Origin of the sequence: Nocardia sp. CDC160, from assembly GCF_035818795.1 — a bacterium.
GTDB lineage: Bacteria > Actinomycetota > Actinomycetes > Mycobacteriales > Mycobacteriaceae > Nocardia.
In genome coordinates, this window is sequence record NZ_JAYKYT010000004.1 from 112,531 (window position 1) to 561,830 (window position 449,300).

Genomic DNA, 449,300 nt, shown 5'->3' on the forward strand with positions numbered 1-449,300 from the left:
AAATACCAAGGGATGGTCGACGGCGTGCCGCGCATCGAATCCCACCTCGAATGGCAGATGACCCCGCACACCGAGCCGTCGTGGAACATCAAGGGCTGCTACATCACTCGCATCACCGGCGACCCCACCATCTACAGCAAGCATATGATCCTGCCGCCCAAGGGCTTCGACATGACCGACCCCGAGAACTTCGCCTCCCTCGGCATGACGGTCACCGGCCTGCCCGCCCTCAATGCGATCAAATCCGTTGTCGCAGCCCGCCCCGGCATCATTACCAGCGCCGACCTGCCGCTGCGAGCCTTCGCGGGCAGATTCCGGCGTTGAGCTATCAGGCTGACGACAGTCGATCGCGGAAGGCGTCGGCACTGGCGGCTTCGATGAGCCCGTCCACAGCGGCCAGGGACGACCACCGGTCGCAGTACGTCAGGCCGGGGTAGCGGTCCGACGATGCGACGAACGCCTCTCGCTCCGGCGACCAGCGCACCTGGATCGAGGCCAGCAGATCCGGTGAGCGTTCGACGTCCTGCATCGGGACAGCACCTCCTCAGCCATGAGACAGCGTGTCTTTCAGATCGTTGTCCTGGTGCACCGCAAGCGGTTTCACGGCCGCGTCGTCAGCGGTATGCGGCGCTCCTGGCGGGCCTGGTTCGCGGTAGATGGGGGTTGCGGGCCCGAGGGTGTCGAGGGTCCGGTGATCTGGGCGTCGCCGGATCGGCGGGCATCGCCGGTGGCATCACGGATTTCCACCAGGGCCGGACGTTGCCTTCGAGGAGGTACACGACGGGCTCGGTCGGTTCACGGTCCGTGTCTGCGGGCGGGGCGTAGTCGGTATCGAGGATTGCGGTTGTCATGGGTGTGTCCGATTCGGGTGTGCGAGCGTCGGGGCCGGGTGGGCCCGCACGCTGTCGTCGGGCGGGCTCACCCGCGCTGGAACCGCGCCGCGTCAGGCGTTGATGGCCTGACGCTGCCCGTCGTGGCGGGCGATCTCGATCTTGCGCGGCTTGGCCTGTTCGGCGATCGGGATGGTCAGGCGCAGGACTCCGTCGCTGTAGTCGGCGCGGATCTGTTCGGTGTCGAGGTTCTCGCCGAGGAACAGCTGGCGGCTGAATTCGCCGCGGGTGCGTTCGGCGGCGATCATCGACCGATTCTGGTCCAGCTGCGGGCGGGAGGCTCGCACGGTGATCACATTGCGTTCGACGTCCAGGTCGAGGGAATCCGGATCGATGCCGGGCAGGTCGAATTCCACGAAGAACTGGTCTCCGTCGCGCCAGGCGTCCATCGGCATCACCACCGGACGCGCCGGTGTGCCGAACACCTGCTGAGTCAAACGATCCAAGTCACGGAAGGGATCGGTGCGCATCAGCATGGTCGCCACCTCCAACTCACTCCATTCTCGTTTGAAGGGAACTCAGATAACCTATGTCATCTGACAGAGATATTATTTAGCACTCGAGCCATGAGAGTGCAAGGCTCGACGACAGATAATCTGAGGTGGGTGATTATGAGCAGCGAACCGAGCCATCTGCCGTCCTCGACGCAGGCCGTGTACACGATCTCGGTGGCCGCCGAACTGGCCGGAGTCGGAGTTCAGACACTGCGGCTCTACGAGCAGCACGGACTCATTACCCCCACCCGCAGCGCGGGCGGCACCCGTCGCTACAGCGGCGACGACCTCCATCGGGTCGCGCGCATTACCGCGCTGGTCGCGCAGGGCGTCAACCTCGCCGGGATCCGGCGCATCCTCGAGCTCGAGGATGCCAATGCGATACTGCGCGAATCCAATTCGGAACTCAGCGCGCGACGCGAGCGCGAGCGCGGTCGGCGCTGAGGCACGATGCGGGTGAGCGTCGAACGGATCCCGGTGTGGGGGCCGGTTTCAGGACAGGCGGCTGGTGCGATCCAGGAGTTCGGGCAGGCGGTCGAACCATTCGAGCACGGCGCGCTCGTAGCGGATGCCGAAATCGAGGGTGGCGCGCTCGAACGGGGACATGCGCTGCTCGTCCTGGCCGGACAGGTAGCCCGAGAGTCGCTGTTCGTGGACCGTGCGGTTGGCCGCGACAATGCGTTCCAGCCGGGCCGGGTCCACGAATTCGCCGAAGGACAGCGTGAGCAGCAGGGGGACGCGGATGGTTTCCGCGCCCGGATCGCGGGCGATCCACTCCGCGAACGCTTCTCGGCCGTCCTCGGTGATCCGATACGGGGTGCGGTCGCGGGCACCGGACTCGCCCTTCTCGACGAGTCCGAGTTGATGCATGGTGGCCAGCTCCCGGTAGACCTGGCTCTGGGTGATGGTCCAGAAGTCGCCGATGCGCTCCTGTGCCATCGCCACCAGATCCCATCCGGACATTTCGCCCTGATGGAGGAAGCCGAGTAGGGACGCGGCCGTCGAGTTGAGCGGGCGTCGAGCTTTGTCTTCTGGCACCACCACTCCTTCCAGCTACGTTCTACAGTGGAATATTAGTCGCCGTAGCGACGCGAGGTGAACACCCGGGGGCCACCGGCCGCGTCGAACACCGTGGTCGTGGACGCGCCGACGATCAACAGGGTTCGCATGTCCACCTCCGCCGGATCCAGGTCGGCGAGCGAGACCACCCGCACCGACTCGGTCGGACCGCCGACGTCGCGGCCGATCACCACCGGCGTCTCCGGCTTGCGATGCTCGAGCACCAGCTCCCGCATGGCCGCCACCTGCCATTGGCGCTGCGAGGACGCCGGGTTGTAGACGGCGAAGGCCATATCCGCCGACGCCACCGCCGAAATCCGTTGCGCCACCGTCTCCCACGGCTTCAGCCGATCCGACAGCGAGATCATGGCGAAATCGTGCCCCAGCGGCGCACCCATTCGACTGGCCACCGCACTGGCCGCCGTCACCCCCGGCAACACCCGCACCGGCACGTCCCGCCACTGCGGATCCGCCGACTCCTCGATCACCGCCGCCGCCATGGCGAACACCCCGGGATCCCCCGACGACACCACAACCACCTTGGCCCCCGCCTTGGCCATATCCAAAGCCATTGCGGCCCGCTCGGATTCAACCCGATTGTCACTCGCATGCCGCCGCTGCCCCGGCCGCACGAGCACCCGGTTCACGTAGGTCGCATACCCGACGATATCGGTAGCCTCCGCCAGCGCCTGCGCGACCTCTGGCGTGGTCCACCCCTCCGCGCCCGGACCAAGCCCGACTACGACGACTTCGCCCACTCGGTCCCGCCGCGACGCGCCCGGTGGCGTAGAAGCGCCGAGCGCCACGCCCGGAGCGGTGGCAAAGCTTGTGCTGGACTGGTTCGGCTGCGCCGCAACAGTTTCCGCTGCCGACCCGGTGGTCGCACCGCCCGTGGCGGACGTGATGGCATCTCGTTGGCTCGCCGCGGCACTGTCGGCGGCCACCGCGCCGATTTCCGCGACCTGCTGTCGGGTTGTGGAATCGGCGTCGACGCCAGGGGATTCGTTGGTGGTCGAGGCCGGTTTCCACTCGCTCATCGCGGCGGCGTCGGTGGCCGCCGAGGTCAGGGGAATGCGCGTCGCTGGTTGCGGGCCTGGGACGATCGTAATGGCGAAGTACGGGACGCTGGCGTCGTCGACGTCGGCGGCGCGGAGGATGCGTTGTTTGGTGGAGCTGGCGCGTTCTACGTAGTAGGCGTCGTCGAGGCGGCCGGAGTCCGAAAGGGCTTGGCGGACACCGGGGAAGGTGCGGCCGAGCTTCATGATGGCGGCGGCGTCGGTTTCGCGGAGGCGGCGGGTGAGTTCCTCGGTGGGCATGGTGCCGGGGAGTACGGTCAGGACCTGTTCGCCTTCGACCAGAGGGGTGCCCAGGGCGGCGGAGGCGGCGCTGACCGAGGTGACGCCGGGGATGATCTCGGTGTCGAAGCGGTCGGCCAGGCGGCGATGCATGTGCATGAAGGAGCTGTAGAACAGCGGGTCACCGGCGGCGAGCAGCGCAACGGTGCGGCCCGCCGCGAGGTGGTCGGCCAGCAAAGCCGCTGCGCGCTCGTAGAATTCGTCGATCGCGCCCTGGTAGCCGCCGGGGTGGTCGGTGGTCTCGGTGGTCACGGGGTAGACCAGGTGCTCTTCGAGCTGGCCCTCACGCATGTACGGCGCGGCGATCGCGCGCGAGATGCTGCGGCCGTGGCGGGCGCTATGGAAGGCGATGACATCGGCCTCGGCGATCACGCGCGCGGCCTTGACCGTCACCAGTTCCGGATCGCCGGGGCCCAGACCCACGCCCCAGAGCTTGCTCATTCTTGTTCGCTCGCAATCGCATTGAGGGCGGCGGCGGTGATCGCGCTGCCGCCACGTCGGCCACGGACGGTCAGGAACTCGACGCCGCCGTACTCGGCGAGAGCCTGCTTGGATTCGGCGGCACCGATGAAGCCGACGGGAATCCCGAGCACCGCGGCCGGGCGGGGCGCGCCCGCGTCGAGCATGTCGAGCAGATGGAACAGCGCGGTCGGGGCATTGCCGATGGCCACCACCGCCCCGTCCAGGCGGTCACGCCAAAGTTCCAGGGCCGCAGCCGATCTGGTGTTGTCGATGCGCGCCGCCAGCTCGGCCACCCGCTCGTCGCGCAGCAGGCACAGCACCTCGTTGTCGGCGGGCAACCGCTTACGGGTCACCCCCGAGGCGACCATATTGGCGTCGCACAAGATCGGCGCACCGGCCCGCAACGCGGCTCGCGCCTTGGCCACCACATCGGTGCTGAACTCCACATCCTCCGCCAGATCCACCTGCCCGCAAGCGTGGATCATCCGCACCACCACCTGCGACACATCCGCGGGAAACCGAGCCAGATCGGCCTCGGCCCGAATGGTCGCGAACGAGCGCCGATAAATCTCGGCCCCGTCTTTGAGGTAGCTGGTACGCACGTCGGACATGCCGTCCACCCTAGATTTCGGCCCGCGAGCGGCCATGAGCGGGTGGTGCGCCCGCCCACATCGCCCGAATTCGCCTGGGCATCGCGGCCGGACATATCGACCGAAGCGCTCGGCGATATGGGCTGGGTGCGCTCGGCGGTATCGGGCGGAGTCGGGGGCGGTCAGGTGCGGGGGCGTTCGAGGAGGCGGGACATGACGATGTTGCTGCGGGTGCGGCCGACTCGGGCGTTTTCGCGGATTCGCTCGACGGTGGCTTCGATTTCGGCCATGTCGGTGGCCATGACGTGGACGAGGGCGTCGGCCTCGCCCGCGATTGTCCAGACGCCGACCACCTGGGGGATGGGTTCGAGGCTGCGGCGGAGTTCGGCGGGGGAGATGTTGTCGCGGTAGAAGACCTCGACGTAGGCCTCGGTGCGCCAGCCGAGGGCGGCTGGATTGACGACTGCGGTGAAGCCGGTGATCTGGCCGCCCGCGACCATCTTGTCGACGCGGCGCTTCACCGCGGGGGCGGACAGTCCGACGGCGGCGCCGATGTCCTGGAACGAGGCGCGGGCGTGGTCGAGCAGGTGGGAGAGGATCTGGCGGTCTAGATCGTCCACGGATCGTTCCTTTCGCAATCGTGCACTCGCAGCGTCTCCGCACAATGAATCGCCGTAAGATCCATGATCAACGCAATGAATCGCTATTTCCCACGCAACGGTACGCCACATACCTTCAGCTCAGCCCCGTCCGCGCCGCCACCGAGGGAGTCTCGTTGACGTCCGTAGCCACCCTGCCCGCCCGTGATCCCGCCGCCCGTCGGCCCGTTCCCCGCCGCTACCTCATGTGCCGCCCGGAGCACTTCGAGGTGACGTATTCGATCAATCCGTGGATGGACACCTCCGACCCCGTGAACACCGCCCTGGCGCTCGCGCAGTGGGATGCGTTGCGGGCCGCCTACGAGGCCCATGGGCATCGGGTCGAGGTCATCGAACCCGTTGTGGGACTGCCGGATATGGTGTTTGCCGCCAATGGCGGACTCATTGTCGGCGACCGTGCGCTCTCGGCTCGCTTCGCCAATCCCGAACGCGCGCAAGAAGGCCCGGCTTACCACGAATGGATGGCCGCCCAGGGATTCGCCGCCGTCGCCGCGGCTCGCGAAATCAATGAGGGTGAAGGCGATTTCGCCATTGCCGGGGAGCGGATTCTGGCCGGAACCGGCTTCCGTAGCGCCCGTGGCGCGCACGAAGAGGTGGCCGAGTTCTTCGGATTGCCGGTCGTCTCATTGGAGCTGGTGGACCCGCGCTTCTACCACCTCGACACCGCCCTCATGGTGCTCGACGACACCATCGCCTACTACCCGGCCGCCTTCAGCGGACCGAGCGCCCGACTGCTCGCGCAGCTGTATCCGGACGCGATCATCGCCAGCGACGAGGACGCGAATGTGCTCGGCCTGAACGGTGTCTGCGACGGGTACCACGTTTTTCTCACCGAGAAGGCGACCGGGCTCGCCGAGCAACTGCGCGCACGAGGCTACGAACCGGTCGGGATCGACCTGTCGGAGCTGCTGAAGTCCGGTGGCAGCGTGAAATGCTGCACCCTCGAACTGCATCGCGTCAAAACGGGAGACGCGTCCGGAACGGACTGATCGCCGGATCGTGCAGCGGATGCGCGAGCACGAGAAAACGCAGCAGCATGATCGCACCGCTGATCTGTAGGCCCGCCAAGGGAATCTCGCCGAGGACCGCCGTGCCGACGGACATCCAGATGTCCCCGGCACCGGCGGTCACGATGTCGAACCAGGCATCCACGAGCAGCAGGATTCCGGTCGCGAAGGCCGGGAGTACCAGCATGACGCGGCGCTTCCACCCCAGGTAGGCGGTGGTCGCCATCATCAGCACCAGCAGGATGTCGTAACCGATCCAGGCCATCGACCAGTGCCGCGCGTAATACTCGGTCGGCAGCGAGAACCCGAGATACACGATCCAGGGAATCAGGGCGATACAGCCGCCGACCATCAGCGCCAACCGAACCCGCCGATGCACCTTCACCACCTCGGGCCGCGGCAGCACTCGCTCGGGCGGCGGCTGCAACCGCCGAATCAGCTCCCGCCGCTCCTCATCCGACATCCCCGCAATCTCATCATCACTGATCCGCGCCGCAGTCATACCCGCCTCCCCAACTCGATCGCCTCCGCTACCCCCACTCTGCCCCCAGACCCCCGCTCGGGTGGCGCAATCCCACGAGCATGCAATTCAGCAGGAGTCTTCTCGACGTTTGCCTGCTGAATTGCATGCTCGTCGGGGTGGCTAGTCCGCCGGGGTGATGGTGTAGCCGTCTGGGGTGGCGATGATGTCGGTTACCGCGCCCTTGGGGCGGCCGCAGCGGCGGTCGCAGCCGGACCAGTGTTGGCGGCCGGAGGCGATTACCTCGGTGGAGTCCAGGCCCTCGCGGGGGGATTGGGTTGTGGCGGTGGGGAGTACGCGGCCGGAGTCGACGGCGGCGGTGGCGTCGGCGCGGACGTCTGTCAGGGATTTGGCGCAGCCGGGCATGCCTGCGCAGGCGCTGACCTGGAGCCAGGGGGAGTTGGCGTCGAAGATCAGGCCCATGGGGGCGAGGACTCGGACGACCTGTTCGGCGGGCCATTCGTCGAGGTCGGTGATGACCAGGCTGCGCCAGGGGGTGAGGAGGATGGGGCGTTCGATGGCGGCGATGAATTCGGCGGTGCGGGCGGGGAGGGAGCCGAGGCGGACGCCCGCGCCGAGGGCGATCTTGTCGTCGTGTTGGGTCAGCCAGCCGATCGGGATGTCTTGGCGCGCAACGACTTCGATGGGGTCGCCGGACGCGTCGAGGTCGGTGCGGGCGGTCAGGAGGTGGTCGGTGACTCGGGCTCGGCCGTCGGGGATTTCGTGGAGTCGCCACTGGGCGTCGCGGAGTTCGAGGAAGCTGTGGGCGGCCGCGAGCATGAGGTCGACGGCTTCGGCGGGTGGGACGCGGACGCCGGTGTCGTTGCCCGCCAACAGGAGTGCGTAGGTGTTCTCGTCGAGGGCGTGGATGCCGATGTCGCCGCCCAGGCCGCTGACGTCGCCGCGGCCGTCGTCGAGGGTGAACAGGACGCGGCCGGGCAGCTCGGCCAGGCGGGGGGCGGCGCGCAGACCCGCGTCGAGGGCGGGGACCAGGGGATGCACATCGGTCCAGCCGCCGACTCGGCCCGAGAGGGGAGAGGCGATGATGTTGCGCACCCGCTCGTGGGTGGCGCTGGGCAGCAGGCCCGCCGCGGTGAGATGCTCACTCAGCGCCGCCGCATCGCGGACCTGCCGGAACTGCACATTGCCGCGCGACGTGAGTTCGATATTGCCGTCGCTCAAGTCGACGGCCGCCGCCGCGAGAGCCTGGAGTTGCTCGGGGGAGAGCTGCCCGCCGGGCACGCGAATGCGGGCGAGGGGACCGTCGGCTGCCTCGTGCAGGCGCAGCACGCCCGGGCAGGAATCGGGATCGGATCGCGTCATGACCTCCCCAGCCTACGGAGGACGCCGAGGTCGGGCACGCGGTGGTCACCATCTCGCGTGGTCTGTTTTGGGTATCCAAATCTAGAGATATTGCGATTTATGCATGGAAATCGCGCGTGTGTGGATGAGAAAAAGGAAGCTCCGGAGCGGGGGGCTCCGGAGCTTTGGGTGGGTGGGTCAGCCTGCGCGGTGGGGTTCTATTGCCTTGGGGGCGCCGCGGCGGCGGGCGAAGGCGGGGGTGGTTTCCCAGGTGTCGTTGAGGAGGCTGGGGACGTTGTGGTGTTCAACGTGGTCGCGGTGGACGGTGGTGGTCAAGACGGTGATGCCGAAGAGGATGGTCGCGGCGCAGATGATGCCCGCGAGCATGGCCCACTGTGTGTGACCGGATCCGGCGGCCGTGAGAGCCATGGCCAGCGTTGCGAAAGCAACCAGTGCGCAAAAGTATCCCGACCAGGCAGCAAAGCGATTCCGCCTGACCCATCCTGGAGTGGTTGGCATACCCGCAGCATACGGTCGAACCGGTCGGTCGCCCAGGGTTGCGGACGAGCCTTTGCCGCACTGTGATCCGGGCGCGTTGACGGCGTTCGCGACCGGGCGCGATAGCATCGGCGAGCTCGTCGAACGGAAGAAACCGGTGCAATTCCGGTGCGGTCGCGCCACTGTGACAGTCAGACCTTCCGGCGGGCGCCGAACCGTGCTGGGCGCGTCACCCTAGGAAGGCTTGAGACCTGTGATTCTGCTGCTGTCCACGTCCGACACCGATCTGCTGAGCGCGCGTGCCAGCGGGGCCGAGTATCGGCTCGCGAATCCGGCGCGTTTGCTGCCGGAGGATCTGCCCGGGCTGCTCGAGGGCGTCGAGCTGGTGATCGTGCGCATTCTGGGCGGTAAGCGCGCCTGGGAGGCGGGGCTGGAGACGGTGCGCGCCAGCGGGATTCCGATGGTGGCACTCGGCGGTGAGATCGCGCCGGACGCGGAGCTGATGGAGTGCTCTACGGTGCCGGGCGGTGTGGCGGCGGACGCGCACAACTACCTGGCGGCGGGCGGGCCGCGAAACCTGCTACAGCTGCACAACTTCCTGTCCGACACGGTGCTGCTCACCGGGCACGGGTTCGAGCCGCCGGTGGAGATGCCGAGCTGGGGTGAGCTGGAACGGGATTCGCGGGAGATCGCGGACGGCGCCCCGACGGTGGCGGTCGTCTACTACCGCGCCCAGCATCTGGCCGGGAACACCGGCTACATCGACGCGCTGTGCTCGGCCATCGAGGACAAGGGCGCGCGGGCGCTGCCGGTGTACTGTGCCTCGCTGCGCACCGCCGAGCCGGAGTTGCTGGCGGAGTTGCGCAAGGCCGATGCGCTGGTGGTGACCGTGCTGGCCGCGGGTGGCACCAAGCCCGCGACCGCCTCGGCGGGCGGCGATGACGAGGCCTGGGATGTGGGCGCGCTCGCGGATCTGGATGTGCCGATCCTGCAGGGGCTTTGCCTCACCAGCGGCCGTGCGCAGTGGGAGGCCAATGACGACGGTCTCTCGCCGCTGGATGTGGCCACCCAGGTGGCGGTGCCGGAGTTCGACGGGCGCATCATCACGGTGCCGTTCTCGTTCAAGGAATTCGACGCCGACGGGCTGTCGACCTATGTGCCCGATCCGGAGCGCGCGGCGCGGGTCGCGGGTATCGCGGTGCGGTACGCCCGACTGCGGCACATTCCGGCCGCGCAGAAGAAGATCGCGCTTGTGCTGTCGGCGTACCCGACCAAGCACGCCCGCATCGGCAACGCGGTGGGTCTGGACACTCCGGCGAGTGCCATCAAGCTGCTCGCCGAGATGCGTTCGGTCGGTTACGATCTCGGCGAGCCGGGCGAGATTCCTGGCCTGGAGCAGGGTGATGGCGACGCGCTGATTCACGCCTTGATCGCCGCGGGCGGCCAGGATCCGGATTGGTTGAGCGCGGAACAGTTGGAGGGCAACCCGATTCGTATCGGGGCCGATCTGTACGCGCAGTGGTTCGAGACGTTGCCCGAGGATCTGCGCGAGGCCGTCATCGAGGCGTGGGGACCGCCGCCGGGTGAGCTGTATGTCGATCGTTCGGCCGACCCCAAGGGTGAGATCGTCATCGCCGCACTGCGTTTCGGCAATGTGGTGTTGATGGTGCAGCCGCCGCGCGGGTTCGGTGAGAACCCGGTCGCGATCTACCACGACCCGGATCTGCCGCCGAGCCACCACTATCTGGCCGCCTACCGCTGGCTGGCCGCCCCGGAGGGCTTCGCCGCCGAGGCCGTGGTGCACCTGGGCAAGCACGGCAATCTGGAGTGGCTGCCCGGCAAGACCCTCGGTATGTCGGCCTCCTGCGGTACCGATGCCGCCCTGGGGGATCTGCCGTTGATCTACCCGTTCCTGGTCAACGACCCGGGTGAGGGCACCCAGGCCAAGCGCCGCGCCCACGCCACCCTGGTCGACCACCTCATTCCGCCAATGGCGCGCGCCGAAACCTACGGCGACATCTCACGTCTGGAGCAACTGCTCGACGAGCACGCGAATATCTCGGCGCTGGATCCGGCCAAGCTGCCCGCCATTCGCCAGCAGATCTGGACGCTCATGCGCGCGGCCAAGATGGACCACGATCTGGGCCTGACCGAGCGGCCCGACGAGGACGTCTTCGACGATATGCTGCTGCACGTCGACGGCTGGCTGTGCGAGATCAAGGACGTGCAGATCCGCGACGGCCTGCACGTTCTCGGTGAGGCCCCGGCGGGGGAGTCCGAGGTCGATCTGGTGCTGGCCATGCTGCGCGCGCGGCAGCTGTGGGGCGGCGAGGTCAATGTGCCGGGTCTGCGAGAAGCGTTGGGGCTCAGCGAAGCCGGGGACGAGGCCCGCGAGCGGGTGGACGCGTTCGAGCGGCTGGCGCGCGAACTGGTGTCGGCCATGCAGGAGGTCGACTGGGATGTCGACTCCATCGATGCGGTCACCGAAACCCTGCTCGGCGGTGAGCTGGCCGAGGCGGCCGGAATCACCGAGGTGGCAGGGCCTTTGGCCGAGGTGCGCCGGGTGCTCGGGTTCGCGGCCACCGAGGTGGTGCCGCGGTTGCGGCAGACCGGTGTCGAGATCGCGCGAATCCTGCACGCGCTGAACGGCGGATTCATCCCGGCCGGTCCGAGTGGTTCGCCGCTGCGCGGTCTGATCAATGTGCTGCCGACCGGGCGCAACTTCTACTCGGTCGATCCCAAGGCGGTGCCGTCGCGGCTGGCGTGGGAAACCGGTCAGGCCATGGCGGATTCGCTGCTGGCCCGGTATCTGGCCGACCACGGCGAGTACCCGCGCTCGGTGGGTCTGTCGGTGTGGGGCACCTCGGCCATGCGGACCTCCGGCGACGACATCGCCGAGGTCTTCGCCCTGCTGGGTGTGCGGCCGGTGTGGGATGAGGCCAGCCGCCGCGTGACTCGCCTGGAAGCCATCTCCCTGGAGGAGCTGGGCCGCCCGCGTATCGACGTGACCGTGCGCATCTCCGGCTTCTTCCGCGACGCCTTCCCGCACGTGCTGGCCCTGCTCGACGATGCGGTGCGCCTGGTCGCCGAGCTCGACGAGCCCGCCGAATCCAACTACGTGCGCGCCCACGCCCAGGCCGACCTGGCCGAGCACGGCGACCAACGCCGCGCCACCACACGCATTTTCGGCTCCAAGCCGGGCACCTACGGTGCGGGCCTGCTGCAGCTCATCGACTCCAAGAGCTGGCGCACCGATGACGATCTGGCGCAGGTGTACACCGCCTGGGGCGGATTCGCCTACGGCCGCGATCTCGACGGCGCGCCCGCCGCCGACGATATGCGCACCGCGTACCGGCGAATCGCGGTGGCGGCCAAGAACACCGACACCCGCGAACACGACATCGCCGACTCCGACGACTACTTCCAGTACCACGGCGGCATGGTCGCGGCGGTGCGCGCGCTCACCGGAAAGAACCCGGAGGCCTACATCGGTGACAGCACCCGTCCCGACGCGGTGCGCACCCGGACCCTGTCGGAGGAGACCACCCGCGTCTTCCGTGCGCGCGTGGTGAATCCGCGCTGGCTCGAGGCGATGCGGCGGCACGGCTACAAGGGCGCGTTCGAAATGGCCGCCACCGTCGACTATCTGTTCGGCTACGACGCCACCACGAATGTGGTCGCCGATTGGATGTATGAAAAGCTCGCCGAATCCTATGTTTTCGACGAGACCAACCGGAAGTTCATGGAACAGTCGAATCCATGGGCGCTGCACGGTATTGCGGAGCGGCTGCTGGAGGCGGCGGAGCGGAAACTCTGGGAGCAGCCCGAGGCCGAGACGCTGGATCGGCTGCGGCAGATCTACCTGGAAACCGAAGGCGAACTGGAGTAAGCGAATTCCGGTCGACGGCGGCGTGTCGGGGTGACGCGCAGGACAAAGGCGGACAACCCCGGCACCTGGGTCTTCCCTGCGCGTGTCCCTAAGAGGATCATAAGAATCGTCCCGGCGTCGTACTCGGGGAGATGTCGGGCCACCCAATGATGTTATTGGGATTGAAAATTCGAATTGGGAATTCCCCGATTTGCCGCGTCACGGGTACGCGCAATCGTTGCGGTCTTATGGTGTTACCTTCGGGTACGCCTGCTCGGCCATGCGGCGAATCGGCTCGTAGATCGCAGGGAACCATCATGAGAATTGCCAAAATCGCCGCTACCGCTTTACTTTCCGTCGCCGCGCTGTGCGTCGCCACCGTGACCGCGCACGGCGCACCCGTCGCCGCGCCCGGCATTACCGGTGCCGATCGGGGTGTCGACTATTCGGTCACGCTCGCACCGGATCGCAGCGCGGTCACCACCACCCTCACCGCGGGCCACTTCGAACTCGGCGGCGCCGGGGTGAACGTGATCGCGCCCTCGGGCGAGATCATCGGCTCGCTGCCGCTGGTCTATCAGGCCGCCGATCGCGTGCTCACCGTCGTACCCGAGGTGAACGCGGCCGGAACCGAATTGACGGTGCGGCCCGCCGATCCCACGCAGGTCGCCGCCCCGACGGCCGATGTCGTGGCGCTGCAGAGTGTCGCCAATGCCGGGTCGATCGTGGCCGGGGCGCTCATCGGCTGCGTCGTCGGCGCGGTGATCGGGTTCTTCTTCTTTGTCGTCGGCGCGATCGTCGGCTGTGGCGTCGGTGGTCTGCTCGGCGCGATCATCGCCGGAGACCAGCCTTAGAACTGGAGGTGCGCACGTCGCCGCCGGACCGGTCCCCGTCGGTTCGGCGGCCGCGCTGTGCGCGAAAAGCGTTATGCAGGAGCGATTTCGATGCCGATGGTGCCGGTGTCGCCGCGGCGCAGCTTGCTCAGGGTGATGCTGATCCAGCCCAGGATGCCGTAGCGGCGCTTGATCAGCTCGCGGGTGCGCTCCGAGCCCGCCGGGTCGAGGATGAGCGCCGAACCCTTGACCAGCTCGCCGTGGGTCTTGCCGCGGAAGTCGCACGGCTGCACGGTGACTTCGGGATTGCGCCGGATGCGCTTGACCTTCCAGCTGTCGGTGACCGTCCAGACATAGAGGCGGCCATTGTCGAGCACGGCCCATACCGGCGTCCCGACCGGCGTGCCGTCCTTCTTGAAGGTGGTCAGCTGCACATAGTTCGCCTTGCCCAATGACTCGAACGTGTTGTCCACGCCCGCAGCCTATCCGCTCGCGGGCAGCGACGTGGATCACGCGCCGAGCCATATGCGCGTGACCCCCGTCGATCCGTACCTTGGGCTCGGTACCCGATCGGCGAGGAGGCGCATGATGGCGGCAATTTCGGTTCCGGTGCTCTGGGGCGGGGATCTACCGCAGACCTTGGACTTCTATCGGACCCTGGGGTACCGGGTCACCTACGAGATGACCCGGCCCTACACCTACGGGATGGTCGAACGCGACGGATACCAGCTGCATTTCGGGCCGACACCGAAGGGGATGAACGGCAAGGGCGAGGAAGCGCATACCGGCTGTGTGGTGTTCGTCGACGAGGTCGAGCCCTGGCATGCCGAGTTCAAGGCGGCCCTGCGCGCCCGCTACGGGAAGATTCCCAGCAAGGGCGTCCCGCGAATCACCCGATTCCGGCCGGGACAGACGCGTTTCAGCGTGGTCGACCCGGTCGGCAACACCATCATCTATGTCCAGCACGATGAGCCCGACCCCGAATACGGCGGATCGAAGGAACTCGAGGGCCTGGCGCGGGTGCTCGACAATGCCCGCATCTTCCGCGACTCCAAGACCGACGATGCCACGGCGGCCCGCGCCATCGAAACCGGACTGCGCCGCCACGGCGCGACCGCCACACCCTTGGAACGGGCCCGGGCGCTGGCGATGCTCGCCGAAATCGCTGCGGCCGCAGGCGATTCCGGCCGCGTCACCGACCTGCTGGCGCAAATCGACGAACTGGGCCTCACGGAGTCGGACCGCGCGGCGATCGCCGAGGACCTGGACGCGGTCGCCGACGTGCAGGAGTGAACGGACGTGGGCAGCGTGAATCCGCCGTGATGCGCATCGATATCGCCGCATGATGCCACGATCACGCGGCCGGTGCCGGGAAAGTGTGGGGCCGGGCCGGAACTTCGTGGCGATGTGGTGGGCTCGGCCCGGCGATGCGCAGGACCCGGTCGGGACTTCGTCGCGATCAGGCGGGTTGGGCGCCGACGATGCGCAGGGCGATGGTGGCGTAGTCGGCGCCTATCTCCTCGGGGGTGCGGCGGTAGTCCTTGGTGTACCAGCGGGAGGTGTCGACGCACAGCGACATGAGCGCCAGCGTTGTCGCGTGCGTGTCGACCACATCGAACACGCCCTCGGCCACACCCGCGGCGACCAGATCGCGCAGCTGGCGGTGGATGGCGAGCTGAATGTCGATGACCTCGGCCCGGTGCTCGGGGGTCAGGTCGCCCAGGTGATGCAGCACCACCTTCACCGACGCCGCGTGGTCGGCGTGCCACACGGTCAGGTCGCCGACCACGGCGGTCAGATGGTCGGCGGCGCTGCCCGGCCCGGCCGCCGCGGCGGTGGCCACCTGCTGGGTGAGCCGCATGGACGACAGGGAGATGCGGTAGAGGACTTCCTCTTTGGAGCCGAAGTGTACGTACAGGCCCGCGGGGCTGAGCCCGGCGCGGGCCGCGATATCGCGGGTGGTGGTGGCGTGGAAGCCGCGTTCGGCGAAGGCGTCGATGGCGGCCAGGAAGATCCGGCGTTGGCCCTCGGGGAAGCGGCGCTGGGACAGCTCGAGATGCGCCACCGCGGCGGTGTCGCGGCCGTCGGTCTCGGCATTCGGCGCCACGTCGCGCGCGGCGTCGGTCGTCACGTCGTCGTTACCCATCGAATGAGTATCTCCCAGTGAATGTTTCACCCTGCCACCGGCCGGGCTCGAGGGCAGCCCGGCCGGTGGGGCACCGAAGGCCCCTCCGGCGAGAGGATTCGGCATGCCCGGTCGCTGGCTTACTTCGCCGGGGTGAGTGGCTGGTTGATGGTGGTGAAGTACTGCACCGCGGCGGCGATGGCGACCGGGGCGGTCACGAATAGTTGACCCGCCAGGGTGCCCAGGAAGCCGACGGTCGACGCGCCGAGCACACACCCGCCGAGCGGGCCGAGCCCGAAGAGGGTGGCCAGCGCACCGGTGGCGACGAGGCCGACGCCCGCGCCGACGACACAGCCCACGGCCGCGCCGCCGAGCCCGCCGACCAGCGTGCCGACCGTCGCGCCCATGCTGATGGTGTCGCGCAGGCGGTTCCACGCGGCCTGCTCCCGGTCGTACTGGGTCTTCCACGGCGCCTGATCCTCGAACGGCAGCGCCACCGGCTGGTACACCGCGTGCGCCTCATCGAAGCGCGGGCTGAGAGTTGCGGTGCGATCGGTGACCTGCGCGGTGATGGGGAAGACGAAATCGTCGACGCGGAAGGACAATTCGGTACCCGCGAGGACGGTGCCGTCGGCGGCCGCGATCTTGAAGACGCCGTTGTCGACACGCAGGCTGCCCGCGTCGGTGCGAATGACCATCGTGCCGTCTTCGGCGGTGTTCGCGACCCAGTTCACCGGGGCCTGGTCGGCGGGAGCGGGCGCGGCGTGCGCCGATCCGCAACCGATGACGGCCGAGCCGATCAACAGTGCGGAGGTGGCGGCGATTTTCCTCATCAGCGGGTCCTTCACGAGCTGGCACCTGCGGGGACAGGTGTTCTCCGTTGGCCGGAACCTGTCGGGGGTTTACGTGGCTCCGGTCACATCCAAGCTAAGCGGTCGCTTAGTTCGGCGAGGCGTTAGCTGGATCACAGCAATGTGGTCAACCCCGCGCCGCGCCTCGGAGTGTCATGAAGGGGATTTGTGTCGATCGGCCACATCGGCCGAACTCTCAGGGTGGCGGTGGAATCCGTACGGCGACGCGTTCATTCGTTGCGGGTGAGGACCTGCGGGCCGGACTCGGTAATGGCGATGGTGTGTTCGGAGTGGGCGGTGCGGGAGCCGTCGGCCGAGCGGAGGGTCCAGCCGTCGGGGTCGGTGACGATGCGGTCGGCGGTGCGGGCGAACCAGGGTTCGATGGCGAGGGTCAGGCCGGGGCGCAGGCGGTAACCGCGGCCGGGGCGACCGGCATTGGGGACGTGGGGGTCCTCGTGCATGGTGCGGCCCAGGCCGTGGCCGCCGAATTCGGTATTGATGGGGTAGCCCGCGGCGTGGGCGACGGCGGCGATGGCGGCCGACAGGTCGCCGATCGTGTTGCCCGCCTGGGCGACCGCGATGGCCGCGTCCAGGGCGTCCTCGGTGGCGCGGATCAGGCGCACGTCCTCCGGGTCGGAGGTGCCGACGATCGTGGTGACCGCAGAATCGGCGACCCAGCCGTCGATGCTCACGGCCAGATCCATGGTCAGCACATCGCCGTCGCGCAGCGCGTAGTCGAACGGGAGTCCGTGCAGCACGGCGTCGTTGACCGAGAGGCAGATGGTGTTGCGGAACGGGCCGCGACCGAACGAGGGGGAGTAGTCCCAGTAGCAGGAGACCGCGCCGCGCTGCCGGATGCGTTCGCGCACAATCGCTTCCAGCTCCAGGAGGTTCACCCCGATCTGCGCCTTCTCGCGCAGTTCGGCGAGGACCTCGGCCACGAACCGTCCGGTGACGCGCATGCGTTCGATCTCGGCGGGGCTCTTGAGCTCTACCATCACAACCTCTTTCGTTCGGTATTTTAATACCAGCGTAGCGGGTTGCGGTATTTAAATACCAGCCGTAGGGTGGCGGGCATGGTTCGACTGCCGCTCACGCCCGCCCAGCTCGAGGCCGGTCGCCGCCTGGGTGCCGCGCTGCGCGCCGCGCGCGGCGACCGGGATCTGGTGGATGTGGCCGCGAGCGCGGGTATTTCACCGGAGACGCTGCGGAAGATCGAATCGGGGCGGCTGCCCACCCCGGCCTTCGGGACCGTCGTGGCACTCAGCCGCACCCTCGACATTCCCCTCGAGGAGCTGGCCGACATCTGGCAGCCGAGCGTCGCGCACCGCCCCGCGTCCTAACTCGGCGCCCTGATCAGTCGACGGTCAGCTCCACCGGCACCGCGATCACGTCGACCATCGCGCCATTGCGCAGCACCGTCACCGGCAGCGACCGCCCGATGGCGTCGGCGAACAACTGTCGCTGAATGCCCTGCGCGTCACGGATTTCCGTGCGCGCGATGCTGAGCACCAGATCCCCGCGCCGCAATCCGGCCCGCTCGGCCGGACCGCCGCGCACCACCTCGACAATGCGCAGCCCCGCATCCTGTCCGGTGCGCGCGGCCACCGCCGTCGGCAGCGGGGCGGGCACCCCGACCACCCCGAGGTAGGCGCGCCGCACCCGCCCCTCGGTGAGCAGGGTGCTGATGATCCGCCGCGTGGTGGCATTGATCGGAATCGCCAGCCCCAACCCGATGCCCGCCACCGCCGTATTGATCCCGACCACGCATCCGGCCGAATCCGCCAGCGCCCCACCGGAATTGCCGGGGTTGAGGGCGGCGTCGGTCTGGATCACGTCCTCGATCACCCGGGCCGCGCGGCGATTGCCCACCGGCACCGAGCGACCCAGCGCGCTCACCACCCCGGCCGTCACCGACCCGGCCAAACCGAGCGGACTGCCGACGGCCACGACCAGTTGGCCGACCACCAGCCGGTCGGCGTCCCCGAGCACCACCGCGCGCGGTGCGCCCCCGCGGGCGCGAATCACCGCCAGATCCGAGAGCGGATCCACGCCCACCACATCGAATTTCGCTTCCAGCCCGTCCGCGAACACCACGGTCCCATTGCTGGCCTCGCCCACCACGTGCGCGTTGGTGAGCAGGAAGCCGTCGTCGGTGAACACCACCGCCGAGCCGCCGCCGCGGCGGGTCTGCACACTGGCCACGTGCGGGGTCACCGATTTGGCGACCGCGATCACGGTGCGCGAGTAGGAGTCCAGCGCCGCGGCGTCGGGGGTTCCGAAGCCGGGCTGGGCGACCGGCTCGGAGTTCGCGTTCTCGTCCATCGACGAGAGGGCAGCTTCGTCGTCCACGACGACCACCATCCCGATTACATGATTACATTGCCTCTGGCACCAGAATGCGCGCGCATCGGGCATCGCGACAACCGGTTCGCCGACAGCGCAACCGTGTTCAGCGGATGGTGTACTTCAGGTGGGTGACGCGGGTGCCGGGAATGATCTCCGGATCCTCGAGCAGCACGGGCGCGTTGCCCAGCGCGCCGAACAGCGGGACACCGCCGCCGAGCAGCACCGGGACGATATCGACCGAAATCTCTTCCAGCAGGCCCTGTTCCAGGCATTGGCGGGCGACGTCGCCGCCGCTGACCCCGACCATCTTGTCCCCGGCGATGCCGCGCGCCACATCGATGGCCGCCTTCACGCCACCGGTGACGAAGGTGAACGGGGCGTCGGGGTGCTCGGCGATCCAGTCCTCGGGGACGTTGTGGGTGACCACCACGATGGGCTTGTCGGCCGGGTGGATGCCGCCCCACCCGTTGGTCAGGGTGAACAGTCGCTTGCCGACGACGTAGACGCCGACGCTGTCGAGCCAGTTTTGCAGGTAGTCGGCATCGGAGGGGGTGAGGTTGAACGGGATCTCGGGGTGGGTGCTGGCGATCGGGACGTCACCGCTCTGGTACCAGGCGAACAGGTGCTCGAACCCGGTTTCGTCGGGGCCCGCGATGAAGCCGTCGAGGGACATGCTCGCGCCGGTGACTACCTTGCTCATGGTCTTACTCCTTCATGTGTGGAACGAAACGGCGAGGATTGCCGTCTCTGCGATGAAGTCGGAGCCGGTATCGGGGAATCATCGTTCATCTCGAAAAAAGTTTTCGCGAAACCATGGCGCGCAACGGTTTCCCGTCCGAACACCGCCGACGCGGGGATGATGGACCGCAGATCCAGGCAGGACGGGGGCGCGGCGAATGGTCGAGATCGAGGTCCGGGAGCTGGCCCGGGGGCAGCTGCGCCAGGCGGCGGCGGTGCTCGGGCGCGGGATGCGCGACAACCCCATCAACCGGGCCGCGTTCGCCGCGGATTCGGGTCGGCGCGAGCGGGTGCTGACCAGGTTCTTCCGTCCGGCCGTGCACGGCTTGGCCGGGCGTGGGACCGTCGGCGGGGCCTTGCGGGAGGGACGGGTCGTCGGTGTGTGCGGCATGGCACCGCCGGGTCGGTGTCATACGACGCCGGGGGAGAAGGCGCGCATCCTGCCCACGGTCGTGCTGGGCACCCCGCCGGGCACGACCGGGCGGGTGGTGCGCTGGAGTAATGCGTGGGCGCAGCGCGATCTGGCCGAACCGCATTGGCATTTGGGACCGGTGGCGGTGGATGCCGGGCTGCAGGGGCTCGGCATCGGGACGCTGATGCTCACCGATTTCTGTGCGCGCGTGGATGATCGGGGTGCGGCGGCCTATCTCGAGACCGACAAGCCCGAGAACGTGCGGTTCTACGAGCGATTCGGATTCGCCGTCATCGACGAGGCCGAGGTGCTGGGGGTCCCGAACTGGTTCATGCGCCGACCGCGCATGTAGTGCGCCGTGGCGTTTGCGCTGCTCAACCGGGTGCGAAAAAAATTCGAGAAATTTTCGCGGCGGATGTCGAGAACCGTCGGGCGGCTCCGTCCCTGGTGCATGGAACCGAACGAGATCACCGAAATCCTGAACCGTCCGCTCAGCCAGGAACTGCTGGCTCGCGACCTGACCCGCCTGGCGTATGTCGCCACCGACGGCACCCCGCGCAGCATTCCGATCGCCTTCCACTGGAACGGCACCGAACTCGTGTTGTGCACCAGCAAGAACGCCCCGAAACTGCACGCGCTGCGCAAGAACCCGATGGTCGCGCTGACCATCGACACCGAGGTGCATCCGCCCAAGATCCTGCTCATTCGCGGCCGGGTCGAATTGGATGTCGTGGACGGCATTCCCTGGGAGTACCTGCAGATGAACGGCAGCTACCAGATGACCGCCGAGCAGCGCGTCGAGTGGGAGGCCGAGGTGCGCTCGCTCTATGACGGCATGGTCCGCATTGTCGTCACCCCGACCTGGGCAAAACTCATCGATTTCGACACCACCCTGCCCAGCGCGGTCGAGGAACTGATCCGCGAACGCGCCGAACGCTCCAACGCCTGAGATCGATTCCGGCCAGAATGGCCCTACACACACCAGGAGAAGACAATGGCCAAATACCTGATGCTCAAGCACTACCGGGGTGCACCGGCCTCGGCCAACGACATTCCGATGGATCAGTGGACCCCCGACGAGGTCAGCGCCCACATCAAATACATGCAGGACTTCGCCAACCGGCTCGTGGAAACCGGCGAGTTCGTCGATGAGCTGGCACTCACCCCGCAGGGCAGCTTCGTCAGCTCCGACAGTGACGGTCGCCCGATCACCGATGGGCCGTTCGCCGAGACCAAGGATCTGATCGCGGGCTTCATGGTGATCGATGTCGAATCCTATGAGCGCGCCCTCGAATTGGCCGCCGAGCTGTCCTTGGCACCGGGCGCGGGCGGCAAACCGATTCACGAGTGGCTCGAATTGCGGCCGGTCCTGTCGTCGCTGCCCGTTGTGACCGAATGAACGAGGCGCTGCTGCGGGAGCTCGTGCCCGCGGTGATCGGTGTCCTGGTCCGGCGCGGAGCCGATTTCGCGTCGGCCGAGGACGCCGTGCAGGAGGCGCTGGTGCGCGCGGTGGAGACCTGGCCGCAGGATCCACCGCGCGACCCCAAGGGCTGGCTCGTCACCGCCGCGTGGCACAAATTCCTCGACGCCACCCGGGCCGAGAATTCCCGGCGCGGAAGGGAACTCGCGGTGGAGGTCGAGCCGGAGAGCGGGCCGGTGTCGGGGACCGACGACTCGCTGTGGCTGTATTTCCTGTGCGCGCATCCCTCGCTGTCGCCCGCGTCGGCCGTGGCCTTGACGCTGCGCGCGGTCGGCGGGCTCACGACCCGACAGATCGCGAATGCCTACCTGGTGCCGGAAGCGACCATGGCACAACGGATCAGCCGCGCCAAGAAGCGCCTCGCCGGGCTGCCGCTGAATCGGCCGGGCGATCCGGCGACGGTCCTGCACGTGCTCTATCTCGTGTTCAACGAGGGCTACAGCGGCGATATCGATCTCGCGGCCGAGGCGATCCGGCTCACTCGCCAACTCGCCGCGGCCACCGACGAGCCCGAGGTTGCGGGGCTGCTCGCCCTCATGCTGCTGCACCACGCCCGCCGCGCCTCCCGTCTCGGCCCGGACGGCCGCCTGATCCCACTCGCCGCGCAGGACCGAACCTTGTGGGACACCGGCCTTATCGCCGAGGGGGTGACGATTCTGCAAGCGGCGCTGGCCCGCGACCGCCTGGGCGAATACCAAGCCCAGGCCGCGATCGCCGCCCTGCACGCGGACGCCCCGACCGCCGCCGACACCGATTGGGTGCAGATCGTGGAGTGGTACGACGAACTCCTGCGATTCACCGACAACCCCGTGGTCCGCCTCAACCGCGCGGTCGCCATCGGCGAGGCCGACGGACCCCAGGCGGGCCTGGCGGAACTGAAGGCCTTGGATCCAAACCTGCCGCGCTACACCGCCGTTCGGGCCTACCTACTCGAACGCACCGGAGACCTCGAGCAGGCCGCCCAGCTCTACACCGAGGCCGCCCACACGGCCACCAGCATGCCCGAACGCGACCACCTGACCCGCGAGGCCGCCCGACTCCACCAACTCCTGCGCGGCTGATCGGCGGCCACCCTGGCGTTCACCTATCTTTCGATCTCTTGCCGCGCAACGCCGACACCGATATGACGACCAGCATGGCGGGCAGTACGAACAACTTCAGAATGATCAGGTAGGTGCCGGTGTGGAAGAAGAACGCGAGATAGATCCAGTAACCGACACACAAGCTGCCGCACGCCGCATTCGCCGAGCGCCACCACCAGTCCAGAGACCGCGGGATGGTCAGCGCCAAGAGAACGATCCCGCTCACCAGCAAGAGCGCCAGATACCACAGCGGCGGAGGTCCATCGATGTGCGGGATGGTGGTCATAGCTTCTTCCTACGCCGACGGTCCATTGATTCTTCGCCGCAGATCGCAACGTAGGCAAGGTGTTCCAGAGCCGCCAGGTCAGAGCAGGACACGCAGTGTCGCGGTCGTCGCGGCGGCGACGGCGACCACGACCAGGAATGGCGCACGAAGCAGGAGGGCGATCCATGCGGCGGCGATCCCCGCCAAGCGTTCGTCGACCACGATCCGGTGCTCGGTGGTCGCCGCTTGAATGACCAACAGTGCCGTCAGCAGTCCGATCGGTAAGAGTGCGGCGATCTTCTGAACGCGCGTGTCCTGGAGAATCCGCTCGGGCACCGACAGGCCCGCCAACTTCAGCAGGTAGCAACCGGCCGAGCCGACAATGATTGCCCACCAAAGCATTACAGAACTCCTCTCTGCGAATGGTCGACCAGCTCTGGGTCGGACGCGCGGCGGGCGATCATGACGCCGAACAATGCGGTGACCACGGCAACGACCAACACCGGCACACCCGCGGGCAGGATCGGCACGGCCAGCAGCGCGACAATGCCGGACAGCAACGCCACCACCCACGCCTGACCGGTGACCATGCGCGGTGCCAACAGCGCCAGGAACGCGGCGGGGGCCACCACATCGAGCCCGAGGACTCGTGGATCGGACAGCAGGCGGGTGCCCAACGCACCCGCGAGGGTGGCCAGGTTCCAGCAGGCGAAGACCGCCAATCCCGCCGTCCAGAAGCCCAGCTTCGCCGGACCTGGCGGCCGACCCACGGTCATCGCGGTGCTCTCATCGATGACCAGGTGCGCCGCCACCGGCCGTCGCCATCCGGCCACGTGCAACAGGGGAGCAAGATGCAGCCCATACAGCGCATTGCGGCTGCCCAGCAGTGCGGCGGTGGCCGCGCCCGCGAAGGGATTCCCACCGGCGGCGACCACACCCACCATCGCGAATTGCGATGCGCCGGTGAACATCAGACTCGACAGCGCACACAGCTGCGGCAGCGACAAGCCCGCGGCCACCGCCAGCGCACCGAAGGACAGTCCGTAGGTTCCGGTCGCCACACCGATTCCCAGACTGTCACGAATTACCTTGGAGCGCAGTGTATTCCAGTCGGAATCCTGCTCTTTGTGAATGGCCACCGGACTCGGTCCCCTTCCCGGAACGACTGAGCACAGAGTGCCACTGGCACTTGTGATCACGCCATAAACAGCCCTAGATTCGGCGAGGACTTAGTATTTCGATCCATGGATTCGATCGATCGCGCGATTCTGTGCCACCTCCAGCGGGACGCGCGGATGCCCAATGTTGAACTCGCGCAAGAGGTCGGGCTCAGCCCCTCGCCGTGTCTGCGCCGGGTGCGCAATCTGGAGGAGGCGGGCGTCATCACCGGCTATCACGCCCGGGTGGATCCGCGGGCCATCGGCCGCGGTTTCGAGGTGCTCGTGCACGCGAACATGGGAATCAAGAATCGCCGGGCGGTCGAATCCTTCGAGGCGAAGGTCGCCGAATTCGACGAGATCGTCGAATGTCGGCGCATGTTCGGCGATCCCGACTACCTGCTGTGGGTCGCGGTCGCCGACGCCGATGCCTACGAGCAGTTCTTCATGGAGAAGCTGGCGGATCTGCCCGGCGTCGCGCGGCTGCACTCCCAGTTCACGATGAAGGTCGTCAAGACGACCGGGTTCCCGCATCTGACCTGAGGCCGGATGCGGGCCGTGGGGGATCGGGTCAGGTGGCCTGGCTGACCGAGGACATGTGGAAGTCGGGAATCCGCAAGGGCGGCATGGCGGTTCGGGTGAACCAGTCCTTCCATTCGCGGGGAAGGGTGATTTCGGTGCGGCCCGCCTCGGTGACTCGGCGCAGCAGGTCCAAGGGGCTCTCGTTGAAGCGGAAGTTGTTGACCGCGGCGGTGACCTCGCCGTTCTCGACCAGGTAGACGCCGTCTCGGGTGAGGCCGGTGAGCAGCAGAGTCGCCGGGTCGACCTCGCGGATGTACCACAGGCAGGTCAGCAGCAGACCGCGTTCGGTATTGGCGATCATGTCCGGGAGGGTGGCGTCGGTACCGCCGGTCATGAGCAGGTTCTCGCCGGGAACGGTGACGGGGGCGTCGAATTCGGCGGCGGTGGCGCGCGGGTAGACCAGGGACTCGATGACACCCTGCCCGATCCAGTCGGTGCGTTGGGCGGTCAGGCCATTGTCGAAGACCGACAGCGACTCCGAGGACGACGGGGTCGCCACGAACGGCCGGTACTCCAAGCCGGTGGCGGACGGATCGGAGTACAGGGTGAGCGGAATGTCGGTGAGGCGCTCGCCGATTCGCGTGCCGCCCGCGCGGGAGAAGGCGGTGTGGCCCTCGTGCGCGCCGCGGCCCTCCATGGTCCACGCCATGTAGATCATGAGGTCGGCGACCGCGGACGGCGGGAGCAGGGTTTCGTGGCGGCCCGCGGGCAGTTCGACGCGGCGTTTGCTCCAGTCCAGGCGGCGCGACAGTTCGGCGAGCAGGCCGGGGGTGTCGACGTCGGTGAAATCGGTGGTGCCGGTACCGACCCAGGCGCTGGCCAGATCCGCGCCCGCGCCGCGCTTGCCATTGATCTCCACCGAGCCGGTCGGCTGCACCCAACGTCGCCGCACACCGGTGGAGGTGCCCAGCCATGTGGAGTGCATCTGGTGGTGGGCGAAACCGTAGAGGCGGTCCGCGCCGTCGAATCCGGTGGCGAGATCGCTTGCCAGCGCGGTGAATACGCCGATATCGGTGGTGGCCGGATCGCCTGCCCAATCGAGCCGCTTGTCCGCGGCGTCGGCGACGGCGTCCGGGTTCAGCAGCGGCATGGCGTCGCGGGCGGGTTCGGCGGTGCGCGCGGCCTCCTCGCTGGCGCGCACCACGGCCTCGATGTCGGCGGGATCGACACTGGTGGAACTGACGCTGCCCACGCGGGCGGCATTCGGTCCGTCGCGGAACACCGAGACGACCGCCCAGTCCCGCGCCACCGAGGAACCATTGGTGGTCATGGAATTTCCGGCCCAGCGCAGCGACGCCTCGTGGGCGTCGGTGACGATCACCATGGCCTCGTCCGCGCGGGAGGATCGCAGCGCGCGTTCGACGACCTCGGGGGCGGGGAGCACACTCACCGTTGTCGGTCCTTTCGTGGAGAAGACGCTGCCTACTGTCCGGCCTCGGCGCGGGTATTGAGAATATTGATGCCGCGCACCAGGACCGACGGGCAGCCGTGCGAGACCGCGGCGACCTGTCCGGGCTGCGCCTTGCCGCAGTTGAACGCGCCACCCAACACCCAGGTCGACGGTCCGCCGACGGCTTCCATCGAACCCCAGAAGTCGGTGGTGGTGGCCTGGTAGGCGACATCGCGCAGCTGCCCGGCCAACTCGCCATTGCGGATGCGGAAGAAACGCTGGCCGGTGAACTGGAAGTTGTAGCGCTGCATATCGATCGACCAGGACTTGTCGCCGACGATGTAGATGCCGTTCTCGACACGGGAGATCAGCTCGGCGGTGCTGGTGTCGTTGACCGGATCCGGTTGCAGCGAGACATTGGCCATGCGCTGGATGGGCACGTGGTGGGCGGAGTCGGCGTAGGAGCAGCCGTTGGAGCGTTCGAGTCCCAAGCGGGGGGCGAAGACTCGGTCGAGCTGGTAGCCGACGAGGATGCCCTCGCGCACCAGATCCCACTGCTGTCCGGCCACGCCCTCGTCGTCCCAGCCGACGCTGGCCAGGCCGTGCTGCTGGGTGCGGTCACCGGTGACGTGCATGATCGGGGTGCCGTACTTCAGGGTGCCGAGCTGGTCGGGGGTGGCGAAAGAGGTGCCCGCGTAGGCGGATTCGTAGCCGATGGCACGGTCGTATTCGGTGGCGTGGCCGATGGACTCGTGGATGGTCAGCCACAGGTTGGTCGGGTCGATGACCAGGTCGGTGGGACCGGCCTGCACGGTCGGGGCCTTCACCTTCTCGGCCAGCCACTCCGGGATCCGGGCGAGTTCGCCTGCCCAGTCCCAGGTTCCGTCCGCGCCGGTCACGTACTCCCAACCGCGACCGGCCGGGGCGGCGAGGGTGCGCATGGTTTCGAACACGCCCGCGGACGGGTCGACGGTGATGGCCTCGAGTTGCGGGTGCAGGCGCACCCGCTGCTGGGTGATGCGGGAGCCGAAGGTGTCGGCGTAGAAGGTCTGCTCCTTGACCTGCAGCACCGACGCGGTGACGTGGTCCACGCCGTCGGCGGCCTTGAGGCGGTCCGAATAGTCCAGCAGCAGCGCCACTTTCTCCGGGGTCGGCACGGAGAAGGGATCGACGTCGTAGGCCGAGACGTACTGCGCGTCGGTATAGGTCGGCTCGGCGGCCAGTTCGACGCGTTCGCGATTGAGTGCCCGCAGGGTCGTGGCGACGTTCACCGCCTGCCGGGCCACCTGTGCGGCGGTGTCGGTGGTCAGGTCGGCGTGCGAGGCGAAACCCCAGGTGCCGTCGACGATCACGCGCACCGCGAACCCGAGATCGGTGCTGTCGGACACCGATTCGACACGCCCGTCACGCAATCTGATGGACTGCTGCACAAGTCGATGCACGCGCAGGTCCGCGTACTCGGCCCCGGCCGCGCGGGCCGCGCTCAGGGCGGCGTCGGCGAGCGCGGACAGCGGCAGCGCGCGGAACTGGTCGTCCACGACGGTGGTAGCGATGCTCACCGAACCAACCTAGAGGCCGACACGCCGAGGGTTCAACAATCGACTCACCCCGAAAGAAAATCACACCGTGCAAACCTGCATACGCTGCAACAATGCGTGAAGTGCCAACGCGCACAGGATGAAACGGCACGCACACGCGCTGGACATGCCACGTTTTGCTGGCCGGATGCCGTACTGTCTGCCCGCGTGCCGCCATCCGCACTCCGCGATCGCAAACGGGAACGAACCCGCCGAGCCCTGCTCGAAGCCGCCGTAGAACAGTTCGAGAGCCGAGGATACGAGGCGACCACCGTCGCCGATATCGCGGCCGCCGCCGAAGTCGGCACCAGAACGTTCTTCAACTACTTCGCCAGCAAGGAGGAACTGCTGTTCCCCGAGCCGGACGAAAGAGTGCAGGCCGCCGTGCGCGCCATCGCCACCCGCCGCCCCGGGGAACGCCCCGTCGAGGTGCTGCTGCGCGCCCTGCGCGCCGCCGGTGACAATCCCGGCGACCACCTCGGCGACACCCTGGCTGCGCGGATCGCCGTACTGCGCGCACAGGTTTCGCGCACCGTGCCCGCGGTGTCCGGGCGCGCCGCTTACGCGCAGCTCGCCTCGCAGCAGGAGATCGCGCGGCAGCTGCGCGCCGCCTTCCCCGACGAGCTCGACGATGTGGGTGCGGCCGCGCTGGTCGGCGCGGTCGTGGGTGCGGTGTCGGGGGCGCTGACCGTGCTGTTCCAGCGCCCCGGTCTCGAGGACGGCGAAGCGCTGCAACGCAAGATCCAGGAGACCACCTCGAAGGTCTTGGCGCCCTGGCTGACCCAGCCCGCTCCCGCTGCGCGCGAATTGCCCGGCGAGCAAACCCAATTGCTGTCCGAGGTTCCGCTACGCCCCGAGCCCGAGCAGCTGCGCCCCCTCGGCACGGTTCACCGCCTCACCCAGGAGTCGGTGCCCCGCCCCGGGTTCGACCGCTACCTGCCCACCCACCGCCACCCCGAGGACGCTCGCGTCTGAGCCGGGTCAGCTGCCGAACTGCTGCCAGCCCAGGCGGACGACCATGACGATGACGACCACCAGGAGGACGGCGCGGACGAAGCCCGCGCCCTTGGCGATCGCCATGCGGGAGCCGACGATCGAACCGGCGATGTTCGCGACCGCCATGGAAAGGCCCAATGCCCACAGGACATGGCCGGTGCTCGCCAGGAAGATCAGCGAGCCCAGGTTCGAGCCGCAGTTGATGACCTTCGCCATGGCTGCGGCGCGGACGAATTCGGTGCCCAGCAGGGTGGCGAAGGTGATGATCAGGAAGGTGCCGGTGCCGGGGCCGAGCACGCCGTCGTAGAGGCCGATCAGTCCGGCGGCCAGGGCCACGACCAGGATCGTCTTGCGGCGGGTCGGGGGATGGGTGGCCATGGTGACCCCGACCGAGGGGCGCAGGGTCACGAAGATCGCCACACCGACGAGCACGACCATCACGATGGGGATGAACAGCCGCTTGTCGATCAACGCGACCGCCGCCGAGCCGCAGGCCGCCGCGACCGCGGCGATCGCCGCGCCGGGGACGAGGACCTTCCAGCGCATCGGGACCTTGCGGGAGAAGGTGAGCACGGCCGCGCTCGTTCCGGAGAAGGCCGCGATCTTATTGGTGCCCAATGCCGTTTGCGGGGCCAGGCCGGGCAGGACGACGAACAGGGTCGGCAGGACGATCAGTCCGCCGCCACCGACCACCGCATCGACCCAACCGGCCGCCGTCGCCGCGGTCAATAGGACCGCCCAGTCCGCAAGGCTCACAGGCAGACCCAACCAGAAAGTGCGGAGCAAGATCAAACGGTTGAGTGCCGGGGCGGGTGTCTGCCGGTCGCGACCGTAGGGTGGATGGGTGCGCCGGTTCAGTTTGTGGCTGCGTGGCAAGCCCCTCATCACCGATTCGCTGCTGGCCGTCCTGTTGCTGGCCATCGACGTGCTGGCCGTGTCCAACAGCACCTCGAAGGTCAGCTATCTGGTGTTCAGTGTGCTGTTGGCGGCGCCGATCGTGTTCCGGCGCACCCACACCTGGGCCGCGGCCATCGCCGTGGTGGTGCTGTCGATTCTCACCTCGTTCGTCAACGGCGGTCTCGGCGACAAGTCCGTCCACCCGGCCCTGCTGGGACTCGGGATCATGCTCTATACGCTGGTCGCGTATGTGGGCCGCCGCCAAGGGCTCGCGTATCTCGGTGTTCTCGTCCTCGACAGTCTCATCGCGGCCACTGTGGTCGCGCCGCCGCCCGCGACCGATCTCGCCTTCACCGTGCTGTTCTACGCCTTGTGCTGGACCATGGCCGAATTCGTCGGCGCGCGCCACGCCTACGACGCGGAGGTCGCGGCCCGCCTGGCGGTCGCCGACTACGACCGGGAACGCCGCGCGCACGACGCGGTGGCCGCCGAACGCACCCGCATCGCCCGCGAACTCCACGATGTGGTCGCCCACGCGGTCAGCGTCATCATCGTGCAGGCCGACGGGGCACGCTATGCCCTGCGCCAGAACCCGGACGTCGCCGAACAGGCCCTCACCACGATCGCCGGGACCGGCCGTGACGCGTTGCGCGAACTGCGCCGCACCGTCGAACTGTTGCGCACCGAGCATGCGCCCGAACAACTTCCGCAGCACGGGACCGCGGGCATCGCCAAGGTCGTGGACATGATGCGCAGCGCCGGACTGGACGTCTCCCTGCAACTGTCCGGCGAACTGGACACCGTTACCCCCGAGGTCAGCCTCGGCATCCACCGCATCGTCCAGGAATCGCTCACCAACACCCTGCGCCACGCGGGCCCCGACCCCCACGCCGAGGTCAGCGTCACCCGCCGCGACACCGCCGTCCTGGTCGAGATCACCGACTCCGGCGGCCCACCCCTGACCCCGGCCACCCCGAATGGCAGCTGCCCCCACGGATCCACCACCACCGCAACCAAACTCGCGGTTGTCGAGCCCACCCCCACCCGCATCCCCGGCAGCGGCCTGGGCCTGGTCGGCATGCGCGAACGCATGGCCGTCCTCGGCGGCACCCTCACCGCAGGCCGAAACCCCCACGGCGGCTGGACCGTCCGCGCCACCATCCCCCTCGACCGCGAGACCGGCGAGTGAAGCAACGTGGACCCGCACGCTAAACTAGACAGTTAGCTGACCAAATTCTCGCGAGATAGGCCCTTCGAATGGACGCGCCCAGAAAGCCTCGGATCACCTTGCTGTCCCGATTGCTGCATCAGCACTACGCGCAGGCCGTCGATGCGGCGATGCGCGACGCCGGTTTCGGCGACATCCGGCCCAGTGACGCCAAGGCCTTCCCCTTCGTGCCCGTCGAAGGCGTGACGGTCGGCGAGCTGGCCGCGCGTGCGGGGGTCCGCAAACAGACCATGGCCGAGACCGTGAACAGGCTGGTGGGAGCGGGTTATCTGGAGCGGCAACCGAATCCGCGCGATGCGCGGTCCCAGCTGGTCCTGCTGACCGACCGCGGCCGCCGCGCCCGGCCGGTCGCGGCCGCGGCGGGCGACCGGGTGGAACGGCAGTGGGCCGAACTGACGAGTCCGGAAGAGGTCGAGCTGCTCCGCTCGCTGCTGCAGCATCTGGTCAGCGCGCTCGACGCGGCCTCGGAAAACCCTCCGACACGGGGGTAGACAGGCGACCTGTCTAGTTCCATACTGGACAGGTCAGCTGTCTAATTTCGGAGCTTGCCATGACACTCACCGCCTCCCCGTCCCAGTCCATCGCCACCCCGGTGTCGCGTCCGCGCGGCTGGTGGCCGATCCTCGCCCTGACCGCCTTCACCGCGGTGTCCTCGGGCGCCTTCGCCCTGGCGTTCGCCCACAACCCCGCGATGGCGTTCGGGTCGTCCACGCCGATCGATCCGGGCGACCGGCTCTATCTGCACCTGTTCGTCGCCCGCACCGTGGCGCTGTCGGTGTTGACCCTGGTCCTGGTCGTGCGGCGGGCCCGCATCGCGCTGATTCCGGCCATGGTGTTGCTGGCCATCGGCCAGGTCGCCGACGGCGTCATCGGCATTACGGCGCACCGCGCGGAATCCGTAGCGGCCCCGATGGTTCAAGGCCTGCTGCTGCTCGCCTGCGCCGGATACCTGATCGCCACACTGGACCGCCAGCTGCGGCGCACGGCCTTCGGATTCCTGCGGTCCTGACCCGGTGGGCGTCCGGCGAATTCCAGGTTCGCCGGACGCACCGGATAGGTTGTCAGGGTGCCGATCACCGTTCTAGTTGTCGATGACCAGGAGCTCATGCGCGCGGGGTTGCGGATGGTGCTCGGTGCCCACCCCGATATCGAGGTGGTGGGGGAGGCCGACAATGGGGCGGCCGCCATTGCTCGCGCCAACGAGTTGCGGCCCGATGTGGTGCTCATGGATGTGCGCATGCCGATCACCGACGGTGTCACCGCGACCGCGCGCATCATCGAATCCGGTTGCGGCAGCCGGGTTCTCGTCATGACCACCTTCGACCTCGACGAGCACGCCCTGGGCGCGCTGCGCGCCGGAGCCAGCGGCTTCCTGCTCAAGGACACTCCACCCGAGGACCTCATCTCCGCCATCCGCAGCGTCGCCGCCGGTGACGCGGTCGTCTCCCCGAAGGTCACCAAACGCCTGCTCGACCGCCTCATCGCCGACGATCCGGCCGCGGGCCGCGACCCGGCCGTCCTCGACGTCCTCACCGCCCGCGAACGCGAAGTCCTCGAACACATCGCCGCGGGCCGCTCCAACGCCGAAATCGCCGCCGCCCTCTTCCTCTCCGAAGCCACCGTCAAAACCCACGTAGGCCGAGTCCTCACCAAACTAGGCCTCCGCGACCGAGTCCAAGCCGTAGTCCTCGCCTACGAAACCGGCCTCGTCCGCCCCGGCAGCGCCTGACAGGTGTCAGGCGGCGTGGCCGGGCCGATGGGACAGGCGTGCCAGCGCTTCGTCCACCGCGCGGCGCGCCACCTCCCGGGCCTGTTCGAGAGGCACGGTCTCCGGCTCGTCGCTGTAGGCATACTTCAAATCCTGTTCGGCGAGCCAGCGGAAATACGCCGACTTGCTCATCCCCAGCTCCGCAGCACGGATCTGAACACGTAGGTCGAGTTCGTCCGACATCTTCACCGACCGCGGCTTGAGACCCGGCGACGCGTCCGTGTCGGCAGCCAACTCGACCTGCCGACCGGTACCGCGTTGCGCGCGAGCCACAATCGCGGCCATCTCCTCTGGCGTCACGTCATTGGTAGGGGTGGTGTCGTCAGTCATTTCGCGCCTCCCATTGAGCGAATTCGGCGGCTTCGTTCTCGGTCAGCGACCGAACATCGGTGACGTAGAAGTCGGGCGGTGTGACTCGGCCGGTGATCTGGACCGGGGATCCATCGTCGGTCCGCATCCACAGTTGGAACATCAGCCACCCGGTGGCCGGATCGAAGGCCGGTTCGCCCCACGCTGGCCGTAGTCCTGCTAGCCATCGGCGCATCAACTCCCGAACATCGGCAGGCGTCAGATCGATGCCGTTGTTCGCCATCATCTGTGCCAGTGCGAAATACAGCTTGATAGCCACGCGTGGAGACTACCTAGCGGTACTGACAGACTACCGGATGATGCTCGAAGATACCGCAAGGGACGTTGTGTGATCGGGGACGCAGGTGGGAGAAAAATCAGGGGGTTGTGCGTTGGAGGGGTAGATCGATCGAAAGGATCGCCCGATGCCTCCTGCACTGTTGTTCCTCGCCTGGTTCGTCGCCGAGATCGCCACCCTCATCGTGGTGGGGCATTTCATCGGCGTGTTCCCGACGATCCTGCTGTTGTTGGCGGGGTCGGCCGTGGGGTTGGTGCTCGTGCGGTCGCAGGGGCGACGGGTGTTCCAAGGGTTCCGGCGGGCCGCCCGAGGTGAACTCGATCCGGGTACCGCGGTGGCCGACGGGGCGTTGGTCGGCGTCGGCGCGGTCCTGATGTTCGTGCCCGGCCTACTCACCACCGTCCTCGGCCTGCTGGCCCTGCTGCCGGTGACGCGGTTCGTGTTCCGTCCGATCGTGGCGGCCTTCGCCGCGCGTCGCCTGAGCCGGGTCGCCACCGCAGTCGGCCCGTACGGCTATCGCAACGTCGTGATCGACCCCGATGGTGAGGTCATCGACGCCACCGTGGTCACCGAGTACTACGACGACGGCCAAGGCAACGGATACCGCGCCATCGATCCTCGCTGAGCCTCAATCTGTTTCGTCACCCCGGTCGCGCGACCTCAGAGTTGGTCGCGGACCGGGGTGATGATGTTTTCGGCCAGCCATATTGCTGCTTTGTCCGGATAGGGCGCACGCAGGCTGAGCACTACGTGCGTGAAGCCCGCGCCGATGAGGTCCAGGACGGTGTGGCGGGTGGTTGTCGGGTCGTCGTAGTCGACGATGTACTGCACCGAGCGGGTGATGTCGGAGGGGTTGCGGCCGAGGGCGGCGCAGTGGGTGTCGAGGGCGCGTGCGCGGTCGATGAGGAATGGCAGGTCGTTGTGGGGTGGGCCGGGGATGTTCCAGAGGTCGGCGTGTTCGGCGATGAGGCGGAGGGTGCGGTTGCCCCAGCCGCCGAGCAGTAGCCGTGGGCGGCGGGCCGGTTTGGGTTCATTGCGGTTGCCCTCGAGAGTGTAGTAGCGGCCGTGGAAGTCGAATTCCGGTTCGGTCCACATGTTTTCGAGGATGCGGATGGTTTCCGAGAGCCGTGCCAGGCCCTCGGCGGGGGACACGAGAGGCAGGCCGTAGGCGGCGTATTCGGTCTCGGCGGGGTTCGGGCCGGGGATGCCGCCGGTGTCGGCGGGCTGGCGGGTGCCGCCGACACCCAAGCCCATGATGAGACGGCCGCCGGAGATCGCGTCGACCGTGCTGGCGATCTTGCCGAGGACCGCGGGTTCGCGGATTCGATTGCTGGTCACCAGGAGTCCCAGGCCGAGGCGGCGGGTGCGGGCGGCGAGGGCCGACAGCAGGGTCCAACCCTCCAGAATCGGGCCGTTCGGGGGACCGGACAGGGGAAGAAGGTGATCCCAGAGCCAGGCGTCGGCGATCTCGGGCAGGTCGTCGGCTTCCTCCCACACACGCAGGATGTCGCGGTACTCGACGCGCATGGGGGTGGTCTTGAGGCCGAAGCTGATATTCGTCACTCCATCAATCGTACTGATCGTCAGTAGTGCTGACTATCAGTGAGGCGGTAATATTCGCCGTATGGCCGCGCCTTCGCCCGATGATGTGCTTCGCTCCCGCCTCGGCTACCTCCTCAAACACGCCTACGGCCGATTGGCGGAGGAAATCGGAACAGCCTTGCGGCCCTTGGGAATCGACAGTCGCGAACTGGCCGTGCTGGTACTGCTCGACGCGACCGACACGCCGCTCTCACAGCTCGAGGTGGCACGACGGCTCGGGATCGACCGCACCACGATGATGCAGTTCACCGACCTCCTCGAGGGCAAAGGGCTGCTCGCGCGCAGGCGCAGTCCCGAGGATCGACGCAAGAACATCGTGGAACTCACCCCGCTCGGCCAGGAGCGATTGGCCGAGGCCGAGCGCCTGCGGGCGGACGCCGAGGCCCGCTTCCTCGAACCGCTCGGCGCGAACGGATCGAGTCTGATCGAGGCCCTGCGGACACTCACTCGGTGAGTGCGGTCCCGGGATCGAAAACGTGGCCGGGGATAGCCGCCGCGCGGAATGGTGGGCACACGTCACAGACGGCGAGTGCGGTTGCCGGTGCCGGGCGGGGGTGGGGCAGACTGGGCGCTCGTGAGTACCCAGTTGCTTGTTGGCGGTCGGATCTACAGTTCGAGCAATCCTGACGCTACGGCCATGGCCGTGAGTGATGGGGTTGTGGTGTGGGTGGGGTTGGACAAGCCGGGGCGGGCGTTGCATCCGGATGCGGAGGTTGTGGAGCTCGACGGGGCGTTTGTGGCACCGGGGTTCGTGGATCCGCATGTGCATGTGACTGCGCTGGGGTTGAAGCTGACGGGGTTGGATCTGGCGGGGGCCGGGTCGCTCGCGGAGTGTCTTGCCGCGGTACGGGAATTCGCGGCCGCGCAGCCGGAGGGCGTGATTCTGGGGGAGGGGTGGGACGAATCTCGGTGGGCCGAAGGACGGCCGCCGTCGGTGGAAGAGATCGACGCGGCCGCGCCGGGGCGGGCGGTGTATTTGGCTCGGGTGGACGCGCATTCGGCGGTGGCGTCCTCGGCGCTGTTGGATCAGGTCGACGGGATCACCGAGGCCACCGGGTTCACTCGGGGTGAGCCGCTGCGCGCTGACGCGCATCACCGAGTGCGGGGTGCGGCGCTGGGCGCGTTGAGCCGCGAGCAGCGCGATGCCGCGCGGCGGGCGGCGTTGCATGCGGCCGCCGCCAATGGTGTTGTGGCCGTGCACGAATGCGCGGGACGGGAGATCTCCGGGGTGACCGACGTGCGAGAACTGCTGGACTTCGCGCACGGTGTCGAGGTGCGCGCCTACTGGGGGCAGGCCGTGCGTACCGCTGACGAGGCGCGCCAGTTGGTCAAGGAACTCGGGGTGCACGCCCTCGGCGGTGACCTGTTCGTGGATGGGGCGATCGGCTCGCATACCGCCTGGCTGCGGCAGCCCTACGCCGACCGCGACACCACGGGCACCTCCTACCTGGACACCGAAACCATTGCCGCCCACGTGCTCGCCTGCACCGAGGCCGGAATCCAGACCGGCTTCCATGTCATCGGCGACGCCGCCATGGACGCGGTCGTCGCCGGATTCGAGCGAGCCGTGGACGCGCTGGGTGGTCCGGCCGTCGCCGCGCGCGGTCACCGCCTCGAGCACGCGGAGATGATCACGCCCGAGCAGATCGCCAAACTCGCCGCCTGGGGTGTGATCGCCAGCGTCCAACCGGGATTCGACGCCGCCTGGGGCGGCCCCGACGGCATGTACGCCCAGCGCCTGGGCGCCGACCGCGCCGCCACCCTGAACCCCTTCGCCGCCATGGCCTCCGCGGGAATCTCCCTGGCCATCGGCTCCGACGCCCCGGTCACCGCGCTCGCGCCCTGGGAAGCCCTGCGCGCCGCAGTGAACCACCGCACCCCAGGTCACCAGATCTCCCCTCGCGCCGCCTTCGCCGCCGCCACCCGCGGTGCCTGGCGCGCGGGCGGCGTCCGCGACGGCATCGCGGGCACCCTCGTCCCGGGAGCTCCTGCCTCCTACGCCATTTGGGACGCCCCCGATCTCGTGGTCGCGGCCGCCGCCGACTCGGTCCAGCGCTGGTCCACCGACCCCCGCTCCCGCGTCCCCGGCCTCCCGCCCCTCACCCCGGACGCCCCCGCCCCGCGCTGCCTGCGCACCGTGCACCGCGGAGTCACCATCCATGAAGCCTGACCCCACCCCCGAAACCGCTGCGGCCGCGTCGAATCCCCGCGCAGACCATGCCGAGGGCCCGGACGGCGAGCCTGGCGTCGCGGCCCCACGGTCGTCGGCGGCGGACAATAGTGATTCGACCGCTGTCCCGGCCGCCGGTGCGATATCGGAAAACGGTGCGAGCGGCGGCGTTTCGCCCGGAACCGCCACGGCCGCGCCGGGCGGCGTTCGTGGTCGGGTTGCGCGGGTGGTCGCCGTAGCGGCGGCGCGGCCCGTGTTGACGCGGCTGCTGGCGGCCGTGGTGGCCGGGCTGCTGATCTATCTGAGCTTCCCGCCGCGGACGCTGTGGTTCCTCGCGCCCGTCGGGATTGCCGTGCTCACTCTCGCCGTGCGCGGAACGTGCCGGGCGCGTGGGGGATTCGGGTTCGGGTTTGTGGCGGGGATGGCGTTCTTTCTGCCGTTGCTGCCGTGGACGGGGATCTATGTGGGGCCGGTGCCGTGGATTGCGTTGTCGGTGGCGTGTTCGGTGTATGTGGGGCTGTTCGGGCTGCTGACGCGGTGGGTCGCGGGGCTGCCGGGGTGGCCGGTGTGGGTGGCGGCGGTGTGGTCGTTGACCGAGTGGGGGCGGGCGAGTTTTCCGTTCGGCGGGTTTCCTTGGGGCAAGCTGGCTTTCGGGCAGGCCGACGGGTGGTATCTGCCGTTCGCGATGATCGGTGGGGCGCCGTTGGTGAGCTTTGCGGTGGCGCTCACCGGAACCGGGTTGGCGGCACTGATTCTGAGCACTTTGCGAAGGTTGCGAGGCATAGAGGCCGATAGCTCGGAAGTGGCTGCGGTCACATCGGATTCTCCCAGATGGGGAGCCTCGCGTCTCACATCGTGGAACTGGATTGTTGCTGCGGCAATGCTTGTGGCTATAGTTCCCCTCACCGGAGTGATCCTCCGGACCGCGCTGCCCGGCCCGGAGGACGGCAACCGGCCGATCACGGTCGCCGCCATCCAGGGCAGCGTGCCGCGCCTGGGCCTGGACTTCAATGCCCAGCGCCGCGCGGTTCTCGACAATCACGTCAAGCGCACCGAGGAACTGGCCCGCGACATCGCCGCCGGTAGAGCCCCGCAGCCCGATGTGGTGATCTGGCCGGAGAACTCCTCCGATATCGACCCCCTGCGCAATGCCGATGCGGCCCAGGAGATCTCGCAGGCTTCCAAGGATGTGAAGGCACCCATCCTGGTCGGCGCGGTGCTCGTCAACGACAATCGCACCACCACCAATTCGGTCATCGTGTGGAACGGCGACGCCGGTCCGGGGGAGCGCCACGACAAGAAGATCATCCAGCCCTTCGGCGAATACCTGCCCTTCCGCGACTTCTTCCGGCACTTCTCCGAATACGCCGACCGCGCAGGCTATTTCGTCCCCGGCCACGGCAACGGCGTGGTGCATGTGCAGCCCGCGAGTGGGGGCGCGCCCGTCACCATCGGCGTGGCCACCTGCTACGAGGTCGCCTTCGACCGCGCCTTCGAGCAATCCGTGCGCGCCGGGGCGCAGCTGCTCACCGTGCCGTCCAACAACGCCACCTTCGGCCGCAGCGAGATGACCTATCAGCAGCTGGCCATGTCGCGGGTGCGCGCGGTGGAGCACGGTCGCGCCGTGGTGGTTTCGGTGACCACCGGGGTGAGCGCCATGATCACCGCCGACGGGACGATCCAGCAGCAGACCCCGCAGTTCGAGCCCGCGGCGCTGGTAGCGACCCTGCCGCTGCGCGACAACACGACACTCGCGACACGATTGGGCCCCACCCCGGAGATCCTTTTGTGTATTCTTGCCGCGGCTGCCACTGTGGCGGGGATCACTCGGCGGCGGACCATGCACCCGGTGGAACAGACCGGCCGGGATGTTGATTAACCTTTCGGCGTAATACCGGCGGGCACGTGCGACGAGGGCCGTCCCGCTGCGGCGACACAAGATTCGCCAGTTCGTAGCTCGGACTTACCGTTTGACTGGTATGTCCGAGTTTGTGCAGTTCCCTTATGCGAGTAAAGCGCGCATCGCGAGGTTTGCCATGAGGTAACTGAATTAAATCTGCGCTCCGCCAACGCTGTTCGTTGCGGGCAACTCGAGATCACCACCGATCCGCTCGGCGGGATGCTCCGAATCATAGGGCGTGGGCCACGTCCTACGGCTCGCGCGTGCGCGCGAAAGCCGGACCGTGGAACCCATCTGATCGATTTTCGGGGCTCGGGGAGTTGCGTCTACAGCGTCAGAACGGAGTGTTTGATGAGTTCATTGGCCACCGACCGTGTCGACCAATGTTCTTCGGGTGAATTCTCGGCTCAACCTTTCGCGCTCTCTCCCGCGCAATCGGCCCTCTGGTACGCCCAACGCATCCGACCCGACATCCCGCTGACCATCGCGCAATTCGTGGAGATCCACGGCGATCTGGACGTGGGACGGCTGCTCTACGCCATCGAACGCTTCGGCGCCGAAAGCGAAGTCGGCCACGTGCGCCTGCTCGAGATCGACGGCGTCCCGCACCAGGTGGTCGATCCGGCCTGGCGGCCCGGCTGGCAGCGCATGGACCTGCGCGAGGAGCCCGATCCGCGGGCCGCCGCCATGGCGTGGATGAACGAGCACGCCAGCTCGCCCATCGATATCGAACACGACCCGCTCACCATCAATGTGGTGCTGCGCGTCGGGGATTCGGACTGGATCTGGTACACCCGCGGCCACCACATCGTCATCGACGGCTACGGCGCCATGAACGCCACCACCCGCGCCGCCGAGATCTACACCGCGCTGGAGAACCAGACCGAACCGGCGGTCTCGCGCGCCACCCCGCTGGCGACCATCTACGCCGACGAGAACCGCTACCGGGAGACCAGCCGTTTCGTCACTGACGGCGACTACTGGCGCGAACAGCTCGCCGGTGTCGGCGAGCCGATCACCCTGTCCAGCAATGGATCCCTGCCCGTGGTCTCGGACGCGGGCCGCCGCACCGCCACCGCCGTCATCGGCCGCGATGTCGAATCCGCCATCGAGGCCGCCGCGTCCGCGTACGGCACCAACAGCTCCGCGCTGTTCGTGGCCGCCCTGGCCGGGTACGTGCGCGCGGTCACCGGCACCCAGGACGTGGTATTGAGCCTGCCGGTCTCCGCGCGAACCACGGTGGCGCTGCGCCGTTCCGGCGGCGTGGTGTCGAACGTGGTGCCCATTCGCGTGCAGTTCGCGCCCACCGACACCGTCGCCGACACCGTGCGCGCCATCGAGTTGCAGATCACCGGCGCGCTGCGCCACCAGCGCTACCGCAGCGACGACATCCGCCGCGACTGCGGCTACTCGCGCGACACCCGCGGCTTCTTCGGGCCCATGGTCAATCTCATGCTGTTCCACAGCGAGTTGCGGTTCGGCAGCCTGGTCGGCTCCATCAACGTGCTGTCCACCGGCCCGGTCGAGGACCTGTCGATCAACCTCTACAACGGCCTGGGCAACCGCATCCACATCGACTTCGAGGCCAACCCCCGCCTGTACGGCGACGCCGAGCTGTCCATGCACCACGGCCGCTTCCTGGACTACCTGGCCCGCTTCGTCTCCGCCGCCCCCGAAACGGTCATCGCCGACATGCCGGTGCTCACCGATCTGGAACGCGAACGCGTGCTGCACGAATGGAATTCGACCCAGGTCGCCCGCCAGGAGGGCACCCTGGCCGGACTGTTCGCCGACCGGGCCGCCATGTCCGCCGGGCGCGTCGCCCTGGATTTCGAGGGTGATACCCTCACCTACGCCGCCTTCGACGAACGCGCCAATCGCCTGGCGCGTGAGCTCATCGCCCGCGGTGCGGGCCCGGACACCCTGGTGGGCCTGGCCATTCGCCGCAGTCTGGACCTGCTGATCGGCATGTACGCCATCATCAAGGCCGGTGCCGCCTACCTGCCCATCGACCCGGACCATCCGGCCGACCGCATCGAGGCCATCCTCGCGCAGGCCCGCCCGCTGTGCGTGCTCACCACCCGCCGCGACCGGCTCGAACTGCCGCGCCGCGCACCGCGATTCGATATCGACGTCGCCGACCTGTCCGCCCGCAACGGCCGCCCGGTCACCGACGCCGACCGGCGCGCACCCCTGCGCACCGACCATCTGGCCTACGTAATCTTCACTTCCGGGTCCACCGGCCAGCCCAAGGGCGTCGGCGTCACCCACGCCGCCATCGTGAACCGGCTGCGCTGGATGCAGCACGCCTACCCGCTCGACAGCTCCGACGTGGTGCTGCAGAAGACCCCCGCCACCTTCGACGTATCGGTGTGGGAGTTCTTCTGGCCCTTGCAGATCGGGGCCCGGCTGGTCATCGCCGCCCCCGACGGGCACCGCGATCCGGGCTATCTGGCCCGGATCATTGCCGAGAAGGGCGTCACCACGGCGCATTTCGTGCCGTCCATGCTGTCGGTGTTCCTCACCGACACCGATGTCGCGGGCTGCACCGGCTTGACCCGGGTGTTCTGCTCCGGTGAGGCGCTGCCCGCCGCCACCGTCGCCGAATTCCACGCCGCCCTGGGCACCGGCCCGGAATCCCCGCAGCTGCACAACCTCTACGGCCCCACCGAGGCCGCCGTGGACGTCACCGCCTGGCACTGCGCGCCCGGCACCACCGACGTCCCGATCGGCGCACCGATCTGGAACACCCGCACCTATGTGCTCGACGCCCGCCTGCAACCGGTCGCGCCCGGCGTCGTGGGTGAGCTCTATCTGGCGGGTGTGCAGCTGGCCCGCGGCTACCTGGGCCGGGCCGCGCTGACCGCCGACCGGTTCGTGGCCAACCCGTTCACCCCCGGCACCCGCATGTACCGCACCGGCGACCTGGTGCGCTGGCGCGGCAGCGGCCGCTCCGGCGTGCTGGAATACCTGGGCCGCAGCGACTTCCAGGTGAAGGTGCGCGGCCTGCGCATCGAACTCGGCGAGATCGAGGCCGCCCTGCTCGCCGACGAGCGCGTGGCCCGCGCGGTGTGCGTGGCCCGGCGCGGTCGTGGCGGGGACGAACTCATCGGCTACGTGGTCGCCGCCCCCGGCGTAGGGTCGCTCGACACCGCCGACCTCGCCGCCGGACTGCGCCGCACCCTGCCCGGCTACATGGTGCCGTCGATCCTCATGGTGCTCGACGAACTACCGCTCAGCGCCAACGGCAAGGTGGACCGCAAGGCGCTGCCCGAGCCCGACGCGGGCGCGCGCCGCCCGGCCCGACCCGCCGCCGCACCCGGCAACGCCGCCGAACGCCAGCTCACCGCCATCTTCGCCGAGGTCCTCGGCACCGACGAATTCGGTGTCCAGGACAGCTTCTTCGACCTGGGCGGCAACTCGCTGACCGCCGCCCGGGCCGTGGCCCGCGTCAATGCCGCGCTCGGGGTCTCGCTCACCATTCGCGACCTGTTCGAAAGCTCCACCGTCACCGCGCTGGCCGCCCGCCTGGCCGGGGCGCGCCCCGAGCACGCCTCACCGAAACTCGTGGCCGGGCCACGCCCGCAACAGATTCCGCTGTCGCTGGCCCAACAGCGGCTGTGGATCCTCAACCGGTTCGCCGAGCACGCCGCCGCCTACAACATGCCGCTCGCGGTGAAACTGACCGGGCCCCTGGACATCACGGCCCTGCGTGCCGGGCTCGTCGACGTCCTGGACCGGCACGAGAGCCTGCGCACCACCTTCCCCGACACCCCCGAGGGCCCCTGCCAGGTGGTGCACCCGGCCACCGAGATCCCGCTGACCCTCGAACCCGTCGACGCCACCGACGCCGACGTCGTCGCGCTGGCCACCGAATTCGCCGGGTACAGCTTCGATCTGCGCAGCCAGGCCCCCGTGCGGGTGGCGCTCTACGCGACCGGGCCCGAGGAATACCTGTTCCTCATGGTGCTGCACCACATCAGCGGCGACGGCTGGTCCATCGCCCCGCTGACCCGCGACATCATGACCGCCGTCGCCGCCCGCGCCGACGGCCTCGCCCCCGAGTGGACGCCGCTGCCGGTGCAGTACGCCGATTTCGCGCTGTGGCAACGCGAACTGCTCGGCGACGAGGCCGACCCGGCCAGCGCGCTGGCCCGCCAGCTCGCCTACTGGCGTGCCGCCCTGGCCGACCTGCCCGATCAGCTGGACCTGCCCCTGGATCGCCCGCGCCCGCGCCAGCGATCCACCGAGGGCGGCACCGTCGAATTCACCATCCCCGCCGACACCCGCCGCGCGCTGGCCGCCGTCGCCGCCGAACGGGGTGTCAGCACGTTCATGGTGTTGCACGCCGCGCTCGCGACCGTGCTCGCGCGCCTGTGCAACACGACCGATATCGCCATCGGCACCCCCATCGCCGGGCGCAGCGATCCCGCGCTCGACGATCTGGTCGGCATGTTCGTCAACACCCTCGTACTGCGCACCCGCATCGATCCGGCCGCCGGATTCGACCGCATGCTCACCGAGGTCCGCGACACCGACCTCAATGCCTTCGCCAATGCCGACGTCCCGTTCGAGCGGCTGGTCGAGGTGGTCAACCCGGAGCGCTCCGCCGCCCGGCACCCGCTGTTCCAGGTCATGCTGTCCTACGACCGCAGCCCCGAACCGGGTATCGAATTGCCCGGCGTCCATGCCGAAGTCGTGCCGATGGACACCGACATCGCCAAATTCGACCTGCAGTTGACCGTGCACGAACCCGTCGGTGCCGCAGCCGCGCGCGGAGAGGGCGAAGCGACCCCCCTCACCGCCGAATTCGGTTACGCCGCCGATGTTTTCGACCGCGCCACGGTCGAGGCCATCGCGCGCCGCTTCGTCGGCCTGCTGGCCGCGGCCGTCGCCGACCCGTCGATCCCGGTGGGCGATCTGCCGCTGCTCGACGCGCGCGAGACCGCGAAACTGGTGCCCATCATGGGTTCCCCCGCTGAACCCGCCATCACCCTGGCCCGGCTGCTCACCGACACCGCCGAACGCGTCCCCGACGCGGTGGCCGTGCGCTACCTCGGCCAGGACACCACCTACCGCGAACTCGACGAACGCTCGAACCGGTTGGCGCGCGTGCTCATCGAGCACGGCGCGGGCCCGGAGGTCGTGGTTGCCATCGCCCTGCCGCGCGGGCTGGAGAGCATTCTCGCCGTGTGGTCGGTCGCCAAAACCGGTGCGGCGTATGTGCCCATCGACCCGGACTACCCGTCCGACCGCATCGCGCACATGCTGTCGGACTCCGGGGCCATGCTCGGCATCACCAATGCCGAACGGCGCGAGGACATGCCGGACTGGCCCGGCAGCCGCGGCCGCCACCGCAAAAACTATGTGGACTGGCTGCTGCTCGGCTCCGAGCAGCTCGCCGGAGAATGCGCGCAGTTCCCCGACACCCCGGTCACCGACGCCGGCCGGCACCACCCGCTGCGCGTCGGCGGCCCGGCGTATCTGATCTACACCTCCGGCTCCACCGGTCAGCCCAAGGCCGTGGTGGTCACCAATGCGGGCCTGGCGTCGCTGGCGCACGAGCAGATGCACCTGTTCAAGGTCACCGATTCGGCTCGCACCCTGCACTTCTCCTCGCCCAGTTTCGACGCCTCGGTGCTGGAGTTGCTGCTCGGCTTCGCCGCCGGGGCCACCCTCGTGATCGCGCCCGCCGGAGTCTTCGGCGGCCTGGAACTCGCGCGCATCCTGCGCGAGGAGCGGGTGACCCACGCCTTCGTCACCCCCGCCGCCCTGGCCACCGTGCCCGCAGACGACCTGCCCGAGCTCGAGGCCGTCATCGTCGGCGGCGAGGCCTGCCCCGAGGACCTCGTGAAGGTCTGGACCGCACCGGATTCCCGGCCCGGGCACCCGCCGCGGCGCATGCACAACATGTACGGCCCGTCCGAGGCGACCGTCGCGGCCACCGCCACCGGACCCATGATCGCCGGGCAGCCGGTGCCCATCGGCCTGCCCGTGCGCGGCATGCGACTGTTCGTGCTCGACGCCCGCCTGCACCCGGTGCCGCCGGGCGTGGCGGGGGAGCTGTATTTGTCGGGGCCCGGTCTCGCGCGCGGCTACCTCGGCCGCCACGGTTTGACCGCGCAACGCTTCCCGGCCAACCCGCACGGCCGCCGCGGCGAACGCATGTACCGCACCGGCGATCTCGTGGTCGCCGACGGCACCGGGCAGCTGCGCTTCCTGGGCCGCGCCGACGACCAGATCAAGATCCGTGGCTTCCGCATCGAACTGCGCGAGATCGACCACGTGCTGGCCGCGCACCCGGGAGTCACCTTCGCGCTCACCGTGGTCCACCACGATGAACGCGGAATCCCGCGCCTGGTCGCCTATCTCACCGCCGACACCGACCTCGACCCGGCCGCGGTCCTCGAGACCGCGCGCGGACGGCTGCCCGGCTACATGGTGCCCTCCGCGCTCACCATCCTCGAGACCCTGCCCGTCACCCCGTCGGGCAAGCTCGACCGCAAGGCGCTGCCCGCACCCGTGTTCGTGTCCGCCGCGCCCACCCGCGCCCCGGAAACCGAACTGGAGCAACAGGTCGCGCTGCTGTTCGGGACCGTGCTCGGCGGGGTCGCGCCCGGCGCGGAGGACAACTTCTTCGAGATCGGCGGCAACTCGCTGCTGGCCACCCGCCTCACCGCGGCATTGCACGCCGAATTCGGTGTGGAACTGCCGGTGCGCGCGATCTTCGAGGCCCCCACGGTGGCGGGCGTGGCGGCTCGGCTCGCGGAAGCGCCCCGGGCGCAGCGTGTCGCGCTGGCTGTGCACTCGCCACGCCCGGAGCGCGTGCCACTGTCGCTGCCGCAACAGCGACTGTGGTTCCTGAACCGATTCTCCCCCGAATCCAGCGCCTACAACATTGCTTTCGTCCTGCGGATCGACGGCGATCCGAACATCGAGGCGCTGCGGGCCGCGCTCGCCGACGTGGTGGAACGCCACGAGGTGCTGCGGACCGTCTTCCCCGAGGACGAACACGGTGCCTACCAGGTGGTCCTGGACACCGCGCGCTGCCTGCCGGTGCTCGAGGCCGTGGAAACCGACGAGGTCGGCGCGCGCACCGCGCTCCGCTCGCTGGCGCGCCGCGGCTTCGACCTGACCCGCGAGATCCCGCTGCGAATGACCTTGCTGCGCACCGGGAACCGACGCCACCTGCTCGGCATCGCGCTGCACCACATCGCCGCCGACGGCTGGTCGCTGGGCCCGCTGACCCGGGATCTGGCCATCGCCTACACCGCCCGCCACGGCGGCGCGGCCCCCGCGTGGACGCCACTGCCGGTGCAGTACGCCGACTTCAGCCTGTGGCAGCGCGAAATCCTCGGCACCGACAGCGATCTCGACAGCGAGGCCGCCGCCCAGCTGGCCTACTGGCGCACCGCGCTGGCCGACCTGCCCGAGGAACTGCCGCTGCCCTACGACCGGCCGCGCCCGGCCGAGCCCACCCAGCGGGCCGGGGCACTGCGCTTCGAGGTCCCGGACACCGTGCAGCACAAGCTCGCCGAGGTCGCGCGGGCGCACGGGGTCAGCCTGTTCATGGTGTTGCGCTCCACCCTGGCCGTGCTGCTGCGCACCGTGACCGGCGGCCGCGACATCGTCATCGGCACCCCGGTGGCCGGACGCACCGACACCCGCCTCGACGAACTGGTCGGCATGTTCGTCAATACGTTGATCCTGCGCTCGGACGTGGACCCCGACCGCAGCTTCGCCGAACTGCTGCAAGCCGATCGCGACACCGAACTGGCCGCCATGGCACACGCCGAGGTGCCCTACGAGCGGGTCGTGGAGGAAATCCAGGCCGCCGACCGGGAACGCTCCGGCGAGGACCGGCAACGCCGGTACGGGGCACGCCCGCTGCTGCAGGTCGCCCTGACCGTGCAGGACACCCCGGTGCCCGCGCTGCGGCTGCCCGGACTGTCGCTGCACGCCGAGGAACTCGATATCGCCCTGGCGAAATTCGACCTCGAACTGCGGGTACTGCCCGGCGTCGACGCCGACTCCGAGCAACGCGTCTTCGAATTCGTCTACGCCGCCGAGCTTTTCGACCAGTCCACGGTGGAAACCCTGGCCGAGCGGCTGCTGCGCGTGTTCGACGCCATCGCCGCCGACCCGCGGGTGCGGGTGCGCGATATCGACGCGCGCACCGAGGTCGAACGCGAACTGTTCACCCCCGCCTGGGGTCCCGCACCGGAACCGCAGTGCAGCCTGGCCGCCTACTTCGCGGCCACCGCGCACCTCAATGCCGACCGGGTGTTCCTGCGCTTCGACGACACCGAACTCACCTACCTGGAATCCGACGTCTACTCCAACCGCCTGGCGCGGGCCCTGATTCACCGCGGCCTGGGCCCCGGCGACCGGGTGGCGCTCGGGCTGACCCGGTCGGTGGAATCGGTGCTGGCGGCCCTGGCCGTCGCCAAGTGCGGTGCGGCGTTCGTGCCGGTGGACCCCAACTATCCGGCGGATCGGGTGCGGCACATGCTCACCGACTCCGGCTGCCGGGTCGGGATCAGCATGACCGAGCACGCCGAGAGCCTCCACCTCGCGGCCGGAGACCACCACGTCGACTGGCTGCTGCTCGACAATGCCGAGCTCCTCGACGAACTCGAGGTGCTCGACGACGGGCCCGTCACCGACGCCGAACGCACCACCACCCTGTGGACCGCGGAGCTGGCGTACGTCATCTACACCTCCGGGTCCACCGGAAAACCCAAGGGCGTGGCCGTCACCCACGGCGGACTGTCCAATTTCGCCGACGAGATCCGCGAGCGCATGAAGGTCGATCGCGACTCGCGCACCATGCACTTCTCGTCGCCGAGCTTCGACGCCGCCATCTTCGACCTGCTGCTGGCGGTCGGCGCGGGCGCGACCATGATCATCGTCCCACCGGACGTGTACGGGGGCGACGAGCTGGCCGCGCTCATGGACCGCGAACAGGTCAGCCACACCTTTATGACCCCGGCGGCCCTGGCCACCATCGATCGGGAACGCTGGGCGCTGCCGCACCTGCGCTCGGTCATGGTCGGTGGGGAGGCCTGCGGGCCGGAACTGGTGGCGCGCTGGGCACCCGGGCGCATGATGTTCAACGGGTACGGGCCCACCGAAACCACCGTCGTGGTCACCATCGCCGGGCCGCTCACCGTCGGTGAGCCGATCACCATCGGCAATCTGGTGCGCGGGGCCCGCGCGCTGGTGCTCGACGAGCGGCTGCGGCCGGTCCCGGTCGGCGTGCCCGGCGAGCTCTACCTCGGCGGACAGGGCGGCGCGCGCGGCTATTTCGAGCGATTCGACCTCACCGCCGCCCGCTTCGTGGCCGACCCCTACGGTCCCGAAGGCTCGCGGCTCTACCGCACCGGTGATGTGGTGCGCTGGACCGCGGGTGGGGAGATCGTGTACCTGGGTCGCAGCGACCACCAGGTGAAGGTGCGCGGCTTCCGCATCGAACTCGGCGAGATCGACGGCGTGCTCACCGGTCACCGGGCAATCCGCTTCGCCCACACCGAGGTTCGCGAGATCGCGGGCGTGCGCCGCATCGTGTCCTACGTGCTGCCGATCGACCCGGCTGCCACCCCGGACCTCGAGGAACTGCGGGCCCACTGCGCCAAACACCTTCCGGCGCACATGGTTCCGTCGGCCATCACACTGCTCGACCGCATTCCGCTCACCCCGGTCGGCAAGCTCGACCGCGAGGCGCTGCCGCAACCGCAACCCGTCGTCGCCGTCGAGTCCCGCGATCCGGAGACCGACACCGAGCGCCTGGTCGCCGAGGTGATGGGGGAACTGGTCGGGACCGAGGCCCTCGGCGCGGACGACAGCTTCTTCGAGGTCGGCGGAAACTCGCTGCTCGCCACGCAATTGGTGGCACGCCTGGCCGCCGCCACCGGGGTACGCCTCGAGGTGCGGGCGGTGTTCGCCGCACCGACCGTGGCCGGACTCGCCGCGGCCCTCGAGGCCGGAACGGCGTCGACGGACCTGCGGCCCGAACCGCGCAAACGCACCCGGCCCGCGCGGATTCCGCTCTCGGCCGCGCAGCGGCGGCTGTGGTTCCTGGAGAAGTTCAACGCCTCCGGGGATCGCGGTCAGGGCACCGGAGAAGCGTTGGGCGCGTACAACGTTCCGGTCGCGCTGCGCCTGCACGGCGAGCTCGACATCGCGGCACTGCGCGCGGCCCTGCACGAGGTGCAGCGTCGCCACGAGACCCTGCGCACCATCTTCCCCGAGATCGACGGCGAACCCTGCCAGCAGATCCTGGAACCCGGCGACGCGGCGGTCACCCTGCCGCTGCGCACGGTCTCGGAAGCCCAAGTGCCCGAGGAGATCCGCCGTGTCACCGCCAACGGGTTCGATCTGGCCACCAGCATTCCGCTGCGGGCGGCGCTGCTGCGGCTGACCGACAGCAAGACCGAACACATCCTGGTGCTGGTCGTGCATCACATCGCCATGGACGGCTGGTCGCTGCAACCCCTGGCCGCCGACGTCGCCGCCGCCTACCGCGCCCACAGCGGCGGGCAGGCCCTCGAATGGCCCGAATTGCCCATCCAGTACGCCGATTACACGCTGTGGCAGCAGGATGTGCTGGGCCGCGAGGACGATCCGGAATCGGTCATCAGCCGCCAGCTCGACTACTGGCGGCGCGCGCTCGACGGCATCCCGGAACTGCTTGCCGTGCCCGCCGACCGGCCACGGCCGCCGGTGCCGAGCTATCGCGGTGGCACCGTCGAATGCCAGCTGGACGCGTTCACCCACCGGGAATTGCAAAGCCTCGCCGCCGAACACGGCGTCACCATGTTCATGGTGCTGCACGCCGCACTCGTTGCGCTGTTGCATCGACTGACCTCCGGCGACGACATCACCGTCGGCACACCCATTGCCGGGCGCGGACATCCGGCACTGGACCGCATGGTCGGCATGTTCGTCGGCACGCTGGTGCTGCGCACCCACATCGCGGGCGGGGCCGCGTTCGCCGACCTGCTGCGCGCGGTCCGCGACACCGACCTCGAGGCCTTCGCGCACGCCGACGTGCCGTTCGAGCGACTCGTCGAGGTGCTCAATCCGGTGCGCTCGCAGGCGCATCACCCGATGTTCCAGGTCATGCTCTCGGTGCAGAACCAGCCGGTGCGGGTCCTCGAATTGCCGGGCATGCGCATCGAGGCCGACGACGCCGACCCGGGCATCGCCAAATTCGATCTGCAGTTCACGCTGACCGAATCCTGGACCGACAAGCGCGAACCCGACGGCATCACGGTCTCGGTCAACTACGCCGCCGACCTGTTCGAGGAGCGCACCGCCCACCGGCTCGCCGAACGCTTCGTCCGCCTCCTCGGCGCGGCGGCCGCGAATCCGGCCACCGCCGTGGGCGATCTGGAACTGCTCGACTCCGGCGAATGGTCGGCGCTGGCCCCCGTACGCGGAGCGGAACCCGGGCTGCCCATCACCTTCCCGGAGGTGTTCGAAGCCGCCGCCAACCTCAACCGATCGGCCATCGCGGTCCGGTCGGCGGGCACCCAGATCTCCTACGACGCGCTCGACCGGTGGACCAACCGGTTGGCGCGCGTGCTCATCGGCTACGGCGTCGGGCCCGAAACCCTGGTGGCCATGGGCATTCCGCGGTCGGCCGAATCGGTGGCGGTCATGCTGGCCATCGCCAAGGCCGGTGCCGCGTTCGTGCCCGTCGACCCCAACTACCCGGAACAGCGCATCAGCCACATGCTGCTGGATTCCGGTGCGGCCGTGGGGATCACGCTGTCCTCGTATCGAGAGCGCATGCCCGACGGGGCCAACTGGACCGTGCTGGACGCGCCGTCGTTCCGGCGGCGAGTGCTGGCGACCTCGGACTCGCCGATCGTCGACGCCGAACGGACCGTGCCGCTGCGCATGGACAACCCGGCATACGTGATCTACACGTCCGGGTCGACCGGCATCCCCAAGGGCGTGGTCGTCACCCACGGCGGCCTGTCCAACTTCGCCGCCGAGACCGCGCACCGCTTCGACGTCGGACCCGGCTGCCGCGTCCTGCACTTCGCGACACCGAGTTTCGACGCCGCCATGCTCGACCTGCTGCTCGCCCTCGGTGGCGCGGCCACCCTGGTGATCACCCCACCCGGTGTGGTCGGCGGGCAGGAACTGGGGCAGGTGTTCATCGAGGAGGGCATCACCCACGCCTTCATCACCACCTCGGCGTTGGGCACCGTCGACCCGACCGGCGTCACCGCGCTGCGGCACGTGCTGGTCGGCGGCGAGGCGCTGCCACCGGATCTGGTCACCCGGTGGGCCCCGGGCCGCAAGCTCTACAACGTGTACGGGCCCACCGAAACCACCATCGTGACGGTGATTTCGCAGCCCATGGCACCGGGCGCGCAGATCACCATCGGCGGACCCATCCGCGGTGTCGGCGCGACCGTGCTCGACGCGCGGCTGCATCCCGCGCCCGCCGGGGTCACCGGCGAACTGCACCTGGCCGGTGCCGCCCTGGCGCGCGGCTACCTGCGGCGGCCGGGGCTGACCGCGCAACGGTTCGTGGCCAACCCGTTCGGCAAACCCGGCGAGCGCATGTACCGGACCGGTGACCTGGTGCGCTGGCTCGAACGCGGCGGGCAGGCACGGGATCTGGAATACGTGGGCCGCACCGACCACCAGGTCAAGATCCGCGGGTTCCGCATCGAACTCGGTGAGATCGACGCCGCGCTGGCCAAGCATCCGGCGGTGGAATTCGCGACCACCATCGGGCATCGCACCCCGGCCGGATCCACCGCGCTGGTGGCGTATGTGAAGCCGCGCACCGGGACCGCGCCGACCACGGCCGAATTGACCGCGCACGTGGCCGAACTGGTGCCCAACTACATGGTCCCGCAGTCGATCATGCTGCTGGATCGGGTGCCGCTCTCGCCGGTCGGCAAGCTGGATCGAAAGGCATTGCCGGAACCGGTGTTCGCGGCCCGCGAGGGCTACCGGGCCCCGACCACCCCGATCGAGGCGGCGCTGTGTGCCGCCTTCGCCGAGGTGCTGGGCATCGAACAGGTCGGCGCGGACGACGGGTTCTTCGAACTGGGCGGCAACTCCCTGCTGGCCACCAAGGTGGTGGCGGCACTGCGGGCCGAGGGCATCGACCTGCCGGTGCAGGCCATGTTCGGGGAATCCACCCCGGCCGCCATCGCCGCCCGCCTCGCCGACGCCAAGGGCGATGCGGGGGCCGCGCTGGCCGCGGCCCTGGGTGCGGTGCTGCCGCTGCGGCCCGCCGCGCCGGATTCGACCGTGCCGCCGCTGTTCTGCGTGCACCCGGCGATCGGGTTGTCGTGGTGCTTCGCCGGACTGCTGTCGCATCTGCCGCACGAGCGGCCGGTGTACGGGCTGCAGGCCCCGCACGTCGCGGGGGAGGAAAGCCACCGCACCATCGCCGAGGCCGCGAAATACTATGTGGCGCACATGAAGTCGGTGCAGCCGGAAGGGCCGTACCATGTGATCGGCTGGTCGCTGGGCGGGCTCATCGCCCACGAGGTGGCCGTGCAGCTGCAGCAGGGCGGCGACGAGGTCGCGCTGCTGGGACTCATGGACAGCTACCAGCTTTCCGATAAATGGCTGGAGACGGCGGTGCCGTCGGTGTCGGCCATCATCGCCGAATTCGGCAGCGATCTGCTCGGCGGTGACGCCGATATCGATCCGCGCATGACCCTGCACGAGGCGGCCGAGCTGCTGCGCTCGCGATCCGGGCCGTTCGCGGCGCTGACCGTGGAACACCTGGAACGGCTCTACACCGGGTACGAGAACGGTGCCGAGCAGGCCCACGGCTTCCAACCCCACGTCTTCGACGGCGATCTGCTGTTCTTCACCGCCGCCGACGACGAGATCAACCGTGCCGACCCGGAGCGCTGCGCCGCCGCGTGGGAGCCGTATGTCACCGGTGCCGTGCACGACCAACTGGTGCGCTGCACGCACGCCGGTATGACCACGCCCGAATCCCTCGCCGTCATCGGGCCGGTACTGCGGGAACACCTGGCGGCGATCGATGCCCGGCGGGAGGGGAAGGCATGAGTCTCGCGGTGGAAGTTCAAGGGCTGGTGAAGTATTACGGCAAGGTGCGGGTCCTGGACGGGATCGATCTGGCGATCCCGTCCGGCACCGTGATGGGATTGCTCGGGCCCAATGGCGCGGGCAAGACCACCACGGTCCGCATTGTCACCACCTTGCTACGCCCGTCCTCGGGATCGGTGTACGTGGCGGGCGTGGATGTGTTGAAGAATCCCGCCCGCGCACGCACCCGGCTCGGGCTGTCCGGCCAGTACGCGGCCGTCGACGCGAATCTGTCCGGATTCGAGAACCTGCGCATGGTGGCGCGGCTGTACGGAATGAACCACAAGCGCGCCGCCGCGCGCGCCGAGGAACTGCTGGCCGCGCTCGGACTCGAGCACGCGGCCGGAAGGCGGGCGGGCACCTACTCCGGCGGCATGGCCCGGCGACTGGACCTCGCCGGTGCGCTGGTGTGCAGACCCCCGGTGGTCGTGCTCGACGAGCCGACCACCGGACTCGACCCGCGCGGACGCCTCGATATGTGGCGTGTCATCGGCGAACTCGTCGACGACGGCACCACCGTGCTGCTCACCACCCAGTATTTGGAGGAGGCCGACCTCCTCGCCGACCGCATTACCGTCATCGACCGCGGCCGCGTCATCGCCCGCGGATCGGCCGACGAACTCAAGACCTCCATCGGCGGCGACAAGCTCACCGTCACCCTCGCCGCCGGACAGGATCCCGCGCCCGCGCGGCGCGTGCTGGCCGGGGTGGGCATCGGAGAACCCGAAACCGACGAGGGCGCCGACGAGGTCACCGTCGTGGTGGGGGACGGGACCCGCACCATGGTCGAGGCCCTGCGCCGACTCGACGACGCGGGGGTGTGCGTGATCGACGCGACCGTGCACCGGCCCAGCCTCGACGACGTATTCCTTTCCCTCACCGGCAAATCCGCCGACCGTAAAGCCCCCGCGCCCACCGCCGAGCCCGTCCAAGAGGAGATTCTGTCGTGACGACGGTCCCCGCCGAGCCCGCCGCCACTCCTACCGCCGAGGCCGTCCACGGCCGCCATCGCGCCGAGGGGCCCGCGATACTGCTACCCCGGGTGGTGCGCGACAGCGCCATCGTCGCGTACCGCAACCTGCTGACCATTCTGCGCGTGCCGACCCTGTTGGTGACGGCCACGATTCAGCCGCTGATGTTCGTGTTCCTGTTCGCCTACATCTTCGGGGCCTCGCTGGGCGGGAGCCAGTATCGGGAATTCCTGCTGGCCGGAATCTTCACGCAGACAGTGGCTTTCAATGCCGCGTTCACCACCGTCGGGCTGGCCAATGACCTGCACAAGGGCATTATCGACCGCATGCGGACGCTGCCCATGTCGCGGCTGGCGGTGCTGATGGGGCGCACGCTCTCGGATCTGGTGGTCAACATTCTGGCGTTGGCCGTCATGGTCGCCTGTGGGTACGTGGTGGGGTGGCGGATCAATGGCGCGATCATGGACGCGGTGCTGGCCTTCGGGGTCATCCTGCTGTTCGCGTTCGCCATGTCGTGGGTGGGTGCCATTACCGGGCTCATGTCGCCGAGTGTCGAAGTGGCCCAAAGTGCCGGGCTCATTTGGCTTTTCCCGCTCACCTTCATCTCCTCGGCCTTCATCTCCGGGGAGACACTGCCGGGGCCGCTGAAGACCGTCGCGGAATGGAATCCGATCACCGCCGTGTCGGCGGCGGGGCGCAAGCTGTTCGACAACGGGGCCCCGCCGATCTTCAAACCGGCCACCGGGTGGCCCGCCGAACACTGCGTCGAATACTCCATCTACTGCTCGCTGGCGATCCTGGCCGTCGCGGTGCCGATCGCGCTGCTGCAGTACCGGAAGGTGGCCAGCCACTGAGAGACGAAAAAAGCCGGGCCCCGCACAGACTGTGCGGGACCCGGCTTTGTCGTGTCGCTGTGATCAGCCGCGGCGGCGGTTCTTGATCAGCTCCATGCGCTCCTGAAGCAGCTCCTCGAGCTCCTCCTTGCTGCGGCGCTCGAGCAGCATGTCCCAGTGGGTGCGCGGCGGCTTCACCTTCTTGGGCTCCTGGGTGGTGCCCTCCAGGAGGATGCCCTCCTGGCCGTTGCGGCACAGCCAGGTCGGCGGGATTTCGGCGTCATCGGCGAACGGAACGTCGAATTCCTCGCCATTGTCCGTGCGGTACCGCGCCATCCGACGCGGGGCCAGGTCGTGGTCGCGGTCGGTCTCGTAGCTCACCGCTCCGAGCCGAGAGCCCCGGAGTACGCGATCTGCCATGAGTGCGGTCCCTTCTCGCCTGTCGGCAATGTTCTACAACAAGTGTTTCTGCATCTGCGCTACGTCACTACAACGCAGACACGAACGCGGAGGTTCCCGCAGAGGAGAACCCTGCCATCCTACTCGTCCGGCGCGGCCGGGTTGCTGCGGCGTGCCCTTCCGCCCGGTCGCGGCCGCAAAGCGCTAAGGTGACGGACCATGTCTCGACGCGTGCTGTCCTGCTGCCAGTGGTGCGGGCGGGAGATCGCCGAATCGGAGATCGGACGCCGCAGGCGATATTGCCGACAATCCTGTCGCCAGCGGGCGTACGAACATCGAAACAGCGTGAAGGGCACCGGTATTCCCGAGGATTCGGTGGTACTGAGTGCCCAGGAGGTCGCCGACCTGTCCGATCGCTGGTTCGCGGCCCGCTGCGCGGCCGAGGACGTGGCCACGGCCGTCGCGGAGGGGGCCGAGATGATCGAACTCGCCGATCTCACCGCGACATTGGTGGCACTGGCGCGCGAGGCGGAACGGTTGCGCTGAGCGCGGCGTGGCGGCCGGTGGCGCGCTCGCGGGTGCTCAGCGTGTAGACGAGTCCGACCCCGAGGGCGGTGAGCGCCGCGACAAGGCCGAGGGCGGTGAGGGTTTCACCGTCGGGTCGGGTCACCGGCTGCGTGCGCAACGCCTGCCACACCAGTGTCGCCACCACACCTGTGTAACCGAGCGCCAGGACGCCGATGAGGCGGGTACGGGTGCGTTCGGTGCGTAGCCAGCCGATGCTCGGCGCCAGCCGCGCCAACACGATGGCGGCCACGATGAGCAGCTGAATGCCGTGCAGGCCCGCGAAGTGCGCGACCCGCAGATCGCCGCCCGCGGTGGACCAGTGCGTCACCGGCATGCCCGCGACGCCGTCGCGGACCTCGGGCTGCCCGTGCAGGAAGGTGTGCCCGCCGTTGAGGGTGACGGGGTGGCCGTAGGCGTCGGTTGTCTGCTGCTTGCCGCTGAAGCCCATGGTGTAGCCCAGCGCCATGCCGAACACCGCGATGCCCAGGCCCGCGCGAATCGCCATCGAGGTGGGGCGGTCGGTCACGCGCTGCCACGAAAGCGTCACGGCGATCACCAGATTCGCCAGGAACAAGCCGGGCACACCGGACGCGAAGACCTGTTGGCCGATGTCGTTGACCGTGTCGTGCTGGGTGTTGAAATGGCTGAAGGTGCCGCGCGCGGCCTGCAGCACGATGAACCCGACATCGACGACCCCGGTGGCGGCGAAGACGGTACCCATCCACCAGGTCAGGCGGCGGCCACGATGCGGGAACGAGAGCAGCCACGCCAGGGTGCCGCAGTAGAGGGTGAAGGCGACGGCGAACTTGAGCGGTTTGAGCCAGACCGATTCGCCGAGCAGCATGCGATCGTCGAAGGCCATGGCGCACAAGGAGAACAGCGCCAACGCGGCCATGGCGGCGGTGGTGGCCAGCAGCGGGCGGTGCAGACGACGGTCGGGGAGCGGAAGGGTGGTCGGCACGAGCGAAGGACGATCGAGCGTGGTCATGACGGTGACGTTAGGAGCGCGACACCGCACGCCACGTCCCCCGACGGTGGGGTCGGCACGTAGTACCCGGGTATGAGAACAGCCTCGGCGGTATGAGCCGAGGCTGTCATCGATGACCGCGAACGGACTTGGCGCGCAAGCCGATCCGTGGACCGTGCCGCGCGAATCGATCCGTCCGTCTCGCCGCGCGAGTCGCTCCGTGCACCCCTCATCGGTGCCCGGAGCGGCTCGCGGATCGGCCCGGCGGCGCGGGCCGTGCGTCGCCGATCGCTCGGTGTGGTCGCGGGTCGGTCGGCCGGTCGCGTGTCAGTCGGTGGGGATGCCGACGTTCATGCCGCGGGCGGCCAGCCAGGGCAGCGGGTCGATGGGAGTGCCCTGACCCTCGCCCTGGTGCACCTCGTAGTGCAGGTGCGGGCCGGTGGAGTAGCCGCGATTGCCGACGGTGGCCAGCACATCGCCCGCGCGCAGCTGCTGGCCCACCTGGACCAGGATGTCCTGCATGTGGCCGTAGACGCCGATGGTGCCGTCGTCCTGCAGCACGCGCACCCACAGGCCGAAACCGGAGGCCGGACCGGCCTCGATGACGGTGCCGTCGGTGACCGCGCGGATCGGCGAGCCGAACGCGCCCGCGAAGTCGATCCCGGCGTGCATGGCGCCCCAGCGCATGCCGAAGCCGGAGCTGAGCGGACCGTCGGAGGGGCGCACGGTCTTCGGGCGCGCCTGCTCGGCGTGCAGGCCGTTGAGGAAGTCCAGGACCTGCTGCGGCACCACCTGCGGCATCTGGGCCTCGCGCGGGGTGAACGCGGTGAACGGCGCGTCGCTCTCGGCGGCATTAGCGACGGGGTAACCGGTGAGCGCGCCGGGCTCGTGCGGGTCGGCGGCGGCCAGGGCGGTCAGGGAGGCGCCGACGACGGCGGTGACGGCCAGCGCACGGGTGGCGGCCGTGCGATACCGGGCGGCTCCGCGCAGTCCAGATAACGGAACGGTTACGGGCATGCATCGAAGGTACGAGGTCTCAGCTGATGTTCAGAAATGAAGTTGTGACCATCACAGCGGTACAAAAGCCCAGTTGATATGTCACGGTGCGATAACGACACGTGGGTAATTCTCGGGTGACGTTGGTCGACGCGGGTTGCTCGTGTATTGACCCGATGATCGTCGTGCGGGCACTCTATGTAAGTGGTCGCTAATGGAGTACGGGTGCTGAGCGCACTCGCCGACGACACCCGGCGCGCGGTTTTCGAGTCCCTGCCGCAGGGGTCGAAGTCGGTCGGGGAGATCGCCGCCGCGCTGGGAGTCACCAGTTCGGCTATCTCTCAGCATCTGAAGGTGTTGCGGGAGGCGCGGCTGGTGATGATGCGGCCCGCCGGAAATCGACGCCTCTACTCGCTGGATCCGCGCGGTCTGGCCGACGCGCGCGACTATCTCGAGCAGTTCTGGCCCAGCGCCCTGGCCGCCTACTCGGCCGCCGTGTCGACCGCGCGCGAGGATCGGTCGGGGATCGGCTAGTCGGTGGGCTTCGATACCGTGTCGGGCGTGGGTACGTCCGTCGCAGTCGAGAATCAGCGCCGGGCCGGGGTGCCCGCATGGTCGGTGCCATTGATCTTCATCGTGGGCGGGGTGTCGCAATACCTCGGTGCGGCAATGGGTGTGTACCTGTTCGGCACGGTCGAGCCCGCGACGGTCGCATGGCTGCGGGCCGCGGCGGCGGGGGTCGCGCTGGTGGTGTGGCGGCGGCCCTGGCGCGGAAGCTGGACGCGGCGTTCGGTTTTGGTGGCCACCGGGTTCGGCGTGGTCACCCTGGGCATGAATATCGTCTTCTACGAGGCGATTGCGCGGATTCCGCTCGGTACGGCGGTGGCGATCGAATTCCTCGGCCCGGTCGCGGTCGCCACCCTGGGTTCGCGACGTGCCCGCGACTTCGTGGCCGTGGCGCTGGTGGTGGGCGGGGTCTATCTGCTCGCCGGTGTCTCCGCCGATGCCGAACCGCTCGGCGTCGGCTTCGCCCTGCTGGCCGCGGCGATGTGGGCGGGCTACATCCTGGTCGGCAAGCGGGTCGCCGACGCGGGTTCGGGCCTGGACGCGCTCGCGGTGGGCATGGCCGCGGCCGCCGCCCTGCTGGCCCCGATCCTGGTGACCAGCCAAATGGCCCTGGACGCAAGCGCTTTCGCCGATCCGCGCACCTGGCTGCTGGGCGTCGGGGTCGGCGTGCTGTCGAGCGCGGTGCCCTACGGCCTGGATCAGGTGGTGCTGCGCACGGTCGGGCGCGCCCGCTTCGCCCTGCTGCTGGCGCTGCTCCCGGCGACCGCGGCCGTCATCGGCGCGATCGCCCTGGCCCAGAGCCCGTCGGTGGCGGAACTGTGCGGCATCGCCCTGGTGATGGCCGCGGTGATCCTCAGCGCGATCAGTACTCGTTCTTGATGACGAAGTAGGACCCGCGAATCGTCCCCGCCAGCTTGGACTTCTGCCGCGCGAACTTGAACGCCGACAACTCCGCGGGCACCTCCATCCCATCGGAGAGCTTGAACCCGACCGCGCGTTTGCCCGCGTCGTCGAGGGTGTACATCACATTGATCGACAGCCCGCTCTGGTAGAAGACGTAGGCCATCCGGATCCCCTCGACCTGAAACTCCGTCGCCTCCAAGGGCGGCGAGGCAATCACGATGCCGCGTTCCTCCTTCAAGATCCGGCTCACCCAGTCCACGGTCTTCTTCGCCTTGCTCGCGGGCTCGACGGTGAACACATGGTCGTACTTGTTCTTGAAGTAGCGCGCCTCATTGGCTCGCAACCCCGCCAGCGCCTCGGCGACCGGCGAGGATTCCAGCCCGACGGTCGAAACGTTCGTGAAGTCCACGGCATAGGTCATGAACGAATTATGTTTCGCCCCGGCAACCACCGAGCGCTGACACGCGCAACCCTCAGTTCGGCGGCAGGCCCAGACCGGCGGCGAGCACCGGCCACGATTTGGCGAGGGCGTCGTTCCAGTAACCCCACGAATGGGTGCCGGTGGGTTCGAAGTCGACGGTGGCGGGGATGCCGAGGGTGGCGAGCTTGGCCGCGAACAGGTGGGTGCACAGGTTGGTGGCGGCCTCGATCGCGCCACCGACCACCACCTGATTCGCCAGGCCGTCGAGGCCTTGCAGGCTGAAGGGGTCGCCGAGGGTGTCGTGGGGTCCGGGCAGGCCCGAGCCCGTGGAGAGGTAGAGGTTCACACCGCGCAGCCGGTCCGCGTGCAGGACGGGGTCGTTGGCGGCCCAGTCCGGGTCGCCCTCGGGGCCGTACATGTTGTCGGCGTCGCCGCCGACATAGGCGACGGCGGTACTGACGAAGGTGTGCCCGAGCGGGTCGCTGATCTGCGCGCAGCCGGAGTAGGAGGCGACGCTGCGGTAGAGGTCGGGGCGCGCCTCGGCCAGTTGCAGGACCGAGGTGGCCGAGGAGGACAGCGCGGCGATCGCGTTGGTGCCGTTGGTGTTCAGCGCGGCGTCGATGATCGGCGGGAGTTCCTCGGTAAGGAAGGTGCGCCATTTGTTCACGCCCAGTACGGGATCCGGATTGCGCCAGTCGGTGTAGTAGGAGCCGCGCCCGCCGAGCACCTCGACGACAGTGGCGTCCTTGCCGGACAGGAATTGCAGCGCGGTGGAGCTGACGTCCCAGGCCGCCGAATCCTCGCCGCCGCCATCGCCATTGAGCAGATACAGCACCGGGCGCGGCGCGGAATCGTCGGCGGGGTGCTGGATGAGCACGGGGACGTCACGGTCCATGGCCGCGGAGTGGATGCTCCACACGGTCGCGCCGGGCGGGGCCGGTGAGTCCGCGGGCGCGGCGGCCGTGGTGGAGACCAGCCGCGAACCGTCCGGGGCGACCGCCTCGGCGTGGGAGGTGGCCGCCAGGGCGGCGGAGAGGGCGCAGACGGTCGCCGAGAGGGTGAACAGTGTGGTCGAGCGTCGCATGAGTGCGGGCATGTGCGTCTCGATTCTTTGCTGCCGCGCGAAATATCGCGGTGGGAGGGAAGGCGATATCGCCAAGAAAATGATCGGTAGCCGCGGGAGCGTGCGTTTTGTCTCGGCGAACAGAAATGCGGCGCGGACTGCACCGCGGACACAACGGCGCTCGGAAACGCAGTCGTCACCATTTCCGCAATGGCATATCCGGATGAACGCACCGGGATGCCGAACTTCGAGAAGAGAGGATTCGAATGGTTTCGACTCCGACAACAGGTTTCCCGCGCCTGCGCCCGGTGCGTGCCGCGCTGGCGGCCACGGTGGCGGTCCCGGTGCTGCTCACGGCCGCCCAAGTCGGTCTGGCGGGGCCCGCGCTGGCGTTGGGCAGTGCCGCGGTGGGCAGCGCTGCCGCCGGTAGCGCCGCCGGTGGCAGCTCGGCCAGCGGTAGCGCCTCGGGCAGTGCCGCGCTGGGGCTGAACGCGGAGACGTTGGCGAGCATGGTTCCCGGGATTGTCCAATCGCTGATCGTCAATGGGATCGCCGGGATGACGAATGCCGGGAGTTCGGCGGGCTCGAGCCTGCTCGGCGTCGGGTCGAGCTACCTACTGCCCGGCAACAATTCGTCCAATCAGGGCGGAAACACCCAGGGCGGCACCAATGCTCAGGGCAATTCCGCGAACTCCCAGCCCAACGCGCAGAACGGCGGCAACGCGCTGCCACCCAACACCTGCATGGACAAGGACGGGCTGTACGTGAACTGTCAGTCCCTCGGACACTGATCCACCACGCGGAAAAAGCTGCGGGGGTGTGGAATTCGATTCCACACCCCCGCAGCACGCGAGCGGTCAGTTGACCGGGATCGCCGCACCGATCCCCGCGCCGATACCGCCGCCCACGGCCGCCCCGGCCGCCCCACCCGCCAGCGCGCCCACCGCGAAACCGGGCACCAGCGCCCAGCCGACGAAGGGGATCGGCAGCGCGACGAACGCGCCCGCCAGGCCACCGGCCGCCGCGCCGACCGCGCCGCCGACCGCCGCACCGATCCCCGCCCCCAGCAGCCCGTTGTTCTGCCGCAGCTGCGCCGGATCGGAGACGCTCTGGACCGCGTCCACGTCGTGGATGCCGAACCCCGGCGCGGAGTCGACCGTGTCGGCGGCTGGGGTCGCCGTGTCGGCGAGGCCGTCCGTTGGCGAGATAGCTTGCGCCTGACCGTCGGTCGGTGGCAGCGGGGCCGGTGGCAATACCTGCACCGGTGCCTGTTCCTCGGCGGGCGGGGCCACGGGAGCCGGTGGCAGCGGGATGGCCGGTGCGAAGGAGTCGAGATTCGCCGTGGCCGCGACATTCACGGGCGATCGAGGAGTCGGCGCAGCAGCTTCCGCATCGGTGACGCCGACGGTCAGTGCCGTTGCGGCGGTGGCCAGCAGGGCGAGGGCGAAATGACGTTTCATGGGAATCGGGCTTTCTGTGCGGCGATCCAGGGGATCGAGAGAGAGGGGTGGCCCGACGGATGGACCGGGCCATGCCTAGGCCAAGTTTGGCGATCACCCGCATTGGATCGGCAGTGAGTTCCAACAAACTCGAACCGGGAAAACGGTGTGGGAAAACAAATTTCGACAATTCGGAAATGGAATTCTCCAGGCAGGCATCGAGCCCGAACCGGGATACCGGTTCGGGCTCGAGATGGCCGTTGTCAGCGCAGCATTCGAGACAGCGCGGATCCGATGGTCGCCATACCGGCTGCGGTCGGATGCAGGGGTGCGGCGGGGAGGTCGTCGGGTGTGGGGAGGAATCCTTCGAAGTCGCGGTCGCCCGGGGCGGCGCAGATGTCGTGTCCGACGGTGGCGGCTTCCGCGTCGAAGAAGTCGATGCCGTGTGCGGTCGCGACTTCGTGTGCCGCCGAATTCAGTTCGGCCCCTTTGGCGCGAATGTAGTCGGCGGCGTCGGGTACGAGCGGCTGGGTCGGGAAACATCCGCCCGGACGCAGGTAGGTGCCGTATCCGACGAGCACGATGCGGGCGTGCGGGGCGGCGTCGCGCAGCCGATCGATCAGGTGCGCGTAGGCGGGCCGGAGTTGGTCGATGCGCTGCGAGATCGTGTCGACGCCGTCGTGGACGAACGCGTCGCGGCAGGATCCAGCGCCGCTGAGCGACATGCCCGCGCACCGGGCCCCGAGTTGGACCATGCCGATGTCGTTGCCGCCGATGGTGATGGTGATCAGATCGGTGTCGGCCGAGACCGCGTCGATCTGGGGCGGGCGCACCGAGACGAGCACCGTTTGCCCGTGGTCGACCAGGTCCGGTATCTCCGCCCCGGAACAGGTCGCGTCGGTGAGATCAGCGCCCAGCGCTCCGGCCAGAACGGCCGGATAGTTGTGCGTCGATTTGAAGCAGTCCCAGGGCGTTCCGGCGTCCGGGATCAATGGTCCTGCGGCCGCGGAATCGCCCAGGGCCACATATTTCAGGGGAACGTCGGCCCGTGCGGTGGGATACCCCGAGCCGGTCAACACCATCAGTGTCAGCAGCCCGGCCAGCGCGGAGGCCCGCCTCGACGGTCCGGGCTCGAATTGCTCACCCATGGGCCGATCTTCGACCACCGCAGCCTCGGGCGGGTTATGGCGCACCACGAAAATATCGCGATATTCGATGACCGCGCACAAAGCTCGGCGATCCGCCGATATCAATTGCTACATGATCGCTACTATTCCCTTTCGATGGCTGACACCACCCGATCCACCGTGGACAACGGCCTTGCGACGCGGCAGGGCTGGCCGAAACTCGCCGATCGGTTGGCGCAGCACACCAACGACTTCGTCAACGAGGTCATCGATCAGCTACAGAATCAGCTCGAGATCTATCGGCTGATGCCCGGGGAACTGCTCTCCGACGACGTGAAGCGCACGACGATCCGCAGCTTCCACCTCCTGCTCGCCACCCTGCGCTCCGGCTCGCCGCCGCCCGAGTACGAATTCGAGGTGCTGCAGGAATCGGCGCGGCGCCGTGCCGATGAACGGGTTCCGCTGGCGGATCTGCTCAGCGCGTATCACATCGGTGTCCAGGTGATCTGGTGGCGGATCCACGAACTCGCCGAGGCGACAGGTGATCAGGCGGAGCTGGTGGGCATCGCGGTCGCGGTGCACCGCTATTTGCGCGCCGCGACCATGGCCGTGCTGCGCGGCTACGGCGCCGACGAATCGCCGATCCCGGCGGCCGATCACGATCGGCGGCTGCTGTTCCAATCCCTGGCTTCGGGCTCGGATCCGGTCGGGACCGCTCAACGTCTGGGATTGCCGCTCGCGGAACTGTATTGGGTGATCGCGATCCAGGTGAACCAGCCGCCGCTGAACAAGGCGCACGCGACCACCGCCGCCATCGCCGCCCGGCGCACCATTCGCGGGCTGGAATTCGAGCTCGACCGGATCGGGCACGGTGAGACGCTGCGGCTGGTCAGTGAAACCGACGGCTCGGCGCTGCTGCCGATCGACGCCTCCTCCGCGGCGGCCCGCGCGGTGCCCATGGAGGAGCGGTTCGCGCAGTTGGAGAACCAGCTCACCGCCGTGCAGCGCGCCATTGGGGCCCCGATCGTGTTCGCCGTGGATGTGGCACGGCCCCAGGATGTTCCGATCGCCCTGGTGGAGGTGCGCGATCTGCTGCGCGTTGGTCGGTATACGCGCCGTGAATCCGGGGTGCTGCGATTCCGCGATCTGGCCGTCGAATATCAGCTGAGCAGGCCGAGCCGGGTCACCCACATTCAACGGCAGCTGCTGGCGCCGCTGGCCGCCGATCCGGTGCTGCGCGAGACGATTCAGACATACGTCTGGCATCAGTGCAGTGCCACGGCCACCGCGACCGCGCTGCACGTGCACCCGAACACCGTCACCTATCGGCTGCGCAAGATCGCCGAACTGATCGGGCGCGATCTGAGCCGCCCGCGCGATCTCATGCAGGTTTTCGCCGCGATCATCGCCACCGAATACGCGCCCGACGATATCGATATCGAGCGCGAAATCCATTTCGACTGAGTCTCTTTGTGGCTCACCACAATGATTCGCTGAATCGTTGCCGCATCTCATAGCGGTGACGTGCCCGGTCGCGCCGCACCATTTCCTGCACGTGCCGGAAATCGATGCCGAGGCGGTCATCGACCAGACGAAAGGTCACGCGGTCACATGAAGCGAATCATGCGCACCACAGCAATAGCGGTATCCCTGGCGGCGGCACCCCTGGTGCTGCTGTCGCCGACCGCGGCGGCGGACAATCCCGCCGGAGGCGGTGCCTCACCGTTCCCGTTCATCCTGCCGGGTCTGATCCCGAACACCGGCAGCGCGGGCAGTACCGGGAGCGGAAGCCCGGGCGCGAAACCCGGGGGCGGCCTGCCGGTCGGCCCGGGACCGGTCCTACCCGGCCCACGCGGCACCGGCACCGGGCCGAACGTGCCTGGCAATGGCGGAGGCTTGCCGGGGGCGGGTGCCAATTCCGGCGGTCAGCCGGGCGGCGGCGAAAACGGCGGCGGCCAACCGGGTTCGGGTGGCAACGGTGGTGGCCAACCGGGCGCGGGCGGTACCGGCAGCGCGGATGGGCAGGGCCTGGGTGGTCTGCTCAACGGAATTCCGGGTCTGGGCGGTCTGCTAAGTGGTATTCCGGGTCTGGGCGGCGGCCAGCAACCTCCCGGTGCGTCCGGAAACGGTCAGGCACCCGGCGGCAGCGGATCTGCCAACGGTGGTGCTCCAGGGCAGGGTGGTCAGCAGCCGCCTGCCGGGACCGGAAACGGTCAGGCACCTGGCGGCGGCGGTCCTGGCAACGGTGGTGCTCCAGGGCAAGGTGGCGGTGCTCCCGGACAGGGGGGTGGCGCTTCCGGACAGGGTGGTCAGCAGCCCCCTGGCGCTCCCGGTGGCGGGCAGACGACCGGCAATGGCGGCCCGGGGGCGGGCGGCGGTCAAGGCAAACCGGACCAGCCCCGGCCGCCCGCGAAACCCGCTGCGCCGCAACAGAAGCGGGGTGACGGGAATCCCCATCCCGGTCAGATGTGCCAACCCCATATTCTGGGCCTCCCGTACGGGACACCCGAACAGGCCTGGGTGCCGAGCCCGCTCGGTGGGGGCATATGGGTGCCCAACGACTACTGCAACGGCATTCTCGGCTTCTGATCCGTCCTCGCCAACACTCCAGCGGTGGTGAGACCGTCCGCTGAAACCGTCCACAGGCACCGGTGCGAGCCGGGCCGTTACCCGAGAAGCCCTGGCCGATATCGGCCAGGGCTTTTCCTTGCCTTGTGTGGCCACACAAGGTGAGGCGATTTTCTCGAGCCAATCCATAACCGGCATTTGGCAAATTGGGGGCAATCTCTACGCCAGCCGGGAGCGATGGCGTCGAGAAGGGTCATGTGATGAGGGTCGGGCGGCGGGTGCGCAGCTATGGCGAGGCCAGCACGGTGTACATGGCGGCCGTGGTCGCCGGGCTGGCCATCATGGCGCCGGTCGATCTCGAGGAGGCGATGCGCGCGCCGACGCCGCATTTGGATGTGCTCGCCAATGATGCCGTGCACGCCGCGGCCGGGGGTGTGCTGATCGCGGCGGTGGTGGCGGTGGTATTGACCGTGCACGGGTCGGTGCGGGTGGCGTGGGCGGTCGCCGGGTGCGGTGCGGTGGTGCTGTTGGTCGATCATCTGATCGCCGGATCCGGGCTCACCACACTGGAATTGGTCTCGTTGATGTACGCCGACGCGGGTGGGGGCGGTCTGCTGCTGGGTGGGCTCGCGCGGGTGGCGCTGGGTCGCCGTAGGTCCGCCACGGCCCTGACGATCGGGGCCCTCACGGCCGCGGTGGTCGGCAATCACACCCGGTTGGCCGAGCGCGCGGCCGAGCGCGCGCAGCCTGCCGAGCGCTGGCAGTGGCATCTGATCGATTCCCCGCCGCGGCCCCTGGTGGTGCTCGCGGTGATCCTGGTGCTCGGTGCCGCAATCGCGAACCGGCGCACGCGATCTCGGCTGTGGTTCCGGGCCTTTCCGTTCGCTCCGGTGTGTGGAGGCCTGCTCGCCCTCGCCAGCGCCCTGCTGGCCTGGGAATGGCTCGCCGCGGGCGAACCGCGACTGCCACGTCTGGTCGAGGCGGGTGCGGTGCTGCTGGCGGGTGCGCTCACGGCGGCTTTCTCGGTGCCGGGGCTGGATGGGGCAATCGTGCTGCTGTCCAGTGTGTTCACCCTGGTGTGGGGCGAATTGGCGCCCGTGCGGCTGCCGATCGCCGATCTGGCCGTGCTGCCGGTGGTGATCGCCGTGGCCTATTTCGCTGGATCGCGTTGGCGCTCACCGCTGCTGGGCTGGACGGCGCTGGCGGTGATTGCCCTCGGTGCGGCCTGCGCGGGGCATTCGCATCACGCCGCTATCGTGGTCGGCGTACCGGCCCTCGGTAGCGCGATGGGATATGCCTGGGCCGCAACGACTCCCGCCAGAGCGGTGAGTCGATCGATCGCCTTGCCGCTGCTGTTCACCCCCTCGCTGGTCCTCGCGATCCGTCGGCCCCGTGGCACGGCCGACCTGGTCGACAAACCGGCGTGGACCGCCGCGACCCTTGTCCTCGCCTGCGGGTTGGGTTTCGGCGTCCTCGCGGTGCTGCGGCGACGGTCCGGGTGAGAATGGTGCCGACCCTGGGATCCGGAGGAGACGGCTATGGCGATTCGGCGGATGGACAATGTGCTCATTGTCGTGGAGGACATGGACGCGGTGATCGCGTTCTTCGTGGAGTTGGGGATGGTGTTGGAGGGGCGGGGGCAGGTCGAGGGGGAGTGGGTGGAGCGGGTGATCGATGTGCAGGGGGTGCGGCAGGAAGTGGCGATGCTGCGGATTCCCGACGCGCCCGGGGCGATCGAGTTGGCGAAGTTCTACACGCCCGAGGTGGTGCGGCCGGAACCCAAGCAGGCTCCGGCCAATACGCTGGGAATCCGGCGGATCATGTTCGCGGTGGACGATATCGACGATGTCGTGGCCCGGTTGCAGGGGCTTGGGGCCGAGTTGGTGGGGACGATCGAGCCGTATGAGCAGATGTTCCGACTCTGCTATGTGCGTGGCCCGGAGGGCATTATCGTCGGGTTGGCGCAGGAGATCGGCGGGTGATCGCGCACCGCAGGTAAGGATCACCGCGCGAAGCGAAGCAGGGTGATCGACGGCCGCAGGGCGCGCCCGATCGGGGTGTTCGCCGCCCATCGCAGCGCGGGTGAGGCCCATCGTCCCCGTCCGAGCGGCGGTTGGAGGTCTTGGGCGGCAACGACTCCCGGGATTCGGTCGGGCAGTCGCCGGGCCTGGCGCGGTGACTGACTGGTCGGCATCGGCGGAGCGGTGTACCGCTCGCTGAGCCGCACCCGCCCCTTGAGCGTCATGGCGCTGAACAGACGTGGAATGGAGTCGTAGACGAGGACACCGCCGGGGAAGTGCGCTGCCAGATCGGCGATCAGCGCATGAACGTCCTCGGTCGGCAGATACATGAACAGCCCTTCGGCGGTGATCACCGCGGGCCCGGCAGGCACCTTCTCGAACCACTCGCGATCCAGCGCCGAGTACGCCAGCCGTGTGATCCCCGGCGCGGCGGGCAGCAGCCGCTCCTGCGCGTCGATCATCTCCGGCAAATCGATGGAGTACCAAGCATTTTCGGGTTCGCCGAGGCGCCAATAGGTGGTCTGCAACCCCTCGCCGAGCGCGACCACCGGCGCACCGGGATGGCTGGCGAGGAACTCCGCGATCACCGTGTCGATTACCCGGGCGCGCAGCGCATGCACCTGGCTGGGTGGCCCGAACCGCTCGAAATCCTCGCCACGCAGGCGGCGATAGAGCTGGACCGCCTCGGCATCGGCGAACCCGGAATCGGCCCGCATGGCCTCCTCGGCCCGATTGCGCAATGTCCACAACGCCGTCTCCGGCACCCCGGAGAGCTCGGCGTGCAGGGGAGATTCTCTGTCCGTCATGCACACACTATCGCCGCCACCGGACCCCGGTGTCTTGGACAAATGTTCCGCCGGATCGGGTGGGCTCAGCCGACGCGGCGATAGGACTGTTGGGCGCGGCGGTCGAGGTTGGTGCCCGGCCAGGGGCGTTTGCGCAGTTGTTTGTCCACGGCGTTGATCACTTCGGGCACACCGATTTTCAGTAGCCCGGGATCGATGCCGGGGGCGTCGGGATTGCCGGTCTGTCCCGCCCACAGGACGGCGTGGCGGCCGAGCAGGTGCGGGGGTGGGCCGGAACGGCTGGGCGGGTTGGGGCCGAACAGCAGCACGGTGCGGGTGCCGAAAGCCGTTGCCAGGTGGGCGACTCCGGTGTCGCCGCAGATGACGAGGGCGGCTTCGGCGACGGTGGCGGCCAATTCGATGAGGTTCTGCTGACCCGCGAGGACCCGCGCCGGTGAGAGTCCCGCGCGGGCGGCGACGCCGAGCGCGATCTCGCGTTCGGGTTCGTCACCGGTCAGCACCACCTCGCGGCCCTGGACCAGCAGGTGACGCACGACGGCGGCGAACCGGTCGGGCGGCCAGCGGCGGGCGGCGGCACCCGCCCCGATGTGCACGACCACGGCGTCGCGGTGGCTGGTGGTGGCCACCGGCGGCACCAGGCCCAGGTTGCGGCGATCGGCGGCGATGCCGTCGAATTCGAGCAGATGGCACCAGCGGTCCACATCGTGCATGTCGGGCTGCCACTCCGGGCCGGGCAGGTCCGGGAAGGCGGGGTTGCGGTAGGTGAGGATGCGGGCGGGGTGAGTGCGGGCCAACTCGACGATGCCTTCGGTACCGGGCTGCAGGTTGACCGCGAGCGCGGGAGCGTCACCGTCCCAGCGCAGCCCGATGGGGTCGCTGACGGGCACCATCTCATCGACCGAGGCGATGAGGTCGACGATCGGTTTCAGCCGGTGCGGCGCGGCGAGCGCGATGTGGTCGTCGGGCCGGGCCCGTCGCAGCGCACGCAACGCGGGCACAGCGGTGAGGAGATCACCGAGCCCACGTGCTCGCAGCACCAGTACAACCGCCACCTTGTTTCTCCTAGCCTGGCCACGCTGCCCACGACGCGAGACTCTCCACCGGACACCGCGGAGAGCCATTGGGAATGGACTACCCGGCCGGTCGTGAGGTGAAACCCGGGGGTCCGTGCGCGCGACGCGAATTCGGGTTTGTACTACCGGCTGTCGTTGCACGGGCGTGATCGATTACCGTGTGCCTCATGACCTTCGTCTACAACCTCGTGGTGACGGCTCATCTGCTCGGTATGGCGGCGGTGGTCGGCGGGTATGTCGCCTCCCAGCCGCGGGTCTCGGAACTGATGGTGTGGGGTGCGCGCGCCCAGATCGTGACCGGTGTCGTGCTGCTGGGGATGGCCGAGTCGATCCATTCGCTGGGCAAGGACCCGAACATGGCGAAGATGATCGTGAAACTCGTGGTGGCCGTGTTGGTCGCGGCGTTCGCCGAGATGGGTCGCGCGGATGCCAAGCGCGGCAAGGAAGTCGCGTGGATGTGCCACGCCGCGGGTGGGCTGGCGATCCTGAACGTGTTGATCGCGGCGCTGTGGAAGTGAGCGGGACGCCTAGCGCGACAACGACATAACGGACTGACGGCGATGCCGCACCGGGTAACCGGTGCGGCATCGCGGTGTTTCAGCCGTGTTGGGCGTATTCGGAGGGCAGTTCGCGCAGGGTGTGGCGGGCCAGGCTCTTGGCGATCGCGGCGGCGGCCACGGCATGTCCGGCCATGCTCAGGTGGATGAGGTCGGCCGAGAGCCAGTCGGGCCGCAGTCGGGCGGGGTGGTCCCAGAATTCGGTGAGGATGGCATCGTGGCGGTGCGCGACGCGGCGCACGGCCTCGGCGAATCCGGCGAACAGGGGCCGCAGCGGTTGCATGCGGCCGGTGAAGCAGTCGGCCAGGGTGAACAGCGACAGCCGGGCGCCGGTGGTGGCGACGCGTGTGCACAGGTCGTCGAGGTCGGCCTCGACGTCGTCGAGGTTGGCGCCGCGCAGGAACAGGTCGTTGCCGCCGCAGGTGATGTGCACCAAATCGGGTCGGAACGCCTTGAGCACCGGCAGTTGTTGGGTGCGCACGTCGGCCAGGACCGCGCCCATCTTTCCGGTGTTGAGGTAGGCGGTGTCGGGGTGGGCGGCGCGCAGCCAGCGGGCCAATCGGTCTGCCCACGGGATGGTTTCGTAGCCGGGCCACGGGTCGCCGGTGCCTTCGGCGGTGGAATCGCCGATCACGGCCAGCCGTCGCCAGGGCACGTCGCGCAGCATGGCGGCCGCGGCGGCGTCGGAGAGGGTGAACGGGTCGGTGGTTTCGATGCGGTCGCTCATGCGGTGGTCTCCTTCACGGGCAGGGCGGCGAGCACGGCCGCGACGACGGCGATGCCGCCGCACACGGCGAACAGGGTGTGGAAGGCGGTCAGCGGCGCGGTCTTCTCGGCGGCGAAGACCGCGGCCAGCACGGCCACGCCCAGCGCGCCGCCGGATTGGCGAGCGGTCAGATTCATGCCGACCCCGGCCGCGAACCGTTGCGGCGGAAGCGATCTGGCGGCGGTGGTGCCGAGCACGGTGATGAGCAGCCCGATGCCGCCACCGCCGAGGATTCCGGCGGGCACCCAGGCCTTCCACAGCGCGGGCGTGGCATCCCAGACGTCGGTGCTCATGTAGAAGGCGGACGCGGCGAACATCAGGGCCCCGAGCACGCCGAGCCAGCGCTGCCAGGCCGCGGGTGCGCGCCGGGCCAGGACGGCGGTGACCATGGAGGCGATCGCGCCGACGGTCATGGCGGCCGCGGATTGCAGCACCGAGTAGTGCCACATGCCGTCGAGCCACAGCGGTCCGGCCAGCAGCCAGGCGAACATGGTCGCGCCGAAGACGAAGGCGACGGCATTGACCAGCGCGTAGGAGTGGCTGCGCCACAACCCGACCGCGATGGCCGGACGCGGATGCGCGCGCGAGCGCCACAGCGCCAGCGCGAGGAGTACGAGCCCGCCGAGCCCGCAGCCGAGGGTGCGCGGGTCGGTCCAATCCCATTGCTGGCCTTGGGTGACCGCCGCGACAACCAGGCCGATCCCGAGCCCGGTGGCGAGGGTGCCCAGCAGGTCGGGCAACCCGTGCGAATGACGCCGATCCCCGCGCGCCAGCCGCAGCCCGGCCAGGATGAGCAGCGCCGCGATCGGCACATTGATGACAAACACCGAACGCCAACCGAACCAATCGACCAGCGCCCCACCGACCGCGGGACCGACGGTGGCGGCGAATCCGCCCGCGGCGGTCCACGCGGCCATGGCGACCCCGAGGCGTTCGGGCGCGGTCACGCTCAGCACCAGACCGAGCCCGGCCGGAATGAGAAAGGCCGCGGTCGCGCCCTGCAGGAACCGGCCCGCGATGAGCCAGTCCGCACCCGGCGCGAGCGCGCACAGCAGCGAGGTGAGCGCGAATCCGCCCAGCGCGGTGAGGAATACGCGCCCACGCCCGAGCGCGTCGGCCAGTTGACCGGCCGGGGTGAGCAATGCCGCGAAGGCCACCGCGTACCCGCTCACCACCCAGGTGAGGGTGGTCGCGGCGGTGCCGGGGTAGTCGCGGGTGATGGCCGGGAAGGCGATATTGACCACGGACAGGTCGAGGAAGGACATGAACGCCGCGCCGGAAGCGACCAGCAGTGCCAGTCGCGCACTACCCGCGGTGGTGTCGGCAACGGTCGACCCGGGTGGCGCATTTCGGTGCGCGGCCGCGGTGGTGCTCGGTGTTGTGGTGGCGGAATGGCTTGCGGCGGAATCTGATTCGTGGATCTCGGGGCGATGGTCGTCGGTGGGTGGGGTGGGGTCTGGAGGTGCGGGGGGATGAGTGATGTCGGTCATCGGTGGCTCTCTACGGAACGGGGGAGCTATCTGTACGCACGATCGTTCGTATTGTTGAAAAGTATGCACGATCGTGCGTATTTGCAATAGGTGGTGCCAAGATGGAGGGGTGAACGAACCGATGCGGCCTGCCGAGCAGGAGATTTCCGATCAACGCCTCTTGAAGGGCGCCCGTGCGCGGGCGACGATCGCCCGGCATGCGGCCGAGGTTGCCTCGGTCGAGGGGCTCACGGGGTTGAGTCTGGGGCGCCTCGCGGGGGATCTGGGGGTCAGCAAGTCCGGGGTGGCGACCCTGTTCGGCACCAAGGAGAAGTTGCAGCTGGCCGCGGTGCAGTCGGCGCGAGAGATGTTCATCGACATCGTGATTCGCCCCGCCTACGCCCATGAGGGCGGCATGCCGCGGCTGCGCGCGATCGTGGAGAACTGGTTCGCCTATATCGGGGAGCCGATGCTGCCGGGCGGTTGCTTCCGCGGTCAGAGCGTGCCCGAGTTCGACAGCCGCCCCGGCCCGGTGCGCGACGCGCTGGTCGCCGATCGTGACGAGTGGTTCGCGGTGCTGGAGAAGGAGATCGCCCGCGCTCAGGAGCAGGGCTACATGTCGGGGCTCGACCCGCACACGGTGGCGTTCCAGCTGGACGCGATCGTCAGCGCCGCCAATACCGCGGCCCGCATGGGTGATGAGAGCGCCCTGGACTTGGCGCGCACGATCGTCGACGGGCTGCTCGGCGACTCCCGGTGACCGCGCGCCGACCGGCCGAACCCGGTGATTGTTTCACGCACTGCAAGTGTGCATCGAGTGCGTGAATGCAGTTGCGTCGCAGTTGGTTTCACGTGGCACAAGCCACACGCGGGTCCTAGGCCGAGCGTGGCGCGTACATGATCAACGCGACCCCGAGCAGGCACACCAGCGCGCCGGTCACATCCCAGCGATCAGGCCGGAATCCGTCGAATGCCATGCCCCACAACAATGATCCGGCCACGAACACCCCGCCGTAGGCGGCGAGGATGCGTCCGAAGTGCGCGTCGGGTTGCAGGGTGGCCACGAACCCGTAGAGCCCGAGCGCGACGACACCGGCCCCCATCCACCCCCAGCCGCGGTGTTCGCGGACCCCTTGCCAGATCAGCCAGGCCCCGCCGATCTCGGCGACGGCGGCCAACCCGAACAGCACGATCGATCGCAGCACGGTCATGCCGGTTACCTTAGAGCTAGTCCTCGCGTCCCGGTCGGACCGCCCCGCACGCGCTCGCCGCGCGCGGGTGTGCGGTCCGACCGTCGCCGATCATCGTTGCGCCGCAGCGTATTCGAACAACTGCTGACCGAGGTAGCCGCCCGGTCCGGGCACCCCGGGCGGGATGGCGAAGACCGCCGACCCGATCGGGGTCGTCCACTGGTTGAGCGCGTCGAACTCGGCCAGCCGCTGCTGCACGGGCAGATACTGGGCGTCGATATCGCGGTGGAACGAGGCGAACAGCAGCCCGGAGTTGGAGACATGCCCGGGTGCGGGCGCGTCGTCGTAGTTGTAGCCGCGGCGCAGGAACCGTTCCCCGTCGTGGGCGTGGTGGGCACGCGCGATGTGCGAGGACGGCGGGATCTTGGGAATCCCGTACTGGTCGACGGCCGCGAAATCGGGTTCGTCGAATTCGCGGGTGCCCGACAGCGGTGCGCCGGTGTCGACGGTGCGTCCGATGGTGATGGCGCGCCCGTCGGCGTCGAGTTCGTCCCAGGTTTCGAGGACCATGGCGATGCGCCGCAACACCATCGAGGTGCCCCCGGCCAGCCACGGCCGCCCCGCGCCGTCGTCCCACACCAGCCGATCGAAATCCGGTGTGTCCGGGGCGATGTTGACGGTGCCGTCGACCGAGCCCATGAGGTTGCGCATGGTCTGGCCCTTGGCCGCGTTGCGGAATCCGCGCTGCACCCATCGCACCGAGACCAGCGATTTCACGTGCTTGGACAGCACGCGCACGGCGTGGGAGACGGTGGTGGCCTCCTCGGCGCAGATCTGCAACAGCAGATCCCCACCGCACCAGGCGGCATCGAGTTTGTCGATGCTGAACGGCGGCAACGGTTTGAGCCAGTGCGGGCGCTGATCGGTCAGCCCGGCCGCGGTGAACAGCTCGGGCCCGAACCCGACGGTGACGGTCAGGCGCGCGGGGCGCGCGGCCAGCTCGGGTTCGGTGTCGGCGAGCGCGGGTTTGCCCTGGGTGAGGCGGGCGGCGTCATCGGTCCAGATCTCGAGCAGACCGATGATGTCGTCATGTCCCACACCGGATTTCAGGTCGAACCCGACGAACGCGGCGTGCCCGGGCGGCTCGGTCGCGATACCGGCCTGATGGGTGCCGTAGAACGCGACCGTGTCCAGGCCCGGGTCACGGTCGTGGTCGCGGTGGCCGAGACTGGCTGCGCCCCAGCCGAGTCCGGCGGCCCCGGCCGCGCCCACCGCGACGGCCGAGCCGCCGAGCAGTCGCCGCCGCGACAGGCGGGGCCGGGGTAGGGCGGGCTCAGCCACCGTGGGCGGCGTTGTCGCCGGAGGGCTGGTAGTTCTCCTTACCGCCCGCGAAGTCACGCACCTGCGCGGTGACCGTGGTGGTCGAACCGTCGGAGAAGGTGAGCGTGATGGGGGTGTCCGCGCCGGTGCGCAGCGGAGCCTTCAGTCCCATGAACATCAAATGGTCGCCGCCGGGCTTGAGGGTGGCGCTGCCGTGGGCGGGGATGACGATGCCACCGGCCTTGGGGCGCATGGTCTTCTCGCCCGCGCCATCGGGCACGACCTCGTGGATTTCCACGGTCGCCGAGGCGGGGCTGGTGGCGGCCACCAGGTTGATCGGCTTGTCGGAGGCGTTGGACAGGGTGCCGAACGCGGCGGACATGCCCGAATCGGCGGCCTTGATCCACTGGTCGGAGAAGTGCACCGAGTCCGCGGCCTTGGCCGAGGCGTCGGAGGCGGTCTGGGAGTTCGAGCAGGCCACCGGCAGCAGGGCGAGGGTGGTGAGGGCGGCGGCCGCGCCGAGGCGACGCGCGAATCCGCCGGTGCGCAGGCGGAAGGAATGGCACAGGGGCATCTGGGACATGGGAGGTCTCCATCAGTCAGGTACGAGGGAAGCGCCCCGGGACGCGGCGAAACCCGTTGTGCGCGGGCACAATCAACCCAGCGCGGTCGACCGGGTCGAACGGGAGATCGCGGTATTACACCGGAGCGAGAAGTGAGAAGGACGCGGCGGCCACCGGTGGGCCGCGGCGTCGCATCCCCGGGCTGACCAGCAGACGTCGTACTTCGGCCCGATCATCGCCCGCTCGCCCGCGTCTGGTGCGCGCGGGTGGTTGCGGTGTCGACCCGATCGCGAGAATGAACCGCCGCACACTGGTGATGGCGCGGCGCATGCCCGCCTCGGCGGCGCGAATCACGAGCGCGCCCACCGGAATCGCCACCAGGTGGGCGATGAGCATCGACGGCGAGGACGCGTGATGGTGGTGGCCCGGCGACATCGACAGCGCCGCATGCCCGACCGCCTGCCCCGCACCCAGCAGGGCCATGGTTCCGGTGAGTCCGTAGCGCGGCCGCAGCGCGGCGACCACGACACCGATCAGCGTGCACGCGGCGAACAGCAGGGCGAGTGCCGCGGTGTCGGGTGCGGTCGCGCCGCCGCCGAGTCCGTGGGCGAGGATCGCGACCGCGCCGGAGGATGCGCCGACGGCCGCGCCACGCAGGCGCGCGGTGTGATCCGTCGGTGAGCGCACCCGGACATGCTACGACGCCGTGTCGTGGGTGCCGTGTCCAGGTGGTATGACCGGCGTCTCCACGAGATCTTCACAATCGGCGCGAACCATCTCCATGCCGGTTGCCTAATGTCACCTGCATGGAAACCAGTCCGCTGCGCAATGGCCAGGCGAGTGCCCCGGGCACGGCCCGCCGGATTCTGGTGGTGGAGGACGAGCCGACCATCGCCGAATCCATCGCCGCCCGGCTGCGCGCCGAGGGGTACGCGGTCGATATCGCCCATGACGGGCCCGCCGCGGTGGCCGCCGAGGCCGCCGGGGATCCGGACCTGGTGGTTCTGGACGTGATGCTGCCCGGCTTCGACGGCCTCGAGGTGTGCCGACGCATCCAGGCGCGGCGCCCGGTGCCGGTGCTCATGCTCACCGCCCGCACCGACGAGACCGACATGCTCATCGGCCTGGGCGTCGGCGCGGACGACTACCTCACGAAGCCGTTCTCCATGCGGGTACTCACCGCCCGCGTGCACGCCCTGCTGCGCCGGGTCGAACGCACCGCCGCCCCCGGGGCCACCATCATCGTCGGCGACCTACGCATCGACACCGACCAACGCCGAGTCTGGCGCGGCGAGGACGAAACCCAGCTCACCCCACTGGAATTCGAGCTCCTCGTGCATCTGGCGCGCCGCCCGCGCACCGTGCTGGCCCGCGACCGACTACTCAGCGAGGTGTGGGGCTGGGCCGACGCCTCGGGCACCCGCGCCGTCGACAGCCACATCAAGGCCCTGCGCCGCAAACTCGGCGCGGACCTGATCCGCACCGTCCACGGCGTCGGCTACGCCCTGGAGGCCCGATGAGCGTGTGGCAGAAGGCGGCCGGGTGGATGCCGCGGCCATTGGATCGGGTGCCGTCGATCAAGGTGAAGCTGGCGATTCTGATGGTCGGGTCCGGGGCGGTGGCGTTCGGGTTCTTCGCCATGCAGATCGGGTGGCTGCCACCCAAGACGACGATCGCGGCCACGATGCTGGCGTTGGTGCTGTCGCAGGTGCTCGCGCATGGGATGACGCTGCCACTGCGGGAGATGACCGCGGCCGCGCAACGCATGGCGCAGGGGGATTATTCGCGGCGGGTGCGGGCGACCTCGCGCGATGAGGTGGGGCAGTTGGCGCAGGCGTTCAATCAGATGGCCGCGGACCTGGCTGCCGCCGATCAGCAGCGGCGCGAGTTCATCGCCAATGTGTCGCACGAATTGCGCACGCCCATCACCGCTTTGGGGGCGGTGCTCGAGAACCTCGTGGACGGGGTCGCCGAACCGGATCCGGCCACGCTGCGCACCGCGCTCGCCCAGACCGAGCGGTTGAGCCTGCTGGTGTCGGAGCTGCTGGCCCTGTCGAGCGTGGAGGCCGGTGCGGTAGCCCTGGATCGAGAAGCCCTGCCGGTGGAGCCGCTGTTGAAAGAGGTGGTCGCCGAGGCCGAAGTGATGGCCGCCGCGATCGACCGCCCGGTGCGCTTCACCATCGCCGTGGCCACCCCCGAGCTGACCGTGTACGCCGACCGGGCCCGCCTGCATCAGGTGCTGCTCAATCTCCTCGACAACGCCACCCGCCACGGCCCCTCCCACGGTGAGGTGCGCCTGCACGCGCGCGCCGACCGCACCCACACCGTCCTCGAGGTGGCCGACGACGGGCCCGGCATCCCGATCCCCGAGCGCGCCCGCGTCTTCGAACGCTTCACCCGCGGCGGTCGCGCCACCGGCGGCGGCACCGGCCTGGGTCTGGCCATTGCCCGCTGGATCATCGACCTGCACGGCGGCACCATCGCCGTCGCCGACCCGGGCTCACGCATCCGCGTCACCCTGCCCAACCCCTGACACCACCTCACCGACCCTCCCGCAGCGCCCCGCGCTCCCGGGACGGTCCCGCACACCCATCGGAGGCTCCGCCATGCCCGAAAATCCTGACACCACACCAGATCCCGAATCCGCAGCGCCCGATCGCCAACCCGCCGCGGCCGATCCGACCACCGCCGCGAATCAGCTCGGCTCCCCAGCTGCTCCGGGGAGACCGGGCTCGAACCCGCCCCCGTCCGGTACCCGCCGACCTGCGAATCATCCTGTGCCCCAGCCTATTCCGCCGCGTTCGCGTGTTGTGCCGATCCCCGGCGGGTTGGTGGCGGCCACCGTGGCCGCAGGGGTGGCCGCGGCCGTGTTCGTGCCCCTCGATCGCCCGGGCCTGGGATGGCTGCTCGCGGGGTCGACGATCGCGGGCGCTGTCTACGGGGTGGATCGGGCCGCCCGCCGTGCCGCCGCGCTGAATGACCAGGATGCGTCGGTCGAGGGGGCCGACGCATCCGCTGGCGAGGGTTCCTGGCAGGTTCGGTGGGAGCGGGCGGGGTGGACCGGGCTGGCGTTGGCGCTGTTGGGGGTTGGGGTGGTGCGTGATGCGCCGTGGCTTTTCGCGCTGTGTCTGGTGGGTGCCGCGGTGGCGGGGTCGTTGGCGGTGGTGCCGCGCTCGATCTATGGGTTGTGGTTCGACGTGGTGGCGGTGCCGTTCTCGGCGGTGATGTCGGTGCCGTGGCTGTATCGGGCGCTGGGGCGCACGAGGGGCCGGGTGCGGCCGGGGGCACTGCGGGTGGGGTGGTCGGTGGCGGTGGCCGCCGCACTGTTGTTGGCGGTGGTGCCATTGCTGGCGGGGGCCGACGCGGTGTTCGCGGGGCTGGTGAACGGGCTGCTGCCGCGGATCGACGTGCCCGCGGTGATGCGGTGGGGATTCGTGTTCGTGGTCGCGGGGCTCGGGACTGCGGGGGCGCTGTATCTGCTGGCCGGACCGCCGCCTGGGGCCTCGCACGCCGATGAGGCCGAGGCAGGCGAGGATGCCGAGGGGGTGGATCCGCTGGGCTGGTTGGGGATTCGGCGGTTCTCACCGGTGGAGTGGGGGATTCCGGTGGGGGCGTTGACGATTGTGTTCGCGGCGTTCGTGGGGACGCAGATCGCGGTGCTGTTCGGCGGGGACGGGTATGTGCAGCGGACGGCCGGGCTGACGTATGCGGAGTACGCGCGCAGCGGGTTCTGGCAGCTGTCGATCGTGAGCATGCTGACTTTGGCGGTCATCGGCGCGGTGCTGCGCTATGCCCGGCAGCAGTCCAGCGGCGAGCGGCGGTGGTTGCGGGGCGCGGTCGCGGTGGTGTGCGGTTTGACGTTGGTGATCGTCGCCTCGGCGCTGCATCGGATGTGGACCTACCAGCAGGCCTACGGGTTCACCGTGATGCGATTGCTGGTGGAGGTGTTCGAAGGCTGGATCGCGCTGGTGTATCTGCTGGTGTTGGCGAGCCTGATCCGGTTGCGGCGGGGTTGGGTGCCGCGCGCGGCGGTCGGCGCGGCGGCGGTGACACTGCTGGGTCTGGCCGTGGTGAATCCGGAAGGCTTCGTGGCCGACCGCAATATCGACCGCTGGCAGTCGGGCAAGCGTTTGGACGCCGACTACCTGGGCACCTTGTCGACCGATGTCCTGCCCGCCACCGACCGGCTGCCCGAGCCCGAGCGTGCCATGATCGTGAATGCCGTTCGCGCGCGCCTGAGCCATGATTCGTGGCAGGGCTGGAACTACTCGCGCGCCACCGCCGACCGCTGACGGCCGCTCAGCCGAAGCTCACCGGTGTCCAGGTGCGCCCGGCGTCGTCGGTGGTGAGCATCATCGAGGCGTTGTGCGCCGACCCGGTGTGCGCCAGGATCACGAAACCAGTTGTCTCGGTGGTGAATTCCCCGGCAACCGGTTCCCAGTCCCGATCGGGTGCGGTGTAGGCGATGGTCCAGGACTCGCCGCCGTCGGCCGAAGTGAGCACGCGATCGTCGAGCGCGGCGACCAGGTGGCTGGCGTCGGCGGGCATCAGGACCGCGTCATTCGCCAACGACGGCGCCAGCTGCCCGGTGTCGGTGAAGGTCGCACCACCGTCGGTGGAGGTCATGAGATGGGTGGTGGCGCTGTCGTTCTGGGCGGGACCGGGCCGCCCGCACAACGCGAGCACCCGCCGCTCTGACAGCGCGTGCCAGTCGGCGGGCCCGTTGCCGCCGCAGGGCAGCTTCCACGGACTCCACGTCCCGTCCACGAGGCGGGCCCCGCTGCGAGTGCGGTTGGTGACGACCACCCAGGCGCGGGTGCCGACGACGGTGACCGCGGCCGACGGATCGGGACCCCCGCCCACCGCGACGGGAAGATCGGTGGTCTCGGTCCAGGAGTCGCTGTCGACGGGACTGGTGAACAGCACGGTCTTCTCGCCCGGCTGCGTCGCCGCGATATAGGCGCTGTCCTCGGCGACGGTCAGGGTGAAATCGCCCATCACCGCATTGATGTCGAGCGGGACCTGCTTCCAGCTCTTGCCGCCGTCATGGGTGGCGAACAGCGTGCCGTCCACACCCACCCAGCCATTGCGGGCATCGGCGAACTTCACCCAGCCTCGGGCGTTGGTGTCGTGAGTCGGCGAGTTCGGCAGCAAGGGCGCGGGAAGCGTCACCGCCTGCCAGGTGCGTCCGCCGTCGGTGGTGTGCCGCAGCGACTGGCACGGTTCGCTCGCGCACGGGTAGGTGCGGCCCAGCGCCCAGCCTTCGTCGGCGGAAATGAAGTTGATCGAATCGGGTTGGAAGCCAACCGGATCCGCGACGACGGGCGCGACGACCGGAGCTGCCTGCAAGGTGGCGGTCGGTGTGCTCGATGTCGACTCGGTACTGGCCGAGGTCGGATACGGCCCGGTCTCCCCGGTTTTGATGGTGAGTCCCGCGACCACCCCCGCCGCGAGCACCGGTACCCCGACTCCCACGACTCCGGCCAACGCGACCGGACTGCGCAACCCCACCGGCCCGAACTCCCTTCCACACACCCCCGGACCGGTGCTCCGAGCACTCACCCGGGCGGCCCTGCGGCACAACGGGATCGAGTATGCCGGGTGCGCGCCCGATTCGCCCACCCGGCTGGTGTCCGATTCGCCGACCCGGCTAGTGTCCGCCGCGCTGGGTGGCCAGGCGGGTCGCGATATCGCCGATGAGCTCGAAGGGGACGGGGTTCTTCAGCGGGAAGTTCAGGCTGCCCTTGCCCACCCGGTAGGGGGCGATGGCCGCCTCGAAGGCGGCGTCACCGCGGGGCACCGGATACACCGACAGGTGTTTCTTCCAGCCCGCGAAGTACATGATCGGTTTCCCGCCCACTTCCACGGTCGGCATCTTGTAGCTGAGGGTTTCGGTGGCCTCCGGGAGCGCGGCGCGCACCGTGGCGCGCACGTGTTCGAGGGCCTCGCGCATAGGAGCGGGTTGGCCCGCCAGGTATTCCTCGACGGTGCGGGGTTCGGGTTTGGCCATGACGGGCCACCTTTCCGACAGTCGACGTGTTCGATTCGACGTTCGAATCGACGGTACCGCTCAGCCGCGCGGGCGTTGCAGTAATGCCAGGGCGGTGTCGAGGCTGGCCTCGACGTTGTCGGCGAGGTAGAGCAGGTCGATGAAGAAGTCGTCGAATCCGGTGTCGGCGGCGACGGATTCGATGGTGTCGGCCACCACCGCGAGGTCGGTGCCCGCGGCCACATTGACGCGCACGACCGTGTCGATGGCCTTCGGGTCGCGGCCCGCCTCGACGGCGGCCTGGTCGACGGCCGCGCGCATCTTCACCAATTGGGAGCCCCAGCCGGGCGGGCCGGGCACCGGGACCACCGGCAGCCAGCCGTCGGCGCGGCGGCCGACCCGGGCGAGCCCGGCCGGGTTGAACGCACCCAGATAGAACGGCGGTCGGGGCCGCTGCACCGGCTTCAACTCACTGCGATGCTCGGGAACGGTGACGTAGCGACCCTGGTATGCGGCGGGGTCGGTGGTCCAGATGGCTTCGAGCGCATCGAGAATCTCCTCCATCCGCGCGCCGCGCTGGGCGAACGGGACTCCGGCGGCCTCGTACTCCTCCGGCGACCAGCCGATCCCGAAGCCGGGGACGAGCCGACCATTGCTGACCACGTCGAGAGTGGTGAGCGCGCGAGCCAGCGGTGTGGGCCGATACAGCGGCGCGATGAGCACATTCGCGCCCAATGTGACCCGTTCGGTGACCGCGGCCGCGATGCCGAGCAGCACGAACGGGTCGAGCACGAAGTTGAATTCGTCGGGAATGGTGTCGCGGCCGGCGTAGCCGACCTTCGGGTTCGTGGCGGCGAGGAGCCGGTCACCGACCCAGAGGCTGTCGGCCCCGGCCTGTTCGAGCGTGGTCGCGTAGTGCGCGATCTGGGCGCCCGCACGCGCCTGCGGACCGCATTGCGGAAGAGCGAAGCCGATTTTCACCCTTCGGTGATACCAGACAGGATGGGTCGGGTGGGAGAACACAAAGACCGCATGCTGGCCGGACAGCTCTACCGCGACAACGATCCCGAACTCGTCGCCGAACGGCTGCACTGCCAGGAATTGCTGGACCGATTCAACGCCACCTTGTCCGGACAGGACCTCCAACGCCGCGCCATCCTCGAAGAGCTCCTCGGCGCGATCGGCGAAGGCTCGTGGATCATGCCGCGCTTCCAATGCGACTACGGCCATCTGATCCGCCTGGGCCGCAACAGCTTCCTCAACTACGACGCCATCCTCATGGACTGCGCTCCCATCACCATCGGCGACGACGTCTCCATCGGCCCCCGCACCCAACTGCTCACTGCTTTGCACCCGATGCACGACCACGACCTGCGCCGTCAGCGCTGGGAAACCGCCGCTCCCATCACCATTGGCGACAATGTGTGGCTCGGCGGCGGCGTGATCGTGTGTCCGGGCGTCACGATCGGTGAGAACACGGTGGTCGGCGCGGGCAGTGTCGTCACCCGCGACCTGCCCGAGAAGGTCTTCGCCGCAGGCAATCCCGCCCGCATCATCCGCACTCTCTGACCGCAGGCCAGCACGCGCCGTCGGGAGCGCCCGGCCGGGTCATCGCCGCCGCGGTGGTCGCCACCGCGCACCGAGTCCGTGTTGGCGAACCAGCGCGGACGAATTACCCGCAAGGCCAGCAGAAACCGGGCGCGGTCGAACTCACGCGGGCAGACCCGTCAACTCGGCGCAGAGCCGGTGCAGGCGGGTGGCCGCGGCGTCGTCCTGGGCGGCGGGGGAGGGGGCTTTGACTCGGTTGCGTTGGAAGTAGCAGCCGGTGACGGCGGAGACGTCGGGATCGGTGGCCAGATAGGTGAGGGCGCGCCCGCCTTCCTCGGGGGTGATCATGAACAGGCGTTTGCCCAGCGCCATGACCGGGCGGGCGAACCAGGGGGCGGCGTCCCAGATGCCGGTGGCCACCACGCCGGGGTGAAAGGCATTGGCGGTGACGCGGGTTCCGGTCAGGCGTTGGGCCAGGTCGCGGGTGTAGAGGATGTTGGCGAGTTTGGCGCGCCCGTAGGCCGAGGTGCCGCTGTAGCCGTGGCGCAGCTGCGGGTCGTCGAAGTCGAAGGTGTTGCCGTAGTGCATGACCGAGGACGTGAACAGGATGCGCGAGGGGGCGCTCTCGCGCAGCAGATCCAGCAGGAGCTCGGTGAGCAGGAAACCGGCCAGATGGTTGACGGCGAAGGTGGCCTCGAGTCCATCGCGGGTTTCGGCGCGGCGCAGGTGGAATCCGCCTGCGTTGTTGGCCAGCACGTCGAGGCGGTCGTAGGTCTTGGTGACCGTTGCGGCGAGTTCGCGCACCGCATCGAGGGAGGCCAGATCGCATTCGAGGGCGTCGACGTCGGCGGTGGCCGTCGACCGCACCAGTTCGGTGGCGGCGCTGAGTTTCTCGGGATTGCGACCGACCAGGATCACCTGGTGTCCGTCGGCGGCGAGTTGGCGTGCGGCGGCCAAGCCGATCCCCGACGTGGCCCCCGTGATCAGCATGGTGCTCATGCCCTGCCAGCCTGCCACACCCGAGCCGCCCTGTCGCGGGATCCGGACACCCTCTCGTGCTGCTGATCATGCGAAAGGCACTGCCGCGCAACGAGTAACGACCGTGTTCGGGTGGTGAACCGGATCTGTGGCATTGGACGGAATGCCCGGTGACAACCCCCGGCCGATTCGCACCACCGCAATCACGGTCGGCCCCAGCCGCATAAGCGGAAAGCGCGAGCGCCGCGAACCGCCCGTGCCACAACCCCGCAGCCCGTACCGTTGAGACATGGAGCCGGTACTGGTCACCGGTGCCGCCGGGGGGCGCGATGGATCCACCGGACGGCACCTCACCGCACAACTACTCGGCCGCGGCATCCCGGTGCGCGCCCTCGTCCACCGCGACGACCATCGCGCGCATCTGCTGCGCGCCCTCGGCGCACAGGTCGTCGTCGGCGACCTGCGCGATCTGGCGTTCGTGCGCACCGCCATGACCGGGGTGCGCGGCGCGTACTTCACCTACCCGGTCATCGACGGACTCCTCGACGCCGTCGGCGCGTTCGCCGTCGCCGCCCGCGAAGCCGAACTCCCACGCGTCGTCGCGGTCTCCCAACTCGCCGCGGGCCCGCAGGCGTTGACCCCGCGCATGCGCCAGCACTGGGTCGCCGAACAAATCCTGGACTGGGCCGATATCGGCGCAATCCACTTGCGCGCGGCCGTCTTCCACGAAAACCTCGCCCGCATCGCCGACACCGGCGGCGGGGAGGGGCTCAGCCTGCCCATGGGACCCGAAACCACCGAACTACCGCTGGTCGCGGCCTCCGACGTCGCCCGCGTCGCCGCCGGACTGCTGAGCGACCCCACCCTCGACGTCGACCCCGTCCTGCTGCTCACCGGTGATGTGGTGTCCATCGGCTCCGCTGCGCGCGCCCTGGGCCGCACCTATCACGACACCGATCCGGACACCTGGCATCGGTGGGCCCTCGAGTTCTACGGATCCCCGCACGCGGCCGAACACCTGAGCAAACTGTGGGAGATCTTCCGCCTGCTCGGCGAAGGCACCGGGCTCTACCAGGTGACGCCGTCGATCGAGAAATACGGCGGCCACCCGCCGATCACCCTATCCGACTTCGCCATTCACCGCCCCGCCCCGCACTGACGCTCAGGCGGGCGGCACCTCCGCGAGGCTCGCGTACACCGCTTTGCCCTCGGCCCGCGCCTGCGCGACCATGCGATCCGCGCCCTCGGACGGGCCGCCGATGCGCAACACCGCATCACAGCGCGACAGCAGCTGTTCGGCGAAGGGGTGAAAGATCTCGTCGTAGAGCCGATCACCGATCCGGGCACTGCCCGCGACCTCCAGCAACGGCAGCGCCAAGGCCTCACCGGTGACCGGAAGATGCCCGGCCCGGAACAGGGTGAGCGCGGTTTCGTTCATGGCCCGCACATTCGCGGCCAGCTTGGCCGGATCGTCGCCGGTACCGGAACGGTACGGGCCCGCGACCAGGATCATCTGAGCATTCGACACGGGGGACTCCTTCGTAATCGGTTCACGCACAATCGGTTCACGCCATATGGAGGACGACGCCCGCCTCTCGCAGGGCATCGAGGGTGGCCGGTCCGGCCGGATGAATGGACGCCTCCGCGGCGGTGCGGTCGGTGACGAACTCGTGCGCCGCGCCCAGCGGAGCGACCTGGCTGAAGGCCCGCACCCCGAGCTTGGTCGCATCGGCGACCGCGATCACGCACGCCGACTGGGCAATACCCGCCTGCTTCACCGCCGCGTCCTCGAGCGAGAACTCCGACCAGCCGTACTCGGCGTGCACGCCGCCGATCGACATGACGAACACATCGAAGGCCAGCGACTCGATCGCCCGCAACGCCACCGGGCCGACCAACGACTGCTCACCCGGACGAGAACGGCCACCGCACACCAGCAACTCGATATCCGGCTGATCGGCCAGGCGCGCCGCGGTCTGCAAGCTCAGCGCGGTCACCGTCAACGGCGCGCGGTCGATCAACGCCTGCGCGACATGCACCGTCGTCGTGCCCGCATCCAGCAGCACCCGCGAACCCGGTGCGATCAACCCCGCCACCGCCGCGCCGAGGCGATCCTTGATCGCGGTCGACCAGCCCGCGCGATCGGCGAAACCGCCTGCCCGCGTGCGCGTGTGCGTGGCGATCGCGCCGCCGTGCACCCGCCGCACCAGCCCGCGCCGTTCCAGGGTGTCCAGATCCCGGCGCACCGTCATCTCCGAAACACCCAGGCGCTGAGCCAATTCCGACACCGACGCCCGCTCGCCGCCCTGCACCAGCCGCAGCGTCACATCCAACCGTTCGCCAGCATCCACCCCACAGTTCTAACAGAGTGATGTTCGAATGAACAGAGGTGAGTTCGAATCGACAGGGGAGGCATCACCATTACCCACCGGGTAATGGAAAGCGACGCTTGATCATTCGTACGATCGGCACATGGCGACACCCACGGCAGGCGACCTCCTCCGACACTGGCGCACCACCCGACGCCTCAGCCAACTCGAACTCGCAGGCCGCGCCGACACCTCCACCCGCCACCTCAGCTTCATCGAAACCGGCCGCGCCACACCCAGCCGCCACATGCTGCTGCACCTGTCCGACGAACTCGACATCCCCCTGCGCGAACGCAACCGCATGCTCCTAGCCGCCGGATACGCCCCCATCTACGGCGAACCCACCCTCGACAACCCCACCATGCAACCCATCCGCGACGCGCTGCGCCAAATCCTCACCGGCCTCGAACCCCACCCCGCCCTCGCCATCGACGCCACCTGGACCATGGTCGACGCCAACGCCGGAGTCGCCCTCTTCGTCGACGGCGTCGACCCCGCCCTGCTCCAACCACCCGTCAACGGCCTCCGCCTCACCCTGCACCCCGACGGCCTGGCACCGCGCATCATCAACCTCCCCGAATGGCGCGGCCACATCTTCGAACGCCTCCAACACCAAATCGACGTCACCGGCTCCCCGGAACTCGTCACCCTGCTCGAAGAACTGCGCGCCTACCCCGGCGGCGAGGAAGCACCCGGCCTCCCCGAACCCGACCAAACCGTCGTCCCCCTGCGCCTGCGCCACGACGGCCACGAACTCGCCTTCCTCAGCGCCACCACCGTCTTCGGCACACCCATGAACATCACCGTCGCCGAACTCGCCATCGAAGCCTTCTTCCCCGCCGACGCCACCACCGCCGCACTACTGCGCGACCGCATCGCCATCCCCGGCACCTGAACACCCACCCCTTCCGACTAGTCGGTCCGCTCAGCCGGTCTCATACCCCACAATGGAAACCCATGGACGTGCCCACCCACCTCGCCCACCTCACCGGCGAACCCGTCGCACGCCTGCACCCCCTCGGCAACAGCCACGCCTGGACCCTGCACCGCGCCGAAACCACCGACGGCCGAACCCTTTTCGTCAAAGCCCTACACGACGGCGACACCTCCCAAGCCCTCACCGCCGAAGCCGCGAGCCTACGCTGGCTCGCCGAAGGCCACCCCGACCTCGTCCCACCCGTCCTCGCCGCCGACCCCCACATGCTCGTCCTGCCCTGGCAGCCAACCCAATCCGCCACCCCCACCGCCGCCGAACGCCTCGGCCGCGACCTCGCAACCCTCCACAACGCCACCCCCACCACCTACGGCGCACCCTGGACCGGCTACATCGCCACCCTCCCACTCGACAACACCCCCGCCACCGAAAACTGGGGCACCTGGTACGCCCACCACCGCCTCGCCCCCTACCTCCCCGCCGCCGCACCCCACCTCGGCCGCGACGGCACCCGCCTGATCGAACGCGTCATCACCCGCATCGACGACCTCTCCGGCCCACCCGAACCCCCCGCCCGCATCCACGGCGACCTCTGGTCCGGCAACATCCTCTGGACCCCCGACCACGCCCTGCTCATCGACCCCGCCGCCCACGGCGGCCACCGCGAAACCGACCTCGCCATGCTCGCCCTCTTCGGCACCCCCCACCTCGACCGCATCCTCGCCGCCTACCAAGAGATATCGCCCCTGAATTCAGGCTGGCGCCAACGCATCCCACTGCACCAACTACACCCTCTGCTGGTACACGTAGTGTTGTTCGGCGGCTCCTACCGCGGAATGCTCCTCGCCGCAGCGGCTTCTGCTCTCGCCGCCTAGCTCAACTCAGGTGGAATGGGCCAATTCCTGCATTAGGACAGCGAATTGGGCAGGAACCTGCCCGCGGACGCCGGATTGTGCAGGAATCGGCCCATGTGGGCTCGACACCCGGAGATCAGCTCCGCTCGGTCGCGGTGGACTGCTCCGCGAGGCGCGCGTGCAAGCGGTCGCGAACCTGATCCGGGGTGTAAGCGCGACGCTTACGCTCCGACCGGACGATCACCACTCCTGTCGCCGCCACGCCCGCCGCACCTGCCAAGCCGAGTACCTTCCACCAGCGCATACGCCTAGGCTAGTCGCCGTGCCACGCGAAGTGATCTCACATGTCGAGTTGGACCAAGCCGTGGAGCTCACGCGGACCGGTGACCTGTGGCTGTTCCGCGGACACTCCCACGCCGACCGCGCGATTCGCGGACTCACCAACAGCCCGGTCAACCACGTCGGCATGGCCCTGGTCATCGACGATCTGCCCGCGCTCATCTGGCACGCCGAACTCGGGCGGGCACTACCGGACGTCTGGTCGGGCAACCACCACCGCGGCGCACAACTGCACGACCTGCGAGCCGCGGTCCTGCGATGGGCCCACGACTACGGGCAGCAGGCCTGGATACGCCAGCTGGATCGACCCGTCACCAAGGACATGGAAGACGCCGCACTGCGCACGGTCGCACGACTCGACGGCATGCCCTTCCCGTCCACCAGCGCCCTCGCGGGACGGTGGCTCAAAGGCCGCGTGCCGCTGCCGAAACGAACGAGAGACCCCGAATCCGAAGCCGGGCTCGAGAACGCGTACTGCGCCGAAATCGTCGCTATGACTTACCAAGCCATGGGACTGCTGCCGCAGAAACGGCCCAACTGGTATGACCCGGGCCGGTTTTGGAGTGGCGACAACCTGCGCCTCGCCGACGGCTATCACCTCGGCGGGGAAATCGCGGTCGAGGTGCCCGCGCGCTAACCCACGGCGTCCGGCTCCGCCGAGCAAGACCTCCGGCTTCGCCGAATTGCTGTGCGCTAGCGTCGGGGGAGTGCAGCTGCAGCGGATCCACCACGTCGCGATCATCGCCTCGGATTACGAGAAGTCGAAGGCGTTCTACACCGAGATCCTCGGCCTGAAGGTGATCGCGGAGAACTATCGCGCCGAAAGGCGTTCCTACAAGCTGGATCTCGCCCTGCCGGATGGCGGACAGCTCGAGCTGTTCTCCTTCCCGGACCCGCCCGCGCGACCCTCCCGACCCGAGGCGGCCGGACTGCGGCACCTCGCGTTCGTGGTCGCGGACGTGGAGGAGGCCCTGGCAGAGCTGCGGGGTAGGGGAGTGGCGGTGGAAGAGGTGCGAGTCGACGAGTACACGGGGAAGCGGTTCGCGTTCTTCGCCGACCCCGACGATCTGCCGCTCGAGCTGTACGAAGCCTGAGATCGGAGCCTCCCGGCGGGGCCTGTCAATCTCGAAAATTAGGAAATGGAAATATGCGCATCAACGCATGTTGGCTCGTTTTGAAAAACACTCCGGCAATCACAACCCCTCGCACTCCTGACCACACTCATCACCCTCCAACCTCGAAGAGGGGAGCGGCTATTCGATGCCGCTCGGTCGCTGGATTGGGCGCTCCCATACGATGGGTCGCATGACCAAAGTGCTCCTGAAGACCTCCGCCGGGGACATCACCCTGGAACTGGACGAGGCCAAGGCACCCAAGACCGTCGCCAACTTCGTCGACTACGTCAAGGCGGGCCACTACACGGACACCGTGTTCCACCGGGTGATCCCGAACTTCATGATCCAGGGCGGCGGCCTGACCGCCGAGATGCAGCAGAAGCCCGCGCCGAACCAGGTCGAGAACGAGGCCAACAATGGCCTCAAGAACGACAAGTACACCGTCGCCATGGCGCGTACCTCGGCCCCGCACTCGGCCAGCGCGCAGTTCTTCATCAACACCAGCAACAACGGCTTCCTGAACTACCCGGGCCAGGACGGCTGGGGCTACGCGGTGTTCGGCAAGGTCACCGACGGCACCGCCGTGGTGGACGCGATCGAGGGCGTGCGCACCGGCAACAAGGCCGGGCACTCGGATGTGCCGGTCGAGCCGATCACCATCTTCTCCGCCGAGCTGGTCTGACCCGTTTCGCAGCGATAGACGTACGGCCCGGAACCGTGGGGTTCCGGGCCGTCGTCGTTGCTACAGAAGGGGTTAGGCGTCGAGGACGCGGACCTCGCGTTTGACCACCGGCGGCAGCACCGACCACGGGAAGTTGATCCAGCGGTCGGTGCGCTTCCACACGTATTCGCAGTCCACTTCGGAGTGCGGCTTCTGGTAGATGACCGCGCAGCGGACCTCGGCGACGTGGGCGGAGCAGAAGTCGCGCACCAGCTTGAGGGTCTTGCCGGTGTCGGCGACATCATCGGCGACCAGGACGGTCGCGCCGGTGAGGTCGACGGCGTTGGGGACGGGCGGGAGCATGACGGGCAGGTCGAGGCGCTGGTCGACGCCGGTGTAGAACTCGACGTTCATGACGTGGAGGTTCTTCACGTCGAGGGCGTAGCCGAGGGCGCCCGCCACGAAGAGTCCGCCGCGGGCGATCGACAGGATGAGGTCGGGTTCGAAGCCGTCGTCGGCGATCTCCTGGGCCAGATCGCGGCTGGCGTCACCGAATAGCTCCCAGCTCAGTTCCTCGCGATCGCTCATGCTGCTCTCCGTTCTGCCGCTGCCGTGGTGCCGAGAATCCTACGGATGGTGGGTGAGCGTGTACCAGAGCAGGGCCAGGGTGCCGAGGGCGAACAGCGGCACCAGCACCATGGTTTCGATCTTGTTGCCGGTGCGGTCGATGATCGGGATGCGGGTGCGGATCTTCAACGGCCACAGCAGGCGACAGCCACGGTCGGTGAGGCAGTCGCCGATGAGGTGGGCGAGGGCGCCGAGTCCGACGGAGAAGGGCAGCCAGGTGGGTTTGTCGCTGATCCAGTGGTCGATGGCGAAGGTGCCGCAGACGGCGAGAATGACCACGGTGCCCCAGGATTTGATGCCCTCGCCGTTGGGTGCGAGGCCGAGGGCCTTGACGGCGAGGGCGAGCAGGAAGAACACCAGCGAGAGCGTGAAGTAGCGGCCGAGCAGGTGTTCCCCGGCCCAGGTGCCGTAGGTGACGGCGGCGACGAAGGCGAAGCTGTGGGTGCCGTGGCGGTGCCCGCCGGAGATCCACGAGATGAACTTGCAGGCGTAGTGCGAGATCGGCCCCAGCACATGGGAAATGGTGCCCGAGGGGTGATCGGCGTCGGGGAGGAGCGCGGCGCCCGCGGTGAGGAAGGTGCCCATCACCAGATCGACGGAGCCGATGGCCCCGGATTGTACTGCGGGATAGGTCAAGACGGTGAACGGTAGCGCCGCCGCTGCCGCCGACCAGGCGAGCGCGCCGCTGGTCGCATGTGAATGTCCTAGCACCGCTTGAAGGTTAGCGGATCTGACTGAAAGTAGTTTCAGCTCGAGTGTCTGGTCCGGCTTTCCTTGTCGGAGGCAACGGTTCGGGCATGGATCTCGACCGGATTGTGAATCGTCCAACTCGACCGGATTGTGAATCGTCCAATAGGACAACGCAATTGGGTTGAGTGAGAGATTTGCGCTGGTTAGATGGCGGTCAGTATGGACAATGGCAGGCGGCAACCCGGTCCGGCTGTGCGTCTGTGTCGGTGGCATGTGTCACACTCACGAAGGTGAGCAGGCACACCGCTTTCCGGTTTCGACTCGACCCCACAGTCGAGCAGGCTGAGCTGTTCGCTCGTCATGCAGGAGCCGCGCGCTTCGCGTTCAACCAATGCCTCGGCATGGTGAAAGACGCTCTGAACCAACGCCAGTCCGACCCAGGGCACCCTGTTCCATGGACCAGATTCGATCTGATCAATTCCTTCAATGCGTGGAAGAAGTCGGAGGCCGCCGGTCGCGTGTTCGCGGTGGCTTCAGATGGGACGGCCGAGGTTGTGGTGACCGGACTTACCTGGCGACGAGAACTGTGTCAACAGGTCTTCGAAGAAGCGGCCTCCGACTGCGGACGTGCTCTCGCCGCATTCTCCGGTTTCCGCAATGGCAGTCGTCGCGGCAGGCGCATGGGATTTCCTCGTTTCAAAAGTAAGAAGACAACGATCGCAACGTTCAGGCTGCGGAACAAGAATGCGAAGGGCGGGCGTCCGGCTATCCGCGTAGGTGACAATGGCGTGCCTCGATCGATCACTGTGCCCGGCATCGGGGCGATTCGCGTACGTGAGGACACGCGGCGCGTGCGTCGTATGGTCGCGACAGGGCGGGCGAAAATTCTGTCGGTGACGGTGACTCAGCGGGTTGGCCGATGGTGGATCAGCGTGGCTTGTGAAGCGGCTGACCTGCACTCAGGGAAACGCCACTCCGACCGCGGCGGCACGGAGGGATGGATCGGTGTTGATCGCGGTCTCACGGCTTTCCTCGTTGCCGCTACCGCTGACGGTGCCGAAGTAATGCACATCGACGCGCCACCACGTCCGTACGTCGCAGGGTTGAGAGACCTGCGGCGATTGTCGAAGGCGTTGTCCCGTAAACAGAACGGCTCTCGAAACCGAGATCGTGCCGCTATCCGGTTGGCGCGGCACCACATCCGGGTGGCAAACGTTCGCCGCACATCCTGCATGAAGTCGCTAACGCGTTGGTCAATACCCACGACCGACTCGTCATCGAAGATCTGCATGTCATGGGGTTGCTGCGGAATCGGAGGTTGGCCAGGGCGATCAGCGATGCTGGATGGAGTGAGCTCGCGCAGTTGCTGACCTACAAGCAGCAATGGCGGGGAGGCGAAGTAGTGATCGCCGATCGCTGGTTCCCTTCGAGTAAGCGCTGTTCAGGCTGCGGTGCGGTGAATCCCAGCCTCGTGCTGGCGAATCGAACCTTCGTGTGTGGCTGTGGATTGCACAGGGATCGCGACCTCAACGCCGCGGTGAACCTGGCGTTGTGGCCGACTGTGCAGAAGAACTCTCACGACCCCCGGACCTCCCTGCAGGGGGCCGGGTAACCAAGGCTCGCCGATGGGAAGGCGCTGGCCGACATCCCTTGGGTGGCGGTGGAACCGGCTCGTGTGACGCGAGAACCGAAGCTCATAGCGGTACCTGTACCGCTGTGAATTGAGGACGCCCGAGAAGGGCGGTGCCGATGATCCCGTACAAATGGATTGTTCGGCACGCAGTCAGAGAGGAACGGACATGTCGGTAGCGTCCGCGGTGAAGGATCAGATCCAGCAGATCGGTGGGGGATTCATGTTCTCCCGGGAAGCGCGAGCCTTCGCCGACAGCACCGGCGTTCCAGGTTTCCTGCCGGGCTACACCCGCGGACGCGGTGGCGTGCTGGGCGACGTGGACGCCGATGTGGTGACTGCGGCGTTCGGGTTCTTTCGGCCGGAGACGGTTCGGCAGGCGTGGGAGTCGACCGCATCGACCTCGGCGGCGGCGGGCGCGCAGGGATATCTGAAGGCGTGCCAGGATTTCGGTCGCCGCAAGCTGGCCACCTTCGAGGATGCCGAGCGGTTGGCGGAGCTCTTGCGGCGGGTGGTGGCCGCGGCGAATCCGGTGGGTGCGCCGCTGTTCGCGGGCTGGCGGGCGCTGCCGCAGGCCGAGGATGCCCCCGGGCTGGTGTTGCAGCTGATCCACACCCTGCGCGAGTTGCGCGGCGGGCTGCACCTGGTGGGTGTGCTCGGTAGCGGTCTGACTCCGCTACAGGCGGTCCTGATCGCGGGCTCGCCGTTGCAGGCGGGTCCGGACCAGGCCCGCAATTTCGGGTGGCCGGAGCCGTTCGAGGAGATCACGCCGGAGCTCAAAGGCCGTTGGATGCAGGCGGAATCGATTACCGAGGAGCTGATCGCGCCCGCGTTCGCGGTCCTCGACGACAAGGAGGGCGAGGAACTGGCCGCCCTCCTGACCGCGTGTCAGGGTGTGGTGTTCAGCGGTCGGTGACCGGTGCTCCCGGGTGGGTGTCGCCCGCCCACCCGGGAGTCCTGTTCAGCGGTGCAGAAATTCGAGGGTAACGCGCTCGAAGGCCTCCTTCGCCTCGTACATGACCCAGTGCCCGCACTTGGGGAACACGTGGAGTTCGGCGTTGGGTATTTGGCGCAGGGGGATGAGCGCCATGTCCGTGGGACACTGACGGTCATCGGCACCCCAGGTCATGAGCACCGGGCTCTTGATCTTGTTCAGCATGGACCAGTAGGGCGGGGTGGGGGAGTTCTCCAGGAACTGTTGTTGCAGGGCAAGCGCTTCGGACCCGTACAGGGCCTTCAGGCTGGCCTGGGCGGCCGGGTCGGAGGCGGCGTTCCAGCGTTCCTCGACGATCTCGTCGGTGATCATCTTGGGGTCGTAGATCATGCAGCGCAGCCAGCGGTGCAGGCCCTCGCGGGTGGGGTTGTCGGCGAACTCCGACAGCAGCCGGGTGCCTTCGCTGGGGTTGGCCGCGAGCAGGCTGTGGCCGACGCCGCCGATGGCGATGGTCTTCTCCACCCGCTGCGGATGCTGGATCGCGACATTGACCGCGACGACTCCGCCCATGGAGTTGCCCAGCAGGGCGGCGGAGTCGATGTCGAGGGCGTCCATGAATCGGATGACCGAGTCGACGGCGGTGAGGACCGGGTGTCCGGGGACCGGGTCGCTGACGCCGAAGCCGGGGAATTCCAGGACGTAGCAGTGGAAGTGGTCGGCGTAGAAGCCGAGGTTGCCGCGGAAGTTGCGCCAGCCGTTCACGCCGATTCCGGAGCCGTGCAGCAGAATCAGGGGTGGGCCGTCGCCCGCCTCGTGGTAGCGCAGGACGCCTTTGTCGGTGGCGATTTCGCGTCGGGTGTTCTCGTAGGTGACATCCACGCCAACCAACATAGAACAGGTTTCAGAAATGCTGATCTCCGATGGTGGATTGGCCACCGAACTCGAGGCCCGGGGGCACGACCTGTCGGATGGGTTGTGGTCGGCGCGACTGCTGTTGGATGCACCGGAGGAGATTCGGGCCGTGCATGCGGCGTACTTTCGGGCGGGTGCGGTGGTCGCGACGACCGCCAGTTATCAGGCCTCGTTCGAGGGTTTCGCGGCGCGCGGGATCGGGCGGGAGCAGGGTGTGTGGCTGTTGCGGCGCAGTGTCGAGCTCGCGCAGGCGGCACGGGCCGAGTTCGACGACGGGCGCGAGCGGTGGGTCGCGGCATCGATTGGTCCCTACGGTGCGGCGCTGGCCGACGGGTCGGAATATCGTGGCCGCTATGGGCTTTCGATCGCGGAGTTGAAGCGCTGGCATCTGCCGCGGCTGGAGGTGTTGGCCGCGGCGGGTGCGGATGTGTTGGCGCTGGAGACGATTCCGGATGTCGACGAGGCCGAGGCATTGGCGGGACTGCTGGACGGCAGCGGTGTGCCCGCGTGGTTGAGCTACACGATCGAGGGGTTGCGTACGCGGGCCGGGCAGTCGCTGTGCGATGCCTTCGCCATTGCCGCCGATGTTCCCGAGATCGTGGCGGTTGGTGTGAACTGTTGTGCTCCCCGGGATGTCACGGCCGCGATCACGCTTGCGCGGGAGGTGACCGGTAAGCCGGTGATCGTGTATCCGAACAGCGGGGAGGAGTGGGATGCCGGGCGGCATCGCTGGGTGGGGGAGTCGCGGTTCTCTGAGTCGTACGTAGGGGAGTGGGTCGAGGCAGGCGCTGCCATCATTGGCGGCTGCTGCCGTACGACGCCCGCCGACATCGCGCGTCTGGCCACAGTCGTCGCGGCGGGTTGAGTCCGACAGATCGTCGGACCGATCCAATGAGTGATACTCACATGCGGACATGCGTATGTATCAAAGTAATTCGCACGTGTCGCAACCAACGTCGCCCCCGCCATGACCAAGCCAACGAGCACAAGCCAGCGAGCAATAGCCTCGCATCCCGCAACGCTGGCATCATCGGATGACGGTGTCGGAAGGGGAGTGGGATGGCGGCGGCGAGTCGAATTCAACGGTTGCGCAATCTGATCGAGCACCCGCGCACGGGGGCGGCCGAGCGGGCTGCGGCGCAGCGCATGCTCGACAAGCTGGTCGAGTCCTCGGTGCGGGCGCGTCCGATGATCGGTGACCGCAGTTACGGGGACCGGTATCAGCGGGTGGGTCGGCATGCGGGGCTGTCGCGGATCGCGGACATGATCCGCGAGGACATCGCGTTGGCGCGGGTGTTCGCAGAGGCGGTGGTGGCGGGAGAGTTGGCTACCCGCAACGCGGTTCGGGATGCGCCCGCGAGTCTGACCTATACGGTGGACACGCCGTTCGACGCCGGTATTCGCATCACGGTGGCGGGTGTACCGCGGGCGTGGGGTTGGGATGAGATCGGCCTCGACTCCGAGGCGCTGGGGCAGTTGCGGTCCGAGCTCACCGACATCATGAACGCCTACAACCACGACGGTACCGACATAGGCCAGCGTTTCCACGGTCGCATCGAGGTGCGCGCGGCAGGGGAGTAGCCGCTCAAGATCTCGAATGTTTCTGCCGCGCAGCAGAATGGACCTGCGGCGGGGTTCGGGGGCGTGAATGCTCACGCGGTCGAGCACGCCGGAAACGGGCGATGCCCCCGGACCGCTGTGGTCCGGGGGCATCGATCGAGCGGTATTACGCGCCGGTCAGGTCGAAGCGGTCGAGCTCCATGACCTTGGTCCAGGCCGCGACGAAGTCCTTGACGAACTTCTCCTTGGAGTCGTCCTCGGCGTACACCTCGGCCAGGGCCCGCAGCTGCGAGTTGGAGCCGAACACCAGGTCGACACGCGAGGCGGTCCACACGGTCTTGCCGGTGGTCCGGTCGGTGCCCTCGTAGCCGGAGTTGTCGGCGTCGACCGGGGCCCACTTGGTGTTCATGTCGAGCAGGTTGACGAAGAAGTCGTTGCTCAGCACACCCGGGCGGTCGGTGAAAACGCCCTGCTGGGAGCCCTTGTAGTTGGCGCCCAGCACGCGCAGGCCACCGACGAGGACGGTCATCTCCGGTGCGGACAGGGTCAGCAGGTTGGCCTTGTCGAGCAGCAGGTACTCGGCGGGGATGGTGGCGCCCTTGCCGACGTAGTTGCGGAAGCCGTCGGCCGCGGTCTCGAGGGCCGCGAAGGACTCGACGTCGGTCTGCTCCTGGGTGGCGTCGGTGCGTCCGGGGTGGAAGGGCACCTCGATGTCGAAACCGGCTGCCTTGGCGGCGGTTTCGACGCCGACGTTACCGGCGAGCACGATCAGGTCGGCGAAGGAGACCGGCTTGGCGAAGTCGGCCTGGATGCCTTCCAGGACGCGGATGACCTGGGCCAGCTCGTCGGGCTCGTTGACCTCCCATCCGGCCTGCGGCTGCAGGCGGATGCGGCCGCCGTTGACGCCGCCGCGCATGTCCGAGCCGCGGTAGGACGAGGCCGCCGCCCACGCGGTCTTGACCAGCTGGGCCACGGTCAGGCCCGAGTCGGCGATCTTGGCCTTGAGGGCCTTGGCGTCGGCGTCGGAGATGAGCTCGCCCTCGACGGCCGGGACCGGGTCCTGCCACAGCAGGGTCTCTTCGGGGACCTCGGGGCCGAGGTAGCGGACCTTGGGGCCCATGTCGCGGTGGGTGAGCTTGTACCAGGCCTTGGCGAAGGCGGCCGCGAGCTCTTCGGGGTGCTCGAGCCAGCGGCGGGTGATCTGCTCGTAGATCGGGTCCACGCGCATCGACAGGTCGGTGGTGAGCATGGTGGGCAGCTTGGCCGGGCCGTCGAAGGCGTCGGGGATGATCGCCTCGGCGTTCTTGGCCACCCACTGGTGGGCTCCGGCGGGGGACTTGGACAGTTCCCACTCGTAGCCGTAGAGGGTTTCGAGGAAGCTGTTGTCCCACTTGGTCGGGGTGGGGGTCCAGGTGACCTCGAGGCCGGAGGTGATGGCGTCCTTGCCGACGCCGGTGCCGTAGGTGGAGCGCCAGCCCAGGCCCTGCTCTTCGAGCGGGGCGGCTTCGGGTTCGGGGCCGACATTGTCGGCCGGGCCCGCGCCGTGGGTCTTGCCGAAGGTGTGGCCGCCGACGATGAGCGCGGCGGTCTCTTCGTCGTTCATGGCCATGCGGGCGAAGGTTTCGCGGATGTCGATCGCGGCCAGCGCCGGGTCCGGGTTGGCGTTGGGGCCTTCGGGGTTGACGTAGATCAGGCCCATCTGGACCGCGGCGAGGGGGTTTTCGAGGTCGCGCTTGCCGGTGTAGCGGGCATCGCCGAGCCATTCGGTTTCCGGGCCCCAGTAGACGTCCTCTTCGGGCTCCCACTGGTCGACGCGGCCGCCGCCGAAGCCGAAGGTTTCGAAGCCCATGTCCTCGAGGGCGACGTTACCGGCGTAGACGATGAGGTCGGCCCACGACAGCTTCTTGCCGTACTTCTTCTTGACCGGCCACAGCAGGCGGCGGGCCTTGTCGAGGGAGGCGTTGTCGGGCCAGGAGTTCAGGGGCGCGAAGCGCTGCATGCCCGCCCCGGCGCCGCCGCGGCCGTCCTGGACGCGGTAGGTGCCCGCGGCGTGCCAGGCCATGCGGATGAAGAACGGGCCGTAGTGGCCGAAGTCGGCGGGCCACCAGTCCTGGGAGGTGTGCATGACCTCGACGATGTCGGCCTTGACGGCGGCCAGGTCGAGGGTCTTGAACTCGGCGCGGTAGTCGTATCCGGCGTCCATGGGGTTGGCGACGTCGGGGTTCTTCTGCAGGATCTTCAGGTTGAGCTGGTTGGGCCACCACTGCCGGTTGGCGTTGCCGCCCTCGACCGGCGCGGTCATCTTGTCGTGGATGACGGGGCAGCCCCCGGCGGCGGGCTCGGTGTTGGCGTCACCGATGGGCGGGTGTTCAGGCACGGTGTGTCGTCCTTCCATGTGGGTGTGATCTGGTTGTCGACCACGAGTGTGGCCGCTACTTCTGTTGTGTGGCAGCGGTTTTCGAGCATTCGGGGCATAGGCCCCAGTAGACGACCTCGGCTTCGTCGAGCGCGAAGCCGTGGTTGTCGGAGGCGGTGAGGCAGGGTGCGTCGCCGACGGCGCAGTCGACATCGGCGATGACGCCGCAGGAGCGGCAGACCACGTGGTGGTGGTTGTCTCCGACGCGGGTCTCATACAGGGCCACCGACCCCATGGGCTGGATTCTGCGCAGCAGTCCGGCGCTGGTCAGGGCGCGCAGGACGTCGTAGACGGCCTGGTGGGAGACGCCGCCGAGGTGTTGGCGGACGTGGCCGAGGATGGTGTCGGTGTCGAAGTGGGGGTGGTCGTGCACCGCGGTCAGCACCGCGAGCCGCGGCGCCGTCACACGCAAAGCGGCCCCGCGCAACATGCGTTCGAAATCCGTGGGCGTGGGCACAACCCACACTCTGCCCGTTTTTCTGGAATGAATCAAGTCTTGGCTCGATTCTGTGCGCGTCCTCGTGGCGTTCACGAGAACGATCGCACGGTGGTTCACCGGATGCGGCGACAGGGGAGAGGCCGGACCGACCGGCCCCAACTTTTTGGGGCACGCGAGGCGGCTAACCCCCGCCTCCTAGAGAATCAGGGGGAGTAGACGATCGGCCCCTGCCCGGCCTCGCGCACTCGCCATGATCCGACTGCCGCACACCGCATTCGGCGGCAGTCTGCACTCGCACCGAGCGCCGGGTAGGGGTTTTGCGATCGCCGAGCCCGAAAAGCCCGGTCGGAAGCTGACGCTCCTACAGCCCGCAATCAAGTCCGCCTGGCTCTCCGCCAACGCCGAGCCCTGCGCCCGGCCGTCGTCTACGCCGCTGGTCAGTGGGGGAACAGCGTGTTTACATGTTGGGGCGAAAAGCCTCGAGGTAAGCGACCGCCGCCCAGAGTCGACTCGGGTCGTCGGCGAAGTTGCCGATCCCGGCATTGCATCTCGGGCACAGCAATCCGCGTACCGCGCCGGTTCGGTGGTCGTGATCGACTGCGAGAGGCATCTTTTCGAGTTCGCGGCCGTCTTTGCGCGGTCGCCCACCGACGTGTGACATGTCGACCTCGGACTCATGAACCCCGCAGATCGCGCACCGGAAGTCCTGGCTGGCGCGCAGCGCATCGTACTGGTCGACGGTGATTCGGTATTTGGACCACAGATTGGCGCGCCGGGCTACCGCCGGGCCTTGCCGCGCGCGGCGGGCACGCTGATAACAGGCAGCGCACAGAGGCGCCCGTGGACCCGGTTGTGCCATGGCGGATCTGGGCTTCCATTCGCCGCAACCCTTGGTCGGCGAGCAGCGGACGAGGTCGCCGGGGAAGGGGGTGTCCATAGCGAAATGATCTCAGGGGGCACCGACACCTCTTCAGGTTGACATAGTGTTGATTATCGGCGCGGTTACAAGATCAAGTTGATCTTGAAAGCGACTGCGGCGCATATGTGTTCGTGTGTGGTTGTCGATCGGCGGCGTCTGATCTCGGTGGCCGACGGTCGACTGTGTGCGGTGCGTCGTGCTGTTCGGTTTGGCGTTCGACGGCTCGGGAACTCCGCTCAGGAAACTTTCTGGCGCACTGGCTGTTTGGTGGAAAATTTCCTGAGCGGCGTGGGATGGTCAAGTGTGGGTTGGATATTGGGTTCAGCGGGCTCGATCATCCGCTCCCCCGGCCCGGTTTCTGCCACCCCATTGCGTCACAGTGACGTAATGGGGTGGGCTGGCTGGATGGTGGAAGTTGTTGCTGTCGGGCCGGATTCGGCGATTGCGCGGCCGCCGGGCAGCATCCGGTCCAGGTGCGTGGTTCAGCCGCACGAACCGCCGGGCGGGGGTGGCGTGGTGGTGGTTGGTGCGTCGGCGACCGTGACGGTGAGAGATTGTTTGGTGGTTCCCTGGGTTGCGGTCAGGGTGTGGGTGCCTGCAATGACGTTGCGCTGGAAGGGTTCTGGCCGATGGGCATGGGTGCGCCGCCTGTTTTCGTTCACACACGTCCGCCGGATCGGCCGAAGTGGCTGCCGTCGGGCGGGATTGGCTGAATCAGAGCCAATTGGTGGTCGTCGACGTGGTGGTCGTCGTGGTGGTCTCGGTGGTTGTCGTGGTTCCCGTGCACGTGGTGGTCACGGTGCCCGAGGCAGTCGTGGTGCAGGTGCCGGTGAAGGTCTCGGTTTTCGAGTCGGTGGTTGTTTCGGTCGAGGTTTGGCTCGAGCTGCCGGTGGGGATGATCTGGCCCGGGCTGGGCGGGGCGACCGGAGCCACCGGCGCGACGGGCGGTGCTGGGGCGACCGGCGGGACCGGGAGCAGTGGAATCGGGTTGTCGGCCATGGCGATCGGTGCGGTCCAGGACAGTGCGGCCAGGCCGAGGCCGCACAGGCCGCTCAGGACGGCGACCCGGATGCCGGGGACGCGGACACCACTGACAGCTGCGGGCAAGGCTTCCTCCTGTGGTGGACGGGGTTCTGCGCGGACCGCGGACAACGCTAATCGACACCGGTGTGCTCGCCCCGGATTGGCGGCCGCCCGGCGCGGACGCCCGCCCACGGATGGTCAGCGGATGGTGCCCACACCCGGGATCAGCGGCAGGTCCAAGGGTGTGACCCAGCCGGGTGGGAGGGCGTTGACGGCGGGGACGGCGTTGAGGGCGCGCATGCCGGTGGCCAGGCAGCCCGCGACCGCGGGGGTGCGGCCGGAGCCGTCGGTGAAGCGGAAGGAGGTTTCCTGGGAGATGGACGGGCTGCCAACGATATCGACGCGGTAGACGTCGTCTTTGGTGCCCGCGGGCCAGTTGGGGGCGGCGTCGAGGCCGATGCGGTTGACGTGTTCGAGGGTGATGACCTCGCGGCCGCGGTAGACGCCGTTGATGGTGAAGCGGATGGCGGCGACCGTGCCCGCTTTGATGATGCCTTTGGCCGAGGGGCGGTCGGTGGGGGTGACCCATTTGTCCCAGGTGGTGGTGATGTCGTCGAGGTCGATTCCGGCGGCGGCCGCGATCATGGGAACCGTTGCGCCCCAGGCCATGATGAGCATGTCGGGGTGTTCGAGCAGGGCGGTGAATTCGGGTGGGTGGCCGATGCCCATCTCGAATTCGTAGTCGCCTGCGTAGTCGGTGTAGTCGAGCAGCTCCGAGGCGCGCACCGACCGCACTTCCCCGCACAGGCCCATGAGGGTCATGGGGAACAGGTCGTTGGCGAAGCCGGGGTCGATGCCGGTGGTGAAGCAGGAGGCTCCCCCGGCCGCGCAGGCCTCGGTGATGGGGTCGCGCCACGGCGCGGGGAGTTTGTCGGTGTGCGGCCACACCCACGGGGTCATGGCGGTGGAGCACACGTCGATGCCCGCGCGCAGGAACGCGCCGATGACGCGCATGTTCTCCTCGGCGAAGGCGGCGGTGGGCCCGTAGTGCACAACCGCGTCGGGTCGCAGCGCGATGAGCTGCTCGATCGAATCGGTGGCCAGCACACCGGTGTTGTCGGCCCCGCACAGCTCGCCCGCGTCGCGGCCGACCTTGTCGGGATTGCTGACGCCGACGCCGACGAGCTCGAAGCCGGGGTGGCGCAGGATTTCGGCGAGCACCATGGAGCCGACGACGCCGGTCCCCCACAGCACGATGCGTTTTGTCACGGGTGTCTCCTGGTTTATCGGTGGAACTCGCCGCAGTCGACGGTGAGCATTTGTCCGGTGACGGCGGTAGCGAGATCGCTGGCCAAGAACAGGGCCGCGCGCGCGACCTCTTCGGGATCGGCCAGGCGGCCCAGGTCGGTGGGTGCGGCCTTCTGCCGGTAGATCTCGTCATGGGTGAGCCCGGCTTGGCTTGCCAGCCAATCGAAGTAGGCCTTGTTGATGTCCTCGTAGACGTAGGAAGGGGCCACGGAGTTGACGCGGATCCCGCGCGGGCCCAGCTCGGTGGCCAGGGACGAGGCCAGATGTGCCAGTGCGCCCTTGGACAGTTTGTAGCCGGAGTATTCGGGCTGGGAGCTGTAGGACACGCACGAGTTGAGCATGATGATCGACCCCCCGGTGGCGGCCAGAGCGTCGGCGAACAGGGCCGAAAGTCGCAGCGGCGCGAACACATTGGTTTCGTTGGCCACCCGCAGCGCCTCGAGGTCGATCTGGCTGATCGGATGCATGGGCGGGATGGCGAAGGCGTTGTTGATCAGACAGTCGACGCGGCCGGTGGCGGCCAGTGTCTGCTCGGCCAGGTTCCGGCGTTGGGTTTCGTCGGTGATGTCGGCGCGCACGACGTGGGCGGTGGCGCCGAGGGCGGCGATCTCGTCGGCGTATTCGCGCAGTCGTTTCTTGGTGCGTCCGGCCAGGACCAGGGTTGCGCCCATGCGGGCGGCCTCGAGGGTGAGCGAATGGCCCAGGCCCGGGCCGACTCCGGAGATGACGATCACCTTGCCGCGCAGCAGCGGGACCGGTGTGTAGGGGTGCGCGGGGGTGGGGTGGGCTGACACGACTCCTCCTCGAGTCCTCAGCAGTTACAGAACGTAACGACTTTGATGTGACAGACTGTAACGACTCGTGCTGGCAGCGACAAGAAGGGATTTCGTGACCACACGCCACCGGCTGGGCCCGCACCGCGACCCCGCGGTGGACACCGCGGTCCTGGACGCCGCCCGCGCCCTGCTCGTCGAACAGGGTTACGCCGCCACCTCGATCGACGCCATCGCCGCCCGCGCCGGGGTCAGCCGCCCCGCCATCTACCGCCGCTGGCCCTCCAAGGCCCACCTCATCGCCCAGGCGGTGTTCCCGGATGTGGGTTCGGCGGTGGTGGCCCCGGATCTGCTGGCCGAGGTGCGCAAGGTGATCCGCGGAACCATCCAACTGTTCGGGTCGGCCGAAACACGCGCGGCCATGCCGGGTCTCATGGCCGAGATGCGTCAGGACTCGGGCCTGTACGAGAAGCTGTCCGCGCGCCTGGACACCCCGACCCGCGACGAGCTGCGCGACTACCTGCCCGGCCAGGCGGCCCGGCCGGGCTTGGACCCGAACACGGTCCTGGACACCATCGCCGGGGCCGCGTTGTTCGCCATGTGCATTCGCGATATCGACGACCTGGACGGTTTCGCGGCGTCGCTGGAAGACCTGCTGCTCTACGGCATCCTCGGGCAGCGGCCCACCGAATAGGGCCGCTCAGATTTTGGCGATCCCGACACCGAGCATGAGGGCCAGCGAGTCGAACAGCGGCCAGAACTCGACGATCTTGCCGTCCTCGAGGCGCATGATCCCGGTCTCGGCCAGTTCGATGGTGTTGCCGGTCGGCGGCGCGGACTGGAACTCACCGGAATGGGTGCCGCGCCAACTCATGCGCGCCACCACCCGGTCCCCCTCGGCGATCAGGTCCTCGATGGTGTGCACCGAGCCCGGGAAGCCCTGGGCGAAGGCGTGATTGACGGCCTTGAAGCCGTCCCGGTCGACGCGGGTGCCGTCGGGCATGTGCACGACGAGGGTCTCGGCGAGCAGCTCGTCGAGCGCCGAACCCTGCAGGGTGCCCGCGGAGATGGCGTCGGTGGTCGAATAGAAGGTACGCACAACGGTTTTCGGATCAACGCTCATGGGCCGACCATAACTCCGTCGCCCTCGCGCCGCCGAGGGTTCGGCCCGCTCCCCCGGCGATTCACCCGCTCCCCCAGACCTATTCGTCACAGTGACGCAAGCGAGGGTTATCGCGCACACGCCGTCGAACTGGTCTAGGGTTGTTGCCGACCTTTCCAGGGAGGGGAAAACACACCGCATGAGCATTCCACCGCAGCACACCTACACCCCGGCACCGGGCTGGCCACCCCAGCCCGGATACCCCGCCACCGCAGCCAATCCCGGATTCCCGCCCCGCCCCGCCAGCGCGCCACGATCGCCGATCGTGATCATCACCGGCATCGCGCTGCTCCTCGCCGCCGTCACCAGCGGTGCCCACCTCGCCTGGGCCACCACCCATTACACGCTCTCGAGTGCGCTGCCGGTGATCGAGGTGTTGGCCGGTCTGGCCGCCGCGATCGTGTGCTTCGCCGCCAAGGGCGGTACCGCCCGCCCGGCCGCCGGGGTCGCGGCGGGCCTGCTGCTGGTACCGAATCTGGGCTTCCTGCTGCTGTATCTGCAGCGCTCCCGCTACACACCGGACCTGGCCTCGGTGGGCAACTGGCTGACCATCCCGGCCACCCTCGCCGCGCTGGTCGCCATCGTCGGCGTGCTCATCCCGGTCGCCTCGGCCACGCCCGCAGGCCCAGCCCAACCGATACCGCCTGTGCCGCAACACAACCCAGCGCAACAGCACGCGGCCTTCCCGCAGCACGCCGGGTCGGTGCCCCAGCACAACGCCGCCTTCGCGCACCAGGCCGGGTCGGGATCGCACCAGGCGGTATCGGTACCGCCGCAGAACATCTCGGCACCCCAGCAATGGCAGCCCGCCCCCGCGGCCTACCCCGACACCCCGGCAGTTCCCGCCGCGGACCCGACGGTGATCGCCTCCGCACCACCCGCATGGCAACCCCCGGCGCCGGGGCAGGGCGCGCCCGCCGGATATCAGTCCGCCCCGGGCTATCCCGCCGCCAACGACCCCTCCGCGCCCCAGCATCGTTCCGGCGCACACACCCAGCCACCGCAGTAACCCGGCCGCCACGTCACGGGGCTCCACAGTCGCCGCGCCGGGGCTGGGCCGCGAAACATCTGCTGGAGCGAAATCATTGCCGCCGTGCACACCTGAGCTCGGTGATGGCCGCTCATCCGTGGTGGCGGCGATACACCGCCGCCGCCCCGGGATGCAGGGGCACCGACCCGGTGCCGATGAGGGAACGGGCGTCAAGGAATTGGGTGCCCGCCGCCTCGCTGGGCACCAGCGAATCGGCGTGGGTGAGCAGGACTTCGGTGAGCGCGCCGACCGTGGCATCGGGCAGGGTCGGCGTGGCGACGAGCAGGTTGGCGACACCGATGGTGTGCACGGCCGCAGTATTCGGGTAGGTGCCCGCCGGAATCAGCACCGGGTCGTAGAGGTAGCCGAATCGTTCGCGCATCACCGCGGTCAGCGGATCGAGATCCAACAACCGCAACGGATTCAACGCCGCCGTGGGCAGTCCACCCGCCCACAACAATGCGTCCAGACGACCGCCGCTCACCTCGGCGGCCGCGTCACGCAAGGGCAGATGCGTGACGGTCACCTCGGTCAGGTCCACACCCGCCGCGGTGAGCAGCTTCTCCCCGATATGGGTGGCCCCGGACCCGGCCGCCCCGAGATTGACTCGCGCGCCCCGCAAATCGGCGACACCGCGATAGGGACTGTCGACGGCCACCGCCAATTGCAGATAGTTCTCATAGACGCGCCCGACCGCGGGCGGTCGATCCGGGTCCTCGACCAGTGAATCGGCCAACACGAGTGCGCAATCGGCGTCCCCGCGCGCGAGCAGGGTCAGATTGTCCAGCGATCCGGCCGTCGCGGTCACCTCGATCCGCAACCCCGACCCGGCCGCCGCGCGCGCCAACAGCAGCGCGAACGCGTGATAGAAGCCGCCCGCCTCCCCCGCCGCCAACCGGACCACGCGCTCACCGCCACCGCGCGAGCAGCCCACCAACCCCGTCGGCAGCGCCGCACCGACCGCAAGCCCCGCGGCCCCGCGCAGCACTGCGCGCCGAGAGATCATCACCGCACCTGCCGGGTGCGAATCACCGCACGCGGCAACCGGTGCCGGGCCTGGGACAGCCCGCTGGTCGGGCGCTGGTCGAGGGTCACGGCTGTTCTCCAGCGGGTAGTGCGGGCAGGCGGAGGATGATCGCGAGCCCGTGTGGGTCGACCGATTCGACGGTGAGGCTGCCGTGGCGGGCGGTCACCAGGGCATGCGCGATGGGCAGGCCCAGACCCGAGCCGCCGACGCCCGCGGCGGTAGTGCCGCGGAAGAAGCGAGTGGTGAGTTGATCGAGTTCGTCGGTGGGGACCCCGGGTCCGTTGTCGGCGACGGTGATCGTCACCCAGTCGGTCTCGGTGCTGACGGCCACGCGGGTGTGGGTGCCCGCCCCGGCGTAGCGGCAGGCATTGCTCAATGCCACGTCGAGGATTTGCGCCAGCACCTCCGCCGACACCGCGGTCTCGGCATGGGAGCCGAGTACGGCGCTGGCATCGGCGTCGGTGGTGGCCGTGTTGTCGGGTGCCGGGGTGAGGGTCAGTGTCATGTGCGCGTCGTCGAAGGCGTTGTGCCAGGCGTCGATCCGGTCCTGTGCCACCTGCACGGCGTCGCATCGCTCGAGGTCGGGTGCGGTGGTCGGGTCGAAGTCGCGGCCCTCGGCCACGGCCAGGGTCAGCAGCCCATCGAGCAGCCCGGTCAACCGCTCCACCTCCCGCGTCGCGCCCCGGAAGGTCGCCACCGCCGGTTCGGGAATCGCCGGTTCGAGCGAGTCCAAGCGAATTGTCAACGCCGCCAGGGGGTTTCGCATGGCGTGGGCGGTGTCGTCGACCAGGCGGCGTTGCGCGCGCGTCGAATCGCGCACCGCGGCGGCCATCGAGTCGACCGATTCGGCCACCGCCCGCAGTTCCGGTGGGCCGCCGTGGCGGCGGGTCACGATCGCGGGGGTGCGCGGTTTGGGCAGGCTGGCGGTCAGTTCGGCGACCGCGCCGGACAACCGCGCCAGCGGCCGCAACACCCACCGCGACAACACCAGCGCCAGCCCGGTGAACACGGCCATGGCCGCGAGCGCGCCGAGCGCCACGATCACCCACACGCGGGTGATGTCGGTACGGGCGGTCGTGGTGGAGGCCGCGATCAGCACCGCGCCGTCCACATGCAGATCCGACCCGACCGGGCGCGCGATCAACGCCGTGGACGGACTCCAGGGCAGCAGCCGGGTCACGGTGGCGGGCCGCTGGTTGCGTCGGGCCGCGGCCACGGCGGCGGCCACGTGAATGTCGCGGGGGTCGACTCCGGCGTTGACGATCGCGGCGCCGCGGGCATCGACGATGAGGACCGGTTCGCCGTAGAGGTCGTGGTAGCGCTGCACTTCCATCGCCAACGCGCGATGGTCACCGAGACCCTCGGCGGTGACCGTCAGGGCGGCGAAGCGGTCGGCGTCGCCGGTGCGGTCGCCGATGAGCGCTTGGGTGCGGCTGGTCGCGGCGGTCAGACACAGCGGGACCGCGAACGCCAGCACGGCCACGGTGGCGAACACGGTCAACGCGATGAGCAGGCGGCGGCGCACCAGCCTAGTCGCCCCACCGGTAGCCGTAACCGCGGATGGTGGTGATCAATCCGGGCCGGTCGAGTTTGGCGCGCAACCCGGTCATGTGCACATCCAGCGACCGCGACACCGCCACGAACGCGTCACCCCAAATCCGGTCCATCAACTGTTGGCGGCTCACCGCCGCCCCGGGCCGTTCGGTCAACACCTGCACGAGTTCGAATTCCTTGGCCGTGAGCGCGACCGGCACCCCGGCCACCTCCACGCGGCGCGCCTCGAGATCCACGCGCACGTCCCCGGTCACCACCACCCGTTCGGTGGGCGCGGTGGCCGGGTGGGCGCGGCGGGTGACGGTTTCGAGGCGGGCCAGCAGTTCGGCGATGCGCGGCGGTTTGATCACGTAATCGTCTGCGCCGCCGCGCAATCCGCGCACGATGGAGCGTTCGTCACTGCGCGCGGTCAAGATGATCACCGCGACGGTGCTGACCTCGCGGAGTTGACGCAGCACCGTCAACCCGTCCGCGTCGGGCAGGCCCAGATCCAACACCACCGCATCGAATCCGCGGTGCGCGGTCAACAGATCCGCGCCGCGTCGCATGCGGGTCGCGTGATGGCCGCGGACGGTGAACGCCTCGACCAGCGCGTCACCGACCCCGTCATCGTCTTCGACCACCGCCAACCGCATGGCCCGATTCTCTCCTAGCTCAGCGCACCGACACCCGATCGGGGGCACCGGAGTCGGTGGTGGCGGTGGTTTCCTCGGCGTCGATGCTGGAGTCGGCCGAGGTCTCGCGCATGAGGAAATAGGTGACCAGCGAGATCAACACACAGCCGGACACGTACCAGAAATACAGTGATTCGTGCCCGGCCTTCTTCAACGCCAACGCGATCATCTCCGCGGTGCCACCGAAGATCGCGACCGTCAACGCATACGGCAGCCCGACCCCGAGCGCGCGGATGCGGGTGGGGAACAGTTCGGCCTTCACGATCGCGTTGATCGAGGTGTAGCCGGTGATGATCACCAGCGCGCCCAGCATCAACGCGAACGCCGCGACCGGGTTCTTGGTGTGCCCGAGCACGGTCATGATCGGGACGGTGGCCAGTGTGCCCAATACCCCGAAGCTGATCAGCAGTTTGCGGCGGCCGATGCGATCCGACAGCGCGCCCGCGATCGGCTGCAGCACCACGAACACTGCCAGTGCCACGAAATTGATCCACGCCACCGTCGATTTCGCGATCCCGGAGGTGTTGACCATGTATTTCTGCATGTAGGTGGTGTAGGTGTAGAACGCGACCGTGCCGCCGAGGGTCAATCCCACCACCAGCAGGCATTCGCGCGGATACCGCAACAGCACCGCTAGGGATCCGCGCCCGGCACCGGCGGCGGTCTGCGCTTCGGTGCGGAAGGACTCCGATTCGTCCATGCCGCGCCGCAACGCCATCACGATCAATGCCGCGGCCGCCCCGATCACGAACGGAATCCGCCACCCCCACGCCGACATTTGCGCCGAGGTCAGCATCTGCTGCAACACGATCTGCACGCCGAGGGCCACCAACTGTCCGGCCACCAGTGTCACGTATTGGAAACTGGAATAGAACCCGCGCCGCCCCGGCGAGGCCACCTCCGACAGATAGGTTGCGCTGGTGGCGTATTCGCCGCCGACCGACAAACCCTGCAGCAGGCGCGCCACCAGCAAGATCACCGGTGCGGCCAAGCCGATCGAGGCGTAGGAGGGGGTGAGCGCGATCAGCAGCGACCCCGCGGCCATCACCGTCACCGACAGCGTCAACGCGCTGCGTCGCCCGAAGCGGTCCGCGTAGCGGCCCAATGCCCACCCGCCGATCGGTCGCATCAAGAACCCGACCGCGAACACCGCGGCGGTGGACAGCAATTGGGCCGTGGCGTCCCCGTCGGGGAAGAACGTCTTGGCGAAGTACACGCTGAACGCGGCATAGACATACCAGTCGTACCACTCCACGAGGTTGCCGATCGAACCCCGCATCACATTCGCCACCACCCGCCGTTCCCCGGCCACGTGTGTCCTACTCACAGCTGTTCTCCCTCTAGCGATCACGAATGCCCCATCGCATTCGGGCTCCACTGTGGCCGCCGACACACCCCCGGTAGAAGAGCTGCCGCGGTTTCCTAACCGTCTCTTAGGACGATCGGGTGCGCATCGATGCGGGGAAAACCTCCACGCGGAACCCGCTTCGCGCCTTACCGTCTGGGAAGGCTTGCCTGGTGAGTGGATCGAGAAATGCGATGAATCAACCCAATACGTCCCCGGCCGCGTTCCAAGCGACCGCCGCCATCGACCCGACCGCGATCGCGGTCCGCAATATCGGCGGAAGCCAGAGTTTGACCTGGGGCGAGTACGCCGAACAGGTGCGGGAGGTGGCGGCCGGGTTGGCGGCGCTGGGGGTGGGGCGCGGGGACACGGTGGCGTTCATGATGGGCAACCGGGTCGAGTTCTATCCCCTCGAAGTCGGCGCCCAACACACCGGGGCGACCTCGTTCTCGGTGTACAACACGCTCTCGCCCGAACAACTGCACTACGTGTTCACCAACGCCGGGAACCAGGTGGTGATCTGCGAAGCCCAATACGTCGACACCATCCGCGCCAGCGGGGTGCCGATGCACACGATCGTCGCCATCGACGGCCCCGCGCCCGGCACCATGAGCGTGGCACAGTTGAAACAGTTGGGGCGCAGCGACTTCGACTTCGACGCCACCTGGCAGGCCATCACGGGCGAGGACATCGTCACCCTTTGCTACACCTCCGGCACCACCGGCAACCCGAAAGGCGTGGAGATCACCCACGCCAACCTCGCCTTCGAATGCCGCGCCTACGCCTCGGTCATGCCGGTCGAATTCGGTGACCGCATCACCTCGTTCCTGCCGACCGCCCACATGGCCGACCGGGTCACCAACCTGTACCTGCACCAATACTTCGGCACCCAGATCACCGTCGTACCCGACCGCACCCAACTCCCGGCCGCCCTGGCCGACGTGCACCCGACGATTTGGGGTGCGGTGCCGCGGGTGTGGGAGAAACTCAAAGCGGCTGTGGAGAACTCCGTGGCCGCCGAAACCGACCCCGCCCGCCGTGCCGCCCTCGACTGGGCCCTGGGCCTCGCCCACCGCAAAGCCCAAGCCCAACTCGCCGGTGTGCCCCTCGATGACACCCAGGCCGCCGAATGGGACCGCGCCGACGCCGCCGTGCTCGCGCCGCTGCGCGCGAAACTCGGCCTGGACCAACTGACATGGGCGCTGTCGGGGGCCGCGCCGATCCCGCCGGAAACCCTCGGCTTCTTCTACGGACTCGGTATCCCCATCTCCGAAGTGTGGGGCATGTCCGAGCTGACCTGCATCGTGTCGGTCAGCCCACCCGGGCAAGCCCGCCTGGGCACCGTCGGACGGCTGCTGCCCGGCCTGGAATCCAAAATCGGCGACGACGGCGAATACTTCGTGCGCGGACCCCTCGTGATGCGCGCCTACCGGCGCGAACCACAAAAAACTGCCGACACCCTCGACCCCGACGGCTGGCTGGCCACCGGTGACATCATCACCGAGGACCCCGACGGCTACCTGCGCGTCATCGACCGCAAAAAAGAACTCATCATCAACTCCGCCGGAAAGAACATGTCCCCGGCCAATATCGAAAACACCCTCAAAGCCGCCACCCCGCTGATCGGGGCGATCGCCACCATCGGCGACAACCGGCCCTACAACACCGCCCTGCTCGTCCTCGACGCCGACACCGCCACCGCCTACGCCGCCCGCCACCACCTACCCGACGCCACCGCGACAACCCTGGCCGCCGACAAGACCGTGCTCGCCGAGATCGCCCGTGGCATCGCCGCAGGCAACGCCAAACTCTCACGCATCGAACAGATCAAACGCTTCACCGTGCTGCCCACCTTCTGGGAACCCGGCGGCGACGAACTCACCCTCACCATGAAACTGCGCCGCAAACCCATCGCCGCCAAATACGCCCCCGACATCGACCGCATGTACCAACCCACCCTCGCCGAGGGCGTGCACGAACCCGCCACCGACTGAACGGGATTCGCGGGCCCGCGGGTGCGTATAACCGGGGTATCAGCACCAGCACGGCGCGACCGCCCCACAGTGCGGTCGGCGTAGTGGAAGGCGGGCCCGCCATGTTCGACACCACCCGGGGGTGGGGACCATGAACAGTACTCACCCGGTCGGAGAAAACTCTTCCACCACAACACAATCCGGGCGCGCCGCCGCCGACGCCCGCCTGTTCGAGGCACTGCGGGCCGACGGATTCGACGGGCCCGCCTGGGAATGGGCCCGCACCGAAATGGCCCGCTACGCCCTGGCCGTGCTGCGCGCCTGGCTGGCCACCGGCCACATTCGCACCGAACTGCGCGCCCTCGGCCTGCCCGCCGACCTCACCCCCGCCGAACTGCACCGGCTGGCCATCGACGACGAATTCCGCGACGACCTCGCCGACGCCACCGTCGCGGTCGCCCTGCACGAATTCCGTCGCCGCGCCCTCGAGGGCACCGGCTGGGCACCCGGCGGCGCCGCCCTGACCACCTACCTCACCCGCGGCTGCCTCTACGCCTTCCTCGGCGAACTGCGTGCCCAACGCCGCGCCCAACAACGCCACCAACGCACCGTCGAGGCCGTGCTCCGCCACGAAGCCGCCCGCCCCGACACCGACCACTACACCATCCACGACACCGTGCGCGAACTCACCGACCGCGACCACCTGCGCCACCGCCTGGCCCAACTGTCCGACCGCGACCGCAACATCGTGTGGGGCAAGGCATGCGGACGCACCAACCTCGAAATCGCCGAAATCTATGGCGAATCCGGACCCCGCAGCGTCGAACGACGCTGGTCGCACCTCATGGCCCAGCACGACTGGATCGCGCGCCTGGGCCGCCACGCACGATGACGTGCCGCCCGCAACCCATCCACACCCGGGAGCAACCGTGCACCACCACACCCCCACCCGCCGCCTCGACCACATCTCCGACCTGTTCGAACAATCCTCCTTCGGCACACCCGCCGCGGCCGCGGTGCGCGCCAGCATCACCGACCCCGACGCCGCCCACCCCACCCGCCGCGCCGACTACCTCGCCCACGGCCTCGACCCACACCTGCAACGCCACTACGCGCGCGGACTGCACATCAGCGACCAAGCCATGCACTCGCAGCACACCCCCGAATTCGCCTTCCGCGTCCCCGGCGCCCCCGACACCGCCGACTGGCAGCTGAGCTGGCTACCCGGGCGGCGCCTGACCCGCGGCGAAGCACTGCTGGGCATGATCCTCGACGAGGTCCTGTCCAACCCCGACCTGCTCGACGACCCCGCCATCGGCGACCTGGCCGTCGGCGCGGCCGCCGGAATGGGACTCGACCTGCGCGAAGCCCTGCAAGCCCTGGCCCAACGCTGGGTCCAACGCCGCCACGGCCTGTGCGCGCGCGACCTGGCCACCACCTGACACCCCGCGCCGACGGACCACCGCGTCGACAGACCCGCGCCCAAGGAACGACCGCACATGCACCGGACCCGACCCGGCCACCACCCCGGTCCCGCGCCCCGCCGGATCGCCCGCAGCATCGGACGAAACAGGCTGCAGCACACTGGAATCCACACTGGCACACCCGGATTCATGGTCCTGGCAGACCACGGTCAGTGTCGTGGCGCTGGTGGGCATGAGCTTCGCGTTCGTGGTGACGTTGATCGTGCTCGGCGTGACCGCCGGACAGGCCGGGGCCGTCAGCGTCGGCGTCGTCGCCGCGGTCGTGGCCTGCGTACTGCCCGCCCGCCGCGGCAGCCTCGCCCGACGACTCACCTCGGCCGTGCTGGCCCTGCTCGACGGACGCCACGGGCCCTGAACTGTTCGGACCCGAACCCTTCGTAACAGAGCATGTGCTCTGTTATGGTATGCGGTATGCCCCGTCCCCGCACTCACGACCCCGATCTCGTCCTCGATGCCGCCGAGGCGCTGGCGGTGGAGTCCGGGCCCGCCGCGGTCACCATTCGCGCGGTCGCCGCGGCCACCGGGGTGTCCAACGGGGCGCTGTATCACACGTTCGGGTCGCGGGCAGAACTGTTGGGGCGCACCTGGATTCGCGCCGCCCACCGGTTCCTGGCGCTGCAGGCCGAACTGGTCGCCGCGGCCGGGGACGGGGTCGAAGCGGTGCTGGCCGCCGCCGACGCGCCCGCCGAATTCGCCGCCCGCTACCCGCGCTCGACGGACCTGTTCTTTCGGGTGCGCCGGGGCGAGCTGCTCGGCGACGAGCTGCCCGACAGCCTGCGAGACGAGATCACCGCCACCCAGACGACCCTGGTCGCGTTGATGAAGACCCTCGCGCGCGCGTTGTGGGATCGCGCCGACGCCCCCGCCGTGGACACCCTGACCCTGTGCCTGGTCGACCTGCCGACAGCGATCCTGCTCGAACGCGACCGGCTCACCAATCCCATTGCCCGCCAACAACTGCGCGCCGCCGTGCACGCGGTGCTCGACATCGGGCCCGCACCCGCCCGACACCGCACCTGAGGAAGGAAACCCCCATGCCCACATTCACCTACCGGGACAAGATCGCCGTGCTCGACCTCGGCGGCGACGAGAACCGTTTCTCCCCACAGTTTCTCGACGAGGTCAACCGTGCCCTCGATACCGTGCTCGCCGAGGGCGCGCACGCCCTGATCACCACCGCGGCGGGCAAGTTCTACTCCAACGGCCTGGACCTGGACTGGCTCTCGGCCCACGGTGACCGCGCCGAATGGTATGTCGCCCAGGTGCAGTCGCTGTTCGCGCGCGTGCTGACGCTTCCCGTGCCCACCGTCGCCGCGCTGCCCGGTCACGCCTTCGGCGCCGGGGCCATGCTCGCCATCGCCCACGACTGGCGGGTGATGCGCGCCGACCGCGGCTACTTCTGCTTCCCCGAAGCCGACATCCACATCCCCTTCACCCGGGGCATGGCCGCACTCATCCAAGCCAAACTCACCCCCAAATCCGCGATCGCGTCGATGACCACCGGCCGCCGCTTCGGCGGACCCGACGCCCTGGCCCACGACCTCGTCGACGCGATCGCCGACGCCGACGCCGTCACCGACCAGGCGGTGGCGCTGCTGGCACCGCTGGGCGCGAAAGACCAAGCCACCCTGGGCGCGATCAAGACCACCATGTTCGCCGACGCGGTCACCGCCTTGACCAACGCGTGAACCCCCGCCAGCGGTCAGCGGGTCGGGGCGGCGGCGCGCAGATGCGGAATCAGTCGCGCCGCCACCGCTTCCGGTTGTTCGGCGTGCAGGAAATGACCACACCCGGGCAGCTGGGCATAGGGCACCCGGGCGTGCTCGGCCAGCACCCGCTGCAAGTCTTGGGACATGCAGCCATCGCGCAGACCCGACAGCGCCAAGCTCGGCAGCGGCGCGGGCGCCGACATCAACACCTGACCGAATTCGCGACTGGGCTGGTGCGCCAGCGTGAACAGCGACCGGTAGTAGCGGGTTGCCGCCCACGCCCGCAGTGGATCGGTGAAAACCGCCGCGGTGGGCGCGAAGTCGGCGTCGGTGAACGCCCACCCCGGCGACCAGCGCCGCCACAGCCCGCGCACGAACGCCGCGTCCCGGCGGGCCAGCAGCCGCGGTGACAATCCCGATTGCATCACCGGGATATACGACGACAGCAGCATCTGCTTCGGCAGATACCGCCACATTCCGGTCGCGACCCCGCCGCCGAACGGGGGAATCGCCAACAGCGTCAACGACAACCAGCGCTGCGGCTGCTGTTTGGCCGCGATCATGGCCGCGAACGCACCCCAGTCATGGCCCACCAGATGCGTGGGCGGGCTACCCAATTCCTCGTGCCAGGCCGTCACGTCCGCGCTCACCGCCATCAGGTCATAGCGGGCCGACCGCGACGCCGAGGCGGGGGTGTAGCCGCGCAGCCACGGGGCCAACACCTGAAAACCCGCTCGCACCAACAACGGAATCACCCCGTCGAACGAGTGCGGGGTGTCGGGGAACCCGTGCCACAGCATCACCAGCGGGGCATCGGGCGGGCCGAACCGGCGCGCGGTCAAGGTCAGGCCGGCACGGTCCAGGGTCAGGGTGGACTCGGTCAGATCCGAGGTCATAGCGGTTTTTCCTAGTCGTCGATCAGATCGCGCGGTCAGCGGCCCCGCCACACCGGTGGCCGTTTCTCCACGAACGCGCGCATCCCCTCGGCCGCGTCCTGCGACGACAATGCCGCGGCCGCGACCTGGCCCTGGCGGCCGAATGCCTCGGCCACCGACCAATCCGGGCACTGTTCGATGATCTGTTTGCTGGCCTGGATGCTCAACGGCGCGTTGACCGCGATCCGCTCGGCCAACACCAGCGCCGCTTCGAGGGCCTGGCCGGGGTCGACGACCTGGTTGATCAACCCGATCTGCGCGGCCCGCGTCGCCGTGATCGGATCACCGGTCAACGCCAACTCCATCGCCAGCGCCCGCGGTAGTCGCTGCGACAGCCGCAACACACCACCGCCCACCGCGACCAGACCGCGTTTGACCTCGGGAATCCCGAACGTCGAATCCTGTGCGGCCACAATCAGATCCGCCGCCAACGCCAGCTCGCACCCACCCGCGAGCGCCGGACCCTCCACCGCGGCGATCAACGGTTTACTCGGCGGCACCGACACGATGCCCAGGATGCCGCGTTTCTCGGTCACCGGCACCTCCCCGCGCGCGGCGGCCTTGAGATCCATTCCGGCACTGAAGAACCCGCCCGCCCCGGTCAGGATCGCCACCCGCGCATTCGGGTCGGCCTCGAAGGCGTCGATGGCCCGCTCGAGCCCCAATGCCGTGGCCAGATCGATCGCATTGCGGGCCGCCGGACGATTGATGGTGATGATCATGACGTGGTCGCGGCGCTCGATCAGCACCGGAGCCGGTGGCGGCGACGGCAACTCGACCCGCTCACCACCGGTCACCGACACCGTGTCACCGCTGACGGTGACCGGTCGACGCAACCAATCCGCGTCGGTCAACCCGGTCAACACCTCGGAATCGGTGGTGCGCAGCAGAACTCGCTCGCCTGCGGGCGTGAGTAGGCTCACGATCGCTGCCTCGGGCTGTCCATCGCGCCCGTAGGGCAGCGTGTAGGCCTCCACGACCGCCTCGCCTTCGTAACCGGTGCGGGCCGGGCGGGCCGGGGGATGCTCGATGACCGGCGTCAGATGCCGGTAGGCGCGTCGCGGCGGGGTCGCGGAGTAGACGCCGAGCGCGTGTTTGGTCAGATACCAGCCCAACGAGGTTGCCAGGCCGAAGGATTCGGGTTCGGCGCGCAACCGCTGCACCAGCGTCGCCACCGCGTGCCCGCCGTAATTGTTGCCCGGCCCGCCACCGAAGGTCAGCCCACCGGTCACCGACAACGGCCGCTTCAGGTCATCGATCGGCAAACCCAGCTCGCGTGCCGCGATCTGCACCGCCACCGGGAAACACGCATACAAGTCGATGTGGGTCAGGTCCTCGGCGCTGATCCCGGCATGCTCGAACACCGCCGCACCCAGGGCCGCGATCGCCGGGGAGGCGGCCAGCTCCGCGCGTTCGCTGACGAACCACTCCTCGCTACCCGAGGCCCCCGCATGCAGAAACACCCACTTGTCCTGCGGCACACCGGCGGCTTCGGCCGCGGCGGCACTGGCCACGATGATCCCCGAGGCCATGTCCACGCTCAGGTTCGCGCATTCGAGCTTGGTGTAGGGCGCGCAGATCATGCGGTTGGCCTCGGTGACCGTGGCGATCTGAGCGGGCGAGAATTCTTGCGGCTGCCACGCATTCGGGTTACCTGCCGCCACCGCCGACAGCCGCGACCACAACTCGGCCACCGCGGCGGCATGCTCGGCGGGCGTGCGCGCGAGCCGACCCCGATTGGCCGACTCGAGCAGCGCGTACATGGTGATCGGTGCCTGCAACCCGACCGCCGTCTCGGCGGCGTTGTTGGCGGGCTTATCGATCCCGACCGTGCGCGTCGGTGCAACGCCCGAATCCTGGACCGGCCAATCCAGGTCGATCCCGGCCCGTTGCGCCGCCGCCTGGGTGGCACCGGCTTCGGCGCCGGTCACCAACACCAGCTCATAAGTACCGGCTGCGATCGCCGCGGCCGCCTCATTGAGCACCAACTGCCCGCCGTCCCCGCCGAAGGGACTCGACTGCACCGTCTCGACCCCGCCCGCCCCGACCGCGGCCGCCACCAGCGCACCCAGATCCCGGTACTGCCACGAGGTCGGCGCGACCGCGAACACCGCGTCCGCGCGCGCCAACAACCCCGGCCCGGCCCCGCAATCGGCGGCGGCGGCCCGCAACGCCCGCACCGCCAACTGCGACGGATCGGGATAGCCGGGATCCGGGGTGCGCGCCACCACCTGCCCCACCCCGATCACCACCGGCGTGTGGGGAGCCAACACCGTCCCGGAAGCCCGGTGCCGCACCGCTTTCGCCGCCGCCCGTCCCGAACTGCTCGTGGTCCGTGCCGCCGCGATCGCGGCAGGCAACCCGGCCAGGGAATCGCGCAGCGCGTCGGCGAGCCCGCGCGCCACCGTCGCCCCCAACGGGCCCTCGATCGGCTGCCCCGACAGCCCCGCATCCACATACACGATCGACCCGGACCCGTTGGGGGCCACCGTGATCCACAAACCCAGCACCAGCCCTTGCGGTCCGGTGCCGCGCAACGCCAGCCCACTGTCGCCGACCTCGGTGACGATCCAGGCCAGATCCGCTGGAATCCCCATGAACTTGGCGATCTGGGTGAACTCCACGCCCACCGCCGCCGCACCCGGGGCGTCGCCGCGCCAACCGCCGTGGAAACTCACCCAGTCGGCCAGCCTCGACAACTGCGCCAGATACGCCAGCGTCGCCGCCGCCCCGGTCTCGAGCTCCTGATGGGCGTGCGCGGTCCGCACATACTCCGACAGTCCGGGCGGCACGGGGTGTTCGGTCGGGGCGGGCGCGGTCTCGGATTCGCTGCCCAGACCGGTGAATCCGGCGATCAGCTCCCGCACGATCCGCGGATCGCGGCGCACACTGTCGAGCAGCTGCCCACCGGCACGCAACCCTTTCCGCACGCCGCCCTGCGGATCGAGACCTTGCTCGACCACCGCCCGCAAACGCCGCAACCCCGGCACCGCACTCACGGCCCCACCTCCACATCGAGGACACCGAAACAGCTTCTGGCCCTCACGGTATCGACGCCACCGGCCCACGGGAAGACAGAACGACGGTAAACACCCGACTTCGCACCCCCAACACGCCTACGCCACCGTCGTGGCCGCCCGAGCGCTCACAGCGCGCGGGCGAACCACACCTGATCGAGCATCCGAATCCCGTCGACCTCGACGTACTCCGGATAGCCTCGCTCGGGGGTGAACACGTCGGGCACGATGCGCGTCATCCGGAACCCGCACCGCTGATAGAAGCGCAGATTCCCGACATCGGCGGTCGCGGTGGCCAACTCCAGGCGCGTCACCCCGGCCGCGGTGGCCGCGGCCACCACCGCCTCGATCAACGCCCGTCCCACCCCGGTGCCCCGAAACGGTTGCGCGACCGCGGTATTGGTGATCTCCCACACCGGCTCGCCATCCTCGGGCACGGCCTGGATGTGACCGATCACCGCCCCGGATGCGTTGCGCGCCACCCACACTCGCCCGCGCTCGAGATATCCCGCCAGCAATGGTTCGGAATCTTCGGCCAGCCGAAACGACCACACGATCTCCGCGCGGTCGCCGTGAAACTCCTCGACCCGCACCGCATCCGGCATCGTCAGCGCAGCGTCCGGCTCAGAGTTCGATGCCCAGCAGCGCGTCGACCACCTCGGTGATCAACCGTGGCGCACCGGCATCGGGGCCGCCATAGGTCAACGCCTGCTGCGCCCACGCATCGATCGCGGCCAAGGCTTTGGGGGTGTCGAGATCGTCGGCCAGATGCGCACGCACCCGCGCCACCGTATCGCTCGCGTCCGGACCCGACGCCAGTGCCGTCGCCTCGCGCCACCGCTGCAGCCGCGCCAGCGCCTCGGCCAAAACCGCATCCGACCACTCCCGGTCGCTGCGGTAATGCCCGGCGAACAAACCCAGCCGGATCGCGCCCGGATCGGTGCCCGCGCGCCGCAGCTTGGACACGAACACCAGATTGCCGCGCGACTTGGACATCTTCTCGCCATCGAGACCGATCAGCCCGGCATGCACGTAATGGCGGGCGAAGCGACGCCCCTTCACCAAGGCTTCGGCGTGCGCGCACGAATACTCGTGATGCGGATAGATCAGATCACTGCCGCCGCCCTGCACATCGAATTCGCTGCCGATGCGGTTCAACGCGATCGCCGCACACTCGATATGCCAGCCCGGCCGTCCGGCCCCGAACGGCGCGGGCCACGACGGCTCACCCGGCCGCGCCGCGCGCCACAACAGCGCATCGATCGGATCGCGTTTGCCCGCCCGCTCGGGATCCCCGCCGCGTTCGGCGAACAGTCGCTCCATGGTCGCCCGGTCGTAGCCGGACTCGTAGCCGAACTGCTCGGTCGCGTCATGACGGAAATAGACATCCGGATACCGGTCGTCGTCGACCACATACGCCGCGCCCGACGCGAGGAGCTTGTCGACCAGTTCGACGACCTCGGGCACCGACTCGATGGCGCCGATGTAATCGTGCGGCGGAATCACCCGCAACGCGGCCATGTCCTCGCGGAACAACTCGATCTCACGCGTGCCCAACTCGCGCCAGTCGATGCCGTCGCGCTGGGCGCGCTCGAACAGCGGATCATCGACATCGGTGGTGTTCTGCACGTAATGCACGTCGTGTCCGGCGTCGCGCCAGATCCGGTTGACCAGATCGAAGGTCAAATAGGTGGCCGCGTGCCCCAGATGCGTCGCGTCATAGGGGGTGATGCCGCAGACATACATGGTGGCTTTCGCTCCCGGGGTCACCGGGCGCACCTGCTTGTCGGCGGTGTCGTACAAGCGCAACGCTGGTCCGGATCCGGGGACGGTCGGGACAGCGGTATCGGACCAGGACTGCATGAATCGAGGTTAACGCCGAGATCGCGGTGCGCCCCCGCCGCCCCCACACCGGTGTGCCCCGCGACACCCACCCGCACGGGCCGACCTGCACCCTAGTCCCCGCCACCGTCGTGTCAACGGTTGCAATCACGGCGAAGCGAACGTTGCGCTCGACCCGATCGGAAACAGACGCGCCGACACGGTGCAAAGGCCATGGCGCGCAGCACGATAGACCCGCGCAGCACGAGAGACTCCTGCCGCGTTGTGCGGTCAGAACGCGGGCCAGGGGATCGGTCGCGCACCGCTCGGGCGGGGCATCACCGGATCCTCGAGCAGCGCCCGGCCGCGCGCCTCGAGGGCGGCGATCTCGGTGTCGGTGATCAACTCCGCCAGTCGATCACCCAACTCCCCCGCAATCGCCTTCACCAAAACCGTGATGTCGGTGAGCAATTCATCGGCGATGGTCTCACCGGCCCACCCCCACAACACCGTGCGCAACTTCGGCTCGTGATGCAGACAGATCCCGTGATCGACCCCGTACACCCGCCCATCGGCACCCAACAGCGCATGCCCGCCCTTACGGTCGGCGTTGTTGATCAACACATCCAGCACCGCCATTCGCCACAACCGCGCATCGGCGGCATGCACCAGCGACACCGGATGCCCCGAGGGATCCAACGCCCGCAACACCTCGAGATAGCCGTCGGGCACCTGCCCCACCGGGCACAGATCCACCAGATCCGGCACCGAGTCGTCTTCGACGATATCGATCCAGCGTTGCACCATCCCCGGCCCGAAAGGCCCCTCGCCCAACACGGTTTCGGGAATCACCCCCCACCCCAACGCCTGCGAGACCTGATAGGAGGCGACCTCACGGGCGGCCAGGGTGCCGTCGGGAAAATCCCACAGCGGCCGCTCCCCACGTACCGGCTTGTACACCACGCGGCGCCCCGCGGGCGTCTCACACACCAAGGTCACATTGCTGGCGGTGGTGACCTGCCCGATCACCGTCAACTCGGCGGTGCCCAGCGGGTCGTCCACAGCCTCAGTCCTCGTCCTCGTCCTCGTCATCGATCTCGGCGACACCGAAGATATCGCCGCGCTTGTAGCCGTTGGTACGCACACACATGTGCCCCTTCGACGACAGCGGCTCCCCGCACAACGGGCACGGCGGGCGCCCCGCCGCGATCACCCGCGCCGAACGCAACGAGAACTCCCGCGCCTGCTCGGGGGTCAGAAACACCCGCACCGCGTCGGGGCCCTCCTCGGTGTCATCGAGCACCACCGACTCGTCGACCTCGGTCTCGGTGATCGCCAACAACTCCACCACCACCGCGCCCGCGTCGGCGTCCCAGCCCAAACCCATGGTGCCGACCCGGAATTCGGCGTCGATCGGGGTGATCAACGGCGCGGTGTCGGCCACATCGGCGGCCTGCGGGGGCACCGAGGTGCCGAAGCGGCGCGCCACCTCATCCAGCAGCAGACCCATCCGATCGGCGAGCACCTTCACCTGCTGCTTCTCGAGCAGCACACTGATCACGCGCGGATCCTGCACGGCCTGCAGGTAGAACGCGCGGTCGCCCGGCTCGCCGACGGTGCCCGCGACGAAACGATCGGGGGTACGGCCTGCAGGTAGAACGCGCGGTCGCCCGGCTCGCCGACGGTGCCCGCGACGAAACGATCGGGGGTGCGGAAAATATGGATTGCTCGGCCCATTGCACCTCCATTCGGTTCACTCACACTGATGAATCGGGGCGTTCCGCTACCCCATTATCCGTACTGTCGGTGGTACCCGTTTCCCCGCCGGGCACCGGCCCCGTACGCGATTCGCCGCCGGTTCGCGGTGAAATCGCCGCCAACCCGGACAGATCCGGGCCGGTGTCATTGACCCGCCACACATACGGGGCGGTCGGGGTATAGCGGACCACGCTGACCGAGGCCGGTTCGACCACGATCCGTTGAAAACCGTCGAGGTGAATGCCCAACGCGTCGGCCAACACCGACTTGATGACATCGCCGTGCGTGCACGCAATCCACAACACATCGCTACCATGCCGGGCCGCGAATTGCCGATCTCGTTCGCGGATAGCGGACACCGCGCGAAACTGAACCTGCGCCAAGGACTCTCCGGAAGGGAAGGTGGCGGCGCTGGCGTGGCGCTGCACCACCTTCCACAACTGCTCGTTCACCAGATCGGCGAGGGCCTTGCCGGTCCAGTCGCCGTAATCGACCTCGAGGAGCCGCTCGTCGGGTTCGGCTTCCAGGCCGAGTTTGTCGGCCAGTGGGGCCACGGTGCGCTGGCAGCGCAGCAGCGGCGAGCACACGATGTGTTCGATCGGCAGCGATCCCAACCGGGCCACCAGCGCGTGGGCCTGCTCGCGGCCGCGGTCGGTCAGATCGACCCCGGCGCTGCGCCCGGCCAGGGTGCGGGCGGTATTGGACGTGGACACGCCGTGCCGCAACAGGATCACCGTCACCGGGACAGCCTACCGACTAGGTCGCCGACACGACGCCGGTCGACAACAGCACCAACATCACCACCCCGAGCGCGATGCGGTAGCCGACGAACCAATCCAGGGAATGGCGGGTCACGAACCGCAACAGCCACGCCACCGACGCGTACCCGACCACGAACGACACGATCGTGGCCACCAACAGCTGCGGACCTGAGGCGTTGAGGCCCTCACCGGCGGGTTCGAACGCATCCGGTAGCGAGAACAACCCCGACGCCACCACCGCGGGAATGGCCAGCAGGAACGAGAACCGCACCGCGGCCTCGCGGGTCAACCCACAGAACAGACCGGCCGACGACGTCGCCCCCGACCGCGACACGCCCGGGATCAGAGCCAGGCATTGGGCCAGACCCATGATCAGCCCGTCGCGGGTGGTCAGCAGTTCGATCGGGCGGCGCGCGCGCCCGTAGGCCCGGCTCGAATACCATTCGGCGGCGGCGATCACCAGCGCGAACACGATCAACATGATCGAGATCAGCCACAGATTCCGTGCGCCGGTACGGATTTGGTCCTTGAACAGCAAACCCAGCACGCCGATCGGGACGGTGGCGATGATCACATACCAGCCGATGCGGTAGTCCAGGGCGCGCTGAGTGTCCGGATCGGGGCCGAAGCTGAAGCGTCCGTCGTCGGTCAATACCGGCAGCTGGGTGGTCGCGCGCTCGTGCAGGGGCACCAAATCCCGTTGCGGCGCACGGACTTTCCACCACAGCGTGGTGCACCACGCCACCAGGATCCGCCAGATGTCCTTCGCGAAATACACCAGCACCGCCGCCTCGGTGCCCAACTGGGTCACCGCGGTGAACGACGCGCCCGCGTCATCGCCGAAGAACACCGCCGAGGTGATGCGCAGATGCGCCGAGGAAGAGATCGGCAGAAACTCCGTCAAACCCTGCACCAGGCCCAACACCAGCGCCTGCACCCACGTCATCGACTCGCCCACACACCCTCCAGTCCCGAATCCCATACCGCCGCAACACCGCAGCGACCCTACCGGCCCGTGTCCGAATTCGGACACGGGCGCGCGAATGTCGGCTCGACCCGCCGCGCAGGAGTGCGCCATAGCGGGGCGCGAGCGTCGGGTGCGCCTAGGCTGACGCGTGTGACGAAAGTGCAAGCGCGGTGATGGAACAACGCACGGTCGGCCGCAGCGGACTGCGGGTCTCGCGGCTCGGGCTGGCCACCCACACCTGGGGCCGCGAAACCGACGCCGAAGACGCCGCCGCCCAACTCATGGCCTTCGTCGAGGCGGGCGGCACCCTGGTCGACACCTCCCCGGCCTACGGCGACGGCGCCGCGCAACACATCCTCGGCGAACTGCTCTCCGAGATCGGGCGCGAAGACCTCGTGCTGAGCGGAAACGCCGGATACACACCGATACTGGCCGACACCCCCGCCGACACCCCCGCCGCGGTGCGCTGGACCGTCGACGCCTCCCGGCGCACCATGATGCGCCAACTCGACCACACCCTGCACCAGCTCGGCACCGACCACCTCGACATCTGGTCGGTCGCCGCCTGGGACCCCCACACCCCCCTCGAAGAGATCGCCGACACCCTCACCTGGGCGGTGCGCTCGGGCCGGGTCCGTTACGCCGGAGCCCGCGGCTACGACGGCTGGCAGCTGGCCACCCTCGCCGCCGCCGCGCCCCTGACCGCCACCCACATCCCCTACTCGCTGCTCGCGCGCGGGGTCGAACACGAATTCGTGCCCGCCGCACAGCATCACGGCATCGGCGTCATCGCCACCGCACCCCTGGCCGGGGGCATCCTCACCGGCAAATACCGTGACGGGGTGCCCGCGGACTCACGCGGCGCCGACGAGGCCACCGCCGCGGAGATCATCGCCGGACTCGACGACCGCGCCGTGCGCGTGGTCGACGCGGTCGTCACCGCCGCCGACGGACTGGGCACCTCCCCGCTCGCGGTGGCCATCGCCTGGATCCGCGACCAACCCGGCGTCGCGTCGATGCTGGTCGGGGCCCGCGACATCGGGCAGCTCACCGGAATCCTGGCCGCGGAAACCCTCGAACTGCCGCGTGCCATCGCCGCGGCCCTCGGAGACGTGAGCGCACGCACAGAATGAGCAAGGCTACCCTTACCGGCATGAGGTGTCTCGTGAATGCCCGCCCGGCCATCCGCACGCTGCTGATCACGCTGCTGGGCCTCGGACTGGTCGCGGGCGTGAGCGCCTGCGGCAACGGCACTTCGGGCACCCCCGGCCAGCGCGGACCCGTCACCGCCAGCGTCGGCGACCTCGACCCCGTGCCCATCGGAGGCGAACCCACCCCGGTGCTGCCCGCCACCGTGACCTCCTTCGACGGGTCACCGGTCACCGTCACCGACACCAGCCGCATCATCGCCGCCGACCGCTACGGCACCCTCGCCCAAACCGTCGTCGCCCTCGGACTGGGCTCGAAACTGGTGGGCCGCTCCAACTCCGCGGCCTTCCCCGCCGTCAAGGATCTGCCGACCGTGTCGAGCGGCTCGGGCACCTTGAGCGTGGAAGCCGTTGCGGCACTTAGGCCCACGGTGTTCCTCACCGACACCACCGCCGTCACCCCCGCCCTGCGCGAGCAACTCAAAGCATTGGGCATCACGGTGGTCTACTTCGACGACAAACGCACCCTCGACGGGGTCGTGCCGCAAATCCAGGCCGTCGCCGACGCGCTGGGTGTCACCGCGGCGGGCAAGGCACTGGCCAAACGCACCGGCGACGAGATCGCGGCGGCCACCGCGTCGGTGCCGCACCAGGATGCCAAACCCAAGATCGCGTTCCTGTATCTGCGCTCCACCGCCATCACCATGATCTTCGGACCCGGCTCCGGCGCCGAATCGCTGATCAGCGCCATCGGCGGCGTCGACGCCGCCACCGCCTCCGGTGTCACCCAGGACTTCCTGCCCATCACCAGCGAAGCCATGATCGCCGCCGCCCCCGACGTGCTGCTGGTCATGAGCGACGGACTGGCCTCCGTCGGCGGCGTCGACGGCCTCGAAAAGGTCCCCGGCGTCGCCCAAACCCCCGCCGGACGCGACCGGCGCGTCGTCGACATGAACGACGCCGTGCTGCTGTCCTTCGGCCCCAACACCGGCCGCGTCCTGACCGCCCTGATCAAGGCCATCTACGGCACCCCCACCGCATGAGCGACCCGCTACCCCCGCAACCGAACTCGGCCACCCCCACCACGATCACCGACACCGAGCTCGAAGCCGCTGCCGCGCAGCGGTTCCCGGCCAGCGTCGATCCGGAACCGGCCGGTCGGCGCAGTCGGTCGCGGCTGACCCTGATCTTTGCCGCCGCCGTGCTCGCGCTGGTGGTGTTGGCGGTCATCTCCGCGGGCATCGGGCAGGTGCCGACCAGTCCTGCCGAAGTCGCGGGCAGCTTCTTTCACCATTTCGGCCTGGACTGGGGGCCGATGCCGCATCACCCGGCTGGGGATGTGACGTTGTGGCAGGTGCGCTTCCCGCGCGTGGTGCTCGCCGTGCTCGTGGGCGCGGCGCTGGCCACCGCGGGCGCGCTGTTGCAGGGTGTGTTCGCCAACCCCCTGGCCGAACCCGGCGTCATCGGCGTCTCGGCCGGTGCCGCGGTCGGGGCGGGCACCGTCATCGTGATCGGTGGCGCGTTCACCGCCGCCTGGTCGGTGGCCGGGGGCGCGTTCGTGGCCGGATTGGGCACCACCGCCCTGGTGTATCTGCTCTCGCGCTCGGGTGGGCGCACCGAAGTGGTCACCTTGATCCTCACCGGTGTGGCCATCAATGCCTTTGCCGGAGGCCTGATTTCGTTCCTGTTGTTCAAAGCCTCCCCGGCCGCGCGCGACCAACTGGTGTTCTGGCAGATGGGCTCGCTCAACGGAGCAACCTGGCAGGCGGTCAACGTGGTGTGGCCACTGACCGTGCTCGGGATCGCGGCCGCGATCTGGATGGCCCCCCGCCTGGATCTGCTCGCGCTCGGCGAATCCGCGGCCCGCCACCTCGGCGTCGACGTGGAACGGTTGCGGCGCAACATCATTGTCGTGGTCGCGGTGCTGGCCACGGCCGGGGTCGCCTTCACCGGCATCATCCTGTTCGTCGGTTTGATCGTCCCGCACGTGGTGCGCATGCTCGTCGGCCCCGCACACCGGGTACTGATCCCGCTCTCGGCCATCCTCGGCGCCGCGGTGCTGGTGGCCGCCGACATCGGCGCGCGCGCCCTGGTCCACAACGCCGACCTGCCCCTGGGCATGATCACCTCCCTGGTCGGCGGACCGTTCTTCTTCTGGCTGCTGCGCCGCACCCGCTCCCGCGCCGGAGGCTGGGCATGAACCGACTGCGCGACCTGACCACCGTGTTCCGCCGCGCACCCGCGCTGCCCGAGCCCCCCGAACCCGGCACCGCCACCCTGCGCGCCCGTCAGGTCAGCGCCACACGCGGTGAGCGCCCGGTGCTCGACGGCATCGACTTCGACGTCGTGGCCGGGCAGATCGTGGCCCTGGTCGGCCCCAACGGCGCGGGCAAATCCACACTGCTGGCCGCCTTGGCCGGAGAACTCGAATTGACCGGCGGCAGTGTCGAACTCGACGGGCACGCCCTGACCCACTGGACCCACCTGGACATGGCACGCCGCCGCGCGGTGCTGCCGCAAGCCCACACCGTCGGATTCCCGTTCACCGCCCGCGAGGTCGTAGCCATGGGCCGCTCCCCATGGGCGCGCACCGCCCGCCAGGACGAGGACGAGGACGCCATCGCCGCCGCCATGGCCGCCACCGACGTGCAACACTTGGCCGCCAGACCGTTCCCGGCGCTGTCGGGCGGTGAACGCGCCCGCGTCGCGCTGGCGCGGGTACTGGCCCAGGACACCGCGACCCTGCTGCTCGACGAACCCACCGCCGCACTCGATCTCGGCCACCAGGAACAGGTGCTGCGCCTGGCCCGCGCACGCGCCAGCGCCGGAGCCGCCGTCGTGGTCGTGCTGCACGATCTCGGGGTCGCCGCCGCCTACGCCGACCGCGTCGCGGTCCTGGAAGCCGGACGCATCGCCGCCGACGGCCCACCCCGGGAAATCCTCACCCCCGAGCTGCTCACCCGCGTCTACCAGCATCCGGTCGACGTGTTCGACCACCCACTCACCGGGGCGCAGCTGGTATTGCCCGTGCGCGGACACGACCACGAAAGAGAGTGAACGGCAACGGAATTGGTCGGCTCAGAGTTCCTGCTGACCCCACACCAGCCGCAACACCCCGTTGACGAACCAGATCGCGAACAACCCCACCCCGGCGATCGGCGTCCACGCCCACCCCAACAGCACCGCGGCCGCCCCGAACCACAGCACCTCCAAAGCGATGCGCCGCCAACCCTTTTGCGGGAACCGCGCATCCTTGGCCGCCCCGAACAACGCCCACACCACAATGAACACCGCCGGGGCCACCAACCCGGCCACGATGCGCACCGCCAGCGGCGCGGACACAGTGAACCCCCACCACGCCGCCGCGGCGAGCACGCACAACTCGAGCACGAACATCAGCAACAGGTTCGCGCCCTGGAGGACCTTCATCGCCATACCAACTTCAACACCGCAGGAGTCAACAGCATGCGGATCACGGTGGCGTCCAACACCAGCGCCGCGATCATGCCGTAGGCAATGTATTTCATCAGCACCAGATCCGAGAACCCGAACGCCCCGGTCACCACGATCAGAATCGCCGCGGCCGAGGTGATCACCCCGCCGGTGTGGGCGATGCCGTAGCGAATGGCCTCGGGCGTCTCGGCTCCGGCCGCGCGCGCCTCGGCCATGCGCGACTGCAGAAACACCTCGTAATCGGTGGAGAGCCCGAACAACACCGTCACGATCAACACCAGCACCGCGAACATCAACGGGCCCGGCGTGAAATCGAACAACCCCGCCCCGTGACCCTCCACGAAGATCCAGGTCAACACCCCCAAGGTCGCACCCAGGCTCAACGCGCTCATCACCACCGCCTTGATCGCCAACACCAGCGACCGAAATGCCGCGTACATCAACGCGATCGCCGCCACGATCAGAATCGTCACCAGCAACGGCAGGCCTTTGATCAAACCGTGGATGCTGTCGCGTTCCAGCGCGGGCACCCCGGCCACCATCACCAGCACGCCCTCCGGTGCCGGGATCGCGCGCAGCGACGCCAGCACCGCGTCGGCGTCGCGTTTGTCGGTCAAACCGCTGGCCAACACCGTCACCTGATCCTTACTCGGCGCGGCCGGATCGAACGGCCCGGTCATGCGCGCCCCCACCCGCTGATTGGCCTCATACCGGATGTCGGACAGCTGCTGCGGGTTCGCGCCCACCACCACCAATTTCAGTGGCTCGGTCCGGAATTGGGGAAACAGGCGGTCGAAGTCCTGCTGGGCCACCCGCGCCGGATTGTTCGCCGCCAGATACCGTTCGCTCAACCCCCCGAACTCGATGTGGCGAAACGGCAGAATCAACGCCACCAGCATCACCACCACCGGCACGATCACCAGCCACGGTTTGCGCATCGCGAAAACTGCCAGCCGGGAAAAGAACCCGGCATCGATCTGCTCGGCGGTGCGAATACTGGCCAGCCGATGCCAACCCCACAGATCGATGCGCCGACCCACGATCGACAGCGCCGCGGGCAGCGCCGTCACCGACAACACCGCCGCCAACACCACCGAGGAGATGCCGCCCAACGGCACCGAGCGCAGCACCCCGTTGGGGTAGATGAACAACGCCCCCAAACTCACCGCGATGATCGCCGCCGAGAACAACACCGTGCGCCCGGCCGTGGCCACCGTGGCCGCGGTGGCCTCCTCCACGCTGCGCCCGGCCGCCAATTCCTCCCGGAATCGGGTCACCGCGAACAATCCGTAGTCGATGGCCAACCCCAAACTCACCAATGTGACCACCGCCGAGGCGAACACATTGACCTGCAGGTGGTTGGTCAGCAGCCGCATGATGCCCTGGCTGCCCAGAATCGTCATCCCGCCGATGAGCACCGGCAGCAGCGCCGCGATCACGCCGCCGAACACGAAATACAGCAGGATCGCCACCAACGGCAGCGCGATCAACTCCGCGCGGTGGATGTCGTCCTGCATGCCGGTGTTGATGCCCTCCACCACCGGCTGCATCCCCGCCAACTGCACCGTCGTGCCGCCCGGACCCGAACCCGGTGTCCCGGCATGGAATTGGTTCTTGATCGCCATGTAGTTGTCGACCGTGTCGGTGCCGCCGTCGCCACGCAACCCGATGCTGGCGAAGGCATGCGTGCGGGAGGCGTCGGCGAACTGGCCCATCAACGCGCCATCCCAATACGAATCGATCTTCAAGATCCGATCCGGGTAGTCGGTGCGCAGCCGGGTCAGCTCCGCGGCCACCGCACTGCGCACCGGCTCGTCGTCGACCGTCATGCCGGGTGGGGCGGTGTAGAGGGCGATCAGATCCGCGTCGGTGTCGCGCCCGAAGGTCGCATCGGCGAGCTCGGCCGCGGCCACCGACTGACTCGACTCATCGAACCACCCCTCCTGCGTGAGGTGTTTGCCCAGGTCACGGCCATAGAATCCGGACACCAGCACCGCCAGAGCGAAGGCGGCGAACACCACGAACCGGAAACGGTGGATCGCACGCCCCCACCGTAGGGATCCGGCCTGCACCATCAGCCGCAGGCCGCGGTCTTGTAATCGGCCGAGCGCAGAATCCCGCACAGGTCGGTGCGCGAGATCTTCCAGCGCCCGTCCTTGTACACGAAATGCACCACCGTGGTGCGCACATCGGTGCCGGTGCCGTCCTTGTCCAGGCTCAAGGTCGCGGTCAGGGTGCCGTCGTGATTGTCGAAGACCGGATCACGCACCCCGTACACCGCGTGGGGATGATCGGCGAGGGCCTTGTACATGTCGGGGATCGCGTCCTTGAACGCGTCACCGTCCTCGATCAACGCGGTGCGGTCCGCGTCGGGCAGGCTCGGATCCAACGCGGATTTGATCTGCTGATCCAATTGCGCCGCGGTCGGAATCGCCGGGCGCGCGGCCACACTCGATGACGCCGCGGCCGCCGAGGACGCGCTCAACGCCGCATACGCCGAGGACCGCGCCGCGGCCACCTTGGACTCGTCATCGCCCCCACCGCACGCGGCGAGCGACGCGCCGAGCACGGTCAACACAAGCGTGGCGGTCACCGGTCGTCGAAGTCGCATCAACATCCTCGTCAGCTCGAACTGCGGTTGTGTGCCGCTAGTTTGTCATGCGCGCTGCCCGCGAGTGATTCGCCTGTCACAGACACCGCCGGCACCGGGGTGGCTCACATGCCGTCCAGGACCGCGCTCAACCGACCCAACAGCGCCCGCACCGTCGTGGCCTCGCGTGGCGCGGCCGCGGCCACCGGGGTGGCCGCCGGAATCAGATCCCGCACCAACGCCACCACGCTGCGTTCGTCGTCGAGATCGATGTCGGTCACCGGCGCGACCGCCACCGCCACCACATCCTCGGGGCCGGGCACCGCGGTCTCGAGTCCGCCGCGATAGATCTCCACCGTCAGCGTGGCCCGATGAGTGCGGAACGCGAACGAGCGCCCGTCGGCGGTGACCCCGAACCCGTGCGCGTAGCGGCCCACCGTCACGTCCTCGACCCGGAAACCCGACCGGTCCTCGGCTACCAACACATCTCCCTGATCCAGCGCCCTTTTGCCTTCCACGGTAACCGTCTGCCCCGACACCGCCACCGAATCCCCATGTCACATCATGCAAATCGGCACGCGGTGCACGCGCCACGCCGTCGCGATGACCCCCACTTGTCGGCCGTACGAGAGGAACATGGTCAGATTAGAGAGCACGCATGATTTCGTCGGTCAGTTCGGTCAGTAAGGAGTTCGCTGCATGCGCCGTCGCGGCTGGATCCGTTCGGCCCTCGCGGGGGCGGCGGTGGTGACCCTGCTGGCCGGATGCTCGGATCAGGAGAGCAACTCCGACAACGCCACCCGCGAACCGGCCACCCCCGCCGCCGCCCCGGTGCCCGCGGCCACGCCCGCTGGACAGGTGAGCCCGAGCGCGCCGATCTCGCTGCTGCTCGACGAACCCGCCACCGGGGTGCTGGCCGCCGTCGTCGACTCCGGGACCACCCTGCAGCTCGTCGACAACGGGGTGACGCGGCCGGTTCCCTTGCCGGGCAAGGCCGCCGCCCTGGCCGCCGGTCGACCCGGGGAGATCCTGGTCGCGGTGCCGAATGCGATCGTGCGCGTGGACGCCGCCACCGGGGCGACGAGCCAGATCAAGGTCGACGGGGATGTGCACGCGGTCGCGTTGCGCCCCGACGGATCCCTGGTCGCGGGTCTGGCGGGCGGCAAAGTGCTGCTGCTGGATGCCGAAGGGGCCGTGCGCCACACCATTTCGGGCCTGTCCTCGGCCGATGCGCTCACCGCCGGACCCGACGGGGTCGTGGTCCTCGACCGCCGCCAGACCGCCATCGCCGCGCTCGACGGCGACAGCAAGCTCGGGCTGTCGCTGCGCGCGGGCGACGGCGCCACCACCATGATCGGCGACCACTTCGGCCGCAGCCTGGTCACCGACACCGCCGGGGGCGAACTGCTGGTCTACACCGCCGATCCCTTGGTCCTGCACCAGCGTTTCCCGGTAGGCTCTGCTCCCTACGCACTCGCCTACGATCAGCGGTCCGAGACCGTGTGGGTGACGCTGACAGCCAGCAACGAAGTCGTCGGCTACGACCTGTCAACGGGTATACCGGTAGAGGTGGGGCGCTACCCGACGGTGCGCCAGCCCAACTCGGTCACCGTCGACAACCGCACCGGCGACATGTTCGTGGGATCCGCGACCGGCGACGGTCTGCAACGGATCGGCGCGGACCAGCGGAAGAGAGGGCAGTGATGGCTCGGGCCTCACGATCGGCGCACCAATCGCGCACATTACCGGAAGGCTGGGAGGAAACCAGCGACGAATGGGAATACGTGCCCCTGCGACTGCCGCCCGGCGTCAGCAGGGTCACCGCCGCCCTACGCCTGTCCATCCACGCGGAATACAGCGGCTGGGAACTGTCGCGCGTGCGCGCCTACACCGACGGTTCGCGTCGAGTGTTATTGCGCCGCCGCAAAACTCCCCTGCTATCCCCGACACCCGAGGCGGTGATGTAACCCGATATGTATGAGCGCCTGTACGCCCTGTTGCTGAAGGTGATGTTCCGACTGCAGCCGGAAACCATCCACCATCTGGCCTTCGCCGCCATGCGGCTGGCGACCCGGTTCGCCCCGGGCCGCCGCCTCACCGCCGCGATGCTCGTCGACCCCGACCCGATCCTGCGCACCCGAGTGTTCGGTGTGGACTTCCCCGCACCGCTGGGACTGGCCGCCGGGTTCGACAAGAACGCCGACGGTGTCGACGCATGGGGCCCGCTCGGGTTCGGCTACGCCGAAATCGGCACCGTCACCGCCCAGGCCCAGCCCGGCAACCCCGCGCCACGGCTGTTCCGGCTGCCCGCGGACCGCGCGCTCATCAACCGCATGGGCTTCAACAACTTCGGTGCCGCCGCCGCGGCCGAACACCTGGCCGCGCGGCGGCCCGGCGGTGTGCCCATCGGCGCCAACATCGGTAAGACCAAGGTCGTCGAACCCGAAGACGCCGCGAGCGATTACGCCATCTCGGCCAAACTGCTCGGCCCGCTGGCCGACTTCATGGTCGTCAACGTCTCCTCCCCCAACACCCCCGGCCTGCGCGACCTGCAAGCCGTCGAGTCCCTGCGCCCCATCCTGCAAGCCGTCCTCGACGAGGTCTCGATCCCGGTCCTGGTGAAAATCGCCCCCGACCTGTCCGACGAGGACATCGACGCCGTCGCCGACCTCGCCGTCGAACTCGGCCTGGCGGGCATCGTCGCCACCAACACCACCATCCGCCGCGACGGCCTGACCACCCCCGCCGCCGACGTGGAACCGATCGGCCCCGGCGGCCTGTCGGGCCCCCCGGTCGCCGACCGCTCCCTGGAAGTCCTGCGCCGCCTCTACGCCCGAGTCGGCGACAAACTGGTCCTCATCTCCGTCGGCGGCATCGAAACCGTCGACCAGGCCTGGGAACGCATCCTCGCCGGAGCCTCCCTCCTGCAGGGCTACACCGGCTTCATCTACGGCGGCCCCCTCTGGCCCAAACACATCCACCAAGGCCTGGCCACCAAACTCCGCACCCACGGCTACACCAGCCTCTCCGAAGCCGTAGGCGCAGACCACAAAACCCGCGCCTGACCCCGGTCGCCGCGGCCGCTGCCAACCCAGCGGCCGCGGCAACCGGCTACGTTCACCTCGAGGGTGGGATCAACCCCACAGATTCCGAGACCGCGGCCCCGACGCGGCCGATCCTCGCACCGACGAAACCACGCCTGCCAGCAGAGCTTCGGACTCGATGTCCTTCTCGCTCCCACGCGGAACGTCCGCGCTAGACATCCGCTCGGCAAGACGCTGCGCCAGCAGCACGACGGCCCGCTCGACGCCGATGCCCAAACACCTCGCCAAATCCGCCGCCCACAGATGGGCTGCCGCGTCGTGGACGATGGCCGGATCCGAGAGCACCTCGTCCAATTCCATTCCGGCCCACGCCTGTTCGCGGGTCAGGCGTCGGGTGGGCAGCCAGCTCAGCCGCCAGACGACTTCGCCTCGACGGGTCTCGCAGACGGCGAACTCAGGGCTGATATCGCTGGTCATCTCGCGACTGGTGATGTCGATCATTCGGTCCTCCCTCGGGCCGTGCGCGCGACGGGCAGGATCGCTGCCCGCTCACGCGGTCGGTGCGCTCGTCGCGGTCGATGTCCCGCGGCGGGCCGTTTGCTCCCTCATCGAATGCTGGACGGTTGCTATTTCATCGAATCCTCGGCCCCGCCCAGAATGTCGTGTTTGCTCGCTCCTCTCTCGGACTCGGGTACTCGCGGTCGGACCCCTCACGCCGACCGCCGTCGCAGCAGAAACACCGCCTGCTCCACCGGGATCCCCAACTCACCGGCGCTGGCGATCATGCGGCCCTGAACGATCTCGTCGCGGGAAAACGGATCGACGGCGACGATCTCGGCCAACACCATCGCCGCCAAGGCCTGGGCGCGAGTGAGCAATCGATCCGGCAACCAGCTGCACCGCCACGCCAGCGTCCACCGCTCGGCGACCCGCACCGCGCTCTCGCCGGTCAGGTCGCTGGTCATCGACCAGTCGTCGGTCGCGTAGATGGTCATAGCTCCCCCCGTTCGGCACGACGCCTGCGCAGGGTCTCGCAGGCCCGCTCGAGATCGATCTTCAGTTCGTCGGCGATAGCGTGGGCGCGCTGCCAGGCCGTCTCGGAGACGCAGGGCAGCTCACAGATCAACTCGGTGAGTTCCATTGCCGCCGAGGCCTGTTCGTGGCTGAAGAGTCGTTCCGGGCACCAGCTGATCTGCCAGGCGGGTTCGGGTCTGCGGGCAAGGTGCTCGGCGCATTCGGCGGTGAGGCTGGTGGTGATGGAGTGTCGGGCTCGATACAGGGTCATGGAAGCCTCCGGTGCGGAGTGGGGCGCCACTGTCCGGAGAGCGCGCGGTTTCGGGAATGTCGAACAGCGGCCGCTCATCGGTGTGCGGCCGGTGGTGGGGCGAAAGGTGTGCCCCGGATTGGAACAGTGGCGGCCGGGGTTGGATGGGGGGCGGGGGGTGCTCGGACCGAGGGATCCGTCCGATCAGACAACCGTGATGTCGCCATCCGTCTCGGGTTCACCGGCCGCGGCCCGCGTGCCTCTGCGGAAGTGTCGAATCAGGAGAACCGCTGTGCGCACCGGTACCTCCGAACCGCCTGGTAGGTGCCTCCTCTGAAGAATGGCATTTGTCAAAAGCATTGGCAATTGCCAACTTCCACCAGAGAATTGCCGGATTCGCTGTCAGATAAACCTGTTCGCCGGTATTGTTGGTAGTGGATGACGCGAAACCATGCTTCAGAACCAACCGAATCAACGCGGGATGCCGACGTGGCTCTCGTGTGTGAAGTGCTCCTGCGTTTGCGCAAGCGCTCCGGTGTGAGTGGGAAACGTCTGGGCGGCACCGAGATCGACCTCGAGCAGCTGCTGCGCCAGCCCGCCGTCGAGGCCTACGCCGAAACCGTGGCCATCAGCAGGGAGCAGGCCGCGCTCGAGGTGCTGCCACGACTTGCGCAACGGCTTCCGCCCACCACGCGTTTGATCGTCGATGTGGAGCTGCGCCTGCGACTGCTGCAGTCGGATCCGCCTGCTGGTATCGACCTGGGCGCGTTGTATGCCGAGGATCTCGGCGATCGGCGTGCGGCGCTGTGTGCTCAGTGGCAGTCGCTGCACGCCGCAGTGGGCGCAGCCGACTCGGCAGGCAGGACACCGTCGATCAGCACGTTGCGCAGCGTGCACGAGCGTCCGGCGTTTCGCGCCTTCGCCGAGCTGCTGGCCGCTGGAACCCTGAGCTTCGACGGCGGACTGACCGTGGTCGGTGACGCGGTGATGGATCACCGATACGCGGTGGACGAGATGCTGGCCTCGGGCATTGCGATCTGGGGCGATCTCAAGCGCGAACCTGGCGGAAAGGGGCTCAACCGCGCCCTGTTCGGTGCTCGACTCGGCATGGATACCCGGCTGGTGTGCGCGCTGGGTGATGACGAGGAGGGCAGGGTCGTCCTCGAGCACCTGAAGCTGAATGGCGTCGACACCCGCCTGGTCACCACCGTGCCGGGCATTCGGACCCCCGTCACCGCGGTGATCATGCCCAAAGGCGGGGAGCCGGGAAACATTGCCTCCAAGGACGATCGGTTGACACTGCTCGCCCGCGGGCATCAGCAAGGGAGTCTGCGCAATGCGTTGCGGCAGGCCGACGTCATCGTCCTAACCTTCGAACAGCTGGCGCAAATGGTCAACTGGGTCCTGGAGAATGTTCGTGATGTCGAGCGGCGGCCGTGGGTCCTGGTCAGTGCGGCCCCACCGCTGCAGGAACCGGGCCATTTGCGGACCGACATGCGCGGGATCGACTATCTCGTCGGGACACCCGCCGAACTGGTTCGACTGGCCGATCTGCCACAACCGGTGGATTCGGTCCTGGATACGACGTTGATCGGCGCGATCATCCAGGGCCTAGGGCGCGCACAGCGGCACAGCCGCACCGGCGCAACGAGTCCGGAGCCGACACCGGCGCGCGCCCGGGAAGTGTTCCTGAAGATCGCCGACCATCTGGTCGGCAACGTCCCCCGAACCGCTATCGACGAGGTCGACCAGGTGGTGGTCGACGAGGTGGCGGAGGCTCTGGTCAACAGGGTCGCCCCGGGTCTGCTCGGCAGGGGGGTGCAGTCGGTGTGCGCGATCAGGGGTGGCCGATGTCGCGCGTGGTCGGTACGCGGCGACTTCGCCGAGGCCGATTTCACCCTCGTCGACCCCGGAGCGGCAGTGAGTTCCGCGCCCTTCGTGGTCGCCCTGGCCTACCGTCTGGTTGCTTCCAGCACTCGGGCGGTGCCACGGCCACCGGCCGAGTTGGACGACTTTGCTTGGGCCACAGCGGCCATGTCGGTCAAACACCGCCATCCGGACAAAGGCGGACGCGACCTGACCGGACCCCAACTGATCCAAGCGATCGATAGGGCAACCGCGCAGGTCGAGATCGTGGTGCGTGACGTCGGCGACACGACCGAGTCGGGACGGCCGCCGCCGATCGATCAGGGAGCGCGACAGGGCCCGGCGGACAGCCGCGCCGACAGCTCCCCGTCGCGGTGATATTTTGTCCCGCAACAGCTTTCATCGACAAGCCGGTCGGGCATGATCGTCGCCGGAGACAGTCGGGCCCGGCGGCCACCACCCTGTGATCGGCGTCACTTCCACGAGGGGTAGGTTCTGCCCGGTGACATACACCGCCGAGAGTTTGCAGGCGTCCGTGACAACCGGAACACTGTGGGACGCCACGCTCGATCACATGGTCCTGCGCACCGAGCTCGGCGACTCCGGCCAGCAGTTGGCCTCCGATACCTCACATTCGCTCACCCGCCGTGGCCTGGAAATGCGGGTGCGTGTCGTCGAATTGGAGGCCGGGTGCGGATCCGCGATCATCGTCGGCGACCCTGAACATCATCCCCGCCCACTGGTACGGATCCATTCCCGGTGCCTGTACGGAGATGCGCTCGGCTCCGAGGACTGCGATTGCGGCCCCGAACTCGAACTGGCCATGGATCTCATCCAGGCCGAGGGGACCGGAGTCCTGCTCTACCTCGAGCAGGAGGGTCGCGGCGCCGGGCTGACGGTCAAGGCACAAGCCCTGCGGCTCACCGAGACCAAGGGCTGCACCACCTTCGAGAGCTACGACGAACTCGCGGTCGCGCGTGACTCCCGAAGCTACGGCGCCGCAGCCATTTTCCTGCGCGAGCAGCTCGAATTGACCGAACTGCGGCTCCTGACCAACAACCCCGGCAAAGTCACGTCCCTGCGCAAGCACGGATTGCACACCGACATGGTGCGCCTGCCCACCGCCCCCACCAGCCAGCGCGCGATTCGCTACCTCGAATCCAAACGTCAGCGTTCACGACACCTCTTGCCCCGCAGCGGTCTGTGGCAGGCACGCATCTGGGGAGTCCGCGTTGGCGTGGCCGCCATCGTCGTGTCGGGCGTGGGCGGAAGCCTGCTGCTGGCCCGCGAAGTCCTCGCCGTCCACGAATTCCTGGTATTCGCCTTGCTGTTCACCCACCCGGTCGGACGTTCGGCCCGCATGGGCGTCATGACGGTGAGGCACCGCCTGTTCCCACGACGAACCCGCAGACCGCGCCAATAGATTGACGAATGTCCACCACGAGTTCGACCGGCTGGTACGTAGCAATGGCAACAGGCGACATTCCCCTCGGCTCCGACATGATCGCGCCGGATGGCACGGTCCTCGCTGTCACCGCGGCCCTCAAGAGCCTGCGCAAACGCTCCGGTCTGGTCGCCGGTCGCGTGCACAAGGCTCAGATCGATCTTCGGAGCCTGTTGCGGCTCAGCGTGGTTCGCCACTACGCCCACCGCGTCAAGACGGCGCCCGAAGTCGCGCTGTTGGATGCGATCCGCCACGTTGCCTGCAATCTCGAGGTCACCGATCGCCTGATCGTCGACGCCGAGTTGTGTCTAGGGATGTTGGGTGACCACGCGCCGGCGGGCATCGACCTGCGGCAGTTCTACGCCACAGAGCTCACCGCACGGCGTCGCTACCTCACACTGCACTGGCGCCGACTTCACGAGGCACTGGGCGCGACGACGATTCCCGGCGCACCCAGCGTGCGAACCCTGCTCACCGCCATCGGCAATGATCGCGAGGGGCGTGAGATCCTCGACTACCTGGCCCGCGAGGGCGTCGACACCAGCCTGATCAAGATGGTCTCCGAGCTGAGCACCCCGGTCACCATCATGATCGAAGCCGCCGACGGCGAGGAATACACGCCGATCGCCGCCAAGAGAGGCCGCACCCAACTTGCCTCTTCCGACCTCGACCAAGCCGCCAACCTGCAGGCGTTCACCGATGTGAAAGCCGTACTGCTCACCTTCGAGCAATCCGTCCCTGTGATCGAACGGACGCTGGAAGCGGTTGGCGCGCAAAAGAACACGACCACGGAGCCTGGTCCGCCGTGGCTGGTAGTGAATGTGGCCCCGCAGCGCCCCTTGACCGCGGCGATGAGTGCGCATCTGTCGGCGATCGATCATCTGGTCGGCTCGCCCGACGAGATCGCCGCGCTGCGCCCGGATCAGCCGCCCGAGTCGGTGGCGGGATGGCTGCTCGGTCGCGGCGTGGGTTCGGTCTGTGTCATCGAACGCTCCCGATGCACCATTCACCAGGCCGGAGCCGGAACCATCGAGGTCTGCTTCTTCGACAACAGCTATCCCGGTGTCTCGGGTGCGGCCTCGGCGTTCTCCTCCGCCCTGACCTACCGACTCGTCTCACTCGATCGCGCCGCCGTCCCGGCCGACTTCGAATGGGCCACTGCGGCCATGGCCGATCTCAACCTGCGTGCCGCCCGCGTGCTACCCGGACACGGCACACCCGACACCATGTCAGCGGCCGCCGCGATCGACGCGATCATCGCCGAATCCTCGACGTTGCCGACAACCGAATGACGTGGTGGGCATTCCCCCGAACGAGCTCGGCCGCTCGGCCATAATTGCCGAAGGCAGGGCGGCAGGTGGTGTTGGCGTGAAAGAGCTTCAGGCAACCGCACATTCGCTGTTTCGCAAAGGACGCGAACTGAAGGTGCGGGTGAAGGAAGTGCGCGACGAAACCGGTATCGGGCACATGCTGATCTTCGGAGAGCCGACCGATGGGTGCCTGGTGCGTATCCATTCGCGTTGCCTCTACAGCGACACCCTCGGCTCCGACGACTGTGACTGCGGGCCCGAATTTCAACTGGCCCTGGACATGATCCAGGACGAGGGCGGCCAGGGTGTGGTGATCTACCTCGAACAGGAGGGGCGCGGATTGGGTCTGGAGGTCAAGGCGAGGGGGCTGCATGTCGGTGAGCAGACCGGCGCGAACACCTTCGACGCGTACCGCCTGCTCGGCCACCCGGAAGACTCGCGCACCTATGATCACGCCGCACACGCGCTCGCGAATCTGGGGCTGCGGGCGGTGCGCCTGATGACCAACAATCCCGACAAAGTGCAGGCGGTCGAAAACGCTGGGCTGTCGGTGCAGGCGATCCCCTTGTGCACTACCCCGCGCAGTACGCGGGCCGCGCACTACATGGCGGCGAAGGCCAAGCGGCGCAGCGCCTATTCACAGCTTCCGGCCTCGGATCGATAAATTCGGCCAACGGGGTGGCCGGTGTAGCCCGCGACACGATCGCGGCGATCTGGTTACGATGAGTGAGCCGCGCCACAGACGGCGCGTGGCCATCGCGGGATCGGGTTGGTCGTTCTCTCGGACGTCGGGGTTCGCGCAGGTGGTGCGCGTGTGGTGGGCGAAGCGAGAGGCAATCGGGAAAAGGGTTATGACGACTGACATCGGGTATGCACACGCATCTGGGAAGACCGTTTATACGATTCCGGAGGCGTTTCAGGAGACGTTGACGCTGCGGCCGGGGCAGGTGGCCTTGCGGACGGTCGGGGGGACACGGCAGATCACCTGGCGCGAGTACGGGGAGCGGGTGCGCAGCATCGCCGCCGGGTTGGCGGGGCTCGGGGTCGGGCACGGGGACACCGTGGGCATCATGTTGACCAACCGGCCGGAATTCAATCTGGTTGATACCGCGGCACTGCACCTGGGTGCGACGCCGTTCTCGATCTACAACACCAGCTCCCCCGAGCAGATCACGCACCTGTTCACCAATGCCGAGAACAAGGTGGTCATCACCGAACCGGCGTTCCTGGACACCGTGCGCGGCGCGGGCGTCGAGCTCGAACACATTGTGCTGGTGGAAGGTTCGGCCGCGGGCACCCTGACCCTGGCCGAGGTGGAGGCCGCACCCAAGGCGGACTTCGACTTCGACGCCGCCTGGCGCGCGGTGAAACCCGAGGACATCGCCACCCTCATCTACACCTCCGGCACCACCGGACCCTCCAAGGGCGTGGAGCTGACCCACGCCAACGTGGTTGCCCAGATCGTGGGATTGGTGCAGGGGCCGCTCACCGTCGGCCTCGACGACCGCTCGGTGTCGTATCTGCCCGCCGCCCATGTGGCCGACCGCATTTCGGGCCACTGCGCCAACCTGTTCACCGGCGTGCAGATGACCTGCGTGCCCGACCCGCGCGAAATCGCCGCCGCCCTGCCCGACGCGCGCCCCACCGCGTTCTTCGGGGTGCCGCGCGTGTGGCAGAAGATCAAGGCCGGGATCGACGCCAAGCTCGCCACCGAGGCCAGCCCGGTCAAGAAGGCCCTGGCCGGTTGGGCCCTCGGTGTCGGTGCGCAGGCCGCCCGCGCCGACCTGGCCGGAAACCCCCGCGGCGTGCTGCTCGACGTGCAACACAAACTCGCCGACGCGCTGGTGTTGAGCAAACTGCGCCACGCCCTGGGCTTCGACGAACTCAAGGTCGCCGCCTCCGGCGCCGCGGCCATCCCGCCCGAAACCCTGGAATACCTGCTGGGCCTGGGCTTCACGGTCACCGAGGTCTGGGGCATGTCCGAAACCTCGGGCGTCGGCACCTACACCCCCCTGGCCAAACCCAAGCCCGGCACCGTCGGCGTCCCGCTCGAGGGCGTGGAGCTGCGCCTGGCCGAGGACGGTGAGTTGCTCGTTCGCGGCGGCATCGTCACCCGCGGCTACCGCAAGATGCCCGACAAGACCGCCGAGGCCATCGACGCCGACGGCTGGCTGCACACCGGCGACGTGGCCACCATCGACGGCGACGGCTACGTCAGCATCGTCGACCGCAAAAAGGAACTCATCATCAACGAGGCGGGAAAGAACCTGTCTCCCACCAACATCGAGAACACCGTCAAGGCGGCGTCCTCGCTGGTCGGCCAGGTGGTGGCGATCGGCGACGCCAAACCCTACATCGCCGCGCTCATCGTCTTGGACCCCGACACCGCCGTGGTCCGCGCCAAAGCCCTGGGCACCCCCGACGCCGACCTGAAAACCCTGGCCGCCCACCCGGAAATCGTCGCCGAGATCAAGGCCGCCGTCGCCATCGCCAACGCCAAACTCTCCCGCGTCGAACAGATCAAACGCTTCACCATCCTCGAGGCGGGCTGGGAACCCGGCGGCGACGAGTTGACCCCCACCCTCAAACTCAAGCGCAACCCCATCGCCACCAAATACGCCACCGAAATCGCCTCCCTCTACCTCACCCCGCCCCCGGAAGGCGTCATCAACATGAGCTGACCCCCACCGGGTGATCAGCACACGAACGTGGGCCCGGACGAAAAGTCCGGGCCCACAGCCGTATCAGCGTGCTCTGAGCCAATCGCTCGGGGACACAGCAGGTTCGAGGCCTATTTCTGCTCGTGGGTGCCGATGATCGTCGCACGCCCGATGGCGTGCATGAACAAGTTGAAGCCCAGGTAGGCGGGTGAGGCGGTCTCGTCGACCTCGAGGCGCTCCACACCCACCGCGTGCACGACCACGAAATAGCGATGCGCCCCGTGCCCGGCGGGCGGGAACGCGCCGGTGTATTCGCGCAGGCCCGCGTCATTGCGCAAATGCAGCGCACCGGCGGGCAGCGTGCCGCCCGCGCTGGCCTGCCCGGTCTCGAGGCTGGTGGTGGTGACCGGCACATTGGCCAGCACCCAGTGCCAGAAGCCCGACGCGGTCGGGGCGTCCGGGTCGTACATGGTGACCGCGAAACTCTTGGTCTCCGCGGGGAATCCGGACCAGCTCAGCTGCGGGGAGATATCGCGCCCGCCCGCCCCGCCCAACGCGCTGACTTGGTCCAACTGCAGCGGCTTGCCGTCGCTGATATCGGTGGAGGTGAGGGTGAACTCGGGCAGCTGCGGCAGCGCGGCATACGGGTTGTACGAATAATCCGGCACGTCGGGTCCTTTCGATTCGTCAGCTGTGCAGAAGGAAGTGTTCCAGCACGCGGGTGCCGAATTCGAGCGATTCCACCGGAACCCGCTCGTCGACCCCGTGGAACAGCGCGGTGAAATCCAACTCCGGGGGCAGGCGCAGCGGCGCGAACCCGAAGCAGCGAATCCCCAACTTGGCGAAGGCTTTCGCGTCGGTGCCGCCCGAGAGCATGTAGGGCACCGTCCGCCCGGCCGGGTCGTGGGCGAGGATCGCGTCGTTCATGGCATCGACCAGATGCCCGTCGAAGGTCGTCTCGTACGAGTCGAGCTTGGTGATCCACTCACGCTCCACATCCGGGCCGATCAACGCGTCGACCTCCCGCTCGAACGCGGCCTGGCGCCCCGGCACCACCCGGCAATCGACCACGGCCTCGGCGGTCTGCGGAATCACATTCGCCTTGTAGCCCGCCCGCAGCATCGTCGGGTTCGCGGTGTCACGCAACGTCGCGCCGATAATGCGTGAGATGGTGCCGAGTTTGGCGAGCTGGCCCTCGATATCCGGTGAGGCGGGATCGAATTCGAGCCCGGACTCCTCGGCCACCGCCGCCAAGAACTCCGCCACCGAATCCGAGACCACCAGTGGGAAGGTGTGGGTGCCCAGCCGCGCCACCGCCTGGGACAAAATGGTGACCGCGTTGTCCTCGTGCAGGAACGACCCGTGCCCGGCGCGCGCCTTGGCGCGCAACCGCATCCAGCCCAGACCCTTCTCCGCGGTCTCCACCAGATACAGCCGACGCTCACCACCATCGGGGCGCGGCACCGTCAGCGAAAACCCGCCGACCTCCCCCACCGCCTCGGTGACCCCGTCGAACAGATCGGGCCGATGCTCCACCAGCCACTGGCAACCCCAGCGCCCGCCGTTCTCCTCATCGGCCACGAACGCCCACACGATATCGCGCGGCGGCACCGTGCCCTCGATCTTGAACTGCCGGGCCACGGCCAACATCATGCCGACCATGTCCTTCATATCGACCGCGCCGCGCCCCCACACGTACCCGTCGCGCACCGCACCGGAGAACGGATGCACACTCCAGTCGGCCGCCTCGGCGGGCACCACATCCAGATGCCCGTGCATCATCAGCGCACCCCGCGAGGAGTCCGCGCCCTTCAATCGAGCGAACACGTTCCCGCGCCCAGGAGCCCCCGACTCCACGTATTCGGTCTCGTACCCGGCTTGCTCGAGCTGCTCGGCCACCCACAGCGCGCACTCGCGCTCGCCCTTGGTGGTTTCCAGTTCACCGGTATTGGAGGTGTCGAACCGGATCAGCGCACTGACCAGGTCCACCACTTCCGACACGGCACGCGGGGTGTGGGTTTCGGCGATTTCGGACACGTCACTTTCCTACCACTAACCCGACACCGTGCACCTCACCGCCGTCCACGCCCCCGCCCCCACACCCAGCACAACCCACTCGCCAACAGTTGAAATCACCCGTCGCCCAAGCCTTCCCCGAGCTGCCCTGTGGCACACCCCGGCGGGATTTGTCCGAATCAGCCTCCAGGATGTGCCACTCGCTCAGCGCAGGAAACGGATGGTGGTGGTGAGCGTGGCCAGCAGGGGGTCCAGGTGTTGGTCGGCGATGCGGCGTTCGAGCACGGCCAAATCGACGCGGGGCGCGGTGGCCCACAGCTCGCCGATATGGGCTTGAACATCGACATCGGTGGCGGCCAGCACCCACAGCAGCGGCGGCCACAGGCGGGCGGCCTGAGCGAGGGCGGGCAAGGCCAGCACGGTCGGGGTGTCGAGCTGAGCCAGCCGCAGCCCGGCGCGACGGCGCACCTCGGCGGGAGTTCGTGCGAGGGGTTCGAGCGCGCCGCGCAGGATCGCCACCTCGGTGCTGCCGCCCACCGCGTCGACGAGCATCTCGGCCACCTCCGACAACACCGGATTCAATGCCAGCCGCGTCAGCGCGTTCGGGCTCAGATGCCCCAGGAAACGCAGCATGTCGGGGGTGGCGTCGGCGGCGATGAACGTGGTGATCAGATCCGCGATCGCCGAGGGCGGAGCCACCTCGAACAGAATGTCACCGACCGCGGCGATCACCTCCGGACTGCAGCGCGCGAACACCGACAGCGCCGCCAGCCGTAACTCCTTGGAGCCGTTGACGACCGTGCCCAACAGCCGCGGCAGCCGCTGACTGCTGCCCGCCAGCAACTGGCGCACCACCGCGCTCAACGCTTCACCCGAATACGCGTAGGACGCCGAGAAGATCAGCCCCTCGTCATCGGGCACCCCCTCCTCGACCGCGCGAATCAGCTCCGGTGTCGCATAGGCCAGGAACGGACCGGCGGTGATGTAATCGCGGCGCGCCAACAGCTCGTTGAGGATCGCCACCACCGGCGCGGGCGGCGCGTCGTCGGCGAGCTGACCGACCGTGCGCGGATCCAGAAACGGCGCGCAGTCCGCGGCGTAGCCGACATCCATGCGCAGCAACGCCTCGATCGCCTTGTCCGGATAGATCACCCCGATCGCCCCGGCCGCGCGCCCGGTCATGGTGGGCGGCACCAACTTCTGCACGATCGGCAACGAAATGGCCAGCGGGATCAGCGGAACCAGCGCCGCGATCCGCTCGAAGACGACCTTGTGCTGGTCGAACAGCGGGGCCGCCAGCCGTTGCTGCAGCTCGTGCAGCCGATGCGGGCCGAGCTTCTGGAGGTGCGCGAGCCGCTCCACCGGGACGTGCAGGGTCCGGGCCAGCAGCACCAGTTGGGCTCGCGTCACCAGATCGGTCATGAGACCGGCCGGTTAACGCATCCCTGGCAAACCGCGAATTCGACTGTGGCGGCCATGCTTTCCCCGTTTCCCCGGAAGGCCTGGACCCGGCCACCCGATGTCGACCGCCCATCATAGAGGTGACTACCGGGCGAAAAGTGCAAAAAGTGCAGAGTGCCTGTACACCGTTAGGATGCGGCCATGAGTCAACCCGCGGGGTGGTACCCCGAGCGTCCCGGATCCCCCGTGCTGCGCTGGTGGGACGGCAGCCAATGGACCAATCACACCCAGCCCCACCAGCAACCGGGACAACCCGCCCAGCAACCCGACCGGGCCGCGTCCGACCAGTACACCCAGCAGCCCCGCCCCCAGCAGGCGAACCAACCCCACACCGGCGGACAGCCTTTCGCCCCGCAGTCCCAGACCGGCGGACAGCCCTTCGCGCAGCCTCGCACCGGCGGACAGCGCCTGGCCCAACCGCACACCGGCGGACAACCCTCTGCGCCGCAGCAACTCGGCGGGCAACCCGTGGCCCAGCAATCGCAGCCGCATCAGGTGCCGCAGTCTCAGCAGCCCTACGCGCAGCAGCAGTACGGTCAGCAGCCCCAGCAGTTCGGCCAGCCCGCACAGCAATTCGGGCAGCGCCCGCCGCAGCCGGGTCAGCCCTACCCTGGGCCGCCGCATCAGTTCGGTGGGCGCAGTGAGGCCACCCCGTGGGAGCTCGAGATCGGCAGCGCCAACAATCCGGCCGATATTCAGCGCCAGGTGCAGCAGCAGGCCGGTATCGCTCCGAGTCAGGCCGGAGGCGGCACCGTGTTCACCGAACCGGTGCTGGTGGTGAACCAGAAGGTCAAGTTGATCGAAATGGTCAACGAGTACAGCGTTTTCGACCAGCACGGCCGCCAGATCGGCGCGGTCGCCGAGGTCGGGCAGTCCGCGCTGAAGAAGGCCGTGCGGTTCCTGTCGAGCTACGACCAGTTCATGACCCACAAGCTCGAGATCCGCGATGCGCACGGCCAGTGCCTGCTGCGAATCACCCGACCGGCCAAGGTGTTCAAGTCCAAGTTCCTGCTCGAGCACGGCAATGGCGCCCCGATCGGGGAGATCATCCAGGAGAACATGATCGGCAAGATCAACTTCTCCTTCGTGGTCGGCGGCCAGCAGATCGGCGGCATCCGCGCCGAGAACTGGCGGGCCTGGAATTTCGCCATCCACGACCACACCGGCCAAGAGGTCGCCCGCATCACCAAGACGTGGGAGGGCCTGCTCAAGACCATGTTCACCACCGCCGACAACTATGTCGTGCAGATCCACCGCCAGCTGCCCCAGCCGCTGCTGTCGATGGTGGTGGCCTCGGGCCTGGCCATCGACACCGCCCTCAAACAGGATTCGCGCGGCTGGAACTGACCGCGCAAGCGGTGCGCAAGCGCACGCAAGGGCCCGGCAATCGGCCACCGCCACAGTGGTTGCCATGAACGAGACACGAGATGTGGTGGTGGTCGGAGCCGGACCGGTCGGGCTGATGCTGGCGTGCGAGCTGCGCCTGGCGGGCGTGGACGTGCTCGTCGTCGAGCGACTGACTACCCCGGACATGACCATCAAGGCGGGTGGCATCAACGCCCCCGTCGCCCAGGCGCTGGACCGGCGCGGCCTCGAGCCCGCGTTGCGCGCGGCCCACGACGCGGCGATCGCGCGAATGATGGGGCTTTTCGCGCAGCCGAAGACCCCCGCCGAGCCCGCCACGTCCGCGGAACCTACAGCTCCCGCCGCCCCGGCGCGCCCGCGTGCGGGCGGGCATTTCGCGGGAATCATGCTCCACGCGGACCGCATCGACACTGAGGACCCGGCCTTCGCCGATCTCGGCCCGGCCGCCGAGTCCCGCTTCGTCGACCAGCAGGCGCTCGAGGCGATGCTGGCCGCCCGCGCCGCCGAACTCGGGGTGCCGGTGCGCCGCGGGGTCGAGGTGCACGGCTTCGACGACGACGGCATCGGGGTCACCGTCGACTGCGGCGAGCACCGTGTGCGCGCGAGCTGGCTGGTCGGCTGCGACGGCGGCCGCAGCACCGTGCGCAAACTCGCGGGCTTCGAATTCCCGGGCCTGGACCCGGAAATCACCGGCCGCCAGGCCATGGTGGAGATGACCGGCGCGGAGAACGTGCCCCGTGGCTGGAACACCACCCCCACCGGCATCTACGTCTACGGCCCCACCCCCGGCCGCATCCTGACCGTCGAACTCGACGGCCCGCCCGCCGACCGGCTCACCCCCGTCACCGCGCGCGAGCTCGAGGACAGCTTCGAACGCGTCACCGGCGTGAAAGTCCATATCAGCAACGTGATTTCGGCGACCCGCTTCACCGACAACACCCGCCAGGTCCCCGACTACCGCAAGGGCCGGGTGCTGCTGGCCGGGGACGCCGCCCACGTGCACTCCCCCTTCGGCGGCCAGGGCCTCAACCTCGGCATCGGCGATGCGGTGAACCTCGGCTGGAAACTCGCCGCGGTGATTCGCGGCCGGTCCTCGGAGTCGTTGCTGGACACCTACTCTCGCGAACGCCACCCCATCGGCGCCTGGGTCCTGGACTGGACCCGCGCGCAGGTCGCGCTCATGCGCACCGACCCCCGCAGCCGCGCCCTGCGCACCGTCGTCACCGAACTGCTCGACACCCCCGACGCCGCCACCCTCATCGCCAAACGCCTCGCGGGCGTCCTACACCGCTACGACCTGGGCAGCACCGACCCCCTCGTCGGCACGGCGACACCGGATTTCGAACTCGCCGACGGCACCCGCCTGGCCGAACACTTCGCCTCCGGCAAGGGCGTCCTACTCGACCTCACCGACTCCCCCGAAACGCGTGCCACCGCCGCACCCTGGTTGGACCGAGTCGAGGTGGTCACCACCAAACCTGCCCAACCCCGAGACCCCCTGTCCCTGCTGATCCGCCCCGACGGCATCATCGCCTGGACCTCCACCACCCCGCACTCTCTCGAATCCGCGCTGACCGAATGGTTCGGCCCCGCCCAACCGCCTCAGCTGGATGCAAACCTCGAAGTAAGTCTCTGATCAGCAAGTACGTACTTGTGGGGTGATCGCGCACCCGGCAATCTCGACATCAGCGCGCGCCGAGAACATTCGCCTGATGATCGATAAAGGAGTTGTCCCCCAATGACGAACACTCAGCACAGCCCGGTGACGGTGCTCGGGCTCGGCGCGATGGGTAGCGCGTTGGTGCAGACCTTGCGCAAGGCCGGGGTGGCGACCACGGTGTGGAATCGCACGCCCGGCAAGGACGCCGAACTGGTTGCGGCCGGGGCGGTTTCGGCGGGCACGGTCGCCGAGGCGGTGCGCGGCGGTGAATTGGTGATCACGGTGCTGTTCGATCACGCCTCGGTGCACGAGACCCTCGACCCGATCGTGTCCGAACTGGCGGGCAAGCAGCTGCTCAACCTGACCAGCACCAGCCCCGAACAGTCCCGGGAGCTGGCCCGCTGGGCCACCGAGCACGGCATCGATTTCCTCGACGGCGGCATCATGGCGGTCCCACACATGATCGGCGGCGAGGGCTCGAGCATTCTCTACAGCGGCTCCCAAGCCCTCTTCGACCGGCATCGACCGCTTCTCGAACTGTGGGGCAGCGCCGAGTTTTTCGGGACCGACGCGGGCCTGGCCGCGCTCACCGACTTCGCTCTGCTGACCAACATGTATGCCATGTTCGGCGGCTTCTTCCAGGGCGCGGCCCTGGTCGGTTCGGCCGGAGTGTCGGCCACGGAATTCGCTGCGCGCGCGGCCGCTTACATGACGGCCATGGCCCAACTGCTGCCCGGCTACGCGCGCATCATCGACACCGGCGATTACACCAGCGAGGTCTTCCAGGACCTGGTGTTCACCAAGTCCGCCATGGACGCCCTGCGCCAAGCCGCAGCCGATGCCGGAATCAGCGCCGAACCACTGTCGGGCATCGCCGGATTGGTCGACCGCCAGGTCGCCGAGGGCCATGGCGCGGCGGCCTTCGAACGCAGCGCCGAGGCCCTGCGACAGCGCTGAACCGCCACGGGTACACCGGCTCCGAATGCCGCTGTGGCCCCTCGCGATCGTCGAATCGCGAGGGGCCACAGGCGTATTGCACGACGTGCACGCACACGGTGCACCCGGCGTTATTGCGTCGACTGCAATGTCGCGGTCAATGTCGTCAACTGCTCATCGAGCCCGAGATCGGCGATGCGCTGCCCGATCTCGGCGCGCTCGAGCACCGGCAGCGCCGACCACACTTCCCCGATCCGCGACTGCGCATCGGGCTCGGCGGTGGCAAGCACCTTCAACAGCGGCGGCCACAGATGCGCGGTGGCCGCCACCTCCGGAAGCCGAGCCAGCGTCGCGGTATCGAAATGCGATACCGCCCCGCCGATCCGACGCGAGGTCACCACCTCGGTGCGCTCACCCAACGCCAACAGACCCCGCCACACCGCGGCCTCGTCGCAGCCGTCGACCGCCGCGGCGACCACGTCCACGGCCTCGGGGTCGCGCAGGATCGGATTGGCCGCCAACAGATCCAACGCGCCCGGGCTGAGCTGCCCGACGAAGCGCAGCGTCTCCGGCACCGCCCCGGCCGCGAGGAACGTCTCGGTCAGATCGGCGATCTCATCGGCCGACCCCAGATCGAAGAGAATATCGCCGATGGCCACCACCACATCGGTGTCGCAGCGCGCGAACACCGACAGCGCCGCCAGCCGCAACTCCTTGGACCCCTGCAGAATCGTGCGCACCAGCTTCGGAATGCGCCGCCCTTCCCCGGCGAGCAGATGCCGGATGATGACGCTGATGTTCTCCCCGGAATACGAGTACGACGCCGAGCGGATCAGCCCCTCGTCATCGTGCACGTCCTCCTCGACCGCACGCACCAATTCCGGTGTCGCATAGGCCAGAAACGGCCCCGCGGTGATGTAGTCCCCGCGCCGCAACAACTCGTTGATGATCGCCATGACCGGCTTCGGCGGCGCCACATCGGCCAACTGCCCGACACTGTGCGGATCCATGTACGGCGCGGCCTCGGCGGCATAGCCCGGCTCGAGCATGCCGACCGCCTCGGCGGCCTTCTTCGGATGATCCACCCCGATCGCCCCCGCCGCGCGCCCGGCCATCACCGGCGGCACCATCTTCTGCACCAGCGGCAGCGAGATCGACAGCGGAATGATCGGCACCAGCAGCGACAGCCGCGAGAAGATCGCATTGTGCTCGGCGAACATCACTTTCGCCATGCTTTCCTGCAGTTCGTGCAGGTGCGCCGCACCCAACTTCTCGAGATGCGCCAGCCGCTCCTCGGGCACGTGCAAGGTCCGCGACAGCAGGGTGATCTGCGCGCGGGTCACCAGATCGCTCATCGCCGCTACCCGAGCTTGTTGCCGAACATGATCTTCTTGGCCGCGGTCCGCAACGGCCACGGCAGCGCGCCGACGGTCTTGTCGACCGCCTCCACCATGGCGGCGTTCTCGGTGCGCCGCGCCTGCTGGAAGATGCCCAGCAGATCGGCGGTCTCGGCCTCGCTCAGCAGGTCGAGCGCCGCCAACGGCCCACCCAATTCCCGTTCCAATTCGGCTCTGGCACCCACTGATTCGTCCCCATTCTCCGGAATGACCCGGATCACCCCTTTTGTACGTCTACCAATCTCTACCAAGATCGTTGGCACCGCGCCAGACAACAACGGCCAGAATCGCATCAAGTGAGGGCGGCTGCCAGCATGGGAGGTTCGCCTCGACGGGTGCGGGTTGCCGACCACACCGGGTTCGCCGGTTCTTTCGCGGGTGTTCATGTGGCGTTGTGGCGGGGGGTGCCGCAGGGAACCCGTTGCCCTGCACGATCGGCCACGTGCGCATCGTTCAGCTGGCGAATTTCTACGGTCCACGCTCGGGTGGGCTGCGCACGGCGCTGCACCACCTGGGCGAGGGCTATGTGGCCGCCGGGCACGAGGTGGTGCTGATCGTGCCGGGCACCAGGCGGGCCGAGGAGGTGCTGCCCAGCGGGGTCCTGCGCATCACGGTGCCCGCACCGGAGATTCCGTGGACCGGCGGCTACCGGGCCGCCGACCCGCGCCGGGTCGCCGACACCCTGACCGGATTGCGCCCGGATGTGCTGGAGGTGTCGGATCGATTGACGCTGCGCGGGTTCGGCCGCTGGGCCCGCCGCCGCGACATCGCGGGCGTGATGATCTCCCACGAACGCCTGGACCGGCTGCTGGGCCAGATCATGCCCGGCCCGATCGCGCGCCGCGCCGCCGATATCGCCAACCGGCGCACCGCCCAGAACTACGACATCGTCGTGTGCACCACCCAGTTCGCGCGCGAGGAATTCCAGCGCATCGATGTCGAGAACGTCGAATTGGTGCCCCTCGGCGTGGATCTGGACATGTTCCGCCCCGACCGCCACGACCTGCGCCTGCGCACCGACCTCGGCGCGACCGACTATCCGCTGCTGGTCCACTGCGGCCGCCTCTCGGTCGAAAAGCGCGTCGACCGCAGCATCGCCGCCGTCAGCGCGCTGCGCCGCCGCGGCCTGGACACCCGCCTGGTGGTCGCGGGCGACGGCCCGCGCCGCGACGCCCTCGAACGCCAGGCCCGCCTGATCCCCCCGCTCTCCGACGGCCAACCCACCGTCCACTTCGCCGGATTCATCAGCGACAGACCGGCTTTGGCCACCCTACTGGCCACCGCCGACGTCTCCCTGGCCCCCGGCCCGCACGAAACCTTCGGCCTGGCCGCCCTCGAGGCTCTCGCCGCGGGCACCCCCGTCGTGGCCAGCCGCTCCTCGGCCCTGGCCGACATCGTCACCGCCGAGGCGGGCGCGGTCGCCGCCGACCATCCCCGCGCCTTCGCCGAAGCCGTCACCGACGTCCTGGCCCGCCCCCTCGGCCAGCGCCGCCGGGCCGCCCGCCACCGCGCCGAGCAATTCACCTGGTCCGCAGCCGTTTCCGGCATGCTCAGCCTGCTCGGCTCGGCCTGATCCCGGCCCGCCGTGCGACCGCCCCTCAGTCGCGGGTCGGGTCGGGCTGCCACGGAATGTACGGGCGGCCCGCGGATTCGGCGGCGGTCTTCGACGAATTGAGCTGGTAAGGCGTAATGCCGCCGGGCTGCCACGGGCCCGCCGAGCCCGCCGCGATCGCGGCGTCGGCCTTCGGGACGAGGCCGATCTCAGTGCGCACCACGGTGATCGGCCGATCGGCCAGGGCGAACCAGTCCAGGTCCAGGAAGTCGTGGCTGCCCCGGGTCAGCGCGCCGCGTCGCATGGCGTCGCCGAGACGCTGCGCCATGCCGCGCGTGCGCAGGTGGCCCTCGTCGGCCTCGAACAGGCCCGCGCCCGCGCGCAGATAGCCGGTCTCGAACAGTGAGATGACCATGGCCAGCAGGCTGAACGCGCGCGGATCGTCATTGGCGCGGGCCATGAACGCGAAGACCTCGATCTCGTTCTCGAGCGTGGTGCCGTAGCCCGCGAGCACATGCACCCAATCGTGTTGGGCCAGCAGCGGCGGCGCGGAACCGGGCAGGCCCGGGGTGACGAAGCCGCGGTCGCGGTAGAAGTCGGCGACCCCGCGCCCCAGCGTGCCGACCGGCAGATCCCACAGTTCGGCCCAGCGTCCGGCCAACGCCGGATCATCGGTGACCGCACTCCAGGAGCTGTCCAGGCCCTCGGTGTGCAGCGCACCCAGCCGCAGCGCGTCCACACTGCCCAGATAGCCGTTGCGGGAGAAGTCGACCGCCGCCAAATCGACCGCGCCCTCGGCATACAACCGCGCCACGGTGATCATCTCGTCGTCCACACCCAACGCGTCGGCGAACTCGCGCAGCCGATCGGCGACCTGCTCGGGCAGCGGCCGCACCACCAACGCCGCCAACAGCGCGATCTGCAGCACCCGCTCCCGAAAGATCAGATTCCGCCGCGCCATCCCCGCCGCGAATTCCGCCGCCCCGATCGGCGACACCTCCGCCAACTCCACCGGATGCCCCGTCATCGACAAGAACAGCGCCGGAATCAGCAACTGCTGCAACGGCGTCAGCCCCTCGACCCCACCCACCGCACTCACCACGCCACGCGCCACGAACCGCACCTCCGCCGCATCCGGCGGCGTGAGCAGCACCTCGTCCATCTCCCACAGCCTTCCAACGATCATGTCCCGCACCGGCCCCGCCCATTCTCGCCACGAATCACCCACCCCGCCCGTTCATTTCACTGTCGGCGTAGGGCGTCCGATACCGGTCGCCCTCCTGAACACGCCACCGGCTCATCGACTCCGAATCACGCTCGAGGAGGTGATAGTGAATGAACCCATTACAGATGCTGTGCGACTGGATGTGCGCGATGATGCCGGGCTGCTGCGGCGGCATGACCGTCATGTAAGGAGCGGTCTACCCCGGGGCTACGGCCCCGGGTTTCCGATTTGAACGGGATTTCATCAGCCACAGTATCCGTTTCGCGATGGCTCATCCGCTCAACGGTTGATCCCCGGCGGGGGTCGGGGAAAGCGGTACTGCGTCCGCGTGGAGATCGCTCGCGCAGGTCGGTCGGGTCTACACCCCAGCGGGCGTGAAAGACCTGATCGATCCGAGCGAGGACTGCCTGTTTGCCGAGCCGGAGCCAGCCACACGGGTGCTGCTGCGAACGTCGCAAGATCGTGCGGGCTCCGCTGATGTCGGCATGCAGACGTTTATTGCAGAATCGGCATCGGTGCCGGGACTGCGTGGTTCTGTTGCGGCGGTCGGCGTAACCGCAACCGGTGCAGGTTTGGGAGGTGTAAGCAGGATTCACCTCGACTACCAGGATTCCATGAGTCTCGGTGAGTGAAGCGAGCTTCGCGGCGACAGCAGCACGTCCAGCGCGGGTGACCAGCCGGTTCATCTGCCGAGACAGGCCACCACCGCTGAACCGCAGACGTTCCACAACAAGGGATTTCACATCCTCGTCGGCGAGCTGGTTGAGGATACGGCCAACTTCATTGCGGATGTATCCTCGGATGCGGGACTGGAGCCTGCGATAGCGGGCCGAATTCTTCGGTTTGAGCCGGTTGGACTGCAATGCCTTGGTCAGTGTTACGAGCTCGGCATCGCGGGCTTTGAGCCAGACCAACAACTCTCGGCCCATTAGGCGCCCGTCGGAGGTTGCGAACAAGGTCGACAATCCCCAATCCAGACCGAGATCGTGCCCGTCGGTTCGCCTTGGTGCGGGGTCGGACTTCTTAACCAATTCGAATCGGGCGTCACCGTTGTCGGTGATGTGGATCTGACAGAAGTTTCGAATCGTTCCGGGAGCAGCGTCGAAATAATCGTTGCGGTGCAATGGGATCTGTACCGGCGCGCCCTTGCGCAAGGTTGACACCCTCACCCAGTAGTCGGCATGGGCTGTTCGGGAGTCGGTGACGACCGCGATCGCGCCGTCCATCGCCATCGTGCGGACACGCGACAAATCCGGAAACGGGTGTCGCCACAACCAACGGGCTACCAACCGCTGTGATACAGCCAGCGCCTCGGCGCTGACCTCAACCCGCTTTGCTGGGTTCTCGTGTTCCACCAGCAGAGTGGTCGTCGACCACCATGCAGTGAAAGCGTTGATACGGAACAGATCTGAACGCAGCTCGTCGGCGATATCGAGGTCGCGGATCATCTCACGAATACCGATTTTCGCAGTCTCGCGCCATGACGAAAGCGCAGCGTTGACCTGGTTGACCACCGATTTCCATTGCCGTGCCGAGAGATAACCGGGCAGATCCGTGGTCGGCAACCAGCCCAATCGCATCTGTCCGGACTGCAAGGCGCGCACCTGTAGCAGCTGAACGTGGACCAGACCGCGCTGCCACCAGGGCAATACGGCAACGACCGCCGCGAGCTTGGACTCGTTCGCGGTGGTTGCCAACTGGTATGCCCGTATCACGGGTACGACCGTGCCTGCATGCCCAGAGATCTACCAGAGGCCACCGACAAGAACCCGATCGAATGATGGAGGAACTCTCGACGACCGTTCGATCCTCGCCGCCGTGCTGGCCTGGCTGCGCGCGGGCTACCCACACGGTGTCCCGCGTGAGGACTACGTGGCGCTGTTCGCGGTGCTGCACCGCAAGCTCACCGATCGCGAAGTCGACGAGGTGATCGAACAATTGCTGGCCTCCGATGGCGTGCTCGACCGGGCCGCCATCGAGACCGCGATCGCGAAACTGGCCCACGAGAAACCCGGCGCGGAGGACGTGAATCGGGTCGCGGCCCGATTGGCCGCCGCCGGTTGGCCTTTGGGCCACCCGTCCGAGGCGTGAAGCGCGCACGGCAGGGAAGTCCGATCGCATGGCCCTCTCCGAACTGCTCGCGCGCATTGTCGCGTGGCTGCGCGCGGGCTATCCGCAGGGCGTGCCCGACACCGACTATCTGCCGCTGCTGGCGGTGCTGGCCAAGCGGCTCACCGAGGACCAGGTGCGACAGGTGGCCGCCGAGCTGATCCTGCTCGGCGCGCTGCCCGCCGACCGCGCCGATGTCGGGGTCCTCATCACCAAGCTCACCGACGAGATGCCGCGCGAACGCGATCTCGAGCGGGTGCGCGCACAGCTGCGCGCGGGCGGCTGGCCGATCGACGAGGGCTGGCCACAAGCCTCGGAGTGAGGCCCTCCCGCACCGCCGAAGATGCTTCGGTGTGACCCACCTCGCATCCGCTAATTTCGCATATCAAGGAGCGAAAATCGCTCATTGAAGAATCATCTTCAGCGCTCTGGTGATGATCTCGCACAATATTCATAATCACTCCCGAGTGGCGATCCCACCGACCCAGTCGAATCAAGCGAGGAGTGGCATGAAGATCGGAATCCCCCGCGAGGTGAAGAACCACGAATACCGCGTGGCCTGCACCCCCGCCGGTGTCCACGAACTGGTCGCCCGCGGCCACGAGGTCTACGTCGAAACCGGCGCGGGCGTCGGCTCCACCTTCGAAGACGACGCCTACCGCTTCGCCGGTGCCCAGGTGCTCGACCACGCCGACGAGGTGTGGGGCACCGCCGATCTGGTGCTCAAGGTCAAAGAGCCCATCGCCGAAGAATATTCGCGCCTGCGCGCCGATCAGGTGCTGTTCACCTACCTGCACCTGGCCGCCTCGAAGGAATGCACCGACGCGCTGCTGTCCTCGGGCATCACCTCCATCGCCTACGAAACCGTCACCGCGCGTGACGGTTCCCTGCCGCTGCTGGCGCCCATGAGCGAGGTCGCGGGCCGCCTGGCCCCGCAGGCCGGTGCCTACCACCTGATGCGCCAGGGCGGCGGCCGCGGCGTGCTCATGGGCGGCGTCCCGGGCGTGCGCCCGGCCAAGGTGGTCGTGCTCGGTGCGGGCGTGTCCGGCCGCAATGCCATCGCCGTCGCGCACGGCATGCACGCCGATGTCACCGTCCTGGACCTCAACATCACCCGCCTGCGCGAGATCGACGACCTCTACCACGGTCAGGTCCGCACGGTCATGTCCAACCGGCTCGAGGTGGAGAACCTGGTCCGCGAGGCCGACCTGGTCATCGGCGCGGTCCTGGTGCCCGGCGCCAAGGCACCCACGCTGGTCTCCAATGAGCTTGTCGCCCAGATGAAGTCGGGGTCGGTGCTGGTCGACATCGCCATCGACCAGGGCGGCTGCTTCGCCGACTCGCGCCCCACCACCCACGCCGAACCCACCTACCGGGTGCACGACTCGATCTTCTACTGCGTGGCCAACATGCCCGGCGCGGTCCCCCACACCTCCACCGTGGCCCTGACCAACGCCACCCTGCCCTACGCGGTCGCCCTGGCCGATCAGGGCTGGCGCGCCGCGGTCGCCGCCGACGCGGGCCTGGCCGCCGGACTGAGCACCCACAAGGGCGAGCTGCTCTCGGAATCGGTTGCGGCGGCGCACGGTTACGCCGCCCACCCGCTCGCCGCCTGACGCGATCCGCCCGATTCAGGAACCGCCGTGATGCCCCGGCCGCACGTGATCGAAGATCAGAATGGTCTCCGTCGACGCGACGGCCGGGTGCGCGCTGAGATTGTCGAGCACGAAGGTCCGCAACTCCCCGGAGTCGGCGGTCGCCACGTGAATGAGGTAATCATCGGCTCCGGCAATGAAATACACGTTCTCGACCTCGGGCAGCGCGGCCATCTGCTCGCCGAACTCGGCCAGATGGCTGCGCGCGGCCGCATGCACCCGCACCGCGATCATCGCCTGCAGATCCCGGCCCAGCGCCGCCGGATCGATATCGGCGTGAAAACCGCGGATCACCCCGCGCTCCACCAGCGCCCGCACCCGCCCCAGACAGGTCGAGGGCGCGATACCCGCCGCCGCGGCCAGCGCATTATTGGTCATGCGCCCGTCGCGCGCGAGTTCATCGAGCAGCAATCGATCGATGGCGTCCAGCGGCACCGGCCGCCCGGACGGACCCGCCCCATTCGATGCTGAAGAAACCTTCTTCATGAGCGAACTGTACAGAAGATCCTTCATGCTCAGGGGTGAGATCGGCTAAATCTTCACCCCGCATGGGGTCGATTCGTCACGGCCGCAGAATCATCCGGCCCGGGACGCCGCCCGCGGCCTTCACGGTGAAGGCCTGCGCCGCTTCGGCGAGTGGATACACCGCCCCGACCTGCGGGCGCACGTGCCCGTCGTCGATGAGTCGCGCGATCTCGACGAGCTGATCGCGATTGGGCAGCTGCACGAACACGATCGTGGCGATGTCGTCACGGTCGGTGGGGAATTCGGCCGCGGCCTTGATCGTGATCAGGGTGCCGCCGGGCCGCAGCAGCGCCGAGGAAGCGGTGAGCACCTCGCCGCCGACGGTATCCACCACCAGATCGGCCTGCCCGGCGATCTCGTCGAGGCCGCCATTGTCCAGGGCGATGTACCGCTCGGCCCCGAGTTCGGTTGCCAGCGCCCGGGAATGCTCGCGCCCGGTGCCGATCACCTCCGCCCCGGCCCAGCGTGCCAGCTGCACCGCCACCGATCCGACCGCCCCGCCCGCGCCGTGGACGACGACGGTCTGCCCCTTCTCCAGCTTGCCGTGGTCGAACAACGCCTGCCAGGCGGTCAGGCCCGCCCGCGGCACGGCGGCGGTCTGGAAATGGTCCAGCGACCGGGGTTTGGGAGCCAGATTGCGCGCCTCCACCGCGACGTATTCGGCGGCCGCGCCATCGCGCAACTGATCGGTCAGCCCGAACACCTCGTCGCCGACCGCGAATCCGGCGGTCCCGTAACCCAGCGCCGTGACCACCCCCGATACCTCGTTGCCGGGAATGATCGCCTCGCGTCGGTGCCCGGCCCGGCAGGTCCAAATGGGCCAGTCCAGCTCGGTGTGCGTAATCCCGCACGCGACAACCTTGATCAATACCTCGCACAGCCCGGCCTTGGCGTCGGGGACGTCCTCATAGACGAGCCCGCCGATGCCCGCGGTCGGCTCATGCGTGCGAATGGCCTTCATGCTCCGCTCCTTCTCGTCGGCGGATCGCGGTGCTGGCGACATGCCTGCTGGGGACGGTACGCCGCATCGAGGCCGGACAATATCGAATTCGCCTCCTGCGAAACGAGTTTCGCTCGACCATCGGCCTGCGCGCCCGGACTGTCGCACCCGTCTTGTAGGCTCGTCGCGTGGACATCCATTGGCACGCGGTCACGCCGCCGCCGGTAGCCGCCTGATCGGGCGCACCGGCTGATCTTTCACCCAGTGCTCGGCTGACCCTCGAGGCAGCCGGATTTCGTGTGCGCCCGTTTCGAATCCCTCTCTATCCGGAATTCGACGACGGAGTCCACCACCGTGTCCTCTCGCACCTCCACCCGCGCTGTCGCGCGCCCGCACACCGCCGCCTGGCGCGGCAGCGCACCCATCCTCGCCGCCTCGGTCCTGTGGGGCAGCACCGGCACCACCGCCTCCCTGGCTCCCGCCGGGACCTCGGCCGCCGCCATCGGCTCGGCCGGTCTCGCCCTCGGCGGGCTGCTGCTCTATGGCACCGGGCGCGGAAATCGCCTGCGGCCCAATGCTTCCGAACGCTGGCTGCTGCTGGCGGGCGCACTCGCCGTGGCCGGATATCCGGTCACCTTCTACCCGGCCGTAGCCAGGACCGGTGTCGCGGTCGCCACCGTGATCGCCCTGGGCAGCGCACCCGTGTTCGCGGGCCTGCTGGCCTGGCTCACCGGGCGCGGCGCACCCACCACGAGGTGGTGTTTGGCCACGCTCATGGCCGTAATCGGTTGCGCCGTGCTGGTAGTCGGTCCCCAATTGGGTGCCGCGAGCACCACGATCGACCCGCTCGGTGTCGTACTCGCCCTGTGCGGCGGGCTCACCTACGCCGTCTACTCGCTGATCGGCGGCACCCTCATCGCTCGCGGCCACGCCTCGAACTCGGTCATGGGCACCATGTTCGGGCTCGCCTCGGTGCTGGCCCTGCCGGTCGTGCTCGCCTGCGGCCCGGCCTGGTTGCTCACCCCGCGTGGCGCGGCCGTCGCCTTGCATCTGGCGCTGTTCACGACCTTCCTGGCCTACCGGCTGTTCGGCTACGGCCTGCGCCACACCACCGTCGAGACGGCCACCGCCCTGACCCTGGCCGAACCCGCGGTCGCGGCCCTGCTCGGTGTCACTGTCGTCGGGGAACGCCTGCCGCTGCTGTCGTGGTCGGGCATGGCCGTGCTCGCCCTCGGCCTGGCCCTGTTGACCAGGCCCGCGCGCGTGCGGGATTGAGCGCACATTGCGCCGCGGGCGGGTTGTGGTTATAACCAGTAGATGACGGTTGACGCCACGCTCACCGCCCGCGGTCTGCTGCTCGACATGGACTCCACGCTCGTGAATTCCGAAGCCGTCGTGGAGTTCCTCTGGCAGCGCTGGGCCGAGGAGCATCAGGTCCCCCTCGAAGATGTCCTCGCCGTGGCCCACGGGCGGCAGGGCTGGGCCACCATGGCCCACTTCCTGCCCGACCGCCCCGAAGAACTCAACCGCGCCGACAACGCCCGCATGCTCGAGGAGGAAACCCGCATTGTCGAGGGCGTCGTCCCGATCGCGGGCGCACCCGAATTCATGGCCGCCGTCGCCGACCTGCCCCACGCCCTGGTGACCTCGGCGAACATCGCCCTCACCGAAAGGCGCATGGCGGCAGCAGGTCTGGCGCTGCCCAGCATTCTCGTCACCGCCGAATCGGTCACCGTCAGCAAGCCCGATCCCGAAGGCTTCCTGAAAGGCGCTGCCGAACTGGGACTTTCACCGCAGGACTGCCTGGTGTTCGAGGACTCGCAGGCGGGCATCGCCGCCGCCAAGGCCGCGGGCATGCGCGTCGTCGGTGTCGGCCCCCGCGCCGCCGCCTTCACCCCCACCGCCCACGTCGCCGACCTCACCCACGTGCGCGTCGAATCCGCCCCCGACGCCACGATCGCCATTCACATCCTGCCCTGAGAGCAGGGAAGGGTCCGGGCGGCGTCTGGCGTCGGGACGCCGCCCGGAGTCTGAAGGGGCTCAGGCCTTTTCGAGCGCGGTCGGGCGCGCCAGCCGCGAGTGGAACCGCGAGTAGCCGAAATAGATGATCAGACCCAGCACCAGCCAGGCCGCGAACCGCACCCAGGTCTCCCACGGCAGCGACCAGATCAGATAGATCGAGAACCCGATGCCCACCACCGGCACGACCGGCATGAGCGGCAGCCGGAATTCCCGCGGCTCGTCGGGGCGGGTGTAGCGCAGCACGATCACCGAGATGCTGACCACGATGAAGGCCATCAGAATGCCGATATTGGTCAGCTCCGCAACCACATTGATCTTCAACAGCCCGGCCAGGATCGCCGACCCGACGCCCACGATCCAGGTCACCCGGGTGGGCACCTTGCGCGTCGGATGCGTCTTGGCGAACCACTCGGGCAGCAGACCGTCACGGCTCATGGCGAACCACACGCGGGTCACACCCAGCATGAAGGTGAGCACCACGGTGATGATGCCGACGATCGCGCCGACGGCGATGATATTGGCGACCGAGCCCATGCCCACGGATTTGAACGCGGTGGAGAACCCGGAGGTCGGGCTGATCTCGGTGTACTTCTGCATACCGGTCAGCACCAGACACGCCAGCACATAGAGCACCATGGCGATGGCCAGCGAGTAGATGATCGCCTTGGGCAGATGCCTTTTCGCCTCGGTGGACTCCTCGGCCGCGGTGCTCATGGCGTCGTAGCCGAACACCGCGAAGAACACCGTCGCCGCACCCGTCCACACCGCGCCGGTGCCGAACGGGAAGTACGGGTGATAGTTCGCGCTGTCGATCTTGAACACGCCGAGCACGATGATCAGCAGCACGATCGCCACCTTGATCCCCACCGCGACCGTCTCGAAGCGCCCCACGCTCTTGATCCCGCGCGAGAGCACCCACGCGCTGCCCAGACAGAACAGAATCGCGAACACGTCCACCACATGCCCGTCCCCGGTGCCCGAGGCCCCGAGCATCCAGTGCGGCAAGGTGATTCCGATCTGATCCAACAGGAAATTGAAATAGCCCGACACACCGATGGCGACCACCGCCGCCACCGCCACATACTCGAGCAGCAGATCCCAGCCGATGAACCACCCGGCCAACTCACCGAGTGAGACGTACCCGTAGGTGTAGGCCGATCCGGCCTTGGGGACCATGCCCGCGAATTCCGCGTAGCACAGCGCCGCGCACGCACTGGCCACACCGGCGATCAGGAACGAAATGAGCACCGAAGGCCCGGTGGTCTTGTTGGCCACCGATCCGGCCAGCGCGAAGATCCCCGCGCCGATGATGCCGCCGACCCCGATGGCCGTCAGCTGCCACAGGCCGAGGTGCCGCGAGAGCCGCTCATCGGGTGGTGCTTCGTCCTCCACCTCCGTAATCGGCTTGCGGCGCAAGATCTGGCCGCGCAACTCCGCAATGGACATGCGGGATCCTTTCGTTCCGCTGCGCCCCGCTCCGATGCGAGTAACGCAGGTCACACTCGAGCTAGCTCAGCTAATCGGACCATGCCCGACGCTGTGATCGGGCGATTGGTTAAATAAAGTTCAAAACTGTTGTCCAACCGGCCAAAGCCCGCCCCTCCCGGCGCGCCGCTCGGGGCGGCGGCCCGGAAAACCCTGGGGCACGGTGGTTTCGGCGGGCACAGCACGGGTCGATGATCTAACCTCAAACCGAAACGTGTTCTTTTCGATGGTGAAGGTGGGGGTTCGGTTCACGTGGCCCATGGTGTGTTCGATCACGAAGTGCTCGAGGCGATCGACAAGTTGTTGCCGACGCTGCGCGAGCGCGCGCAGGAGACCGAGGATCTGCGGCGCATGCCCGACGAAACCGTCGCGGACCTGCAGGCGAGCGGGCTGTTCAAGCTCACCCAGCCCACCCAATGGGGTGGATACGCCGCCGAGCCGGTGATCATCTTCGACGCCATCCGGCGGATCTCGAGCGCCTGCGGCTCCACCGGGTGGATCGCGGGCGTGTTCGGCATCCACCCCTGGCACCTCGCGCTGTTCGAACAGCAAGCCCAGCAAGAGGTCTGGGGCGAGCACCGCGAGGCGCTGATCTGCTCCTCCTACGCCCCGATGGGCGCGGGCCTGAAGGTCGAGGGCGGCTTCCGGGTCAGCGGCGCGTGGCGCTACTCCTCGGGCTGCGATCACGCGGACTGGGCGCTGCTGGGCGGACCGGTGCTCGAAGACGGCGGACCCATCATGGTCGAGGGCAAGCCGCAGTTCGGCAGTTTCCTGATCCCCAAGTCGGAGTTCACCATCGACCGGGTGTGGGACACCTTCGGTCTGGCCGGGTCCGGCTCCAATACCGTTGTGGTGCAGGACGTTTTCGTCCCCGAACACCGATTCCTGAGCTTCCACGACATGAACGACGGCACCATGCCGGGCGTGCGGGTGAACACCGAGCCGGTCTACCGCATGCCCTGGGGCACCATCCTGCCCACGGCGCTGGCGACCCCCGTGCTCGGCATGGCCGAAGGCGCGCGCGACATCTATATCGAATACCAGCGTGAGCGGTGGCGGGCCGCCTTCGCCGGTGAACAGGCCAAACACGATCCCTACATCACCGAGCGGGTGGGCCGGGTGAGCAGCGACATCGACGCCTCCCGGCGCCAGCTCTTCGGCCACATCGCCGAGGAGTACGCGACCCTGCTCGCCGGGGACGAGGTGTCGATCGAGACCCGCCTGGACGCGCGCCGCGACCAGGTCCGCACCATCCAGCGCACTGTCGCGGCCATCGATGTCTTCATGGAGTCCGCCGGTGCGGCGGCCCTGGCCAAGGGCACGCCGCTGCAGCGCCTGTTCCGCGACGCGCACGCCGCCCGCGTGCACGCCACCCATGAGGCCGAGAAGGTCTACGACATGTACGGCAAGCACAAGTTCGGCCTCGACCCCGACCTGATCATGGTGTGACGCAACCTTTTACCGCCGCGCGCCCGGACCGAAGGATCGCAGGAAGAACGCGAGATTGGCCGGGCGCTCGGCCAGTCGGCGCATGAAATAGCCGTACCACTGATCGCCGTAGGGCACATAGGTGCGCAGGTGCGCGCCCGTGGCGACCAGCCGCCGCTGCTCCTCGTCGCGAATGCCGTAGAGCATCTGGAATTCGAACCGGTCGGGCTCGCGGCGCGCGGACCGGATGTACCCGGCCGCGGCCTCGAGCATGACCGGATCGTGGGTGGCCACCATCGGATAGCCCTGCCCGCGCATGAGAATGTCCAGGCAGCGCAGATACGAGGCGTCCACCTCATCGCGATCCTGATAGGCCACCCCGGCCGGTTCGCGATACGCGCCCTTGCACAGGCGAATGCGTGAGCCCGGACCCGCCAGATCGCGGCAGTCGCCCTCGGTGCGCAGCAGATACGCCTGCAACACCGTGCCCACCCACGGGAAATCCGCCCGCAGCGCCCGCACCACGGCCAGGGTGGAATCGGTGGTGGTGTGGTCTTCGGCGTCCACGGTCACCCACACGCCCGCGGCCGCGGCGGCCGTGCAGATCTTGTGGGCGTTCTCGAGTGCGATGGCGTGCCCGTCGCGCGGCAGCGACTGCCCCAGCGCCGAGAGCTTGAGCGAAACCTCCAGGGGCCGTACAGCTTCCGTGGATCCGGGCAGCTCGCTCAGCGTGTCCAACAGCGTCAGATAGTGCGAGACGGTGGCGCGGGCCCGCTCGATATCGGTGGTGTCCTCACCCAGATAGTCGATGCTGACGTAACGCCCCGACTCCCGCAGCGCCGCGGTGGCCGCGCCCGCCTGCGCCTCGGTCTCCCCGGCGACGAAGCGCCGCACCACCTTCCGGGTCGAGGCCATCCCGGTGACGGTCTTCTCCACGCGCGGCGACCGCGAGGCCGCCAACAGCGCCGGACGCAGCGTGGTCGTGAACATCAGCGCTCCCCCGCTTCCGACGCAACCGCCTGATGCGGATACCGGTGATCGGTGGGCGGCACGAAGGTCTCCTTGATGGTGCGCGCCGAGGTCCACCGCAACAGGTTCAGCGCCGACCCGGCCTTGTCATTGGTGCCCGAGGCCCGCGAGCCACCGAAGGGCTGCTGGCCCACGACCGCGCCGGTCGGCTTGTCATTGATGTAGAAGTTGCCCGCCGCGAAGCGAAGTCGCTCGGTTGCTTGGGCGACCGCGGCCCGATCGTCGGCGATCACCGCACCGGTCAGCGCGTAGGCCGAACCTCCGTCGACCAAGCCCAGTACGTCCTCGAAGCCGCGCGGCGTGGAATCGTCGTAGACGTGCACGGCCAGGATCGGACCGAAATACTCGGTGCGGAACGCCTCGTCGCCGGGATCCTCACCCAGCAGCACGGTCGGCTCCACGAACCAGCCCTGGCTGTCCTCGGCGCGCCCACCGGTGAGCACGGTCAGACTCGGGGTCGCCTTGGCTCGCTCGAGGGCGGCCACATTGCGGTCGAAGGCGCGTCGATCGATCACCGCCCCACCGAAATTCGTGAAATCGGTGACATCGCCGTAGCTGAGCTCCGACACCTTGGCCAGGAAATCACCCGACATGCGTGACCACACCGACTTCGGGATGAACGCCCGCGACGCCGCCGAACACTTCTGCCCCTGATAGTCGAACGCCCCGCGAATCAGGGCCGTACTCAACACCTCCGGATCCGCCGAACTGTGCGCGAGCACGAAATCCTTGCCGCCGGTCTCCCCGACCAGCCGCGGATAGGTGTCGTACCCGGCGATATTCTCCGCCACCGACCGCCACAAATGCTGAAAGGTGCCCGTCGAGCCGGTGAAATGGATTCCGGCCAGCCGCCGATCGGCCAGCGCCACCGCCGACACCTCCGGGCCGCGCCCGTGCACCAGATTGATCACACCCGGCGGCAGCCCCGCCGCCTCCAGCAACCGCATCGTCCAATACGCCGAAAACGCCTGCGTGGGTGAGGGTTTCCACACCACCGTATTGCCCATCAACGCGGGCGCGGTCGGCAGATTGCCCGCGATGGCGGTGAAGTTGAACGGCGTGATCGCGTACACGAACCCCTCGAGTGGCCGATACTCCACGCGATTCCACACCCCCGGCGTCGAGATCGGCTGCTGCGTCATGATCTCCCGCGCGAAATGCACATTGAACCGCCAGAAATCGACCAGCTCGCACGGGGCGTCGATCTCGGCCTGATACGCGGTCTTGGACTGCCCCAACATGGTCGCCGCCGCCACCGTCTCGCGCCACGGCCCCGACAACAGATCCGCCGCCCGCAAGAACACCGCCGCCCGCTCATCGAACGACAACGCCCGCCACCCGGGCGCAGCCGCCGCGGCCGCCTCGATCGCGTCGGCCGCGTCCACGGCCTCGGCGACCGTGATCGTCCCCAACACCGCCGAATGCCGATGCGGCTGCACCACATCGACGACCTCCCCCGCACTGCGCCGCTCCTTCCCGCCGATCACATGCGGAATCTCGATCGACGCGGCGGCGAGCTCACTCAACTTGCGCTGCAGTCGCGCACGCTCCGGGGTACCGGGCGCGAAAGTCCCCACCGGTTCGTTCACCGGCGGCGGAGTGACCGTGACTGCGTCCATGACATCCTCCTGGCGACATGTGGCCCGAGCCACAAGGGCGATGACGCCGAGTCAACCCCGAAATCCCCCGCAGATATTGAGCCGATCGGCCAAAGACACCCGCAGAGTGTTGTACGGTCGGCCGAACCCCTTTGGCCGACACGGAGTCAGCATCATGACCCCAGACACCACCGCCGATCACCGTTCGGCCCACACCGCCGCATCCCGAACCGAGCCCGCATCCGGCACCGACCCGCGTCGCGCGATCGATGGGCCCGGGGTCGCCCTGCGGGAACTGCTGGGTGCGCTCGGTGCGACGTTGGTGGAATTGGTCGACGCGCCGCTGGGCGACGAGGTCACCATACGGTCGGTGGCACTGGCCGACAGCGATGACCTGGCTGCCGAAATCGCCGCGCACGCACCGATGTCGGACATGTATCTCCACGTCGGCGTCTCCGAACACGACGCCATGACCTGGCTGCGGGCGGTCGGCGCGCGAGCGGCGGCGCAACGGCCGCGGGTCGTGCTGTCCAAGACGGCGGGCGAATCCAGCGGACTGCGGGCCGCGGCGCAGCGGGCGGGAGTCGCGGTGGTCGCGGTGCATCCGCAGGCGCGCTGGGATCACGTGTACCCACTGATTCGTCGCATGCTCGACCGCACCCGGGGTGCCCGCGACGGGGAAGAGCGCGATCTGCTGGCCGCCGACACCGATCTGTTCGGGTTGGCGCACATCATCGCCCAGCACGCGGGCGGCATGGTGACCATCGAGGACGCGCAGTCGCACGTGCTGGCCTACTCCGCGTCCAATGACGCCGCCGATCGCCTACGGATTCAATCCATCCTGGGCCGCGAGGGCCCGCGCGAATACCTGCGCATCCTGCAGCAGTGGGGCGTCTTCGACCGGCTGCGGCAGTCCGACGAGGTCATCGACCTGCCCGCGCACGACGAACTCGACATCAAACACCGGCTGGCCGTGGGCATTCGGCGGCCCGGCGACGATCCCGCCGCCACCGTACTGGGCGCGATCTGGCTGCAAGAGGGCGAGCGGCCCTTCAAAGCCGGTGCGGCCGAAGTGCTTCGGGGCGCCTCGGCCATCGCGGCCCGCATCATCTCCCGCAGCCTGGACGCGCCCTCGACCGAGGCGCTGCTGATCCAGCGGCTCTTCGGTGCGCGCGGCGGCGGCGTCGACGTGCCCTCGGTCGCCGGTGCGCTCGGCATACCGGTGACCGGCCCGGCCGCGGTCATCGGATTCGCCCTCACCGGCGAGGCCCCCGGAGCCCGCGACCGTGAGGTGCTGGGCAGCGCACTGCGCCTGCGCGCCGGGGCCTTTCGCCGCGACGCCCTGGCCACCGTGCTCGGCGACCGCGCCTACATCCTGCTCCCCCGCTACCAATCCGCACGCGCCGTCACCGCCTGGACCCGGCAACTGGTCGACCAACTGGAATCGGCCAGCGGCCTGGTCCTGCGTGCCGCCATCGCCGTGCCCGTCCCCGATCTCGGCCACGTCGCCCGCGCCCGACTCGAGGTCGACCGGGTCCTCGACAGCACCGCGGCCACCTTCCCCAAGGACCGCGTCACCACCCTCGCGGAGTCCCGGACGGCGGTCCTGCTCGGCGAAATCCTCGACCTGCTCGCCGCCCGCCCGGAACTCCACGACCCACGCCTGAACGCCCTGTTCGACTACGACCGCACCCACGCCGCCCAACTCGAAGCCAGCGTCGAGCACTATCTGCGCCACCACGGCGACGTCCGCGCCGCCGCCACCGCCCTGAGCATCCACCCGAACACCTTGCGCTACCGGCTACGTCGCGCCCAGGACATCACCGGCATCGACCTCGACGACCCGGCCGACCGGTTACTGCTGGAATTGCAACTGGCCCGGCATCGCCGCGGGGACGACCGGTCGCGCGGTTAGCAGTTCGAGGGCGCGGGCTCACCGCGGAAACGGGCGTCGATCCAGTTGATGGCCGTCGGCGCGCCCAGCACGGCGGTGGTGAGATGGTCCGGGCTGGGGAACAACTCGGACTCCACCGGGATCCTGGCCGCGCAATAGTGGCGCATGGTGTTGTCGATGGCGTCCACCGGAATCAGCGCGTCCTGCGGGGCATGCCATTCGAAGATCGGGATGCTCGGCACACCGTCGAAGAGCTCGATGCTGTTGTCCTCCACCACACGTCGCGCCCGCGGATCCGACACCAGCGAGGTGGAGGCGGCGAAATCCAGCACACTGTGGCCCGCGCCCGCGACCAGAATGTCATTGGTGCAGCCGTTGGCGATGGCATTGCGCGCCGCGATCCCCGCGGCATTCATATTGTCGCTGACCGGCAATTCCTCGGGGTACTCGCGCTCGAGCCCGATGGCCGCGGCCAACGCCAGCCCGAACACCGGATGATGCTGGTAGCCCAGCCCTTCGATCATCTTGACCAGATTCATCGGCACCCCACCCTCGGCCGCCCCGACCAGATGCAGCTCCGGCGCGTACTGCGGCTGCAACGCCGCCGCCCACGAGGTCGCCATGCCGCCACCCGAATAGCCCAGCAGCGCAACCGGACTCGTTTGCAAACCGAACTCACGCACCCGCTGCACCGCGCGAATCCCGTCCAGGGTGATCAGCCCGCCCAACCGTGCCGCGCCGTAGGCGATGGTCGGACCGAGATGATCGGGCAGCGCGATCGACCAGCCGCGCAACAGCAGCCCATTGAGGACCGGCGCCTCGCGCACCGCGAGATTGGGGTCCTGGGTGTAGAGCACGTGCGAGACCGCGCACTGGGTGCCCAAGCCATTGATGATGTGCTGATACGACAGCAGCGGCGCGCCCGGAATCGCATTGGCGGGGCGCAGCACGGTGGTCGTCGCGGCAATCGGATTGCCCGCGGAATTGGTGGAACGGAACTTCACCAGCGACACCGAAACACCCGGGAACAACGGCAGCGGCGGCATGGGGCGCACCGCCAACACCTCGCCGGGCGCGGCGGATCCGATATCGGGCGGGGCCGCGTAAAAAGGGTCGGGATCCGGAATCGGATACACAGGCGACGCGCCCACGGGTGCGGCGGCGAGCACGAGCAGCACGGGTAGGGCACCGAGCGCGATCAAACGGCGCACGCGGGATAGCACGGTATAAATACCTCCGGGGTGGGTAGCCAACAGGTTGCCAATAGCACTTTCATCTGTCCGGCGCGCGCCCGTGACTGCGACACGCCGACATCATCAATAGTTCATCTACATAGTTCTCGATTATTCGGAAACCGCCGCCTCCATGAGCGGCCAGGACTCGTGTAAATCCTGCTGCCAATACGGCCAGGAATGTGTTCCGCGCGGGTGGAAAACGAATGTCGCGGGCACCGACAGTTCCTCGAGCCGACGCTGGAAGGACTCGGTGCAGTCGTGCACCAGATATTCCAGCACCGCCCCGAAGGTGACCGCCTGCGGCATGAGCGGATCGGTCAGCGATTCCGGTCCCGGTGTTCCGCTGCCCGCCGAGATGTAGACCGCCTTGCCGCGCAGCGCGGCCGCGTGGGTGAGCGGATCGTGGGCCGACCAGGCCGGGTCGCCGTCGGGTCCCCACATGTTCTCCGGATTGCCGCCCACCCAGCTCACCGAATTGCGGATGGCCAGTTTGGCATTCGCGCTCTCGGTGTCCAGGCAGCCGCTGAAGGCCGCGAAGCCGCGATACAGGTGCGGGTAGCGGGTGGTCAGCGTCGCCGCCGACAGCGCGCCCATGGACAGCCCGCCGATGGCATTGCGGCCGCTGCCGTGGAAGTGCTCGTCGATCAGCGGCGGCAGCTCGCGGGTCAGGAACGTCTCCCACATCTGCACCCCGCCCAGCGCCGGATCCGGCCGCTCCCAATCGGAATAGAAACTGCCCCGCGCCCCGACCGGCAGCACCACATTGACGTGTTTGTCGGCGAAGAACTCCGCGATATCGGTCTTCTGCGTCCAATTCGTCTCTCCGGCTCCGGTATCCACGCCGTCGAGCAGGTAATACGACGGGCGTTCACGCTCGTCGTCGGGGTGCAGCACATCGACGGTGACCGCGCGGCTCATGGCGGCGGAATACACCGTGATCTGTGATCGTTTCGGGCCCATTTCCCGCACCCCCACAATGGCGGATTCCGATGTCGGCTCGGCGTGCAGCGCGCCGTTGCCGGATATCAGGAAGACCGTCATGGTGAGCACCGCGGACGCGGCCCTGCGCATATTCGAGGTCATCGATTTCCGTTCATCAGGATCCGGCTGTCCGAGCAATTCGCATGCTAAGTGAAATATCCGTGATCCAGCGGAAGCGACGCGGTGTGTGTATTGCTAACTGTTTGCTAAATCGTGGTGACGGGTCAGTGTCCCGGGCCGGTACATCCCGTTGGCACCAGCCGCCCGGCCAGCAACTGCTCGATCCAGCCGATGGTCAGCGGAATCGCGAGCGCGCCCACGAGAAAATGCTCGCCCGGAAACGGCTGCAACCGCACCCGCGCGCCCCGGGCGCACCAGTCCTCGAACAGCTGCTGCGCTCCCTGATAGGGAATCCAGATCTCGTGGACGCCGTGGTAGATGAACACCGGGGCGGTCGGTGCGACCGCGCCCGGCTGGTTCTGCGCCAAGATGTGTTGGACCATGGGCAGTTTCGTCGGCTCGGCCACGCTGGAGAGCTGATCGATGCGCAGCGGCGCGATCACGCCGAGCACGGTCTCCTGCGCAACGCAGATGTCGCGGAACAGCTTCGCCACGCGCCAGCCATTGTCATTGAGCAGGCCGAGCAGTTCCGGGTATTCGCGCGCCAATCCCAGTGCCGCCGCCAACAGCACACCCGAGGCGAAGTTGACCCCGTCCATGCGCGGCAGCAGCAGTTGATAGTCCGAGGGGCCGCCGCCGATCAGCGCGCCAGCCAGCTTGATCTCCGGGGCGTAGGTCGGGGCGAGTTGCGCGGCCCAACTGGTGGCGATCGCGCCGCCGGAGTAGCCGGTCACAACCACCGGGGTGTCCGGCCCCAGCCCCGGCATCGGCGTACGGGTCACCGCCCGAATGGAATCGAGCACCGCGTGCCCGCCCATGAGCCCGGCCGCGTACGCCTGCCGCGGACCCTGATGATCCGGGATGACGACCGCGTAGTTCTTGGCCAGCAGCAACTGAATGGCCAGCATGTCCGCCGAGACACCCCGCTTCAACTCCGCCGACGGAGCACAGGAGTGTCCCACCGAGGAGATCGGAATGTCGTAGGACACCAAAGGCCGTGGGCCCGGACCCTTCCAGGGTGCGTTCGGCAACAACAGCGTGGTGACCACCGGAACCGGTTGATCGTGCGAATCGGTGGAGCGGACCAGCAGTTCGAGCGAGCGGGCCGTGGGAAAGAACCCGCCCGCCACCCGCACCGACAACAGCGTGCCCGGCGCCAGCGCCTCGAAGCCGGGCTTGGGCGTGTAGAAGGGGTCGGACGGCGGGGTGGGCATGATCGCGGCCGGGTCGTGTTGGGGCGCAATCAGATCCAGGACCGGGTTGGCGTGCGCGTAGGCGGGCAGCGTCGCCGCCAACGCCACCAGCACCCACATCCGTATTGTCCGGATTGTCGCCACGGGCCAGGATCGTGACATACCGAATGGTCCGCTTTTTGGATTTGCCTCGGCGCGGCGTGGAGATCACCGGGAACCCCGCCGCGTCGGGCCCGTTCCTGGCACAGTGTCCGAATGAGGTGGTCACTTGTCCTGATAGCGGTAGTGGTCCTCGCGACCGGATGCGCCACCCGGACATCGGATTCGCCCTGGCGCGAACTGTCCCCGCCGCAGCACGACGCCCGCATTCTCGAATTCGCCCCCGCCGCCGAGGGCATCCTCGCGCTCGGCTCGATCCCCGCGGGCGAGAGCCGAACCCCGGCCGCCTGGACCACCACCGACGGCACGCACTGGAAATCGGTCCCGGTGCACCCCGAGAGCCCGTATGCCCAACAGGCCGAACTGATCTCGGCCGGTGTCGGGGACCGGACGGTGGTGCTGGGCCAGGCTTTCGGTGGCGCGCACAGCAATCCGCGCATGACCATCTGGAGCGGCGACGCGCACGGCCTGCAGGAGTACCCCCAGGCCATGGAGATGTTCGGCGGCCCGCACGCCATCGCGGTGACCACCGCCGCCGCACTGCGCGGCACCGATCTGCTGATCGGCGATTGGGACGGACCCGAGGGCCGTTACGGTGCCGCGTACTGGACCTCGCCCAATGGCGGCGACTGGCAGCGCCACGCCGAGGACCCGGCCCTGTCCTCGGCCCCGGGCGAACAGACCGGCGCGGCCGGGGTCACCACCGGTCCCGACGGCTTCGTCATCGTCGGAGAAACCCTGCGCGACAACGTACTCCGGCCACTGGAGTGGACCTCACCCGACTCCGTCACCTGGCAGCGCCACCCCCTGTCCGGAACCAATGCCGTCGCCGCCCGAGTCGCCTGCGGCACCACCTCGTGCACGGTCTTCGGCCAAACCCTCGGCGCGAATCCGCATGTTCTGTGCTGGCCCACCATCGATTCCGAGCCGCTCCCCGGCCCCTCCGCCCCCACGGTCGACACCCTTCAGGCGCTCCCGACCCCCACCCGCCTCCTGACCCTGACCGCCCTCGACCACAGCGTGGCCTTGCATTCGGTGGCCTCGAATTGCACCGACTGGCAACAAATTCCGCTACCGGTCACCGCGGCAACAGCTCGTATGACCACCCTGCCCACCGGCCTGCTGCTGGCCACCACCGACGACACCCACACCCGCCTGTGGCTGCACGCCCTCCCCTAGCCGCAGGGCCAACCCGGTCAGGCCGACGGACTCAAATCGAACGGGACGGCCATCCAACGGTTGGACGGCGGCGAGAACAACAGCGCCAGAATGGTCAGGGTCACGATGGCCAGCGGCACACCGAGCATCGGCTGAGTGCCGGTGAACATGTCCCACGCCATCATGAACAGCAGCCCCTGCGCGATCACCACCACGGTGCGCGGCCACCAGCGCCCGACGAGCAGTTCGATCCCCGCGAAGAACACCGAAGCGGCCAGCAGCACAAGACAAATCGCGATGCCGTAGTCGCCGTGACGCCCCGTTGCCGCGCGCCCGAATGTCAAGATCGCCGCAATGGTCGCGACCAACCCCTCGAGGGCCACCAATACTCCCGCCACCCGCACTACCATCGGCGGCCCACCCGGGGCCGCAACCCTCTGCTCAGCCACCAAACCAGGCTACGACCGGCCCCCGCACCCAGACCGCAACCAATACGGTTTTGTTCCTCGATCGCGGCCCTACCGTCATGACCGGCGCGGGCTAGTCCTCGGGCTTGGCCCAGCGGCCGCGAGCCTGACCGATATGGGCGCGCAGGAACGCCTCGACCGCGTCCTGGTCGCGGGACTCGATGAGGTCCACGATGGTGAAGTGTTCGCGGGCCACGTCCACCAGTTGGCCCTTCTTGGCCAGGGACGCGAGCCCGAACAGGCGGGTGTGGTCGCGCAGGTCGGAGACCAGTTGGGTCAGGCGCGTGTTGTCGGCGTAGCCCAGCAGCGTCAGGTGGAAGATCTGGTCGGCGGCGGTGTATTCGACCAGGTCGCCGCGCTCGGCACCCTCGACGATCTTGGTGGCCAGCTCCCGCAGGCGCGGGAAGTCTTCCTCGGGGATCAGCGGCGTGACCTCGCGCACCGTGGGCGGTTCGATCAGCAGCCGGATCTGGGTGATGTCGTCGAGATCCTTCTCGGCGATCTCGGTGACGCGAAATCCCTTGTTGGGCACGATCGAAATGAGGTTCTCGCGGGCCAGGTCGACCATGGCCTCGCGCACCGGGGTGGCCGAGACGCCGAACCGAGCACCCAGGGACGGTGCCGAATACACCACGCCCGGCTCCATCTCACCCGCGATGATGGCCGCCCGGAGCGCCTGCGACACCTTGTCGCGGAGACTGACCTTCTCCATCTGGGTGAAGTGGTCGATACTCACGTCGGCATCCCCTGCCCATATCCGTTGATTCGATCGGTCTGGGACAGTCTATGCCATATCACGTTGTATAGCGCGTTCAGCGCTCGGCGGCCGCCGCGTCCACCGCGCGCAGCGAGGTGCCGACGGTCTCCCGCGCGAGCCCGACCGCCACGACCGAGATCACCGCCGCCGCAACCAGATACAGCGAGATCGGGATCGAGCTGTGCAGCCCGTTCAGCAGGCCGACGGCGATCAGCGGCGCGAGCGAGCCCGCCAGAATCGGCGCGACCTGATAACAGAACGACAGCGCCGTATAGCGGACGCGCGTGGGGAACATCTCGGTCAGCAGGGCGGAATACGGTGCGTAGGTGAGCGATTCGATGGCCAGGCCCAGCGTGATGGCGGCGATGATCGCCGCGTAGTTGCCGGTGTCCATCATCGGGAAGGCCACGAAGCCCCAGCCCGCGGTGAGCACCGCGCCGGTGAGGTAGACCGGTCGGCGGCCGATCAGGTCCGAGAGCAGACCGGCGGCCGGAATCATGAACAGGTGCAGCAGATGCGCGATGAGCATCAGCGTCAGGATGGGCGCGGTATCGACGTGCACCACGAGCTTGAGATAGGTGATCGAGAAGGTCACCACGAGGTAGTAGAGGATGTTCTCGGCGAAGCGCGCGCCGATCCCGATCAGCACCGCGCGCCGGTGCTGGCGTAGCACCTCGACCAGGCCTGGCGAACGGCGCTGCTCCACTTCCTGTTTCGCCTGCGCCTCGCGGAAGATCGGGGCGTCGTCCACGCTGGAGCGCACCCAGTAGCCGAGGATCACCACCACGGCCGAGAGCCAGAACCCGACCCGCCACCCCCACGCCAGGAACTGCGCGTCGGACAGCTGCGCCGACAGCGCCAGCATGACCAGGGTCGCCACGATATTGCCCAGCGGCACGCCCGCCTGCGGCCAACTGGCCCAGAACCCGCGGCGGTGATCGGGGCTGTGCTCGCTGACGAGCAGCACCGCCCCACCCCATTCGCCACCGAAGGCGAAGCCCTGGATCAAACGCAAGGACACCAACAGGATCGGTGCCCAGGAGCCGAGGACCGCGAAGGTCGGCAGACAGCCGATCAAGAAGGTCGAGACACCGACGATGACCAGGCTCACCTGCAGCAATGCCTTGCGTCCCAGTCGATCCCCGAAGTGGCCGAACACCATTCCCCCGAACGGCCGGGCCAGAAAGCCGACCGCGTACAGCGCGAAGGCCGCGATCACGCCGTCGATGCCATTGCCGCTGGATCGGAAGAACACCTGGCCGAACACCAGCGCCGAGGCCGTGCCGTAGAGGAAGAATTCGTACCATTCGGCGACCGCGCCCGCCATGGCCGCGGCCACGATGCGCCCGAGTCTCGCGGGTGGGAGTGCTTGGGGCGCTTCGACTTTCGGGCCGGTTTCGGCGAGTGGTCGATCGGTCGCGGTCCCGTCGTCGACAGCGGTCATTGGCGCACCCTCATCGCTCGGTGGTGTGTGACATTGCACCGTAGAGAAGTGATCGCCATCACGCAAGTGGTTGCGTAACCCGCGCCACACCCGCTACCGTCTGTGCAATGTCACACCGCACTGATGTGACGGGCGCGACCGGGCGCTTCACCCGGACTCTCGATTCGATGGAGGCTCTCCATGCCCGAAACCACCACGCCCTCGGCCAATAAGCCGTGGCACGGGGTGCTGGTCGCCACGACCCTGCCGTTCACCGCGGACCTCGCGGTCGACTACGACGCCTACGCCGAACACGTGGCGTGGCTGGCGGACAACGGATGTCACGGCGTGAGCCCGAACGGATCGCTCGGCGAATACCAGACCCTGGGCGATGAGGAGCGGGCCCGGGTGGTCACCACCGCCGTCGCCGCCGCCCCGGCGGGCTTCACGGTCATGCCCGGCATCGCCGCCTACGGGGCGCTGCAGGCGCGACGCTGGGCCGAGGAGGCCGCCGAGGCCGGGGCCCAGGCGGTGATGTTGTTGCCGCCCAACACCTATCGCGGCGGACGCGATTCCATCCTCGACCACTACCGCACCGTGGCGCAGGTCGGACTGCCGATCGTGGCCTACAACAACCCCATCGACACCCGCATCGATCTGACCCCCGACATTCTCGCCGAGCTGCACGCCGAGGGCCTGATCGTCGGGGTCAAGGAGTTCACCGGCGATGTGCGGCGCTTCTACGAGATCAAGGAACTGGCACCGGATCTGGATGTCCTGGTCGGCTCCGACGACGTGGTGCTCGAGCTCGGCATCGCCGGGGCCGTCGGCTGGATCGCGGGGTACCCCAACGCGATTCCGCAGGTGACGGTCGAACTGTACAACGCCGCGGTCAACCGCGACCTGGACAAGGCCCTGCCGCTGTACCGCGAACTACACAAGCTGCTGCGCTGGGATTCGAAAACCGAATTCGTCCACGCCATCAAGCTGTCGATGGATCTGGCCGGACGCCGCGGTGGCCCCTGCCGCCCGCCGCGCGTGCCGCTGGCCCCGGAGCTGGTCGCCAAGATCACCGCCGACACCCGCGAGGTGCTGGCCCGCGGTTACCGGTAGCCGAAAACCCGCAACCCGCAGTGGATTTGGGAGTGAGAACGCGATGACCGTCTCGATCGTACCGATCGCCGACTCGACGCCCGAGCAGGTCGATGCCCTGGTCGAGGCCGCCGCGGCGGCCGCGGGGCCCTGGGCGGCACTGGCATTGGCCGACCGGGCCCGACTGCTCGACACCGTCGCCGACCGCCTCGATGCCCAGGCCGTGGAGCTCATCCGCCTCGCCATGCACGAGACCCGGCTCCCCGAGCCGCGGCTGCGCGCCGAATTGCGGCGCACCAGCTTCCAATTGCGGCTGTTCGCGCGGTGCGTGCTCGACGGCGGTTTCCTCGACGCGCGCCTCGACGGCGCGGACGCGGAGTGGCCCATGGGCGCGCCCCGGCCGGACCTGCGCCGGATGAACGTCCCCCTCGGCCCGGTGCTGAACTTCGCGGCGAGCAATTTCCCGTTCGCGTTCTCCGTCGCGGGCGGCGACACCGCCTCGGCCTGGGCGGCCGGGTGCCCGGTCATCGTCAAGGCCAACCCGGGTCATCCGGCCCTGGCGCGGGCGGTGGGGAATCTGATCGACGAGGTCAGCGTCGAATGTGGCGCTCCCCCAGGGATCTTCGGACTGATTCACGGCCGCGAGGCCGGGGTGCGCGCACTCACCCACCCGGCCGTGGCCGCGGTCACCTTCACCGGCTCGACGGCGGGCGGGCGGGCACTCTACGACCTGGCGTGTGCGCGACCGGTGCCGATCCCCTTCTACGGGGAACTGGGGTCGATCAACCCGGTATTCGTGACCGCCGAGGCGGCCAGGTCGCGGGCCGGTGAGATCGCCGCGGGGCTGCTCACGGCGGTGAGTTCGAGTGCGGGGCAACTGTGTACGAAACCGGGACTGGTCGCGGTGCCCGAGACCTCCACGGTGGCGGCCGAACTGAGCGCCCTGCGGCCCATGCCTACCGGAGAGTTGCTCAACGATCAGATCGCGGCCGGATTCACCGCGGCCGTCGAGCAGGTCCGGGCGCATCCGGAGGTGCGGGTGCTGTCCGCACCACCTGGGGCGGCCGTGCTGCTCACGACCACCGCCCGGGCCGTGCTGGCCGACCGCGACGCCCTCATGCGCGAGATGTTCGGCCCGGCAACACTGTTGGTGACCTACCGCGACACCGACGAACTGCTGACGCTGGCGCGGTCACTGCACGGCGAGCTGACGGTATCGATCTTCGGTGAGCGCGCCGACGACACCACGCGCGCCCTGCTCGCCGCCGCGACCCACGCCGCCGGTCGCGTGCTGTGGAACTCCTGGCCCACCGGGGTCTCGGTGACCTACGCCCAACAGCACGGCGGCCCCTACCCGGCCACCACCGCACCGACCACCACCTCGGTGGGCACGGCCGCGATGGCCCGGTTCCTGCGCCCGGTCGCCTTCCAGTCGATGCCCGAGGACCTGCTGCCACCGGCCCTGCGCACCGACAATCCACTCGGGGTGCCGCGCTCGGTCAATGGGGAGCGGGCGCAATGACTCCCGACTCCTCGAGCCTCGACACGCGCGATACCGCCACCCTGTCCGGGCTCGGCGTGCTGATCATCGGGGCGGGCATCATCGGCTGCGCGCTCGCCGACCGACTGGCCCTGGCCGGTGCCTCGGTGCGGGTCTGCGAGGCGGGCGGACTCGCCTCGGGGACCACCGCCCACGGCGAGGGCAATGTCCTGGTCTCCGACAAGGGCGCGGGACCCGAACTGGAACTCTCGCGGTTGTCGCGCCGCCTCTGGCCGCAGGTGCTGGCCCGCATCGCCGAGCGACTGCCCGCGGAGGCCGCGGCCGTGGAATGGGATCCCAAGGGCGGCATCGTGGTCGCCACCGATGACGCCGGGGCCGCGGCGCTGGCGGAGTTCGCGCGCGGACAGCGCGCGGTCGGACTGCAGTGCGAAGATCTCGACGCGGACCAGTTGGCGATCGCCGAGCCCGCGTTGACCCGGGAGGTGACCGGCAGCGTCCACTACCCCGACGACGCTCAGGTCCAACCCGTCGGCGCGGCGGCGGCCCTGATCGGGTCCGCCGCTGCGTCCGGGGCCCTCGTCGAAACCCGGTGTGTCGTCACCGGATCCATCGTGCACGGCGGTCGCCTGATCGGCGTGCAGACCAGTCAGGGCGCGCGCTACGCCGATGTGGTGATCAATGCGGCCGGACCCTGGTCGGGCCGGGTGTCGCAGCGACTGGAGGCGCCCATCGCGGTGCGCACCCGCCGCGGCGACGTCCTGATCACCGCACCCATGCCGCCGACGGTGTTCCACAAGGTCTACGACGCGGATTACGTTGGCGCGGTGGGCAGTTCACAGACCGAACTGCAATCCTCGGCGGTGGTCGAGTCCACCCACGGCGGGCCCATCCTGCTCGGTTCCTCCCGGCGCGAATGCGGCTTCGACAACCGGCTGCGACCTGACAGCATGGCCGCCATCGCCCGCCGGGCACTGCGGCTGTATCCGGTCCTCGCCGACGTGCCGATCATGCGGGCCTACGGGGGTTTTCGGCCGTATTTCGCCGACCATCTCCCGGTGATCGGCCCGGACCCGCGGTTGCCCGGTCTCTGGCACGCCACGGGTCACGAAGGGGCCGGGATCGGGCTGTCGATCGGTACCGCCTATGTGCTGGCCGCCGCGCTCGCGGGCCGCGTCGGAGAGCTCGACATCGCGCCCTTCGCCGTCGACCGCCCCGCCGTCATCGCTTCTCGAGAAGGACAAACCCCGTGCACAGCAGCATGATCATCACCGCCATCGACACCCACACCGAGGGCATGCCCACCCGCGTCGTCACCGGCGGGATCGGCACCGTGCCCGGGCACACCATGGCGCAACGACGCGCCTATTTCCTCGAGCACCTCGACGGGCTGCGCAGGCTGCTGGTCAACGAGCCGCGCGGCCACGCCTCGATGAGTGGGGCCATCCTGCAACCGGCCACCACCGCGGACGGACACTACGGGGTGCTGTTCATCGAAGTCAGCGGGCTGCTGCCGATGTGCGGGCACGGCACCATCGGGGTCGCGACCGCGCTGGTCGAGGCGGGCATGGTGCCGGTGACCGAGCCGACCACCGAGATTCGACTCGACACCCCCGCCGGGCGGGTGGTGGCGCGCGTCGATGTCACTGCGGGCCACGCCGATTCGGTCACCCTGCGCAATGTGCCCGCCTACTGCGACAGTCTCGACAACGAGGTCGAGGTGCCCGGTCTCGGCACCGTGCGCTACGACCTGGCCTACGGCGGAAACTTCTACGCCATCGTCGATCTCGCCAAGCTGGGGCTGCCCTTCGACCGGTCCGAAAAGGATCGCATCCTCGATGCCGGGCTGCGAATCATGGCCGCCATCAACGAGACCCGCCGCCCCGTGCATGCCGAGGACCCGGGCATCACCGGATGCAAGCACGTGCTGTTCCTGGATCCGGCCTCCGAACCCGCGCACACCCGCAACGCCATGGCCATCCATCCCGGCTGGTTCGACCGATCACCGTGCGGCACCGGCACTTCCGCGCTACTGGCCCGCCAGCACGCGCGCGGGCTGCTCGGCGATGACCAGGTACTGCGCAACGACTCCTTCCTCGGCACCACCTTCTACGCCCGGGCGGTCGAGGCCACCACGGTCGGCGACCGGCCCGCGATCGTTCCCGAAATCACCGGCCGCGCATGGCTGACCGGCACGGCCAACTACCTGCTCGACCCGTCGGACCCGTTCCCGGAGGGGTTCGTGTTCTAGTCGCGAAATGAGCCTTGCATGACGTAGGTCACTTCGCTAGCCTTGTGCAATGTCACACTTCACATAGTACGTTGAGCCACACCGCTTTTCGAGAGAGCCCACTATGTACGCATTACCCGGAAGTGAAAACCTCGAAATGTGCGCCGGGGGGCCGACCATTTCACCGACCGTCATTCTCGGTGTCGCGGCGAGTGATTCACACGCGGTCGCGAACCACATCATCGCCCTGCATTTGCGGCAACTCGGCTATCACGTCGTCAATCTCGGGCCGTGCACACCGATTTCGGAGTTCGCCGACTGTTTCGCGGCGCACCCGGACGCCCTGGCGGTGATCATCGGCTCGGTCAACGGCCATGCCGTCGAGGATGTCTCCCCGCTGCGTGCCGCCCGCGCGGCCGGTCTGCTGGACTGCCCGGTCATTGTCGGGGGCAACCTGTCGGTGGGCAGCGCCAAGACCGGCGACGAACCGCAGCGGCTGCTCGAATTCGGGGTGGACCACGTCGTTTCCGACATCGACGAGCTCACCCGCGTGCTGGACCGACTGCGGCGACAGACCCGCGCCGCGGGCCGATCCGTCACCCCGCGACGTGAACGGCTCTCGGCCGTCGGCTGACCGGCGGTTCGGCTGCGGCCGCGTCGTTTCTGAAGGAGATCATCATGACCGCGATCGTGCACGACATGATCGGGATCGGCTTCGGCCCGGCCAATATCGCGCTGGCCGTGGCGCTCGAGGAATTGCAACCCCGGGTCCGCCCACTGTTTTTGGAGGCCCGCGACCGCGTGGTGTGGCAGCCGGAAATGTTGCTCGCCGGGTCGGATACCCAGAACAACCCGGTCCGCGACCTCGTCACACCCCGCAATCCGCGCAGCAAATACAGTTTTCTCAATTTCCTGTTCGAGCAGGGCCGAATGCTCGAATACCTGAACCTGGGACTGGAATTCCCGCTGCGCAAGGAATACAGCCAGTACATCTCCTGGGTGGCCGCGCATTTCGCGGACCGGGTCGAGTACGGCGCGACCGTCAACGCCGTGGACATCGCGACCCTGCCCGATGGCACCGAGGGCTATCGGGTCGGGCTGGTCTCGGGTGAGTCCCGGTTGGCCCGCGTGGTGGTGCTGGCGCCGGGCCGAACCCCGTATCTGCCCGCGCCTTTCGACGCGGTCGACTCCGAGCGCGTCGTTCACCTGACCCGGTACGCGAGCACCGTGGCGCGGCATGCCGAGGAATTCGCCGCCGGTGGCCGGATCGCGGTCATCGGCGGCAGTCAGAGCGCCGTCGAATTGACCCTCGATCTGGCCCGGCGCTTTCCCCGGGCCGAGATCGTCACTCTCGCACGCGGTTTCGGTTTTCGAATGAAGGACGTCTCCCCGTTCATGGAGGAGAGCATCATGCCCGAATTCGTCGACTACTACTTCCACGCCTCACAACAGAGCAAGGACCTGCTCGACGCCGACCTGCGCTATACCAACTACTCCGCCGCGGACGCCGACGTGCTGCGCGCACTGTATCTGCTGATCTACGAACAGCGCCTCGACGGCGCGCAGAAAGTGTTCGTCCGCAACAACTCCGAGATCTCAGCCGTCGCGGCGACCGCGAACGGCGTCGAGTTGACCGTCCGCGACCGACACCGTGGTGACCTCGCGCGCGAGCGGTTCGACCTGGTGCTGCTGGCCACCGGCTTCCGCAACTTCGGTCCGCGCCCGGACCAGGAACCCTATCCCCCGCTGCTGGAAAACCTTGCCCCGCAATTGCATCGCACCGACCAAGGCGCGCTGGCGGTCGGCTACGACTACCGGGTCGCCGGAGCGCACGGGCGGTCCCTGCCGCCGCTGTTCGTCTACAACCTGTGCGAGTCCTCGCACGGCATCTCCGACGCCGGATCGTTCAGCCTGCTGTCGCTGCGCGCGGAGACGATCTCGCGCACCATCGCCGACCTGCTCGACCCCGCCGTGACGGTCGCCCCGGTACTGTTCGGCGGCGGCACCTCACCGGTGCCCGCCCCGGCCGCCGACCGCGTGTCGGGAGGGCTGCCCCGATGACACAGCAGCTGCCCCTGCGGCGCCGCGCCGCGGTGCACACCGAGCTGCCCGGCCCGCGCTCGCAACGGCTCCTCGAACACCAGGCGCAGGTCGAATCCTCCGCCCGCACCTATCCGCGGCACACACCGATCGCGGTGGCCGGTGGCTCGGGTTCCTACCTGACCGATCTCGACGGCAATGTCTTCCTCGACTTCCTTTCCGGCGCAGGCGTTCTTGCCCTCGGACACAACTATCCCGACCTGGTCGCCGCCGCGCACCGCCAGCTCGACGTGCACCCGCATCTGCTGGACTTCCCCACCCCGGCCAAGCAGGAATTCACCGACCGGCTGATCAGGCTGCTGCCCGCACCGATGCGCGAGCGCACCAAGATCCACTTCTGCGGCCCGACCGGAGCCGACGGCATCGACGCGGCCGTGAAACTGTGCAAGACGGCCACCGGCCGCGGCGATGTGATCGCCTTCCACGGCGGCTTCCACGGCAGCACCCAGTCCACCATCGCCCTCACCGGATTGCGCGGATCCAAGGAACACCTCACGAATCTGCTTCCCGGCGTGGCGTTCTTCCCCTACTCCTACTGCTACCGCTGCCCGCTCGGCCTGACACCGGACGGCTGCGAGATCAACTGCGCGCAATACCTGGACAATATGCTCGCCGACCCGAATGGCGGCGTGCGCAGGCCCGCGGCCGTGATCCTCGAACTGGTCCAGGGCGAGGGCGGGGTGATCCCGGCCCGGCGCGAGTTCGTCGAGCGGGTGCGAAAGATCACCACCGCCAACGACATTCCGCTGATCGTGGACGAGGTGCAGACCGGATGCGGGCGCACCGGCACCTGGTTCGCCTTCGAGCAGTACGGCATCGAACCCGAGGTGATCGTCGCCTCCAAGGCCATCGGCGGCGGCCACCCGGCCTCGGTCATCCTCTACGACCGACGCCTGGACGGCTGGCGGCCCGGCGCGCACACCGGCACCTTCCGCGGCAATCAGCTCGCCTTCGCCGCCGGGGCCGCGCTCATGGCCGCGGTGACCCGAGACCGCGTGCTGGACAACGTGATCGACCTCGGCGCGGTGCTGCGCCGAGGTCTGCTCGAACTGCAATCGCGCCACCGGTTCCTCGGCGAGGTCCGCGGGCTCGGACTGATGCTCGGCGTCGAGCTCACCGACCTGGGCTCCTGGTCGTCATCGGAAGTCGCCCAACGCCTCCGGGGCGCGGCGCTGCGCCGGGGACTGCTGTTCGAGCTGGCGGGCCGCAATGACAATGTCGCGCGGTTCCTGCCGCCGCTGACCCTCGGCCGCGACGAGGCCGCCGAGGCACTGGAAATCCTGGGCGCGGCCTGCGCGGAGGTCGCCGCCTACGCCGCCGCCGCATCCACCGGCAGCATCGAATGAACACCCAGAAGGGAGCCCACGATGGTCACATCAACGGGCCACACTTCCCCCGTCACACCGGACAATGAGGCCGAGTCGGCCGCGATTCGCGCCTCCTACCAACGCTTCCCGGCCTGGACCCAGCATCTGTGGACCTGGATCACCGGCAAGGCGCTGCCCGGCCAGCAACCCCTGATTCGACTCACCCCCGTCACCTATCTGCTCTGCGATCTGCTCGCACTGGCCGTCGGCATCGGCCCGGCCTGGTGGATCGTGGCGGGCGGGCTGTCGTGGTGGTGGCTGCTGCTGCCGCCGTGCTGGGTACTGAGCACCTCGGCGGCCCGGGTGTGCTCCACGGTGATCGCCCACCACGCGATCCACGCCCGCTTCACCCACAAGATCCACCGTGACCGCATGATCCACCAGGTGCTGTCCACGCTGGTGTGCACCGACGACGCGGACCAGTACTACGAGGACCACATCAACCTGCACCACCGCAAGGAAACCTTCGCCACCATCGCCGATCCGACGATCCAGCATCTGCTGCAACTGCGATTCCGGCCGGGCATGACCGAGCGGGCGCTGTGGCGGCGACTGGCGGTGGTGATCGTCTCCCCCAAGTTCCACGGCGAATTCCTCTACACCCGCTTCGCCCAGAACCTGTGGCGCTGCGCGAATTACCGCAAGCTCATGGGTGCGGGATATCTCGCGGTGGTCTTCGGGCTGGTGGCCTGGCAGGGCACCTGGCTGGAATTCACCCTCGCGGTGCTGGTTCCGTTGGTGCCGGTGTATCACATCGTCGCGCTGCTGGAGTTCCTCAGCGAGCACGCCTGGTTCAAGGCCAAGGATCTGCGCTTGTCCGGGCGCGCCTTCCACGTCTCGCACTCCTGGGGCCGCTTCAGCGGTGATCCGGTCCCCGAACCCGGGCTGCCCCTGGGTGCCGCACTGCGCGCCTGGGCCCGCTGGACCCTGCGAATGCTGTTCTACCATTTGCCATCCCGGATCACGGTGGTGCCCGGCGATCTGGCCCAGCACGACTTCCACCACCGCCGACCCTCCACCAGCGAATGGGTCCGCGCGGGGTACGCCCGCCAATCCGACATCGACGCCGGACACCCGAAATGGCCCGCCTACACCGATGTCTGGGGCCTGGGCAATTCGATCGGCAAGGTGTTCGAGATCCTCGCCAACGAACAGCCCACCGAATGGGGCCTGTCCGGTGAGAAGCGCCGAAGTAAGGCCGCCGTGGTCGAGGTACGCCGTGCCGGATAGCGGATACGACATCACGGTCGTCAAGTTCGGCGGCTCCTGCTTCATCGATCTCGACGACTACACCGCCGTCGCAGGCTATCTGGCCGGATTGGTGAGCCCCGACGGCCCACCGCGGCGGCGCGTGGTGGCCGTGGTGAGCGCCATGTCCGGCACCACGGGCCGCCTGCTCGAGGCGGCCCGCTCCCTGGATCCCGAACTCCGGGCCTCGGCCCAGGACCACATCCTGGCCACCGGCGAAATGGTCAGCGCCAGCTTCCTGCGCGTCGCGCTCGACGCGCAGGGCTGCGCGGCCATCGACCTGTGGGCCGGACAGAACGGGCTCGGCAGTGACGGGCAGGCCACCCGGGCGAAGATCATCTCGATGGACCCGCGGCCGCTGCTGGACGCGCTGCGCGAGCACCGCGTGGTGGTGGTCGCGGGCGGGCAGGCCACCGACGCCACCGGTCGCGTCACCATGCTGGGGCGCAACAGCTCCGACCTGACCGCGGTCGCGATCGCCGCCATGCTCGGTGTCGACCGCTGCGAGATCTTCTCCGACGTGCCCGGCGTATTCACCGCCGATCCGCACGTCGTGCCCGCGGCCCAACTGATGCCCGAGCTGAGTTACCGGCAGTGCGCGGCCATGTCGCTGGCCGGTGCGAAAGTGCTGCACCACGATTCGGTCCGGATGGCCGAGGCGCACGGCGTGCGCATCGAGTGCCGGGCACTGACGCCCGGCGAGATCGACGGTGCGCTGGTCGCGGCCACCGGCACCGTGGTCGGCACCGGATCCGGCCGCGCTGCCGTCGTCACCGACCGGCGGCGACTGGACCCGATCGGCGAGTACGGGCTGGTGTCGGTGATCGACACCGAAGGACGGGCACGCAGCAGCGTCGTCGGTCTCGCGGAGCTGGACTCGGTCGCCAACGCCCTACACGCACGGCTGGTCGACAGTGCGCTGCCCGCCACCGAATTCGTGCGGCCCAAGCGGCGCTCGAACCACAGCGACCTGCTGACCCGCTCCGGTGCTTCCGAGCACGCCGGAGGTGATCCGGCGTGATCGTCTCCGAACTCCCCGATCTCGACTCGTCCATCGCCTACATGCGAGCGCTGGGCAAACCGACGGTCGCTCAACTCCTGGACGAGACCGCTTCGCGCGCACGGCCATTGATACAGCCGCGCTGCGGAGTCGGCGGGCACGAGGCCATGCGGGCACTGTTGACCGGCTTGGAGGCCACGGCCGCACCGGATATCGCGACCGTCACCGTCGACTCGCACACCCGGCTGCTGCGCTTCGACAGCGTGCGCGCCGCCCTGGCCGCCGATCCGGCGAGCCTGAATGGGTACCCGCTGATCACGCACGGCTGGCGACTGGGCCGTGAGCTGAACGAGGCGGTGGCCGCGCCGATTCAGGTGCGCCACGGCTCACCGGACGCGCGGCAGCTGTTCGCGGTGAGCATCGCGTCGGGATTCACCTCGTTCGAGGGCGGCGGCATCGGCTACAACGTGCCCTACGCCAAGGACGTGCCGATCACCGAATCCCTGCGAACCTGGCAGCAGATCGACCGGCTCGCGGGCGAGATCACCGCCGCGGGGGTGACCGTCGACCGCGAGCTGTTCGGCACGCTCACCGGCGTGCTCATGCCGCCGTCGATCTGCCTGGCCACCACGCTGCTCGAGGCCGTACTCGCTGCGGCACAAGGGGTTCGGTGCCTGTCGATCTCCTACCCGCAGGGCGGGCACCCCTGGCAGGATCTGGCCGCCCTGCGCGCGATCACCACCCTGGCCGCCCACTATCTGGCCGACCGGCCCGAGGTGCGGGTGCACACGGTGCTGCATCAGTTCATGGGCGTGTTCCCCGCCGACCGCGACCGCGCCGTCGAACTCATCGGATACGGCGGGCTCATCGCGGCCCGCGGACACGCGGCCAAGGTGATCACCAAATCGCCCGCGGAGGCCAGCGGCATACCGACCATGGCCGAGAACGCCGTCGGCCTGGTGACCACCCGCTTCGGGATGAGCGCCGCCTTCGACTGGTTCGTTCTCGACGAGGAGGCCATCGCCCGCGAGCAGCACGCGATCGAACGCGAGGTGCGCGAGCTGATCGACCCGGTGCTCGACGCGCCCGATCTCATCGACTCGATCGGCGTGGCCTTCGCCGAGGGCAGGCTCGACGTGCCGTTCCCGGCCAGCCGGTTCGTGCGCGGCGAGGTGATCTCCTGCCGCGATCCGCAGGGCGCGATTCGCTTCGCGCGCTTCGGGAATCTGCCCTTCGGCGCGCGCAGCCGACGCGCCAACGACGAACGACTCGAGCGGACGGCCGGGGCACCGGTCGACAGCGCGGGGCTGGTGCGGGACGTGGAGTACTTCGCCCGCCCGGCCGAGCCGGACCCCTTGCGCTGGCTGCACCCGACAGCGGCGGGAGACCGGACATGGTGAGAGCCGAAGGATTACGCGTCGGCATTGTCGGGGCGACCGGACTGGTCGGCGCGGTCCTGCGCCGCCTGCTCGCCGAGCGCGAGTTCCCCGTCGCCGAGCTGCGGTACTTCGCCTCCGCGCGCTCGGCCGGACGAAAACTACCCTGGCACAACGGCGCTGGTGTCGAGGAGATCCTCGTCGAGGACGTGGCCACCGCCGACCCGTCGGGACTCGATATCGCGATCTTCTCCGCGGGCGGCGACGTCGCCCGCACCCACGCCCCGCGATTCGCGGCCGCGGGGGCCATGGTGATCGACAACTCCTCGGCCTGGCGGCTGGACCCGGACGTGCCCTTGAGCGTGGCCGAGGTCAATGCCGACACCGTGTCCGCGGCCCGCAAGGGCATCATCGCCAACCCGAACTGCACGACCATGGCCGCCATGCCCGTCCTCGCGCCGCTGCACCGCCGCGCCGGACTGGTCCGGCTGACGGTGAGCAGCTATCAGGCGGCCTCCGGCGGCGGCTTCACCGGGCTCGACGAGCTGTCGGCCGCCATCGACGCCGCCCGCGGGCACGGCGGTGAGCTGGCATTCGACGGCGGCGCGGTGGATTTCCCCGACCCGGTGCGGTTCCCGGCCCCGCTCGGATTCACCGTGATCCCGTGGGCGGGCAACCTCGTCGACGACGGTTCGCTCGAGACCGACGAGGAGCAGAAGCTGTGCCACGAGAGCCGCAAGATCCTCGCGATCCCGGATCTGCGGGTAGCGGCCACGTGCGTGCGAGTGCCGGTCCACACCGGCCACTCGCTGGCCGTGCACGCCGAATTCGCCGAACCGATCACGCCGCGACAGGCGACCGAATTGCTGGCCGCCGCACCGGGTGTGCGGCTGCACGACCTGCCGACACCGCTGGCGGCCACGGGTCGCGATCCCAGCCTTGTCGGTCGCATCCGAGCGGACCGCAGCGTCGAGGACGGTCGCGGCCTGGTGCTGTTCATCAGCGGCGACAACCTCCGAAAAGGCGCGGCGCTCAATGCCGTTCAGATCGCCGAACTCCTGAACACCGACCTGCTACCTAGTCGGGTCCGGTCCTCATGAGTACGGCGACGAGCACCACCAAACCCGTGCCGATGTGGGCGGTGTCGGTCACGGTCTTCCTGGTCGCGCTCAATCTGCGGCCCGCGATCACTGCCCTCGCTCCGGTCGCCACCTTCATCCGATCCGACACGCACACCGACTCGGCGACCATTGGAATGCTCAGCGCCGCACCTATTTTGGTGTTCGGGATGCTGTCGGCGTTCGTGTCGAGGCTCGGTACGCGCCTGGGCTATCGATCCGTCATCGCCTACGCCCTGCTGGTGTTGGCGGCCGGGTTCGGCATTCGACTGCTGCCGGGCCTGGTGCCGATGCTGTGGGGCATGGTGGTGATCGGTGCCGGGATCACCGGATTGAACGTGCTGCTGCCCGCCTACATCAAAGGGCACCCGCCGCATCGACGCGGGCCGCTGATGGGCCTCTACACCGTCTGCCTGTACCTGGGTCCCGCGCTGACAGCCGCTGTAACCCTGCCGATTTCGCGATGGCTCGGCTCCTGGCAGTGGGGCCTGTTCGTCTGGGTGATCCCGGTGGCGATGGCGGCACCGGCCTGGCTGCTGCTGCGTAGACGGGAGGGCGACGCCGGAACCGTTGCCGCCCAACGGCCGACGATCAGCCTGGCGGCGGTGGTCTACCAGCCGCTCACCTGGTCGATCGTGACGTTCTTCGCCATCATGTCCGTCCTGTTCTTCACCATCGCCGGATGGCTGCCGAACATCCTGGTGCAGGCCGGACACGGCAGCGGCAGTGCGTCGTTCCTGCTCGCACTCGCGGAACTGACCGCCATCCCCTGCGCGCTGGGTGTCTCGATCGCCATCCACCGCACCCGTAGCCAGGTGTGGGCGACCGTCCTCGGTCCCGCGCTGCTGCTGGCCGGGACCGCCGGAATCGCCCTGCGACCCGACGGTTGGACGCCGGTGTGGATGGTCGTGTTCGGGGCCGGGCTCGGCATCGCCGGTGGCGCCTCGTTCTCCCTGCCGCTGCTGCGGACCCGCACCGCCGCCGAGGCGGCTCTGGTCGCGGGCCTCACCCAGACGGTCGGCTACTCGCTGTCCGCGGTCGGTCCGGTCGGAGCCGGTGCGCTGCACGATCTTTCGGGCTCCTGGGGCCCGGTCCTGGCCGTGCTCGCCGTCTGCATCGTCGTCCAGGGCGTCGCGGGCGCGTACGCCGGGCGTGGCGTGTTCATCGAAAGCCCTCGAGAAGAAGGAGCACCTGTCCGTGTCCAACAGTTCTGAACGGCACCACCCGCTGTACCCGCCGCGGGTGCATCTGGAAATGGACGAACGCAAATCCCTGCGCATCATGGAGATGTACCGATTCGCCACCATGCTCTCGGCGCCACGGCCAGACGAGATCGTCGCCACCAACCTGCCGCTGATCCTGCATCGTGACCGTGGGCCGCGCGGCACACTGTTCGGCCATCTCGACAGCGCCAACCCGCACGCCCGGCTCCTCGACGGGCGTCCGGTCACCGTGCTGTTCCACGGGCCCAACGCCTACCTGTCGCCAAAGGTGCTCACCGGAAATCCGCTGCCCACATGGAATTCGATCAGTGTCCACGTCCGGGGCACGGCCACGCTCCTGAACGACCGCAAACAACTCCTGGATGGCATAGCCAGCATCGCCGAGAAATCCGATCCTCACGACTATCAACTCGACTACGGCCATCCGCGCATCGACCAGATCATCGGCCGGGTCACCGGATTCGAAATACAGATCGAGGAAATCATCGGCCGGTTCAAGGTCTCCCAAGATCTGGACGCGGACAATCGCGCGCGGGCCGCCGAGGCGATGGCCGTGGTACGGCACGCGGACGAGCGGGCCGTCATCGAAGAGTCCTTCGGCATCACGAGGTAGACCATGCCCATCTTCGCAGTGGAATACTCCTACGGCGCTCCGGGATCGACGCAGGCGAAAAACTATGAGCGGCACCATGTTCCGCATCTCGACTGGGTGAAAAGCCTCTACGAGGCGAACACGATCCACCTGGCCGGAAGGTACGCGGATCTCTCCGGAGCACTGTTCGTCGTCGAAGCCGAAGACGAGATCGCCGTCCGGGAATTGTTCGCCGGTGACCCGTTCGCCACCCAGAACGTCCTCACCGGCGTGCGGGTGCTGCCGTGGAGCGTCAGGTTCGGATGGCTGTGACCGAGCGGGTGGATGTCGCCATTATCGGCGCGGGCATCATGAGCGCCACCTTCGGCACCCTGATCCGACTATTGCAGCCCGACTGGACGATCGCGGTGTACGAGCGCTTGCCCGAGGTGGGTCTGGAAAGCAGCGAGCCCTGGAACAATGCCGGAACCGGGCACGCGGGCCTGTGCGAACTCAACTATTCGCCGCGCGGGCCCGACGGAACCGTCGACATTTCCAAGGCGATGGAAGTCAATGAGAAATTCCAGGTTTCGCGCCAGTTCTGGGCCTGGGCGGTCGAACACTCGATACTGGGCGAGCCCGGCGGATTCATCACCGCGGTCGACCATTTCAGCTTTGTTGAGGGGGCTGAAAATGTGAAGTACCTGCGGCGGCGCTACGACACGCTGGCACCCCATCCACTGTTCGCCGACCTGAGCTTCAGCGCCGATCCGGGACTGCTCGCCGACCGGCTGCCCCTGCTGGCGGCCGGTCGCAACTCCCCCGCCGAGACCGCGATCAGCTGGAGCACAGCGGGGACCGATGTCGACTTCGGGCAGCTCACCCGGGGGTTGTTCGAATTCCTCTGTAGGACAACGCCTATCCATCTCGACTGCGAGGTGACGTCGCTGTTCAGAGCCGATCCCGGCTGGCGTCTGGATCTCGAGGACCGTCGCACCAAGAGACGGTCCACGGTCGACGCGCGCTTCGTATTCGTCGGCGCGGGCGGCCATTCGCTGTCGCTCCTGCGGCGTGCGAGGGTACGAGAAGTTCGGCACGTGGGCGGATTTCCGGTGTCCGGCCAGTTCCTGCGCTGCACGAACCCGGAGGTGGTGAACTCCCATCACGCCAAGGTCTTCGGCCTGCCCGCCCCGGGCGCTCCCCCAATGTCCGCCAGACATCTCGACACCCGAATCATCGACGGTCGCCGACACCTCGAGTTCGGGGCCTACAGCGGATGGTCACCGCGGTTCCTGAAATACGGCTCGGCCCTGGACTTTCCACGCTCGGTGGGCGTGGGGAATCTGGTCCCCCTGGCCCGGGTAGCGATGGACAATCGGCCGTTGCTGCGGTTCCTGATCGAGGATGCCACCCAGCCGATGCGCGGGCGACTGCGCGCCCTGCGCGAGTTCGCGCCCGGGATCCAGCCCGGCGATTGGGAATTGATCACCGCCGGTCAGCGCGTGCAATCCGTCCTCTCCGACGGCTGGCTGCGGTCCGGCACGCTCGAATTCGGCACCTCCGTGGCCGCGACGGCGGACGGTTCCCTGACCGGATTCCTGGGCACACTGCCGGGCGCCTCGGGCGCGGTATCGGCGGTATTGGCACTGCTCGACCGCTGCTTCCCGGCGCAGCGGGCGCGCTGGGCGTCGGAGATTCGCCGGATGATCCCGGCCTACGGTCGCTCGCTGAACTCCGATCCGGCTCTCTGCGAGGAGATTTCGGCGTGGACGAACTCGGTGCTCCGACTGCGCGCGCCCGCGTGACCTGACCCGAAAACCCATCTTGCGTGACGCAGGCCACTTAGTTACGCTCTGTGCAATGTCACACTTCACATAACACAGAGCCTTTGGTGGCGGTATCCCGCACCGGCTCACAGAAGGAGACGACGATGTCCGATTCGATCGCGACGCCCGCGAGCAGGCCCTGGCACGGGGTGCTGGTCGCCACGACGCTGCCCTTCGCGCGGGACTACACCGTCGATCACGACGCCTTCGGTGAGCACGTCGCGTGGTTGGCCGCCAACGGATGTCACGGCGTCAGCCCGAACGGGTCGCTGGGCGAATACCAGACCCTCACCGACACCGAGCGGGCGGAGGTCGTCGCCACCGCGATCGCCGCCGCCCCACCGGGATTCACCGTCATGCCCGGCGTCGCCGCCTACGGGGCGCTGCAGGCGGCCCGGCTGTCCGAACAGGCCGCCCGCGCCGGAGCGCACGCGGTGATGTTGTTGCCGCCCAACACCTATCGCGGCGGCCGCGACTGCATCCTGGACCACTACCGCACCGTGGCCCAGGTCGGACTGCCGATCGTGGCCTACAACAACCCCGTCGACACCCACATCGACCTCACCCCCGACCTGCTCGCCGAGCTGCACACCGAGGGCCTGATCGTCGGGGTCAAGGAGTTCACCGGCGATGTCCGGCGCATCTACGAGATCAAAGAACTCGCACCCGATCTCGACGTGCTCATCGGCTCCGACGACGTGGTGCTCGAACTCGGCATCGCCGGTGCCGTCGGCTGGATCTCCGGCTACGCCAACGCGATTCCGCGCTCGGCCGTCGCGCTCTACGACGCGGCGCTGAACCGCGACCTGGACAAGGCGCTGCCGCTGTACCGCGAACTGCACCGGCTGCTGCGCTGGGATTCGCGCACCGAATTCGTCCAGGCCATCAAACGGTCGATGGATCTGGCCGGACGACACGGCGGCGGCTGCCGCCCGCCACGGCTGCCCTTGACTCCGGATCTGCTGGCCCGCGTCGACGCCGACACCCGCGCGGTCCTGGCCCTGGGCCATCACTGAGCCGCCCCGCTACGAGAGAGATATTCCGTTGAGCCCCACAATCATTCCACCGGACTCCGATCCGGTCGGCCGCGCGGATCGACCACTGTCGATCACCCTGGACGGCATCGCCGTCCCCGGCGTGCACGGGCAGACGCTGGCCTCGGTGCTGCTGGCCGATGGACGCAGTCGGTGGCGCACCGCGCCGACCGGTGGCGCGCGCGGTGTGTTCTGCGGCATCGGTGTGTGTTTCGACTGCGTGGCAACGGTGAACGGCATCCCGGACGTGCGGCTGTGTCGGCGTCCCGCCCGCGACGGCGACGCGGTCACCACCCAGTCCCGGCTCGACGGCGGTGCGCGATGACCCGGCACGTGGTGGTGATCGGCGGCGGTCCGGCCGGAACCGCGGCCGCCGACTCCGCGCTTCGGTGTGGTGCGCGCGTCACGCTCATCGATTTCAATGAACAACTCGGCGGCCAATACAACCGCAGGATTCCCGCCGCCTACGGGGTGCGGCGGCCGCTGAGCATCGGTCATGGCTACCTCGCCGCGGAACGCCGGGCGCGGCTGCTGAGCGAGCACCCGCGCTGCGAGTACCTGGCGTGGGCAGCGGTCTATCAGATCGAACAGCACGCCGAGGGCGGCTGTCCCGCCGTGCGCGTGCTGATCGGCCAGGAGGGCGAGCGACGCACCCACCGGGTCGTGCAGGGCGACGCGCTGGTGATCGCCACCGGCGCCTACGACCGGGTGTGCCCGTTCCCGGGCTGGGACTTGCTCGGGGTGTATACCGCCGGTGCCGCACAGACTTTCGCGAAAACCCAGCGCGTGCTCGTCGGCCGGTCGGTGCTGGTCTCGGGTACCGGTCCCTTCCTGCTGCCCGTGGCACAGTCACTGGCCCTGGGTGGCGCGAGGGTGACGGCCGTGCTGGAAGCCAATCCGGGGCGGCGCATCCTGCGGCACTGGGCCGCGAATCCGTGGCAACTGCGCCACAACCTCGGCAAGGTCGGCGAGCTGGTCGAATACATAGGATGCGGTGTGCGGCACCGGATTCCACTGCACACCTCCCGCGCGGTGGTCGCGGTGTCCGGTGACGGACGCGTGGAAGAGGCCACCGTCGCCCGGCTCGACGAGAACTGGACACCGATCCCCGGCAGCCACACCACGATCGCGGTCGACGCGGTCGCGGTCTCCCACGGATTCACCCCGCAACACGAACTCGCGCTCGCGGCCGGAGCGCGCCTGGACGCCTCCGGATTCGTCGAGGTCGACGACACCCAGCACACCACCGCCGAAACCGTCTGGGCGGCAGGGGAAATCACCGGCATCGGCGGTGCCGCCGTCTCCGAGATCGAAGGCACGGTCGCCGGGATCGCCGCCGCCGGTGGCGATCCCGACACGGACCGGGCGTTGCGCGCACGCCATCGCACCGCGCGACAGTTCGTCGCCCGGCTGGCGGCCGCCCATCCCATCCGGCCCGGCGTCCTGAGCTGGTCGCGGCCGAGCACCGTGATCTGCCGCTGCGAGGGCACCACCCACGCCGAACTGACCGCGGCCTGGACCCGCTCCGCGGGCGACGGCTACCGGCCGGTCAAACTCGCCACTCGCGCTGGTCTCGGCCCCTGCCAAGGGCGCATGTGCGCGGCCAATATCGCCGCGTTGCGGACACAGCCCTACCCCGACGGGACCGCCACCGACGGTCTCGCCGCCGCGACACCGGCCTGGCGTCCCCTGGCCGCGCCGGTGCGGCTGCGCGAACTCGCCGAATTCGACAGTGAAGGACAACCCTGAGATGCGCAGCAGCCACCTCGTTTCCGCCATCGACACCCATACCGAAGGCATGCCCACCCGGGTCATCACCGGCGGGGTCGGCACGATACCGGGCCTCGACATGGCCGAACGGCAGGCCTACTTCGCCGAAAACCGTTCCGGGCTACGGGGATTGCTCGTCAACGAGCCGCGCGGACACGCGTCGATGGTCGGCGCGATCCTGCAACCCGCCACCACCCCGGACGGACACTTCGGGGTCCTGTTCATCGACGCCAGCGGAATGCTGCCGATGTGCGGGCACGGCACCATCGGCGTCGCCACCGCACTGGTCGAGGCCGGAATGGTGCCGATCAGCGAGCCCGTCACCGAGATCCGGCTGGACATGCCCATCGGCCGGATTGTCGCCGCGGTCGCGGTCACCGACGGGCACGCGGACTCGGTGACCCTGACCAATGTGCCCGCCTTCTGCGACAGCCTCGACAACGACATCGAGGTGCCCGGGCTGGGAACGGTGCGGTACGACATGGCCTACGGCGGCAACTTCCACCCGATTATCGATCTGGGCAAGCTCGGGCTGCCCTACGACCGGGCCCACAAGGACCGCATCCTCGACGTCGGGCTGCGAATCCTGGACGCCATCAACGAATTCCGGCGTCCCGTGCATCCCGAGGACGAACGGATCTCTGGCTGCAAACATGCCATGTTCCTCGCCCCGGATTCCGAGCCCGCGCACGTCCGCAATGTGATGGCCAACTACCCGCGCTGGTCGGACCGCTCCCCCTGCGGCACCGGCACCTCCGCGCTGCTGGCGCGCCAGCACGCGCGCGGATATCTCGCCAATGACGATGTGCTGCGCAGTGATTCGCTCATCGGCACCACCTTCCTGGCCCGGTCGGTCGGGGCCACCACCGTCGGAGACCGGCCCGCGATCGTGCCCACGATCACCGGCCGGGCCTGGCTCACCGGCACCGCCACCTATCTCCTCGACCCCACGGACCCCTTCCCCGAGGGATTCGTCTTCTAGTGGCCGCGACCGCGTGCCACTTCCCTTCGATCACACCGCAATTCAGCACCACCGCGCAGTTTCGCAATACCCCGTGAGAGGCCCAGCAATGAATTCCGTCGTCACCAAACCCGCGCGCCCCAAGTTGTCCCCCCGCGCGATGATGCGGCGAATGCCCGTAACCGTCGGCGACACCGGTGATTTCACCAAGAGCATGGGACTGTGGCAGCTAGTGGCCCTCAGCCTCGGCGGGCTGGTCGGGGCGGGCGTGTTCTCCCTGGCCGGTGTCGTGGCCCACGATGTGGCGGGCCCGGCGGTGCTGATTTCCTTCCTCATCGCCGTCGTCGGCTCCGGTGCGGCCGCCCTGTGCTACGCCGAGTTCGCGGGCATGGTGCCGCGGGCGGGCTCGGCCTACACGTATTCCTATGTCGCACTGGGCGAGATCATCGGCTTCATTATCGGCTGGGATCTGCTGCTCGAATACACCGCCATCGTGTCGGTGGTGGCGATCGCGGTGTCGGGGTATCTGAACTACATCACCCACTACATCGGCTTCGACCTGCCCACCTGGGCGCTGGGCGCACCGGGCTCCGGCCACGGCCACAAGGTCGACGTCTTCGCGATGCTGCTGTGCCTGCTGCTGGCCTTCCTGCTCTCGCGCGGCACCCGCGAATCCGCCCGCGTGCAAACCGGACTCGTCGCGCTCAAGCTGACCATTGTCGCGATCGTGGTCATCGCGGGCGCCCTGCACATCAAGACCGGCAACTACACCCCCTACTTCCCCTTCGGGATCGGCAGCGCGGTATCCGGTGCGGCGCTGGCCTTCTTCGCCGTCTACGGCTACGACGCCATGAGCGCGGCCGCCGAGGAGTCCAGTGAGGGCAAGAAGCTCATCCCCAAGGCGATCATGATCAGCCTCGGCATCGCGGCGCTGGTCTACCTGCTGGTGTGCCTGGTCATCGTCGGCATGGTCAACTACACCGACATCAATGTGTCCTCGCCGTTCTCCAGCGCCTTCGACACCATCGGCATGGGAATCCTGGGCCTGGTGATCGCGGTCGGCGCGGTCGTCGGCGTCACCACCTCGGCCTTCGCCAACATGCTCGCCGTGACCCGCGTCGGATTCGCCATGAGCCGCGACGGCCTGCTGCCGTCCTACTTCAGCGAATCCCGTTCCGCCCGTAAGGTTCCCACCCGGGTGATCTGGCCGGTCGGCGTCGTCTCCGCGCTCATCGCCGGATTCCTGCCGATCCGCCAGGCCGCCGAACTCACCAATGTCGGCATCCTGATGGCGTTCATCGTCGTCGCCCTCGGCGTCATGCGCCTGCGCCGCACCCGTCCCGACGCCGAACGCGCCTTCCGCACCCCCTGGGTCCCCTTCGTCCCGCTCCTCGGCGTCGGCTTCTCGATCTGGCTCATCAGCCACCTCACCTGGGTGACCTGGCTCCGCTTCGTCATCTGGCTGGTGCTCGGCCTGGCCCTCTACCTCGGCTTCGGCTACCGCAACTCCACCCTCAACAAGACCACCGCCTGACCCCACCCGATACGGCCCGGAAGGCATTGCTCGGCAATGGCTTCCGGGCCCTACGGCGTCGCGACCGCGGAATCCTGTGTGGCGGTCGGGGCTCCGGTGAACAGATCGATGAGGCCGAAGGGGGCGCGGTCGCCGAGACACAGGTCGAGGATCTCGTAGGCGTCCTCGTAGAAGGCAGCGGCACGCGGGAACAGTTTGTCCTCGTAGGCGGCGAGGGCCGCTTCGATGTCGTTGGGGTGCGCCGCGATGGCCAGGGCGAGTTCGGCGCCGTCGAGCATGGCCAGGTTGGCGCCGTCGCCCGAGGGGGCATGAGGTGGGCGGCGTCGCCGAGGAGGGTGACGCCGGGTACGCGGCGCCAGCGGTGTCCGGTGGGCAGGGTGTGGATCATGCGGGCGACCGGGGCGGTGTCGGAGGCGGTGATCAGCGCGGTGAGTTCGGGGGCCCAGCCGTCGAATTCCGCTGCTAGACGGGCGATTACCGTAGCGGGATCGCTGAAATCGAGGGTGGCGATCCATTCGGCGGGGCGCGTCAGCTCGACATAGGTGTGCAGGGTGCCACCCGCTTCGCGGTGGGCCACGATGCCCTTGCCCGGTGTCAGCGCGGACATCGCGCCCTCGCCCACCGCCTTGGCCGTCGCGGGATGGCGGGTGTCGGCGTCGTGGAGGTAGGTCTCGATGAACGTGACGCCGATGTATTCGGGTGTGGCAGAAGACAAGAGCGGGCGAACCTTCGACCAGGCGCCGTCGGCGCCGACCAGCAGCTCGGCGACCACCGTCTCCCCGTTGGTGAACGACAGCTCGTGGCGGCCCTCGCCGAGGGCGCGAACGCCGCTCACCTTGTATCCCCATCGCACCGTCTGCGCGGGTAGCGAATCGAGCAGGATGCGGCGCAGGTCGCCGCGCAGTACCTCGGGGCGGGTCGCCGTGCCGTCGTCGGGGAGGTCCAACAGAACGGTGCCGTGCGGGTCCAGGACGCGGGTGGCTTCCGCGCCCGCATGGATGATGGCCCGGAATTCGTCGGTGAGCCCGGCGACCTCCAGCGCCCACTGCCCATCGTTCGGGTGGATGTCCAGCTGGCCGCCCTGGGTGCGGGCCTGCGGGGCGGGATCGGCCTCGTAAACGGTCGCGGGGAGGCCGTGGACGTGTAGGACGCGTGCGAGCGTGAGACCGCCCAGGCCAGCGCCGATGATCGTGACTGGCGTTGTCATCGTCGTACTCCTCTCGAATCAGCATTGGAACGTTGTTCCATAGCCACTTTGGAACAACGTTCCATTCGTGTCAAGATGGGTGTCATGACGACCACAACGCGACGGACCGGGCGGCGTGCGGACGGGCTGTCGAAAGACCGAATCGTCGAGGCCGCGATCGACATCCTCGACACCGGCGGCGAAAACGCCCTGACCTTCCGGTCCCTCGCCGCGCGTCTGACCACCGGAAGCGGGGCGATCTATCACCATGTCGCCAACAAGGACGAGCTGCTCGCGGCGGCGACCGACGCGATCATCGCCCGGGTCGTCACCGAAATGGCCGAAGCGGATACGCCGCGACAGACGATCCGAACCCTCGCGCTCGGGGTGTTCGACGCCATCGACGCGCACCCGTGGGCGGGCGCGCAGCTGTCACGAGAGCCGTGGCAGTCCGGGATGCTGCGGATTCTCGAGGGCATGGGTGCGCAACTGCAGGCGCTCGGGGTTCCCGAGCATGCGCAATTCGATTGCGCCACAGCGCTTGTCAACTGTGTGCTCGGCCTCGCGGGACAGTACGCCGCGGGCGCGCGCCTGGTACCGCCCGACACCGATCGGGCGGCCTTCCTGGCCACTGTCGCGGCCGAGTGGACGCGGCTGGACGCCGACCAATACCCCTTTGTCCACCGAATCGCGGCCCAACTGCGCGATCACGACGACCGCGAGCAGTTCCTCGCCGGTATCGACCTCATCCTCGGCGGCATCGACACGCTGAACCGCAAGCCATGAGCCAGACCACATTCCGCCGCCGATGTGAGGCTGTGGCGGACGACTGTGCCTTCCGTCCCAACGCATTGCCGATCGGCGTCGCGGAATCCTACGCTCGCGAACGGTCCACTGTTTTCTCCGAATGACGAAAGGCGGTTCCTCATGACGACGCTCATCCTCGCGGGCATTGTGACAGCGGGAGTGTTCGCCTTCTTCCACGATCGAAACAACATGGACTTCCGCGCACGCGAAATCGCCGAATACCGCAACCGGAAGTAACCACCGAGCCCGGGTGAACCGGATCTAGCGGCTGGAGGTTCGTCCAACAGCCGCCATCGCCCCCTCCGCCGGTGTTGGACCTTATGCGTCTTCGAATGACATGTGATGGCGATTACATTTGCCACTTCCACCGCATCACATGTCCGCCCGGAGAACATCCATGTCCACCCCCGACCTCACCCGCAGCCCCCTAGCCCGCGCAGCCACCTGGCTCTCCCTCGTAGCAACCCTCGCCGCCCCCGCCTGCGCACTCTTGATCCTCATCTACCACGCCCTGTGACCCCCGCTCGACCACGGACTTGATCTTGTCGAGGGTGGTGTTCATGCCGTCGAGCATCTCGACGTCGAAGTTCTGCTCACCGCCGAGGATGTGCTCGACGATGATCCGGGAAATCCATTTCGTCCCCTCCGGCGGCACGTCGCGGCGGTGGATCAGGCGTGAGCCCGTGGCGGTCGGTGTGATCTCGAAGGACCAGACGCTGTTGTTCGACAGGGTCCGGAAGGCGACGGCCCGGCCTGGCTCGAAGCGTTCGATGCGCGAGACCGTCGGCCAGTACTTCCGTCCGCGGTGGTTCCAATTCACCGTGTGCGCGCCCTGGCGGATCGTGCCCAATGGCCGCATGGCCCGGCACTGGTAGCTCCACTCGGGCATCCGCCGCAGGTCGGACACCACGCTCCAGACCTGGGCCGGTTCAGCGTCGATGTCGATGGTGGCGGTGAGATTCGTCTTGGTCACGGTATGCCTCTTGTAGAAAGAAAGGGACGGATGCCATCGGTTGATGATTCTAGTAATCATTTGATGGCATGGTCAATGCGGATGATGGCTCAGCATGGCCGCGGGCGATAATGGCCGAATGCCGAAACGCCTCCCGCCCAAGCCCGAACGCGCGGCGACGTCGGGTTCCGACGCCGCCACCGACGAGCCCGGTGGTTCGACGCGCGAGCGGCTGCTTCGTTCAGCCCTGAAACTGTTCGCGGACAACGGCTTCGCAGGCACCACCGTCGGTGACATCGAGGGCGCGGCCGGGCTGGCCCCGCGTGGCGGCGGCTTCTACCGGCACTTCACTTCGAAGGAGGCCGTCCTCGCCGCGGCGGTGGATCACCGCATCCGGGAGACCGCGCAGGCACAGGCGGCCGTGCTCGGTCTACTACCCCTGCAAGACCTGCGTTCGGAGCTCACGCTGACCTGCCGCTGGCTGTTGGCCGCCATCGATCAGCAGCGCGATCTGTTCCGTTTCGTCGAGCGCGACGGCGACCGCTTCCCCGAACTCCGCGACCGAATCCGGGTGCAGCTCATAGACAGTGCCCATCGCGCCGCCGTGGAGTTCACCACGCGCTGGGCAGGCCAGACGAGCCACCCATCCCAGGATCCGGAGGCCTCCGCGGCCATCATGATCGGCGCGATCTTCAATTACCAACGCGCACAATGGACCTACGGGCATCCCCCGCTCGATGTCGACGCCGACCGATTCGTCACCAGCTGGGTGAACTACTGCTACGACCTGATGACAGGAACCGCCAACCCGACCCCGAGCTGATCCTCGCGCCAGGTCCGTCTGCGGCTCCGGCCCAATCGTCCGGGAAGGTGTAGGGCACAAGCTCATTGATAGAGAGAAACGGCCCCTCCTGCAGTCAGGAGGAGCGCTTTTCAAGCGGTGAAGACGTCATCGAGGCTCTCGGCGGCAAGCACTCGAGCTGCCCACATACGCAGCCGACCTGCGTCGGCCCCGCGCACAACATCCTCGACCTTCACCGGCACGGCCCCGAACTTCAGCGTCAGCAAGTCGAGCAGCGCCTCCGCCCGCCCCCGCACCTCGCCACGTGCCTCGCCCTCGGCGCGGAGTCGTTCAGCCGTTGTCACGATGACCTCCTAGGCATGGGGCGCGGCCATCGTGGGAGGCATCACCGCGCGCAATTCACCGGCCATCTCCTTCGACCGGCCCAGGACCTGACGGAAGTAGGCGTCGTGCGGATTCGGTGGATTGTCGGCCACACTCGGGCAAGCTAGTCTCGATCGGACTGTGACACACCGGTTTCGCCGGGGTGGGCGGCGACACACGTCGAGGTAGACGGCGGGTCGGGGTGTGGGGTGGATTGACAAAGAAAAAGGTCTCCCTCTGTAGTAGAGGGAGACCTTCTCTGTGTCCGGAGGGGGACTTGAACCCCCACGCCCTAATACGGGCACTAGCACCTCAAGCTAGCGCGTCTGCCATTCCGCCACCCGGACCGGTGGTGCTCAGCAAGGTTATCGGATCGGACCGCCTGGACCAAATCGGCCGATTTCCTGCGGTTTCACCGAGCAGCCAGACGCGATGGAGTGGTTGCCGCCGGGTCGATTTCGCGACCCGGCAGGCCACTCCCCGATCTCAGGCCTTCAGGGCCTCGAGCAGCGCGGCGCGCTGCCGGGAGCCCAGACCGCCAATGCGACGGTCGGCGGGGATCTCGGCCTCGTCCATCAGCTTGGCCGCCTTGACCGGGCCGATGCCCGGGAGCGCCTTGATGACGGCCGACACCTTCGTCTTCTTGACCAGGTCCTCCTTGTCGGCGCGCTTGAGGAGTTCGCCGAGGCTGAGCGAGCCCTTCTTGACCTGCGCGATCATCTCCGAGCGAGCCTTGCGAACCGCGGCGGCCTTGGCCAGCGCCTCGGAGCGTTGTTCGGGGGTCATGGTGGGCAGAGCCATATGTCCTTACCTTTCACTCGTTCGCTGGTATTTCGCCGACGATTCAACAGGACAGTAGGCCTTGCGCAAGTACGACACACCGCGTAGACGTGGCCGACACGTCGAGCGACCGGCGAATTACGGCCTTCGGGTACCCGCGGCGGGCACTTCGGACACCGGTCACCTGACCAGGTGTTTGCTGGAAAACGTAGCTGGCAAATACGGGACGCCGCGGGCGGTATCGGTACTACGGTATGCGCGAACATCACTCGGCACCGGCGGAAGGCGGGGCAGATGAAGGGGTCGTATTCGTACGCCGAACCGGCTGCGACCGCACCACCCCTGGCGGAACGATACGACAGCGCGGAGCCCGTGACCTGGAACGGAGCCCAGGTCTATCCGCTGCACTCGGAGGCCATCGGCGTCTCGCCCACCACGGTCCGGCTCACCCTGCGCACGGCCGCCCCGCGGCCCGGGGTGCGCAGCCTCGGCATCGGGCTGGGCGTGGACCGCGGCGACGTGTTGCTGGGCGGCCGCCGACTCAGGGGGGTTGACGTGTGGAGCGATGCCATGACCGGTGGCATCGACCTCGAGGTGTGTCCGACCGGAGCCGACGCGGCCATCACGCTGACACCGGTCTGGGTGGACGAGAGCGAGGCCACGGTGTCGTGGTCGGGCAACTACGGGATGCTCATCACCCGCGAACCCACCATGACCGTCCTGCACTGCAGCACCGGGGTCGGCCCGCCCGATTTCGGTGAGCTCGTCGTCGAACTGACCGTCGCCCTCACCCCGCCCGCCCCCGAACCGCGCGCCGAAGCCAGTCGCTATCAGAACGCGCTCTACGAGCTCGGTGTGGCGATGCAGAGTCGCGGCGACGAGGTCCAAGCCTGCCAACTGTGGACGCAGGCAGCCGAATTCGGGCACCTAGCCGCGGCCTACGACCTCGGCGTGCTGCGCTACCGCCGGGGCGAGTTCTCCGAGGCCGAACACTGGTGGCGCACCGCGGCCGAACACGGCGACGCGCGCGCCATGGCGGGGCTCGCGGAACTGTTGAACCGGCGGGGCAATGTCAGCGAGGCGCGGGTGTGGCGGGCCGCCAGCGCCGCCGAATCGCACCTGGGCTGATGGCAGTCGGTGCGAATCGGCGTGCGCTGCAACCTTTCTCGTCAGGCGGCGGATTTGTAGCGGCGCAGGTACTCCCCCGTCAGTGAGACCGGGTGGGTCAACAGCTGCGCGGGCGTGCCGGTGAAGACGACCTCTCCGCCGTTCTTACCGCCGTCGGGCCCCAGATCGATGACCCAGTCCGCGTGCGCCACCACATCCAGATTGTGTTCGATGACGATGACGGTATTGCCGCGCTCGACCAGGTTGTCCATGAGCGTCAGCAGGGTATCGACATCGGACATGTGCAGGCCGGTGGTCGGCTCGTCCAGGACGTAGACGGTGTCGGTGTTCTGCAACTGCGTCGCCAGCTTGATGCGCTGACGCTCGCCGCCGGACAGGGTGCTCATGGCCTGACCCAGGCTCAGATAGCCGAGGCCGACCTCATTCATGGTGCGCAACTTGGCATTCAATGCCTTCTCCGGGAAGAATTCGGCGGCCGCCTCCGCCGAGAGCTCCAGCACATCGGCAATCGACTTGCCGCGCAGCGTGAGTGCGAGGACCCGGTCGGAAAACTGGCGGCCGTCACAGGATTCGCAGTGTGTGGTCACCGGATCCATGTAGGCGATCTCGGTGATGATCACCCCGCGGCCGCCGCATTCCGGGCACGCGCCGTCGGAATTGAAGCTGAACAGGCTCGCGGGTTCGCCGGTGGCCTTGGCGAACAGCTTGCGAATGGGATCCATGAGGCCGAGGTAGGTGGCGGGTGTCGAGCGCGAGGACGCGGCGATGGCGGACTGGTCGACGAACACCGATTCCGGGTATCGGGCCAGGAATTCGTCTCGGATGAGACTGCTCTTACCGGAGCCCGCGACACCGGTGATCGCGGTGAGAACGCCGGTCGGGATGGCGACGGTGACATCTTTCAGGTTGTGCGCCTTGGCATTAGCTACCGTCAGCTCGCCGGTCGCGGTCCGGAAATCGTCTTTGACTCGGAAGGTACGGCGCAACCCCGCGCCGGTGAGCGTGTCGGCCCGCTTCAGTTCCGCGAAGCTGCCGGTGAACACCACCTCGCCACCGTGCGCACCGGCCCGCGGCCCGACATCGACGATGTGGTCGGCGATCTGGATGACGTCGGGATCGTGTTCGACGACCAGGACCGTATTCCCCTTGTCCCGCAGCGCCTCCAACATGCGGTTGAGTCGCCCCACATCGCGCGGGTGCAGGCCGACGCTGGGCTCGTCGAAGATGTAGGTCATTCCGACCAGCGTGCTGCCCAGGTGTTTGATCATCTTCAGGCGCTGGCCTTCGCCGCCGGACAGCGTCGAGGTCGCGCGGTCGAGACTCAGGTAGCCGAGCCCGATATCGGCGACGCGCTGCAGGGCGATCCGGGTGGCATCGGCCAGGCCCACAGCGGCCGGATCCTCGATCTCGCCCAGCACCTCGATCAGATCGGTGATCTGCAGCCGGGTCCAGTCGGCGATGGTGCGGCCATTGATCTTGGTGGCCAGCGCCTTCGGATTCAGGCGAGCGCCTTGGCACGACGGGCACACGCCCTCGGTGAGGAAACGCTGGATCTGCTCGCGGGTCTTCTCCGACAATCCGGAGGTGTCGCGCTTGAGCCGGGTTCGGGTGAATTTGTCCACGAGCCCTTCGTAATTGGCTTTCCAGGTGCCTTTCGCGAAAGACAATTCCACTTTGCCGCCGCTGCCGTGCAGCAGCTCGTGCCATTCCGCGTCGTCGTAATCGGCGAGTTTCTTGTCGGCGTCGAAACGGCCAGAATTGACGTACATCTGCCAATCACCGCTGCCGACGTTGTAGCCGGGCAGCAGAATCGCGCCCTCGTTCAGCGATTTCGTGCGGTCCACGAGTTTGTCGGGGTCGGCGGTGATGGCCACGCCCAGCCCGTCGCAGTCCGGGCACATGCCCTGCGGTGTGTTGAACGAGTAGTCGTAAACCAGCCCGGTCGACGGAGATCCGAAGCGCGCGAACAACGCTCGGATCAGCGCGTAGATATCGGTCATGGTGCCGACCGTGGAGCGCGGTCCGCCGCCGACCGCCTTCTGATCGATGATGACCGGCGCGGTCAGGTTCTCGATCGCCTCGGCGTGCGGGCGCTCGTAGCGGGGCAGGAAATTCAGGACGAAGGCCGGAAAGGTGGCGTACAGCTGCCGCTGGGATTCGATGGCGATGGTGTCGAAGACGATCGACGACTTACCGGAGCCGGACACCCCGGTGAATACGGTGATCTTGTTCTTGGGGATGTCGATCGAGACGTTGCGCAGATTGTGCTCGCGGGCGCCGAGGACCCGAATCGTATCGGTGGAGGCGAAGGGCATCTGCCCACCATGCCATTCGTACCCCCCTCAACGTGCGGGGAATTGTGATGCAAATCACAGTCTTTCGGGCTGAATCTCCGGGTCCGCCCCCGATTGCCGAACGGTCGCGCCCATCTACAGTGGCGGTCGATCGCGCGGCCGACACCGCCGCGCACGACCCCCGAGGAACGCATGATGAACACCGCGCGATGGACGGCCGTGGCCGCCGCCGCACTAGCCGCAACCCTGCTGTCCGGCTGCTCGGATGTCGAGAAGGCCCTCAACAAGGGCGGCGACACCACCTGCAGCGACTACCTCGCCCAGAACGCCGACACCCAGCGCGTCACCATCACCAAGTTCATCAAGCAGCAGACCGGCAACGACCACGAGCCCCCCGGCACCCAGGTCGACCTCTCCATGGCCGCCGTCCAATCCCTCTGCCAGGTCCAAGCCAACAAGGACACCCAAATCAAGAACGCCAACCTCCTCGGCATCCTCCACTGACCCACGAATCCCCCGCCCGCGCACCCCATTTCGCCTGGCCCAGCCCCGATTTCCCTTTCCCCCAACCTCTCCGCTAATCTTGTCCAGCATCACCGGTCCGGGTGGCGGAATGGCAGACGCGCTAGCTTGAGGTGCTAGTGCCCGTATTAGGGCGTGGGGGTTCAAGTCCCCCTCCGGACACTACGAGGCGTGAATTCCCTTGCTTGGCAAATGAATTCACGCCTTCTCGTTTCCAGCCGTATCGAACCCCCAGCGGCTGCGATCGGTTACCCGGCATGGCTTTTGGTGGCCGCCTACGTGAAGTCGAGTCTGACATCGAGGGAGGCCATTTCCTCGTCATTGACGGTGTAGCCCCGAATCTGGACCACGCACCTGGTATGCGCGACGGTGGGTGGAATCCTCACAACCACGCCGAGGGTATGGTCGCCCTTCTGGAGCGGTGCCGTCGCATCAATGCTCCAGTCCATCGGGTCGAACAGGTCGTAAGTGCGATGAAGTACCTGGACGACCCCGAATTTGACGGTGACATCGAGGTAGGCGCCCGGCTCGATCTCCCGGTCGGCTCGAGCCACGATCGTGGCCTTCAGATCGGAGCCAGGCTTGGGCGGATCGGGCGCGATCACGATCGACTGGATCTGTATCGGATCACTGAGCGAGCTGGTGTCGACATAGTGCCAAGCGCTCATGGTCACTACCGTTCTTCGTTGATTCCACTGTGCGGAGTATCCGACGCCGAGAATCCCCGCTTCCGGCTCGGTGCTGGACCTCAATCTTCGACGACCAGCAACCCGAAGAATAGGTCCGATTGTCACCAGAACCGACTACCGAATGCGATTGCGCGCAAACAGTATTCCGATCATTATCAAGCTTCGCGTCCGCCGAGGCGGTCGTCTCGGCGGCCGAGATGTAGGCGCTGTCGGCGGTGCTCGGCCTCGACTCTGATCTCGACCATCTCGGCCATTGACGGATTCGGTGGTGTGGGTGGTCCGGGAAACAGGTGGCGACCGGGCCACGGGGTCCAGACCTAGGATCGTCGCATTTCACGGGCCGGACTCTGTTCCCCGTGTTCGGACTCTGACGGGAGAACCGACGTGTCCGAGCGAGACGCTGTCGAACCATCGGCCGAGGCGCTGCGGGCACAGCTGCGAATGTTCTGCTGCCTCATGCTCGGTTCACCCGACGCCGCCGACCGCGTGCTTCGGCAGATCTACCGGCGGGAGCCGGATCACCTGAGCGCGCAACAGAATTGGCCGTCGGAACGGGTTCGGCTGTGCAGTATTGCGGCCGAAATCTGCGGGGTCCGGCGATAAGACCCCTAACCGTCAACGGCCGGATTCGTGAATGCGCTCTCGCCCGCGGTGGCGATCACCGCCGCCAGGTCTTGGATGAGCCATTTTCCACAGACGCAGCGCAGATAGCGCACGTCCCCGTGGGTGGAGACGAGGGTGGGGGTGGGCCAGGAGCAGGTGGGGCAGGTGGCGGGCATGTCTCCACCCTGCTGTAATGACCTAGTGCATTTCAACCCTTACGGTGGTGTGGCGGCCGAAATCGCGGCTCGACTGGTGAACGCGGCACCCGATCAGGACCTTGAACAGTTACTGGTCGCGGCCGGTTACCGCCCCGTCGGACCGATCGATTGCCGTCAGGAGGCCGAATTACGCCGCTGGATAAGGGAACTCGACGCGGTGTTCAGCAACCCCTCGGTCGAGGTGCTCAATACGCTGCTCGCCGAGACCACCCATCGCCCCTACATCTCGACCCACGACGGCCGGTCCCCGCACCTGCACTACTCCCAGGAGACCGCACCCATCGACGAACGCGTAAAGGCTTACACCGCATTCGGTTTGGCCACGCTGTTCTGCGACGACCCCACCCGCATCGGCCGATGCGCCCGCGAGGGCTGCGCCATCGTCTTCATAGACACCTCTCGAAACGGCAAGCGCCGCTTCTGCTCGACCCGCTGCTCGACACGAGTGCACGTGGCCCACCATCGACGCCGTAACCCCTCCTGACGTGCGGGAGGTCCTGGCGATCAGTGGGTATGCCCGGACGAGCCGTGTCCCGTGTGGTCGTGGTGGGCGTGTTCGTCGGCGGGTGCGCCGCCCATCATGCGCAGCATGGCGATACCGCCCGTGCGGATGAAGCGCAGCACGAGCAGCGCGGCGAGCAGCAGGAAGACGATATTGAGCCAGGTGGTGTAGTTCCAGTGGATGCCCTCGGCCATCACCATGGCGTTGCGCTCGCTGGGGATGAGACCGGTTGTGCCGAAAACGATCTCGACGAAATAGCCCGCTCCGACCATGGCGGCGTAGAAGGTGCCCAGCAGGGTGAGCATCATGCGGGTGCCGTAGTACTTGCGATAGATGTTCAGGATCGGCAGGATCAGCAGGTCCGCGTAGATGAACGCGATCACACCGCCGAAGCCGATGCCGCCGTTCCACAGCACCGCGGCCAACGGCACATTGCCGATCGAGCAAACGAACGACAGAATCGCCACCAGCGGTCCGACAATCGGGCTCCAGATCGCCGAGAGCAGCGGATGGTCGGTCAGAAAGAACTTCTGCCAGAAGGTATCCGGCACCCACGCGCCGATCGCACCCGCGATCAGTAGCCCGATCACCAGGTCGCGCAGAATCGCGGCCCATTCCATGACGAAGACATGGGACACGGCGGTAACGCCCTGCCGCGACAACAGCCGCCGAAGGAACGACCCCTCCGTCGGCACCGACATGTCCATGGCCGCATGGCCTTCCATCGATCCGGCCACCCCCTTCTCGGCCTGGTCGCGGGCGGCGTCCACCAGCCGGGAACGCACGAACAGCCGGAACAACACCGCCAGCAGCACGATCATGATCGGTCCGCCAACGAATTCGGCCGCGGTGAACTGCCAGCCCATCAACAGCGCCAGAATGATGCCGAGCTCGACGACCAAATTGGTCGAGCCGATCTCGAAGGCCATAGCCGCGGTAAAGTTCGCCCCCTTGCGAAACAGCGACCGCGCGAGTGCCACCGCCGCATACGAGCACGACGACGACGCCGCCCCCAGCCCAGCCGCAACCGCGAGCGTCCGCGGCCTGTCATCACCAAGCAGCCGCACGATAGTGGACTTACGCACCACAGCCTGCACCAACGCCGAAAGCGCAAACCCAAGAATCAACGCCCACAAAATCTCCCAGGTCATCGACCCGGCCAAGCCCAGTGCATGTCCGATCGCACCCATCGCCACCCTCGTCTCATCTGCACCGTCGATCGCCGTCCCCACCCGCCCGCAAGCCTATACCCGGTACAGGTATGCATCAACCGATCGACGCCCGAGCCCAGCCACGCCGACCAATCACAGGCATACAGCCCGCTGGACTTTCACGCGTGAACTGCAGTTCGAAAAAGCCTGTGAGTGGGCGATCGCCTACTACTCGAAGATCTTCGCGAGCGTTTCGGCGGTGAGTATGCGGGCCGTCCACTGTTGAAGCTGGTCGATCGAAGAGTTGCGGACCCGCTCTGCGACGGAAGCGGGAACGGGTCCAAACCGCATCGTCAACAATTCCAGGAGGGCCTCTGCGCGCCCCTCCGCACGTCCTTCGGTGCGCCCCTCCGCACGTCCTTCGGTTCGTCCTTCGGCACGGCCCTTCGCTTCGAGTCGTTCCGCGGTGGTCATGAGTGCCTCCTTGGCTTCGGGTCCGAGCTGGTCGACCACGGTTCGACATCGGCGCACCTTTCAACCACCCCCCTGTGGGAGTGAGCGGTCGCCTACTGCTCGAAGATCTTCGCGAGCGTTTCGGCGGTGAGTACGCGGGCCGTCCACTGTTGAAGCTGGTCGATGGAGGAGCTGTGGACCCGCTCTGCGATGGGGGTGGGGACAGGGCCGAACCGCAATGCCAGCAGTTCGAGGAGGGCCTCCGCGCGTCCCTTCGCTACGAATCGTTCCGCGGTGGTCATCAGAGCCTCCTTGGCCTCGGGTCCGAGCTGGTCGACCACGGGTTCCAGATCGGTGCGATCGGTGTCACCCATAGACAGAATGTACGTCAGGGCCGCCTCTAATTCCCCGCTACCGGCGCGTGCCAGCGTGCCCAGATAGCGCATGATCGGGCGCAGATCCTCCAATCCCAACCGGGGCTTGCGGGGTGCGACCTTCAGTAGGAAGAAGAGGGTTGCCACCGCCGGTGTCAGCTCTCTGGCCAGCAGGGCGTCCACGTCCACGGTCGAGAGGTCGTCGACGACGTATCGCCAGCGGGGCAGGTAGTCGGCGAGGGATGTGCGGGAGGCGGCGTCGAGGTCGATCACCTCCGACAGGTCCAGGGGTGCGGTCCAGTGTCCGCCGGAGGGGTCGCAGAACAGGACCACCGGGAACACCATCGGTACGGTGTTGGACTTCGGGTTGTCTTTGAGCCAGCGCCGCCAGAACGCGATCTCGTATTCGGCCAGGCGCACCGCCATCAGCGGATCGGAGCTGCTCTGGTGTTCGAGCAGCAGATACAGGTAGGCCTCGCGGTCGTCGTAGCGGGTGCGGTAGAGGATGTCGGTGCAGCGGGACTGTAGCTCGTGGGAGACGAAACTACCCGGAACCAACTCCAATTCGTCCCATTGCAGGCGCGCGGCAACCTCTTTCGCAACCAACGGCCGCAATTCGGTAGCGGCGTCGGCAGCACGGGACATGACATGCCGAAAGTAGCAATCGTGCCTATTCCACGGTGACACAGCTATATTCGAGCAATCTACGCCGAGAACGCCTGCTGCGAGGCCGCTTACGAGCGCCTTCCGCGCGACACGCGGCGACGCGTCCGTGGGGCCGGGGCGAGGGCGACCTGTTGGTTTGGGTGGTTGATGGTGTGAGGCTCGACAAAATTGGTGGCAGCCAGGTGGCAAATTGATTAGGCTAAGGAAAGTGTTGGGCTTCCCGGTTGCGCCGGTGTTGTCGTAGGGCCTGTCCGACAGTTGGAGAGTAGCGCTTTTTGCGCACTGATTCGGTCGCCGAAATTCTTGTGGCGGGCGGTGGCGGATGGGCTTGAACCGGGCCGTGTGCTGCCGATCCTCGAGCAGAGTTGGCGATATTCGAGGTCGAACGTCTGGGACGTCGGCTGATTGAACCCCTTCGGGGCGGTAGCGGTGCAGGGCGTGGGCCCGCGTATCCGTAGATCGTCGCACCCTAGGAGGCAGACCTGTGAGGCCGGGAGTTGTAGCGCCCCAGACCGATATTCGACACACTCCCGGTGACACTCCCCCGCGCAGCACCTTCGGGTCGCTTCGAATTCGCAACTACCGCTTGTTCTTCACCGGCCAGGTGGTCTCGAATATCGGCACCTGGATGCAGCGGATCGCGCAGGACTGGCTGGTGCTCAGCCTTACTGGGTCCGCGGCCGCGGTCGGCATTACGACGGCGCTGCAGTTTCTGCCCATGCTGTTGTTCGGCCTCTACGGCGGAGTGCTGGTGGATCGGCTGCCGAAACGGCCACTGCTGGTGTTCACCCAATCGGCGATGGGTGCGACCGGGCTCGCGCTCGGTATGCTCACGCTCAGCGGTCATGTGCAGGTGTGGCATGTCTACGCAACGGCTTTCGTGCTCGGACTGGTCACCGTGGTGGACAATCCGGCGCGGCAGACCTTCGTCTCGGAGATGGTCGGACCGGACCAGTTGGCGAACGCGGTCAGCTTGAATTCCGCGAACTTCCAGTCCGCCCGGCTGGTCGGTCCCGCGGTCGCGGGCGTGTTGATCGGGGCCATCGGCAGCGGCTACGCGTTCGTGTTCAATGGCCTGTCGTTCCTGGCACCGATCGCGGCGCTGCTGCTGATGCGCACCACCGAATTGCGTGAGGTCGAGCGCACCCCGCGCGGTAAGGGCCAACTCCGCGAAGGCCTGCGCTACGTCGCGGGCCGTCCCGAACTGCTCTGGCCGATCGTGCTGGTCGGCTTCATCGGCACCTTCGGATTCAACTTCGCCATCTGGCTCACCGCCTTCACCCACTCCGTCTTCCATTCCGGTGCACAGACTTACGGCCTGCTCAACACGTTGATGGCGGCGGGCTCGCTGGCCGGTGCCCTGCTCGCGGCCCGGCGCGGCACCTCCCGGTTGCGCATGCTGGTCGTCGCCGCCCTGATCTTCGGCCTGCTGGAAATGGTGGCCGCCATCACCCCGTCGTTCTGGCTGTTCGCCCTGCTGCTCATCCCGATCGGCATGTTCGGCCTGACCGTGAACGTGACCGCCAATTCCTCGATCCAAATGGCCACCGACCCGGCCATGCGGGGCCGCGTCATGGCGCTCTACATGATGGTCTTCACCGGCGGCACCCCACTCGGCGCACCGCTGGTGGGTTGGATCACCGACACCTACGGCCCCCGAATCGGTTTCGCCGCGGGCGGGGCGATCTCAGCCCTCGCCGCGCTCACCATCGGCCTGATTCTCACCCGCATAGCGGGCCTGCGCCTCCGCGAGCTCCACGCCCCCGCCACCTGGCGCGAGGTCGTGAAACCCGACCTCGCGCCCACCGGGCCTGCCCAACCCCGACAGCCGGAATCGGTTGGCACCCAACGCCATTCAACCCAGCATCCCGCGGTCAGCCGCGCACATGCAGCCCGAAGCCAGTGCGTCCCACCGGCTCCAGCCCCTGCTTCAAGTGCAGTGACGGTATCTCGTAGTCGCCGAAGTTCTGCTGCCGGAACGCGATCGGTTCGGTCGATTCTAGGGTGAGCAGGCGATGCTCCCAGGCCTTGGCGACATCCGGATAGTCCGAATCGGTCATCCGGTCGGTGCCGTGGAGCACGAACGGCGGCAATACCTCGATGCCCGGGTAGTAGAGGATGCCGTGGTGGATCGGGAACAACAGATCGTCGATGGGTCCATTGATTCCCCGTGCGGCGTAATGCGATTCCGGTCCACCGGTCGTCACCGATAGCAGCGCCCTTCGGCCCACGAGGGTGCCTTCGCCGAAGCGCTCACCGTATTTGGTGTCGCTGTGCTCGCCGACGCCGTAGGCGAAGTGGAAGGTGAATACCCGGTCCACCCAGCCTTTGAGGATCGCGGGCATCGTGTACCACCACAGCGGGAACTGGAAGATGATCATGTCGGCCCACAGCAGTTTCTCCTGCTCGGCACGGACATCGGGAGTGAGCGCCCCGGCATCGAAGGCGCGCCCCGAGTCCCGGGCGACCTGCAGCGGATTCGAGGCGTGCGGGCCGTAGTCCGCGGCATCCACGACCGCCTTCCAGTTCATCGCGTACAGATCGCTCACCTGCACTTCGTGCCCGGCCCCTCGCAGCGTGGACACCGCGAGATCCTTCAGCGATCCATTGAGCGAGGTCGGCTCCGGGTGGGCGTAGACGATCAGCGTCTTCATCAGAACTCCTTGGGATGTTGGTCCCTCGAGCCTGGCTGCCGCGACGCCCGTCATTCAGGGGCGGGTTTTCCGTCGGACCGGACTTCCTGGTAATGACAGGACCACCCTGCCCGGCGAACATGCCGCAATACTGGGGGCATGGACGATCTCGCGAGCTTTCTGCGGACCCGGCGCTCCCGGGTCGATCCGGCGGCCGCCGGTATCCCCACCGACAGCCGTCGGCGGGTCGCGGGACTGCGCCGCGAGGAGGTCGCGCATCTGTCCGGGGTCAGCGTCGACTATTACGTGCGGTTGGAGCAGGGCCGCGCGACTCAACCCTCCGATCAGGTCCTCGATGCGCTCGCCCGGGTCCTCCGCCTCGACGACACCGAACGCGGGCACCTCTTTCGACTCGCCTGCCAGCGCCGCCGTCGCGCCAAGGCACCCGGCAGAAGAGTCCGGCCGGAGTTGCTGCGCGTCCTGGATCTGGTCCCCGACGCCCCCGCCCTGATCATGAACCACCGACTGGACGTGCTCGCCGGGAACCGCCTGGCCGGGCTCCTGTTCGGCCGCCCGATACCGGGCCTGAACACCGCCCGCCACCTCTTCCTCGAGGAGGACGAGCGCGGCCTGTACGCCGACTGGGAGCAATGCACCCTGGACGTGGTCGGCCACCTCCGCCTGGCCGCGGGCCACTACCCCGACGATCGGCGTCTGGCCGCCCTCATCGGCGAATTGGCAATGGGCAGTGACCGTTTCCGCCGCCTCTGGGCCCGCGCGGACGTGCGCGCTCGCACCCATGGGCGCAAGGCATACCGGCATCCCTTGGTCGGCCTGCTGGAGCTGCATCAAGAGAATTTCGCCCTCCCCGACGAATCGGGCATGGAAATGGTGGTGCTGTCGGCCACTCCGGGCACCCCGGCCTGGGACGGGCTGCGCCTGCTCGCGGGCCTCGGCACCGAAGAGAGGCAACCCGCTCCGAGCGACGGGCAGACCGCAGAGTACCGCGCCTGAAGATTCGTCTAGACCGATTCCCCAAAGGCCGCTCGCGCCAGTGAGCGGCCTTCTTGCGTGCCCTGTCCTGGCGCTATGCGCATCGTCGATCGCCAGGTAGCGGATCACCTTGTGACACAGGCGCATTCGTAATCTCCAAGCACGGGATTTCGCCAGCGTGCCACCTGGGTTAGAGGCCGGTGGCGGCTCGGGGAAGAGCTGACGAATTGACGCCGCGGGCCATTGTGCCGCCCAAAGGTCTAGACCACCATCGCTGCCGACCGTCATCGACGGTCGGGGCTATGGAAAGGACTGTCCATGAATGGAATTCGCACGCGCGGGCGACACAGACGCGCGACGGCGATGGCGGCGGCGGGAATGTTCGTCGCGGCCTTGGCGGCCGCGGTCGGCGCCGGGCCCGCGCAGGCGGCGACCAGCGCGAATCTGATCGTCGATCCGAGCGGCAACGATGTCGCGCAGTGTTCGCCGAACGGGCTGGACGCGATGACCGTGCCGGGCTGGATCGTGCGGAGCGGCTCGGCCGAGGTGGTGTGCTACGGCGCGGCGGGTGGCTATCCCACCCACTCCACGACCGGCGCGTCGTCCACCGACAAGGGCTTCTTCGAAGGCGGCGGCACCGGCGACTCGACCCTCGAACAGGATGTGAACGTCTCCGCCGCGGCATCCCAAATCGACACCGGCAGTGTGCCTTTCACGCTCTCGGGCTGGCTCGGCGGCTTCGCGTCCCAGAACGACCGGGTCGCGCTGAAGGCCACCTTCCGCAACGCCGCGGGCGCCGCGATCGGCTCCGCGGCGCAACTCGGCCCGGTCACCGCCTCCGACCGCGGCAACACCACCAAGTTCCTGCAGAAGACCGCCACCGGCAAGCTGCCCGTCGGCACCCGCACGGTGGAGATCGACCTGATCTTCACCTATGCCGCGGGCGATTCCCTCGACGGCTACGCCCACGACATCTCACTCACCATCGGTGCGAACCTCCCCGCACCGACGCTCACCGCGCCCGCCTCGCAGGTTCCCGGATTCGACCACGTCTTCCTGGTCTACATGGAAAACGAGAACTACGAGAACATCATCGGCAATTCCGCCCAGGCCCCCTACATCAACAGCCTGCGACCGAACGCCAGCACCCTCTCCTCCTCCTACGCCACCACCCACCCCAGCGACCCGAACTACGTCGCCTTCGCCGCGGGCGCGCTCTACGGGCTCACCGGCAACAGCATCCTGTCCACCACGATCGACGCTCCCCACATCGGCAACCGCGTCGAGGACGCGGGCAAGAGCTGGAAAGCCTACGTGGAGAACCAGAACGGCAACTGCGACACCACCGCGCACGGCCACTACTACCCCGACGACGTCCCGTTCTGGTACTTCAAGAACATGAAGACGAATCCGTCGTACTGCCAGGCACATTGGCAGCCGCTCCCGCAGATGGTCACCGATCTGCAGAGCGCGTCCACGACGCCGAATTTCGTCTGGTTCGCCGCCGACGGCTGCGACGACATGGAGGACTGCGGCATCGCCGCGGGCGACGCCTGGCTGAAGAACACCCTGCCCCAGATCTTCAACTCCCCCGCGTGGACCCAGCAGCGCTCACTGCTGATCCTGACCTTCGATGAGGGCGCCACCAAGGCCTACGGCCCGAATTACCCCAACCGTGTCCCGACGCTCCTGCTCGGCTCCACCGGCACCGTAAAAACCAACTTCACCAGCAACCAGCGCACCGACCAGTACGGCCTGCTCCGCATGACCGACCGCGCGCTCGGCCTGAAACCCCTCACCGCCAACGACACCTACGCACCGACGGTCAACGACGTCTGGGCCGCCCAGCCTGTCACACCGTAATCCGAACCGGCGGTTCCGGCCGGGACGCCCGGGCGGAACCCGCCGCTGTCCGACATTGGGAGCGGGAGTCGCCCCTTATCGGCGCTCGGACAGTAGGCTGGTTGGTGGTCCCGGTAATTGCCGAGCCACCCGAACCTGTCGGAGAGGCGAATGTGGCAACGACCGCACCCCAAACCAATGATCACGATTCCACGCGGGCGTATCTGAAGCAGATCGGCCGGGTTCCCCTGCTCACGGCGGAGGAAGAGGTCGACCTCGCGGTCCGCATCGAGGTCGGACTCTATGCGGCGGAGAAGCTACGGGACGAATCCACGGAGCCTTCGGGTCTCACCGCCGCGCGTCGCCGGGACCTGACCTGGGTCGTGCAGGATGGCATGCGGGCCAAGGACCATCTGCTCGAAGCCAATCTGCGCCTGGTGGTGTCGATCGCCAAGCGGTACTCCGGCCGGGGCATGGCGTTTCTCGATCTCATCCAGGAGGGCAACCTGGGTCTCGTGCGAGCGGTCGAGAAGTTCGACTACAGCAAGGGATTCAAGTTCTCGACCTATGCCACCTGGTGGATTCGCCAGGCGATTTCCCGCGCCATGGCCGACCAGTCCCGCACCATTCGCATTCCCGTGCACATGGTGGAGATCATCAACAAGCTCGGCCGGGTACAGCGCGACATGTTTCAAGAATTGGGCCGGGAGCCCACACCCGAGGAACTCGCCGTGGAACTGAACATCACTCCGGCGCGGGTGCTCGAGATTCGACAAATCGCACGCGAGCCGATCTCCCTGGACCAGACGATCGGTGACGAGGGTTCCAGCCAATTCGGCGACTTCATCGAAGACTCCGAGGCCGTCGTGGCCATCGACGCGGTGGCATTCACCCTGCTCCAAGAGCAACTGGGAGCGGTCCTCGACACCCTCGCCGACCGCGAGGCCAGCATCATGCGCCTGCGCTACGGCCTGGACGACGGTCAACCCAAGACCCTCGACGACATCGGAAAGATCTACGGCGTCACCCGCGAACGCATCCGCCAGATCGAATCGAAGACAATGTCGAAGCTCCGCCACCCCTCCCGCTCCCAAATGCTGCACGACTACCTCGAATAGCCAACGGCCCGAGACGATCCCGGGAGGCTAGTGCTCACCGCGAAAAGGCGCGTGGGACAACGTGTTGTGGACCATGGTGGTCAGGGTCACGATGTCGAAGATCGGGATGCCGAGCAGATTCTGGAGGGTGTGGCGGTACGGAACGAGGTCGGTGCATTCGATGAGTAGGGCACCCATGTCGGGGTTGTGCGCCGCGAGGCGGGTGACTTCGTCGACGACTTCGGATTCGAGACGACCGGAGTCGAGGTCGGGGCGGCGGCCTTCGAGGATGACCTCGCGGAATTCCGGGTGGGTCGCCATTCCCGCGACGCAGATCGGGATGGATTCGCCGCCAATGGCTTTCAGGTGGCGGTGGGTGAGGGACTGGGCGTCGGCGACGAGCAGGCCGATCTTGCGGTCGCTGGGGAGCATGCGGTGGATGAGCGGTAGTTGGATGAGGCTCGAGGTGTAGAGCGGGATGTGGACGGAGTCGGCCAGGCGCTGTTGGAAGATGACGAGGAAGCCGCAGGCGGCGGTGATCGCCTGTACGCCTTTGGATTCGAGTTCGCGGGCCGCGTCGATGAAGGGGTCGAGCAGGGTTGGGTCGGCTTCGGTGACGACGCGGCGCGGGGTTGCGCCGTGAACGACGCGGTAGACGACCGGGAAGTCGAAGGTGGACGGGTTGCGGATGTGGCCGGGGAATTTGGTGAACGCCGTGTCGAGACACAGGACGCCGATTCTGGTGTCTGCCATGCCATTGTCGATTCAGTGGGATGGGTCGAAACGGTTCGGCCGCAAGGGGATCGGGTCGGTGATCGGGTATTCGCCCGCCAGCAGCTGGCTGACGAGTTCGCCGGTGGCGGGTGCGAGCCCCATGCCGATGTGCCCGTGCCCGGCCGCCACGAGGAGGTTGCGGAGATCACCGGCCGGGCCGACCAAGGGCAGGCTGTCGGGGGTGCACGGCCGCAGACCACTCCAGGTCTGCACGGTCGGTGTGTCCTCGAAGCCGGGTAGGTACTCCCGAACGGCCTTCAGCAACGCCCGGATTCGCCGTTCGGAAACCGTATCGCTCATGCCGGTCAGTTCGAGCTGACCGCCGATCCGCACCCGGTCGCCCAGCGGAACCATCGCCACCCGAGCCTCGCTCAACAGCACCGGCAATCCGGGCGCGCTCGGTGGCGCGGCCACGGTGAGGCTGTGGCCCTTGATCGGCTGCAGCAACAGATCGACACCCACCATGCGAGCACACTCGGCACTCCACGCGCCCGCCGCGATGACCACGGTGCCGGGTCGCAGCTCGCCACGAGTAGTACTGAGCCGCACGACATTCCGGCCCTGCACACCGAAGTCGATGACCTCGGTGTGCTCGTGGATCTCCACGCCGGACTCGCGCAGCACCCGCCCGAATTCGAGCACGAAATCCGGGACGTGCAGATACGCACCTTCCGGGTTGTACAGCGCCCCATGGATATCGAACGTGGTCTTCGGCGCGAGCTCGTCGAGCTCCCCCGGCTCCAGGACTCGCAGCGGCACCCCACCGGCGACCGTGCGTGCCACCGCCTTACTCGCCTCGGCGAATCCCTGTGCGGTCTTGAATGCCAACACGATTCCGGGTGACTCGAGCAGCGCCGCCAACTCCTCCGACGACCCGCACAGGTCGAGCAGGATCGCGAGACTGCGCTTCTTCATCCCGATCAACGCCCGGAACCCGTCCACCGCCGCATCGGCCGAGCAGGCACGCCGGAAATGCGCCAGCCAGCGCGCCAAGTCGGCGTCCCGACGCGGCTCGATGTACCACGGCGAGTCCGGATCGGTCGCGCCCGGCACCGCGAGCGCGAGCATGCCGGGCTCGGCCAGGGGCGCGGCACCGTGGGTGCCGACGAAGCCCGTATTGCCGGAGGAACACGATTGCGGCCCGCCCAAGCCCCCACGCTCGAGCACGGTGACCGCGGCCCCGCGTCGACGCAACTGCTGTGCGCAGAACAGTCCGACGACTCCCCCGCCGATGATCACCACATCCGGGTCGACGCGCCCGGGGAACCCCTGATCGCCGTCCACGACAACGACCTACACGCTCACGACGAAGAAGTTCGTCGGCAGATTGACCACGACCCGCTCGTAGATCTCCGCCTTGAGCGCGATCCCCGGCTCGGTGAACGTCCCCGCGGGCGGTTCGTCGAATCGAATCACCGACCGTCCCGCGTCGAAAAGCTGTGCGCCATGCCCGAAGTCGCCGACAATCGCCTGCCCCGGCTCGACCAGCCGCGTCCGTACGATGAACACGCCGTTGGCTTCGAGATCCTCCATCAGTCGCCCACTGCCCATGGCCCGGTAGTAGTCGACCGGGTTGATGATCATCCCGTCGGCCGTCCCGCCCATCTGCTCGATCTCGTTGCAGGCGCGCAGGATCGTCGAGGCGAAGGGCCCGGGCGATGTCATCCGCTCGATCTCCGGCATGCCGAGCAACCCGCCCTCGCCACTGATGATCGTGTGGTTCTCGGCGGTGCACAGCCGCACGATCAACCGATAGTTGATGAAGTTCTCGAAGGTCTCGGGATCCTGCCACAGATCGGGCGGCACCTGCACCCACGCCGTGGTGGTGAGCAGCTCCGGAATCGGCGACTTGTGGAACCGGCTGGCCAACTCCCGCCGCACCTCGGCCCCCTCGATCGGCGCGTCCTCCGGGCCGGGAGCGCTTTCGTGCCAATAGAATTGGCGCGGATCGCGCGACAGGTCGATGGTCTTGAGCATATTGCGCGCCGGATTGCGCGGCTTGCGCCGCGAGCTGGTCAGCGAATCGGTAATGGTGACGTCGTACTCGACCGCCGCGTCCAGCCCGTGCTCGATGCAGGCCTGGACGAACATCCGCCCCGGCGAGGCCTCCTGTTTCCGATCCGCGACGACCTGCGCCAGCGTCTGCTTGATGGTGTCCGCTTTCAGCATGTCCCCTCCTGGGAATCGATGTAATGCGATGAGGACGCGCCGAGCACACTCGAGCCGCCGTCGATCAGCTGCACGGTGCCGGTGATGTATCCGGCCCGTTCGCTGGCTAAAAACGCTGCCAGAGCCGCGATTTCGTCGGGTCGTGCGACCCGGCCCACCGCGGTCTTGCCGCCGACGGCGGCCAGCTCCGCCGCGAGGTGATCCGCGGCGGAGCCCTGGGTCAGCACCCGCTCCAGCAGCGGCGTGTGGGTGGCGCTGGGCGCGAGCACATTGACGGTCACCCCGTCCCGCCCGAGATCGGCCGCCAGCGCCTGCGCGAACCGCACGAGCGCGGCCCGGGTGACCCCGGACAGCGCCAGCCCGCCAATGGGGACCACAGCGGTCTCCGAGGCCACGAGAAGTATTCGGCCCCACCGAGAATCCGGCCCGTGGGGTTGGGCCGCCCGCAGATGCGGCAGTGCCGCCAGGACCAGTTCGACGGCGGGCATCAACACCGTCTCGACCGCTTCCCGATAGGCCGACGCCTCGAAGGTCGTCGCGCTCCCGGTGGGCGGTGTGCCGCCGCTGACGACGACAATGTGGAGTCCCCCGAACTCCGAGGCGACGTCCTCGATCCAGCGGCGCGTTGCCTCGGCATCGGTGATATCCACGCGCGTGGCATGCACCCGCCCCCGCGCCGATTCCTTCAGCGTGCGTTCGGCGGCGGCCAGCCGCGCGGGGTCACGAGCACCGATGGCGACGTGTGCGCCCTCGGCCGCCAACTCCGCCGCGATCGCCAGACCTATACCGCTCGATCCGCCCGCGACCAGTGCGACCTTGCCGGTCAGTCCCAGATCCACTGTCGCTCAACCTCTCCCATGGCGGCCGCTCAGATACCCGTAACGCAGCGACAGTGGCAGGGACAGCGCGGTCGCCGCCAGCTTGGCCGAGTCCGGCAGCGTTCGACGCCACGAGTCATCGGTCGGTCGAATGGTGGTGACACCGGTATTGAAGCGATCCGGGTTCCCGGTCACGGTGTGGTTGGCGTGCAACTCCACGCTCCGATCGGTCATCGGATTCAGCGCCGGATCGAGCCCGCACAAGCGCAGCACCGCATCGATGCTGCCCGCCGGATCGGCGATGAAGTCCTCGTAGCGCAGGAACATCGACCGTTGCGGAAACCGCCGCGAGATCGCATGCGAGGCGAGATTGAAGCCGGTCCAGTACGCGGTGCTCTTCCCCGCCGACATGGCATACACGTAATCCTTTGGCTTACTCCAGGATTGGGCCACCGCCCGGGGATCGCGCACGAGGTGCAGGTAGTACGGCGTGATCCCGTCGAGGTACGACACCAGCGCCGCCTCCCCCGGCATCTTCGAGGTATCGACGATCAGCCGCGCCTCACTGCGTTCGGCGATCGCCCGATAGACCTGCCGCAGCAGCTCCCCATGCGCTCGAACCTGCTCGTTGCGCAGACCGCGACCCAGCACCTGCCAGGTGTGCCGCGTCCGCACCTGCGCGAGCTGCGCCCGAATCACACAGTCCGCGTGGGCTTCCAGCGTGAGCCCGGCGGGCCTGCCGACCGGCAGGATGGTGGACCAGAACTCGCAGTCGACGAGCTTGTGTCCGCATCCGCACAGCTCGTTCACACCCCGCCCGGACGCGTTCTTCCACAGAAAGTGCAGCTCCCCCACATGGAACACCCCGGGAATCTCGTTGAGGATATTGCCGAGGATGGTGCTGCCATTGCGGCACCATCCGGTGACGCACAGAACCTTGACCGGTGATGCGCTCGTCATCTGCCGACTCCCTTCTCAGTCGGTCGTGACCGATTGCCGAATCGTGTACGCCATGACCGCGGCGGTCAGCGCGCAACCCGCGCCGACGAGATACACGGCCGAATATCCGAGCCCGCTGGCAATGGCCCCGGTCGCCGGACCCCACACGAACAGCCCCAGGTCCCAGAACGAGGTGTAAGCGCCCAGCGCCGCACCCTGTTTCGAGCTCTCGGCATTGTTCATGACCATCAGCGCCAGCGACGGGTGCAAAAGCGAGAACCCGACCCCCATGACGATGACCCCGACAATGGCCACGGGCAGGTTCGGCGACCACGCGACGATCAACAGCCCGGCCGCTTCACCGAGACCGGACCAGGTGCCCACGCGCCGCGGCCCGAGCTGGTCGGGAAGCTTCCCGATGACCAGCCGCGTGCCCGCGTACACGGCGCTGAAGACGGCCAATACAACTGCACCGGAACCGATCCCACGCACCTGGAGGTCTCGAATGATGAACGCGGCCAGCCCCACATAGCCCGCCGCGGCGAGGGCGAGCGCCAACCCGGGCAGCGCCGCGGGCTTGAGCATCAACCCGCGCCCACCGGTCGATCGCGCCACCTCGGGCTCGGGCCCGACAATAGTGATCAGCGCGAGGCCGACGAGCGGCGCGGCCGCGCAAAGCCCCCACACCGTCCCGATCCCGAAGTGCCGCAATGCCGCACCGAGAGCCGTCCCCGCCGAGATGCCACCCCACATGGCCACCCCGTAGAGCCCGATGAGCTGCCCGCGCCGGTTGTGCGGGGCCAGGGTGACCGTCCACGCGGCACCCGCGGTGAACAGCGCCGCCTCGCCAACGCCGACCAGCAGCCGCACCCCGATCAGTCCGGCCAGCCCGACTGGCACGAAATACAGCAGCCCGCCGATCGCGACGGCGAGCGCGCCGAACCGCATGACCTGCCGATAGCCGTGCCGATCGGCCAGACCGCCGAACACCGGCCGGGTGAGCAGTGCGGTCAGCGCGGTGGCGGTGACAACGAGCCCGACGCTGAGATCCCCCGCGCCGAACCGATCCCGAACATGGTCGGGCAACACCGGAATGGCCGCGGAGAGACCGAGGTATCCGCAGAACAGTCCACCGAACACCCCGGCGAGCGCGAGCTTGGGTAGCGTTCCGGTTTGGGGAGACGCCGTCATAGTCGCCCGATCCACACGGAATCAGTGTCGATCTCCCCCGGCGCGGCGGCGGCGACCTTCCGCACCGCGGCGACCAGATCGTCGCAGTCCGCCTGTGTCAGCGTCGAGGACAGCGGAATATCTACGGCCCGTTGCAGGTACCGCGTCGCGTTGGGTAGCAGGGCCTGCACCGCGCCGGTGTCCATGCCCGGGAACAGGAATCGCCAATTCCAGAACGCGCGAATATTGTGGTCGGAGTCCGAGCCGAGATTGCGCGCCTCGATACCCTCCCGGCACAGCGCCCGAGCGAACCACTGCGCGCGCCCCTCGGCGACCTGGAAGATGAACGCCTCGCCCAGATACGCACCCGGAGCCACCGGCTTCCGGATCGAAATGCCCTCGAGGTCAGCGAGTTCCGTGGCGACGTAGTCGTAGTTCGAGCGGAACGCCGCCAACCGGATCGGCAGTCGTTCCAGCTCCGACCGCAGCAGCGCCGCCCGAATCTCGTCCATCCGAAAGCTGTAGAGCGGCAGGTCCAAATCGGTGGCCAGCGGCGGCCCGCCCTCGGGAAAGTGCCGCCGCAGCCGACCCTCGTACGCGCCGGAAAGCACTGTGGCACGGGCGAACAGGGCACTGTCATCGGTCACCAGAAAGCCGCCCTCGCCGCTGTTGAGCGACTTGTCCGACTGGGTGCTGAAGGCCCCGGCCAGCCCGAACGTCCCGAGTTTGCGCCCGTTCAACTCCGCTCCGAGCGCGGGGACGGCGTCCTCGAACACCGGCACGCCCTGCTCCTCGGCGAATTGGAGCAGGGCCTCCATGTCCCCGGCGAACCCGCGCATGTGGACGACCACGATCGCCTTGATCTGCGGTGTCCACCGATGACGCAGATCCGCCACATCCAGGTGCAGATTCTCGTCGACATCGACCAGAAACGGCGTGCACCCCGCCAGCAGGATCGAACTGGGTGTGGCGGCGAAAGTGAAACCGGGACAGGCGATCAGGGCTGCGGGTTCGATGCCGGAAGCCATGATCGCCAGTGCCAGTGCCGTGGTCCCGCTGGAGACGGCCAGCGCGTGCGCGGACCCGAAGTACTCGCACAGTTCCGCCTCGAATCGCGCGCACTCGGTTTCGTGCGGCGGCCGATGGTCGTATCGGAAATAGAGGTGGCTGCGGATCGCGCGCAGTGCCGCGTCCTCGTCCTCGGGATGGACGCAGACCGCGCCCCGGTCATAGGTCGGCCAGGGGGTACATCGGACGGGCTCTCCGCCGTCGAGAGCCAGTCGCGCACCGGGTTCCGGTTGCGTCGCGGATGCTATCGGGGCCGATGTCGAATCATCAATCACATTGTCCGCCATGAAACTCGCGGCCACCGGCCGACCCGGTATCGGCGGTACTGCCTGCTTGCCTGCCGAGGCACTCAGAGCGAGGAACCTCGGTGAATGTTCAAGCACCGTACGCCGAACCCGCGACGATCATGACCGAATCATCGTTAAATTCTGGTCACACGTCCGAAATTGATGAATCTACGCAATCAACTGTGCCCCAACGGAATCAGTGCCGCACGCCGATCACGGCTCGAGATCGGCGACGCCCTTCCCGGTGGTGACGTCGAACGGTACCGAGACCTGATCGTGGGCGATTCGCCAGGCGCCGTCGATCTTTCGCAGGCCGTAGGTGACCCGCACCCACATGCCCTGGGAGGTTGCCCCGTTCTTCAGGGTGCCGCGCAGGCGGGCGAACGCGTGGCCGAAGGCGACGTCGTCGCCGATGGTGAAGGTCAGGTCGCGCACGTCATAGGTCACCGACTCGAAGAAGCGAAACACGTTGGTCCAGTTCTCGAGTTTCGCGGCGATGCCGACGTGCTGCAGGGGCGGTTCGACATCGAAGGACACCACATCGTCGGTGTAGACCCGGCGAACGGCGTCGAGGTCCTTGTCGTGCAGGCCGTCGATCACGGTGTCGATCGTCGCGCGCAGCGCGGCCTCTTCGGCCTTGAGGCGGTCGTCGTGGGATTGGAAGTCGTTGGATGCGTTCATGGTCGGCTCCTTACGAGTTGACGAGGGTGGTGCGCAGCGGGGCAAGGGCATTGCTCCACGCGATGGTCTGGTCGAGGGTCTTGGTGAGCGCCGCGCGCTGGCGGTCGGTGGGGACGAAGGTGGTGTTGTTCTCGAAGTCGGTGAGCACCGAGATCGACACCTGGTAGCCGACGTCGGCCATGCCGAGCGTGCCGCACACCTGTCGCAGCTGTTGCACCGAGCGCACGCCGCCGTCCACACCGTAGGAGACGAAACCGACCGCCTTGTTCACCCACTCCGCGAACGCGTGGTCGAGGGCGTTCTTCAGCACGCCGGGCGTCGAGCCGTTGTATTCGGGGGTCACGATGATGAACCCGTCGAAGGGCGCGAGGCGTTCGGCCCAGGCGCGGGTGTGGGCATTGACCGATGGGCCGAACATCGGCGGCACGGCCTCGTCGAAGTGCGGGAGCGGGTGATCGCGCAGGTCGATGAGCTCGAAGTCGGCGTCGTCGCGCGGGGATGCGGTGTCGAGTACCCACCGGGCGACCTGGTCGCCCTTGCGATTGGGACGGGTACTGCCGAGGATGATAGCGATTCTGGTCATACCCTTCCGACGATGCAGCCGGGCGGAATGTCAGGCGGTCTCACAAAAGAGATCGGTGATTCGTCGATATCGGTGAGGCACACGATGGACCGAAGGAGACGACAATGACCGACCCGCAGCTTCCCGCGGTGATCACCGAACGCCGCCAGCTGATCAATCTCGCCTACCGGCTGCTCGGCTCCCTGGCCGAGGCCGAGGATGTGGTGCAGGAGACCTACGCGCGCTGGTACGCGCTCTCGGAGGCACAGCGTCGGGAGATCGCCGCGCCCGGCGCGTGGTTCACGACCGTGGCGGGGCGGATCTGCCTGGATCTGCTCGGTTCGGCGCGCGCCCGCCGGGAAAGCTATGTCGGCGAATGGCTTCCGGAGCCGGTGCCCGGTCGGTCGGCGTGGCTGGACGGTCATGATCCGGTCGACCCCGCCGATCGGGTCACCCTCGACGAGTCGATCAGCATGGCGTTCCTGGTCGTCCTGGACTCCATGACACCGGCCGAGCGCGTCGCGTTCGTCCTGCACGATGTGTTCCGGTACTCGTTCGCGGAGATCGCCGAGGTCGTCGGCCGCACTCCCGCCGCCTGTCGCCAGCTGGCCTCGAGCGCCCGCCGCCGCATCGACACCTCCCGCAGCGCGCCGGGCAACGAACGCGCCGAGGTGGTCCGCGACTTCAAACAGGCCTGGGAGACAAAGGATATCGAGGCTCTCATCGGGCTGCTCGATCCGGAGGCGACCGCGACCGCCGACGGCGGCGGCCTGGCCCTGGCCTTCCTCGAACCGATTTACGGCGGCGAGGCGATCGCGCGCGCCTGGATGGAGATCGCCAACCGCGGTGCGGCCGTCACCCTGCTGGAGCGGACCGTGAACGGTCAGCCCGGCCTGGTCGCCGAGGTCGACGGCACCGTCGTGTCGGTCTACGCCTTCGATATCGCCGACGGCCGGATCACCCGCATCTGGGTGATCCGGAACCCGGAGAAGCTGCGGCCCTGGACGGCGTGAATCACTGCCGTGCTGGGTTTTCCGGTATCAGATCGGCACCCAGCCCGGCCATGGACGCGGTCCGATATCACCGCGGATCGAGGCGAGTCGGCGAGCTGCTTGACTGCGGTGCCGCCCATTGCCGATCGTGCGGGCGGCCGCGATGGTCATGGCGAATTCCTGGATGTCCCGCAGCAGGTAGTACCGGCCGCTGCGGGCCACATCCTGCCCGTAGGTCTGGCAGAAGGCGACGTATTGCGGTGTGGTGAGCCACCCGAAGGACCAGTAGGCCATGGCCACCGGCACCAGGTCCCATTCGGGCGGCCCGACCGTCGGAGACCCGGAATCCGGCGGCTCCGCGCAATCGTCGGCGCCGGTCAGGACTCCGTCGATGCCGATCGTGCCGTGGATCACGCACCGGGATCGCCCGTCGGGCAAGCCCTTCCAACGCCCCCGCAGCTCGGCGAGATGCAGGTGCAGCCACCGGCGGTCGTCGACGTCGAGGGCGTACGCGGTATTGATTCCGCGCTCGAGCCCGCTGAACGGATCCAATTCGGCCGAGTCGAGACCGCTCGCCGGGATCCGATGCACCAGTTTGAGCGTGTCGGCGAGCCGAACCGGGTCGAGGTGGGACCGGGATGCGAACAGGTTGCTGTCGAATTCCATTGCTGCGAACCCCATTCGGCCTCGAGTGCGCCGCCACCCGATCGGGGCGCTCACATGGTGTTCGCAGCGCTGCCGAATGCGGATCGTCCCCGTGCCGATCACGAATCAGCGAACATGCCCGCGCCCGGCGCGGCTCACAGCCAACCGGATTCGGTCGCGAGCCGGACCGCGTCGATGCGGTTGCGGGCCTGCAGCTTCGACACCGACGAGGCGAGATAGTTGCGCACCGTGCCATAGGACAGGTGCAGGCGCGCGGCGATCTCCTTGGCGTCCGCGCCCGCCGCATAGCCGCGCAGCACCTCGGTCTCGCGATCGGTGAGCGGGTTGTCCGGTGCCCGCAAGGTGGTGAAGGCCAGCTTCGGGTCGAGAATGGTGCCGCCCGCGGCGACGGTCCGCACCGCGTGCATGAGTTCCGGCCGGGCACAATCCTTGAGGACGAACCCGCCCACGCCGATCGCGGTGGCGCGCTTGACATGTCCCGGGCTGCTCAGGGCCGTGAGGATGAGAATGTGGCAGCCGGGTACCTGTTCGCGCAGTTCGGCCGCGGCGGCCAGCCCGTCCTTACCGGGCAGGTCGATATCGAGCAGCGCGAGGTCGGGTTGCGTGGCGATCGCCGTCGCCAGCACCGAATCCCCGCGATCCACGGCCGCCACGACCTCGATATCGTCCTCGAGCGTCAGGGTCGCGATCAGCGTGTCGCGCAGCAGCCGCATGTCCTCGGCTACCAGCACCTTGATCATGGTCTCTCTCCCCGTCGCAGGTCAGGCGAGGCTCCGGTTGCCTGAAACGCCCTTGGTGATATGCAATCATCGGCGTGTCGTTTTTGCCGCGGTACGGCGGGTACCTGTTCTTGCTGCTGTTCACGCTGTCGGTGTGGGCGGACGGGGCCGGTGCGGTGCCGACCATTTGCGCTGCGGCGCAGGCGGCCCTGCTGACCCTCGCGCAGCGTCGACCCGGGAGCCGCGGGCCGGTGCTCGCGGTGCAGCCGGTGGTCACGTATCTGCCGATCGTGCTGTTGGGACGGGCCGAGGCGAATCTGGACTGCCTGCTCGCGGCGACCGTGCTGTGGTGTCTCCCGAATCGGCTGCGGTGGTTCGTTTTCGTTGCGGTCGCGGCGAGTTCCGGGTTCGTGCATGTCGGCTGGCACGCGGTGTGGACGGATCACCTTTACGTTGACCTCAATACGGTGGCGATCGGTCTGGTCGTCTACAGCCTCCTGCGGTTGCCCAGGCTGGTCGATCGCCTGGAGCGGACGCAGGGCGACCTCGCCGAGGCGACCCTGGCTCGGGAACGTTTGGAGGTCGCACGCCGCCTGCGTGCGGCGCTCGGCGACCAGCTGACCGGCGTCGGAGATCTATTGCGGCAGGCACGGACCGAACTCGCGACCGAACCACCGCATGCTCGCGCGGTGGTGGAGGAGGCGACGACCGCGACTCGCCGCGTCATCGAGACCGTCCGTGAAACCGCCGCTGTCCACCGTGATCTCGAGATCCGCCCGGCGGACGAGTCGCCGGTGTCACGGCTGACACCCCGCCTGACGTTGCTTGCACTGATCACGAGTCTGGTGGCGTGGACGGTGATCAAGACCCTCGAAACCGAGCGCGATTCCGTGGCCACGGCGGTCGGCGGCGCGGTGCTGTCGAGTTTGCTGATGGCGCAGGTGCTTCGGCCCGCCTGGGTGCAGCGGCTGCTGCCGGTGCAGGCCGCGGTGACGCTGCTTCCGCTGCCCTGGCTGGGTTCGGCGTGGAGCGTTTGGTTGATTCTGCTCGCGGTGGCGGTATTGCTGTCCGGACGCGGGATCGCGGCGGTGCTGGGCATGGTCGGGCTGGTCGGGCTGCGGGCCGTCTACTCGGCACCGGACGCCCGGTGGGGGTGGATGATCCTGGCGACCGAGGCGATTCTGGTGGTGTCCGGGCTGTGCCGGTTCTGGCAGCTCTCGACACAGCTCAACACCTCGCGAATCGCGTTGGCGGGCACCATATTGCAGGTCGAGCGGCTCCGTGTCGCCCGCGACATCCACGATCTGCTGGGCATGACCCTGTCGGTGCTGGCGCTCAAAGGCGATCTCATTGCCGCCCTCGTTACTCGCGATCCCGGTCGTGCCGAGGCGGAAATCGATGAGGCCCTGCGGATCATCGCCGGTGCGCACACCGAGGCGCGCGCACTGGTGGACGACAGGGCGGCGCGCTCGCTGCGCTCGGAACTGGAAGCCGCCCGCCGAGCCCTCGCCGACGCCTGCCGGACCGTCGAGGTCGACTACGACGAGGATCTGCCCGAGCTGGCCGGTGCGGTGCTCGCTCCGGTGGTGCGCGAAGCGGTCACCAACGTGCTGCGCCACAGCACCCCGACCCGTGTGGAAATCGCGTGCCGGAATCGAAAAGGATTCCTGCACTTGAACATGCGCAACGACGGCGCCGCCGATTCGACGCGCACCGGCGGCCAGGGACTGCACAACATGCGAACCCGGGTGGTCGATGCGGGCGGCCTGTTCGAGACCGCCCTCACCGGCGGCGAATTCTCCCTCACCGCCCGGGTGCCGTGCCCCTAGCCGTGCAAACTGCACACCCATAGCGGTGAGCACCGCACGTCGAACCGATGGCGCGTGCACTACGAAAACGCCCCCGCGGACACGAGGCTTGTAGTTGTTCAACAGACAACGATGGAGTCCTCCCATGCCGGTCCTGCGCGTTCACAACTACCGAGTCGACGACGCCGACCTCGACACCCTGCTGGCCCAGCGCGCCGCGCTGATCGCCGGAATCCGCAAGGCCGTACCGGGTTTGACCGAAACCCGCCTCGCCCGCCTCGAGGACGGCACCTACCTCGACACCTGGCGCTGGGAATCAGCCGAACAAATGCTCGCCGCCCTCGGTGCCTCCCAAGGCATCCCGCTGGTGGCCACCACCATGTCCCTCACCGTCGACCCCTCCGCGAGCAACGCCGAGATCATCGACGAACACTAGGCGGGATGGTCGACGATCGGGGCGAACCACCCACTCAGGGCACGGTGAGCACGGCCTTGCCGCGCAATCGCCCCACGGCCATGTCGTCGAGCAGCCCTGCCGCGTGGCTCCAATCGTGATGGTGGCCGATCGGTACGGGCAGCTCGCCCGCCGCGGCCATTTCGAGCAATCGCTCGAGCTCGCGGGTGTCGTGTCCGGGGCGGCCGTCGGCGTCGAAGACGAACTGCCGCAGCGTCAATGACCCTCCTGCGCGCAGTATTTCGAAGAAGTCGAGGGTCATCGGCTGCCCACTGGATTGTCCGAACCACAGCAGCGATCCGGCGGCGCGCAGCTTGCGGGCGGCGGTCGAGCCGAGTTGTCCACCGACCGACTCCAGCACGATCTCGACCGAGCCATCCGGGATCGCGTCGAGGTCGTGGACGACCTTGGCCCCGGCCGCCTCGATGTGGTCGGTCGGCAGTCCCGGCTGGGCCATCGCCATCACCGCGGCACCCTCGGCGACGGCGAGCCGGATGATGAATTGGCCTACGCCGCCGCCCATTCCGGTCGCCAGTACGGTGGTGCCCGCGAGCGGTCCGGCCTGCTCGAGCAGCCGCACGGCCACGAGTCCCGGCAACGGCACCGCCGCGGCGACGGCCAGCGGCAGCTCGGCCGGTATACGGGCGAGCCGGTCCACGGGGACCGTGACCCATTCCGCCGCCGCGCCGCCCGAGGGCAGATGAAACGCGACGGCGGTGCCCACCCCCGGTGCGCCCTCACCATTGGCGGCCGCCACCACACCCGCACCGTCGAGCCCCGGTCGGAACCCCGAATCCCCCTGTCGCAGATAGAGGTAGTCCGCACGATTCAAGCCGAACTCACGAACCCGAACGAGCGCCTCCCCTGCTCGCGGCACCGGAACATCGACCTCCTCGATTCTCGTCAATCCACCGCGGCCGACCGCCGAAACCAGTGCGCGCATAACCATTCTCCCTAAAACGGTAGTATCACTACCGGATTCACTGTAGGCGTGAAACGGTAGTAGTGCTACCACTTTGGAACTCGGAGGCGACATGGCGGAGGCCGCGCGTGCCCCACGCAAGGATCAAGTGCAGAACCGCCGAAAGCTGCTCGACACCGCTCGCGCGGTGTTCGCGGAACAGGGTGCTGGCGTCGGCATCGACGCCGTGGCCCGCAGGGCGGGGGTGGGAACCACGACCTTCTATCGCCATTTCCCGACCAAGGACGCGCTCGTCGCCAGCCTGCTCGCCGAACTCACCAGCGGCGCACGCGAAGTCGCGGACCGGGCGGCCGAAACAGCGGATGCCTGGCAGGCATTCAGTCTCGTCTTCACGGAGGGCTGCGTGCTCGACCCGGCCGACCTGCGCCTGTTCGACATCCTTTGTCGCACCAGCCCCGCCGCGGCCGAGCTGGGACATCGAGCCACCGCGGACCTCATCGCGCCCGTCGTCGAACGAGCTCAGCGTGCGGGTGCCTTGCGCGGCGATGTCAGCACCGAGGATGTGGCCGCGTTCATGCGAATGGCGGACTCCGCGCGCTCCCCCGAACAGCGCCGCCTCGCCCACGCGGTCATGTTGGCCGGGCTCGCGCGTTGACGGTGTCCTTCGGTCAGGACCAGAGCACGCGCGTCAGCGTCTCGCCGACACATGCGGGTTTCGCCGCCCCCTCGATCTCGACGGTCTGGGTGATCGTCAATTCGGTCCAACCGCCCGCCAATTCCCTGATGTCGTCGAGCTTTCCGGTGGCGCGCAACCGCGATCCCACCGGAACCGGCGCGGGGAAGCGCACCTTGTTCAGCCCGTAGTTGACCGCCATTGTCGCGCCGGGCAACTCGAACTGATCCCAGGAGAAATGGGCCAGCAGCGAAAGCGTCAGATAGCCGTGCGCGATCGTCGTCCCGAACGGCCCCTTCGCCGCCCGCACCGGATCGACATGTATCCACTGCCGATCCTCACTGGCCCCGGCGAACTCGTCGATCCGCTCCTGCTCAACGGTCAGCCAGCCGCTCGGCCCCAGCTCCTGCCCGATATGGGCCTTCAGTTCCTCGAGGCTGTGGAAGACCTGCACGGCATCTCTCCGTATTCGTTTGTCGTGGACTCCTTGGTACGCACCATGATGGCAGGAGGTCGGGGGCTGTGGGGTGTCGGCGGGGAGGGATACGGTGGCGGTATGAGCGCGAATCGCGGTGCGTGCGGTGGCTGAGCGGCGTGACGGGGCGAAGGCGGCACCGACCGAACACACGATCCGCGGGGAGGATTGGTACGGGCGGGAATTGGTCGACGAAACCTTCTCCCGAGTCGAGTTCCTCGATGTCGACATGAGTGAGACCGCCACGCGGAGAACAGTTTTCACTGAATGCTCCTTCCGCAACGTGAGCTTCGCCCAGTCCACCCACTCCAGCGTCGGCTTCCTGAACTGCACCTTCACCGCCTGCCGCTTCTTCGAGACCGAGTTCACCATGTGCAAACTCACCGGCAGCATGTTCGACCGCTGCACCTTCACCCTCCTGAAGGCGGTCGGCGGCGACTGGTCCTTCGTCGGCCTCCCCGGCGCAGACCTACGCGGCACCACATTCACCGACCTCCGCATGCGAGAAATCGACCTAACCTTCGCCCGCTGCCAAAAGTCCACCTTCCACGCCGTAGACCTCTCCGGCGCCTGGCTCACCAAGGCCGACTTCACCGCAGCCGACCTACGCGGCAGCGACCTAACCTCCCTCGACCCCCTCAACACCACCATCACCGGCGCGCTCATAGACCCGGCCCAGGCCATCACCCTCGCCACCGCCCTCGGCGTCAAGGTCCTACCTGTCTGACGCCCAGCCGAATATGCCTGCCTCGCTATCGAGTTCAGTGTGCCGGTTGGCGGGTTGAATCCGTCCGAGGACGCACTCGCCGTCGCCTTGGATCGCACCTGGCTCGCCGCCGTAAAGGTCGATTCCTCCCGCTTGATCGTCGTATCCAGGAAATCAGCAGATCTGTCGCAGGGGCATCCTGCAGGACCCACCGGGAAATAGTGATCCCTTCGCCCGTCACTGGCGAATCAGTAAATATTGGGTCCGCCTAGGATGCTTCTCGATCAGCGAGGACATGCGGTGTCTCTGCGATGATCTATCAGGATCGCTCATGACACGAAACACCTCACACTGAAGGTGGTGCCGATGACGGATAAGAGTCGACTTGTTGTGCTGGTATTGGCCATTGTCTTAGATATCGTGCTCGTTTCGGCGGTCCTGCTGTATCAGGCGATGACGCCACCGATTTCGGGCCGGGCGATGCCGGATACGAGCCAGGTGGGCCTCGGTGTCATCGCCACAATCGATCCGTGCGGATTCGTGACCGCTGATGTGCTCGCTGGTCCGGGAGTCGATGTGCGCTGGGTAAGGCCTTTTACACTGCGGAACTGTCAGGCCATGGTAGGGAAAACGGGCGACCGCGATCATGGGGTCCTAGTCGATGTGAGCGTGACCGACGAGTTCGATCTCAACCAATATCGCTCCGCTGGCCTGACGTTCCGGGATTCGGGCAACGTCCATCGAGGCACGGGAGGAAAAGTGCCGTCGTTGACGCCGGGATCGAGTGACGCCTCGATCGACCTCGTCTTCCAGGACAACCGAAACGCTGTTATCAGCAAAACATACTGGGTGAGGACGTCGTTCGATCCATGTGTAGGACAAGGTGACGGCATCGACTTGCGGGAGGTCGCCGCCCGGGTCGGCGACAACGCCGCGCATGCAATCGCGACGGGAACATTCCGGCATTTGAACTACCCAACGGACTCCGTAGCGTCGGTGGATCTCTGCAATAGTGTCACTACCGCGACACTCGAAACGGTTCTGGATGTCCCCGGTACTCGATCCGTGCAGTCTGATCGGAACAACTACCGGTGGACGATCAGCTCGGGCCAGATTCATCCGACGGTCGGCATCACTGTTCGCTTGGATGTGCAGCGGGATCAAGGCAAATACCCGCTCGAGCCGAACGCGGTTGTATACGGTCGCCCGACGCTGGTCTATTCGCCAGATCCCGGAAAGGTATGTGTCTACGCGACGAACGTGAAGATTTGGAACCCCTGGCTCGGCTATCGAATCATCCCCGACTCACCCGACCACCCGGATCCGTCACTGGTGGAGATAGTCGAAGTCAGCGTCGGCTGGCCAACCGATACCGCTGAAGCATCGCAGGCATGCGATTCCGCGGCCCGAATCGCATGGGAGGTATGGCAGTCGATTCCGTAGCAGCGCAGGCAGGAGGTGAGGGCTCGAGAACCGAAGGGGTGTGATGGACGAGCTCAGTTTCGCGGACAAGACACTCGAAATTCTTATCCGAATGTGCACAAAGTCAGATCCGACACGCGAGGTTGCGATTTTCCCTCTGAAATCATGGTCGGTGAGGACGTGGATCCACTTCGTTTACCGGACGGATCGCTCGCCGCTTGTCTTCGGGTTCATCAGGGATACGAGCTTCTCGGACAAGGGCTCTTGGAAGTCTCCCGGCGACGCCGCGTGGTGGTACTACGTCAACGATCTAGGCGACAGTGTTCCTTACGCTCTCATCGAGGGGGATCCGGAACGGATACATTGGATGGGGCCTCGGTATGACGGACTACCCGGGACCCTGGAGGAAATCGATTCCTGACAGTGTCAGTTCCAGGCTGGCCAGGCAACCCGATTCGCCCTTCCAGTTCGGTTCCGGGACGGGCGTAGCTTGAATCCGGAAGAATAGCTTCAGGGGCGGGCCCAGCCGCCTATGCGCGGTCCGCTCGAGCGGATGGAAAGTCGCGAAGAGGCGGCATCATTCGCCGGGCGTAGGTCTCCTCGGGGGTCACGGTGATGACGTCGAGTTGCTGCACCAGCGTTCCCGGTATCTCCGCACCCTCGAAATGCTTAGGGCTGGGGACTATGACGGCTTCCGCATCCAACCGGGTCGCTTGTGCCTTCAGTCGCGCCAATGGTGGCCGCCCGAAACGAGGGTCGTAGATCACCATGTCAGCGAAGTCGTAGCCCAAACGTGTTGCGAGGTTGCGGATTTGGCTTTGGTCCCAGAGCTGAGCCAACCCGGACACGTCGGTCCGGAGATAGCCCAAACACGTTGGCTTGTAGCGCATTACAGCACCTCTGGTCTCGTATCCGTCGCTTGGCATGTGAATCTCGAGGTAGAACCCCGAGTGGTTGTCTTCGTCTCCATGGCTCTGGAGTTCCAGCACGCCGCCGGGGAAATGGAACAACCGTGTGCGCGGGTAGTGAGGCTGATCAGTCACAGTTCCCCCTGGTCGAATGGGTGTGGCCGCGCGATTCGTGGCGCGCTCACAACGAGCAAACCTCCGTATTCGCCAGGCAAGAAAGGTGCCAAGTAGCGACGAAAGTGGGCTTGCCATACCCGGGCGGTGGACCAGAATGAAGCCATGACCAGGGGCGAGGGTGACCCGACGATCGAACCCCACCGGCGACCGCCAACTGCTGCCGATCAGCTGGCGCGCGAGATCAAGCGTCTCCGGCAGGAATCGGACTTATCTCAGCGGGTGCTGGCGTCGATGATTGGCTATTCGCGCCAGTACGTCACAATGACGGAGTGGGAGGGCTCCAATCTCCCGTCGCCCGAGATCGTTGCCGCAATCGACAACGCGCTAGAGGCCAACGGTGCACTGGTAGCCCTTCGTGCCCAAGCGGACGCCGACCGGCAGGCGAAGCGGCGCACTGCCGCAACCTCGTTCGCGACCACGGATGAGCCCGGCAAGTCGCTCACCGCCAATGTGTTCAATCCGTTCAACCTCGAGTCGGTGCCCAGCAGATACGCACCCGAGTCGGGATGCGCCAGAGCCGTGGCGTGGTCCGACGTCGAGCAGGTGAAAGAGGCCACTCGTCGTGCGGCGACCGCCGAGAACCTTCACGGCGGTGGGTCCGCCAATACTGCTGCCAGTCAGCAGCTTTACGCGTTCGCGCCGCTCGTACGAGGACGGACCGCACCCGAGATGCGCCGGGCATTGTTCGAGGCGGTCGGCAACCTGAGCGCTGTCGCGGCCTTTGCCGCCTTTGATATCGCCGACTTCGCCACCGCGGACCAGCACTCTCGATTCGCCCTCTGGTGCGCAGATGCGGCCGGATCGTGGGACCTCCGAGCGAGCACGCTCGCTGACATGGCGCGAATGGCGGCATACACCAGCGATGTGGACAAGGCGCTATCACTCATCGAACTCGCCCAAGTTCGCTCCGACCGACTCTCGTCCGCCACTCGCGCCATGCTCAGCGCGCTACGCGCACAGTTCCTCGCGGCGCTTGGGCGCACCGACGAAGCGCTGAGCGAGGTCGCACGCTCAGACGACTACTTCGCCGATAGCGTGCCCGGCGAGGATCCGCCCTGGATGTGCTACTACGACGAAGCCGAGCACTTGGGCAGCACCGGCAAAGCTCTCATCCCGGTCGCGCTGGCACGGAACCAAATGGAGTTGGCCGCACCACGAATAGGCCAAGCCATCCGACGACAGGGCCAAAGCTACCCTCGGTCGCGAACCTTCTCGCTCACCCGATTGGCTACGCTGACCATGCGGATAGGCGACCCCAAGGAAGGGGCCAAGCTCGGTATGCAAGCCGCTTCGCAAGCGAAAACCCTTCACTCCCGAGGTATTTGCGATGAACTGCAAGTATTGTCTCGCGCCTCGATCAAACACCTTGCCATCCCTGAGGTCCACGGACTGTACAGCGCGCTCACCAACTACTCTGAGACGCCCGAGGTATCCGAATGAGCCAGTCCGGGCAGCGGGCCAATGCGTCCGAGGTGCTGAACCGGGCGGCGAAACTCAGCAATATTGATGCCGAGGGAGCGGTGACCATCCGCGACGGCTCACACGCAATCTTCGAATTGCCCAACGGCATCGTGGCGCGGATCGGCAAGCCGCACAGCTATCGGACAGCAGAGCGAGAGCTGCGTATCTCGCAGTGGCTCAACAGGAATGGGATCGCGACCGTTGAAGCCGTGAACTCGATTCCGCAACCGACGCTCGTGGACGAACGACCCGTGACCTGGTGGACTCTGATCCCAGACCATCGGCCATCCACCCCCGCCGAGCTCGGCCGAATGCTCCGCCGGTTGCACACGCTGACACCCCCGACCGACTTCGCGCTTCCGCCTTATGCGCCATTCGACGGAGTGCGAGAACCCGTCGAATCCGCAACCACGATCACCGAAGCCGACCGCTCCTGGCTCTTGGCGCAGTACGCACGGCTGCGCCAGCGGTATGACGAACTGGACGAGCCATCGCAGCCCTGCGTCATGCACGGCGACGCCTGGCAAGGAAACCTCGTGGTACCGCCCTCCGGCGAGCCCACAGTCCTCGACCTCGACAAGGTATCCGTGGGTCGGCGTGAATGGGACCTCATTCAAATTGCGGTCGACCACACCGACTTCCACCGAATAACCGACGATGAGTACCAAGGTTTCGTTGATGCCTACGGTGGCTACGACGTGACCCACTGGCCGGGCTATCGGGTGCTTGCCGATATTCAAGAGTTCCGATGGGTCGCCTTCGCCCTCGGCCGATCGAATAAGCGGCAATCAGCCGCGACCGAAGCCGAGCATCGCATCGCGTGCCTGCGCGGACTCGTCCCCAAGCCCTGGACCTGGCGGGCCCTCTGAGCAAGCGCCCGCGGCCGTGACATTGAGAGGCCCTATCGTGGGTCCGTTGGTGCTGGGTGAGTGGAGAGGGCGGAGCTGTGGGGAAGAATCGGCGGCATCGGGCCGCGGCGCAGCGGGCGCGGGTCGGTGGGGGCGAGGGTTTGGGGCTGGTCGAGGGGGCGACGGCGGAGGAGGTTGGGGCCGCGATTCTTGATGCTGCGCTCCAGTCCATTCAGAATGCGCGTGCGGCACAGTATTTTGCGGGGATTTTGGCGGGGCGCGGGGGGTTTACGCCGGAGCTCGAGCGGGGTGCTGACTGGGCGGCTCGGCATTTGATCGTGGAGGCCGGTAAGAGGGGGTGGCTGCCGGGGGATGTGCATCAGGCTGCGTTGCGGCGGGTCGATGAATTCGCGGTGGGGTATCTGGTCGACACTCTGGCCGTATATGTGCGGGAGTTTGCTCCCGAGTCTGTTGATCCGATCTGGCTGGCGCAGTTGGAGGAGATGGGGGCTACGGTGTGGTGGTCGGCGGATGAGCCGCATCTGGGGCAGTGGGCGGGTAAGCAGTTGCTGATTCCTGTTGAGGCCATGACCACGGTGATCGAGGCGCTTGCGTTGTTGAGTCACCTGCCGCAGTTGGCGGTCATTCGGCCGTTGCCCGGGAGCGCGCGACCGGTGTCCGGGCCGCGGCACGCCATTGACGAGAAGGTGTTGGGGCGGGTGCGGGGGTTGCTGGCGAAGGCGGAGTCGACGGACTTTCCGGATGAGGCGGAGACGCTTTCGGCGAAGGCGCAGGAACTCATGACCAAGTACGCGATCGATCGGGTGCTCGTCGAGGCGGACACCAGCGCGCCGGATCTGCCGGGGGCGCGCCGGATCTGGTTGGAGACACCGTATTTGGATGCGAAGGCGTTATTGGTCGATGCGGTCGCCAAGGCGAACCGGTGCCGGGCGATCTTCTCCTCCGCGTGGGGATTCGTCGCCATTGTCGGCGATGAGGACGAGCTCGATGCTGTCGAATTGTTGGTCACGTCGCTGCTGGTCCAGGCGACCAGGGCAATGATCGCCCACGGCAATGAGAGCGGCCGCGACAACCACGCCCGCAGCCGCACGTTCCGCAAATCCTTTCTGGTCTCCTACGCCACTCGCATCGGTGAGCGACTGACCCGCGCGAACGAGGAGACGATCGCGAAATCCGCTGCGCCCGAACGACTGTTGCCGGTTTTGGCCTCGCATCAGGTGGCGGTCGACAAGGCCTTCGAGACATTGTTCCCGACCGCCAGAACGTCGCGCGTCTCCGTGGGCAGTGCGGAGGGGTGGCACGCTGGACGCGAAGCCGCGGACCGCGCGCAACTGGCGGCCCGTCGTCCGATCCGGAAGTAGTGCGCGGTCAGCTCGTTCGGAAGATGTGGTCGCGTAGGCCTGCCGCCGGGCGGTAGCCGCGCTGTTTCGCGAGGCGGCCCGCCAAGGGCAGAAGCAGCCGTCGCTGCAGGGACACCGGGATGGTTGCGGCATAGGTGACCGAACCCGGGGTACCGAGCATCATCAGGAGGTGGAGCAGGCGAAGTTCCTGGTGGGCGTTGGTGTTTCGGTCACGCATAGCCTGGCCGAGCGTGCGACCGAAGGCCAGAAGCCAGACCGGGCCGGGCGTGTAGAGCGTGCGCAGGACGATCGGTTGGTCGGAGTCGTTGAACGGATCGACGTGAGGGGTGTCGGCCGGAATGGTCAGCACCTCGCCGGGCTTGAGAATTCCGGTGCGACGGCCCCGACGGTAGCGTGCCCGAGCCCCATCGAGGAGCAAACAGTACTGGGTGATCCCGTGATGGATGTGCGCCGGACTCTTTCCGGTTCCTGGCGGTAGCACCCGGGTGATGCCTAGATATTGCCGACCCTCGACGAAGAACCAGGGATGGATCTCGACCCGCGCGCCATCGGCACCCGAGTAGATCTCGAAAATCGGCAGATCCAACGGGAAATCGGGCACGTTAGTCATGGCGCTCCGGCGCGGGATCGATCTCGGGCTTCGGCACCTCGACCCGGCGCGGATGGCGAATGGTCTTGTGGGGGAACCGGTTCCGAACATGCGACTCGGCCGACGATCCCGCGTCCACGTACACGTATTCCGGCTTGCGCGCCAAGGGCTGCACCACATCGCGGGCGTGCGCCTCCGGATCGGCGAGGTAGTTGCCGAGCACATCACTGCCCGCCGGGCACACCGCGACGCAATACCCCGCCCGGAACTGCGGTTCGAACGACAGGCTCTGCCACACCGCGAGGGTCTCGCTCGGCGTCACGCGCCGCCGATAGTCAGCCGCATCGGCGCTGTCCACGACCTCCTCGACCCACCCCGCGAAGTTCGACAGCTCGTGGTGATTGTTGTGGGTATAGCAGGCGTCGAAGTCGAATCCGCCGTCGGCGTGAATGGCCCCGACCGGGCAGGTGGTCACACACAGCCCGCAGTCGATGCACGGATTGGAGGCGACCGGGCTCGAATACCGCGACACCGGCCGGTCGATCAGGATCGTGCCCAGCACGATGAACGTCCCGAAGCGCGGGTGAATCACATTGCGGTGCAACCCCATCTGACCCAGCCCGGCGGCCACGGCCACGAGCTTGTGCGAGACGACCCAGCTGCGATTCGGAAACCGGTGTATCTCGGCGGGAAATCCGGCCGCTGGATACAACGCCCGGACACCGCGCTGCTGCAAGGTCAGGCAGATGCGCCGCGCCGCCTCGTGCCCGAGTTCCTGCGTGGTCGCGACATCGCGGTTCGCCGCACTCACCGATCGACTGCGCAGGTTGTCGCGACTGGTGCGCAGACAGAACCCGATCAGGGCGCGGGTGCCGGGCATCGCCTCGAGCACATAGTCACGTTCGCCTTCGAGCCCGGGGGTGTTCAGATCGACGAACCCGACGTCATCGATGCCCTCGGACAGGCAGAGCTCACGCAGCCAATCGGCATCGAGTTCGGTGGGCTCGGCAGGCGTCTCGGCCTGGGCCCTCATTTTCCGGACCGTCGGATGCGCCTCCACTCCCCCGCTGCGATCCACCGGCACATGCAAGGAATTCCACAGTCGCCCAGCGTCGTTCATTTCGGCTCCGCGCTCGGCTCGGGTGCCGCGTCGATGCCGTCGGGCGGCATGATCCCGCTGTCGACGTATCGCACCGTCTTCGCCTTGTACCGCTTTCTCACATGCCGTTCCGCATTGGATCCGGCGCTCACATAAACGTTCTCCGGCTTGCGCTGCAACGGCCGCAGCACCTGCTGCAGGTGACCCACCCGATCGTCGAGGTACGGCCCGATCACCTCCTCACCGGCCGGGCACACCGCCACGCAATACCCCGACCGATACTGCCGCCGCGACTGCATGGTGGTCTCGCGAGCGGTCATTCGCCCGTTGTAGTCCTGGGCGTCGGCGCTGTCGGCCATGGTCTCGGCCCAATCGGCGAAGTTGTTCACGAACTGGTTGTAGGTGTGGGTGTAACAGGAGTTGAAGTCGAAGCTGCCGTCATTGTGGATGGCACCCACCGGGCAGGCCGCAACACACAGATAGCAGCCCAGACACGGATTCCAGTCCAGCGGTTGCGAATAGGGCGCGATCACCGCCTCGGTCAACACCGTGCCCAGCCCGATGAAGCTCCCGAACCGCGGATGAATCACGCACCGATGGATCCCCATATGCCCCAACCCCGCCGCCACCGCGACCGGCTTGTGCGACACCGTCCACCCTCGACTCGGCAGCCGATGCGACTCCACCGGAAACGTCACCGATGGATACAACGTACGAAACCCTCGGTCCTGCAAGGCGATACTGATACGATGCCCGATCTGATCGAGAACCGGTATGGCCGTATCGATCTCGGTATTGACATTGCTGGCCGCGCGGCTGACGAAATTCGCCCGCGTGACCCGAACGCACACCGCGATCAACGACCGTGTACTCGGAAGGGCCTCCCACACATACTCGACTTCCCCTTCGAGCCCCGGCGTATCCAACGCCGCGAACCCCACATCATCGGCTCCCGCCTCGAGACACAACTCCCGCAGCTCCGCCGCGTCCAGAATCCCGGTCATGTCGGTACCTCCCAAGACATAGACCTCGCGCACCGCCGAAACTCATCGGTGATCCACGTCATACGATAAACGCGTTGTCCGACAGGGCCTTCGCGGTCGCGTCGATCACCTCATGAGCGCTGGTCGGCGCGATATCTGCCCGGGGTCGTGCCGATGAGGTTGGTGAAGGCGGCGATGAAGTGACTGGGGTTGGACCAGCCGCAGGCGTGAGCCGTGCGGGTGGTGTCGTGGCCCTCCGCGAGGAGGATGAGGGCGCGGTAGACGCGGAGCTGAGTTCGCCACTCGTAGAAGGTCATTCCCAGCTCGGCCTGGAACAGGCGGCTCAGGGTGCGGGCACTGGCACCGATCGCACGGCCGAGATCCGGCAGTGAGGTGTTGTCGGCGGGGTCCTCGTAGAGTCGGGCGGCGATGGCGCGCAGGCGATCGTCGCGGGGTTCGGGGAGATGCAGGCGCTGCTCGGGTGATTCGTGCAGCTCGTCGAGCAGGACGCGACGCAACCGCGCCTGCGCCGCGCGGTCGTATTTGCGGGCGGTGTCGTCGTAATTGCCCGGCCCGGTCAGCACCAGCAGCAGTTCGCGTGCGAGGTTGGAGACCTCGAAAACCGCTGGACGCGGCGGGGCGAGCCGGGCCTGTGCGGGTGGCAGGAACAGGATCCGCATATCCGTCTCGCCGTGTGCCCGGTGGTAGTGCGCGAATCCCGCTGGTGTCCAGGCGATTCGATTGGCGGGTACGATCGATGTCCCGGTCTCGGTGTGCACCGACAGCACACCGCGGGCCGCGTACACCAGATGCCCCCGCGTATGCGAGTGCCCCGAGCTCGTGCCCCCGGACGGCCACAGATGAGCCCCACCCGATGACCACAGCCGCGAGGACGGACCGGCCGCGGGGTTTTGGCGGCGAGCGGGCATAGTTTGGCATTCTATCAGTAGCTCGCCATCCCGCCACTCGACAAAAGTTGGGTCATGAGCGAAAACACGAGCAGGACAATGCGAGCCGCCGTCTGCGTCGCGGCGGGCGGCCCGGAGGTACTGGAGATTCGGGAGCTGCCCGTGCCGCGGGTGCGGGCGGGCTGGAGTCTGGTCTAGGTGCACGGCGCCGGTCTGAACCGATCGGAATTGCGTACCCGCCAGGGACATTCGCCGACCGTGCGATTCCCGCGCGTGCTCGGCATCGAATGCGTGGGCACCGTCGTCGCCTCGACCGATCCCCGTCTGCGGGAGGGCGCGACCGTCGCTGCGGTCATGGGCGAGATGGGCCGCCAATTCGACGGCGGCTACGCCGAATACGCCCTGCTGCCGAACTCGCTGCTGATGCCGATCGACACCACCCTGCCCTGGGAGGTCCTGGCCGCCCTGCCCGAAACCTATCTGACCGCCCAGGGCGCTCTGGACGCGCTGGGCATCACCCCGGGCGATCACAGTCGACTCCTGATCCGAGGCGGCACGTCCTCGGTGGGCATGGCCGCGCTCTCGATCGCCTCCGGCTACGGCCTCGACACCGCGGCCACCACCCGGCAGCCGGGCAAGGCCGCCGCCCTGACCGCCGCCGGTGTCGATCACACCATCCTCGACACCGGCGGCTCACTCGCGGACGAGATCCACGAATTCTGGCCCGAGGGACCGGATTACATCCTCGATCTGGTCGGCGCGAACACCGCCGCGGACTCGCTGCGACTGGTCCGCCGCGGCGGCACCGTCTGCATCTCCGGCTCCCTGAGCGGCTGGCTGATCCCGAACTTCGAACCAATCGCGTTGATCCCGCCCGGCACGAAACTCACCGCCTTCCACAGCGACACCTACAAGGGCGCGACGACCCTCTTGCAGCGCGTCGTCCACGAGGTCGAGTCCGGTGCCTACCGCCCCAACGTGGACCGCGTCTTCGCCCTCGACGACATCGTCGCCGCCCACCACTACATGGAGGACAACCGCGCCACCGGCAAACTCGTCATGGTGCCGTGACTGTGATTGCGCCGCCGCGGTGGGTATTCGGCCGGTGTCCGGCACCGAGTGGCGATCCCGCGGCACGGTTACTACGGTGGGGCGGGCAATCGGGAAGCCCAATCGATGGGGGTGAGCATGCCGGTTTCGGCGTTCGACCAGGTGGCAGTCACGACGGAGGCCGCGCCGCAGCGGCGCTCGATACCGCCCGCGGTGACGTGGGTCGTGGCGATCCTGGGAGCGCTGGCCGGTTGGTACTACCTCGGCCAGGTGGCCGCCGCGCCACGCATGATGATGCACCTGGTCGATCTCGGCGCGTATCAGGTCGCCGGAGACCGGGTGGTGCACGGGGTTTCGGTCTACGACAGCCCACTGCGCGGCCACACGCGCGGGGTTTTCGAATTCGTGTACACGCCGTTCGCGGCAACCATGTTCGTGCCCTTGGCGTTCCTGCACGGAACGGTCTTCACCTGGGTGGGCGGGCTCACCAACTTCGCACTGCTCACCGGCTCGGTCTGGGCGACGCTGCTGGTGCTGCGCTACCGCTGGGACCGACACACCCTCGTCGTCGGCCCGGCCGTGGCCGCAATCCTGCTGTTGTGCGAGCCGATTCGCGAAACCGTGGGCTTCGGTCAGATCAACATTCTGCTGCTTCTACTGGTCCTCGCCGATATGGCGCTGCCCGATTCGTCCCGTTGGAAGGGCGCACTCACCGGTATCGCCGCCGGAATCAAGCTGACCCCGATATTTTTCGTGGCCTATCTGCTGGTCACCCGTCGATTCCGGGCCGCCGCCACCGCGATCGGAGCACTCGGTGCCACCATGGTCGTGGGTCTGGCCGTCCTGCCCAAGGATTCGCTGACCTTCTGGAGGGGCGCGTTCGCCGACCCCGCCCGCGTCGGCGTACCCGAGAACCCGCAGAACGAATCGCTGCGCGGCATGATCGCCCGCTCCCTGGGCGCGGCCTCCGGACCGCAACTGCTGTGGTTGGCGGCCGCGATCGCGATCGCCGTGGTCTGCCTGCTGCTTGCCCGTCGGCTGTCGATGACCGGCCGAGAACTCCCCGCCGTCACCCTGGTCGGACTGACCAGTACGGTCGTCTCCCCGTACAGCTGGATTCACCACTGGGTTTGGCTGGCCCCGCTGCTGATCTACCTGACCCACTTGGCCATCCGACACCGCACGCTGCCCACCGTCGCGGCCCTGTTCGTCACCTTCGCCATTACCTCCGGTGGCGTGATGGACCTGGTCCACCTGCATTACGGCAGCATTTTCGACGTCCCGAGCCACGGGACGTTCGCGGTCCTCGATCACAATGCCTACATCTGGTTGACCCTCGCGCTGTTCGCGGCGACGGCACTGTGGCTTCGGAGTATGCGGCCTGTCGACGAACCGCCGGGTCATAATGTTCGGCATGGTGTCGCCTGACGGGTACCCAGCCGCGGAATCGCTCCCATCGACTGAGGAGGCCTCGGTGCCCCCGAACGCGGCCGGGAGCTTCCGGTTCTGGTTCACCAACGAGCGCTGGGAGTGGTCGCCGGAGCTCTACCAGATGCACGGCTATCAGCCCGGCGAGATCGAACCCACCACCGAACTGCTCCTCGCGCACAAGCATCCCGACGACCGCCAACATGTCGCCGAGACCATCAACCGTTCGCTCGAGGAGGGCAAACCCTTCTCCAGCCGCCACCGTTTCATCGACGCCCACGGCGCCGAGCACCACGTCATGGTGGTCGCGGACCGCATTCTCGACAGCGACGGCAACCCGGTGGGGACCGCGGGCTTCTACATCGACCTGTCCGAGGTCGAACGCATGGCGCTGGATCAGAAGCTGCCCGAGGTCATCGAGGCCCGCGCCGTCATCGAGCAGGCCAAGGCCATCCTCATGCGCATGTACCGCATCAGCGCCGATCAGGCCTTCAAAATCCTGGTGTGGCGCTCCCAGGAGACGAATGTCAAGCTGCGGGTACTGGCCGCCCAGCTCATTGCCGAACTGTCGGACATCCCGCCCCCGTCCCCGTCGATCGTGGCCGCCTTCGACCACATCCTGCTGACCCTGCACCTGCGCGTCCCCCAGGACTGATATCGAATCGGGCCGCGCCCCTTGGGTTCTTTGCCCCATCTGGCTATAGTGAACTCATGTCAGCTAGTGCTACACGGGATGGTCCGGGAGTGCTCGAGGGGCCGGTGCGGTCGACTCTGGACGTCGAACACCTGATGGACATCGAACTGAAATTCCAAGAGACACAAATATTCCGAACCCCGGCCGCGTTCCGACTGATCGCCGTCGCGGGGACGGGAACCTTCGAGGGGCCGCGCCTGCGCGGCACCATCCAGCCCGGCGGCGGCGATTGGCTGACCATGGGCAAGGATCTGATCTGCCGACTGGACGTCCGCGCGACCCTGCACACCGACGACGCGGAATACATTTACCTGACCTCGGGTGGCCGCGTCGCACTCACGGATTCGGCTGCGATGCAACGGTATCTGGCCGGGGAGACCCTGCGCGCCGCGGACATGCACGCGCGCACCCTACCGGTCTTCGAAACCGGGGCCGACCGCTACGCGTGGCTCAATCGCACCGTGAACGTCGGCTTCGCCGAACTCTCCCTCACCCACATCACCTACCGCGTCTACACCATCGAATAGTTCTCCGGCGGAACGGATTTCCCATGCCCACCACACTCGATTTGGCCGCCGCCTTCGACACCTACGCCAAGGCGTGGTCCGCCCACGACCCCGACGCCATCATCGCCCTGCACTCCCCCGACACCCAATTCTGGCTGCACTCCGGATCGCAGCCGGTCCAGGGCCGCCCCGCCGTACGGGAGGCCTTCGCCGAAATGTTCCGGCAGTGGCCGGGATTCGGCTTCGAGGTCTATCGACTGCTCCTCGGCGAGCAGCACTGGGTCCTGGACTGGGCCCTCACCGCCGAACCGACCGGCTCCGACGGGCAGCCGCATCCGATCCGTTTCGACTGCGTGGATATCGTGACCGTGGACGCGGACGGACTCGTGGTTCGCAAGGACACTTTCGTCGACGCCGTCCAGGTTCGCGCGGCGCTGAGCACGCTTGCCTGAGCCTCACGCCCCGATCGCGGCGGCCATGATTGGCCAGAAGTCGTGCAGGTCGTCCTGCCAGTAGCCCCAGGAGTGAGTCCCCTGGTGGGGTCGATAGGTCGCCGGGATTCCGAGCTCCGCCAATCGCGTTGCCAGGCGCAGGGTGCACTGACCGGTGGCGGCCTCGATCGCGCCGCCCTCGATGATCTGATTCTGCAGGACGTCGGCACTGCCCGCCTCGGCGAGATTGTCGTGGCGGCCGGGCAGGCCGTTCCCGCTCGACAGGTAAATGGTGTGGCCGCGCAGGAGTTCGGCATGCAGATACGGATCATTGTCGGTCCATGCGGAACTGCCGATCGGGCCCCACATGTTCTCGACATTCCCGCCGCCGTGCACGTGGGTGGTGAGATAGACGTAGGACCGGCCGAGCGGGGTGCTGGTCTCCGGGCAGCTGCTGAACGCGCCCACCGCCTCGTACAGGTCGGGGGCCGCCTCGGTGAGTGCCAGCGCCGATGTCCCCGACATCGACAGTCCGACAAGGGCATTGCTCCCTGACGGGTGGAGCACGGCGTCGATGATGGGAGGCAGTTCGGCGGTCAGAAATGTCTTCCACTTATTGCGCCCGAGAACCGGGTCGTCCTGCTGCCAATCGGTGTAATAGGTCGACCCGCCGCCGTGCGGAATGACGATGGTGATTCCCGTGCCGGGTGCGAAGGTGAGCAGATCGGTCTTTGTCTGCCAGACGGTGTCCTCATCGTCGAGTGTCGCGCCGAACAAGAGATACGCGATCGGTCGTCCGGCGCTGCCGCCATCGGGGATGAGGACATCCTGCGGAATGACCCGATCCATGGCGGCCGAGTAGACGTAGATCGTCAGTTCATGATCACTGACCCGCTCGATGCGATCGAGATGCGCGGACTCCGCATGCGCCACGGGAATCAGGGTGGGAGTCAACGAGATCAGAACCGTGGCCAAGCCTGTGCGCAGCACATTCCGGATAGTTCGGACTTTCGGCACCACCAATAGATGGTAGTCCCGTTGACAGCCGCTCAGGCGCCGATTGCCGTCTTCGCGCACCAACCCGATCACCGTTGAAACCATTCGGTCGGCGCGACCGATTCATAGGCACGCCCCCACAATCCATTGCCGCGTACCAGGATTGGAGGCCGAAACCCCATGCCTCTCACCATTGCCCTCGCCGACGACTGCGCCCTGCTGCGCGCCGGAATCGCCCAATTGTTGCGAGCCGAGGGCTTCGACGTCGTGGGCCAGGCCCGCGATCCCGAGGCCCTGCTGCGGGTGGTCGCCACCTGCGATCCGGATGTCGCCATCATCGATATCCGCATGCCGCCCACCCACACCACCGAGGGGCTCGAGGTCGCCTCCGAGATCCGGCTGCGCTATCCCCGGACGGCGGTGCTGCTGCTGTCGCAGCACGTCGAGAGCGAGTACGCCCGGGAGCTGCTCGCCACCGACGCGACCGGGATCGGGTATCTGCTCAAGGACCGCATCTCCCATATCGACGAATTTCTCGATGCGGTGCGGCGGGTCGCGGCGGGCGGCACCGCCATCGACCCGACGCTCATCACCCGCATGCTGGCACGCCCGGCCGCGTCCGGTGCGACGGTCGAATCCCTTTCTCCGCGTGAGCATCAGGTGCTGTCGGCCATGGCGGAGGGCCGGTCGAACCGGGGCATCGCCACGGCCCTGCGCCTGACCGAGCGGACCATCGAAACCCATGTCAGTTCGATCTTCGCCAAGCTCGCCCTGCCTCCAGAACCCGACGACCACCGTCGCGTGCTCGCCGTTCTCCACCACCTCAAGGCGCTGACCTAGGATCAGGTCCGTTCTCCGCCAATGCTTCCCGCACCAGCTCCAGCGGATGCCACGCTGTCCGACCGGCACCGTGGAAGATTTGCTGCCGACACGAGACACCGGTCGCCGCCACGATCGTGTCGGCCGGTTCGGCGGCCAAGGCCGGGAACAGGCGGTCCTCGCCGATCGCGAGAGACAGGTCGTAGTGCTCGGATTCGAAGCCGAACGATCCGGCCATGCCGCAGCATCCCGAGTCGATCTCCTCGACCACCGCGCCCGGAATGCGGCGCAGCAGCGCCATGGTGGCGGCGGTGCCGACCTCGGCCTTCTGGTGGCAGTGGCCGTGGAAGACGATCCGCTGCCCGGCGAATCGGGAATCCTCGCGCAGCCGTAGCCTTCCGGCGTCGATGGCCTCGACGAGCAGCTCCTCCACCTGCCGCACCCGGTCTGCCACCTGGTGCACCGCCTGGGTGTAGGGCACGAGCGCCTTGTACTCGTCACACAGCATGAAGACGCACGACGGTTCGCACCCAACAATCGGTGAACCCGGGACCGTCGTGCGGGTCAGCGAATCGACCAGTGCCGCAGCCTTCTTCTTCGCGTCGTCGAGTAGCCCCTTGGACATGCTGGACCGCCCGCAGCAGCCCCCGGTGGCAAGCTCGACCTGCCATCCCGCCCGCTCCAGCAGTTCGATGCCCGCTTGCCCGATATGCGGTTCGGTGTACGTGGTGAAGGAGTCGGCCAGCCAGTTCACCGTCCCCAACGGCGCGGGGGTGCCGACCACGTCGCGTCGGCCGAACCAGCGAATCAGGTTGGTCCGCTGGAAGATTGGGAGTTGTCGAGGTGCTGCGATGCCAAGGGTCCGGTCCAGGAGTCGACGCAGCAGCCAGATCCGGCCGGGCACATTCGACAGCGGGGCGGTGGCCGATCCGATTCGATTCAAGGTCCGAATCGAGCCGAAAAGCCGTGAACGCAAAGGGGTTCCGTGAATCTCGTGGTGATGCGCGAGCGTCTCGGCCTTCAACGACGCCATATCCACACTCATCGGGCATTCGCTCTTGCAGGCCTTGCACATCAGGCACAGGTCGAGAATCTCGTGCAGCCGCTCATCGCCGAGCGCCACGTGCGGATCGGGCTCGGACAGAGCTTTGACCAGGGCGTTGGCTCGGCCACGAGTGGCGTGCTCCTCGTTCTTGGTCGCGATGTAGGACGGGCACATCACCCCCGGTCCGGCCTTGCGGCACAGCCCGATATTCATGCATCGATCCGCCGCGCCGCGCATACCTCCGACGACCTCGAACGCCAGCTTGGTGGTCAGCGGCGGCGCGGGTGGCAGCGCGTCACGGTCGCGCAGGTTCTCGGTCATGGGCGGGGCGTCCACGATCTTGCCCGGATTCAGGATTCCGAGCGGATCGAAGAGCCGCTTGACCTTCCGCATGGCCTCGTAGAGCTCGTCGCCGAAGATCTCCCGGTTGAACTCGCTGCGCGCCAGCCCATCCCCGTGCTCGCTGGAATTCACCCCGCCGTACTCGGCGACCAAATCCTTGACCGCCTCGGCCACCGTGCGCATGCTCTCCACCTGCCTGGGATCGGTCACATCCACGAACGGCCGAATATGCAGACAGCCCACCGAACAGTGACCGTAGAACCCGGCTTCCATCTGGTGCTCGTCGAGAACCTTCGCGAGTCGCTTGGTGTATTCGGCCAGATGGATCGGGTCGACCGCGGTGTCCTCCACGAAGGCCAGCGGACGGCGGGTGCCCTCGCCTGCGGCCATGAGCAGCCCGAGACTGGACTTGCGGACCTTCAGCAGGGCCTTCTGATCGGCGGGAGTCACCGCGCGCAAGGTGTGATAGCCGTGGCCGTTCCGCCTCCAGAGCGCTTGGAGCTCATCGAGTTTCGTGACCAGTGCCGCTTCGTCGTCACCGCTGAACGAGACGAACAGCAGTGCGCCCGGATCGCCGACGAGGATGTTTCCCAGCTCGGCGTATTCGATCTTCTGGCGCGAGAGTTCGAGGATCGTGCGATCCATCAGCTCGACCTGATGGGGGTCGCAGGCGAGGGCATCGGTGGTGGCGGCAATGGCGCTGTGGGTGTCGTCGAAATGGCCTACGGCATAGACGGTATGCGCGGGCTTGGGGACCAGATCGACCAGCGCATGGGTCGCGATGACCAGCGTGCCCTCCGCACCGACCACGAACTTGGCCAGATCGAACGCCGTGCCCTTGCCGAAGCCGACCAACCGGTCGAGCCGGTAGCCACCGGCACGTCGCCAGAACAGCGGCATGCCGGATCGGATGGCCTGCTCGTTGTCCGAGACCAACTGCGGGAGTTCCCGATAGATCCGGCCCTCCAGAGTGTTGGCGGTGGCTCGCCGCTGCCGCTCGGCCTCGTCGACGGGTTCCAACCGGGCTCGCGACCCATCCGCCAGCACGACATCCAATGCCTGCACATGGTCGATGGTCATGCCGTAGGTCAGGGAACCGCTTCCGGCGGAATTGTTTCCGATCATCCCGCCGATCGTGGCCCGGTTGCTCGTGGAGGTGTCCGGCCCGAACATCAGCCCGTATTCGGCCGCGGCTCGATTGAGCTGATCCTGGACGACGCCGACTTCGACCAGGGCCGTACGGCTCTCGGCGTCGATGACGATCCGAGTCAAGTGCCGCGACATGTCCAGCACGAGCCCGGGTCCCACGGTCTGCCCTGCGAGGCTGGTCCCCGCGCCGCGCGCCACGATCGGCACCCCGAACTCGGCGGCCACCCGCACCGCGGCGGCGACATCCTCGGCGTGTTCGGGAAATGCCACGCCCAGCGGGGTGATGGCGTACATGCTGGCGTCGCGGGAGAAGAGGTGTCGGCTGTAGTCGTCGAAGGCGAGTTCGCCGTCCATGACCGCGCGCAACGCCTGTTCGAGTGGTGTCATTGAAAGTCCTTGTTGTCCAGAATCATCGGCTGCCTGGGCGGTTGCGCGGGCAGAGGTTCGGCCTGGGTGGCGGCCCGCAGCTGGGTGCGCAGCGTCAACATCAGCAGTGCCGCGACGCCGAACACGATCCCGAAGAACACCTGCGTCAGCGCGTAGCCGCCGCCACTGAGGTCACTGAGCCAGCCGCCGATGTACGTTCCGAAAAAGCTCCCGAGATTGCCGACCCCATTGATCAGCCCCATTCCGGCTCCGGCCGCTGCCACCGGCGTGAGCTTGGTGACCGTCGCCCAGAAGGGCCCGTACCAGGCGATGGATGCCGCCGTGCCCAGGATCATGGCCAACAGCACGATCCATTTCTGTTGCGCCGAAACGAAACTCGCGCCCGCGAGGATCAAGGCCGCGGAGCCCAGCACCACCGACATGTGGGCGATGTGTCCGCCCCGCCGGTCCGCGGACCGCCCGACCAGAATGATCGCCGCCCCCGCCGCGAGCTGCGGCAGAATCGCCACCAGCCCGACCTTCATATCGGTGTGGAAGGCCTTCTTGAGCACACTCGGCATCCACAGCGTCAGCCCGAGCAGGCCCATCTGGGTGAGGGTGTAGATGAGCGCGAACTGCCACACGATCCGAGAAGTGAACGCCGCCTTGAACGTTCCGCGCGACTGGAGTTGCTCGCCTTCCTGTAGTCGAGCGTTCTCGATGTAGTCACGCTCGGTCTGCGAGAGCCATCCCGCCTTGGCCGGGGTATCGCGCACGATCGCCAGCCACGCTATGAGACCGACGATCAGCGGAGCCCCGCCCTGGATGAGGAACATCCACCGCCAGTCCAGATAGGTGAGGATGACGCCGGAGAACGGTGCCGCCACAATCGCCGCGATCGGGGTGTAGAGCTTGAAAATCGCGAAGGCCCGGCTTCTTTCGGCGAAGGGGAACCAGGCGCGAATGGTGGTCATCAGCGCCGGTTGCACCCCGCCCTCGGCCACCCCGAGCAGGAATCGCGCCAGTAGCAGCTGTCCGACCGAATGCGTCAACCCCGAGGCCATGGCGGCCACGCTCCACAGCACCATGAGAATGGCGATCCACTGCCGGGCACTCCAACGCTCGGCCATGTATCCGCCGGGAATCTGCAGCAGCAGATAACCCCAGAAGAAGATGCCGCTCGCCAAACCCTGTTGCGCCCCGGTGAGGTGCATATCGGTTTTCAGGTGCGGCAGCGCGAAACTGATATTCGTACGGTCGATATAACAGATGACGTAGATGAAGACGACGACCGGCAGAATATAGGTCCACCGTTTCATATGGGACAGTCGCCGGACAGGGGAAGTCCGCTCGATCACGACCTACCTCCTCGTGGGTAATCGCTCGGAGCGGAGCATCCGGTAGATCGCGGGCCGTTTCGTTGCGGCCGCCCAGCGGTGAGCGATGAAAAGTAAAGCGAGAGAAGAATGTCCGCGCGCGATCACTCGCCGCGCAGGACCTCGAGGGCGTCCTGGAGGCCACGCGGATCGATGGTGACGCCCGCCAACTCGAGGCCCATCTGCACGCCGGACAGGGTCCCGGCCAAGGTCAGGTCATTGAGATCGCCCAGGTGCCCGATCCGGAACACGCGCCCGGCGAGCTTGCCCAGCCCCGTGCCGAGGGACATGTCGAAGCGGTCGAGGATGATGCGCCGCACCTTGTCGGCATCGTGCGCGCCGCCCGCCAGGACGGCGGTGAGGGAACTGGAGTACTCGCGCTCGTCGGCGCACAGCACCTCCAAACCCCAGCCGCGCACGGCGGCCCGGGTGGCCGCGGCGTGGCGGTCGTGGCGCGCGAAAACATTTGCCAGACCTTCTTCTTCGAGCATCAGGCACGCTTCGCGTAGGCCGTAGAGCAGGTTGGTGGCCGGGGTGTAGGGGTAGAAGCCGTGTTCGTTGGCGTCGAGAATGGCCGACCACTCGAAGTAGGAGCGCGGCAGCCGGGCCGTGCGGGAGGCAGTGAGTGCTTTCTCGCTGACGGCGTTGAACCCGAGGCCGGGTGGCAGCATCAATCCCTTCTGCGAACAGCCGACCGTCACATCGACACCCCACTCCTCGTGCCGATAGTCAATGGAACCGAGCGAGGAAATGGTGTCGACCAGCAGTAGCGCGGGGTGATCGGCTTCATCGATGGCGGCTCGGATTTCGGGAACGCGGCTGGTGACACCGGTCGAGGTCTCGTTGTGCACGACCATCACCGCGGAGATGCGATGCGCGGTGTCCGCGGCCAGTTTCTCGGCCACCATCGCCGGATCCGCACCGTGCCGCCAATCCCCGGGCACGAATTCGACTGTGAGACCTAGTCGTTCGGCCATCTCCCGCCACAGGGTCGCGAAATGGCCGGTCTCGAAGGCGAGTACGTGATCGCCCGGGGACAGCGTATTCACCAACGCGGCCTCCCACGCCGCCGTGCCGGACGAGGGATATATGACAACCGGCCCACTGGTCCCGAACACCGGCTCGAGCCGCTGCAGCAAATCCTTTGTCAGTTCAGCGAATTCGGGTCCGCGGTGATCAATGGTCGGTCGCGCGATGGCGCGCAGGACGCGATCGGGAACATTGGTGGGTCCGGGAATCTGCAGGAAATGGCGTCCACTGCGGGCTGTCATAGCGGGAACTTCCGTCCTGTGCCGTGATATGGCACACTGTGCCGTGAAAAGGTGCAGCAAGGGTAGGGATGCGCGATGGAGGAGTCAATACCTTGCGAAATGTCTTGAACACCTTGCGAGTTCTCGAGGAAGTAGCCGCGCGCCAGCCCATCGGGGTGGGCGAACTGGCCCGCGTCCTCGACCTCCCGAAGAGCACGGTCCAACGCGCCCTGGTCACCCTCGACACCGCGGGCTGGATTCGCCCGGCCGCCGGGGAAGTCACCCGCTGGGTAATCACGACGAAAGCCCTTGCCGTGGGCGGCAGCGCAGGCGGCGACCTCGGCCTGCGCGGCATAGCCCTCCCGATCCTCGAGGACCTGCGCCGCTCCACCGGCGAGACGATCCACCTGACAATCCCCGAAAACGGCAAGATGGTCCTCATCGAACGCCTCGAAACCGACAAGCCGGTCCGGACCAGCATGGCTTTGGGCCACGCCCTCCCAATGCACGCCTCCGCGAACGGCAAAGCGGTCCTAGCCTTCACCCCGGTCGAAGACCTCCGCCCCTTTTTCCGCGACGAACTCCCCCGCTACACCGACACCACCATCACCGACCCGGAAGCCCTCCGCGCCGAGCTCGAGCTGATTCGCACTCAAGGCTTCGCGGTAAACAACGGCGAATGGCGCACAGACGTAGGCGCAGTCGCCGCCGCAATCCTCGATCCCTCCGGCCACCCGATCGCAAGCCTCAGCGTAAATCTCCCCATCGGTCGTCTAACCCCTGATTCTCAACCCGCTTTCGGTACAGCTGTTTCCGAGGCTGCCGCAACCATTTCCAATAGGCTCGGATGAGAAGGAACAGAAAATGGCGACCGCGTGGTATTACTGAAACGCCTTATATCACAGCGGAATTCGACTTCTATTGTGATCGAATTCGCGATAGAATTAGTGCATGGATTCGAAGGGGGAAGCACTCGACACCACCGGCATCAGCGCCCTGATGACCGCGGTCACCAACGTCGCCGACACCGTCCTGCACGGCGGACTCAACCGCCTCACCGATGGTGATGCAGTGGAATTCATGCGACGCCTCGAAATTTGCAAACGCCAACTGGCCGCACTGGATTCGACTCTGGTGATCGAGGCGTCGGAGCGAGACCTGCCCCGCAAGGCCGGAGTCAAGGACGCGGTCCCGTTCCTGCGCCAATCCCTGGGCCTGTCCCGCTATGACGCGGCGATGCGGGTGAAGATCGCCGGGGCGTGTGGGGAGTTCCTCGGGGCCGACGGCAAGCCGCGCCCGATCACCCTGGCCGCCACCGCGAATGCCTTTGAGGCGGGCGTGATTTCGCGGGATCATGTGCGCGGCATCGTGGACATCATGACGCATCTGCCCGCCGACGTTCCTACTCCGGCGCGGGTCGAGACCGAGGCGTTGCTGGTCGAGCACTGCGTGACCGGTATGCCCGATGACCTGCCCAAGATCGGCCGCGAGATCCTCGCCCGCCTGGACCCGGAGGGCACGGTGATCTCCGATGCCGACCGGCGTCGCCGTCGCGGCATCACCATCAGCCGCCCTGGTGTGGACGGAATGTCGAAGATCGAAGGCTGGCTCACCCCCGAACTCCGCGCCCTGCTGGATGCGATCTTCGCCAAGCTCGCGCGCCCGGGCATGTGCAACCTCGACGACACCGATACCGAGATCCTCACCGCCACCGCAACAATCAACTCCAAGCGATTGGAGGCGGCCGCACGTCGCGACCGTCGCGACGCGGGCCAGCGCACCCATGACGCGTTGTTCGCGTTGGTCACCGCCCTGCAGCCCACCACCGCCACCGGCGCTGCTGCCGATACCGCTGCCGCCGCTGCGGATATCGACGTAACCGCCGCTGCCAGTGCTGGTGCCTCTGCCGATGCTGCCGCTACGGGTGTCGCTGCCGCTGCCGCTGCGGCGAAGCCGGGCAAGCCGGTGAAGCTGGGCAAGCACCGTGGCCTGCCCGTCGAGGTCGTAGTCACCATGAGCCTGGCCGATCTCGAACGCGGCGCAGGCGTGGCGACCACCGCCTCGGGCGGGCACCTGTCGATCAGCCAAGCCCTCAAGCTGGCCAAGAACTTCCGCCCGGTGTTGGCGGTGCTCGACAAGGACGAGATCCCCTTGTATCTCGCTCACGGGGAACGCCTCGCCAGCTCGGGGCAGCGGTTGGCGTTGATCGCCCGCGATCGCGGCTGCACCCACCCGGGCTGTGATGTGCCCGCGAGCATGTGCGCCGCCCACCACGTGATCGATTGGGCCAAGGGCGGACCCACCGACCTCAACAATCTGGCCTTGGTGTGCGATCACCACCACGCCATGGTCAACGACAGCGACAACGGGTGGCAGACGGTGATGTTGGGCAAGGATTCGGCCCACCCGGGCCGGGTCGGTTGGATCGCCCCGAAGGCGTTGGACCCCTCCCACACCCCGCAAGTCAACGACACACATCACGTGGGTCGGCGGGTCGCCACGGCGGTCGATTCGAGTTGCCGGAGGTGGGGTTCACGGGCAGCGTGAAACCCGGCTGCTCGTGCACGGCTGGCGTGCGCAAAACAACGGGAAGTGTGGTCACCTCGCCTGCCCTACCGCACTTGGGCTGACGCCGGGTTGGGAGCCGTCACCTCGCCTCCCAGCCCACGGACTGCACGCATCACCTTTAAAGACAAAACCCAAAAACCAAAAGACTCAAAACCCTCCGCCCTCCAACTGCCCCGCCCACCGATCGCCCCGCCCACCGAAACCCAGCCGACCGACAGCCCACCGACCGAGACCCCACCGGAAGGCCCTAAACCCAAAGACCCCAAGGCTCAACGCTTCCCGAGCCCAACCACAGCTGGTCAGCTCTTTGACAATTTCACAGAGACGATGAACGGCCGAGCGGTGAGTGAGCTGGGACGTGAGTGAGGTGCCATAGGTGAGGGGGGCTGGGAGGTGCGGTTGTTTTCCGTGAGGAGGCTGGTAGGTGAGGGGGCCTCGCAAGCTCGACCCGCCTCTCTCCCTCCTCCTGGCTTCTTTTATCTTTTCTTCTTTTGTCTTTTGTTCTTTAATCTTTTGTCTGATACCGGAGGACGAAGCGGCGCAGTATCTCTTGCGGGATAGTGATCTTCTCCCGATGCCCGAGTTCAGTGAGATAGTCGGCTTCGTTCGGATCGAAATAGCCTTCATGCCGGTAGATTTCGATCCGCAACGCCAAGCCGTGCCCGTCAAGTTCCGGATGGAACTGGGTGGCGTAGACATTCTCCCCGACCCGCACGGCCTGAACCGGACAACCAGCCGACCGAGCCAGGAGGATCGCTCCGGGCGGCACGTCTTGGCAGGATTCCTTGTGCCCCACGAAGGCCCGGAATGTGTCGGGAAGCCCCTGCAGCAGAGGATCTTTCGCAGCGTCCCCGGTGAGCTCGATGGTTGTTGCCCCGGCGGTCTCCGCGTAACGCTCGGTACTGACCACCCCGCCCAAGGCATCGGCCAGCATGCTCAGCCCGTAGCACGCCCCGAGGTACGGGAAGTCCCGCCGCACCACCTCGATCAGCACCTTCTTCAGCTTCGGCTCGAACGCCTTCTGGTACTCGTACTTCTTGGCCTCCGGATAGCTGATATTGCTGGGCCCGCCGCCGACGATCACACCCCAGTAGTCGTCGAGGTCCACATCCGGCATCCCACGGTTCATCTCCACACGGACCACGTCCGCGGCCGCGAGCCCGCCCGCGTCCAGGATCGCCTGGTACTCCTGATCCGAGGCCGCTTGCTCGGGTCGCAGCTGCAACAGCAGACAAGGCTTGGACATCCCCACATTGTCAATGCTCCACCTGCCCAGGTTGATCGCTATCGAGGGATTGACCTCGACCGGACTCGAGGTTGCAGGCTGGAACCATGACAAGACCGGCAGAATTCTGGAACACCGTCTACGACGAAGACACGGCCCCGTGGGTGATCGGCGAACCTCAACCCGCGATCGTGGCGCTGGAACAGGCGGGCGAAATCCAAGGCCGAGTCCTCGAGCCGGGCTGCGGCGCAGGCGAGCACACCATCCTGCTGACCCGCCTCGGCTACGACATCCTCGGCATCGACTTCTCCCCCAGCGCAATCGAATACGCCCGCGCCAACGCCGAGTCCCACCACGTCCCCAACGTCCGTTTCGAAGTGGCCGACGCCCTGACCCTCGCCGACCGCCCCGACTACCGCGCCGCCTACGACACCATTGTCGACAGCGCCCTCTTCCACGTCTTCGGCACCGACCCCGACGCCCGCGCCGCCTACGTCCGCAGCCTGCATGCAGTCTGCAAGCCCGGCGGCGTCGTCCACCTCCTGGCCCTCTCCGACGCCGAACCCGGCTTCGGCCCCCGAATCAGCGACACCGTGATCCGCGAATCCTTCACCACCGGTTGGGAACTCGAACGCCTCGACCCCACCCGATACCGCGGCCGAGTCACCGCCGCGGTAGCCGACCAAGCCACCGACCTCGACGTCTCCCCCACCGGTCTGGTGGATGTTGCCGCTTGGATGGCCCGCATCCGCAGGCTCTGATACAGTCCTTGTACCTCATCAGATATTTCCAAAAACAAAGGTACCTGTAACCGTCGGTTACAGGTACCTTTGCTTTCAAGAGGATCGCAGTGCCATGGCGATACGCACCCGGCTCACATCAGACCAGCGCAACTCGTTCATCGCGGCCCAACTCGGCTGGACCATGGACGCGTTCGATTATTTTCTCGTCGTCTTCGTCTACGCGGACATCGCCAAGAGCTTCCACATGCAGAAGAGCGAGGTCGCGTTCATCACCACCGCGACACTGATCATGCGGCCGGTCGGTGCGCTGATATTCGGGCTGTGGGCCGACCGCATCGGCCGTCGCATCCCCCTCATGGTCGACGTCGCCATGTATTCGGTGGTCGGCTTCGCGTGCGCGTTCGCGCCGAACTTCACCGTCCTGGTCGTGCTTCGCATGCTCTACGGCATAGGCATGGGCGGTGAATGGGGTTTGGGGGCGGCGCTGGCCATGGAGAAGATTCCGGTCGAGCGCCGCGGCTTCTTCTCGGGTCTACTTCAGGAGGGCTACTCGTTCGGCTACCTGCTGGCCTCGCTCGCGTCCCTGCTGGTGACCAACTGGCTCGGCCTGTCCTGGCGCTGGCTGTTCGGGCTGTCGATCATTCCCGCCCTCATCATTCTGATTCTGCGTGCGCGCGTACGGGAATCGGAGGTGTGGGAGTCCACCCAACAGCGGCTGAAGTCCACCCGGACCTCGTTCCAGGACATCATCACGAACCCGGCGATCGTGCGCCGGTTCATCTACTTGATCCTGCTGATGACGGCGTTCAACTGGATGAGCCACGGCACCCAGGACGTCTACCCGACCTTCCTGTCCGCCACCCAGCACGGCGGCGCGGGCCTGTCCACGGTCGCGGCCAAATGGATTGCCGTGATCTACAACATCGGCGCGATCCTCGGCGGGCTGATCTTCGGCACGCTGTCCCAAAAGTACGGCCGCCGTTACACGATCATCTTCTGTGCCCTGCTGGGCCTGCCGATCGTGCCGCTGTTCGCGTACTCCAAGACCGCCGCCATGCTCTGCCTGGGCTCGTTCCTGATCCAGGTCGCGGTGCAGGGCGCGTGGGGCGTCATCCCCGCGCATCTGACCGAGATGTCCCCCGACGCCATCCGGGGCTTCTATCCCGGCGTCACCTATCAGCTCGGCAATCTGCTTGCCTCCCTGAACCTTCCGATTCAGGAGCGGCTGGCCGAGTCGCACGGTTACCCGTTCGCCCTGGCCGTCACCGCCGTACCCGTCTTCCTCGCTGTGGCCATCCTCACCGCGATAGGCAAGGAGGCCAGGGGGATTCGATTCGGCACCGCCGACAGTGCCACCACCGCGCCGGTGACCTCCGGCTGAGGTCCCGGCGCGGTGGCGAAACCCGTTGTGCGCCTCAGCGATCGCGGTGGGCGACGAGCTGGGCCAGGGCGGCGAGATCCTCGGTGGCGAGATCGTCGGGCAGAGCCGCGAAGGCCGCGTCCAAGGCCGCCGACGCGCGACGCAGGGTGCGCTGGCGGCCACCCGCCTCCTCGATCATGTCCGCCGCCCGGGCCGCGCGGGCCGCGGTCATGGGATGGCGGGATTGATAGAGGCGAGCCAGTTCCCGGCCCGCCGTGGTCTCCGATTCCAGCGCGCACACCACCGGGAACGACTGCTTGCGGTGAATCAGGTCGCTATGCGCCGGTTTCCCGGTGATTTCCGGATCGCCCCAAATGTCGATGAAGTCATCGACGAGCTGGAAGACCAGACCCAGTTCGGTGCCGAAGCTGTGCATGGCCGAGACGACCCGATGATCGGCCCCGGCGCAGAGTGCGCCGAGCGCGCACGCGCAGCCGAGTAACGCACCGGTCTTCCCGGCGGCCATGGCTAGGTACTCCTCCACGGTGACACTCGGTCGAGTCTCGAAGGCGCAATCCTCGTACTGGCCCCGGCACAGCGTGACCGTGGCGCGCGCCAACCGAATGACCGCCTCCGACGCCACCGTCTCCGGCGCGCCATCGCACAGCACCGCCAAGGCCAGCGCTTGCAGCGCATCGCCGAGCAGCGTCGCATTGGTCTCGCCCCACACCCGCCAGACCGTCGGGCGACCGTGCCGGAACGGATCGGTGTCCATCACGTCGTCGTGCACGAGCGAGAAGTTGTGCAGCAGTTCGACCGCGGCCGCCGCATGCACCGACTCCTCGACACCGCCACCGCAGGCGATGGCCGCCGCGAAGGTCAAGGCCGGTCGCAGCGCCTTACCCTGCGCGCCCACTACCTCCACTCCCTCCGGGTCACACCATCCGAAGTGGTACCCGGCCATGAGATCCAGGGGTTCGGCCAAGGAGCCGACCGCCGACCGCAACACCGGCTCGATGGCCCCGCGGGCCTCGCTCAATCTCCGCCGGGCTCTTCGTTCGATCGTCGCGTCGAGCGGGCGCGATATGGATTCGGCTGCGCGTACGCGGGTTTCGTCGTGACCGGCGAGGGCCGTCGCGGCCGGGCGGGACAAGCCCCACCGGCGTCTGCCCTCGAGGTGTTGTCCGACGGTGAATCTGATCGGTTTCGACGCTCGCATTATCGGCCCCGCTCTCTCGGACACGGATACCATTGCCACCCGCAGGCAGCTGGGCAGCCATGCTTAGAAGAAGCTCATAGTCCCATCACAACCTGAAACCTGGGGGTTGCCTGCGGATTCCAGTTCGGCAACGGCGAGAGGTTCCAGTCCTTCAGGTCAGCGGCAGGCCATGCTCGAGCGCTTCCACGGGTGCGCTCATATAGCGGGCCGCCTGATAGTGGTAGTCATGGTTGGCACGCACGTAGACGGTGTAGTTGCGAGCGGTGACCAGGGTGTCCGCACGCTCGCCGCCCGTGATGCCTGCATCGTTCAACTCGGTCGGTAGTCGTTCGACCGCGTCGAGCATGCGCTGCACACATTCGGAGAGCATGCCGTTGACCAGTTGCTGGGCCTGAACTCGACTGTGCCCGTAGTGATATTGCGCCAGCAGGACCGAGTTGTAAAGGTACCCGGAGGCTTCGTCGGACGCGACGGACAACATATCGTTGAACAGACCCATGTGCTCGACCGCGGCCTCACGCAGGGTCCGCATGGCGGGCAGGTGCCGGACCGCCGGGGACAGGTCGACTCCCTCGGCGCGTTCACTGATATCGAGAAAGACGAACAGCGCCACCCCATCTCGCCGATGCGCGCGGTAGGTGTCGAGATCGGGCAGATTGCCCGAGATCCGTCCCACGCTCTCGGTGTAGTACGTCCACAGCCAAGCGCGGATTTCCGCGCGCACACTCTCGCGCCACGCCGTCGACCGGCCGCGGCACAGCTCGGCCCACAGATCGGCAAACGCGACCGCCAGCACACCGGAAGGTGTTGGGGTACCGTCCAGTACGGCCTCGATGGCCGTGATCGCCTCCAAACAGCGGCGGGGATCGGGGATTTCGATATCGAACTGGTCATCCACTATGAAAGCCCAGGCGGTATACCGACTCAGCAGCGTGAGCTCCTCGACGTCGGCGCGCGGGCACCACAGCGCGTACATGCGGGCCGGTCGGGTACGCTCCATGCGACGCCGGGTCGGCTCGGTCGGCACCAGGTCGTAGGCTTCCAGCCAGGACCACATGCCCGACTCCGCCTCCGGCTCGGCCGGGTTGACGCCCGCGGCGTCGAACGGCATGAAGAATTCGATTGCTTCCATACGAAACTACCTATCCCCCAAGCATTTTATCGAGACATCGTAACGATAGCGGCATTTCGGGCGCTCTAGCTCGCATGTGAAATCCCACTCATTAGGATTCTGCGGGCTGGGCGGTCGTCAATCGGGCAGCGACACGAGACGTTGCGCGCTATCGAACAGGGTCCGCTCCGCCACCCGCGTGGCGGCCAGTGCCGCCAAAGTGGTTGCCGCGAGCAGCATGTACATCACCACGATCTGATAGCGGATGGCCGTGAGCGGATCCACGCCCGCCAGAATCAAACCCGTCATCGCCCCCGGCAGGCTGATCAGTCCGACCACCTTCGTCGAGTCTATGGCAGGGATCAGGGCGGTCCGCAAGGCCGAGCGCTGATTCGGCAGAAATGCCTGATGTCCCGAAAGTCCCAGTGCCAGCCGGGCTTCCACCGCATCGCGGGCCCGGCGCGCGTCCTCCACCAGGCGGCGCAGGGCGATTCCGGTCGCCTGCATGGCCGAGGACACGATCATTCCGCCCACCGGAACAACCACGCGGGCCTGGGTGGAGATGATGCCCAGCACGATCAATGAGCCCAGGGTGATGGACGATCCGAACGCGACCCCGATGGTCGCCGAGCGCATGGCGTGCGGGAGCCCCGCCCCGCGTCGGCCAGCCACCTGTCCGGCGATTACGATCATGAGGATCACCCAGCCGAGCGCGCCCGGTAATCCGGTGTGGCGGAACAGGATCAGCAGAATCGCGCCGACCGCGACGAGCTGGACCCCGGCCCGCGCGGCCGCGATCAGCAGCTCGCGCGTCAGATGCAGATGCTGCCGATAGGCAATGAGTGCCGCGAGCGCAACCAACAACAGCGACGCGGACACACCGGTCCAATCCGGCACCGACAGGCCCTGCGTCTCCGCCGCCGAAAGCCACTGTGCTCCCCCCGCTGACAGCCGCTGGGTGTGGGCCGCTGAAAGCATCTGTGTCATAGCTACTTTCCCGCTTCCGCGCCGCGTGTGAGTCGTCCACCGGCCAGCGTCCACACCTCGTCGGACACCTCCGCCACGAAGCCCGGATCATGGCTGACGAGCACCACGCTCCCGCCCGTCCCCACATGCGCCCGAATCAATTCCCCGATGGCCACAGCCGAGGCACCGTCCAGGGCGGAGGTCGGCTCGTCCAACAGCAGCACCTCGGGTTCGACGGCCAGTGCCCGGGCGAGGCAAACCCGTTGCGCCTCACCCCCGGACAGCTCCACACACCGCCGCCCCGCGAATCCCTCGGGCAACCCGACCGTGGCGAGCAGTCCCGCGACCCGTTCGGCACTGACCGGTCGCCCGACCTGAACCTCGTCCGCGACGGTGTCGGTCAACAGCACCGGCCGCTGCGGGACCAGACCCACCCGCCGCCGCAAGTCCAACACATCCATCTCGACGACGGGCGTCCCATCGAACAGCACCCGCCCGCTGTCGGGCTCACCGAACCGATTCAGCAGCCGCAGCAGTGTCGTCTTCCCGGCCCCGCTCGGCCCGACCACCGCCGTGCACCGACCGGCCGCGAAGGTCGCATCGACACCCGTCAGCACACACGTCGCCCCGTGTCCGAGGGTCACCTGCTCCAAGACGATGCTGGGCACCCGCCCACCTTATGCCGAGCTGCCCCGGGGGCCGATGACCCCGGACAACCCGGCGGCGTCATCGCCGAGATAGAGCAGGCCGCCTGTCTCTCGAAGCTCCGATCTGGGGTCGCGATTACGCCTATTCGGTGGATGCCGGTTCGCCGGTGATTCGACGCAGTCCCTCCGCGAGATCGGCTCCGGTGGGCGCGGTTTCGGGGTCGATCAGCGATTGGGCGGCGATGCCGATGAGCAGGGCTTGATAGAGCGCGCCGATCGTCCGCGCGGCCTCGGTGTCGTCCTCGGCGGCCCCTTCCAGGAGCCGGGCCAGTCCCGCGCGGGACTCATCGGTTTGCGCGGCGAGTTGGGCGCGGGTCTCCGGGTGCGAGAGTGCGTCGAAGGTGGCCGCCCACAGGCCGCGGTGGGTGCCGACGGATTCGCGGACGGCGTCCCAGCGGGACGCGAAGCGCCGCAAGGGGTCCGAGGTCTCCGGGTCTTCCGGGGCACCCGCCAGCGTGCTGGCGAGCTCGTCGCCCCACTCCCGCGTCGCCTCGCCGAGGGCCGCGGTGAGCAGGGCTTCCTTGGAGCCGAAGTGGTAGCCGATGGCCGCCATGCTCACCCCCGACGCGGTGGCGATATCGCGCACGGTGGTGCGGGCGTAGCCCTTGTCGAACAGGCACTGCCGTGCCCCGGCAAGTAGATCCTCGCGATTTCCCATGCGCCAGAGTCTAGCGCATCCGCCTGATACAAACGTCTTGCGCATTTGCCCAACATCGTTCTACCGTGAAGTCATGCAGCAGATGAGCTCCAAGAACGTCCTGATCTCCGGCGCGAGCATCGCGGGTCCCGCCCTCGCCTTCTGGCTGAAGCGCTACGGTTTCCGGCCGACCATCGTCGAGAAGTCCCCCACCCTGCGGTCCGGCGGTCAGGCCATCGATGTGCTGGGCAGCGCCACCCAGGTGGTGCGCCGCATGGGCCTGCTCGACCAGGTGCACGCCCGCAGCACCGGCAAGCGCGGCACCTCCTACGTCGACGCGAACGGCAAGGCCCGCGCCACCATCTCCAGCGAGGAGTTCAATGGCGTCGGGGCCAATGGCGACACCGAGATTCAGCGCGGCGACCTGGCCGAGGTGCTCTACGAGGCGACCCGGGCCGACGTCGAATACCTCTTCGGCGATTTCATCGCGGAGTTGCGCGAGGATGAGAACGGCGTGCACGTCACCTTCGAGAACGCGCCCGCGCGCACCTTCGATCTGGTGATCGGCGCGGACGGCGTCCACTCCCACACGCGCAAGCTGGTTTTCGGGCCCGAATCGGATTTCGTGCACCACATGGGCTACTACATCTCGATTTTCACGACGCCGAATCTGCTGAATCTGGACCACTGGGAGTTGGACTACAACACCCCGGGCAAGATCGCCGGTAGCTACAGCGCCCGCCAGAACACCGAGGCCAAGGCCATTTTCGCGTGGGCATCGGATCAGTTGGACTACGACTACCGCGATATCGACGCGCAGCGACGCATTCTCATCGACACCTTCGCCGGGGAAGGCTGGGAGGTGCCGCGACTGCTCGAGGCGCTGGCGGGCGCACCGGACTTCTATTTCGACGCCATGGCCCAGGTGCGCATGGACAGCTGGTCCAAGGGCCGAGTCGCCCTGGTCGGCGACGCTGGATACTGCGCGTCCCCGCTGTCGGGGCAGGGCGCGGACCTCTCACTCGTCGGCGCGTACATGCTGGCCGGAGAATTGGCGGCCGCCGCGGGCGATCACACCGTGGCCTTCGCCCGCTACGAGCAGGAGATGCGGCCCATGGTCGAGGCCTGCCAGCAGTTCGCCGAGGGCGTGGGCGGCTGGTACGCCCCGAACAGCAAGGCCATGATCGCTTTTCGCAATCTGAATGTGAAACTGCTGCCCTACCTGCCGTGGCGCGGGCTCATCGGTGGCGCTCCCCAGAAGGTGGCCCGGACCATCGCGATCAAGGATTACCGGGTCTCCCAGCACACCGCCTGATTCGGGTCGGATTTCCGGCTCTTCGGTGACGGACCGGTCTGAACGAGATCTATTGCACGCCCATATCTTTCGGAAACGGCAAGATCATTGCCCGCCTCGCCGTACGCTGGCCCACCGTCCCTGAACAGTTTTCGGCACGACGCTGAATTGCTTCGACACCACCCGGAGGCACCATGCTGTCCCTGCAGGAGATTTCGGACCGCCTGGAAATCGAGGACCTCATGGTCCGCTATTCCCACGCCGTGGATACCCATCAGTGGGAGCTGCTGGACGAAATCTTCACCACCGACGCCCATATCGACTACACGGCCATGGGCGGGCCTGCCGGTGACGTGGAATCCACCAAGAAATTCCTCGCCACCGTCATGCCCAACTTCTCCGCGTTCCAACACTTGATCGCCAACTCCTCCATCCGGGTCGAGGGTGACCACGCCACAGCGCGGACGATGTGCCACAACCCCATGCTGGTCACCTCCGGTGATGGCACCCGCCAACTCATGCTCTGCGGTCTCTGGTACCACGACACCTTTCTCCGAGTGAACGGCGAGTGGCGGATCCAGCAGCGGATCGAGGAGAAGAGCTACATGTTCGTCGCGCCGGACGCGGTGCCCAAGAGCTGATCGAACAGCTCGCGGTAGCCGCGCAGCGCCTGGCGCATCTCCTCGGTATCGGCGGCATCGCCGCGCTGCCAGCGGCTTTCGAGCTCCTCGCGGCGACGCGAGCACCGGTCGGTGAGCTGCTGGAGGGCATCGGACACCAGGCCGTCGGCCCGGGTCACCGCGTCCTTGGGGTCGTCGACGAAACGGGTTTGCACCTCACGCCATTGATCGCGCAGCTGCCCAACATCGAATTGCTCGGCTCGTTGGTCGTAGCGCTGATCCTCCTGGCTTCCGAATTGCCCGGGCGGCTGCTCGCCGTACTGCTGGGCCGGACTGTCACCGAATTGCCCGGCCTGCTGTTCGCCGGTGCGTTGGGTCGGCTGCTCGCCGAATTGGACTCCGGGCTGGTCGGCGAAGGTCCCGGGCTGTTGGCCGCGGTGCTGGCCGCCGTCGGGGTGGACCGGGGTCGGGGGAATGTCGTTGCGCTGGTTCTGTTCCGGTGTCATGGCGATGCCTCAGTGGTGGGATCGATGGCTGTCCGAGTTACCGCCGTCGACGAGGTCGGCGAACAGTTCCCGGTAATGGACGATGGCCGTGCGCATGTCCTCGGTGGACACCGAGCCGCGTTCGGCGCGGGCGGCAATATCGTGCGCGGTGCGGTACTGGCCCAGGGGGCGCGCGTGTTCCACCGACAGGTCGGCCAGCTGCTGGTCATAGCTCTGGCTCGGGTAGCCGCGGTCGGTCATCGCCTGGGTGACCAGCCGGTCGGCCGAATCCAGTGCCCCGGCCGGATCGTCGATGAACTGCTCCTGGATGCGCGACCAGGTCGCCTCGTAGCGGCGCTTCTCCTCATCGGATAGCTCCCGCAGCTGCAGCTGGTCGTGGCGCTTCTCGCGCTCGGTGAGCTCCTGCTCGGCCGTCTTGCGGTCCGGCGACTCCTGAACGGCCCGGTCGTATTCCGGCCCGAACCGCTCGCGTAGTTGACGGCTGCGCATCCGTGGTCGCAGTCCCACCGCGATCAATAGCGCTATCACGATGCACACCACCACGACGATGATGAGCACGACCCATCCTGTGCTCGACATTCGCTCCTCCTGGTCGAGTCCGTCCCCCGGGGACGTAATGCCTCGACACCGGAGCCTCAAACCAGGTGTGTCACTCCCCCTTCAGGCGCTCGATGAGCGGGGCGAACTTGTCGAGATTGTGGCCGAGCACGGTGATGTAGTTGAACCCGAAGCGTTCCCGGCGCTCGCGCAACGTGTCCGCCATCCGGTCGGGCGTGCCCAACAGAATGGTCGGCAGCTCCTCGGGCTCGCCGCCGAAACCGAACGGCAGATATTCGGTGAGATAGGCGAGGGCGGCCTCGCGCTCCTCGGGTGCGGCGATGCCCTGGATCAGCAGATTGAATTCGACACTCTCGGCCCGGTTTCCGAGCAGTTCGCGCACGTAGTCGGTCTTCTTCTGCGTCGTTTCCACGTCGGCGAGGGTCAGCTTGCCGGTGTCGGAGGTGCCCGCGCCGGTGAAGGCCACGATCTGGCCGTGCTCGGCCGCGACCCGCAGTCCGCGCTCACCCCATCCGGCGATCAGCAGCGGCGGGCCGTCGGTCTGCGCGGGCTGTGGCTTGTACTCCGGATCGCGGAACAACCGGCGCAGCGTGACGACCGTTTCCTCCAGATGCTTCACGCGCTGACCCGCAGACGGGAACCGGATCCCCGCCGCCTCGAATTCGGCTTCCACATAACCCGATCCGAGACCCAGCTCGAACCGCCCGCCGGTGAGCTGATCCAGGCCCGCCACATCCCGAGCCAGCAGCACCGGGTTGTAGAAGGGCGTGTTCAACACGAAGGTGTTCAGCCGCGGCCGCTCGGTCGCCTCGGCCGCGATGGCGAGCGCCGGAAACGGCGCGGGCATGCCCAGATGGTCGGGCACGCCGATCACGTCGTAGCCGAGGGCCTCGGCCCGGCGACAGGTCTGGATCCACTCGGTGCGGGAAGTCGGTGCCGTCAGGTTTACGCCGAATCTGAAGGGGAGGACCATGAAGTCTTGTCTACCAGTTGAATCCGGATCCGTCCGAGGGCACACAAGTCCGTCCGAGGGCACTGAAGAGGGCGCGGGACCGGCGTGCGGCGAAGGCTGCGAAGCCGCACGGGATGAATTACTGCACGGACTGCCGCGAATGCGGCCCGCGCGGCGGAACAGCGCGCCATCATGGGTTATCGCTCGGTCCGGACGCACCGCGAGGAGTTTGCGCCATGACACAGCTGCCCGCCCCCGCGCTTCAGCGTGCGGAGTTGGAGAAGGCGTGGGCGCGATGGACTTCGGGTGCGGGCCGACCGCCCGGCACCGAGGTCGCACTGCGCACCGAGGTCGTCGAATCGTGGGAGCGGTCGCTGCGCACGGTCGATCCGGCCCGCGCCGTCGCCCCCGCCACCGATCGCGACGAATTGGGTTCGCGCTGGGCCGAATCGCCGCTGCGCACCCCGATCACCGAGATGGCCAGCGAACTGCGGGCCCTGACCGAGGATTCGGGCATGGTCGCGGTGGTGACCGACGAGGCGGGGACGGTGCTCTTCAGCTGTGGCGACCGCTCGGTTCGCCGCCGCGCCGAGACGGTCAATCTCGCGCCCGGCGGGATTTGGGACGAGCCGTACATGGGCACCAGCGGTGTCGCCCTCTCGCTGCACAGCGGACGACCCGAATCGGTCTGGGCCGCAGAGCATTTGGTCGAGGCGCTGCACGGCTGGGTCTGCTACTGCGCGCCCATTCGCGCCGCCGACGGCCGCCAGCTGGGCGTGCTGGATCTATCGACGTATTGGGATCGCTCCCACCCCCTCATCCTGACGACGGTCCGAGCCCTGGTGACAGCCATCGAAGCGCGAGTGCACGCCGAACAGTCCCGTCCCGAGAGCCGGACTCGGCTGGAATGCCTGGGGGTGCCGCGGCTGTACAAGTCCGGCAAGCAGCTACCGATGCGTCCGCGACAGCTCGAGATTCTGACGCTGCTGGCCCTCGAACCCGAGGGCTTCACGCCGGAACGCCTGCACGAGGCCGTCTATGGCGACCGGTCGGTCTCCTCGAGCACTCTCAAGGCCGACGTCTCCCGCCTACGCGCCGCCACCGACGGCCAGATCGCCGACCGCCGCTACATGCTCACCGCACCCCTCGCCTGCGACGCCGTCGAACTGCTCGCCGCCCTCGAGGCCGGGGACCTGACCACCGCCGTGCGCCTGTATCGCGGCCCGCTGCTGCCGGATTCGGATGTGCCGGGCATTGTCCAGTGGCGCGAGCACCTCGACGTCTGCCTGCGCACGGCCGTGCTCGCCGACCACAATCCCGAGCACGCCCTGCGTTTCGGACAGCGCTGCCCCGACGATATCGAGATCCACGAGCACGCGCTTCGCCTTCTCCCCCATGGTGATTCGCGCCGCGGCCTGGCCACCGCCCGCCTGCACACCGCCCTCACCGGGCGCTGACCGCGGGCACTGACTCAGCAACGTTTCGCCAACCGCACGCCAACCTTCGCGGTTCATAGTGACCCCCGTCACCGCAGATATGCGATCAGGAGCCGCGCCATGATCTACGCCAAACCCGGCACCGACGGCAGCATCGTCAGCTACAACCGCCGCTACGACAACTTCATCGGCGGTGACTGGAAAGCCCCGATCGAGGGCAGATATTTCGAGAATCCCTCCCCGATCGACGGTGAAACCTTCTGCGAGGTCGCGCGTTCCGGAGCCGCCGACATCGATATGGCCCTCGAGGCAGCGCACCGGGCGGCGGACGCCTGGGGTGCCACCTCGGTGACGGATCGTGCCAACATCCTGAACAAGATCGCCGATCGGATCGAGGCGAATCTGGAGAAGCTCGCCGTCGCCGAGACCTGGGAGAACGGCAAACCCGTTCGCGAAACCCTCGCCGCCGACCTGCCTTTGGCGGTCGACCACTTCCGGTACTTCGCCGGGGCGGTGCGCGCGCAGGAGGGCTTCATCTCCGAAATCGACGCCGACACCGTGGCCTATCACTTCCACGAGCCGCTCGGCGTTGTCGGACAGATCATTCCGTGGAACTTCCCGATCCTCATGGCCGCCTGGAAGCTGGCACCCGCGCTCGCCGCGGGCAACTGCGTGGTCATCAAGCCCGCCGAGCAGACCCCGGCCTCGCTGCTGCTGGTGATCGAGCTCATCGCCGACCTGCTGCCGCCCGGAGTCGTCAACGTGGTCAATGGATTCGGTGTGGAGGCGGGCAAGCCCCTCGCATCCAGCCCGCGCGTGGCCAAGGTCGCCTTCACCGGCGAGACCACCACCGGTCGCCTGATCATGCAGTACGCCAGCGAGAACATCATTCCGGTGACCCTCGAACTGGGCGGCAAGAGCCCGAACATCTTCTTCCCGGATGTCATGGCCGCCGATGACGACTTCCTCGACAAGGCGGTCGAGGGCTTCGTGATGTTCGCGCTCAACCAGGGTGAGGTGTGTACCTGTCCGTCCCGGGCGCTGATCCACTCGTCCATCTACGACGACTTCATGGCCCGTGCCATCGAGCGCACCAAGGCGATCAAGGGCGGCAATCCGCTCGACGATTCGACCATGATCGGCGCGCAGGCCAGTAACGACCAGTACGAAAAGATCCTCTCCTACATCGATATCGGCCGCAAAGAGGGCGCGAAGGTGCTCACCGGCGGCGAGATGCGCAAGGTGGAGGGCTATCCCAATGGGTACTACATCGAGCCGACCATCTTCGAGGGCCGCAATGACATGCGGATCTTCCAGGAAGAGATCTTCGGCCCGGTGGTGGCGGTGACCCGCTTCGACAATGAGGTCGAGGCGGTCACCATTGCCAATGACACGCTGTACGGACTGGGCGCGGGCGTCTGGAGTCGCGATGGGAACACCGCGTACCGCGTGGGCCGGGCCATCAAGGCCGGTCGGGTGTGGACCAACTGCTTCCACGCCTATCCCGCGCACGCGGCGTTCGGCGGCTACAAGAAGTCCGGCATCGGCCGCGAGAACCATCGCATGATGTTGGACCACTACCAGCAGACCAAGAACCTGCTCGTCTCCTACTCGGCGCAGAAGCTCGGATTCTTCTGAACCCCAACGACTTCCGAACCGACCACTTCCATACAGACGGGCTGCACAGTCTGCGAGGAGCGTGATGAAAGCGGGTTCCGTATCCCGGGTGACCATTACCGAGGCCGCGGCCGACATGCTGCAACGGCTGATCGACCACCACGGTCCGGTGATGTTCCACCAGTCGGGTGGCTGCTGCGACGGCAGCTCCCCGATGTGTTACCCCCTCGGCGAGTTCCGGGTGGGCGCGGCCGATGTGCTGCTCGGCCGCGTCTTCCCGGATACGGCGTTCTGGATGAGCGCCGACCAGTTCGAATACTGGCGCCACACCCATTTGACCGTCGACGTGGTGCCCGGCCGCGGCGGTGGTTTCTCCCTCGAAGCGCCCGAGGGAGTCCGATTCGTCATCCGGTCACGCCTGTTCACCGATGCCGAGGCAGCGGCGCTGGAAGCGGCTCCCGCTCCGCTGCGCGGCAACGAATTGGCCGGATGAAGGAGGGTGGCGCGGCCGGTTTCTCCGGGTCGGCCGCGCCATCGTAAAACTGTGCGAGTGCGCGAAAAGCGTTAGCGCGGAACGCGACCGGTGCCGATCCAGGCGGTCGTGGACAGCTCGGTACCCGGCACATAGTGCTCGCGCAAATAGTCGATCATGACCTTCTCCTGCGCGGCCCACTCCGCCGCGTCGGTCTTGCGGCGCATGTTCTGCAAGGGCGCGCTGCCGCGGGTCAGCTTCTCCCACATCTGCTCGGCGCTGTCGTAGCTGAACGACTCCGCGCGCGGAGTCACGCTCACGCTCTCGAAGCCCGCCGCGATCAGCTCCAGCTCGAACACGTCCGGATTCTCCAGGCTGTTCGGATTCGCCTGCGGCGCAGGAAATCCCGGAATCCCGGCCTGATACGCCTCGAACAGCAGCGTCATCAACGGCGAGTCCGCGACCGGAGCCCAACTCGACGCCACCACGGTCCCGCCCGGTCGCACCACCCGAAACAGTTCCGCGAACCCCTTCCCCCGATCCGGGAAGAACATCAGCCCGAACATCGAGAACGCCGCATCGAAAGTATTGGCGGCATACCGCAAATCCTGCCCATCCCCCACCCCCGTCAGCACATTCCCGATCCCCCGCTGCATGACCGCCCGCCGCAACCGCCGAATCATCGCCTCGGAAAAATCCACCGCCACCACTTCCCCGACTCGCGGCGCCGCCAACAACGCCAGCACCCCGGGCCCCGTGGCCACATCGATCACCCGAGACCGCCCGGTCAACGGCGCCGACTCCACCACATGAACAGCAAACGGCCGCATCAACTCCGACATGACATCGTCATAGTCCTCAGCAATCTCATCCCACGCCCCCGGCGCAGCAAGCGGATTCTCCGACATAGAACACCCTTCCGACGGGTACAGCGTACGCGCATGGGAAAGGGCTGGTCATCCAGCCGGTATCAGTTCGCAATGAGAAGTGGCAGAGGGTAATTCGGTGCTGGTCTGCCCGTCGATGGACGGGCAGACCAGCTGCGGTCGAACTCGTCAGTCGCCGATTCCGTACACCAGGCTCAATCGACCCTCCGCCAACTGCTCGACCTTGTGCAGCTGCATCGTGCGCCGCGTCGAGGACGAGAACAATGCCTTGCCCTCCCCGACGAGCAGCGGATAGACGATCAAGTGCAGCTCGTCCACCAGCCCCGCGTCGATGGCGGCACCCGCGATCGACGGGCCGCCGATCAGGTAGATGTCCTTGCCCTGTTCCCGCTTCAATGCCGCGATCGCGTCCACATCCGCGAGTATCCGGGTGTTGTTCGGCCATGCCACGGACTTCAGCGTGCTCGACACCACATAGTGCGGGGTCTGCGCCGCGAACTCGGCCCATGCGACATCAGCCGCCGTCGGTACCCTTCCGCTGAACGGGTGAATCTCGTCGGGCGCGGCCTCGACCCGCGACCAATACTGTTGGTACAGCGGATAGAACGTTGCGCCGAGCACACACGCATCGATCTGGGTCGTCAGCCGCGAACCGAAGTCCTCGGGCCAGCTCTCGACCCAGTCCGCGTATCCGTCCGGCCCGCCGTATTTTCCATCGGCCGAGATCTTGAAGGCCGCGATGACCTTACGCATGATGTCTCCTTGTCGGTGTAGCTCGATACTGTTGTCGCAGTAGTGATCCGAGCGATCCCGAAAACTCACCGCCACGCCGAACTCGAGCCGCCGGGGAGTCCCGTCCGGAAGCGAGCGCAGCCATGCCGATCGATAGCGACGAGTTCGCGAACCTGTTCGCGCCGTACCGTCGGGAGCTGCTGGTGCACTGCTACCGCATGCTCGGCTCGGTGCACGACGCGGAGGATGCGGTTCAGGAGACCTACCTGCGCGCCTGGCGCTCGTTCGACGACTTCGAAGGCCGCTCGAAACTTCGGCACTGGCTCTACCGAATCGCGACGAACGCCGCGTTGCGGGAGCTCGAGAAGGGTCACCGCCGCTCGCTGCCCTCCGGTCTGGGCAATCCGATCCAGGACTCCACCACCGACTACACGCTCGAACGTCACGATATCCCGTGGTTGGAACCGATCCCGACCGCTCTGTTCGATCCCACCTCGGAGGCGTCGGATCCTGCGGACCTGGTTCAGAATCGGCAGAGCATCAGGCTGGCTTTCGTTGCGTCACTGCAGTATCTGCCGCCCCGGCAACGAGCCGTCTTGCTGCTGCGCGACGTGCTGGCGTTTCGAGCCTCGGAGGTCGCCCGCCTGCTAGACATCAGCCCCGCGGCGGCCAACGCCCTGCTACAGCGCGCCAGGGAGAAACTCGCAGCAGCCGCCCCCTCGGAGCACACCGTCAGCGACACACTCGAATCCGATCAACAGCGCCTGCTCGAGGAATACATGGCCGCGTTCGAGCGCGCCGACATTCCCAGTTTGCAGCGAATGTTGCTGGCCGACGCGTCCCTGGAGATGCCCCCGCTGTCGACCTGGTTCTCCGGCCGTGCCGCCATCATCGCCTTCTGGACGTCACGCATCCTCACCGAGCCGGGCCGCTACCGCGTGCTCGCCACCTCGGCCAACGCCCAACCCGCCGTGGCCATGTACGAGCGGCACGCCGACGGGTCCTACCATGCCGACGCGCTCCAGGTGCTAGCAATCGCACCGGGCGGTATCGCCCAAATAGTCGTGTTCCTACAGCCCTCGATCTTCGAGCTCTTCGATCTCCCAACGACCATCGGTTGGAATCGTTTACCTGCGAGCCAGCTGTGAGTTTTCTGTGAGTTGCGAATGGGCAAACATTCAGCAGTACCTTCGGCCGCGCCCGGGCGGTGATTCGGGCGCGACGACGGAGGAGATGCAGTGCAGGACAGACAACGCGCGTGGGTTGGGGCGATCGTGACCGTGACGGCCGTCGTGGCCGGGGCGTCGCTGGTCGCGGGGTGTGGGTCGGAGACGAAGGCCGACAACGAGGTTCGGAACGTCATTTATTTGCTCGGTGACGGGATGGGGCGGACTCATGTGACGGCGGCGCGGCAGCGGTTCATGGGGGCCAATGGGCATCTCAATCTGGAGCAGCTGCCGTATGTTGGCGCGGTTGCGACGTATGCGGTCGAACCCAATTCGGCCAAGCCGTCTTTGGTGACGGACTCGGCGTCCGCCGCGACCGCATGGGCCTCGGGCGTGAAGACCTACAACGCGGCGATTGGCGTGGATGCTTTCGGCAAGTCGGTGCCGACGCTCATGGAGCAGGCCAAGGCTGCGGGTTTCGCGACCGGGAATGTCAGCACCGCGGAGATCACCGATGCCACTCCGGCCGCTATGTTCAGCCATGCGCTGCTGCGTGGTTGCCAGGGGCCGACTTTCAGTGAATCGACCTGCTTGCCCAAGAAGTCCGATGGTGGCTTTGAGGCGCAGCCCGCGGACAAGACGCTGGTCACCCCGATTGCCGAGCAGATCGCCCGCAACGGTACCGCGGATGTCATCTTCGGCGGCGGTCTGGCGCGGTTCGAGCCCGACGATCAGAAGGCCATGCAGGACAACGGGTATCAGGTGTTGGGGAGCATGGGCGATCCGGCGCTGAAGGCACAGACCGCGGAGAGTCAAAAGGTGGCCACCGCGGCCGACCTGAAGTCGGTGACGGCGTCGAAGGTGATCGGGCTGTTCAATCGCGGGAACATGACCGTCACCAATGCCCGCGACGCGCTCCCGGACTCCGCGCCGGAGAAGAAGGAGCCGACGCTGGCGGAGATGACCAGCAAGGCCATCGATCTGCTGTCGAACCGAAAGGGCGACAAGGGGTTTCTGTTGCAGGTGGAGGGCGCGCTGATCGACAAGCGCTCGCACGCCAATGATGCCGCCCAGACCCTCGACGAGGTCAAGGCCTTCGACGACGCGGTGGCCGCGGCCGTGGACTTCGCCAAGAAGGACGGGCACACCATGGTGGTGGTGACCGCCGATCACGAGTGCGCGGGCTTCAACATCATCGAGAAGAACACCTTCGTCAATGCCGAGGCCGTCGCGCCCCCGGCCAATGTCGATGCCACCAACCCGGCCAACAACAGCAAGCCCGGCCGCGATGGCAAGGAGAACGTGAAGGATCCGGCGTGCTCGACCGGCTTCATCAATGGTGCGGGGCAGGCGGATCCGCGCAACTTCGCCCCCGCGACCTTCCGGACTCCCGACGACCCGGCCGAGGTCAAGGACGGTTCCCCGGAGGCCAGCCTGTGGCTGACCTACCTGTCGGGCAACCACACCGGCGCGGATGTCCAGATCTACGCCTACGGCCCGGGCGCGCAGGTCTTCGCGGCGAGCCAGGACAACACCTCGCTGTACACCAAGATGCACAAGGCGTTGCTGCCGTGAGTAAGCGAGCCGTTGTCCTGATCGGAGGTCTGCTCGCGGTGCTGGTCGCGGGGTGCTCGTCCACCTCGCATCCCGCGACCCCCGCACCCGCGGCAGCTCCGATGGCCGCGCCGCGTACGACCGAACCGCCCGCCACCACCATCTCGGTTGCTCCGGGAGAAGTGCGACTCTCACCCGGTCCCTTCACGGACCGGGTGCGGCTGACCGGAACTCGCCTCGACGGCCCCAGCGTGCACGGCACGCTCGCGATCACGACCGATGTCAGTGACATTCTGGCTCTCGAGGTCCACGCCGCCTTCTACGACGCCACGGGCCACCTGGTCGGCACCGGAACCTTCGAGCACGCCGACGAGGAACCCGTCGCGGGTGGTCCGCACATTTCCAGCAACGACGGCATTCCCTTCACCATCACCGCCACCCCGGCCGCCACGACGGCCACGGCCGCCGTGCTGTCGATTCCGGTGCTGGTGAACGAATAACCCACGGCCACAACGGGAGTCCGGTGATCCCGCATCCACGCCCCTCGTGCAGATGCGGGATCCTTGCCGGATCGGTCGACGCTGCCGTCGCCGCCGAATCCCTTACCCGGGGTACTACTGGGTGGTTCTTCGTTCGGGGCGCGGGATCGGTTACAGAATTCGCAGGTAGCGGCCCGAATTGGGGCAAATGAGACATTTTGGGACGGCGACATTTCCGGTCGGAAGACCGATTCGAGTGGCCTGGATTGCGCAGTCGCGGGCTCGAGGGCGGGGTGGGGGGTAGATTGTGTGTATCTGAAAGTTACTCGTAAGTAGGAGGCGATGATGCCGGTGCCGGATGCGGCGGTGTTCGAGCGGTTGCGGTCGTTCGCGGCCGTGGATACCACCCAGGAGCACGCGGACCGCGCGATCACCGAGGTGTTCACCGGTCGGAGCCTGGGGGCGGTGCCGGTGGGCACCGCGGCCGATGTCGCCGCCGCCGTGACCAAAGCCCGTGCCGCCCAGGCCGAATGGGCCGCGCGGACGCCCAAGCAGCGGGCCGAGGTACTGGATCGCTACCGGGCGCTGGTCGTCGAGAACCGCGAATTCCTCATGGACATCGTGCAGGCCGAGACCGGCAAGGCGCGGTGGGCGGCGCAGGAAGAGATCATGGGGCTGATGTTCGCGGCTCGCTACTTCTCCCGGGTGGCCCCGCAGCTGCTCGCGCCGCACAAGGCGGCGGGCGCGTTTCCGGTGCTCAACCGGGCCTCGGTGCGTGCGGTACCCAAGGGCGTGGTCGGCGTGATCGCGCCGTGGAACTATCCGATGCTGCTCTCGGTGGGCGATTCGATTCCGGCGCTGCTGGCCGGAAACGCCGTGGTGGTCAAGCCCGACAGCCAGACCCCGTACTCCTCGCTGGCCAATGCGGAGCTCTTCCTCCGTGCGGGTCTGCCGCGTGACCTGTTCGCGGTGGTGCCGGGGCCGGGCACGGTGGTCGGCACGGCCATTGTCGACAGCTGCGACTACCTCATGTTCACCGGCTCCTCGGCCACCGGCCGCACCCTGGCCGAGCAGTGCGGCCGCCGCCTCATCGGCTTCTCCGCCGAGCTCGGCGGCAAGAACCCCATGATCGTCACGCGGGGAGCCGATCTCGACAAGGCCGCCAAGGCCGCGGTGCGGGCCTGCTTCTCCAACGCGGGTCAGCTCTGCATCTCCATCGAGCGCATGTACGTCGAGCGCGCGGTCGTCGACCAGTTCACCGAGAAGTTCGTCGCCGCGGTGAAGGCCGCCAAACTCGGTGCCGCCTATGATTTCTCGACCGATATCGGCAGCCTCATCTCCGAGTCGCAGTTGGAGACGGTCACCAAGCACGTCGCCGACGCGGTGTCCAAGGGGGCGAAGGTGCTCGCCGGTGGCAATGCGCGGCCCGACCTGGGCCCGCTGTTCTATGAGCCGACGGTTCTGGCCGACGTCACCGACGCCATGGAATGCGGCCGCAACGAGACCTTCGGCCCGCTGGTGTCGATCTACCCGGTCGATTCGGTGCAGGAGGCCATTGCCCGCGCCAATGACACCGAGTACGGCCTCAATGCCAGTGTGTGGGCGGCCAGCAAGGCCGAGGGCGAGCGCATCGCCGAGCAATTGCACGCGGGCACGGTCAATGTCGACGAGGGTTACGCGCCCGCGTGGGGCACGACCGGTGCTCCCATGGGCGGCATGGGAATCTCCGGCGTCGGCCGCCGTCACGGTCCCGACGGTCTGCTGAAGTTCACCGAACCCCAGTCGATCGTGGTGACGCGCTTCCTCAACCTGGATGCTCCGGCCTTCATCCCTCAGGACAAGTGGCAGCCGTTCCTGATGACGATCGCGCGTAGCATTCGCTTCCTGCCCGGTCGCTGATCGGCCTCGACCCAGGCTTACGGGGCGCTCGAGACGGTGTCAAATCCCGTCCCGCACAAAAAGACTCGCGTCACCACCACGGTGGTGACGCGGTTACGTTGCAGCGATGCGCTTTCCGAAGCTCGGGGTCCGATCCCGGATCCTGGCCATCGCGCTGGTCCCGAGCTTGGCGCTGGTGGTCATCGGTGTCAGCGCGACCGGCACCCTGGTGGATCGCTCCCACCGCGCCCGCAGCTGGGCCGACGAAATGCAGGCGGGCATCGCGCCGACGCGTGAGCTGATCGAGGCGGTGCAGGTCGAGCGGCAGCTCACGCTGTGGCGGATCGCGGGAGTGGACAACGATGTTCGGCGGCTGACCACGGCGCGGCAGCGGCTCGATAATGCCCTGCGGGCGCTCGCGCCCACGCAGTCCGCGCTGACCCACATGGGTCCGGAATCCATGGGGCAGGCCACCGACGCCATTGCCGAGGTCAGCAAACGACTGGTCAGTCTGCGCTCGGGTGTCGACGCGGGCACCGTCGCGCTGGCCGACGCCTACGCGCTGTACAACCGCATTCCGCAGAGCGTGATGGCGGGCGTGCAGATCGCGGAGAAGACCGCACCCGACGCGGCCACCGCCGTGGAGCTCACACAGGCCGCGGATGTGCTGCACTGCCTCGAGGCGATGAGTCGCGCCTACGCGCTGGGCGCGTCACTGATCGACGGCAATGATCTCTCGCCCGAGCTGGGCGCGGAATACCTCAGTCTGGTCGGCTATTACCGCACCCGCATCGACGGCATTGTCACCCAGCCGGACGAGCGGCAGGCCGCCGCCGCGAAGGCGCTGGTCGCCACGACCGCCTGGCAGCGGCTCGGCGTCGTCGAACCCGTGCTGGCCCAGCGCACCCTGGTGCCGACCGACGGCTCGGCGAAACGGGTGCCCGCGCAACCGCTTCCGATCTCGATGGCGGATTGGCAGCGCAGCTCTGACGAGGTGACGCACGGCCTGGCCGACCTGTGGCAAGCGGAGAACACCGACGCGCAACAGCTGGCCAGCGAAGCCGCCTCGGAGACGACGCGCACCTCGCTGTGGGCCGGTGCGGGCATGATCGTTGTGGCGATCGTCGCCATCCTGGTCGCTCTGGCGCTGGCCAATCGCATCATCCGCAGGCTGACCCGGTTGCGCGACCGCACCTTTGCGCTGGCCGACGAGGAGCTGCCCGAGACCATGCGGCGACTGGCCGCGGGTGAGGGTCTGGACGCCGAGATCGCGAAGCCGACCCTGGATTTCGGGCGGGACGAGATCGGCCAGGTGGCAGCGGCTTTCGGCCACGCCCACGCGGCCGCCGTCGCGGCCGCGGTCACCGAGGCCCGCACCCGCGAGGGCGTGAAATCGGTGTTCCTCAATATCGCCCACCGCAGCCAGGTGGTGGTCCACCGTCAGCTGGAGATTCTCGACGCGGCCGAATCGCAGCAGGAAGACCCAGCGCTGCTGGACATCTACTTCCGCCTGGACCACCTGGCGACCCGCGAACGCCGCAATGCCGAGAACCTGATCATCCTCGCGGGCGGACGTCCCGGCCGCCAATGGCGCAACCCGGTCCCGCTGCTCGAACTGGTCCGCAGTGCGGTCGGCGAGACCGCCGATTACACCCGGGTCCGAACCGGCCGCCTGCCACAGGCTTTCATCGCCGGACGGGCCGTCGCCGACCTCATTCACCTGCTCGCCGAACTCATCGACAACGCGGCCACCTACTCCCCGCCCCAATCCCGCGTGGACATCTCCGGCGCGTCCGTCGGCCGCGGCGTGGCGGTCGAGATCAGCGACCAGGGCATGGGCATCCCCGCCGACCACCTCGACCGCCTCAACGCCCTGCTCGGCGCCCCACCGGATTTCGCGGTCACCAGCCTGTCCGAGGATTCCCGCCTGGGCCTGTTCGTCGTCTCCCGCCTGGCCGCCCGCCACGACATCTCGGTCCGCCTCTCCGACTCCGACTACGGCGGCATCCGCGCCATCGTCCTCATCCCGTCCTCGGTCATCGAAGGCGAAATCCCCGCGCCCGATCAGCGCAGTGCCGGGCAGGCGCGAGAGCTGTTCTCGGCCATCGAGAACGGGACCCGACAGGGGCGGCAGGCCGATGACGGTTTGTCGCCCTCCCATCTACAGGAAGGCGACGGTGAATACCTCCCACGCTGGTGATCTGGACTGGCTCATCGACGATCTGGTCGACAAACTCGCGGGTGTGCGGTGCGCGGTGGTGCATTCCACCGACGGGCTGCTGCTGGGGCGGTCGAAGAGTATGAGCCGCGAGGATGCCGAGCACTTCTGTGCCATGTCGTCGACCCTGTTCGGGCTGTCGCGCAGTGCCGGACACCGTTTCGACGGCGGCGCGGTGCGGCAGGCGGTGATCGAGCTCGAGCGCGCGGTGCTGTTCGTGACCGCCGCGGGGCCGAACGCGTGCCTGGCGTTGCAGTCGGATGCGGACGCGAATCTGGGCATGGTCGCCTACGAGATGAATCTGACAGTGCAGCGTGTCGGTTCGTTCCTGTCCGCCGCGCCCCGGCATCGCGCTTGATTGCGGTGAATTCCACTGTGCCGCCGCCGATTCGCGCTCCAGAACTGCGATTCAGCGGCGGCACATCCTGCGATTCACCAACATACATAACTTCGGATGTCAATCTTGTTCCCGCTCACCGGGACCGAAGCGGCGAATGTGACATACGTCCCGTTACCTTTGCCCGATGTTCAGAGCGAGGCTCGGGGTCCGGACCCGCGTGCTCGCCATCGCACTCGTCCCGAGCCTGGCGCTGCTCGCGATCGGTGTGGGTGGCGCGGGTTATCTGGTGGTCGAGGGCAAGCACGCACGGGAGTGGGCGGAGGCCTTGACGTCCGCGGCCCCGACCACCAATGAGTTGATCGTCGCGGTGCAGCAGGAACGGCAGCTGTCCCTGGCCCAGATGGGCGGTGGCGACGACGCCAATCCGAAGGCCTTGGCGCAGGCGCGCTCTCGCCTCGACAAAGCGTTGCAGGGCTTGGCCGCGATCACCCCGACCATGCAGAAGCTCGGCCCCAAGGGTATTGGTGACAATGTCGGCGGCCTGACCACCCTCAGCGGTCAGCTGGCCAGCGTGCGCACCCAGATCGACACCAACGCCATCCCGATCTCGGATGCCTACTACTTCTACGGCAAGCTGCTCGAGGTCGTGTGGATCGGCACCCGCATGGTCGCCGACACCGCGCCCAGTTCCGAGGTGGCCCTGGAGGTCGCGAACGGGCTGCAGATCGCGCAGGCCTCGGAGATGCTCTCGCGGGAAGCCTCGGTCGCCGAGGTGCTGTTCGGCGGCGGCAGCGTGCCGCCCGAGCTGGCCATCGAATTCTCCCGCGTGGCAGGCACCTACCGCGTGAACCTCGGCGTGCTCGCCGGTGGCGACGGCGGGGCGGGCGACAAGGACATGCAGGCCCTCATGAACGATCCGGACTGGACGAAGATCGTCATGATGGAGAACGTGCTGCTCTCGCGCGCACTGGATCCGATCACGGTGCCGCCCAGCAAGCCCGGCGCGGCCCCGCAGGTCGCCCCGCTGACCTTCACCCCGCAGGAATGGCGCGACACCGTCGCCAAACTCAATACCCAGATCCTGCATCTGTGGGACACCTCGAGTCGGCACAACGAGGCCGCCGCGGCGGCGGTCGGCGACCGCAATGCCCGCAACTCCGCACTCGCCGGTGGCGGCATGCTGGCGGTCTCCGCGCTGGCCTTCCTGGTCTCCCTGATCCTGGCCAACCGGATCATTCGCCGCCTCAAGGGCCTGCGCAACGAGACACTCGTGCTCGCCGACGAGCGGCTGCCGGAGATCATGGCCAAGCTGCGTGAGGGCGCGCCGGTCGATCCGGCCGCCGAGGCCGCCGTGCTCGACTTCGGACACGACGAAATCGGCCAGGTGGCAAAGGCGTTCAACCACGCCCACGCCGCCGCCTTGGCCGCCGCCGTCACCGAGGCCCGCACCCGTGAGGGCGTCAAGGCGATGTTCCTCAATATCGCCCACCGCAGCCAGGTCATCGTGCACCGGCAGCTCGAGATTCTCGATGCCGCCGAGTCGAAGCAGGAAGACCCGGCGCTGCTGGACATCTACTTCCGCCTGGACCACCTGGCCACCCGCGAACGCCGCAATGCCGAGAACCTGATCATCCTCGCGGGCGGTCAGCCCGGGCGGCAGTGGCGAAACCCGGTGCAGCTGCTCGAGATCGTGCGCTCGAGTGTCGGCGAAACCCTCGACTACACCCGCGTGAAGATCGCCCGGCTGCCGGAGGTGTCCATCGCGGGCAGCGCGGTCGCCGACCTCGTGCACCTTTTGGCCGAGCTGGTCGACAACGCCGCCGCCTTCTCCCCGCCGCAGTCGCAGGTCGAGGTGCGCGGCGGCATTGTCGGCAAGGGCGTGGCCATCGAGGTCATCGACCAGGGCATGGGTATGCCCGAGGAGGAGATGGCGCGGGTCAACGAGATCCTGCGCGATGCACCCGATTTCGGTGTGAGCATGGTTCCCGACGACTTCCGTCTGGGCCGCTTCGTCATCGCGCAGCTGGCCTCCCGCAACGGTATCTCGGTGCGGCTCACCGAATCCGATTACGGCGGTGTGCGGGCCATCGTGCTGGTGCCGAACAACCTCACCGTGCAGCCCTCGGGTCGGACCGGTGAAATCCCTGCCGTGCCACGGCAATTGGATACCGCCGAGCCGTCCGCGGCCGCACTGGCCGTCGCCGCGCTGCCGCAGCTGCCCGCAGCCCCGCCGTCGATGATCTCCAACTACGATCTGCCGATCGTCGGCTACGAGCCCCCGGCGGCCGAAACGCCCGCACCGTCCGCGCCTTACAGTCCGCCGGTCGCCTCGAAGTTCGAGCCGTTCGGTCCGGCCACCGGCTCCTTCGCCAAGCAACCCGAACCGGCCGATCCCCCGACGGGCAACCACCTGCCCCCGCTGTCCTTCGGCGCGGCAACACCATTCGACCCGCCGACCAACCCGCGGCCCGCGCCGGAACCCCCGGCCGCCCCGCAGCCGCCGACCGCGCCGCAGTCGGAAAACGGTTTCCGGGCTCGCGAATTCGGACGTTCCCATTACACTGGCTCCGACGTCCGACCCGCGCTCCCGCGTAGGCGTCGGCAGGCAAGTCTCGCACCGGAATTGGCGCAGGAGCAGGCGGCCCCCGAGCCGACTGTCCAGGCCACCCGCACGGCCGAGCAGGCCCGAGACCTTTTCTCCGCCATCGAAAACGGAACCAGGCAGGGCCGCAAGGCCGACCCCGGTTCGTTCGGGCCTGAGTCGCAGGCGCTCTTTGGGCCAACACAGTCGGAACGACAGGAAGGCGACGGTGACCACCTCAAACGCTGGTGATCTCAACTGGCTACTCGATGATCTGGTCGACCGGCTCGCAGGCGTCCGTCACGCGGTGGTGCACTCCACCGACGGGCTGCTGCTGGGCCGCTCCTCGGCCATGAGCCGCGAGGACGCGGAGCACTTCGGTGCCATGTCCTCCACCCTCTATGGTCTGGCCCGCAGTGCGGGCGGCAGATTCGACGGCGGCGGCGTCCGCCAGGCGGTGATCGAACTCGAGCGCGCGGTGCTGTTCGTGACCGCCGCTGGCAGCCACGCCTGCCTGGCGTTGCAGGCCACCGAGTCGGCCAACCTCGGCATGGTCGCCTACGAGATGAACCTGACCGTGCAGCGTGTCGGCAACTACCTGTCCACCACCCCGCGCCACAACCTGGCCGGACAAGGCAACCCCCGACTGTCATGAGGCCGGGGCCGGGGGAACAGTGGTTCGATGACGCGGCCGGTCCGCTCGTGCGCCCCTACGCACGGACCGGTGGCCGAACCATGGGCGCTGCGCACGATTTGGACATGCTGACGGTGGTGGTGGTACCCAATGCCGCCCCACCGCTGCGGCGGGTCGAACCCGAATACGGGGACATCGTGCGGTTGTGTCGGCTGCCGCTGTCGGTGGCCGAGGTGTCGGCCGCGCTGCGGCTGCCATTGGCGGTAACGAAAATCCTGGTGGGGGACCTGATATCGGACAATATCCTCAATTTCCGGGCCCCGGCCTCCCCCGAGACCGCGCCCGGTGACCTCAACATTCTGCGAGCGGTACTCGATGGCATTCGAAAACTCTGATACCGCCCAGCCCATGGCCGCCTCGGTGAAGATCCTCATCGCGGGCGGCTTCGGCGTGGGCAAGACAACGATGGTGGGGGCGATCTCGGAGATCACCCCGCTGCGCACCGAAGAGCTCATTACCGAGCTGTCCGCGGGCGTGGACGATCTGCGCGGCGTGGAGGGCAAGACCACCACCACGGTGGCGCTGGACTTCGGCCGCATCACCATCGACCAGAACCTGGTGCTCTACCTGTTCGGCACCCCCGGACAGGACCGATTCTGGTTCCTGTGGGACGAATTGGCGCGCGGCGCGCTGGGCGCGGTCGTGCTGGCCGACACCCGCCGGTTGGAGGGGTCCTTCGCCGCGATCGACTTCTTCGAGCGTCGGGGCGTCGCGTTCACGGTGGCCGTCAACTGCTTCGAGGGCGCGCCGCTCTACACGCCCGCCGAGGTCCGCGAGGCGCTGGATCTCGACGAGCGCATTCCGGTACTGCTCTGCGACGCCCGCGATCGCGGGTCGTGCAAGAACGTGCTCATGACCCTGGTCGAGTACCTCATCGAGCGAGCCGCCTCGACCGGGGCGCACGTCTGAATTCCCTCTCCCCCAACGACAATCGCGTCCGACCGGCGACCCCGGTAGGACGCGATTCGCGTTTCGGGGTGATGCTTAGCCCAACACCGCTTGCGCGTCACCGGTCAATGCGGTGAGCAGCGGCTTATTCCAGCCGCCGGATTGCGCGTTGTAGAGGGCGAAGGTCGGGCCGAACGACCATGCGCCCCAGGAGAATCCGCGCTCCTCGGCGAGCAGCCGGTTGAACGCGGTCCAGCGGGCGCGCGAGGCATTGTCGGCGTGCACCGAGGTGCCGAACTCGCCCAGGAAGATCGGGCGGTCCGCGGCGGCGGCCCAGGCGGCGATCCCGTCGAAGCCCGCGGTGAGTTCGGCCCGCTGGTCCGGGGTGCCGTCCCAGGTATTGCCCAGCCAGGACTTCGGGTCGCCGAAGGGTGTCGTGCCCAGCCATTCCTCGCCCTGCATGGTGAAGGTGATCGGCCAGTACTGGTGCACGGTGACAATGAGATCGCGGTCCGCCGTGGGCAATTCGAGTTGCGGCAGGGTCCGCGCATTGTTGTAGGCACCGGGACCGACAATGACAGCGCGGTGCGGATCGACCTTGCGCAGCACGGTCAGCAGGCGCGCGATGTAGTCGTTCCACAGCGCGTCCAATGCCTCGCGCGGTTCGGCCAACGGCTCGAGCAGAATCGATTCCGGGTGGGCCGCGAATCTGGTGGTGACCTGCTCAGTGATGGACAACAGCCGATCCAGGTACTTCGGCGGATCCGCCATCAGCTCCGGATCCAGAAAGTTGGTCAGCACCAAGGCGAGTCCGCGTTCGGTGGCCTGCTCGGCCAGCGTGGCCACCCGCTCGAGGGCTGTGGCGTCGATCTGGAATCCGGGCCCGGTATGGGCCGCCCAACAGACACCCAAGCGGACAGCGGTGAATCCCGCCTCCCGGCACAGATCCAATTCGTGCTCCCCCACCGGGAGCGTCCAGCCCTGCTCGATATCGGCACCCAGATCCAGTCCGATATTGATCGTCCGGGCCAGCAACCGGTTGGTGTCGTGAATACCCATGTCACTCAAATCCTTTCGGCCATACCAAACGACCCGTTCGCAGGTCGTCCGCAAAGGTGACCAGCCACTCGTGCTCGGCGCGGCGCAGGGTCTGCCCGTAGGTCTGGTCGGTGAGGAAGATCGCCGGAACCTCGCCCACGGCCGCCACCGCCGCGTCGACCGCGTCGATCTGCTCGGCAATCCGCTGCGCGCGCTGCGTCACCAGGTCGATGACCTCGGATTCGGGCAAGGCGAACATGAACAGCAGCGCGGTGGTGAACGCCGCCTGATCGTGCGCCGGGTCGCCCAAGAGCTCGCGCAGCCACTGCGCCAGCGTCCGCAGCCCCGACTCGGTGATCCGATACACCGTGCGCTCGGGCCGATTCCCTTCCCGCGCAGCCTCGCCCGCCTCGATGAGCCCGGCGGCGGTGAGGCGGCGGACGGCGTCGTACATCGAGGCGTTCTTCAGCTTGAGCACCGCGTCGTGACCGCGCTCGCGCATGACTGTCCGCATTTCGTATCCGTGGCGGGGTTTCTCCGCCAACAGACCCAGCACGGCCAGTGTGACGGGAGTGCGCAGTAACCGCGGTGCCATATCGCTCCAATAGTCGAACTCGGCTAGTTGAAATCGACTATACGCGCTGGGTGTGGAAATAGACATCGCCCCGTCGAATGCGAGATTCGACGGGGCGATGTGGGAGTCGGCCGGAAGTGCTTGCCGCGGTGATCAGTTGGGTTCGACGTCGGCGAAGTCGCTGATCCAGCGGTGATCGCCGCGGGGGCTGTTGGGCTCGCCCGGGCGGGTGACGCCGATGGCCTGCCAGCCCGCCGCGACGGCCGCGTCGACCTCGTCCGGATGATCGGAGAGGAACAGGATCTGTTCCGGCGGGACGCCGATGGCGCTGGCGATCTTCTCGTAGGAGGAGGCCTCGCGCTTGGGGCCCGCCGTCGACAGATCGAAATGGCCGCTGATCAGTGGGGACAGGTCGCCGCCGCGGGCGAAGGCGAACCAATCCTTTTGATTGCGAACCGAACCCGAGGAATAGATGTAGAGCTCGAGTCCGGCGTCCCGCCAGGCGCGCAGCACCGGCGGCACGTCGGGGAAGAACTCGCCGTGCAGCGCGCCGCTGCGGAAGCCCCCGGCGCAGATGACGCCCTGGGCGGCCTTCAATGGCTCGGACTTCACATCGGTGTTGAGCCAGTTGATGAGGATCTCCGCCACCTCGGCGGCATCCGCGTCGGGCCGACCGGCCTGGGCGCGGGTCGCCTCGATAATGGGATCGGCCGCGCCGCCGGTGTTTTCGGCCAGCCAGCCCGGCAGCCGGTCACGGGTGTACCCGTAGAGGTCCTCCCGCACCGAACTGGTCGGGCTGGTAGTGCCCTCGATATCGAGCACGACCACCTTGATCATGCCGGGGCCAGCAGCTCGTCGAGGGTCGGGAAGCCGCCGGAGATCTTGTCGCCGGTGAAATCGCCGATCCAGCCGTCCTCTTCCTCGAAGAAGCGCACCGCCACGAATTCGGGACGGGAGCCCATATCGAACCAGTGCAGCGTGCCCGCCGGGACCGACACCAGATCGCCCGCGGTGCAAACGGTCGCGAGGACCTCGTCGCCCAGGTGCAGGTAGAAGCAGCCCGCGCCCGCGGCGAAGAAGCGGACCTCGTCCTCGGCGTGGCGGTGCTCGTCGAGGAACTTGGTGCGCGCGGCGACCGCCTTGGCGGGCCACTCCGGGTCGGCGTCATCGGGGTGGATGCGGGCCACGTCGATGAACTTGTAGCGGCCGTCGGCATTCAAAGCGTCGATGCGCGGCTGGTATTCGGCCAGCAGCTCCTCGGTCGTGGTGTCGGCGCTGAAGCCCTCGAGCAGCGGCCAGCGCTCGAAGGTGATGCCGCGCTTGCCGAGTTCGGCGGCGATCACCGTGTCGTCGGAGGTGCGCAGGATGACATCACCGGCGTCCTTGTCGGACATGATCTGCAACAGAGTCATAAGGGGTTCCTTTCTCGGAACTAATTCTGGCCCACCGGGATCTCACGGTGACCGGTCAATGTGGTCAGCTCACACATGGCCTCGAGGCATTCGGCCCGATCCCGTGCCTGCGCCAGGCTGGCGCCCCAGGCGGTGATGCCGTGCCCGGCGATGAACAGCACGGGCGGGGCATCCGGGTGCTCGGTCAGGTACTTCTCGATGTCCGCGCCGATCTGCGGGACGTCGGCGTGATTCGGGAAGACCGGGATGTCGATGAGATCCGGGCGGGCCGAACCCAGGCCCTTGATCAGCTCGTAGCCCGCGAAACGCGTTGTGGTGACACTGGATCCGGCCGTTTTGATGGACACGGCGGTGGCGTGCGGCGGGTGCACGTGCACGACCGCGGCGGCACCGCGGGTGCGGTAGACGGCGGTGTGAATGGTGGTCTCGGCGGAGGGCTTGCGGCCGGACGTGTCGACCGGCTTGGAGTCCACGACCGCGACGGTCACCATGTCGGTGGCCGTGAGCTCGCCCTTCGACAGGCCGCTGGCGGTGATGACGGCCGTATCACCCTGTCGCACAGAGATATTGCCCGCCGTGCCGGGCATCCAGCCGCTGGCGTAGAGGCCGCGCGCGATCTCGGCGATCTCGGCACCCGCGGAGGTGACGGTCGAGCCGGAGGCGGTGGGGGTCTCGTCGGAGGAAGAAGTCCGCGCCACGCTCGGGTCGCCCAGCACGCCGTACTCGGTCACCACCGCGGTGACGAGCTCGGCCGGGGTGACATCGAAGGCGGGATTGAAGGTCTTGGTGCCCTCGGGAGCCGTTGCGACGCCGCCGAATCCGGTGACCTCGGCCGCGGCCCGCTGCTCGACCACGATGTCGGATCCGCGCGCAGTGGAGATATCGCGGGTCGATTCGGGCGCGACCACGATGAACGGAATGCCGTGGTGCTTGGCGGCAATGGCCAGCATGTAGGTGCCGATCTTGTTGGCGACGGCACCGTCGGCGGTAATGCGGTCCGCGCCCACCACCACGGCGTCCACCTGCTCGGTGGCCATGGCCCAGGCGGCGGCGGAATCGATGGTGAGGCGGTGCGGGATACCGGCTTCGGCCATCTCCCACGCGGTCAGGCGCGCGCCCTGCAGCAGCGGACGCGTCTCGTCCACGATCACCTCGGCCAGCGCGCCGCGCTGATGCAGCACGCGCAGCGCGCCGATCGCGGTACCCCAGGCGGTGGTGGCGAGGCGGCCGGTATTGCAATGGGTCAGCAGGCGCAGCGGACGGTCGGCGCACAGGCGCTGAATCAGATCGGCGGCCTCGGTGGCGGCGGCCAGATTTACGCGGCCGTCCTCGGCGAGCAGTTCGAGGGCCTCGGCTTCCATGGCTGCGACGCCTTCGGAAAGTTTGGCCAGTGTCCGCTGCACGCCCCAGGCCAGATTCACCGCGGTCGGTCGGGCATCCGCGATCCGGGCGGCCTCGGCCTCGACTCGCGTGGTGTCGACCACACCGTCGGCGGTCGCGGCCTGCGCCGCGATCACCACGCCGAACGCGCCGCACACGCCGATCGCCGGTGCGCCGCGCACGGCTAGGGTCTTGATGGCATCGATGACCTCGTCGACCGTCGTGATTCGAAGCTCCCGCAATTCGTGCGGCAGCGCCCGCTGGTCGATGGTGACGAGCGCACCGTCGGCCCACGCGATCGAACTCTGATCCATCTAGTTATGTCCTCTTGACTGGAGAATTGCGGCAGCGCCCACGGCCGTGGACACACTCCACCGTATCGAACCCGGATCCATCCCTGACCGGCAGGTTTCGGATCACGACAATCCGAATTCGCGGTTTTCGCGCCGGATGCCCCGAAGGACGTGTATTACGGCCCCGGCGTTGTCAGCTCGCGTCCCCCGCACATACCGCAGTACCCTCCCGGTATGGCAAGACAGCGTCGCACCCGCAAGATCACCGTGACGATGCCGGAGGAGATCGCCGCCACCCTCGACGACTGGCGCAACTCCGGCCGCATTGCCTCGATTTCGGGTTTCGTCGCCGAGTCCGTGAAGGCCCGCGTCGACCGCGCCGAATCCCTGGCCCGTCTCGAGAACGCCCTCGGCGGCCGCCCGCCCCTGGACCTGATCAATCGCGCCCGCGCCGTCCAAGGCCTGCCCCCCTTATCGGATGAGGAGAACGCCAGCGGCGACCGCGGCGCGGCATGACCCCCGCCGCCCCCACCCTGGGCGGGGTCGTCTTCGACACCGCCGCGCTCACCGCCTGGGCGCACCGCGTGGCCTACGTGCAATCGGTGGTCTGGGCGACCGCGGACGCCGGGCACACGATCATCGTCCCCGCCACCGCGCTGGCCGCGGCCCGCGCGCTCATTCCGCCCGGGCGGCTGGACATCCTCTCGGTGCTGCTGGATCTGCCGAACACCGTCATCCAGCCCCTGGACCGACCCGCCAGCGACCACCTCGGCGACACCCTCGCCGACCGGCCCGACGCCGACGCGTTGATCCCGGCGGGGCACGCCACTCTCGAAGCGGTGAGCCGGGATTGGCCCTGCCTCACCGACCGACCGGACACGCTGCGGAAGCTGGATCCCCGCGTCCAGACCGACAAGCTGCCCTGATCGGCCTCCGGCGCACTGGTTTTCGCTCAGGCCCGGTCTATCGCTCAGGCCCGGCCGAGCGCGAGGGTGACATTGTGGCCACCGAAGCCGAACGAGTTGCTCAATGCGTAGCGCAGCTCCTGGTAGCGGGGTTTGTCCGCCACCACATCGAGCTCGGTGTCCGGGTCCGGGGTCTCGAAATTCAGTGTGGGCGGGATGATCTGCTCCTCGAGCGCCCGCAGCGTGAGCATGGCCTCCAATGCGCCGACCGCGCCGATGGAATGGCCGAGGGCCGATTTGGGCGCGTACACCGAGGCTTTCGGTGTGACCGCCATGATCGCCTTCGCCTCGGAGGCATCGCCCACCTGGGTTCCGGTCGCGTGCGCATTCACGTGGTCGATATCCTCGCCGGTCAATCCGGCTGTCGCGAGGGCCTTGCGCATTGCGCGGGCGGCTCCGTCGCCGTCGGGGGCGGTGCCGGTGATGTGATAGCCGTCGGAGGTGATGCCCGCGCCCAGCACCCGCCCGAGGATCTGCGCGCCGCGCGCTCGCGCGTGCTCCTCGGACTCCAGGACCAGCAGCGCGCCCGCTTCGCCGAAGACGAAGCCGTCCCGATCCTTGTCGAAAGGCCGTGAGGCACGCTCGGGTTCGTCGTTGCGCGTGCTCATCGCCCGCATCATGGCGAAACTGGCGATCGGCACCGCATCGATATGACCCTCGACGCCGCCCGCGACCACGACATCGGCCTCACCGGTGGTGATCAGCCGCCACGCGTGCGCGATCGCCTCCGCGCCCGACGCGCACGCCGAAACCGGCGCGTACACACCGCCTTTCGCGCCGATCTCCAGTCCGACGGTGGCGGCGGACCCGTTCGGCATCACCATGGGCACGGTCATCGGCGGCACCTTCCGGTACCCACCACTCCGCATCAGATCCACCGCGTTCACCAGCGACTCACCGCCCCCGAGCCCGGTCCCGACTGCGACCGCGAGCCGCTCCGCCTCGACCTCCGGCGTCCCCGCCTCGCTCCACACCTGCCGCGCGAGCACCAACGCCAACTGCTGCACGAACGACATGCGCCGCTGCTCGACCCGCGTCAGCTGCTCCCCCGGCTGCGCCACCAACCGCCCGCCGATCCGCACCGGCAGCTCGTACTCGGTCACGAAATCATCTGCGAGCCTGCCGATTCCACTCTCCCCCGCCAACAGCCGCACCCACGTCGACTCCAGATCGGCCCCCAAGCAGGTGGTAGCCGCCATAGCCGTGACCACCGCACCCCGCCGAGTTTCTGTACCACTTGTTACACCCATGCCGACATGGATACCTGTACCACCCGCTACAGTCAACCCGTGCCCCGCCCACTCGACCACGCCCGCCGCGCCGAACTCCTCGAAGGCGTGATCGCCTACATCGCCGACCACGGCCTGTCCGAACTCTCCCTGCGCCCCCTTGCGGACTACCTCGGCACCAGCTCCCGCATGCTCATCCACTACTTCGGCACCAAGGAAGCAATGCTGGTCGCCGCCTTGGAAACTCATCGCCCCGATATCGGCGCCATGTTCGCCGATATCGACGACCCGGAAACCCTCCGCGCCCGCCTACGTGGTTCATTCGAGCGGAACACCACCGGAGACAGCGGCACGAGTCTCCGTGTACTCCTCCAAGTCCTCGGCGCCGCAACCGTTCCGAACAGCCCTCTCCTCCCCTACGCAACCGCCGCCATCAAGGCCGTCATCACCCCCTTGGCCGAATCCCTCCACCGCATCGACCCCACCATCCCCGACCCAGAAGCCTCAGCAACCCTTCTGGTCTCCGGAATGCGCGGCCTGATCCAGGACTACTGGATAACCGGCCACACCGACCGCATCGACCGCGCCGTCAACCTCCTCGTCACCCAAGCCCTGAGATGACCCCCGACGAGCATGCAATCCAGCAGAAAAACGCCGAGAAGACTCCTGCTGGATTGCATGCTCGTGGGCGTTAGGGGTGGAGGGAGGGGCGGTTGCGGAGGATGAGGGTGGTGGCTGCTGCGGCCAGGGCTATCAGGGTGAGGGCGAAAGTTGTTGTGGCGGTGGAGAGGCCGACTGCGTCGCTCAGGTAGCCGACAGAGACGGGGAGGAGTCCGGCGGGGATGTAGCCGCCGACGTTGAAGGCGGCGTTCGCCTCGGCGAGGCGGGTTGGCTGGATGGCGTGGTTCAGGAGGGAGAGGCCGCCCAGTTGGCCGAGGCCCTGGCCGGTGCCCGCGAGGAGGGCAGCGGCGATGAGGGCGGGTGCGGAGTGGGCATGTACGGCCAGGATGAGGGTGGCCATGGCGAGGGCGGTGCCGACAGCCGAGGCGGTCATGATCGCCGGGCGCGGCAGGGAGCGGACGGCGAATTGGACCGCGGTCGCCGTCAGGAACATGGCGAAGGCCATGGCACCGGCGATGATTCGGCTGGTCGTGCCCAGCAGGCCGGACAGCAGGGACGGACCCAGGGACAAGACGAAGGACGTCGCGGTGATTCCGGGGGCGAAGACCGCGATGCCGAGGGCCAGTTGACGGGCGTTGCCGCGCGGGACGCCCGGGATCCGGATCCACGACCCGGTGCCGGTTGATGTCGGTCGGGCCACCGGCATCCGCAGGACGGTCACGAAAGCCGTGGCCAGCAGGGCGATTTCGACCAGGAAGACGGTCACGGTCGGCGCGGGTGCCGTTTCGGACAGCACACCGGCGAGCAGTGGCCCGACGCCCGCGCCGAGGACCATGGCGCACGAGGCGAGCAAGGCGCCGAGCGGCTTGCGGCCCGGTCCGGCCACGTCGGAAACCGCAGCCATGCCCGCCGAAACCGCTGCGCCGACGGCGATTCCGGTCAGCAGGCGCGCGATCATCAAGGCGATCACATTCGGGGCGGTCGCGAAGATCAGGCAGGCGGTCGCCGCGAGGGCCAGGGCCGGGAGCAGGACGGCCCGGCGGCCCAGCCGGTCCGAGGCGACGCCGGAGATCAGCAGCGATCCGAGCAGGCCGACGATGTAGAACGCGAAGACCACGGTCATCGTGCCCTTGGAGAATCCGAAGTCGCGCTGCCACAGGACATACAGCGGTGTCGCCGCGTTCGAGAGCACGAAGATCGCCGTGACTGGCCAGGCGGCGAGCCAGATCCACCATGTCGGTGCGAGGCCGGGCGGGGTCTCGAGGTCCGTCGATGCCTTGGGGTCCGCCAAGCGCGCGTGTGTCGCAACCACTTCCACTACCTCCAACTCATAGTTCGAATCGACTCGAACTAGTACGAATGGAGTCGAACATAGCATGCTGTACGATCAAAGTCGTACTAACGATGACAGTGAGGAGTTCGCCGATGTCGACGAAGGTGCGCCCGGCGCTGAAGTTCGCGCTCCCGCCCGAGCCGGACGCCGTGCCCGACCCGCTGCCCGAACCGGCAATCGACGAACTGCGACTCGAGACCGTCATGGGCGCGCTGAGCGACCCGTTGCGGATCTTCATCGTCCAGAAGCTGCTGCTCGAGTCCGAGGCCTACGACCACCCCTGCGGCTGGTTCGGCATCGATCGCCCCAAATCCTCACTGACGCACCACTTCAAGGCATTGCGCGAAGCCGGAATCACCCGACAGCGTCAGTACGGCCTGGAGCGCCGCAGTCAGGTCCGCATCGACGATCTCGAAACCCGCTTCCCGGGCCTACTCGCCCTCGTCGCCGCCTGGCAGCCCGCGGAGTAGCCGCCCGCTAGGCTGCGCGAATGCAGACCGACCGGGAACAGCGACTGATCGACACCGTGGCATGGGTGCGCATCGAGGACGGCCGAATCCTGTGCGCGCGGCCGCGCGGCAAGGACGTCTTCTACATCCCGGGCGGCAAACGCGAAGGCGCGGAGACGGATCTGCAAACCCTGGTGCGGGAGATTCGCGAGGAGCTGACCGTCGAGATCGCACCGGAAACCGTCGCCCACGTCGGCACCTACGAGGCACTGATTCCCGACGCCGTCGTGCGCATGGCCTGCTACACCGCCGACTACTCCGGCACCCTCGCGGTCAGTAGCGAGATCGAAGAGATCTCCTGGTTCACCTACGCCGACCGCCCGCATGTGCCGCCGGTGGATCAACTGTTGTTCGACGACCTGGTGGCCGAGGGCCTACTCGCGGCCTGACGTCCGGAAACTGGAACATGTACCGGACATGTACTTGCCGGTAATCATACACAGTCTGGTCACAATGTAGAACATGTTCTAGTGTTGTGGGCACAACGTTTCCAGTGCCGGAAAGTTCAGAGGAGCCCACCACCAATGCGTACCGAGATCTGTGATCGCCTCGGCATCGACGTGCCCATTTTCGCCTTCACCCACTGCCGGGACGTGGCCGCCGCGGTCAGCAATGCGGGCGGCCTGGGTGTGCTCGGCGCGGTCGGGTTCACCGCCGAACAACTCGAGGTGGAGCTGCAGTGGCTCGACGAGCACGTGCACGGCGTCTACGGCGTGGACCTGGTCATCCCCTCCAAGTACGAGGGCAAGGGCGTCGAGGGCCTGACCCCCGAGGAGCTGGAAGCCCAACTGGCCAAGCTGGTTCCGCAGGGCCACCGCGACTTCGCCGAGAAGATCCTCAACGACCACGGCGTTCCGCACCTGCCGCCGGAGGAGAAGCACAACCAGCTGCTGGGCTGGACCGCCACCACGGTCGCCCCGCAGATCGAGGTGATTCTCAAGCACCCCAAGGCCAAACTGGTCGCGAACGCCCTGGGCACCCCGCCCGACGACGTCATCAAGCAGATCCAGGACTCCGGCCGTCTCATCGGCGCGCTCTGTGGTTCGGTCAAGCACGCGCTCAACCACAAGAACGCCGGACTGGACTTCGTGGTCATGCAGGGCACCGAGGGCGGCGGCCACTGCGGCGAGATCGCCTCGATGGTGCTGTGGCCGCAGGTCATCGACGCGATCGGCGATATGCCCGCGCTGGCCGCCGGTGGTATCGGCAATGGCCGTCAGATCGCGGCCGCGCTGGCCATGGGTGCGGCCGGTGCATGGACCGGCTCGCTGTGGCTGACCGTCGAGGAGGCCAATGTGCCGCCCGCGCAGATGCAGACCTACCTCGACGCCACCAGCTCCGACACCGTCCGCTCGCGCTCGTGGACCGGCAAGCCCTGCCGCATGCTCAAGAACGACTGGACCGAGGCCTGGGAAGCCCCCGAAAACCCCAAGCCCCTGGGCATGCCGCTGCAGATGATGGTCGCCCTCGACGGCGTCAAGCGCGGCCATCGCTACCCCGAGCAGGCCAAGGACGTGAACTTCAACCCCGTCGGCCAGGTCGTCGGCATGATGAACAAAATGGAGCGCTCCGCCGACGTCGTCCAGCGCCTCATCGCCGAATACCTGGAAGCCTGCGAGCGCCTCAACAAGCTCAACAACGCCTGACCCCAACGGGATTCGGCACGCCGGAAGGGCTACCCGGCGTGCCGACCCGCACCACGGCTCCGCTCGGCGAGTGGATGATCACTCGCGCCGGTCATCGTCACCAGCGCGGGCCAGGCCGGCAGGTTGAGATCGCGATGGCCATCGGCGCACCGCATTACGAACTTTCCCGATTCGTCGGACCTGTTGGCATGGGTTGAGGGTTGCCGTGGTCCCCAGATGTCTGGCCGCGGCGGCAAGCCCGGCGCGGCACAGCGGCTTACCGACCGCAGGATCGGACCCGCATTAGGGTGGTCGGCATGGGGAAGGTGGAGCGGGTGTGGCGGGCGGCGTACTTCGCGCTGGTGGGGGTGCCGGTTGTGTTCGCGCCCACGGGGGTTCGGGCTCGGGTGGTGCGGCGGGTGTTTCGGTCGCCGTTCGAGCTGCGGGACCCGGGGGTGGGGCGCGCCCTGGTGCATTCGGTGCTCGCGTTGGCGGTCGGACTGGTCGCCTGGTTCGCGGCGTTTCTTATGGTCATCGCCGCGGTGCGGGGGATCTTCTATCCGCTCATCGCGGCGCACGATTACGAACATTCCTGGGGCGGGCCGACATTGGCGGGTGCGTGGGCGGTGCATTTCGCCGGGGGCGCGCTGCCGTTTCCGCTGTGGATTCTGCTGATCGCGGGTCTCGGCTGGATTCAGCTGCAGTTGACTCGACGTTTGCTGGGTCGGGTCGGGCCGTGGTGGCCCGTCCCGATCTCAGTGCTGCTGTTCCTGGGCGGGACAGCGTTTTTCATAGCCTGGCTGCATCAGGTGTGAATCAGCACAGCGGGTACTTGGACCCCGTGTAGCTGCCCTTGAGCAGGCAGACCAGAAACTCCAGGCCTTCCTTGCCGTAAGTGGCCGAGCCACTGGCGGATCCGCTGCCGTCGACGTCTTGGGCCGGAGTCAGCACAACCTCCGCCTGCGCAGGTGCGGCGAGTGCCGCCGCCGGTGTCAGCAGTGCGGCCGACACGGTCAACGCGCCGAGGAACTTCCTGGAATTCATTGGGCCTCCATTGTTCTCGATCTTGACGGGGCCCAGTATGGAAGCAGCGTCGACACCGTCGACAGCCCAGCTTTCGGGGACACGAGAATCCGGGGCAGGTGTGAGACCGGTCTCGGAAACGCGCGTGTGGCTTGCCGTTTCGGGTGGTGGATTGCCACGGTGGTCGGGATATGTTGCAGAAGAAGATCTCTTCCCCAGCCCTGCGCCGCGCGCTGAAGGCGGCCCTGTCGCTGCTGTTCGCTGTCGCGTTGGCCATTGTGATCGCCGTTCTCGAAAACCACGGTGGCTCCGGCAAACCGGATTCGAGCGGGCCACCGGCTCCCGACCGCGGCGGTCCGGTGGGGTCGGCGAAGGAGATCAGCGCCCTGCTGGGAAAGCTGAAGGTCGCCGACGAAATGCCGATGACCGGATACGCCCGGGAGCGATTCCCGCACTGGGACACCGAGAAACCCGAGCACGGCTTCGGCGACACCTTCGCGCAATACAGCCTCTGCACCACCCGCGACGTCGTCCTGCTGCGCGATGCGACCGGGCCGGTGAAGCTGGATCCGAGCAGCTGCAAATTGACCGTCGGCACCAATGGCGGCTGGCGCGATCAATACGGGGTCATGGACAAGAAGACCAATGCCCTCAAACCCTATAAGTGGACCACCGATTCGTCGGGCCTGGACATCGACCACATCGTGGCGCTGGCCGAGGCCTGGCGTTCGGGCGCGGCGAAGTTCGACGACGACACCCGCCGCCACATCGCCAATGACGCACTGAACCTGGTGATTTCCGACCCCACCGCCAACCGCTCCAAGGGCGATCAGGATCCGTCGAGCTATCTGCCGCCCGGGAATTTCCGGTGCGCCTATATCGGCCGCTACATCCAGGTGAAAGTAAAGTACGGATTGAACGTCGATGCCAAAGAACAGTCCGCGCTGCAGACCGCGGTGGCGGACTGCGCCAGCAAGGGAGAGTTCACATAGTCGCCATCGTCGAAATCCGTAGCGAGGCAGCCGTCATGACCCGGGAAGAGGGAACGGTCTCCGGGGATCTCGATGTGACGCTGGATTATGCGGGCCATGGGCTGGTGCGCTATCGCGGCACCGCCACTTGGTACACGATCGGCAATCTGGAGGACGAGGAACCGCGCAGCTGGGACAGCGTCGAGGAACTGGCCACCGCCATCGAGAACGAGAGCGGTGGCCGCGACGCCGCGGGCAATGTGGTGCCGTTCGAGGCGTGAACGTTGATCGCTAGTCGCGCACGGCCTTCCTAGTCGTGCACGGTCTTCAGGACCTCGGCTCGCGCTTTGACCGCGTCGGTCATGTCGGTGAATCCGGTGGTCAGGGCGCGGCCCAGCAGCCCGGAGACCACCGGTGCGAGTGGGCCGTTCAGCTGGAAGTGAGAGAAGTAGCGGGTCCGGCCATCCTCGAGCGCGGTCACGGTGTGCGAGCGCTCGCTGCTGAGCAAGCCCAACGGCATGGGCTTCATGTTGTAGCTGAATTCCTTACCCGGCGTATGGGTCCGGATGAACTCCCGCTGCTGCTTCGGCTTCGGCCCGACCAGCCGCACCTTCATATCGATCGGCGACCCCGGTTCGAGGGTGGTCTTGCACTCCATGCAGAAGGGGTTCCACTCCCCGTACTTGTCCACATCGGTGAGCACCTGCCACACCAGCTCGGCGGGCGCGTCGATCTCCACGGTCTTATCGATGACGAAGGCCATGGGGGAACAATACTGAAACCAGTTCCAGAACGTCGCCCATGCCCTCCCGCTACGGTCGAGCCATGACCCTCGCCGACCGCTACCCCCTCCTCTACGCCCCCGCCCGCTGGGAGTGGGGCGGCCTCGACGTCCAATTCTCCACCGACCTCCCACCCGACGAGCTCGTGACGAATATTCACGTCGTCTGCTTCGTCGGCGACCGCGTACTTCTCTGCCGCGACGATCGCGACATCTGGATCCTCCCCGGCGGCACCCGCGAAGCCGGAGAATCCGTCGAATCCTGCGTGATTCGCGAGCTGGCCGAGGAGGCCGGTGCCGAATTGGCAGGCCCCCTGCGCCCTTTCGGCGCCCACTACGCAACCACCGACCGCCCCACCCCCTACCGCCCTTGGCAGCCCCATCCCCATAAGGCATGGCTCTGGTGCACAGCCGACGTCCATCTGACGGGCACCCCCACGAATCCCGATGACGCCGAACACATCCTCGAAGTAGCCCTCTTCCCTCTCCCCGAAGCCCTCTCCCGAGCCGAGTCCGACGGCCCCCACCTCCCCGACCTCCTCACCCTCGCCGCCTCCCTCCACTAACCCGACGACCATGCAATCCAGCAGCCACCTTCTCGACGTTTACCTGCCGAATTGCATGCTCGTCGGGAATGGGGGCACCGGCGGCGCGGAGGGCGGCGGCTGCGCGGGTGAGGATGGTGCGGGGGTGGGTGTGGAGGTGGGTGGAGGAGACTCGGATTATGGTCCAGCCGAGGGCGGTCAGGCGGGCCAGGCGGTCGATGTCGTGGGCGTACTGGCGCTTGTCGGTCCAATGCTGGGCACCGTCGTACTCGACTGCCACCTTCCATTCGGGCCAACCCATGTCCAGCCGGGCTACGAAGCGTCCGTCCTCGTCGTATACCTCGATCTGGGTGGTGGGTCGCGGAAACCCGGCTGCCAGCAAGAGAAGTCGCGTTCTGGTCTCCTGGGGTGATTCGGCCCCGGCATCGACGTAGCCGATTACCTCTCGCAGCCTGGCGTTCCCGCGGGCGCGCGGATGATCGAGACAGATATCGAGAATTCGACCAGGTACGAGTCCCGTCACATGACAGAGCGAATCCAGCACCGCCACAGCCTTTTCGAAACGCAGCCGACGACCGAGGTCGTATCCGGTCCGCTCGGCGGAGGTTACGCGCACACCGTCGATCGATACGACCTCCTGCGGCAGCAGCTCATACTGCCTGGCAACAACTCCAACCGGGGCGCGAGTGATGTTGGGTCCCGACAACTCGGCGGGTTCTTCGGCGAACCACTTCACCCCATGCATGACGAGCGCCGAAAACCCCACCAGCACAGCCTTATCCCCGCCCCAGAACGCCGCGGCCAGCATTCGCCCCCGCGCATCCAACTCGACCCCCTTCGGCATATAGATGCCCGGATGCACCAGCCGGTAGTCCTTATCCAGCGCATGCCGGGTGACGATCCCCTCCCGCAGCGCATGCTCTCGCCGAATCAGCCCCTCAACCCCCATCCCCGAATTCTCCCGCCCGCCTCCCTACGCCACCCGCGACTCCCCAACTTCGCACCCCCTTCCCACGAGCATGCAATCCGGCAGGAGTCTTCTCGATGTTTACCTGCTGGATTGCATGCTCGTGAGGCTCGGGCGGCTTGCTGGCGGGTGGTCAGATGGTTTCGGGGCGTAGGCCTATGCCGCCGAGGTAGGCGGTGAGGGCGGAGAGGAGGGGGAAGCGGTCGATTAGGCGTAGGGGGGTGGGGACGGTGGTCAGGGTGGCGGACAGGGCGGGTTCTAGGAGCATGGCGTGTTCGGAGAGTTGGGATTTTTGGGTGAAGGCGGTGGGGAGGTGGCGGCGGCGTTGGACTTTCGCGAGATCGGAGTCCGTCAGGGTGCCGGTGCGGAGGGGTTCGGCTAGGAGGCGGGCGGCGGCTACCGCGTCTTGGATGGCGAGGTTGACGCCGACGCCGCCTACCGGGGACATGGTGTGGGCGGCGTCGCCGAGGCAGAGCAGGCCGGGGCGGTGCCAGGTGGGGAGGCGGCCCATGGTGACGTTCAGGAGTTTGACGTCGTCCCAGGAAGTGATCGTGGCGAGGAGGTCGGGGGACCAGCCGAAGAGTTGGGCCAGTTCGTTTCGTAGCCAGGGGATTCCCTTGGCGCGTAGGCGGGCGTCGGCGCCCTTTGGGATGAGGTAGGAGGTTTGGTAGTAGTCGCCGCGGTCCATGGTGACGGCGGCGCGACCGTTGGCGAATCGGGCGAAGACCTGGGAATCGTGGTGAGCGCCCGCCTCGGCAGGGATGCGCAGCCACCAGACGTCCATGGGGACCTCGAACATGCGCTGATGGAGTCCGGCCGCCGCGCGGGCGGCGGAATCGCGGCCGTCGCAGGCCAGGACGAGATCGGTGGCGAGGGTTTCGACGGTGCCGTCCGGATTTCGCAGTTCGACGCCGGTGACGCGGCCGGATTCGGTGCGCAGGCCGGTGAATTCGGTCGCCATGCGCAGGGTGAAGGTCGGTTCGGCGGACGCCGCGGCGGCGAGCAGGTCGAGGAAGTCCCACTGCGGGACCATGGCGATGTAGCGGTGCGGGCCGGGGATGCGGCTGAAATCGGCTGCCACGACGGTGCGGTCGGCGACATGCATGCGCATCCGCTCGAGCTTGCGGTGCGGGAGCCGGGCGAACCGCTCCCCCAGGCCGAGCCGGTCCAGCAGGCGCAGCGTCGAGGGATGGACGGTGTCGCCGCGGAAGTCGCGCAGGAAGTCCTTGTGCTTCTCGAGCACCGTGACCTTGACCCCGGCGCGGGCGAGCAGCAGCCCGGCCATCATGCCCGCCGGTCCGCCGCCGACCACACAGCACTGCGTGAATTCCATTGCGCCCACTCCATTCCCACCGTCCGGATTGACTACTACAATAAGTAGTAATCAATCCGGACGGTTCTGCGCAAGGGGAATCGACTACGGGCAGAGAGCGTCGCTCAGCAGGGCGAGCCAGTTGGGTTCCTTCGACGAGGAGTCGTTCATGGCGATGGTTACCCCCCCGGGAGTCTCGGGTCGCACCGGAGATGGTGATGTAACCGGTGATTTCTCCGGAGTGGCCGAAGAACTCTGTGCCGCAGGAGAGTTGGGCCGCGCCGATGCCGAGACCGTAGTCGAGTCCTGTGCCGTCCGCGCGGGGCTGTGTCGCGAGCATGTCGCGTAACTGTGCGTCGGCGAGGATCTTTCCGGCGAGGAGGGTCAGGTAGAAATTGTTGAGATCGTTGCCGGTGGAGATGAGGCCGCCCGCGGACCAGGCGATCGATGGCTCGGAGCGGGTGACGTCGGTGGGTGCGCCGTCTACCGTCATATAGCCCTGCAGGTGCGGGCCCCGGAATCCGGTCTCGCCCGGGCCGGGGAGGTAGGTGTCGGTGAGGTGATTCGGGGTGGTGATTCGGCCGGTCAGTTCGTCGGAATAGGTTCTGCCGGTGACCTTCTCGACCAGCATTCCGGCGACTATGAAGTTGGTGTTGGTGTACTTGAACCGCTGCCCCGGCGCGAACTGGGCGGGCTTGCGGAGTGCGAGGGCGATCTCCTGGGCCGGGGTGAAGGTGCGGCCGTTCGCGACGGCTTGGACCTCGTCGACCTCGGGTTCGTTCGACATTTCGGGTAGTCCGCTGCGGTGTTCGAGAATCTGGCGCACCGTGATTGCCCGGCCGTCCACGCCATCGCCGGTCAGCAACCCCGGCAGATAAGTGTCGACAGATTCATCGAGTCGGATCTTCCCCTCCGAGACCAGTTGCATAATGATCGTCGCCGCAAAGGTTTTGGAGATACTGCCGACCCGAACCTGCTGCGGCGGGGCCATGGGAATCGGTGTCCCCTTCGCGCGGTCGGCAACCCCGGCCGTCAGCGTCACCGTCTGCCCATTCTCGGTGAGAGTGGCGACCACACCGGGCATCCCGTCTCGCACCATCCCATCGATATCGGCCCGAACCTTGTCAACCCGCTTGGCCGACACCGCCATTGGCGTCGTCGACACCGTCCGCGGCCCCTCCGTCGACACGCTCGCACACCCCGCCGCGCCCAGAAGCGCCAGCACTGTCACCGTCGGCACGATTCGCATATCTAGACGGTAGGGACGGCCACTGCCCCGGACATCCGGACAACCCCTGAGACCGTCCCTGAGAATCCACCCGGATATCACCGCCGGTGCTTATGGCCCGTCACTATTGATCTCTTGAAGCCGCGGCACGTATCCGTCTGGCCACCGAGTACCAGCATCGACCTTCGCGTCCCCAACATCGGTCCGCGTCAGTTTCGCATCGAACACGCGCAACTCGGTCGCACTGGCCATGTGCGGCTTCATATCGGCCCCGGCGGTGGCCACGGTGCCAGGCGTGGCCGCGAAGTGAGCATCTCGCAGATCAGCGCTGTGGAGCATGGCGTCCGTCAGATCGGCACCCATGAAGTGTGCTCCCTGAAGGTCCGCGAACGGTAGCTGGGTGTCGACCATTGTTGCGCCGGAGAAGTCGGCGTCCTTCAGATGCGCGGAGCTGAGCAATGCCTGTGTCAAATCCGCATCGCACAACGAGGCAAAGGGCAGCATTGCCTCGGATAGCTCCGCGTGGTTGAGGTTCGCCTTGTCGAGTTGCGCCCGCGTGAGATTCGCGCCGGTAAGGTTGGTCCGCTGCAAATTTGCATGGGACAGGTCGGCTTTCGACAGACACGCGTGCCTCAGGTCGATGGATTCCGGGCCGCCTGCGGTGCGTCGCCCGATCACGGTCAGCACCGATTGGATGTCGACCGGAAGGTCGGGGCCGTCGACCTTGCCGCAGTCCGCATTGTCCGGAGAATGGGTCCGGACGAAGGCGCTGAGCACCTCGAAGATCGACGCTCGATCCTGCGGCGAATCTTTCGTCAGGCGCTCCAGTGAATAGATGCCGCCCAGCCGGATGTCCAGTCCTGGATTACCCAGTTGCTCAACGGCCTTCGAGAAGCGTTCGGTGAGGGCGGTCTGCCTGGCGAGGCTGTACTGGTCATTGGTGGCGTGCAGTGATTGGCTTGTGAACCACAGTGCAGTGACAGCCGCGATGGTCGTGGTGATCGACGCCAGCCTGGTCCAGCCTCCCCAGCTGACCCAGGCGTGTGTGATTCGGCGCAGTCGCGTGCGACTCGTATTCGGTTGACGTAGCGATGTGATTCGATTCGGCCGACGCCGCGCGCCAACCGCCCCCCGGTTTGCTTTCACGCGATGATGATCCACCAAAAGTGTTGTGACGCCGAGTGATTTATTGGCCTTCGGCCGGGCGCACTCCGGTGATCGGTTGGGCGGTGGCCTTGGCGATGCGTGGGAGTTCGGCGGTGATTTCTGCGGTCGGCACGCGGGCGCCGTCGAACATGGAGACGACCAGGTCGGTCTTGTCGATGTCCCAGGTTCCGGCGATGCGGCCGCCGACCAGAACCAGGGGCGAGATCCACCCGGCGGTGCGGCTGACCTTGGCGCGGTGGTCGGCGGGGAGGAGGATCGGGTCGGCGGTGCCTGGGCCGAGGACGTACTGATCGAATTGGCCGAGCAGATGAACCTCGGAATTGGGCTTGGTGGCGGCCAATTCGTCGAGGTGTTCGGTGAGGAAATAGCCGGTTCGGCCTTCCACCTCGATTTCGGTGAGCTCCGAACTCAATTCGGAGAACCAGCGGCGCACAGTCGGTTTGCTGAGGAAACCGCGGGTCAGCCAGTTGTTGAAGGTCTCCGGTGTGGAGGGGCCGTATGCGCCGAGGTAGGCGCGGATCACGAGCGGGGCGGCGAGGTCAGGGTCCGGGATGCCCTGCCAATCGGGGATCAGGTGGGCGGGGTTGCCGAATGTGACTGCGGTGCCGCGGCTCTCGCCGTAGCAGAGGGCACCTTGCCAGGCCAGCGGCTTGAGCATGGAACCCCACCCGGAACGCAGATGTGTCTCCAACGGCTGAAAGCGCGGTTCGGAGACCAACTCCCCCACCAGTTCATCCCGCGTCAGCACCCGACCGTCGAGAATTTCCCCGACCGCCTTCACCAGTGCGGCCACATCCTCCGGCGTCGCCCCGGAAGCCTTGGTCCACGCCGGTTTCTCCCACGTCCGCGCCGACCCCATCAGCGACAGCGCCGCCGCCCCCAACTCCGGCGGCAGCGCATGCAGCGTCCCCCGCATGGCCCACGTCTTGATCAACGCACCCGTACCCAGCGCCTCGACCACCGCCCCGGGCTTCCCCACCGAACGCCGTAGCGCCACAGCGGTTTCCGCCGCCGAGGTCACCTGCGCCTGCACCCCACACAACCGCTCGGCGACACCAACGGCATCCAACCTGGTCCGCGGATCCACGAACTGCCGCCGCACCCGCCAGCCGAACACCTGATCCCACGAAACCCGCACCACGCCTCCTGCCCTTGCAATAACCGCTGGCCACAGCCTACGGCCGAGCCCCGACACCGCCCCGGTCAGCCCGCGAGGAGCTCCCGCAGGTCGCCGAGGTCACCTGCACTCCGCACAATCGCTCGGCGATAGCGGACGGCATCCGACCCCCTCCACCCGTGGTGGTCAGGATGCGGTCGCCTATAGGCCCTGAATACGGCTGGACGGGCTCGGACTGCGCCGCACCCTGCGTGGCGCAGTCCGAGCCAGCCGCCAGCCAAGCCGTGCGTCGAGCGAATCCCTGGACTGGGCAGCGGAACCGACGGGAACCGTCGTTTGGAGCTGGTTCGTGCAGGAATTGGCCCGCGCGCGGCAAACCCTCAGAGGCGTTCGATGAGGGTGGCGTTGGCGAGGCCGCCTGCCTCGCACATGGTCATGAGGCCGTAGCGGCCGCCGGTTTGTTCGAGGTGGTTGAGCATGGTCGTGAGGATGCGGGTGCCGGAGGCGCCGAGGGGGTGGCCGAGGGCGATCGCGCCGCCGCGGGGGTTGAGTTTGGCGGGGTCGGCGCCGAGTTCGTGGGCCCAGACCAGGGGCACGGGGGCGAAGGCCTCGTTCACCTCGTAGACGTCGATGTCGTTGATGGACAGTCCCGCCCGGGCCAGGACCTTGCGGGTGGCGGGGATGACCGCGGTCAGCATGAGCAGCGGGTCGTCGCCGGTGACCGCGAAGGAGTGGAAGTGGGCGCGGGGCTTCAGGCCGAGTTGGGAGGCCTTCTCCTCACTCATGATCAGGGCCGCGGACGCACCGTCGGTCAGCGGGGAGGAGTTGCCCGGGGTGATGGACCATTCGATTTCCGGGAACCGGGCCTTGAATTCGGCATCCACGAACGCGGGCTTCAGTCCGGCCAGCCCCTCGACGGTGGTGCTGGGGCGAATCGTCTCATCGGCGGTCAGGGTGCCCGCGGCGACGAGTTCGTTGTCGAAGCCGCCGGATGCGGCCGTGGCGGCGGCCAATTGGTGCGAGCGGGCCGCGAATTCGTCCAGGGCCGCGCGGTCGAACTTCCACCGCGCCGCGATCACCTCGGCCGAAATGCCCTGCTGCACAAGCCCGTCCGGGTACCGGTGCGCGATCGGCCCACGATTGGCGTCCTTGCCCTGAGCGTTGGAGAACATCGGCACCCGTGACATGGACTCCACACCGCACGCGATGGCGATGTCGTAGGCCCCGGCGATCACGCCCTGCGCGGCGAAATGCGCGGCCTGCTGTGAGGATCCGCACTGTCGATCCACGGTCGTGGCGGGTACCGCCTCCGGAAATCCGGCCGCCAGCACCGCCGTGCGCGAGATATTGAACGCCTGCTCGCCGCTCTGCGTGACGCAACCGCCGATCACATCATCGACGAGCGCGGGATCGATTCCGGTCCGCTCGATCAGGCTCCCCAGCACGCCCGAGAGCAGTGTCGCCGGATGGACTTCCGACAGGCCGCCACCGATTTTCCCCTTTCCGGAGGGGGTGCGGACGGCGTCGACGATGACGGCGGAGGTCATGACTTCTCCTTGTTCCCACTGGACAAGCCGGATGTGAATTCCGGTTAACATATGCACTGTACCGCACCGCCGGGCGCGCCAACAGCCACGCGGTTTTTCGCCTCCCGGACGGCGTGATTGGGTTGCTAGCCTTTAACTGTGACTTCGACACGCAAGCGCGACCCCGAACCCTTCTGGGACCTCGACATGCGGTTGTCCGCGGTGCTGTCGGCCTTGGCGGGATTCATCGGCGCGGCCGCGTACACCCATTCCGCGGGCTACTTCGTCACCTTCATGACCGGCAATACCGAACGCGCGGTCCTGGGCAATTTCTCCGGCGATCACGTTCTCGCCGCCGGTGCGGCAGCCATCATTGTTTGCTTCGTGGCCGGGGTCTTCGTGGCCTCGATCTGCCGCCGCCACTGGTGGACCAACCATCCGCACGGCGCGACCATGCTCACCACGGGCGCGCTGCTGGCCGCCGCCGTGGTCGACACCTTCATGGACGAGCGCGGAATCGGCCTGGCCCCGATCCTTTTCGTGGCCTTCGGCATGGGCGCGCTGAACACCTCGTTCGTGAAGAACGGCGAGGTGTCCATCCCGGTCAGTTACGTGACCGGCACACTGGTGAAATTCGCGCAGGGCCTGGAACGGCACATTGCCGGTGACGGCGATGCCCGCAACTGGCTCGGCTATGCGACGCAATATTTTTCGTTCGCGCTCGGCGCGCTCATCGGCGGTCTCGTATCCCTGGTGATCGACGGCTATTACATGCTCAACGCGGCCTTCCTCGGCTCGCTGATCGTGGCCACCTACACCTGGCGCGCCGATATTCGCTGGGTGCGGCGGAATATGCGAATCTCCGCCGACGAGGACTGAGATATGTCACAGCCGCGCAACACATAGCTAATTGAGCGAAATTCGTCCTATCTGGTCATATTCTGACGACCATGACAACCAGCAAAGAGGGAGTTTACGAGGGGCCGGTCCAAGCACTGGCCCGCAGTGCGTGGCAGTCGATCCTGGTCACCGGTCTGCTCTCGGTGGTGCTGGGCATCCTGGTGCTGGTGTGGCCCGGACCCACCCTGGTCGTCGCCGGTGTCCTGTTCGGCATCTACCTGGTCGTGTCGGGTCTGTTCCAGCTGATCGCGGCCTTCGGTCTGCACATCAGCACCTGGATGCGGGTGCTGTCGTTCATTACCGCGATCCTGTCCTTCATTCTGGGTTTCTTCTGCTTCCGCAATGAGTTCCAGGCCATCGGCCTGTTGGCCCTGTGGATCGGCATCACCTGGATCTTCCGCGGCACCGCGACCCTGGTGGCCGCGATGTCCGATCTCGCGCTGCCGGGCCGGGGTTGGCAGGTCCTGTTCGGTGTGCTGCTCATCGTCGGCGGCGGTCTGCTGATCGTGGAGCCCTTCCGCTCCATCACCGCGCTGGTCCTGGTGGTCGGCTGCTGGCTGATCGCCATCGGCCTGTTCGAGGTGATCACGGCCTTCCAGGTGAAGAGTCGCGCCAAGGATGTGCCCGCGGGCCTCTGACCCAGCACCGTACGGCGGTCGCCCTACCCGGGCGGCCGCCGTTTCCTATTGTGCGACAGTCTCTTTCAGCGTAACCGCTTAGGCCGCTTGTCCATCAGCCGCAGGATCAACGGCGTGAAGATCAACTGCATGGCCAGGTCCATCTTCCCGCCCGGCACCACAATGCTGTTGGGCCGCGACATGAACGAATCGTGCAGCATGGACAGCAGATACGGGAAGTCGATGACCTTCGGATCCGCGAAGCGGATCACCACGAAACTCTCGTCGGCGGTCGGAATGGTCCGGGCGGTAAAGGGATTGGACGTATCCACCGTCGGCACCCGCTGGAAATTCACATAGGTCCGAGAGAACTGCGGGCAGATGTGCTTCACATAGTCGGGCATGCGCCGCAGAATCGTATCGATGATCGCCTCGCTGGAGTACCCGCGTTCGGTCTTGTCGCGGTGGACCTTCTGAATCCACTCCAGATTGATGATCGGCACCACGCCCACCAGTAGATCGGCATACCGGGCCACATCGATGTCCTCGTGCACCGCCGCACCGTGCAGCCCCTCGTAGAACAGTAGATCGCTGCCCGGCGCGAGCTCCTCCCACGGCGTGAACGTGCCCGCGGGCTGCCCGAACGGTTTGGCCTCGTCGTCATCGTGCAGATAACGCCGCACCGCGCCCACGCCCGTCTCCCCGTACTCGCGGAACAGCGTCTCCAACTCGCCGAGCAGATTCGCCTCCGGCCCGAAATGCGAGAAGGTGAGATTGCGCTGCTGTTCGGCTTCGACCATGGCCAGTTTCATCTCGTTGCGATCGAAGCGGTGGAACGAATCCCCTTCCACAATGGCCGCATTGATTCCCTCGCGGCGGAAGATCTCCTGGAAGGTTCGCGTGACGCTGGTCGTCCCCGCACCGGACGACCCGGTGATCGCGACCACGGGATGTTTGACCGACATGGCACCTCCTCGATTGCCGGACACTCAGTGGCGGGACGACCGGAACAGCGAGCGCGAGCCGAACAGGGAGGCATCGAAACTCGGCCCCTCCTCCGGCTCGCGGTGATACCGCTCGATCCGCTCGACCTCATTGCGGGACCCGAAGATGAACGGGATCCGCTGATGCAGCTCCTCGGGCACCACGTCCAGCACCCGCTCGTGCCCGGTGGTGGCCGCACCCCCGGCCTGCTCGACGATGAACGCGATCGGATTGGCCCCGTACAGCAACGACACCCGGCCCGGGCGATCCGGATTCCGGGTGTCGCGCGGGTACATGTACAGCCCGCCGCGAGTGAGGATGTGGAAGGTGTCGGCCACCAGCGAGGCGACCCAGCGCATATTGAAATCCCGCCCGCGCGGCCCGTCCACGCCCTCGAGGCACTCGTGGACATAGCGCCGCACCGGCCGCTCCCAGAACCGCTCATTGGCGGCATTGATGGCGAAACCCGAAGTGTCGTCCGGGATTCGCATGCGCGGATGGGTGAGCACGAACGCGCCGACCTCGCGATCGAGGGTGAACCCGTCCACGCCATCGCCGACGGTCAGCACCAGCATGGTGGCGGGCCCGTACAGCGTGAAGCCCGCGCACACCTGCCGCACGCCCGGTTGGAGGAAGTCCTCCCCGGTGGCTTCGCGCCCGTCCTCCGGGGCCCGCAACACACTGAAAATCGTTCCGACGGGCAGATTCACATCGATATTGCTGGACCCGTCGAGCGGATCGAAGGCCAGCAGATACTTCCCGCGCCGATATTCACTGGGCACCGGATGGCATTCGCGCATCTGCTCGGAGACCAGCGCCGAGAGCGGCCCGGTCCACTGCGATTCGGCCACCATGATGTCATTGGCGATGGCATCCATCTTGCGGTGCACGGTGACCGGCAGATTCTCGGCATCGGAAGCGCCCAGGGAGCCGACGATCGCTCCCCGGGTCACTTGATTGCCGATGATTTTGGTCGCGGTGGCGACCACGTTCAGCAGCGCCGAGAACTCACCGGAGGAGCCGGGATGCCGGTGCTCGGACTCGATGGTGTAGCGGGTGAGGGTCTTCAGTCCTTCGGGCACAATCACTCTCAATCGGTCATGGAGAGGCCCCCTCGTCGGCGGACCCGTTCGAGTCCGCAGAGCCGTTGGGGGCGTCCGCGAACACACTGCTGCCGAGGACATCGCTGTCCGTCAGGGTGATCAGATCCTCACGACCGACCGGTCGGTGCAGTTCGACCAGGCGCTTGGCCTGACGCAACCGACACCGGTCGAGGGCATTGCGCACACTGCGCGCATTGGCGAAGCGCGGCCGCGCCATGCGCAGCGCGAGATAGCGCGAAAACGCCTCGGCGGCAGCGGGATCGAAACGGAAATTCTCCTGGCGCACCATCAGTTCGGCAATGGCCATGAGTTCCTCGTGGGTGTAGTCGGGGAACTCGATATGGTGCGCGACACGGGAGGACAGGCCCGGATTGGCGGAGAAGAACGTCTCCATCCGATCCGGATACCCGGCGAAGATCACCACGAGGCTGGTGCGCTCGTTCTCCATTTCCTGGAGGAGGATTTCGATGACCTCCTGCCCGTAATCGCGCTCGTTCTCGGGGCGGAACAGGTAGTAGGCCTCGTCGATGAACAGCACTCCCCCGGCGGCCTTGGCGAGTGCTTCCTTGGTTTTGGGCGCGGTGTGACCGATGAACTGACCGACCAGATCATCGCGGGTGACGGTGTGCACCTTGGGTTTACGGATATAGCCGAGCGCGTGCAGCATCTCGGCCATGCGCAGCGCGACCGTGGTCTTTCCGGTTCCCGGACCGCCGGTGAAGCTCATATGCATGGTCGGGCGGGTAGCCTGGAGCCCGAAGCGCTGACGGGCGCGATCGATCAACAGCAGGGCCGCGATTTCCCGGACACGCCGTTTGACATTCGCTAGGCCGACTAGTTCGGCGTCCAGACGGGCGAGAGTGTCCTCGACGTCCTTGCCCGCGATATCGGTCGACAGATCCAACAGCGCGTCGTCGGGTAGCGGACCGAGGTGGTCGGCCGCCGAATCCTCCGGTCGGGGAGGACCATCGACGGCCGTACCACGCACCGGTGCGGGGCTCGTGACCCCGGGTCGATGCATCTGGAACCCGCCCGCCGGGCGACCGGCTGCAGGCTGCCGGTCGCCCGGAACCGCGGGGCGTTCCGTGCTCACGATATCCTCCCGTTCCGAAACGCGTTCAGCTGCCATACCTTTCGCCCGGCCGATCGTCGGTGGCGTAGGCGTGGAAGCCGTAACGCTGGCGGCGATCGGAGGATTCGGTGCGATCGAGTCGGAAGCCGGGCTCGTGCTCGGGGCGCTGGACCAGGAAGCTCAAGGCCGTGGTCTGACGCCCGTAGGAGGCGTCGTAGGCGTTGACGCGAATGTAGTGGCGCGGGAACGTGGCCCGGCAGGCATTGATCTCGGCGAGCACGCCGTCGGGTTCATCCAGATCGAACAGCGGCAGACCCCACATCTCCCAGTAGTTGTTGCGCGGGTGCGGGTCGTCGGTGTACTCGATGGACACCGGCCAGTTGTTGAGCAGTGCGTAGCGGACCTGGGCGGCGATTTCGGTGTCGTCGAGGTCGGGCAGGTGCGAGAAGGTGCCCTGGCGCAAATGCATTGGTATTCCCTGTCTTTCGCTCGGGCGGTCAGCGCGTGGCGGTGGGGACGGCGTCGGGGGCGTCGGTGGAGGTGTAGTCGAAGGTGACATCACCCCAGGTCGCGAGCGCGACATCGAGCGGGCGGCAGATCTCGGCGGCCTTGCGCAGTACGTCGGGGCCTTCCTTGAGCAGATCGCGACCCTCATTGCGCGCCTTCACGACCGCCTCGAGCGCGACGCGGTTGGCCTCCGCGCCCGCGGCGATGCCCATGGGATGTCCGATGGTGCCGCCGCCGAATTGCAGGATCACGTCATCGCCGAACAGGTCGAGGAGCTGATGCATCTGCCCGGCGTGAATACCGCCGGAGGCCACCGGCATGACACCGGGCAGGCTGGCCCAATCCTGGTCGAAGAAGATGCCGTTCGCCGGATTCATCGGCACATGACCGTCGCGCAGGGTGTCGTAGAAGCCGCGCACGGTGTGCGGGTCGCCTTCCAGCTTTCCGACGACGGTGCCCGCGTGCACGTGATCGACGCCGATCAATCGGCACCACTTGGCCAGCACCCGGAAACTCACACCGTGGGTCTTCTGCCTCGTATAGGTGGAATGCCCGGCCCGGTGCAGGTGCAGCAACATGCCATTGCGGCGCGCCCACTTGGCCATGGACTGCATGGCCGTGTAGCCGACCGTGAGGTCCATCATGATGATCACGCTGCCCAGCGACTTGGCGAACTCGGCACGCTCGTACATGTCCTCCATGTCGGCGGCGGTGACATTGAGGTAATGGCCCTTCAATTCACCGGTTTCGGCAATCGCGCGGTTCACACCCTCCATGGCGAACAGAAAACGATCACGCCAGCGCATGAACGGCTGCGAGTTGATGTTCTCGTCGTCCTTGGTGAAATCGAGACCGCCCTTGCAGGCCTCGTACACCACGCGACCGTAGTTGCGGGCGGAAAGCCCCAATTTGGGTTTCACGGTCGCGCCGAGCAGCGGGCGGCCGTATTTGTTGAGATATTCGCGCTCCATAACGATTCCGTGCGCAGGACCCTGAAAGGTCTTGACATATGCGACGGGAATCCGCATGTCCTCCAGTCGCAAAGCCTGCAATGGCTTGAAGCCGAAGACATTTCCGATGACCGAGGAGGTGAGATTGGTGATCGAGCCCTCCTCGAACAGATCCAGATCGTAGGCGACATAGGCGAAGTACTCCCCCGGCCGACCCGGCACCTCCTCGACCCGGTAGCACTTGCCCTGGTAGCGGTTGTGCGCGGTGAGCCGGTCGGTCCAGACGACCGTCCATGTCGCGGTGGAGGATTCACCGGCCACCGCGGCCGACGCCTCCACCGGGTCCACGCCTTTCTGGGGCGTCACCCGGAACACCGCCAGCACATCGGTGTCCTTGGGTTGATAGTCGGGCGCGTAGTATCCCATCGACGCATACGACTGGACACCCGGATCCCACCGGCTGCGCTGATCATCGTCAGATCCGGCCATCATTCCTCCTGCGAACCGGGTTGGACCACTTGCGATTCCCAGGATGACGGGGCCGTTAACGACAAACAATTCGATTGTTTCTGTTCTCGCTCAACCTTTTCGTCGGGTTTTGCTACCGTTGAGTATGGGTACGGTGAGCGCGGTGCGCATGGAAACCTTTCTCGCCGTTGCCAAGCACTCCAGCATTCGCCGTGCCGCCGCGCAGTTGCACATCACCGAGGCCGCGGCGTCGGCGGCGGTGGCACACATCGAGAAACAACTCGGGGCCAAACTCGTCGCCAAATCCGGGCGGGGTATCGCACTCACCGAGGCGGGGCGGGTGTATGCCGACTACTGCCGCAGCATCCTCGGATTGATGAAGGAGGCGCATGCGGCGGTGCGGGAGGCGGAGACCGGTCGGTTGCGTATCGGGGTGGTGGCGACGGCGGGCGAGTACGTGCTGCTGCGGCTGCTGGCCTCGTTCCGGCAGCGGTTTCCCGATATCGAGCTCGGGCTCTCGATCCAGCCGCGGGATGTGCTGTATCTCGAATTGACCCATCACGAAACCGATCTCGTGGTGGCGGGGCGGCCGCCGCGCGATACCGGGCTGGTCACCCGGGCGCGCCGACCCTGCCAGCTGGTCGTGGTGGGTGCGCCCAAGGCGTGGCCGGACCCGTGCGAGGCCACCTGGCTGCTGCGCGGCAAGGGCTCGGGCACCCGCGACACCACCCTCGCGCTCTTCGATCGGCTCCAAATCCGGCCTCCCACACTGACTCTCGGCACCCACGGCGCGGCCTTGGCCGCGGCCCGGGAGGGGCTCGGCATTACGCTGATCCACTCCGACGCCATTGCCGCCGACCTCGCGGCCGGGCATCTGGAGGTGCTGACCGTCGAGGGCACGCCCCTCAACCGTCCCTGGCACGTCGTCACCACCCGCACCCCGACGCCTGCCGCGCGCCTGTTTCTGTCCCACATCACCGACCCCGATCGTGTCGGAAATGTCGCATTTCGGGGGGTCTGAAACAGAACAAGATCATCTTCAGGCACACTTGACCAGTGCCATTCGACCCCGAGCGAATCCAGCAGGAAGTCATGCTGTGGGTCGACCGCCTCCACCGGGTCGCGCCCCACCCAGCCGCCCAGGTCCCGACCATGATCGCCGACGAAATGGGCCACCTGGACTTCGCGGAACCCTTCTTCCGCGTCACCCCCGAACGCCTGACCTTCGAGGCGTGGGAGCGCAATAAGCAGATCCTCAATTGGCCCACCACCTCGCCCGCCGAGCTGGCCTACTGGATCGTCGACCACCTGGCGAAACAAATCGCCCTGGACACCGTCCACCGCCACAAATCCCGCCCACCCACCCTCGACGCGCGCCGCATCTGGTTCCCCGAATGGCACCGGCTGGTCCACGCCGTCCACCCCGACTGGGGCACCCGCACACTCAGCAATATCAACGGCATCCTCGCCGAATACCCCTTCCACTGACTTGACCTTGCCCCCGAGGGCAAGGTTTACCGTCTGGGCGTGAGGATTGGACAGGTCGCCCAACTGGCCGGGGTCACCCCGAAGGCGATTCGCCGCTACGAGGCCATGGGCCTGGTCGCGCCCGAGCGTTCGGGCAACAACTATCGCGAGTACTCCGACGCCGATGTCCGCCTGATCCGCGAGATCAGGACGCTGAGCCGCCTCGGGATACCGGTCGAGGAAACCCGGCCGTTCCTCGACTGCCTGGCCACGGGGAGCGATCACGTCGACGACTGCCCGGCCGCGCTGGCGGAGTACCAGCGGGCAATCGACGAAATCGACTCCCGCATAGCGGCTTTGACCGAACGGCGACAAGCCCTCACCACTCGCCTCCGCGAAGCCGCCTACCGGAACAGTCGAGTCGCCACCCCGCCCGCAGAGCTGATGACATTGCCACCGGACCTACCGATCCCGGTCGACGACGGCGCGGCCGCGCACCTCCCCGGTATGCCCATGCCGCCGCTTCGCCTGCGATCAACCACGGGTGCCATGGTCGATCTCGGTGCGCTACCCGCAGGCCGCACGGTCGTTTACCTCTACCCGTTGACCGGCCGCCCCGACGCCGACATCCCCACCGGCTGGAACGAGATCCCCGGCGCTCGCGGCTGCACCCCCGAAGCCTGCGGTTTCCGCGACCACCACACCGAGCTCCTGGCAGCCGGTGCCGCGGCGGTCTTTGGCCTGTCCTCCCAGGAGACCGCCTACCAGCAGGAGGTCGTCGAGCGACTCCGCCTCCCCTTCGCGATGCTCTCTGATCCGGATCGGACCCTGGCGGCCGCCCTCACACTCCCGACGTTCGAGGCAGTCGGTGAGACCCTCTACAAACGCTTGACCCTGATCGTGCGCGACGGAGTGATCGAGCACGTCTTCTATCCCGTGTTCCCGCCCGATCGCCACGCCCATCAAGTACTGGAGTGGTTGCGCCGCTTTCCCGTGACCCTGCCGTAGCTAACCGGTGGCTACCATGGGTCGGCGTGTCTTCTTACGCTCGTCGGCGAACAGGAGATCTCATGCGAGGCACTGTTTTACATGCCCCCTTCGATATTCGCTTCGAGGAACGGCCCGATCCACGGATCGAGGCGCCGACCGATGCGATCATTCGCACCGTGGCGACCTGCGTGTGCGGGTCCGACCTGTGGAACTACCGCGGGATCAATCCGGTGACCGAGCCCCGGCCGATCGGGCACGAGTACGTCGGGATCGTCGAGGAGGTCGGGGCGGCGGTCACCTCGCTGCGGGCCGGGCAGTTCGTGGTGGGCGGGTTCGCGTACAGCGACAACACCTGCCCGAACTGTCGACACGGTATCCAATCCGCTTGTCTGCACGGCGGATTCATGAGCACCTGTCAGGCCGAGCTGATTCGGATTCCCCAGGCGGGCGGCACACTGGTCGGGCTGCCCGAGCAGCCGGACGCCGGGCTGGTGCCCAGCCTGCTGACCCTGTCGGATGTCATGGGAACCGGGTGGTATGCGGCGGTGGCCGCGGAGGTGCGGGCGGGGTCGACGGTGGCCGTGGTGGGTGACGGCGCGGTCGGGCTGTGCGGGGTGCTGGCCGCGAAAGAGCTAGGGGCCGAACGGATTATCGCCATGAGTCGGCATGAGAACCGGCAGAAGCTGGCGCTCGATTTCGGGGCCACCGATATCGTGACCGACCGCGGTGACGAGGGCGTCGCCCGAATCAAGGAGCTCACCTCCGGAGTCGGAGCGGACGCGGTGCTCGAATGTGTGGGCACGGCCGAATCCATGATCCAGGCCCGCCGCTCCACCCGGGTCGGCGGCACCGTCGGATTCGTCGGCGTTCCGCACGGGGTGGAGATCTCCGGCGACGAACTGTTCCGTACCCACGTGGGTTTGCGCGGCGGTCCCGCCCCGGTGCGTCGATTCCTCCCCGACCTCATCGGCCGCGTCCTGGACGGAGACATCAACCCCGGCAAGGTCTTCGACCTCACCCTTCCGCTGGAACGTGTCGCGGAGGGCTACGCGGCCATGGATGAACGCCGCGCGATCAAAACTCTTCTGATGCCCTAGTCGAAATTTTCGCGCCCGTGTCGATCCGTCGTGACCTCCGTTCGACCTTGTGGTGAGAGGGTCGGAAGGCGACCCGGAATCAGGAGGACGATCGTGAAGTACATGCTGATCTGGCGGGCCACCGACGAGGGCAGTGCCGCGATGGCGGGATACGACTTCGAGAAGATGCTCGAAATCATGGGGCGGTACAACGACGAGATGATCCGAGCCGGAGTGCTCGTCGCGGCCGAAGGACTGGCCCCGCCGGAGGAGGGCGTGGTCGTGGACTACTCCTCGGAGCCGCCGGTGGTCACCGACGGGCCGTACGGGGAGACCAAGGAGCTCTTCGGCGGGTTCTACATCCTGAATGTGGCCTCCAAGGAAGAGGCAATCGAATGGGCTCGGCGGGCACCGTCGTTCGGGGCGGGATTCAAGACCGAGATCCGGCGGGTCACGACCATCGACGAATACCCGCAGGACAACGAGTGGATTCAGCGGGAACGAGCGTGGCGCGAGGCCACCGGGCAGCTGTGAGTTGTTCCCATGGCTGATCCCACCGGCCGTGAGGCCGTCGCCGCCGTGTGGCGCATCGAGTCCGCGCGGATCGTCGGTGCGCTCGCGCGCTACACCGGCGACTTCACGCTGGCCGAGGACCTCGCGCAGGAGGCCTTGGCCGAGGCGCTGGTGACCTGGCCGCGGGAAGGCGTGCCGCGCAATCCCGCCGGATGGCTGCTCACGGTCGGGCGGCGGCGGGCCATCGATGGTTTTCGCCGCCGGGCCGCGCTCGACGATCGGTACGCCGCCCTCGCCCGGGAGCTGGGCGAGGGCGGGGTCGCCGCCGGTGGCCCGCCCGCGGAAGCGGCCGAAACACCCTGGGATCCCGACCAGATCGACGATGATGTGCTCGCGCTCATCTTCATCGCCTGCCATCCCGTGCTGTCGCGGGAGGCACGGATCGCGCTCACACTGCGCGTGGTGGGCGGTCTGTCCAGCGACGAGATCGCCAAGGCGTTCCTCACACCGACCGCGACCGTGCAGGCTCGAATCACCCGGGCGAAGAAAACCCTTGCGGCAGCGCGTGTTCCGTTCGCCGTGCCCTCGGTGGAGGAGCGGCGCGAACGCCTGGGTTCGGTGCTCAGCGTGGTGTACGTGATCTTCACCGAGGGCTCCTCCGCCACCTCCGGCGACGATTTGATCCGATTCGACCTCGCCGGTGAGGCGCGGCGGCTGGCCCGGGTGCTGACCCGGCTGGTTCCCGGCGAACCCGAGGTGCACGGGCTGCTGGCATTGCTGGAACTGACCGCCGCGCGCTTCCCGGCCCGCACCGACGCCGACGGCAACCCGATTCTGCTGGCGCATCAGAATCGCCGCCACTGGGATCGGGCGGCGATTCGCCGCGGCCGGGCCGCCTTGGAACAGGCCTCCCGGGTCGGCCGCGGGCTCGGCGCGTACGGACTGCAGGCCGCGATCGCCGAGTGTCATGCCGTCGCCACCTCGGTCGACACCACCGATTGGGACCGCATCGTGGTCCTCTACGAGGCGTTGGGCCGCCTCGCGCCCTCCCCCGTCGTCGACCTCAATCGCGCGGTCGCGGTCTCCATGGCGCAGGGCCCGGACGCGGCTCTGCCCATCGTCGACGACCTGAAAACGTCCGCCGTCCTGGCCAATTCACACCTGCTCCCGACCGTGCGCGGCGAGCTGCTCCTCCGCCTGGGCCGCCGCGACGAGGCGCGCGCCGAACTCGAACGCGCGATCTCACTCTGCGGAAGCGAACCCGAGCGCATCCTGCTCGCGAAAAAGCTCGCTGACCTGGGTTGATTCCCGCGAATAGGCCGGTGTGACCGGTGAGTGAGCCATCACACCATTTCGTTAGTTAGCCTCATGCAACTATATTGGGACGCTGTTCGTACGTTGACTTGTGGGAGGCTCTGATGGCTGCGGCCCCAACCACCGATGTGGATGCCGGTGATGTCCAGACCATTCGGAGGCGACTCCGGATCGAGCACGATCACCCGCATTACAAGTGGGTCGCCCTGTCGAATACGACGCTGGGCATGCTCATGGTCACCATCAACTCCTCGATCGTGATCATCTCGCTGCCCGACATCTTCCGCGGGATCGATCTGAACCCGCTGGCGGCGGGCAATGTCAGCTATCTGCTGTGGATGATGATGGGCTTCCTGCTCGCGTCGGCGGTGCTGGTGGTCATGTTCGGGCGGCTCGGCGACATGGTCGGGCGCGTGAAGATCTACAACTACGGGTTCGTGATCTTCACGATCGCGGCGGTAGCGTTGTCGTTCGATCCGTTCACGCACGGCGGAGGCGCGGTGTGGTTGATCGGGTGGCGCGTGTTCCAAGGCATCGGCGGTGCGATGCTCATGGCGAACGCGGCCGCGATTCTCACCGACGCCTTCCCGGCCGCGCAGCGCGGGTTCGCGCTCGGCATCAATCAGGTTGCGGCCGTGGCCGGTTCGTTCCTGGGTCTGCTGCTGGGGGGTCTGCTCGCGCAGTGGGATTGGAAGGCCGTGTTCTGGGTGAGCGTGCCATTCGGCATTCTCGGGACGGTGTGGTCGTACCGGTCGCTGCACGACAATGGTCAGCGCAATGCCGGATCGCTCGATATTCCGGGGACCGTCACCTTCGCGGTTGGTTTGACCGCGTTGCTGACCGGCATCACCTATGGCATTCAGCCGTACGGGGATTCGAATACCGGCTGGTCCAACCCGTGGGTGTTGCTCGCGGTGTTCGGTGGGCTCGCGGTGCTGGCGTTGTTCTGCTGGATCGAGACCAAGGTCGCGCAGCCGATGTTCCATCTGTCGCTGCTCAAGATTCGCGCGTTCGGGCTCGGCAATCTGGCCGGGTTGATGTCCTCGCTGGGTCGTGGCGGTCTGCAGTTCATGCTGATCATCTGGTTGCAGGGGATCTGGCTGCCGCTGCACGGGTTCGACTACGAGTCGACGCCGCTGTGGGCGGGTATCTACCTTTTGCCGCTGACCGTGGGATTCCTTGTGGCGGGGCCGGTTTCGGGCAGGCTGTCCGACCAGTACGGGCCGCGGTTGTTCGCGACGCTGGGCATGGCGATCACCGCGGTGACGTTCGTGCTGCTGGTGGTGTTGCCGGTCGACTTCTCCTACTGGGCGTTCGCGGTGATCATCGCGCTCAACGGTCTGGGTTCGGGAATGTTCGCCTCCCCCAATACCGCCGAGGTCATGTCGGCGGTGCCCGCCTCGCAGCGCGGTGTCGCCTCCGGTATGCGCGGCACGCTGCTCAATGGCGGTATGGCGCTGTCGATCGGGGTGTTCTTCTCGCTCATGATCATCGGCTTGTCCAATACGTTGCCGGGGGCGATGAATTCGGGTCTGCAGGAGCAGGGTGTGCCCGCGAATGTGGCGGCGGAGATCTCGGGTCTGCCTCCGGTCGGCAGCCTGTTCGCGGCCTTCCTCGGCGTGAATCCGATCCAGGCGCTGCTCGGTCCGACCGGCATTCTCGACCACCCCGGCGTGCACAAGGACGTGCTCACCGGTCAGGAGTTCTTCCCGCACTTGATCTCCGGACCGTTCCACTCGGGTCTGGTCGTGGTGTTCCTCGGCGCCGCGATTATGATGCTGATCGGCGCGGCGGCCTCCTGGTTCGCCGGTAGCCCGAAAGTTGCGGACGAGGCCGCCGAACTTCGCGAAGCCGCCCGCGAGGGAATCTGACACGGAGGAGAGGACCCTGCCCGAGCCGACCAGCGTCGCCGACCCCGACCAGCTCACCGAAGCAGCTGAGCTGTACCACACCATCGGCCGCGTCATCCGACTGCTGCGTCACTCGGGCGACCTCGGGTCCCTCAGCCCCGGCGCCGCCTCCGCCCTGGCCACCGTCGCCCGCTCCGGCCCCCTCCGCCTCGGCGACCTGGCCAACATCGAACGAGTAAGCGCCCCAACCATGTCCCGCATCGTCACGGGCCTGGAGAAGTCGGGTTACCTGACCCGGGAAGCAGATCCAGAGGACGGTCGCGCCCAACTCCTATCCGCGACCGACGCCGCCCACAACCTGGTCACCGGCCTCACCTCAGCCCGCATCCAACGCTTCGCCGCAGCCCTCGACCACCTGACCCCGGACCAGCGTGACGCAGTCAAGTCCGGCCTGACCACCCTCATCGAGGCCCTCGACCAGCAGCGCTGACGGCCCGGCCGCGGCGGTCATCGGCATCTTCGGGACGGCGCAAACCAAGGGCCGGTAGGATTCCTGGTATGAAAGCCAATACGTCGATTTCCATCGATGACAAGGTCCTCGACAAGGTTCGGGCGGTTGCCGCCGCTGAAGGTGAAGGGATCAGCGCGTTCATGGAGCGCGCCGCTCGTCGGGAATTGATGTACCAGGCCGGTCAGGCCGTGACGGACTCACAGCGGCGGCGCGGTATCGATATCGAGGCAAAGGCGTTGGCAGACCTCGCCGCCGCCGAGGCCGCACAGTCCCGTGAGGCGCGGTAGTGGCGGTCTTGCGCGGCGAGATCCGTTCATATCTGCCGGGGATCTCCGGGCGCGACAAAGCGAGCTCATTGTCCGGGGAGAAGGTGCTCGTGATCTCCAATGATGGCGCGAACCGGACATTGCAGACAGCGGTGGTGCTGCCGGTGGAGGATCAAATCGATCCCGAATTGGCCCCTGCGGCTTTGAGTCTGGTGATTCCGTTGGGTGACCTCGATCCCATCCCAGGTGGTGCGATACTCACCTACTGGCCGAAGACAATTCCGATTTCGTGGTTCACCGAACCGATTGGAATGGTTAGCAAAGCGACGATGCGGCAGGTATTCGCTGCGCTTGTCGACTACGTCGGCGAGTAGACAGCTCCGTCCGTGGCCCGCCGAACGCCCGAGTCACCGTGATCCCATATCGGCAGGGGAATCGGGCGGGATGAGCCAGCGGGCGAAGGTTTGTTCTGGGTCGACGGTGATGATGTCGGCTCGCTCCACGAGAGCCTTTGGGACCGTGGCGTTCTCGAAGTGATCGAGACTCGGCACGATCACCGCGTCCACCCCCAAGTTCGCCACCAACACCCGCAACCGATGCACCGGGCGATCGGTGTGTGGGCGGAACACAGCAATCTTCCGCAGGTCATACCCCAGCCGCCCCGCCAACGTCCGAATCCGCACCTCATCCCACTGCCGCCGCGCTCCCGACACATCCTGCCGGATATAACCGATTGCCCCCGGGTTCATGGGTCTGCCCTCTCAGTGGTGGGTGGTGCTCGCCGGAATGGAAATGGTGGGTTCAGCTTCGGCCCACAGGAATTCGGCGGCAATGGCACTTTTGCGGGGGTCGGGCGAGAAGTGCCACAGATCGGGTCAGTATTCGAGGTGGATGAGGTCTGCTAGAGAGCGCATGTCTGGAGTGAGGGTGCGGCGTTTGCCGATGAGGCGGGCGAGGAGGTCCTTGGCGAGGCGTTGTTCGATCAGCCAGGGGCGGGCTTCTCGGGAGAGTTGGAGGAGGATGTCCAGCGCGGGATCGGGGTGGTGGAGGTCGAGGCGGGCCTGTGCGACATCGAGCAAGTGGCGGTTGCGGTTGTCCGAGGTGGGGCGCAGGCCGGTCGGCACTTCGCGGGCCAGGTGCAGGGCGAGGTCGGGGCGGTCGTCGATGACGGCATTCTCGACCCGCTTCATGGCCACGGTGGCCGGGCCGAAGAGGGTCCAATAATCCTGGCACTCCGCCTGTTCCCGGGTGACAGCCACCGCGGCGGCTTGGGCCAAGCGCATCATGCCGTCCGCGTCGTCGGGGCGGTTGTCGCGGACGGCGGCGGCCGAGCCACGCATCAACAGCCATCCCCAGGTGGAGAGTTCTCGTTCGGAGGCGGTGGACATTCGCGGCTCGATCTGGTCGGCCCAGCCGATCGCGAGCTGGTCCACCTGTTGAAATCGTCTCTCCACCAGCAAGAGCCAGCACATCGTGACGACCACCGAGGCGGCATCGAGTGCGTTGTCGGTCGATTCGGCCGAGGCGAGTGCCCGTTCGAGAACCGTGCGCGCGGTGCGTAATTGCCGCGTCTGCACCATTACCGAACCGGTCAGTTGCAGAATGCGCGCCCGCAGCCGAGGCGAAACGCTATCGCTGTCTGCGACGAGCTCGGGCAGCACGAGCGCGAGCTCCTCATAGCTGTTGTCGTGATACAGCCGTACGGCCGCCGTGAGGGATTGCGCCACATCACCGTCCGCGACCGGTTCGTCCAACAATGGCGCGCGCGGCGTGTCGATCGCACGCCGAGTCTCGGCCCAGATCTCCCCATTCCGGCTCTCCGGCGCTTCGGGTTCGGACCCGATGAGCGCCGTCAGTGGACACCCCAACCCCACCGCAAGCCGCCGCAACGTCTCGATCCGCGCGTCGTCCCGCTCCCCCTGCTCGATCTTCCGTATGAACGACACCGAAACGCCGGACCCCGCAGCAAGTTCCCGCTGCGTGAGCCCGCGCCTTTTCCGCACCGATTGCAGCCGCTGCCCCAAATCGCCGCTCATAATCCCAGCCTAGATCCGCCCGTCCCTCACCGCGCCGATCGGACACCTCTACCCCCAGCCCTGATCAGTAGGCCCGGCAACAAGATCAGGGAGCTGTCGGGGTTGGGGATTGGGCGGAAATCTGACGTGAGAGCTCCTTGATCTTGTTGGGGGGTTGGGGTTCGGGTTACATCGGGAGTGGGCGGGGCGGAGGGAAGGAGCGTTGCCGTGAGGATTGTCGTTGTGGGTGGGGCGGGGACGATCGGGCGGAGGTTGGTGCCTGCGTTGCGGGGGCGGGGGCATGAAGTTGTTGTGGCGGGGCGGAATTCGGGGGAGGTTCGGGTGGACTTGAGTTCGCATGACAGCATCGAGAACATGTATCGGGAGGTGGGGGCGGTGGATGGGGTGGTGTGTATTGCGGCGCACGGGGCGATGGATGAATTCGAGACGCTGACCTCGGATGCGTTGTACGACAACATGCGTGCCAAATTCTTTGGGCAGGTTGATCTGGTGCTCACCGGGCAGCATCACTGTGCCGACGGTGCGTCATTCACGCTGACATCCGGGATCTTCGCGGACGAGCCGTGGCCGCATGTGACCGGGGGTGGGGTTATCAGCGGCGCTTTGCACAGCTTCGTTCTGTCGGCGGCGATCGAGCTTCGTCGCAAGATGCGGATCAATGTGGTCAGCCCGACGATGGTTGGCGACTCTGTCGATGCCTTCGCCGAGTACTTTCCCGGGATGCGACCGGTGCCTATGAACGAACTCGTCGATCACTACCTGCACTGCGTCGAAGGCGAAGGCACCGGTCAGATCATCCGCGCGTATGGATAACCGGGTGGGGCAACCGAGACATTAAGCAGCCGTATCGAGGCGGTCGTGGAGGTAGGCGAGGATTTCGTCTCGGGCCTTGATGGTGGGGTGGCCTTCCTCGTCGACCAGGTGGGCGGTGACGACGCTGTGGGGGGTTTGGACGATTTCGGCGAAGAAGGGAGGTGGGGTGGGGTTGGCGTCTGCGCCGGAGAGGACGCGGCCGTCGAAGCGGTCGCCCAGGAGTTGGGTGTAGGCGGCGAAACGTTGGCCGGTGCACCACTTGTCGTTGTCGAAGCGGTAGGCCAGGGCGCGGAGGTCGTCGCGTTCGAAGCGCTCGGCTATCGCTGTCGCGTCCTCCGGGGAGAGTTCCAGGCCTGCGGGGTCGTCGAGTGGGAGGGAGGGGTGGTTGATGACCGGGGCGATGACGGCGGGTTCGAGGGTCATGGTGAGGGCGAAGTTGCCGGTGAAGCACATGCCGACCGCGCCGACGCCGGGGCCGCCGGATTCGGTGTGGGCCAGGCGGGCCAGGGCGCGGAGCCAGGTGGCGATGGGGCTGGTGCCGCCGCCCGCGAAGGCTCGGAATTCCTTGCTGACGCAGGCTTTTCGGGGGATGGAGGTGCCCAATTCTAGGGTGGGGTACGCGCCGTCGACGCCGAACAGGGACGGGACGTAGACGGTGAAGCCGGAGTCTCGGACCCAGCGGGCGAAGCGCAGGACGTCGGGGCTGATGCCGGGCATTTCGGGCATGATGATGACCGCGGGGCCGGTGCCCGCGACGTAGACATTCTTTTCTTCGCCCTCAAGGGTGATCGCTCGCTTGGTGAAATCGGCGAGAGCGTCATTGGGCGTTGAGGTTTCGGACTCCACAGTGGGATGTTAACCGTGGAGGTAGCGGACCAGCGCCTCTCGCTCGGTTTCCAGTTCGGAGATCTGGCTCTTGACCACATCGCCGATGCTGACAATCCCGATCATGCGCCCGTCCTGCACGACCGGTAGATGGCGGATGCGGTGCTGGGTCATGGTCGCGTTCAAGGTCGCGACGCGATCGTCGGGCGCGCAGGTGTGCACGGCGGCGGTCATGATCGAGGAGACCGGGGCGTCGAGCAGGTCCGCGCCGTGACTGTATAGGCGGCGCACCACATCTCGTTCGGAGACGATGCCGGAGATGGCGGCCCCGTCCGGCGAGACCACCACCGCGCCCACATTGTGTGCCGACAGGACTCTGAGCAGTTCGCGCACTGTTGCATCCGGTGCGATCGTGACGACGCCGCTGCCCTTACGGCGAAGAATTTCCGAGATTCGCATGTGTCCACCGCCCAACGCTCGGGACTATCGATGGATACCAGGATGACGCCGAAGCCGGAGCGTGAACAGCAAAGATTACGAACCGATGCCTAACCTGAAGCAAGAGCATCGAGGGCGGATTCGATGGCCCGGTGGAAGGTCGGATAGGCCAGGATCATCTCGCGCAGCGTCGCGGTGGGCACCTCGGCGTGGACGGCGACCGCCAACGCGCTCAGCACTTCTCCGCCCTGCGGGCCCACCGACGTCGCGCCGACGAGCACGCCCCGATCCGCGTCCTCCACCAGCTTGATGAACCCCTCATTGCCGACCTTGTGGATCCAACCCCGTGTGGAGGCAGGCACTTCCGTGCATCCGGTGCGCACGTGCAGTCCGGCCGCCCGGGCCTGCTCCTCGGTCATACCGACCGCCCCGACTTCCGGATCGGTGAAGGTCACGCGCGGCACCGCACGATACTGCGCGACCTCCGAACCTTCCCCGAGAATGTCATTGGCCGCGATCCGTGCCTGATACATGGACACATGGGTGAAGGCACCCGCCCCGGTGACATCGCCGATCGCCCACACCCCGTCGGCCGCACGCAACCGGTTGTCCACCAGGATTGACTTCGCGTCCTCGTCCAGCCCGACCGCCCCGATTCCCAACGCCGCCAGATCGGTTCGCCGCCCCGCCGCCACCAGCAGCCGCTCGGCCCGCACCGATTCACCATTGTCGAGTTCGAGGGTGAACTCCCGCCCGTCGTGCCGCACCGCGGTCCCCCGCACCCCGGTGCGCACCTCGATCCCCTCGTCCGCGAACACCCGCGCCAGCAACTCCCCCGCCTCCGGCTCGTCCTTCGGCAGCAGTCGCCGCGGCACCACCACGGTCACCCGGGTACCGAACCGCGCGAAAATCTGCGCGAACTCGACACCGACGGGCCCGCCGCCCAGCACGATGAGCGACTCCGGCACCTGGGTCGTCGGCACCGCGTCCCGGTTGGTCCAGTAGGGCGTCCCCGCGAGACCGTCCAGCGGTGGAACCGCCGGGGCCGTGCCCGGATTCAACAGGATCCCCCGCCGGGCGCGGAACACCCGATCACCGTTCTCGGTCGTCACCGTCACCTCGCCGGGGGCGGTGATCTTGCCCCACCCGCGCACGAAGGTCCCGCCCGCCTTCTCGAACCGCTCGACGGCGGCCGCGTCATTCCAGTCATCGGTGGCCTCGTCGCGGATCCGTGCCGCCACCGGCCCCCAATCCGCCCGCACCGTGGCCGATCCCGCGAGCCGATCCACCCGCCGCGCCTCGGCGAGCACCCCCGCCGCCCGCACCATCATCTTGGTGGGAACGCAGGCGTAGTAAGGGCACTCCCCACCGACGAGCCGCCCCTCGACACCCACCACCGAAAGCCCGCCTCGCGCCAGCCGCGCACCGGCATCCTCACCGCCCGGTCCCATTCCAATGACGACGACATCCACCGATTCGGCAGGCACACGCACTCCTTCGCTCGACAACCGCCTCGACGCTAGCGTCCGTGCGGGGAGTCGAAGGTGAAGACCCGCCCGCCCAGCAGTAACTGGCTCCCCGGTTCGAGCACGGTCAGTTGCCCCGGCACCGCCCGCACCCAGTCCGGCCGACCGGGCAGCCGAATGTGGGTGCCATTGGCCGAGCCGCGATCCATCACCACGACCTCCCAGTCCACCAGCCGTATTTCCGCGTGTACCCGCGACATACCGCCCGACGCGTCGGGGATGCGGATGGCTTGCGCGCCCCGGCGCACCTGCTCGGAGCGTTCCGGTTCGCGGCCGATCACCAGATCGGAATCGAGCACGTAGGAGGTGCCGTCGTCGAGCTTCAGCACACCCAGCGGCGGTCGAATGCCTTCGGTGAGCACCCGGGTCGCCTGATCCATCGAAATCCCGCACGCAGTGCAAAAAGCCGCGCGGGGATCGTTGAGATGCCCACGCGCACAGGTGAACCCGCTCACGACCACCCCGGTCACCGCGCGTGCGCCCGGCTGCGCGGTCGGCGCGTTCACGCCGACCGCGCTGGAGGCCGAACTGGCATTCGCTGCGGGCTTGCGCGTTATGCCAGATTCCGCCTCCCCGCGCCCGTTCCGCCGTTCGAAGGGCCGCACCTTCCGGCCGGAATCGACTCGCGCCCGAGCCCTGCGCACCGCCGAACTGCCACGCCGAGACTGCGATTCGTCCTCCTCCCCCAACCACATCACCGCACCCGACCCCGGCACCCGCCCATCCCGCAACGTCCAGATTCCCGGCTGCGGCAGGTCCGCACGCGGCTCGTCCTCGTCCACGAACACCGCCGCCGCCCGCGCCGGGCCAGGGCTCACCACCCGATCCACGGTGAAAGCCGCATCGCGCCCGTGCAATACCTCCCGGTGATCATCCCCCTCCAACACCGCGGTGACCCGCCCGTGCAAGAACACCGCCAGCCCCCGCACACCTGGCGTGAGCACCCCGAACTCCACCCGCTCCTCATCTTCGCGGGCCATGAGCCACGTGCTCACCAGCCGTGCGAACGTGCGCCCCGTGCGTCTGGTCTCCCGCGAGGAGGCGTCGGCCACCAACTCCAGCAGCTTGTCGAGCACCGCCACGGACTCGGACGTAGCGGTCACTTCGGTCGAATCCCGATGCGCGACAACGACGACCACGCCGTCGACACTGGCCACCAGATGCGACCCGGCCACCACCTCTACCCGTCCCACGTCACGACCTCCCGCCGCTCATACTGATTCATCGATCCGGCCGTCGGTTTCGATGCAGCGTTGCGGGATGTCTCCCCTCATTTGCCGGATGGTACCGGTCGCGTCTCCTCGACAGCCCGGCATCGACGTATTGCGCGACAGGCGAATCCGCGACGCGACCGCGAGTTCTGGCGAAGCTGCTCCGCGGTCCGCCACCAGGCACGTAGCATGCGGGACGTGGCCGATGCGAAACGTCCCGCCGCGGTGCGGGTCCTCGTCTACAGCAATGACGCCGATACCCGGAGCCAGGTGATGCTGGCCCTGGGCAGACGGCCGCACCCGGAGTTGCCACCCATCGAGTACGTCGAGGTGGCGACCGGGCCGGTTGTCATCGAGCGCATGGACAAGGGCGATCTGGATCTGCTGATCCTCGATGGCGAGTCCGCCCCGACCGGCGGCATGGGCCTGGCCAAGCAGCTCAAGGACGAAATCGCCGACTGCCCACCGATAGTCGTGCTGACCGGCCGCCCGGATGATGCCTGGCTGGCGAACTGGTCGCGTGCCGAGGCGGCGGTGTCGCATCCCATCGACCCGATCCGTCTCACCGACGCCGTGCTCGGTGTGCTCGGCGATAGCTTCGCGGCCTGATCTTCGGCCGATCTTCCACTGCCCCGTGATCAGGGCATATCCACGTCACGTGACATTCGCGATTGCGTCCAATCGGTCATAAAAGACCGTTCCGAATTCGATCAAACGCGATCGCGAATCGTCATGTATCTTCTGGTCCGGGTTGTAATCTGTGCCGTAGCTCACACGAGCGCGGGCATCGGTATCACTGATCAATGACGCCGCCGCCTCACTCGCTGCTGCCATCCGAAGTGCGTTGTCCAGCTCGCAGGAGGGGTAGTTCTGTTGTGAATATAGAAGTGCCGACCCTTGTACTTGGCGCGGTCGCGGCCGCGTTCGGGGTGTTCTCGATCTTCCTGGCGGCCCTCATCGGCCCCAAGCGCTACAACCGGGCGAAGCTCGAAGCCTACGAATGCGGTATCGAACCGACCCCGCACGCCGTCGCGGGCGGGCCGGGAAATGCTGCGGGCCAACGCTTTCCGGTGAAGTACTACCTCACCGCCATGCTGTTCATCATCTTCGACATCGAGATCGTGTTCCTCTACCCGTGGGCCGTCCACTTCGATGCGCTCGGAGTGTTCGGACTGGCGGCGATGGCGTTGTTCATCTTCAACGTCTCGGTCGCCTACGCCTACGAGTGGCGGCGCGGCGGACTCAGCTGGGACTGACGCGCAGCCGGATCGACTGGCGCACAGGGGTATTCGAATCATCAATCCCCGCACGTGCGGGGATGAGCCACGGGAGATGTAGTCCGACATGGGTCTCGAGGAGAAACTGCCCAGCGGGTTCCTGCTGAGCACGGTGGAAGATTTGGCCGGTTACCTGCGCAAGAGTTCGCTGTGGCCGGCCACGTTCGGCTTGGCGTGCTGCGCGATCGAGATGATGGCCACCGGCGGCGGGCGATTCGATATCGCCCGCTTCGGCATGGAGGCGTTCCGCGCCTCGCCGCGCCAGGCCGATCTCATGATCGTGGCGGGCCGGGTGAGCCAGAAGATGGCCCCGGTGCTGCGCCAGGTCTACGACCAGATGACCGAACCGAAATGGGTGCTGGCCATGGGCGTCTGCGCATCCTCGGGCGGCATGTTCAACAACTACGCCATCGTGCAGGGCGTCGACCACATCGTGCCGGTCGACATCTACCTGCCCGGCTGCCCGCCGCGGCCGGAGATGCTGTTGAACGCGATCCTGAAGCTGCACGAGAAGATTCAGGAGATGCCGCTGGGCGTGAATCGCGAGGAAGCCGTGCGCGAGGCCGAGCGGGCCGCGCTCGCCAGCACCCCGACCATTCAGCTGAAGGGGCTGCTGCGATGACGTTCGATGCACCTTCCGGCACGGAGAGCCCCCCGAAGGCGGCCGTGGAACCTGACGAAAACAACTCGGAGACAACAGAACCCGAACCCACCGCGCCCGCCGAGGAAGTGATCGGCGTGCGCAAGGGCATGTTCGGGGTCTCCGGCACCGGCGACACCTCCGGCTACGGCCGTCTGGTTCGCACCATCAATATGCCCGGCAGCACCCCGCCGCCCTACGGCCCGGTCTTCGACGAGATCATCGCGAATCTGCGCCTGGCCCTGGCCAAGACGTTCGAGGAGTCGATCGAGAAGATCGTCGTCTTCCGCGGCGAACTGACCCTGCACATCCGCCGCGAGCACCTGGTGCGGGTGGCGAAGGCGCTGCGCGACGGCCTGCGCTTCGAGCTGTGCCTGGGCGTGAGCGGCGCGCACTATCCGGAGGACACCGGGCGGGAACTGCACGCGGTCTACCACCTGAACTCCATCACCCACAACCGGCGGGTGCGCCTGGAAGTCTCGGTGCCCGACAGTGATCCGCACATTCCGTCGCTGTACTCGGTCTACCCCACCAATGACTGGCACGAGCGGGAGACCTACGACTTCTTCGGGATCCTCTTCGACGGCCATCCCTCGCTGACCCGGATCGCCATGCCCGACGACTGGCGTGGCCACCCGCAGCGCAAGGACTATCCGCTCGGCGGAATCCCGGTCGAATACAAGGGCGCGCGCATCCCGCCGCCCGACGAGCGGAGGTCTTACTCGTAATGAACGACATCGACACCAAGTCCCAGCCCGCCACCGAGGAACGGCCCGAACGATCGGTCACCGTGGTCGGCAATGACTGGGACGAGATCTCCGCTGCCCTCGATGGCGTCGCCGAGGAACGCATTGTCGTGAACATGGGCCCGCAGCACCCCTCCACCCACGGGGTGCTGCGGCTCATTCTCGAAATCGAAGGTGAGACCGTCACCGAGGCCCGCTGCGGCATCGGCTACCTGCACACCGGCATCGAGAAGAACCTCGAGTACCGCAACTGGATGCAGGGCACCACCTTCGTCACCCGCATGGATTACCTGTCGCCGTTCTTCAACGAGACGGCGTACTGCCTGGCGGTCGAGAAGCTCCTGGACATCACCGACGCGATTCCCGAGCGCGCCAATGTCATTCGCGTCATGCTCATGGAACTCAACCGCATCTCCTCGCACCTGGTCGCGCTGGCGACCGGCGGCATGGAGCTGGGCGCGCTCACCCCGATGCTGTTCGGTTTCCGCGAGCGCGAGTTGATCCTGGACGTGTTCGAGGCCATTACCGGTCTGCGCATGAACCACGCCTACATCCGTCCCGGCGGCGTGGCCCAGGACCTGCCCGATGACGGCGTGCAGAGGGTGCGCGAACTCCTCGACCTGCTGCCGAAGCGGCTGCGGGACATGGAGTTGCTGCTCAATGAGAACCCCATCTGGAAGGCCCGCACCCGCAATGTCGGGTACCTGGACCTCACCGGCTGCATGGCCTTGGGCGTCACCGGCCCGGTGCTGCGCTCCACCGGCCTGCCGCACGATCTGCGAAAGTCCCAGCCGTACTGCGGTTATGAGAACTACGAGTTCGACGTGCAGGTCGACACGGGCTGTGACTGCTACGGCCGCTACCTCATTCGCGTCAACGAGATGAAGGAGTCGGTGAAGATCGTCGAGCAGTGCCTCGACAAACTGCGGCCGGGCCCGGTCATGGTGGAAGACAAGAAGATTGCATGGCCTGCCGACTTGCAGCTGGGGCCGGATGGGCTGGGCAATTCGCCCAGGCACATCGGCAACATCATGGGCACCTCCATGGAGGCGCTCATCCACCACTTCAAACTGGTGACCGAGGGCCTGCGCGTCCCGGCGGGACAGGTGTATGTGGCGGTGGAATCCCCGCGCGGTGAGCTGGGCGTGCACATGGTCAGCGACGGCGGCACCCGCCCGTACCGGGTCCACTACCGCGACCCCTCGTTCACGAATCTGCAAGCGGTGGCGGCCATGTGCGAGGGCGGCCTGGTGGCCGATGTCATCGCCTCGGTCGCCTCCATCGACCCGGTGATGGGTGGTGTGGACCGATGACAGAGATCCTGCTCAACCTGACCACGCGGCCGATCCCGTACCCGGAGAAGGTGCGCGATCGGCTGCAGCTCGAGGCCCAGGAGATCATCGAGCGGTACCCGAACTCGCGTTCCGCACTGCTTCCCCTTTTGCACCTGGTGCAATCGGTGGAGGGGTACGTCTCGGGCACCGGCATCGAATTTTGTGCCGAGCAGCTGGGATTGACCGATGCCGAGGTCACCGCGGTGGCGACCTTCTACTCCATGTACCGGCGCACCCCGACCGGCGACTATCACGTCGGTGTCTGCACGAACACACTGTGTGCGGTGATGGGCGGCGATCAGATCCTCGCGGAACTCAAGCAGCACTTGGGCATCAAGCACGGTGAGACGACCGCCGACGGCGCGATCACCCTCGAGCACATCGAGTGCAACGCGGCCTGTGACTACGCGCCCGTGGTGATGGTCAACTGGGAGTTCTTCGACAACCAGACCCCGGAATCGTCCAAGCAGCTGGTGGACGCGCTGCGCCGCGGCGAGCAGATGACCGGATCGCGCAGCGGCATCCCACTGTGCACCTTCCGCGAAACCGCCCGCATTCTCGCCGGATACGAGGACCAGCGGCCCGGAGCCACCGACGGCGCGCCCGGATCGGCCACCCTCGCCGGTCTGTATGCCGCCGCCGAACAAGAGAAGACCGAGGGAGGCGCGCAGTGACGACCGCTCTGACACCCGTCCTCTCCAAGCACTGGGCGGACCCCGAAGGCTGGACGCTGGCCGCCTACCGGCGGCAGGGCGGCTACCGTGCACTGCCGAAGGCGCTGCGCATGCAGCCCGACGAGGTCATCGCCACGGTCAAGGATTCCGGCCTGCGCGGCCGCGGCGGTGCGGGCTTCCCGACGGGCATGAAGTGGGGCTTCATCCCGCAGGGGCCCGGACCGGCCGGTGCGCCGGTCAAGCCGCACTACCTGGTGGTCAATGCCGACGAGTCGGAACCAGGTACGTGTAAAGACATTCCGCTCATGCTGGCGACACCGCACACCCTCATCGAGGGCGTCATCATCGCCGCCTACGCCATTCGCGCCTCGCACGCCTTCATCTACGTGCGAGGCGAAGTCGTGCCGGTGCTGCGGCGTTTGCAGGCGGCGGTTCAACAGGCTTATGCCGCAGGGTATCTGGGCAAGAACATCCAGGGCTCCGGCTTCGACCTGGAGGTCGTCGTGCACGCCGGTGCGGGCGCGTACATCTGCGGCGAGGAGACCGCGCTGCTGGATTCGCTCGAGGGCCGCCGCGGCCAGCCGCGCCTGCGTCCCCCGTTCCCGGCCGTGGCGGGTCTGTACGCCTGCCCGACCGTGGTCAACAATGTGGAATCCATTGCGTCCGTGCCGTCCATCATCGCGAACGGCGTGGACTGGTTCCGGTCCTTCGGCACCGAGAAGTCGCCGGGCTTCACGCTGTACTCGCTCTCGGGTCACGTGACGCGACCGGGCCAATATGAAGCGCCCCTCGGAATCACGTTGCGAGAGTTGCTGAAATACGCGGGCGGCATCCGCAAGGGCCACACCCTCAAGTTCTGGACCCCGGGCGGCTCGTCCACCCCGATCTTCACCGACGAGCACCTCGACATCGCCCTCGACTACGAGGGTGTCGCCGCGGCGGGCTCCATGCTCGGCACCAAGGCCCTGCAGATCTTCGACGACACCACCTGTGTCGTGCGCGCGGTGCTGCGCTGGACCGAGTTCTACGCCCACGAATCCTGCGGCAAATGCACCCCCTGCCGTGAGGGCACCTACTGGCTGGTCCAGCTGCTCGAGCGTCTGGAGAACGGCACCGGCCACGAGACCGACCTGGACAAGCTGGCCGATATCGCCGACAACATCAACGGCAAATCGTTCTGCGCCCTCGGTGACGGCGCGGCCAGCCCGATCTTCTCCTCCCTCAAGTACTTCCGCGACGAGTACGCCGAGCACATCCGCCTCGGCGCCTGCCCGTTCGACCCGGCCCGGTCCACCGTCTGGGCTGAAGGAGCGCGATGACCTCGACAGTGAGCTCCACGACCGGCGGCGGGGTGACACCCGCCGACATGGTGACCGTCACCATCGACGGCACCACGGTTTCCGTGCCCGCGGGCACGCTGGTGATCCGGGCCGCCGAACTCATCGGCACCCAGATTCCGCGGTTCTGCGATCACCCGCTGCTGGACCCGGTGGGCGCGTGCCGTCAGTGCCTGGTCGAAGTGGAGGGGCAGCGCAAGCCCGTCGCGTCCTGCACCCAGACCGTGGCCGATGGCATGGTGATTCGCACCCAGCTGTCCTCCCCCGTCGCCGCCAAGGCGCAGGAGGGTGTGATGGAGCTGCTGCTCATCAATCACCCCCTCGACTGCCCGGTGTGCGACAAGGGCGGCGAGTGCCCGCTGCAGAACCAGGCCATGTCCAATGGGCGCGCCGAATCCCGCTTCGACGGTGAGAAGCGCACCTTCCCCAAGCCGATTCCGCTGTCCTCGGCCATTCTGCTGGACCGGGAACGCTGCGTGCTGTGCGCACGCTGCACCCGGTTCTCCCAGCAGGTGGCCGGTGACCCGTTCATCGAATTGATGGATCGCGGTGCGCTGCAACAGGTCGGCATCGCGGCCGGGGAGCCGATGGACTCCTACTTCTCCGGCAATACGGTGCAAATCTGCCCGGTGGGCGCGCTCACCGGCAGCACCTACCGGTTCCGGGCGCGGCCGTTCGATCTGGTGTCGAGCCCGGCGGTGTGCGAGCACTGCGCGTCGGGATGCGCGCAGCGCACCGATCACCGGCGCGGCAAGGTCATGCGGCGGCTGGCCGGTGACGACCCGCAGGTCAATGAGGAATGGAACTGCGACAAGGGCCGTTTCGCGTTCCAGTACGCCACCGAACAGGACCGGCTGACCACGCCCTTGGTGCGAAGCTGGGACGGGAGTCTGCAGCCCGCGTCGTGGTCGGAGGCCATTGGCGCGGCGGCACGCGGACTGGCCTCGGCGCGCGGCAATGCCGGTGTACTGCTGGGCGGCCGGGTCACCCTCGAGGACGCCTACGCCTACTCGAAGTTCGCGCGAGTCGCGTTGAGCACCAATGACATCGACTTCCGGGCCCGCGATCACTCGGGCGAGGAGGCCGATTTCCTGGCGGCCCGCATCGCGGGACGGGGCATAACGGTCGACTACGCGGCGCTCGAACGCGCCCCGTTCGTGCTCCTGGTCGGCTTCGAGGCCGAAGAGGAATCGCCGATCGTGTACCTGCGGCTGCGCAAGGCGGCCCGCAAGAACGGCACCCCGATCTACTCGCTCGCCCCGTACGTCACCCGGGGCTTGCAGCGCATGTCCGGCACCCTGCTGCTCACCGCGCCCGGTGCCGAACCGCACGTGCTCGAATCCATCCGCACCGGCGAAACCGATGAGACCACAGCCGGTTACACCCGGCTGGGCGAGGTCGGCTCGCTGCTGCGGGAGCCCGGGGCCCTCATCCTGGTCGGCGAACGCCTCGGCGGCATCCCCGGCGGACTGTCCGCCGCCGCCCGCCTGGCCGACGAGACCGGGGCGGCCCTGGCCTGGATTCCGCGCCGCGCCGGTGAGCGCGGCGCGCTGGAGGCGGGCGCCCTCCCGGTTCTCCTCCCAGGAGGGCGACCCGTCGCCGATCCCAGTGCGCGCCAACAGGTTCAGCAGGCGTGGAACTGCGACGAGCTGCCGATGAACCCGGGCCGCGACACCTCCGCCATCCTCGCCGCCGCGCCGACGCTGGGCGCACTGCTCATCGGCGGGGTCGAGGTCGGCGATATGCCCGATCCGCACGCCGCGCTGCGGGCCATCGACGCCGCGAGCTTCGTGGTGTCGATGGAGTTGCGGCGCAGCGACATCAGCGACCGCGCCGATGTCGTGTTCCCGGTGGCCTCGGCCATGGAGAAGGCCGGAACCTTCCTCACCTGGGAGGGCCGACACCGCCAATTCGATGCCGCGCTGCGCGATTCGACCGTGCGCCGCGAGGCCGCGCCGATGGCCGAATACCGGGTCCTCGACGCCATCGCGGCGGAGATGGGTATTCGCCTCGGCCTGCCCGACGCGGCCAGTGCCCGTGCCGAATTGGCCGACCTGGGCACGTGGGACGGCACGCTCTATCCCACCCCCGTGCAGCATCCGCACCCGATCATCCAGCCCAACCCGGGCACCGCGGTGCTCTCGTCCTGGCGCATGCTCATCGACCGCGGCCGTCTCCAGGACGGCGAGCCCAATCTGGCCGGTACCGCCCGCCCACCGGTGGTGCGGCTGTCTCCGCACACCGCCGCCGAAATCGGTGTCACCACGGGCGATCCGGTGACCGTGAGCAATGACCACGGTCTCATCACCCTGCCGCTGGTGGTCACCGAGATGCCCGACCGGGTGGTGTGGCTGCCCATGAATTCCCCCGGCTCCGACGTGCTGGTGCAGCTCGGCACCACACCCGGACACATTGTGCGTATTCGACGGGAGGACCACCTGTGAGTTACGACCTGAGTATGTTCGGCCACGATCCGTGGTGGCTGGTCCTCGTCAAATCCCTTGGCATCTTCGTCTTCCTGCTGCTCACCCCGATGCTGGCGGTGTACGCCGAACGCAAGATCGTGGCGTTCATGCAGATGCGCGTCGGCCCCAACCGGGTCGGGCCGCGCGGCACCCTGCAGTCCATTGCCGACGGCGTGAAGATGCTCCTCAAGGAGGACATCGTCCCGGCCATCGTGGACAAGCCGATCTTCATTCTCGCGCCGGTCATTTCGCTGATCCCGGCCGTGATGGCGTTCGCGGTGATCCCGTTCGGGCCGCAGGTGTCCATGTTCGGGCACCGCACGCCGCTGCAGCTGACCGATATGCCGGTGGGTGTGCTCTACATCCTGGCCATGGCCTCGGTCGGCGTGTACGGCATCGTGCTCGCGGGTTGGGCGTCGGGCTCCATCTACCCGCTGCTGGGCGGGCTGCGGTCGACCGCGCAGGTCATCTCCTACGAGATCGCCATGGCGCTGTGCTTCGCGGCGGTGTTCCTGCTCTCGGGCACCATGTCCACCTCGGGAATCGTGAAGGCGCAGAACGGAACCTGGTACGTCTTCCTGCTGCTGCCCTCGTTCCTGATCTACGCGGTGTCTATGGTCGGCGAGACCAACCGCGCGCCCTTCGACCTCCCCGAGGCCGAGGGTGAGCTGGTCGGCGGCTTCCACACCGAGTACTCCTCGCTGAAATTCGCCATGTTCATGATGGCCGAGTACATCAACATGGCAACGGTTTCCGCGCTGGCCACCACGCTGTTCTTCGGCGGCTGGCATGCGCCGTTCCCGATCTCGCTGTGGTCGGGCGCGAACTCCGGCTGGTGGCCCATGCTGTGGTTCACCGCCAAGGTGTGGACGTTCCTGTTCGTGTTCATCTGGCTGCGCGGCACCCTGCCGCGACTGCGCTACGACCAGTTCATGAATCTGGGCTGGAAGCTGCTGATCCCGGTGTCGCTGGCCTGGGTCATGTTCGTGGCCACGCTGAAGGTGCTGCAGGACAACGGGACTCACATCCAGACCGCGGGCATGGTGATCGGCGGCATTGTCGTCGCGCTCGTGCTGCTGGCGTTGGTGCTGCGGGCCGGACACGCGGGCGACGACCGCACCAAGGCCTCGCCGGATCCGGATTCGACCCGGGCGTACTCCGACTTCCCGGTGCCGCCCATGCCCGCCGAAACCCCGGCGGCCACGGCGAAACCCGGTCTGCTGGAACCGCTCGGCGGGTTCATGGTCACCGCGGCCACCATGTTCAAGAAGCCCAATACCGAGCTCTACCCCGAGGTCAAAACCCCGACCGCGCCGCGCTATCACGGTCGCCACCAGCTCAATCGGCACCCGGACGGCCTCGAGAAGTGCATCGGCTGTGAGCTCTGCGCCTGGGCCTGCCCCGCCGACGCCATCTATGTCGAGGGCGCGGACAACACCGAGGACGAGCGCATGTCGCCCGGTGAGCGCTACGGCCGCGTCTATCAGATCAATTACCTGCGCTGCATCGGCTGCGGCCTGTGCATCGAGGCGTGCCCGACGCGGGCGCTGACCATGACCAACGACTACGAGATGGCCGACGACAACCGGGCCGACCTCATCTACGAGAAGCAGGACCTGCTCGCGCCGCTGCAGCCGGGCATGGTCGCCCCGCCGCACGCCATGTACCCGGGCGCGGACGAGGGCTCCTACTACCGCGGTGAAGTCCCCGGTGCGGCAAGCGAACTCGCCGGAGCCGAAGGGACGACGAAATGATCGACACAGCGACGATCACCCTGGCCCAACCGGCCCAGCAGATCGTCACCCACACCTCCACCGGCGAGGCCGTGCAGTTCTGGGTCCTCGCCGTGGTCGCGGTGCTCGGCGCGCTCGGCATGGTCTGCGCGCGCAAGGCCGTGCACTCGGCACTGTGCCTGGCCGCCACCATGATCACGCTGTCGGCGTTCTACATCGCCGAGAGCGCGCTGTTCCTGGGCATCGTGCAGATCGTGGTCTACACCGGCGCGGTCATGATGCTGTTCCTGTTCGTCATCATGCTCGTCGGCGTGGATTCCGCGGAGTCGCTGCGGGAGACGCTGCGCGGGCAGCGGCTGGCGGTCATCGTGGTGGGCATCGGCTTCGGCATGCTGCTCATCGGCGGCATCGCGCGCGGGGTCACCGGGGGCAAGAGCGTCGCCGAGACCGGGCCCGGGCTGGGCGGCAACAACGCCATCGGGGCGCTGGGCGAACTCATCTTCGTGCGCTACGTGTGGGCGTTCGAGCTGACCGGTGCGCTGCTCATCACCGCGACCATCGGCGCGATGGTGCTCGCGCACCGCGAGAAGTTCGGGCCCCGAACCGATCAGCGCACGCTGTCGAAGGAACGCTTCCGCGACGGCAGCCGGGTCACGCCGCTGCCGACGCCCGGCGTGTACGCCCGCCACAATGCCGTCGACGCGCCCGCGCGACTGCCGGACGGCTCCTTCGAGGAGCTGTCGGTCAGCACCATCCTGCGGCACCGCCGCAATCGCGCTCACACCGAGGCCGTGGTGCTCACCGTCGGCAATGGCAATGGGGGCAACGGCGACAACGGGAATGGCGCGAACGGCAAGAACGGCAACGACTCCCCCGAGGAAGGCTTGCGGTGAACCCGGACAACTATCTGTATCTCTCGGCCCTGCTCTTCACCATCGGCGCGGCCGGGGTCTTGGTGCGGCGCAACGCCATCGTGGTGTTCATGTGCATCGAGCTCATGCTGAACGCGGTGAACCTGGCCTTCGTCACCTTCGCCCGTGAGCACGGCAATCTCGACGGGCAGGTGTTCGCGTTCTTCACCATGGTGGTGGCGGCCGCCGAAGTCGTTGTGGGCCTGGCCATCATCATGAGCATCTTCCGTGCCCGCCGCTCGACCTCGGTCGACGACGCCAACCTGCTGCGGTACTGACATGGATACCGCACAGATGATGCTGTGGCTGCTCCCGGCGCTGCCGCTGGCCGGGGCCGTGTCCCTGCTGCTGATGGGCAAGATCAGCGACAAGTTCGGACACCTGGTCGGGACGCTGATGGCGCTGGCCTCCTTCGGGGTGGCGGCGTGGGCGTTCAACGACATGCTGGATCGGTCCAATGCGCAACGGGCCGTGCACTACAGCCTGTTCGAGTGGGTGCCGGTCGCCGGGCTGAAGGTGGACTTCGCGCTGCAACTGGATCAGCTGTCGATGTGCTTCGCGCTGCTGATCACCGGAGTCGGCTCGCTGATCCACATCTACTCGGTCGGGTACATGGCGCACGATCCGGGACGGCGGCGCTTCTTCGCCTACCTCAACCTGTTCCTGGCGGCCATGCTGACGCTGGTGCTGGCGGGCAACTACCTGGTGCTGTATCTGGGCTGGGAAGGCGTCGGTCTGGCGTCCTATCTGCTGATTGGGTTCTGGTACCACAAGCCCTCGGCGGCAACGGCGGCCAAGAAGGCGTTCATCGTCAACCGGGTCGGCGACATGGGCCTGGCCATCGCGTTGATGGTCATGTTCGCGACCTTCGGCAGCGTCGACTTCGGGACCGTATTCGGTGCGGCCGGAAAGGCTGGGACCGGAACCCTCACGGCCATCGGGCTTCTGCTGCTGTTGGGTGCCTGCGGTAAGTCCGCGCAGGTGCCGCTGCAGTCCTGGCTCGGGGACGCAATGGAGGGCCCGACCCCGGTGTCGGCGCTGATCCACGCGGCCACCATGGTCACCGCCGGTGTCTACCTGATCGCGCGCTCTAACCCGATCTTCGACCTCGCACCCGGTGCCCGGGCCGCCGTGATGGCGGTCGGTGCGGTGACTTTGCTGTTCGGTGCGATCATCGGCTGCGCCAAGGACGACATCAAGAAGGCGCTCGCCGCGTCCACCATGAGCCAGATCGGGTACATGATCCTCGCGGCGGGACTCGGGCCGGTCGGCTACGCGGCCGCCATCATGCACCTGCTGACCCACGGCTTCTTCAAGGCCGGACTGTTCCTCGGCGCGGGGTCGATCATGCACGCCATGGACGACGAGGTCGATATGCGGCGCTACGGCGGACTGCGCAAGCTGCTGCCGGTCACCTACGTCACCTTCGGGCTCGGATACCTTGCCATCCTGGGTGTTCCGCCGTTCGCCGGATTCTGGTCCAAGGACCGGATCATCGAGGCGGCGTTCACGCACGGCGGGTTCGGCGGCATCGTCACCGGTATCGCGGCGCTGTGCGGTGCGGGCATCACGGCCTTCTACATGACTCGCGTCATGATCTTCACCTTCTTCGGCGAACGCCGGTGGAAGGAAGGCACGCACCCGCACGAGGCACCCGCCTCCATGACCGGGCCGATGATTCTGCTGGCGTTCGGATCGGTGTTCTCCGGCATGCTCTTCGCCTACGGGTCGTCGCTGACCAACTGGCTGGCCCCGGTCGTCGGCGAACACCACGGTGAACCGTTCATTCCGGCCTGGGCGATCACCTTCTTCGCCCTCGCGGTGGTGGCGGCGGGCATCTGGGTCGCCTACGACCAGTACGCGGGCAGCCCGATCCCCGAAACCGCCCCGGCCGCAACACCGCTCGTGGAGGCCGCGCGCCGCGATCTCTACGGCGACGCCGCCAACGAGGCCGCGTTCATGCGGCCCGGCGAGCACCTGACCCGGTCGCTGGTGTTCGTCGACAACCGCGGCATCGACGGGCTGGTCAATACGACGGCCGCGGTGATCGGCGGCCTGTCCGCGCGAATCCGGCGCGTGCAAACCGGATTCGTCCGCTCCTACGCCCTGTCCATGTTCACCGGCGCGGCCCTGGTGGTCGCCGCCCTGCTGGCGGTGAGGTTGCTTTGAGCGAATTCCCTTGGCTCACCACGCTGTGGGCGGTTCCCTTGGTGGGTGCGGCTCTCGCGCTGTTCTTCCCGGCGAGCTGGCGTACCGGGGTGCGGAGTTTCGCGCTGCTGGTGTCGGTCGGCACGCTCGGTATCGGAATCTGGTTGGCGACACAGTTCAAGACCGGTGGCGAGCAGTACCAGTTCGTCGAGAAGCACCAGTGGATCCCCGCTTTCGGGGCGGGCTACACGCTCGGAATGGACGGCATCGCACTGGTGCTGATCCTGCTGACGGCCGGGCTGGTGCCGCTGCTGCTGATCGCCGGATGGCAGGACGAGCGGGAGGTCGGGTCCGGGCCGCGGGTGGCGCACTACTACGTGGCGCTCACGCTGGTCGTGGAATCCATGGTGCTGATCTCGTTCACCGCGTTGGACATTCTGCTGTTCTACGTGTTCTTCGAGGTCATGCTCATCCCGATGTACTTCCTCATCGGCGGCTTCGGGCCGCGGACCGGGGATCTCGCGGTGCGGCAGCAGCGGTCGCGGGCGGCGGTGAAGTTCCTGCTGTACAACCTGTTCGGCGGGCTCATCATGCTGGCGGCCGTGATCGGGCTGTACGTCATCACCGCGCGGGACAAGCTGGGCAGCAATGGCGGTGGGACCTTCGATTTCCGGACCGTCATGGAGGCCGCCAACTCCGGGCACCTCGGGGCGACACCGGCGGTATTGAACGCGCTGTTCCTCGGATTCATGTTCGCGTTCGCGGTCAAGGCTCCGCTGTGGCCGTTGCACACCTGGCTGCCGGATGCCGCGGTGTCGGCCACACCAGCGAGCGCGGTGCTCATGATGGCGGTGGTCGACAAGGTCGGGACCTTCGGCATGCTGCGCTACTGCCTGCTGCTGTTCCCCCATGCCACATCGACTTACGCGCCGTTGATCAGTGTGCTCGCCGTCATCGGGATCATCTACGGGGCGCTGCTCGCCATCGGGCAGACCGATGTGATGCGGTTGATCGCCTACACGTCGATCTCGCACTTCGGTTTCATCATCCTCGGCATCTTCGCGCTCACCACCCAGGGTGGGACCGGGGCGACGCTGTACATGGTGAATCACGGGATCTCGACGGCGGCGCTGTTCCTCATCGCCGGATTCCTGGTGTCGCGGCGGGGATCTCGACTCATCGCCGAATTCGGTGGGGTGCAGAAGGTCGCGCCGATTCTGGCAGGCACTTTCCTGATCTCCGGCTTGGCGACGCTGTCGCTGCCGGGGCTGGCACCGTTCATCAGTGAATTCCTGGTGCTGATCGGCACATTCACCCGGTACCCGGTGGCGGCCATCTTTGCATCCACTGCATTGGTGCTCGCCGCGCTGTACGTGCTGTGGATGTACCAGCGGATGATGACCGGGCCCGTGAAGCAGGGCAACGAGCGCCTCTACGACCTGCTCCCCCGCGAAATGGTCGTCGTGGTCCCGCTGCTGGCGGCCCTGCTGTTCCTCGGCGCATACCCGAAACCGGCGTTGGATCGGATCGATCCGGCCGTCGCCAAGACCCTCACGACCATCGGCCAGCACAATCCGGCGCCCGCGGTGCAGCCGGAAGCCGCCCAGACGAACACCGGAGGTGCGCAGAAATGAGTGGTGGTCTGTTGCTCGCCGCCGCGACGGTTCCGGCACCGAGCATCGAATATCGGGCGCTCTCGCCGATGCTCATCGTGTTCGGCGTCGCGGTGGCCGGAGTCCTGGTGGAGGCGTTCGCGCCCAGGCGGTCTCGGTATGTGACGCATATGGTGCTCGGGCTCGGCGGGTTGGCCGTGGCGCTTGGCGCGGTGATCGGGTTGCGGGATGTGCGGGAGACCGCGGTCGTGGGTTCGGTTGCCATCGACGGGGTTTCGCTGTTCCTGCAGGGGACCATTCTCGTGGTCGGGATTCTCGGGCTGGTGTTCATCGCCGAGCGGCGAGCCGACCGGATGCCGGTGAAGCGGGAGGGGCCCGGAACCTGGAGCCTGACCGCGTCCCGGGGCGGGGTGGATGCCTTCACCCCGCAGGCCGCCTCGACACCGGGGAGTTCGGATGAGATCGCGGCGACCAAGGCGGGAGTCGCTACCACCGAAGTCTTTCCGCTCACCTTGATCGCCATCGCCGGTCTCATGCTGTTCCCGGCCTCGAACGACTTGTTGACCATGTTCGTGGCGCTGGAAGTGCTTTCGCTGCCGTTGTATCTGCTGTGTGGGTTGGCGCGCCGGCGTCGGCTGCTCTCCCAGGAGGCGGCGCTCAAGTACTTCCTCCTGGGTGCGTTCTCGTCGGCCTTCTTCCTCTATGGGATGGCCCTGCTGTACGGGTATGCCGGAACTGTTCGGTTGGAAGGCATTGCCGAGGCGGTAACTCGGGATGCTGGGAACTCACACACGCTGGCCATTCTCGGAGTGGCAATGTTGGCGGTCGGGCTGCTGTTCAAGATTGGCGCGGTGCCGTTCCAGTCCTGGATTCCCGATGTGTACCAGGGTGCGCCGACGGCTATTACCGCTTTCATGGCCGCTGCCACGAAGATTGCGGCAGTTGGTGCAATGCTGCGCGTGCTGTACGTTGCGGTCCCCGGGTTGCGTAACGACTGGCGTCCGGTGCTCGCGGCCGTTGCGATCGCGACAATGGTCGTGGGTGCGATTCTGGCCGTGACTCAGACCGATATGAAGCGGATGCTCGCGTATTCCTCTGTCGCACATGCCGGATTCATTCTCACCGCCTTGGTGGCGGCGAACACCGCAGGCGTCTCGTCGATTCTGTTCTACCTCGCCGTTTACGGCCTCGGCACGATTGGCGCATTCGCCGTGGTCAGCCTGGTCCGGGACCAGAATGGCAACGAGGCAACCGATCTGCCCGCCTGGGCCGGAATGGGCCGCCGCTCCCCCTGGCTCGCCACGATCTTCTCGCTGTTCCTGCTGTCCTTCGCCGGTATCCCGCTCACCAGCGGATTCATCGCCAAGTTCGGTGTGTTCGCTGCGGCTACGGGCGGAGAAGCATCGGTGCTAGTGATTGTCGGTGTCATCTCCAGTGCGATCGCCGCGTTCTTCTACATTCGCGTAATCGTCCTGATGTTCTTCACCGACGCTCCGGCAACAGCGCCCACGGTCGTCTACCCGACCATGACTAGCACGATCATCGCGCTCACCGCCGCAGCGACATTGGTGCTGGGCATCTTCCCGCAGCCGCTTCTCGATCTGGCGAAGAACGCATCAACTTTCACGCACTGAAAAGCGGAAAGAACAAAAGACAAAAGAAGAAAAGATAAAAGACGCCAGGAGGAGGGAGAGAGGGTGGCCGAGCTTGCGAGGCCCCCTCACCCACCAGCCCCCTCCCGCAAAAACCGCACCTACCAGCCGCCTCGCCTACCGAACCTCACTTACGTTCCAGCCCGCTCACCGCTCGGCCGTTCATCGTCTCTGTGGAATTGTCAAAGAACCTGAAAGCTGTGGAGCTGTCGAACGATTCGAGAGGGTCGTTCTTGGGTTGTCTCGAGAAGGTGATGCGTGCAGTCCGTGGGCTGGGAGGCGAGGTGGCGGCTCCCAACTCGGCGTCAGCCCAAGTCCGGTAGGGCAGGCGAGGCGACCACACTTCCCGTGGTTTTGCGCACGCCAGCCCGACACGAGCAGCCGGGTGTCACGCTGCCCGTGAACCCCACTTCCGGCAACTGGAATCGACTGCCGTGGCGACCCGTTCCCCGAGGTGATGTTTGTCGTTGACGTGCGGGGTGTGGGAGGGGTCCAACGCCGCCGGAGCAATCCAACCGACCCGGCCCGGTGTCGGGGAGTCCTTGCCCAACATCACCGTCTTCCAACCGTGTTCGCTGTCGTTGACCATGGCGTGGTGGTGATCGCACACCAGGGCGAGGTTGGTCAGGTCGGTGGGGTCCGCCCTTGGCCCAATCGATCACGTGATGGGCCGCGCACATGCTCGCGGGCACGTCGCAGCCGGGGTGGGTGCAGCCACGATCGCGGGCGATCAACGCCAGGCGCTGCCCGGAGCTGGCGAGGCGTTCACCGTGAGCGAGGTAGAGCGGGATCTCGTCCTTGTCGAGCACTGCCAACACCGGGCGAGAGTTCTTGGCCAGCTTGAGGGCTTGGCTGATCGACAGGTGCCCACCGGAGGCGGTGGTCGCCACGCCCGCGCCGCGTTCGAGGTCGGCCAGGCTCATCGTGACCACGACCTCGACGGGCAGGCCACGGTGCTTGCCCAGCTTCACCGGCTTGCCCGGCTCCGCCGCAGCGCCAGCGACACCCGTAGCGGCAGCAGTATCGGCGGGGGTGTCGGTGACCGGCTGCAGGGCGGTGACGAGTGCGAACAACGCGTCGTGGGTGCGCTGGGCGGCATCGCGACGATCGCGACGCGCGGCCGCCTCCAGCACCTTCGACTCGACCTTGGCGGTGGCCGCGAGGATCTCGGTGTCGGCGTCGTCGAGGTTGCACATGCCCGGCCGTGCCAGCTTGGCGAAGATCGCGTCCAGCAACGCCCGCAGCTCCGGGGTGAGCCAGCCCTCGATCTTCGACATCCCATCCACTCCCGGACGGCTGATCGTGATCCCACGACGGCGACGACGATCGGCATCAGAAATGACCGTGCCCTCAGGATCCAGGTGAGCGAGGATCTCGCGTCCGATCTTGGGCAGGTCATCGGGCATGCCGGTCACGCAGTGCTCGACCAGCAACGCCTCGGTCTCGACCCGTGCCGGAGCAGGGACGTCGGCGGGCAGATGCGTCATGATGTCCACGATGCCGCGCACATGATCGCGGGAAATCACGCCCGTCTCAAAGGCGTTCGCGGTCGCCGCCAGGGTGATCGGGCGCGGCTTGCCGTCGGCTCCGAGGAACTCCCCACACGCTGCGGCGATCTTCACCCGCATCGACGCGTCGTAGCGCGACAGGCCCAGGGTTTGGCGCAGGAACGGGACCGCGTCCTTGACTCCGGCCTTGCGCGGCAGATCCCGCTCCGAGATTTCGATGACGAGAGCCGAATCCAATGCCGAGAGTTGGCGCTTGCAAATTTCCAGGCGGCGCACGAATTCCACGACATCGGTGTCGGTGAGGCGGTTGAGTCCGCCGTGCACGACAGTGTCGGTGACGTCGGTGACCGCGGTCATCAGGGCGCTGATGCCGGTGGTGTCGAGTGATTCCCCCTTCGAATTCATGCTCTAATTCTACCGCGAATTCGATCGCAATAGAAGGCGAATTGCGTTGTGATATAAGGATTTTCAGTAATACCAGACGGTCGCCACCCTAATGCTTTTCTTCTTCAGCATCTCTAATTTCGAATACCTCCCGAGCGGCAGCAATCCCATTCAGCGCCGCCGGAAATCCCGCATACCCAGCCATCTGGGTAATCGCTTCGATGACTTCTTCCCGCGTTCCACCAACATTGAGCAGCCCGTGAATGTGGACCCGGAGCTGCGGTGCGGCCGTGCCCAGGGCGGTGCAGGCCGCGATTGTCGCGAGCTCGCGGGTGGCCAGGTCGAGAACCGGGCGGGAGTAGACGTCGGCGAAGGCGAATTCGATGACGTAGCGAGCCATATCCGGGGCGATGTCGGCGAGGGCGGCGATGACCTGGTGTCCGGCTTCCCCGTCGATGCGGTTGAGGGCCTCCAAGCCGCGTTCGTATCGTTCCTTCGCGGTTTCTTCGCCGGGGTTCGGGGCGAGGACGATCGGGCTCGCGAGATCCGGGCGGTCGGTGAAGGCCGCCTTCGCTACGGCAAGACCGTTGAGGGAGGCCGGGATTCCTGCGTAGACGCTGATGTGGATGATGGTCTCCACGACTTCCGCCGGAGTGACACCCACATTCAATGCGCCGTCGATGTGGAATCGGAGTTGCGGGGCCGCCGTTCCCATGGCCGAGAGCGCGGCGACATTGATCAGCTGCCGTTGCCGCAAGGTCAGACCCGGGCGGCTGTAGATGTCGCCGTAGCCGAATTCCACCGTCAGTCGGGCGAGGTCCGGAGCCGTCTCGGCGATGCGCGCGATGACCGCATCGGCCGCAGCGCCGCCAACGGTCCGCAATACCTCGAATCCACGGTCGTAGCGGCTGTTGGAAACGGACGAAGCATCATTCATGGCATCTCTTTTCTCACTCGGGATCGAAAGCCAGCGTTGTCGATGGATCGCACATGTGCCAGTGCCTGTGTTGCCCAGGTCGCCGGAACCGGGGGTCCAGCAAACCCACCCCTGAATCCGTGATGGGTATGTTCGGGAGCTATGGATGGGCAACTGAGGCGTCGGTCAGTGTTGGGGCTGGGTTCGGCGGCGGTGCTGGGGACGGTGCTGACCGCGTGCGGTGGTGGCAAGAAGAAGCATGACAAACCCGCCACGTCGGCCACTCCGGCGAGTCCTCCACCAGCGACGGGCTCGCTTCCCGACACCATCATGATCATTCGCCACGCGGAGAAGCCGACCGGATCGGGGAAGCCCTACGGCATCACCGCGGACGGTGAGCAGGACGAAGAGTCGCTGACCGTGCGCGGATGGACGCGGGCGGGTGCGCTGGTCGAGTTGTTCGATCCCTGGAACTCCGACGGCTCACCCGCCTCGCTGCGGCCCGGATTGCTCCGACCCGCAGCGATTTACGCCTCGGATCCGGGCAGCCACGGGAGCAAGCGGCCCGAGCAGACAGTGACTCCACTGGCGGCCGCACTGAACGTGAAGATCGACGCGCGGTTTCCGAAGGGGCAGGAGGCTCAGCTGGTCGCCGCGTTGTCGGGTGTCGCGGGGCCGGTCCTCATCAGTTGGCAGCACGAGAACATCGGAGCGATCCTCGCCCAGTTGAGCGGTATCGCTCCCGCGCCGCCCAAGTCGTGGCCCGACGATCGCTTCGACATCGTCTACGTCCTGACCCGCAACGGCACCGGGTGGACCTTCACCCAGGTGCCGCAAATGCTGATCGCCGGTGACTCCCCCGCGCCTATCGCGTGAAATCCGGTCGGCGGCAGCGATTCCCGATCACAGTGCTACACCGACAAGGTGACCGATCACATACGTGGTGATCATCGCCAGCGCACCGCCCGCCAATACCCGCACCGTCGCGCGTGCCACCGGCGCCTGACCCAGATGCGCACCCACGGCTCCGGTCAAGGCCAGCGCCGCGAGCACCGCGATCATGGTCAGCGGCACGCGAATCGCGTGCGGCGTCAGAATCGCCAGCAATGGCAACAGCGCGCCCAGGGTGAACGACAGCGCCGAGGAGAACGCGGCGTGCACCGGATTGGTGAGCTCCTCCGGATCGATGCCCAATTCGGCCTCGGCGTGGGCGAGGAAGGCATCGCGTGCGGTGAGTTCCTCCGCGACCGTCTGCGCAGTGGCCGCGGATAGGCCCTTCGCGCGATAAATGGCAGCCAGCTCGGCCAATTCGGCCTCCGGCTGCTCGGCCAGTTCTCGTCGTTCGGTCTCCAGCAGCGCGCGCTCGCTGTCGCGCTGCGTACTCACCGACACATATTCGCCCAATGCCATCGATACCGCGCCCGCGGCGAGCCCGGCCACGCCCGCGGTGAGGATCGCCGTGCTATTGCTGGTGGCCGCCGCCACACCCACGACAATGCCTGCCACCGAGACGATTCCGTCATTGGCGCCCAAGACGCCCGCGCGCAGCCAGTTCAGCCGCGTCGCCAATCCCATCGCATGCGGTTCGGCCTGATGCGCGACCGCCACCGAGCCTTCGAAATCGTCCCTCACCAGGGGAACGGTAATGCTTCAGACGGTTTCCCGCCAGCAAAGAAAGGCTCACCGAAATTAGGTAATGCATTGCATACCAAGGTATTTCGTATCCATATGAAGCCGGGTGAGCCGGGTCACGGCGGTCGCGACGCGTTTGCGACAAGGATTTTCTCGGCGGATCGAGCCATGGACGCGGCCGGTTAGCCGTAGCGTTGACATCGGCGCGAATCGGATCAGTCAAGAGAGCGGCGTGATGCGGCCACAACCGGCAGCGATCGGGTACCTCCGGCATGACGTGTCGGGGGCGCAACAGCAGTGGGACGAGGCCCAGATTCAACATCTGGCTCGCCGACTCGGCTATGACCTCTGCAAAACACTGATCTTCGGTCCCGAAACCGATCGACCCTACGTCCGCGTCCGCACCGCTCTCTCCCGCCTCGAGGCGGACGCGGTCATCATCCCGAGCCTCGCCCATTTCGGCGGCCACATCCCCGACGACATCGTCCAGGTGGCCGACATCATCACCGTCAGCCCCGAAAACACCTACGCCCGCTGGGTGATTCCGCCGGACAGGTAGACGAATTCGCTAGTCGAGTATTTCTCGAACTCGCTTGGCGAAGGCGTCGGGTTGTTCCATGAACCCGCCGTGGCCGCCGGGGAACATGGTCGGTTCGATGGCGAGTTCGCGGCTCAGGGCGCGCGAGGTGCGGTCGCAGAACTGGTTGGTGGACTCGTCGCCGATGCCGATGATGATTTTCGTGGGGGTGGCGCGGAGTGCGTCCAGGGAAGGCTGCCAGCCGGAAGTCGGGCGGAGTTCGTGGTGGTAGAAGTAGTCGTCCGAGGCTATGGAGCTCGGGGCGCGTTCGCCGCCGAACATCTGCTGCAAGACCTCCTCGGGCATGGACATGCCGGTCATGGTGAAGAATTTGCGGACCGCGCCGAGGACGTCGCCGGTGTCGTAGGTCGCGATGATGTCCTCGGTCTCCGCGCGGATCTCGTCGCGATTGTCGAGCAGCTCGGCCAGCGGGGGCTCGTGGGCGATGAGGGTGGACACCAGGTCGGGGCGGGCGATGGCCAGGGCCAAGCCGGTGATCGCACCGCCGCTGGAACCGAGCACGATGGCCGGGCCCATCCCGACATGTTCGAGGACGCGAGCCAGATCGTCGGCGCGCAATTCGGGCGTCGAATCCTTGTCCGTAGGGGTGACACTGCGACCGTGGCCGCGCGGGTCACTGCCCAGGACGGTGTAATCCGAGGCCAGCAGCTCGGCCACCGGGGCGAACGGGCCCGAATCCATCGGGGACCCGATCAGCGAGAGAAGTGGGCCGCTGCCGCGGTACTCGTAGTAGATGGTGCCGTCCGGCACCGCGACGGTTCCGGAGGTGACGGGTGCGGTCGAGGTCATGGTTGCTCCCAGCGTTGAACGACGCGAACACCAATTCAGACGGTACGACCGCCCCCAATTCACCGCTGCCGGAACGGGAATACGCGGCGGAAACCCTCAGTCTCGACGCGGTTCCGGCAACGCGCAGGCCATGCCCTCGGCCATACCGGTCGGCCGCACGCCGAGCGCCTGGTTCACTCGCGCGCGCTGGTTCTCCCAGGCCACCGCCGCGGCGAGTTCGGCCAGCTGTCCCTTGCTCAAATGCGTCAGCAATTCGGTGCGGATGTCCTCGAGATCCGGTGCGGCCGGGGTGACGGTAATGGCCTCCGCGTAGGCGATGACCAATTTCTCGAGATCGTTGTAGGCGTCGCTGTCCTTGTACTTCGGCAGCTCGGTGACCTGTGCCTCGGTGATTCCGCCGTAGTGCGCGAGGGTCGAACCGATATCGAGGCAGAACTGGCAATTGACCAGCGCCGCGGCCTTGAGCTCGGCCAGTTCCTTCAGATGCGGATCCAGCCGGTTCGACAACAGCAGGGCGGTTTCGTAGAAGCCGGTGCTCAGCAGTAGGAACGGGCGGCGGATGAGCCAGCCGACCAGATCGGTCCTATTCTGCCGGGCGCGGCCGAATGCCTTGAGGTAGTGCCAGATTCGGGTAATGGCTCGCATGCGCTGTGTCCCCTTCGCGTTCGCGGATGCTCCCAATGGATCCATCCTAGGGCGAAAACGACGGGGCGTAGTAGAAATTCGGATCAGCGGTCCAGGTCGATCGCGCTCGGGCGACGCACCGGAGCATCGGCCTGCCAGGAGCACAGTATGCGCAGCGCCTCGTGGCTGGGCGATCCCTCCGGCGCGGTGTAGGTGACGAGCGTCTGATCCTCGGCCGTGAGCACCTGCAGCACTTGCCAATCCAGTTCCAGATCACCGACGACCGGATGGCGCAGGAGCTTGCGACCACCGGCGAGCGTGCGGACGCCATGTCCAGCCCACCAGCGCCGAAAGTCCTTGTCCTGCACCGACAGCTCCCCCACCAATTGCGCCAGCCGTGGATCCCCGGGCGTGCGGGCGGCGGCCATGCGCAGCCGGTCGACGGCCTCGGCGGCAACCTGATCCCAGTGCGCGAAGAGCCCGCGAATGCGCGGTTCGAGGAAGACCATGCGCACCAATGCGCGCTGGGCCACCGGAATCTCGGCGAAGTCCAGGAACAGCGCCGCCGCCCCGGCATTCCAGGCCAGGATGTCGGTGCGTGGGCCGAGCACCAGGGCCGGTGCCGTCAGCGCGGCGAGCAGATCCCGCAGTGGCGCACCGACTTCCGGCTCCTCGGTCCGTCCGGAACGCGGGCGCACCTGCACGAGCATCCGCAGATATTCGTGTTCTTCCTGGGTGAGCCGCAGCGCCCGCGCAATCCCGGCCAGCAGGTTCTCCGAGGCCGCCGACACCCGCCCCTGTTCGAGCCGCGTGTAGTGATCGACGCTCACCGCGGCCAGCATGGCGACCTCCTCCCGCCGCAGACCGGGCACCCGGCGGGGATTCCCCACCGCGGGCAGTCCGACCTCCTCGGGAGACACGGCCGCCCGCTTGGCCTTCAGAAATTCGCCGAGCTCACTCACGCACCCAGTGTCGCATTGCCGACCGACCGGTTCCTGGTGGTGCCATCCCCAGGAACGTCATCCCCCGGTACAACGCCTCCTGGTTGACCCCGACGATTCCCGCGAATCTCAATGGCATGACAACGCTTTCGATGGAAACCGCAGCCCGCCTCGCCGACGCCGGACACAAGGCCGCCGACGCCATGAACGTCCCCATGATCATCACCATCGTCGACGCCGCGGGCTATCTCCTGCACTCGAGCCGCAAGGAGGGCGCCCTGCTGGGTTGCATCGACCTGGCGCACCGGAAGGCCAAGACCTCCGTGCTGTTTCGCATGCCCACCGCCGCACTCGGTGAACTCTCGCGTCCGGACGGCCCGATCTACGGGATCGAGTCGAGCAATGGCGGCCTGATCTCTTTCGGCGGCGGTCTGCCCATCACCGATGCCGAAGGCCGCGTCATCGGAGCGGTCGGCGTCTCCGGCGGCATTGCCGACCAGGACGTTCAGGTGGCCGAGGCCTGCCTCGCCGCGCTCTGACCACTTCGAGACCTCGATATCCGCTTGGCGATCTCTCCAATCCTATGTAGATTAGGTAACTACCTAAGCTAGATAGGAAGGAACGTCATGATCAGGTCCGACACGCTGCGCGTCCCCGGCGCGACCCTCTACTACGAGGTCCGCGGGGACGGGCCGCTGGTCTTGTTCATCCCCGGCGGTGGCGGCGACGCGGGAACCGTCGATCCCATTGCCGAACTGCTCGAGGACCGGTTCACCGTCGCCAGCCTCGACCCGCGCGGCTATTCGCGCAGCGTGCTCGACGGGCCGCAGGTGACGCAGCGGGTCGAGGTGCAGAGCGACGACGTGTATCGCCTGCTCTGCCACCTCGGAGAGGAACCGGTCTTCGTCGTCGGCGGCAGTTCGGGTGGCATTGTCGGACTCGATCTGCTGGCCCGGCACCCGGAGCGGGTGGCCCGACTCGTGGTGCACGAACCGCCCCTGTTCGCCGTACTGCCCGATGCGGACGAGCAGCTCGCCATGGTGGAGGAGGTCGATACCCTCCTGCGCACCGAGGGATTGGCGGCCGCCAACGCACGATTCCTGACCGCGATCGGAAATGCGATGAAGCCCTCGCCCGCCGTCGACGACCTGCCGCAGCGCACCGCCGACATGTGGGCGCGGCTCATGAAGAACGGCCCGCTCATGATGGAGTACGAATTCCGCGAGTTCACCTCGCACAGACCGGATTTCGCGGCCCTGAGCGCGGTCGCGGACAAGCTGGTCCTGGCCGTCGGCCGCGAGACCCGCGGGCTGCTGCCGTCCCGACCGGCCGTGGAGATCGCGCGGCGGCTCGGCCTCGAGGTCACCGAGTTTCCGGGCGCGCACAATGGCATGCGCACCGAAGCGCCGGAGATCGCCGAGCAACTGGCCGAGATCTTCACCGCTCACCTGCGGGTTCGAGAAGGCGAGCCCTGTTAGCGTCAGGCCATGATCACTGGCGCGCACACCATCCTCTACGCCGAAGACGCCGAGGCCGCGCGGGCCTTCTTCCGCGACGTCCTCGGCCTGGCCCACGTCGATGCCAATAACGGGTGGCTGATCTTCAAGTCCCCGCCCGCCGAACTCGCCGTCCACCCCGCCGAGCCCGCCGACACCGGGCGGGCCGAGCTCTACCTCATGTGCGACGACCTCACCGCCACCATGGACGAATTGCGCTCGAAGGGCGTCGAATTCACCTCCGAGGTGACAGATGCGGGCTGGGGTCTGCTCACCCGACTGCGAGTGCCCGGGGCCGGGGAGATCGGGCTGTACCAGCCCAGGCACGCTACGGCCTACGATCTTCCGTGACCTGAGGCCGAACTCGTTCCGGCCGTGAGCCTTCCGTGACAGCCTGGAGCGAGGCCCCGACCTGCGGGGCGGTAGGGAGAGGGCTCACATGATTCTGGTGACGGGCGCGACCGGCAATGTCGGCGCCGAACTCGTGCAGGCGCTGGCGGGCGGCACCGAGCCGGTGCGGGCCTTGGTGCGCGATCCGGCCAAGGTGACGCTGCCCGCCGGGGTCGAGGCGGTGTCCGGCAATCTGACCGCGCCGGAATCCTTGGCACCGGCCCTCGACGGAGTGCGAGCGGTGTTCCTGCTACCTGGCTATCCCGGCGTCGCACAGGCCGCAGCCAAGGCGGGTGTGGAGCACATCGTGCAGCTCTCGGGCGTCTCGGCCGCGACCCGCAATGCCCGCAACGCCGTCACCCGCTACATGATGGCCTCCGAACAGGAGGTCACCGATTACAGCGCGGCCTGGACCATCCTGCGCCCCTGCGCCTTTGCCTCCAATGCCCTGCGCTGGCTACCGCAGCTGCGAGCCGGAGACGCGGTGCGGGTGCCGTTCCCGACGGTTCGGACGGCGATTCTGGATGCCTTCGACCTGGCGGCCGTGGCGGTCCAGGCCTTCGCCGACCCGCTGCTGCGCGGTGAAATCCTCTGGCCCACCGGACCCGAATCCTTGCTGCCCGCCGACCAGATCGCGATCCTCGGCGAGGTACTGGGCCGCGAGCTGACGTGCATCGGGCTCAGCGACGAGGAGGCGCGCGCGGACATGCTGCGGACCACGCCCGTCGAATACGTCGACGCCTTCTTCGAGTTCTATGTCGACGGTGTCATCGACGAATCCATCGTTCGGCCCACCGTGGAACAGATCACCGGCCGCGCCCCGCGAACCTTCCGACAGTGGGCCGAAATTCACGCCGACGCCTTCCGCCAGGACGGGACCGACCAGTAGGTCGCCGCGCGCAGCAGCCATTCGACGGGACCGTACCGATGCGTCCGCAGCCACCAAGCGCTCATTCGCAGTTGTGCGGCATACGTGGCGAGAGCGAGCAGAACCACCACCACGGGATGCACCCGATCGGCCAGGGCCAGGCCATATCCGGTGTAGAGGAGCATCATGACCACCGACTGGCCGATATAGTTCGTCGCCGCCATGCGCCCGGCGGGCGCGAGCCACCCGACCGGGCCCGCCCAGCGGTAGCGGGTCAACCAGACAATGGCGGCCGCGTAGCCGACGGTCAGGAACGGATTGGCCAGTTCTTGCACGCCGAACCAATACGACGGCATCGCATCCAGGGTCGACAACGTCACCGTGACGGCGGAAACCGGCAGTCCCACACCGAAACCCAGCGCCAGGGCGCGCGGCAGCCAGCGGCTGATCCAGTCGGGATCCTCAAAGATCCGCCGCTTGCCCGCTGCCAGTCCGATCAAGAACATGCCCAACGCCGGAATGCCCTGCCCCAACCAGGTGAACAGCATGAACTGCGGCCCGAAGGTGAGCTGGGCGGCGAAGGTGTCGCCGAAAGTGCCGGTGAAGCCATCATGCATGCGCTGCACATCGAAAACCTCACCCAGACCGGAGATTCCGCCATTGCCGGGCACGAAGGCCAGCAAAGAGAACGCGACATAGAGCACCAGGCCGGTGATGACCGCGGTTCTGGGGCGAATTCCGCGCAGCAGCACCAGAATCAGGCACAGCCCGGCGTAGAGGGTGAGGATGTCGCCGATCCAGAGCAGCATCACGTGCGCCAGCCCGACCAGGAAAAGTGCCAGGCAGCGGCGCAGCAGTCGCGGCACCGGCGCGGCTCCCGCGCGCTGTGCGGCGGCGATCTGCAGGGTGAACGAATAGCCGAACAGGAAGGCGAAGAGCAGATAGAACTTTCCCAGGAACAGCCCGTCGATCAGGCCGTAGACGAATCGATCCGCCGTGCCGTCGAACATCGGCCGTAGCTCGCCGCCCACGCTGGCCGACGACCAGAGCATGGTCGCCACCACCGTATTGGTCACGAGGATGCCGAACAGCGCATAGCCGCGCAGGCTGTCGACCACGCCGATGCGCTGTCCCTGGATCGCACCGGTTACCTGCGTTTCGACCTGCTCGGACATGCCCCCCACGCTATGTCCGGGCAGGTCGAGGCCACATCCATCGCAGACCCTGATTCCAGTGCGACCTCAGCGGTATTGACAGCCGTCCACAGTCATCCCCTGGCGGGACTGCGTCGCGCCAGAATTCGTTCGATGACCTCGGTCAACACGGCACCGGGATCGGCGGGGACCTCGGTCGTTCGCCAGGCGATGAACTGATCGGGGCGTACCAGAATGGCACCCGATGCATCGATGCCGACGGTGCGCAGCCATTCGGTCTCCGAGGCGGGAATTCGGTGCACCGTCAGATCGAGCGACAGCGCCGCACCCACCTGGTGCGCGGTGCGCGTCCAGGTTTCGTCGGCGGTCAACAGCGTCACACCGGACACGAGATCCAGCGTGGAGATTCGCTTCCCGTGCTGCTCCAACCATCGATGCGGCAGCCGTGAGCCCGGCGTGCCGTCGAGGACGAGCGAAACATCCTCGGTATCGGGCAGTTCCGGCTGCGGGTCGACCACGGCGGCGGAGTCGTATCGGTAGCCCAGGTGCACCAGCGGTGCGTTGAGCACGCCCGCGGCCCGGCGCGCGGCGGCGATCTCGGGAGTGTTCTCCCAGTGCAGGCGCGGATCCGGCCAGCGGCGCACGGCCTGATCGAGCGTCATGGTCGCGACCGCGTGGCGTTCGACCTGGTAGGTGTCCAACAGTCCCGCGCCCGCCCAACCCTGGTGCACGGCGGCGATTTTCCACGCCAGATTGTGGCCGTCGGCGATCCCGGTATTCAGACCGAAGGCACCCAGGGGCGACACCGCGTGCGCGGCATCACCGACCAGGAACACCCGTCCGTCCCGGAAACGATCGGCCACGAAAGCCTGTGGCCGCCACGGCAACACGCTCACGACCTCCGCCTCCAGGGCCGGGTCGCCCACAGCCGCGCGAATCAGCTCGAGGCAGCGGGCCTCGGTGAAGGCGTCGATCCCGGCGTCGCCATTGACATGCAGGATCCATTCCTTGGCCCCGTCGACGGTCACCAGCAGTCCGCCCACGGCGGGATTGTCGATATTGCAGCTCACGAAGCGCCGCCCTTGCAGATACGGCGTCAGATCGGCGCGAAAGAGCAGGCTCATATTGGTTTTTCCGATCGGACCCGGTCCGGTCACCCCGATGCCAAGTGCGGCGCGGACGTCGCTGCGCAGCCCGTCGGCGGCGATCAGGTAGTCCGCGTGCACGATGTCCCCGCCCGAGAGCACCGCCCGCACGCCGGACTCGTCCTGGGTGAACGACTTGAGCCGGGTCGAATACCGCACCACCGCACCGCGTTCCCGCGCCGCGGGCAGCGTCACGCTGTCGAGATAGTTCTGCGGGCAGGTGCCGCGCAGGATCCCCGGACTCACGGGCTCGTCCTGCGTCGCGGCCGGAACCCGTACGGGCTCGGGCGTCGCCAGCTTCGTGAAATCGGTCTCGACGAGCGTGGTCGCGGCGACCTTGGCCCGCATTCCGGCCAGGTCCACGCTCACCGCGTTCACCGCCTCCTGCAAACCCTCCGCGCGAAACATCTCCACGGTCCGCCACCCGACGCCGGTGGCCCGCGGATGCGGCGACGGACCGTCCTGCCGATCCACGACCAGGGTCGGCACGCCCTTGCCCGCGAGGAACAGGGCGGTGGCCAGACCGACCGAACCACCTCCCGCGATCAGCACCGGAATCTTGGTTTCTGTCATCACAATCCCCTTATGGATACACCGTAGCCGTTACGGATACACCGTAACCACAGTGCTATGGTGAGCGCAATGGAAGGGAGTGAGGAAATGACCGAGGGCACCCCGCCGGTGGTGTGGAGCAAGCAGCGGCGCGACCCGGCCCGCCGCGCCCCGAGCGTCGATCGGATCGTCGCGACCGCGCTCGCCATCGCCGACGCCGAGGGACTCGAGGCGGTGTCCATGCGCCGCGTGGCCGGTGAGCTGTCCTCCGGAACCGCGTCGATGTACCGGTATGTCGCCAATCGCGACGAGCTGCTCGATCTGATGATCGATGCGGCTCAAGGCGATATCGATCTGCCGCCCCTGACCGGGGACGGGTGCGCGGATCTCGCCGCGCTCGCGCGACGGCAGCGGGAGACGTTATTGCGGCATCGTTGGCTGGGCGCGGAACTCTCCGGCCGCCCGGCACTCGGCCCGAATGCGCTGCGCCGCTTCGACACCGGCATGGCCGCGGCCCTGCAACTCACCGACGACATCAATGTGGCCGCGCGAATCGTCGACACCGTGTCGTCGTATGTCTCCGGGGCGGTGAACGGAGAGGTCGCCGAATACCGACTGCAGCAGCGCACCGGGCTCACCGAGGATCAGTGGCGGGCCAGTGTCGGACCGTATCTGCGGTCCGCCCTCGCCACCGGCGCGTACCCGGCACTGTCGCGTCGACTGCACGAGGCCGACGACCCCACTGCCGCAGAAAGTTTCGAGTTCGGGCTGGCGTGCGTGCTGGAGGGGGTCAGTCGCGTCGCTCGGTCGCCTCGGTGACGCGCTGCAGGAGTTCCTCGAAGCGGCCGTCGCGTTCGGCGGCGGCCGCTATTGCACCGAGGTTCTCCTCGTTCCACACGTCGAGTTCCAGGAACCGCGCCAGACTCTCCGAGGACATGGCTCCGGCGATGGGAACCAGTTCGGCCCAGGAGTTCTCGCGATGGGTGGCGTTCACCATGTGCACGAGCACCTCGGTGTCCATGCCCGCCGCGACATCGGCGACCCGGGCCAGAGTCTTGTCGCTGAGCAGCACCAGGAAGGTCGATGCCTCGGCGAACAGGTCCTTGTCATATCCGACCTGCAGGACATCGCGAATGCGATCCTCGGGCAGCTCGGCCATGACCGGTTCGAATCGGTCCGCGACCCGGTCGAGTTCGGCATTGAACGCCACCATGAGCAGGTCCTCCCCCGATTCGACATAGGGCAGCACGGCGAGCAATTGCGCATCCGATGTCGCGACCAGGAAGCGAGCCAGGGTCACATAGTCCTTGCGGCGCAGCATTTCCCGCAGCACCGGGACCAGCACGTCGGTGTCGAATCGCTGGACAATGGGCGCGGCCGCTTCCGGATCGACATACGGTGCGACGTCGGCGAGGAATTCCACCGGCACGTGCCCGATCAACGCCACCGCGCGGTCCGGGCTGAGCGAGCTGGCCACCATGCCGCACAGCATCGGCCCGAAGAACCGGGTCGCGATGGCGACGACCACTCCGTTCGGCAGCAGTCCGCTCACCCGGGCCAGCCGGTCGAACATCGGTCGATAGGGCGCGTCGAGGGCGTGATAGATGCCGCGGCGAACGCGGCGGACCGCGACCGGGTCACTGTCGAGCAGGAACGCCAGATCCTCGGGCGCGACCTGCAATTCGCGTGCCAGCTTCACCACCTCGGCGCGGGCGGCCAGACTGGTCATGAGCTCACCTCAGGTAAAGAGCATGCGGCGGGCGACCGGCCGCAACAGGGCGGCCACCAGGGTGAGACCGTTGTCGATGGCCGCGTTCAATTCCCGCTCACGTCGATCCCGCGCGCGTTCGAATGCCGCGCGTAATACGGCGTATTGCCCCTCGTCGAGCTCCCCCAGCGCTTCGATATGCGCGCGCGGAACGCGACTGATATCGACCAGTCGTTCTATTTCCGACACCATGTCAGCGTATCCGAATCCGATTGGGCGCATCGGTATTTCGGCCACGCTCCCGCCAGGCCCGAACCAGCAGCACCGACGCGGCCGCGACCCACCACAGCACCTGAATGCTCGCCGACAGCTGCACCGCGACCGGGACCGTGATATCCGGCACGGTCGCGATGCCCGCCACCGCGAATGCCGCACCCAACAGGATGGCGAGATATCCGAGCAGACGCGGCAATACCGATGACCCGAGGATGACAACGCCGAGCGACACGAACAGCAGCGGGGCGGCGACAAAGAAATACAGGTGCTGCACGCCGCGAATGAGATCGGTGCTCAGCCTCGGCATGGTCGCCGAATGCGTCTGCAGTTGCGTCAAATAGCAGACGACCTCGATCAGGTTCACCGTCATCAGCGTGGCGGCACCGAACAGCGTCATCCAACCCGCCGGGCGACCGGTCGCACCCGCCAGCACGACGATGGTGACCGTGAAATACACGATGAACACCGGCCCGACCGCCTGCAGCCACGCACCCCACGCAATCGAATCCCGGTTCTGATCGATGAATTCGGTCAGCTGCCGACCGGTGGCGTTCTCGGGTGGACCGTTGTTGATGGAGAAGGAGACGGCCAGCATCACACTGCCGAGCAGTGCGCTCAGCGCGGCCGGGACGGGAATGGACCGGAGTGCCCGCACATCTCACGAACGTACTCCGGTCGTGTCCGGTTCATCCCATTCAGTCGCGCAGCAGATCGATAACCTTTGTTTCGGAGAGCTCGCCGTAGCCCGCGGCCACCAGACGCTCGAAGATGTCCTGCGCGGTGTGGCCCAGTGCCGCGGGAGTGCCGACCGCGTCGGCGAGTTCGACACCGATGCGGGTGTCCTTCAGGCGCAGGTTGGCGGTGAAGGCGATGTCGCGATCGTGGCTGCCCGCGAGCATCTCCCGGCACATGCGGATGACGGTGGGGCTGGCCGCGCCGCCCTGGGACAGGGTGGCGGTGACGGTCGCCAGGTCCAGTCCGGCGAGCTCGGCGGTGCGCAGGGCCTCGGCGGTCGCGGCGATCTGGATCGAGCCGAGCAGGTTCTGGATGAGCTTGTAGCTGGTGCCCGCACCGACCTCGCCGAAGCGAACGATGCTGATGCACAACGGTTCCAGCAGCGGACGGGCGGCATCGATATCCGCGCCGTCACCGCCGAGGAAGAGCACCAGGGCTCCGGCTGCGGCCGCATCGGGCAGTCCGGTCACCGGCGAATCGAGATAGCGCAGACCGTGCGCGGCCGCGTGCTTGGCCAACTCCAACACCCACGGGCGGGACAACGTGGAGAACTCGACCGCGAAGGCGTTCGGCGCGTACTCCCCCGCCAGCGCACCGTCGGCACCCAGCCATGCCGCGCGCGACGCGTCGTCGTCGGCGACCATCGCGAAGATCGCCTCGGCCCCCTGCGCCGCCTCGCGCGGTGTGGCGGCGAGAGTCGCTCCCGCCGCGACCAATCCGGCGGCCTTCTCCGGCGACCGGTTGTAGACGGTCACCTGATGCCCGGCGGCCACCAGGCGCGCCGCCATCCCCCCACCCATCCGACCCAAACCCAGGAACGCAATTCTCGCCACGGGCAGCACCCTACCGAGTACGGATCGCCCCCGGCCAACCGAATTCCGGGTTAGGCTTCCCACCTTGAGGGTTGGGGGTGCGATGACGAATTGGCTACTGCTGCGCGGATTGACACGCGACCAAAGACATTGGGGCGAGTTTCCCAAACGGCTGTCGGCCGCGCTGGGTTCCCGCGTGGTGACCATCGATCCGCCGGGCTTCGGCACCCAGAATGCCCGGCCGTCGCCGCGCTCGATCCCCGAGATCGTGGACGATATCCGCGCCCGCTTCGAACCTGGCGACGAGAAATGGTCGGTGCTCGGCATTTCCCTGGGCGGCATGATGGCGATGAACTGGTGCGCCCGCTATCCGAGGGAGTTCCAGCGCTGTGTGCTCGTGAATACCGGTGGCCCCGCGGTCTTTCGGCTCCGTGGCTTCAACTGGGGTGTACTGCCGGTCTTCGCAGGCCGCACCCTGCGCACCGATCTCGCGCACGAATCAGCGGTCCTTGCCCTCACGGCCAACAACCCGGCCCTCGATGTCGCGACGCTGGCCCGAACCTGGGCGCGGTATCAGACCGAGGCCCGCCCGCTGCCCGCCAGCATTCTCGGTCAGGTCATGGCCGCCGCCACTTTCCGCCTCCCCCAACACATTCCGATCCCGTTGTTGATCCTGGCCTCCAAGGCCGATCGGCTCGCCCCGTACACCATGTCCGAGCGCCTGGCGCAACGGTTCGCGGCACCGCTGCGGCTGCACGAGAAGGCGGGCCACGATCTGCCCCTCGACGACGCCGACTGGGTCTGCGCCAGCGTCGCCGACTGGCTCACCGCGCAGGGCGAGCCCCGGGGTTGATCGCCTATTGCCCGACGCGTTCCCAGCCGCGCCGGGGCGCGTGCTCACCGAGCACCTTGGTGTCGCGACTGCGGTAGACCACATACGGCCGGGTCAGGTAGCCGACCGGGGCGGAAAACACGTGCACCAGGCGACTGAAGGGCCAGAACGCGAACAGCGCGCACGCGGAGAGGACGTGCAGCTGGAATCCCACGGGCGCGTCGACCATAAGTTCCGGCTTGGGCTGGAAGTAGAAGATCGAGCGGAACCACGGCGAGATGTCCTCGCGATAGTTGTGCGGGTTCCCGGTCAGATTGCCGTACAGGGTCGCGCCCAAGCCCAGCACCAGGGTCAGGCCCAGCAGCACGTACATGATCTTGTCGTTGCGAGTGGTGGCCGAGAAGACCGGGCCGACCGTGCGGCGGCGATAGATCAGGATGAGCAGCCCGAGCACCGTCGCCACGCCCGCGACCGCGCCGAGGCTGAACGAGGCCGCGTGATAGACGCTTTCGCTGACGCCCACGGCGTCGGTCCACGATTCCGGAATCACCAGCCCGATCACATGGCCCAGGAATACGAAGACGATGCCGTAGTGGAACAGCGGCGAGCCCAGTCGCAGCAGCCGGTTCTCGTAGATCTGCGACGAGCGGGTGGTCCATCCGAACTTGTCGTAGCGATACCGCCAGATCAGCCCGACAACGCAGATCGCCAGCGCCGCATACGGTACGGCGACCCAGAGTAGATAGTCCTTGGCGGTGAGGGTCATCGTCGACCTCCGATGAATTCGGGCATGTAGGTGGGTGGGGCGAAGGGTTCGAGGCCGACATCCTCACCCGGGGGTCCGGCGGCAATGAGTTTCGCGACGGCCGCGCGCTCGTCGCCGCCGAGGGCGGGCAGGGTGGCCGAGACCGAGTCCAGGACGCCGGTCCACGGGGAGTTCGCCTCCCGCAGGGCCATCCGCATGACCTCGATGCCCGCGCGGTGATCGATCAGTAGCTGCTGCCCGGGTTCCGGATGCGCGGAGGCGAATTCGAGCACGACCGCCAAGTGGTCGGACAGCTCGTCGTCGCCGAGCACGAGCCCGGCGGCGCGGTAGACCTGTTTGATCTTCAGCAGCGCCATGCCGCGTTTGCGGGTGTCGCCGTAGAGGAACCAGGTCAGGTACGGGCTGAAGCGCTTGCGGTGGTCGAAGGTGTCGACGTATTCGGTTGCCGCGGTGAGCTGTTGGCTGGTTTCCAGATAATTCAGCACTCGCTGCAACGGTGCACCGACCGCCTCGGGCAGCGCGTTGGCCGCCCGCGCCAGCATGGGCAGCGAAGTCAGCAGCGCCTCATCGGGATAGCCCAGCAGCAGCGACTGCACCTGCCAGGCCGTGCTCCGCTGGGCCTCACCCAGGTCGAGGTGTGCGCTCCTGCGCCTCATTTGCGATGCCTCCCGGACTCCTTGGGCATGAGCCCGTCGGGTGTGCCGCGACCGTCCCAGTTGAGCAGGTTGACCCGTCCGGCGCCCGCGACCGACACCGGCTCGTCGGCGGTCTGCCGCTCCTGCAGCATCCGGAAGTTCTCCACCGCCACGGGCGTCGGATGTCCGGAACTCTCGCCGAAGGGACCCCAGCCGTTCATGCCGGGCCCGCCGTCGTAGTCGAGACTGCATTCGGTGGCGAGCTCCTCGAGCCCGTGCGCCTGTTCGGCGTGGGCGGCCGGAATGACATAGCGCTCGGCGTATTTGGCGACCGCGAGCAGCCGGTACATGTCGTAGATCTCGGCCTCGGTCATGCCCACCTTGGCCGCGATCTCCGGGCGGGTCTCACGGCCCAGGTTCACATCACGCATGTAGCTGCGCATGGCGGCCAGCTTGCGCAGCACGCCATTGACGACCTCGGTGTCGCCCGCGGTGAACAGTTCGGCCAGGTACTCCACCGGGATGCGCAGCGCCTCGATGGCGGCGAACAGATTGCCGTGATCCTCGGCGTCGTGGCCGGTGTCCTTGAGCGCGTCGACCACCGGCGACAGCGGCGGGATGTACCAGACCATCGGCACCGTGCGGTATTCCGGATGCAGCGGCAGCGCCACCTTGTACTTGCGGATCAGCGCGTAAACCGGCGAGTTCTGCGCCGCCTGCACCCAGTCGCGCGGAATGCCCGCCCGCTCACACGCCGCGATGACCTCCGGATCGAACGGGTCGAGGAACGCATCCCGCTGCGCGGCATACAGATCCTTCTCCTCCGGCGTGGCCGCGACCTGCGAGACGGTGTCCGCGTCGTAGAGCATCACGCCGATGTAGCGCAGCCGCCCGACGCAGGTCTCCGCGCACACCGTCGGCAGCCCGACTTCCATGCGCGGGAAGCAGAACGTGCATTTCTCGGCCTTGCCGGTGCGGTGGTTGAAGAACACCTTCTTGTACGGGCAGCCCGATACGCACATGCGCCAGCCGCGGCAGCGGTCCTGATCCACCAGCACGATGCCGTCCTCGGCGCGCTTGTAGATCGCGCCCGACGGGCAGGAGGCCGCGCACGCCGGATTCAGGCAGTGTTCGCAGATGCGTGGCAGATAGAACATGAAGGTGCGCTCGAACTCGAACTTCACCTTGTCGCCGAGCTTGCGGGCAATGGGGTCCTCGGTCGCGAGTTCGGGTGCGCCGCCGAGGTTGTCGTCCCAGTTGGCCGACCAGGTGATCTTGGTGTCCTTGCCGGTGATCAGCGACTTGGGCCGTGCCACCGGTGTGTGCTGCTGCACGGGCGCGGTGGTCAGCGTCTCGTAGTCATAGGTCCAGGGCTCGTAGTAGTCCTTGAGCTCCGGCAGGATCGGATTGTCGAAGATCGTGAACAGCTTGCGCATGCGCCCGCCCCCGCGAAGCTTCAACCGGCCCTTGCGGTCCAGCTTCCACCCACCCCGCCACCTGTCCTGATCCTCGTACGTGCGCGGATACCCTTGTCCCGGACGGGTTTCCACATTGTTGAACCACACGTACTCGACCCCGGCCCGATTGGTCCACGTCTGCTTGCAGGTCACCGAGCAGGTGTGACAGCCGATGCACTTGTCGAGATTCATCACCATCGCCAGCTGCGCCATGGGTTTCATCGGTAACGAACCTCCTGGTCGGTGCGGCGGCGGATGACCGTCACCTCGTCACGCTGGTTGCCGGTGGGGCCGAGATAGTTGAAGGCGAAGGACAATTGGGCGTAGCCGCCGATGAGGTGGGTCGGCTTGATGAGCAGGCGGGTCAGGGAGTTGTGGATGCCGCCGCGTTTGCCGGAGGTCTCGGCGAGGGGGACGTCGATGAGGCGGTCCTGGGCGTGGTTCATGTAGACCGTGCCCTCGGGCATGCGGTGCGAGACGATGGCGCGCGCGGCGACCACGCCATTGCGGTTGACCGCCTCGATCCAATCGTTGTCGTGGATGCCCAGTTTCGCGGCATCCAGGTTCGACATCCAGATGGTGGGTCCGCCGCGGGAGAGGCTGAGCATGAACAGGTTGTCCTGGTACTCGGAGTGAATCGACCACTTCGAGTGCGGGGTCAGATAGCGCAGCGTGAGCCCGGCCTCGCCCTTCTCCCCCAGCGGCGGCTCGGAGAACAGCGCGGTCATATTGAGCGGTGGCCGGTAGACCGGCAGTTGTTCGCCGACCTCGTCCATCCAGTCGTGGTCGATAAAGAAGTGCTGACGTCCGGTCAGGGTGTGCCAGGGCTTGTTTCGCTCGACATTGACCGTGAACGGCGAGTAGCGGCGGCCGCCGGTCTCCGAACCCGACCACTCCGGTGAAGTGATCACGGGCACCGGCGCGACCTGGGTGTCGGCGAAGGTGATCTGCTTGCCCTCGTGTTCGGCGGCCAGATCGGCCAATTGGGTGCCGGTGCGCTGCTCCAGGGTCCTGAAGCCCTGGGTCGCCAAGTGCCCGTTGGTGGTTCCCGACATGGCGAGAATCGCCTCGCAGGCGTCGATATCGCGTTCCAGCGACGGCCGCCCGTCGGCCGGGCCGCCGCGCACGGTGCCATTGATGTGGGCCAGGTATTCGACCTCGCGCTCGACGTTGTAGGTAATGCCCTTGGTGGTCGCGCCGAGCTTCTCCATGAGCGGACCCAGCGCCCGCATCTTCGCGTACACCGCGCCGTAGTCGCGTTCGACCACGGTCAGGCGCGGCATGGTGACGCCCGGAATCGGTTCGCACTCACCCTTTTTCCAGTCCCGCACCACACCGTGCGGGTTGGCCATCTGGTCGGGGGTGTCGTGCAGCAGCGGGGTCGCGACCAGATCCTTGCGGACGCCGAGGTGGGTGCGCGCGTGCCTGCTGAACTCCGCGGCGATGGTCATGAAGGCATCCCAGTCGGTGCGGGTCTGCCACGGCGGCGCGATGGCCGGGCTGAACGAGTGCACGTAGGGGTGCATGTCCGTGGAGGACAGGTCGTGCTTCTCGTACCAGGTGGCCGCGGGCAGCACCACATCGGAGAAGACGGTGGTGCTGGTCATGCGGAAGTCCAGCGTGAGCAGCAGATCCAGCTTCCCGGTCGGCGCCTCCTCGTGCCATTTCACGTCGGTGGGCCGATTGTCGGGCGGCGCTTCGGAGGCACGCAGCGAATTGTCCGCGCCCAGTAGATGTTTGAGAAAGTACTCGTTGCCCTTGGCCGAGGAGCCGAGCAGGTTGGAGCGCCAGATGGTGAGCAGGCGCGGGAAGTTGGCCGGGTTGTCGGGATCCTCGCAGGCGAAGCCGAGAGTGCCCGACTTCAGCTGCGAGACAACATGATCCGTGACCGGAATACCCGCCGCCTCGGCCTCGTCGACAATGTCGAGGGGGTTGCGGTCGAAGGTCGGGAACGAGGGCATCCAGCCCATGCGCGCGGTCTGGGCGAGCAGGTCCGCGGTGGTCTTGCCCGCGATGTGCCCGGTGCCCCGCGTGGTGGTGAGGTCGTTGGCATTGAACGGGTCGTAGCGGAACTGGTCGGTGTGCAGGTACCAGTAGGCGGTCTGGATCATCTGCCGTGGTGGGCGCGTCCAGTCCAGCGCCATGGCCACCTGCGCCCACCCGGTTTGCGGGCGCAGCTTCTCCTGGCCGACATAATGCGCCCAGCCGCCGCCGTTCACGCCCTGGCAACCGGTCAGCGTCGTGAGCGCCAGGAAGGTCCGGTAGATGGTGTCGGAGTGGAACCAGTGGTTGGTGCCCGCGCCGAGCAGGATCATGGACCGGCCGCGCGATTCCTCTGCGTTGGCCGCGAATTCACGCGCGATGCGAGCGGCCTGCTCGGCGGGGACGCCGGTGATGGTCTCCTGCCAGGCGGGGGTGCCGGGCTGGGTGGCGTCGTCGTAGCCCTCGGGCCAGTCGCCCGGCAGGCCCGGGCGGTGCACGCCGTAGCGGGCCAGCAGCAGATCGAACACGGTGGTGACCAGGTGCCCGCCGATGGTGCGGGCCGGTACGCCGCGCAGCACCTCACCGGGCGCGCCGTCGTCGGTGTCGAAGCGCGGCAGTGTCACCGTGACCGCGCCCTGCCCGTCCACCGACAGCAGCGGCTTGATGTCACCGAGGTTCAGGTTCCACTTGCCCGCGCCGTCCTCGCCGTAGCGGAAGCCCAGAGAACCATTGGGCACCACCGGTTTTCCGCTCTGGTCCAGCAGGACCGTCTTGAACGCGGCGTTCGCCTCGCCCGAGTACTCGGGCAGATCGGCGGCGGTGAGGAACTTGCCGGGCCGGTAGCCCTCGCCGGACTTCTCCAGCCGCACCAGGAAGGGCAGATCGGTGTAGCGGCGCACGTAGTCCTGGAAGTAGGGCACCTGCCGGTCGACGAAGAACTCGCGCAGGATGACGTGGCCCATGGCCATGCCCAGCGCGCCGTCGGTGCCCGGATGCGGGGACACCCACTCGTCGGCGAACTTCACATTGTCGGCATAGTCGGGGGCGATGGAGACGACCTTCTGGCCGCGGTAGCGCGCCTCGGCCATCCAGTGCGCATCGGGGGTGCGGGTGACGGGGATATTGGAGCCCCACATGATGAGATAGCCCGCGTCCCACCAGTCTCCGGACTCGGGGACGTCGGTCTGGTCGCCGAAGACCTGCGGCGAGGCGACCGGAAGGTCGGCGTAGAAGTCGTAGAACGACAGCATGGCCCCGCCCACCAGGGACATGAAGCGCGATCCGGCGGCGAAGGAGGCCATGGACATGGCCGGAATCGGGGAGAATCCGGCAATTCGGTCCGGGCCGAAGGTCTTCACGGTGTAGACGTGGGCGGCGGCGATGAGTTCCACCGCCTCGTCCCAGCTCGCCCGCACCAGTCCGCCGCGTCCGCGCACGCTCTTGTAGCGGCGCGACTTCTCCGGATCGGTGACGATCGATTCCCACGCCTGCACCGGATCTCCGGTGCGCGCCTTGGCTTCTCGGTACATTTCGAGCAGCACGCCGCGGATGTACGGGTAGCGCACCCGGGTGGGCGAATAGGTGTACCAGGAGAAGGCCGCGCCGCGCGGGCAGCCGCGGGGTTCGTACTCGGGTCGGTCGGGTCCGGTGCTCGGGTAGTCGGTGGCCTGGGTCTCCCAGGTGATGATGCCGTCCTTGACGTAGACCTTCCACGAGCACGAGCCGGTGCAGTTCACGCCGTGCGTGGAACGCACCACCTTGTCGTGGGACCAGCGATCGCGATAGAAGTCGTCGGCCTGTCGTCCGCCGCGCAGGTATTCGCTGCGCAGGTCCGGTGACATCTCGGCGCGAGTGAAGAACCGCCGGGAACGGATGAGCGCCTCGGTCAACTCCCCGTCGACCACACGGCTGCCATTGTTTCGCCCCATCAACCCCTACCTCTCGGTCGCGCGATCCAAGCCGAGCACACGAACAAACCGAACCTACCGGCAAATTTTTGGCAATTGGCAGATTTCGGAGCCGTTAGTTATGTGAGAGCAATCCGGTTTTCGAGCGTGTGATTCAAGCGGCTTCGACGGCCCCGCGCTCGACGCGCGCGCCCAGCAGGACCTCGGAGACACCCAGGGCGACGGTCAACAACCCCACCAGGACCGACATCGCCCCGAGGGTGTCGAACGGAGCGACCACCACGCCCGCGCCCGCGACCATGGTCGCCAACCCGACCACCTCGAGTCGGCCCGCGCCTTGGAAGCGCTCCGACCACACCCCGACAATGGCCTGCGCGATGCCGCGCACCAGCCAGCCCATGCCAATCCACAAGGACAGCAACGCGACCCACTCGCCGCTGCTGAACGACCAGGCCGCCAGCCCCAGCGCGATGAGACCGCTCGCGGCCTCGAGCCATTTGAGCGGCGTGCTGATGTGGGCACCGAAGGCGACGATGAACTGGACCGCCGCCGAGGCCAGCAGCACCAGCCCGTACAGGATTCCGGCCACCGTCACCGATTTGTCCGGCCAAACCGCCAGGACCACACCCACAATCACGGAACAGCCGCCGGTCACCACCAGCGACTGCCAAGCCCAGTCGGCGAAAACGTCGGTTCGCCCTTCGATCCGATTCGCGGGCACTCTGTAATGATATGGCCGATATGCCCAGCTAATCGGACGTTTGCATGGTCCGACCACGCTCGGCGCGTCGCCCGCCGGGTTACCGCGTCGCGGGATTACTAGGGAGCGCTGAGGAAGACGGCGCGGCGCAGGGAACCGTCGGGGGCCGACCATGGGGCGTCCACATGGCTGCGGTCGCGTTCCAGGCCCGCGCCGACGCGCAGGTGTCGGTGCAGCCGGATCAGTTCCGCGCCCGCGTTGGTGGAACGGTCGGAGTCGAAGGCGATATCGGTGTGGGCCTCGGTGTCGATCACGGTGGGGCGGAATCCCGGTGCGGGCGTGAAGATATCGCCGGGGACGACGTGCACGGTGAGGTCGGGGGTGTCGCTGGTGTTCTGGTCCTGCGCGATGGCCTTGCCGGTCAGCAGCTGGGCGGCCTGTTCGATGAAGACGGTGTCGTAGGCGGCGTCGTAGAACCAGCGCGGGCCCAGGACACCGTGTTCGGCGGTGCCGATGAGGGCGTGGTCGAGGCCCTCGACCGGCGCGCCGCGGTAGGTCATAGGCACGAGGTAGACGACGGGCTCATCGCCGGGCGCGCCGGGCTCGGTATCGGTGACGACCATGAGTTCGATGCCGACCTCACCGTCCGGGTCGTCGAGCCGGAAACCGCCGGACTTGGTCAGTGCGGGTGATCCGGCACCGGTGTACCAGGGGCGGGTCGGTAGCCAGCGTGTCAGCAGTTCCAGTTTTCCGGGCTCGACGGTCGTCTCATGGATCTCGGCCATGCCGCCATCCTGCCAGAGCCGGGCGAATGGCGACGGAAGCCGCTGCGGCGGTGTGAGATTGGCGGGTTCAGCGTAGTTTTTGGAAGAAGTCCCGCACGTCGGCGATCATCAGGTCGGGAACCTCCATGGGTGCGAAGTGGCCGCCGCGGTCGAACTCCGACCAGTGGGTCACGGTGTTCTGCTTCTCGGCGATGCCGCGGATGGTGTTGTTGCCCGGGAAGACCGCGACACCGGTCGGCACGCCCGAATTGGGAAGTTCCGCGCCCCACTGCTGGGATTCCTTGTACAGGCGCATGGAGGAGCCGCCGGTGTCGGTGAACCAGAGCACCGAGAGATTGGTGAGCAGCTTGTCGCGGTCGATGGCGTCGGTGGGGGTCGCCTTGGCCGGATCCTTGAACGTATTGACCACGTCCAATACCCACGAGAGCAGGGCGGCCGGGGAGTCGGACATGGCCGGGGCGAGGGTCTGCGGACGGGTGGAGTGCATGCCCGCGTAACCCGAGGTGTCGCGGCTGCTCCAGTCCTTCATCTTGGCCAGCTTCTCTTGATCTGCCGCGCTGTAATCGGATCCGTCGTCGTTCCAGGTCGGAATGGTGATGGGGTCGTTGACGTGGACGCCGACCACATGCTCGGTGTCGATGCGGCCGAGATTAGGAGCGATGAACGATCCGGCGTCGCCGCCCTGCGCGCCGTAGTGCTCATAACCCAGCTCCGCCATGAGCTTGGCGATGAGTGCGGCGCCGCGCTCGGTGGCGGCGTCGCCCGCGCGCCGGGTCGGGCCGGAGAAACCGAAGCCGGGCAGGGTCGGGATCACCAGGTGGAAGGCGTCGTCCGGGTTTCCGCCGTGCGCGCGGGGGTCGGTGAGCGGGCCGATCAGGTCGGTGAAGTCCTCGAAGGGCCAGCCGTGGATCAATACCAGCGGTAGCGCGTGGGCCTCCGGGGATCGGACATGGGTGAAATGTAGGCGCTGCCCGTCGATGTCGGTGAGGAACTGGGGATGGCGATTCAGTTCGGCCTCGTGGGTCTTCCAGTCGTAGTCACTCCCCCAGTACTCGCACAGCTCGCGCGCGTACGCGGTGGGAATGCCGTAGCTCCAGCCCACCTCGGGCAGGTCGGACGGCCAGCGGGTGCGGGCCAGGCGGGTGCGCAGATCCTCGATGTCGGTGTCGGCGATGGCGATGCGGAAGGGCTCGAAAACCGTCATGTCTTCACGGTAGGAACGAAGTAGGTCGGATCGCGTCCTATACCGCGGACCATTCCGCTCTCGTCCCTGCGCGATCTACGCTGTTGGACAAGCGATTCAACCGCGACGAGGCGGTACGCGCGAAGGGAACACCATGGTGACCACCGCATATCCGCCCGGACCACCGCTCCCGAGTGCCCTGCAGTCGGCACTGTATGCCAAGTGGCGCGGCCTGCTGTTGCGAGCCTCCGCGCGTCGGTATGGCGATGTGTTCAGCCTGCGTCTGGTCCCGCCGTACGCGGAGAACCTGGTGGTGTTCTCGCGGCCGGAACACATTCGGGAGATCTTCGCGGCCGATCCGGCGGATCTGCATGCCGGGGAGGGCAATCGGCTGCTGATCCACATCATGGGCGAGCATTCGCTGCTGCTCACCGACGAGGACGAGCACGCACGGGCACGGCGGCTGCTCATGCCCGCCTTCGTGGGATCGTCGCTGCGCGGGTATCGGACGCTGGTGGACGCCATCGCCAAAACGCATGTGGACCGGTGGGAGTCGGGGTCGACGGTGCACATGCTGGATCGAATGAACGATCTGACACTCGATGTCATCATGCAGGTGGTGTTCGGCCTGACCGACGAACACCGGCGGGCCGAACTCGCGCCGAGGTTGCGGCGGATCGTGAACATCAATCCGATCATCTTCTTCGGCTGGAAGTACCCGGGGCTGCGGCGATTCGGACCGTGGAAGCGGTTCGACGAGAACCAGAACGCCATCGACGAACTGCTCTACAACGAGATCGTGGAGCGACGGGCGCATCCGGACCTGGATGGGCGTTCCGATGTGCTGTCGCGACTATTGGCGGTGGGCTCCGGTGAGAATCCCGCCGACGCACCGCTGTCGGATGCGGAGTTGCGCGATCAATTGGTGACGCTGCTGTTGGCCGGGCACGAAACCACCGCCTCGGCCCTGTCATGGGCATGCCATGAACTCGCCGCCCATCCCGATATTCAGGACCAGGCGCGGCGAGCCGCGCACGACGGGGACGAGAAGTATCTGGAGGCGGTGCTCAAGGAAGCGATGCGGCTGCATACCGTCATCGCCGCGACCGGTCGAAAGTTGACCCGCGACTACACCATCGGCGGGATCGACCTGCCAAAGGGAACCGTGGTCTCGACCTCGATCCTGCTCGCGCATCACCGCGACGAAGCCTTCCCCGACGCCCTGACCTTCCGCCCCGACCGCTTCCTCGACGGCTCGGTCGCCGCCAACACCTGGCTCCCGTTCGGCGGCGGCGTGCGCCGCTGCATCGGCGCGGGCTTCTCCCTCATGGAGGGCACCGCGGTCCTCCGGGAAATCCTTACCCGCCACCACCTTTCACTGCCGCCCGGTGCCGGGCCGGAACCGGACAGCATTCGCAACATCACCCATGTCCCAGGACGCGGGGCGCGCGTGGTCGTGACCGCGGCCGCCAACGAGGCCAGCCGGTGATTACCCGGTCGGCCGCACCCCTTTGGTGAGCAATCCGTCGACAAGTGCCCGCAGTCCCTGCTCGTAGGTGTCGGTGACGGTGAGTTCTTGCCAGCGGTCGGCCACGGCGGCCAGCCGAGGCATCGCTTGCGGGTCCACGCCCGCGATGAGCTGATCGCGGAAGGTCGGGCGCTCGTCGGTGGCACGGCGATGCGCTGCGGCCGCGTGTACCAGGATCTCGCCTGCGGTGTAGTACCAGATACTGCGGTAGGTGTGCACGGCGTCGTCGAGGGTGAGTCCGCAGTTCACCGCGGAGTCGATGATCGTCTCGGTGTACCAGAGTGCTGCCGGTGAGAGCAGATCGTCGGCGGTGAGTATCTCGACGATCCAAGGTACTTGGGCGAGCGTGTCGTGCATGGCCCGAGCGGTTGTCACCAGCCGTTCCCGGGGATCCGCGGGCAGGTGTGGGCGTTGCATTCCGGCGGCCACATCGTCGAGCAGCAGGAGCAGCAGTTGCTCCCGGTCGCGGACGTGGTGATAAATCGCCATCGGTGTCGCGCCCAGGTCGGTCGCCAATCGCCGCATGGTCAAGGCGTCGACGCCGCGCGCCTCGACCAACGCGCGCGCCGCTGCGACGATCTGCTCGCGAGACAGGCGCGGTGGTCGTCCGGTTCGAGTGGTCACCGGGTCATCTTGGCACGAATGTCTCGACAGGCGGGACGGCGTCCACTACTTTTTATACATGTACAGATAGTGCGTGCTCGGTTCGGTCCGTGGCATCCACCTGTGCGAAAGAGAGGAAATGCCCATGCAATTCGAACCGATCGACCTGTCCAGCCATGGCGTGCGGCTGTGCCCGGACGGGAGTGTCGTCGCCGCGCAGCACCCCATGGGGGCTGCCGCCCCCGGCTGGACCGTGGCGGCCTTCCGTGCGGCGACCACGGCCGACGTGCACGGCGACCATTGGGAGATGCACCCCGATGCGGAGGAACTGGTTGCCGTGCTGTCCGGGGGTCTGCGCATGTATTTGCGCCCGGAAACAGCAGGAGGACAACAGGATTCGGTCACGGTACCGGCGGGCAATGCCTTCGTCGTGCCGCGCGGCCGTTGGCATCGCATCGAACTGGATGAACCCAGCCATCTGATGGCGATCACCGTTCGTCACCACACCCGCTTGGAGAAGCGAACCGATCAGCACGTGGGAGCGTGACCATGTATCTCGTCACCGGGGCGACCGGAAACGTGGGCCGGGAAATCGTGCGGCGATTGGTCACCGCGGGAGTGCCGGTGCGTGCCACCAGCCGCAATCCAGCTACCTCCGGCCTGCCCACCGAGGTCGACATCGTTGCACCGCAGTGGGATTCGCTCTCGATGGCCGGGGTGAAGGCGGTATTCTTCAATCCCGCCGCCGTGCACGACACCGCGGACGCACTGCTCGCGCAGGCGATATCGGCGGGTGTCCGGCGCATTGTGCTGCTGTCGTCGTCGTCCGTGCTCGACGATCATCCGGCCAACTTCACCGGTCGCCTCCACCGCGAGCTCGAACAGCGGGTCACGCGGACCGATCTGGAATGGACGTTCCTACGCGCCGGGATGTTCGCGTCCAATACCTCGCGGTGGGCGGAGTCCATTCGTCAGGGCGGGCCGGTTCGCGTGACGTACGGGGATGTCCGCTTCGCACCGATCCACGAGCAGGATCTCGCGGCCGCCGCCGTGCGGGCGCTGTTGTCCGACAGTCTGATCGGTACCGCCCCGGTGCTGACCGGCCCGGGACTGACCAGCCAGGCCGAACAGGTGAAAACGATCGGCCACGCGCTCGGCGTATCACTCCAATTCGAGGAGCTGTCGCCCCGCACCGCACACGAATCGATGGTGGCGCAACAGGTTCCACCGGCCATTGCCGGTTCGCTGCTGCGCTACTTCGAACGAGCGCTATCCCATCCCATCGAGCCGACGCCGATCTCACGGGAGTCCGCGGGCGAATTGCCCCGCGACTACGAGCGGTGGGTAGCCGACCATATCGCTGAGTTCCAGCAGCCTACGACCGTGCCCGGCTGACGCGCCGATGTGATCGAGTGCGGTTTCAGGATTGCGCTGTCACCGGGTGCACTTGCAGGGCGCAGGTGTCGATCGTCACTGTGACGGTGCGGGTGTCGGTCGAATTGGGCGGTGTTACCAGGAGATTCGTGTAGAGGGGGCAGCCGTTGCCGGAGGCGTCGAAGGCCACGCCCTCCACGACGGCGGTCGCGGGGTGGCCGGATCGGACCTCCACCACCGGTGGAGTGTCGCTGCCCTGGGGGAGGCCGCCCATGAAGCCGCGGGGTGTGCGGTCGGCGTGGATCAATGCCCCACCGGCACCGGCATCCACACCCGGATAGCCGGACAGGGTGCAGGGGGACGCGCCCGCGGCCAGGCTGAAGGTGAGTTTCACACCGCGGTGGCCGGTGGCCGGGGACATCACTTCCCCGGTGACATCGACCTGTCCGGAGGCACAGGCCGGGACCCCCGGTTCGGTGGTCGAGGTGTTCTGAGAGGTGGAGGCCGGAATCGGGGACTGGTCGGGCTGGCTGGTCGGTGGCCCGGACCGACCGGCGACCGGGGCTGTACTAGCCGGGGGCGAGGTGGTGGTCGTCGCGTTGTTCGTGCCCGAGCAGCCTGTGGCGGCGATCGCCAGAGTGGCCGCGCCGATGACGAAAATCCCGCTGCGAAGGCGCATTTCCCCACTCCTCCCGGTTCGGAAACTCGAGCGGACCCCCGGCGTCCGCACCGGTATATCGCCGTGAACGGCGAGAATGTGACCGGTCGCCATGTTCTTACGGGCGTTCGGCGAACTCGGCGGTCCGGCGCGGCAGTCCCCGTTCGGCGAACTCCTTGCATTCGGGGCATTCGCTGATGATCGGGTGGCTGCATTCGGTGAGATGCGCGAGGAACGCGTCGGTGGCCTCGAGCAAGGCGATGCGTTCGCGGATCTCGGCACGGCGTTCGGCGATCATGGCCACGCGATCGTCGCAGCCACTGATACCCAGCTGCCGGATCTGGTTCAGCGACAGCCCGGTTCGCTGCAGCGTCTGGATGACCCGCGCGTAGTCGAGGATGTGTTCGTTGTAACTGCGGTGCCCCGACGGGCTGCGCGGCGGCGCGAGCAGACCGACCGATTCCCAATGCCGCAGCACATGCGTCTCCACGCCGAGTGCGGCGGCGGCATCACCGATTCTCATGTCCTGGACCGTGGCCACGATTCACCCCTTTACTTCATGTCGACCTTAAGTATTAGCGTGCCAGCATGTCCGATCCAGTACGTAATCCGAGTCTGTTTCAATGCTGTGCCGCCGCAGCCGGTTCCGTGCGCGGCATGATCCGGCCGCGGCCCGTCGACCAGCGGTTTCTGCGGTCGATCGAGGATGCCGGGCTGCCGATGCCCACGCGCACCGTCACCGTGACCGCGCTGGCGCAGGTGCCGCGCACGGTGTCGACGGCCGTCGTTGTGGAGGGGGTGTTCACGCCGCCGCGCATCGGCAGTTCGCTGGCGTCGTTCGTCATCCAGCATCCCGACGCCACCTTCATTGTCGACCCGAGCGTGTGCATCGACGCCGAGCACCGTGCCATCGCCCAGCTGCCGGGAGTATTCCGCTGGGCCGTGCGTCCACCCGCGGACACCATTCCGACCATCACCGCGCTCGGTGCCGAGACCGGGCTGCCCGCACTCGATTTCGCCTTGCCGACGCACACGCACTGGGATCACGTCTGCGGGCTGCTGGACATGCCGGGGCTGCCGGTCCATCTGCATCGCACCGAACGGCAGTGGATCAGTGCCGGTCCCGTCGCTCCGGCGGGTGGGGTGCGCGATGCGCTGGTGGACCGGCCGATCGTGGAATACGAACTCGACGGCCCGCCGGTGCTCACCTTCACCCACAGCCATGATCTCTTCGGCGACGGCAGCGTCGTGCTGGTCGACCTCGCGGGGCACACGCCCGGCAGCGTCGGCGTGCTCGCCCACACCGACCGCGGCTGGGTGCTGCTGGCAGGCGATGCGGCCTGGCACGCCCTGCAGGTGGAGAAGATTCGCCAGAAGTCCAGCTTCCCAGGCGTTTTCGTCGATGCGGACCGCGAGCTGACCTTCAAGACGCTGCATCGACTGCATCTGGCCCAGAAGGTGCTGCGAGTTATCCCCACCCATGACCACGATGCGGCGCAGCACCTGTCCCTGGTGCGCGCACCCCGGTGACGAGCATGCGCTGGGGCAGACGGCCTCTCGGCGAACGTCTGCCCCAGCGCATTCTCGTGGATTCTAGGGTTTGCGGGCCAGGCCGCCGACGACCAGTTCCTCCCAGACGGTGAGTTCGGGCTGAATCGATTCCGCCTCGGTCGGATCGGGTCGCCACCGGGCGCAGGGACGCAGACCGTCCTCGTCGAGAGCGAGGGTGCCGAAGCAGGCCCGGATCTCGTCGTCGGTGCGGAAACGGCCGCGCCCGAAGGCTTCCAGGATCTTGTTCGCGGTGGCGATGGCCTGGCGGGTGGTGCCGGATTGGAAGTGCGTCAGGAAGACCTGGCTGCCGGAGGGCATCCGATCGGTCCAGTACTGCACCACCCCGGCCGGATCCTCTTCGTCATTGACGAAGCTGAGGGTGATGCCGAACAGCAGCCCGACCGGCTCGTCGAAGGTGATGAGCCGTTGCACATCGGCGTGCTTCTCGATGCCACCGGGATCGCGAATATCGGCCTCCACCACCGCGATTCCCTCATCCACGGCCAACAGCGCCCGCCCGTGGGCGACGACGAACGGATCATCGTCGATATAGACGAGGCGGGCCTCGGGCTGGATCTCCCGCACCACCTGGTGCACATTGACACTGGCCGGTAGCCCGCAACCCATGTCGATGAACTGGCGAATTCCCGCCTGCGCCATCACCTTCGCGGCCCGCAGGACGGCCTGCCGGTTGGTGATGGCCAGGAGCTCGGATCCCGGCAGATCTTCGATGAAGTAGTCACCGACATCCTTGTCGACACCGTAGTTGTCGCGCCCACCGAGCACGTAGCTGTATACGCGTGCCACGCTCGGCCGAGATTGCCGCGCTCGCATGGCATTGATGTTCAACCTTCACACCCCTCTTTCCCCCACCGACGATACCGCTATCCACCAGGAAATCCTCCGGCATCGACGGGATCGCCGCCAGGTGTCCGAGGTGACGAATCGGGCCTAATTCGTGGCTTGCGCGGCGGCCGGTGTCACCGAGGCCTGGGCGGTGGTGGTCGGTGCGACGGTCGTCGTCGCGGCGGGCACCGTGGTGGGGGCCACGGTCGTGGTGACCGGAGGCACTGCCGTGGTGGTGGTCGGGGCGGCCGTGGTGGTCGGCGTCGGGATTATGGACGCGGAGACCGGATCGGGGCAGTGACCGAGAATCTCACCGAGACGGTTGATTTCGGCGTTGCTGCGCGGGTCACCGGCATAGTTGATCTGGTCGGTGCATTTGACGTAGCCGTCGGGCGCGGGGGTACCGCCGGGAGTCGCGTCGGACACCGGCGGGGTGTCGGGCGACTCGCCCGGGGGCTGCTGTTGCGGCGCCCCGCCACCGGGTCGCCCGGCGGCGGGGACGCCCCCGCCCGGTTGGCCCGCGCCCGGAACTGCCACGGGCGCACCGGAACTCGTCGAGGCCGCCACCGTACTCGATACGCTGACCGACGGTTTCACCGTCGTAGGGCTCGCGGTCGACTTTCCCGAATCGCTGGAGCATCCGGCCACCAGTGCGATGACCGGGGTCATGGCCAGGAGCGCGATGCGCGTGGCCACCTGCAGGCGCGAGCGACCGCGCCGTTCCGCCAGAGCGGACATTCTTTCCTCCCGAATGGGCAGCCCCAGCCCCGACTCATCCGCTGCGCCACAACATCTCTCACCGATTCACCGCGAATCGGCCGACTCGATCGAGGGCGTCGAAAGCCCTCGATCGACCTTAGAGATTCGACCATCCGGTACGCCATCGGGCATGTGCCCCTATTTCTGTGGGGCACTTATCGATCGATGCCGAAGACTTATCGATAGTCAGCCCTTCTCCTTGTCGGCCGCACCCCTTCGGGCGAGGAGCGCGTCCAGTTGTTGCTCGGCGCGCTCGGCGCGGGCCAGGGTCTGGGTGCGCGCATCGTCGAGTGCGGCAAGGCGTTCGGTGGCCTCCTGGCGACCCTTCTCGACCGCGGCCGCCGATTCCTTGCGCACGGCGGCAATGTCCTCGGCGGCCTGGCGACGCACCTCGGTCAGTTCGGCCCGCATGCGGTCCAGATCGTGGCGTGCCTGCTTGAGTTCCTCCCGCGTCTCGACGACCACCTGATTGCGTTCGGCGACCGCGGCTTCGGCACGCTCGATGGTGCGCTCGGCGTCGGCGGCACGCTGGACCGCGAGGTCGCGCTCGGCACCGGCAGCGGTGATGCGCTGGGCGGAATCGCGGCGCACCTGCTCGATCTCCGCGCTCGCCTTGGACCGCGCCAACTCGATGTCCTCATTGGCCTGCTGCCGGGCTCGTTCGATGTCCTCGGCCGCTTCACGACGAATCGTGCGGATCTCCGCCTCCGCCTCGGCACGCGCGGCGAACACCTCATCGGCGGCCTGCTTGGCAACCCGCTCAACCTCTTTCAGCGCGTCATCGCGCGCCGCGAGCGCCTCGGCGATGCGCGCCTCGGCCTCCTCCGCCGCCAACGCCGCGTCCTCGGCGGCCGACTCGGCCGCCTCGCGTGCTTCTTCCGCTTCCCGCCGCGCCTGCTCGGCCCCAACGGTCGCCATCTCCGCCTCGGCAATCCGCCGCGCCGCATCCGCCTGCACGGCCTGCACCTGCGCCTCGGCCACCGCCGGATCCGCCAACGTCGACAACTCCGCCACCGCCGCGGTCAGGGTGTTCCCCAACTGATCGGCCAGCGTCCGAAACTGTCCGAGCAACTCATCGGCCCGCAATCGAGCGACGGTCACCGGACCCTGTTGCGTCACAGTGACGTTCGAGACCGAGGTTTCCCCCTCCGCCTGCTGCCGCCGCTGCCTTTCTCTCCACGCCCGCCACCGCGTGTGCTCCGGATGATCACAGTATTCCGACGGCCGCCCCGGCCCTCCGGCCCGAGTAATCGGTTTGGTGCAGCCCGGGTAATTGCAGATGCTCGACACCCGAGAATCGTAGCGTTGGTTTCGTCAAATCCAACGGAACAACACGAAACGAAACCCCAAGAGCCCCAAATCAACCGATCTCGCTCTGACCTCCGATAAGTGAACCTTATCGGGGGTCAGACTCCCCACTTCCCCTGAAAGACGTTGAGATCTTTCCGTTTCCGTTTGGTCGCACCCAACGCAACGCAACGTCAACGGAACTCTTCAAAAACTGTGCACCCCTGCACGCTCGTACCACTTCGCTCTGATGGTCGCCGCAGGGCCGCAGAACCTCGCTCGTCTGCGTGGCGGATACTGATGCGCATGTCCGACACGACACCCGTCAGCTGGGACCACCTGAAATCGCGCCAACCCACCGCCGCCGAGCGTGATGCCCTCCAAGCGCAGTTGGTCGAGCGCGGGCGCGCGGTCGCACGGGATGGTTGGGATGCCTATCGGGACGCTTGGACGCCCGGTGAATGCGCGGCTGTCGCATACCTATTGGAGGACACCGCGGTACTCGAGGAACTCGAGGAACACGAAGGCTCGATCCTCACGCGGTTCGCGGGAGAGCTCTACGGATTCCAGGGGGCGCGCAAAGAGATCGCCGCCGGGCTGGTCGACACCCAGGCCTGGTTCGCCGCCGCCCGCGCCCAACTGGCATCACGACCGTAATTGCTCTGAGGCAGCGTTCAATTCGGCGCGCAGGCCGTCGATCAGCCACCGCAATCCGTCCTCGAAGGAGGCTTCCTCGGCCGAGCTCGCGTTGGCGATGGCGGTGAATCCGGGGTGGTCGGCGAACGATGCCAGGGTCGTCGCCGCGTCCTGGGCGATGTAGACGCGCTGCTGTTCGGCGGCGGCGACCCCGATGGCGTAGCTGGAGACGGCGGCGAAGGCGCGGCCCGCGGCCTCCGGGGTGAAGCCTTCCGCGACGAGCAGCGCGATCAGGGTGTCGAGGTAGGCGTACTGGTAGTCGGCGTTCGGGCGGCCCCGGAGCATGAGGATCGCGCCGTCGCGGTGGGTGCGGGCGGCGTGGCGTTGGGTGCGCGCGAGGTGGATCAGCCAATCGTCCCAATGGTTTCCGGCCGGACCGGGTCGATCGCCGATGGTGTCCAGGACGATGACGCGCGCCATCTCGTCGAGCAGTTCCTGCTTGTTCGCGAAGTGGTAGTACAGCGCCGAGGGATGCACGCCGAGATCCTTGGCCACCCGGCGTAGCGACAACGCCTCCAACCCGACCTCGTCGAGCTGTGCCAGTGCGACGCGCGCGATGGCGTCGCGGTCGAGTCCGGCTGCGGGCACCGGCACCCCCTTCTCAACTAGACAGTGTTCAGCTAGCGTACTAGACAGTGTTCACTGAACACTGTCTAGTGGAGGGGTGCTTATGAGTAACAGAGAGATTCCCGCAGGTATTCGGCTCGGTGTGGTGCGCGGCATTACCTACGGGCTGTTCGGACCGCCGGACCCGATCGCCGAGCCGGTGCGCGCACTCGGCGCGGGCGTGATTCGGTGCTATCTGTACTGGTCGCAGCTCGAACCCGAGCCCGGCCGTTATGTCTGGGATGCACTCGATACGCTGCTGGCGGAATTCGATGGGGGCGAAGAGATTTGGATCACCGTGTCCTCGGCCTCGCGCTGGGGCACGCGCCGGGTCACCGATTTTCTTCCCCCCTCGCCCGCCCTCGATCTGGAGGTGTTCGGCGAGTTCGTGCGCAGGCTGGTGGCGCGCGGCCGGGGCCGAGTCACCTACTGGCAGTGCGACAACGAGCCCTCGATTCCGATCCTGTGGGCGGGGACCGCCGAGGAATACGCCGCTCAGCTGAAGGTCTTCGCGGCCGCCGTGCGTGAGTCCGATCCCGACGCACTCGTCGTGCTCGGCGGTCAACCGCCCGAGGGCCCGCCGCCGGAGGTCTTCGACTACCTCGCCGAGCATTGCCGCGACGATTTCGATGTCTTCGACGTCCACCTGTACGGCGACCCGTACGCGATCCCGGATCGCATCGCCGGTGCGCGGGCGCTGATGGCCACGCACGGATACCAGAAGCCGGTTGTCGCAGGCGAATACAACGGCCCCTTGCTGGTGCAGTATCCGGAGGTCTTCCCCGAAATCGGGCCCATCATGCAGGGATTCGGCGGGTCCATCAACGCGCCCGACGACACCTGGACGGCGACCACCGACGACATCGACAAGCCCACCCCCGAACACGACGCCATGGTCGCGCTCTATGACCGTATGCCGGAGCTTCCTGCGCACCTGCAGATGTTCCTCGCCGACTGCCCGCCGGAATACGAGCAGCTGCGCCACCGGCAGAACGCCCGGGAGATCGTGATGCGCAATGTCCTCGCCCTTGCCTCGGGAGTCCGCCGCACCCTGTGCTGGAACCTCGCTCCGGAGGCACCCGGCCCCGGCGACCGCTACGCGATCATGCACCTGCTGTTCGACAAGTTCAAACTCATGGACTATGCCGACGGGCGTATCGCACACCGCTACCCATCCGGCGATGCCCTCGCCCTGACCGCCGAGGCGCTCCACGACGCGCACGAGGTGACACGCTACGAGGTCCCGGACCGACCCGAGCTCTACGTCTTCGAAATCGCCCGCGACCGTGGCCCTTTGCTCGTGGCGTGGTCGCGCACCGCCGACGAGTCCGCATCCCCGGTCGACTACGACCACCCGTGGTCCGCCCCCGACGCCCGAGCCCGCAACGCCTTCGGCGACCCGGTCCCCGTGCGGGTCGCCAACGGCCGCTTGACCGTCGGGCTCTCCATGACCCCACTCCTCATCACGGCGTGAACCAGCGCCTACGTCGCCGCGACGACGGTGTCGCGGGTTTCCGGCGTGAACCAGGCGACCGCGGCGCTGAGCAGCATCAGGATCAGGACGTAGGCGGCGAAGAGGCGGGTGTGGCCGGTACTGGTGAGCCAGGTTTGGAGGTAGGGGGCGGTGCCGCCGAAGGCGGCGGTGGCCAGGGCGGCACCGAGACCGCTTCCGGTGGCCCGGATTCCGGTCGGGAACAGTTCCGCGTACACCGCGGGAATGACGGCGGCGAAGGCGGCGAGGAAGACCATGGCGAGCAGCAGCGCGATGCCCAACTGCCAAGGGCCGCGGTCGAGTAGAGCGGTGGCGGGATAGACCACGAGGGCGGTGCCCAGGCTGGAGACCAGCAGGACGGGGCGTCGCCCGATGCGGTCGGAGACGATGCCGTACCCGGGTAGCAGGGCGATCATGAAGACGGACGCCAGCACACTGATCCACAGCACCTCCGAGGCCGGAATCCGGTGGTCGGCAACGACATGCGCCGGTGTTCCGATCACCCAGAGGTAGAACGCGACGGTGCCGCCGACGGTCAGGCCGAAGGAGCGGGCGCACGCGGCGCGGTGGGTCCACAGGTCCCGCCATAGCGGCGAGCGCGCGCCGGGAGCGAAGGCGGTGCTTTCCGGCAGTCGCACGCGCATGACCACCGTGTAGAGGCCGACGACACCGCCGAGCACGAACGGTACCCGCCAGCCCCAGGTGTTCATCTCCGCCTTGCTCAACGCGCCGCTCAGCACCGCGCCCAGCACGGTGGCGGCGACGATACCGGCCGTACCCGAGACATAGATGAAGCAGGCCCAGCGGCCCCGGCGGCCGGGCGGTGCCGATTCGGCGAGATAGGTTTGCACGGCGGGCATTTCGCCGCCGTGGCCGAGCCCCTGGGCAAGGCGGGCGCACACGAGCAGCAGCGGTGCGCCGAGGCCGATGGCCGCGTGCGTGGGTGTGACGCCGATCAGCAGACTGCCGCCCGCGGCCAGCGCGATGGCGGCGATGAGCGCGACTCGGCGGCCGCGGTGGTCGGCGTACCAGCCGAACAGCAGGCTGCCGATGGGCCGCACGACGAATCCGACGGCGAAGACGATCAGCGCCGAGAGCAGGGCCAGCATGCCGGTCTTGCCGGGGAAGAACGCGTGGGCGAAGAACGGCGAGAAGGTGCCGAAGATGGCCCAGTCGTACCACTCCAGGGCATTCCCGGCGCCGGTCGACAGCAACGTCCGCCAAGGGTGGGGCCGATGCGCGGCGGAAGTGACCGCGGTGGAGGTGTTTTCGGTGGATGCGGTGGTGGACATGTGCGACCTCACGCGATGTCGGGGGCGGCGAGTCGGCGAGCGGCGAGTTCGGCGTACACCAGTGCGCCGTCGGTGAGCACCGCGTCGTCGAAGACCGCATAGGGCGAGTGATTGTCGAAGGCGTGCGCCGGATCGGCGTCGGGTGGACAGGCCCCGAGCAGGACCATGGCACCGGGCACCCGGTCCAGCACCCGGCAGAAGTCTTCGCCGGTGTACAGCGGCCCGGCCAAGCCGAGATATCGGTGCGGCCCGTGCAATTCGGCGATGACGGTCGCCGCGAAGTCGGCTTCGCCCGGATCGTTGGCCGTGACGTCTAGGTACTCGGTCACCTGCGGGTCCGCGGTCACGCCGTGCGCGTCGGCGATCGAGTGACAGACGCGTTCGAAGCCCTTGCGCAGCGCGTCGCGGGTGGGCGCATGGTGCCAGCGCAGCGTGCCGTGCAGTTCGGCGCGCGCCGCGAGGATGTTGCCCGCGGAACCCGCGTGGATCGCCCCGATGGTCAACACCGCCATGTCGGCGGGATCGGCGGTGCGCGACACCATACCGGGCAGCGCACCGACCATGGCCGCGGCCGCGGGGATGGGGTCGTGCGCGAGATGCGGTGCCGAGCCGTGCCCGCCGGTGCCCCGCACGGTCACCGTCAGCAGATCCGCTCCGGCCATCAGGGGTCCGCGCCGGGTGGTGAACACCCCGTGCGGAAACCGCGCCGACATCACGTGAATCGCGTAGGCGGCAACGGGTTTCGAGCCAGCCGCGGACAGCACGCCCGCCTCGATCATTTTGGCCGCGCCGTCCGCGCCCTCCTCCCCCGGCTGGAACATGAAGATCACGTCCCCGGCCAGTTCCTCCCGCCGCGCGCACAGTATCCGAGCCGCGCCCACGAGCATGGCGGTGTGCAGGTCGTGGCCGCAGGCGTGCATCGCGCCATTGCGGGCTGCGAAGTCGAGTCCGGTGCGCTCGGTCAGGGGCAGCGCGTCCATATCACCGCGCAGCAGCACGGCGCGGCCGGACCGCCCGCCGCGCAGGACGGCGGTGATCGAATCGAGTTCGCGGCCGACGGTGATCTCGAGCGGCAGTCCCGCCAGCGCGTCGAGCACCCGCCGCCGGGTGCGCGGCAGCCGCAGGCCGATCTCGGGGTCCGCGTGGATCTCTCGGCGCAGCCGCACCAGATCCTGTTGCAGCGCATGCCTTTCCGGGGATGTGGGCATTCTCGACCCTTCCTGTCGTGCGTGATCGTGACAGGATGTCGAGGTCGGCGAAAAAGACCGTGAACTCGCAGGAAATTCGACGAACCGGGGTAGATATGCAGGATTCTGTCCCGACTCTGGACGAACTGGATCTGGCGCTCATCAACTGCTTGGAGATCGCACCGCGCGCCACCTGGCAGCGGCTGGGCGCGGCCCTCGAGGTCGATCCCGTGACCGTGGCCCGGCGCTGGCAGCGGCTGCACGCGGCCGGAGTGGCCTGGGTCAGCGGCCGTGCCACCGGCGCGCCCGACTCGTGTCTGGCCATCGTGCTGGTGGACTGCGCCAACGGGACCGTCAACGACACCGCGCGGCAGCTGGCGCGCTGGCCGCACGTGCTCAGCGTCGAGCACATCAGCGGCAGACACGATCTGTCCCTGCTGATTTCAGTGGGTGGGGTGGTCGAGCTGTCCCGGCTGCTGCTGGAATCGCTGTCGGCCGTGCCCGGGGTCGCCGCGACCAGCACCATGCTGGTGACCCGGGTCTACCGCATGGGCGACCAGTGGCAGCTGCAGGTCCTCGACGCCGAACAGCGCACCCGGCTGCTCGACAGCGTGCGGCCCTGGCCCGCACGCCCGCCGAAACCACGGCCACTCGACGCGACCGACCGCGCGCTGGCGCTGCGGTTGGGCGAGGACGGGCGGACCCCGCTATCGGATCTCGCGAGCGAAACCGGATTGAGTCTCACCACGGTGCGCCGCCGTCTCGACGGCATGATCGCGGGCGGCCGACTGGTGTTGCGCTGCGATCTGGCGTTGTCGCTGTCGAGTTGGCCGGTGGGCATGTGGGTGTGGGGCCGCGCCGATCCGAACGACCGGGCGACGGTCGAGGCGGTGCTGCGGGTGCCCGGTGCGCGGGTCTGCATGCGAGTGTCCGGCGGTGAACCCAATCTCGCCGTGGGCTTCTCGCTGCCGTCGGTGCACGAGGTGCCGGTGGTCGAATCGCGGCTGTCCGCGCAGGCGCCGCGGCTCACCGTGCTGGGCACGTCGATGGTGCTGCGTTTCCTCAAACGCATGGGCCGCCTCTTGGATTCGTCGGGCCGCAGCGTGGAGACGATCCCGATGGAGATCTGGGCGGACCCGGGTCACCCGCCATCACCCTGAATCAGCGCATGACGTCGGAGATTTGGGCGACCAGACGGGTGGGGCGGGCGAGGTCGGCGCGGGCCTTGCCGCTGGTGAGGATGGCGCCGGAGAGGGCACGGGCGGGGTCGGACCAGCCGTATTGGGTGGTCAGGCCGCTGCGGCCGAAGTGAGATTCGGTGTGGCGGCCGAATTTCGAGCGGCGGGCACCGAGTTCGTAGCCCGCGACCGAGACACGGCCCGCGATGCCGGGAAGCCAGGGGGCCGGTTGGGTTGCGGCGGCCAGGGTTTCGGGGCGCATGATGCGGACGCCATCCAATTCGCCGCCTCGAGTGAGGATCTCGTAGAAGCGGGACAGCTCGAAGGCGGTGGTGACCAGATTGCCGGAGGGGAGTTCGGCGGTGAGGAAGGCGCGGGCGGCGGACGCGTCGGTGGGCCCGGACAAGCCGCCGCCGAGGGCGCGGCCCGCCAGGAACTGCCAGATCTTCGGAGGGTTGGGACCGACCTTGACGCTCGGGACGACCTCGTCGACATCCTCGGGGCGCACGCCGAAATTGGTCCAGCGGAAGCCGAGCGGGTCGAGGACCTGCTCCCGCAGGTGCTCCCGCATGGACCGACCGGTCGCACGCTGAACCAGCAGGCGTTGAATCAGACCGCCCGTCATCGCGTGATAGACGCGGAAACGACCCGGCGACCAACTGGGCACCAGGTCGGCCAGCCCTTGCACCGCGAGTTCCTCGTCCAAGACGAGGTCGGTGCCGCGATGCGGCGGAGTGATGAAAGGGATTCCGGCGGAATGCGACAGCACATCGCCGATGGTGATGCGGTCCTTGCCGTGGCTCGCGAATTCGGGAATGTAGGCGCAGACAGGATCGGTCAGGGCAAAGGCGTTCTGTTCGATGAGCATGAACATCAGCGCGGCGGCAACACCTTTGGCCGTGGAGAAGCCGCAGAAGGGCGTCTCGGGGGTGACCAGGCGCTTCTCGGCATCGGGTGCGTCTTTGGGCGCGTTGCCCCAGCCGTAGCCGATGGCTCGGTTCAGCACGACGTGCCCGTGGCGGCGCAGACAGACCTGGATCGCCGGTGTCGTGCCCATGCGATACCAGTCCTGCACCGACCGCCAGATCGCCTCGATATCGCGCGACGCGAGACCCGCATCGGCAGGATCGGATTCGGATCCGACGGTGGTCACCGCATCCAGATCCGGATCGATCCGCACCAGCGCCATCGTCCCCGAGCTCATTCGACCAGGATAGGTCGATCTTGGATTGTCCGTTCACAGCAAGCTCCCAGCGAGGAGTCAGGGTTCTCACCGTCTGATCGGACACACTCCCGCGGTGAGCGTGACCACTGCCGAGTTGGCCCCGTCCGAACCGATCGTCCCTACGACCGACACCGCCGCAGAGCTCCGACCGGCCCGCCGCTGGGAGCGGCTCGCGCTGGTCGTGCTGCTGCTCGGCACCGGTGTCGCCTATTTGTGGAACATCACCGTCAATGCGATGGGCAACAGCTTCTATGCGGCCGCCGCCTGGTCGGGGGCGCAGAACTGGAAGGCGCTGTTGTTCGGGTCGCTGGATCCGGGCAACTTCATCACCGTCGACAAACCGCCCGTGTCGCAATGGGTGATGGGTTTGTCGGGTCAGATCTTCGGGTTCAGCAGCGCGAGCATGCTTGCACCGCAGGCAATCATGGCGGTGGGTGCGGTCGCTCTCATGTACGGCGCGGTCACGCGGGTCACGCTCAGCCGGGGTGCGGGACTGCTGGCGGGGCTCGTGCTCGCGGTGACGCCCGTGGTGGCGTTGATGTTCCGGTTCAACAATCCGGACGCGGTAATGGTGTTGCTCATGACCGCGGCCGCCTATTGCACCGTGCGGGCGTTGCCGCGCGCAAGCCTGCGCTGGATCGTGCTGGCCGGTGTCGCACTGGGATTCGCGTTCCTGGCCAAGATGCTCGAGGGTCTGATGGTGCTGCCCGCTCTCGGGTTGGCCTATCTGATCGTGGCACCGACGACGCTGCGGAATCGGTTGCTGCATTCGCTGGCCGCGCTCGCGGCGCTGATCGTGTCCTCCGGGTGGTTCGTGGTGCTGACGATTCTGTGGCCCGCCGACTCGCGCCCGTATCTGGCCGGATCCAAGGACAACACGTTCATGGATCTGGTGTTGGGCTACAACGGGTTCGCCCGCTATCTGGGCAAGAACCATATGGGTGGCAATGCGAAGAATCCGCTCGATCTGCCGCAGGGCTATCAGATTCCCGAGGCGGTGCGGCAGGGCGGTTTCGGTCCCGGCGGCTTCGGCAACGGTCCCGATCGATTGTTCACCGGTGAGATCGGATTCGAGATCTCGTGGCTGCTGCCCGCGGCGCTGCTGGCGTTCGTGCTGATTCTGGTGGCGCGGGGACGGCGGCCGCGGACCGATCTGATTCGTGGTGCGGGACTGGTGTTCGGGCTGTGGCTGGTGATCGACGGGGTGCTGTTCGCGGCAATGAAGTCGGGCATGCACGCGTATTACACGCTGGCCATCGCTCCGGCCATTGCCGGATGCTTCGCGCTCGGCGTGCACGAGATCTGGCGTCGACGTGCCGAGGCGTTCGGTCGCGTCGGCGGTGCGGCGTTGATCGTGGCCGCGGGCGTGTGGGGTTTCGTGCTGCTGCAACGCAATTCCGAGTGGCAGCCGTGGCTGCACTGGACGATTCTGGCGATCGCGGTGCTCGCGGCCATCGGGCTGCTGGTGTTGGCCTTGCCGCCGACCGCACGCTGGGAGCGGGTCCGCGGCCGTGCGACAACGGTGCTGCTGGTGGCCGGAGTGCTTGCGGGCCTGGCCGCTTCGACCGCCTACGCCGCCGCCACCCTGCCCCAGTCGCACACGGGAGGCAGTCCGGTGGTGGGTCCGCCGCGCCCGAAGAAGGCCGGGCCGACCGACCAGTTCCGCAAGCAGTTGGAATTGCTCTTCGGCGGTCACACCGATCCGGACCTGGTCGCACTGCTACAAACCACCCATACCCGCTGGTCGGCGGCCATCGACCGCTCCTCCCCCGCCGCCAGCCTCGAATTGGCCAGCCGCACACCGGTCCTGGCCATCGGTGGGTTCACCTCGGCCGACCCGGTCCCGACCCTGCCGCAGTTCGAGGACATGGTCCGCGACCACGAGATCACCTACTACCTGGTTCCCGAGGTGAAGCTTCCCGATTCGTGGCGAGTGGACAGCAAGCCCGCCGATCCTGCCGCTCCCGCGCAATCCGATCCCCAGCAAGGCATTTGGCGTCCCGCCGGGAACAAGCAGATCCTCGACTGGGTCACCTCGCACTACGACCGCACCCAGAAGTTCGGTGATCTGGCCGTCTACGACCTGACCGTTCAACCGCACTGACCCGCTCCCGCGGCGGCGACCACCTGGACCAACGGCACTGTAAGTCCGTCAATCCGGGTGGTCGCCGCCGTACTGGTCTTTCGCTGCACGCGCTACCGACCCCCGCGTTTATCGCGCCCGTCGCGGGGCAAAGGTCCGCCATGGCTGTCATCACTCTGCTCGGAGCGGCAGCACTGCTCCCGGCAATCGCCTTGGGCCCGTACCTGAACCCGAACTATCCGCAGCCGGGAAACCTGAATCCGAGCTATCCGCAACCGGGCAATGGTCTCCAGGGCGGCTGCGTCATGCTCTGCGACGCGCCACCGGCCTCGACCGTCCTCCCCGATCAAGGACTCCCCGGCTGCATCCTGCTCTGCGAGGAAGGTTCCGGCTGGACGCTGTCCCTGGGCTAACGGCCGATGCCTACAGGGTTGAGGTTTGGTGCAGGAATTCCAGCACAGCCGGGCTGGCAAGCTGTCGGAATTCTTCGAAGTACGCGTGCCGACCCTCCGGGATCAGGTGGAGCCGGGCGCCGGGGATCCGATCGGCGAGCAAGGCCGCGTTGGCGGTGGGGTTGAGCAGGTCGTCGGTGCCATGCAGGACGAGTGTGGGGGAACCGATGCTCGGCAACAGATCCCAGGCATTGTGTCGGTTGCTGGCCCTGAGGTGGTGGCGGCGGGAATGGGCGGGCATGCCGGGATCGCCGAGCGTGTGGTGTGGGCCGGGATGGTCGGCGAGCCAGCGGGGTGTGTACATCAGCTCGAGCAGGGCTTGCCGTGCGGCCGCGGGATCGGATTGGGCCAGCGCGCGGCGGACGTCGTTGCCGCGTTCGACACTGTGCGGGCCGCCGGGTGAAGTACAGCCGAGGACCAAGGCGCCGACCCGGTGCGGGTAGCGAGCCGCCAGTTGCTGCGCTACTCGGCCACCCATGGAGGTGCCGTAGACATCGGCGCGGTCGATGCCGAGTTCATCGAGAACAGCAATGACATCCTGCGCGAATTGTTCAGTGCTGTACGGACTGTCGGGCTTGTCGCTGTCGCCGGTGCCACGGTAGTCGAGAGTCAGCGTGCTGCGGGCGGGATGGAAGTCGTCTCGAACCGCATCCCACCAATGGTGGTTGTTGGCCTGCCCAGCCAGGAGCACAAGCGGCGCTCCAACACCGCGCAGCTGGTAGGCGATGCGCGTACCGTCCGAAGCCGTCGCGCACGTCACCGGTCGAGTTCCCTCGCTCAACGCTCGGGTATCAGTGATCGAATCTCCCACGGCCCGAACCCTATCGCCCCACAGCACGGGAATATCGGACACCTGCCGATAGGTCGTTGTAGTCATGGGCGTGGAGTTGAAACAGCTGCGCTACTTTGTGGCTGTTGCCGAACAGCTCAGTTTCTCCGAGGCCGGCCGTCGGCTGTTCATTTCGCAGCAGGCATTGAGCCGGATCATCCGCCAGCTGGAACACGAGCTCGGTGTACGGCTGTTCGAGCGGACCACCCGGACGGTCACCTTGACGGCGGCGGGCGAGGCCTTACTGGCCGCGGTTCCCCCGGCCCTGGCCCAGGTCGATGCCGCGGTGGAATCCGCGCTCCGGGCCGACGGACGGGCGGGACCGTTGCGAGTGGATATCTGCTCGGCGGGGTTGCGCACAGGCGCGCAAATTCTGAGAACATTGCGGCGAGAATGCCCCGATAGGCCGATTCATCAAGTGGAAGAAGGTGTTTCGCTTGGGTTAGCGGCCCTGGCCGACGGGCGATTGGACATCTTGTTCGGACTGGCTTCGCATCGCCGCGCCGACCTCCCGGCCCGGTTGCTTCGGTACGAGCGTGTTCTGGTGGGGATGGCGCCTGGGCACCACCTTGCCCGGTTGCCTGCCGTGCCGGTGGCGGCACTCCGCGACACCCAGTTACTGCTCCCCTCCGATACAGCGGCGGGCGAATGGACCGAATTCGTCACCGATTTCTGTACGGCAGCGGGGGTCATTCCCGAACGCTGGCCAGGGACGGTCCACGGCCCGGTCGCGGTCGCCGAATTGCTGCGCGAGTCGTCGTGTGTGGTTCCCACACTCGAGTGGACGCAACCGCCCGCGGATATTGTTTTCCGCCCGCTGGTCGAGCCCACTCCGATATTCCCCTGGTCGATGATGATCGCGCCGAAGTTCCGTCACACGGTCGAGTACCACACAGTCATTCGTTCGATCCAGTCGGTGGCCGAGGAGAACCGGTGGGAGTTCGCCTCCTAACCGACTAGCGAAGTGATATGACGATCTTGCCCGCGTGCCGGTCGGCCTCCATGTACTCATGTGCTTGGCGGTAAGCGTCGAGCCCGTGGAAGATGCGGTCGATCGAGGGCCGCAACGTCCCCGCCGCCAACCCGCCGAGCACGAACCTCTTGGCCCGTTCGGTCGCATCGCGATCCCGCGCGATGCCGAGCCCCGGATGACCTGTGAAATCGTAAATCTTGTAACCGGCGTACAACTTGATCGTCCGCGCGAAACACGCCATGAGCGGAAGCGGCGTCATCCGCTCACCAATGCCGAGCGCTCCGTAAACCACCAGGTGCCCTTGGGGTGCGGTGGCCCATGCCAGGTCTTCCAGGCCAGGTCCCGCGACCGCGTCGTACACCAGCCGCGCCCCGACACCGCCGGTCAGTTCGAGTACCCGTTCGGTGACGTTCTCCTGCTCGGTGACAATGACGTGGTCGAATCCCGAATGCAGCAAACGCTCCACTTTCGTTCCAGTTCTGGTGGTCGCGATCGTGGTCGCACCAATGCTTTTCGCTATCTGCGCCGCCGCCTGTGCCGTGGTCGAACTACCCGCGGTCAGCAGCACATGCTGACCGGCTGACACCCGAGCTACCTCCACGATCGGGAAATAGGCGGTGAACAATCCAGTGTTGACGGCGGCAGCCTCCTCCGGACTGAATCGGTTCGGGTATTCGATCAGCCCATCCTCGGGATAGATGGTGACGTCGGCATGGTTACCGTACTTACGCAGGCTTTCGATGGGAAACGAACTGACCTTCGCGCCCACCCGCAGACGCTCGACCTCGGGCCCTACGGCTTCGACGGTCCCGGCGAAGTCGTAGCCGATCCGCGCTGGCAATTCCGGTTCCTCGATGTATTTTCCCGCCCGCCACAACGTATCCGCGCGATTGAGCGCCACCGCTTCGACCCGGACTCTCACTTCGTTGCCGACCGGTTCGGCAATCGGAATCCGATCGATCTGCAACACATCTGGACCACCTAATCGGTGGAAACGTACAACGTCAGCCGTTTTCATCGTTCTCCTTCCATCGAGATCGACGCTAGGCGGCACCATCGGTGTACCGGAAACACCGATAGTCACCGGTATTCACACCACCGCGTTGTTGATGCCCGACCCGTCGACCGCCGGATGGCTCTGTCAGGAAGGTTGACGCACGAGACCGATGGGTATGCGAACATATGTTCGTGTCTGGTTCTGCTGTCGATGCCGCGGGGCGCCCCGAGCGGGCGGCGATTCTGCATGCTGACCTGGACTCCTTCTACGCGTCGGTGGAACAGCGGGACAGTCCGCGGCTGCGCGGGCGACCGGTTCTGGTGGGTGGCGGGGTTGTTCTGGCCGCGAGCTATGAGGCGAAGGCGTTTGGGGTGCGGACGCCGATGAACGTGCGGCAGGCCTTGAGCCTGTGCCCGCACGCGATCGTGGTGCCGCCGCGCATGTCGGCCTATTCGCAGGCCAGCAAGCGGGTTTTCGAGATCTTCCGGGATACCACGCCGGAGGTGGAGGGCATCTCGATCGATGAGGCCTTCCTCGATGTGGCCGGGCTGTGGCGGATCGCGGGCGCGCCGGTGGATATCGCCCGGGCGCTGCGAGCGCGGGTGCGGGCGGAGGTGGGGCTGCCGATCTCGGTCGGGGTGGCGCGAACGAAGTTCCTGGCCAAGGTCGCCAGCGCGGTGTCCAAACCCGATGGGCTGCTGGAGGTGCCACCGGACAAGGAGTTGGAATTCCTGCATCCGCTACCGGTCGAGCGGCTGTGGGGCGTTGGCGAGGTGACCGCGCGGGAACTGCGGGAACGCGGTATCACCCGGGTCGGGCAGTTGGCGGAGATGGGTGAGGGGCCGCTGGCGGCGGTGCTCGGACCGGCCGTCGGTCGACATCTGCACGCGCTGTCGTGGGCGCGGGATCCGCGCCGCGTGGATACCGGGCGGCGGCGACGCTCGATCGGCGCGCAGCGCGCGCTCGGCCGCCGCCATCGCAGTGACGAGGAGATCGAGGCGTATCTGCATGGCCTGGCCGATCGGCTCGGGCATCGGCTGCGCACCGCCCGCCGCGTCTGTCGAACGGTGGTGTTGCGCATGCGTTTCGACGATTTCAGCCGCGCGACGCGCTCGCATACGCTGCCGGAGGCGACCGATCGCGGTGAGGTCATTCTGCGGGCGTCGCGCACTCTGCTCGACACCGCGCGGCCATTGATTCACGAGCGCGGTGGCCTCACCCTGATCGGGCTCTCGCTGACCAATCTCGACAATGCCGACACCATGCAGCTGCGGCTGCCGTTCGAGCCGCGCGCGGAGTCGACCCTCGATTCGACGCTGGACGCGCTGCGCGATCGCTTCGGCGCGGGCACGGTCACCCGGGCCGCCCTGCTGCGACGCGGCGAGGGGCTTTCCGTCCCAATCCTTCCCGACTGAAAGACCTGCGAGGTCAGACGTCGCGGCTCGCGAAATCCCGCCCGGGGTAGCCTGTGCGCTATGGCACTCGACCACGGCGACCCGGGCGATGCGCCCTCGACTCCGCCGCCGCTGACCCCGATCGCGATCACCACCCGCCCGACGCCCGCCGATGAGGCCAGAACCGTTGCCGCCGCGACGAATACGGCCACGCTCGCGACGCTCTCGGCCGACGGCGGACCCTGGGCCAGTTTCGTCACGTACGGATTGTTGGACGGCCAACCGGTGCTCTGTGTCTCCCGGCTGGCCGAACACGGCCGCAATCTCGCGGGCGATCCGCGCGCGAGCGTGTCCATCGTGGCACCGGATCTGCCGTCGGACCCGTTGGCGGGAACCCGATTGACCTTGGCGGGCATTGCCGAACGGCCCGTGGGCGAGGAGGCCGCGGCGGCGCGGGAGGCGCATCTGGCCGCGGTGCCCTCCGCTAAGACCTATATCGATTTCAGCGACTTCACCGTATGGGTGCTCCGGGTGCAGCGGGCCCGCTGGGTGGGTGGATACGGGAGGATGGATTCGGCGAGTGCCGACGAATATGCCGCCGCCACAGCCGATCCCATTATGCCGCACGCCGCGCGCGCCATCGCGCACCTCAATGACGATCACGCCGACGCGCTGCTGGATATGGCGCACGCGCGCGGCGGATACCCGGACGCGACGGCCGCGGTCTGTGAGCGGGCCGACCGGTACGGCCTGGATCTGCGCGTCACCACGCCGCGCGGCATTGCCGTGACTCGGATCGGGTACCTCACGCCGATCGACTCGATCGGTGAATTGCGTGCCGCGACAGTCGAGTTGGCGAAGGTCTCACGCGCGGGGTGAGCATTGCGCGGCGGTTAGCGCGCGGTCTGCGAGGCCGCCGCGTGGGTGCCCAAATCGGCGAGTGAAAGCCGGTGTCGCGGTGGCGAATCCGCGATGATGCTCGATCGCACGTCAAGGCGGCCCGTCACGTGGAGCAGTTCGCCCGAGGCCAGCGCGCGCCATCCGGGGTCGTTGTCCATGCGTTCGCTGGCGATCACCACGGCGGGGTGATCGGCGAGGTGGCCGCTGCGCGTCCGGATTCCGGTGCCGCTGCCGTGGTCGAGGCGTTGATCGCCTCGCACGCCACCGGCGGCGCGTTCGAGGACGTACAGCTCGTGGGTCTCGGGGTAGCGCAGCGCCCACAGCTCGCTCGCGGTGGTGAGAATCAGATTGAGGGCGTACACCGGCAGCCGGTCGGCGATCCAGGCGACCGCATCGGCGATGCCCGCGGTGACATCGCCGCCGTGCTGGTCGATCCGCTGTGTGATCAGGGCGAAGAAGCGTTCGGAGTCGGTGTCGCCGTGGACAAGTCCGCGATAGTCGCCGAGTTCCCGCTCGAGTTCTTCGAGTCCGTGCAGTACGCCATTGTGGGCGAACAATCGCCCGCGTTGCTCGAACGGGTGGGTATTGCGCGGCACCAGCCCGCCGGTCGACGCGAAGCGCACATGGGCGATGAAGGTTTCCGATTCGCGTTCCCGTGCTTCCCGCGCGAAGAGCCGATCCTCGTACGCGGCGATGGGTTGTTTCTCCACCAGCGGCGTGCCCGCGGCGGTAAAGGTCCCCAAACCCACACCATCGGGTTCGCGGTGACTTTGCTGAGCGAGGCTGTCGGGTGCGTCCAACAGCCAGAAGGTGGCGCGCACCCGGTGCGGCGCGGCCGATAATCCGAACAGTCGGCACATGTGCGACTCCTCACGCAAGAGGCGAAGCTACTCGGACTGCACGACAGCAGGACTCTTCTGAGGGATGATTGGGCCATGTCGGACACGCCGTCTGTGCTCAAGCATCATCGTATGCCTGAGCACGACGCCATGCGTCTGTCGGGCACCGTGGAGGCCATGCTGTGGATCCACCGCAATTGCATCGAGGGCGACGGCGATACCGAGCAGTCCTGCGCGCGACGGCAGCAATTGCTGGACTTGCGCGCGAAATACGGCTGGACCTGGCCGCTTCCGAAACCGGATGCGGCGTGGCGGCTGCAGCACTGAGCAAAACCGGCACGGCGGCGCGGAATAGTCTGTGCGGCAATGCGGTTGCAGCGCGCGTGACCGATATCGCACGTCAGCGGCTGCACGAGGACATCATCCAGCAATTCCGCTCCGGAGGCGGACATGTGGGCGGCCAGTTCGAGAACACGCCACTGCTCCTGCTCACCACCACCGGCGCGCGGACGGGGGAATCGCGCACCTGGCCGTTGGGTTACGGGCGCGATGGGGAGCGGCTGGTGGTTTTCGCCGCCAATGGCGGCCGCGGGAATCGGCCCGGTTGGTATTACAACCTGCTGGCAAATCCGGCCGCGACCATCGAGGTCGGCACCGAGTCCTGGCCCGTTACCGCGAGCATTGTGACCGGGGAGGATCGCGCCCGGCTGTGGGAACGGCAGCTCGAGGTTTCGCCGTTCCTCGCCGATTTTCAAGCGAAATTGTCCTGGGAAATCCCGGTATTCGCGCTCACGCCCGCCTCTCCGCGTTAGCGGCCGAGTTCCCGGGCGCGGTCTGAAAATGCGCTTTCGCCACCGATCCGGGAAAGCCCCCTGACATGTTTTCCGGAATCGTCCGTCGGGCCGCGAGCCATCGCTCGGCAAGCCCGACGGACGAGTGGCTAACGGCGGCCGCGGAAGGTGCGGCGGAGATCGTCGGTCCATTCGACCGGGACCTCCCAGGGAATGAAATGGCCGCCGCGATTGTGGGCGGTGACATTCACAAGGTTGTACCAGCGGCCGCGGTCGCTGTCGCGAAAGTGCTGGGCGCGTTGGGCGGTGGTGACGCCGGGCGGGTTCTCGTGCGCGACGAGGGTGAGGCCGGTGGGTGCCTCGATCACCGGCCAGCGGTCGTGGGAGGGGGTCCACGGGTAGCGATTGTGGTTGGCGTACAGGCGAATCGAGGTGCCGATGGAGTTGGTGGCCCAGTAGATCGTGGCGTGGGTCAGCAGGTCGTCCTTGGTGTAGACGGCCTCGAGGTCGCCGTCGGGGAGTGCGCTCCAGTGCATCCAGCGTTCCAGGATCCAGGCCAGCATGCCCGCGGGGGAATCGGTCAGGCCGTGGGCCAGGGTGGCGGGGGCGAGCATCTGGGCGGTGAGGTGGACGGCGAATCGCTTCTCCAGCTCGATGATTCGCGCGTGTACGTCGGCGGGCAGGCCCTCGGGGATCGGGCGGCCGCCGGTGATGTCCCAGGCGCGCTCGCCAGTGAACAGGTCGAGTCGTTGGCCGGAGCCGATGTGGATGCCGTAGAGCTCCTCGGCGTACTTGTGGCCGAGTTGGCCGGTGACCATCGCGCCGACATCGCAACCGGCGGCGGCGTAGCGGCGGTGGCCGAGGACCTCGGTCATGAGGGTGTGCCACAGGTCGGCGATCTTCCAGAAGTTCAGGTCCGGGCGTTGCGGGATCGGGGTGGAGAAGCCGAATCCGGGTAGCGACGGGACGATCACCTCGAAGGCGTCGGCGGCATCACCGCCGTGGGCGGCCGGGTCGGCGAGGGCGTCGATGACCTTGGACCAGTGCCAGAAGGTCCAGGGCCAGCCGTGGGTGAGGATCAGCGGGATCGGATTGTCGCCGACGCCGGGCTTCCGCAGGAAGTGAATCGGCACGCCGTCCACCTCGACGCGGTAGTGCTCGTAGGCGTTGATGGCCTTTTCCTGTGCGCGCCAATCGAAGTCGGTGCGCCAATACTCGACCAGCTCGCGCAGGTACGCGGTCGGGACGCCGTAGAAGCCGTCGGTATTGCCGTCGTCGGCGTACCAGCGAGTCAGGGCGAGTCGCTGGCGAAGATCGTCGAGTGTCTCGTTCGACACGTGAATCGGGGTCTGCTGCAACGGGAACACGAGTTCAATCTAGGGTCGATCTCATGCCAGAGCCGACTGAGGTCAGCCCGGGGTCGCCGGTGGAGCACGACGCGGAGTCGCAGGTTCAGCGTGAGGTCGAGTCGCGGGCTCGGCATGGCGCGGAATCACTGCCTCAGCGGGCTGCGGAGTCTCCGGTGGAACAGGGCGCGGTCATCGCGGTGCCCGAGGAGGTGCGCGGCGAACTGCGGCGCGGGGTGCGCAGTGTGCTCGTCGACGCCGCCGCGCTGAAACTGGTGCGTGATCGGTTCGACGAGGTGCAGGCCGGGTCGCTGCGGCGGTATCTGGAGGCGTCGCAGTCGGCGAATACGCTGCGCGCCTATCGGACCGACTGGATCGCGTGGGCGGCGTGGTGCGCGGGCGAGTCCCGCCAGGCGCTGCCCGCGGACGCCCTAGATGTGGCGGTGTACCTGGCCGCGGCGGCCGATGCGCGCCGCGAGAACGGCGAATGGGCGTTCAGCGCGGCCACTTTGGAGCGCAAGGCCGCCGCGTTGGCCGCCGTGCACGCCGCCAACGGTCTGCCCTCACCCACCCGCGCCGATGTGGTGCGATTGACCCTGCGCGGTATCCGGCGCACCCGCCGCAGCCAACCCAAGCGCAAACGCCCGGTACTCCTGCACACCCTCGACCAACTGCTCGCCGAGCTCCCCGCCCCCGGCTGGCCCACCGAACCGGCCCGCCGCCGCGACACCCTGCTGCTGCTGGTCGGTTTCGCAGGTGCCTTGCGCCGCAGCGAGATTGCCGCCCTGCTGGTCACCGACGTCACCGTCACCACCGACCACTCCACCGGCGAACCTCTCCTGCTGATCCAACTCCCCACCACCAAAACCGACCCCACCGGCATCACCGAACAACGCGTGGCCCTCCCGCGCGGCCAACACCCCCACACCTGCCCGGTCTGCGCCTTCGCCGACTGGACCCGCCTGCGCGAGGCCCACACCCACACCGACCTCCGCACCTGGCTCACCACCACCCCACCCCCCGACCCCCACATCCACCGCTGCCACGGCTTCACCGGCCCCACCCTCCCCACCCCCAATCTCCCCCTGTTCCCGTCGATCTCCCGCCACGGCACCATCTCCCCCACGGCAATGTCCGGCCGCGCCGTCGCCGAACTGGTCAAACGCTACGCCGCCCGAGCAGGCCTGGACCCCACCCTCTTCTCCGGCCACTCCCTCCGCTCCGGCTTCGCCACCCAAGCCGCCCTGGGCGGCGCCAGCGACCGCGAAATAATGCGCCAAGGCCGCTGGTCCAACCCCCGCACCGTCCACACCTACATCCGCACCGCAAACCCCTTGGAAGACAACGCCGTAACCAAACTCGGCCTGTAGCCTCGATGCCGCGAGCGCCGCGTCAGGCCACCGGTTGCGCGGAGAGTTCGAGGACTTGGGCGGGGCCGGCGCGGAAGGTTGGGTTTGTGGCGTCGGCTTCGATCATGTGGGGGGTGGTGTCGTGGGCGGCCAGGGCCTCGCGGGAGGTCCATTCCTCTAGCAGGACAAAGCGATCCGGGTCTCCTGTGACGCGGTGGAGGTCGTAGCGGAGGCAGCCCGTTTCGGCGCGCACGAGCGGGGCGAGACGTTCGAAGGCTGCCACCTGTTCGTGGCCGCGGCCGGGCTGGGTCGTGATCATGATGAGGAGTCGCACAGAATCTGACACGCGCGGAAGCCTAGATCGCCGGAGGGGTCCTCGCTCACCAAGATCGGCACGAAGCTCCGGGGGTTAGAGCAGTTCGACTTCGTGGAATCCGACGGTGAGGCTGTGCCGCTGTTCCCGCAGGACATTCCCCTCTCGATGTACCAACCCCTCACCGAAGTCGATTCGGAGTTCTTCGCGGCGCGAATCGACCGAATGTACGACGGCGCAGATGCCGCTGAACGGTCCCTCCGCGAAGTACACGATATCGCCCGGACCGTAATTGGAAATCCCCACCGGCCCACCCTAATCAAATCCGCCGAGTATGGCAGGGTGGGGCGATGGGGACGACCGAGAGCGATACGCCGTGGGAGCCGCCGCTGGCGGGCAGCGAGGCCGAGCATCTGATCGGTGCGTTGGAGCGGCTGCGCGCCACGTTTCGGTGGAAGACCGATGACCTCGATGAGGCCGGGTTGAATACCCGGATCGGGGCGTCCGCCTTGACGTTGGGCGGGCTGCTCAAGCATCTCTCACGCGCCGAGGATGAGATGTTCACCGCGAAACTGTCGGGTGAACGGCCCAGTGCGCCTTGGGACACCGTCGATTGGCGGGCGGACCCGGATTGGGATTTCACTTCGGCCGCGGCGGACTCTCCGAAAGAGCTTTACGCGTTGTGGGACACCACGGTCGCCCGGTCGCGTGCGAAACTCGATGCCGCCTTGGCGACCGGTGGGGTCGATCAGTTCGTCCACGTCGCTTGGCCGGATGGGCGCCACGCGAATTTGCGGCGTCTGTTGTGCGACCTCATCGAGGAGTATGGCCGCCATACCGGGCATGCGGATTTGCTGCGCGAAGCGGTGGATGGGCGGGTTGGGGAAGATCCGCCGCCCGGCTGGCGGCCGCGCCCTTACTGAGCGTGGCTAGTGGCGGCCTCGCCCTTACTGAACGTGGCTAGTGGGCGTCGACGAAGTCGCGGAGGAGTGGGCCGGTGTGGTCGGGGTCTTCCGCCATGGGTGTGTGGCCGCAGTCGAGGGGTTCGATTCGGGCGGAAGGGATTTGGCGGTAGTCGTCGAAGGAGCTGGGTTGCCAGCGGCGGTCTCGGGTGCCGTAGATGACCATGGTGGGGATGGCCAGGTCGGTCAGGCGGGCGGGTTCGGTGCGTTGGGTGAGGTAGTCGTCGGAGGCGGCGGAGGTTGCGGTGACGCTGCGGTAGGTCATGCCGTGGAGGTCCGAGACCCATTGGTCGGGGATCTGGACGTCGCGGGTGAAGGCGCTGCTCATGGCCATTCGGATGGCTGCGTCGGGCAGTAGCGGCCAGAGGGGTTGCCCGATGGCGGGATTCAACAGCAATTCACCGACCGGTCCGTTGTCGGTGAAGGCGTCGAGGCGCGGTCCGGAATCGATCAGACCGAGAGCCGAGACGAGCGGGCGTCGTTGCTCGGCCAGGGAGGTGGCGACATAGCCGCCCGAGGAGTGCCCGATCACCGTGGCGCGGGTGACGCCGAGGTGGTCGAGAATCGTGCCGACCCGTGCCGCCTGTTCCCGAATGCTGTAGCCGCTCTCGGGTTTGGCCGATTTGCCGTGCCCCAAGAGGTCGACGCGGACGATGTACTTGCCGTCCAAGGCGGGCATCACCGGGTCCCACCACGAGGTGGACGCGCCGAGTCCGTGGATCAGCACCACCGCGTGGGAGTCGGGAACACCGCTGGTGACAACGTGGATGGCCCCGCCGGGAAGATCGATCAGCTGATCCTGAGACGAGTCGGCATCGGCGGTCGCCGCGAGCACACCATTGCCTCCGAGCAGAGCCAGCAGGATGGCACCGATGTGGGCCATGCGGTGTAGACGCATGAGAACTCCTTCGAGATTCGAGTGATGCCCCTACCCTCCTGCCGCACAACAGGATTCGTCTTGAAGAAATGTCACCGCTCGACCGCCAGCGCCCCCGCTGGTACGGCGCTCCTACAATCGGGACGTGGCCTGGGAGATCGCGCGACCGTCGCACATGCCCGCGGTGAGCGGTGTCGATATGGCGGGGTTCCGGATTCGCGGCGACGCACCCGAGATCGTGCACGCCATCCCCCACCCGGCGATCACGGTCGTCATCGAATTCGGTGACCGCGGTTTCGAGGTTCGCGACGCGGCCGGACGCACCCATTCGGCCAGCCTGATTCGCGGTCTGGCCGCAACCGCCGTCCCGGCCCGCGTCGAAGCGCTCGACTGCGTGCAGGTCCGCCTCTCACCGCTGGTCGCGCCCGCCATTCTCGGATTCCCGCCCGCCGAGCTGGGCGCGGACATCATCGCGCTCGAGGACGTCTGGGGCCGCGAGGCCGCCCGCCTGCGGGAACAATTGCACGACGCGCCCGACTGGCCACACCGATTCGCTCTCGTCGAAGCCCTGCTGGCCCGCCGCTCGGCCGCCACCTTCCCGATCGATCCGGAAGTCGCCCACGCCTGGTCGCGAATCATGGTCGGCCGCGGCCGTTTCCGCGTCGAGGACCTCGCCGACGAACTGGGCTGGAGCCGCCAACGCCTGTGGTCGCGCTTCGGCACGCAGATCGGCCTCACGCCCAAGCGCGCCGCCAAACTGGTCCGCTTCGACCACGCCGTGCACCGCCTGGTCCAGGGCCACGCACCGGCCCGCGTCGCCGCCGAGACCGGCTATGCCGATCAATCCCATCTCACCCGCGAGGTCCGCGAATTCACGGGCGCGCCACCGACATCCGCCGCCACCGAGCCCTGGCTGACGGTCGACGACCGGGCGTGGCCCTCGACCCTGGCCTAGACGTCGGGCGTCAGCAGGTACTCGACCAATGTGATGAGCGACTGTAGGCAGGGGTTGCGGTCGCGCGCGTCCAGGCGCATCAAAGGCGTCCCCGGATCGAGATCGAGTGCCTCGCGGACCTCGTCGAGTGGGTACCTGGGCGCGCCCTCGAAATCGTTGACCGCCACCGCATACCGCACGCCCCGCTCCTCGAGAATCGACAGCGACTCGTCGGCGCGTTCCAGGCGGCGAGTATCGACGAGAACCAGCGCACCCAGCGCACCGACGGCCAGGTCTTCCCAAATCGGCACGAACCGCCGCTGCCCCGGAGTGCCGAAGAGGTACAGCGCCAGGCGCGGATTGAGGGTGATACGGCCGAAATCCATGGCCACCGTGGTGGTGGTCTTCCCGGGGAGACCGGCCATATCGTCGACGCCGACGCTGGCCTCGGTGATCGTCTCCTCGGTGCGCAGCGGCCGGATTTCCGACACGCTGCCTACGAACGTGGTCTTCCCGACGCCGAAGTTTCCGGCCACCAGCAGTTTGACGGTGCGGGTGACGGTCTGCGGCACATAGTCGACGACGCGCTCATGCGGAGAGAGCGCGGAGTCCATCGAGTACCTCCTCCAAGAGGGCTTTGCCCGGTAGTTCTTGCACCGGTGTCGGGATGGCCAGCTGGCCGCCGTCGAGGAGATCCGCGACGAGGATCTTCACGACCGACGGCGGCATGTCCAGGTGGGCGGCCAGTTCGGCCAGGGTCAGCACGCCGCGCCGGGCGAGTTGCAGGATGCGGCGGGCATCGGGGCTCGTACCGGGGGCCGGATCGGCCACCGCGACAACCAGACTCACCAGATCCAGCGCCCGCGTGGGGCGCGACCGGCCGCCGGTGCGCACATACGCCCGAACCAGATCGGGATCGCGCCGCGGTCGGCTCATGACCGGTGCGAATCCGCTCTCGTCCGCGACATACTGCCGAGCTCGCGTCCGACCCGTAAAGCCAGCTCGTTCATGCGGTGCGCGACCAGACTCACGTCCACGTCCTGGGTGGTCGAAACACCCAGCAGCGCACCGGCTCCCGCGGCGGTGATGAAGATCATGCCGTCGGCGTACTCGGTCATGTTCTGACGCACCGGGTTATCGGTGGTGCCGCCGCAGAATTCGGCCAGCGCCTTGCCCAGGGCGCGCAGGCCGGAGGCCGCGGCGGCGAAGCGTTCGGCGTCGTCGATGCTGACCCCGCCGGTGTGGGCGATGCGTAGGCCGTCCTCGGACAGTAGGACCCCGAACCGGACCCCGGGGACCTCCAGATCGTCGAGCAACCAGGCGAGACGGTTGGTTTCACTCACTGCCGTCGCGGGTGTACCGGTCACGATGTCATCCCTTCGGAGTGCTCGAACGCGGCCGCTCGACCGCGTCGGGAGCCGCTGTACCAGGCAGCGGCGATTTCGGGTCGCGCGGAACCGGAATCCGCTTCGACCGCGCGCACGGTGGCCGCTACGGACACCGTCGCGGAGCGGCGGCGCCGCTTGGGCAGGCCGCCGGGGGTGAGGTCTGTCGGAGCCGAATCCATGGCCACCACCGTGGGTTCCGGGTCCGGCGCGGGGGCCGGAGCGGGTGCGGGCACGGGCGTCGGGGCGGCCACCACGGCGGGGGCCGGTGCGGCCAGCAGGGTCTCGGGGATGAAGACCATGGCGCGCATGCCGCCATACATATTGGGACCGTCGATGTAGATGGAGAAGCCGTAGCGGCGGGCCAGCGCGGCCACACCGGGGAAGCCGACGCGCGGGGTCGGTCCGAGCGCGTGGATGTCGACGACCTGATCGCCCGCGAGCACCCGGCGGGTCTCCTCGAGCTGTTCGGGATTCATGCGCACACCGGCGTCGTCGATGATGACGGTGACGCCGTGGTGACCCTCTTGGAAACCGATGTCCACGAACGAGGTCGGCGGCGAATAGCGCAGCGCGTTGTCGAGCAGGGTCGCCAGGGTGTGGACCAGCGGTTCCACCACGCGGCTGATGACCGGACGGTCGAGTTCGGTGGCGCGCACGCGGGTGTAGTCGCGCACGCGGCCGGTCGCACCGCCGACCACATCGGTCAGCGTCTGCTGCGGCCAGCGCCGCCCGGGCAGACCACCGCAGACGATCACGTAGGACTGCGCCTGACGGATCATCTGCTGCACGGAATGGTCGATGCGGGTGAGGGTTTCGAAGGTCTCGTCATTGCGGTGCTTGCGCAGCGCGGCGCTGAGCACCTGGCTCACGTCCGCACCCAGGCTCACCACCGACGCGCCGAAGGCGCGCACCGCGGCCGAGGTGGCATCGCGGGCGGTGCTCTCGACCTGTGCGCGGGCCGCGGCGGCGGCCTCGTCGGCGGCGGTGCGCGCGGCCTCGTTGGCCTGCGCGACCGCGACGCGGGCGGCCTCCTCGGCCTGGGCGATGGCCAGCTGCGCCATCTCCTCGGCCTGGGCGACGGCGGTCTGGCGTTCGGATTCGACCTGCGCGAGCGCCAATTGGGTCTCGGTCTCGGCTTCGCGCCGGACCCGGTCGCGGGTCTCGGTGGCGACCTTGAGCAGCTCCTCGCCGCAGCGGGCGGTCCACTGCCACACCAGTTCCGCTATGCGGGTGCGCTCGAGCACGATGGGCAGGTCGACGGTCGGATTGTCGGGATCCGAGCGGCGCACGGCCGCGCCGATGGCGGGCAGGACGTTGTCGGTGAGATTGGCGATCATCTCCTCGACCGCGGCATCCCGATCGGTCTGTTCCGCGCGCAGGGCGGCAACCCGCCCGCGTTCGGCGCGCACCGCGCGCCACAGCAGCAGCAAACCGACCACGGCTAGCACGAGCGCGGTGGCGAGAACCCAGGAAAGCAGCACGGCGTTGTCTTGATTCATCAATTCTCTTGTCGTCCGGCCGATCCTGAAATCGGCGGAGCCACCATAGCAGAATCCAATGTCTCCCCTTACCTTTCGGTATCTCCGAGCAAACCGCAACCCGGAGACCGTGCAGCTCACCGCATTTGATCGCGAACTTGCAGGGCGAGCCCTCGCTGGGCAGTACTCGATCCATCTGCGAACCAATGAATTTCATCGGGAATCCGATTGGTCGGCGCGGACCGCGGCTGACAGCATGGCGGCATGCGTGAACAGCGGCTCGGGGATGGTTTGACGGTTTCGGCGGTGGGGCTGGGGTGCATGGGGTTCTCCCAGGGGTATGGGGCGGCCGATGACGCGGAGTCGACGGCGGCGATTCGGACGGCGGTGGAAGCCGGGATCACGCTGTTCGACACCGCGATGAGTTATGGGCGCGGGCACAACGAGCGGCTGGTGGGGCAGGCGCTGGGCGACAGCGAGGTCGTGGTGGCCACCAAGTTCGGGATCGTCCGCACCGAGACCGGGGTGGGGCTGGACGGCAAACCCGAGCATGTGGCCGGGTATTGCGATGCCTCGCTGGAGCGGTTGGGGCGCGAGGTGATCGACCTGTACTACCTGCACCGGATCGATCCGGAGGTGGCGGTGGGCGAAACCATCGGGGCCATGGCCGAATTGGTGGCCGCCGGGAAGGTGCGTCACCTGGGGATTTCGGAGGCGACGCCGCAACAGCTGCGCGAAGCGGTGGCCGTACATCCGATCGCGGCGGTGCAGTTCGAATGGTCGATGCTGTGGCGCGAGCCCGAGCGCGACATCGTCCCGGTGGCGCGGGAACTCGGCGTGGGCATCGTGCCCTACAGCCCGCTCGGTCGCGGATTGCTCACCGCCACACTCGATGCCAGCACCGTGGCGACCAGCGATTTCCGGCGCAATGACCCGCGCTTCCAGGGCGAGCATCTCGACGAGAATCTGGCCCAGGTCGCCGCCCTGCGGGATCTGGCCGCGCGCCTGGGCATTTCGGCCGGACAGCTGGCGCTGGCGTGGCTGCTGGCCCAGGGCTCGGATGTGGTGCCGATTCCGGGCAGTCGCCGGGCGGCGCGGATTCTGGAGAACGCGGCGGCGGGCGCGATCGAGCTCGGTGCCGAGGATCTGGCGGAGTTGGAGAAGCTGGTTCCGGCCGAGGGCTGGTCGGGTGACCGGACCTCCTTCGCGGTGCCCTCGACGACGCGGGGCGGGAACTAGCGTTCGGCGCTCGGCCGGTAGAGCAGGGTCATCAGGCTCAAACCGGCCAGGCCGCCCACGATCTGCGCCACCACGAAGGCGGGTACCGAGGCGGGGGCGATGCCGGTGAACGAGTCGGAGAACATGCGGCCCAGGGTCAGCGCCGGATTGGCGAACGAGCCCGAGCTGGTGAACCAGATGGCCGAGCCGATGTAGGTGGCCACGGCGAGCGCGCTCACCCCGCGGCCATGCCGGGCCGCGGCGAAGCCGACCACGATGAGTCCGGCCGCCGCGAGCATCTCACCGATCAGATGACCGCCGGTCACCCGATGATGGCTCGCGATCTGCACGACCGCGCGATCGAACATGGCATTGGCCAGCAGCGCACCGAACACCGCTCCCCCGCACTGGGCGGCCACGTAGGCTCCCAGGTCGCCGGTGGTGAGCCCGCCGCGTCCGCGTCGCCCGGCCAGCCAATCCGCCAGCGACACCACCGGATTCAGGTGCGCGCCCGAAATCGGGCCGAAGGCCAGGATCAGCACGGCCAGCCCGAAGGCGCTCGCGGTCGAGTTCTCGAGCAGTTGCAGGCCGATATCGCCGGGCGAGAGCTGCTCGGCCGCGATCCCGGAGCCGATCACCACCGCGGCCAGCGCGGCCGTGCCCGCGAACTCCGCGACCAGTCGCCGACCCAGCGCTGTCCCGGCCCGTGCGGGCAGGGTTTTCGCGGGGACGGAATCGATGACCGGAAGTTCGTGATTGGGCACCCGGTCAGGGTGACAGACCAGTGCTTTTCCCGGACCTGGCGGCGGCAGAATATATCAGATATGTTCGGCCGCTTGCCGTCTGCGCGGGCGGCGATGACGCGGCCTCATTCGTGACCGCCCGCGCCGATATCGGGTAGGCCCTCGGTGATGCGCAGGCGGTCGGCCATGATCGTGAGCAGGTTCTGCGACTCCTCACTCAGGTCGAAGGCGCGGGTGGACAGGTCGCGTAGGCCCTGGAACTGAAGCCGGGTCAGGAGGGCGTAGTCGTTTTCGATGGCCGCAGTGTAGGCGTCGTCGGCGAAATAGCCGGGGCGTACCCGGAAAAAGCGGGCCAGGGCGGCGATGGTCTCGGGCGAGGGGTCGGTGCGCTGGCCCGAGCGCAGCTGGCTGAGGTAGGGCTTGGAGATGGGGTGGCCCCACGCGGTGAGCTGTGCGGCCACCTCGCCGTTGGTGAACGGGCGCTCGCCAGGGGCGTGGACGGTCGCGAACAACGCGTTGAGGCGGGCGGCGACATCGGGGAGGACGGCCGAGGCGGTGCCGCGCGGGCGGTGCAGTTGCGCGGCGCGGCGCGGGATGCGGGCGTAGAGGCGGTGCAGGGCGGGCTCGTTGAGCGAGGACTGGTCGAGCAGTTCGGTGATGCGCGCCAGCAGGTCGGGGGCGTCGTGCGGGCTCATGCGTCGCCTTCCTTGCCGTCGAGGCCGGTCATCCAGCCGTGGTCTCGTTTGAGTCGGGCCCAGCGCTGTTCGACCGCCTTGACCGAGGGGAAGTCGAATAGATGCTGGATTTCGCTGCCGCGCAGGCCCATTGCCTTGCCCCACACCAGTCCGCGGTCGCGGTCGCCGAGGCCCGCCAGGCGGCTGCGGAAGGCTAGGCGGTCGACGACCGAACCAGCCACGTCCTCCGTGGAGGCCAGCACATCCATCAGATCCGGGCCGTCCTCGGTGACGATGGCGACCGCGGCGACGGCCTGGAACTGGTAGAGGTCGCCGGTGCGGCGGCTGCGGCGGAACTGTTCGACGAAGGCGAGCACGCACGCGCCGATGAAATAGCTGGCCAGGCTGGCACCGAGGTAGGGATCCCAGCCGTCGCCGTCGAGGGCGTGGTGGCGGAAGCGTTCCAGGGCGCGGGTGACGCTCTCCTGGACGAAGTCCTCGGCGAAGCGGGTCTCGACCAGGACGCGTTCCTGCGGGGTGGGGCGTAGGGGCATTCGTTTCTGTTCGGCCACACTGAATATCCAGCCGCTGCGGATCCAGGGACCCAGGACCGCCAACCCGTGGCGAACCAACCTGTCCGCCAGTAGTTTCCACGCCGGGCCCTCGAATCCGGCCTTGCGGACGAGGTCGAACAGCTCGTGGTCGACGGTGTATCTGTCGGGATCGGTCATGTCGACGGCGTCCTCACCTGCACCTCCTGATCGCTGACGAACACGTTATAGCGGTGGCAAACGCACCGCCCCTCTTTCAGTTAATGGCCAGTATCCGCGATCGTGTAAATCGTTCCTTGACAGGCGGTTTCGCGTAAAGGCAGCATTTACACATGAGTGATCCCCAGCACAGAGACCCCGCCGACGAGCGCGCGGTTCTGGCAAAACTGTTGTCCACCAACGCCGAATTCGTCTCCGAAGTCCTCCGCCCCGCCGAAGGCAGACCCGCCCCCTCGGTCATGGCGGCCCTGCGCGCGGCCCGCAGCCTCGACGGTGTCGTCGACGACGTCCTGCGCTCCCTGGTCCGCCAAGCCCGCGAAGAAGGCCGCACCTGGGCCGAAATCGGCGAAATCTTCGGCACCTCACGCCAAGCCGCCTTCCAACGCTTCGGCGGCCAGACCGCCCCCGGCTTCCCCCTCCCCCCGGTGCCACCTACGCCCGAGATGCCACCCATGCCGGAAATGCCCGACTGGTCCAAGGTTGCCGAATGGGCGAAAATCCCCGGCCTGCCCAAGATTCCAGGCTGGCCCTTCGGCGGCCACCACCACCCAGAAGGTCCGCACCACGGCCCTACCGGTTCGCAGCCCCACCCCGAACCGGGCGCGGGACCGCACTACGGTCCCCCCGGTACCGGACCGGAATCCCGGGGTTATCCAGGTCCGGGCGGTCATGGCCCGCAGGGATTTCCGAGCCCGAGCGGTCCACACGGCCCCACCGGTCTCGGCGCACCCGAGAGCGGACCGGCATCCCAGGGTCATCCAGGTTCGGGCGGTGGACCATTCGTCCCCGGCGCACCAGAGGGCGGTCCGGCACGGCACGGCCATGCCGGTCCGGGCGGCGGTCCGCACGGGCCCTCCGGCGCACCGGATTCCGGGCCGGAGGGTGATTTCGGCACGCCGGGCGAGTGAGCGTGGCGGCGGTGGCGACTCCCGAGGTGCCGCAGGTCCGCCAGCGGCAGTTGAGTGCTGCGCGGCAGCGGTATGTCGAAGATCGGTCGGCGGATGCCATGTCGGCGAGTCGGGCGAGCGGAGTGGCGGGGATCGGGGTGCGGTGTGAGCGGGCGCGGCGGCGGCTGTTGAGTGCTGCGCGGCAGCGGTATGCGGAGGATCGGCTGGCGGAGGCGGTGTCGGCGGGGGCGCGGCAGGTGGTGGTGTTCGGCGGTGCGCTGGACACTTTCGCCTCGCACAATCCCTACCGGGATGTTCCGGTCTTTCGGCTGGCGGACTCCGATATCGAGACCATTGACGCCGCAGCGGGATTCGATCGCCGCCTGCCAACCTTCGCCGTCCATCTCGGCGGCGCGGACCGGGCACTGGATGCGGGATTGCAGGTGCTGCAACGTTGCTCGGGCGGGGTGGAGATCGTCTTCGATGTCGCGGCCGAGCGGGCGACCTGCGTCATCGGGCTGCTGTGCGACACGGGGTGGGCGGTGCTGGAGGTGTTGGATCCGGCCGGGCTAGCCTGCCGCTATCTCGACGACGCGCCCGGCCCGACCGATTCGACCGAACCTCGGCTGGTGTGGGCGCGCGTCGGCAATAATGCTGGACGCCTGCCCAATTGACTGTTCGCCGGATGAGGAGCCCCATGCGCGCGTACCCCCGCCGCCATGCCGTCGCCGCCCTGGCCGCCGCCGCGACCGCGCTGCTCGCGAGCGCGACCCCGGCCACCGCGACACCCGCCCCGGCGCAACTGCCCGCCCTCGGCGCGGACTTCCACTGGGGTGTGGCCGCCTCCGGCTTCCAGAGCGAAGGCCATGCGCCCGACAGCAATTGGTCACGGTACGTCGCCACCCACCCGGATTACGACCGCTACGGCGACAGCGTCGACTTCTACGACCGCTACGCCTCCGACATCGCCCTGGCCAAGGATCTGGGCGTGAACACCTACCGCCTCGGCATCGAATGGGCGCGGGTGCAGCCGCAACCGGGAGTGTGGGACGAGAACGGATTCGCCTTCTACGACAAGGTGATCGCGGCCATCGTCGCGGCGGGGATGCGGCCGATGATCACCCTGGATCACTGGGTGTATCCGGGTTGGGAGGCCGATCGCGGCGGCTGGGCCAGCCCGGGCATGGTCGAAGACTGGCTCACCACCATGCGCACGGTGGTCGATCGCTACGCCTCGGCCGACCCTATGTGGGTCACCATCAACGAGCCCTTCGCCTACATCATGAACGAGGTCCGCAATGGCGGGCTGCCCGCCGCCGACGTGCTCACCATGCAGTCGCGGCTGGCGCAGGCGCACAACAGCATCTACGACTACATCCACGCCCGCCAGCCCGATGCCATGGTGACCAGCAATGTCGCCTACGTGCCCGCCGCGGACCCGCTCGTCAACGGCGGCATGCTCGATCTGATCGCCGCCAAGCTCGATTACGTGGGCATCGACTACTACTACGGCCTCTCGCCCGAGGTCGCCGCCCAGTACAGCGCCTTCGCCGCCTCGGAACTGTGGAAGCTGCCCCTGCAGGCCGACGGCCTGTATTACACGCTGCGCCACTTCGCCGATCGCTTCCCCGGCAAGCCGCTCTACATCGTCGAGAACGGCATGCCCACCGACAACGGCCAGCCCCGCGCCGACGGCTACACCCGCGCCGACGACCTACGCGACACCGTCTACTGGCTGCAACGCGCCAAGGCCGACGGCATGAACGTCATCGGCTACAACTACTGGAGCCTCACCGACAACTACGAATGGGGTTCCTACTCACCGCGTTTCGGCCTCTACACGGTCAACGTCCTGACCGATCCGAGCCTGACCCGCCACCCCACCGACGCCGTGGCCGCCTACCGCGCCCTCACCCACGACGGCGGTGTCGGGGCCGGATACGTGCCCACCCGGCCGCCGACAACCTGCTCGCTGGTCGACGCCCTCGACAGCTGCGTCGATCCGGTCACCGTCCCGCACTAGACCCGAAGGTGCTCGTCCACACCCAGATTCGTGATCCACTGCGCCGCGTTCCATTGCGGCGTAAGCCCGGTCCGACGATATCGTCGGCGAGCGGGCTCATGGCCTCGACGATCTGATCGACGATCTCATCGGGTACCTCGGCCACGATGAGGGCCGCGGTCAGATGCCGCAGCACCCGGTCGAAGTGGCGGCGGGTGATGCCCAGGCCCTGATGCACCCGCCGCAGCGACGGGCCGGTGTAGACCGCGGGTCCGCCGAGCATCGTCGAGAAGTAGTCGACCTGGCGCTTTTTGAGGTGGTCGAGGTCGACGCGGGCGAAGAAGCCCGCCAGGTTGGGGTCGGCGCAGACGCGGCGGTAGAAGTCGTCGACCACCGCGGTGAGGGCGGCGGTGCCGCCGATGCGGTCGTAGATGCTGGACATTGGTGTTCCTTCCCTGGCTGGTTGCACCGGACTGTGGCTCCCCCTCCTGAAACTGCTTGGGCCACAGGCCGGTACGACTCGAAAGGTAGCCGCGGCGTGGCGGGCGACGACATCGTCTGTCGCGCACCACCGCGCGAAGCCGCTGGTAACGGCTTCGCACAGGTTTTCCGGACCGGAAAAGCGAGCCCCGACCGGCGGGAGTCCGGACGAACCGGACAGCGCGACACGCCCGCCGCTGCCCCGGAATTCAGCTAACCGACAGCTACGCTCCGAATCGGGACATTCCGACTACTCGTCCCGGAGGAGGAGCCCCGATGCGAAGACGCCTGCACGCCCTCGCGCTGACCGGGCTCGCCACCGCCGCGACCCTGCTGCCGGTCGCCGGTGCCGCCCACGCCACCCCCGCGACGCCCCCGTCGAACTCCGCGCGCGGCGGGCTGGGATCGGACTTCCTGTGGGGCGTGGCCGCGTCGGGATTCCAGTCCGAGGGCCACGCGCCCGACAGCAACTGGATGCACTACATCGACGCCAACTCCGACTGGGACCGCTACCGCAACTCCATCGACTTCCGCTCCCGCTATCAGAACGACATCGCCCTGGCCGCGAGTCTGGGGGTAAAGGTGTTCCGCATCGGCATCGAATGGGCGCGGCTGCAACCCGAACCCGGGGTGTGGGACGAGCAGGGCTTCGCCTTCTACGACCAGGTCGTCGACGATATCGTCGCGAACGGCATGGAACCCATGCTGACCCTGGACCATTGGGTCTATCCCGGCTGGGAGGCCGACCGCGGCGGCTGGCGCAATCCGGACATGGTGGCGGACTGGCTGACCAATGCCCGCAAGGTCGTCGACCGCTACACCTCGCGAAATCCGGTGTGGGTCACCGTGAACGAGCCGGTCGCCTACATCATGCACGAGGTGCGCCAGAACGACACCGTGGCCGACGACATGCTCGACAAGGTCGCCCAGGTGCACAACGAGATCTACGACTACATCCACAAGGTGCAGCCCAAGGCGCTGGTCACCAGCAATGTCGGCTATGTGGCAGGGGCGGAATCGCAGGTCAACGGGCCACTCATGGACCGTATCGGCGACAAGCTCGACTTCATCGGCGTCGACTACTACTTCGGTTACGAACCACCGCACGGCAATACGGTCAATCTCCCCGACGGCTCGGCCGCGCCCCCGACCGGAATGTGGGACCTGCCGATCCGCCCCGAGGGCATCTACTATGCGCTGCAACACTATTCGCGCCTGTTCCCGGGCAAGCCGCTGTGGGTCGTCGAGAACGGCATGCCCACCGAGAACGGCAAGCCCCGCGCCGACGGCTACACCCGCTCCGACCATTTGCGCGACACCGTCTACTGGCTACAACGCGCGAAGGCCGACGGCATGAACATTGTCGGCTACAACTACTGGAGCCTGACCGACAACTACGAATGGGGTTCCTACACCCCTCGTTTCGGCCTCTACACCGTCGACGTCCTGACTGACCCGAGCCTGACCCGCAAACCCACCGACGCCGTCGGCACCTACCGCCAGATCATCACCTCGAATGGCGTCCCCTCCGCCTACGAGCCGGTCCGCTTCCCCTCCGACTGCAAACTCGTCGATCCCCCCGCCAGCTGCGACTCCCCCGTCACCATCCCCACCCCGGCCCCCTGACCCACGAGCATGCAATTCAGCAGCCGTCTTCTCGATGTTTGCCTGCCGATTTGCATGCTCGTCGCTCAGATGTCCTGTTGGCGGACTGCGCGTTCGATTTCTTCGACCAGGGTTGCGCCGCCTACCTCGTGGGCGGCGGCTCGGAAGCGGTCGCGGAAGCGGTCGAGGTCGGGGCGGACGCCCTCGCCGGAGTACTCGGCGCCCGCGGCGTCGCGGATGGTGCGGACCATGTCGTCGGCGAGGGCGGCGATGTGGGTGCGGATGAGTTTGCGCAGGACGCCGGAGAGGGCGATGTCGGTGCCGACGTCGTAGAGGACCAGGGCGCCGGAGAGCATGGCGGGTTCGGGGATATGCCAAGCGTCGCCGCGGCATTCGAGGTAGCCCGCGGCGAGCAGGTCGTCGAGGATTTCGGGGCGGCGGTCGCCGAGCAGTTCGGTGAGGGCGTCGTCGTCGAGCAGCGCGCCGGTTTCGGGTTCGCCGCTGTAGCGTGGATCGAAGAGCTCACGCCAATCGCCGTCCGCCGGAACCTCCGCGGCGAAGACCTCGCGGATGGCGTCGAGGCGTAGGCCGCGCGACTGCATGGCGGTAATGGCGCGCAGGCGGTCGAGGTGTTCGGGACCGTAGACGGCTTCCTTGCCCGCGCGACCGGGCTTGGGCAGCACGCCGACCGAGTGGTAGTAGCGGATGGTGCGGGCGGCGACACCACTGAGTTCGGCGAGTTGGAGTCGGCTGTATCGGTCCACGCGAACAGCATAGATAGCGCGATCGAGCGACGTTGACAGTTGTAACTGTCCGCGTTAGCGTAACCGCCGCCACACTGTCGACGACGACATAGGGAGATTCCATGACCCAACGCGACACCGATTTCGACGTGCTCATCGTCGGGTCCGGATTCGGCGGCAGTGTGAGCGCGCTGCGCCTGACCGAGAAGGGGTACAAGGTCGGCGTCCTCGAGGCCGGGCAGCGCTACGAGGACGATCAGCTGCCCGACACCAGCTGGGATCTGAAGAAGTTCCTGTGGGCACCGAAGCTGGGCTGCTATGGAATTCAGCGCATCCACCCGCTGCGCGATGTGTTGATTCTGGCGGGCGCGGGCGTGGGCGGCGGGTCGCTCAACTACGCCAATACCCTCTATGTCCCGCCCGCGCCGTTCTTCCAGGACGCGCAGTGGCGTGACATCACCGACTGGCACGACGAACTCATGCCGTATTACACACAGGCCCGCAAGATGCTGGGTGTGGTCACCAACCCGCACATGACCCCGGCCGACGAGGTGTTCAAGCAGGTCGCCGAGGATATGGGTGTCGGCGACACCTTCGTACAGACTCCGGTCGGGGTGTTCTTCGGCGAACCCGGCAGGACCGTGGCCGACCCGTACTTCGGGGGCGCGGGGCCGCGGCGCACCGGCTGCATCGAATGCGGTGAGTGCATGACCGGCTGCCGTCACAATGCCAAGAACACCCTGGTCAAGAACTACCTGTATCTGGCCGAATCCGGTGGCGCGCAAGTGTTCCCGATGACCACGGTCACCATCCTGCGTCCACTGCCCGACGGCACCTGGGACGTGGAGACCGAGCGCACCGGCGCGTGGGTGCGCAAGCAGCCCAAGACCTACACCGCCAAGCACGTGATCCTCGCCGCGGGCACCCGCGGCACCCAGAAGCTGCTGTTCGCCATGCGCGACAAGGGCGTTCTTCCGAAGCTGTCGCCGCGCCTGGGTGTGCTGACCCGCACCAATTCCGAATCGATCGTGGGTGCGGCCACCCGCAAGGTGAACCCGGACATCGACTTCACTCGCGGTGTCGCCATCACCAGTTCGATTCACCCGACTCCCGACACCCACATCGAACCGGTCCGCTACGGCAAGGGGTCCAACGCGATGGGCCTGCTGCAGACCCTCATGGTCGACGGCGGCGGCAAGATTCCGCGCTGGCTGCGATTCCTGTGGACGGTGCTGCTGCACCCGCTGACCCTGGTGCAGTTCATGTCGGTGAAGAACTGGAGCGAGCGCACCATCATCTCGCTGGTCATGCAGCATCTGGACAATTCGATCACCACCTACACCAAGCGCGGCCTGTTCGGGCGCAAGCTGACCTCCAAACAGGGCCACGGCGAACCGAATCCGACCTGGATCCCGGTCGGCAACCAGGTCACCCGCGCGGTGGCCGACAAGATCGGCGGTGTCGCGGGCGGCTCCTGGGGCGAGGTGTTCAATATCCCGCTGACCGCGCACTTCCTCGGCGGTGCGGTGATCGGCGCGGACGCCGAGCACGGTGTCATCGACCCGTATCACCGCGTCTACGGCTACCCGACGCTGAGCGTGGTCGACGGAGCGGCGGTCTCGGCGAACCTGGGCGTGAACCCGTCGCTGACCATCACCGCGCAGGCCGAACGCGCAGCGGCCATGTGGCCCAACAAGGGTGAGCTCGACACCCGCCCGCCCCAGGACCAGGGCTATGTCCGAATTGCACCCGTTGCACCGGTGCACCCGATGGTCCCCGCGAGCGCACCCGCGGCGCTGGTGCTGCCGATCGTCGAAATCCGAGGCGGCGACACCGAATCCACACCCGCCTGAGCCGCGACACCGAGAACAACACACGGAGCAGGCCCGCCGATCGCCCGGCGGGCCTGCTCCTTTCGGTGCCGCCGAGCGTTGTGGTCGCCGAGTGTGCGAATTGGCATGGCGTGCGGGCGATGTGGCCGCGAAGCTTCTCGCACGGCGGCGGCGATGTGGCTCCTCCGCTTCGGCCGGGTCGCGGACCTTGCGCCTCGACGACCGGCCACGAAGAGGCGCGTGGGCCAGCCGACGTGGATGTCGGTCAGCGGGCGTGGATATGGGCCATGGGGGAAGTGGGGGGCGGGACGTCTCCGGCGGGGGCGCGGAATTCCTGGAGGGCGGCAAGGACATCCACGTGGCGGGCGGCGTAGCAGCGGACCTGCGGTAGGGCGTGGGCGACCTCGCTGCGCTCGAGGGGTTCGGCGTCGATGTAGCCGACCTGGTCCAAATCCACGCCGAGGGTTTCGGCGATGCGGGCAATGGCGGCGGACTTGCGGCCCCAGCCGACTTCGGCGGCGGCGAAACGTTCGGCCACGCCGTGGCGGCGCAATTGTTCTACCGTCCAGGCCCATTCGCCGCGGGAGGCCACGGCGTGCATGACACCGCGTTCGCTGAGGATGCGCAGCGAGCGCGCGGCCTCGGCACGCAGCGCTCCGGCGGTGGAGTCGCAGACCACCCCGTCCCACAGGGTGTTATCGCACTCCCACACAAGCAGTTTCACAGTCGCGGCGTTCATCGAGCCCCTACCAGTCAGCAATCATCCGGTACCAAGGGTGCCGGACGGTCACCTCTTTCACCAACCGCCCTGCGCGTGCCATCGTAGGTGCTGTCTGGGCCAATTGACCAGCGTGAGCAAACCCGGAACGCGGAAGTTCCTTGTAGCCTGCGGGTTCGGTGCACGGATGATCGCCGCTGGTAGCGTCGGATCCGGACGGATGGATCGGATGGAAAGGGGCGATGGCCCATGCGGCGGCGCTGGATACTCGCGGGTGGCCCGCCCGCGCTCGCACTGGCACTGGTACTGACCGGTTGCGGTGCGGCCGAGGAGTCCGCGCCGGTGGTGGTGAGTTCGCTGACCCTGGCCCCGCGCCCCACCGAGACCACGCCCACCCCCGCCGGGTCGGCCGCACCCATCCCCGCCCCCGCACCGACCGCCTCGGCCGTGGCCGGGCTCCCGACGGCGGATCCCTACCCGGATCAGCCACTCATCGATCACACCGAGTGGACCGACGAGATCGACGGCCGCCGCCTGCACGTGTATCCCACCCAGGCCGGACGCAAGGACCTCTTCCCCGCCGCCCTCGACCGCGCCTGGCAGGAAGTCCTCACCGACGCCCCCGACGCCGACACCCCCGGCATGTACGACCAGTTCCGCTGCCACTGGGAATGGGCCCGCGTCGTGGCCCCCGACAAACCCAGCTGGAACCTCGAACCCTGGCGCCCCGCCGTCGGCTACGACGCAACCGTCGCCGCCCTGTGCAACCCGGGCGGCCCCGAACGCTGACCCGCACCGGGACATTCGGGCGAACCGCCCAGCGGCCAGCCCAGTGCCAACAACGCGGGGACTGCGGGGTGCTGATCCAGCGCCCGCGTTGAGTCACCGGGTTGCCGAGATGGTGGCGTCGATGCCCGAGGTCCCAGCGGCAGACCAAGCACCGCGTCGAGGCGTTCCGGGTGCTGCGCTGGGGCATTGGCTCGCCGCGCCGACTTGTTCGGGTGGGGAGTCGCGGCATGGGGGTGCCGCGGCACGGGTGATTGTTCGATGGGGTAACGAAGGCGTACCGACGAAAGGTCTTGCCCGCGAGAAGCTTCGAGCGGGCCGGTAAACCTGCGTATCGTTGAAATGACTCAGCGTTGGGGAGGGTCCAGCGCGAACTCCTGGGAGGAGGGCACGGTGCGCGCCTCCGCACCCGCGACCTCTACACCCACGCCGCGGCCCGCCGCCCGGGAACCGGCGCGTCCGCCGGTGCGCCGACTCTTTCCCGCCTTGGGCGAAACGTCCGATATCTATTTGGATTCGGCGTCCACCACGCAGAAGCCGGTGCCGGTGATTCGCGCGGTGCACCTCTACCACAGTGAGCGCACCGCCAATGCCGGGCGGGGCACCTACCCGTGGGCGTCGAGCCTGACCCGGCGCATCGAGGAGGTGCGCGAGGCGATGGCCGCATTCATCGGGGCCGCACCGGACGAGGTGGTGTTCACCGGCGGATCCACCGCCGGAATGAACGCGGTGGCATTGTCGTGGGCGCTGACGAATCTGCGCGACGGCGACGAAATCCTCTACAGCCCACGCGATCACGCCTCCAACGTCTACCCCTGGCATCACCTGCGGCGACTGCTCGAAGGGTTCGGGCGCAGGATCACGCTGGTCCCCTATCGGCTCACTCAGCTCGGCGAGGCCGATATCGAGGATGTGGCCGCGCGCATCACCCCGCGCACCCGGCTGATCACCGTCGGACATCTGCATCACGTGTTCGGCACCCTGACCACCCTCGAAGAGCTGCGCGGGCGCATCGATCCGGACATCGCGCTGTGTTTCGACTGCAGCCAGTCCGGCGGGCATCTGCCGGTGCGCGTCGACGAGCTCGACGCCGATTTCGCGGTATTCTCCGCGCACAAGATGTTCGGCGCGCCCGGCACCGGGGTGCTGTACTGCCGCCGCCGACGCCACAGTGAACTGACACCGTTTCTGCCGGGCGGTAATTCAGCGGTGTCACTGACCGATTCGGGCCTGCTGGCCGGGTCGATGCCGCAGCTACTCGAGGGCGGCACCCACAATATCCCGGGCATCCTGGCCCTGGGCGCGGCCCTCGAGGTACTCACCGAGGTGGGTCTGGGCACCATCGCCGACCACAATCGCGCGCTGACCCAACGGCTGATCACCTCCCTGCGCGCCATCCCGGGAGTGGAGTTCCTGCCCGGTCCGGCCTACGCGCCGTGCGAGACCGGCTACGGGATCCTGTCGTTCACCCTGGACGGGATCAGCGCCACCGACCTGGGCTTCGTGCTCAGCGAATTGGGGTTCCTGGTGCGCACCGGCGCGCACTGCGTCCCCGCCGATGATGTGCCGATGGACGAGGACTCGGTGCGGGTTTCGACCCACGTCTACAACACCTTCGACGAGATCGACCGATTCACCGAGTGCGTCGCCACGATTGCCGAGGAGGTCTCTTGACTACCACCGGCCCCGAACCCCGCTACGACCGGCGCGCCGCCTCCCGGGTGCTGGCCGCGCTGGCCCGCCCCGGACTGGGCGCGCCGCCGGTGCTGCCCCCACCGCGACGCATCGAATACACCTGCGCGGCACTGCAACCCGAACCCGGCTCACATCTGACCTTGTCGCAGCGGCTGTATCTCGAGCGGTTCATGCGCCCGTGCCGCGCCGATCAGGTGGTCAGCGCCACGCACCGCATCGCCTGGACCGACAGCGACGGCATCCCCAATACCGGACACTTCCACTCCGGCGGCCTGGGTCCGATCGTGCCCATCGCCATGCGCGAGACCGTGCTGACGCTGTGGCACGCGCTGCAGGCCGATACCGCGCTGGCCCAACGCATGTCGGAGTTGAGCCCGCGCGAGGAGGCGGTGCTCGAGGGCACCACCACCGACCACGAACCGTTCGAGATCTTCCGGGTCGGCATCGAGGCGGCGGGCCGGGCGCTGGCCCAACACGCGCTGCTGGCACGCTGGACCCCGTATCGCAGCCCGGCCGAATTCGCGATCGGCATGCGCGATTCGGGGATCTACGCGGCGGTGGCGACCCGCTGGTATTGGGAACTGCAAGCCTCGAGTTACCGGCGCGGCATGATCGCGGTCACCCTGGCCACCCAACCCGATGGGACGGTGCGGTATTCGGCCGAGACCGTGGCCACGCTGCGGGCGATGAAGGACATGACCATCGAGGACGCGCATCGGGTCATGCGCCGCGCCACCCACGTGGAGGGGTTGAGTGTGGCCGAGGCGATCGCGAAGTATCACGATGAGCTGGATTTGATCTCGCGCCAGTACGCGCTGCTGCCGCCGGGAACGCGCCCGGCGTGCCTGGCGGCCATGCCGCATCAGCTCGACGGGGAGCATTACAGCATTCTGCCGGTGGTCATCGACAAGTTCACCGACGTGTTCACCAGAATCGTCGACCGGATCAGAGTCGCCGAGGTGCCCGCCGAAACCGGTTCGGAGACCGGGGAACTGGCCGCCGAGGACCGCGTCTTCTATGTCCCCGACATGACGTGCAAGCACTGCATCAAGACCGTCACCGGTGTGCTCGAGTCGATGAGCATCGGGGTCCAGGACATCGATCTGATCAGCAAAAGGGTGATCGCCGAGTTCCGCAGCCCCCGCAACCGCCATCGCGCCTTCGAGGCGCTGCGCGACAGCGGCTACAACCCGACCCTGATCACGCCCGCGCCCGCGGCCGAAACCGCGGTATGACCGCTGCCGCGCCGCCGGGACTCCCGGCGAAGATGCATGCGCTGGTGCGGGCGTTCGTGTCGACGCCGGGGCTGGTCGAGGAAACCGTGGCCGGATTCGGGACACCGGCGCATCTGGTGTTTCCGCAGGTGTTCGCCGAGAACCTGGAGCGGCTGCGGGCGCGGTTGGCCGCGCGGGTGCCCGGGTATCGGATCTGCTATGCGCACAAGGTGAATCAATCGCGGGCGTTCGTGGTGACCGCGCAGGCGGCGGGGGTGGGGATCGATGTCGCCTCGGCGGCCGAACTGGACGGTGCGTTGGCGGCCGGATTCGGTCCGGAGCGGATCGAGGTGACCGGGCCCAAGGGTGAGGGGTTCGTGCGGGAATTGGTGGGGGCCGGGGTGGTGATCAATGTGGATAACCTGTGGGAGCTCGAACGCATTGCCGCGCTGGCGCGGCCGGGGACGCGGGTGCCGGTGCTGGTGCGGGTCAGCGGATTCGCGGGCACACCGGTCAGTCGGTTTGGAGTGCCGTTGCATCGGGTCGACGCCGTCATCAAGGTGCTGGCGGCCGAGCGGGAGCGGATCGAGTTCCGCGGGTTCGCTTTTCACCTCGATTCGGGTGAACCCGCCGAGCGGGTACGGGCGGTGGAGAGTTGCCTGGTGTTGACCGAGCGTGCGTACGCGTCTGGTTTGACCCCTTCGGTGCTCAATATCGGGGGTGGTTTCCGGCAGGTATTCACCGCTGACGCACAGGCATTCGATGCATACGTGCACGCGCTGCGTGAGTCGCTCCTGGGTCGCGGAGAGCAGATGACCTGGGCGGGAAACACTTTCGGCTTCCACCTCGAGGATGGCGCGGTCCACGGGACACCGGTTTTTCACAAATACGCTAACACTGTGGATGCCGAAAGGATGCTCAGTGATCTTCTCGACACTGAACTGGAGACGCACGCGGGGCGGACGATCGCCCAGATCGCCGCGGAGAACCTCCTGGAGGTCTGGCTCGAGCCCGGCAAGGCGTTGGTCGATCATGCCGGAATCACCGTGGCGCGGGTGGAATTCGTGAAGGAGACCGCCGACGGCAGCACCCTGGTGAACTTGGATTTGAGCCGCGACACCGTCACCCCGGCCGATCAGGAGGTGATGGTGGATCCGATCCTGGTGCCCGCGCGTGCGAATGCGGCCGCGAATTCCGGTGTCACGGGTGTGTTTCTGGCCGGGCGGCTGTGTCTGGAGCGGGATCTGATCGCCAATCACAAGGTGTGGCTACCGCGGTGTCCACAATCTGGGGACTACCTGGTGTTCCCGAATACCGCCGCCTACCACATGGATTTGTCGGCAGCGCGTGCATCGATGCATTCGATGCCGCCGAAACTGGCTGTGGTGCAACGATCCGGGACGTTCGCGGTGTGCCCCGACGTTGACTACCGGCACGAGGTGGCTTGATGCGCTACGACCACATCACCGAACTGATCGGCAATACTCCCCTGCTGCGGCTGGATCCGGCCGTGCACGGGCTCGCGCACGTGGAACTCTACGCCAAACTCGAGTTCTACAACCCGTTCGGCTCGGTCAAGGATCGGGTGGCGTGGGGCATGATCCGCGATGATCTCGACGACATCGTGGCGGGCAAGAAGACGCTGATCGAGGCCTCGAGCGGCAATACCGCCAAGGCGTTGCGGATTCTGGCGGCCATGCACGGGATCGGGTTGCGCGCGGTCACCAATCGCATCAAGGTCGCCGAGGTGCGAGAGCTGTTGCAGCTGTTGGGCACCGACATCGAGGAACTACCCGGGCTCTCGGAATGTCCGGACCCGACCGCGCCGAACGACGTGTACTCGGTGATCGAGTCCACCATGGCCCGCACGCCGGGGGCCTGGTATCACCCCTCGCAGTACACCAGCGAGAAGAATATCGAGGCCCACTATCAGGGCACCGGCCGGGAAATCCACGAGGACCTGGCCCGCGACGGCATCACCCGCGTCGACTATCTGATCGGCGGGCTGGGCACCACCGGTTCCACCCGCGGCACGGCCACCTTTCTGCGCAAACACAATCCGGAGTTGAAGACCATCGCCGTGGTCTCCGAGCGCAGCGATTTCATCCCCGGCATCCGCTCGGAAACCGAGATGTGGGATGTGGGCCTGTTCCAGCCCGAGTTCTACGACCGCATCGTGGCGATCGAGGCCGTGCGCGCGGTCGATGCCACGGTGTCGTTGGCCACCGCCCACGGCGTACTGGCCGGACCCACCAGCGGCGCGACCTACGCGGCCGCCGTGGATTTCCTGAAAACCCTGGAGCCCCAGCCGGATCCGATCACCGCGGTCTTCATCGTCTGCGACCGCCTCGAACCGTACCTGTCCTACATCCGCAAACGCCGCCCCGAACTATTCGGCAAACCCGGCCGCGCCCCCGCCCCCAACACCGCGGAACTGTCGGCGACCCCGTCGCTGTCCCCCGACGACCTCGAATCCCTCGACCGCACCGCCCGCCCCACCCTGGTCGACACCCGAGGCGCGATGGCCTACCGCATCGCCCACATCCCCGGCTCCCTCAACATCCGCGACGACCAACTCGACGACATGCTCACCCAGGGCATCCCTTTCTCCCGTTCCCGCCCACTGGTTTTCATCTGCCCCGTCGGCGACCTCTCCCGCCGCTTCGCCGCCCTATCCCGCCGCGCCGGATACGACGCCTACAGCCTCTCCGGCGGCATCACCGCCTGGCGTGATGCGGGCAAACCCATGGAGTCGACACCGCGGCCCGAGTGACCCCGCCCGGTGTGCATTCGCAGGGTTGGGGGCGGCGTTCGGGAAGCCGGTTGGTGTGGTCGCTAAAGTGAGGCCAATGGGAGCTGACCAGGCGTTGGTTCAAACATTGCGGGACATGGCCTGGCTGGCCACCCCGATGGCCCTGCGGGTCGCGGCCACACTGCGACTGGCCGACCACATCGACGACAGTGGGTCCACCGCCGGAGAATTGGCCAAGCTCACCGACACCTCACCACCGGCGCTGACCCGGCTACTCGCCCACCTGGTGACCCTCGAGGTGCTCAGCCGCACCGAGGACACCTACTTCCTCACCGAGCTGGGCCGACAACTGCGCTCGGACGCGGACAACGAACTGCTCCTCGAACTCGACATCGACTCCGCGGTCGGCCGCGCCGAGCTGGCCTACGTGGAACTCGAATACGCGGTCCGCACCGGCCATGCGGCCTATCCACGCCACTACGGCCGCGACTTCTGGTCCGACCTCGCCGACACACCCGCACTGCGGAAATCGTTCGACGCCAAGATGACTCGCCGATTCCAGACCATCGCCCCGCAGATCGCCCAGCGCTACGACTGGAGCCGCTTCGCCACCATCGTCGACGTCGGCGGCGGGCAGGGCACGGTGCTGAGCGCCATTCTGCGCACGCACCCGACGGTGCGCGGACAACTCGTGGACCTACCGGCCACCGCGGCCCACGCCGTCGAGGAGTTCGCCGCGGCAGGTCTGAGCGACCGCGCGAGCGTCGTGGCGGGCAGCTTCTTCGATCCCCTGCCCGGCGGGGCCGACGCCTACCTGCTGAGCGACATCCTGCACGACTGGGACGACGCCCACGCCCACGAAATCCTCTCCCGCTGCGCCGAAGCCGCGGGCCCCACCGGAACCATCCTCATCATCGAAGCCATCCACGACCACGACTCCCACACCGCGATCGACCTGTCCATGCTCGTGTTCTTCGGCGGCCGCAACCGCACCCTCGCCGAATTCATCACCCTCATCAGTGCGCACGACCTGCACCTGAAGTCCGTCTCGGAGATTGCCGACCATCGCACCCTGCTCGAAATCACCCCCAACCCAACCGGTCCCGAGCGGGCACCGCACCGGAACCCAACAGACGGTGACTAGCTGCAGGAGCCGTTGCCGGAGGAGTCCAGATGGCAGGTCATGGTTTTGGTCAGAGCAAGCAGTGAAACCCCGGTATTGACGTCGACAACGTTCACGGTCACCACGACATTTTCGCCGTTGCTGACAGTGCCGACATTCGTCGTGATCGGGTCTGCCACCTGCTGCGCACCGGGGTGAAGGGTGATTTGCTCCGACCCCTCGCCGACGTCGATTCCCAAACCGGTCACCGTTCCGGTGACCCTGACGTTCTCGTCGTTGCTGGCATTGTCCGTCATGCTCGAGTTGATCACAGCACCCAGGAGCTCGGAATTGCTGATGGCGGAAAGGTTTTGGAGACTGCCGTCGACAGCCCCTGCCTGAGCGGGTGCAGTCCACAGCACTCCGGCGACGATGCTGATCACGGAGGCGGCGGTGAGAGTAAGGCTGCGCTTCATAGATGGCGTCCTTCTGGTAGCCGAGCCGACCGAGAATCCCACTTCTGGGACTCGTCGATCACCTTCTGGTGCAGCTGGGAGATCCGAGGGGCTGACCGATTGTTCGCCAACACATGCCATCCTCAGCCAGCCCGCACGAATGATTCTGCTCCGCCGTCCCATCAGACGTTCTGGAATCTGCAAGGTTGGGAGTCGGCTCATCGAAATATCAACGGACACAGCCGGTGCGAGCCGCCCAGGGCGCATCCGGCCCTCGCCCCCGAGTAGTCTCGGCGAGCGCGGTGCAGTTCAACCAGAGCATGGAAGACGATTGCGAGGACGACGACGGCCAGTACATCGAGACCGAGGCCAGCCTCAATCACGGCAATTCCAGGGGACAGCTTCGACGCGCTCAGCCGCGATACATCCCGCGGTAGGCGTCGATCGTCTGCACCAGGTGATCGACGATCTGCTCACGCGTCGCGCGCAGGGTGCCATTCAGCCAGGCCGAGAACATGCCCGCGTTGCCCGAGGCCATGGTCACCGCCGCCAGCCGCCGCCGCACCGGGTCGTCGATGTGGACGAACAGGTGGTCCTGGATCAGACGCGTGAAGGCGGGCATGACCGCGATGGTGGTCTGCCCCAGCCCGGTCGACGAATACGGTTCCACCAGGAACAGCCGGGACTTGCGCGGATCCTGGAGCACCTTGTCCACCAGCACTTCCGAGAGCGCGCGATCGCGGTCGGGGTCGTCGGCGACGGCGAAGGCGGTCATGGGCTCGAGGAATTCGTCGGCGATCTGGCGGTAGAGCACGTCGAGCAGTTCGTCTCGGCTGGCGAAGGATTCGTAGAAGTAGCGGTCGGTCAGATTGGCGCGCCGGCACACCGCGCGCATGGTGACCGCGCCCGCCCCGGATTCGCCGATCAGGTCCAGTGCGGCCTCGAGCAGCGCGGCGCGGCGCGCCTCACGGCGTTCGGTGAGGGTCGTGCCACCCCAGATGCGGGGTTCGGCGTCGGGGGACGGTTGCTCGGTCTGCACCGGGTCAAGAGTAATGCCCGGTGCCGGGCGGGTACGCACACCCGGCACCGGACCGATCGGTATCGGCGGGTTCGCCGACGGCGTGACTCAGCTCGTGACCACGCAGGCACTGCCCAGATTGATGCCCTGCCCGACCGTGACCCAGGTCCACTGCGAGCCGTTGTAGGACCAGGCCTGCACGAAGTGCTGACCGGTCGAGGTCGGCGTCCAGCTCGAGGTGGCGGTGCCGCCGCTGCCGAGGCTGAACTGCTGCGGGTTGAAACTGCCCGCGCCGCTGTCGTAGAGCCAGACATATTCGTTGGGACTGCCGTTCACGGTGACCGTGTAGGAGCAGTTGGTGCCGTAATTGCCGCCGCCGAGGCTGATACTCGACCCGCTGGACACATTCACGCTACTGACGTAGGCGGACGCGTCGGGCGCGGCGAGGACGAGGGCCGCCGGGATGGCGGCGAAGGTGGTGAATGCGGTGAGGGCCGACTTCCGTGACCGGATCATCGTCGATCATCTCCCCAGATGAACAGATGAATGAGGGACCTGCGACGCCATTGGCGCATATAGGCAGTGTCTGCGTTCAGGGTCCGCGACACGCGCGGATCGGACTACTCGGCCCGCACGTCGTCACGGCGACGGCACCTCTGATGATCACTGGCAACCGTGAGGCTTTCGCTGGTTGAAGCGAAAACTCCCCAGCCCCTATGGATCCCCTAATTTCCGCGCTCGAGTCGCGAAACAGCTAACGCCTCGCTACCGTACCGATTGTCCGAATCCGTGAGGGGCGCAATTGCGCAGACGCCCCGGTCGGTGGACACCCCGCGAGCCCGCTTCCCCGAGGCTCGCACCCGCGTCCCGCACCGTTGCGGGTGTGGCGAAACCCGGCGTCGCCGAGTCGGATCCGATCCCCGGCTCGGCGACGCCGCCCGCCCGGCCCGGCGGCGCATGTGGGCCGATTCGTCCGCAAAGTCTTCGCGAAACCGGCGGCGCTGGAATGATCACGGTCGATCGTTTCAGTCAATGCACGAAGGCACCGCGAGCACCATGGCCAAAAGCCAGTACGCCAATTCCCCGGCCACCCACGACGTTCCCGAACCCTCGCTGTGGGGACGGCATCTGGGCGTCAGCGAGGAGGTCGCCGACGGCCTCTACTCCGACCAACTCGGCGCATTGATCTTCGTGCGCAAATTGGTGCGCTGCGGCTACCTGTTCAACACCGTCGTCGCCCTGCTGGTGTGGGCGGGAATCGCACTGTGGGGCCGCTATTCCGGCCCCCGCAGCTTCCACGACTGCACCTCGGTCCCCGGTCTGAGCGCGGGCTGCGACCCGGCCCTGGCCTCCTGGATCCTCGGCGTCGCCAGCGGATTCGTCGTCGCCCTCGCCGTTTTCGTGCTGCTGTCGCTACCGTGCTTCGTGGTCGGCTACGCGGTGCGCTGGTCGGCCAAGGCCATGGCCGAGCGCAACTGAGCGCTAGCGTTCGGGCTGCTGCGCCGGTGTCGCGGCGGCCACGATCTCCTGCAAGGCCGCGATGTGGCCGTCGAAAGCGGTTCGGCCCGTGGGGGTCAGGCGGGCGCGCACCTTGCGTCGGCTGCCGTCCAGCCGCCGCTCGGTGGCCACGTACCCGGCCTCCTCGAGGGTCGCGAGTTGTTTGGACAGGGCCGAGTCGGACAGGTTCAGTCGTTCCTTGAGGAAGGCGAATTCCGCCCAGTCCGCGGCGGCCAGGGTCGCGACCAGACTCAGTCGGGTACTGGGGTGGATCAGCTCATCGAAGCGAGCCTCGCTCATGCGCGTGCCCACCCGCGCAGCACCCGCAGGATCTCCGGGCCGCCGAAGCCGATGACCGCGGCGATGAGGATCGCCGACCAGGTGCGGGGATGGGCGACACCGTCGGCGTCGAGCGCCACCGCGGCCACGACGGTCAGTGCGACCAGGCCCAGCAGCATGCCGATGACCACCAGTGGCGTGCGCCGCCCGGCGACGGCGGCGCTGACCTGCACTTGATCGGTGCGGCGTCGGCCGTCGAGCAGTCGTGAGGCGATCGTCGAGTGTCCGGCGCCGAAGATCAGCGTCGCCGCCGCGGTCAGCCACGCGGGTCCGAAGTCTCCGATCACCCCCAAAACGACCCAGCCGCAAGCCATTCCCCACCAGTACCAGCGGGGCAGGCCGACCTCGTCGGCGACCTGCCGTTGGGCGCGTCGCGCTGCCTCGAGTGCGGCGCGAGCCTGGTCCGGAGCGATGCCGTCCATCATTCCTCCCTTGACTTTCCTACTTGGAAAGTAAGAGTCCACTTTCCCGATGGGAAAGTCAAGGGGTGCAGGTCACGGTATGGAAACCGGCGTCTAGCCGAGCAATTCGTCCAGGTAGCACCAGCGCCAAGACTCACCTGGCTCGACGCTGCGCATGACCGGGTGTCCGGTGTTGTTGAAGTGCTTGGTGGCGTGATTGCCGGGCGAGGAGTCACAGCAGGCGACGTGGCCGCAGTCCAGGCACATGCGCAGATGGACCCAAACCAGGCCCTCGTCGAGGCATTCGCCGCAGGCGTCGGGGGTGTCGGGCACGCGCACGCAGGGAGCCTCGCGCAGATGCTCGCAGGCACCGGCGGTGAGCGGGGAGCTCAGGGGCAGACCGTCGTCGTCCTCGGCCTCGGAAATGCGGTCGATGGTGGATTCCTCGATATCGAGGGTGGCCATCACCGCCTGCAGCACTTCCTGATCGACCTGACCGGCATCGCGGATGCGCAGTACCGTCTCGCGTTCGGCGGCCAGCATGGCCAGGCGCAGGCGGCGGTATTCACCGCTGGGGGTCACGCGCTGGGATTCGGAGCGGCCCAGCAATTCCCACGCCGCCTGGGCGCGCACCACGACTCGGTTGCGCAGGGCGTCGACCACATCGGGTGGGGTTTCGGGGGCGATGTTCTCCTCGAGGGCCTTCAGTCCCGCGGCGGTGGCCTGCTGCAGCAGATTCGCTTCCTGCAGTAGGTCTTCGGCCTGGCTGGGGCCGCGCAGTTTGAGCACTCGCACCAGGGCGGGCAGCGAAAGTCCTTGCAGCAGCAACGTTCCGCCCACCACCACGACCGCCAGCAGCTGCAGGATCGCCAGTTCGGGGGTATCGGCGGGCAGCAGCAGGGCCGCGGCCAGGGTCACCACACCGCGCATGCCCGCCCACGCCACCACAGCCGGACCGGTCCAGTGCGGCTTGGGTTTGCCCTGTCGCCTGCCCTCGACCTGCCAGGCCAGGTAGGTCGCGGGGTACACCCAGATCGGGCGCACCACGATCACGGTCACCAACACGGCCACACAGGTCGCCAGCAGCGTCGAATGCGGGAGTCCGCTGTGCCAGGCGGCCTCGACCAGATGACGCACCTGCAGGCCGATGAGCAGGAAAACCGCGCTCTCGAGCAGGAACTGGATGGTGCGCCAGTTGGTGTGCTCGGCGATGCGCGAGGCCGCGCTCTGCCATTGCGGCGCACCGTGACCCAGGATGAGACCGCAGGTGACCACGGCGATGACACCGGAGGCGTGCACGGCTTCGGCGGGCAGATACGCGATCCAGGGGGCCAGCAGCGAGACGCTGGTGTCGAGCACAGGATCGGTGATGCGGCGGCGCAGGAACGCCAGCATCATCGCCGCGATGACACCGATGAGGGCACCGCCCCCGGCCGCGCCGAGGAAATCCGCGCCCGCCTCCCACAGGGTGATGCTGCCCGCCATGGCCGCCACCGCGGTGCGCAGGGTGACCAGTGCGGTGGCGTCGTTGAACAGCGATTCGCCCTCGAGCAGGGTCACGATTCGGCGCGGCATCCCGACTCGCCGCGCGACGGCGGTGGCCGCGACCGCATCGGGCGGGGCCACGATCGCGCCGATGGCGACCGCCGCCGAGAACGGCACCGGCAGCAGCCAATACACCACACCGCCCACCGCGAACGCGGTGAACAGCACCAACCCCACCGACAGCAGGGTGATCGAGACCTTCTTGGGACGGAAATCGATGAGCGAGGTGCGGATCGCGGTGGTGTAGAGCAGCGGCGGCAGCAGACCCAGCAACACCAGCTCGGGCTCGATGTCGAACTCGGGCACGAACGGCAGATACGAGGCGATCACCCCGGCCACGGTGAGCACGAACGGCTCGCCCAACCCCAGCCGACGCGCACCGGCGGCCAGCGCCACCGCCCCCGACACCAGCACAACCAGACCGAACGCCCACTCCACAGCAACATCGTGCCAGCCGCGACCCCCGATCCCGGCACCGGCTCGCCACGGGCGAACAACCCCGCCCTCACCGCACGACCTCCGGCCCTACACGGCCGCGATACGTGCCCCTATTCGGCGTGCCCGGTCCGCGACCGCGTAATCGCGAACACCCCGATCCGAGCAATGAGCGCCAACACCCACAACCCGACCCCCACCAACTTCAAATCCACCCCGACACCGCTATAGGTCCCCGCCAATATGGCGACCACCCCCGCCCCGAACAGCACGCCCGTAGCGGCATTACACACGGTCCTCGTAACATGCAGGCCCACAGGCAAACCCGCAGTTCGCTCGATGCTGATGGTGAAACTCCCTGCCCGACTACTGAACTCGACCCAGCGCACCTTATCGCGTCCCCCCACCCAACGCCGACTCAGCAGCTTCGCCCACCCCACAACCCACCCACCCCACCCCTCATGATCAGCAAGATCACCCCCTCGCCCCTTGCGATCCTTACCGCGAACCCACAAGGAGGGCCCATGGGCTCACGGCGTGACTACTACCGAGACCCGAACGCCCCGAAGGCGAACAGCTTGGTCCCTGGCGGTTCCGCGTTGGTGATAGGCGCGGACGGCAAGATTCTCATGCAGCGCCGCAGTGACTCCGGTAATTGGAGCTTTCCCGGCGGTGTCATGGACATCGGAGAGACGTTGGAGCAGTGCGTCATTCGGGAGACCAAGGAAGAGACGGGTCTGGACATCGAAATCACCGGGCTGCTCGGCATCTACACCGATCCCGAGCACGTCATCGCGTACCAGGACGGGGAGATCCGCCAAGAGTTCAACATCACCTACTACGGCCGTGTCGTCGGCGGCCGAATCGAAGTCAGCAACGAATCAACCTCGGTCCGGTTCCTCAGCTTGGATGAGCTCGCGGACTTGCCGGTGCACGACACGGTCCGGCTTCGTCTCCAGCACCATGCCGAGCGCCGGACAGGTCCGTATCTCGGGTAGGCGACGGGTGGGTCAGTCGACGTACGGTGTCGACGCCTATCGCGGGATGTATCGCGGCTGAGGGTCTTGCGCCTCAGTTACGCAGGGCCCGAACGGTGTTCGCGAGCATGACGTGGGTGAGGGAGTGCCCGACGAACAAGCACAGCTCGAGCAGCTGCGCTTCGGTGTAGTGCTCGCGCAGCGCGATCCAGGTGTCGTCGCTGAGGAAGTATTCGGTGTCGAGTTCACCCACCGCACGCGTCAGCACCGCCTGCCGTGAGCCGGTGCCGAGCTCGCCACGCAGGGCCGCGGCCAATTCGTCGCGGTCGATGCTGCAAATCCGGCCGAGCGCGCGGTCGAAAACGCGCAAGGCCCACGCCAACATCGGATGGGTGGCGATCTCGACGGTATCGCCGGGCAGCCACATCGCGGCGGTGCCCGGCAGCCGGTCGGGTGTGCGGCGAATACGTGGCACGGGCGACCAGGTGTCGTCGGGCGAGCCCATCAGTGGGCGCATGAGGGGTTCGCCGGGCGCACCGGCACTTTCCAACATCATGCCGAGCAATTGGTAATGACCTGTCACGAACGCGATCTCGGTCAACTGCTTGTCCGAGAACCCGAATTCGCGCAGTGCCCGCACGCTCTCGCGGCTCATGGCCCGATCCCGGTGCAGTTCGTCGTACGCGGTCAGCAAGGCGGCCTGTCGCGGGTCCCAGAACTCCGCCGTCGGCCCAATCTTGATCGCCTCATTGAGTTGCGCGGCCCAGCGCGGCCGGTGACCGCTCGCCAAGCCCCGCACGTACGCCCAGGCCCCGTGCGCAGACCAATGATAGAAATGCCCGCAGTTCCAATTCGCCCGCAGCACAGCCAGTTCCAGATCGCGATGGCGCAAGGACACCAGCGCCCACTGCCCGAACTCCAGCGGACCCTCGAGCGCGAACAACGTGGAGATCAGCCGGGGATGCACCGCCAGCGCGTATCGAACTTGGATGGCTCCGGGCACAAGTCGCAGCAGCTTCCCCCGCGGCTCGATCCTGGTCACCCGCGGGCGCGGCCACCCCAGCGCAACCTGTTCTGTCTCAGGCACCATGGCGGTGACGGTAGCTTCGCGCTGCGTGCAGGGTAAGGATCATTCGAGACGCGATATCGACACTATCGGCCTGCCCGTGCCCGCCTCGCGGCGATGCCGCTGGGTGGACCGTAGGTCCCATACCCGACATCGACGATCTGGTGCGACTTCGGCTCTGGCACACGGTGACACCGCGTGCGGCCTCACCTCGGCTGGATGACCGTGGTCGAGCACGAGTGTCGGACGGTAAGTGACTTCTCCCCCGTTAGCCGCGCACAATTGCGGTGGGGCCGTGGGTGATTGCCATGGCGAGCAGGCCGGGGAAGCGGGCTTCGAGGTCTTCGGTGCGGAGGCGGTTGAGGCGGCGGGTGCCTTCGTCGCGTTGGGCGATGATTCCGGCTTCGCGGAGGGTTTTGAAGTGGCCGCTCTGGGTGGATTTGCTGACCGGGAGGTCGAAGGTCGAGCAGGCCAGTTCCTCGCCCCCGGCGGCGGCCAGGCGGGTGACGATGGTGAGGCGGACGGGGTCGGCGAGGGCGGCCAGGACGGTGGTGAACCGCAGGTCGGCGCGGGCGGGGTGCACCAGTTCGGTGGCGGTTCGGCTTGCCATGGGGGCAATGATAATCCACATGTTCACAAAATCCGAACATCCTGTTATGTTCGGAATCGTCGAACATAACGAGGTTGGGAGGAACCGTGGCGATCGAGCAATCCCCTGCCGCCGACACCGGAGTACCGGTGGCACAGCAGGATTCACCGGTCGGGAGCCGACTGAGATTCTGGGGTGCGGCCTACGCGCTGCTGATCCTGTTCACCGGCACCAATCTCGCGACGCCGCTGTATCACGGCTATGCGCAGCGTTTCGGGTTCTCCCCGCTGATGCTGACCCTGGTCTTCGCCGCGTATGTCGGCGCGTTGATTCCGTCGCTGCTGGTGGCGGGTCCGGCCTCGGATGCGTTGGGCCGCCGCACGATTCTGCTGCCCGCGCTGGCGGTGGCGGCATTGGGCACGCTGGCCTTCGCGCTGGCCACCGGTCTGGTGTGGTTGTTCGCGGCGCGGATCCTACAGGGGGTGGCGATGGGCGCGGCCTCGGGAGCGCTGACCGCCGCGATCAGCGAGGTGGAACCGCGCGGTGATCGACGCCGGGCCGCGCTGGTGTCGGCCATGGCGACGGCGGGCGGCATGGGCGTGGGCCCGATGCTGGGTGCTGTTGTGGCGCAATATTTTCCGCAGCCTTATGTGACCCCGTTCGTCGTGCATCTGGTGCTGCTGATCCCCGCGGGGGTGTTCCTGGCCATGCTGCCCTCGGTGCGCACCGGCGGTCGGTGGCGGCCGCGACGGCCCAGCATTCCCTCCGGCATGGGCCGCACCTTCGCCGCGGCCGGGTCGGCGGCGTTTCTGGGTTTCGCGGTGGTCGGAGTGTTCCTGACCCTGGTCCCCACCTACGCCGCGACCCTGTCGGGCAGTTCGAATCTGGTGGTCGGCAGTGCCGCCGCAGCCGTCCTCCCGGTGGCCTGGTCGGTGGCCCAACTGATCGGGTACGGGAAATCCGAACGGGCCCTGGAACATACGGGCCTCCCACTACTGGCCGCGGGACTGGCCTTGCTCGCATTGGCAGGCGCGGTCTCCTCGCTGACACTGCTGCTGGCGGCCACGCTCCTGGCCGGAGCCGGTCACGGCCTGGCGTTCCTATCGGGCCTGACCGCCGTCAACGCCGCCGCCCCCGCCGACCGCCACGCCGATGTCCTCTCGACCTACTACGTCATGGGCTACTGCGGCACCGGCGGCCCGGTCATCGGCGTCGGCCTGCTCGCCGGAACCACCGGCACCTTGCACGCGGTGCAACTGTTCGCCGCCGCCGTCGCGGTGGCGTGCCTGCTCCGCCTCGCCCTGCGACCGACCCTGGTCCGGTCGAGCTAGCCCCAGCCTGCATCTCCGCCAGCAATCTGTCCGCGGTGTCCTGGCAGCGGCGACCACGCTCACATCAGGTTGCCTTCTCGCCAATCGGGGTGTTAACTCGTCGGCGCAAGGTGCCGTCGTTAGCCGAGGCTCCTTCACGGATATAGGCCGGCGATCCCGAACGTCGAGAGACGCCCCGGATCAGGACAGGTTGCCCCGAGTTAAGGGGCCGCCCCGACCGGCTCCCGCCCTGGCGGGTTCACGCCGTGGAGTGCTGAAGGTCTTACGAGGGGTGGTGCCCGTTTCCAGCGAATTCGCGCTGGTCCCACCCTGTTGGCACGCGTGTGTTGTGCGTCGAGGAGGTGGTGGTCGTGCCCGATGGTCCGGATCGTGTTCCGTTAGCCAATCGTTCACTAGGCGACACCTCCGCAATCTGCCGTTCGCTACCGGCATCCCTGTAGCGTCCGAGGTCGGAGTGCGCCGTCATCCCCTTTTCGGAGATCGCAATGACCACGTGGGAAATGCTGCTGCGACTCGGCACCGGTGTCGGGCTGGGTGCGGTGATCGGGTTCGAGCGCCAGTGGCGCGCCCGCATGGCCGGGCTGCGCACCAACGCGCTCGTCGCCGCCGGTGCGACCCTGTTCGTGCTGCTGTCCGCGCACGGCTTCCATGGCAGTGACGCCGACCCGACTCGCGTTGCGGCACAGATCGTTTCCGGTATCGGCTTCTTGGGCGCGGGTGTGATCCTGCGCGACGGGTTCAATATTCGCGGCCTCAATACCGCCGCGACGCTGTGGTGCTCGGCGGCGGTGGGTTCACTCGCCGGTGCGGGCATGTATTCGACCGCGGCGGCGGGCACGGTGGCGGTGGTCGTGGTGAACACCGCGCTGCGCACGGTGGCGCGGTCGGTGGATCGCCCGCTCAGCGACGGCCCCGAGGCCCACGAGGCGCTCTACGCGTTCACCGCCGACACCGATGACGCGCACGAGGCGCATGTGCGGGCGCTGCTGGTGCAGTCGTTGACGCGCACCGATTTCCGGTTGAACTCGATCTCGAGTCATGACACCACCGCGGGCCGGGTGCAGGTGCGCGCGGAGTTGACCGGTGACCGGCGCGACGACCGGCAGATGGAGGCCGCGGTGAGCCGGTTGAGCCTCGAGCCGTCGGTGACCAGTGTCGGCTGGCGCACGGTGGCCCCGCCGGTGGAGACCGAGCAGTGAACGCGACGCTGCGGTCCTATCCCTCGCGCGGGGTGTTGGATCGGCCGCGCTCGCGGTGGGCCGATATCGCGGTGTTCGCGGGCGCGGCGGTGCTGATCTGGATCGTGGTGAAGGTGTCGGCGGGCATGCATGTGCCCTTCGACGAGAACACCGCGCCCACAACGATTTCCACCGATCCGAGCGAGCTGCCCTACTATGCGGCGCGCTCGCTGCTGCGCATGTTCGCCGCGTTGGGGCTCTCGATCGTGTTCACCTTCGTCTACGCGACCGCGGCCGCGCGGCTGCCGCGCGCGGAGAAGGTGTTGTTGCCCGCGCTCGATATTCTGCAGTCGGTGCCGGTGCTGGGTTTCTTGTCGGTGACCGTGGCCGGATTCATTGCCCTGTTCCCGGGTTCGTCATTGGGTTTGGAGTGCGCGTCGATTTTCGCGATCTTCACCTCGCAGGCCTGGAACATGGCCTTCGCGTTCCATCATTCGCTGGTGTCGCAGCCGCGTGAGCTCGATGAGGCCTCCCGCAATCTGCGGTTGTCGCGCTGGCAGCGGTTCTGGCGGGTGGATGTGCCCTCGGGGATGTTTCCGCTGGTGTGGAACGGGATGATGAGTTTCGGTGGCGGCTGGTTCTTCCTGACCGCGTCGGAGGCGATCAGCGTCAACAATCGCTCGTTCGCGCTGCCGGGCATCGGCTCGTATGTGGCCAGCGCCAACGCGCAGTCCCAGACCGGACGGATGGTGCTGGCGATCGTCGTCATGATCGTCATGGTGGTCGGGCTCAATGTGCTGTTCTGGCGGCCGCTGACGGTGTGGGCCGAGCGATTCCGGGTCGAGGACACCGAATCCGCCGACGCTCCGCGCAGCCTGATGCTGGATCTGTTGCGCCGCAGCCATATTCCCGGACTGCTCGGGCGGATCTTCGGGCCGTTGGTGTATCCGGTGGACCGGTTCATGCGCATTTTCGGGCTGGCCGAGTATCCGCTGTATGTCCCCGCCACGCGGCGGCGCGCCGCCGATATCGTGTTCACGGTCGTGGTGGGTGGGGCGCTGGTCGCCGGTGTGTTCGCCATGGCCCGCTACATCGCCACGACCGCCGGATTCGGGGAGGTCGGCCATGCCGCGTGGCTGGGGCTGCTGACCCTGCTGCGCGTGATCGTGCTGCTGATCTTCGCGACGATCGTCTGGGTGCCGATCGGGGTGTGGATCGGGTTGAACCCCAAGGTGTCTCGCCTGGCACAGCCGATCGTGCAGGTGTTGGCGAGCTTTCCCGCCAACTTCTTGTTCCCGCTGGTGACCGGCGTGCTGGTGGCCACGGGCGCGAGCCTGCAGTGGGCGTCGATCCTGCTGATGGCGTTGGGCGCGCAGTGGTACATCCTGTTCAATGTGATCGCCGGAGCCTCGGCGGTGCCCAATGATCTGCGCGAGGCGGCGGCGAATCTGCGGCTGCCGCGAAACCTGTGGTGGCGCAAGCTGATTCTGCCCGCGATCTTCCCCAGTTTCGTCACCGGCGCGATCACCGCGGCGGGCGGGGCGTGGAATGCCTCGATCGTCGCCGAGATCGTCTCCTCCGGTGACACCACCTTGACCGCGACGGGTCTGGGCGCCTACATCGCCGAGGCCACCCGCGTCGGTGACGGCCCGCAGATCCTCATCGGAGTGCTGGTCATGAGCACGTTCGTGGTGGGCATCAACCGGCTGTTCTGGCGGCGACTCTACGCCCTGGCCCAGCGCCGCTACTCGCTGTAACCAAGGAGGCCACCATGACCAATACCGTTGCCGCCGGCGAGGTCCTCATCGACCTCGAGCACATCGACATGTCGTTCACCGGCGCGTCCGGGGAGCCGCTGAATGTGCTCGACGGGGTGAATCTGCAACTGCGCGAGGGCGAGATCGTGGCGTTGCTGGGCCGGTCGGGCTCGGGCAAGTCCACGCTGTTGCGGCTGATCGCGGGCCTGCTCGCACCCACCAAGGGCGAGGTGCGCTATCGGAATGAGCCGTTGCGCGGCTCCAATCCCGGTGCGGCGCTGGTGTTTCAGTCCTTCGCGCTGATGCCGTGGCTGAGCGTGCAGGACAATGTGGAGTTGGGTTTGGCCGCGCGCGGCATCAGCCCCGCCCGGCGCCGCCAGCGTGCCCTCGACGCGATCGACCGCATCGGTCTCGACGGTTTCGAGACCGCCTATCCCAAGGAGCTGTCGGGCGGGATGCGCCAGCGCGTCGGGTTCGCGCGCGCCCTGGTGCTGGAGCCGGACCTGTTGCTGATGGACGAGCCGTTCTCGGCGCTGGATGTGCTGACCGCGGAGAACCTGCGCACCGAACTGGTGAATCTGTGGTCGGCCAAGGACTTTCCCACCAAATGCATCTGCATCGTCACCCACAACATCGAGGAGGCGGTGCAGTTGGCCGACCGGGTGGTGGTGTTGGGGTCCAATCCCGGGCGCATCATCGCCGAGATCACCGTCGATCAGCCGCGTCCGCGCAATCGCCGCGCGCCGGGTTTCGTCGCGCTGGTCGATCAGATCTACGGGTTGTTGACCGGGCGTGACACCGATATCGCGGTGGCTCCGGCCGATACCTCGACCCCGTTCGCGGTGCCGCTGCCCGATGCCTCGGTCGGCGGGATCGCGGGTCTGCTCGAACTGGTCTACGGCAATAGCGGGCGCGCGGATCTGCCGGTGGTCGCCGATGAACTCAATTTCGAGCTCGACGATCTGATGCCTTTGGTCGATGCCGCCGCGCTGCTGGGTTTTCTGCTGGTGGAATCCGGTGACGTGATCTTGACCAATGTCGGGGCGAACTTCACCAATGCCGATATTCAGGCCAGTAAGGCGATTTTCGCCGCGCAGGCCCGCCGCCGCGCTCCCCTGGTTCGCACGATCTGTTCGGCGTTGGTGGGCAGCAGCGACGAGACCGTGCGCGCGGATTTCATTCTGGATTTGTTGAAGCGCGGGTTCTCCGATGAGGATGCGCGGAGGCAGTTGGAGTTGGCCATCGACTGGGGCCGCTATGCCGAGTTGTATGACTACGACACCGATTCGGGCCGGATCACCGCCGACCCGGCCGCCGACCTGCGCGCCTCCTGAGCGGTGCTCAGGCCATGGCGATCGGTAGGACGGTGGTCAAACCGCCGTCGATGATCAGGTCCTGTCCGGTCACGTAGGAGGCGTCGTCGGAGGCCAGGAACGCGACGGCGGCGGCGACCTCGTCGCTGGAGCCGATGCGCCCGGCCGCCACCATCGACGCCGCGGCCGCCTGTGCCTCGGGCGAGGTCTCGGCCCGATAGGCGGGAGTGTCGATGTAGCCGGGGCTGACCGAGTTCACGCGAATTCCCCTGGGCGCCAACTCCGCGGTGAGCGCGCGGGTCAGATTGTGCACCGCGGCCTTGGTCGCCGAGTACAGGGCGGTGCCGGGCGCTCCTCGATACAGCGCGAACGAGGCGTTGATGACGATCGCTCCCCCGTCGACCAGCAGCGGCAGGGTGTGTTGCACGGTGAAGAACACGGACTTGAAGTTGATCGCCACCACCCGGTCGAACTCGTCGGTGGTGACGGCCCAAATCGGTTGGAAGGCACCGATTCCGGCGTTGGCGAACACCACATCGAGACGACCGAATCGTTCGCCGATCGTGCGCGTGAGCGCCGCGAGGTCCTCGGCGTCGGTGGCATCCCCGGCGATCGCGACCGCGCGCTCCCCCAGGTTTTCCGCCGCCGTGTCCAAGCGGGTCTTGTCGCGCCCGGTGATGATCACCTGTGCGCCCTCGGCGATGAGCCGGTGAGCGGTGGCCAGGCCCATGCCGCTGCTGCCACCGGTGATGAGTGCGATCTTGTTCTGGAATCGGAATCCGTTGTGCGTCATGGCTTTCACCCTGCCGGTACGCATCGCGGGTAAACAGTGCGCGGTTATCGTGGGTGTGTCACCACCACCTTCCACCTCACTGGCGCGTGACCTGCGTCATTCTCGGGTGACCTGCAAGTTCAGGGTCGGTGCCAGGGGATTCCCTGATGCGCCCGGGCGGCCGCGCCGCGCACGATGGTGAGAGAGCTTTTCGTGTGGTCGAGGCAAGGAGAAATCATGACCACGGGTGGATACGGGTACGAGCCCTACACAGGACAGCCGTACGCGGGTCCGATCGTCGGGGTTACTCCGGCGGGCCTGGGCACTCGCGCGGTGGCGCGGTTCATCGACTGGATCATCGCCGGAATCGTTGGCGGCATCGTGTTCTGGGCGCTCGACCACGCGTCGGGCCTGCCCGGCTGGGCCTCCATCATCCCCGGGGCGGGCTTCGGATTCCTGTACTTCGTGGCCTTCGAGGTGCTCACCGGTGCGACGCCGGGTAAGAAGCTGCTGGGCCTGCACGTCAACGGTTCCGGTGGCGCGCCCCGGCCGAGTCTGGCCGAGTCGGCCAAGCGCAACGCCTACATGCTGCTCAACCTGATCCCGTGGGTCGGTGGCCTGCTGTGGTTCTGCGCGGCCATCGCCATCGCGGTGACGGTGAGCGCGAGCCCGACCAAGCAGGGCTGGCACGACAATTTCGCCGACGGCACCCAGGTCGTGAAGGGTTAGACCGCCGGGTTCAGGCCGGGAAGCCAGCCGTAGCCGCCGAAGCCGATCGAGGGCTTCGGCGGTACCGCTGTCGGGGCGCGGGTTGTAGAGGACGATGTGGCGGTCGGGTTGGTCGGTGATGGTCACGGTGGTGGTGTCGAAGAAGAGGTCGCCGACCTCGGGGTGGTGCAGGGCATTGACCGATTGGGTGGGGGTGCCGACATCGTGGCGCGCCCACAGGGCCGCGAATTCGGCACTGTGACTGGACAGTTCGGTCAGGACCGCCTCGAATCCGGGGTCGCCGGGGCAGCGGGCGGAGTCGGCGCGGTAGGCGGCCACGACCGCGGGGGCGGCCTCGGCCCACACCTGACGCATCGCCAGGTAGCGCGGGCTGGTGAAATAGGTGATCAAACAGTTGTGCCCCGGCCCGGTGTAGCCGAATACGGCGCGGGCACTGTCGTTGAAGGCCAGCACATTCCAGTAGCGGTCGCGCAGCACCGCCGGACGCGGATCCCACGCGTCGAGCAGATTGCGCAACGCCGGGGCGATATCGGGGCCGCTGTCGACGGCGTGACACGGCGGGTTGAGTCCGGCGAGCACGTAGAGGTGGGCGCGTTCGGCGGCATCGAGACGCAAGGCACCGGCGACCGCGTCGAGAACCTCACCGGAGACGGTGATGTCGCGCCCCTGTTCGAGCCACGTGTACCACGACACGCCGACTCCGGCGAGCACCGCGACTTCTTCCCGCCGCAGCCCCGGGGTGCGGCGGCGTCCGGCGGCGGGCAGTCCGACCTGGTCGGGGGTGACCCGGGAGCGCCTGTCTCGCAGAAATTCTCGCAGCTGGTCGCGGCGTACGGCCTCGGTGTTCATACCTCACGCTAACAATCACGGCTGTCCGTTCCTTTCGGATGGCGGCCCGCATGTGACCGGGCGGGCCGCGCACCCGATCAATTGTTGGCGCGTTGAATGGAACGCCGGACCAAGGTGCGGATGCCGGGGAGTTGGATGGCGCGGAGCATGAGTTCACCGGCCCACACGTGTGTCCGTGACGGCGGGGCGAAGCGGCTGATTCCTTTGCGGGCCAATGCTTGTCGTTTGCGCACTTCCGGGCGCAGCGACGCCTCCCAGGCCGCGAGGGCGGCGGGAATGTCTTCCTCGTGTGCCGCCAGCGCGCTGCCGAGCCGGTCGGCGCCGTCGAGGGCGAGGGCGGCGCCGTAACCGGCGAATACCGTGACACACCAGGCCGCGTCGCCGAGCAGGACGACTCGGTCGCGACTCCAGCGGTCGGTCACGATTTGGCCGACCGTGTCGAAATAGGCGGTGGCAGGGTCGAGCTGGTGGAGAGCTTCGGCGACACCGCCTCCGAGATCTCCGAATGCCTGGGTGAGGGCGGGCTGGGCGCCGAGACTCAGTTCGGCGTTCGGGTCGGGGCAGCGGTAGGTGAAGAACGCCGAAGACCGTTGCGGCCCAAGGTTCATCACCGCGGCGGTGCGGCCCGGGCCGATGAAGGTGGTGCCGAAGCCTTCGGAGATGTGTTCGGGCACGGTGTGAAGCGGAAACGCGCCGACCATGTGGCCGAGGTCGACGAAATAGTCCGACTCGATGCCGAATACGAGTTCGCGGACTCGGGAGTGCACGCCGTCGGCGCCGACGAGGAGGTCACCCTGCAGGCGGGTGCCATCGCTCAGGGTGACGGTGACTTCCCCGGGGGTTTGGACGATTGCCTGCGGTGTGGTGCCGAAACGGATATCGGCGAACTCGGCGACAGCGTCGTACAGTGCGGACTCCAAGTCGCCGCGGAACAGGCTCAGCGCGCGGTCCCCGACAGCGGCCTCGGTGACAGCGGCGGGGATCCTCAGCTTCTCGCGGCCATCCGCGTGAACCAAGATCGAGGTGAAGAACCCGATATCGCGGCGAGTCAGCGCCGGTACCAGCCCGAGCCGCTCGGCGGCGTCGTATCCCGGTCCGTGCAGGTTGAGCAGGTAACCGCTGCTGCGGCGGGTCGATGCACGTTCGACGATGACCACGTCCCAGCCCTGTTGATGCAGCCGCAACGCCGCAGCCAACCCGGCGATTCCGGCGCCGACGACCAGCGCTCGCCTGCCCGATCTGGCGTCTTGGTCTGCGGCGCTTTCGAAATCTTCCATTGCGACTCCTGGGTCGATGAGTTGTCGGCGAAAGCCCTCTGCGAAGCTCGCCATAGCGTCAACTAATAGTTGACCAGAAGCTCGTCGTCAACTACTAGTTGACGCATGGCAGTTTTCTCTTGCCGGGAGAGTCGCGCGCCCAGGCGCGCAACCAATCACGCAGTGCCGCAACAGGACCGGTCGGGTGTCCGCGTACCCGATGGGCGGCGTTGGGCGCTTCGGAACACGGTCATCGGAAGGCGCGGCGGTAGGCGTTCGGGGCGATGCCGACGGTGCGTTTGAAATTGTCACGGAACGCGGTCGGGGAGCCGAAACCCACTTGGGCGGCGACGCGTTCGATCGTGTGGTCGGTGGTTTCCAGCAGGTGCTGGGCGCGTCGGATTCGGGCGCGGTGTAGCCAACGCAGCGGGGTGGTGCCGGTGTGAGTGCGGAAGTGGCGCAACAGGGTTCGGGTGCTGGTGCCTGCTTCGGCGGCGATGTCGCTGATGGTGAGGTCGCGGGACATGTTGTCCTGCAACCACAGCAGCAGGGGCTCGAGCTCGGCGCCGTGCGAGGCGGGTGGGAGCTGTTCGACGATGAACTGGGACTGCCCGCCCTCGCGTTCCAGTGGCATGACCGAGAGCCGGGCCGCATCGGCGGCCACGGCCGAGCCGTAGTCGCGGCGGATCAGGTGCAGGCACAGATCCAGTCCGGCCGAGGCGCCCGCGGAGGTGAGGATGTGGCCGTTGTCGACATACAGCACGTCCGGATCGACCTCGATGCGTGGATAGGTGGCCGCGAGCAGGTCGGCCACGACCCAATGCGTGGTTGCCCGCAGGCCATCCAGGAGGCCGGTGGCCGCGAGGGGGAAGGTCCCGGTGCAGATGGAGGCGATCCGAGTGCCCGCCGCGGCGGCGGCTCGGATCGTGTCGCGCACGGCTTGCGAGGGCGGGGTGGTCGGATCGGCGACTCCCGGAATGATCGCGGTGTCGGCCTCGGTCACCGCGGTCAGGTCCCAGGGTGCGCGCAGCGTGAACGCACCCGCGTCCACCTCCGGCCGCTCGGCGCAGATGCGGACTCGATACGCGCGGCGGCCGTCGGGCAGGCGGGGTGCGGTCGAAAACCTCTACGGGGGTGGACAAGTCGAAGGGTATGACCCCGTCCATGGCCAGAACCGCGACCGTGTGCATGGCGTGAAGCTACCTCATCGCCGGATTCGCGTCATGGACGTGAACAGGCTGGTAGGGCTTCGGAGACGATGATCCGACCGGACGATCAAGGATGGCGTTTTTCCGTGGATATCTGGCGAAAACGCCACTGGGACACGCCTCGTACGAGCGATAGCTTCGTGTCCGATTCATTCCCCGAGCCTGCCGCGAGGAGTCCCCGGCCATGATTGCCGCTGTCGCCACTGTCGTTGTGCCACTGTTGATCGGCGGCCTCTACGCCCTGCTCATGTCACTCATCCGCGAACCACATCGCCGCACTTTCAACGCGATCATGGTCGCCGGAGCCGGAGCCGCCTACCTCAGTGGCGGCGGACTCGGCCTCTGGGAGTACGCCTTCGCCGCCGCCATCACCTATTGCGCGTTCCGTGGCCTGAATTCATGGACTTTCATTGGAATCGCCTGGCTACTGCACACCGTCAGCGACGTACTCCACCACCTCAAAGGCCACCCGATCATCCCCTTCGCCCACAATTCTTCGCTAGGCTGCGCGATCTGCGACCCAGTGATCGCCCTGTGGTGCCTGCGCGGAGGGCCCAACCTCCTCGCCTCGCTCCGCACCCGCTCACCCGAACCGACAGCTGTCGAAAACTAGCCCGTCGCATCGCGCCGACCGGTTCGGTCGGCGCGATGCGTCTTGGAGCGCCCCGAGGGTTTAGCGAAGGTCTTCGATCACCTTTGCCAGCGCGGTCATCTGCGCCTCGTTGACCGAGAAATGGGTGACGGAGTATTCGTCACGGTAACGGCGCAGGGTGTCGGCGATGGTGCGTGCCGACCCGTGGAGGAACCCGGGCAGGTGCCGCAGCTGAGTATCGGACAGGTGGGGTTGGAACATGCGCGGGAGTGTCAGATCGACCTCGCCGTGCCCCTCGACCTCCACCGCCTGCACCGTCAGCCCCAATTCGATAGCGGCGAAGCGTGTTCCAGCGGCTTCACGGACGAATTGGGAGCGGCGGCCGAGCGCGGCGTCGCCGATCTCATCGGAGTCGATATCGGCATCGACGGATATCCCGGCCAGCGAAACGGTGTCGGCGTGTTCGGCGGCCACCCGCAGCAGGCGGTCGCCGCCCCCGGCCACCAGGAGCGGAATGTGGTGGTGCACAGGCGGTTGGTGATCGCCCGCGAACAGCGCCTTGGTCTCGACGATCAGCTCGCGCAGATGCTCGATGCGCTGCCGCCCGCTCGGGAACGGCAGCCCCAGTGCTTCGAACTCAGGTTTCGCGAAATCCGGTCCGGCACCGAGCCCCAACTCGAACCGCCCGTCGGTCAATTGCGCCACGCTCGCGACATCGCGGGCCAGCCAAGCCGACCGGTAGAAGGCCCCATCCAGCACCATGGTTCCGACATGCACGCGATTGGTCGCCTCCGCCATCGTGATCAGCGCGGGAAACGGCGAGATCATGCCCAAATGGTCGGGCACCGTGATCACGTCGTACCCCAGGTCTTCGGCCTGCCGCGCCTTCTTCCGCCACTCGGCCCGCGAATCACCGCCGCCAATGCCGACAGAAAACCGAAACGGCCGTGGTGTCACATCATTTCGATCATCATTCACCCCATCGACGGTACCCACCCCGGCACTGTCGACGCTTGCGCCGATCTTGCACCCGCCTTGCGTGCGCCAAAGAATGGGCTGGCGTTACCGCGCGTCGATCCAGAATGCTTTGCGGTGCACAGCCGGGTGGCGGTGCGGTTCGGCCAGAGAACCGGTCACGACGTACCCGAGTTCGAGCACCTGCCTTTGCCGGACATCCCGGTCGGCTTCTTCGTTGAACATGCCGACCACCAGTCGCCCCGAAGGTGCGACCACGCACTCGAACAGGTGCGCCAGGAACGGTGGGCGCTCACGCTCGGGCACGTACTCGAGCCCGGTCCGTACCACGTCGAAACGCTGTGGCGGACACCAGTCGTAAGCGTTGCCGACCCAGATCCGTTCTGCCCACTGGGGGCAGCGCTTGCGCGCCAAGTCGACCAGAGCGGCAGAGATATCCACCCCGTGCGGTTCGACCCGAATCCCATCCTGTGCCGCCCACTGCGCAAGCGTCTCCATCAGATGCCCATTGGCGCACCCGATGTCGAGAAAACTCAGCACCCGGTCCCGGCTGGACGGCAATGCCCGCACCAGTGGACGGCGAGCCGTTTCCCATTGCGCCGCATCCCCGCAGTACCCCGACTGCGCCCGTGGATCGTCGGTCCCCAGATACGCCGACTCGATCAGCTCCAACACGGCCTCATGCCAAGCCTCCCGGGCGATCCGACCTTCGGCGTAGGCGGCATCGATGACCGCCATCTCCCGCCACCGGAGTTCCTTCGCCGCCGAGATGCCGTGAGCATCAGAGGCGTCCCGCACCTCCAAAATCGTAGGCTGGACCGACCATCCGAAGACACCCGCTTCTCGGCATTATCGCGGCTCACTGGACGTCATTGGCGGGTCTGCTGCTAGTTCTTGGTCGGGTACGCCTGCTGCTGCCGCGGTGGCAATACAGAACGGATGACCCGCTGGGTCCAAAAGAACACGGAAGCGTTGGCCGCCAGGTTGGTAGGACGCGAGTACCGCGCCGAGCCCAAGGAGGTGTCGTTCGGCCCGGTCGAGATCGTCGACGCTGAAATCGAGGTGGAGCCGACGCGGAGCGGCGGGATCCGGCCACGGACTCGGCCGATGATTGGCAACACGTTGAAAGTCCAAGCGAGTGCCGTGGCCGGTGGCAAGCACCACGAAGTCCGCGCTGGCAGACCGCAATTGACCGCCGAGCAATCCCTGATAGAACCGAGCGAGTCGAACGGGATCGGGACAGTCGATAGTGACGGCGAAAAGGCTTGCACTGATGGCCATTCAAAACCCCTACCACCTACCCACCAACAATCTCGCCCCTTCAGCCACTCCCAGATCGACACTGCCGATTGGTCTTCCGCCGAGCAACCCTGACTCTAGTTCGCTCAGCACGGTCACCGGCGTGACGGGACGCGAAGTCGAGCAGTCCACATCGGCCGAGTTCGGCGGATTGAGAGAGTGCGGCGGCCATTCAGGGTGCAGAGGTCTG

Annotated in this window: 443 protein-coding genes, 2 tRNA genes, 10 pseudogenes and 1 riboswitch (1 of these 456 running past the window's edge); of the genes and pseudogenes, 228 read left to right on the forward strand and 227 right to left on the reverse strand. The window is 67.5% G+C overall.

All coding sequences use genetic code 11. The features are described 5' to 3' along the window. On the forward strand, positions 1-324 hold the final stretch of the coding sequence (locus tag VMT40_RS21835; RefSeq protein ID WP_326360437.1) for an NAD(P)H-dependent amine dehydrogenase family protein. The gene continues 762 nt to the left of window position 1, outside the view; the window shows 324 of its 1,086 coding nt (coding positions 763-1,086); its start codon lies beyond the left edge, outside the window; it ends in the stop codon at positions 322-324. A 4-nt stretch (positions 325-328) separates the two neighbouring features. Here VMT40_RS21835 and VMT40_RS21840 read toward each other — a convergent pair whose 3' ends face one another. Both VMT40_RS21840 and VMT40_RS21845 read right to left on the reverse strand, forming a co-directional pair. Beyond that, the gene (locus tag VMT40_RS21840; RefSeq protein WP_326360438.1) at positions 329-529 is read right to left on the reverse strand and encodes a hypothetical protein; all 201 of its coding nucleotides are present in this window, start codon (positions 527-529) and stop codon (positions 329-331) included. 414 nt (positions 530-943) lie between these two features. Beyond that, positions 944-1,366: an Hsp20/alpha crystallin family protein gene (locus VMT40_RS21845; RefSeq protein ID WP_326360439.1), complete on the reverse strand. Its 423-nt coding sequence runs from the start codon at positions 1,364-1,366 to the stop codon at positions 944-946. Between the two features lie 135 nt (positions 1,367-1,501). Here VMT40_RS21845 and VMT40_RS21850 point away from each other — a divergent pair, with 135 nt between their 5' ends. Beyond that, entirely contained in the window at positions 1,502-1,828 is a 327-nt protein-coding gene (locus VMT40_RS21850) for a MerR family transcriptional regulator (protein ID WP_326360440.1), read from the forward strand. 48 nt (positions 1,829-1,876) lie between these two features. Here the strand turns inward: VMT40_RS21850 and VMT40_RS21855 are convergent, their stop codons facing one another. From VMT40_RS21855 to VMT40_RS21870, 4 genes are all read right to left on the reverse strand, one after another. Next, on the reverse strand, positions 1,877-2,425 hold the full coding sequence (locus VMT40_RS21855; protein ID WP_326360441.1) for a PadR family transcriptional regulator: 549 nt from the start codon (positions 2,423-2,425) through the stop codon (positions 1,877-1,879). Between the two features lie 32 nt (positions 2,426-2,457). Continuing rightward, complete coding sequence (gene cobJ, locus VMT40_RS21860) at positions 2,458-4,239, reverse strand: precorrin-3B C(17)-methyltransferase (RefSeq protein ID WP_326360443.1); 1,782 nt, start codon at positions 4,237-4,239, stop codon at positions 2,458-2,460. Further along, positions 4,236-4,871: a precorrin-8X methylmutase gene (locus VMT40_RS21865; protein WP_326360445.1), complete on the reverse strand. Its 636-nt coding sequence runs from the start codon at positions 4,869-4,871 to the stop codon at positions 4,236-4,238. Before VMT40_RS21865 ends, cobJ begins: the two co-directional genes overlap by 4 nt. Positions 4,872-5,032: 161 nt before the next feature. Next, positions 5,033-5,470 (reverse strand): Lrp/AsnC family transcriptional regulator, encoded by a 438-nt coding sequence (locus VMT40_RS21870; protein WP_326310721.1) that lies wholly within the window; start codon positions 5,468-5,470, stop codon positions 5,033-5,035. Between the two features lie 155 nt (positions 5,471-5,625). Here VMT40_RS21870 and ddaH point away from each other — a divergent pair, with 155 nt between their 5' ends. Continuing rightward, a complete protein-coding gene (ddaH, locus tag VMT40_RS21875; RefSeq protein WP_442790031.1) occupies positions 5,626-6,498 on the forward strand; it encodes a dimethylargininase in 873 nt (290 codons plus the stop codon). Here ddaH and VMT40_RS21880 read toward each other — a convergent pair. From VMT40_RS21880 to VMT40_RS21890, 3 genes are all read right to left on the reverse strand, one after another. Further along, positions 6,467-7,018, reverse strand: coding sequence for a hypothetical protein (locus VMT40_RS21880; RefSeq protein WP_326360447.1), 552 nt, complete (start codon positions 7,016-7,018; stop codon positions 6,467-6,469). The two genes, ddaH and VMT40_RS21880, sit on opposite strands and share 32 nt — an antisense overlap. Before the next feature lie 141 nt (positions 7,019-7,159). Then, positions 7,160-8,359 carry a precorrin-3B synthase gene (cobG, locus tag VMT40_RS21885; protein WP_326360448.1) on the reverse strand — a complete coding sequence of 400 codons (1,200 nt, stop codon included), beginning with the start codon at positions 8,357-8,359 and terminating at the stop codon, positions 7,160-7,162. A 177-nt stretch (positions 8,360-8,536) separates the two neighbouring features. Continuing rightward, a complete protein-coding gene (locus VMT40_RS21890; protein ID WP_326360449.1) occupies positions 8,537-8,767 on the reverse strand; it encodes a hypothetical protein in 231 nt (76 codons plus the stop codon). Between the two features lie 322 nt (positions 8,768-9,089). Here VMT40_RS21890 and cobN point away from each other — a divergent pair, with 322 nt between their 5' ends. Next, complete coding sequence (gene cobN / locus VMT40_RS21895; protein ID WP_326361719.1) at positions 9,090-12,725, forward strand: cobaltochelatase subunit CobN; 3,636 nt, start codon at positions 9,090-9,092, stop codon at positions 12,723-12,725. A gap of 296 nt (positions 12,726-13,021) precedes the next feature. Further along, entirely contained in the window at positions 13,022-13,558 is a 537-nt protein-coding gene (locus VMT40_RS21900; RefSeq protein ID WP_326360450.1) for a hypothetical protein, read from the forward strand. Positions 13,559-13,629: 71 nt separating this feature from the next. Here the strand turns inward: VMT40_RS21900 and VMT40_RS21905 are convergent, their stop codons facing one another. Continuing rightward, positions 13,630-14,010, reverse strand: coding sequence for a PPOX class F420-dependent oxidoreductase (locus VMT40_RS21905; protein ID WP_326360451.1), 381 nt, complete (start codon positions 14,008-14,010; stop codon positions 13,630-13,632). A gap of 115 nt (positions 14,011-14,125) precedes the next feature. Here VMT40_RS21905 and VMT40_RS21910 point away from each other — a divergent pair, with 115 nt between their 5' ends. Beyond that, a complete protein-coding gene (locus VMT40_RS21910; protein ID WP_326360452.1) occupies positions 14,126-14,830 on the forward strand; it encodes a glyoxalase in 705 nt (234 codons plus the stop codon). A 166-nt stretch (positions 14,831-14,996) separates the two neighbouring features. Here the strand turns inward: VMT40_RS21910 and VMT40_RS21915 are convergent, their stop codons facing one another. The 3 genes from VMT40_RS21915 to map form a co-directional block, all read right to left on the reverse strand. After that, complete coding sequence (locus tag VMT40_RS21915) at positions 14,997-15,683, reverse strand: TetR/AcrR family transcriptional regulator (protein WP_326360453.1); 687 nt, start codon at positions 15,681-15,683, stop codon at positions 14,997-14,999. A 119-nt stretch (positions 15,684-15,802) separates the two neighbouring features. Beyond that, positions 15,803-16,495, reverse strand: coding sequence for a hypothetical protein (locus VMT40_RS21920; protein WP_326360454.1), 693 nt, complete (start codon positions 16,493-16,495; stop codon positions 15,803-15,805). Between the two features lie 248 nt (positions 16,496-16,743). Next, positions 16,744-17,511, reverse strand: coding sequence for a type I methionyl aminopeptidase (map, locus tag VMT40_RS21925; protein ID WP_326360455.1), 768 nt, complete (start codon positions 17,509-17,511; stop codon positions 16,744-16,746). Positions 17,512-17,589: 78 nt separating this feature from the next. Here map and VMT40_RS21930 point away from each other — a divergent pair, with 78 nt between their 5' ends. Beyond that, the gene (locus VMT40_RS21930) at positions 17,590-17,856 is read left to right on the forward strand and encodes a helix-turn-helix transcriptional regulator (protein WP_326360456.1); all 267 of its coding nucleotides are present in this window, start codon (positions 17,590-17,592) and stop codon (positions 17,854-17,856) included. A 13-nt stretch (positions 17,857-17,869) separates the two neighbouring features. Here VMT40_RS21930 and VMT40_RS21935 read toward each other — a convergent pair whose 3' ends face one another. Together VMT40_RS21935 and VMT40_RS21940 are read right to left on the reverse strand one after the other, a co-directional pair. Next, positions 17,870-18,838 (reverse strand): S1C family serine protease, encoded by a 969-nt coding sequence (locus VMT40_RS21935; RefSeq protein ID WP_326361720.1) that lies wholly within the window; start codon positions 18,836-18,838, stop codon positions 17,870-17,872. Between the two features lie 127 nt (positions 18,839-18,965). Further along, complete coding sequence (locus tag VMT40_RS21940; protein WP_326360457.1) at positions 18,966-19,562, reverse strand: dihydrofolate reductase family protein; 597 nt, start codon at positions 19,560-19,562, stop codon at positions 18,966-18,968. 196 nt (positions 19,563-19,758) lie between these two features. On the opposite strand from VMT40_RS21940, the gene VMT40_RS21945 reads away from it, so the two are divergent. From VMT40_RS21945 to VMT40_RS21960, 4 genes are all read left to right on the forward strand, one after another. After that, complete coding sequence (locus VMT40_RS21945) at positions 19,759-20,364, forward strand: GNAT family N-acetyltransferase (protein ID WP_326360458.1); 606 nt, start codon at positions 19,759-19,761, stop codon at positions 20,362-20,364. A gap of 99 nt (positions 20,365-20,463) precedes the next feature. Then, positions 20,464-20,961 carry a pyridoxamine 5'-phosphate oxidase family protein gene (locus tag VMT40_RS21950; protein WP_326360460.1) on the forward strand — a complete coding sequence of 166 codons (498 nt, stop codon included), beginning with the start codon at positions 20,464-20,466 and terminating at the stop codon, positions 20,959-20,961. Between the two features lie 45 nt (positions 20,962-21,006). Beyond that, on the forward strand, positions 21,007-21,411 hold the full coding sequence (locus tag VMT40_RS21955; protein WP_326360461.1) for a YciI family protein: 405 nt from the start codon (positions 21,007-21,009) through the stop codon (positions 21,409-21,411). Continuing rightward, a complete protein-coding gene (locus VMT40_RS21960) occupies positions 21,408-22,553 on the forward strand; it encodes an RNA polymerase sigma factor (protein ID WP_326360462.1) in 1,146 nt (381 codons plus the stop codon). The genes VMT40_RS21955 and VMT40_RS21960 overlap by 4 nt, the downstream gene beginning before the upstream one ends. Positions 22,554-22,572: 19 nt before the next feature. On the opposite strand, the gene VMT40_RS21965 is transcribed toward VMT40_RS21960, so the two are convergent. The 3 genes from VMT40_RS21965 to VMT40_RS21975 all read right to left on the reverse strand — a co-directional run bounded on the left by VMT40_RS21965 (position 22,573) and on the right by VMT40_RS21975 (position 23,900). Beyond that, complete coding sequence (locus VMT40_RS21965) at positions 22,573-22,860, reverse strand: hypothetical protein (RefSeq protein ID WP_326360464.1); 288 nt, start codon at positions 22,858-22,860, stop codon at positions 22,573-22,575. Positions 22,861-22,938: 78 nt separating this feature from the next. Then, positions 22,939-23,241 carry an AzlD domain-containing protein gene (locus tag VMT40_RS21970; RefSeq protein WP_326360465.1) on the reverse strand — a complete coding sequence of 101 codons (303 nt, stop codon included), beginning with the start codon at positions 23,239-23,241 and terminating at the stop codon, positions 22,939-22,941. Further along, the gene (locus tag VMT40_RS21975; RefSeq protein ID WP_326360466.1) at positions 23,241-23,900 is read right to left on the reverse strand and encodes an AzlC family ABC transporter permease; all 660 of its coding nucleotides are present in this window, start codon (positions 23,898-23,900) and stop codon (positions 23,241-23,243) included. Before VMT40_RS21975 ends, VMT40_RS21970 begins: the two co-directional genes overlap by 1 nt. A gap of 183 nt (positions 23,901-24,083) precedes the next feature. Here VMT40_RS21975 and VMT40_RS21980 point away from each other — a divergent pair, with 183 nt between their 5' ends. Beyond that, positions 24,084-24,539, forward strand: coding sequence for an Lrp/AsnC family transcriptional regulator (locus tag VMT40_RS21980; protein WP_326360467.1), 456 nt, complete (start codon positions 24,084-24,086; stop codon positions 24,537-24,539). A 28-nt stretch (positions 24,540-24,567) separates the two neighbouring features. Here VMT40_RS21980 and VMT40_RS21985 read toward each other — a convergent pair whose 3' ends face one another. Both VMT40_RS21985 and VMT40_RS21990 read right to left on the reverse strand, forming a co-directional pair. After that, positions 24,568-25,962 carry a TldD/PmbA family protein gene (locus VMT40_RS21985; RefSeq protein WP_326361721.1) on the reverse strand — a complete coding sequence of 465 codons (1,395 nt, stop codon included), beginning with the start codon at positions 25,960-25,962 and terminating at the stop codon, positions 24,568-24,570. A gap of 38 nt (positions 25,963-26,000) precedes the next feature. After that, complete coding sequence (locus VMT40_RS21990; RefSeq protein ID WP_326360468.1) at positions 26,001-27,527, reverse strand: TldD/PmbA family protein; 1,527 nt, start codon at positions 27,525-27,527, stop codon at positions 26,001-26,003. A gap of 186 nt (positions 27,528-27,713) precedes the next feature. Between VMT40_RS21990 and VMT40_RS21995 the strand changes: the two genes are divergently transcribed. Further along, a complete protein-coding gene (locus VMT40_RS21995) occupies positions 27,714-28,520 on the forward strand; it encodes a TetR/AcrR family transcriptional regulator (protein WP_326360470.1) in 807 nt (268 codons plus the stop codon). Positions 28,521-28,526: 6 nt separating this feature from the next. Here the strand turns inward: VMT40_RS21995 and VMT40_RS22000 are convergent, their stop codons facing one another. Next, entirely contained in the window at positions 28,527-29,297 is a 771-nt protein-coding gene (locus VMT40_RS22000) for a TSUP family transporter (RefSeq protein WP_326360472.1), read from the reverse strand. Positions 29,298-29,385: 88 nt separating this feature from the next. Here VMT40_RS22000 and VMT40_RS22005 point away from each other — a divergent pair, with 88 nt between their 5' ends. The 4 genes from VMT40_RS22005 (at position 29,386) to VMT40_RS22020 (ending at position 32,395) form a co-directional block, all read left to right on the forward strand. Then, positions 29,386-30,627 (forward strand): sensor histidine kinase, encoded by a 1,242-nt coding sequence (locus tag VMT40_RS22005; RefSeq protein WP_326360474.1) that lies wholly within the window; start codon positions 29,386-29,388, stop codon positions 30,625-30,627. Positions 30,628-30,695: 68 nt separating this feature from the next. Next, positions 30,696-31,157, forward strand: a complete 462-nt coding sequence (locus tag VMT40_RS22010; RefSeq protein ID WP_326360476.1) for a MarR family winged helix-turn-helix transcriptional regulator — start codon at positions 30,696-30,698, stop codon at positions 31,155-31,157. A gap of 59 nt (positions 31,158-31,216) precedes the next feature. After that, positions 31,217-31,675: a hypothetical protein gene (locus VMT40_RS22015; RefSeq protein WP_326360477.1), complete on the forward strand. Its 459-nt coding sequence runs from the start codon at positions 31,217-31,219 to the stop codon at positions 31,673-31,675. A gap of 57 nt (positions 31,676-31,732) precedes the next feature. Continuing rightward, positions 31,733-32,395, forward strand: coding sequence for a response regulator transcription factor (locus VMT40_RS22020; RefSeq protein ID WP_326360478.1), 663 nt, complete (start codon positions 31,733-31,735; stop codon positions 32,393-32,395). 6 nt (positions 32,396-32,401) lie between these two features. Here the strand turns inward: VMT40_RS22020 and VMT40_RS22025 are convergent, their stop codons facing one another. Together VMT40_RS22025 and VMT40_RS22030 are read right to left on the reverse strand one after the other, a co-directional pair. Continuing rightward, positions 32,402-32,764 (reverse strand): hypothetical protein, encoded by a 363-nt coding sequence (locus VMT40_RS22025; protein ID WP_326360480.1) that lies wholly within the window; start codon positions 32,762-32,764, stop codon positions 32,402-32,404. After that, the gene (locus VMT40_RS22030; RefSeq protein WP_326360481.1) at positions 32,757-33,062 is read right to left on the reverse strand and encodes a hypothetical protein; all 306 of its coding nucleotides are present in this window, start codon (positions 33,060-33,062) and stop codon (positions 32,757-32,759) included. Before VMT40_RS22030 ends, VMT40_RS22025 begins: the two co-directional genes overlap by 8 nt. A 145-nt stretch (positions 33,063-33,207) precedes the next feature. On the opposite strand from VMT40_RS22030, the gene VMT40_RS22035 reads away from it, so the two are divergent. Continuing rightward, the gene (locus VMT40_RS22035) at positions 33,208-33,705 is read left to right on the forward strand and encodes an FxsA family protein (RefSeq protein WP_326360482.1); all 498 of its coding nucleotides are present in this window, start codon (positions 33,208-33,210) and stop codon (positions 33,703-33,705) included. Between the two features lie 35 nt (positions 33,706-33,740). On the opposite strand, the gene VMT40_RS22040 is transcribed toward VMT40_RS22035, so the two are convergent. Beyond that, complete coding sequence (locus VMT40_RS22040; RefSeq protein WP_326360484.1) at positions 33,741-34,643, reverse strand: LLM class flavin-dependent oxidoreductase; 903 nt, start codon at positions 34,641-34,643, stop codon at positions 33,741-33,743. Between the two features lie 61 nt (positions 34,644-34,704). On the opposite strand from VMT40_RS22040, the gene VMT40_RS22045 reads away from it, so the two are divergent. The 6 genes from VMT40_RS22045 to VMT40_RS22070 all read left to right on the forward strand — a co-directional run bounded on the left by VMT40_RS22045 (position 34,705) and on the right by VMT40_RS22070 (position 54,674). After that, positions 34,705-35,136, forward strand: a complete 432-nt coding sequence (locus VMT40_RS22045; RefSeq protein WP_326360486.1) for a MarR family winged helix-turn-helix transcriptional regulator — start codon at positions 34,705-34,707, stop codon at positions 35,134-35,136. 120 nt (positions 35,137-35,256) lie between these two features. Further along, entirely contained in the window at positions 35,257-36,852 is a 1,596-nt protein-coding gene (locus tag VMT40_RS22050; RefSeq protein ID WP_326360488.1) for an amidohydrolase, read from the forward strand. Continuing rightward, positions 36,842-38,731, forward strand: a complete 1,890-nt coding sequence (gene lnt / locus VMT40_RS22055) for an apolipoprotein N-acyltransferase (RefSeq protein ID WP_326360489.1) — start codon at positions 36,842-36,844, stop codon at positions 38,729-38,731. Before VMT40_RS22050 ends, lnt begins: the two co-directional genes overlap by 11 nt. Before the next feature lie 372 nt (positions 38,732-39,103). Further along, on the forward strand, positions 39,104-52,810 hold the full coding sequence (locus tag VMT40_RS22060; RefSeq protein ID WP_326360490.1) for a non-ribosomal peptide synthetase: 13,707 nt from the start codon (positions 39,104-39,106) through the stop codon (positions 52,808-52,810). Further along, the gene (locus VMT40_RS22065; RefSeq protein WP_326360492.1) at positions 52,807-53,799 is read left to right on the forward strand and encodes an ATP-binding cassette domain-containing protein; all 993 of its coding nucleotides are present in this window, start codon (positions 52,807-52,809) and stop codon (positions 53,797-53,799) included. The genes VMT40_RS22060 and VMT40_RS22065 overlap by 4 nt, the downstream gene beginning before the upstream one ends. A gap of 92 nt (positions 53,800-53,891) precedes the next feature. Then, positions 53,892-54,674: an ABC transporter permease gene (locus VMT40_RS22070; protein ID WP_326361722.1), complete on the forward strand. Its 783-nt coding sequence runs from the start codon at positions 53,892-53,894 to the stop codon at positions 54,672-54,674. A gap of 63 nt (positions 54,675-54,737) precedes the next feature. On the opposite strand, the gene VMT40_RS22075 is transcribed toward VMT40_RS22070, so the two are convergent. Beyond that, positions 54,738-55,073, reverse strand: coding sequence for an RNA polymerase-binding protein RbpA (locus tag VMT40_RS22075; protein ID WP_040813164.1), 336 nt, complete (start codon positions 55,071-55,073; stop codon positions 54,738-54,740). A 198-nt stretch (positions 55,074-55,271) separates the two neighbouring features. On the opposite strand from VMT40_RS22075, the gene VMT40_RS22080 reads away from it, so the two are divergent. Further along, positions 55,272-55,598, forward strand: coding sequence for a hypothetical protein (locus tag VMT40_RS22080; protein WP_326310752.1), 327 nt, complete (start codon positions 55,272-55,274; stop codon positions 55,596-55,598). Here the strand turns inward: VMT40_RS22080 and VMT40_RS22085 are convergent. Together VMT40_RS22085 and VMT40_RS22090 are read right to left on the reverse strand one after the other, a co-directional pair. Beyond that, positions 55,549-56,607 (reverse strand): hypothetical protein, encoded by a 1,059-nt coding sequence (locus tag VMT40_RS22085; RefSeq protein ID WP_326360493.1) that lies wholly within the window; start codon positions 56,605-56,607, stop codon positions 55,549-55,551. The genes VMT40_RS22080 and VMT40_RS22085 overlap by 50 nt on opposite strands. A gap of 306 nt (positions 56,608-56,913) precedes the next feature. Then, on the reverse strand, positions 56,914-57,603 hold the full coding sequence (locus tag VMT40_RS22090; protein ID WP_326360494.1) for a M23 family metallopeptidase: 690 nt from the start codon (positions 57,601-57,603) through the stop codon (positions 56,914-56,916). Between the two features lie 183 nt (positions 57,604-57,786). On the opposite strand from VMT40_RS22090, the gene VMT40_RS22095 reads away from it, so the two are divergent. Both VMT40_RS22095 and VMT40_RS22100 read left to right on the forward strand, forming a co-directional pair. Next, the gene (locus VMT40_RS22095) at positions 57,787-58,116 is read left to right on the forward strand and encodes an ArsR/SmtB family transcription factor (protein WP_326360495.1); all 330 of its coding nucleotides are present in this window, start codon (positions 57,787-57,789) and stop codon (positions 58,114-58,116) included. 27 nt (positions 58,117-58,143) lie between these two features. Further along, positions 58,144-59,028 (forward strand): EamA family transporter, encoded by an 885-nt coding sequence (locus VMT40_RS22100; RefSeq protein WP_326360496.1) that lies wholly within the window; start codon positions 58,144-58,146, stop codon positions 59,026-59,028. On the opposite strand, the gene VMT40_RS22105 is transcribed toward VMT40_RS22100, so the two are convergent. Both VMT40_RS22105 and VMT40_RS22110 read right to left on the reverse strand, forming a co-directional pair. Beyond that, a complete protein-coding gene (locus VMT40_RS22105; RefSeq protein WP_326360497.1) occupies positions 59,012-59,473 on the reverse strand; it encodes a phage tail protein in 462 nt (153 codons plus the stop codon). The genes VMT40_RS22100 and VMT40_RS22105 overlap by 17 nt on opposite strands. Before the next feature lie 52 nt (positions 59,474-59,525). Further along, positions 59,526-60,569, reverse strand: coding sequence for an alpha/beta hydrolase (locus VMT40_RS22110; protein ID WP_326360498.1), 1,044 nt, complete (start codon positions 60,567-60,569; stop codon positions 59,526-59,528). A 233-nt stretch (positions 60,570-60,802) separates the two neighbouring features. Between VMT40_RS22110 and VMT40_RS22115 the strand changes: the two genes are divergently transcribed. Then, a complete protein-coding gene (locus tag VMT40_RS22115; protein ID WP_326360500.1) occupies positions 60,803-61,327 on the forward strand; it encodes a hypothetical protein in 525 nt (174 codons plus the stop codon). A gap of 66 nt (positions 61,328-61,393) precedes the next feature. Here VMT40_RS22115 and VMT40_RS22120 read toward each other — a convergent pair whose 3' ends face one another. After that, positions 61,394-61,996, reverse strand: coding sequence for a hypothetical protein (locus tag VMT40_RS22120; RefSeq protein ID WP_326360501.1), 603 nt, complete (start codon positions 61,994-61,996; stop codon positions 61,394-61,396). 242 nt (positions 61,997-62,238) lie between these two features. After that, positions 62,239-63,123, reverse strand: a complete 885-nt coding sequence (locus tag VMT40_RS22125; protein ID WP_326360502.1) for an SGNH/GDSL hydrolase family protein — start codon at positions 63,121-63,123, stop codon at positions 62,239-62,241. A 135-nt stretch (positions 63,124-63,258) separates the two neighbouring features. Between VMT40_RS22125 and VMT40_RS22130 the strand changes: the two genes are divergently transcribed. From VMT40_RS22130 to VMT40_RS22145, 4 genes are all read left to right on the forward strand, one after another. After that, positions 63,259-64,566 (forward strand): PucR family transcriptional regulator, encoded by a 1,308-nt coding sequence (locus VMT40_RS22130; RefSeq protein WP_326360503.1) that lies wholly within the window; start codon positions 63,259-63,261, stop codon positions 64,564-64,566. Positions 64,567-64,725: 159 nt separating this feature from the next. Further along, positions 64,726-65,691 (forward strand): hypothetical protein, encoded by a 966-nt coding sequence (locus VMT40_RS22135; protein ID WP_326360504.1) that lies wholly within the window; start codon positions 64,726-64,728, stop codon positions 65,689-65,691. A 239-nt stretch (positions 65,692-65,930) separates the two neighbouring features. Further along, positions 65,931-67,172, forward strand: coding sequence for a hypothetical protein (locus VMT40_RS22140; protein WP_326360506.1), 1,242 nt, complete (start codon positions 65,931-65,933; stop codon positions 67,170-67,172). A gap of 36 nt (positions 67,173-67,208) precedes the next feature. Further along, entirely contained in the window at positions 67,209-67,652 is a 444-nt protein-coding gene (locus VMT40_RS22145; RefSeq protein WP_326360507.1) for a VOC family protein, read from the forward strand. Between the two features lie 20 nt (positions 67,653-67,672). Here the strand turns inward: VMT40_RS22145 and VMT40_RS22150 are convergent, their stop codons facing one another. Both VMT40_RS22150 and VMT40_RS22155 read right to left on the reverse strand, forming a co-directional pair. Then, positions 67,673-68,497 (reverse strand): class I SAM-dependent methyltransferase, encoded by an 825-nt coding sequence (locus VMT40_RS22150; RefSeq protein WP_326360508.1) that lies wholly within the window; start codon positions 68,495-68,497, stop codon positions 67,673-67,675. 65 nt (positions 68,498-68,562) lie between these two features. Continuing rightward, positions 68,563-69,549 carry a glycosyltransferase family 9 protein gene (locus VMT40_RS22155; RefSeq protein WP_326360509.1) on the reverse strand — a complete coding sequence of 329 codons (987 nt, stop codon included), beginning with the start codon at positions 69,547-69,549 and terminating at the stop codon, positions 68,563-68,565. 188 nt (positions 69,550-69,737) lie between these two features. Here VMT40_RS22155 and VMT40_RS22160 point away from each other — a divergent pair, with 188 nt between their 5' ends. Next, positions 69,738-70,088, forward strand: coding sequence for a hypothetical protein (locus VMT40_RS22160; protein WP_326360510.1), 351 nt, complete (start codon positions 69,738-69,740; stop codon positions 70,086-70,088). Positions 70,089-70,167: 79 nt separating this feature from the next. Here VMT40_RS22160 and VMT40_RS22165 read toward each other — a convergent pair whose 3' ends face one another. Together VMT40_RS22165 and VMT40_RS22170 are read right to left on the reverse strand one after the other, a co-directional pair. Beyond that, positions 70,168-70,854: an SGNH/GDSL hydrolase family protein gene (locus VMT40_RS22165; protein WP_326360511.1), complete on the reverse strand. Its 687-nt coding sequence runs from the start codon at positions 70,852-70,854 to the stop codon at positions 70,168-70,170. Further along, positions 70,851-72,383 (reverse strand): MFS transporter, encoded by a 1,533-nt coding sequence (locus VMT40_RS22170; RefSeq protein WP_326360512.1) that lies wholly within the window; start codon positions 72,381-72,383, stop codon positions 70,851-70,853. The genes VMT40_RS22165 and VMT40_RS22170 overlap by 4 nt, the downstream gene beginning before the upstream one ends. Before the next feature lie 121 nt (positions 72,384-72,504). Here VMT40_RS22170 and VMT40_RS22175 point away from each other — a divergent pair, with 121 nt between their 5' ends. Beyond that, on the forward strand, positions 72,505-73,122 hold the full coding sequence (locus tag VMT40_RS22175; RefSeq protein WP_326361723.1) for a TetR/AcrR family transcriptional regulator: 618 nt from the start codon (positions 72,505-72,507) through the stop codon (positions 73,120-73,122). 115 nt (positions 73,123-73,237) lie between these two features. Here VMT40_RS22175 and VMT40_RS22180 read toward each other — a convergent pair whose 3' ends face one another. The 4 genes from VMT40_RS22180 to VMT40_RS22195 all read right to left on the reverse strand — a co-directional run bounded on the left by VMT40_RS22180 (position 73,238) and on the right by VMT40_RS22195 (position 76,122). After that, complete coding sequence (locus VMT40_RS22180) at positions 73,238-73,573, reverse strand: YnfA family protein (protein ID WP_326360514.1); 336 nt, start codon at positions 73,571-73,573, stop codon at positions 73,238-73,240. Positions 73,574-73,663: 90 nt separating this feature from the next. After that, positions 73,664-74,893: a Dyp-type peroxidase gene (locus VMT40_RS22185; protein WP_326360515.1), complete on the reverse strand. Its 1,230-nt coding sequence runs from the start codon at positions 74,891-74,893 to the stop codon at positions 73,664-73,666. Next, positions 74,886-75,446: a copper chaperone PCu(A)C gene (locus tag VMT40_RS22190; protein ID WP_326361724.1), complete on the reverse strand. Its 561-nt coding sequence runs from the start codon at positions 75,444-75,446 to the stop codon at positions 74,886-74,888. Before VMT40_RS22190 ends, VMT40_RS22185 begins: the two co-directional genes overlap by 8 nt. Before the next feature lie 124 nt (positions 75,447-75,570). Beyond that, positions 75,571-76,122, reverse strand: coding sequence for a hypothetical protein (locus tag VMT40_RS22195; RefSeq protein WP_326360517.1), 552 nt, complete (start codon positions 76,120-76,122; stop codon positions 75,571-75,573). A gap of 119 nt (positions 76,123-76,241) precedes the next feature. Between VMT40_RS22195 and VMT40_RS22200 the strand changes: the two genes are divergently transcribed. The 3 genes from VMT40_RS22200 to VMT40_RS22210 all read left to right on the forward strand — a co-directional run bounded on the left by VMT40_RS22200 (position 76,242) and on the right by VMT40_RS22210 (position 79,727). Beyond that, positions 76,242-76,955, forward strand: coding sequence for a response regulator transcription factor (locus VMT40_RS22200; RefSeq protein WP_326360518.1), 714 nt, complete (start codon positions 76,242-76,244; stop codon positions 76,953-76,955). Beyond that, positions 76,952-77,968 carry a HAMP domain-containing sensor histidine kinase gene (locus VMT40_RS22205; protein ID WP_326360519.1) on the forward strand — a complete coding sequence of 339 codons (1,017 nt, stop codon included), beginning with the start codon at positions 76,952-76,954 and terminating at the stop codon, positions 77,966-77,968. Before VMT40_RS22200 ends, VMT40_RS22205 begins: the two co-directional genes overlap by 4 nt. 277 nt (positions 77,969-78,245) lie before the next feature. Further along, a complete protein-coding gene (locus VMT40_RS22210) occupies positions 78,246-79,727 on the forward strand; it encodes a DUF4153 domain-containing protein (protein WP_326360520.1) in 1,482 nt (493 codons plus the stop codon). Positions 79,728-79,734: 7 nt separating this feature from the next. Here VMT40_RS22210 and VMT40_RS22215 read toward each other — a convergent pair whose 3' ends face one another. The 3 genes from VMT40_RS22215 to VMT40_RS22225 all read right to left on the reverse strand — a co-directional run bounded on the left by VMT40_RS22215 (position 79,735) and on the right by VMT40_RS22225 (position 82,405). Continuing rightward, positions 79,735-80,946, reverse strand: a complete 1,212-nt coding sequence (locus VMT40_RS22215; protein WP_326360521.1) for a hypothetical protein — start codon at positions 80,944-80,946, stop codon at positions 79,735-79,737. 139 nt (positions 80,947-81,085) lie between these two features. Further along, the gene (locus VMT40_RS22220; protein WP_326360522.1) at positions 81,086-81,445 is read right to left on the reverse strand and encodes an iron chaperone; all 360 of its coding nucleotides are present in this window, start codon (positions 81,443-81,445) and stop codon (positions 81,086-81,088) included. Positions 81,446-81,505: 60 nt separating this feature from the next. Further along, on the reverse strand, positions 81,506-82,405 hold the full coding sequence (locus VMT40_RS22225; protein ID WP_326360524.1) for a TIGR03619 family F420-dependent LLM class oxidoreductase: 900 nt from the start codon (positions 82,403-82,405) through the stop codon (positions 81,506-81,508). A gap of 30 nt (positions 82,406-82,435) precedes the next feature. Between VMT40_RS22225 and VMT40_RS22230 the strand changes: the two genes are divergently transcribed. Further along, positions 82,436-82,993: a sugar O-acetyltransferase gene (locus tag VMT40_RS22230; RefSeq protein ID WP_326360525.1), complete on the forward strand. Its 558-nt coding sequence runs from the start codon at positions 82,436-82,438 to the stop codon at positions 82,991-82,993. A 141-nt stretch (positions 82,994-83,134) separates the two neighbouring features. Here the strand turns inward: VMT40_RS22230 and VMT40_RS22235 are convergent, their stop codons facing one another. After that, positions 83,135-83,971: an SDR family oxidoreductase gene (locus VMT40_RS22235; RefSeq protein ID WP_326360526.1), complete on the reverse strand. Its 837-nt coding sequence runs from the start codon at positions 83,969-83,971 to the stop codon at positions 83,135-83,137. 268 nt (positions 83,972-84,239) lie between these two features. Here VMT40_RS22235 and VMT40_RS22240 point away from each other — a divergent pair, with 268 nt between their 5' ends. Next, positions 84,240-85,109 carry an NAD(P)H-binding protein gene (locus tag VMT40_RS22240; RefSeq protein ID WP_326360527.1) on the forward strand — a complete coding sequence of 290 codons (870 nt, stop codon included), beginning with the start codon at positions 84,240-84,242 and terminating at the stop codon, positions 85,107-85,109. Positions 85,110-85,112: 3 nt separating this feature from the next. Here VMT40_RS22240 and VMT40_RS22245 read toward each other — a convergent pair whose 3' ends face one another. Next, positions 85,113-85,478: a hypothetical protein gene (locus VMT40_RS22245; RefSeq protein WP_326360528.1), complete on the reverse strand. Its 366-nt coding sequence runs from the start codon at positions 85,476-85,478 to the stop codon at positions 85,113-85,115. Between the two features lie 37 nt (positions 85,479-85,515). Further along, positions 85,516-86,301, reverse strand: a complete 786-nt coding sequence (locus tag VMT40_RS22250; RefSeq protein WP_326360529.1) for a DeoR/GlpR family DNA-binding transcription regulator — start codon at positions 86,299-86,301, stop codon at positions 85,516-85,518. Between the two features lie 121 nt (positions 86,302-86,422). Here VMT40_RS22250 and VMT40_RS22255 point away from each other — a divergent pair, with 121 nt between their 5' ends. Both VMT40_RS22255 and VMT40_RS22260 read left to right on the forward strand, forming a co-directional pair. Continuing rightward, positions 86,423-87,214, forward strand: a complete 792-nt coding sequence (locus VMT40_RS22255; RefSeq protein ID WP_326360531.1) for a helix-turn-helix domain-containing protein — start codon at positions 86,423-86,425, stop codon at positions 87,212-87,214. A 62-nt stretch (positions 87,215-87,276) separates the two neighbouring features. Further along, the gene (locus VMT40_RS22260; protein ID WP_326360532.1) at positions 87,277-88,128 is read left to right on the forward strand and encodes a fructosamine kinase family protein; all 852 of its coding nucleotides are present in this window, start codon (positions 87,277-87,279) and stop codon (positions 88,126-88,128) included. A gap of 115 nt (positions 88,129-88,243) precedes the next feature. On the opposite strand, the gene VMT40_RS22265 is transcribed toward VMT40_RS22260, so the two are convergent. Next, positions 88,244-88,411: a hypothetical protein gene (locus tag VMT40_RS22265; RefSeq protein ID WP_326360533.1), complete on the reverse strand. Its 168-nt coding sequence runs from the start codon at positions 88,409-88,411 to the stop codon at positions 88,244-88,246. 18 nt (positions 88,412-88,429) lie between these two features. Between VMT40_RS22265 and VMT40_RS22270 the strand changes: the two genes are divergently transcribed. The 3 genes from VMT40_RS22270 (at position 88,430) to VMT40_RS22280 (ending at position 90,243) form a co-directional block, all read left to right on the forward strand. After that, complete coding sequence (locus VMT40_RS22270; RefSeq protein WP_326360534.1) at positions 88,430-89,083, forward strand: hypothetical protein; 654 nt, start codon at positions 88,430-88,432, stop codon at positions 89,081-89,083. Positions 89,084-89,153: 70 nt separating this feature from the next. After that, positions 89,154-89,540 carry an SMU1112c/YaeR family gloxylase I-like metalloprotein gene (gene gloA2 / locus VMT40_RS22275; protein ID WP_326360535.1) on the forward strand — a complete coding sequence of 129 codons (387 nt, stop codon included), beginning with the start codon at positions 89,154-89,156 and terminating at the stop codon, positions 89,538-89,540. Between the two features lie 211 nt (positions 89,541-89,751). Continuing rightward, positions 89,752-90,243: a peptidylprolyl isomerase gene (locus tag VMT40_RS22280; RefSeq protein ID WP_326310784.1), complete on the forward strand. Its 492-nt coding sequence runs from the start codon at positions 89,752-89,754 to the stop codon at positions 90,241-90,243. 72 nt (positions 90,244-90,315) lie between these two features. Here the strand turns inward: VMT40_RS22280 and VMT40_RS22285 are convergent, their stop codons facing one another. Next, positions 90,316-90,810 (reverse strand): phosphoribosyltransferase, encoded by a 495-nt coding sequence (locus VMT40_RS22285; RefSeq protein WP_326310785.1) that lies wholly within the window; start codon positions 90,808-90,810, stop codon positions 90,316-90,318. Positions 90,811-90,849: 39 nt separating this feature from the next. Then, on the reverse strand, positions 90,850-91,560 hold the full coding sequence (locus VMT40_RS22290) for a metal-dependent hydrolase (RefSeq protein WP_326360536.1): 711 nt from the start codon (positions 91,558-91,560) through the stop codon (positions 90,850-90,852). A gap of 269 nt (positions 91,561-91,829) precedes the next feature. Between VMT40_RS22290 and VMT40_RS22295 the strand changes: the two are divergent. Both VMT40_RS22295 and VMT40_RS22300 read left to right on the forward strand, forming a co-directional pair. Next, positions 91,830-93,151: pseudogene (locus VMT40_RS22295) on the forward strand (RNA-guided endonuclease InsQ/TnpB family protein). A 187-nt stretch (positions 93,152-93,338) separates the two neighbouring features. Then, positions 93,339-94,085, forward strand: coding sequence for an SCO6745 family protein (locus tag VMT40_RS22300; RefSeq protein ID WP_326360539.1), 747 nt, complete (start codon positions 93,339-93,341; stop codon positions 94,083-94,085). A 45-nt stretch (positions 94,086-94,130) separates the two neighbouring features. Here the strand turns inward: VMT40_RS22300 and VMT40_RS22305 are convergent, their stop codons facing one another. Then, a complete protein-coding gene (locus VMT40_RS22305; RefSeq protein WP_326360540.1) occupies positions 94,131-94,982 on the reverse strand; it encodes an alpha/beta fold hydrolase in 852 nt (283 codons plus the stop codon). Between the two features lie 10 nt (positions 94,983-94,992). On the opposite strand from VMT40_RS22305, the gene mmuM reads away from it, so the two are divergent. Together mmuM and VMT40_RS22315 are read left to right on the forward strand one after the other, a co-directional pair. Beyond that, positions 94,993-95,880, forward strand: a complete 888-nt coding sequence (mmuM, locus tag VMT40_RS22310; protein WP_326361725.1) for a homocysteine S-methyltransferase — start codon at positions 94,993-94,995, stop codon at positions 95,878-95,880. A 194-nt stretch (positions 95,881-96,074) separates the two neighbouring features. Next, positions 96,075-96,596: a hypothetical protein gene (locus VMT40_RS22315; protein ID WP_326360542.1), complete on the forward strand. Its 522-nt coding sequence runs from the start codon at positions 96,075-96,077 to the stop codon at positions 96,594-96,596. A gap of 145 nt (positions 96,597-96,741) precedes the next feature. On the opposite strand, the gene katG is transcribed toward VMT40_RS22315, so the two are convergent. From katG to VMT40_RS22345, 6 genes are all read right to left on the reverse strand, one after another. Then, positions 96,742-98,970, reverse strand: a complete 2,229-nt coding sequence (gene katG, locus VMT40_RS22320) for a catalase/peroxidase HPI (RefSeq protein ID WP_442790032.1) — start codon at positions 98,968-98,970, stop codon at positions 96,742-96,744. Between the two features lie 37 nt (positions 98,971-99,007). Further along, entirely contained in the window at positions 99,008-99,421 is a 414-nt protein-coding gene (locus VMT40_RS22325; RefSeq protein WP_442790052.1) for a Fur family transcriptional regulator, read from the reverse strand. A 466-nt stretch (positions 99,422-99,887) separates the two neighbouring features. Then, positions 99,888-100,367 carry an endonuclease VII domain-containing protein gene (locus VMT40_RS22330; protein ID WP_326360546.1) on the reverse strand — a complete coding sequence of 160 codons (480 nt, stop codon included), beginning with the start codon at positions 100,365-100,367 and terminating at the stop codon, positions 99,888-99,890. Between the two features lie 696 nt (positions 100,368-101,063). Further along, the gene (locus tag VMT40_RS22335) at positions 101,064-101,456 is read right to left on the reverse strand and encodes a hypothetical protein (RefSeq protein ID WP_326360547.1); all 393 of its coding nucleotides are present in this window, start codon (positions 101,454-101,456) and stop codon (positions 101,064-101,066) included. Between the two features lie 114 nt (positions 101,457-101,570). Further along, positions 101,571-102,641, reverse strand: coding sequence for an NAD(P)H-dependent amine dehydrogenase family protein (locus VMT40_RS22340; RefSeq protein WP_326360548.1), 1,071 nt, complete (start codon positions 102,639-102,641; stop codon positions 101,571-101,573). Positions 102,642-102,655: 14 nt separating this feature from the next. Then, a complete protein-coding gene (locus tag VMT40_RS22345; RefSeq protein ID WP_326360550.1) occupies positions 102,656-103,474 on the reverse strand; it encodes an SDR family oxidoreductase in 819 nt (272 codons plus the stop codon). 94 nt (positions 103,475-103,568) lie between these two features. On the opposite strand from VMT40_RS22345, the gene VMT40_RS22350 reads away from it, so the two are divergent. After that, positions 103,569-104,147: a TetR/AcrR family transcriptional regulator gene (locus VMT40_RS22350; RefSeq protein WP_326360552.1), complete on the forward strand. Its 579-nt coding sequence runs from the start codon at positions 103,569-103,571 to the stop codon at positions 104,145-104,147. A 6-nt stretch (positions 104,148-104,153) separates the two neighbouring features. Here VMT40_RS22350 and VMT40_RS22355 read toward each other — a convergent pair whose 3' ends face one another. After that, positions 104,154-104,576, reverse strand: a complete 423-nt coding sequence (locus VMT40_RS22355; protein ID WP_326360554.1) for an ester cyclase — start codon at positions 104,574-104,576, stop codon at positions 104,154-104,156. 178 nt (positions 104,577-104,754) lie between these two features. On the opposite strand from VMT40_RS22355, the gene VMT40_RS22360 reads away from it, so the two are divergent. Beyond that, positions 104,755-105,624 (forward strand): hypothetical protein, encoded by an 870-nt coding sequence (locus tag VMT40_RS22360; RefSeq protein ID WP_326360555.1) that lies wholly within the window; start codon positions 104,755-104,757, stop codon positions 105,622-105,624. 112 nt (positions 105,625-105,736) lie between these two features. On the opposite strand, the gene VMT40_RS22365 is transcribed toward VMT40_RS22360, so the two are convergent. The 4 genes from VMT40_RS22365 to VMT40_RS22380 form a co-directional block, all read right to left on the reverse strand. Next, on the reverse strand, positions 105,737-106,651 hold the full coding sequence (locus tag VMT40_RS22365; protein ID WP_326360556.1) for a TAXI family TRAP transporter solute-binding subunit: 915 nt from the start codon (positions 106,649-106,651) through the stop codon (positions 105,737-105,739). 85 nt (positions 106,652-106,736) lie between these two features. After that, positions 106,737-108,197, reverse strand: coding sequence for a sensor histidine kinase (locus VMT40_RS22370; RefSeq protein WP_326360557.1), 1,461 nt, complete (start codon positions 108,195-108,197; stop codon positions 106,737-106,739). 4 nt (positions 108,198-108,201) lie between these two features. Next, a complete protein-coding gene (locus VMT40_RS22375; protein ID WP_326360558.1) occupies positions 108,202-108,861 on the reverse strand; it encodes a response regulator transcription factor in 660 nt (219 codons plus the stop codon). Between the two features lie 19 nt (positions 108,862-108,880). Beyond that, on the reverse strand, positions 108,881-110,179 hold the full coding sequence (locus tag VMT40_RS22380) for an MFS transporter (RefSeq protein WP_326361726.1): 1,299 nt from the start codon (positions 110,177-110,179) through the stop codon (positions 108,881-108,883). 260 nt (positions 110,180-110,439) lie between these two features. On the opposite strand from VMT40_RS22380, the gene fadD11 reads away from it, so the two are divergent. From fadD11 to VMT40_RS22410, 6 genes are all read left to right on the forward strand, one after another. Continuing rightward, positions 110,440-112,239, forward strand: coding sequence for a fatty acid--CoA ligase FadD11 (gene fadD11 / locus VMT40_RS22385; RefSeq protein ID WP_326360559.1), 1,800 nt, complete (start codon positions 110,440-110,442; stop codon positions 112,237-112,239). Between the two features lie 130 nt (positions 112,240-112,369). Continuing rightward, positions 112,370-113,110, forward strand: coding sequence for a hypothetical protein (locus tag VMT40_RS22390; RefSeq protein WP_326360560.1), 741 nt, complete (start codon positions 112,370-112,372; stop codon positions 113,108-113,110). Between the two features lie 37 nt (positions 113,111-113,147). Further along, positions 113,148-113,660, forward strand: coding sequence for a hypothetical protein (locus VMT40_RS22395; protein ID WP_326360561.1), 513 nt, complete (start codon positions 113,148-113,150; stop codon positions 113,658-113,660). A 199-nt stretch (positions 113,661-113,859) separates the two neighbouring features. Then, positions 113,860-114,057, forward strand: a complete 198-nt coding sequence (locus tag VMT40_RS22400; RefSeq protein ID WP_326360563.1) for a hypothetical protein — start codon at positions 113,860-113,862, stop codon at positions 114,055-114,057. A 56-nt stretch (positions 114,058-114,113) separates the two neighbouring features. Beyond that, positions 114,114-114,722: a helix-turn-helix domain-containing protein gene (locus VMT40_RS22405; protein WP_326360564.1), complete on the forward strand. Its 609-nt coding sequence runs from the start codon at positions 114,114-114,116 to the stop codon at positions 114,720-114,722. A 14-nt stretch (positions 114,723-114,736) separates the two neighbouring features. After that, the gene (locus tag VMT40_RS22410; RefSeq protein ID WP_326360565.1) at positions 114,737-115,390 is read left to right on the forward strand and encodes an enoyl-CoA hydratase-related protein; all 654 of its coding nucleotides are present in this window, start codon (positions 114,737-114,739) and stop codon (positions 115,388-115,390) included. Positions 115,391-115,404: 14 nt separating this feature from the next. On the opposite strand, the gene VMT40_RS22415 is transcribed toward VMT40_RS22410, so the two are convergent. The 9 genes and pseudogenes from VMT40_RS22415 to VMT40_RS22450 form a co-directional block, all read right to left on the reverse strand. Then, on the reverse strand, positions 115,405-116,307 hold the full coding sequence (locus tag VMT40_RS22415; RefSeq protein WP_326360566.1) for an alpha/beta fold hydrolase: 903 nt from the start codon (positions 116,305-116,307) through the stop codon (positions 115,405-115,407). 35 nt (positions 116,308-116,342) lie between these two features. Beyond that, positions 116,343-119,345 (reverse strand): crotonase/enoyl-CoA hydratase family protein, encoded by a 3,003-nt coding sequence (locus VMT40_RS22420; RefSeq protein ID WP_326360567.1) that lies wholly within the window; start codon positions 119,343-119,345, stop codon positions 116,343-116,345. Between the two features lie 146 nt (positions 119,346-119,491). Then, positions 119,492-119,968 (reverse strand): GNAT family N-acetyltransferase, encoded by a 477-nt coding sequence (locus VMT40_RS22425; RefSeq protein ID WP_326360568.1) that lies wholly within the window; start codon positions 119,966-119,968, stop codon positions 119,492-119,494. Positions 119,969-119,987: 19 nt separating this feature from the next. Further along, positions 119,988-121,226, reverse strand: coding sequence for a cysteine--1-D-myo-inosityl 2-amino-2-deoxy-alpha-D-glucopyranoside ligase (gene mshC / locus VMT40_RS22430; protein WP_326360569.1), 1,239 nt, complete (start codon positions 121,224-121,226; stop codon positions 119,988-119,990). A 249-nt stretch (positions 121,227-121,475) separates the two neighbouring features. Next, positions 121,476-122,276: an SCO1664 family protein gene (locus VMT40_RS22435; RefSeq protein WP_442790033.1), complete on the reverse strand. Its 801-nt coding sequence runs from the start codon at positions 122,274-122,276 to the stop codon at positions 121,476-121,478. Further along, positions 122,251-122,832, reverse strand: a pseudogene (locus VMT40_RS22440) (DUF3090 domain-containing protein); the annotation flags it as partial. The pseudogene VMT40_RS22440 and the gene VMT40_RS22435, both read right to left, overlap by 26 nt. 29 nt (positions 122,833-122,861) lie before the next feature. Beyond that, a pseudogene (locus VMT40_RS39415) lies at positions 122,862-122,921 on the reverse strand (DUF3090 domain-containing protein); the annotation flags it as partial. 20 nt (positions 122,922-122,941) lie between these two features. After that, positions 122,942-123,682, reverse strand: a complete 741-nt coding sequence (locus VMT40_RS22445; protein ID WP_326360571.1) for a histidine phosphatase family protein — start codon at positions 123,680-123,682, stop codon at positions 122,942-122,944. A 16-nt stretch (positions 123,683-123,698) separates the two neighbouring features. Further along, the gene (locus VMT40_RS22450) at positions 123,699-124,781 is read right to left on the reverse strand and encodes an undecaprenyl-diphosphate phosphatase (protein ID WP_326360572.1); all 1,083 of its coding nucleotides are present in this window, start codon (positions 124,779-124,781) and stop codon (positions 123,699-123,701) included. A 62-nt stretch (positions 124,782-124,843) separates the two neighbouring features. Between VMT40_RS22450 and VMT40_RS22455 the strand changes: the two genes are divergently transcribed. From VMT40_RS22455 to VMT40_RS22470, 4 genes are read left to right on the forward strand one after another with little or no spacing between them, the layout of a single operon-like run. Further along, positions 124,844-125,803 (forward strand): aldo/keto reductase, encoded by a 960-nt coding sequence (locus VMT40_RS22455; RefSeq protein ID WP_326360573.1) that lies wholly within the window; start codon positions 124,844-124,846, stop codon positions 125,801-125,803. Between the two features lie 20 nt (positions 125,804-125,823). After that, positions 125,824-126,861, forward strand: a complete 1,038-nt coding sequence (locus VMT40_RS22460) for a heme/hemin ABC transporter substrate-binding protein (protein ID WP_326360574.1) — start codon at positions 125,824-125,826, stop codon at positions 126,859-126,861. Next, the gene (locus VMT40_RS22465) at positions 126,858-128,018 is read left to right on the forward strand and encodes a FecCD family ABC transporter permease (RefSeq protein ID WP_326360575.1); all 1,161 of its coding nucleotides are present in this window, start codon (positions 126,858-126,860) and stop codon (positions 128,016-128,018) included. Before VMT40_RS22460 ends, VMT40_RS22465 begins: the two co-directional genes overlap by 4 nt. After that, complete coding sequence (locus VMT40_RS22470; protein ID WP_326360576.1) at positions 128,015-128,875, forward strand: heme ABC transporter ATP-binding protein; 861 nt, start codon at positions 128,015-128,017, stop codon at positions 128,873-128,875. The genes VMT40_RS22465 and VMT40_RS22470 overlap by 4 nt, the downstream gene beginning before the upstream one ends. Positions 128,876-128,896: 21 nt before the next feature. On the opposite strand, the gene VMT40_RS22475 is transcribed toward VMT40_RS22470, so the two are convergent. The 4 genes from VMT40_RS22475 to VMT40_RS22490 form a co-directional block, all read right to left on the reverse strand. Then, entirely contained in the window at positions 128,897-129,247 is a 351-nt protein-coding gene (locus VMT40_RS22475; protein ID WP_326360577.1) for a YrdB family protein, read from the reverse strand. Next, complete coding sequence (locus tag VMT40_RS22480) at positions 129,244-131,394, reverse strand: MMPL family transporter (RefSeq protein ID WP_326360579.1); 2,151 nt, start codon at positions 131,392-131,394, stop codon at positions 129,244-129,246. Before VMT40_RS22480 ends, VMT40_RS22475 begins: the two co-directional genes overlap by 4 nt. Then, positions 131,346-131,882, reverse strand: coding sequence for a hypothetical protein (locus VMT40_RS22485; RefSeq protein ID WP_326360581.1), 537 nt, complete (start codon positions 131,880-131,882; stop codon positions 131,346-131,348). The genes VMT40_RS22480 and VMT40_RS22485 overlap by 49 nt, the downstream gene beginning before the upstream one ends. 104 nt (positions 131,883-131,986) lie before the next feature. Continuing rightward, complete coding sequence (locus VMT40_RS22490) at positions 131,987-132,379, reverse strand: hypothetical protein (protein WP_326360583.1); 393 nt, start codon at positions 132,377-132,379, stop codon at positions 131,987-131,989. A gap of 181 nt (positions 132,380-132,560) precedes the next feature. On the opposite strand from VMT40_RS22490, the gene VMT40_RS22495 reads away from it, so the two are divergent. Genes VMT40_RS22495 through VMT40_RS22505 form a run of 3 tightly spaced genes read left to right on the forward strand, consistent with a single transcriptional unit; the run spans position 132,561 to position 134,926 of the window. Continuing rightward, on the forward strand, positions 132,561-133,565 hold the full coding sequence (locus VMT40_RS22495; RefSeq protein WP_326360585.1) for a hypothetical protein: 1,005 nt from the start codon (positions 132,561-132,563) through the stop codon (positions 133,563-133,565). After that, the gene (locus tag VMT40_RS22500) at positions 133,565-133,828 is read left to right on the forward strand and encodes a DUF5703 family protein (protein WP_326360586.1); all 264 of its coding nucleotides are present in this window, start codon (positions 133,565-133,567) and stop codon (positions 133,826-133,828) included. Before VMT40_RS22495 ends, VMT40_RS22500 begins: the two co-directional genes overlap by 1 nt. 18 nt (positions 133,829-133,846) lie before the next feature. Beyond that, positions 133,847-134,926, forward strand: coding sequence for a quinone-dependent dihydroorotate dehydrogenase (locus VMT40_RS22505; RefSeq protein ID WP_326361727.1), 1,080 nt, complete (start codon positions 133,847-133,849; stop codon positions 134,924-134,926). A gap of 69 nt (positions 134,927-134,995) precedes the next feature. Here the strand turns inward: VMT40_RS22505 and VMT40_RS22510 are convergent, their stop codons facing one another. From VMT40_RS22510 to VMT40_RS22520, 3 genes are all read right to left on the reverse strand, one after another. Beyond that, positions 134,996-135,406: a hypothetical protein gene (locus VMT40_RS22510; protein ID WP_326360587.1), complete on the reverse strand. Its 411-nt coding sequence runs from the start codon at positions 135,404-135,406 to the stop codon at positions 134,996-134,998. Positions 135,407-135,615: 209 nt separating this feature from the next. Then, positions 135,616-135,900, reverse strand: a complete 285-nt coding sequence (locus VMT40_RS22515) for a hypothetical protein (protein ID WP_326360589.1) — start codon at positions 135,898-135,900, stop codon at positions 135,616-135,618. After that, the gene (locus tag VMT40_RS22520; RefSeq protein WP_326360591.1) at positions 135,897-136,190 is read right to left on the reverse strand and encodes a hypothetical protein; all 294 of its coding nucleotides are present in this window, start codon (positions 136,188-136,190) and stop codon (positions 135,897-135,899) included. The genes VMT40_RS22515 and VMT40_RS22520 overlap by 4 nt, the downstream gene beginning before the upstream one ends. A 477-nt stretch (positions 136,191-136,667) precedes the next feature. On the opposite strand from VMT40_RS22520, the gene VMT40_RS22525 reads away from it, so the two are divergent. The 5 genes from VMT40_RS22525 to VMT40_RS22545 all read left to right on the forward strand — a co-directional run bounded on the left by VMT40_RS22525 (position 136,668) and on the right by VMT40_RS22545 (position 143,470). Further along, positions 136,668-138,413, forward strand: coding sequence for a carbohydrate kinase family protein (locus VMT40_RS22525; protein WP_326360593.1), 1,746 nt, complete (start codon positions 136,668-136,670; stop codon positions 138,411-138,413). Positions 138,414-138,537: 124 nt separating this feature from the next. Next, positions 138,538-139,458 carry a GTP cyclohydrolase II RibA gene (gene ribA / locus VMT40_RS22530; RefSeq protein ID WP_326360594.1) on the forward strand — a complete coding sequence of 307 codons (921 nt, stop codon included), beginning with the start codon at positions 138,538-138,540 and terminating at the stop codon, positions 139,456-139,458. Between the two features lie 8 nt (positions 139,459-139,466). Next, the gene (locus tag VMT40_RS22535; RefSeq protein ID WP_326360596.1) at positions 139,467-140,771 is read left to right on the forward strand and encodes a carbohydrate kinase family protein; all 1,305 of its coding nucleotides are present in this window, start codon (positions 139,467-139,469) and stop codon (positions 140,769-140,771) included. 4 nt (positions 140,772-140,775) lie between these two features. Next, positions 140,776-141,453: a GTP cyclohydrolase gene (locus tag VMT40_RS22540; protein ID WP_326360598.1), complete on the forward strand. Its 678-nt coding sequence runs from the start codon at positions 140,776-140,778 to the stop codon at positions 141,451-141,453. Between the two features lie 187 nt (positions 141,454-141,640). Continuing rightward, positions 141,641-143,470 (forward strand): AMP-dependent synthetase/ligase, encoded by a 1,830-nt coding sequence (locus VMT40_RS22545; protein WP_326360600.1) that lies wholly within the window; start codon positions 141,641-141,643, stop codon positions 143,468-143,470. Between the two features lie 110 nt (positions 143,471-143,580). Here VMT40_RS22545 and VMT40_RS22550 read toward each other — a convergent pair whose 3' ends face one another. From VMT40_RS22550 to VMT40_RS22560, 3 genes are all read right to left on the reverse strand, one after another. Further along, positions 143,581-144,117, reverse strand: coding sequence for a YbhB/YbcL family Raf kinase inhibitor-like protein (locus tag VMT40_RS22550; RefSeq protein WP_326360602.1), 537 nt, complete (start codon positions 144,115-144,117; stop codon positions 143,581-143,583). A 19-nt stretch (positions 144,118-144,136) separates the two neighbouring features. Continuing rightward, positions 144,137-145,486, reverse strand: coding sequence for a M20/M25/M40 family metallo-hydrolase (locus VMT40_RS22555; RefSeq protein WP_326360604.1), 1,350 nt, complete (start codon positions 145,484-145,486; stop codon positions 144,137-144,139). 183 nt (positions 145,487-145,669) lie between these two features. Further along, the gene (locus VMT40_RS22560) at positions 145,670-146,887 is read right to left on the reverse strand and encodes a hypothetical protein (protein WP_326360606.1); all 1,218 of its coding nucleotides are present in this window, start codon (positions 146,885-146,887) and stop codon (positions 145,670-145,672) included. A gap of 180 nt (positions 146,888-147,067) precedes the next feature. On the opposite strand from VMT40_RS22560, the gene VMT40_RS22565 reads away from it, so the two are divergent. The 3 genes from VMT40_RS22565 to VMT40_RS22575 all read left to right on the forward strand — a co-directional run bounded on the left by VMT40_RS22565 (position 147,068) and on the right by VMT40_RS22575 (position 150,908). Continuing rightward, positions 147,068-148,273 (forward strand): phospholipid scramblase-related protein, encoded by a 1,206-nt coding sequence (locus tag VMT40_RS22565; RefSeq protein ID WP_326360607.1) that lies wholly within the window; start codon positions 147,068-147,070, stop codon positions 148,271-148,273. Positions 148,274-148,337: 64 nt separating this feature from the next. Beyond that, a complete protein-coding gene (locus tag VMT40_RS22570; RefSeq protein WP_326360608.1) occupies positions 148,338-149,927 on the forward strand; it encodes an FAD-dependent oxidoreductase in 1,590 nt (529 codons plus the stop codon). A 102-nt stretch (positions 149,928-150,029) separates the two neighbouring features. Next, a complete protein-coding gene (locus tag VMT40_RS22575; protein WP_326360609.1) occupies positions 150,030-150,908 on the forward strand; it encodes an NAD(P)-dependent oxidoreductase in 879 nt (292 codons plus the stop codon). A gap of 110 nt (positions 150,909-151,018) precedes the next feature. Here VMT40_RS22575 and VMT40_RS22580 read toward each other — a convergent pair whose 3' ends face one another. Both VMT40_RS22580 and VMT40_RS22585 read right to left on the reverse strand, forming a co-directional pair. After that, a complete protein-coding gene (locus VMT40_RS22580) occupies positions 151,019-152,242 on the reverse strand; it encodes a hypothetical protein (RefSeq protein ID WP_326360610.1) in 1,224 nt (407 codons plus the stop codon). A gap of 5 nt (positions 152,243-152,247) precedes the next feature. Continuing rightward, on the reverse strand, positions 152,248-152,469 hold the full coding sequence (locus tag VMT40_RS22585; RefSeq protein WP_326360611.1) for a hypothetical protein: 222 nt from the start codon (positions 152,467-152,469) through the stop codon (positions 152,248-152,250). Between the two features lie 257 nt (positions 152,470-152,726). On the opposite strand from VMT40_RS22585, the gene VMT40_RS22590 reads away from it, so the two are divergent. Beyond that, positions 152,727-153,857, forward strand: a complete 1,131-nt coding sequence (locus VMT40_RS22590) for a glycosyltransferase (protein WP_326360612.1) — start codon at positions 152,727-152,729, stop codon at positions 153,855-153,857. A 25-nt stretch (positions 153,858-153,882) separates the two neighbouring features. Here VMT40_RS22590 and VMT40_RS22595 read toward each other — a convergent pair whose 3' ends face one another. Next, the gene (locus VMT40_RS22595) at positions 153,883-155,022 is read right to left on the reverse strand and encodes a hypothetical protein (RefSeq protein WP_326360614.1); all 1,140 of its coding nucleotides are present in this window, start codon (positions 155,020-155,022) and stop codon (positions 153,883-153,885) included. A 158-nt stretch (positions 155,023-155,180) separates the two neighbouring features. Continuing rightward, a complete protein-coding gene (locus VMT40_RS22600) occupies positions 155,181-156,758 on the reverse strand; it encodes a transposase (RefSeq protein WP_326360615.1) in 1,578 nt (525 codons plus the stop codon). Positions 156,759-156,879: 121 nt separating this feature from the next. Between VMT40_RS22600 and VMT40_RS22605 the strand changes: the two genes are divergently transcribed. The 3 genes from VMT40_RS22605 (at position 156,880) to ald (ending at position 158,786) form a co-directional block, all read left to right on the forward strand. After that, a complete protein-coding gene (locus VMT40_RS22605; protein ID WP_326360616.1) occupies positions 156,880-157,152 on the forward strand; it encodes a DUF3349 domain-containing protein in 273 nt (90 codons plus the stop codon). Between the two features lie 28 nt (positions 157,153-157,180). Beyond that, positions 157,181-157,492 (forward strand): DUF3349 domain-containing protein, encoded by a 312-nt coding sequence (locus VMT40_RS22610; RefSeq protein ID WP_326360618.1) that lies wholly within the window; start codon positions 157,181-157,183, stop codon positions 157,490-157,492. A 187-nt stretch (positions 157,493-157,679) separates the two neighbouring features. Further along, positions 157,680-158,786: an alanine dehydrogenase gene (ald, locus tag VMT40_RS22615; RefSeq protein ID WP_326360619.1), complete on the forward strand. Its 1,107-nt coding sequence runs from the start codon at positions 157,680-157,682 to the stop codon at positions 158,784-158,786. A gap of 15 nt (positions 158,787-158,801) precedes the next feature. Here the strand turns inward: ald and VMT40_RS22620 are convergent, their stop codons facing one another. Both VMT40_RS22620 and VMT40_RS22625 read right to left on the reverse strand, forming a co-directional pair. Next, positions 158,802-159,311 carry an Lrp/AsnC family transcriptional regulator gene (locus tag VMT40_RS22620; protein ID WP_326360620.1) on the reverse strand — a complete coding sequence of 170 codons (510 nt, stop codon included), beginning with the start codon at positions 159,309-159,311 and terminating at the stop codon, positions 158,802-158,804. A gap of 76 nt (positions 159,312-159,387) precedes the next feature. Further along, positions 159,388-160,311 carry an NADP-dependent oxidoreductase gene (locus VMT40_RS22625; protein ID WP_326360621.1) on the reverse strand — a complete coding sequence of 308 codons (924 nt, stop codon included), beginning with the start codon at positions 160,309-160,311 and terminating at the stop codon, positions 159,388-159,390. 333 nt (positions 160,312-160,644) lie between these two features. On the opposite strand from VMT40_RS22625, the gene VMT40_RS22630 reads away from it, so the two are divergent. Both VMT40_RS22630 and VMT40_RS22635 read left to right on the forward strand, forming a co-directional pair. Beyond that, a complete protein-coding gene (locus tag VMT40_RS22630; RefSeq protein WP_326360622.1) occupies positions 160,645-161,565 on the forward strand; it encodes an EamA family transporter in 921 nt (306 codons plus the stop codon). A 42-nt stretch (positions 161,566-161,607) separates the two neighbouring features. Beyond that, positions 161,608-162,270 (forward strand): HAD-IA family hydrolase, encoded by a 663-nt coding sequence (locus VMT40_RS22635; RefSeq protein ID WP_326360623.1) that lies wholly within the window; start codon positions 161,608-161,610, stop codon positions 162,268-162,270. Between the two features lie 60 nt (positions 162,271-162,330). On the opposite strand, the gene VMT40_RS22640 is transcribed toward VMT40_RS22635, so the two are convergent. Next, positions 162,331-163,758: an amino acid permease gene (locus VMT40_RS22640; protein ID WP_326360624.1), complete on the reverse strand. Its 1,428-nt coding sequence runs from the start codon at positions 163,756-163,758 to the stop codon at positions 162,331-162,333. A gap of 291 nt (positions 163,759-164,049) precedes the next feature. Between VMT40_RS22640 and hsaA the strand changes: the two genes are divergently transcribed. Next, positions 164,050-165,246 (forward strand): 3-hydroxy-9,10-secoandrosta-1,3,5(10)-triene-9,17-dione monooxygenase oxygenase subunit, encoded by a 1,197-nt coding sequence (hsaA, locus tag VMT40_RS22645; protein WP_326360625.1) that lies wholly within the window; start codon positions 164,050-164,052, stop codon positions 165,244-165,246. A 9-nt stretch (positions 165,247-165,255) separates the two neighbouring features. Here hsaA and VMT40_RS22650 read toward each other — a convergent pair whose 3' ends face one another. Next, positions 165,256-166,215, reverse strand: a complete 960-nt coding sequence (locus VMT40_RS22650) for a proline dehydrogenase family protein (RefSeq protein ID WP_326360626.1) — start codon at positions 166,213-166,215, stop codon at positions 165,256-165,258. Further along, positions 166,215-167,873 carry an L-glutamate gamma-semialdehyde dehydrogenase gene (gene pruA / locus VMT40_RS22655; protein ID WP_326360627.1) on the reverse strand — a complete coding sequence of 553 codons (1,659 nt, stop codon included), beginning with the start codon at positions 167,871-167,873 and terminating at the stop codon, positions 166,215-166,217. Before pruA ends, VMT40_RS22650 begins: the two co-directional genes overlap by 1 nt. Before the next feature lie 154 nt (positions 167,874-168,027). On the opposite strand from pruA, the gene VMT40_RS22660 reads away from it, so the two are divergent. Beyond that, positions 168,028-169,767 (forward strand): PucR family transcriptional regulator, encoded by a 1,740-nt coding sequence (locus VMT40_RS22660; protein ID WP_326360629.1) that lies wholly within the window; start codon positions 168,028-168,030, stop codon positions 169,765-169,767. On the opposite strand, the gene VMT40_RS22665 is transcribed toward VMT40_RS22660, so the two are convergent. The 3 genes from VMT40_RS22665 to VMT40_RS22675 form a co-directional block, all read right to left on the reverse strand. After that, positions 169,764-170,957, reverse strand: a complete 1,194-nt coding sequence (locus VMT40_RS22665) for a lipase family protein (RefSeq protein ID WP_442790034.1) — start codon at positions 170,955-170,957, stop codon at positions 169,764-169,766. The genes VMT40_RS22660 and VMT40_RS22665 overlap by 4 nt on opposite strands. A 132-nt stretch (positions 170,958-171,089) precedes the next feature. Further along, entirely contained in the window at positions 171,090-172,064 is a 975-nt protein-coding gene (locus tag VMT40_RS22670) for an alpha/beta hydrolase (protein WP_326360631.1), read from the reverse strand. A 122-nt stretch (positions 172,065-172,186) separates the two neighbouring features. Beyond that, entirely contained in the window at positions 172,187-173,419 is a 1,233-nt protein-coding gene (locus VMT40_RS22675; protein ID WP_326360632.1) for a lipase family protein, read from the reverse strand. A gap of 111 nt (positions 173,420-173,530) precedes the next feature. On the opposite strand from VMT40_RS22675, the gene VMT40_RS22680 reads away from it, so the two are divergent. Further along, positions 173,531-174,613, forward strand: coding sequence for a hypothetical protein (locus tag VMT40_RS22680; protein ID WP_326360633.1), 1,083 nt, complete (start codon positions 173,531-173,533; stop codon positions 174,611-174,613). A gap of 17 nt (positions 174,614-174,630) precedes the next feature. Here VMT40_RS22680 and VMT40_RS22685 read toward each other — a convergent pair whose 3' ends face one another. From VMT40_RS22685 to VMT40_RS22695, 3 genes are all read right to left on the reverse strand, one after another. Further along, positions 174,631-175,041: a hypothetical protein gene (locus tag VMT40_RS22685; RefSeq protein WP_326360634.1), complete on the reverse strand. Its 411-nt coding sequence runs from the start codon at positions 175,039-175,041 to the stop codon at positions 174,631-174,633. 91 nt (positions 175,042-175,132) lie between these two features. Next, positions 175,133-175,795, reverse strand: a complete 663-nt coding sequence (locus VMT40_RS22690) for a GntR family transcriptional regulator (RefSeq protein ID WP_326360636.1) — start codon at positions 175,793-175,795, stop codon at positions 175,133-175,135. Positions 175,796-175,871: 76 nt separating this feature from the next. Then, positions 175,872-177,260 (reverse strand): MFS transporter, encoded by a 1,389-nt coding sequence (locus tag VMT40_RS22695; protein WP_326360637.1) that lies wholly within the window; start codon positions 177,258-177,260, stop codon positions 175,872-175,874. A gap of 180 nt (positions 177,261-177,440) precedes the next feature. Between VMT40_RS22695 and VMT40_RS22700 the strand changes: the two genes are divergently transcribed. The 20 genes from VMT40_RS22700 (at position 177,441) to VMT40_RS22795 (ending at position 199,187) form a co-directional block, all read left to right on the forward strand. Next, positions 177,441-178,352 carry a dihydrodipicolinate synthase family protein gene (locus tag VMT40_RS22700; RefSeq protein WP_326360638.1) on the forward strand — a complete coding sequence of 304 codons (912 nt, stop codon included), beginning with the start codon at positions 177,441-177,443 and terminating at the stop codon, positions 178,350-178,352. A gap of 43 nt (positions 178,353-178,395) precedes the next feature. After that, positions 178,396-179,853, forward strand: a complete 1,458-nt coding sequence (locus VMT40_RS22705; RefSeq protein ID WP_326360639.1) for an aldehyde dehydrogenase family protein — start codon at positions 178,396-178,398, stop codon at positions 179,851-179,853. Then, complete coding sequence (locus VMT40_RS22710) at positions 179,850-181,094, forward strand: NAD(P)/FAD-dependent oxidoreductase (protein WP_326360640.1); 1,245 nt, start codon at positions 179,850-179,852, stop codon at positions 181,092-181,094. The genes VMT40_RS22705 and VMT40_RS22710 overlap by 4 nt, the downstream gene beginning before the upstream one ends. After that, positions 181,079-182,080, forward strand: a complete 1,002-nt coding sequence (locus VMT40_RS22715) for a proline racemase family protein (protein WP_326360642.1) — start codon at positions 181,079-181,081, stop codon at positions 182,078-182,080. Before VMT40_RS22710 ends, VMT40_RS22715 begins: the two co-directional genes overlap by 16 nt. Before the next feature lie 103 nt (positions 182,081-182,183). Then, on the forward strand, positions 182,184-182,693 hold the full coding sequence (locus VMT40_RS22720; RefSeq protein ID WP_326360644.1) for a hypothetical protein: 510 nt from the start codon (positions 182,184-182,186) through the stop codon (positions 182,691-182,693). Positions 182,694-182,737: 44 nt separating this feature from the next. Beyond that, positions 182,738-184,120: a SidA/IucD/PvdA family monooxygenase gene (locus VMT40_RS22725; RefSeq protein WP_326360645.1), complete on the forward strand. Its 1,383-nt coding sequence runs from the start codon at positions 182,738-182,740 to the stop codon at positions 184,118-184,120. Then, positions 184,117-185,505, forward strand: coding sequence for an aspartate aminotransferase family protein (locus VMT40_RS22730; RefSeq protein WP_326360646.1), 1,389 nt, complete (start codon positions 184,117-184,119; stop codon positions 185,503-185,505). The genes VMT40_RS22725 and VMT40_RS22730 overlap by 4 nt, the downstream gene beginning before the upstream one ends. A 21-nt stretch (positions 185,506-185,526) precedes the next feature. Continuing rightward, on the forward strand, positions 185,527-186,756 hold the full coding sequence (locus VMT40_RS22735) for a fatty acid desaturase (RefSeq protein WP_326360647.1): 1,230 nt from the start codon (positions 185,527-185,529) through the stop codon (positions 186,754-186,756). Next, complete coding sequence (locus VMT40_RS22740) at positions 186,746-187,795, forward strand: amino acid kinase family protein (protein ID WP_326360648.1); 1,050 nt, start codon at positions 186,746-186,748, stop codon at positions 187,793-187,795. Before VMT40_RS22735 ends, VMT40_RS22740 begins: the two co-directional genes overlap by 11 nt. Next, complete coding sequence (locus VMT40_RS22745) at positions 187,792-189,174, forward strand: hypothetical protein (protein WP_326360649.1); 1,383 nt, start codon at positions 187,792-187,794, stop codon at positions 189,172-189,174. The genes VMT40_RS22740 and VMT40_RS22745 overlap by 4 nt, the downstream gene beginning before the upstream one ends. Then, entirely contained in the window at positions 189,168-190,250 is a 1,083-nt protein-coding gene (locus VMT40_RS22750; protein ID WP_326360651.1) for an aspartate-semialdehyde dehydrogenase, read from the forward strand. The genes VMT40_RS22745 and VMT40_RS22750 overlap by 7 nt, the downstream gene beginning before the upstream one ends. Next, positions 190,247-191,482, forward strand: a complete 1,236-nt coding sequence (locus VMT40_RS22755; protein WP_326360652.1) for an MFS transporter — start codon at positions 190,247-190,249, stop codon at positions 191,480-191,482. The genes VMT40_RS22750 and VMT40_RS22755 overlap by 4 nt, the downstream gene beginning before the upstream one ends. Then, the gene (locus VMT40_RS22760) at positions 191,466-192,104 is read left to right on the forward strand and encodes an FMN-binding negative transcriptional regulator (protein WP_326360653.1); all 639 of its coding nucleotides are present in this window, start codon (positions 191,466-191,468) and stop codon (positions 192,102-192,104) included. Before VMT40_RS22755 ends, VMT40_RS22760 begins: the two co-directional genes overlap by 17 nt. 3 nt (positions 192,105-192,107) lie before the next feature. Beyond that, a complete protein-coding gene (locus VMT40_RS22765) occupies positions 192,108-192,395 on the forward strand; it encodes a YciI family protein (protein ID WP_326360654.1) in 288 nt (95 codons plus the stop codon). After that, entirely contained in the window at positions 192,386-193,867 is a 1,482-nt protein-coding gene (gene mqo / locus VMT40_RS22770) for a malate dehydrogenase (quinone) (protein ID WP_326360655.1), read from the forward strand. The genes VMT40_RS22765 and mqo overlap by 10 nt, the downstream gene beginning before the upstream one ends. Before the next feature lie 125 nt (positions 193,868-193,992). After that, positions 193,993-194,904: a dihydrodipicolinate synthase family protein gene (locus VMT40_RS22775; RefSeq protein WP_326360656.1), complete on the forward strand. Its 912-nt coding sequence runs from the start codon at positions 193,993-193,995 to the stop codon at positions 194,902-194,904. 28 nt (positions 194,905-194,932) lie between these two features. Beyond that, positions 194,933-195,247: a (2Fe-2S)-binding protein gene (locus VMT40_RS22780; protein WP_326360658.1), complete on the forward strand. Its 315-nt coding sequence runs from the start codon at positions 194,933-194,935 to the stop codon at positions 195,245-195,247. Beyond that, positions 195,244-196,671, forward strand: a complete 1,428-nt coding sequence (locus VMT40_RS22785; protein WP_326360660.1) for an FAD/NAD(P)-dependent oxidoreductase — start codon at positions 195,244-195,246, stop codon at positions 196,669-196,671. Before VMT40_RS22780 ends, VMT40_RS22785 begins: the two co-directional genes overlap by 4 nt. Position 196,672: 1 nt before the next feature. Next, on the forward strand, positions 196,673-197,674 hold the full coding sequence (locus VMT40_RS22790; RefSeq protein ID WP_326360661.1) for a proline racemase family protein: 1,002 nt from the start codon (positions 196,673-196,675) through the stop codon (positions 197,672-197,674). A gap of 142 nt (positions 197,675-197,816) precedes the next feature. After that, a complete protein-coding gene (locus VMT40_RS22795) occupies positions 197,817-199,187 on the forward strand; it encodes an amino acid permease (RefSeq protein WP_442790053.1) in 1,371 nt (456 codons plus the stop codon). A gap of 50 nt (positions 199,188-199,237) precedes the next feature. Here VMT40_RS22795 and VMT40_RS22800 read toward each other — a convergent pair. After that, a pseudogene (locus VMT40_RS22800) lies at positions 199,238-200,394 on the reverse strand (FAD-dependent oxidoreductase). Between the two features lie 84 nt (positions 200,395-200,478). Between VMT40_RS22800 and VMT40_RS22805 the strand changes: the two are divergent. Continuing rightward, entirely contained in the window at positions 200,479-201,159 is a 681-nt protein-coding gene (locus tag VMT40_RS22805) for a TetR/AcrR family transcriptional regulator (RefSeq protein WP_326360663.1), read from the forward strand. Between the two features lie 448 nt (positions 201,160-201,607). Here VMT40_RS22805 and VMT40_RS22810 read toward each other — a convergent pair whose 3' ends face one another. Beyond that, positions 201,608-202,153 (reverse strand): SRPBCC family protein, encoded by a 546-nt coding sequence (locus tag VMT40_RS22810; protein ID WP_442790035.1) that lies wholly within the window; start codon positions 202,151-202,153, stop codon positions 201,608-201,610. 118 nt (positions 202,154-202,271) lie between these two features. Between VMT40_RS22810 and VMT40_RS22815 the strand changes: the two genes are divergently transcribed. Further along, the gene (locus VMT40_RS22815; protein ID WP_326360665.1) at positions 202,272-202,955 is read left to right on the forward strand and encodes a TetR/AcrR family transcriptional regulator; all 684 of its coding nucleotides are present in this window, start codon (positions 202,272-202,274) and stop codon (positions 202,953-202,955) included. A gap of 110 nt (positions 202,956-203,065) precedes the next feature. Here VMT40_RS22815 and VMT40_RS22820 read toward each other — a convergent pair whose 3' ends face one another. The 4 genes from VMT40_RS22820 to mihF form a co-directional block, all read right to left on the reverse strand. Beyond that, positions 203,066-203,278 carry a hypothetical protein gene (locus VMT40_RS22820; protein WP_326360666.1) on the reverse strand — a complete coding sequence of 71 codons (213 nt, stop codon included), beginning with the start codon at positions 203,276-203,278 and terminating at the stop codon, positions 203,066-203,068. A 9-nt stretch (positions 203,279-203,287) separates the two neighbouring features. After that, positions 203,288-203,410 carry a hypothetical protein gene (locus VMT40_RS22825; RefSeq protein ID WP_326360668.1) on the reverse strand — a complete coding sequence of 41 codons (123 nt, stop codon included), beginning with the start codon at positions 203,408-203,410 and terminating at the stop codon, positions 203,288-203,290. Between the two features lie 149 nt (positions 203,411-203,559). Next, positions 203,560-203,644: transfer RNA gene (locus tag VMT40_RS22830), tRNA-Leu, on the reverse strand. A 139-nt stretch (positions 203,645-203,783) separates the two neighbouring features. Continuing rightward, positions 203,784-204,098, reverse strand: coding sequence for an integration host factor, actinobacterial type (gene mihF, locus VMT40_RS22835; RefSeq protein ID WP_033091590.1), 315 nt, complete (start codon positions 204,096-204,098; stop codon positions 203,784-203,786). A 273-nt stretch (positions 204,099-204,371) separates the two neighbouring features. Here mihF and VMT40_RS22840 point away from each other — a divergent pair, with 273 nt between their 5' ends. Further along, entirely contained in the window at positions 204,372-205,205 is an 834-nt protein-coding gene (locus tag VMT40_RS22840; protein ID WP_326360669.1) for a tetratricopeptide repeat protein, read from the forward strand. Positions 205,206-205,246: 41 nt separating this feature from the next. Here the strand turns inward: VMT40_RS22840 and VMT40_RS22845 are convergent, their stop codons facing one another. Next, the gene (locus tag VMT40_RS22845; protein ID WP_326360670.1) at positions 205,247-207,520 is read right to left on the reverse strand and encodes an excinuclease ABC subunit UvrA; all 2,274 of its coding nucleotides are present in this window, start codon (positions 207,518-207,520) and stop codon (positions 205,247-205,249) included. A 174-nt stretch (positions 207,521-207,694) separates the two neighbouring features. On the opposite strand from VMT40_RS22845, the gene VMT40_RS22850 reads away from it, so the two are divergent. Together VMT40_RS22850 and VMT40_RS22855 are read left to right on the forward strand one after the other, a co-directional pair. Further along, entirely contained in the window at positions 207,695-208,003 is a 309-nt protein-coding gene (locus VMT40_RS22850) for a hypothetical protein (protein WP_326360671.1), read from the forward strand. A gap of 95 nt (positions 208,004-208,098) precedes the next feature. After that, a tRNA-Leu gene (locus tag VMT40_RS22855) sits at positions 208,099-208,183 on the forward strand. 113 nt (positions 208,184-208,296) lie between these two features. Here the strand turns inward: VMT40_RS22855 and VMT40_RS22860 are convergent. Beyond that, a complete protein-coding gene (locus tag VMT40_RS22860; protein WP_326360672.1) occupies positions 208,297-208,689 on the reverse strand; it encodes an ML domain-containing protein in 393 nt (130 codons plus the stop codon). Between the two features lie 405 nt (positions 208,690-209,094). On the opposite strand from VMT40_RS22860, the gene VMT40_RS22865 reads away from it, so the two are divergent. Further along, a complete protein-coding gene (locus VMT40_RS22865; protein ID WP_326360674.1) occupies positions 209,095-209,313 on the forward strand; it encodes a hypothetical protein in 219 nt (72 codons plus the stop codon). A 5-nt stretch (positions 209,314-209,318) separates the two neighbouring features. On the opposite strand, the gene VMT40_RS22870 is transcribed toward VMT40_RS22865, so the two are convergent. Further along, the gene (locus tag VMT40_RS22870) at positions 209,319-209,489 is read right to left on the reverse strand and encodes a hypothetical protein (protein ID WP_326360675.1); all 171 of its coding nucleotides are present in this window, start codon (positions 209,487-209,489) and stop codon (positions 209,319-209,321) included. 25 nt (positions 209,490-209,514) lie between these two features. Here VMT40_RS22870 and VMT40_RS22875 point away from each other — a divergent pair, with 25 nt between their 5' ends. Next, positions 209,515-210,015: a CGNR zinc finger domain-containing protein gene (locus VMT40_RS22875; protein ID WP_326360676.1), complete on the forward strand. Its 501-nt coding sequence runs from the start codon at positions 209,515-209,517 to the stop codon at positions 210,013-210,015. Between the two features lie 20 nt (positions 210,016-210,035). On the opposite strand, the gene VMT40_RS22880 is transcribed toward VMT40_RS22875, so the two are convergent. From VMT40_RS22880 to VMT40_RS22890, 3 genes are all read right to left on the reverse strand, one after another. Beyond that, complete coding sequence (locus VMT40_RS22880) at positions 210,036-211,223, reverse strand: permease (RefSeq protein WP_326361729.1); 1,188 nt, start codon at positions 211,221-211,223, stop codon at positions 210,036-210,038. A gap of 189 nt (positions 211,224-211,412) precedes the next feature. Beyond that, entirely contained in the window at positions 211,413-211,658 is a 246-nt protein-coding gene (locus tag VMT40_RS22885; protein ID WP_326360677.1) for a DUF4351 domain-containing protein, read from the reverse strand. Between the two features lie 92 nt (positions 211,659-211,750). Beyond that, a complete protein-coding gene (locus VMT40_RS22890; protein WP_326360678.1) occupies positions 211,751-213,232 on the reverse strand; it encodes an Rpn family recombination-promoting nuclease/putative transposase in 1,482 nt (493 codons plus the stop codon). On the opposite strand from VMT40_RS22890, the pseudogene VMT40_RS22895 reads away from it, so the two are divergent. Beyond that, a pseudogene (locus VMT40_RS22895) lies at positions 213,162-214,433 on the forward strand (MFS transporter); the annotation flags it as partial. The gene VMT40_RS22890 and the pseudogene VMT40_RS22895 sit on opposite strands and share 71 nt — an antisense overlap. Positions 214,434-214,551: 118 nt before the next feature. On the opposite strand, the gene VMT40_RS22900 reads toward VMT40_RS22895, so the two are convergent. Beyond that, positions 214,552-215,331, reverse strand: coding sequence for an NAD(P)H-dependent oxidoreductase (locus VMT40_RS22900; RefSeq protein WP_326360679.1), 780 nt, complete (start codon positions 215,329-215,331; stop codon positions 214,552-214,554). Between the two features lie 138 nt (positions 215,332-215,469). On the opposite strand from VMT40_RS22900, the gene VMT40_RS22905 reads away from it, so the two are divergent. The 3 genes and pseudogenes from VMT40_RS22905 to VMT40_RS22915 form a co-directional block, all read left to right on the forward strand. Next, entirely contained in the window at positions 215,470-216,324 is an 855-nt protein-coding gene (locus VMT40_RS22905) for a helix-turn-helix transcriptional regulator (RefSeq protein ID WP_326360681.1), read from the forward strand. A gap of 297 nt (positions 216,325-216,621) precedes the next feature. Continuing rightward, on the forward strand, positions 216,622-218,166 hold the full coding sequence (locus VMT40_RS22910) for an alkaline phosphatase family protein (protein WP_326360683.1): 1,545 nt from the start codon (positions 216,622-216,624) through the stop codon (positions 218,164-218,166). A 179-nt stretch (positions 218,167-218,345) separates the two neighbouring features. Beyond that, positions 218,346-219,263, forward strand: a pseudogene (locus VMT40_RS22915) (RNA polymerase sigma factor); the annotation flags it as partial. A gap of 27 nt (positions 219,264-219,290) precedes the next feature. Here the strand turns inward: VMT40_RS22915 and VMT40_RS22920 are convergent. From VMT40_RS22920 to VMT40_RS22960, 9 genes are all read right to left on the reverse strand, one after another. Then, the gene (locus VMT40_RS22920) at positions 219,291-219,995 is read right to left on the reverse strand and encodes an aspartate/glutamate racemase family protein (RefSeq protein ID WP_326360684.1); all 705 of its coding nucleotides are present in this window, start codon (positions 219,993-219,995) and stop codon (positions 219,291-219,293) included. Between the two features lie 12 nt (positions 219,996-220,007). Beyond that, positions 220,008-221,300 (reverse strand): NAD(P)/FAD-dependent oxidoreductase, encoded by a 1,293-nt coding sequence (locus VMT40_RS22925; protein WP_326360685.1) that lies wholly within the window; start codon positions 221,298-221,300, stop codon positions 220,008-220,010. A 9-nt stretch (positions 221,301-221,309) separates the two neighbouring features. Then, on the reverse strand, positions 221,310-222,185 hold the full coding sequence (locus VMT40_RS22930) for a family 3 encapsulin nanocompartment shell protein (RefSeq protein WP_326360687.1): 876 nt from the start codon (positions 222,183-222,185) through the stop codon (positions 221,310-221,312). Continuing rightward, entirely contained in the window at positions 222,179-223,024 is an 846-nt protein-coding gene (locus VMT40_RS22935; protein WP_326360688.1) for an SDR family NAD(P)-dependent oxidoreductase, read from the reverse strand. Before VMT40_RS22935 ends, VMT40_RS22930 begins: the two co-directional genes overlap by 7 nt. 6 nt (positions 223,025-223,030) lie before the next feature. After that, positions 223,031-223,963 (reverse strand): sulfotransferase, encoded by a 933-nt coding sequence (locus VMT40_RS22940; RefSeq protein WP_326360689.1) that lies wholly within the window; start codon positions 223,961-223,963, stop codon positions 223,031-223,033. Positions 223,964-223,978: 15 nt separating this feature from the next. Further along, complete coding sequence (locus tag VMT40_RS22945; RefSeq protein ID WP_326360690.1) at positions 223,979-225,133, reverse strand: MFS transporter; 1,155 nt, start codon at positions 225,131-225,133, stop codon at positions 223,979-223,981. Beyond that, on the reverse strand, positions 225,130-226,455 hold the full coding sequence (locus VMT40_RS22950) for a DegT/DnrJ/EryC1/StrS family aminotransferase (RefSeq protein ID WP_326360692.1): 1,326 nt from the start codon (positions 226,453-226,455) through the stop codon (positions 225,130-225,132). Before VMT40_RS22950 ends, VMT40_RS22945 begins: the two co-directional genes overlap by 4 nt. Before the next feature lie 225 nt (positions 226,456-226,680). Then, a complete protein-coding gene (locus VMT40_RS22955; RefSeq protein ID WP_326360693.1) occupies positions 226,681-227,148 on the reverse strand; it encodes a YybH family protein in 468 nt (155 codons plus the stop codon). Positions 227,149-227,158: 10 nt separating this feature from the next. Beyond that, positions 227,159-227,731: an NADPH-dependent FMN reductase gene (locus VMT40_RS22960; RefSeq protein ID WP_326360694.1), complete on the reverse strand. Its 573-nt coding sequence runs from the start codon at positions 227,729-227,731 to the stop codon at positions 227,159-227,161. Positions 227,732-227,835: 104 nt separating this feature from the next. Between VMT40_RS22960 and sigJ the strand changes: the two genes are divergently transcribed. Continuing rightward, the gene (gene sigJ / locus VMT40_RS22965) at positions 227,836-228,723 is read left to right on the forward strand and encodes an RNA polymerase sigma factor SigJ (protein ID WP_326360696.1); all 888 of its coding nucleotides are present in this window, start codon (positions 227,836-227,838) and stop codon (positions 228,721-228,723) included. A 27-nt stretch (positions 228,724-228,750) separates the two neighbouring features. Here the strand turns inward: sigJ and VMT40_RS22970 are convergent, their stop codons facing one another. Together VMT40_RS22970 and VMT40_RS22975 are read right to left on the reverse strand one after the other, a co-directional pair. After that, positions 228,751-229,368 carry a hypothetical protein gene (locus VMT40_RS22970; protein ID WP_326360698.1) on the reverse strand — a complete coding sequence of 206 codons (618 nt, stop codon included), beginning with the start codon at positions 229,366-229,368 and terminating at the stop codon, positions 228,751-228,753. A 134-nt stretch (positions 229,369-229,502) separates the two neighbouring features. Beyond that, the gene (locus VMT40_RS22975; protein WP_326360699.1) at positions 229,503-230,108 is read right to left on the reverse strand and encodes a response regulator transcription factor; all 606 of its coding nucleotides are present in this window, start codon (positions 230,106-230,108) and stop codon (positions 229,503-229,505) included. 74 nt (positions 230,109-230,182) lie between these two features. Here VMT40_RS22975 and VMT40_RS22980 point away from each other — a divergent pair, with 74 nt between their 5' ends. Both VMT40_RS22980 and VMT40_RS22985 read left to right on the forward strand, forming a co-directional pair. Then, on the forward strand, positions 230,183-231,916 hold the full coding sequence (locus VMT40_RS22980; protein ID WP_326360700.1) for a sensor histidine kinase: 1,734 nt from the start codon (positions 230,183-230,185) through the stop codon (positions 231,914-231,916). Between the two features lie 124 nt (positions 231,917-232,040). Next, positions 232,041-232,331, forward strand: coding sequence for a hypothetical protein (locus VMT40_RS22985; protein WP_326360702.1), 291 nt, complete (start codon positions 232,041-232,043; stop codon positions 232,329-232,331). 34 nt (positions 232,332-232,365) lie between these two features. Here VMT40_RS22985 and VMT40_RS22990 read toward each other — a convergent pair whose 3' ends face one another. After that, positions 232,366-233,292 carry a zinc-binding dehydrogenase gene (locus tag VMT40_RS22990; RefSeq protein ID WP_326360704.1) on the reverse strand — a complete coding sequence of 309 codons (927 nt, stop codon included), beginning with the start codon at positions 233,290-233,292 and terminating at the stop codon, positions 232,366-232,368. Positions 233,293-233,383: 91 nt separating this feature from the next. On the opposite strand from VMT40_RS22990, the gene VMT40_RS22995 reads away from it, so the two are divergent. Then, positions 233,384-233,926 (forward strand): TetR/AcrR family transcriptional regulator, encoded by a 543-nt coding sequence (locus VMT40_RS22995; protein WP_326360706.1) that lies wholly within the window; start codon positions 233,384-233,386, stop codon positions 233,924-233,926. A gap of 13 nt (positions 233,927-233,939) precedes the next feature. Here VMT40_RS22995 and VMT40_RS23000 read toward each other — a convergent pair whose 3' ends face one another. Further along, positions 233,940-234,398, reverse strand: a complete 459-nt coding sequence (locus VMT40_RS23000; RefSeq protein ID WP_326360708.1) for a MaoC family dehydratase — start codon at positions 234,396-234,398, stop codon at positions 233,940-233,942. Positions 234,399-234,525: 127 nt separating this feature from the next. Between VMT40_RS23000 and VMT40_RS23005 the strand changes: the two genes are divergently transcribed. Together VMT40_RS23005 and VMT40_RS23010 are read left to right on the forward strand one after the other, a co-directional pair. Next, positions 234,526-235,146: a pentapeptide repeat-containing protein gene (locus tag VMT40_RS23005; RefSeq protein ID WP_326360709.1), complete on the forward strand. Its 621-nt coding sequence runs from the start codon at positions 234,526-234,528 to the stop codon at positions 235,144-235,146. A 345-nt stretch (positions 235,147-235,491) separates the two neighbouring features. Beyond that, positions 235,492-236,568 (forward strand): hypothetical protein, encoded by a 1,077-nt coding sequence (locus VMT40_RS23010; protein ID WP_326360710.1) that lies wholly within the window; start codon positions 235,492-235,494, stop codon positions 236,566-236,568. A 509-nt stretch (positions 236,569-237,077) separates the two neighbouring features. On the opposite strand, the gene VMT40_RS23015 is transcribed toward VMT40_RS23010, so the two are convergent. Further along, positions 237,078-237,590, reverse strand: a complete 513-nt coding sequence (locus VMT40_RS23015) for a hypothetical protein (protein ID WP_326360711.1) — start codon at positions 237,588-237,590, stop codon at positions 237,078-237,080. A gap of 144 nt (positions 237,591-237,734) precedes the next feature. On the opposite strand from VMT40_RS23015, the gene VMT40_RS23020 reads away from it, so the two are divergent. The 3 genes from VMT40_RS23020 to VMT40_RS23030 all read left to right on the forward strand — a co-directional run bounded on the left by VMT40_RS23020 (position 237,735) and on the right by VMT40_RS23030 (position 241,323). Further along, complete coding sequence (locus VMT40_RS23020) at positions 237,735-239,072, forward strand: helix-turn-helix domain-containing protein (RefSeq protein WP_326360712.1); 1,338 nt, start codon at positions 237,735-237,737, stop codon at positions 239,070-239,072. Beyond that, the gene (locus VMT40_RS23025; RefSeq protein ID WP_326360714.1) at positions 239,069-239,962 is read left to right on the forward strand and encodes a phosphotransferase enzyme family protein; all 894 of its coding nucleotides are present in this window, start codon (positions 239,069-239,071) and stop codon (positions 239,960-239,962) included. Before VMT40_RS23020 ends, VMT40_RS23025 begins: the two co-directional genes overlap by 4 nt. A gap of 140 nt (positions 239,963-240,102) precedes the next feature. Next, positions 240,103-241,323 (forward strand): DUF2786 domain-containing protein, encoded by a 1,221-nt coding sequence (locus VMT40_RS23030; RefSeq protein ID WP_326360715.1) that lies wholly within the window; start codon positions 240,103-240,105, stop codon positions 241,321-241,323. Between the two features lie 7 nt (positions 241,324-241,330). On the opposite strand, the gene VMT40_RS23035 is transcribed toward VMT40_RS23030, so the two are convergent. The 4 genes from VMT40_RS23035 to VMT40_RS23050 form a co-directional block, all read right to left on the reverse strand. Further along, on the reverse strand, positions 241,331-241,933 hold the full coding sequence (locus VMT40_RS23035) for a cupin domain-containing protein (RefSeq protein ID WP_326360716.1): 603 nt from the start codon (positions 241,931-241,933) through the stop codon (positions 241,331-241,333). After that, a complete protein-coding gene (locus tag VMT40_RS23040) occupies positions 241,926-243,032 on the reverse strand; it encodes a 4Fe-4S binding protein (RefSeq protein WP_326360718.1) in 1,107 nt (368 codons plus the stop codon). Before VMT40_RS23040 ends, VMT40_RS23035 begins: the two co-directional genes overlap by 8 nt. Then, positions 243,029-244,015: a 4Fe-4S binding protein gene (locus VMT40_RS23045; RefSeq protein WP_326360719.1), complete on the reverse strand. Its 987-nt coding sequence runs from the start codon at positions 244,013-244,015 to the stop codon at positions 243,029-243,031. Before VMT40_RS23045 ends, VMT40_RS23040 begins: the two co-directional genes overlap by 4 nt. Positions 244,016-244,125: 110 nt before the next feature. Beyond that, positions 244,126-244,923 carry an AraC family transcriptional regulator gene (locus VMT40_RS23050; protein ID WP_326360720.1) on the reverse strand — a complete coding sequence of 266 codons (798 nt, stop codon included), beginning with the start codon at positions 244,921-244,923 and terminating at the stop codon, positions 244,126-244,128. Positions 244,924-244,977: 54 nt separating this feature from the next. Here VMT40_RS23050 and VMT40_RS23055 point away from each other — a divergent pair, with 54 nt between their 5' ends. Genes VMT40_RS23055 through VMT40_RS23080 form a run of 6 tightly spaced genes read left to right on the forward strand, consistent with a single transcriptional unit; the run spans position 244,978 to position 249,032 of the window. Continuing rightward, positions 244,978-245,100, forward strand: coding sequence for a hypothetical protein (locus tag VMT40_RS23055; RefSeq protein WP_326360721.1), 123 nt, complete (start codon positions 244,978-244,980; stop codon positions 245,098-245,100). Continuing rightward, complete coding sequence (locus tag VMT40_RS23060; RefSeq protein WP_442790036.1) at positions 245,101-245,973, forward strand: zinc-binding dehydrogenase; 873 nt, start codon at positions 245,101-245,103, stop codon at positions 245,971-245,973. 48 nt (positions 245,974-246,021) lie between these two features. Next, positions 246,022-247,380 (forward strand): glycosyltransferase 87 family protein, encoded by a 1,359-nt coding sequence (locus tag VMT40_RS23065; protein ID WP_326360723.1) that lies wholly within the window; start codon positions 246,022-246,024, stop codon positions 247,378-247,380. A 46-nt stretch (positions 247,381-247,426) separates the two neighbouring features. Beyond that, positions 247,427-248,035 carry a PAS and ANTAR domain-containing protein gene (locus tag VMT40_RS23070; RefSeq protein ID WP_326360725.1) on the forward strand — a complete coding sequence of 203 codons (609 nt, stop codon included), beginning with the start codon at positions 247,427-247,429 and terminating at the stop codon, positions 248,033-248,035. A gap of 56 nt (positions 248,036-248,091) precedes the next feature. Next, positions 248,092-248,601 carry a DUF3237 domain-containing protein gene (locus tag VMT40_RS23075; RefSeq protein ID WP_326360727.1) on the forward strand — a complete coding sequence of 170 codons (510 nt, stop codon included), beginning with the start codon at positions 248,092-248,094 and terminating at the stop codon, positions 248,599-248,601. 23 nt (positions 248,602-248,624) lie between these two features. Further along, positions 248,625-249,032 carry a nuclear transport factor 2 family protein gene (locus VMT40_RS23080; RefSeq protein WP_326360729.1) on the forward strand — a complete coding sequence of 136 codons (408 nt, stop codon included), beginning with the start codon at positions 248,625-248,627 and terminating at the stop codon, positions 249,030-249,032. Between the two features lie 3 nt (positions 249,033-249,035). Here VMT40_RS23080 and VMT40_RS23085 read toward each other — a convergent pair whose 3' ends face one another. After that, positions 249,036-250,001: an alpha/beta hydrolase gene (locus VMT40_RS23085; protein ID WP_326360730.1), complete on the reverse strand. Its 966-nt coding sequence runs from the start codon at positions 249,999-250,001 to the stop codon at positions 249,036-249,038. A gap of 186 nt (positions 250,002-250,187) precedes the next feature. On the opposite strand from VMT40_RS23085, the gene VMT40_RS23090 reads away from it, so the two are divergent. Further along, a complete protein-coding gene (locus VMT40_RS23090) occupies positions 250,188-250,847 on the forward strand; it encodes a response regulator transcription factor (RefSeq protein ID WP_326360731.1) in 660 nt (219 codons plus the stop codon). Here VMT40_RS23090 and VMT40_RS23095 read toward each other — a convergent pair. The 3 genes from VMT40_RS23095 to VMT40_RS23105 form a co-directional block, all read right to left on the reverse strand. After that, a complete protein-coding gene (locus VMT40_RS23095; RefSeq protein WP_326360732.1) occupies positions 250,831-253,749 on the reverse strand; it encodes an FAD-binding and (Fe-S)-binding domain-containing protein in 2,919 nt (972 codons plus the stop codon). The genes VMT40_RS23090 and VMT40_RS23095 overlap by 17 nt on opposite strands. Continuing rightward, the gene (locus VMT40_RS23100; protein ID WP_326360733.1) at positions 253,746-255,086 is read right to left on the reverse strand and encodes an MFS transporter; all 1,341 of its coding nucleotides are present in this window, start codon (positions 255,084-255,086) and stop codon (positions 253,746-253,748) included. The genes VMT40_RS23095 and VMT40_RS23100 overlap by 4 nt, the downstream gene beginning before the upstream one ends. 122 nt (positions 255,087-255,208) lie before the next feature. After that, positions 255,209-256,375 (reverse strand): pyridoxal-phosphate-dependent aminotransferase family protein, encoded by a 1,167-nt coding sequence (locus VMT40_RS23105; RefSeq protein ID WP_326360734.1) that lies wholly within the window; start codon positions 256,373-256,375, stop codon positions 255,209-255,211. Between the two features lie 68 nt (positions 256,376-256,443). Here VMT40_RS23105 and VMT40_RS23110 point away from each other — a divergent pair, with 68 nt between their 5' ends. Beyond that, on the forward strand, positions 256,444-257,205 hold the full coding sequence (locus VMT40_RS23110; RefSeq protein WP_326360735.1) for an IclR family transcriptional regulator: 762 nt from the start codon (positions 256,444-256,446) through the stop codon (positions 257,203-257,205). Positions 257,206-257,305: 100 nt separating this feature from the next. Further along, positions 257,306-258,901 carry an HNH endonuclease signature motif containing protein gene (locus VMT40_RS23115; protein WP_326360736.1) on the forward strand — a complete coding sequence of 532 codons (1,596 nt, stop codon included), beginning with the start codon at positions 257,306-257,308 and terminating at the stop codon, positions 258,899-258,901. A gap of 526 nt (positions 258,902-259,427) precedes the next feature. Here VMT40_RS23115 and VMT40_RS23120 read toward each other — a convergent pair. Then, positions 259,428-260,261 (reverse strand): glutamine amidotransferase, encoded by an 834-nt coding sequence (locus VMT40_RS23120; RefSeq protein ID WP_326360737.1) that lies wholly within the window; start codon positions 260,259-260,261, stop codon positions 259,428-259,430. Here VMT40_RS23120 and VMT40_RS23125 point away from each other — a divergent pair. Both VMT40_RS23125 and VMT40_RS23130 read left to right on the forward strand, forming a co-directional pair. Beyond that, positions 260,255-260,908 carry a class I SAM-dependent methyltransferase gene (locus VMT40_RS23125; RefSeq protein WP_326360738.1) on the forward strand — a complete coding sequence of 218 codons (654 nt, stop codon included), beginning with the start codon at positions 260,255-260,257 and terminating at the stop codon, positions 260,906-260,908. The two genes, VMT40_RS23120 and VMT40_RS23125, sit on opposite strands and share 7 nt — an antisense overlap. Before the next feature lie 94 nt (positions 260,909-261,002). Continuing rightward, positions 261,003-262,271 (forward strand): MFS transporter, encoded by a 1,269-nt coding sequence (locus tag VMT40_RS23130; RefSeq protein ID WP_326360739.1) that lies wholly within the window; start codon positions 261,003-261,005, stop codon positions 262,269-262,271. 34 nt (positions 262,272-262,305) lie between these two features. Here VMT40_RS23130 and VMT40_RS23135 read toward each other — a convergent pair whose 3' ends face one another. From VMT40_RS23135 to VMT40_RS23155, 5 genes are all read right to left on the reverse strand, one after another. Then, positions 262,306-263,289 carry a polyprenyl synthetase family protein gene (locus VMT40_RS23135; protein WP_326360740.1) on the reverse strand — a complete coding sequence of 328 codons (984 nt, stop codon included), beginning with the start codon at positions 263,287-263,289 and terminating at the stop codon, positions 262,306-262,308. Positions 263,290-263,620: 331 nt separating this feature from the next. After that, positions 263,621-264,601, reverse strand: a complete 981-nt coding sequence (locus tag VMT40_RS23140; RefSeq protein WP_326360741.1) for a terpene synthase family protein — start codon at positions 264,599-264,601, stop codon at positions 263,621-263,623. Positions 264,602-264,718: 117 nt separating this feature from the next. Continuing rightward, positions 264,719-265,567 (reverse strand): ABC transporter permease, encoded by an 849-nt coding sequence (locus VMT40_RS23145; protein ID WP_326360743.1) that lies wholly within the window; start codon positions 265,565-265,567, stop codon positions 264,719-264,721. A gap of 2 nt (positions 265,568-265,569) precedes the next feature. After that, a complete protein-coding gene (locus tag VMT40_RS23150; protein WP_326360745.1) occupies positions 265,570-266,214 on the reverse strand; it encodes an ABC transporter ATP-binding protein in 645 nt (214 codons plus the stop codon). Positions 266,215-266,335: 121 nt separating this feature from the next. Further along, complete coding sequence (locus VMT40_RS23155; RefSeq protein WP_326360746.1) at positions 266,336-266,911, reverse strand: TetR/AcrR family transcriptional regulator; 576 nt, start codon at positions 266,909-266,911, stop codon at positions 266,336-266,338. Positions 266,912-266,984: 73 nt separating this feature from the next. Between VMT40_RS23155 and VMT40_RS23160 the strand changes: the two genes are divergently transcribed. Beyond that, the gene (locus VMT40_RS23160) at positions 266,985-268,205 is read left to right on the forward strand and encodes an FAD-dependent monooxygenase (RefSeq protein WP_326360748.1); all 1,221 of its coding nucleotides are present in this window, start codon (positions 266,985-266,987) and stop codon (positions 268,203-268,205) included. Between the two features lie 173 nt (positions 268,206-268,378). Then, the gene (locus VMT40_RS23165; protein WP_326310947.1) at positions 268,379-268,825 is read left to right on the forward strand and encodes a nuclear transport factor 2 family protein; all 447 of its coding nucleotides are present in this window, start codon (positions 268,379-268,381) and stop codon (positions 268,823-268,825) included. On the opposite strand, the gene VMT40_RS23170 is transcribed toward VMT40_RS23165, so the two are convergent. The 3 genes from VMT40_RS23170 to VMT40_RS23180 all read right to left on the reverse strand — a co-directional run bounded on the left by VMT40_RS23170 (position 268,786) and on the right by VMT40_RS23180 (position 270,841). Next, positions 268,786-269,310, reverse strand: a complete 525-nt coding sequence (locus tag VMT40_RS23170) for a hypothetical protein (RefSeq protein ID WP_326360749.1) — start codon at positions 269,308-269,310, stop codon at positions 268,786-268,788. The two genes, VMT40_RS23165 and VMT40_RS23170, sit on opposite strands and share 40 nt — an antisense overlap. Before the next feature lie 9 nt (positions 269,311-269,319). Continuing rightward, complete coding sequence (locus tag VMT40_RS23175) at positions 269,320-269,889, reverse strand: hypothetical protein (protein ID WP_326360750.1); 570 nt, start codon at positions 269,887-269,889, stop codon at positions 269,320-269,322. Positions 269,890-269,959: 70 nt separating this feature from the next. Beyond that, a complete protein-coding gene (locus VMT40_RS23180; RefSeq protein ID WP_326360752.1) occupies positions 269,960-270,841 on the reverse strand; it encodes an LLM class F420-dependent oxidoreductase in 882 nt (293 codons plus the stop codon). A gap of 215 nt (positions 270,842-271,056) precedes the next feature. Between VMT40_RS23180 and VMT40_RS23185 the strand changes: the two genes are divergently transcribed. The 3 genes from VMT40_RS23185 to VMT40_RS23195 all read left to right on the forward strand — a co-directional run bounded on the left by VMT40_RS23185 (position 271,057) and on the right by VMT40_RS23195 (position 274,366). After that, the gene (locus VMT40_RS23185; RefSeq protein WP_326360754.1) at positions 271,057-272,277 is read left to right on the forward strand and encodes a transcriptional regulator; all 1,221 of its coding nucleotides are present in this window, start codon (positions 271,057-271,059) and stop codon (positions 272,275-272,277) included. Positions 272,278-272,376: 99 nt separating this feature from the next. After that, positions 272,377-273,894: an aldehyde dehydrogenase gene (gene adh, locus VMT40_RS23190; RefSeq protein ID WP_326360755.1), complete on the forward strand. Its 1,518-nt coding sequence runs from the start codon at positions 272,377-272,379 to the stop codon at positions 273,892-273,894. A 64-nt stretch (positions 273,895-273,958) separates the two neighbouring features. Beyond that, positions 273,959-274,366: a DUF779 domain-containing protein gene (locus VMT40_RS23195; RefSeq protein WP_326360756.1), complete on the forward strand. Its 408-nt coding sequence runs from the start codon at positions 273,959-273,961 to the stop codon at positions 274,364-274,366. A gap of 71 nt (positions 274,367-274,437) precedes the next feature. Here the strand turns inward: VMT40_RS23195 and VMT40_RS23200 are convergent, their stop codons facing one another. Both VMT40_RS23200 and VMT40_RS23205 read right to left on the reverse strand, forming a co-directional pair. After that, the gene (locus VMT40_RS23200; protein WP_326360757.1) at positions 274,438-275,253 is read right to left on the reverse strand and encodes a class I SAM-dependent methyltransferase; all 816 of its coding nucleotides are present in this window, start codon (positions 275,251-275,253) and stop codon (positions 274,438-274,440) included. A 147-nt stretch (positions 275,254-275,400) separates the two neighbouring features. Further along, positions 275,401-275,985: a dihydrofolate reductase family protein gene (locus VMT40_RS23205; RefSeq protein ID WP_326360758.1), complete on the reverse strand. Its 585-nt coding sequence runs from the start codon at positions 275,983-275,985 to the stop codon at positions 275,401-275,403. 116 nt (positions 275,986-276,101) lie between these two features. Between VMT40_RS23205 and VMT40_RS23210 the strand changes: the two are divergent. From VMT40_RS23210 to VMT40_RS23255, 10 genes and pseudogenes are all read left to right on the forward strand, one after another. Continuing rightward, a pseudogene (locus tag VMT40_RS23210) lies at positions 276,102-277,112 on the forward strand (sigma-70 family RNA polymerase sigma factor); the annotation flags it as partial. 90 nt (positions 277,113-277,202) lie between these two features. Next, entirely contained in the window at positions 277,203-278,705 is a 1,503-nt protein-coding gene (locus VMT40_RS23215; RefSeq protein ID WP_326360759.1) for an alkaline phosphatase, read from the forward strand. Further along, positions 278,702-279,184: a hypothetical protein gene (locus VMT40_RS23220; protein WP_326360760.1), complete on the forward strand. Its 483-nt coding sequence runs from the start codon at positions 278,702-278,704 to the stop codon at positions 279,182-279,184. Before VMT40_RS23215 ends, VMT40_RS23220 begins: the two co-directional genes overlap by 4 nt. Before the next feature lie 324 nt (positions 279,185-279,508). Beyond that, positions 279,509-281,062 carry a succinic semialdehyde dehydrogenase gene (locus VMT40_RS23225; RefSeq protein WP_326360761.1) on the forward strand — a complete coding sequence of 518 codons (1,554 nt, stop codon included), beginning with the start codon at positions 279,509-279,511 and terminating at the stop codon, positions 281,060-281,062. A 106-nt stretch (positions 281,063-281,168) separates the two neighbouring features. Beyond that, entirely contained in the window at positions 281,169-283,241 is a 2,073-nt protein-coding gene (locus VMT40_RS23230; RefSeq protein WP_326360762.1) for a sensor histidine kinase, read from the forward strand. Further along, complete coding sequence (locus tag VMT40_RS23235) at positions 283,219-283,617, forward strand: roadblock/LC7 domain-containing protein (protein WP_326360763.1); 399 nt, start codon at positions 283,219-283,221, stop codon at positions 283,615-283,617. Before VMT40_RS23230 ends, VMT40_RS23235 begins: the two co-directional genes overlap by 23 nt. 166 nt (positions 283,618-283,783) lie before the next feature. After that, on the forward strand, positions 283,784-286,432 hold the full coding sequence (locus VMT40_RS23240; protein WP_326360764.1) for a sensor histidine kinase: 2,649 nt from the start codon (positions 283,784-283,786) through the stop codon (positions 286,430-286,432). Next, entirely contained in the window at positions 286,410-286,835 is a 426-nt protein-coding gene (locus VMT40_RS23245) for a roadblock/LC7 domain-containing protein (RefSeq protein ID WP_326310961.1), read from the forward strand. The genes VMT40_RS23240 and VMT40_RS23245 overlap by 23 nt, the downstream gene beginning before the upstream one ends. Beyond that, positions 286,832-287,209, forward strand: a complete 378-nt coding sequence (locus tag VMT40_RS23250) for a DUF742 domain-containing protein (protein WP_326310962.1) — start codon at positions 286,832-286,834, stop codon at positions 287,207-287,209. The genes VMT40_RS23245 and VMT40_RS23250 overlap by 4 nt, the downstream gene beginning before the upstream one ends. Further along, a complete protein-coding gene (locus VMT40_RS23255; RefSeq protein WP_326310963.1) occupies positions 287,190-287,783 on the forward strand; it encodes a GTP-binding protein in 594 nt (197 codons plus the stop codon). The genes VMT40_RS23250 and VMT40_RS23255 overlap by 20 nt, the downstream gene beginning before the upstream one ends. A gap of 75 nt (positions 287,784-287,858) precedes the next feature. On the opposite strand, the gene VMT40_RS23260 is transcribed toward VMT40_RS23255, so the two are convergent. The 5 genes from VMT40_RS23260 to mtnA all read right to left on the reverse strand — a co-directional run bounded on the left by VMT40_RS23260 (position 287,859) and on the right by mtnA (position 292,480). Next, positions 287,859-288,821: a glycoside hydrolase family 5 protein gene (locus VMT40_RS23260; RefSeq protein ID WP_326360765.1), complete on the reverse strand. Its 963-nt coding sequence runs from the start codon at positions 288,819-288,821 to the stop codon at positions 287,859-287,861. 1 nt (position 288,822) lies between these two features. After that, positions 288,823-289,395 carry a PadR family transcriptional regulator gene (locus VMT40_RS23265; protein WP_326360766.1) on the reverse strand — a complete coding sequence of 191 codons (573 nt, stop codon included), beginning with the start codon at positions 289,393-289,395 and terminating at the stop codon, positions 288,823-288,825. Between the two features lie 132 nt (positions 289,396-289,527). Next, complete coding sequence (gene mtnC / locus VMT40_RS23270; RefSeq protein ID WP_326360767.1) at positions 289,528-290,211, reverse strand: acireductone synthase; 684 nt, start codon at positions 290,209-290,211, stop codon at positions 289,528-289,530. Further along, positions 290,208-290,786, reverse strand: coding sequence for a 1,2-dihydroxy-3-keto-5-methylthiopentene dioxygenase (locus VMT40_RS23275; protein ID WP_326360768.1), 579 nt, complete (start codon positions 290,784-290,786; stop codon positions 290,208-290,210). The genes mtnC and VMT40_RS23275 overlap by 4 nt, the downstream gene beginning before the upstream one ends. Before the next feature lie 20 nt (positions 290,787-290,806). After that, positions 290,807-292,480, reverse strand: a complete 1,674-nt coding sequence (mtnA, locus tag VMT40_RS23280) for an S-methyl-5-thioribose-1-phosphate isomerase (RefSeq protein ID WP_326360770.1) — start codon at positions 292,478-292,480, stop codon at positions 290,807-290,809. Between the two features lie 213 nt (positions 292,481-292,693). On the opposite strand from mtnA, the gene VMT40_RS23285 reads away from it, so the two are divergent. Both VMT40_RS23285 and VMT40_RS23290 read left to right on the forward strand, forming a co-directional pair. After that, positions 292,694-292,975 (forward strand): hypothetical protein, encoded by a 282-nt coding sequence (locus VMT40_RS23285; RefSeq protein WP_326360771.1) that lies wholly within the window; start codon positions 292,694-292,696, stop codon positions 292,973-292,975. Continuing rightward, positions 292,972-293,385 carry a hypothetical protein gene (locus VMT40_RS23290; RefSeq protein ID WP_033091132.1) on the forward strand — a complete coding sequence of 138 codons (414 nt, stop codon included), beginning with the start codon at positions 292,972-292,974 and terminating at the stop codon, positions 293,383-293,385. The genes VMT40_RS23285 and VMT40_RS23290 overlap by 4 nt, the downstream gene beginning before the upstream one ends. A gap of 44 nt (positions 293,386-293,429) precedes the next feature. On the opposite strand, the gene VMT40_RS23295 is transcribed toward VMT40_RS23290, so the two are convergent. Then, complete coding sequence (locus tag VMT40_RS23295) at positions 293,430-294,674, reverse strand: KasA/KasB family beta-ketoacyl-ACP synthase (RefSeq protein ID WP_326360772.1); 1,245 nt, start codon at positions 294,672-294,674, stop codon at positions 293,430-293,432. A 39-nt stretch (positions 294,675-294,713) separates the two neighbouring features. Here VMT40_RS23295 and VMT40_RS23300 point away from each other — a divergent pair, with 39 nt between their 5' ends. Beyond that, positions 294,714-295,274, forward strand: a complete 561-nt coding sequence (locus tag VMT40_RS23300) for a TetR/AcrR family transcriptional regulator (protein ID WP_326360774.1) — start codon at positions 294,714-294,716, stop codon at positions 295,272-295,274. Positions 295,275-295,344: 70 nt separating this feature from the next. On the opposite strand, the gene VMT40_RS23305 is transcribed toward VMT40_RS23300, so the two are convergent. After that, a complete protein-coding gene (locus VMT40_RS23305) occupies positions 295,345-296,586 on the reverse strand; it encodes an MFS transporter (RefSeq protein ID WP_326360775.1) in 1,242 nt (413 codons plus the stop codon). Positions 296,587-296,699: 113 nt separating this feature from the next. Between VMT40_RS23305 and VMT40_RS23310 the strand changes: the two genes are divergently transcribed. The 4 genes from VMT40_RS23310 (at position 296,700) to VMT40_RS23325 (ending at position 299,556) form a co-directional block, all read left to right on the forward strand. Further along, positions 296,700-297,077: an ArsR/SmtB family transcription factor gene (locus VMT40_RS23310; protein ID WP_326360777.1), complete on the forward strand. Its 378-nt coding sequence runs from the start codon at positions 296,700-296,702 to the stop codon at positions 297,075-297,077. A 20-nt stretch (positions 297,078-297,097) separates the two neighbouring features. Next, positions 297,098-297,505 (forward strand): NUDIX hydrolase, encoded by a 408-nt coding sequence (locus tag VMT40_RS23315; protein WP_326360779.1) that lies wholly within the window; start codon positions 297,098-297,100, stop codon positions 297,503-297,505. A gap of 135 nt (positions 297,506-297,640) precedes the next feature. After that, a complete protein-coding gene (locus VMT40_RS23320) occupies positions 297,641-298,762 on the forward strand; it encodes an NAD(P)H-dependent flavin oxidoreductase (protein WP_326360780.1) in 1,122 nt (373 codons plus the stop codon). Positions 298,763-299,058: 296 nt separating this feature from the next. Further along, positions 299,059-299,556, forward strand: a complete 498-nt coding sequence (locus VMT40_RS23325) for a hypothetical protein (protein WP_326360781.1) — start codon at positions 299,059-299,061, stop codon at positions 299,554-299,556. Between the two features lies 1 nt (position 299,557). Here the strand turns inward: VMT40_RS23325 and VMT40_RS23330 are convergent, their stop codons facing one another. Continuing rightward, positions 299,558-299,785: a hypothetical protein gene (locus VMT40_RS23330; protein ID WP_326360782.1), complete on the reverse strand. Its 228-nt coding sequence runs from the start codon at positions 299,783-299,785 to the stop codon at positions 299,558-299,560. A gap of 170 nt (positions 299,786-299,955) precedes the next feature. On the opposite strand from VMT40_RS23330, the gene VMT40_RS23335 reads away from it, so the two are divergent. Beyond that, positions 299,956-300,756 (forward strand): HNH endonuclease family protein, encoded by an 801-nt coding sequence (locus VMT40_RS23335; protein ID WP_326360783.1) that lies wholly within the window; start codon positions 299,956-299,958, stop codon positions 300,754-300,756. Positions 300,757-300,791: 35 nt separating this feature from the next. Continuing rightward, positions 300,792-301,016, forward strand: coding sequence for a hypothetical protein (locus VMT40_RS23340; protein WP_326360784.1), 225 nt, complete (start codon positions 300,792-300,794; stop codon positions 301,014-301,016). Positions 301,017-301,045: 29 nt separating this feature from the next. Here VMT40_RS23340 and VMT40_RS23345 read toward each other — a convergent pair whose 3' ends face one another. After that, entirely contained in the window at positions 301,046-301,498 is a 453-nt protein-coding gene (locus VMT40_RS23345) for an SRPBCC domain-containing protein (protein WP_326360785.1), read from the reverse strand. Between the two features lie 62 nt (positions 301,499-301,560). Here VMT40_RS23345 and VMT40_RS23350 point away from each other — a divergent pair, with 62 nt between their 5' ends. Continuing rightward, on the forward strand, positions 301,561-302,082 hold the full coding sequence (locus tag VMT40_RS23350; protein ID WP_326360786.1) for an NUDIX hydrolase: 522 nt from the start codon (positions 301,561-301,563) through the stop codon (positions 302,080-302,082). Here VMT40_RS23350 and VMT40_RS23355 read toward each other — a convergent pair. The 6 genes and pseudogenes from VMT40_RS23355 to VMT40_RS23375 all read right to left on the reverse strand — a co-directional run bounded on the left by VMT40_RS23355 (position 302,057) and on the right by VMT40_RS23375 (position 309,399). Continuing rightward, positions 302,057-303,010, reverse strand: a complete 954-nt coding sequence (locus VMT40_RS23355; protein WP_326360787.1) for an endonuclease domain-containing protein — start codon at positions 303,008-303,010, stop codon at positions 302,057-302,059. The two genes, VMT40_RS23350 and VMT40_RS23355, sit on opposite strands and share 26 nt — an antisense overlap. 151 nt (positions 303,011-303,161) lie before the next feature. Further along, a complete protein-coding gene (locus VMT40_RS23360; RefSeq protein WP_326360788.1) occupies positions 303,162-304,361 on the reverse strand; it encodes an FAD-dependent oxidoreductase in 1,200 nt (399 codons plus the stop codon). A 250-nt stretch (positions 304,362-304,611) separates the two neighbouring features. Beyond that, positions 304,612-305,589, reverse strand: a pseudogene (locus VMT40_RS39420) (serine hydrolase domain-containing protein); the annotation flags it as partial. Positions 305,590-305,679: 90 nt separating this feature from the next. Beyond that, positions 305,680-306,729, reverse strand: coding sequence for a pentapeptide repeat-containing protein (locus VMT40_RS23365; protein ID WP_326360789.1), 1,050 nt, complete (start codon positions 306,727-306,729; stop codon positions 305,680-305,682). Between the two features lie 25 nt (positions 306,730-306,754). Further along, entirely contained in the window at positions 306,755-307,873 is a 1,119-nt protein-coding gene (locus VMT40_RS23370; RefSeq protein WP_326360790.1) for a winged helix DNA-binding domain-containing protein, read from the reverse strand. A gap of 359 nt (positions 307,874-308,232) precedes the next feature. Next, positions 308,233-309,399, reverse strand: a complete 1,167-nt coding sequence (locus VMT40_RS23375; protein WP_326360791.1) for a thiolase family protein — start codon at positions 309,397-309,399, stop codon at positions 308,233-308,235. 186 nt (positions 309,400-309,585) lie between these two features. On the opposite strand from VMT40_RS23375, the gene VMT40_RS23380 reads away from it, so the two are divergent. Further along, complete coding sequence (locus VMT40_RS23380) at positions 309,586-310,257, forward strand: YoaK family protein (RefSeq protein ID WP_326361730.1); 672 nt, start codon at positions 309,586-309,588, stop codon at positions 310,255-310,257. A gap of 71 nt (positions 310,258-310,328) precedes the next feature. Beyond that, positions 310,329-310,916 carry an HdeD family acid-resistance protein gene (locus VMT40_RS23385; RefSeq protein WP_326360792.1) on the forward strand — a complete coding sequence of 196 codons (588 nt, stop codon included), beginning with the start codon at positions 310,329-310,331 and terminating at the stop codon, positions 310,914-310,916. A 65-nt stretch (positions 310,917-310,981) separates the two neighbouring features. On the opposite strand, the gene VMT40_RS23390 is transcribed toward VMT40_RS23385, so the two are convergent. The 5 genes from VMT40_RS23390 to VMT40_RS23410 are packed head-to-tail and all read right to left on the reverse strand — an operon-like array spanning position 310,982 to position 316,000. After that, positions 310,982-311,860, reverse strand: coding sequence for a phosphoribulokinase (locus tag VMT40_RS23390; protein ID WP_326310989.1), 879 nt, complete (start codon positions 311,858-311,860; stop codon positions 310,982-310,984). A gap of 24 nt (positions 311,861-311,884) precedes the next feature. Next, the gene (locus tag VMT40_RS23395) at positions 311,885-312,961 is read right to left on the reverse strand and encodes a class 1 fructose-bisphosphatase (protein ID WP_326360794.1); all 1,077 of its coding nucleotides are present in this window, start codon (positions 312,959-312,961) and stop codon (positions 311,885-311,887) included. Between the two features lie 16 nt (positions 312,962-312,977). Beyond that, on the reverse strand, positions 312,978-314,075 hold the full coding sequence (locus VMT40_RS23400; protein WP_326360795.1) for an AAA family ATPase: 1,098 nt from the start codon (positions 314,073-314,075) through the stop codon (positions 312,978-312,980). A gap of 25 nt (positions 314,076-314,100) precedes the next feature. Beyond that, positions 314,101-314,523, reverse strand: coding sequence for a ribulose bisphosphate carboxylase small subunit (locus tag VMT40_RS23405; RefSeq protein ID WP_326360796.1), 423 nt, complete (start codon positions 314,521-314,523; stop codon positions 314,101-314,103). Between the two features lie 28 nt (positions 314,524-314,551). Continuing rightward, entirely contained in the window at positions 314,552-316,000 is a 1,449-nt protein-coding gene (locus VMT40_RS23410) for a form I ribulose bisphosphate carboxylase large subunit (protein ID WP_326310993.1), read from the reverse strand. Between the two features lie 124 nt (positions 316,001-316,124). Between VMT40_RS23410 and VMT40_RS23415 the strand changes: the two genes are divergently transcribed. The 10 genes from VMT40_RS23415 (at position 316,125) to VMT40_RS23460 (ending at position 324,340) form a co-directional block, all read left to right on the forward strand. Beyond that, entirely contained in the window at positions 316,125-317,000 is an 876-nt protein-coding gene (locus tag VMT40_RS23415; protein WP_326360797.1) for a LysR family transcriptional regulator, read from the forward strand. Positions 317,001-317,035: 35 nt separating this feature from the next. Then, positions 317,036-317,467, forward strand: a complete 432-nt coding sequence (locus VMT40_RS23420) for an Imm63 family immunity protein (protein ID WP_326360798.1) — start codon at positions 317,036-317,038, stop codon at positions 317,465-317,467. A gap of 39 nt (positions 317,468-317,506) precedes the next feature. Further along, on the forward strand, positions 317,507-318,454 hold the full coding sequence (locus tag VMT40_RS23425; protein ID WP_326360799.1) for a MerR family transcriptional regulator: 948 nt from the start codon (positions 317,507-317,509) through the stop codon (positions 318,452-318,454). A gap of 62 nt (positions 318,455-318,516) precedes the next feature. Next, positions 318,517-319,533, forward strand: coding sequence for a zinc-dependent alcohol dehydrogenase family protein (locus tag VMT40_RS23430; RefSeq protein WP_326360801.1), 1,017 nt, complete (start codon positions 318,517-318,519; stop codon positions 319,531-319,533). 93 nt (positions 319,534-319,626) lie between these two features. Further along, on the forward strand, positions 319,627-320,046 hold the full coding sequence (locus VMT40_RS23435) for a YciI family protein (RefSeq protein WP_326310996.1): 420 nt from the start codon (positions 319,627-319,629) through the stop codon (positions 320,044-320,046). A 9-nt stretch (positions 320,047-320,055) separates the two neighbouring features. Beyond that, positions 320,056-321,330: an RNA polymerase sigma factor gene (locus VMT40_RS23440; RefSeq protein WP_326360802.1), complete on the forward strand. Its 1,275-nt coding sequence runs from the start codon at positions 320,056-320,058 to the stop codon at positions 321,328-321,330. A 113-nt stretch (positions 321,331-321,443) separates the two neighbouring features. Continuing rightward, on the forward strand, positions 321,444-323,210 hold the full coding sequence (locus VMT40_RS23445; protein ID WP_326360804.1) for an MFS transporter: 1,767 nt from the start codon (positions 321,444-321,446) through the stop codon (positions 323,208-323,210). Beyond that, entirely contained in the window at positions 323,161-323,679 is a 519-nt protein-coding gene (locus VMT40_RS23450) for a MarR family winged helix-turn-helix transcriptional regulator (RefSeq protein ID WP_326360805.1), read from the forward strand. The genes VMT40_RS23445 and VMT40_RS23450 overlap by 50 nt, the downstream gene beginning before the upstream one ends. 68 nt (positions 323,680-323,747) lie before the next feature. After that, positions 323,748-323,987 carry a ribbon-helix-helix protein, CopG family gene (locus tag VMT40_RS23455; RefSeq protein WP_326360806.1) on the forward strand — a complete coding sequence of 80 codons (240 nt, stop codon included), beginning with the start codon at positions 323,748-323,750 and terminating at the stop codon, positions 323,985-323,987. Further along, positions 323,987-324,340: a type II toxin-antitoxin system PemK/MazF family toxin gene (locus VMT40_RS23460; RefSeq protein ID WP_326360807.1), complete on the forward strand. Its 354-nt coding sequence runs from the start codon at positions 323,987-323,989 to the stop codon at positions 324,338-324,340. The genes VMT40_RS23455 and VMT40_RS23460 overlap by 1 nt, the downstream gene beginning before the upstream one ends. A gap of 33 nt (positions 324,341-324,373) precedes the next feature. Here the strand turns inward: VMT40_RS23460 and VMT40_RS23465 are convergent, their stop codons facing one another. Beyond that, complete coding sequence (locus VMT40_RS23465; RefSeq protein ID WP_326360808.1) at positions 324,374-324,715, reverse strand: hypothetical protein; 342 nt, start codon at positions 324,713-324,715, stop codon at positions 324,374-324,376. A gap of 126 nt (positions 324,716-324,841) precedes the next feature. Continuing rightward, a complete protein-coding gene (locus VMT40_RS23470) occupies positions 324,842-326,002 on the reverse strand; it encodes a helix-turn-helix domain-containing protein (RefSeq protein ID WP_326360810.1) in 1,161 nt (386 codons plus the stop codon). A gap of 222 nt (positions 326,003-326,224) precedes the next feature. Here VMT40_RS23470 and VMT40_RS23475 point away from each other — a divergent pair, with 222 nt between their 5' ends. Continuing rightward, entirely contained in the window at positions 326,225-326,815 is a 591-nt protein-coding gene (locus VMT40_RS23475; RefSeq protein WP_326361731.1) for a short chain dehydrogenase, read from the forward strand. A 21-nt stretch (positions 326,816-326,836) separates the two neighbouring features. Here VMT40_RS23475 and VMT40_RS23480 read toward each other — a convergent pair whose 3' ends face one another. The 4 genes from VMT40_RS23480 to VMT40_RS23495 all read right to left on the reverse strand — a co-directional run bounded on the left by VMT40_RS23480 (position 326,837) and on the right by VMT40_RS23495 (position 330,797). Beyond that, on the reverse strand, positions 326,837-327,661 hold the full coding sequence (locus VMT40_RS23480) for a dienelactone hydrolase family protein (RefSeq protein ID WP_326360812.1): 825 nt from the start codon (positions 327,659-327,661) through the stop codon (positions 326,837-326,839). A 9-nt stretch (positions 327,662-327,670) separates the two neighbouring features. Next, positions 327,671-328,099 carry a CBS domain-containing protein gene (locus tag VMT40_RS23485; RefSeq protein ID WP_326360814.1) on the reverse strand — a complete coding sequence of 143 codons (429 nt, stop codon included), beginning with the start codon at positions 328,097-328,099 and terminating at the stop codon, positions 327,671-327,673. An 89-nt stretch (positions 328,100-328,188) separates the two neighbouring features. Continuing rightward, positions 328,189-329,565 carry a dihydrolipoyl dehydrogenase family protein gene (locus VMT40_RS23490; RefSeq protein ID WP_326360816.1) on the reverse strand — a complete coding sequence of 459 codons (1,377 nt, stop codon included), beginning with the start codon at positions 329,563-329,565 and terminating at the stop codon, positions 328,189-328,191. 32 nt (positions 329,566-329,597) lie between these two features. Beyond that, positions 329,598-330,797, reverse strand: coding sequence for an FHA domain-containing protein (locus VMT40_RS23495; protein ID WP_326360817.1), 1,200 nt, complete (start codon positions 330,795-330,797; stop codon positions 329,598-329,600). 207 nt (positions 330,798-331,004) lie between these two features. Here VMT40_RS23495 and VMT40_RS23500 point away from each other — a divergent pair, with 207 nt between their 5' ends. The 14 genes from VMT40_RS23500 (at position 331,005) to nuoN (ending at position 347,327) form a co-directional block, all read left to right on the forward strand. Further along, positions 331,005-331,424, forward strand: a complete 420-nt coding sequence (locus tag VMT40_RS23500) for an Rv3143 family two-component system response regulator (RefSeq protein ID WP_326360818.1) — start codon at positions 331,005-331,007, stop codon at positions 331,422-331,424. Positions 331,425-331,690: 266 nt separating this feature from the next. After that, positions 331,691-332,071, forward strand: a complete 381-nt coding sequence (locus VMT40_RS23505) for an NADH-quinone oxidoreductase subunit A (protein ID WP_033090134.1) — start codon at positions 331,691-331,693, stop codon at positions 332,069-332,071. Positions 332,072-332,159: 88 nt separating this feature from the next. Beyond that, positions 332,160-332,714 carry a NuoB/complex I 20 kDa subunit family protein gene (locus tag VMT40_RS23510; protein ID WP_326311010.1) on the forward strand — a complete coding sequence of 185 codons (555 nt, stop codon included), beginning with the start codon at positions 332,160-332,162 and terminating at the stop codon, positions 332,712-332,714. Next, positions 332,711-333,460, forward strand: coding sequence for an NADH-quinone oxidoreductase subunit C (locus VMT40_RS23515; protein ID WP_326360819.1), 750 nt, complete (start codon positions 332,711-332,713; stop codon positions 333,458-333,460). The genes VMT40_RS23510 and VMT40_RS23515 overlap by 4 nt, the downstream gene beginning before the upstream one ends. Then, entirely contained in the window at positions 333,460-334,791 is a 1,332-nt protein-coding gene (nuoD, locus tag VMT40_RS23520) for an NADH dehydrogenase (quinone) subunit D (protein WP_326360820.1), read from the forward strand. The genes VMT40_RS23515 and nuoD overlap by 1 nt, the downstream gene beginning before the upstream one ends. Next, a complete protein-coding gene (nuoE, locus tag VMT40_RS23525) occupies positions 334,788-335,486 on the forward strand; it encodes an NADH-quinone oxidoreductase subunit NuoE (RefSeq protein WP_326360821.1) in 699 nt (232 codons plus the stop codon). The genes nuoD and nuoE overlap by 4 nt, the downstream gene beginning before the upstream one ends. Beyond that, complete coding sequence (gene nuoF, locus VMT40_RS23530; protein WP_326360822.1) at positions 335,483-336,805, forward strand: NADH-quinone oxidoreductase subunit NuoF; 1,323 nt, start codon at positions 335,483-335,485, stop codon at positions 336,803-336,805. The genes nuoE and nuoF overlap by 4 nt, the downstream gene beginning before the upstream one ends. After that, positions 336,802-339,267 carry an NADH-quinone oxidoreductase subunit G gene (locus tag VMT40_RS23535; protein WP_326360823.1) on the forward strand — a complete coding sequence of 822 codons (2,466 nt, stop codon included), beginning with the start codon at positions 336,802-336,804 and terminating at the stop codon, positions 339,265-339,267. The genes nuoF and VMT40_RS23535 overlap by 4 nt, the downstream gene beginning before the upstream one ends. 14 nt (positions 339,268-339,281) lie before the next feature. After that, the gene (gene nuoH / locus VMT40_RS23540; protein ID WP_442790054.1) at positions 339,282-341,042 is read left to right on the forward strand and encodes an NADH-quinone oxidoreductase subunit NuoH; all 1,761 of its coding nucleotides are present in this window, start codon (positions 339,282-339,284) and stop codon (positions 341,040-341,042) included. Then, positions 341,039-341,914, forward strand: coding sequence for an NADH-quinone oxidoreductase subunit J (locus VMT40_RS23550; RefSeq protein ID WP_326360825.1), 876 nt, complete (start codon positions 341,039-341,041; stop codon positions 341,912-341,914). The genes nuoH and VMT40_RS23550 overlap by 4 nt, the downstream gene beginning before the upstream one ends. Continuing rightward, positions 341,911-342,210, forward strand: a complete 300-nt coding sequence (nuoK, locus tag VMT40_RS23555; RefSeq protein WP_036549137.1) for an NADH-quinone oxidoreductase subunit NuoK — start codon at positions 341,911-341,913, stop codon at positions 342,208-342,210. The genes VMT40_RS23550 and nuoK overlap by 4 nt, the downstream gene beginning before the upstream one ends. A gap of 19 nt (positions 342,211-342,229) precedes the next feature. After that, positions 342,230-344,101, forward strand: a complete 1,872-nt coding sequence (gene nuoL / locus VMT40_RS23560) for an NADH-quinone oxidoreductase subunit L (RefSeq protein ID WP_326361733.1) — start codon at positions 342,230-342,232, stop codon at positions 344,099-344,101. Continuing rightward, complete coding sequence (locus VMT40_RS23565; protein ID WP_326360826.1) at positions 344,098-345,714, forward strand: NADH-quinone oxidoreductase subunit M; 1,617 nt, start codon at positions 344,098-344,100, stop codon at positions 345,712-345,714. The genes nuoL and VMT40_RS23565 overlap by 4 nt, the downstream gene beginning before the upstream one ends. Then, on the forward strand, positions 345,711-347,327 hold the full coding sequence (gene nuoN / locus VMT40_RS23570) for an NADH-quinone oxidoreductase subunit NuoN (protein WP_326360827.1): 1,617 nt from the start codon (positions 345,711-345,713) through the stop codon (positions 347,325-347,327). Before VMT40_RS23565 ends, nuoN begins: the two co-directional genes overlap by 4 nt. A gap of 323 nt (positions 347,328-347,650) precedes the next feature. Here nuoN and VMT40_RS23575 read toward each other — a convergent pair whose 3' ends face one another. Together VMT40_RS23575 and VMT40_RS23580 are read right to left on the reverse strand one after the other, a co-directional pair. After that, complete coding sequence (locus VMT40_RS23575) at positions 347,651-349,258, reverse strand: HNH endonuclease signature motif containing protein (protein WP_326360828.1); 1,608 nt, start codon at positions 349,256-349,258, stop codon at positions 347,651-347,653. A gap of 88 nt (positions 349,259-349,346) precedes the next feature. Continuing rightward, entirely contained in the window at positions 349,347-350,174 is an 828-nt protein-coding gene (locus VMT40_RS23580) for a carboxymuconolactone decarboxylase family protein (RefSeq protein WP_326360829.1), read from the reverse strand. Positions 350,175-350,315: 141 nt separating this feature from the next. Between VMT40_RS23580 and VMT40_RS23585 the strand changes: the two genes are divergently transcribed. Beyond that, entirely contained in the window at positions 350,316-351,029 is a 714-nt protein-coding gene (locus VMT40_RS23585; protein ID WP_326360831.1) for a hypothetical protein, read from the forward strand. 27 nt (positions 351,030-351,056) lie between these two features. Here the strand turns inward: VMT40_RS23585 and VMT40_RS23590 are convergent, their stop codons facing one another. Further along, positions 351,057-351,728: a VIT1/CCC1 transporter family protein gene (locus VMT40_RS23590; RefSeq protein ID WP_326361734.1), complete on the reverse strand. Its 672-nt coding sequence runs from the start codon at positions 351,726-351,728 to the stop codon at positions 351,057-351,059. Between the two features lie 292 nt (positions 351,729-352,020). Here VMT40_RS23590 and VMT40_RS23595 point away from each other — a divergent pair, with 292 nt between their 5' ends. Beyond that, positions 352,021-352,344 carry a hypothetical protein gene (locus tag VMT40_RS23595; protein ID WP_326360832.1) on the forward strand — a complete coding sequence of 108 codons (324 nt, stop codon included), beginning with the start codon at positions 352,021-352,023 and terminating at the stop codon, positions 352,342-352,344. A 9-nt stretch (positions 352,345-352,353) separates the two neighbouring features. On the opposite strand, the gene VMT40_RS23600 is transcribed toward VMT40_RS23595, so the two are convergent. From VMT40_RS23600 to VMT40_RS23610, 3 genes are all read right to left on the reverse strand, one after another. Then, on the reverse strand, positions 352,354-353,172 hold the full coding sequence (locus VMT40_RS23600; protein WP_326360836.1) for an alpha/beta fold hydrolase: 819 nt from the start codon (positions 353,170-353,172) through the stop codon (positions 352,354-352,356). Positions 353,173-353,268: 96 nt separating this feature from the next. Beyond that, positions 353,269-353,817, reverse strand: coding sequence for a carboxymuconolactone decarboxylase family protein (locus VMT40_RS23605; protein WP_326360838.1), 549 nt, complete (start codon positions 353,815-353,817; stop codon positions 353,269-353,271). An 83-nt stretch (positions 353,818-353,900) separates the two neighbouring features. Next, a complete protein-coding gene (locus VMT40_RS23610; protein WP_326360840.1) occupies positions 353,901-354,758 on the reverse strand; it encodes a helix-turn-helix domain-containing protein in 858 nt (285 codons plus the stop codon). 116 nt (positions 354,759-354,874) lie between these two features. Between VMT40_RS23610 and VMT40_RS23615 the strand changes: the two genes are divergently transcribed. The 4 genes from VMT40_RS23615 (at position 354,875) to VMT40_RS23630 (ending at position 357,512) form a co-directional block, all read left to right on the forward strand. Continuing rightward, positions 354,875-355,276 (forward strand): GlcG/HbpS family heme-binding protein, encoded by a 402-nt coding sequence (locus VMT40_RS23615; RefSeq protein WP_326360842.1) that lies wholly within the window; start codon positions 354,875-354,877, stop codon positions 355,274-355,276. 87 nt (positions 355,277-355,363) lie between these two features. Further along, complete coding sequence (locus VMT40_RS23620; protein WP_326360844.1) at positions 355,364-356,215, forward strand: alpha/beta fold hydrolase; 852 nt, start codon at positions 355,364-355,366, stop codon at positions 356,213-356,215. Between the two features lie 9 nt (positions 356,216-356,224). Next, entirely contained in the window at positions 356,225-356,584 is a 360-nt protein-coding gene (locus VMT40_RS23625) for a VOC family protein (RefSeq protein ID WP_326360846.1), read from the forward strand. A gap of 88 nt (positions 356,585-356,672) precedes the next feature. Next, a complete protein-coding gene (locus VMT40_RS23630; RefSeq protein WP_326360848.1) occupies positions 356,673-357,512 on the forward strand; it encodes an NAD(P)H-binding protein in 840 nt (279 codons plus the stop codon). Here VMT40_RS23630 and VMT40_RS23635 read toward each other — a convergent pair. Further along, positions 357,473-358,666 (reverse strand): DUF418 domain-containing protein, encoded by a 1,194-nt coding sequence (locus VMT40_RS23635; RefSeq protein ID WP_326360850.1) that lies wholly within the window; start codon positions 358,664-358,666, stop codon positions 357,473-357,475. The genes VMT40_RS23630 and VMT40_RS23635 overlap by 40 nt on opposite strands. 92 nt (positions 358,667-358,758) lie before the next feature. After that, positions 358,759-360,363, reverse strand: coding sequence for an FAD-dependent monooxygenase (locus tag VMT40_RS23640; protein WP_326360852.1), 1,605 nt, complete (start codon positions 360,361-360,363; stop codon positions 358,759-358,761). 87 nt (positions 360,364-360,450) lie between these two features. Here VMT40_RS23640 and VMT40_RS23645 point away from each other — a divergent pair, with 87 nt between their 5' ends. Then, complete coding sequence (locus VMT40_RS23645; RefSeq protein WP_326360854.1) at positions 360,451-361,161, forward strand: TetR/AcrR family transcriptional regulator C-terminal domain-containing protein; 711 nt, start codon at positions 360,451-360,453, stop codon at positions 361,159-361,161. On the opposite strand, the gene VMT40_RS23650 is transcribed toward VMT40_RS23645, so the two are convergent. The 4 genes from VMT40_RS23650 to VMT40_RS23665 are packed head-to-tail and all read right to left on the reverse strand — an operon-like array spanning position 361,133 to position 363,894. Further along, positions 361,133-362,071 (reverse strand): hypothetical protein, encoded by a 939-nt coding sequence (locus VMT40_RS23650; protein WP_326360855.1) that lies wholly within the window; start codon positions 362,069-362,071, stop codon positions 361,133-361,135. The genes VMT40_RS23645 and VMT40_RS23650 overlap by 29 nt on opposite strands. A 9-nt stretch (positions 362,072-362,080) precedes the next feature. Further along, positions 362,081-362,299: a hypothetical protein gene (locus VMT40_RS23655; protein ID WP_326360856.1), complete on the reverse strand. Its 219-nt coding sequence runs from the start codon at positions 362,297-362,299 to the stop codon at positions 362,081-362,083. 4 nt (positions 362,300-362,303) lie between these two features. Further along, positions 362,304-362,981, reverse strand: a complete 678-nt coding sequence (locus VMT40_RS23660) for a hypothetical protein (protein WP_326360857.1) — start codon at positions 362,979-362,981, stop codon at positions 362,304-362,306. A gap of 40 nt (positions 362,982-363,021) precedes the next feature. Then, positions 363,022-363,894: an NAD(P)-dependent oxidoreductase gene (locus VMT40_RS23665; RefSeq protein ID WP_326360859.1), complete on the reverse strand. Its 873-nt coding sequence runs from the start codon at positions 363,892-363,894 to the stop codon at positions 363,022-363,024. An 82-nt stretch (positions 363,895-363,976) separates the two neighbouring features. Between VMT40_RS23665 and VMT40_RS23670 the strand changes: the two genes are divergently transcribed. Beyond that, the gene (locus VMT40_RS23670; protein WP_326360861.1) at positions 363,977-364,726 is read left to right on the forward strand and encodes an alpha/beta fold hydrolase; all 750 of its coding nucleotides are present in this window, start codon (positions 363,977-363,979) and stop codon (positions 364,724-364,726) included. A 4-nt stretch (positions 364,727-364,730) separates the two neighbouring features. Here VMT40_RS23670 and narI read toward each other — a convergent pair whose 3' ends face one another. The 7 genes from narI to VMT40_RS23705 form a co-directional block, all read right to left on the reverse strand. Beyond that, entirely contained in the window at positions 364,731-365,471 is a 741-nt protein-coding gene (gene narI, locus VMT40_RS23675; protein ID WP_326360862.1) for a respiratory nitrate reductase subunit gamma, read from the reverse strand. Then, the gene (gene narJ / locus VMT40_RS23680) at positions 365,468-366,127 is read right to left on the reverse strand and encodes a nitrate reductase molybdenum cofactor assembly chaperone (RefSeq protein ID WP_326360863.1); all 660 of its coding nucleotides are present in this window, start codon (positions 366,125-366,127) and stop codon (positions 365,468-365,470) included. Before narJ ends, narI begins: the two co-directional genes overlap by 4 nt. Further along, positions 366,124-367,785 carry a nitrate reductase subunit beta gene (gene narH / locus VMT40_RS23685; protein WP_326360865.1) on the reverse strand — a complete coding sequence of 554 codons (1,662 nt, stop codon included), beginning with the start codon at positions 367,783-367,785 and terminating at the stop codon, positions 366,124-366,126. Before narH ends, narJ begins: the two co-directional genes overlap by 4 nt. Next, complete coding sequence (locus VMT40_RS23690) at positions 367,782-371,474, reverse strand: nitrate reductase subunit alpha (protein ID WP_326360867.1); 3,693 nt, start codon at positions 371,472-371,474, stop codon at positions 367,782-367,784. Before VMT40_RS23690 ends, narH begins: the two co-directional genes overlap by 4 nt. A gap of 133 nt (positions 371,475-371,607) precedes the next feature. Further along, positions 371,608-372,174: a DUF308 domain-containing protein gene (locus VMT40_RS23695; protein WP_326360868.1), complete on the reverse strand. Its 567-nt coding sequence runs from the start codon at positions 372,172-372,174 to the stop codon at positions 371,608-371,610. Positions 372,175-372,272: 98 nt separating this feature from the next. Then, complete coding sequence (locus VMT40_RS23700) at positions 372,273-372,938, reverse strand: maltokinase N-terminal cap-like domain-containing protein (protein WP_326360870.1); 666 nt, start codon at positions 372,936-372,938, stop codon at positions 372,273-372,275. A gap of 67 nt (positions 372,939-373,005) precedes the next feature. Continuing rightward, the gene (locus VMT40_RS23705; RefSeq protein WP_326360872.1) at positions 373,006-374,142 is read right to left on the reverse strand and encodes an epoxide hydrolase family protein; all 1,137 of its coding nucleotides are present in this window, start codon (positions 374,140-374,142) and stop codon (positions 373,006-373,008) included. 133 nt (positions 374,143-374,275) lie between these two features. Between VMT40_RS23705 and VMT40_RS23710 the strand changes: the two genes are divergently transcribed. Further along, a complete protein-coding gene (locus VMT40_RS23710; protein WP_326360873.1) occupies positions 374,276-375,610 on the forward strand; it encodes a cytochrome P450 in 1,335 nt (444 codons plus the stop codon). On the opposite strand, the gene VMT40_RS23715 is transcribed toward VMT40_RS23710, so the two are convergent. Continuing rightward, positions 375,611-376,273: a TetR/AcrR family transcriptional regulator gene (locus VMT40_RS23715; RefSeq protein ID WP_326360875.1), complete on the reverse strand. Its 663-nt coding sequence runs from the start codon at positions 376,271-376,273 to the stop codon at positions 375,611-375,613. A 124-nt stretch (positions 376,274-376,397) separates the two neighbouring features. On the opposite strand from VMT40_RS23715, the gene VMT40_RS23720 reads away from it, so the two are divergent. Continuing rightward, positions 376,398-376,799 (forward strand): cupin domain-containing protein, encoded by a 402-nt coding sequence (locus VMT40_RS23720; RefSeq protein ID WP_326360877.1) that lies wholly within the window; start codon positions 376,398-376,400, stop codon positions 376,797-376,799. Between the two features lie 2 nt (positions 376,800-376,801). Continuing rightward, the gene (locus tag VMT40_RS23725; RefSeq protein ID WP_326361735.1) at positions 376,802-377,647 is read left to right on the forward strand and encodes an SDR family oxidoreductase; all 846 of its coding nucleotides are present in this window, start codon (positions 376,802-376,804) and stop codon (positions 377,645-377,647) included. 25 nt (positions 377,648-377,672) lie between these two features. On the opposite strand, the gene VMT40_RS23730 is transcribed toward VMT40_RS23725, so the two are convergent. Together VMT40_RS23730 and VMT40_RS23735 are read right to left on the reverse strand one after the other, a co-directional pair. Beyond that, entirely contained in the window at positions 377,673-378,305 is a 633-nt protein-coding gene (locus tag VMT40_RS23730) for a DUF4232 domain-containing protein (RefSeq protein ID WP_326360878.1), read from the reverse strand. Between the two features lie 97 nt (positions 378,306-378,402). Continuing rightward, a complete protein-coding gene (locus tag VMT40_RS23735) occupies positions 378,403-378,807 on the reverse strand; it encodes a MerR family transcriptional regulator (protein ID WP_326360879.1) in 405 nt (134 codons plus the stop codon). Between the two features lie 65 nt (positions 378,808-378,872). On the opposite strand from VMT40_RS23735, the gene VMT40_RS23740 reads away from it, so the two are divergent. After that, positions 378,873-379,814, forward strand: coding sequence for an MBL fold metallo-hydrolase (locus VMT40_RS23740; protein ID WP_326360880.1), 942 nt, complete (start codon positions 378,873-378,875; stop codon positions 379,812-379,814). Positions 379,815-379,877: 63 nt separating this feature from the next. Here the strand turns inward: VMT40_RS23740 and VMT40_RS23745 are convergent, their stop codons facing one another. The 3 genes from VMT40_RS23745 to VMT40_RS23755 all read right to left on the reverse strand — a co-directional run bounded on the left by VMT40_RS23745 (position 379,878) and on the right by VMT40_RS23755 (position 382,541). Continuing rightward, positions 379,878-380,669 (reverse strand): SAM-dependent methyltransferase, encoded by a 792-nt coding sequence (locus VMT40_RS23745; RefSeq protein WP_326360882.1) that lies wholly within the window; start codon positions 380,667-380,669, stop codon positions 379,878-379,880. Between the two features lie 117 nt (positions 380,670-380,786). Next, the gene (locus VMT40_RS23750) at positions 380,787-381,419 is read right to left on the reverse strand and encodes a hypothetical protein (protein ID WP_326360884.1); all 633 of its coding nucleotides are present in this window, start codon (positions 381,417-381,419) and stop codon (positions 380,787-380,789) included. A gap of 207 nt (positions 381,420-381,626) precedes the next feature. After that, a complete protein-coding gene (locus tag VMT40_RS23755) occupies positions 381,627-382,541 on the reverse strand; it encodes a hypothetical protein (RefSeq protein WP_326360886.1) in 915 nt (304 codons plus the stop codon). Positions 382,542-383,033: 492 nt separating this feature from the next. Here VMT40_RS23755 and VMT40_RS23760 point away from each other — a divergent pair, with 492 nt between their 5' ends. Then, positions 383,034-383,384, forward strand: a complete 351-nt coding sequence (locus tag VMT40_RS23760; RefSeq protein ID WP_326360887.1) for a hypothetical protein — start codon at positions 383,034-383,036, stop codon at positions 383,382-383,384. Here VMT40_RS23760 and VMT40_RS23765 read toward each other — a convergent pair. Continuing rightward, a complete protein-coding gene (locus VMT40_RS23765) occupies positions 383,373-384,011 on the reverse strand; it encodes a TetR/AcrR family transcriptional regulator C-terminal domain-containing protein (RefSeq protein WP_326360889.1) in 639 nt (212 codons plus the stop codon). The genes VMT40_RS23760 and VMT40_RS23765 overlap by 12 nt on opposite strands. Before the next feature lie 82 nt (positions 384,012-384,093). On the opposite strand from VMT40_RS23765, the gene VMT40_RS23770 reads away from it, so the two are divergent. Beyond that, positions 384,094-385,503: a hypothetical protein gene (locus VMT40_RS23770; protein WP_326360890.1), complete on the forward strand. Its 1,410-nt coding sequence runs from the start codon at positions 384,094-384,096 to the stop codon at positions 385,501-385,503. Positions 385,504-385,511: 8 nt separating this feature from the next. Here the strand turns inward: VMT40_RS23770 and VMT40_RS23775 are convergent, their stop codons facing one another. Both VMT40_RS23775 and VMT40_RS23780 read right to left on the reverse strand, forming a co-directional pair. Further along, positions 385,512-386,813, reverse strand: coding sequence for an MFS transporter (locus VMT40_RS23775; RefSeq protein ID WP_326360891.1), 1,302 nt, complete (start codon positions 386,811-386,813; stop codon positions 385,512-385,514). Positions 386,814-386,821: 8 nt separating this feature from the next. Further along, entirely contained in the window at positions 386,822-388,021 is a 1,200-nt protein-coding gene (locus tag VMT40_RS23780; RefSeq protein WP_326360892.1) for a M20 metallopeptidase family protein, read from the reverse strand. A gap of 95 nt (positions 388,022-388,116) precedes the next feature. Between VMT40_RS23780 and VMT40_RS23785 the strand changes: the two genes are divergently transcribed. Beyond that, on the forward strand, positions 388,117-389,160 hold the full coding sequence (locus tag VMT40_RS23785) for an Lrp/AsnC family transcriptional regulator (protein ID WP_326360893.1): 1,044 nt from the start codon (positions 388,117-388,119) through the stop codon (positions 389,158-389,160). 1 nt (position 389,161) lies between these two features. Here the strand turns inward: VMT40_RS23785 and VMT40_RS23790 are convergent, their stop codons facing one another. Beyond that, on the reverse strand, positions 389,162-390,382 hold the full coding sequence (locus tag VMT40_RS23790) for a serine hydrolase domain-containing protein (protein ID WP_326360894.1): 1,221 nt from the start codon (positions 390,380-390,382) through the stop codon (positions 389,162-389,164). Positions 390,383-390,476: 94 nt separating this feature from the next. Between VMT40_RS23790 and VMT40_RS23795 the strand changes: the two genes are divergently transcribed. Further along, positions 390,477-392,507, forward strand: coding sequence for an ArnT family glycosyltransferase (locus tag VMT40_RS23795; RefSeq protein ID WP_442790037.1), 2,031 nt, complete (start codon positions 390,477-390,479; stop codon positions 392,505-392,507). 140 nt (positions 392,508-392,647) lie between these two features. Further along, positions 392,648-392,899: a hypothetical protein gene (locus VMT40_RS23800; protein WP_326360895.1), complete on the forward strand. Its 252-nt coding sequence runs from the start codon at positions 392,648-392,650 to the stop codon at positions 392,897-392,899. Between the two features lie 10 nt (positions 392,900-392,909). Here the strand turns inward: VMT40_RS23800 and VMT40_RS23805 are convergent, their stop codons facing one another. Next, positions 392,910-393,815: an alpha/beta fold hydrolase gene (locus VMT40_RS23805; RefSeq protein WP_442790038.1), complete on the reverse strand. Its 906-nt coding sequence runs from the start codon at positions 393,813-393,815 to the stop codon at positions 392,910-392,912. 4 nt (positions 393,816-393,819) lie between these two features. On the opposite strand from VMT40_RS23805, the gene VMT40_RS23810 reads away from it, so the two are divergent. Next, positions 393,820-394,719, forward strand: a complete 900-nt coding sequence (locus VMT40_RS23810; RefSeq protein WP_326360897.1) for a LysR family transcriptional regulator — start codon at positions 393,820-393,822, stop codon at positions 394,717-394,719. Between the two features lie 4 nt (positions 394,720-394,723). On the opposite strand, the gene VMT40_RS23815 is transcribed toward VMT40_RS23810, so the two are convergent. Beyond that, entirely contained in the window at positions 394,724-395,710 is a 987-nt protein-coding gene (locus VMT40_RS23815; protein ID WP_326360898.1) for a zinc-dependent alcohol dehydrogenase family protein, read from the reverse strand. A gap of 212 nt (positions 395,711-395,922) precedes the next feature. Between VMT40_RS23815 and dinB the strand changes: the two genes are divergently transcribed. Further along, positions 395,923-397,152, forward strand: a complete 1,230-nt coding sequence (gene dinB, locus VMT40_RS23820; RefSeq protein ID WP_326360899.1) for a DNA polymerase IV — start codon at positions 395,923-395,925, stop codon at positions 397,150-397,152. Positions 397,153-397,212: 60 nt separating this feature from the next. Beyond that, a complete protein-coding gene (locus tag VMT40_RS23825; protein WP_326360900.1) occupies positions 397,213-398,010 on the forward strand; it encodes a HugZ family pyridoxamine 5'-phosphate oxidase in 798 nt (265 codons plus the stop codon). A 14-nt stretch (positions 398,011-398,024) separates the two neighbouring features. Here the strand turns inward: VMT40_RS23825 and VMT40_RS23830 are convergent, their stop codons facing one another. Beyond that, positions 398,025-398,891 (reverse strand): class II glutamine amidotransferase, encoded by an 867-nt coding sequence (locus tag VMT40_RS23830; RefSeq protein WP_326360901.1) that lies wholly within the window; start codon positions 398,889-398,891, stop codon positions 398,025-398,027. A 111-nt stretch (positions 398,892-399,002) separates the two neighbouring features. On the opposite strand from VMT40_RS23830, the gene VMT40_RS23835 reads away from it, so the two are divergent. Both VMT40_RS23835 and VMT40_RS23840 read left to right on the forward strand, forming a co-directional pair. Beyond that, complete coding sequence (locus VMT40_RS23835) at positions 399,003-399,197, forward strand: hypothetical protein (protein ID WP_326360902.1); 195 nt, start codon at positions 399,003-399,005, stop codon at positions 399,195-399,197. Between the two features lie 56 nt (positions 399,198-399,253). Continuing rightward, positions 399,254-399,682 carry a nitroreductase/quinone reductase family protein gene (locus tag VMT40_RS23840; protein ID WP_326360903.1) on the forward strand — a complete coding sequence of 143 codons (429 nt, stop codon included), beginning with the start codon at positions 399,254-399,256 and terminating at the stop codon, positions 399,680-399,682. 128 nt (positions 399,683-399,810) lie between these two features. Here VMT40_RS23840 and VMT40_RS23845 read toward each other — a convergent pair whose 3' ends face one another. Beyond that, positions 399,811-401,028, reverse strand: a complete 1,218-nt coding sequence (locus VMT40_RS23845; RefSeq protein WP_326360905.1) for an epoxide hydrolase family protein — start codon at positions 401,026-401,028, stop codon at positions 399,811-399,813. Positions 401,029-401,051: 23 nt separating this feature from the next. On the opposite strand from VMT40_RS23845, the gene VMT40_RS23850 reads away from it, so the two are divergent. Further along, positions 401,052-402,377: a site-specific integrase gene (locus tag VMT40_RS23850; protein ID WP_326360906.1), complete on the forward strand. Its 1,326-nt coding sequence runs from the start codon at positions 401,052-401,054 to the stop codon at positions 402,375-402,377. A gap of 22 nt (positions 402,378-402,399) precedes the next feature. Here VMT40_RS23850 and VMT40_RS23855 read toward each other — a convergent pair whose 3' ends face one another. Together VMT40_RS23855 and VMT40_RS23860 are read right to left on the reverse strand one after the other, a co-directional pair. After that, a complete protein-coding gene (locus VMT40_RS23855; RefSeq protein ID WP_326360907.1) occupies positions 402,400-402,702 on the reverse strand; it encodes a putative quinol monooxygenase in 303 nt (100 codons plus the stop codon). Positions 402,703-402,765: 63 nt separating this feature from the next. Beyond that, entirely contained in the window at positions 402,766-402,975 is a 210-nt protein-coding gene (locus VMT40_RS23860; protein ID WP_326360908.1) for a hypothetical protein, read from the reverse strand. A 44-nt stretch (positions 402,976-403,019) separates the two neighbouring features. Here VMT40_RS23860 and VMT40_RS23865 point away from each other — a divergent pair, with 44 nt between their 5' ends. Further along, positions 403,020-403,592, forward strand: coding sequence for a mycothiol transferase (locus VMT40_RS23865; protein ID WP_326360909.1), 573 nt, complete (start codon positions 403,020-403,022; stop codon positions 403,590-403,592). Positions 403,593-403,629: 37 nt separating this feature from the next. Here VMT40_RS23865 and VMT40_RS23870 read toward each other — a convergent pair whose 3' ends face one another. Beyond that, complete coding sequence (locus tag VMT40_RS23870; protein WP_326360911.1) at positions 403,630-404,529, reverse strand: alpha/beta fold hydrolase; 900 nt, start codon at positions 404,527-404,529, stop codon at positions 403,630-403,632. 124 nt (positions 404,530-404,653) lie between these two features. Between VMT40_RS23870 and VMT40_RS23875 the strand changes: the two genes are divergently transcribed. Continuing rightward, positions 404,654-405,463, forward strand: a complete 810-nt coding sequence (locus VMT40_RS23875; RefSeq protein ID WP_326360913.1) for a helix-turn-helix domain-containing protein — start codon at positions 404,654-404,656, stop codon at positions 405,461-405,463. Here the strand turns inward: VMT40_RS23875 and VMT40_RS23880 are convergent. Genes VMT40_RS23880 through VMT40_RS23895 form a run of 4 tightly spaced genes read right to left on the reverse strand, consistent with a single transcriptional unit; the run spans position 405,460 to position 408,329 of the window. Then, a complete protein-coding gene (locus VMT40_RS23880; protein ID WP_326360914.1) occupies positions 405,460-406,056 on the reverse strand; it encodes a GTP-binding protein in 597 nt (198 codons plus the stop codon). The two genes, VMT40_RS23875 and VMT40_RS23880, sit on opposite strands and share 4 nt — an antisense overlap. Beyond that, a complete protein-coding gene (locus VMT40_RS23885) occupies positions 406,031-406,378 on the reverse strand; it encodes a DUF742 domain-containing protein (RefSeq protein ID WP_326311079.1) in 348 nt (115 codons plus the stop codon). Before VMT40_RS23885 ends, VMT40_RS23880 begins: the two co-directional genes overlap by 26 nt. Continuing rightward, a complete protein-coding gene (locus VMT40_RS23890) occupies positions 406,375-406,809 on the reverse strand; it encodes a roadblock/LC7 domain-containing protein (RefSeq protein ID WP_326360915.1) in 435 nt (144 codons plus the stop codon). The genes VMT40_RS23885 and VMT40_RS23890 overlap by 4 nt, the downstream gene beginning before the upstream one ends. Next, positions 406,806-408,329 (reverse strand): sensor histidine kinase, encoded by a 1,524-nt coding sequence (locus VMT40_RS23895; RefSeq protein ID WP_326360916.1) that lies wholly within the window; start codon positions 408,327-408,329, stop codon positions 406,806-406,808. The genes VMT40_RS23890 and VMT40_RS23895 overlap by 4 nt, the downstream gene beginning before the upstream one ends. A 243-nt stretch (positions 408,330-408,572) precedes the next feature. Between VMT40_RS23895 and VMT40_RS23900 the strand changes: the two genes are divergently transcribed. Beyond that, complete coding sequence (locus VMT40_RS23900) at positions 408,573-409,547, forward strand: aldo/keto reductase (RefSeq protein ID WP_326360917.1); 975 nt, start codon at positions 408,573-408,575, stop codon at positions 409,545-409,547. Here VMT40_RS23900 and VMT40_RS23905 read toward each other — a convergent pair. From VMT40_RS23905 to VMT40_RS23915, 3 genes are all read right to left on the reverse strand, one after another. Beyond that, entirely contained in the window at positions 409,544-410,290 is a 747-nt protein-coding gene (locus VMT40_RS23905) for an MIP/aquaporin family protein (RefSeq protein ID WP_326360918.1), read from the reverse strand. The genes VMT40_RS23900 and VMT40_RS23905 overlap by 4 nt on opposite strands. A 104-nt stretch (positions 410,291-410,394) precedes the next feature. Beyond that, the gene (locus VMT40_RS23910) at positions 410,395-410,844 is read right to left on the reverse strand and encodes a helix-turn-helix transcriptional regulator (RefSeq protein WP_326361738.1); all 450 of its coding nucleotides are present in this window, start codon (positions 410,842-410,844) and stop codon (positions 410,395-410,397) included. Positions 410,845-410,960: 116 nt separating this feature from the next. Continuing rightward, on the reverse strand, positions 410,961-411,674 hold the full coding sequence (locus tag VMT40_RS23915) for a hypothetical protein (protein ID WP_326360920.1): 714 nt from the start codon (positions 411,672-411,674) through the stop codon (positions 410,961-410,963). Positions 411,675-411,826: 152 nt separating this feature from the next. Between VMT40_RS23915 and VMT40_RS23920 the strand changes: the two genes are divergently transcribed. From VMT40_RS23920 to VMT40_RS23930, 3 genes are read left to right on the forward strand one after another with little or no spacing between them, the layout of a single operon-like run. Beyond that, positions 411,827-412,621, forward strand: a complete 795-nt coding sequence (locus VMT40_RS23920) for a hypothetical protein (protein WP_326360921.1) — start codon at positions 411,827-411,829, stop codon at positions 412,619-412,621. An 11-nt stretch (positions 412,622-412,632) separates the two neighbouring features. Beyond that, on the forward strand, positions 412,633-413,274 hold the full coding sequence (locus VMT40_RS23925) for a class I SAM-dependent methyltransferase (protein ID WP_326360922.1): 642 nt from the start codon (positions 412,633-412,635) through the stop codon (positions 413,272-413,274). Positions 413,275-413,297: 23 nt separating this feature from the next. Beyond that, entirely contained in the window at positions 413,298-414,623 is a 1,326-nt protein-coding gene (locus VMT40_RS23930) for a family 1 glycosylhydrolase (protein WP_326360923.1), read from the forward strand. Here the strand turns inward: VMT40_RS23930 and VMT40_RS23935 are convergent. Beyond that, positions 414,607-415,044, reverse strand: a complete 438-nt coding sequence (locus VMT40_RS23935; RefSeq protein ID WP_442790039.1) for a group I truncated hemoglobin — start codon at positions 415,042-415,044, stop codon at positions 414,607-414,609. The two genes, VMT40_RS23930 and VMT40_RS23935, sit on opposite strands and share 17 nt — an antisense overlap. 314 nt (positions 415,045-415,358) lie before the next feature. On the opposite strand from VMT40_RS23935, the gene VMT40_RS23940 reads away from it, so the two are divergent. Further along, complete coding sequence (locus VMT40_RS23940) at positions 415,359-416,708, forward strand: family 1 glycosylhydrolase (RefSeq protein WP_326360925.1); 1,350 nt, start codon at positions 415,359-415,361, stop codon at positions 416,706-416,708. Positions 416,709-416,773: 65 nt separating this feature from the next. Here the strand turns inward: VMT40_RS23940 and VMT40_RS23945 are convergent, their stop codons facing one another. After that, the gene (locus VMT40_RS23945) at positions 416,774-417,451 is read right to left on the reverse strand and encodes a MerR family transcriptional regulator (protein WP_326360926.1); all 678 of its coding nucleotides are present in this window, start codon (positions 417,449-417,451) and stop codon (positions 416,774-416,776) included. 101 nt (positions 417,452-417,552) lie between these two features. Between VMT40_RS23945 and VMT40_RS23950 the strand changes: the two genes are divergently transcribed. Further along, complete coding sequence (locus VMT40_RS23950) at positions 417,553-419,283, forward strand: GMC family oxidoreductase (RefSeq protein ID WP_326360927.1); 1,731 nt, start codon at positions 417,553-417,555, stop codon at positions 419,281-419,283. Between the two features lie 244 nt (positions 419,284-419,527). Here the strand turns inward: VMT40_RS23950 and VMT40_RS23955 are convergent, their stop codons facing one another. Beyond that, a complete protein-coding gene (locus tag VMT40_RS23955; protein WP_326360928.1) occupies positions 419,528-420,001 on the reverse strand; it encodes a hypothetical protein in 474 nt (157 codons plus the stop codon). Positions 420,002-420,229: 228 nt separating this feature from the next. Here VMT40_RS23955 and VMT40_RS23960 point away from each other — a divergent pair, with 228 nt between their 5' ends. The 6 genes from VMT40_RS23960 (at position 420,230) to VMT40_RS23985 (ending at position 427,571) form a co-directional block, all read left to right on the forward strand. Beyond that, entirely contained in the window at positions 420,230-420,769 is a 540-nt protein-coding gene (locus VMT40_RS23960; protein WP_326360929.1) for a DUF2599 domain-containing protein, read from the forward strand. A 339-nt stretch (positions 420,770-421,108) separates the two neighbouring features. Continuing rightward, on the forward strand, positions 421,109-422,440 hold the full coding sequence (locus VMT40_RS23965) for an aminotransferase class V-fold PLP-dependent enzyme (protein ID WP_326360930.1): 1,332 nt from the start codon (positions 421,109-421,111) through the stop codon (positions 422,438-422,440). Further along, the gene (locus tag VMT40_RS23970; protein ID WP_326360931.1) at positions 422,437-423,696 is read left to right on the forward strand and encodes a heavy-metal-associated domain-containing protein; all 1,260 of its coding nucleotides are present in this window, start codon (positions 422,437-422,439) and stop codon (positions 423,694-423,696) included. The genes VMT40_RS23965 and VMT40_RS23970 overlap by 4 nt, the downstream gene beginning before the upstream one ends. After that, positions 423,693-425,123 (forward strand): alanine racemase, encoded by a 1,431-nt coding sequence (locus tag VMT40_RS23975; protein ID WP_326360932.1) that lies wholly within the window; start codon positions 423,693-423,695, stop codon positions 425,121-425,123. Before VMT40_RS23970 ends, VMT40_RS23975 begins: the two co-directional genes overlap by 4 nt. Continuing rightward, entirely contained in the window at positions 425,123-426,448 is a 1,326-nt protein-coding gene (locus VMT40_RS23980) for a pyridoxal-phosphate dependent enzyme (RefSeq protein ID WP_326360933.1), read from the forward strand. Before VMT40_RS23975 ends, VMT40_RS23980 begins: the two co-directional genes overlap by 1 nt. 76 nt (positions 426,449-426,524) lie before the next feature. Next, entirely contained in the window at positions 426,525-427,571 is a 1,047-nt protein-coding gene (locus VMT40_RS23985) for a methyltransferase (RefSeq protein WP_326360934.1), read from the forward strand. Here the strand turns inward: VMT40_RS23985 and VMT40_RS23990 are convergent. The 3 genes from VMT40_RS23990 to VMT40_RS24000 all read right to left on the reverse strand — a co-directional run bounded on the left by VMT40_RS23990 (position 427,568) and on the right by VMT40_RS24000 (position 429,518). Then, positions 427,568-428,005 (reverse strand): hypothetical protein, encoded by a 438-nt coding sequence (locus VMT40_RS23990; RefSeq protein WP_326360935.1) that lies wholly within the window; start codon positions 428,003-428,005, stop codon positions 427,568-427,570. The genes VMT40_RS23985 and VMT40_RS23990 overlap by 4 nt on opposite strands. A gap of 391 nt (positions 428,006-428,396) precedes the next feature. Beyond that, on the reverse strand, positions 428,397-429,023 hold the full coding sequence (locus tag VMT40_RS23995; RefSeq protein ID WP_326360936.1) for a TetR/AcrR family transcriptional regulator: 627 nt from the start codon (positions 429,021-429,023) through the stop codon (positions 428,397-428,399). 87 nt (positions 429,024-429,110) lie between these two features. Next, positions 429,111-429,518, reverse strand: a complete 408-nt coding sequence (locus tag VMT40_RS24000) for a hypothetical protein (protein WP_326311098.1) — start codon at positions 429,516-429,518, stop codon at positions 429,111-429,113. Between the two features lie 516 nt (positions 429,519-430,034). Between VMT40_RS24000 and VMT40_RS24005 the strand changes: the two genes are divergently transcribed. Then, entirely contained in the window at positions 430,035-430,481 is a 447-nt protein-coding gene (locus tag VMT40_RS24005; protein ID WP_326360937.1) for a hypothetical protein, read from the forward strand. Positions 430,482-430,484: 3 nt separating this feature from the next. Here the strand turns inward: VMT40_RS24005 and VMT40_RS24010 are convergent, their stop codons facing one another. From VMT40_RS24010 to VMT40_RS24020, 3 genes are all read right to left on the reverse strand, one after another. Then, positions 430,485-430,799, reverse strand: a complete 315-nt coding sequence (locus VMT40_RS24010) for a winged helix-turn-helix domain-containing protein (RefSeq protein WP_326360938.1) — start codon at positions 430,797-430,799, stop codon at positions 430,485-430,487. Next, positions 430,796-431,260 (reverse strand): hypothetical protein, encoded by a 465-nt coding sequence (locus VMT40_RS24015; RefSeq protein ID WP_326360939.1) that lies wholly within the window; start codon positions 431,258-431,260, stop codon positions 430,796-430,798. Before VMT40_RS24015 ends, VMT40_RS24010 begins: the two co-directional genes overlap by 4 nt. Positions 431,261-431,353: 93 nt before the next feature. After that, positions 431,354-433,222, reverse strand: a complete 1,869-nt coding sequence (locus VMT40_RS24020) for a Na+/H+ antiporter (protein ID WP_326360941.1) — start codon at positions 433,220-433,222, stop codon at positions 431,354-431,356. A 458-nt stretch (positions 433,223-433,680) separates the two neighbouring features. On the opposite strand from VMT40_RS24020, the gene VMT40_RS24025 reads away from it, so the two are divergent. Further along, entirely contained in the window at positions 433,681-434,217 is a 537-nt protein-coding gene (locus VMT40_RS24025) for an NUDIX hydrolase (RefSeq protein ID WP_326360942.1), read from the forward strand. A gap of 73 nt (positions 434,218-434,290) precedes the next feature. Here the strand turns inward: VMT40_RS24025 and VMT40_RS24030 are convergent, their stop codons facing one another. Continuing rightward, positions 434,291-435,286, reverse strand: a complete 996-nt coding sequence (locus VMT40_RS24030) for a hypothetical protein (protein WP_326360943.1) — start codon at positions 435,284-435,286, stop codon at positions 434,291-434,293. Between the two features lie 244 nt (positions 435,287-435,530). Further along, positions 435,531-435,872, reverse strand: coding sequence for an ArsR/SmtB family transcription factor (locus VMT40_RS24035; RefSeq protein ID WP_326360944.1), 342 nt, complete (start codon positions 435,870-435,872; stop codon positions 435,531-435,533). 86 nt (positions 435,873-435,958) lie between these two features. Here VMT40_RS24035 and VMT40_RS24040 point away from each other — a divergent pair, with 86 nt between their 5' ends. The 4 genes from VMT40_RS24040 to VMT40_RS24055 all read left to right on the forward strand — a co-directional run bounded on the left by VMT40_RS24040 (position 435,959) and on the right by VMT40_RS24055 (position 441,451). Continuing rightward, positions 435,959-437,182 carry an MFS transporter gene (locus VMT40_RS24040; protein ID WP_326360946.1) on the forward strand — a complete coding sequence of 408 codons (1,224 nt, stop codon included), beginning with the start codon at positions 435,959-435,961 and terminating at the stop codon, positions 437,180-437,182. 108 nt (positions 437,183-437,290) lie between these two features. Then, positions 437,291-437,462, forward strand: a riboswitch (M-box (ykoK) riboswitch). A 205-nt stretch (positions 437,463-437,667) separates the two neighbouring features. Then, complete coding sequence (locus tag VMT40_RS24045) at positions 437,668-438,381, forward strand: MgtC/SapB family protein (protein ID WP_326360948.1); 714 nt, start codon at positions 437,668-437,670, stop codon at positions 438,379-438,381. Next, positions 438,378-440,117: an ABC transporter permease gene (locus VMT40_RS24050; RefSeq protein WP_326360949.1), complete on the forward strand. Its 1,740-nt coding sequence runs from the start codon at positions 438,378-438,380 to the stop codon at positions 440,115-440,117. Before VMT40_RS24045 ends, VMT40_RS24050 begins: the two co-directional genes overlap by 4 nt. Before the next feature lie 14 nt (positions 440,118-440,131). After that, positions 440,132-441,451, forward strand: a complete 1,320-nt coding sequence (locus VMT40_RS24055) for an ABC transporter ATP-binding protein (RefSeq protein WP_326360950.1) — start codon at positions 440,132-440,134, stop codon at positions 441,449-441,451. 7 nt (positions 441,452-441,458) lie between these two features. Here VMT40_RS24055 and VMT40_RS24060 read toward each other — a convergent pair whose 3' ends face one another. After that, positions 441,459-442,223 (reverse strand): SDR family NAD(P)-dependent oxidoreductase, encoded by a 765-nt coding sequence (locus tag VMT40_RS24060; RefSeq protein WP_326360951.1) that lies wholly within the window; start codon positions 442,221-442,223, stop codon positions 441,459-441,461. Between the two features lie 216 nt (positions 442,224-442,439). Here VMT40_RS24060 and VMT40_RS24065 point away from each other — a divergent pair, with 216 nt between their 5' ends. Next, the gene (locus VMT40_RS24065) at positions 442,440-442,931 is read left to right on the forward strand and encodes an RDD family protein (protein WP_326360952.1); all 492 of its coding nucleotides are present in this window, start codon (positions 442,440-442,442) and stop codon (positions 442,929-442,931) included. A 51-nt stretch (positions 442,932-442,982) separates the two neighbouring features. Here VMT40_RS24065 and VMT40_RS24070 read toward each other — a convergent pair. From VMT40_RS24070 to VMT40_RS24080, 3 genes and pseudogenes are all read right to left on the reverse strand, one after another. After that, positions 442,983-443,780, reverse strand: a pseudogene (locus VMT40_RS24070) (helix-turn-helix transcriptional regulator); the annotation flags it as partial. 77 nt (positions 443,781-443,857) lie between these two features. Beyond that, the gene (locus VMT40_RS24075; protein WP_326360953.1) at positions 443,858-445,057 is read right to left on the reverse strand and encodes an FAD-dependent oxidoreductase; all 1,200 of its coding nucleotides are present in this window, start codon (positions 445,055-445,057) and stop codon (positions 443,858-443,860) included. Positions 445,058-445,286: 229 nt separating this feature from the next. Next, positions 445,287-446,226, reverse strand: a pseudogene (locus VMT40_RS24080) (GlxA family transcriptional regulator). Positions 446,227-446,428: 202 nt separating this feature from the next. Between VMT40_RS24080 and VMT40_RS24085 the strand changes: the two are divergent. Continuing rightward, on the forward strand, positions 446,429-446,857 hold the full coding sequence (locus VMT40_RS24085; protein ID WP_326360955.1) for a DUF6010 family protein: 429 nt from the start codon (positions 446,429-446,431) through the stop codon (positions 446,855-446,857). A 60-nt stretch (positions 446,858-446,917) separates the two neighbouring features. Here the strand turns inward: VMT40_RS24085 and VMT40_RS24090 are convergent, their stop codons facing one another. The 3 genes from VMT40_RS24090 to VMT40_RS24100 form a co-directional block, all read right to left on the reverse strand. Next, positions 446,918-447,814: a TIGR03621 family F420-dependent LLM class oxidoreductase gene (locus VMT40_RS24090; protein WP_326360957.1), complete on the reverse strand. Its 897-nt coding sequence runs from the start codon at positions 447,812-447,814 to the stop codon at positions 446,918-446,920. Positions 447,815-447,898: 84 nt separating this feature from the next. After that, positions 447,899-448,609: a class I SAM-dependent methyltransferase gene (locus VMT40_RS24095; protein ID WP_326360958.1), complete on the reverse strand. Its 711-nt coding sequence runs from the start codon at positions 448,607-448,609 to the stop codon at positions 447,899-447,901. Between the two features lie 51 nt (positions 448,610-448,660). Beyond that, positions 448,661-449,092, reverse strand: coding sequence for a VOC family protein (locus VMT40_RS24100; protein ID WP_326360960.1), 432 nt, complete (start codon positions 449,090-449,092; stop codon positions 448,661-448,663). Between the last annotated feature and the right edge of the window lie 208 nt (positions 449,093-449,300).

Excerpts from the sequence above, each read along its gene's own strand:
- VMT40_RS21840 (WP_326360438.1), bottom strand. The coding sequence starts at position 529 with ATGCAGGACGTCGAACGCTCACCGGATCTGCTGGCCTCGATCCAGGTG.
- VMT40_RS21845 (WP_326360439.1), bottom strand. The coding sequence starts at position 1,366 with ATGCTGATGCGCACCGATCCCTTCCGTGACTTGGATCGTTTGACTCAG.
- VMT40_RS21850 (WP_326360440.1), top strand. The coding sequence starts at position 1,502 with ATGAGCAGCGAACCGAGCCATCTGCCGTCCTCGACGCAGGCCGTGTAC.
- cobJ (WP_326360443.1), bottom strand. The coding sequence starts at position 4,239 with ATGAGCAAGCTCTGGGGCGTGGGTCTGGGCCCCGGCGATCCGGAACTG.
- VMT40_RS21865 (WP_326360445.1), bottom strand. The coding sequence starts at position 4,871 with ATGTCCGACGTGCGTACCAGCTACCTCAAAGACGGGGCCGAGATTTAT.
- VMT40_RS21880 (WP_326360447.1), bottom strand. The coding sequence starts at position 7,018 with ATGACTGCGGCGCGGATCAGTGATGATGAGATTGCGGGGATGTCGGAT.
- cobG (WP_326360448.1), bottom strand. The coding sequence starts at position 8,359 with ATGACGCGATCCGATCCCGATTCCTGCCCGGGCGTGCTGCGCCTGCAC.
- VMT40_RS21890 (WP_326360449.1), bottom strand. The coding sequence starts at position 8,767 with ATGGCTCTCACGGCCGCCGGATCCGGTCACACACAGTGGGCCATGCTC.
- VMT40_RS21900 (WP_326360450.1), top strand. The coding sequence starts at position 13,022 with ATGAGAATTGCCAAAATCGCCGCTACCGCTTTACTTTCCGTCGCCGCG.
- VMT40_RS21910 (WP_326360452.1), top strand. The coding sequence starts at position 14,126 with ATGGCGGCAATTTCGGTTCCGGTGCTCTGGGGCGGGGATCTACCGCAG.
- VMT40_RS21915 (WP_326360453.1), bottom strand. The coding sequence starts at position 15,683 with ATGGGTAACGACGACGTGACGACCGACGCCGCGCGCGACGTGGCGCCG.
- VMT40_RS21920 (WP_326360454.1), bottom strand. The coding sequence starts at position 16,495 with ATGAGGAAAATCGCCGCCACCTCCGCACTGTTGATCGGCTCGGCCGTC.
- map (WP_326360455.1), bottom strand. The coding sequence starts at position 17,511 with ATGGTAGAGCTCAAGAGCCCCGCCGAGATCGAACGCATGCGCGTCACC.
- VMT40_RS21930 (WP_326360456.1), top strand. The coding sequence starts at position 17,590 with ATGGTTCGACTGCCGCTCACGCCCGCCCAGCTCGAGGCCGGTCGCCGC.
- VMT40_RS21935 (WP_326361720.1), bottom strand. The coding sequence starts at position 18,838 with ATGGACGAGAACGCGAACTCCGAGCCGGTCGCCCAGCCCGGCTTCGGA.
- VMT40_RS21940 (WP_326360457.1), bottom strand. The coding sequence starts at position 19,562 with ATGAGCAAGGTAGTCACCGGCGCGAGCATGTCCCTCGACGGCTTCATC.
- VMT40_RS21945 (WP_326360458.1), top strand. The coding sequence starts at position 19,759 with ATGGTCGAGATCGAGGTCCGGGAGCTGGCCCGGGGGCAGCTGCGCCAG.
- VMT40_RS21950 (WP_326360460.1), top strand. The coding sequence starts at position 20,464 with ATGGAACCGAACGAGATCACCGAAATCCTGAACCGTCCGCTCAGCCAG.
- VMT40_RS21955 (WP_326360461.1), top strand. The coding sequence starts at position 21,007 with ATGGCCAAATACCTGATGCTCAAGCACTACCGGGGTGCACCGGCCTCG.
- VMT40_RS21960 (WP_326360462.1), top strand. The coding sequence starts at position 21,408 with ATGAACGAGGCGCTGCTGCGGGAGCTCGTGCCCGCGGTGATCGGTGTC.
- VMT40_RS21965 (WP_326360464.1), bottom strand. The coding sequence starts at position 22,860 with ATGACCACCATCCCGCACATCGATGGACCTCCGCCGCTGTGGTATCTG.
- VMT40_RS21970 (WP_326360465.1), bottom strand. The coding sequence starts at position 23,241 with ATGCTTTGGTGGGCAATCATTGTCGGCTCGGCCGGTTGCTACCTGCTG.
- VMT40_RS21980 (WP_326360467.1), top strand. The coding sequence starts at position 24,084 with ATGGATTCGATCGATCGCGCGATTCTGTGCCACCTCCAGCGGGACGCG.
- VMT40_RS22010 (WP_326360476.1), top strand. The coding sequence starts at position 30,696 with ATGGACGCGCCCAGAAAGCCTCGGATCACCTTGCTGTCCCGATTGCTG.
- VMT40_RS22015 (WP_326360477.1), top strand. The coding sequence starts at position 31,217 with ATGACACTCACCGCCTCCCCGTCCCAGTCCATCGCCACCCCGGTGTCG.
- VMT40_RS22025 (WP_326360480.1), bottom strand. The coding sequence starts at position 32,764 with ATGACTGACGACACCACCCCTACCAATGACGTGACGCCAGAGGAGATG.
- VMT40_RS22035 (WP_326360482.1), top strand. The coding sequence starts at position 33,208 with ATGCCTCCTGCACTGTTGTTCCTCGCCTGGTTCGTCGCCGAGATCGCC.
- VMT40_RS22045 (WP_326360486.1), top strand. The coding sequence starts at position 34,705 with ATGGCCGCGCCTTCGCCCGATGATGTGCTTCGCTCCCGCCTCGGCTAC.
- lnt (WP_326360489.1), top strand. The coding sequence starts at position 36,842 with ATGAAGCCTGACCCCACCCCCGAAACCGCTGCGGCCGCGTCGAATCCC.
- VMT40_RS22060 (WP_326360490.1), top strand. The coding sequence starts at position 39,104 with ATGAGTTCATTGGCCACCGACCGTGTCGACCAATGTTCTTCGGGTGAA.
- VMT40_RS22065 (WP_326360492.1), top strand. The coding sequence starts at position 52,807 with ATGAGTCTCGCGGTGGAAGTTCAAGGGCTGGTGAAGTATTACGGCAAG.
- VMT40_RS22075 (WP_040813164.1), bottom strand. The coding sequence starts at position 55,073 with ATGGCAGATCGCGTACTCCGGGGCTCTCGGCTCGGAGCGGTGAGCTAC.
- VMT40_RS22080 (WP_326310752.1), top strand. The coding sequence starts at position 55,272 with ATGTCTCGACGCGTGCTGTCCTGCTGCCAGTGGTGCGGGCGGGAGATC.
- VMT40_RS22085 (WP_326360493.1), bottom strand. The coding sequence starts at position 56,607 with ATGACCACGCTCGATCGTCCTTCGCTCGTGCCGACCACCCTTCCGCTC.
- VMT40_RS22090 (WP_326360494.1), bottom strand. The coding sequence starts at position 57,603 with ATGCCCGTAACCGTTCCGTTATCTGGACTGCGCGGAGCCGCCCGGTAT.
- VMT40_RS22105 (WP_326360497.1), bottom strand. The coding sequence starts at position 59,473 with ATGACCTATGCCGTGGACTTCACGAACGTTTCGACCGTCGGGCTGGAA.
- VMT40_RS22110 (WP_326360498.1), bottom strand. The coding sequence starts at position 60,569 with ATGCCCGCACTCATGCGACGCTCGACCACACTGTTCACCCTCTCGGCG.
- VMT40_RS22115 (WP_326360500.1), top strand. The coding sequence starts at position 60,803 with ATGGTTTCGACTCCGACAACAGGTTTCCCGCGCCTGCGCCCGGTGCGT.
- VMT40_RS22120 (WP_326360501.1), bottom strand. The coding sequence starts at position 61,996 with ATGAAACGTCATTTCGCCCTCGCCCTGCTGGCCACCGCCGCAACGGCA.
- VMT40_RS22125 (WP_326360502.1), bottom strand. The coding sequence starts at position 63,123 with ATGGGTGAGCAATTCGAGCCCGGACCGTCGAGGCGGGCCTCCGCGCTG.
- VMT40_RS22130 (WP_326360503.1), top strand. The coding sequence starts at position 63,259 with ATGGCTGACACCACCCGATCCACCGTGGACAACGGCCTTGCGACGCGG.
- VMT40_RS22135 (WP_326360504.1), top strand. The coding sequence starts at position 64,726 with ATGCGCACCACAGCAATAGCGGTATCCCTGGCGGCGGCACCCCTGGTG.
- VMT40_RS22140 (WP_326360506.1), top strand. The coding sequence starts at position 65,931 with ATGAGGGTCGGGCGGCGGGTGCGCAGCTATGGCGAGGCCAGCACGGTG.
- VMT40_RS22145 (WP_326360507.1), top strand. The coding sequence starts at position 67,209 with ATGGCGATTCGGCGGATGGACAATGTGCTCATTGTCGTGGAGGACATG.
- VMT40_RS22150 (WP_326360508.1), bottom strand. The coding sequence starts at position 68,497 with ATGACGGACAGAGAATCTCCCCTGCACGCCGAGCTCTCCGGGGTGCCG.
- VMT40_RS22160 (WP_326360510.1), top strand. The coding sequence starts at position 69,738 with ATGACCTTCGTCTACAACCTCGTGGTGACGGCTCATCTGCTCGGTATG.
- VMT40_RS22165 (WP_326360511.1), bottom strand. The coding sequence starts at position 70,854 with ATGAGCGACCGCATCGAAACCACCGACCCGTTCACCCTCTCCGACGCC.
- VMT40_RS22170 (WP_326360512.1), bottom strand. The coding sequence starts at position 72,383 with ATGACCGACATCACTCATCCCCCCGCACCTCCAGACCCCACCCCACCC.
- VMT40_RS22175 (WP_326361723.1), top strand. The coding sequence starts at position 72,505 with ATGCGGCCTGCCGAGCAGGAGATTTCCGATCAACGCCTCTTGAAGGGC.
- VMT40_RS22180 (WP_326360514.1), bottom strand. The coding sequence starts at position 73,573 with ATGACCGTGCTGCGATCGATCGTGCTGTTCGGGTTGGCCGCCGTCGCC.
- VMT40_RS22190 (WP_326361724.1), bottom strand. The coding sequence starts at position 75,446 with ATGCCCCTGTGCCATTCCTTCCGCCTGCGCACCGGCGGATTCGCGCGT.
- VMT40_RS22200 (WP_326360518.1), top strand. The coding sequence starts at position 76,242 with ATGGAAACCAGTCCGCTGCGCAATGGCCAGGCGAGTGCCCCGGGCACG.
- VMT40_RS22205 (WP_326360519.1), top strand. The coding sequence starts at position 76,952 with ATGAGCGTGTGGCAGAAGGCGGCCGGGTGGATGCCGCGGCCATTGGAT.
- VMT40_RS22220 (WP_326360522.1), bottom strand. The coding sequence starts at position 81,445 with ATGGCCAAACCCGAACCCCGCACCGTCGAGGAATACCTGGCGGGCCAA.
- VMT40_RS22235 (WP_326360526.1), bottom strand. The coding sequence starts at position 83,971 with ATGAGCACCATGCTGATCACGGGGGCCACGTCGGGGATCGGCTTGGCC.
- VMT40_RS22240 (WP_326360527.1), top strand. The coding sequence starts at position 84,240 with ATGGAGCCGGTACTGGTCACCGGTGCCGCCGGGGGGCGCGATGGATCC.
- VMT40_RS22255 (WP_326360531.1), top strand. The coding sequence starts at position 86,423 with ATGGCGACACCCACGGCAGGCGACCTCCTCCGACACTGGCGCACCACC.
- VMT40_RS22260 (WP_326360532.1), top strand. The coding sequence starts at position 87,277 with ATGGACGTGCCCACCCACCTCGCCCACCTCACCGGCGAACCCGTCGCA.
- VMT40_RS22265 (WP_326360533.1), bottom strand. The coding sequence starts at position 88,411 with ATGCGCTGGTGGAAGGTACTCGGCTTGGCAGGTGCGGCGGGCGTGGCG.
- VMT40_RS22280 (WP_326310784.1), top strand. The coding sequence starts at position 89,752 with ATGACCAAAGTGCTCCTGAAGACCTCCGCCGGGGACATCACCCTGGAA.
- VMT40_RS22285 (WP_326310785.1), bottom strand. The coding sequence starts at position 90,810 with ATGAGCGATCGCGAGGAACTGAGCTGGGAGCTATTCGGTGACGCCAGC.
- VMT40_RS22300 (WP_326360539.1), top strand. The coding sequence starts at position 93,339 with ATGTCGGTAGCGTCCGCGGTGAAGGATCAGATCCAGCAGATCGGTGGG.
- VMT40_RS22315 (WP_326360542.1), top strand. The coding sequence starts at position 96,075 with ATGGCGGCGGCGAGTCGAATTCAACGGTTGCGCAATCTGATCGAGCAC.
- katG (WP_442790032.1), bottom strand. The coding sequence starts at position 98,970 with ATGGAAGGACGACACACCGTGCCTGAACACCCGCCCATCGGTGACGCC.
- VMT40_RS22325 (WP_442790052.1), bottom strand. The coding sequence starts at position 99,421 with ATGTTGCGCGGGGCCGCTTTGCGTGTGACGGCGCCGCGGCTCGCGGTG.
- VMT40_RS22330 (WP_326360546.1), bottom strand. The coding sequence starts at position 100,367 with ATGGACACCCCCTTCCCCGGCGACCTCGTCCGCTGCTCGCCGACCAAG.
- VMT40_RS22355 (WP_326360554.1), bottom strand. The coding sequence starts at position 104,576 with ATGAGCGTTGATCCGAAAACCGTTGTGCGTACCTTCTATTCGACCACC.
- VMT40_RS22360 (WP_326360555.1), top strand. The coding sequence starts at position 104,755 with ATGAGCATTCCACCGCAGCACACCTACACCCCGGCACCGGGCTGGCCA.
- VMT40_RS22365 (WP_326360556.1), bottom strand. The coding sequence starts at position 106,651 with ATGATCTCTCGGCGCGCAGTGCTGCGCGGGGCCGCGGGGCTTGCGGTC.
- VMT40_RS22375 (WP_326360558.1), bottom strand. The coding sequence starts at position 108,861 with ATGCGGTTGGCGGTGGTCGAAGACGATGACGGGGTCGGTGACGCGCTG.
- VMT40_RS22380 (WP_326361726.1), bottom strand. The coding sequence starts at position 110,179 with ATGCGGGGTTCGATCGGCAACCTCGTGGAGTGGTACGACTGGTATGTC.
- fadD11 (WP_326360559.1), top strand. The coding sequence starts at position 110,440 with ATGAATCAACCCAATACGTCCCCGGCCGCGTTCCAAGCGACCGCCGCC.
- VMT40_RS22390 (WP_326360560.1), top strand. The coding sequence starts at position 112,370 with ATGAACAGTACTCACCCGGTCGGAGAAAACTCTTCCACCACAACACAA.
- VMT40_RS22405 (WP_326360564.1), top strand. The coding sequence starts at position 114,114 with ATGCCCCGTCCCCGCACTCACGACCCCGATCTCGTCCTCGATGCCGCC.
- VMT40_RS22410 (WP_326360565.1), top strand. The coding sequence starts at position 114,737 with ATGCCCACATTCACCTACCGGGACAAGATCGCCGTGCTCGACCTCGGC.
- VMT40_RS22415 (WP_326360566.1), bottom strand. The coding sequence starts at position 116,307 with ATGACCTCGGATCTGACCGAGTCCACCCTGACCCTGGACCGTGCCGGC.
- VMT40_RS22425 (WP_326360568.1), bottom strand. The coding sequence starts at position 119,968 with ATGCCGGATGCGGTGCGGGTCGAGGAGTTTCACGGCGACCGCGCGGAG.
- mshC (WP_326360569.1), bottom strand. The coding sequence starts at position 121,226 with ATGCAGTCCTGGTCCGATACCGCTGTCCCGACCGTCCCCGGATCCGGA.
- VMT40_RS22435 (WP_442790033.1), bottom strand. The coding sequence starts at position 122,276 with ATGACGAGGACGAGGACGAGGACTGAGGCTGTGGACGACCCGCTGGGC.
- VMT40_RS22450 (WP_326360572.1), bottom strand. The coding sequence starts at position 124,781 with ATGGCGCACTCCTGCGCGGCGGGTCGAGCCGACATTCGCGCGCCCGTG.
- VMT40_RS22455 (WP_326360573.1), top strand. The coding sequence starts at position 124,844 with ATGGAACAACGCACGGTCGGCCGCAGCGGACTGCGGGTCTCGCGGCTC.
- VMT40_RS22460 (WP_326360574.1), top strand. The coding sequence starts at position 125,824 with ATGAGGTGTCTCGTGAATGCCCGCCCGGCCATCCGCACGCTGCTGATC.
- VMT40_RS22465 (WP_326360575.1), top strand. The coding sequence starts at position 126,858 with ATGAGCGACCCGCTACCCCCGCAACCGAACTCGGCCACCCCCACCACG.
- VMT40_RS22470 (WP_326360576.1), top strand. The coding sequence starts at position 128,015 with ATGAACCGACTGCGCGACCTGACCACCGTGTTCCGCCGCGCACCCGCG.
- VMT40_RS22475 (WP_326360577.1), bottom strand. The coding sequence starts at position 129,247 with ATGAAGGTCCTCCAGGGCGCGAACCTGTTGCTGATGTTCGTGCTCGAG.
- VMT40_RS22485 (WP_326360581.1), bottom strand. The coding sequence starts at position 131,882 with ATGCGACTTCGACGACCGGTGACCGCCACGCTTGTGTTGACCGTGCTC.
- VMT40_RS22495 (WP_326360585.1), top strand. The coding sequence starts at position 132,561 with ATGCGCCGTCGCGGCTGGATCCGTTCGGCCCTCGCGGGGGCGGCGGTG.
- VMT40_RS22500 (WP_326360586.1), top strand. The coding sequence starts at position 133,565 with ATGGCTCGGGCCTCACGATCGGCGCACCAATCGCGCACATTACCGGAA.
- VMT40_RS22510 (WP_326360587.1), bottom strand. The coding sequence starts at position 135,406 with ATGATCGACATCACCAGTCGCGAGATGACCAGCGATATCAGCCCTGAG.
- VMT40_RS22515 (WP_326360589.1), bottom strand. The coding sequence starts at position 135,900 with ATGACCATCTACGCGACCGACGACTGGTCGATGACCAGCGACCTGACC.
- VMT40_RS22520 (WP_326360591.1), bottom strand. The coding sequence starts at position 136,190 with ATGACCCTGTATCGAGCCCGACACTCCATCACCACCAGCCTCACCGCC.
- VMT40_RS22535 (WP_326360596.1), top strand. The coding sequence starts at position 139,467 with ATGTCCACCACGAGTTCGACCGGCTGGTACGTAGCAATGGCAACAGGC.
- VMT40_RS22545 (WP_326360600.1), top strand. The coding sequence starts at position 141,641 with ATGACGACTGACATCGGGTATGCACACGCATCTGGGAAGACCGTTTAT.
- VMT40_RS22560 (WP_326360606.1), bottom strand. The coding sequence starts at position 146,887 with ATGACCGATCTGGTGACGCGAGCCCAACTGGTGCTGCTGGCCCGGACC.
- VMT40_RS22565 (WP_326360607.1), top strand. The coding sequence starts at position 147,068 with ATGAGTCAACCCGCGGGGTGGTACCCCGAGCGTCCCGGATCCCCCGTG.
- VMT40_RS22570 (WP_326360608.1), top strand. The coding sequence starts at position 148,338 with ATGAACGAGACACGAGATGTGGTGGTGGTCGGAGCCGGACCGGTCGGG.
- VMT40_RS22575 (WP_326360609.1), top strand. The coding sequence starts at position 150,030 with ATGACGAACACTCAGCACAGCCCGGTGACGGTGCTCGGGCTCGGCGCG.
- VMT40_RS22580 (WP_326360610.1), bottom strand. The coding sequence starts at position 152,242 with ATGAGCGATCTGGTGACCCGCGCGCAGATCACCCTGCTGTCGCGGACC.
- VMT40_RS22595 (WP_326360614.1), bottom strand. The coding sequence starts at position 155,022 with ATGATCGTTGGAAGGCTGTGGGAGATGGACGAGGTGCTGCTCACGCCG.
- VMT40_RS22610 (WP_326360618.1), top strand. The coding sequence starts at position 157,181 with ATGGCCCTCTCCGAACTGCTCGCGCGCATTGTCGCGTGGCTGCGCGCG.
- ald (WP_326360619.1), top strand. The coding sequence starts at position 157,680 with ATGAAGATCGGAATCCCCCGCGAGGTGAAGAACCACGAATACCGCGTG.
- VMT40_RS22620 (WP_326360620.1), bottom strand. The coding sequence starts at position 159,311 with ATGAAGAAGGTTTCTTCAGCATCGAATGGGGCGGGTCCGTCCGGGCGG.
- VMT40_RS22625 (WP_326360621.1), bottom strand. The coding sequence starts at position 160,311 with ATGAAGGCCATTCGCACGCATGAGCCGACCGCGGGCATCGGCGGGCTC.
- VMT40_RS22635 (WP_326360623.1), top strand. The coding sequence starts at position 161,608 with ATGACGGTTGACGCCACGCTCACCGCCCGCGGTCTGCTGCTCGACATG.
- VMT40_RS22640 (WP_326360624.1), bottom strand. The coding sequence starts at position 163,758 with ATGTCCATTGCGGAGTTGCGCGGCCAGATCTTGCGCCGCAAGCCGATT.
- VMT40_RS22650 (WP_326360626.1), bottom strand. The coding sequence starts at position 166,215 with ATGTTCACGACCACGCTGCGTCCGGCGCTGTTGGCGGCCTCGCGGTCG.
- pruA (WP_326360627.1), bottom strand. The coding sequence starts at position 167,873 with ATGGACGCAGTCACGGTCACTCCGCCGCCGGTGAACGAACCGGTGGGG.
- VMT40_RS22660 (WP_326360629.1), top strand. The coding sequence starts at position 168,028 with ATGACCCCAGACACCACCGCCGATCACCGTTCGGCCCACACCGCCGCA.
- VMT40_RS22670 (WP_326360631.1), bottom strand. The coding sequence starts at position 172,064 with ATGACCTCGAATATGCGCAGGGCCGCGTCCGCGGTGCTCACCATGACG.
- VMT40_RS22680 (WP_326360633.1), top strand. The coding sequence starts at position 173,531 with ATGAGGTGGTCACTTGTCCTGATAGCGGTAGTGGTCCTCGCGACCGGA.
- VMT40_RS22695 (WP_326360637.1), bottom strand. The coding sequence starts at position 177,260 with ATGACCGCTGTCGACGACGGGACCGCGACCGATCGACCACTCGCCGAA.
- VMT40_RS22700 (WP_326360638.1), top strand. The coding sequence starts at position 177,441 with ATGCCCGAAACCACCACGCCCTCGGCCAATAAGCCGTGGCACGGGGTG.
- VMT40_RS22705 (WP_326360639.1), top strand. The coding sequence starts at position 178,396 with ATGACCGTCTCGATCGTACCGATCGCCGACTCGACGCCCGAGCAGGTC.
- VMT40_RS22710 (WP_326360640.1), top strand. The coding sequence starts at position 179,850 with ATGACTCCCGACTCCTCGAGCCTCGACACGCGCGATACCGCCACCCTG.
- VMT40_RS22720 (WP_326360644.1), top strand. The coding sequence starts at position 182,184 with ATGTACGCATTACCCGGAAGTGAAAACCTCGAAATGTGCGCCGGGGGG.
- VMT40_RS22725 (WP_326360645.1), top strand. The coding sequence starts at position 182,738 with ATGACCGCGATCGTGCACGACATGATCGGGATCGGCTTCGGCCCGGCC.
- VMT40_RS22730 (WP_326360646.1), top strand. The coding sequence starts at position 184,117 with ATGACACAGCAGCTGCCCCTGCGGCGCCGCGCCGCGGTGCACACCGAG.
- VMT40_RS22735 (WP_326360647.1), top strand. The coding sequence starts at position 185,527 with ATGGTCACATCAACGGGCCACACTTCCCCCGTCACACCGGACAATGAG.
- VMT40_RS22750 (WP_326360651.1), top strand. The coding sequence starts at position 189,168 with ATGGTGAGAGCCGAAGGATTACGCGTCGGCATTGTCGGGGCGACCGGA.
- VMT40_RS22755 (WP_326360652.1), top strand. The coding sequence starts at position 190,247 with ATGAGTACGGCGACGAGCACCACCAAACCCGTGCCGATGTGGGCGGTG.
- VMT40_RS22765 (WP_326360654.1), top strand. The coding sequence starts at position 192,108 with ATGCCCATCTTCGCAGTGGAATACTCCTACGGCGCTCCGGGATCGACG.
- mqo (WP_326360655.1), top strand. The coding sequence starts at position 192,386 with ATGGCTGTGACCGAGCGGGTGGATGTCGCCATTATCGGCGCGGGCATC.
- VMT40_RS22775 (WP_326360656.1), top strand. The coding sequence starts at position 193,993 with ATGTCCGATTCGATCGCGACGCCCGCGAGCAGGCCCTGGCACGGGGTG.
- VMT40_RS22785 (WP_326360660.1), top strand. The coding sequence starts at position 195,244 with ATGACCCGGCACGTGGTGGTGATCGGCGGCGGTCCGGCCGGAACCGCG.
- VMT40_RS22790 (WP_326360661.1), top strand. The coding sequence starts at position 196,673 with ATGCGCAGCAGCCACCTCGTTTCCGCCATCGACACCCATACCGAAGGC.
- VMT40_RS22795 (WP_442790053.1), top strand. The coding sequence starts at position 197,817 with ATGCGGCGAATGCCCGTAACCGTCGGCGACACCGGTGATTTCACCAAG.
- VMT40_RS22805 (WP_326360663.1), top strand. The coding sequence starts at position 200,479 with ATGACGACCACAACGCGACGGACCGGGCGGCGTGCGGACGGGCTGTCG.
- VMT40_RS22815 (WP_326360665.1), top strand. The coding sequence starts at position 202,272 with ATGCCGAAACGCCTCCCGCCCAAGCCCGAACGCGCGGCGACGTCGGGT.
- mihF (WP_033091590.1), bottom strand. The coding sequence starts at position 204,098 with ATGGCTCTGCCCACCATGACCCCCGAACAACGCTCCGAGGCGCTGGCC.
- VMT40_RS22840 (WP_326360669.1), top strand. The coding sequence starts at position 204,372 with ATGAAGGGGTCGTATTCGTACGCCGAACCGGCTGCGACCGCACCACCC.
- VMT40_RS22845 (WP_326360670.1), bottom strand. The coding sequence starts at position 207,520 with ATGCCCTTCGCCTCCACCGATACGATTCGGGTCCTCGGCGCCCGCGAG.
- VMT40_RS22850 (WP_326360671.1), top strand. The coding sequence starts at position 207,695 with ATGAACACCGCGCGATGGACGGCCGTGGCCGCCGCCGCACTAGCCGCA.
- VMT40_RS22860 (WP_326360672.1), bottom strand. The coding sequence starts at position 208,689 with ATGAGCGCTTGGCACTATGTCGACACCAGCTCGCTCAGTGATCCGATA.
- VMT40_RS22870 (WP_326360675.1), bottom strand. The coding sequence starts at position 209,489 with ATGCCCGCCACCTGCCCCACCTGCTCCTGGCCCACCCCCACCCTCGTC.
- VMT40_RS22880 (WP_326361729.1), bottom strand. The coding sequence starts at position 211,223 with ATGGGTGCGATCGGACATGCACTGGGCTTGGCCGGGTCGATGACCTGG.
- VMT40_RS22885 (WP_326360677.1), bottom strand. The coding sequence starts at position 211,658 with ATGACCACCGCGGAACGACTCGAAGCGAAGGGCCGTGCCGAAGGACGA.
- VMT40_RS22900 (WP_326360679.1), bottom strand. The coding sequence starts at position 215,331 with ATGAAGACGCTGATCGTCTACGCCCACCCGGAGCCGACCTCGCTCAAT.
- VMT40_RS22905 (WP_326360681.1), top strand. The coding sequence starts at position 215,470 with ATGGACGATCTCGCGAGCTTTCTGCGGACCCGGCGCTCCCGGGTCGAT.
- VMT40_RS22910 (WP_326360683.1), top strand. The coding sequence starts at position 216,622 with ATGAATGGAATTCGCACGCGCGGGCGACACAGACGCGCGACGGCGATG.
- VMT40_RS22920 (WP_326360684.1), bottom strand. The coding sequence starts at position 219,995 with ATGGCAGACACCAGAATCGGCGTCCTGTGTCTCGACACGGCGTTCACC.
- VMT40_RS22930 (WP_326360687.1), bottom strand. The coding sequence starts at position 222,185 with ATGCTGAAAGCGGACACCATCAAGCAGACGCTGGCGCAGGTCGTCGCG.
- VMT40_RS22940 (WP_326360689.1), bottom strand. The coding sequence starts at position 223,963 with ATGACGAGCGCATCACCGGTCAAGGTTCTGTGCGTCACCGGATGGTGC.
- VMT40_RS22945 (WP_326360690.1), bottom strand. The coding sequence starts at position 225,133 with ATGACGGCGTCTCCCCAAACCGGAACGCTACCCAAGCTCGCGCTCGCC.
- VMT40_RS22955 (WP_326360693.1), bottom strand. The coding sequence starts at position 227,148 with ATGAACGCATCCAACGACTTCCAATCCCACGACGACCGCCTCAAGGCC.
- VMT40_RS22960 (WP_326360694.1), bottom strand. The coding sequence starts at position 227,731 with ATGACCAGAATCGCTATCATCCTCGGCAGTACCCGTCCCAATCGCAAG.
- sigJ (WP_326360696.1), top strand. The coding sequence starts at position 227,836 with ATGACCGACCCGCAGCTTCCCGCGGTGATCACCGAACGCCGCCAGCTG.
- VMT40_RS22970 (WP_326360698.1), bottom strand. The coding sequence starts at position 229,368 with ATGGAATTCGACAGCAACCTGTTCGCATCCCGGTCCCACCTCGACCCG.
- VMT40_RS22975 (WP_326360699.1), bottom strand. The coding sequence starts at position 230,108 with ATGATCAAGGTGCTGGTAGCCGAGGACATGCGGCTGCTGCGCGACACG.
- VMT40_RS22985 (WP_326360702.1), top strand. The coding sequence starts at position 232,041 with ATGCCGGTCCTGCGCGTTCACAACTACCGAGTCGACGACGCCGACCTC.
- VMT40_RS22990 (WP_326360704.1), bottom strand. The coding sequence starts at position 233,292 with ATGCGCGCACTGGTTTCGGCGGTCGGCCGCGGTGGATTGACGAGAATC.
- VMT40_RS22995 (WP_326360706.1), top strand. The coding sequence starts at position 233,384 with ATGGCGGAGGCCGCGCGTGCCCCACGCAAGGATCAAGTGCAGAACCGC.
- VMT40_RS23010 (WP_326360710.1), top strand. The coding sequence starts at position 235,492 with ATGACGGATAAGAGTCGACTTGTTGTGCTGGTATTGGCCATTGTCTTA.
- VMT40_RS23020 (WP_326360712.1), top strand. The coding sequence starts at position 237,735 with ATGACCAGGGGCGAGGGTGACCCGACGATCGAACCCCACCGGCGACCG.
- VMT40_RS23025 (WP_326360714.1), top strand. The coding sequence starts at position 239,069 with ATGAGCCAGTCCGGGCAGCGGGCCAATGCGTCCGAGGTGCTGAACCGG.
- VMT40_RS23035 (WP_326360716.1), bottom strand. The coding sequence starts at position 241,933 with ATGACTAACGTGCCCGATTTCCCGTTGGATCTGCCGATTTTCGAGATC.
- VMT40_RS23040 (WP_326360718.1), bottom strand. The coding sequence starts at position 243,032 with ATGAACGACGCTGGGCGACTGTGGAATTCCTTGCATGTGCCGGTGGAT.
- VMT40_RS23045 (WP_326360719.1), bottom strand. The coding sequence starts at position 244,015 with ATGACCGGGATTCTGGACGCGGCGGAGCTGCGGGAGTTGTGTCTCGAG.
- VMT40_RS23050 (WP_326360720.1), bottom strand. The coding sequence starts at position 244,923 with ATGCCCGCTCGCCGCCAAAACCCCGCGGCCGGTCCGTCCTCGCGGCTG.
- VMT40_RS23055 (WP_326360721.1), top strand. The coding sequence starts at position 244,978 with ATGAGCGAAAACACGAGCAGGACAATGCGAGCCGCCGTCTGCGTCGCG.
- VMT40_RS23075 (WP_326360727.1), top strand. The coding sequence starts at position 248,092 with ATGTCAGCTAGTGCTACACGGGATGGTCCGGGAGTGCTCGAGGGGCCG.
- VMT40_RS23080 (WP_326360729.1), top strand. The coding sequence starts at position 248,625 with ATGCCCACCACACTCGATTTGGCCGCCGCCTTCGACACCTACGCCAAG.
- VMT40_RS23090 (WP_326360731.1), top strand. The coding sequence starts at position 250,188 with ATGCCTCTCACCATTGCCCTCGCCGACGACTGCGCCCTGCTGCGCGCC.
- VMT40_RS23095 (WP_326360732.1), bottom strand. The coding sequence starts at position 253,749 with ATGACACCACTCGAACAGGCGTTGCGCGCGGTCATGGACGGCGAACTC.
- VMT40_RS23105 (WP_326360734.1), bottom strand. The coding sequence starts at position 256,375 with ATGACAGCCCGCAGTGGACGCCATTTCCTGCAGATTCCCGGACCCACC.
- VMT40_RS23110 (WP_326360735.1), top strand. The coding sequence starts at position 256,444 with ATGCGCGATGGAGGAGTCAATACCTTGCGAAATGTCTTGAACACCTTG.
- VMT40_RS23115 (WP_326360736.1), top strand. The coding sequence starts at position 257,306 with ATGGATTCGAAGGGGGAAGCACTCGACACCACCGGCATCAGCGCCCTG.
- VMT40_RS23125 (WP_326360738.1), top strand. The coding sequence starts at position 260,255 with ATGACAAGACCGGCAGAATTCTGGAACACCGTCTACGACGAAGACACG.
- VMT40_RS23130 (WP_326360739.1), top strand. The coding sequence starts at position 261,003 with ATGGCGATACGCACCCGGCTCACATCAGACCAGCGCAACTCGTTCATC.
- VMT40_RS23140 (WP_326360741.1), bottom strand. The coding sequence starts at position 264,601 with ATGGAAGCAATCGAATTCTTCATGCCGTTCGACGCCGCGGGCGTCAAC.
- VMT40_RS23145 (WP_326360743.1), bottom strand. The coding sequence starts at position 265,567 with ATGACACAGATGCTTTCAGCGGCCCACACCCAGCGGCTGTCAGCGGGG.
- VMT40_RS23155 (WP_326360746.1), bottom strand. The coding sequence starts at position 266,911 with ATGGGAAATCGCGAGGATCTACTTGCCGGGGCACGGCAGTGCCTGTTC.
- VMT40_RS23160 (WP_326360748.1), top strand. The coding sequence starts at position 266,985 with ATGCAGCAGATGAGCTCCAAGAACGTCCTGATCTCCGGCGCGAGCATC.
- VMT40_RS23165 (WP_326310947.1), top strand. The coding sequence starts at position 268,379 with ATGCTGTCCCTGCAGGAGATTTCGGACCGCCTGGAAATCGAGGACCTC.
- VMT40_RS23170 (WP_326360749.1), bottom strand. The coding sequence starts at position 269,310 with ATGACACCGGAACAGAACCAGCGCAACGACATTCCCCCGACCCCGGTC.
- VMT40_RS23175 (WP_326360750.1), bottom strand. The coding sequence starts at position 269,889 with ATGTCGAGCACAGGATGGGTCGTGCTCATCATCGTCGTGGTGGTGTGC.
- VMT40_RS23180 (WP_326360752.1), bottom strand. The coding sequence starts at position 270,841 with ATGGTCCTCCCCTTCAGATTCGGCGTAAACCTGACGGCACCGACTTCC.
- VMT40_RS23185 (WP_326360754.1), top strand. The coding sequence starts at position 271,057 with ATGACACAGCTGCCCGCCCCCGCGCTTCAGCGTGCGGAGTTGGAGAAG.
- adh (WP_326360755.1), top strand. The coding sequence starts at position 272,377 with ATGATCTACGCCAAACCCGGCACCGACGGCAGCATCGTCAGCTACAAC.
- VMT40_RS23195 (WP_326360756.1), top strand. The coding sequence starts at position 273,959 with ATGAAAGCGGGTTCCGTATCCCGGGTGACCATTACCGAGGCCGCGGCC.
- VMT40_RS23200 (WP_326360757.1), bottom strand. The coding sequence starts at position 275,253 with ATGTCGGAGAATCCGCTTGCTGCGCCGGGGGCGTGGGATGAGATTGCT.
- VMT40_RS23205 (WP_326360758.1), bottom strand. The coding sequence starts at position 275,985 with ATGCGTAAGGTCATCGCGGCCTTCAAGATCTCGGCCGATGGAAAATAC.
- VMT40_RS23225 (WP_326360761.1), top strand. The coding sequence starts at position 279,509 with ATGCCGGTGCCGGATGCGGCGGTGTTCGAGCGGTTGCGGTCGTTCGCG.
- VMT40_RS23230 (WP_326360762.1), top strand. The coding sequence starts at position 281,169 with ATGCGCTTTCCGAAGCTCGGGGTCCGATCCCGGATCCTGGCCATCGCG.
- VMT40_RS23240 (WP_326360764.1), top strand. The coding sequence starts at position 283,784 with ATGTTCAGAGCGAGGCTCGGGGTCCGGACCCGCGTGCTCGCCATCGCA.
- VMT40_RS23250 (WP_326310962.1), top strand. The coding sequence starts at position 286,832 with ATGAGGCCGGGGCCGGGGGAACAGTGGTTCGATGACGCGGCCGGTCCG.
- VMT40_RS23255 (WP_326310963.1), top strand. The coding sequence starts at position 287,190 with ATGGCATTCGAAAACTCTGATACCGCCCAGCCCATGGCCGCCTCGGTG.
- VMT40_RS23260 (WP_326360765.1), bottom strand. The coding sequence starts at position 288,821 with ATGGGTATTCACGACACCAACCGGTTGCTGGCCCGGACGATCAATATC.
- VMT40_RS23265 (WP_326360766.1), bottom strand. The coding sequence starts at position 289,395 with ATGGCACCGCGGTTACTGCGCACTCCCGTCACACTGGCCGTGCTGGGT.
- mtnC (WP_326360767.1), bottom strand. The coding sequence starts at position 290,211 with ATGATCAAGGTGGTCGTGCTCGATATCGAGGGCACTACCAGCCCGACC.
- VMT40_RS23275 (WP_326360768.1), bottom strand. The coding sequence starts at position 290,786 with ATGACTCTGTTGCAGATCATGTCCGACAAGGACGCCGGTGATGTCATC.
- mtnA (WP_326360770.1), bottom strand. The coding sequence starts at position 292,480 with ATGGATCAGAGTTCGATCGCGTGGGCCGACGGTGCGCTCGTCACCATC.
- VMT40_RS23285 (WP_326360771.1), top strand. The coding sequence starts at position 292,694 with ATGGCAAGACAGCGTCGCACCCGCAAGATCACCGTGACGATGCCGGAG.
- VMT40_RS23290 (WP_033091132.1), top strand. The coding sequence starts at position 292,972 with ATGACCCCCGCCGCCCCCACCCTGGGCGGGGTCGTCTTCGACACCGCC.
- VMT40_RS23295 (WP_326360772.1), bottom strand. The coding sequence starts at position 294,674 with ATGGGTGTAACAAGTGGTACAGAAACTCGGCGGGGTGCGGTGGTCACG.
- VMT40_RS23310 (WP_326360777.1), top strand. The coding sequence starts at position 296,700 with ATGTCGACGAAGGTGCGCCCGGCGCTGAAGTTCGCGCTCCCGCCCGAG.
- VMT40_RS23315 (WP_326360779.1), top strand. The coding sequence starts at position 297,098 with ATGCAGACCGACCGGGAACAGCGACTGATCGACACCGTGGCATGGGTG.
- VMT40_RS23320 (WP_326360780.1), top strand. The coding sequence starts at position 297,641 with ATGCGTACCGAGATCTGTGATCGCCTCGGCATCGACGTGCCCATTTTC.
- VMT40_RS23325 (WP_326360781.1), top strand. The coding sequence starts at position 299,059 with ATGGGGAAGGTGGAGCGGGTGTGGCGGGCGGCGTACTTCGCGCTGGTG.
- VMT40_RS23330 (WP_326360782.1), bottom strand. The coding sequence starts at position 299,785 with ATGAATTCCAGGAAGTTCCTCGGCGCGTTGACCGTGTCGGCCGCACTG.
- VMT40_RS23335 (WP_326360783.1), top strand. The coding sequence starts at position 299,956 with ATGTTGCAGAAGAAGATCTCTTCCCCAGCCCTGCGCCGCGCGCTGAAG.
- VMT40_RS23340 (WP_326360784.1), top strand. The coding sequence starts at position 300,792 with ATGACCCGGGAAGAGGGAACGGTCTCCGGGGATCTCGATGTGACGCTG.
- VMT40_RS23345 (WP_326360785.1), bottom strand. The coding sequence starts at position 301,498 with ATGGCCTTCGTCATCGATAAGACCGTGGAGATCGACGCGCCCGCCGAG.
- VMT40_RS23350 (WP_326360786.1), top strand. The coding sequence starts at position 301,561 with ATGACCCTCGCCGACCGCTACCCCCTCCTCTACGCCCCCGCCCGCTGG.
- VMT40_RS23355 (WP_326360787.1), bottom strand. The coding sequence starts at position 303,010 with ATGGGGGTTGAGGGGCTGATTCGGCGAGAGCATGCGCTGCGGGAGGGG.
- VMT40_RS23360 (WP_326360788.1), bottom strand. The coding sequence starts at position 304,361 with ATGGAATTCACGCAGTGCTGTGTGGTCGGCGGCGGACCGGCGGGCATG.
- VMT40_RS23375 (WP_326360791.1), bottom strand. The coding sequence starts at position 309,399 with ATGACCTCCGCCGTCATCGTCGACGCCGTCCGCACCCCCTCCGGAAAG.
- VMT40_RS23380 (WP_326361730.1), top strand. The coding sequence starts at position 309,586 with ATGCGGTTGTCCGCGGTGCTGTCGGCCTTGGCGGGATTCATCGGCGCG.
- VMT40_RS23385 (WP_326360792.1), top strand. The coding sequence starts at position 310,329 with ATGACAACCAGCAAAGAGGGAGTTTACGAGGGGCCGGTCCAAGCACTG.
- VMT40_RS23390 (WP_326310989.1), bottom strand. The coding sequence starts at position 311,860 with ATGTCGGTCAAACATCCCGTGGTCGCGATCACCGGGTCGTCCGGTGCG.
- VMT40_RS23405 (WP_326360796.1), bottom strand. The coding sequence starts at position 314,523 with ATGCATTTGCGCCAGGGCACCTTCTCGCACCTGCCCGACCTCGACGAC.
- VMT40_RS23410 (WP_326310993.1), bottom strand. The coding sequence starts at position 316,000 with ATGGCCGGATCTGACGATGATCAGCGCAGCCGGTGGGATCCGGGTGTC.
- VMT40_RS23415 (WP_326360797.1), top strand. The coding sequence starts at position 316,125 with ATGGGTACGGTGAGCGCGGTGCGCATGGAAACCTTTCTCGCCGTTGCC.
- VMT40_RS23430 (WP_326360801.1), top strand. The coding sequence starts at position 318,517 with ATGCGAGGCACTGTTTTACATGCCCCCTTCGATATTCGCTTCGAGGAA.
- VMT40_RS23440 (WP_326360802.1), top strand. The coding sequence starts at position 320,056 with ATGGCTGATCCCACCGGCCGTGAGGCCGTCGCCGCCGTGTGGCGCATC.
- VMT40_RS23445 (WP_326360804.1), top strand. The coding sequence starts at position 321,444 with ATGGCTGCGGCCCCAACCACCGATGTGGATGCCGGTGATGTCCAGACC.
- VMT40_RS23455 (WP_326360806.1), top strand. The coding sequence starts at position 323,748 with ATGAAAGCCAATACGTCGATTTCCATCGATGACAAGGTCCTCGACAAG.
- VMT40_RS23465 (WP_326360808.1), bottom strand. The coding sequence starts at position 324,715 with ATGAACCCGGGGGCAATCGGTTATATCCGGCAGGATGTGTCGGGAGCG.
- VMT40_RS23470 (WP_326360810.1), bottom strand. The coding sequence starts at position 326,002 with ATGAGCGGCGATTTGGGGCAGCGGCTGCAATCGGTGCGGAAAAGGCGC.
- VMT40_RS23485 (WP_326360814.1), bottom strand. The coding sequence starts at position 328,099 with ATGCGAATCTCGGAAATTCTTCGCCGTAAGGGCAGCGGCGTCGTCACG.
- VMT40_RS23500 (WP_326360818.1), top strand. The coding sequence starts at position 331,005 with ATGCGGGACGTGGCCGATGCGAAACGTCCCGCCGCGGTGCGGGTCCTC.
- VMT40_RS23510 (WP_326311010.1), top strand. The coding sequence starts at position 332,160 with ATGGGTCTCGAGGAGAAACTGCCCAGCGGGTTCCTGCTGAGCACGGTG.
- VMT40_RS23515 (WP_326360819.1), top strand. The coding sequence starts at position 332,711 with ATGACGTTCGATGCACCTTCCGGCACGGAGAGCCCCCCGAAGGCGGCC.
- nuoD (WP_326360820.1), top strand. The coding sequence starts at position 333,460 with ATGAACGACATCGACACCAAGTCCCAGCCCGCCACCGAGGAACGGCCC.
- nuoE (WP_326360821.1), top strand. The coding sequence starts at position 334,788 with ATGACAGAGATCCTGCTCAACCTGACCACGCGGCCGATCCCGTACCCG.
- VMT40_RS23535 (WP_326360823.1), top strand. The coding sequence starts at position 336,802 with ATGACCTCGACAGTGAGCTCCACGACCGGCGGCGGGGTGACACCCGCC.
- nuoH (WP_442790054.1), top strand. The coding sequence starts at position 339,282 with ATGTTCGGCCACGATCCGTGGTGGCTGGTCCTCGTCAAATCCCTTGGC.
- VMT40_RS23550 (WP_326360825.1), top strand. The coding sequence starts at position 341,039 with ATGATCGACACAGCGACGATCACCCTGGCCCAACCGGCCCAGCAGATC.
- nuoL (WP_326361733.1), top strand. The coding sequence starts at position 342,230 with ATGCTGTGGCTGCTCCCGGCGCTGCCGCTGGCCGGGGCCGTGTCCCTG.
- nuoN (WP_326360827.1), top strand. The coding sequence starts at position 345,711 with ATGAGTGGTGGTCTGTTGCTCGCCGCCGCGACGGTTCCGGCACCGAGC.
- VMT40_RS23575 (WP_326360828.1), bottom strand. The coding sequence starts at position 349,258 with ATGAATTCGAAGGGGGAATCACTCGACACCACCGGCATCAGCGCCCTG.
- VMT40_RS23580 (WP_326360829.1), bottom strand. The coding sequence starts at position 350,174 with ATGAATGATGCTTCGTCCGTTTCCAACAGCCGCTACGACCGTGGATTC.
- VMT40_RS23585 (WP_326360831.1), top strand. The coding sequence starts at position 350,316 with ATGGATGGGCAACTGAGGCGTCGGTCAGTGTTGGGGCTGGGTTCGGCG.
- VMT40_RS23590 (WP_326361734.1), bottom strand. The coding sequence starts at position 351,728 with ATGGGATTGGCGACGCGGCTGAACTGGCTGCGCGCGGGCGTCTTGGGC.
- VMT40_RS23595 (WP_326360832.1), top strand. The coding sequence starts at position 352,021 with ATGCGGCCACAACCGGCAGCGATCGGGTACCTCCGGCATGACGTGTCG.
- VMT40_RS23600 (WP_326360836.1), bottom strand. The coding sequence starts at position 353,172 with ATGACCTCGACCGCACCCGTCACCTCCGGAACCGTCGCGGTGCCGGAC.
- VMT40_RS23605 (WP_326360838.1), bottom strand. The coding sequence starts at position 353,817 with ATGCGAGCCATTACCCGAATCTGGCACTACCTCAAGGCATTCGGCCGC.
- VMT40_RS23615 (WP_326360842.1), top strand. The coding sequence starts at position 354,875 with ATGACAACGCTTTCGATGGAAACCGCAGCCCGCCTCGCCGACGCCGGA.
- VMT40_RS23620 (WP_326360844.1), top strand. The coding sequence starts at position 355,364 with ATGATCAGGTCCGACACGCTGCGCGTCCCCGGCGCGACCCTCTACTAC.
- VMT40_RS23625 (WP_326360846.1), top strand. The coding sequence starts at position 356,225 with ATGATCACTGGCGCGCACACCATCCTCTACGCCGAAGACGCCGAGGCC.
- VMT40_RS23630 (WP_326360848.1), top strand. The coding sequence starts at position 356,673 with ATGATTCTGGTGACGGGCGCGACCGGCAATGTCGGCGCCGAACTCGTG.
- VMT40_RS23635 (WP_326360850.1), bottom strand. The coding sequence starts at position 358,666 with ATGTCCGAGCAGGTCGAAACGCAGGTAACCGGTGCGATCCAGGGACAG.
- VMT40_RS23640 (WP_326360852.1), bottom strand. The coding sequence starts at position 360,363 with ATGACAGAAACCAAGATTCCGGTGCTGATCGCGGGAGGTGGTTCGGTC.
- VMT40_RS23645 (WP_326360854.1), top strand. The coding sequence starts at position 360,451 with ATGACCGAGGGCACCCCGCCGGTGGTGTGGAGCAAGCAGCGGCGCGAC.
- VMT40_RS23650 (WP_326360855.1), bottom strand. The coding sequence starts at position 362,071 with ATGACCAGTCTGGCCGCCCGCGCCGAGGTGGTGAAGCTGGCACGCGAA.
- VMT40_RS23670 (WP_326360861.1), top strand. The coding sequence starts at position 363,977 with ATGACGAATTGGCTACTGCTGCGCGGATTGACACGCGACCAAAGACAT.
- narI (WP_326360862.1), bottom strand. The coding sequence starts at position 365,471 with ATGACCCTCACCGCCAAGGACTATCTACTCTGGGTCGCCGTACCGTAT.
- narJ (WP_326360863.1), bottom strand. The coding sequence starts at position 366,127 with ATGAGGCGCAGGAGCGCACACCTCGACCTGGGTGAGGCCCAGCGGAGC.
- narH (WP_326360865.1), bottom strand. The coding sequence starts at position 367,785 with ATGAAACCCATGGCGCAGCTGGCGATGGTGATGAATCTCGACAAGTGC.
- VMT40_RS23690 (WP_326360867.1), bottom strand. The coding sequence starts at position 371,474 with ATGGGGCGAAACAATGGCAGCCGTGTGGTCGACGGGGAGTTGACCGAG.
- VMT40_RS23700 (WP_326360870.1), bottom strand. The coding sequence starts at position 372,938 with ATGGCCGAGATCCATGAGACGACCGTCGAGCCCGGAAAACTGGAACTG.
- VMT40_RS23705 (WP_326360872.1), bottom strand. The coding sequence starts at position 374,142 with ATGACGGTTTTCGAGCCCTTCCGCATCGCCATCGCCGACACCGACATC.
- VMT40_RS23710 (WP_326360873.1), top strand. The coding sequence starts at position 374,276 with ATGGTGACCACCGCATATCCGCCCGGACCACCGCTCCCGAGTGCCCTG.
- VMT40_RS23720 (WP_326360877.1), top strand. The coding sequence starts at position 376,398 with ATGCAATTCGAACCGATCGACCTGTCCAGCCATGGCGTGCGGCTGTGC.
- VMT40_RS23725 (WP_326361735.1), top strand. The coding sequence starts at position 376,802 with ATGTATCTCGTCACCGGGGCGACCGGAAACGTGGGCCGGGAAATCGTG.
- VMT40_RS23730 (WP_326360878.1), bottom strand. The coding sequence starts at position 378,305 with ATGCGCCTTCGCAGCGGGATTTTCGTCATCGGCGCGGCCACTCTGGCG.
- VMT40_RS23735 (WP_326360879.1), bottom strand. The coding sequence starts at position 378,807 with ATGAGAATCGGTGATGCCGCCGCCGCACTCGGCGTGGAGACGCATGTG.
- VMT40_RS23740 (WP_326360880.1), top strand. The coding sequence starts at position 378,873 with ATGTCCGATCCAGTACGTAATCCGAGTCTGTTTCAATGCTGTGCCGCC.
- VMT40_RS23745 (WP_326360882.1), bottom strand. The coding sequence starts at position 380,669 with ATGCGAGCGCGGCAATCTCGGCCGAGCGTGGCACGCGTATACAGCTAC.
- VMT40_RS23750 (WP_326360884.1), bottom strand. The coding sequence starts at position 381,419 with ATGTCCGCTCTGGCGGAACGGCGCGGTCGCTCGCGCCTGCAGGTGGCC.
- VMT40_RS23760 (WP_326360887.1), top strand. The coding sequence starts at position 383,034 with ATGTCCGACACGACACCCGTCAGCTGGGACCACCTGAAATCGCGCCAA.
- VMT40_RS23770 (WP_326360890.1), top strand. The coding sequence starts at position 384,094 with ATGAGTAACAGAGAGATTCCCGCAGGTATTCGGCTCGGTGTGGTGCGC.
- VMT40_RS23775 (WP_326360891.1), bottom strand. The coding sequence starts at position 386,813 with ATGTCCACCACCGCATCCACCGAAAACACCTCCACCGCGGTCACTTCC.
- VMT40_RS23780 (WP_326360892.1), bottom strand. The coding sequence starts at position 388,021 with ATGCCCACATCCCCGGAAAGGCATGCGCTGCAACAGGATCTGGTGCGG.
- VMT40_RS23785 (WP_326360893.1), top strand. The coding sequence starts at position 388,117 with ATGCAGGATTCTGTCCCGACTCTGGACGAACTGGATCTGGCGCTCATC.
- VMT40_RS23790 (WP_326360894.1), bottom strand. The coding sequence starts at position 390,382 with ATGAGCTCGGGGACGATGGCGCTGGTGCGGATCGATCCGGATCTGGAT.
- VMT40_RS23800 (WP_326360895.1), top strand. The coding sequence starts at position 392,648 with ATGGCTGTCATCACTCTGCTCGGAGCGGCAGCACTGCTCCCGGCAATC.
- VMT40_RS23805 (WP_442790038.1), bottom strand. The coding sequence starts at position 393,815 with ATGACTACAACGACCTATCGGCAGGTGTCCGATATTCCCGTGCTGTGG.
- dinB (WP_326360899.1), top strand. The coding sequence starts at position 395,923 with ATGTTCGTGTCTGGTTCTGCTGTCGATGCCGCGGGGCGCCCCGAGCGG.
- VMT40_RS23825 (WP_326360900.1), top strand. The coding sequence starts at position 397,213 with ATGGCACTCGACCACGGCGACCCGGGCGATGCGCCCTCGACTCCGCCG.
- VMT40_RS23830 (WP_326360901.1), bottom strand. The coding sequence starts at position 398,891 with ATGTGCCGACTGTTCGGATTATCGGCCGCGCCGCACCGGGTGCGCGCC.
- VMT40_RS23835 (WP_326360902.1), top strand. The coding sequence starts at position 399,003 with ATGCCTGAGCACGACGCCATGCGTCTGTCGGGCACCGTGGAGGCCATG.
- VMT40_RS23850 (WP_326360906.1), top strand. The coding sequence starts at position 401,052 with ATGCCAGAGCCGACTGAGGTCAGCCCGGGGTCGCCGGTGGAGCACGAC.
- VMT40_RS23865 (WP_326360909.1), top strand. The coding sequence starts at position 403,020 with ATGGGGACGACCGAGAGCGATACGCCGTGGGAGCCGCCGCTGGCGGGC.
- VMT40_RS23870 (WP_326360911.1), bottom strand. The coding sequence starts at position 404,529 with ATGCGTCTACACCGCATGGCCCACATCGGTGCCATCCTGCTGGCTCTG.
- VMT40_RS23880 (WP_326360914.1), bottom strand. The coding sequence starts at position 406,056 with ATGGACTCCGCGCTCTCTCCGCATGAGCGCGTCGTCGACTATGTGCCG.
- VMT40_RS23885 (WP_326311079.1), bottom strand. The coding sequence starts at position 406,378 with ATGAGCCGACCGCGGCGCGATCCCGATCTGGTTCGGGCGTATGTGCGC.
- VMT40_RS23895 (WP_326360916.1), bottom strand. The coding sequence starts at position 408,329 with ATGAATCAAGACAACGCCGTGCTGCTTTCCTGGGTTCTCGCCACCGCG.
- VMT40_RS23900 (WP_326360917.1), top strand. The coding sequence starts at position 408,573 with ATGCGTGAACAGCGGCTCGGGGATGGTTTGACGGTTTCGGCGGTGGGG.
- VMT40_RS23915 (WP_326360920.1), bottom strand. The coding sequence starts at position 411,674 with ATGACCGATCCCGACAGATACACCGTCGACCACGAGCTGTTCGACCTC.
- VMT40_RS23920 (WP_326360921.1), top strand. The coding sequence starts at position 411,827 with ATGAGTGATCCCCAGCACAGAGACCCCGCCGACGAGCGCGCGGTTCTG.
- VMT40_RS23930 (WP_326360923.1), top strand. The coding sequence starts at position 413,298 with ATGCGCGCGTACCCCCGCCGCCATGCCGTCGCCGCCCTGGCCGCCGCC.
- VMT40_RS23935 (WP_442790039.1), bottom strand. The coding sequence starts at position 415,044 with ATGTCCAGCATCTACGACCGCATCGGCGGCACCGCCGCCCTCACCGCG.
- VMT40_RS23940 (WP_326360925.1), top strand. The coding sequence starts at position 415,359 with ATGCGAAGACGCCTGCACGCCCTCGCGCTGACCGGGCTCGCCACCGCC.
- VMT40_RS23950 (WP_326360927.1), top strand. The coding sequence starts at position 417,553 with ATGACCCAACGCGACACCGATTTCGACGTGCTCATCGTCGGGTCCGGA.
- VMT40_RS23955 (WP_326360928.1), bottom strand. The coding sequence starts at position 420,001 with ATGAACGCCGCGACTGTGAAACTGCTTGTGTGGGAGTGCGATAACACC.
- VMT40_RS23960 (WP_326360929.1), top strand. The coding sequence starts at position 420,230 with ATGCGGCGGCGCTGGATACTCGCGGGTGGCCCGCCCGCGCTCGCACTG.
- VMT40_RS23965 (WP_326360930.1), top strand. The coding sequence starts at position 421,109 with ATGACTCAGCGTTGGGGAGGGTCCAGCGCGAACTCCTGGGAGGAGGGC.
- VMT40_RS23975 (WP_326360932.1), top strand. The coding sequence starts at position 423,693 with ATGACCGCTGCCGCGCCGCCGGGACTCCCGGCGAAGATGCATGCGCTG.
- VMT40_RS23980 (WP_326360933.1), top strand. The coding sequence starts at position 425,123 with ATGCGCTACGACCACATCACCGAACTGATCGGCAATACTCCCCTGCTG.
- VMT40_RS23985 (WP_326360934.1), top strand. The coding sequence starts at position 426,525 with ATGGGAGCTGACCAGGCGTTGGTTCAAACATTGCGGGACATGGCCTGG.
- VMT40_RS23990 (WP_326360935.1), bottom strand. The coding sequence starts at position 428,005 with ATGAAGCGCAGCCTTACTCTCACCGCCGCCTCCGTGATCAGCATCGTC.
- VMT40_RS24000 (WP_326311098.1), bottom strand. The coding sequence starts at position 429,518 with ATGATCCGGTCACGGAAGTCGGCCCTCACCGCATTCACCACCTTCGCC.
- VMT40_RS24005 (WP_326360937.1), top strand. The coding sequence starts at position 430,035 with ATGCACGAAGGCACCGCGAGCACCATGGCCAAAAGCCAGTACGCCAAT.
- VMT40_RS24010 (WP_326360938.1), bottom strand. The coding sequence starts at position 430,799 with ATGAGCGAGGCTCGCTTCGATGAGCTGATCCACCCCAGTACCCGACTG.
- VMT40_RS24015 (WP_326360939.1), bottom strand. The coding sequence starts at position 431,260 with ATGGACGGCATCGCTCCGGACCAGGCTCGCGCCGCACTCGAGGCAGCG.
- VMT40_RS24025 (WP_326360942.1), top strand. The coding sequence starts at position 433,681 with ATGATCAGCAAGATCACCCCCTCGCCCCTTGCGATCCTTACCGCGAAC.
- VMT40_RS24030 (WP_326360943.1), bottom strand. The coding sequence starts at position 435,286 with ATGGTGCCTGAGACAGAACAGGTTGCGCTGGGGTGGCCGCGCCCGCGG.
- VMT40_RS24035 (WP_326360944.1), bottom strand. The coding sequence starts at position 435,872 with ATGGCAAGCCGAACCGCCACCGAACTGGTGCACCCCGCCCGCGCCGAC.
- VMT40_RS24045 (WP_326360948.1), top strand. The coding sequence starts at position 437,668 with ATGACCACGTGGGAAATGCTGCTGCGACTCGGCACCGGTGTCGGGCTG.
- VMT40_RS24055 (WP_326360950.1), top strand. The coding sequence starts at position 440,132 with ATGACCAATACCGTTGCCGCCGGCGAGGTCCTCATCGACCTCGAGCAC.
- VMT40_RS24060 (WP_326360951.1), bottom strand. The coding sequence starts at position 442,223 with ATGACGCACAACGGATTCCGATTCCAGAACAAGATCGCACTCATCACC.
- VMT40_RS24065 (WP_326360952.1), top strand. The coding sequence starts at position 442,440 with ATGACCACGGGTGGATACGGGTACGAGCCCTACACAGGACAGCCGTAC.
- VMT40_RS24075 (WP_326360953.1), bottom strand. The coding sequence starts at position 445,057 with ATGGAAGATTTCGAAAGCGCCGCAGACCAAGACGCCAGATCGGGCAGG.
- VMT40_RS24085 (WP_326360955.1), top strand. The coding sequence starts at position 446,429 with ATGATTGCCGCTGTCGCCACTGTCGTTGTGCCACTGTTGATCGGCGGC.
- VMT40_RS24100 (WP_326360960.1), bottom strand. The coding sequence starts at position 449,092 with ATGGCCATCAGTGCAAGCCTTTTCGCCGTCACTATCGACTGTCCCGAT.